The sequence below is a fragment of the uncultured Acetobacteroides sp. genome (assembly GCF_963667355.2).
GTDB lineage: Bacteria > Bacteroidota > Bacteroidia > Bacteroidales > ZOR0009 > Acetobacteroides.
The window spans coordinates 1,555,401-2,016,773 of record NZ_OY763328.2 but is presented as its reverse complement, the minus strand read 5'-3'; the positions used below and the strand labels follow the sequence as shown (position 1 = coordinate 2,016,773).

Sequence of the window (461,373 nt, the reverse complement as noted above, 5' to 3'; positions counted from 1 at the left end):
CGTAGGTATAGCTTACGGTTTGGGTACCTTTGCTCACGCTCTTGGGTAGGTTCAACTCGTTGTAGCCAATGCTAAACCCTTTGTAACCATCCTTGGTGGCGTTACCGTTGGCGTCGTACTGGTAGGCGGCACCTCCGTTGATGCTGAGCAGCTGGTTACCGCTGTAGGCGTAGCCGAAGGTCGTGGCGGTGCTAGCCCCATTGGTACGGGTTAGGCTTGTGATATTGCCGTTGGCATCGTAGCCAAGGCTCTTCTCGGTGTAGACATCACTAGCAGAAAGCGCATCGGTGGTGGCGTAGCTGCTACCCGTAAGCCTATTCTGCGCGTCGTAGGCAAAACCGTAGCCCTTCTTTGGCTTATTACCGTCATTGTCCAGCTGTGTACGCCACACCATTGAGGAAATGTTCCCACCGTACCGTGCTTGACCGCCCGTCACCTCAGGCGCTTCATACGCCAGGCTCATTGCGAAGAAGTCGTCCCCAGCAGTGTTGGGCTCGTTGATCTTGGTGAGCCAGCCGCGGATGTTGTACTCGTAGTGCTGCTTCTGATCGGTGCCTCCGTACTTCTTCTGCAGCACGTGGCCAAGCGCATCGTAGGTGTAGGTGGCCAGCGTCTCCTCCGTTGCAGCATTATTCATCTTGGCATATACGCCGCGCAGCTGGCCACTGTCGTAGTAGTCGTAGCGTCGCTCTATGCTTGTGGTAATGGCGCCTGCTGTAGCGGAAGGCTTAAAGGATTGCTCTTCCTTAATCCTCTTAGGCTGGCCAACGAAGTTCAGCTCGGTTGATACTGTCATTGTTCCCTTGGCATCAGGGTAAAGCCCCTTCTTTACGGTTTGAATTACCCGTCCCCTCTCGTCGTAGTAGGTGGCGGTGGTGCTCCAGGTGTTGGTGGTGAGCTCCTTCACCTTGCTAACCGTGGGTAGCCCCGTAACGTTGGTGGTTACCGTTTGATCGTACACCTTGCTACCGCCAAGGTTGGCAGCTCCACCGTTGGCGTAGCTGTCGTAGAAGGTGTAGGTAAGCGAGTCTATCACACCATCCACATACACCTTGTTCACCACTCTGGGAAAGCTATTACGCGTGTAGGTGCTATATTCAACTCCGTTGAGTTTCCCGGTGTATGGGGTATCGTACTGCGCTGCAGCAAAGGCCGCATTAACCGTACTCTCCATATCGGCCCTTGTTCCGCTCTTTGCTATATAGCCCGTTTCTACGGGTCGGTTTAGCGCGTCGTAGCGGGTGTAGAGCCAGCGGTTCGACTTCCGTTGCTCTCCGTCCTGTACCGCCACCAGCCTATCGCGGCTGTCGTACACCATGTACACAGGCTCTACCCCGGGCAGCTTCTTTTTAATCATACGCCCGTAGCCGTCGTACTCGTAGTAGTAGGCCAGCGCGTCGAGCGATTCCAGGGCTGCTCCTGGGGAGACCGTGAAGCCTGTTCCCCCCACAAAGGTTGGAAGTAGCGTTAGGGAGGCACCAGGTGCCAGCACGTACTTCGCCTGGCTAGTTGTATTTTTAAGCTCCTGCGCCCCCTGCACCAAGCTAGTATTAGCGGGCAGCCCCTTGGGAAGTCCCTTGGTGTCGAGCGAGGCCATGTACTTGGGCGGTAGCACCCAGCGCAGGCGGCCAAAGTCGTCGTACACGTAGTCGGTGGTGGCGTTTTGGTGTACAGGGTTGGTTTCAGCTCCGTAGTCGGCCACCTTGCGCACCACGCGCCCCTCCATATCCTTGTACTCCACCGTGGTGGTTTTATCCTCGTCCTGCACTGCCGTGCGGTAGAGCGTGCCTGGCAGGTAGCACAGCCCGCCCGTAAGCGTGCCGTTGTCGGCCACCGTCCAAAGGATCACCTCGCCAGCCGTATTGGTGCCGTAGGCAGTACTCACAGGATGGCTCTGCCACTTGCTACCGGGTCCGGTTTGCGAAACCACCCGGCTAAGCGGCGAGCCGTCGTAAATGGTCTCGCCAAAGGGGCGTGTATCTGGGGCAATACCGTTCGGTACAGCCGGGTTGTAGAACTTGTAGTGGTCGCAGCTAGTGGTATAGCTTGCATCTACAGCGTTGGTCTGGTAGGCACCAGCACCTACCCCTTGCGCCTTGGGTAGCGGCAGGTACTGGCGGTACTCGCGCCCCATGCCGTCGTACACGTGCGGGGTGATCTGGTCGTTGAAGGCGGAGCCGTCAGCGTTGGGCGTGGCCGCCACCCCTATGGTTTGTAGGGGTCGACCGAGGCCGTCGTAGTATTCGATGGTGGCCCCCTGCTTTGCGGCAGGGAGCTTTAGCAGGTCAATCACAGCGGTAGTACCCTCGCGGGGCATGCGCTTGACAATGTAGTTCTGGCCCGTGGTGGGGTTAACCTGTTGACCCATGGCGGTAAGGTTTTCTGCCACCAGAAGAGCAATATGAAGAGATATGCAGATAGTATGTTTTCTCATATTCGTAGGGTGATCGGTTTTCTGCTATTGGTAAACCTCTATTGTTTTGGATATGGACACATTGGTAGAATATAGCGTAAGCGTTGCACGACGCTTCTGCGAGCTGTCGTAAGCCACCGTTGGAGACATGGTAATGGTGGCATTACCGCTTCCCCAAGTTTTGCTAACGCTCAACCATTCGGGAACACCTTGGATATTCCAGTCGGTATTCGAGGTGATTGTCAGCGTGCTGTTTAATCCAGGATTAGGAGCAATGCCAACAGAGCTGGTGTTGGTATTCAGGTAGTAGCATGTGCCATTATCGTTGGCATAGGCCTGCCCTTTATCTCTAGCCTCCGCTTGAGCCTTAGCATCGGCATCGGCCTGGCTGATGGTAGAGGTATACTTACCCTCGGGTACCGTGTAAACAACCCCTCCGCCAACGTAACCAGCCGGGCAGGTGTTTTTGCTAAAAGTCCAGCTGTAGCTTTTACTGCTAAAGCTACCGTTGCCTGCTGCTTGGTTGTAGTACTTGTAGTCGTAGTTGGATACAAGCTTGCCTAGCTCTGTCACATTCATCAGTCGTCCAAATGAGTCGTAGGCATACTTTACTGTTTTACCACTGGGGTCAGTTTCAGAGGTAATACCAATCATTGGATCATATGTGAAGGTGCTTACTATTGCGTTAAGAGGGTAAACTCGAATTTCATCGAGATAGCAAGAGGATCCGAATACTGAAAAAGAAAAGCTCCCTTTTTTACTTAGGCTACTTTTTATTTTATAGAATTTATATTCATTAGTTAGAGGATATAGCACATTGTTAATACAAATACTACTATTGTTAAGACCTTTTGCAAAAAACTCAATCCAATAATCGTCTTCAGATAATAGTGGAGTTGTGAGTGTTTTACCTTGAGGCAACAATGCTTGATAAAAACCAGAAGTCCCCTCTGAAGGTAAAATTGTAATCGGTGTCAAATCCCAACCGTCAGATGAATGTGGTTCAAAGCTAGTATAAGCAATCTGTTTGTTTTGTGAGTTTTTAATCTCTGCTATAGGGAAAGATTTGCTATACCCCCATAAATAAGAGGTGGTAAAGTTACCCCCTCTAGAAACACTTAAAGGATTCCCCATGCTATCGTATCCCCAATAGCGTAGCAATACTTTTGGATACTTTCCTTTATCACTTGTTTCTTCAATAGTTTGCGGAGCAATTACAGTATTTCCCCAATCAATGTAGTTCGTCTTTAATGATCGAATAAATTTGTTGTCTACAGAATCAACTTGCTCTACAATTGGGGTTATGATGTTTTTATTAAGCATTTTATCGTACGGATTCTGATTACAAAAGTCATAACTGTACGAGTAGTTTGATTTCGTTATCTTTCCAGAGCTAGTTTTTAAGTACCGTTTTCTTAGTTGTCCCCTACTATCATATTCATATAATGTATACAATTCACATCTTAAACCATCTTTCGAATACTCTGTTTTTTTATTTTCTGCTAAGAGCCAAATATCTCTATTTGCTTTTGTTTCATACCACCAATTTGGAATACAAGTATAATTACTATGTGGTGTCCCATCGATATCAAAGTACATGTTGTTGATTATTACTGCAAGTCCAGTATTAAATGTCCCCCTCTCAATTCTTCTATAATTATTCTCTTCTAATTCTACTAGTTTATACTCTCCATTTGAAAATTCGTACGTACTTTTATAATTCATTAGGGGTGAATAACTGCCACAATCATAATCTGATATTGATACCTCAGGTGAGTCTATACCCGAAAAATATGAATACTGATCTTCTTCTTGTGGAGAAAAAAAGCTATAGCTTGTTTTCCCATAAATTCTATTTTCATCTTTCACTATTTCATCAACCAACCTATAATATACAATGCTTCCATTCCCATTTGTTATAGGTCTTATAGGATTCGATAATATCTTATAATAGGGATGTTCACAACGGATGTAATAATTATTTACTGGTGATACCTGACCAAGGAGGCAATTTTTCAAATAGTTGTCCGAACTAATTACAGCAACCGAAGGGGCATAGTATCTATATTCTTTTATTGCTGCTAAGTTAGATCTCAAATAGTTCAATATTCTTTTTACCCTTAACCCGCCAATTATACTGTCCTTAGAAAATGTATAGGCATTTTGGGCATAATTAGACTCAAATTCAAAAACAGTCTTGCCGCCTGTCGGATATTCGATAGATTCTATAATACATGCTTTTGCATATAATTCATTGGGCAGACGATCTGATGCTTGACTAAGCAAATTACTATATTTTTCTCTAAATAAATTCTTTGATGATTCAATAACGGCAGCAGGCGTTTGTGAAATATTAGATGATGTTCCATTGTAGTACCCCCAATAATCCTCTATAAATGATGCTCCACCTGCACATCCATTACAGAAATATGGGGGTAGATTCATACTATTATACTTCACCTTATAGGTTTCCTTTTCGACAATTTTGTCTGGGTTTACAAACGAAAGTGAATCAAGCCGGAGGCGAGCATCTTTATTGCAGATCGACATATCATTTCCGAAAAAAGAGTGGTATAGTACGGCTATTTTTTTTCTATTAATACATGAAATCTCAATTGTATCCAACTGGGTAACTTTTGAAAATTTTTTGTCTAACGAGTATTTAAATGAGATAGTCTTATTTTTGTGGCATATGCTTTTTAGCAATTTTATTCTAAATGTGTTTGTATTAACAGAACTCTCATATGTATTTAGACTATTTACAGGGCACATGCTGCGATTTAGGCAAGGGGCGCTTGCGCTAGTGTATTGAAGATATCTTGATAAATTATCTGCCCTAAATGCGTTTGCAATATCTTCGCTATAGTTAAAGATAACAGAGTCTGTTTTATTGTAGTTTACAACCTTTGTTATATACCATGTAGATGGGTACCACATAACAGGATATCCATCACAATTGTCTTGACTGCAAGTTTTTTCCGATTCTTCAAAAAACCATGTATTACCTTGACTATCTGTTATTCTAACATACTCTTGACTATTATCAAAATCAATAATATTATTATCAGATGGAACTGTGGTGGCTTTTCTGTTTAAGAAGTTTATCCTAAAGGTTCCTGAGCATGTGGGTGTGTTAAATATATATTTATCAGAATACATGTCTGTTCCGCAACACAACCACTTGTTGTAGTATTCTCTATAAGAATGTCCTTCATCAATATACTTTCCCATATCTACTTGATTTTTGGGAGCATCTGGTTGGAAATTGTAAGAATAATCACATCTACCTAGCACCACTCGGGAAACAAGCCCTCCCGCATTTAAAAACCATCCTAACCCGACATTTGTAGCGGCATCACTAGTCTTTATCCCAGATGCATGATAGGTTATTGAAATTGGTATTTTCACAAATCCTGCATCCAAGTTGTAAATTGGGATCTCAATTTTTGGAACCCCCGAACTTATGTCTACAGGAATTTCTCCATATCTCAAAAAGGCTGTGGCATTAGGCGAATTTGGAATTGTTTTAGGAAGGGTTACCTGTCCATAAGCAATATAAATCGAAGAAAAGATAATCCAAAGGACTAATGATACCTTTAGTATTAAAGTTTTATTTTGTAAAAACATACGCTAACAGTTTGTTTGTTGAATAATCTTTTAAAATAGGGTGGCATAATAGCAATTTTTTCCTGTGCATTCAACAGAAGTTGAACTTGCAGAGTACGCATGGTCTATGGCCAGGAAAAAGGAGGAACTGCTGCGCTGCACCCGCTCCTCCCCATTGTAGAAAGGGTAAACCCTAGCTCTACATCTTCCTCTTCTTGAGCCGCAGCTCTATCCGCTGCGGGGTGCTGTCGGCAAGGACAAGCTGCTGGCTTTCTATATCGCAGGCAATTTTTTCGGCGGTTATGTTGTAGATGTCGAACTCGCGCTTGCTGTTGCGCACCTCGCCGGTTTTGCCGGTTTTGCGGTCGAGCAGCACGAAGGGCTTGCCGTCTACCGTTCTGGTGGTGGATAGCACTCGCACGCGGACGTTCTCCTCGGGTTTTCCGGTTTCGCTGTTGAGCACGGTGATGGTCGTCAGCCGCTCGGCGTACTCCTTCTTGCTGCGCACCTCGGTGTAGCCCTTGAACGCTTCGGGGTGGGTGAGGCTGATGATGTCGGCCACCATGTCCATCTCGTCGAGCATCCCCCTGCCCTCGTTTACCAGCTGCTCGAGCTCCGTGCGCTTTACCTTCTTGTCCGCGTTGTAGGCTTCCTGCTTGGCGTTGGCGGCGGTAAGCACCTGCATGTTGGCCTCTACGGTGGTGAGCAGCTCCTCGGTGACGTTGTAGGGAGCCAGACCGGCTACCAGGGGCAGGTTGTTCTGCTTGGTGAAGTAGAGCTCTTCGGCCTTTACGACGGCGAACAGCGGGGCAATCACCTTGTCGGTGGCGGTGCTTACGGCTACGCTAATGAGCTTATCCTCCGACTCGAGGTACACCATCAGCTTTTCGCCCTTGCCGATTAGCGCTTCGGCCTCGGTGACGAACTGCTTGGCCGCCGGAATGGCGCTGAGCGCATCGCAGCCTTTTACGTACTTGCTTACTCCCGTAATCATTCGGAAGAATACCTTGTTAACCTCTTTCATTCTACTAGTTTTTTTGGTTGGATTTAGGACGTTTTTGTAATTGGTCTTCTATTTTGCGTTCTACTTAGGTTTTTGCTTTTCGGCTCGGGTGGCGCCCTCCGTTGCTGGCAGCATGCTGCAGGAGGATGCCAGTAGGATTTGCTTAACTTACTGCCTAAAGGTATAGCTTTGGTTTTTCTATTCTTACCCGTATTTATACCTGTTTTGGTAAAACAGGTATAAATACGGGTATCGCCGAAAGAGAAGGGGGAACGTGCTTTTGTGAAGTGTACGCGGGGCTGCTTTTTTGGAGGAGAGGATTTATTGCTACTTTTACGACAATAAAGTATTACAGAATCTTAATATTAATTTCATGAGAAGGCTGGCTCTTTTTTTAATTGTTTCCTCCCTATTTTTTGCTTCCTGCGAAAAGGATGAAGGGGATAAGGGGTGTGTAAAGGATATCGCGTTTGCAACATCTAGCTCCATTATTTCTGCTAACGGTAGCTTTACGGAGGCAACCAAGTACAAGTACATGGTTATTGGCGAAAAACCTAATGTTTCGGAGGCCACAGGCGTTGTTTACTGCGATTCTGTGGGGGTATCTGCAAATTTCGCCTTTAGGGCATCTCGTTTATACTCCAATACCACGTATTACCTAAAGGTGTTCTATCGCGATGCCAGCGGTAAAAGCGTTTATAGCAAAGAGTATACTGTAAGCACAAGAGATAACACAAATCCTACAACCTTTGGTAAGGTAACCACGTGCGATACCCTTATAGATGGTAAGGAGCTCCACCAAATCAGCTACTCTTTTACGGCTGTTAGCGACTACCGCGATGCCGAGTTTGGGGTGTGCTACTGTAAGGCTACGTCCCCTGTTCCAACCCTTAGCGATAAGGTAATAAAGGGTACGCTTGGTAAAGATGGAGTCGTTTCTTGCGACATGTCGGAGGTGAACTTTAATGAGATGGAAATCGCTCGCCCCTACTTCAAGAACGCGAAGGAGACGGTTTATGGGCCTATTGTTGCCTATTCCAAGTCATCTTGGCAAACCTGCGGCATCTTTCCTGGGCTGCCTTGTAAAGACCCAAGTATCATAACCGTAAACGGGAAGGGCTACGTATTCGTTGGTTATAACCCCGATCAATCTAAACATACGTCCTCAGGGGATATTTGGGTAGTTGATGATATGTGGTGCTTTGATAGCCAAACATTCGCGTGGAGTAAGGAAGCATCCCTTAATAATATAGTGAGTAGTGGATATCGCATTTCGATGAAAACGGCGGAGACTTCTAAGGGCTTCCTATTCTTCAAAGGGGGAGACTATTCTGGAAGATCCTTCAATCAATTCTTCTCTTACGATATTGCCAATAAGCAGTATACCGAGATACTACCCAATGGTATTCCTGAAAACGTATGGAAGTACTCGTGGGGTAGCGACGGTTTTTCGTATAATGGCAAATCCTATGTCGTTCTATATATGGGAGGGTATACAAATTATGAAAATGATCCTAAGGGCACATTCATCTACAGCTACGATGAGGCCAATAGAGCATTTACGCTTGAGTCGAACAATCCGGATAGAACCGGAGTTGGCGATGTTGCCTTCTTTAGGCGTGGTGAAAATATTTACGTAGGGTCTGGCTATTACACCGTATTTGGAGCAATATATGCGCAAGATTTTTGGTCGTACAATATTGCTACAAAAGCCTGGACAAAGCTAAAGGATGCTCCTGTTAAGAATTTTAAGCGTTCATTTACCTACAAGAACAGGTGTTTCGCAATTGATAACGATAGAAATTTATACGAGTATAAGCCCGATAGCGACACTTGGGTCCTACTTGAATGTATTAAAGGCTCAGCTGAAGGGATTATGGTATTTGATAGCGGCATCTACATGCTCTCTATGAAGGCTGAAAAGAAAGGCAATGATTTCGAGTATGTGACCCTTATAAAAAAATGTTTATCAATTTAGGATGAGCCCTATTTTTAATAGCACGAAATAACTGATGCCCGGTAGAGCCGACTCTATCGGGCTTTTTTTACAAAAAAGCAGCCCATAAAGCGCAGCCTTGGTGATAACCATTACGGTTGGAGGATTTGGTTGCTTGGGCGTAGCGAGGGAGGCGAAGCGCTGCGGGGGTAACCGCTTCGCAAATCCGATTCACCCCCAATCCCCCTCTCTCCGAATGGCGCTGGCAAGCCTGCCCATACCGTAAGCGCCTATACTTGCCATTCGCAAAGAGGGGGCCGCGGCACGGATATAAGCTGCAGCATATTCGGAGCGCTGGAAGTCCTCTCTTTTAGCCGAGCAGGCGTCGCCTGAGTAAAGGAGGTAGAAGCCGCAACGCTCTTTTGCTGGTTAACCAACCACTCGGCTAAGAGAGGGGATTTAGGGGTGAGTTGAAAATGGGCTTTCCAAGGGGTGCTGGCGATGTCGGCCTCCTAAAGACTCCAGCAGCTGCCGCTACTCCTGGTAGGGCAGCCCCTCAAGTTCAAGCCTTGGTGATAGTCTTTACGGACGGAGGTATTGGTTGCTAGATGGTAGCGGAGGAGACGAAGTTCTGCGGGGGGAATGATGTGGAGTACGAGCTGGTCGTTTAACGGCGATTAAAGACCGCTACTTAAGCTTGATGGAGAAGGAATGTTGAATCGGAGAAATAGGAATGCACCTCTTTGATATCCTTAAAATGATGTACTAAGTAGCTGGTGGAATAGCTTACATGCGAAAAAGAGAAATGATGGCTGAATGATTTTTTATTTGGTTCTAATACTTTTGAACTTTCATATCAAAAAGAATTCTATCGGCATTGATCGCTTTAATTTTGATAATGCCAACTTTTCCTTCAGCAGTTTTGAATGTAACTGTTAGTGGAAATTCTAGAGAACCGATAGCACTTTCGTCATTAACCACATTCAAATTTTTGATAGAGGAGTCATCAACTAGAGCATCAAAAGCCTTAACGTCAAATCTGTTTTTGTAGTTTTGAACAAGGGTTTTTTTAGGGTTGCTAAGTGTGATTTTATCAGCCTGATCTGGGCTTTCAAAATAGATAAAAGCCGATTGGCTACCGTAGTATATAAGGTCGATGTCTTTAGATGCATCTTTTGCTTCTGCATCTTTGTAGACTTTGCCCGTTTTTACAGATAAGCAACGTCCCATCTTAGTGTCACCTGCAACTTGCGAAAGTTCAACATCCTTAAATAGGGCAATGCCATTTAGGCCTTCAACTTTTACGGTTTTCGTTAGCTCTTTAGTTTCAGAACCATTGGTTGCTTTTAGCGTAATGGTGAAATCTCCAGCTTTATCAACAATAACTTTTGCAGGAGTTTGATCTTTACATGTAGCAACGCTTGATCCTTCACCAAATACCCATTCGAAAGATGTTGCAGATGTTGATTTATTTACAATTGTAATTTCTGCATTAGGAGATTTCCCTGTAACAACAACATCAAAATTGGGGGTTAAAGTTTCTCCATCTTTGGAGCAAGAAGAAAAAATAGCAGCTAAACCGATTAAAAATAGTAATTTACTTTTCATAAGATAAAATTTGAATTTTTCAGCCAACATTTCTGCAACAAAGGTAGCTATATATGATGAACCAACTGGCCCTAATGCTTACAAAATGGTTTGAATATTAAGAATTGAGCGTATCGTCCTCGCTCATAGCCATCAGACTAAGAAATTTGTACTTTAGCGCGTGAGCCCCCTCACTACGCCTAGTTTGGCGAGGCCTCTGGTCGTATTCGGAGGCGGAAGGTATTGATTAGCGGTAAGCTTTTCAAGGGGTCCAGCGATGTCGACCTCCTGCTTGCCGTAGTCTGCCAAAACGCTCAAGGCTAGACGAAGCTTAGCTACGCTGAGCTTGCACTTCGTGCTCGGTTGCAGCTTCGAATTTGCTAAGTAGCGGGTTACAGACCTCAATCAAAAGTAGCAAAAAAGTAAAGCGCAACCGTTGGTATGACTGCGCTTTTATGTGGTGGTGCAGGCTTGCCGTTTAATGGCGGTCAAAGGGCGCTACTTATGTTCGATGGAATTGCAAATTCCGCCGAGCCTCGTGCGTTGAATTAGACTACGGTGAACTAGGGAATAAAAATCTCGAAACCAACAATGCAACGGCAATTTTTTATACCATGTGTTATGGGTTGTTGCTTGTTCAGCCTTACTTCGAAGCTGATTCTAATTTTTCAATCTTATTATTTTGCACTTTTATAATTTGTTTCAGTTCTTCAATCGCTTTATTCTGCTCAATCATATAAAGTGTCATTTCCTCCATTTTCTGTAAAAGTTTTGAATTCAAGTCTCCCAATTTCGTTCCATTTTTCTCCATCTCTTTCGCCGGAGCTATCTCAGGCAAATGTTTTTGTTCTTTCACAAACTTTTCTAGTTCGTTTAACGGAATTAGTTTATAACCCTTTTCAAAAACAAAATCAGCGCCATTAAGGTCAACCTTTATTTCTCTCGCTCTTATTGTACCAATGACATCAAGTGGATATTGTGGATTTGACGTTCCAATACCAACATTACTCGATAAATAAATAGGAAACCTTGTACTATTTGTACCAATAACATTACCTGAAATCAAAATCTTTCCATTTATATTGTCTATTGGAGCAAATTGGGGGTTATCCAGAACTACTATATTATGTCCATCTGTCGTAATATTAAGATTAGTGGGTACATCTATACCTACAAAATGCACATCTAAGACATAGATTCCATTGGTTGTTGTTCCTCCTCTTATTTCAGCAACATGATTGTTATTGTAAAACAGATTATTTACTATATTAATTGATCCGCCTTGAGAATACCCCATCAACGAAATGAACATTGTTAAATCAGTAACCTTATTACTTCCGCTAATTCCAGATAAATTGACCATTGCACTGGTTTGCCATGTTCCTTCAATTATCCTATACCATCCATCTCCATTAGATAATGTAACTTGTTTTGTCGTTTGAGAATTTGCAATTTGCGCCAAACTTAATAAAATCAGGCTAATTAAAAGTTGTCTTTTCATTGTCTTTTGTTTTATGATTTGCTTAATCTTTCGAAGTACTGTCTCTTTCTGCAATAACCCATAACTCGTTTATATATGCAACAAAGTTACCTAATATATCCCTATATGGGTGTATATGTGCAGCTCTAGCGTCTTTTTACCTACTATCCAGCAAACCCACCACCCCGAACAGGGCATAAACGAAGTGCTACCATGCTTACCTTAGGCTTACGGCTATAAGTAGGCGGACAATTTAGCGATTATACGCTGCAGTTGTGCGGCAGGGGCAGGTTTATTTTAGCTTAGCCAATAAAAGGCCAAGCCTTGCCGCCGCTACGTGAAGGTATTTATAGCCGCCAGGCTATAGCGGCAACCGCAGGTGCCCCTAGGCAAAGAGCCCGTCCGCCCCATAGCCCTGTAAGGGCGCTATCAACGAGCATTGATGCCTGCGCATCTATGCACCATTGCGGGTTTGGCGGTTGGGGGCAGTACTACGATCGAGGCCAGAATGCGCTGTATTAGCTTAAACCACTATCTAGTGAGCTAAACAGTAGTGTTAAACATGCTGATTTTGCTGCAAAACTAGATAGATCGCTGATATACATACACTAGTGCCTAAATACAATCGAAATAAACACGCGATACATACCAAAAAACAGCGAAATATTTACACAAGTAAAGAAACTTGTAATATATTGGCGGTTACTTTTCCACTTTTGGGTAACACCTCTACGGTTTTGGCAATCACTTAGCCCCATTTCACAAACACTATTGCAATTTTCATCAACACTATGCCCCAATTGGGGCGCACTGCCTGCCAAAACTCGGTAAACAGCTACAAAAACGGCGAAGCATTACCCAAAAACGGGAGAGCCGCCTGTCCTTTGCCCCTCACCGGCTTTACTTTTGCCATTACTGGGGCAGCTTTGGGCATCAGCCTTCAAGCTTTGGGCATTACTCCACGAGTTTTGAGGATCACCTCCTCGATTTTGAGCAACAGCTTCCCGAAATTGGGCGTTAGCTCGCGCCAAATGCTGCACACTCGGTGGCGATAACAGCGTTACACCTGTTCTTTGCCTCGTACAATGCTTGGCAGCAGCCTCACACTTTGTCCTTTTACCATTACATCAGCATAAAACACAAGCACCACCTCAAAAAAGAGTATCACATTCGTCTTGATGCAGGACAACACCCCATTTTTCTGTTGCAGAATGCTGCGATTTATATCGAATAACACCACCTTCGTCCTTTATCTTTCTACTTCTAGCGCCATGCCCTTTAGCGCTTGGCCGATTTTCGCTAAGTTCGATGGCGTAAATTGCGGATGATGGCATACCCTGCCATGCCGCGTAGCCTATCAGCAGAAAACAAAAAAGCATTCGATAATGAAGAAATCGGCATTAGTAGGGGCAACCGTCGCCCTGCTATCGGGCGCAGGCCTTCAGGCGCTGGCGGAGGGCGGCAGCACCCCGCATAAGGAGGTGATCTACCAGGTATTTCCCCGCCTTTTTGGAAATACGAATACCACCAACAAGCCCTGGGGAACAATCGGGGAGAACGGCGTGGGTAAGTTCAACGACTTTACCGATACGGCGCTCCGCGAGCTCCACGACCTCGGCGTAACCTACATGTGGTACACGGGCGTTCCGCATCCCGCGCTAATTGGCGACTACACCAGGTACGGCATCGGCAACGACGACCCCGATGTGGTAAAGGGACGCGCCGGATCGCCCTACGCCATTAAGGACTACTACAACGTTAACCCCGACTTGGCTGTCGACCCTGCCAAGCGCCTCGACGAGTTCAAGGCGCTTATTGCCCGCACCCACAAGAATGGGATGAAGGTGATTATCGACATCGTTCCCAACCACGTGGCGCGTGGCTACCACAGCACCGTTTTTCCAGATAGGGACTTCGGTTGCACCGACGATATCTCGGTGGAGTACAAGCGCAATAACAATTTCTACTACATCCCCGGAAAACCCTTCGAGGTGCCCGAGTTTAAGAACGGCTACCTGCCTCTTGGCGGCGAGCATCATCCCCTTTCTGATGGCAAGTTCAACGAAAACCCTGCCAAATGGACCGGCAATGGAACCCGCCTGGCTCGCCCCGACTTCTACGACTGGTACGAGACGGTGAAGATCAACTACGGCATTCGTCCCGATGGAACAAAGGATTTCCCCGAGCTCCCTGCCGGGTTCGATAAGAAGTCGTACAAGGAGCACTTCGCTTTTTGGAAGAACAAGGATGTTCCCGACTCGTGGAAGAAGTTCCGCGACATTGCCCTCTACTGGCTTGGCATGGGTGTCGACGGTTTTCGCTACGACATGGCAGAGATGGTGCCCGTCGAGTTCTGGAGCTACATGAACTCCTCCATCAAGATGAAGAACCCCAACGCCTTTTTGGTTGCCGAGGTCTACAACCCCAAGGAGTATCGCAATTACATCAGCAAGGGTAAGATGGACTACCTCTACGACAAGGTGCAGCTCTACGACACGCTAAAGCACATCATCCAAGGCCGTGGCCTTACCTATAACATCGTTGGAATTCAGAACGACCTTGCCGACATCGAGCACCACATGCTGCACTTTCTGGAGAACCACGACGAGCAGCGCATTGCCAGCCCCGAATTTGCAGGAAGCGCCGCCAAGGGTAAGCCTATGATGGTGGTTTCGGCAGCAATCAGCACCTCGCCAACGATGCTCTACTACGGGCAGGAGGTAGGGGAGGCTGGTAGCCTAAGTTCTGGCTTCGGAACCCACTCGCGCACCACCATTTTCGACTACGCGGGCGTTCCAAACCATCAGCGTTGGATGAATGGCGGTAAGTTCGATGGCGGCGCCCTTACCACCGACGAAAAGGAGCTGCGCGACTTCTACAAGCGCCTGCTCAACTTCTCCATTCGAAGCTCGGCCCTTACGGGTAAGTATGCCGAAATCCAAACCGTAAACCGTAAGCAGAGCGGGTACGACCGTAACATCTTCTCGTTTGTGCGCTGGAGCAGCAAGCAAAAGCTGGTTGTGGTCTCCAACTTCGACGCAAAAACCACGAGCCGCTTCAACCTTACCATCCCAGCCAGCATCATTAAGGCTTGGCGATTGAAGAACGGCAGCTACACCCTAAAGGATGCGCTTTACGGAACCACCGCCACCCTAAAGGTGGCCAATGGAGTGGGTACCGTTGATGTTTCCATCAAGCCTTTGGAGTCGTTTATCTATCTCTTGTAAGTAGAGCAGCGATGAACTATACCGAAAATCCCAAAAGTGAAATATCTTTTGGGATTTTTTGTTACCGCTTAAGGAACAAATGTCATACTTTTGCGGCGTTACAAATTTAAAACGTAGTAAGATGAAGATGTCGGTCAGCTGCTAACGCTCGAATAGGGACATTTCAAAGAACACGTAATCCTTTCCTCAAAGGGGATTCAAAAACACCCTTCTCGAACGTTACCAATTCAGTAACAACCTTTCTGGCAAGCAGAATAATCACCTCTCTGAACATTGTTTTGCCCGAAAGCGTCAGGCTATTTAGTTAGTCTTCGTTTGTTTTCCTGTTACATACGCACATGGTGTGTATGCGCATATTCTTTTTTACATTCTGCTTAGGCTATACGTTGTGGCGCTATCAGAACTTTTGCTGCTTAACCTGCTGGCATGCGCATTCTATGCGCTGCGCAAGTGTGCATGCAGGTAGGGGTTAACTGTACTATACAACTATTGTAAACTATGAACTTTCAACAAAAAATTAGACAACAGTACGCAAAACCGGGAGGCATACAGGAGTTACTTTACCTAGCACTCCCAATGATTATATCAACTTCGTGTGATGGAATTATGACCTTCACCGATAGGCTTTTCCTTGCTAGGGTCGATTCGGCGCAGATGAACGCCTCGCTGGGAGGTGGAGTAACGCTGCAGGTGCTCATGTTCTTCTTCGTTGGGCTGATTGGCTATTCGACAGCGCTTGTTGCCCAGTACTTCGGGGCAAACGAGCGGCGTAACTCTGCAAAGTCATCGTTTCAGGCAATGCTTGTGGCGTTGGCGGCGTGGCCGGTAATACTTGCCTTTACCCCCTTTGCCGGAGGCTTCTACAAAATGATGGGAATTCCTGCCGTTCAGGTAGGATACCAGGTGGAGTACTTAAACATTCTTGCTTGGGGTTCAATTTTTGGACTGCTCCGCTATGCGCTCGGATGCTACTTTACCGGGATTGGGAAAACAAAGATTGTCATGCAGGCTACCCTGTTGGCAATGGTGGTAAATGTGGTCTTGGATTACATCCTGATATTCGGAAAACTCGGTTTCCCGGCAATGGAGATACGCGGTGCTGCTATTGCAACCATAACCGGATCGTTCTGTGCGGTGTGCGTACTTTTTGTCGCTTACTTTAGGAAGGAAAACCGTCAGGAGTTTCACATCTCCCAGTCGTTCCGTTTCGACTGGAAGATTATGAAGAAGCTGCTCTACTACGGCTACCCCGCTGGGGTGGAGATGTTCCTAAACTTTATGGCATTCTCGGCAATGATATCGCTCTTCCATGCTAAGGGCGAGGTAGTGGCAACAGCTTCGACAATCATGTTCAACTGGGATTTGGTTTCGTTTATTCCGCTACTAGGAATAGAGATTGCCGTAACCAGCTTGGTGGGAAGGTATATGGGCGCTTGCCGACCTCAGGTGGCTCATAGGGCTGCTCTGTCGGCGGTAAAGATTGGCCTCATCTACTCGTCGATAGTTCTGTTCCTTTTCGTTTTTATACCCGAGACGCTTACGCGGGTGTTTGCCCCAAGCGTTCCTTCGCAGGTATTCGAGCAGGCAGTGCCAATTGCTACTCTGATGGTACGAATCGCAGCCCTCTACGTTTTGGTGGAGGCAATGGTAACAGCACTCGTTGGCGCATTAAGGGGTGCCGGCGATACGCATTTTACCATGATTGCTTCCGTAACATCTCACTGGCTATTTGTTCCGATCCTCTACCTATCGCTCAATGTGTTTAACTTCTCGATAGGGCTTAGCTGGTTTCTGCTGGTTCTCTTCTTCTTCATGTTTAGCTTCGTTCTCTACCTCCGATTCCGTAGCGGAAGGTGGAAGAAGATAAGGGTTATCAACGATGATATTAAGGAGATGGCGATATCGGAATCTAATTAACGACACGGATACCCAATCCCCAGTTACCTTTTTGTAGGCTGCTGGGGATTTTTCACCTTTGGGGCTGTAACATTTCCCCACCTTTGGCATCAAAGGATTTGTAAACGATTTGAGAAACCATAAATCAACCTTATGGAAAACGACAAACAGCTCTTCGAGCAGATCTTCCAGAAGAACCGCGACCGGGTCTTCCGCCTCTGCTGCCTCTACACGGGCGATGCCGACCAGCGCAAGGATCTGATGCAGGACATCTTCATCCGCGTGTGGGAGAGCCTCGATTCCTATCGGGGGGATGCTGCCATGAGCACCTGGATATACCGAATTGCGCTGAATACCTGCCTCACCCATGTTCGCAGCCTGAAACGAGGATTGCAAACCCGATCGATTCCCGATGGCTTCGACATCTTGGATACCGAACCTCCAACAGGCATGGAGCCCAGCGTCGAGCACCTGATCCGGTGCATCAACCTCCTGGAGCCTTCGGATAGAACCATCATCGGCCTGTACCTCGAGGATTTGCCCCAGCGCGAGATTGCCGATATTCTGGGTATCTCCGAAGCCAACATTAGGGTGAAGATTCACCGCATTAAGCAGCGCCTAAGCGATATTGCTACAGAACAATTTCCCCAGATGCGGCAAGCTGCGGTATAACCATCAATTCTAAAGACATGAACATCGACGATTTAAAAAATAGCTTTCAGTCGCTCTCGTACAACAGCGACGAAAATATGAATGTAGACTTTACCCGCAAGGTGGAGGGCATTGTCGAGAAGGTGCGCAAGGAGGACCACCGCGATAGGCTAATAATTGTTGGCGCGGGCATTATGATGATTGTCTTTGCCGTTATCTACAGTGCTATTGGCCTGATCGAGTATCTGGAAAACCCCCATGGCTCGTCGTGGTGGGGGTACGGGCTTTACGTGCTATCCATCCTGTCGATCCTACCCGTGTTTAGGTATAAGTATCGGAAGATTGGACGTTCGGACTATAATGCTCCCGTAATTCAGTTTATTGCCGATGTCGAAAAGAAGTTCGCCTTCTTCCCCAAGGAGTATGCAATTAGCATGATCCCGTTCCTCATCCTGGCCGATGCTTCCATCGTTTACATCTATGCCGGCAACCAAGCGCCAACCCTTCAAAACGTTCTGAGTGCGCAGATCCCTATCTTCGGTGGTTTGGGCTTGGGGCTACTAATAGGCGCCATCCTTTGGTACGCCAAGAAGCTGCCGATTTTGGAGGAGCTGCGCGCCATTAAGTCGAATCTTTCCTAAATATCTTACTATGATATACAACCTAAATCAAGCACAAGAAGAGGAGTGCATGGCCGTTAGGCGCATCCGGGAGCAGGATCAGAAGCAAGTGCACTCCTTTAAGGTCCTGGTGGTTTACTTCTCGATCATCCTTTTGGTGAAGCTCATTCAGCTGGTTAGCCATTGGGTAAATAGCTCGCCGATCGACTCGCTGTGGAGCCACGTGGCGCTTTCGCTGCTGTCGGCGGTGGCCATCCCCGTTCTGATCGTTCGAATACGGAGGCTTAGCGCCACCGACTACAATAGCACCCCCGTAGCCGAGCTGGTGGAGGCTGCCAAAAGGCGCTACCAGCCGCTGGTGAGCACCCTGCTGCTGGTTGCCGGATTTATGCTGCTACTGCTCTTCTTCGCACCATCGCTATCCGACGGTAACCGAGCCTTCATCTGGGGCGGCTTCTCGGGTATCATGCTGGGGGCGGTTATCTGCTACGTGGAGCGCAGGCGATTTATCCGATCGATATCTAACCAATAAGCTGCAACCTCATGGCTCGAACGCTTAGAAACCTTGTTGCAGCTGCGGCGCTGGTTATGCTCGTAATTGCGGCTGCCCACGTGGACTACGGTAACCTGTCGTGGCGGGTAAATGCCTCGGACTACAAGTCGATGGTTGCCATGGCCTGCACCTTTACGTCGATGATCTGCTGCAACGCCTACGAAAGCAGCCGGCTGAGGAAGCGGTCCAAGTGATCCGTATTCAACCCATAAAGCTTAAACCCCATGGCACGAAGAATTAGGAGCATCTTTGCGGTGGTGGCTCTTGCGCTGGCCGCTCTCTCGGCGGCCTACATCGACTACCACGACCTTTCGTGGCAGGCCAACCACTTCTGCTACCTCGGGCTGGCGTCGATGATCGGCTCGGCCATCAACATGCTGCTCATGAACCGCTACGAGAAGAGGCGGAACGGCTAATCGATTGAATCAGCATTTTTGCATTCCTTTACGCTCTTAACCGATCCCGACCTCCAGGGATTTCGCCTTTACCCAAAATTCTTCCATACAACGAGACGCATGCAATGCACTAGTGTCCGGGAAATATTATTAAAACACCTACTAACACATTGATGTTTAATTGCTAATTCAGTTGCGATAAAGTCGGAACATATCAGATGCTTACTTTTGCGACAAGCTACAAACTGTAAGCAATGAATAGTGGAACCTATATTTTTAAGCAATTATGCCAGTTCTTGCCTGAGGACTACTTCGAATATTTGGTCAATAAGTACGATGGCAACAAGTACATAAAATCGTTTACCTGCTGGAACCATTTCTTGGTTATGCTGTGGGCTCAGCTGACAGCCCGGGAAAGTTTACGCGACATCATCGGATCGCTTAATGCGCATCGGTCAAAGTTTTATCGTTTAGGCTTTGGCAAAAGCGTTTGCCGCACAACGCTGTCTGAAGCAAATGAGAAGCGAAATGTGGAAATATTTCGGCTATTTGCTGAACGAGTTGTTAAGATAGCTCAAGATAAAAGGGGTAACATCGAAGGGCTGTTCATGGAGGGAATCCCTCATCGTGTGCTTGCGTTGGATTCAACAACAGTTACTTTAAAATGGGAAGCGTATTCGTGGTCCAAGGTGCAAAATGGGAAAGGAGGAATTAAGGTTCACACCATGTTTGACATCCTTACAAGCATTCCGGTTTACAATGTAATCACCGACCATGACGTCAGGGATCAAAGCGTTATGGACTACTTTCAATACGAACCGGATGCATTTTACATTTTCGACAAAGCCTATGTCAAACTGTTATCTCTTAACAAAATCGATGAAGCAGGTGCATTTTTTGTAGTGCGAAGGAAAGAGAAAATGAACTTCGAAATTATAGAGGAATGTAGCTGCGATGTCCATGAAAAAGGCATTTTACGCGACTTAAAAATAAGATTGTCGAATCGTTGGGCGAAAGCTCGGTATCAAAAACCTCTGAGAATAATCTACTACTACAACGAAGAGAAGAAAGCAACTCTAGAATTCTTTACGAATAACCTCGATTTAGAGGCGCATAAAATCGCATACCTATACAAGTGTAGATGGCAAATTGAGATGTACTTCAAATGGATAAAGCAGCATTTAAGGATAAAGCAATTTTACGGAACTTCCGAAAACTCTGTAAAAATCCAAATATATGTAGGCATTATCGCCTACTGCTTGGTAGCTCTAGTCGGTGTCGAATTGAAGTCAAAGTCATCGCCATTTGAATTACTTCGAATCTTGAGCGTTTCGCTTTTTGAAAAGGAGAACCTAAAAGAGTTCCTAGCCAAGGCTGAATTATCGGAGAACTTTCAACCTGTAAGCAATTCAAACCTTAAATTATTTTAGCGGACAGCAGTGCATGCAATGCGTCTCTACCCTACGACGCTGATTCGGGCTGGTAGAGACGCGATGCTCGCGTCTCGAAACAGCTTTGAGCATGGCTTACACCCCAATGCTTGCCAATAAACCAACAATCAACTCACGAGAAATCCTAAAAGTGAAATCCTCGATGGCATCGCGCCGTCGAGGATTTCTAATTATCTGGGTTATTATGAATGTATGCTTTTGGTGGGCTAGCTGGCGCTGAGCAGGCAGTAGCTGGTGGTGGAGATGCAGTCGCGCAGGTAGGGGATGCTGAGCAGCTTGCACAGCCGGCAGGCCTTGAGGTTGAACTTCACCTCGTAGCTGGGGTTCAGCAGGAAGAAGTCGATTTGGGCAATCCGGTACTCGTGCCGCTGGGCAAACCGCAGGAAGCGCTGGTAGTACATGCGCGTGTCGCGGATCTCCAGCAGCCCCCGAACCTTGGGCGTGCCCTCGCCGAAGAGGCGCAGCACCCCGGCGTACAGCTTGGCGGGCAGCAGGTGGAAGTAGGGCAGCCGCCGCAGGACGGGGCTGCTGCAAATCTGCTGGTGCCCGGCAAAGGGCGACAGCCACGAGGGGAAGCTCACGAAGATCATGCCGCCGGGCTTCAGGAAGCGGCGCAGGTGCCGCAGCAGCTCGCCCTGGTTGGGGATGTGCTCCAGCGTATCGCGCAGGATGATGAGGTCGAACTGCCCCAGCTGCTCGGGCCGCACGTGGTAGATGTTCCGGGTGAGCAGCGTCAGGTTTCCCTTTAGCGGGTGATCGGCAAAGAGCTGCCAGGCGTTGTCGATTTTGTTGGGGGCTAGGTCGATGCCCACCGTTTGGCAGCCCCGGTCCAGGAAGGGCTTCAGGTTGCCGCCCTCGCCGCAGCCCACCTCGGCCACCGCCATCCCCTGACCGACGGGCATTACGCGCTCGATGTAGGGCAGGATGAACTTCTCCGTAACCTCACACTGCTCGTTGAAGTAGGCCGTTCTGTTTACGTATCTCTCTTGCATAGTCCGCTTGCGTATCGTTTGGTTTGGGGCGGAGCTGTTACCCTCCGCTGCCCCACCATACGGAGGGATCAGCCGAAACGCTGCAAGGGCGAGTAAAAAGTTTTTGGGGATGGAGGGGAGAGGGGGCTTTTTGGGGGGCGTACCAAATCATGTGGCAGCGCCCGTTCGAGGCGAGTAACCCTCGGTAGGGCTAGGCTTCAGTAGCCTTCAGCATTGCCTTTGCCCTATCGTTTAGCGGCACCTCCACCAGCTTAAAGATATCCTCGTCGTCCTCCTTCATTTGGTAGTAGGCGACTTCCTCTTTAAGTATTTCTCTGATCGTTTTGATGTCTCTTGGGGAGCACCTAAGTCCAAAATAAACGGCTTCTATTGAGGCATGTTCTCCAAGAGGCAAACTCTTGAAATCAGCATTACAGTTAGGGTCATAATGAATAAGACGAACCTCATTTTCATATTCCCAGCATTGATTCTTAGTTGCGAAAGCTTGTTCGAAAGTACTGATTACATCAGAAGGATTTAGGCTCGGCTTATTATATTCTACATCATACATTATTGATGCGATTTTCTGCTTTTCATCTTTCTCCAGAAACTGGGCGTCAATCTTATACTTAATACAAATTCCTGTATGATCTTTCGCATAGTGCGACCACATTAAGAATATACGGTTTTCTTTTTCGGGAGCAGTGGTGTCAGATTTATTGGAGTTAGGCATGTTTGTTTTATTAATCTTCTTATTGCTAACAAAACTCCTTATTTTAATATATCTGTATACTTTCCTCATTTCATTTGCGATATCTCGTATTGTATCGTTGGTTTCAAAGCTTTTTAAGTTAGAATATATAGGACAATCAAAGGGGTCATTAACAAGTTTTGGGCTTACAACCGTAATCTCTTTATTTATGATGTCCTGTAACATAAATAGGTTAACCTCTCTATAGCTATATACTGATGTATGTCCTGTTACAATCCTTTTTGTAGACCAGAATACGTTTTCTTTATAGTTTTCTGATGCTTGGTTCTTATCTTCAAGGGCAAGATAAGCATGACCTAATCCTAGCTTTATTTGTGCTTTGATTTCATTAGAACACGTAAAGTATCGACTGCCATCAGTCAAAGCTTCTGCATACTTCCAAGCCCTTTGATAATATTCTATTGCAGTCTTAGGATCATCAATGCCATAGAAGTAATGTCCATTATTAAGATATAAGTCTAACTGATTTTCAAGACTGAGTAAATTGGGATCTTTCTTTAACTGCTCTTCAATTATTCTCGTTTCTTTATAAAAACTTGTTATGTCTTTTTCTTCTTTATGCTTTGCAAAGATTGTCTCGAACTCCTCATCCAAACTCATATCCATAAGGTTTAGGTAATACTTTCGTGCAAGCTACTAAAAATCCCCCACTCCCCATCCAAAAAACCTTGCATCTGCAGATGCAACCCCTCCCAACCGATTTTTGGTGCTTGCATCTGCAGATGCAAGCACCAAAAATCGATTTTTCCCCCATACATCTGCAGATGCAAGCATGAAAAAGATGTTTTTTGCCCTTGCAGGGGCAGATGCAAGGACAAAAAAAACGTTTTCGGCCCATGCATCTGCAGATGCATGCCTCTACGACCTAGCGGTAGGATGGTATGGGGGGCATCCCCATAAAAATTTCACCAGAAAAGTTAAATAAATTCACACTTGATGGTACTATTATTTAAAAATAGTTTTAGCTTTATGGCATCTAACTAAAACAAATAATCTTATGATTAAACCCTATTTCTATCAGGACATGCGCATTAACGAGAAAGGCGTGTTTGGCAAGGATGTGTTAGCTGCAGCTAAACCATACGGCGAAAAGGATCCAGAGCTAAAACCCCTCGTCGACGATGTATCCACTAAAAGCCAAATCCTCAGTAAAGCGCTGGATAGGCTAAGCGTGGCCGATATCACCAAGCTGATGAACGAGGACGACGACCAGCGCGATAGCGGCATCGCCAACCTGGAGACCTACGCGCTGAGCTGCTCCAAGCGGAAAGATCCTGTTTGGGCCAACGCCGGGCAGGTTATTGTAAATGCCCTTAAAACCGTAGGTTGGGATATGAACTACCGCAGCAATAAGGAGGAGACAAACCTTATCGATACCTTCCTGTTGATGGTCGACTCGCAGGAAAACCTAAAGAAGGCCCTGACCACCATTAACGCCCAGGAGTGGATCGACGAGATCCGCCAGGGGCATGCCCGCTACGTGCAGCACGATGCCCAGCGCAAGGATGCCGAAAAGCCCGGCAGCAGCATCACCTCCAAGGATGCCGCCCGCGAGCAGGGCGCTGCCATCGACAAGCTCTTCCGCTACGTTAACTTCCAGATCGAGTTCAAGGCGAGCGCCACCTACGCCACCCTTGCCGACGATATCAACAAGATTATTGCCGAGTATCGGGCCGCCCTCAAGCTGCGCGCCACCCTCGCCGAAAACGAGAAGAAGAAGGACGATAAGCCAACCGATAAGCCGGGCGATAAAAAGGCGTAACGGCGTTTGATTAGCTAATGTTTATTGTTAATAGAGTGGTTTTAATGTTAATCTACAAAGCCCCAGCTCGAGCGATTCGACCTGGGGCTTAACTTTTTTATGGACATCGCCTTTTTAACGGTCACGTGCAGCTCGCATCGCAGTTTTTCATCAACTTTGGTGAATTCCTGCATTCATGCTCGCTTCGCTCTATAATTATTCTTCGGTGCTGCTGGAACGCTAAGCCGTATTTATCCCACCCCCCTGAAGGGAGCTACGGCTCAGCCCGTAGCTTGACAATATGCCGAATGTGGGGTACTCCAATTGTGTTGAGTTGCCGCGAAGTCCCCTTTAGGGGATTTAGGGGTGAATGCAGCGCTTAGAATATCCTAAAAGCAAATCCCTGTGCGCACGTCCTCCCACGGCTGACGAGAGCCTTTTTTATGTATCTTGCCCGGCAAATAAACTTTTTTTAATTATGAGAAAGATATTGATGGCTTCCCTGGTTCTACTAGGGCTGGTACTGGGATTTAACGCTTCAGGACAGGGTTTTCTTAGCAAGATGCAAAAGATGAAGGACAAGATGAACAGCCTAGACAACGGCTGGCGGGAAACGTGGCTTCCTTTTCCCGACGAGGCCTACCACATTAAGTCCATTACGTGCGCATACGGCACGACCGATATCTACAAGATGGTTTATAAGTACAACGATAACGACCTGCTATCGTCTATCGACCTCTACACCATAAGCCCTAAATCCGGTAGGGAGAAGTTCTTCCGAAACCTAAAGACGCTAACGTACAACACGAAAGATTCCATCGTAATGGTTCAGTCCTGCACCGGAGAGCGGGGCGGTAAGCTGGAGTACGCCTACCAAGCGTATAAGATGCGTAAAGGGCTCATAGTGGCCAGCGCTTCGTCATCCGAGCAATTGGCTACGCCTGTCAACTTTACCGAGTTCTACTACTACAACGATGCTCGCAAGCTGGCCGCTCATCGGTACGAGACCTTCAGCTACAACAGCAAAGGGCAGCTCGTCGAGCAAACCTGCGACTTTAACGGAAAGTATGCCGTTTCAGCCTACACCTACGACGATAACAACCCGTTGCTGCTAACCTGCAAGAACCTTCAGGCACGTACAAAGGCCGATACGCTTAAGCCCGACTGCGGCAGCTATAGGATTGTCTCGAAAGGCAAGAAGACCGACGCGTTAGTTCGCGACGCATACAATAGCTCTAAGGAAAAAGAGGAAATCGTGGTTACTCGCGACTTCCAGGGACGTGTAGTGCATGTAACCGACAATACCTGCGAGAGGCTTCTTAATGCAACCATTGAGTACGAAGAGCGTGGAAGCAACGATAAGCTCTTTGCCTTTAGCTCCGGTGATTTGGCCTTTTACCAGTTTGGTAATGTTGCAAGCCAGTTCCGTGTTCCATTCTTCCTCTTCTACGTTGGCGAGGATTAGCATTGCATCGAACATATAAATTAAAACCCCGGAGGCTACCCTCCGGGTTTTTTTGTTTTTATGTCTTGGGCGCTAGTCCAGCGGGTCGAAGCTGTACAGCCGGTCGTCGTCCGAGATGGGGCGGCGCCCGTAGGGCTCCACCACCAGCTTTACGATCTTTACGCCCAGCCCGGCGGCCAGCCTCCGCTCGGCCTGGCTGATGCAGGCATCCACCATCTCCGTAAGGGCCGACTTCAGCGGGAAGTTCCCCTTCTTGAACAGCGGGTTGCTGACGAAGGTGTTCTTCACCTCGTGCTCAATCACGTCGCCCCGCTCGGTAAGCAGCGCAAAGGTAAACGCCCTGATGGCGTAGAAGCGGTAGTTGATGGTTATCTGCTCGCGGATCTCGGAGTCGGAGGTAATAAAGTTGTAAACCATATCCAGCGGTTTGGGGTTGATGAGCAAAAGTAGCAAATAGGGGGAAGATCGGAAAACAAAAAAGGCCCAAGCGTAAACTTGAGCCTTTTGTTGACCTACTAGGATTCGAACCTGGACTGACTGAACCAAAATCAGTAGTGCTGCCATTACACCATAGGTCAATTCTTCAATTCGACTTGCGTATCTGCTGTTTCCGTCGCAATTGCGGTGCAAAGATAAGCACATTTTCCAAACCTGCAATAGTGCTCAGCCAGATTTTTGGCCGCCGCCTAAAACTTGTCGGTGGCCTTTACCTCTACGGTATCTACATCTTCCACCTCATTTTCGTCGAACGAGCTGCTGCCCGATGCGTCGTAAACGTAGGCGCCATTCACCTTTTTCGCGTCGTACTTCTTTACGGAGGGGAGCATCTCCTTGCTCACCTTGTAGGCCTTGCCCTTGGGGACAAGAACGGTTAGCTCGATTCCCTTCAGGATTCGTTCACTCAGCTTCAGCGGAATGGCTGGCGCGATGATCAGCGAATCGCCCTTGAATGCCGCGCTAAACTTGATCTCCTCGGCGGTTTGGGTGGCCAGGTTGTAGTTGCGGCCGGTTGCCCACTTCTTTACCACCACCTGGGGCTTGTCGATGTTCTCGCTAAACTCCACGTTTACCGCAGGGCGGACGTATATGGTGCTGTTCCTACCGATCTTGGCGTTGCTGGTGTTGTCGGCCGAAACGATGGAGAAGCCATCGTGGTGCTTCCAGCCGTGGTGGTGCTTGCCAATCTTCACGATGTCGTCGCCGTCGATGTTGATGTTCACGTTGTCGAAGTCGTCGTCGTTGTGGTTCCTTAGGGTGATCAGCGCATCGTTCGAGCTCAGCTTAACGGCATCGCTGTAGGCAATGGTCAGCGTGTCGATGGGGGCTGGGGCGTACACGGTTTCGTTAACCGAGCTGTTGCCGCCAAACGATCCCTTCAGCGACGATATGCCCGTAAGCATGGCGGCAAAAAGGGCGACTACCCAGAGCACGGTGAGCGGAATCACCACAAAGCGGGTGCGGAAGCGCGACTTAAACAGCAGCTTAATCACCAGGACAATCATCAGGATGGTGGGGATGATGGCCAGCGCAAAGAGCGATACCTTAAACCAGAATAGGTGGGGGAAGAAGCTGTACATTACGTTGAACAGGGCGAAATCGGCATCGTTGTCGAACGAGAAGAAGCTGCCCATCATCGATGGGTCTACCCCAAACAGCGCTACCAGCAGCGCGGTGCTCACCGCCAATCCGGCAATCACAAATATCGATACAAAGAAGATGGCAAACACCTTTACGAGTACGCCTACCACGCTCAGAAACGATTCGCCGGCTGTTCGTACGTGGGGCGCCATGTTGCGGGCCTCCTCGCGGATGCGCTGCTCCATGTCGGAAACGTTAACCTTCTTGCCCTCCATTTCGAGCTTTTGGCCAACGGTTACGGCTAGGGGAGTGGCAATCCAGAGAACGATGTAGGCCAACGGGAAGAACCCGCCAATGGCTATGGGCGAGCCCAGAAGGGTTAACCCAACGAAGGCGATCCTAAACAGCACGGGGTCGAGGTTGAAGTAGGCTCCCAGCCCACCGCAAACGCCGCCGATAACCTTACTGTCGGCCGAGCGGTAAAGCCTGTGCGTTGTGGTGGTGCTTGCCCCGTAGCTGCGCTGTTCGCTCCCTGTTTTTTCGGCACCTTCATCCAGCTCCGAAGGGTCGCCCATGCGCAGGAGCACATCTTTTACATCGGCAAGGGTAACCACCTGATCGGGGGTTAGGATCTTTCCGTTGAGCAGCTCGGCAATGCGCGACTCGATGTCGGCAACAATCTCCTGCCCGTCGGCGCGGTGGCTAAACTGGGCGTGAAGCTTATCGGTGTAGGTTTTTAGCTCGTTGAAGGCGCTCTCGTCTACTACGAAAGCCATACCGCCAATGCTAACTTTATGTGTTGTATTCATGGTATTAGGTTTTACTTATTTCGGATAGCTTTGATCTGCTCAACGAGCTCGTCCCACGACTGGTGCAGCTCTTTCAGGTAGTCGCGTCCCTGCTCGGTTAGCGAGTAGTATTTGCGGGGTGGCCCTTGGGGCGACTCCTCCCAGCGATAGGTGAGCAGCCCCTGGTTCTTCTGTCGGGTAAGCAGTGGGTATAGCGTTCCCTCTACTACAATCATCTCGGCGTTCTTCAAGTCGCTGATGATGGTCGATGCGTAGGCGTCTCCTTTTTCGAGAATCATCAGGATGCAGTACTCGAGGATGCCCTTACGCATTTGCGCTTTGTTGTTGTCGATATTCATGGCTATCTCCTGTTATTCATTTGTTGATACTCGCGTTCCAAGTTTTCGGGGGTGATGGGCTCGCCCTTCATCTCCAAGCGCTGGGATGGCGTAACGGCCATCGGGGTGATGATCCAGATCAAGGGGTAGAGGATCACGGTTACGCCGCCAAGCAGCAGCGCGATAAAGATGATGCGGAACAGCACGGGATCGAGGTTGAAGTAGTGGCTCAACCCGGTGCAAACCCCGCCGATAACCATGCCGTTGGGGTCGCGGTAAAATTTCTTGTAGGCCATAGGGTTTCGTTTTTGATCGTTTGTGTAAGCCGATTGGAAAGTGGTGCCTGCATCCAGATCCTCCTCGTCGCCGAGGGTGGCAATGGCCTGCTTTACCATTCGGAGGTTAACTACCTGCTGTGCCGACTTAATCTCTTGGGCGAATAGCTCGGCTATCCGGGCCTCGATATCGGAGATGATCTCCTCGCCACCGGCCTGCGAGGCGTACTTGCGCTTGATGGCTTCGAGGTAGGTGTTCAGGCGGGCGTAGGCGTCGTCGTCTACCACAAAGCTCATTCCTCCGATATTAACTGATAGTGTTGTCTTCATACCAAATACTGTTTAATGCACTTTATTCTGTTTTGCAAGTATAACGCTTAAGCCCTGTACTTGGTTACACATAGTAGTATAACTTTTTCCAATTTTTTTGAAGACGTTGGCCAAAATTGCTGATGTATTGGCTCTTATATCTTCAAAAAAAGTTGATGTAACCTGTGCGAATCGCCAATTTGACCTCCTTTTTTGTAGCTTTACCCAAAACAAAACGCAATGCCAATAGCCGAACTCCGAAAAATGGCGGCCTCTGCCACCTCCGATGGGATGGTGAGCTACCGCCTATCAACCCTCGATGGTGAGGTGTGCATGAATGAGCTTATAGGAACCCCCATCAGCCTAAGATTTACCGGCACCATTCGGTGCATCGGCTGCGGGAGCATCACCAAGAAGACGTTTGGGCAGGGGTACTGCTACCGCTGCTTCATTTCGTTGCCCGAAACCGAGCCCTGCCTGCTGAAGCCGCACCTGTGCCAGGCGCATCTGGGGGTTGCCCGCGACATGGCCTACGCCCAGGAGCACTGCCTTATCAACCACTACGTGTACCTGGCCCGTTCGGGTGGCCTTAAGGTGGGCGTTACCCGCCACACGCAAATCCCCACGCGGTGGATCGACCAGGGAGCTTGCCAGGGCCTCGTTATTGCCCAAACGCCCAACCGCTACCTGGCGGGGGTAATCGAGGTGGAGCTCATGAAGCACTTCAGCGATAAAACCAACTGGCGGGCCATGCTCACCAACAGCGAACCCGATGTTAACCTGCTCGACGAGCGCGAGAGGGCTATCGGTGCGCTAAGCGGCGAGCTGGCGCAGTATGCCGTTACGGATGGGGTGATGCTGGATCTCTGCTACCCCGTTGAGGCGTACCCCGCAAAGGTTACCTCATTGAACTTCGATAAAACATCGGAGGTTGAGGGTGTCCTGAAGGGCATCAGGGGGCAGTACCTGATCTTTGACGGGGGAAGGGTACTCAACCTGCGAACGTTTAGCGGCTACGAGGTGGAGCTTGGCTGGTAGGCAGGCCGTGCAGGCGGACATGCGCGCTGATTTTTTTTGCGCTTCCTTCAAAAGCCTATTTCAAGCGTGAAACGGCTTTCTGCGCTTTGCGGAAGTGCATTTCAAGAGTGAAATGGCTTTCCGCGCTTTGCGGAAGTGCATTTCAAGGGTGAAATGGCTTTCCGCGCTTTGCGGAAGTGCATTTCAAGGATGAAATGGCTTTCCGCGGTTTGCGGAAGTGTATTTCAAGCGTGAAACGGCTTTCCGCAGTTTGCGGAAGAGCATTTCAAGGGTGAAACGGCTTTCCGCAGCCAGCGGAAGCGCATTTGCCCGACCAAACGGCGCTTTCTCCGATAAGCTGGAGGGGTTGGGATCATCCGAATAGAAAAAGCACCGTAGCTTTTGCTGCTACGGTGCTTTTCTATGGCTATCGGCTAAGGTTTTACCTAAAGCTTTAGCGCGTTGATGTCGGTAATCTCGATTGGCGCCTGGCCGTACTTGAACACCCGGATGGGCTTGGGGCCTATGAGCTGGTATTCGCTGCCCTCTAGGCGGATCATGCAGCCCTCGCGGAGGCCAAGCACGGTCATATCCTGGTTCAGCGCGATGAACTCCTCAATACGCTGCTCGCGGGTTTCGCCGGCGTGGCCGTCGGGATGGGCGTCGAGGTAGTGGGGGTTAATCTGGAAGGGGATTAGGTTGAGCGCGTTGAACGACTCTGGCTCCACAACGGGCATGTCGTTGGTGGTGCGAATGGTGGGGCAGGCCATGTTCGATCCGGCGCTCCACCCGATGTAAGGCGTTCCGCATTGCACCTTGCTGCGGATGGCATCAACTAGTCCGTTATTCTGTACGCACTGCAGCAGGCGGAAGGTGTTGCCCCCACCTACAACGATAGCCTCAGCCTTTTCTACGGCTTCAACAGCGTTGTCGAAATGGTGAATCGACTTAACCGCTACGCCAACTTCGGCCAGGCGGTTGGCCACCTTGGCCTCGTACTCGTCGTACGAGAAGGTTACCGCCGCGTAGGGGATGAAGAGCACGCTTTTAACATCGCCCAAGAAGCTGCGGATTTCGTTTTTGGGGTATTCGAGATACTGTTCTCCAGCGTTGGTGGAGTTGCTTATTAGGAGTAATCTCATGGTCGGCTTTTATTTAGATTAAAGTTGTTCCGTTTCAAAGGTATTTACGTCGCACTTTCGGAGGAAGGAGCATGCTTTCCCAAGAAGCGCGTTTATGGCTACCGCTGCCGCTGCGCCTCCCGATATGGAGCTTACGTAGCTGGGGTAGTAGTAGTCCGACTTGTAGATTGCATCGATGTCGGCAATAGCCTTGCCAATCAGCGGCAGCACATCCTTGCCGGTAGCGCAGAGCAGGTACGAGTGGAAGTTGCAGCCGGTAGTCCAAACCAGAATCTTGTCTTTCCGTTGGCAGTAGTCCCCAACCAGCTGCAGGATTTCCTTGCTGTAGCTGGCGTAGATCACGATCTCGATATCGTCGAGGATATCGTCGATGTTGGAGGCGCGAATCTCCACATTCTTGATGTTGACGCGCTCCACCAGCCGCATGTTGATGAGCTTTTCCTTGATGGCGATGGTCTTCAGCTTGCCGATATCGCCCTTGGCAAACAGGCTTCCCTGCGGAAGGGTGAACTCATCGATGGTGCGGTAATCTACCACCTTGATGCTGCTCACGCCGGTGGTGATCAGCGCCAGGAGCGTGCTTACCCCAACGCCGGTTAGCCCAACGACGGCTATCCTAGAGCTTTTCAGCTTGGTTATCTCGTCGGGGCCCAGCCCTTCGAGCTCCATTATACGGGCAAAACGCCGCTTCTCCCAGTCAACAAGTTTATCCATGGTGTGTCTGCAAATGCGGTCGAAATTTACGGCTTAATTTTGGGTTCCCAAAGATAGGTAAAGCGCGCCTGCGATAAAAGAAAAAAGCCTCCAGCATGGGAGGCTCCTTCGGATTTGTTTATGTTGGGGGTGGTTCTAGAAGTTTAGCGTAACGCCTGCCGCAAAGGGGTAGAGCTCGGGGCCCTTGCCGTCTTGGAACATCTTGGTTAGCGAGTAGGTCGCGTAAACGCCCCAGTCGTGGTAGCCCAGCTTGGCCATTAAGCTAGCGCGGAAGGGGTTTAGGTAAAACGAATTCCAAACCTTGTCCTTTTTCTTGCCGTGGTCGTCCACAACAATCTTGGTGTGCGAGTTCAGTAGCAGCGATCCAACAATGCCGAACGAGGCGTACATCGATCTATCGCCACCTCCGTTAACCTCGATGGCTACCGGAACGTTCAGCCACCAATCGGTTAGCTTGGTTTTTCTGATATTCTTTCCGCTATACTCCTGCATGTTTTTTAGCTCCATAACGTTCATCTTTCCGTTATCTTTTACAAGCGTAATGTCGTTTTCGAAGCGGTAGTTGTGCCACTCGGTACCAACACCTGCCGTTAGACCCACATACTTGCAGATGGGCTGGCTTACGCTGGTCAGGTTCAGCACCACGTTGATGGACTTGGAGTGGTTAAGGTCCATCAAGTCGTACCTTTCGCCATTAGCGCCAACTGGTACGCTGGTGCCCCCGTTGCTGTTGAAGTAGGTGTTGATACCCAGCCCAAAGCCGTCGAGGTGCGAGTGAAACTTCTTATCCTTATTGTGGCGGCCAGTCCAAACCGAGATATCTCCCGATTTGTCCTCGAATACGTAGATTCCTTTCTTTCCGAGCTTAACCACTACGGTGTCGATACCCTCTTTAATGTTATCTCGTGAGCTGCCATCTCCCGAATTCTTTACGATAACGGTATCTACCGATATCTTCTGGTCAACCTTAACGGTATCCTTCTTTTCCTGTGCATTCGATACTCCCGCAAGAAGTAGAGAGGCGGATAGTAGTGCTAATAATTGCTTATTCATGGTTTTACGTTTTTTGGGTTTTGTTTTGCAGTATGACGATGAGCTATCTGGGAAAGTTACTTGAGCCCATCATTTTTTTTCGAGTATTTTAGGTAACCCGCCTCAATGTTCATTGCTACAAGATTTCCGTCTGCATCATACTTGCTCGAGTACTCGATATTGGTTCCAAAAATGGAGTTAAGGCTGCTGATGGCACGTGCAATAAAGACGCCCTTACGCCTTCCCTTTGCATCGCTTATTTTCTGAGAAATCGTTTCGGATTCCGTTTTGGCCTTTTCCAGAAAAGCAGCCAAATTCGTCGCAATCTCTTTATTCGAAGAGCTGCCGTCTGCTGTTTTTGCTGATGCCGCTTGATCTGGCTTAATGCTGAGACTTGCAAGGTGGTCGCCATGCTCCTGTACAACCCTTGCTTCGCCTACAGAGGCGATGTAGGCAATTTCGGAATGCTCTCGCACAACAACAGCCGAGTCCTGATTGGCGCTACTCGAATTGGTGCCACCATTAATCTTTTGGATGGAGCTCGTTGTGCTCCTTCGGTCGTTGGATTGTTGCGCTAGCTGCTCACCGTTTATGGGTTTGGATGTGGATGTTGCTTGTCTAATGGCATCGTTCGTGTTCTGCGGAGCAACCACCATTTTAGGCGCAGCATTGTTGCTGAGCTCTTTTACCTGCTCTTCGTGTATCGTAAAGTAGAAAACAAGAAGCACAGCAGCGGCAATGCCCGAGTATGCCACAAGGTTTCGCTTAAGCCCCGATTTGAAGACATTCTTCTTGAGCTCGTCTTTGAATGGGCATATTACCTTTTCCTCCTCTAGCTTCGTCTGCTGAAATAGGTCAAAGTCAACCTTAAGCTTCGCATTAGCGGCAATTGACTCATCTAAGATGACCTTTTCGGGAGGGGTAATGTCATGCTCCAGCTCGGCAACGCAGAGGTAGTCGAACGAGGAAAGTTCGTATCCGATCTTAGGATCGCGCTTCACCAGAATGCTCGAAAAATCCTCGCTGGTAATATTGCAATCGGCGGTTTGCTCCATAAGCAGGTAAAACTCCTCCTCTAAATCGGGATTGGCTGCAAGAAAGCGTAAAAGCCCTTCAACCAACTCGTCGGAGAGGTTTCCGTCAAAGTAGTCGAGGAAATATTCCTCGTAGTTCTTTCTAGTAATCATGGCTATATTACGTTCTCAATTTTACCAATGTAGTTCTTTAAGAAAAGGCGAGCGCGGTAGATGTACACCTTAACCTGCGACTCGCTTAGACCAGTGATGTTCCCTATTTCATCGTAGCTGTATCCCTCATAATCGCGCAAAAGTATTACCGATTTCTGATCTTCGGGAAGCAGCGAAAGCCCTTTTTGCAAAATTTCCTTTAAATCGGGGCTTACGGTCGAAACCGAATCGGTGACGCGCTCAAGTCCCATATCTTCACCAATACGCTGCCTTTTACGGATATGGTCGATGGTAGCATGATACACCGTGGTAAACAAGTAGGATTTTGCTTTCTCAAATGCTATTTCTCCGACTCTTATCCAAAGTTTCTCAAAGGTATCTTGTACAATATCGTGGCATAAATCGCCATCCTTTAGCATTTTTACAGCAAATCTGTAAATGCTATCAGCATAAAGGTCAACGCATTTATTATACTCGTGTGGAGTCATCTGTTTTCTTAGGTTTTTGCTATGACGATTTATTCCCCCTAAAGTTACAGGAGACTAAAGGTAAAATGAATATTTTTGCCCCTCACCCTAAGGGTAATTTTTCTTAGGGATAGCTTGAAAACAATGCAATGTTCATGTTGGGGCAAAACGGTTAAACGTTGCTATCGTGGATATTCATCATATAAAGTAAATATCAGGTCACTAAATGAAACGAATTTTTGGAGTAGTAGCAATTGCTGGAGTATTGTTGCTTGTAAGCGGCAAGCCAGCAGAGAAGAGTCAAGGTGCTGTTGCATCGGATTACCTTATCCAGGCTGTTTTGTGGTATCAGTCGTCTCCCGAGATGCAGGCGCTTTACCTGCAGGGGTTCAATATGGCAAAGATGAATCTTGCCTCTTTTGTCAAGGATCGAAAAGATAAGCCACAGGCTGTTGTTGTCGACATCGATGAAACAATGCTCGATAACAGTCCATTACAGGGGCGTTTGATTCATACAGGAAAATCCTTTAAGCCTGAGATCTGGAAGGAGTGGTCAGATCTGGCTAAGGCAAAAGCGGTACCAGGTGCTGTTGATTTTACCAAGTTTGCCAAATCACTTGGAGTAACGGTAATCTTTATCAGCAATCGAGACACTTCCGAGATGTCAAATACGCTCAAAAATCTTAATGATGCGGGATTCGAATTTGCATCGAAGGAGAACATGTTCTTTAAAACAAACGAGTCATCTAAGGATGCTCGTCGTAAGCAAGTTTCCGAAAAGTATGATATCGTAATGCTTATTGGCGACAATCTCTCCGATTTCAATACGGTGTTCGATACGCGTGATGGCTCTACCGAGTATGCCCGCCTAAACGAGCTGAAGAACCAGTTTGGCTATCGCTATATTGTTCTACCAAACCCGACCTACGGCGATTGGGAAAAGCCAATTACCAAGGGATGTAAATCCGAATTGGAAAAGTATAATGCTAGAGTTGCGAAGGTTGTTGGCTTCTAACGGTTAATAATGCCTGCTTCTGTTACTACCATATCCAGTGGTACGTCGTGAGGATCGACAGGAACATTATCTACAATTTGGAAGCTGAAGGCTACGCCAATTTTCACTGCGACCGATTCCGAAAGGAGTCGGTCGTAGTAGCCTTTGCCTCGTCCCATTCGGTTGCAGCAGTTATCAAAGGCTACTCCTGGCACTATTACCAAATCAATATTGCAGATATCAACCTTATCGTCTGATGTTGGCTCTAGAATCCCGAATACGGGCTCTGGCTTCATTTTCTCTGTCCCTTCAAATCTCACGAGTTCTAGATCATCGCCATTGATTAAGGGTAGGTATACTTTCTTACATTTCGACCAGTGTTCAACTGTCTTGTGCGTCATAACCTCATCGCTCATCGACCAGTAAGCCAAAATGGACGATGCTTTCTTGAATGATTCAGTCTCTTCTATTTGTGCAAATATGGCATCCGAGGTTCTCTCCCAGTCTTTCTTATTCTGTTCGTTTTTCAGCACCTTGATACGATTCCTCAATTCTTTCTTGGTGGTCATAATTGCTAGTTGAAGTTTATGGAGAATACTGAATTCCATGTGGTAGTGCCGTCATTATTGTAGGAAACACGCGCCCCTGCTGTAATGGGGAATGTACTTCTAAGTAGGTTTAGGTCGAAAAGTATATCCATTCCAGTTGAGGAGTAGTATGTTTCTGGGTAGATTTTCCCAATGATTTTGTTGCTTTTGTCCTTTACGTAGTACATCGAGGTATTTTCAGCAAAATCGGCAAAAAGGTTGAGCCTAATCCTTTTTAGGTAAACCAGCCAGGATAGGTTAAAGTCAGGATAGGCTATTGGAAGGCTGTAGTCGTTGAAAGCAGCCTTGTAATAGTTGGAACGGTATGAGTAGTTGTAGCCGCGAGGCAGAATAAATGCGTTAGAGTAGTAGTAGCGATCAACTTCCTGATTCTGGTAGCAAAGGCGTGTCATAAAACCATGGTTTTTGAAGAGTCCAGGAGTAATAATTCCTAGCCTGTAGGCGTATAAACGACCAAGATTTCCGTCCTCAAAAGGTGCCGCTGTAGTCTTAAAGTAAAAATTTACACCCCATCTGGGAAAAATATTTTGATGTGCCAGTTTCATCTGCAGTGCACCATAAAACGATGTAGTGACTTCATCTAGTCCTTCTTCATACTTAGCCGTCGAACTATTGAATAGTACATCGTTATAGTGACTGTACTCAATAAATGGTTGAATTAATGCACTCCATGCTCCATACGAGAATTGTAAGGGTAAATACGATGATAATGCCAGCTTATAGCGATGAAGGGAGCTGTCTGGGGTGTAAGGATGATTGTTTACCTTGTAGGATATGGGGCTTGTGTTATAACGATCGAATTGGAGGTTGAGTACAGGAACCCATCCTCTAAATGTTTGGCTTACGTTAATAATATGCCCCTCTGGAGTATACCCATATCCTAATGTCGTAAACGAGGTACTTAGTAGATTCTGGGAAACAAGCGTAAGACCTGGATGAATATTTAAGTTTAGTTCTTGAACCTCGGAGGGATCGAAGTAAAATGGAGCCCAGCTATGGAAATTGAATAGATGGGTAAACTTGTTATACTTGTGCACTTTAAAATCTGGAACAGAAAGAACACTATCTTGAAGATTGACACCAACATTTTTCGAGAGCAAATCGGCAACAGGATAGTTCGTTCTACTGATTTCGTCTATTTGTAATGGAGTTGGGTCTATAGTGCGTTCGGTTAGCCCATAACCATTAAGGTTGTATTCCGAGGCTATAATTTTTGATGGACTTAAAATGGAATAACTACTTATTCCATAAGTTGGTTCGTATAGTTTACTAAATGCTTTTGTTGAGATATTAAATGAGTATAGGCACGATTTGCCAGAGTAATCGGCGATGAATGTAATTGAATCGCGAGAAACCTTTACGCAGCTCATATTCTTTCGACCAAAGTTTAGCAGCGTGTCAATTTTATTGGATGAAAGGTCTTGTTGTACGACCATCATATTGTCATGGCTGTCGAGCGTTACGTAGGCAAGATTACTAGAAGATATCCACTGAAGATCTTTTGCTTGCCCGTAAGGTATGGGATATTCGTTTATGCGCTTAAAATTTTTGGAATATAGTCCGATCGATAGTTTGTTGGATGGCAAATTCTGTAAGGTTGCAAGCGAATCACCTTTTATGGTTGGGTAGGAGTAGTACTTCCAGTCGGACAATGTAGAATACGAATTGTTGATGATGGAGTATTTTCGTATTACCGAATACCTTACCTGTGCCCAACGTCCTGCATACATGTATTCGGTCCAGTATATGTTCTCTCCGTCAGAAAAAGGGCTTGAGTCTATGGAGCCTATTGTTTTTAGCGCCTCTTCCTTCCCTGATGAGCTGATGCGTACCAGTTGTGGGTTCTTTGAGAGGGTATTCTTGAATGCATAAATGTCACTTCCAATTTTTAAGGGGTGAAGGTAATCGATGTAATTTCTAATATTTTTATTAATAGTGTTTTTACTACGATTATTTGATAGTTTACTCCAAGATGAATCGTAGAATGAAAAACTCTTTTTGAATAGCTGCTCTCGTGTATTGTTGGTGTACTTTTTTATTCCAAATGAGAAAGGTGCAAGAAGGAATGAATAATTGGTGGTATATCGGACAACTTTATTCCAGATGTCGTTGCCATAAGCTGCTCTAGCATATGACACCATATGGTAACCAAGGTGGTAATGATCAGGAATTGGAATTTTGTACGATCCGTTCAGATACTGATCAAACTTAAGGCTTAGTCCTTCCGCTGTTCTTGTTCGATATTCAAGGTTGAAATCGGCGTTGCGTCCGCGTCCTGATTGGGTGTAGGCGGTTTCTGAAGCTACAGCATCGCCTTCGTAGAACCATAAGGGCACTAGCGAGGTCATTAATCCGATGCCTTGTTCTCCTAATGCGTAGTACGATAAGCCTGTAAGTCCCTTGTAAAGCGTAGATATTTGTGATACGTGACGAAATTCGTGAATTGCAAGCTCGCGTGACCACGACATAGCCTCGAAGTTGTGAGGTGGAATTGCCAGCAACTCCATGCGTTTAGGTGCCCAAGAAACAAATCCGTTTGAAATTGAATTTTTACTATGTATAAGTACTTGTATCTTTTTAGTAAATATTTTTTTATCGAATTGTGTATAATTATACGATTGCTCCAGCATTGCTGCTATTCGGAGGGCGTAATCGTGTAGTGGCTGGGGAAAGACAACTTTAAAATGTGGTGTTTCAACATAGTTGAACTTAACGCTGCTAGGGTCTTCGCCAACAGCATAGTATTGGCTAAAGCAGTACTGTGAAAACAGCAGTGATAGACAAAAAAGGAGAACTTTTTTCATTTGGTTTTAACCTCCTGCTTTTTTTGCCTTGTATCCTGCTTTTAGAAGTAGGTCTAGGATCTTTTCTCTAAAATCGCCTTGGATAAGAATCTCGCCATCCTTTACAGAACCGCCAACTCCGCACTTCGATTTGAGCATCTTGCCGAGTTCCTTAATATCCTCTTCGGAACCAATAAAGCCTGTAACCAATGTAACGACTTTACCTCCGCGCTGCTTTTTGTCGAGCATTACGCGCAGGTTTTGATGCTTTGGCTCTAATGTTTGCTGGTTGCTGCCGTCTTCTGTTTGCTCGTACTGAAAGTCGGGATTTGTTGAGTATACGACGTTTAGTCTATCCTTCCAGCTGCTATTTTCTTTCTTGGCCATTTATGGTCGATTTTTGCGGGCTAATATAGCTAATAGCTTGTTAAAAGACTATGTTTAACTTTCGGCCCTATTGATAAAAAGATTATTTTCGCTTGTTTTTAGAATATAAATGTAAATCAGATATTATACGAAAATGAAGAGTTTCAAATTCTACAACTTGCTCGTTGGTTGGATTACTTTTGCCATTGCGGCAGTTGTATATCTGCTCTCTATTGAGCCATCGGGTAGCTACTGGGATTGCAGCGAGTTTATCGCAACAGCCTTTAAGATTCAAGTGGGGCATCCACCGGGAGCACCTCTTTTTATGATTATTGCTAGGTTCTTTACGCTATTTGCAGGAGGTAACTTGGAGCATGTTGCGGTAACGGTTAACGTGATGTCGGCTTTGGCAAGTGCGTTTACCATTCTGTTCCTATTCTGGACCATTACCCACCTCGCTCGTCGTATTTATGCCCGCACTGAGGAGCTTAATCCTAGCCAAATTTTTGGAATTATTGGTGCTGGAGTTGTAGGTGCTTTAGCCTATACATTTTCGGATACATTTTGGTTTTCGGCAGTTGAAGGTGAAGTTTATGCCATGTCGTCGCTGTTTACGGCAGTGGTATTCTGGGCTATCCTAAAGTGGGAAAATGATTTTGGAAAGCCTTTTGCCAACCGCTGGCTTGTACTCATTGCCTACCTAATGGGATTGTCTATTGGGGTTCACCTTTTGAACCTTCTTGCAATTCCTGCCATCGTATTTGTGTACTACTTCAAAACCTATAAGGTTACTAAAATTGGAGTCCTTAAATCATTTGGTATTTCGGCGCTAATTCTTGGTGGTATTCTTTACGGTATTATTCCAGGCTTTGTCAAGGTAGGTTCGTGGTTCGAGTTGCTATTTGTTAACAGCATGGGGCTACCATTCAACTCGGGCTTTTTCTCCTACCTATTTTTGCTCGTTGGTGGCCTTATCTGGGGCGTTTACTATACCTACAAGCACGGTAAGGTTATCGGTAATACAATAATTCTTTGCGTTTCGGTTATTATGATTGGGTACTCGAGCTACTCTATGATTGTTGTTCGTGCTTTTGCCGATACGCCTATCAACGAGAATGACCCTGAGAATGTATTCGCCCTTATCAACTACCTTAACCGCGAGCAGTACGGCGATCGCCCTCTTGTAAAGGGGCAATACTTCTCGGCGCCTGTTACCAGTCAAACTCCTCGCTACTCGTACACCAAAAACGCGAAGACCGGGAAGTACGATAAGTTTGTCATTTCGCTAGACTATACGTTCAACCCTCAATTTGAAACCATATTCCCCCGTATGTATAGCGCGCAGAAGGATCATGTCGATCAGTACATGAGTTGGGGTAATATTAAGGGTAAGCAGGTGATGATTACCAACGAGAAAGGAGAAGAGGAGGCTGCCATTGTACCAACCTTTGGCGAGAACTTGAACTTCTTCTTCACCTATCAGGTGGGCTACATGTACATGCGCTACTTTATGTGGAACTTTGTGGGTCGCCAAAACGACATACAGGGCCAAGGTGGTGGCGGGGTTTACGGCAACTGGATTTCGGGCATTCCTTTTATCGACAAGGCAATTACCGGCAGCGATCAGACTGTCGATTACATGAAGGGCAATAAGGGTACCAACAAGTACTACTTCTTGCCGCTCATCCTTGGGCTGATTGGCATTTTCTACCAGGTTAAGCGCGATCCGAAGAATGCCTTTGTGGTTGGTCTGCTCTTCTTCTTGACGGGCTTGGCCATTGTACTCTACCTAAACCAAACGCCGCTACAGCCTCGCGAGCGTGACTACGCCTACGCTGGATCGTTCTACGCCTTTACCATTTGGATTGGCTTGGCTGTGCTGTCTATCCAGGAGTTCTTGGATAAAAGGGTGAAGGGGCTGGCTGCGCCTGCTTTGGCTACAGGCCTTTGCCTGTTTGCTGCGCCAATGCTTATGGGCTCTCAAACCTGGGACGACCACGACAGATCGAACCGCTATATGGCCGAAGATTTCGCCTACAACTACCTGCAGTCGACGCTGCCCAACAGCATTATTATCACCAACGGCGATAACGATACCTTCCCGCTGTGGTTCCAGCAGGAGGTGAAGGATGTTAGAACCGATGTTCGCATCATGAACACGAGCCTTTTGGGAACCGACTGGTACATCGACCAGATGAAGAAGAAGGCGTACAAGTCGATGCCGCTCCCCATTACCATCCCCCACGACAAGTATGTTCAGGGTGTCAACGACCAGATAATTGTGGATAACAGGGTGAAGGGCTACCACGATGCCAAGGAGGTGATGGATTTCATCCTCGATAGCGACCCTAGCACCAAGATTCCTTACGATAACGAGCTGCTGAGCTACTCGCCAACGAGCTACATCAAGATCCCCGTTAACAAGAAGAACGCTATTGCCAGCGGTATTGTAGCGGCTAAGGATGCCAGTAAGATGGTGGATACGCTCTACATCAATATCGAAAAAAGATATTTGAGCAAGAGCGATTTTGTGGTGCTCGATATTCTTGCCCACTACCAGTGGGATAGGCCCATTTATGTTGTATCGCCTGGTGGCGAAGGCGATCTGGGCTTCTCGGATTACCTGCAGTTTGATGGGTTCGCCTACCGCCTGGTTCCGATCAAAACGCCTTACAATAAAAGCTCGCTCGATGCCGGACGCGTGGACACCGACGTGCTCTACAACAACCTGATGAAGAAGTACCGCTGGGGCACCATTAACAACCCCAACATCTACATCGATCAGAACATGACCCGCACGGTGGTTCAGGTGCTGCGCATTCGCGACATGTTTAGCAAGCTGGCCGCCGAGCTCATCAAGGAGGGCAAGATGGCTAAGGCGCTCGAGGTACAGGATAGGGGTATGGCGCTGGTGCCATTCAGCATGTACGCGCCCGAGTTTATGCCCTACAGTATTGCTCCTATCGTCGAGAATTACTACAAGCTGGGCAGGGCTGATAAGGCCAATAGGATTGCCGAGGAGATGCTTGTCCGAAACGTGAAAACCTTGAGCTTCTTCCTGAAGCTCGATCCGAAGTTTAGCAACAATCTGAACATGGAGAAGGTGACGGGCTTCCAGGGTATGCTGTTCGTGTCGGAGGTGGTGAAGAAGTACAACCAGCCCGCGCTGTACAAGAAGTACGAAGCGGCGTTGCAATCCTTCTACCCCTACGTTGCGCCCTACTTCCAGCAGCAGGCTGCCCAGCCTACCGATTCGGTGGTGCAGGAGCAGGAGTAAGCGGATAACCTATGATAAACGAAGAGGCTGCCCTAGTTGGGGCGGCCTCTTCGGCGTTTATGGGGTGGTGGCGGCGAAGGGGAGGTGCGCGTTAGCGGCCGATGCTCGATGGCATCGAAGCGTTTTAGGCTCGGCTACCCTGCCTTAAGCGGCGGATGGGGGCGCTGGTGCCCCCAAAAAAGGTAGGCCCCAAGTCGATTCGCTCGAGTTGGGGCCCTGTTTTCATCTTTGCAAAATGTTCAAAACTCTAACACTAATCTCACTTATCTTTCTTCGGGTCCTTGCTATTCTTGGCGCGGGTGGCGCGCTGCTTTTGCAGGGTCACGTAGCGGCCAATGATGGTGTTTATCTTTAGCACCAAATCCTTTAGCTCGGGCTTGTTGTAGAATTCGATTTCGCTCTCCACGAAGCGGAAGAGCTTGGCAACGGCCTCGCCCAGCAGGTCGGCCGCCTGGGCGGTGTTGCTCTTGGCCTCCTGCTCGGCCTCCTTGGTCACCCGGGCAGCCGAGTGCGCCTTGATGTTGGCTTGGCCCTCCTCGATTTCGGCAACCCACTCCTGGGCCTTCATGGTTTCGATGGCCTGCTTCAGCTCGGGCTCGGTCTTGAGCATGCTCAGGAGGGTGTCTACGCGGATGGTTTCGTCGGCGTAGGGCATTCGGTCCATATCCCAGCCCACCTTTCGGTAGGTGTTCACGATAAGCTGGCCGGCGTGCGCCCACTCAGCGTTCTTGCGCGATGCGCATACCTGCGCGTAGTCGCGGAGGTTTGTCAGACCGTTGTCGCGCTGGTCGTCATCGGTCTCTATCAGGCTGCTCATGTCTACCGTGCTCAGCTTTTCGAGGGTTTTGCGGTAGGTGGCCAGCCTTGCCTCTACTTCCTGAAGGTGGGCGGCCAGGTTGGGCGAGCTCACCTTGAAGGGGGTGGTTGCCTCAGCGACTTCGGAGGCGAATGCCCCCTTTTCGTTGATGTGCATTTTCTTGAAATAGTATCCGTCTATCATATTTAAGCTATTTGGGTGTTTTCAGACCTTAAATATAGCTGAAAATTTAATCTGATGCTCTTTTATGTGTTAAAATCATTAGATAATGCAAAATAATTTGGAGATGATTGCTGGCGATGTTTGGGGGTCTCTTGGCCGGCGATGGGCGATATGCATGGGGATTTTGTTGTCGCAGGTTTGCGGCAGCCCAATCCCTATGGGGATTTCGTTGCCGCAGAGCTGCAGCGGCCAAATCCTCATGGTGATTTTGTTGTCGCAGAGTTGCAGCGACCCAATCCCTATGGGGAATTCGTTGCCGCAGAGCTGCAGCAGTCAAATCCTCATGGGGAACGGCTTGCCGCAGGTTTTGCCAATAAATTATGCATGCGTAACGGGGCGGCGAGGCGTGGGGAGGGGGGGTGGCTGATGCTGCGCACCGTGCCGCAGTACGGCAGCGGCGCTACAAGGCATGTGGGGCTTACAGTGTGGATGAGCGTCTAGGCCATCTGCAGCAGCACGGCGGCCGCCTGGGCGGGGTTGTCGTAGCCGAGGGCGATGTCGATGAGGGTTTCGGGGGCGCGCTTCTGGTTCTGGATGAGGTAGGCCTTGTCGTAGTAGGCGAGGGTGAGGTCGGCGATGCGGGCGTAGTCGTGCTCGGCGAGGGCCTCCACGCACACCTTGTAGGTGTCGAGGCCCAGGCGGCGCTCGATCTTGTCGAGGGCCTGGCGGATGACCTCGCTGCCGAACCCGGCATAGTCGGCCACCAGGCGCTTTACGCGGAGCTCCTTGGGGATGCTGATCCGATACACCCGGGCCGTGCGCATCTTGTCGAACAGCTCGTCGCAGATGGCCACGCGGCCGATGTTCTTGCTCTCGTCCTCGATCCAGATGGGCCTGCCGAAGTCGAAGGCCCTCCACTCGTCGAAGAGCCGGTTCTCGAACATCTCGGCGAAGGGCTGGGGCTCCTGCCCGATGGCGCCGAAGGCCGATCCCTTGTGGTTGGCGTACCCCTCGAGGTCGAGCACCTGCGCGCCCTGGCGCTTCATCTCCAGCAGGATGTCGGTCTTCCCGCTGCCGGTCATCCCTCCTAGAATACGGATTTCGGCCTGCTGGCTGCCCAGCTGCTCGCGCAGGTAGGTGCGGTAGGCCTTATATCCCCCCCGAAGGAGGTACACCTTGAAGCCGGCCGTTTCGAGCAGCCAGGCCACGCTGGCGCTGCGCATGCCGCCCCGCCAGCAGTGGACGGCAATCTCGCCCTGGGCGTTTACCTTCCGGCGGGCAAGCCGCACCATGTCGGCCAGCTTGGGGCCCACAAATTCGAGGCCGGCCAGCACCGCTAGGTCCTTGCCCTGCTTGGTGTACTTGGTGCCCACCACGGCGCGCTCCTCGTCGGTGAAGAGCGGCATGCTGAGCGCGCCGGGGATGTGCCCCTTGGCGTACTCCTGGGGCGAGCGAACATCGAGGATGGCGGTGCTGGGGCGCAGCTCCAAGAACTTATCCGGGCTTAGGGTGGTTGGCATGGCGGCTATGCTGATTTTGGGAGGTAAAGGTATAAAAAAAGGAGGCGTTGGCCTCCCTGATTGCTACTCCTCGTAGAGCTTGCCGAGCAGCTTGCCCTCCGTCATGTGCAGCTGCTGGAGGCAGGTGGTGATGGTCTGCACCATCTTCTTGAGCGGGAGCGACTGCATCCACACCTTGCCGGTGCCGCTTAGCGTGGCCAGGGTAGAGCCCGTGTTGCCGAGCACCATCGTCTTTAGGCGGCCGCTGGCTTCAACCGAGTAGCTGATGCCCGACTGGAACCCAACGATGCTGCTGATCTCCGCGTGGATGGCCTCGTTGTTCAGCTCGCGCTCAATCAGCAATCCGCAAACGGCAATGTACACTTCGCCCTCACCCGAAATCTTTTCCAGCGGCACGGTTTCGTTCTTGGGGGTAATGCCCATCCTGGTGGGGGTGTAGGGCTGCAGCTTAAGCCCCTTGGGCCCGCAGATAAACGCGTTGCGCTGCACCACAATTTCGTGGTTAAACGCCGACAAGTCGATTAGGTGGATGCTGCCAACGTAGGGCGTGGAGAACGTAATCTTGCGGCTTCCCCGGCCGTAGTTGGTGAAGTAGGTGAGGAAAAGCGTCTCGCAGGGTAGCGGCTTCAGCTCGGTAGGAAACATCTTGCCCATTATGCCCATATTGGGCTCCGAGCCATCGCCAAGGCACGTTTCGTACGTTATCCCATCGTCCATAAAAACCATGGTGCCCGCCTCGGCAACAATGGTCTCCCCGGGGTTAAGCGTTACCTCTAGCGTTTGATAGGTCTCCCCTGTAATCTGGTAGCGGATTGGTAGCGGAATCATCGTGTGCTGTTGTTAGAAATTGGTTATACAACTTAAAAATTTAAGTTACTTAACACAGCACTTTGGCGATTGTTTATTTATCCATCAAAAAAGTTACGGATCGGCTAAAACTTTGTGCGGTACTTCTCGTCCTCGTCCTCAAGGATTTTCAGGTAGCTCTCGTAGCGCGAGAAGGCGATCAGCTCGTTGGTAACGGCCTCCTTCACGGCGCAGCCCGGCTCGTGGGTGTGGGTGCAGTTGTAGAACTTGCAGCCCTCGGAGTACCTAAAGATATCCTTAAAGAAGTGGAAGAGCTCGTCCTTCTTTACGTCGATAATGCCGAAGCCCTTTATGCCTGGGGTGTCGATGACGTAGCCGTCGCTCCCGTAGGGGAACATCTCCGAGAAGGTGGTGGTGTGGGTACCCTTGTGGTGGTAGTCCGATATCTTTCCGGTCCTAAGGTCGAGGTTGATGTCCAGGGCGTTGAGCAGGGTCGACTTGCCGACCCCCGAGTTGCCCGACAGCACGCTCACCTTGCCCTCGAGGCGGCTGCGGAGGGCATCGAGGTTGGTGCCTTCGGTGGCCGATACCTCCATCACCTCGTACCCCGCAAGGGCGTAGTCCATCTTAAAGAGCTCCAGCTCCACCTTGGCATCGATATCGTAGAGGTCTATTTTGTTGATGACGATGGTGGCAGGGATCTTGTACGCCTCGGCGGCCACCAAAAAGCGGTCGACGAACTCGCGGCTGGTCTTGGGCAAATCGATGGTAACCACCAGGAACACCTGGTCGATGTTGGAGGCAATGATGTGCGCCTCCTTCGAGAGGTTCGTCGAGCGGCGGATGATGTAGTTCCTGCGCTCCATGATTTTGGAGATGACGCCAACCTCATCCTCCTCCGAGGTGTCGACCTTTACGTAGTCGCCAACCACAATAGGGTTGGTGGTTTTCACGTCCTTCAGTCGGATCTTTCCCCGCATCTTGCACTCCAGCTTCTCGCCCGTTTCGCGGTTTACCACCGTGTACCAGCTGCCGGTTGCCTTAACCACGAGCCCCGTAAATTCTTTCGATTGTGCCATGACCAATATTTTGCTCAAATTTAGGAATAAAGATTGGGAATGAGGGAATGCGACGAGAAGCGCCTACTCGTCGTCCCAGGTAACCTTAAACTTGGGCTTCTCCTCCTCCTTCTTGGGCTCCTTCTTCTCCGGCTTCACCTGCGCCGGATTTTGCTGCGTTGCTGCTTTATGCTGGGATGGCACATCCTCGCCGTCCCATTGCAGCTTAAAGCCTTTCGATGGCGCTGCTGCCGCAGGCTTTGGCTCATTTGCTTTCTTAGGAGCCCCGTTGGTTGGGTTCATCTCGGGCAGCGACCAGCTTTTGCCGTTCCAGTCGTAGCTTACCTTCGAGGTTTTACTGTTGCCCTCTATTTTGAAGTAAAGCAGCATATTATTCTCGAACTCCTGCTGCGAAACCTGCCTCTTTAGTCCCGATCTAGCCTTCTTAAATAGGACGTCCTTCAGCGACAGCTTCACGCGGTAGCTGTAGTTCCCGTCGAAGCTGTGCGAACCCGTCAGCCCAAGGTTAATGGCCGAAGAGGCGATGTACATAGCCGGGATGTTAACCACCCCGTTTTTAATGGTGATCTGGTTCTTGAGGTTTGCGAATCGAATATTCTCCAGCTCCTTAAGGTCGATAAACTTCGATAGCTTGTAGGCTGGCTCAAATTTAATTAGTTGCCCGTTGCTGATGTTGATGTTGGCTACGCAGTCAATCGATTTGGGGTCGAGCCTACCTCCTTGGAAGTGTTGCCCCCTAAATGCAAAGTCGCCGCTTGCCATACCCCTAATGTTCTGGTTGGTTAGCATCTTTTGCCCAAAGTTGTTGAACGACGAGAATAGCGACTCGATGCTGACGCTATCAACCTGTGCGTACATGTCTACGGCAATAGTTTTTCTGGGTGTAGGTTCTATTTTCCCCACCATGCCAACTTTACCTCCAAAGGCGTTTGCCTTTAGCTGCGAGAAGGTGATGGTTGGACCTTCTTTCTGGATCATCGCCTCAAGGTTTTCCATCCTCACCCCTCGAAGGATTGCCGATTTCGACTTAACGTTAAGCGTAAGATTTACTAGGTTAAGCTCCTTTTGATTAATGTTATCCCTCTTCTTGAAGTTAAGGGCAAGAAGGTTGTCGAAGTTTATTTCTTTGGTGTTTGCATTAATCTCCGCAGAGATGGGTTTGCCGGATAGCAGCCCGTCGTAAAGATCGGTAATACTTGCTATGATATGCCCATTTGCAGAACTAGATGTAAAGTTTATGTTAGCCTTAGTAAGCGTTGGTATAAAAGATATTTCGCCTTTAGATATGCTGTACTTACTTCCGTTTATGGGGAAGTTTATCTCGCTAAGCTTAAAGTTGCCGTTGCTTACAAGGCGAATGAGCTTAAGAGGCGAGAGCGAATCAAAGTTTACAATGCCGTTGGCGGTTATGTTTCCGATAACGGTACCATCAATTTGCTTGGTTGAGTCGATATAATATGCATCGTTTAACTGGCTGATGAATAGGTTGAAATTGCTTGATAAGCTTATCAAAGGTTTATTGAAGTCTGTGAGTGTAAGCTTCCCCTCAAAATCGCCGAAGTTGGTGTAGATTTTGAACGAGTCCAGATTTACGAATGCCTTATCGGCATCCCCTTTGCCATTGGAGAAAGTTCCCTTCATGTTTACGGATGCTATGCTCTTGTCTGTAAGCAGCTCGCTTTTACCTCCGCGAACGTCAAATTCACCATAAATGAAAGGATTGTGTCTGCTATCCCAAAATCCTTTAGCCTTTGCGCTTATGTTTACCTTGCCTTCTACGTTTACCTTCTCGAGGTTATCGCTGATTTTGGGGATCAACTCGTTCATCTCTTTTAGCACCAAATCCGTTCCCACAACAGAGGCATCAACAAAGAATCGGGTTTCTGTCGAAAATCCACCCTCGACGTTAAGCTTGTTGCTCTTGTATGTAATGGTGAAGTCAGAGAAGCTAAACAGTTTATAGGATGATGATTTAATCTTTCCATCAAACTCGAATCGCCTATTGCTTACGTAGCTAATCTTGCCAAACGCGAGCTGGTTTACCATGACATCGACCTTTGATTTTACGTCGAAATCTTCTAAACCAAAACGACCTCTACTTTTGAGGCTGTTTATGGTGTTTACAAGGGCAACCTGCCTGTTGAGGTTGATGAGGCGGAGCTTTGTCCTTAGTATTTTTACCTCTCTTACCTTCAGCAATATCTGCTTATTTTCTCCCTCCTTGCTCTTTTTGAGGATATGGAAGTTATCCCTCCCCTTTTTATCGATGAGCAGGTTGAGCTCGCCATCCTTAATGGCTATCTGTTTCAGCGTTATCTTGTCGTTGAGGAGATCTATTACGTTAAGCTTAATGTTGAGCGTGCGCGCCTTTAACAGCGTATCGGGCTTAATTATCCGGCGAAAATCTCTGCGCGCAATATCCTTGGTAGATAGGATGGATACGTCGTAAAGGCGGATGGAGGCATAGGGGAAATCCTTGATAAGGGAGAAGGAGGCGTCGCCAATGGTAATGCGGCTGCGGATATTCTTGCGGATATTCTCCATTGCGGCGCTGATGATCCTATCCTGAAAGATGAGGCCCATTAGCGTTAGCAGAAATACTACGGCAATTGCTGAAAAAAATACAATACGAAAAACGCTCCTTTTCATTTTTAAACTCTAAATTTCCATCCAGTTAACCAAATACAAAATACCTTCCCTATGGAAAAGAGGCGGTTAAAGATAGCCCTTTTTGCATCGACCTACATGCTTTTGCTGGTTTGGCTGGCGTTTTTTGTGGAGTACCTTTTGGGCGATAGCATGCCCAACCTCGGGATTATGCCGCGCGAGTGGGGGAGCATTGCCAACTTTCTGGCTGCGCCTTTCATCCATAAGAGCATCGATCATCTGCTCAACAACAGCATTGTGTTCTTTATTCTTTCGCTTACCTGCTTCTACTTTTATGGGGGAATTACGCTTTGGGTGGTGCTTGGAGGCGTTGTCTCGGGCTTCTTTGTTTGGGTGTTTGGGCGAGAGGCCTACCACATGGGCTTGAGCGGCGTGTGCTACTGCCTTACCTCCTTCCTTTTCTTCAGCGGCATCGTCCGAAAGAATATATCGCTGATGACGATCTCGCTGCTGGTGGCCTTCCTGCAGAGCGAGATGATATGGGGGCTATTCCCGTCGCTAAACGAGCCGCTAAACATCTCGTGGGAAGGGCATTTATCGGGTGGCGCAGCTGGCTTCTTCCTGGCGTTTTACTACCGTAAGCAGGGGCCTCCAAACGATCCTGAACCCGAGGATGATTTTGAGGATGAAGGGGGTGAAAATCAGCATGAAGGAGATGATAATCCTCCGTCGGATAATGCAAAAGAGTGAACTACAAATAAGGTTAAAGATGCGAAGATGGGCGGATATGAAGAATGCGCATCGCTTTAAATTATATATTTGTCCAAATCTCAATAAAATGAAATTACTAGGGAATATGGCGAAAAATGTAGAGGTAGAGCCAATGTCTAACAACCTGAATATTTTGGGTTTTGGTTCGGAAATAAAAGGGGAAGTAGCTACGAATGGGGATATTCGAATTGACGGAACGCTCAATGGGAACATTACCGCCAAGGGAAAGATTGTTGTGGGAGAAACTGGCCGCATTGTGGGAAACGTTTACAGCAAGCAGTGCGATGTTTTTGGGTATGTAGAGGGTAACATCAATACGCAAGATATTCTATCGCTAAAGGTATCGGCCAATGTTAATGGCGATATGGTTTGCGCTAAACTGTCGATTGAGCCAGGGGCTAAGTTTAGCGGCAAGTGCGACATGAACCAGGTGCCCGGCGAAGCACTATAGCGCACCGTACAATTATTGATAGAGGATTTTGCTGGTTCTGCAGCATTGTCCTCTTTTTACAACTTATGCTACTTATGAAAAGAGTAAATTATTTGTCCGTCGCAGGCGGGCGAACAACCCTTATAGTTAGAAATATATTCCGCTTATAGTATGTATTCATTTAGCGACCTACAAGCCATTGTCGAAAAATCGTTCGGGCAGCTGCACCTACCCAACGAACCTCAAAATCTCTACGAACCTATTTCGTACACCATCTCGTTAGGAGGTAAGCGCGTGCGGCCGGTGCTGTGCCTGATGTCGGCCAACCTCTTCTCCGATATTATCGATAAGGCCGTGAAGCCAGCGCTGGGGCTGGAGATCTTCCACAACTTCACCCTTATCCACGACGACATCATGGATAAGGCCGAGGTGCGCAGGGGCAAGCCAACCGTTTACCGGAAGTGGAACCCCAACGTGGCCATCCTCTCGGGCGATGCGGCCTGCATCCTTGCCTACAAGTGCATTGCGCAGGCCGATGCGGCGGTGCTGCCGGAGGTGCTGCGGGTGTTCTCCGCCACGGCGCTGGAGGTTTGCGATGGGCAGCAGCTCGACATGGAGTACGAGCGACTCCCTTTTGTCACCGAGGAGGACTACCTCCGGATGATCGAGCTTAAAACCTCGGTTCTGCTGGCCGGTGCGGCAAAGATTGGGGCGCTTATTGGCGGTGCATCCATGGTGGAGGCCGATCGCATGTACAACTTCGGGCGCTACCTGGGCCTAGCCTTCCAGCTGCAGGACGACCTGCTGGATACCTATGGCGACCCCAAAACGTTCGGAAAGGCCATCGGCGGCGATATCCTGGCCAACAAGAAAACCTTCCTGATGATAAACGCCCTTAAGCTTGTCGGGAAGGAGAGCCTAGCCAAGCTGCACCAGCTGATGAAGAGCGCCGACGTGGCCCCCGAGGATAAGGTGGACCAGGTGAAGCAGGTGTTCGATGAGGTTGGCGTACGGAAGATTGCCGAGGACAAGATTTCCCACTACTTCGACCTAGCGCTTGCCGAGCTGGGCAAGGTTGGCGTGCGCGACGAGCGCAAGGAGGTGCTCCAGCACTTTGCCCAAAAGCTGATGGGCCGAAACCGGTAGCCGGCAAGGGAGAATTTATAGGGAACAAACGCCCAATAGAGTTGGCTATCCTCCCGCCCAAGCGGGAGGATAGCCAACTTCAACCAAGTTCATGTGCTTGAGATTATCCATTACTCCTAAGTTCGGGAACTTTTCAATCCTCGAATACCTACCTCGCCGCATCTCGGGGGTAGATACCGGGCCGCTCGGCAATGCCCCGAAGGTACCCCGCTGCCGCTTCAGCAGGCTCTAACCCCCATCCTACCCATCTCCAGCTGCCTTTAATGTATCTCTGATATACCTCTTATGTATCTCCGATATACATCACATGTATCTTTGATATACATACGAAGTATCTTCGATATACATCGAATGTATCTTTGATATACATCGAATGTATCTTTGATATACATCGAATGTATCTTTGATATACATCGAATGTATCTTTGATATACATCGAATGTATCTTTGATATACATACGAAGTATCTCCTATATACCTCTAAAGTATATCGGAGATACATTTTGCCTATTTCGGGCATTGCTTCGGTGCGGCAGAGCGGGAGGTACAGCCTATTTTTAGCGGCTACTAGCCTATTGGGGCCTCCTTCGAATGGCTCGGCAGGGGCGCGCGCATCCCTTTTATTTCCTCGCCTGCTTACATTTTGCCCGCAAATAGGCCTCGGTTGCGGCATATTTTGCTTTCTTTGTGAGCATAAATTGTTCGTTGAATGTCCGCATCATCAAAAATTATAAAGGCGCCGGTTTTAGAGGAGATGGCATCGTTCGAAGGGTACTTCAAGAATGCGATGGCCTCGAAGATCCCATTCCTGCAGACGATCGTAAACTACCTCCTGCGCCGAAAGGGCAAGCAGCTGCGCCCAACCATCGTTTTCCTTACCGCCAAGCTTAACGGCGCCGTTAACGAGAAGACCTACGTGGCCGCCTCGATGATCGAGATGCTGCACACCGCCACGCTCATCCACGATGATGTGGTGGACGAGGCCTACGAGCGGCGGGGGGCGCTATCCATCAACGCTATGTGGCGCTCCAAGATTGCGGTGCTCCTGGGCGACTACCTCCTGGCGCGCGGCCTGCAGTTGGCGGTGAATTCCAGCTCGTTCGACCTGCTCCGCATCATGTCGGAGGCCGTTAAGGAGATGAGTGAGGGCGAGCTGCTGCAAATCGAGAAGGCCCGCAAGCTCGACATCACCGAGGAGGTGTACTTCGACATCATCCGCAAGAAGACCGCTACGCTTATCGCATCCTGCGCGGCAAATGGGGCGCAGTCGGTTGGCGCCGATCCCGCAGTGGTGCAGCAGATGAAGCAGTACGGCGAGTACATCGGCATCGCCTTCCAGCTCAAGGACGACCTGTTCGACTACCAGCATACCAACCTCGTGGGCAAGCCTACGGGCAACGACATCAAGGAGAAAAAGATGACGCTCCCGCTGATCCATGCCCTCCAGCATGCCCCAAAGGACGAGCGTAAGCGCGTGCTAAAGCTCGTTCGGGGAGCACGCTCCAAGCCCAAGAATGTGGGCGAGGTGGTCGACTTTGTTGCGGCGAGCGGCGGCATCGCCTACACCGAGCAGCAGATGCTCGAGTATCGCGACAGGGCCATTGAGCTGCTGGCCGGCTATCCCGAGAGCGACGTAAAAGCAGCCCTAGTGGAGCTGGCGCACTACACCACCCAGCGCAGCAAGTAATATTCACATTCAGCATCCCCCTAAAAGACGTCGTTGCGCTAGCTTTTTAGGGGAATAACCTCTACCTTCGTACGCGTTATGGGCGATTTTAAGTTTATAGATCTATTCTGTGGAATTGGGGGCTTTCACTCGGCGATGAGCCAGCTGGGCGGCGAGTGCGTTTTTGCCGCCGACATCGATGACAACTGCCGTAAAGTGTACGAAAGCAACTACGGATTGGCACCCCACTGCGACGTTAGCGCGGTAGATGCCGCCGATATACCCCAGCACGACGTGCTTTGCGCCGGATTCCCCTGCCAGGCCTTCTCCAAGGCCGGTAAGCAGGCCGGCATGAACGATCCGCGCGGTACCCTCTTCTTCGATATCGTACGCATAGCCAAGCACCATAAGCCAAGCTACATGCTGCTCGAAAACGTCCGCAACCTTGTTGGGCACGACAACGGCAACACCTGGCGCGTAATAAAGGCCAACCTCGACGAGTTGGGCTACGAGTTCTCGCACGAGCCCATCATCTTCAGCCCGCACAACATAGGAATTCCGCAGTTCCGCGAGCGCGTTTTCATCCTTTGCAAGCGTAAGGATGTTGCGCGTGGCGAGGTGGAGTTCAGCGAGCCCCGTAGGCGTCCGCACTGCGACATCCGAAAGGTGGTAGATCATTCGCTGGATGACAAGCGCTACACCATTACCGACAGCGAACGCGAGATCCTCGAAATCTGGAACGACTTTGCCAAGAACGTCAGCAAGCCGCTCCCCACATTCCCCGTTTGGACGGCCGAGTTTGAGCCTGAAAACCTGACGGCGGATATTTCTGGCTATCCGAAGTGGAAGAAGCGAATTATTGAGCAAAATAGGGTGCTCTGGGAGCAGAATAAGCCATTCCTGAAGGATTGGTATGCCAAGGCGCAAATGAATAAACATTTCACAGGAGCCAAGGCTAAATTCGAATGGCAGGTGGGCGATGCAAAGCCCGAAGTGTGGAGCCACCTTATACAGTTCCGCCCATCGGGGGTGCGCATAAAAAAAGCCACCTACTTTCCGGCATTGGTGGCAATCACGCAAACATCTATAGTGGGCGAACTATCCCGCCGAATTACCCCCAAAGAGGCAGCAGCCCTACAGTCATTCCCTGCCGACTTTAAGCTGCATCCTGTCGACCGGATTGCCTACAAGCAGCTAGGAAATGCGGTAAACGTTGAGGTGGTTAAGTTCTTTGCCAAGCGGCTACTTGGCAAGTAGAAGAGGAGGAGATAGGCCAAGCCTATTCGTTCTCCTCCTTTGCCGTCGAAGACGACTTCTTGCTTGCCTTTGTGTTCTTCTTATCCTTCACGTAAACCTGGCGCTCGAAGGCTTGGTCTAGCGAAATAAGGGTTTCGGTACGTGCTACCCCAGGAATCTTCTGAACGGTATTAACCAGCACTTCCAAGAGGTGATCGTTGTCGCGGCAGTAAATTTTTAGCATTACGGCGTAATCTCCGGTCACAAAGTGGCATTCCACAACCTCTGGTATTCGCTTAATAACCTCTACTGCCTCGGTGTAGTAACTGGTTTGAATCAGCGAAACTCCAACAAAGGCGCATACATCGTAGCCAAGAGCCTTGGGCTTTACAATTAGGCGCGAGCCATCGATAATGCCGGCATCTTCCATCTTCTTTACGCGTTGATGGATTGCCGCACCCGAAATGCCGCACTCTCTAGCAATCTCCAAAAAGGGCATGCGGGCATTCTTAATTAGGTAGGAAAGAATCTTCTGATCGATGCTGTCCAAGTGAATTTTACCACCCATAACATTACATTTTATTACGTATTTTGCGAATATAACTATTAATTCGAAAGATGCAAGAGTTAAAAAAGTTAAAGAGCGGCGCAAGGCGCATGCATATAGATTTTAATGGCTTATACATTGTAATCGTTTAGCTATTGCTAAAGTTTTAAAGTGTTTTTTTACGCATTCTCTGCTACGATTTGTAACGTAATGGCCTATTCGGATAATAATCTAAAGGATATTTTAAGGTTCTTTCAGAGCATAAAAACAGCAGCCTACAATTTGTAACCTGGCATAATTCTAAAGTATAATCCTATGAAAAGATAAAATGGTAGGAGGTCTTCTATTCAAGAATAGATCAACTATTAGCCATGTTTTTGAAGCGGGTTGGAGGGGTTTGTATCGTTTATGGATATGTGAGGGAATAGGAGCATTTTAAGCCGCATTTTGGCGATGATTCGGTATGTCGTAAAAAGCAAGAGGCGTCGCTAATTCAGCGACGCCTCTTTTGTAGCTCCAACAGGACTCGAACCTGTATTTAAAGTTTAGGAAACTTCCGTTCTATCCCTTGAACTATGGAGCCATTCGGAACGCGAAAGTAGTAAAAAAATCGCGTTCGAGCAATGCTTTTTTACTTGCCGACCTTTTCGCCGTCATAAGCCCACTTGAGGTAAAGTGTTCCCCAAGTAAAGCCACCGCCAAAAGCGGCAAATATGAGGTTATCACCCTTCTTCAGCTGCTTCTCAAAGTCCCAAAGGCATAGAGGAAGCGTTGCCGAGGTGGTGTTACCGTATTTTTCGATGTTAATCATAACCTTTTCGCGCTCAACGTTTGCACGGTTCGCGGTAGCATCAATGATGCGGAGGTTGGCCTGATGGGGAACTAACCAAGCGATATCTTCACCCTTAAGGTTGTTTTTTTCCATCAGCTCTAGGGTTGTGTCTGCCATGTTCGAAACTGCCCATTTGAAAACGGCTTGCCCTTCCTGGTAGACGAAGTGTTCACGGTTTTCAACGGTTTCGTGGCTAGCTGGGTAGCACGACCCTCCTGCTTTTAGGTAGAGGTGCTTGCGACCAGTGCCATCCGAGCGTAGAATGGAGTCTACAATACCTAGCCCTTCGTAGTTGGGTTCAATGAGCACTGCTGCTGCACCATCACCAAATATTGGGCATGTCGTGCGGTCTGTGTAGTCAATGATGGAAGACATCTTGTCGGAGCCAACTACGATTACCTTTTTGTGGCTGCCCGATTCGATGAATTTTTGAGCTACGGTTAAGGAGTAGAGGAAACTCGAGCAAGCTGCGTTAAGGTCAAACCCAAAGGCATTTTTAATGCCGCATTTGTCTGCTATGATGTTGGCCGTAGCAGGGAATGCCATGTCGTGGGTGACAGTACCACAGATAATTAAATCAACCTCTTCGGGTTTCGTATTTGTTTTCTCAAGGAGTTGGTTAACTGCAGCTGCACCCATATCTGAGGCTCCTTTGCCTTCGCCTTTTAGGATATGGCGGGTTTTAATTCCAATGCGAGTCATTATCCACTCATCGGTGGTATCCACCATGGTACTTAACTCGTCGTTGGTGAGAATATATTCGGGGATATATCCTCCAACACCTGTAATTGCAGCCGAAATTTTCTCCATCTGACTTGATTTATTTCCTCTCCTTTTTATGGGGAGTATAAGTTAAAGAAACCTCACCCATAGAGTATGGATGAGGTTTTAAATTATTGTAAGTTCTCGCGAATGTGTTCTACAATTCCTCCATTAACGCAATCAATCGTTTGTTTTATCATATTTTTGATTGCCTTAGCGTTGGATATTCCGTGGCCAATGATCACCACGCCGTTAACACCGAGGACAGGAGTTCCTCCGATATTTTCGAAGTTGAATCCCTCGAAAAAGTCGTTTCTGATGCCTTGCTTGCGTAGCAGACCGTAGAAACTTTCGGCTGTTTTAAGCAGCACGTTTCCAGTAAAGCCATCGGTTACGATGACATCTGCCTTGCCGCGAAATACATCATGGCCTTCTACATTTCCAATAAAGTTTATTCCACTAGCATCCTTTAGTTGCCCATAAGTTGCTTGGGTAAGGATGCTTCCTTTTTCTTCCTCTTCGCCTATGTTTAGCAAGCCAACGCGAGGGTTGTCGATTCCAAGTACGTATTGTGCGTAAACGGATCCAAGCATGGCGTACTGTACGAGTACTTCAGGCTTACAGTCAGGGTTTAGCCCAACATCCAAAAGGATAGCTTTTCTATCTAGGCTAACAGGGATAGGACTTGCAATTGCAGGACGCAACAAGCCAGGAATCTGCTTGATGGTATACATAGCGCCTACCATCATACCTCCTGTACTACCAGCACTGGCAAATCCTTGAATTTTATCCTCCATAAGGAGTTTAAATCCGATTGCAATGCTTGATTGTGGCTTTGAACTAAAAGCTTTTACAGGATGTTCACCCATTTCAATCACCTGGTCGGTATGTACAATGTCAAAGCTAGCGATGTTAGCACCCTCGCGAACGAGGATTTCTTCGATCTTAACTTTGTCGCCTATCAGCACCAAGCGAACATCTGAAAACTGCTTTTGGGCTTCGATTGCTCCTAAAACTACCGCTTCAGGAGCAAAATCGCCACCCATTGCATCAACTCCAATTTTCATACAACTTTATTTAATAAACTTGTTTGAAAGCGGATTATGCGTTTACTTGTTTTTCTACTACAAGACGTCCTCTGTAAAAGCCGCACTCTGGACATACTCTGTGGTATTGTACAGTAGCACCGCAATTTGAACAAGTAGAAACCGTAGGAGCTACAGCTTTGTAGTGAGTTCTACGCTTATCTCTTCTCGTCTTCGAGATTTTGTGTTTGGGATGTGCCATTTTACAACTTGTTTATCGTGTTAACTATTTTACTGTTTGTATTCTCTGCTTTTCTTTACAGCATTTCCTCTTCTTCCTCTTCTTCCTCTTCTTCCAGAGGCTCTTCGTAGAAGTTGGTTTCGATGGCTTCTAGCCGTTCTAGCATTTCTGGATTGCAGGTACTTTTGCCTTCCTCATCCAGCGGATGAATCTTTTGGTAGGGTAGGCTAAGGTATATGCTTTCGTAGATATACTGCGAGAGGTTTAATTCGCCTTCGTTGGGGTCGACATAAATGACATCTCCTTCGTCTTCCTGAATCAACGAGGAAAACTTTACAAACATGCTTCCTTTGAAGCTGATGTTTTGCGGATAATCATCCAAGCAGCGATCGCATGTAACCATAATCTCTCCCTTAATCTCGAAATCGAGTTCAATAAAGGAACTAGCTCTTTTTGCATGCACTAGAACGTTGACATCTCCTTTTTGGATCTCTGAATGCTCGAAGCATTTAAAGAATTTGTCGTTAACCTCGTAGCTTACTTCATGCTCTCCTAAGGCCAAGCCCTTAACGGGAATCGTATAGCTGTTTAGATAACTCACTTGTCAAAAAATATCGCGCAAAGGTAGAAATTAATCTCGTATTTAAAAATATTAAACAGTTTTAGGCCAGCCGATGTTGTCAGGGGTGGCTTAAATTCAGCTGCTTACTACCTCGAATTACGCTTCCTTTGGTTCTCGTCTAGGTATATCTTACGTAGGCGCATAGAGTTTGGCGTAATTTCCACGTACTCATCCTCTTGGATGTACTCCAATGCCTCTTCAAGGCTGAAAACGATAGGTGGTGCAATTACGTTCTTCTCGTCAGTACCGCTAGCACGCATGTTGGTTAGCTTCTTAGGCTTGGTAACGTTAATAACCAAGTCACCGCTACGGCTATGCTCGCCAATTACCATACCAGCATAAACATCTTCGCCTGGAGCGATAAAGAACTTACCTCTATCCTGAAGTTTGTTTATGGAGTAGGCAAAGGTATTACCAGTTTCCATGGCAATAAGCGAACCGTTGATACGCATCTCGATATCGCCCTTGTATGGTTCGAAGCCCTTAACGCGGTGCGCAACGATAGCCTCGCCTTGGGTTGCGGTTAGCAGGTTGCTTCGTAATCCAATGATACCACGAGATGGAATTTCGAACTCGAGGTGCGAGCGGTCTCCGCGCTGCTCCATATTAATCATCAGACCCTTACGCTTGGTGACAAGTTCGATTGCCTTGCCAGCAACAGTTTCGGGTAGGTCGATGGTTAGGAACTCAATAGGCTCGCATTTCTTGCCATTAATCTCTTTGAAGATAACCTTTGGCTGTCCAACTTGTAGCTCGTATCCTTCGCGACGCATGGTTTCGATAAGCACGCTGATGTGTAGTACGCCACGTCCGAATACGATGAACGAGTCTGCTGTTTCTCCATTCTTCACGCGAAGAGCTAGGTTTTTTTCTAGTTCTTTTTCAAGACGTTCTTTAAGGTGGCGTGAGGTGACAAACTTACCGTCCTTACCAAAGAAAGGTGAATCGTTGATGGTGAAAAGCATGCTCATTGTAGGCTCGTCGATAGCGATAGGCTCAAGAGGTTCTGGGTTTTCGAAATCGCAGATGGTGTCCCCAATTTCGAAGCCATCTATTCCAACAAGGGCACATATTTCGCCTGCTTGTACTTCTTCTACCTTTGCTTTGCCTAGACCTTCAAAAACCATGAGGTCTTTAATTCGGGTTTTTATCTGGCTGCCATCGCGTTTTGCGAGAACAACAGGCATGTTTGCTTTAAGTGTTCCGCGGTGAAGACGGCCAATTGCCATGCGCCCTACATACGATGAGTACTCTAGTGATGTGATGAGCATCTGTGGTGTTCCTTCGTGTGCTTCGGGTGCAGGAATGTTTTCAATGATAGAGTCGAGTAGTGCGATGATATCGGTGGTTGGTTTTTGCCAATCGGTTGACATCCATCCTTGCTTTGCGCTTCCGTATATGGTAGGAAAGTCTAACTGCTCCTCAGTAGCATCAAGATGGAACATTAGGTCGAATACCTGTTCATGTACTTCATCTGGTCGACAGTTTGGTTTGTCTACTTTGTTAACAACCACGATAGGTTTTTTGCCTAATGCAAGTGCTTTTTGTAGCACGAAACGGGTTTGAGGCATGGTGCCTTCGAAAGCGTCAACCAGCAGAAGAACGCCATCGGCCATGTTGAGCACGCGCTCAACCTCGCCACCGAAGTCGGCGTGGCCTGGGGTATCGATGATGTTGATTTTGTAGCCTTTGTACTGAACGGATACGTTTTTGGCAAGAATGGTGATTCCGCGTTCGCGTTCTAGGTCGTTGTTGTCGAGAATAAGCTCCCCAGCTTTATCTGCATCTCTGAAGAGTTTACCTTGAAGGATCATTTTATCCACTAGAGTTGTTTTGCCGTGGTCTACGTGGGCAATGATCGCAATGTTCCTAATATTTTGCATCGCATGAAATTTGGACTGCAAATGTAAACATTAATTGCAGTATCGATAAGTTGTTAAAAATCATATTACTAAAAATTAGCTTAGGGAAAAGGAGGGTTCTTTCGGCAAAAGATATATCTTTGGGGAAATCGATGGTTTTGTGTGAGACCGATGCGTCTCAGCAAATTAAAAGGGAATCAGGTGTGAGTCCTGAACAGTTCCCGCTGCTGTAATCTCGAGAAAGAATCTAGGCAATCTGAGCCACTGTGAAAACGGGAAGGCGCCTACGATGTGAGAAAGTCAGAAGACCTGCCAGCCGATGTTCGATAAAAGCTTTCGGGTAAAAAGCGAGGATCCTTCCACACTCCTCATTCATTCCCCCGAACAAAAAAAGGCGAAGTAGTGCTTCCTGCCATAACGATGTTGCACTACTTCGCTATTTTTTCGTGTCAAGACTCGAGATGATAGGCGCTAGACGTTAGGGCAAGACAATATTTGATAATGTGATGTGAACTCATAAAGAAAAAGGCAACCGATAGGTTGCCTTTTTGCTATACTGTCATAATTTCTTTTTCCTTAAGGGCGAGTAGTTCGTCAATTTTTTTGCTGTAGTTGTCGATTATCTTTTGAACTTCTACTTCTCCATCTTTTGCTACGTCTTCGGGAAGGTTTTCGGCTTTAATCAGCTTTTTGATGCTTTCGTTCGAGTCGCGGCGGATATTGCGGAGGGCTACACGGGCTTGTTCTCCCTCGTTGCGTACTTGTTTAACCAGTTCCTTACGGCGTTCTTCAGTAAGAGGAGGTATAACTAGGCGGATATGCTCACCGTTGTTGCTGGGAGTTAGTCCAATTCCTGAGGTAAGAATTGCCTTCTCGATTATGGGAAGCATCTTCTTCTCCCATGGAGCAACTATGATGGTTTTAGCATCGGGAGTGTTGATGCTGGCAACTTGGTTGATAGGCATCATGCTACCGTAGTAGTCTACCATTACAGGGTTTAGGATGGCAGGGTTTGCCTTGCCAGCGCGGATGGTTATTAATGATTCTTCTAGGTGAAGAACGGCTTTTTCCATCTTCTCCTTGCCTTGTGCTATAATTGTTTTAACTTCTGTCATATGCGGTTATCTTGATTGTCAATCAAAATTAGTAATTCTTTACTATTGTTCCAATCTTTTCTCCTAAAAGGAGCTTTTTTAGGTTGCCGACGGTATTCATGTCGAATACAATGATGGGTAGGTTGTTCTCCTTGCACATGGCAAACGAGGTAAGGTCCATCACCTTTAGGTTTTTGTTGTAGGCTTCGTCGAACGAAAGTTCGTCGTACTTTATGGCGGATGGGTCTTTCTCGGGATCGGCGGTGTAAACACCATCGACACGGGTTCCTTTGAGAAGAATTTCTGCTTCGATCTCCACTCCACGAAGCGAAGAAGCTGTGTCAGTGGTAAAGAAGGGGTTGCCCGTTCCTCCGCCGATAATCACTACGTAGCCTTGGGAGAAGAGTTCAAGCGCCTTGTCCTTCGAGTAGATTTCGCCAACAGGAGCCATGTTGATGGAGGTTAGCACCTTTGCCTTTTGCCCGATGCTGTTCAGGGCCGATTGAACGGCGATGGAGTTGATTACCGTTGCAAGCATTCCCATTTGGTCGCCCTTAACGCGGTCGAATCCCTTGTTAACGCCCGATAGGCCACGGAAAATGTTTCCCCCTCCAATTACGATTCCTACTTCAACGCCCAGCTGGGCAACTTCCTTGATTTGTTCTGCGTACTCGTTGAGCACTTTGGTGTTAATGCCGTACTTATCGGCTCCCATCAGGGCTTCGCCGCTAAGCTTAAGCAGAACTCTTTTATACTTGAGCATGAACGTATGATTTTAGAGGCAAAGGTATTCAATTCGCATGAAATGGCAATAATTAGTGAGTAGTGAATAGAGGATGGGGAAGCTACCGCTAGTCGAACAACTCGTGCACTACGTTGAGCGACTTTAGCTCTATTACACCTCCGAAATGGATGGAGAAAAACTCGAGCATCTTGTCAATAAACTCGCGGCGGTCGGAGCGGGTTAGGTGAACCGTTGACAGATCGGTGAGGGTGATGGAGTAAAGCTGCTCGAAGCAGCGCGACAGGTGGCGGTTCATGTACGAGGGGTGCTTGGGCTCTATCGGGGTAAAGTGCCCCGACTTCAGGTCAAAGAAGGCGGGTGTTCCCTCCTCGAGCAGCGTTGGGTGAAGCCCAAGGTACTTGGTGAGCTGTACCATCAGGTAGAGGTGGAAGTTATACACCCCTTCGTCGAGCACATCGAGGGCAAGAAGGGCGTTGGATAGGAAATCGAATAGCTGCTGGTTGGGGTGCTCCTCCCTAAGCAGCTTGTAGAGTAGTTCGCTGATGAAGAAGGCCAACGAGCTCTTAACCGGATCGAAAGGGATGCTCTGGTAGGGGTAGCTGAGGCGAAACTCTTTTACTCGTTGGATATCGGCCTTATCGTTTTGGAATACGTCGAGGTCGAGCAGGAAGAGGGGCTGCAGTATGGCTGCCTTCCCCTTGCTCTTTGCCTTGTACACGCTGTTGAAGATGTAGGTCTTTCGGCCAAACGTGCTGGTGTAGATGTGGCAGATGAGGCTGGTCTCCTTGTAGCGGATGCCGTGCAGGATAATACCTTTTACCTTGTACTCCATCTGCCCATCGGTTTACAGTTTGTTTAAGAATGCTACCAACTTGGCAACGGCACGTCCGCGGTGGCTGATGGCGTTCTTGGCGTCGAGCGACATCTCGGCGAAGCTCTCCGAGTAGTCCTCGGGTCTGAAGATGGGATCGTAGCCGAAGCCGTCGGTGCCGTGGCGCTCGGTGAGGATGTCGCCATCAACGCGCCCCTCGAAGATGGTCTCCTTTCCGTCGAGGATAAGGGCGATGACGGTGCGGAAGCAGGCCTTGCGGTTGCTAGTATCGCCCAGCTTGGCGAGCACCTTGTCGATGTTATCCTCCGAGGACTTCTGCTCGCCAGCATAGCGGGCAGAATAAACGCCTGGCTCGTTGTCGAGCGCTTCAATCTCCAACCCGGTATCGTCGGCAAAGCAGCTGTAGCCGTACTTCTCGAAGATGTAGCGGGCTTTTTGCAGGGCATTGCCTTCGAGGGTGGGGTAATCCTCGGGGATATCTTCGTTGATGTTGACCTGCGAGAGTGTGAGCAGCTCGATATCCTGGGGGAGCATCTCCTGAACTTCCTTTACCTTATGGAGATTGTTGGTGGCGAAAACGATTTTCATCTAGTTTTTATTTCTGGCAAAAGTAGGAATAACTTACCTTATTGAATAGGGTTAGGGAACATTTAGCGTGCTTCTATGTTAGAGGTGTTTCTTTAGGAAAGAGACGGCATCTTTTATCTTTTTTCTAAAAAATTGAATAAAAGCACGGTGAAATAGTTTGTTAAAAACTAGTAATTTCTATATTTACGCAGTTTTTAGACTCTTAGGTGAGAACATATGGATGCAAAGAAAACTTATATCGTTGTTTTATGGGATGGTTCCGAGCAGGCCGAGAATGCCTTTAGGCATGCACTGCGCATGGATAAGCGGACGGCTTTTGCAGTTCTTATTATGTGGATGGTGAGGAAGCGGAAGTTCTTGGAATCGAAGGCGGAGTTTGATGCCGGGGTGGCCAGCGAGCAGGAGGCGCTTAGACAGGTTGCCGAAAGGTTGAATGGCCAGTACGGCCTGCTGCCCGAGTATGTCGTAAAGTCTGGCGACGTTCGGAGCTGCATTGCAGAGGTGCTGGAGGAGTACAGCTGCTCCATTATCGTATCGCCCGAGGAGTACAGTTTCCCCAAGGGGGTGGTTGTGAATGTCGTCAAGGAGTTTTCGAGCTCCAGCGATATCGAAGTTCCCTTGCTGGTGGCCAACAACGCCCCTAGGCACGACAATGCCTCCATAGAGGTGGTGGTTCCGCTGGAGTACGATCCTGAGTTTAAGGATGCCGTGGAGGGTATTGTATCGCTCTCGCGTACCTACGGGTGCAACTTCAACTTTATGAAGCCCATTCTGTCGGATGGCCAGCTTAAGAAGGAGCTGGTTAGCAACATCTACTTCGCCAAGCAGGTGCTCGACGATAACCATATCGTGTACGGGATAAAATCGGCCAGCAAAGAAACCGACTTTATAGAGGAGGTTTACGATTTTGCCAGCAGCATCGAGGCTAACTACATCCTTTCCATGTCGCTCAACTATGGCCTTTACCGGAAGAATCCGAAATATGCCAACGCCCCCTTCATTTGGGTTAACCCCCACAAGCGACGCTACCGCAGCTTTAACTAACAACCCGATAAGAAGAGGGAGAGGCCTAAGCCTCTCCCTCTTTTGGTTTATACTGTAGGCGTATTACCTGCGCTCTACCTGAATCCTCTTTGCTTACTCCTTCTTCTTTAGTGTCCTGCCTAAAAAATCGACCATGTACTCAACCGTTGGGGTAAACCAGGGGTGGAAGAGCCAGAAGGGGTGCACCTTTACGTCGAAGGTATGCACCTGGTGGTAGATGCCGTGCTGGTTGAGGATGCCCACCATCTCGTTCTGCCCCGCGTGGAAGCGCGGAAGGCCGCTGTTGATGAAGAGGTAGGGTACGGTGCCCTTTCCTACCCAGAAGATGGGCGAGGCATCCTTCCACACCTCGGGCTTCTGGACGAAGGTGCCGCCAAACCACGAGATGTCGGCGGCATCGGGCTTACGGGCGAGGTTGAGCGATGCGGGCGCTAGGAAATCGACCACCCCGTCGATGTCGATAACGGCCTGCACTGCGCTCGAGTGCTGGTTGTTGCCCATGCTACCCTCGAACTTGGCAATGCCGTTGGTGGCGCCAACCAGCGCGGCGAGCTGCCCGCCTGCCGAGCATCCCGAGATGGCGATGCGGCTGGTGTCGATGCCGTACCTGCCCGCGTTGGCGCGCAGCCAGCGTATGGCCGCCTTAATGTTATGCACCGCTGCGGGGTAGGCGGCCTCGAGCGATAGCTGGTACTCCACCGTTGCCGTAATGTAGCCGTTGGCGGCCAGCTGCATGGCTAGGGGGTGCTGCATCGATCGGTCACCCGAGCGCCACCCGCCGCCGTGCACCATCACCACGGCTGGATATAGGCCAGGTTTGCGGGGATGGAACAGGTCGAGGTGCAAGGTGCGTGGTCCCCAGGCGGTGCTGTCGAGCACCGCGTAGGCGATGTTGCGCTCGGCGGCAATGCCTTCGGGCAGTACGGGTAGAGCTGGTACCGCATCGGGGTAAACCTTGCGCACCTTGAGCAGCGACTGGTAGACGGTGTAGGTGGTATCCCTTGGAATTGTGGTTTGCTGCGCGAATGGGGCCGAGCAGATCAGGCAGAAGAGGATGGAAACGAGGGCTATCCTTTGCATGGCGGTACGTGTTAGGTTGGCGCTAAGGTATAAAAATTGGCGAATCGGTAGAGCCGACATGGCGCGTTACCTTGGCATGCCCTAAGCAAGCATCAGCTCGATGGTATGGGAATAAAGAGTAGGGCTAATCGCCCCTTCCTGAAAGAAGGTGGATTAGCCCTATTCATTTTTATGCGATCCTGTAATGGTTTTGCTATAGCATTCTCCCTAGATGCAAAATGGCTAGGCGTGCTACTTCTTTTGTTGCATGGTGTATTCGGGTTTTTCGTAGAAGCAGTCGGAGCGTCCGCTTTCGTTGGTCTCGTTGGAGTGGAGGATTACGGTGATGCGGTCGGTGCCAGGCTTGCCGGAAGTATCCTTCTCCTTCTGCACCTGTATGATGTAGCCATAATTGTAGCTACCTCGGCCATACTCTGTGAGCTTTTGTATCTGTAGTATCTTCACCTCCTTGTCGTTTATCTTAACGGTTAGCTCGTCTGGGATGATGGTCTTTGGAGCCATGTCGGTGGTGTCATGCTTGGCATTGGAGGTCTTCTCGTATTGCTCTTTGTTGCTTTGGTTGAAATACCTTAACGACTTGGTAAGACTCATGGGGCGGAAGTAGATCATGTAGGTGTTGAATGGACCTACCTTGGGTTCGAACACGTTTACCCCGTATACCTCCATCCTGTCGTACTGTGGGTTGATTTCCAAATCGGAGTAGGCAGGTATGTTCCAGGCCCAGTACTCGAGTTTGGTCTTACCGTAGTGGTTGAAATTGATGGCCCAAAGACTGTAGTAGCGGCCCTTGGGCACCTTTAGCGAGTAGCGCCCATCTGCGCCCGTTTGGGTGGTGTAGAGCTGCTCGAAGTTTTTATCCGTTATGCTAACGGTAGCGCTGTCGATGGGGTTCGACTTGAAGTCGGTTACCTGCCCGTGGATGGTAACCATCTCTTGAGCCTTAAGTCCGGTGCTCATACCAATGGCGAGTAGCAGAATTGGTAGAAATCGTGCGATCATAATTTATGGTTTAGGTTAAAAATGATTTTTATAGCTGCTATAACGAATGCAATGGCTAATGGCAACAGGCATTCTTCCTTTTTTTGATAGCTTAGGCTGCTGCGCTACTGGCAGTATCTGCAAAAGTACAGCGGAGACTAGCGGCCACCAGCGGCACCTTCGCCCCAATAAGCTGGTGCAATGTTACCTCTTTTTACTCGCCAATCCAACCGGTTGGGTTGGCTGTTTCATCTCCTAAAATTCTACCTGGAATCTAGCCTTTACGCAGAAGCGGGGAGCCTGCTGTAGCCGATGGGGGCTCAGGCGGTACACTCCCTCGATGCGGAAGAAGCGGAGGATATTCTCGAAGCCGCCGCCTACCTCTACCAGGGGCTCGCTCACTCCGCTGAGCACGGCGGGGAAGTCCATCACCCGCCGATGTTTGTCCGAGAGGCCGCCTATCATCACCTTGGCCGAGAGAACCTCGCGGAGGTTGAGCGCCCGAATCAGCGGGATGCGGTTGACGAAACGGCCGTTGAGGTGGTACTCGGCGAAGAGGCTGGCAAAGCGGTCGCTGGCCAGCTGCAGGTTGTTGATGGTGTTGAAGCGGTAGCGGGTGAGGCCGTAGGTTTCGTTGCCGCGGAGCACCTCCAGCAGCGGGAAGGGGACGCTGCCCAGCAGGGCGCCCCCTTCGAGCACGTACTCCAGTTTGCCCAGGCCAACGGCCAGGTGATGCTTCAGGGTGAGGTGCGCCTTGAGGTAGCCCCTGCGGCTGCCCAGCACGCTGTACTGGCCAGCGGTGAGGGCGGTGTTGACGATGGGGTAGCGCGAGCCGAGGTAGTAGCGGCGGATGAACTTGTCGACGGTCTTCTCGTCGAACGAGAAGCGCCCCTCCACGCTCACGGCTGTACCAACGATCTCGGAGACGGGCGCCCCCTGCTGGAAGAAGGGGATGTAGCGGCCCGACTCCACCCGCTGGTGCTCCACCCGTAGCCGCGCCACGATGCCCCGGCGCAGCTCGTGCTCGGCGAAGGCGGCGTAGCTGTGGCGCATCGAGAGGCGGTCGTTGGGGCGCCGGGCGGTGAGGGCGGTAATCAGGTTGTCGTCTTCGGGGGCGTTGGTGTTCTCGCGGATGAAGCGCAGGTTGCCGTTGCTCCCGATGGTGGTCATATCCCTATCGGCCTCCACGCCCAGCAGCGTGCGGTGCTCCAGCGGTGGCTTGTAGGTGAAGCCTCCGCCGTACTTCCATCCTTCATCCTTAAAGCCGTAGCCCACCTTACCCGCCACCGAGTAGCGGGGGTGGAACGCCTCGCCGGTTCGGGCGGCGAACGTTAGCCGCAGCCCCTCCACCTTGTTGTGGCGCACGTACTCGGGGTAGGGGCCCAGGTCGAACTTCCCCACGGGGATGTAGCCGGTGAGGGCGGCAGTGGAGATCTTGTCGGCAGCGCGCATCCACCACAGCTGGTTGAGCGAATCGATGGCGCTGCTCATCCGCTGCTCCTCGCGCGAGAGGGTGGCCGGCCGCAGCTGGGCCAAGCTGGCCGCAGGACGTCGGGGGGCGGTGTCGGCCGCTGCGCCGAGGCGGATGTTGCTGTAGACGGTGGTCTTGCTCACCGACAGGGTGGTGGCGCGGCTGCCCGCCTCGGCCTTCCGGTAGTAGAGCTTGGCGCGGAGGCTGTTCTGCCGGAAGAAGGTGAGCGAGTCGGCCACCCGCTGGTAGTCGTACTTCACCTCGAAGGCGTTTAGGAAGTTGATGTTGGCCTCGCGGGGCAGCTCGGTCTCGATGCGGGACAGGCTCCACCCTAGGCCCTCCACCTGCATGGTGCCGCGGAAGGCCAGATCCTTCTTGTGCTTGGGGGTAAACTCGATGGTGTACACCATGCGGTCGCCCACCTCGGTGCTATCGGTTAGGCGGTACTTGTAGTAGGCGAAGGCGTTGTCGCCAATGGGGTTGGGGAAGAGCTTGCCGAAGAGGTCGATCTTGTTCTGGTAGAAGCTCACCTCGGTGCTCATGGCGGTGGCGTAGCCGTCCACCTGTAGGTCGTCGAGGATGCCCAGGCCGCTCTGCTGCTTGGCCACCACCTCGGCCCGCTGGAGGCCGGCGGCGCGGTCGACGGTGTTGTTGGCCACCTTTTCGGAGAAGAAGATGGGTAGCTGCGGCTTGGCGGGGACCTTGGCCCTTGCGCTGTCGGCCTTGGGCGGGGTGTCGAAGAATACGGCCAGCTTGGTGTAGGTGGTGCAGCCGTAGCGCTCGATGCGCTCGGGGTTGTTGCGCTGGCGCAGGCGGATGGCGTTGCGGACGATGGGGTGGGCCGGGTTCTCGGAGGGGCGGATCACCACCTCGCCCAGCGTGTAGCGCTCCTCGGCTAGTGTTACCTCCAGCGGCGCCTGGCCGGCGGCGGCCAGCAGCAGCTCGTAGGGCTTAAACCCTACCGCGGTGACGGTGATCGTATCCCGATTCTGCCGGTTGGCCAGCACGAACCGCCCCTGCATGTCGGTGCGCGTCCCCAGGGTCGTACCCTTCACGGCGACGTTGGCGAAGGGGATAGGCTCACCCGTTTGCCCATTCCTCACAAACCCCACGACCTTAAGATTTCCAGCCAAAGCATTCCCATAGCTCAGCAGCACAGCCAGCAGAGCCCATAATGTTAACCTCATCAATGCGTATTGTATCCCTTAATTTACAGCGGGCAAGTATAGCGAAATATTCTCTACACTTTTTGACGATTAAAGTAAGCTAACAGTAAGGCTGGTGGGCGTTGGGGGCGCGGGTGGCGGCCTGTGCACCCCAACAGCGGCGATGTATGACTTAACATTGATGATGTTCGACTCAACATCGAGGATGTTTGCTCCAACAACGGCGATGTACGCTCCAACATTGCCGATGTTCGACCCAACATCATCGATGTTCGCTTCAACATCAACGATGTTTGCTTCAACATCAACGATGTTTGCTTCAACATTGGCGATGTTCGTTCCAACATCAACGATGTTCGCTTCAACATCGGAGATGTTCGTCTTAATATTGCTGTTGTTTTGTAAAAAACTTTAGGTGATAAGCTAAAAAAAACGAGCGTAAGCTATATAGGTTATATGCATAATCGCTATCTTCGAATTGTTAACGCAATAATAATTGGATAACGCATGAAGTATCAAATTCCGAGAGAACCCCAAAAGATCGGGGAGCTTGGCGATACAGTTGTCGCCAAGAACACGGCCGATGGAGCTACCTCCGTCATTGCGCCGCTGGTAAAGGACGAGGTTAAGGTGTCGATCGCCAACCTTAAGGCGTACTCCAAGCGCGCCGAGGAGCTTCGCCGTCAGAGCGAGGAGGCCTACGAGCTGCGCGACAACGAGGCCAAGAAGGTGACCCAGTTCCTGCGCTCGGTTCGCGACGTGGTGAACGCCAACTTCCCCGACTAGCCCAAGAAGCTTACCGAGTACGGCTTCGAGATTAACGAGGTTGCCCCTAAGGCCAAGAAGAACGACGACAAGAAGTAGCGTCGGCCGATGAAACAGAAAAAGCGTAGCTCCGGCTACGCTTTTTTTATGGGGTGAGGGTAAGCCCTAGCTGGTTTTCGAAATCGGTTAGGCCGTGGTTAGGGCAACCGCTATGCCGTATGTTGGGTGCGAATCTCCAAATCGTAGTGCCCCACGGGCAGCCCCAAAAACAATTTGCTTTTAGGGAGGCGTGCTGATCGCACGTACTGCCGCATAGCTGGGGTGGGTATCACCTCTACGGGAGGGGGAGGGGGCTAAGACCGCATGAAAGCCCTTCCGATTACCTCCCCCGTCTGCTCCGCCGAGTACGTTTCCCGTAAGCTTATAAAATCTTTAAGCTCCCGATCCGCTTCTTTACAATACCCTTATTGCTTATGCTGCAATTTTGTGCCGATTCCGTACGGGGTGATCCGAGCGCAGAATAACCAGCGGTTACCACAACACATCTGGGATAGGCAAGCCAACACGTACCCCCCCAATGGAATTTTTACTGTAAACCGTAAGCGCTATGACAGAGATGGTAATTGTTCTGCTGCTACTGGGTGGGGTAGCTCTGCTGTTTTCTATGGGAGCCCTGATAGGGCATCTGCTCGGGTTGGGCAAGAAAATGGAGGAGATGCAGCATGAGAGGCGTAGAAGCAGCGCTAGGAACCAGCAAGGGAATATAAGCAAGAGGTAGCAGCTACCTCAAACGTTGTTCAACTATAAAGTAATATGAAAAAGAAAAACATTTTGTTTGCAGCAGGTATGGGCGTTGGATTGATGCTAACCTCAGCTTCGGTATTGGCTCAAAAAGACTCTTCCTCGGTTAGAATTTCGTTCGGAGCCGATGTGGTAAGCAGTTACATTTGGAGAGGATCCCCAAGCATGACTCCCAATGGGACCACGTCGAGCCTTCTTTCGCCAAACCTTCAGCCCAATCTGACGGCCAGCTATAAGAATTTCTCCGCTGGCGCATGGGCCTCCTACGACTTCTTAGGCAGCTACTACGAAACCGACCTATTTGCATCCTACACCCTGCAGAAGCTGACCTTTACCGTAAACGACTACTTCTGGAGCTACAACGCCCGCTACTTCGACTACAAAAACGCCAGCACGGCACATATTATCGAGGCAATGGTAACCTTTAATGGCGGAGACGAGTGCCCATTCTACCTGACAGTGGCTACATTTCTGTACGGAGCCGACAAGAAGGCGACCTACGATCCTACAGAAGCAGATTTAAGGAAGCAAAACTACAGTTCGTACGTTGAGGCTGGGTATCGCTTTAAAGTAGGAGCATCCTCGGTAACATCTTTTATTGGCGCAACACCAACCGACGGTTACTATGGCGATGGGGCTGGTGTAACCGGAAGAGCAAATGTAAAAGGGTTTCAGATAGTAAATGTGGGTGTAGCTACTACGAAGGATTTGCTGATATCCGATAGATTTTCGGTTCCGTTTAAAGCATCGTTAGTTGCCAACCCTGTACTCGAAAAAGTCTTTCTAGTTATTGGCTTCACGTTGTAGGTTCATTATCATTCCACGAAAAGAAAAAGCGTAGCTCCGGCTACGCTTTTTTTATGGGTTGGTAAGCCCCGACAGGTTTTCAAAACCTGTCAGGGCTGGCAGTATTTCTACAAGTTCTTCTCGGGGTACAGCTCGTTCCACCAGCCGTCGTTGCCCTGCAGGTACTTGGCAAACCAGGCGAAGATGGTGTTGTTCCAGGCGATGCGCGCCTTGTAGCCCACGATGGTGTGGTTCTGCCCCTCCACGGTTACGAACTCGGCCGTCTTGCCGAGCACTTTGAGGGCGGTGTACATCTGGATGCTCTCGCCGATGGGCACGTTGGTATCCTCCTGCCCGTGCAGGAATAGGATGGGGGTGTTCACCTTGTTGGCGCTGAACAACGGGCTCTGGCCGATGTAGAGCGATGGGTTGTTCCAGGGGTAGCTGTTGGCGGTAGCGCCGGCGCTGTAGGTGTAGCCCCAGTAGCCCTCGCCCCAGTAGCTGGTAATGTCGCTGATGCCGGCGTGCGAGATGGCGGCGGCAAAGAGGTTGGTGCGGGTCTGCAGGTACTGCGTCATAAATCCGCCGTACGATGCCCCGATGCAGCCCACCTTGGTGGCATCCACGTAGGGGTGCTCGGCCATAAACTTCGTGGTTCCCTCAATGATGTCGTCGGCGGTCTTCTTGCCCCAGGTGTTCACGTGGCGGGCCGAGAACTCCTGCCCGTACCCGATGGCGCCGCTAGGCTGAACCACGTACACCACGTAGCCCATCGAGGCGTAGAGGTGCAGCGGGTAGCGGCTCTCGAAGTTGCGCTCGGTGGGGGTAGTTCCGCCGTAGTAGTTTACGATAAGCGGATACTTCTTGGCGGGGTCGAATCCGGGTGGAAGATAGAAGCGCCCCTCGATGGTGGTGCCATCCTTGGCCTTAAAGTTCCAGTCGTGCATTTCGCCCAGCTGGATCTTGCCCATCTTCTCCTTGGCCGGATCGGCAAGCGTGGCGGTGCTGCTGGTCGAAGGGCTGTAGTAGTACGCCACGCTGGGGTAGGAGCCGCTCTGTCCGGCGTACACAATACCGTCAGCCTCCCTGGCAAAGTCGAACGACGATACCACGTCGCAGCTCGTTGGTATTTTAATGTATTTCGATGATGCAATATCGTAGCGGTAAAGGTTGTTGCGGTCCTTCTCGCTTACCTGCATGATGATCGACTTGCCGTCGGCGCTCCACTCAGCGGCATCAACCGACGGGTCGAAGCTCTTGCTGATGGGCTCCACCTTTCCGCTCTCGATGGTGTAGAGGAAGGCCTGGTTGTCGTAGCTATTGGCAATGGGCGACTTCTTCACGTTCTGTCCGATCTTGTTGAAGGCCTCGGGGCCACCCAGCACGATCAGCTGCTTGGTATCAGGCGACAGCTTTACGGCTCCTAGAAACTTCTGATCCTTAAGGATGGTATCTGCCCTAAAGCTCTCGGCATCGATTCGGTAGATGCTGCTCACCGAGAAAGGACGCTCGGTGTACACCTCCTTAGCTACAGTTACGATGATGGACTTGGAGTCGGCCGAGATATCGCTCAAGTAGGTCGATTTATAGCCAAAGGTCATGCGCTGCTTGATGCCCGACTTCAGATCGATCTTGTAGAGGAACGAGCGATCCCTCCAGCCCGGCTGGCGATCTTCGGGGGTTACGATCTGGTGCATGGGGCCCTTCTCCTCGATCTTCACGTCATCCTCCACTTGGCAAACTACGTACTGCTCGTTGGGCGCCCATCTAATGGCCGCCTTCTCGGGGATGTTTTTGGCAACCACCGCTAGCTCGCCAGTCTCGACGTTGTAGGTGGTAAGGGCGTTGTCGTTTGTGGCGTCAACCCACCAAAGGCGGCTGCCCGATGGCATCCACTCGCACGCTGCGCTGCCTTGTGGGGTAAACACCTCCTGCTGATTCCTCAGGTTGTAGTATCGGGTAAAGCGGCTAGTCTTTCCGGTTTGCGTATCCACCTTCGAGAAGGTGACGCTGGCGTACTTCCCCGATGGCGATATGGAGGTGGATGCAACCTTAACCCCTTCTAGGATGTCGTTGATGGTAATCGGGCGCTTGGCGCTGTTGATGGTTAGCTGCTCGCGCTGCTTTTCGGGGATGTCGAGTTTGATGGTTAGCTTGGCGGTATCCGTGTAATCCTTTGGGAAAAGCAGCTTCACCAAAAACTGGTGCTGTCTAGGAGGTAGCTTCAGCTGCAGCTTGGAGCTCTTGGCCTCTTCGCCCGCCTTCTCTGTTGAGGTCTTCTCGGTGATCCTCGATCCATCTACGTAAACCTCGAACTGCAGCGGCGACTTCACCGATAGCGTTCCCTTGGTAAAGCTGCCGGCATCGGCAAAGAAGAGCGCGTAGCCAACAGCAGTCTTGCCGTTGCCGATAAAGATAAACTCGCCCTTGTTGCTTTCCGTAGGTTTCCATGCGTTATCGGGCTTCCCAGCATCGTTGCAAACGCTTCCATTTACCAGCGAAAGGTTGGCACAGGGCAGCCCCACCTTAAAAAGGTCGCTCGACGAGAACTGATCTCCCTTTACGTTGGCAATATTTCCAAAAGCGGGTTCGTTAAGGGGGTAAGGTCCTGCCAAAAAGAGCGTATTTACGGGTTTCGGCTGGGCTGTTGCCACCAATGTTGCTCCAAATAGGAGCAAAAAAGACCAAAATGTATGCTTCATTGCAGTTTTATTAACAAAAATGACTGTTTGTATTGTTTGAATTAGTTAATTTGCAACTGATAAACCTAACGTAACTTAAATTTTGTATGTCATGCAGCCACTCCAGAAAATGTTTCGGGCACTTAGCCTGAAGGCGAAGATTCGATTCTATGTCTTGTCCATTACCGGTCTTATTCTTCTTGCCGTTTCTGTTTACCTAACCTTTTCGATTAAGGCGATATCGAAAAAATCGGCAATTGCCGTCACCGACGAAATGGTGCTGAACCACGCCAAAGATATTACGAAGAACCTGAGCAAAGATATATCCTTTGTGAGCTCTATTGCTTCGGCTTCAAAATTTTATTTTAATGGAGGAATCGCCAGCAAAGATTCGCTGATGAAGCAGCTACTGCTTAATCTAGCCAAGGACAACCCGCAGTATAAGGCGGTTTGGCTTACCCTCGAGTACGCCTCCTTCAATCCAGCTGTCAGCAAAACGGGGCGCAAGCTTTTTGCTGCCGAATTCGCCGATGGGCGGTTGGACTTTACGCTCGAGGATAGGAATATGAAGGGCGAGGATAGCAACGGGCTCTACGATCAGGTAAAAGCTAAGCCTGCGCTTACCGTTCTCGATCCCTACTTTGACACCAACTCGAAGGGGAACAATTCGCTTGTCACTAGCGTCATTGCTCCCATAAACAATGGCAGCTCCTTTGCCGGAATTGCAGGAGTAGACTTCAGCCTTTCGTCTTACACGAAGCTAACCGAAGATATTAAGCCTTACCCTGGCACTTTGGCGTTCATCTTTACCTCGAATGGCTACATTGTTTCGCATTCCGATGCCTCCCTAATCGGTAAGCAGTACTCCGAGATTGGTAAAGAGTCCCAAAAGCAGCAGGATGTGATGGCGAGCATAAAGGAGGGAAAAAGCATAAAGTACGACGAAGACATTGATGGCGTATCGTACTACACGAGCATCGTTCCGATAGGTATAGGGAGCGATGGCAAGAACTGGGCTTTGGGTATTTCGATTCCTAAGAACGAAATTTACCACGAGGCCAACAGAATAACGCTAATTGCTGCCCTGCTCTGCCTGATTGGCCTAATTTCCATTGTAATTTCCACCAGTATCTTCTCGAGACGGCTAACGGTGCCCATCGGAAAGCTAACCCATGCAATTAAAAAGTTGGCAAAGGGCGAGATTTCGGAGGCAAATAAGCTGGATTTAAACACAAAGGATGAAATTGGCGATATGGCCGAGTCGTTAAACAGCCTGATCGATGGGCTTAAGGATACCGCAGCCTTTGCCGATAACATTGGGCGTGGGATGTTGAATGCCGATTACTCTCCTTTAAGTGAAAAGGATCTCCTAGGGAAGTCGCTACTCGACATGCGCAGCAGCCTAATGCGCAGTAAAGAGGAGGAGGAGAAACGAAAAATAGAGGATGAAAAGCATGCTTGGGCAACCGATGGTATAGCAAAGTTCGCAGAGCTGCTCCGCGAGAACAACCACGACATCAAGGAACTCTCGTTTAGCATCGTAAAGAACCTAGTTAAGTACTTGGATGTTGTTCAAGGAGGTCTGTTCATCCTTAATGATGCTAATCCCGAAGATGTTCATCTCGAAATGACCGCATGCTTTGCCTACGACCGAAGAAAGCTGCATGAATCGAGAATAAATATTGGGGAAGGATTGGTTGGTCGCTGCTTCTACGAGAAGGAGTTCATTTACCTGAGGGAGATTCCTCAGGATTACATCAACATCACCTCCGGTTTGGGCGATGCACGCCCAGGCAGCCTTCTGTTGGTCCCCTTAAAGCTGAATGATACTGTCAATGGTGTCGTAGAGCTGGCCTCGCTTAAACCAATCGAGGATTATAAGATAAGTTTTGTAGAGAAAGTTGCCGAAAGCATCGCTTCTACGCTATCGAGCGTGCGGATTAACATCCAAACTTCGGAGCTACTAGTGCGAACCCAGCAGCAGGCAGAAGAAATGGCCGCTCAGGAAGAGGAAATGCGCCAAAACCTCGAGGAACTTACCTCTACCCAGGAGGAAATGGCCCGCGTGCACGACGAACAGGTGAAGGCAAAGGATTTGCTGGCGCACGAGCAGCTGCTATTCAACAACCTGCTGGAGTCGGTGCCCGATTTGGTTTACTACAAAGACCTGGACTTCAGAATTACGCACTGTAGCAAGTCGCTTCTCGATAAAAATGGGTGCACTGTTAGCGAGGTGGTTGGCAAAACCGATGTTGAGCGGTTCGGAGAAATGGGCTACCGCACGCTGAGCGACGAGCAGGATATCATAAAGTCTGGCATCCCGCTGATGAATGTTGAAGAGGTATTCACCTATCCCGATGGAAAGGTAGAATGGCTTAACACCAGCAAGATTCCTTTACGCAATAACGACGGAAAGATCATCGGGATTTTCGGAATCACGCGCGATATCACCGATGTAAAGAAGCTTACCGAAGAGCTCTGCCAGGAAAAGGCAAAGAACGAAGCAAATGCGCGGCGTATCGAAGAGCTTAAGACCCATACTAAAGTAGTAGGCAAGCCGGTGCAGTAGAATATGTGTCTCGCTTAGCCAATTATCTAAGAAAGGGAGGATGCTGTCCAAGCATCCTCCCTTTTCATTTGGGTATACGAAAGCAACCTTTCAATGATTCGCATTGTGCAGTCTCTCCTCAACTTCGGATGGTTGTGCAAGGTTGTGCATCGCCACTGTTATAATTTTAATATTTCAGCTTAAATTGTTTTAGTTTGATTGTTTTTTTTATACGTTTGGCAGTTATGTCCGGGAGTCTTAAAAATGTAAATAAAATGAGTTGGTTGCGTAAATTTAACAAGTTGTCTATTCGATCGAAGATGCATCTTTACATAGGTGCTTCGGTGGCATTAATAATGCTGATCTCATTCCTCTACTTTATTATCTCGTTACGGATCAATACTCGGGAGAACGCGACCCTTATGGTCGACGAACAGGTAAAAGGGTATTCGGCACAGATCCAACGGGTCACCAATCAGGGTTTCAGCTTCTGCGAATCGCTGGCATCTTCTGTGGTTTACATGTTCGATCATAGCGTTTCCAATCGCGAAACGCTACTTCAGCAGTCCCTGCTCAACATTTCGAAGAACAACCAGCAGTTTAAGTGCATTTTTGTATCGTTAGAGCATTCGGCCATTACGCCCGGCTACAATAAGGCCTCAGGGCGCCGTACATTCCTTACCGTTCCTTCGTCGAACATGCCGGTTATGACAGTCGACAAGGATATGGACTCGTTTGACGCTAATGGGCACTACTATCAGGTAAAGAGCATCGGTAAATCCGATGTAAAAGAGCCCTACTACTACAACTACTACAACAATAGCAGCCAGGAGCTGCTCATTACAACGCTTGATTGCCCCGTTAAGTATAATGGAACATCAGTAGGTGTTGCCGGAGTTGATATTGGCATCGACGAATACCAGAAAATTGTCGATCAGGTTAAGATTTTCCCAGGAACATCCGCCTTTTTGGTGTCGTCTAAAGGGTTTATTGCCGCGCATACCGATAAAAAGCTAGTTGGTAAAACCTTCGATAACGTTTTTGGCGAAAAGAACAGCGAGCTTCAGCTCGATAAGATGCTTTCCTCGTCCGATATCACCAAAACCTACATCGAAATCGATGGTACGAGCTACTATTCGGTGGTTGTTCCCATTACCATGGGCGAAAGAGGCACCCGTTGGGCGTTGGGGGTAACCATTCCTACCAGCGAGATCTTTGCGCAGTCGCGTAAGTCGGTATTGTTTGCCATTCTGGTGTGCCTACTTGGCCTAATCGTTACCACCTTTGTCATTAACTACCTGGCAAAGGCCATAACCAAGCCGCTGGAGGATGTAACGCAGTCCATAAAGAAGCTATCCACCGGTGAGGTTAGCGAGCAGGAGAAGCTCAACATCAAAACCGGCGACGAGATGGAAGAAATTGCCGGATCGCTAAACATGCTGGTTGATGGGCTGGGCCGAACCGCCAAGTTTGCCCAAGAAATTGGGAATGGAAACCTAAATGCCAACCATCAGCTACTCGGCGAGAAGGATGTACTCGGCATTTCGCTCGAAGAAATGCGCAGCAGCCTGATTCGCGCCAACGAAGTAGAGGATGAGCGCAAAAAGGAGGAAGATAAAACGCGTTGGGCCAACCAAGGCTATGCAAACTTTGCCGAGCTGCTGCGCCTTAACAACAGTAACCTTAAGGAGCTCTCGTTTTCCATCGTAAGCAACCTCGTAAAGTACCTGGATATCAACCAAGGAGGCATGTTTATCCTAAATGGCGAAGATGAGTCGGATCGTTTCCTCGAAATGACCGCCTGCTTTGCCTATAACCGCCGCAAGATGATGGAAAAACGCTTCGAAGTGGGCGAAGGCCTAGTGGGGCGCTGCTTTGTCGAGGGCGAAACCATATTTTTGCTCGAAATCCCCGACAGCTACATCTCCATCACCTCCGGTTTGGGCGATACCACTCCCAAATGCCTGCTGCTGGTTCCGCTAAAGATCAACAACGAGGTCAACGGCGTGATCGAGCTCGCCTCGCTGACGCCAATTGACGACTATAAGGTGAAATTTGTCGAAAAGATCGCCGAAAGCATCGCCTCGACCCTCGCCTCCGTCCGCATAAACATCCACACCGCCGAGCTGCTCGATCAAACCCGCTCCCAAGCCGAGGAGATGGCCGCTCAGGAAGAGGAGATGCGCCAGAATTTGGAGGAGCTTCAGTCCACGCAGGAGGAGATGGCCCGCGTTCAGGAGGAGCAAAAGATCGCGCAAGAAGAGCTCTTCAAGGAAAAATCGATGTTTGCCAACTTTTTGGACACGGTTGTCGAGTATGTTTACTTCAAAGATCTGCAAAGCCGCTTCATTCGCGTAAGCAAATCGCTTTTAGGGCTACATAAAGTTAAGGACGACTCGGAGCTTTTGGGTAAATCAGACTTCGACCTCTTCGGCGGCGAGCATTCGCAAAAGGCGTACAACGATGAGCAAACCATCATCCGTACCGGCCAAGCCATTTACGGCATGGTCGAGCGCGAAGATCACAACGATGGCTCCGTAACCTGGGTAGAAACCAGCAAAATGCCGCTGAAAGATCTCAATGGGCAAATCATTGGTACCTTTGGCATATCGAAGGATATCTCAAACATCAAGAATCTGGAGGCCAAGCTCTCCTTCGAGCGCAACCTGCTCAATAACTTCCTCGATACGTCCTCCGATTACATCCACTTTAAGGATGAAAATGGCCGATTCCTAAGAGCGAACAGGCTTAAGTACGAGCGTCACGGGCTAAAATCAGAGGAAGAAATCATCGGGAAGAGCGATAAGGACTTCTTTGGCGAAAAGTATACCGTCGAAACCGATGCCGAGGAGCAGGAAATCATCCGTACCGGCAAGCCCATCCTAAATAGGGTGGAATGCCGTACCGATTCTGCCGGCAACAAGCGCTGGTTCTCCATCAACAAGATGCCGCTTCGCAACGAAGATGGAGCAACCATTGGCACCTGGGGTTATACCCGCGATGTAACTGAGCTCAAGGAGCTCGAGCTGAAGCAAAACGGCCAGAATTCCGAAAGCGATAAGGCCGATTTAAACTAGGATATTCCGGTAACGCATAAAAGCATAGGCAACTCTATCTGTCGGGTTTCGACATCTAAGCCGGTGGGCTCTGATGAAAAACGGGAACGGCAGGAGGAGTTGCCTTTTTTTGCGCCAGCACATCAGCTACGGATAAAAGCGAAGGAGAACGCAACAGCCTGCTACACGTCTGCAACCCCCACGCGGCAAAACAGGACAAAAGAGGAGTTGCCCGTAGACCATTCCGACTTGTAGCATGCCACCGCAACGGCAGATTTTACCTCGTAGAGGTTAAACATGCGCGTCATAACCAGTTTTTCCCGTTTTCAATCAAAAAAATGGTTCGATAACGTTTTAGGAGGGGATTGTAGATTTGAAACCACTCTTCCAACGAAGCCCGAAGGGCTTTAACTTTAATAACCCCGAGTGAAACTCGGGGAATTTGATCGTGAGATGGAAACAACCCAGAATGGGTTGAATGTCTTCGCTAAAAACGGGTAAGAGGCAGCAGAATACTGGTATAAATCCAATCGTACCCACGCTTTTCCTTCCTCAGCATATCAGCTACAAATAAAAACGAAGAAGAACGCAACAGCCTGCTACACGCTTGCAACCGCCACGCAGCAAAACAGGTCAGAAAGAGAGTTGCCCGTAGGGCATTCCGACCTGTAGCATGCCACCACAACGGCAGATTTTACCTCGTAGAGGTTAAACATGCGCGTCATAACCAGTTTTTCCCGTTTTCAATCAAAAAAATGGTTCGATAACGTTTTAGGAGGGGATTGTAGATTTGAAACCACTCTTCCAACGAAGCCCGAAGGGCTTTAACTTTAATAACCCCGAGTGAAACTCGGGGAATTTGATCGAGAGATGGAAACAACCCCAACGGGGTTGAATGTCTTCGCTGAAAAGCGGGAAGAAAGTCGAGAATACTAGTAAAACCACTTTAGTTTCTCAGAGATTTCACGTTTAAAATATGAATAAAAACGATTATTGGAAGAACGACCAACCAACGGCGGACAAACTTATCAGAGTAGGATAACGTTCTTCCGTAAACACTATGGCGAAGCCATACCAGACTGGCAGGAATTCTGTTCGAGCGAGCGGAGCTGCTACAACGCCAATTAGCGTAACAGCGATGAAAGGATTAGAAACAATTATTTTAGATGGCGACATTCCACCGCGACCGAGCGAGTTAATTCGTGCCAAGGGTTTTTTGGTTCTTTTTGCCCTTCAAAAAGAACAGATAAGAAGAGGGAATTCTCTTTACAAAGCCCTAACCTCTGCTAAATGCTGAAGCTATATTTTAAAAGGCGAAATCCCTCGGGTAAAACCCATTCCTAAAACTGTTTCAATACGAGAGCATCGCATCTCTACCAGCCCGAATCAGCGTCGCAGGGGTAGAGACTCATTGCATGTATCTCGTTGTATTGTAGAATCTGGATTAAAAGCGAAATACCAGACAAAACCCTACCTAAGAGTTGAAAAACCAACCTAATTCTTTATAAAAACAGCCCCAATGCACCACGAAATCCCGCTTACGATTTGCAAAACCTCGATAAATATTTACAAAAATCATTCAAAAATCTACGTGAAATGCCCTTTAGATCGGCAAAAACCTGCCTAAAATCGGCAAAATCAAGGCAAATACTTATAAAAACAGCCTCAATATCGATGTGAACGCCTCAATGCACCACGAAATCCCCCTTAGGATTTGAAAAACTAAGGTCGAACTTTACAAAAACCAACCAAAAATCTACGTGAAATGCCCTTTAGATCGCCAAAATCCTGCCTAAGAATCGAAAAACTAAGGTTATTATTTGCAATATCTGCCCTAAGATTAGTGTGAACTCCCCCTACGATCGCTAAAATCTCGCTTACGATTGGTAAAAACGCGATAATTATTTACAAAAACCTTCCAAATAGCTGTGTGAATCGTCTTTTAGAACGACGAAATCCTGCATAAAATTTGAAAAAGCTAAGGAAAAAATTGGCAAAACCGCCCCTAAGATTGGTGTAAATCAGGCTAAGAACTGATAGAAACAAGCCTAAGATTGGCGGAAACTAGGTTTTGTAGCGCCAATACCACCTACAATCTTTTAGAAGAAAAGTAGAAATAGCTAAACCTCGATAAGGATATTTCTATACTTTAGTGCCGCTTAACAAAGTCGATGAATAGTCAGGAAGAAGAGAATAGGAACCAGCGTTTTGCCGTTGTCGATGTCGAAACCTCGGGTGGCGATCCCCGAAGGGAACGCATTACCGACATAGCTATCTACCTGCTCGAAGGAGGAGTTATCGTTGAAGAGTTCTGTACGCTTCTAAATCCAGAAAAACCCATCCCCGGCTACATCACCAAGCTTACCGGCATCACCAATAGCATGGTAAAGAACGCCCCAAAGTTCTACGAAGTCGCCAAAAAGATCGTGGAGATTACCCGCGATGCCATTTTTGTAGGCCATAACGTCGGTTTCGACTACAGCTTCGTGCAGAACGAGTTCAAAAGGCTAGGCTACAGCTACCGAAGGGTCACCTTCGACACCGTTCGCGTAAGCCGGAAGCTGCTACCCGGGCATGCCAGCTACAGCTTGGGGAATCTCAGCGACGATTTGGGCATTATTCTCCAGAATAGGCACCGTGCCGCTGGCGATGCGCGCGCCACCGTCGACCTTTTTAAAATACTACTTGATAAAGCTGTTGATGAGGATATCGCAATCACCATCAGCATCGCAAAAATCTTTGGAAAAGACATCGCTCGGCTACTTTTCGAGAGCCTACCCGAGGAAACCGGCGTCTACTACCTCCACGACAGCGACGGAAACATCCTATACATCGGCAAAAGCACCAATATTGCCAAGCGAGCGCTCGGTCACTTTGCCAGCTACGACGATCCGAAAGCGCTAGAGATGTGCACCAAGGTCGCCGATATCAGCTACGAGCTCACAACCTCCGAGCTTATTGCGCTTTTAAAGGAAGATATCGAGGTAAATCGGCATCATCCGCCCTATAACCGCTGGCATAGGCGCAAAAGCAGCGGATATGGGCTCTACGCCACCTATAACGAGGAAGGATACCTCGCCTTAACCATCGCAAAGTCGTCGAAAAATGGGGTGTTGGTGTTCACCTATTCGTCAACTCAGAAGGCCAAGCAGGCGCTCGCCCCCATTATCGAGAAGTTTAGCCTCTGCCAGAAGATATGCGGACTAAGTAAGTCGGAAGGTGCCTGCTTTCACTACCAGATTGGGATCTGTAAGGGCGCATGCTGCGGCGAAGAAGGTCCCGATCTCTACAACCAGCGCGTAGAGCAGGCAATCGCCTATCTAAGCAACACCACCAAGAACTTCTTTGTCGTAGAAACCGATAAGGGCTCCGATAAAGTCGCGTTCGTTAAGGTCGAAAAGGGGAAGTTTGTCGGCTACGGCCAGGCATCCGGCGATTTTCTTAGCGGTAACCCGCACGAGCTGCACGATCTGGTAGCCTCATCGCCCGAAACCCCCAATTCCATGAAGATCATCAACGCCTACATCGGTAAATCCAAGACCGCCAAGGTCGTTTACTTCCAGTAGGCGAGCTCATCCGCAGCATTTTTCTGCTCCAATCCAGCGTTTCCCCTCGAATACTGATGCATTCGATGGTTTATTATGCGATTTTTTTTGGTGAAAATATACATATAATTACAATACATAAGAATAAAATGTATATTTGTGCCATGTATTCAAGAGAACTACTTAAAGGAACGCTGCAAACCATCATTCTCAAGCTGCTTGAGGATAATGGCAGGATGTATGGCTACGAAATTACCCAGAAGGTTAAGCTGCTTACCGAGGGTAAAATATCAATTACCGAGGGTGCGCTTTACCCAATACTTCACAAGCTGGAAGCTGACGGAACGGTTACAACCGAAGAGGAGTTCATCGGCAAGCGTATTCGTAAGTACTACACGCTTACCGTAAGCGGAAAGACCGTAACCGAAGGCAAAGTCAACGAGCTTAACGATTTCATATCGACAATAGGCGTTCTACTTTCACCCAAATCTTTGGCGTAATGGAGTTATTGGATAGCGATGTTGAGAGAATCAAGAGCGATTTGGCCTGCCAAGGAGTGACGGCGGATAAGTTATCGGACAGTTTGCTAGATCATATCTGCTGCGCCATAGAAGAGATGGATGCTAACGACTTTGAGACCGCCTACAAGCTGGTTCTCGAACGTTTTGGAGAGGATGGAATTCGTCGTGTACAGGAAGAAACTACTAATTTAATCTATAAAAAGGAGTTTACTATGAAAAAGACCATGTACGTTTTGGGCTATTTTGCCTCAATGTTTGCGGTAACTGGTGTGCTTTGTAAGATGATGCATTGGCCAGGAGCAGGTCCATCGCTTCTGCTAAGCGGCCTGCTGCTCAACTTTGGTTTTTTACCGCTTTACTTTCGCGATAAGTACAAGCAGTCAGTTAGTCGTTAAGCTCGGAACACCATTTTTATAACCTATAAATGGTTTTACCATGAAAAAAGCGATGTACATTTTGGTTACCTTGCCTCAATGCTTGCGGTAGCTGGATTACTTTGTAAGATGATGCACTGGTCGGGTGGAGGACCAGCCCTTTTACTCAGCGGAGCGCTGCTTAACTTTGGCTTCCTCCCGCTTTACTTCCACGATAGGTACAAGCAGTCGATCGGCAGGTGAAAAAAGTAAAGGAGAGGCGGCAATCCTCTCCTTCACTCCACAAAAATTCCAAAAATAAGTCGACAATTATTCTCGCATTCCGTTAGCATTTACGCCGCATGGACTACTTTTTTGCCGGAGCAGTAGCCTTTTCCTTAGCAGGTTTTACTCCCTTGCTGGCTTTGGGCGCCTTTGCCTTCTTGCAGCATTCCTTTTTCTCTACCGGAGCCTTCACCTTTTCGGTTTTCACGGCAGGAGTTTGAGCAAAAACCGATCCTGCAAGGGCTACCATCGCTACAAGCGTCAAAATCTTCTTCATTGCAATTAGTTTTAGTGTTCTACAAGCTTTGTTTGGTCATCAATCCATGGCTGGATTGCACTTGTAAATATCCGAAGCAAGCATTAGAATACGATTAAGATCGCCTTAGAAAGCGCTTAAACTTTATAGATTGGGGTGATGGGCAATTCTCTAGCACGCAGGTAGGCTAATCGTGAACTCCGAGCCAACATTTACCTCCGACTTTACCGTTATTGTCCCCTGATGCAGCGCAATAATCTGCGAGGTGAGCGCTAAGCCCAAGCCATGCCCGTCAACTTTTAGGTTCGAAGGCACCCGATGGAAGGGTTGGAAGATATTCTTGAGTTCCTCCTCGGGAATACCAATGCCATTATCCCTAAAAGTGATGCACACCATCTTGCTATCCTTGTAGCTCAGCGAAACCGCCACCGCATTATCGGGCGAAAACTTGCAGGCGTTCGACATAAGGTTGAAGAAGGCGGTTTTAAGCAGCTGCTCCTCGCCGGCAACGTAGAGCTCGTCCTCGTTTCCGGGGAGGTTTGCGAACTCGAGGTGTACCTTACTGCCCGGATATGCCCTAGAGTATTCGGCAATCGAGGTCATCACCAGCTCATCCATGCGAATTCGGTTGCTGGCAAGGTTCTTCGAGTCGATATTCGTCTTGGCAAGGTCCAGCAGCTTCGTCGAAAGGTTGTTTAGGTTGAGGATCTCCTCCTTGAGCGAGGTGAGCATCTGCTGCAGTTCGGCGTTTTCGGGGTGATTCATCATCATCATCTCAATTTCGCTGAGCATGATGGTCAGCGGAGTCCTAAACTCGTGAGAGGCATGCGATACGAAGCTCTTTTGAAGGGTAAACGCCAGCTCCAGCCGCTCGAGCATGCGGTTAAACGTGGATGACAGCTCCGAAATCTCATCGCGCCCATTCCCCTCGTTCAGCCGTTGGTTCAGGTTTTTCTCCGTGATGAGGTTTACCCGCGCCACCACCTTCGACATGGGCTGGAGCGCACGCCGTGCAAAGTACCATCCTCCCAGAAACGACAGCAGAATACCCAGTAGCGTAGAGATTATCAGCGAAATTCTCAGGGTGGCGAGCCTCTTTTTACCATGCTTATCGATGGCGGATACGAACACCGCATAGGAATTTGCCCTATTCCCGTACTCTATACCGATGGCTTCGTAGCTATTCCTGAGTTGCAGAGATAGGTGCTTAACCTTGAATATCCGTAGCGCAAGCGCCGGGGTGATGTCCCGATCTTCCGCCTGGTCGTTGTACACCAGCTTTCCTTTTCTATCGAAGATCATTACCTGCTCGTGGAAGAGTATGGAGGCGGTGGTGTCCAGCCGTCTTATCAGCTCCTTATTGGTATCCACCACATCGGTGGCGATGGAAGCCATAATTAGCGCGCGATCTTGCAGGCGGTTGTAGAAATCGCTTCGGCGCGATTGCTCCGACGAGATGTAAATGGTTGCCGAGAAGACAATAAGAATGGCGCTCACGATGGCGGCAAACTGGATGGCGAGCTTACTGCGGATGTTCATGCTATGCTTCCTTTAGCACATAGCCCAAACCAATTTGGGTATGGATAAGCTTGCTGTCGAAACCCTTGTCCACCTTGTTGCGGAGGTAGTTCATGTACACCTCTATGACGTTGGTGCCGGTGTCGAAGGTGATATTCCAGATCTTTTCGGCGATATCTACCTTTGAAACTACCTTATTCTTGTTCTCCAGCAGGTACTGTAGCAGTAGAAATTCCTTTGCGGTGAGCTCTATGGCCTTGCCAGCTCGGGTAACGATCTTCGAATCGGGGTCGAGCTCCAGATCGGCAGCGCGAAGCACCCTAGATGGCGCGGCGGTAACGGCGCTATTGCGCTTCAGAAAGACGCGAATGCGCGCCAGCAGCTCCTTCATCTCGAACGGTTTGGCAATATAGTCATCGGCACCAGAGTCGAACCCTTCGAGCTTATCGTCGATGGAGTCTAATGCGGTTAGAAAGAGGATGGGCACGTTGGTGTTTCGCTCGCGGATGGCTCGGCACACCTGGTAGCCATTCTCGTGGGGCAGGTTGATGTCGAGGATAATCAAGTCGTACTTGTGCTGGATGCCCAGCCTACGCCCCATCATGCCATCGTAGGCAACCTCTACCGAGTACCCGCTGGTCTCTAGTCCCTTTCGAATGAGGTCGGCAACTTTCACTTCGTCTTCAACCACCAGTATCTTTACGGCTGTTTCCATCGCTTCTCCAAATAAATGCCTGCTAAGGTAGCATATTCTCCTTCGATATCAGAGCGGAAACCGTACGTTTTTTGGTGATGCTCATCGCTGAAAGGCTTGTAGATCATCAGATGCCTTCGCATTTCGGCTTTGAAGCGCTTGCCGAACTCCATGTTTTGGATTTCCGCATCTTCTTTGGGGAGCAGTTGCGGGGCAAATGGGCGTCGGCCGAGAATGCTTGGCGTTTTAGGCGGGTGAGGCGCTTGCCCGTGGGCGGGGATGCGTACGTCGGAAAAAGCAGCAGAGGGCATCCCGCCTCCGGAATGCCCTCTGCAAAGTCTATCCTTAAAAAGAAATTACTGCGCCTTGATGATGAAATAGTTCTTCTTGCCCTTCTGTACCAGCAGGAACTTGCCGTTGAGCAGCAGATCCGACCCGATGGTGGCATCAACCGCATCAACCTTATTCTTGTTGATGCTTACGCCGCCGCCCTGGATCATCTTGCGAGCTTCGCCCTTGGATGGGAACACGGCGGTGGTGGTGGCCAGCAGCTCGATAACGTTGGCACCGGCGTCGAGTATCGACTTCTCGATCTCGAACTGGGGTACGCCCTCGAATACCGACAGGAAGGTGTCCTCGTCGAGCTTAACCAGCGCATCGGCGGTGGCGTTGCCGAAGAGGATTTGCGAGGCCTCCACTGCGGCGTTGTAGTCCTCCTCGGAGTGAACCATGGTGGTTACGTCCTTGGCTAGGCGCTTTTGGAGAATGCGCAGGTGTGGCGCTTCGTGGTGCTCGGCTACGAGTTGCGCGTACTCTTCCTTGGTGATGAAGGTGAATATCTTGAGGTACTTCTCGGCATCCTCGTCGGATACGTTGAGCCAGAACTGGTAGAACTTGTAGGGCGAGGTGTAGGCCTTCGATAGCCAGATGTTGCCGCTCTCGGTTTTGCCGAATTTGCCGCCATCGGCCTTGGTGATTAGCGGACAGGTGAGCGCGTAGGCTTCGCCTCCAGTCTTGCGGCGGATCAGCTCGGTGCCGGTGGTGATGTTGCCCCACTGGTCCGATCCCCCCATCTGCAGTTTACAGCCCTTGTGCTGGTTGAGGTAGAGGAAGTCGTACCCCTGAACCAGCTGGTAGGTGAACTCGGTGAACGACATACCGTCGCGAGTCTCGCCCGTAAGGCGCTTCTTTACCGAATCCTTGCTCATCATATAGTTTACGGTGATGTGCTTGCCCACGTCGCGGATGAAATCGAGGAACGAAAATTCCTTCATCCAGTCGTAGTTGTTTACCAGCTCGGCGCGGTTGGCTGCATCGCTCTCGAAGTCGAGGAACTTGGCCAGCTGTGCCTTGATGCACTCCTGGTTGTGGCGAAGGGCTGCCTCGTCGAGCAGGTTGCGCTCTACCGACTTACCCGATGGGTCGCCAATCATGCCGGTTGCACCGCCCACAAGAGCGATGGGCCTATGGCCTGCACGCTGCAGGTGGCGCAGCATCATCACGCCCACAAGGTGGCCGATGTGCAGCGAGTCGGCAGTTGGGTCGATGCCCACGTAGGCTGATACCATCTCTTTGGCAAGTAGCTCTTCTGTTCCGGGCATCATATCGTGGATCATGCCCCTCCACGAAAGTTCTTCTATAAAGTTCATCTGAGTAATATTTTCTTAGGTGGATGCGCGAGGTGCCCTCCTGCGAGCGGCATCCGGCATTGTGCTCCCTATTAATGAGTAAAACTGGAGCAAAGATAGTAAAATGGATCGACTTCGAGAGGTGGCGCTGGGGCCATCTGCGATGCGTAGAACGCCAGCATGGGGACGCAGAAGGCATCCAACCCCCTTTGATTGTCTCCCCGGAGTTCCGTTGGGATCATCCAACCCCCTTTGATTGGTCCGCCGGAGTTCCGTTGGAGCCATCTAACCCCCTTTGGTTGCCTCCCCATAGTTCCGTTGAAGACATCCAACCCCTTTTGATGGGCTCACCAGTTCTCTGCTGGTACATCTATACGAAAAAGACCTAACAGGTTTTAAAAACTTGTTAGGTCTAGGCATATATTAGGGTAAAGATTTCCGGCTAGAACAGCCCCTTCACGTAGGGGAAGAACCAGGGTACCACCTTCCACATGTTGAAGAGGAGCGATCCGCTAGTCGTATGCTCGGGCAGGATGCGCACCACGCCGTTCAGCACAGAGAGCAGCCATAGACCGGCGCACACCAGTACGAAACTCTTCAGCAGGCCGAAGGCCAGCCCCAGCACCTTATTGGCCGTGCCCACCGAGGTGTCTTTGAACGCCTGCCCGATGATGCGGCTGCTGAGGTGCAGCAGGATGAATACGCCAACGAAGATGATGAACGAGGCCACGAAGACGCTCGCCCTAACGCCCACCTCAAAGTGCTCGCTTACGAATACGCCAATCCAGTTCGAGAGGTGGAAGGCCAGGTAAATGCCCAAGAAAACGGCCCCAAAGCTTACCAGCTGGTTGAGGAATCCCTTAATGTAGCCCGAAATGGCGCCCCAGCCGAGCAGGGCAAGAATTACGATATCTAAGAAGTTCATTGCAGCAAAATATTTGAAGGCAAAAGTAGCTGAAATCGGTAAAGGTGCGCTCTCCTATTTTGTCGAATTGAACCTTGCCCAACAAGTTTTGTTACTTTTCCCTTTCTTTGCCAACGCAAAAAGTAACAGCCAATGAATCGCCTTATACGCATTGCCCCCAGAATAAAGCCGGGAATTCCCAAGCGCTACCTGCTGCTGGTTGCCGCTCTTGTGTGGAGTTTTGCAGGCGGTATGCTTCTTGCCAAAGGGCTTACCTACCTTTTGGCCCATCCCGACATGCTGCTGGTTCGGCTCGTTGCAGGCGCACTTGCTGGGGTAGCCTTCTTCTGGCTGCTTTTTATGAGGATATCGCTGAAGCACATCAACCGCATCAAGTCCATCGACGTGGTGCGCCCCTGCATCTTCTCGTTCTTCGACGTCAAGGGCTACCTGATGATGGGGGGCATGATCTCTATGGGCATCGCGCTGCGCCACCTCAACTTCATCAACAAAGCCTACCTCTTTAACTTCTACGTGGCGATGGGCATACCGCTGCTCCTCTCCGCTGTTCGTTTCGTTTGGGCGTGGGTGCGCTACCATAGGGTGGTGTAGACAATAGACGCTAGATATTAGGCATTAGACTATTCCGAGATACATTAACGCACCATCCCCTGTACCTCCCCATGCCGAGGGCAGCTCACCAGATGGTCGTTCACCAGCCCTGCAGCCTGCATGTGGGCGTAAACCGTAGTTGGTCCAACAAACTTAAATCCGCGCCTCTTCAGATCTTTGCTCAGCCGTACCGATTCGGGCGTTTGGGCGGGTAGCTGGCTTAGCTCCGTAAAGTGGTTTACGATGGGCTTTCCACCAACAAAGCTCCAGATGTACTCCGTAAACGAGCCAAACTCCTGCTGAACCTCTAGGAATCGGCGGGCGTTATTCACCGCCGCCTCCACCTTTTGGCGGTTGCGGATGATGCCGCTATCCTGCAGCAGCTCCTCCACCTTTGCCGCATCGTACAGCGCCACCACCTGCGGGTCGAAGCTGGCGAAAGCCCTTCGGTACCCCTCGCGGCGACGAAGAATGGTAAGCCAGCTAAGCCCCGCTTGTGCGCTCTCCAGCGTTAAGAATTCGAAATGCATCCGATCGTCGTAGACCGGAACTCCCCATTCGTAGTCGTGGTACTGCACGTAAAGCGGGTCGTTGCTCGACCAAGGGCATCTCTCCATGGCATGATGTATTTAAGGGTGCGTAAAATAGTTTTTATAAAGAACCGCAAATTATAAACATTTCTTAGCTGGTCGATGTTTATCCCTAAGCTAGCAGAAAACCGCAAGTCTTGGGATGGTAAAATCGTTGGCAAATTAGGGGTTTTACGGATTTTACAGCACAAGTACGTATGGATTTTGAATCTGGTTAAGAAGAGAGTTTAAACCATTTAAAAACCTTTAGCAACATGAAAATTCTGGTGGTGGAAGATGATGAGGTAACCCTTAAAGCGTTGGAGTATCGGTTAAAGCTGGAAGACTTTGATATCACGGCTGCTTCTGATGGTAAGGCTGCCGCCAAGCTGCTTTTGGTGGAAACGTTTGACCTGATTGTGTCAGACATTTTGATGCCGCATGTCAACGGCTTGGAATTGCTGAATATGGTACGCTGCGATATGAAGCTGTCGACCCCGTTTGTTGTCATGTCATTTCTTGGGCAGTCAAACAACACCCATAAGGCGATAGAGATTGGCGCTTCCGATTTTATAGAAAAGCCAATAGATATCGATGAACTGATTGGGAAAATCAAAAAATATAAAAAAGTAGCAGTATGAGGAAGATGCTCAAGGTAGCGTTAGCCTTCCTTGTGTTGGCTTTTGGGGCTGCAACGTGGCTACCTGCTCAGGATACCTCCGAGCTTTTTGCCCTTGCCAAGAAGTTGGCTAATGAAAAGGTATACTTCCAGTCGCAGCAGGTATTACGCGAAATTTTGGGCAAGGAGGATAATGGGGATGTAAGGTTCTACCTCGGTCTCGTATACTCCTGGAATGGACAGTACGATGAGGCACGAGAGGAATTTCGGTCTTTAGTAAAGGACAGACCAGCCAGCTTGGAGCTGGTTAACGCGCGGTATAATGTGGAGCTGTGGTCGGGTAGTTATGCCGCAGCCATCGATGTTCTCGATTGGGGAATAGCGCAGCATCCTAACGAGCTGGATCTTCAGCTTAAGAAAGCGAAGATGCTCGGTTATCTGAATCGGGATAAGGAGGCGGAAAAGGTGCTCGAGGAGGTGCTAAGCAAGCAACCCAACATGGTTGAGGCTCAAGACCAGCTGGTGTTCATTCATAATTCCAATCTAAAGAATACGGTATCGGCGAATGGAACCGTCGACATCTTTAGTGATAACCTTAGCACATGGTATTCGTCGTATCTGCAGTATAGCCGTAGGCTCGATATTGGTACGGTAATCGGTAGGCTGAACTATGCCAATCGGTTTAGCACAAATGGGTATCAGCTCGAAGCCGATGGCTACCTTTCGCTGTGGAAGGGTGGCTATTCGTACGCTAATATGGGGGTCTCTCCTTCATCAATATTCCCCGACTTCCGGTGTGGCTACGAGTACTACCATTCGCTACCTAAAGCATTCGAGGCTTCGCTAGGTTTCCGTTACCTTAGATTCTCGCCAACAGACATTGTTATCTATACCGGTAGTTTTGGAAAGTACTATGGCAGCTACTGGTTTTCGCTTCGACCTCATTTAAGGTTCAATCAGGGTGATGTTTCTTACTCGTTTAGGCTATCAGCACGTAGGTATTTTAGCGAAGCCGACTCCTATGTAGGAGCTGATGCAAGTTTCGGAACAGCGCCCGATTTCGACCATCAAAATATTGGCTACTCGTACCTCAAACGCCTGAAGTCGTATGGGGTAAGGGCTACCTATAGCCAAAAGCTTGCTAAGGTATGGGTTGTTATGGCAAGGCTAAGCTTAAGCCGCGATGAGATCATCAAGGGGATGTACAGAACCCAAACCAGCGTTGATGTTACCGTTTCAAAAGCATTCTAAAGTATAGGCAGATGGAAAAGACAAGGGTTGAGAATCTTGATAAGCTGATTATAGCCTCGTACCGCTACCTGAATAACGTGCTGGCTTTGCTGGTTATATTTTGGCTAATGCGGCTATTCGATGTATTTGTGATTGCAAAGGAATTCTCCTTTCCTGCGGGGATGAGGGGAAGCCATCTTCTAGGGATTCTATACGATACCTACTTTGTTTTTAAGGTGGCAGGTGTCTTTTTGCTTCCCTATCTTTTGCTTACGCTCCTGCGCATAAGGATTGCTCAGGGGCTGTTCGTATTTTCCGGAATAGTGGTGGTGGTGGTAAACCTTATACTGGTTGTTTATTTTGCTTCAACCAAAATCATGCTTGGCTCCGATATTTTTGGGTATTCCATAGCAGAGATGCGTGAAACGTTGCAGACGTCTAACTCGTTTTCGGTTATAAACATTATTCCACTTGTTGCTTTCCCCATTCTTTACTTGGCGCTGCACCACTATATTGTTCGGATAAAGATCCCGAATGCTGCTTACTACATATTTTATCCTGCAATTGCGGTGGTTCTTCTGAGTTCAGGCTATTCTGTTGCTAACGCCAACTCGTTTAAGGATAGCTTTGGGGCATCTTTGGCAACCAATAAGTTTGGATACTTTGCCCTTAAAGCCTCCAGCTATATTGCCGAGATGGAGCAAATAGAGAATGCAAAAAAGGGAACTTTTGTCAATGATACTGGTAGAGGTCTACTGGTTAGCAGCAAAGACTACGTTAGCAAGGAGTTTCCCATGCTCCGCAACGACAATACCCCCGATGTGCTAAGCCCATTTTTCGATACAACAAAGGTTAAGCCCAACATCGTATTCATCTTGGTTGAAAGTCTAGGTCGTGCCTACAGCGGCGAAGGCGCCGATTTGGGGAGCTACACGCCATTCCTCGACTCGCTTTCGCGTAATGGGCTTTACTTCGAAAACTTCCTGAGTACCGGTGGTCGTTCGTTTGCAGTGTTCCCATCCATCCTAGGGTCTTTGCCACTTGTTAACAGGGGATTTATGGAGCTGGGGGATGACATGCCTAACCATAATACGCTTTTAACCATGCTTCATGCCAATGGTTACAGGTCCGATTTTGTTTATGGTGGCGATTCGAAGTTCGATAATATGAGGCAGTTTTTCGAAAGGCAAAATACTAGTCGAATTGTAGATGGTAAGAATTTTGGTTCTTCCTTCGAGAAGATGCCTCCAGGCAAGAGCGGCTTTAGCTGGGGCTATGGCGATATGGATATCCTCTCGAAGCTGGTTGATCTACAACAAAGCAGCACCACTACGCCTACAGTTAGCATTGCTATGACTCTTTCCATGCATAGCCCTTTTGTTGTTAAGAATCAACGCGCATACTACAAGCAATTTGAGGGGATTCTTAATCGCTCATCGATCTCAAGCGATAGAAAAGATCTTGTAGCCAAGTATGGAAAGGAGCTATCTACCGTACTATACTTCGATGAGTCGTTGAGGCTATTCTTTAAGAAGTTCGAGAAGCAGCCATCCTACAGGAATACGATTTTTATTATTACAGGCGACCATAGAATGCCCGAAATCCCAATTGGCACTCAAATCGATAGGTTTAGGGTTCCATTCCTGATATACTCGCCAATGCTAACCCGTTCTGCCCGATTCCGCTCGGTTTCTACCCAATTTGATGTAGCACCGAGCCTTATCGCGTTTCTCCGTAATAGGGCTAATCTGCAATTTCCAAAGCTGGCATGCTGGGTAGGTACGGGGTTGGATACGTCGCGTAGCTTCAGAAACGTTCATTCGGTGGCATTTATGGAGAATAAGAACGAGCAAACCTGCTACTTGGACGGTATTAACTTCATTGCGATGGGCAAGCTTTATTCAATCACTCCTCAACTTGGATTAGTTAAGGCTAACAATCCAATGCTGCTGGGAGAGATGACAAAGAAGCTGAATTCGGTAAAGAATGTAAGCGCATTTGTATGCTCAAAGAATAAGCTTGTTCCAGATTCTCTACTGGTTAAATCTAGAGCTGCACGAAAAATGGCGTTGAATATAAAATAGGTTACCATGGGTCAAAGTAAAGTAGGCAGAGCGCTAGTTCTGAATCGAGATATTTTTATCTCATTGGCAGTTGCAATGCTGTTTGTTGCACTAATAGCGGGGCTTTACAGCATATTCGGGATGAATCTGACTTTTGCGTTCCCCCTGCTATCCTTTTTTTATAAGCTTTTTAGTGTTCTAGCCATCATATACGCTATAGTTATAGTTGCAGCAAATCGAAATGGCAAGAAGCTTATTATCTACAACTACTCCTTGCTCGTTATTTACTCTTTCGCGGTAGTTCTCTTTTTCGCCTTTATAGTGGTGACATACTTCCATTTCGAAAGTAGCATAAACGGTATAGTTAGCTACGCAAAGGAGAATTTTAGATTTCCATCCTACACTAGGTACTTCCTTTCCATGATATACTTTAGCCAGCTTCTGGTTATGGTGTTCTTTTTGGTAAGCCTCATTTCTCGAACTCACCGAATCGGCTTCAGCATTATTCAAAAGAACTACTACGTTAGCTTTTACAGCAGTATACTCGACTATATTTATGGAGATGAACAGGCTAGATATAACGTAGTAACTGCTATTAGCAAGATGTTTCATAGCCGTTTCTCCAAGGAAGAATTTATTAGAACGTTGAATATGTTCAACGTTAACTTCAAGGGAGAACTCAAGAACAGAATCTACGACCTATACCTGGATTTGAGGATGAACGAATTCTTGCATGCTGCATTGGACTCTAGGAGAAATAACAGAATAATATGGGCGATAAAGATGCTGTCGTCGTTTAATGATGTCAGCTCTATTCCGGCTTTGAAGCGAATGCTTGAGGTTCATAATGATGATATTCGCTATGAGGTTATCATTGGATTGATAAAGCTGAATCAGATAGATTTTGTACTCGATTACCTATACCATTCGTCGGAACCAATCAACGAGTACATTTCCAATAAGGTTGTATCGGCAATAAAGCTGCTGAATCCTGCAACCAAAGATTATGGCTTCTTGCTCGAATCTAAGAATGATGGTGTGCTGATAATGGGGCTAAATCTTGTAAACGAATTCGTTCAGGGAAAGCATTTCGATCGAGCAAAGCAGCTGCTGGTCCACCCTAATGTTAAGGTGTCGTATGCTGCAATTCGTACGGTAATGACATTGGATTGCATCAACTTCGAGAAACATATAGTGGAATCATTAAAGACTGCTCCAGAGAAAAACAAGATGGAGATGGTTAATGCCATTAGACCTTACTTTACCGAAGATTCTCTTCCTTGGGCAAAAGATCTTCTTATTTCAGAACCAAGCAGGGAGGTTCGCATGGCTATACTTCGTATGATGTCTGGTCTTTTCTCTCAGCCAGAAACCATTCTGGATCTTTACGACGAAGCACAGAGAAACGAAGTGCAAGCGTTGTTCTACTCCATCACCAAAACGGATAAAAAATGAGCGTAACTTTTGTAGAGATCAACCATATCATAGAGGTAGTATTTCTTGTAATACTGTTTGTTATTGTATTTTCGTATGCGGTGCTGGCTATTGTTTCGATAGCTGCTATGCGGAAGCATCATCGTAAAGATCGAGCACACTCGGTGGAGGACTTGATTTCGTCTAAGTATCTTCCCTCCATTTCGATCATTGCGCCTGCCTACAACGAGGGGCTTACTATAGTAGAGAATGTTCGATCTATACTGTCGCTGAACTATTCCGATTTTGAGATAGTTATTGTGAATGATGGCAGTAAGGACGATTCGTTGCAGAAGCTCATCGAGGCGTTTAGCCTTGCGAAGGTTCGTTCGATGCCGATTGCCGATATTCCTACACAAACCGTTCGAGGTGTATATAAGTCGCGTAACCTTGCATATAGCCACCTAATAGTTGTCGATAAGGAGAACGGGGGTAAGGCTGATGCGCTAAACGCTGGCATTAATCAGGCTACAAAGAAGCTGGTGCTCTGCATCGATGTTGACTGTATTATTGAACCTGATGGGCTCCTTAAAATGGTGAGACCATTTCTTGAGGAGAGCAAGAAGAAGGTGGTTGCCGTTGGGGGTGTCATTCGGGTGGTTAACTCGTGCGAGGTAAAAAGCGGTAAGGTAACACAGGTAAACTTGCCCAACGGCTGGCTGGAGCGCTTTCAGGTGCTCGAATACTTTAGGGTGTTTACCCTAAACCGGATGGGCTGGGCTCATATGCGTGGCATGCTTTTGATATCCGGTGCTCTGGGGTTGTTCGACAAGGAAATTGTGGTAAGGGCTGGTGGTTATACCCCAAACATTGTTGGAGAGGATATGGAGCTGGTGCTTAAGCTGCATCAGTACATGAGGGAGGTGGCCAAGGAAAAGTATACCATTGGGTTCATTCCCGATCCGTTGTGCTGGACAGAAGTACCGAATACGACAAGGGTGCTCAGCCGGCAGCGAAACCGTTGGAGCCGAGGCTTTATTGAGTCGATACTTAAGCATAAGCGCATATTTCTTAACCCCAAGTATGGGTTTGTAGGGTTGATAAGCTTCCCTTACGCGGTGTTCTTTGAGTGGCTGGTGGCTCCAATTGAGGTGTTTGGCTATGCATACCTGCTCTATTCGATCTACGGTGGCAACTTTAACCTCCCCTTCTTCTTGCTTCTGTTTATTTTGGTTTACTCCTACTTTATGATGGTAACGCTACTCGCAATTCTCGCCGAGGAGCTGGTTTACCATCGATATAACAAGAAGATGGACCTTGTTAAGCTGATGCTTATTGCCATGATAGAGCCTTTCTTCTACCACCCGCTAAACCTGTACTGGACGATAAAGGGTAACTTCGACTACTTCATCCGGGGAAAGCGCGAGTGGGGAAAGATGGACCGCCGCGGTTTCGATGAGAACATCATCTAGGTGCTACTCCACGTTTAGCCTCTGCTCCACCAGCGTTTTGTAGCTGCGTCCGATGGGAATTTGGTGCTTGCCAATCATTATGGTTGTGCCCGAGAATGCGGTGATCTTATCGGTGGCCACAATAAAGCTGCGGTGCACCCGTAGGAACTTCGCCTCGGGGAGCTTTTCCTCGATGAGCGAGATGGAGGAGTACGAGGTTACCACCCGCTCGGCGCAAACAATCTTTACGTAGTTGCCCTGGCTCTCGATGTAGAGCATCTCCGAAAGGAATATCTTTTGGGTGATCTTGTCCTCGCGTACGTAGATGTACGGTTCGCTTGCCGATACCTGCTGGCTTGGTGTGGCTGGTGCGGCTTGTACAAGCAGCTGCTTGGAGGCCTTGTCGATGGCGTGCAGGAAGCGCTCGAACGAGATGGGCTTAAGCAGGTAGTCTACCACGTCGAGCTCGTACCCCTCTAGCGCGTACTCGCTGTAGGCAGTGGTGAGGATAACCTTTGGCGGGTTGCGCAACGACCTAAGAAAGTCGATGCCCGTAAGCTTCGGCATTTGGATATCCAGAAACATCAGATCGACCTTCTTCTGCGAAAGGATGCTAAAGGCCTGGAGCGCGGTGCTGCACTTGGCCACCACCTCGTACCCCTCGATGCGCGATAGGTACTCCTCTATGATGTCGCTGGCTAGCGGCTCGTCGTCGACAATTAGGCAGCTGATCTTCATTGGTATTCTCGGTTTATTCAGCTTATTGCTGGTATGTTTGGTTCCATATTGTTTAAAGTCTGAATGCAGAATTATGGCAGGTTATCCTCCCGCTTAGGCGGGAGGGCATGGTGGGTTTGCTCTTTTTTAATCAATATTTTCATTCTGCTTAGCGTTCTTAACCCACCCCTACCCCTCCTGAGGAGGGGATTACGTGCCCCTATTAGGCGTTTATACTTTTGCATTCACACTTAACTTGACGGCTATGGGCTCCTTATCTTCGCCAAGCTCTAGCAAAGTAGAATCTTCAGCTTGCATAGGTACGAAAATCCGTCGGAAATGCACTTGAGCTCGTACCTCTCGGGGTAGAGCAGCTCTAGGCGGCGCTCGACGTTTTGCAGGCCTACGCCTTGCCTGTCGTCGTCCTCGCGGTTGGGTTGCTCGTCCATGCTGTTTTCGGTGATCAGGAGCAGCTGGCTATCGTCCACGCTTATGCTGATGTGGATCCAGCACTTGCCGTCGGAGGTGGTGCTGACGTGCTTAAAGCAGTTCTCGATGATGGGGATAAGCAGCATGGGCTCGATGGCCATCGCTGCGGTATTTCCTGTAACATCAAACTTAATCTCGGCATTTAGCGGAAGCCGCAGCTTTTCGAGGTTGATGTAGTTGCCGATGTGCTTGAGCTCCTTCTCCAGCGATACCTTGGGGGCGTTGGAGTCGTAGAGCACGTAGCGCATGAGCTCGGAGAGCGTGAGCACCACATCGGGCGCCTTGTCGGACTTGCGCAGCACCAGCGCGTAGAGGTTGTTGAGCGTGTTGAAGAAGAAGTGGGGGTGTATCTGCGTCTTCAGGTACTTGAGCTCGGTTTCGAGCTTCTCCTTCTCGAGCCGCTCGCTGCGCTGCAGGTTGCGGTACCCGTGCTCCACGATCTTTATCACCAGCGGAATAATCAGCACGGTGTTGATGTCCACCATCGCCGATAGCGCCTTGAAGCGGTTGAGGTAAACCGGCGACTCGACGTACAGGTTCAGCACGTACTTCGTAACCAGGTACTGGTCGAGAAGGAGGATGATGCCGCACACCACCATCACGGCTAGGGTGAGGAGGGTGAACAGCAGCAGCTTTTTCTTGAATAGGAACTGGGGCACCAGCACCAGCAGCAGGGTGTACACCGCCAGCAGCTTGGGGGGGAGCATCAGCAGCTCGTTGAGAAACACCACTCCGTAGCTGTTCTTCTCCGACCCCCAGAAGAGCGTAAAGAAGCCGATGGTGACGCACCAGTACAGCAGGTGGCGTACCCACCGAATGTTGAGGAGGGCGTTGGTGCGCTGGCTGCCGGTGATGCTGTAGATGCTCATTTTGTGTCGTACTCTGGTGCGCTAAAGATAGCACTTGTTGTGCTATTCCTGTAGCGGGCAACGGGTGCGGTGGCTTGCGGCTATTTCAACTGCAGGGTTGGAGGGGTAAAGGGCGGGTTGGCTGCTGCATAAGGAGATGTCTGCGGGTATGGAGGTAAATGAAAAGGCGCCCTTGCGGACGCCTTGCTATGTGCTACCCAAGGCTGCTGCCTACAGGGGGGAATTCTCTACGGTTTCGTTGCCGGGCAGGTCGTAGGCCGTAATGGTGATTCGGTCGCCAGCAAAGCGCCGTTGCCTTGTAGCACCAGTCTGCACCGCCTGGTTGCTGAACGGCATTACCCTTCTCTAGCAGCGTGCCATCGGGGTTGCGGATGGCAACCGTTACCTCGGCCACCTTAAAGTCGTCGGTTACGCGGATGGTGATGACATCGCCTACGTTACCCTTGTACCCCTTTAGGTTTACCTCCTGGATGTCGGGAGCGTTTAGGAAGTCGGCCACGGCCACCTGATAGGCCGAGTTGTACTTGTCGCCCTTACCGGCCTCGTACTCGGCCTTCTTTGCAGGATCGGCGGTTGCCGCCTTGCCGTAAATCACTGCCGACTGAAACCTCTTCTGATGCTCAACCTGCTTTTCGGACTTTTTCTCGGATTGCTTAGGCTTAGCGGCAATGATGGTGCGACCATGTACCTGACGAAAGACGATCATATCGCCTAGCTTACCGCTTACCCCTTGGGTTACGATGTTGTTTTTTACTTCTGCCATTGTATGGCTCCTTTCTTTAATTAAGTTGTTAAATAATTTTACTATCCGCGACAAAAACAGGGTACGGTAGAGCTACCTGTAGCCTTTTTTTCGAAATCGCGCCACAAATCGCGCTAATTTTATACATCACACAAGTGCGGGTTGCTTTTTTTTTACCCCTCACTTTGCCATTTTGTCAGCAGGTGTAGGTTCGGTCTTCCTTCGGTCTTCTTCGCTCGAGGTTCGGTGTAGGAGGGGAGGTGGAGGTGACAGGATGGCATACTTTCATGCCTTTTACCTAAAGCGCCGAGATGTGGAGCAAAAACACGTTACTGAGGACTAGGTGAAGGTGCTTTTTTTAAAATCTCTTAATCGTTGGCGTGTTTTACCTACTTCCCGACGCCTACACTTACCAATTATACCTATGTTCGTGCCGTAATTTTAAGTTAAACTATTTTGTAATCCCATGACGTTACGACAACCGTTTGGGTACGTTTCTCCTGCAGGAGGAACACGTACGCTATCGATGATCTTTCTGACGGCCTGTGTCCGTAGTGTAATTTGTTTCTCTACTTGCCTTAAATGGAAGAAGCGAATTAAAGGAGCATCTATTCCTATCCTACTGCTAACGCTTTTTACCCAGCTGGCCTATGGCCAAAGCACGATAAAGGCACCAGATGTAGTTCCACCATCGCCTAAGAGCGAGAACATTCTTCGGTTTGGGAGCTATCCGGTAAATCCGAGTACAGGGGCCCCGGACATTTCGATACCCTTATACACCGTGAAAAGCGGAAAATTGGAAGTGCCCATTACCCTTCGATATCATATAGGTAACGTTAAGCCAGGCTACGATCCTAGCGATGTGGGCTTTGGCTGGGTGCTGGATGTGGGTGGACAAATTTCGCGTACTATTTACGGAAAACCTGATGATGTTTGCCCAAGGCCTGATGTTGAGAAGACAAGTGAGCAATTAGATGAGGACAAGATAGATGATTTTTTATATCTTAAAAAATGTTTTGAGAACACATATGATACAGAATATGATGTATTCAGTTACTCTTTTTTATCGAAGTATGGAACATTTATCATGAGTAAGAATAGTTGTGGTAACTATAAAGCAGATCTTGCACCATATAAACCAATAGACTTTGAATTCATAACTGAACCCGATCAATATACCACTACAAAGCAACGGTTGGCGACTATAAAAGTGAAAGATGAGAATGGAGACCAATACGTCTTTGGCAATGGAGCTGTCGAAACTGCTAGTAGTATAACATCTATGTCTGGTTATACTAGTTGGATGTTGAAGCAAATAACGAGTGTGAACAAGATTGATCAAATAAGATTCAGCTATATTAAAGTACCTACTGTTACAATAGGATCCGATCAAATTTTAGACAGCTATGCAGTAGCAATGCATTCACCTGAAGATTATTATGTTGTTGATGGATATCAAGATGGATTAGGGAATGTCAAAACTAAGGAATCGTATGAAATGGCATTTTATGGCAATATACAGCGTTATGAGGAATTGATTCCTAAGGAAATATCATTTAACGAAGGGAAGGTAGTTTTTAATATTAACAATACTGGTGATGGAACTGATGGGTTCATTGTGTACGATAATCAAGGTAATATAGTAAAAGAAATAGCATTTGTAAAAAGCAATTTTGGGGGGGCACGAAACCATGTTAGACTTGATGCAGTACGGTTATATGATAAAAATCAAACGCAATACCAACTCTACCAACTATTTTACAATACAACAGCGATTGAAGGGGTTGGACGTGATTACTGGGGCTATAATAATGGAGAGGGCTCAGTAGTTACAGAAAGAACGTATAATTACACAAGTTTTGATGGTATTGGACCTAGAACAGAAGGTGTTAATGTAGTACGGGGTTCTGCCACTAAAGCTCCAAATGAGATTGCCTGTCAGGCTGAAATTCTAAATAAAATAGTATATCCCACGAATGGTGAGACCGAGTTTATATACGAAGGTAATAAGTATGACCATCTCGAAGGGTTTAAAACTGGCTCTACAGGATATGAGAATCCAGCAGGAGGGCTTAGAATTAAGGAGATAATAAGTAGGGACTCACAAGGGAGTGTATTCAAAAAGTCGTATCAGTACGAAGAGGGAGCTATTCAGCATTCACCTACAGATGAAACAAACTATAAATCGGTAACTTTTAGGGTTTTTGATTATGGGCATAACTATTCAACTGGAATATCAGTAGGAATTCGATATGAGAACTCTTTGGTTTTTGAAAATACTACATACTCCAGTTATATTTTTGGAGATCTTGGAACTAATATGGTGAAGTATGGGAAGGTGACCGAAACCTTTGGAGATATCAGTAAAAATGATGGTAAAATAATCTATTACTATGAGTATGATAATTCCAATGAATATGGGCTTTACAATCTCGGAGTGGGATCTGGGGTAGGATGTGCAAGGAAACATATATCTGTTAAACGTGATTGGAATAATGGAATGCTCTACAATAAAGAAACATATAAAAAAAATACAAATGGTTCTTATGTGAAGATAGGTAGTGAAACAAACTATTACGATCACACTTATGGTAATATCTATAATAATTTGGTTGTATATCACCTCACTACATTTCCAACAAAAAGTGAATTGGAACCATATGAAGAGTCAACTCCTAGCGACTTATATAAGCAATGGTTATGGAAAGTTAGAACTTGTAAGGAAAAATTAGAAAAGACAGGGAATCCCACTCCCCGTAAATATACCATATTTGGCAATTACGATTACACGATAGAAACAGGCCGCACGCACCTTAACCAAAAGCGGGCTGTCAGCTACTTTGATAGGCAGGGCGTAACCGACTCTCTGGTTACCGTAGAGAACTACTACTACGACAATCCTGCGCACGATCAGGCAACAAGAACCGAAACAACTACTAGTAGGGGCAATAAGCTTACCACCTTTACCGCCTATCCTCTAGATTACAGTTCGGACTCGCCCCTATTTGTTAAAGAGATGCAGGACAATGGGCTTGTTACCTACCCCATTGAGAGCGTTAGCTGCATATCAAAAGGGCGGAACCAGTATGTTACCTCTGGAATAGTTAACCAGTATAAGGCCGGAGCAAAAGGCCTGCTCGATTCGCAATGGATGCTTACTACCAGCGATCCTATTGCTTTGGATCGCTTTAAGTTTTCGAACCGGCTATCGGGAGTACAGCCACCTACCGGAAGTAGTACAGCTTTTGCCCCCGATAGCCGCTATGTAAGAAAAGTAAGCTACGATAGCTACGATAGCAATGCCAACCTAACCGCCTACCACATGGAGGGCGATAGCCCAGCTGAAATTGTATGGGGGTATAAGAAGCAGCACCCTGTTGCTATCGCCAAAGGGGCAAACGGGAAGCTAGATGATGCCATTAAGCAAACCTTAAAATATGTAGGGTGCAATAGCCTAGACACCCTTACGGGTAGCGTTCCCTATGTGGTTAACATCCTCAACAATCCAAGCATGTGGGATAACTTTAACAGGAAGCTGAGGGAAATGCTACCCCAGGCGGAGGTAAAAACATTTACCTACCAGCCTTTAGTCGGCACAACCTCCGAAACCGATAGCCGCGGTAAAACGGTGAGGTATGCCTACGACTCGTTTGGTCGGCTGATGAATGTGACAGAGCTAGGTAAGCTTGTATCCAACTACGACTACAAGTACTACAATCAAGCGGCAAGCAATGGCAGCTTTAGTAGTAGAAGCTACAGCTGGGCTTGTAGCAAAAATACCTGCCCAACTGGTTACGTTGGCGGAGGGGTTGTTTACACGGTACCCGAGGGTAAGTACACCTCTACCATCAGCCAGGCCGATGCCGATGCTAAGGCTCAAGCGGAGGCTAGAGATAAAGGGCAGGCCTATGCCAACGATAATGGCACATGCTACTACCTGAATACAAATACGAGCTCAGTTGCCATTGCTCCTAATCCTGGACTTAACAGCACGCTGACAATCACCTCGAATACCGACTGGAATATCCAAGGTATTCCCGAATGGTTGAGCGTTAGCAAAACTTCGGGAAGCGGTAATGCCACCATTACCATGTCTCCAACGGTGGCTTACGACAGCTCGCAGCAGCGTCGTGCAACACTTACGCTACAGTCTACCAATGTGTCCATATCCAAAACAATAGAGGTTTACCAATAGCAGAAAACCGATCACTACGAATATGAGAAAACATACTATCTGCATATCTCTTCATATTGCTCTTCTGGTGGCAGGAAACCTTACCGCCATGGGCCAACAGGTTAGCCCCACCACGGGCCAGAACTACATCGTCAAGCGTACGCCCCGTGAGGGTACCATCGCTGTGGTTGACCTGCTAAAGCTCCCTGCCGCAAAGCAGGGGGCTACCATCGAGTACTACGACGGCCTCGGCCGCCCCCTACAAACCATAGGGGTGGCGGCCACGCCCAACGCTGACGGCTCCGCCTTCAACGACCAAATCACCCCGCACGTGTACGACGGCATGGGGCGCGAGTACCGCCAGTACCTGCCGCTGCCCAAGGCGCAGGGCACAGGTGCGGGAGCCTACTCGGGTACCGCCCTAAACGAGCAGACCACCTTCTACAACGCCCAGTTTAACAACCAGCCTGGCTACGGCGAGACGGTGTTCGATGGATCGCCGCTGAGCCGCGTGGTGGAGCAGGGCGCGCCGGGCAACAGCGGGATGCTGGGACGCGGACATACCGTAACCACCGACTACGGTACCAATACGGGCACCGAAGTTATCCTTTGGAGCGTGGATTATGGCACAGGTGCGCTGGTTAACAGCGGCTACTTTGGCGCTGGTACGCTCTACCGCACCACGGTAAAGGACGAGGACAAAATCTACACCCTAGAGTACAAGGATATGGAGGGGCGCGTGGTGCGCAAGGTGGCCGACGCTGCTGGGCTAAAGGCCACCACCGACTACGTGTACGACGACCTTGGCCGCCTACGCTGGGTGCTGCCGCCCAAATACATGGCCTCTATTAGCAGCAATACTCAGCTAATAGGGGGTAGTGGCACTACCGCAGTGCTCAGCTCGACGGAGCTGAGCAGCGCCAGCGGCGATAGGTACGTGCTCGCCTCTGGCGCCAGCCTTACCCTTAAGCCTGGCTTCGTGGGGCAGGCTGGCTTTTCGGCCACCCAAGGGGGAGCCGCAGAGCCGCTCGACGCGCTGGCCTACTACTACGAGTACGACGGCTACGGGCGTATGATTAAAAAGAAGCTGCCAGGGGTAGAGCCTGTATACATGGTGTACGACGGCCGCGACAGGCTAGTGGCCGTACAGGACGGCGAGCTCAGGAATAAGGGTAGGTGGCTGTACACCCGCTACGATGCGCTGAACCGACCCGTGGAGACGGGCTACCTAACCAACGGGGTAGCTACCCAGACGACGATGCAGCAGCTCGTGGATGCCGCCTTTAGCGCTTCGCCCCAGTACGATACCCCCAGCGGTGTTGAATACTCGAAGAATAGCTTCCCTAGGGCTGCTGATGGAGCAATAGACGCGCTCACCTACACCTTCTACGACAGCTACGTCAACGGTGGAGCTACTGGCGTTGACGCCACCAAAACCTACGGACAAACGGTGACTACCAACGTTACAGGCTTACCCACAGTTGCCCGCGTAAAGGAGCTCACCACCAACACCTGGAGCACCACCGCCACCTACTACGACGAGAGGGGACGGGTAATTCAAACCGTAAAGAAGGGGCTTTACCCAGATGCCAACGGAACAATGACAGTATCAACCGAGCTGGACTTCGTTGGCCAGCCTAAGAGGATTAAGGAAGAGCAATCCTTTAAGCCTTCCGCTACAGCAGGCGCCATTACCACAAGCTTAGAGCGACGCTACGACTACTACGACAGTGGCCAGCTGCGCGGAGTATATGCCAAGATGAATAATGCAGCAACGGAGGAGACGCTGGCCACCTACACCTACGATGAGCTTGGCCATGTGCTGCAAAAGAATTACGGAGGTACCGATCAGAAGCAGCACTACGAGTACAACATCCGCGGCTGGCTGACCGACATTAACGACCCTACTAATGCCACTACCGACTACTTTGCCATGAAGCTGGGGTACGACACCCCTGAGGTGGCAGGGGCAGGTGTGGTTGGGCAGTACGGAGGTAACATCGCTTCTATGGTGTGGCGTACCAAGATGGTTGACGGTACTCAAAACAAGAAAGGCTACGGCTTTGCCTATGACGGACTGGATAGGCTGAATGTTGGTGCCTATGCCAAAGACAACGGCTCGGGCACCCTGGTAGCAGATGAAGCCTATGCTGAAAACATACCGCTTTACGATGAGAACGGAAACATCCGTACTCTTGTTCGTAAGAATGGCAGCAAGGAGGCTACCACTTACGGCTACACCTATAATGGAAATCAGCTTAGCAAGATAACCTTAAATGGGGTAGACAAAAATCCTTACATCTACGACGCCAACGGCAACGCCACCACCGATGGTCGCAACGGGTTTGCAATACAATACAACGAGTTGAACCTTCCTAAGAGCGTGAGCAAAGGTACCCAAACTGTAAGCTATACCTACGACGCTACCGGGTCGAAGCTGGCAATGGTGGATACAGATAATAGTGGCCGCTACTACCACGGCAGCATGGTGTACGAAAGAAGTAAAGAAGGGGCCTTTTCGTTCGGATACGCTCTACACGACGAGGGAATGATAAAATCAACAGACAATGGGTTTGTGTACCAGTACAACCTGAAGGATCACCTCGGGAATACCCGCGCTGTCTTTAAGAAAACAGGAGTGGGGCTAAATACCATGCTGCTACAGGCCACCGACTACTATCCCTTTGGGAAATCGTTCGATAACGTAAATGTTCCGCAAAACCGCTACCTTTACAACGGCAAGGAGCTGCAGGATCAAACCATTGGCGGTACTCCGTTTGGCTGGTACGACTACGGCGCACGGTTCTACGACCCGGAAATCGGGAGGTGGCATAGCGTGGATCCCAAGGCAGAAGTTTCCAGACGTTGGTCTACCTACGCCTACTGCTACAACAATCCACTGCGGTTTATTGATCCTGATGGGATGCAAGCAGGAGATCCAAGATGGGGCTATTTCTTTCAGGGACTTCTTAATTTAGTGAAGGCCCCCTTAAATTTTGTTTCAGAAACTATTGTAAGCATAAAACATTCATTTGAAGGGAATAAAGGTCAACAGGTAAATAACGAACAAGGGGTGAAAGTTTCAGTTGACATTGGACAATACTTAGAATATAATGGGCAGAATGAATGGCATGCACCAGTTAAGGCCCCTATTACTGTTGAAAAAGTTGATAATACGACAATATCTAGTGAGGTAACTAAGAATGTTAATGTAGAGGGGGTTCCAGTAGTAACGTCTGTAAAAACAGAAAAGGACGTGAGTACAAATGAAACAACAAATTCAGTAAGTGTAGGTGTTGGTGTGAAATCAAAAGTTGGTGATGCTGTTATCGAAGTTGGTGTGCAGACTAGTAAAAGTGGTGCTAAACCATATTTTTCAACAACTTTGTCTATTCCTGATGATATGACAAAAAAATCAAAGAAATCAATCAATTTTTCCACTTCATTAAAAGTGAAATAGAGCATATGAAGATGAGATCTAAAATATTTTTCATGTTAGTATTTTGTGTTATCATAGTTTCGTGTAACAAAAAAAACAGTAATATAAAGTACTACTACTTGACAGATGTTTCAAATCCTAAAATAAAAATCAGCGTGTTTGATAGTCTAGAAAATGGCTTTTTTAGAGTTAATTCAGACGAAGAAAGTGTTGTTATTGGAGAATTTGAAAAAGGAGAAAAAGTAGGTGTTTGGTTTTACAATAAAGGTAATCAACACGATAAGATAAGGTGGGATAATTACCAATGTGAAGATGGTATTGTATCTTTGCAATATCCAGACAATTGGTTGTCGATTCCATCTAATGGACTTACTTTTCAAGCAACGTTTGACACAACCCCACATATTAATAATAATTATTATTTCAGAATTATAAGAAATAAAATAATTGGAGGAGTAAACATCGTTGATTACTCCAGACTTTTGATTGATGATATAAGTTCAAACAGTAAAATTATCAGAATACAGCAAAGTTTGCTAAAAAATGGAAACAAGGAATTTGTTTATTCTAATTTAAAAACAATCAAAGGAAGTGATACTTTGCTAATAATGAGTTATGTTACTATCATTGGTCAAAAATATTTTGATGTTTTATATTCGACAAAAAATAATAATACGGATATTAAGGAGCAAATGTTTTATGATATTATATCAAGTATAAAATTTGGTAACCAAAGGATCATAAACAATCTGTCACCAATTAAAGTTAGCAAGTTAACACAGAATTAAATAAATAGCGTTGAATTATTGAATCCCCTTGCTGAGCAAAGTTTAATCAGCGAACGAGGCTAGGCGGCATTTGCAATGCAGTCTAGCATAAGCAGCGGTCCTAGACCGCCATAAAACGAGAATAAAAAAGCCCGGAGCAATCCGGGCTTTTGTGTGCTATAGGGTGTAGATGTTTTACTGGAAGAAGTTCTTAAAGCGCTTCTTGGTGTTGATGATCCCTGTTTGGCGAGGGCTACTGACCTAGTCGGTTCTATTATTGCAGGCTGTAACTTTAGGCAATGGATTTGTTAGGCTTTGTCCTGCCAACCAAAAGCAGGAAGGATACCAGCCCCAGCACAAAGAAGATGGCGATGGAGAGCACCGAGTAGCGCATGCTGCCCGTAATGGCCTCGATGATGCCGAACATGAAGGTGCCCAAAACGGTTGCCATCTTCTCCAGCACGTCGTAGAAGCTGAAGTAGGAGGTGTGGTCGGTGGTTTCGGGCAGCATCTTCGAGTAGGTCGATCGCGCCAGCGACTGCGTACCGCCCATCACCAGCCCGATTATGATGGCGGCAACGATAAAGCCGCCGGTACCCCTAATGGCAAAGGCGTAGATGCAAACGGCAATCCAGATAACCAGCGATGCCAGCAGCGCCTGCATGTTGCCAATCTTCTCCGATAGGCGGGCAAACGACCATGCCCCGGCAATGCCCACCAGCTGAATAACCAGAATGGTGCCTATCAGCACATCCTCCTTTACCCCCAGCTGCTTTTCGCCGTAGCTGGCCGCCATAAACATGGTGGTTAGCAACCCCATCATGGTGAAGAAGAACCCGATCAGGAATACGGTAAGCCGGTACGACTTTATCACCTTCTTGAAAGTCTGCCGGAGCTCGCGGTAGCCGTTTAGTAGAACTTTTTCCTTTCGCTTGCGCTTCCTTAGCGTGTACTTTGGGAGAGCCTCGAAGGTAATCTGCGAGAATCCCAGCCACCATAGGAATACGGTAACAAACGATATCTGGGCTGGAAGCGGGGAGCCATGCGCTATTCCGAATAGTCCCGGCTGCATGATCATAAAAAGGTTGAACAGCAGCAGCACTACCCCGCCCAGGTAGCCCAGCGAGTACCCTCGCGCGCTGATGCGATCCTGCATATCCTCGCTGGCTATCACCGGAAGAAACGAGTTGTAGAAGACGATGCTGCCGCCGTAGCCGATGGTTCCGAGGGTGAACGCAATAGTCCCCAGCTCGATGGTGTTTTTGTTGAAGAAGAAAAGCGCCCCGCACGATACTGATCCGATGAGCGTAAAGGTCTTCATAAAGGCCCGCCGGCGCCCCGTGTAATCGGCAAACGAGGAGAGCAGCGGCGACAGGATTGCCACGAAGAGGTAGGCAAAGGCGATAGACCACGAGTAGAGTACGGTATTTACGATCTCGTGCCCAAAGAACGAAACCGTGTAGCTGCCATTGGTGCGCGTTACCGAGTTGAAGTATATGGGGAAGATGGTGGAGGCAATGGTTAGCTGGTAAACCGAGTTCGCCCAATCGTACATCACCCAGCCGCGGACAACCTTCGGGTCGTTTCTAACTATTGGTAGTGCTGCGTTTCGGTTCATCATCGTTCAGGTTTTGCTTCTGGGTTTTTACAGGATAAAGATAGCTATACCGTAAGCAAATGCACGCGGTTTATTGAGGTCGTAGAATTCTATCTGACCATTAGAAACAATTACTCTCACATGAAAACTCTGATTATCGGGGTGCTTATATGGAGCGCTGCTGAACAAAAGAACCAATGGTGCGGTTTGAATATAGAGCGGCTCCAGAAAGCTTGAAAAGGTTTATTCCACCGCATCTGCCAGTGATTGTTCGTCATGTTAATCAAAAACGATAGAAGATGAAATTTAACGCTTTAGACTACATCATCCTCATCGGCTACATCCTCATTATACTTGGGATTGGCCTAGGAGTAGCTAGGGAAAAGAAGGGAAAGAAGAAGAACACCTCCGACTACTTTCTTGCAAGCAAAGGGCTACCCTGGTGGATAATCGGATCGTCGCTTATTGCGAGCAACATCTCGGCCGAGCAGTTCATTGGCATGTCGGGATCGGGCTTTGCCATCGGAATGGGCATTGCATCGTACGAGTTTATGGCCGCCATTACGCTGATTATTGTTGCCGTGTTCTTCCTTCCCATCTTCCTTAAGATGGGCATCTTTACCATGCCCGAGTTCCTGGAGCAGCGCTACGACAATAGGGTAAAAACAACCATGGCCATCTTCTGGCTGGCTGTCTTTATTTTTGTAAACCTAGCCTCCATCCTCTACCTAGGCGCACTTACCATCAAGAACGTCATCTTCGAGGGCAAGGACCTGCTCATCATGGGGTACAATGTCGATCCTCTTTGGTTCGGTATCATTGCGCTGGGTGCATTCTCTGCCACGTACTCGATATACGGAGGCCTAAAGTCGGTAGCCATGACCGATGTGGTTCAGGTAGTCTTTCTGATTGGTGGCGGATTGTTTACCACCTACGTGGCGCTTCAGTACCTTGGCGATAACGGCAACGCCTTCGATGGCTTTATTAAACTTACCGAGAAGGCACCCGAGAAGTTCGACATGATTCTGAGCAAGGACAATCCTCAGTACTCGAACCTGCCAGGCATAAGCGTGCTTATTGGAGGAATGTGGATTGCCAACCTCTACTACTGGGGATGCAACCAGTACATTATCCAGCGTGCGCTGGCCGCAAAGAGCGTCAAGGAGGCACAGTCGGGGCTTGCGTTTGCTGGAATCCTTAAGCTCCTCCTTCCCCTAATAGTTGTTATCCCCGGAATCGTGGCATTTGTCATCAATAGCGATCCCACCAATGTGCACCACAACGAGATTGCCAAACCCGATGCCGCCTACCCCTGGCTGCTGCACAACTTTGTGCCCAACGGGGTTAAAGGCTTAGCCTTTGCGGCGCTGGTGGCCGCTATCGTCAGCTCGCTGGCCTCCATGATGAACAGCATCTCCACCATCTTTACCATGGATATCTACAACTGCTACATCAAGAAGGATGCCTCGCAAACCCACCTTGTTAAGGTGGGTCGAATTACGGCTGGGGTAGCGCTCCTTATTGCCATTCCAGTAGCCATTCTGCTCCAGAACCTCGACCAAGCCTTCCAGTATATCCAGGAGTTTACCGGCTTTATAAGCCCTGGTGCACTCGCCATCTTCCTTCTAGGCTTCTTCTGGAAAAAAGCAACCGCAAATGGCGCGCTTTTCGCCGCCTTGGGCACCTTCATATTCTCGGCGTTGCTGAAGTTTGCCACGCCAGATCTTCCTTTTATGGATAGAATGATGGTTGTCTTCTTCATCTGCGTTCTGATAATGGTTATTGCCGCATACATCGAAAAGAAGCCGGTGACTAGCGCCAAGTCCATCATCTACGACAGGAGTATGCTCGTTACCGGAAGGGGGTTCAAGATTGCCTCGTTCTTTATAATTGCATTTCTAATATTTATCTACATTATTTGGTGGTAGTAGCATCGCCAATAACAAGTAAAAACGCCCGAAGAAATTCGGGCGTTTTTACTTGGCAATTACTCAATCTGAATAGCTTTTACGATGATCCTATTGGGGGGATTAGAGGTCATATTTCAGAATAACTTATGCTAACTGCTCGTTGAGGCTGACAAACGATGGCAAAGCCACTACTAGTAGCATTCGAATAGGGGTTGATTGTGTTTGCCGAGGTATTTCCATCGTATGAATAAGCCGTAAAATTAGCAGGAAATGCTGCTCTACATTTGGTTCGGATAAATCAATATCACCTAACGAAACCCGACCAGATGAAAGTACAAATCGTAATACGGACAACTATACTCCTAGCTATAGCGCTAGTGCCGTTTTATGCAGGTGCGCAGCAGATTCGTAGAAAAGCACAAATTACTTTTACAGCTACAAAACCTAAGATAGATGGAGCGCTAACCGACTCGGTTTGGGCTAAGGCTGCGCCGCTTACCGGCTACACCCAGCATAAGCCCAATAGGCTGGAGCCCGCTAAGCTTAAAACCGAGGTGCGGCTGATGTACGACAAGTCCTCCATCTATGTGTATGCGCAATTGGAGGATACCGCCGCGCTTAAAATTGCTAAGCAGCTGGGGCCTCGCGATTCGTTTGACGATCCCAACTGCGACCTGTTCGGCATTGGCTTTAGCCCCTACAACGATGGGATAACCACTTACTACTTCCATGTTTCGGCAGCGGGGGTACAGTCCGACCAAAAGGTAACCGGAACCACCTACGATAGATCGTGGAATGCGGTATGGTATAGCGCGGTTAAGCGATACGATTGGGGTTGGTCGGTTGAGATGGAGATTCCCCTTACCCAGCTGCGATTTTCATCGGCGAATGGGGTATGGGGTTTCAACATTTGGCGCAACATTAAGCGTAGCCAGGAGTGGGACACCTACAATCCGGTAGATGTTAACATCGAAGGGAAAAACAACCAGGAGGCCAACCTCGTTGGGTTCGACAAACTGAGGATGCCCTTCCGCCTATCGCTAACGCCTTACCTATCGTACTCTACCGAGCGCAGCAACCGCGGTACGGACAATACGCTTAAGGGTGGGCTTGACCTTCGCTACGGCATCTCGGATGGCTTCACCCTCGATATGATGGTTATCCCCGATTTCAGTCAGGTGCGATCGGACGATGTGCAGCTTAACCTTAGTACTGTAGAGCAGCACTTCGACGAGAATCGCCAGTTCTTCAACGAGGGTTCAGAACTCTTCTCGCGTGGTGGTATCTTCTACTCACGCCGTATTGGGAGCAGCCCGTTGTACTCCTCCAAAGCATACCAAAATCTTCAGCCCAATGAGGTGGTTAAGGAGATGCCCTCAGCTACCTCCATCATTAATGCTACAAAGATTTCGGGCAGAACCAAGGGCGGTTTAGGAATCGGCTTCCTGAATGCGCTTACCGGCGATACCTACGCTGAGGTTAGAAACGCATCAACCGGTAGAACCCGCGAGGTAAACGTGCAGCCGCTTACCAACTACAACGTCAGCGTTGTTGATATTCCGTTTAGGAACAGCTCCTACCTGTCGGTGATAAACGGCAACATGCTGCTACCCAACAACCGCTTTACGGCAAACACTTCGGCAGTCGATTTCTACCTAGCCAGCAAGTCGCAGTCGTACGCGCTAAAGGGGGCGGTGCAGTACGCCCTGCAGGCCGATTCGGGCAGCGTAAGCAACGATGGCTACGCCTACCAGTTAAGCGCGCTTAAGACTGCGGGCAAGCTGCGCATCGAGCTCTCGAATACGCTCTACCAGAATACCTACAACCACTCGTACTTGGGCTACCTCGATCAGAACAACCGCATCATCAACTTTGGAAAGGTGCAGTATGTATCGTACGATAGAAGCGGGAACCTTAAGTACCGCACCCTTCTCTTCAACTTTACCAACGAGCTGCTGTACCGCCCAACGCGCTACTCGCGCAACGAGTTTACCCTATCGGGAGGGTTAACCTTTACCAACGAGCTGCACTTCGAGCTGGAGACATCGGTAACGCCAGGGGTTAAGTACGACTACTTCGAGCCCCGTCAGCCGGGCTACAAGTACGCCGAGCCGCGCGCCATCTGGACCGGGTTTACCTTTAACACCGATACTCGAAAAAAGCTGTCGATAAGTAAAATGCTTATTGGCTACTGGGTTGCCGAAAGGTACGATAAGAGCACCTTCTACCTTCAGGTAAATCCGAGCCTGCGCTTTAACGATAGGCTGGCCTCCACCATTGGCTTTTTCGGTACGTTCAACGAAAACGCCATCGGCTTTGCCGAAACCGATGCTGTGTCGGGAGTTCCGGTATTTGGCCGACGCGATATCAAGAACTACGAGCAGTCGGCCCAGTTGAGCTACATCATATCGAGGAATGCCTACACCAACATACGCGCCCGCTACAACTGGACCAGCGTTCGCTACAAGCAGTTTTACCATCTGAAAGAGGATGGATGGGTAGATGGAATTGACTTTTTGCAAAACAGAGATATCAACTACACCGCTGCGAGTATTGAGGCGAGCTTTGCCTGGACCTTTGCCCCCGGCAGCCAGCTGTCGGTAATGTACCGCAAGAGCTTCGACGACTACCAGCTGATGAAGCCGATCGCCTACATGGATAACATCCGGCGAATGGGCGATATGCCGCAGCGCGACCTGATCTCGTTCAGGGTTATCTACTACTGGGGTTCCTAGAAAAGATAGCTCCGCAAAGTCAACTATGTTGCCGATTGGTTGTTTATTTGAATGAGCTGATACGTTATTATCGTTTGTAATTGTATTATGCTTTATTCAGCTGCAAAGGGAGGATTCTGTGAAGGAGCCTCCCTTTAACGTGTTCGCAAGCAATTAGACTTTAGAAGTTAGATCTTAGCTGGTGCCCTAGCTTCAGGGCGAATAGGTTGTCAACCTCCGCTTCCATCTCCGTTCGGCTATTGGCTCTAGCCTCAGACTGGGGATATACAAGCCAATTATAATTCTGTTAAACTGCGTGTAACCAGCGCCATGCGCTACGCCGTGGCACGCTTTTGGCGCGTTAGTCCGTATGGTTCGACATGTTGAGAACCACTCCGATCGGCTAAGTGAAGAATCCGAATGATTTTAGAATTTGGCAGTGCATCCAGAAGCTCATGTATCCACGGCATGGGCTTCTTCGTTTTTAAATCGGCAAGCGCATCCGTATGCCGATTCCCCGCTAGCTTTTCCCGGCTGAGGCTCCGTACCCCAACCGCTCTACTAGGTGGGAATGTATTTCTACATCTGTTAAACCCAGCTATTTAGCTAATATCGCAGGAGCGCCTTGTAGCAGATATTTTAGCTCCGCTCTTGACATTTGGCATGCATTTGGCGTATCTAGCACGGGCAACAGTGCACGTATCAAATTTTAAACTGAAGCTATGAGAATAAAGGCAATTCTAGTGTTGGCTGCCATCGTTGCAGCCATGCTGCTGGCATCGTGCAGCAAGAGCGACGATGTCGCAAACACCGATGTGGTTTCGCCAACAGCCGTTAAGGCCGCCTTCGAATCGCAGTTCCCCACCGCCGGCAGCGTAAGCTGGAGCAGCGTGGACAACTTCCAGGTAGCCAGCTTTACCCTAAACTCGGCCACCAAGAGCACCACCAGCAGCGCTCATAGGTGCACCGCTTGGTACAAGGGCAACGGCAAGTGGGAGATGACCGAGATCGAGTACACCTCCGACCAGCTGCCCGACACGGTGAAGAAAGCCTACACGGCATCGGCGTACGGCGATGGCTCGTGGGCCATCGTAAAGATCGTGAAGCTGGCGAAGGCTGACGGAACAACCTTCTTCAAGTTCGAACTCTCGAAGAGCGGGCAGAACAACATGCTCCTCTACTTCGGCGCCGGCGGAAAGCTCGTTAAGGTGAAGGAGAAGAACAAGAACTACCCCGACTGCGGCAACTACCCCAACGTGGTTTCGGACTCGCTGAAGGCAGCCGTAGCCAAGCTCTACCCCACCGGCACCATCGGCGAGGTGATGCAGGGCCACTGGGGCTACTGGGTGGAGGTAAAGGATGGCGCCAACCTCTACAACCTCTTCTTCAGCCGCAAGTACGAGTTGCTCATGTCCATCAGCGAGCTAACCCTAGCCGGGCTACCACAGGCCGTGCAGGATGCCTTTAAGTCCAGCAGCTACGCCAGCTGGACCGTCGATAAAATTAAGGGCATCACCATGCCCGGCATCACCCAGCAGCTGTACCTGCTCTTCGTATCGAAGGATAACCGCTACATGCTGCTCATCTACGGCGCCGACGGCAAGCCCTTTGGCGGGCCCAACAGCTTCGGCTACTAACAAACGTACAAACTTTGACCATTCATATCAGTAAGAGGGGGTAGCGCCGTTGGTGCTGCCCCCTTTTTTGCGGATGGTCGGGCAGCCGAGGGGGATGATCGCCCCCCGCCAGCGCATCATTTGAGACTGTTCATGCAACTGTGTCTGCAAAATGATAACGATAACTTTGCAGACAATGAAAGAGGAAGAAAAAGTAGCGAGCTTCAGCTACGAGGAATTTGAGAAGGAGGCCATCAAAGGCCTTTACGAGCGCAAGAGCCTAAGCGGCGAGAATGGGGTGTTCGCCCCGCTGCTCAAGCACTTTTTGGAGAAGGCCCTAGCGCTGGAGCTGGAGCAGCACCTGAAGGATTCGGAGGGCAACAAGCGCAACGGCGCTACCACCAAAACGGTTAAGAGCTCGAACGGCGAGTTTGAGCTCAGCCCCCCCAGAGACCGTAACGGATCCTTTACCCCAGAGATCGTGGCCAAGCGGCAGGTGCTGCTGGACGACGAGCTCTGCGAGAAGGTGCTCTCGCTCTACGCCAAGGGGATGAGCTACGCCGACATTCGGAAGCTGCTGATGGAGGTTTACGGGCTTTCGCTCTCGCCCGCCCAGATGAGCGAGCTCACCGATCGGCTCATCCCCGAGCTGCAGGAGTGGCAGCAGCGCCCGCTGAGCCCGCTCTACGCGATAGTCTGGTTCGACGCCATCCACTTCAAGTGCCGCGAGGGCGGTGCAGTGCAGGGCAAGGCGCTCTACAACGTCTACGCGGTCAGCCAGGAGGGCTTTCGGGAGCTGCTGGGCATCTACATTGCCGGGAGCGAGTCGGCCCGCTTCTGGCTGGAGGTGCTGCAGGATCTGCGCCTTCGGGGCGTGGAGGACATCCTGATCGCCTGCACGGATAACCTCAAGGGCTTCAGCGAGGCCATCAGCAGCACCTTTCCCGAGACGGTCATCCAGAGCTGCATCGTCCACCAGGTGCGCAGCACGCTCAAGTACGTGGTTAAAAAAGACTACAAGGCCATCACCGCCGACATGCGGGCCATCTACGGCAGCCCCACGCTGGAGGCGGGCGAGGCGGAGCTCGAGCGCTTCGCCGAGCGCTGGGGGACGAAGTACCCCACCGCCGTCAAGAGCTGGCGGGAAAACTGGTACAAGCTGAGCTCCTTCTTCGACTTCGGCAGGGAGATCCGCCGGCTCATGTACACCACCAACCCCATCGAGGGCATCCACCGGCGCATGCGGAAGGTGACCAAGACCAAGGGGTGCTTCTCCTCCGACATGGCCATCAAGAAGCTGATATACCTCGTTATTCGGGATATCAACTCGAGCCCAAAGCGGGAAGTTGCGGGGTGGAAGCTCATCTACGGGCAGCTTTGCATTAAATTTGCCGAGCGGATGGCCAAGTTTGGAGCATGAAGAACACCCGCGAAGGAAGGCCAGGCCTCCTAGCGGGGCAAGGGTATACAAGTGGCTCCGTTCCTCCGCCACCCTTGCCCCGCTAGCAGCCCTAACCTAAAAGGCAGGCGTAATTCCTGCTTCCGAAAAAATAGGGTAGACACAGTTCCGTGAATAATCCCCATCATTTGACGAAAAAGCGCAGCGCGATGACTAAATTGCTCAAGGCAATGACTAAATTCCACCACACGATGACTAATTTCCACGAAGCTTCGACTAAATTGCTCGAAGCAATGACTAAATTCCACCAAGCGATGATTAAATTAGTCAAGCCGATGACTAATTTGCACAAGACGGTGACTAAATAAGTCAAGCCGATGACTAATTTCCACCAGGGGATGATGAAATTGCTCCAATTATTTGCCGATTTACGCCGATCGTTTGGGCATTTTGCGTAACTTGGGGGCAGATCATCAACCTATTATACCTATGATAAGCCTAAACCTTGAAAAATTGGTGAAGCTACGCGGCTACAGCAACGTGCTGGAGTTTACGCGCGCCATTGGCATGCATCCAAGCCGCTACCGCGTGCTGATGAACAACCCCAAAACCATTAGCTACAAGCTGCTCGACCGCCTGTGCTGGGAGCTTCGCTGTACGCCCAACGAGCTGCTGGAGTGGGAGCCCGATGCGCACCAAGCAAAGGACGAGAACCATCCGCTCCGCCAGCTAATCGCCACCCGCGAGCTCCGAAAGCTGCAGCAGGCGGTCTAGAATATCGACCCCAGCAAGGTGGCCAAGGCGCTGGAACTGCTGCAGGAGCTGGAGAAGGGGGAGTAGGCGGGGGCTGTTGTAACGCCGTTTCGATACAACGGCTTTACAGCCAACAACCTCGTTTGAATAGCGTAGTTGCTGCTGCGCTTTTTCTTTTTTAGTATATCTCCCACGGATAAAAACGGAGGAGACGGTATGGCGTGCTACAAATCGGCAACCGCTACGCGGTAAAGCACGGCACGTAGAGGTTGCCCGACGGGCATTACGGCTTGTAGCCATCAACCAGCATGCTCGAATTTACCGCATAGCGGTTAAACCCTGTTGGGCGAGGGGTACTGCCCATAGCCGTCATGCTAAGACCGAATTCAAAAGGATAAACGCCCAATAGCAGCACGTAATCCCCTCCACGGGAGGGGTAGGGGTGGGTTAAGAACCTAAATGGATTTAAAAATATTGATTTAAAAGAGCCCCCCTCCAACGGAGACTTTCTCATCTACCTCTTAGCGTTACGTAGTTTCTCTGATTCCTTCCACTTTTTGGTAATCCTTTTATCTACCAGCCGGTAGTATAAAAACGAGAAGGTAAGCGCAGCAACCCATAGCATGACAAGCTTTGCGTACCACCTTAACTTGCGCATCATACGATCCTTAAAGTCCACCTTCTCTCCTTTGTTTGTTAGGATAACATGCTCGTTCTTGGTGTTGAAAAGAACGTAGCATTCAAATTTTTCGCTGATCTCACCTTTATCTGTTATATCAAAAGCATATTCTACACCATCAATCTTAGCATAAGCTATATCAGAAGATCCTCTACCGTGTGCAAAGTCTATATCTTTCACAAACTTTTCAACAAAGTAGTCCCTGTTTTTATAATCGCTTAGTCTCTTCAATACAAAATCCATTTCGCATAACACAACAAATGTTGATCCTAGGCTTATAAATATGAGAACAAAAATAAAAATCTTACTTGCTGCCACCCAATTACCACTCATAACGATCGGTTATATTAAATTCATACTTAAATCAGCGATATCCCGCCCGTTGGCTGCGGGCATTTTTACGGTACTGCTGCACCAAAAGTAGTAAAAAACGGGGCGTAGCCTACTTCTGCAGTTTTTAGCTTCTTAAGAGGCCAATGGCTGTCCAACAACATACTTTTGGGGGTGTTCGCGTGTTAGCGCGGCAGCTATCTTTGCCGGCGATGAACAGAATCCGCCAAGCATATCGTCCTACCCTTTGGTTTAAGCGCTGGTCGCGCCGTGCCGATGCCGCCTTTATGAGCCTCGGCAAGGTGGTGCACATCGGCAGCCTAAAGGTGGACATCTGCCGTATGGCTATGCTCAAGAGCGGGGTTATTGGCGTGGAGCGCATGCTGCTTCAGCTTATCAGCGGCAGCAACGACGAGGAGTTCGATCCGGACATCGCCGAGTGGGGGTGCGAGCAGGCGCTGGTCCCCGCTATCATCAGCTTACAGGTGCAACCAAAAGCGATACCTGCTGCGGCATCGGCTGCTGTAGGTGTTCTTATACCATATTCTGATCCCACATTGAAAGGAGCAAGCGCCCTTTGGATGTGGGATTTTTCTTTTTGCAATCAACTAAAACGTACGATACGATGATGACTTCGCAGGATGCCCTTGCGCTGAAGGAGCGCATTTTGAACGGCTACCAGATTACCGAGAATGAGGCTTTGGAGCTTGTAAGGATAGAGGATAAGGAGGTGCTCTACCAGCTGGCGGATGATATCCGTCGCCACTTTCTACGGAACGACTTTGAGATGTGCTCCATCATCAACGCGCGCTCGGGCAAGTGCTCGGAGGACTGCAAGTGGTGCTCGCAGTCGGCCCACCACAACACCAACGTTGAGGTCTACCCGCTCATCTCGTCGCCGGTAGCGGTGGCCATGGCGCACAATAACGCTAGGCAGGGCGTGGCCAAGTTCTCGCTGGTAACCAGCGGGCGCACCCTTTCGCAGGCTGATGTGGATAAGTCGTGCGGTATCTACAACGATATCCGCAAGGAGGTGGATATCCACCTTTGCGCTTCCATGGGATTGCTCACCAAGGCGCAGCTGCAGCAGCTGGCCGAGGCAGGGGTGGAGCACTACCACTGCAACCTCGAGACGGCGCCATCGTTCTTCCCAACGCTCTGCACCACGCACACCGTCGAGGAGAAGATGCAGACCATCCGCTGGGCCAAGGAGGCTGGGCTGGGCATCTGCTCGGGCGGCATCATCGGCATGGGCGAAACCCAGGAGCAGCGCGTGGAGTTTGCCCTTACGCTTCGCGAAATTGGGGCGCAGTCTATCCCTATCAACATCCTAAACCCTATCGAGGGTACCAAGTTGGCCGGCAAAACCCAAAAGCTTACCGAGGAGGAGATTCTTACCACCTTCGCCATCTTCCGCGTAGTGAACCCAACGGCTAAGATCCGCTTTGCTGCCGGACGTCAGGAGATTGCCCACATCATGGACAAGGCCCTCCGCTGCGGCATGAGCGCCGCACTTGTTGGCGACCTGCTCACCACCCTCGGCTCCAGCGTTGCAGAGGATGTGAAGATGCTGGAGGGGAATGGGTATAATATTGTGAGGAGTTAGAGGAAGTTATTTCAGAAGTTAGAAGGAGTTAGAGGAAGATAATTTGAATGATAAAGAAGTTGAAATTGGCAGTGCTTTTCTTCATGGCGATTCCCCTCTTTGTTAAGGAGGGGTGCCCGAAGGGCGGGGAGGTTGCTTAATCAAACCACCCCCGGCTGCGCCGACCCCTCCTTGGAAAGGAGGGGAATCGCTTCGATCTCGCCTTACATATAACTTTTATCTCTTTTCTAACGTCTAACTACTAACATCTAAAGTCTAGAAAAGAATGACCACAGAACAGCTACTAGCATACGACAGGGAGCACATCTGGCATCCCTACACATCGATGATCGACCCGCTGCCGGTGTACCTGGTGAAGAGGGCCGAAGGAGTAATCCTCGAGCTGGAGGATGGGCGTCAGCTTGTCGACGGCATGTCGAGCTGGTGGGCGGCTATTCATGGCTACAACCATCCGCACATCAACGCTGCCATAGAGCGGCAGCTAAAGGATATGTCGCACGTGATGTTTGGCGGCATAACGCATCGTCCAGCGGTGGAACTGGCAGCAAAGCTGGTGGGCATGACTCCCGAAGGGTTGGAACGCGTATTCTTCTCCGATTCGGGCTCAGTAGCCGTTGAGGTGGCTATCAAGATGGCGCTGCAGTACCAGAACGCAAGGGGCAAGTCGCAGAAGAACCAGCTGCTCACCATTCGTTCGGGCTACCACGGCGATACCTGGCACACCATGAGCGTATGCGACCCCGATGGTGGAATGCACACCATATGGAACGGGCGCTTGCCCATCCATCACTTTGTGGATGCGCCCAAGGTGCTCTTTGGCGAGGAGTGGAACCCTTCAGACCTAGATCAAATGCGCCAAACCCTAGAGCAGCATCACCAGCGAATTGGTGCGGTAATACTAGAGCCAATAGTGCAGGGTGCTGGCGGAATGCGCTTCTACGCTCCCGAATACCTAAAAGGGGTGAAGAGCCTCTGCGAGGAGTTCGATGTGCTGCTGATTGCCGACGAGATTGCCACCGGTTTTGGTCGTAGCGGGAAACTTTTTGCCTGCGAGTGGGCTGGCATCACCCCCGATATCATGTGCTTGGGAAAGGCAATCACCGGAGGCTACATGAGCTTCGCGGCAACGCTGGCTACTGCCGAGGTGGCCGAGACCATCTCGAAGGGCACCCCCAGCGTGTTTATGCACGGTCCAACCTTTATGGGCAATCCGTTAGCCTGCGCCGCTGCAAACGCATCGCTGGAGCTGATTCTGGATCATTCGCCGCTTCCAAAGGTTGCTGCAATAGAGGCGCAGCTAAAAAGGGAGCTGACACCCGCTCTGCAATTCGATAGCGTTGCCGATGTGCGCGTGCTTGGCGCAATCGGCGTTATCGAAATGAAAGAGCCGGTTGTAATGGCCGACATCCAGCGACGCTTTGTTGAGGAGGGTATTTGGGTTCGTCCATTTGGCAAGCTGGTGTACGTTATGCCGCCATTTGTTATCACGGAGGATGAGCTGAGCAGGTTGACTTCGGGGCTGGTGAAGGTGGTTGGGGAATGTAAATAGGGAGTAGTGAATAGGGAGAAGTGAGTGAACAGACAAATGCTTAATCAAGGCTCTTTATCCTCCCGCCTTGGCGGGAGGTAGGGGTGGGTTAAGGGCGTTTCAACTTTAGATGTCTTCATTTATTTGAAAAGTAAACCCACCCCCTGCCCCCTCCCGAGGAGGGGATTACGTAGAAGAAATAATCGAGGTACTGATAAGAAAGAAGAATGACGAATTATCAAACCATACTATCCCAGCTCGAGCAATCGGGGAATCTGCGCCAGCTGCGCAACACCCGTAGCGAGGGAAAGTACATCGTCCACGAGGGACGGCGCTACCTGAACCTCTCGTCGAACGACTACCTTGGCGTAGCGTGCGATTTTGAGCTGCAGCGAGAGTTCTTGGCAAGCGTTGACAATACCGCAGAGTTTCTCTTGGGCTCCACCTCGTCGCGGCTGCTTACGGGCAATGCGCCATCGTACACCGAGCTGGAGCAGAAGCTGGCAAGCCTCTTTGGGCGCGAGGCGGCGCTGGTGTTCAACAGCGGATACCATGCCAACATCGGAGTGCTGCCTGCGCTAACCTCGAAGGGCGATTTGATACTTGCCGATAAGCTGGTTCACGCCAGCATCATCGACGGGCTAAGGCTCTGCGAGGCCAAGTGGGAGCGCTACCGCCACAACGACTTGGAGCATCTCGAAAGGCTCATCATCAAGAATAGAAACGACTACAACCGCATATTCATCGTAACCGAATCGGTGTTCAGCATGGATGGCGATGTGGCCGACCTACCAGCCCTATGCGACCTGAAGGAGCGGTACGGCGCAACGCTGTACGTCGACGAGGCGCACGCCTTTGGGGCGGTGGGTGCGCACGGGCTTGGGCTTTGCGAGGCAACCGGCACCACCCAGCGCATCGACCTTATCGTGGGAACCTTCGGCAAGGCCATCGCATCGCAGGGAGCTTACCTTGTTGCCGATCGCGAGGTGGTAAGCTACCTGGTAAACACCATGCGCCCGCTGATATTCACCACGGCGCTGCCGCCCGTAAGCCTGCATTGGAGCCGCTTTGTGGTAGATGCGCTCGAAGGAATGGCGACGGATAGAGCTAAACTGATTGCTTTGGGTAACCTGCTGCGCTCGGAGCTGGAAAGGGTGGGCGCGGAGACGCGCGGCTGCTCGCACATCGTGCCCATTGTGGCTGGCGAGAATCACGAAGCCATTCGTTTGGCTGAGCTGATGCAGCAGAACGGCTTCTGGGCGCTGCCCATCCGCTACCCCACCGTGCCCAAGGGCGAGGCGCGAATCCGCATATCGCTCCATCCGCAGATAACCGAAGACGAAGTAGCCGAAATCGTAAAGGTAGCCGAGCAATGGAAGCAAAATGGGTAGTAAGGAATAGCCGCAAGTCGCTTATCCTCTTTTTCTGCGGATGGGGTTTCGACGAGCGCTGCATAAGGCACATCGGCAGCCAGTGGCACGATGTGGTGGCCGTGTACGACTACCGCTCGCTCGATTTCGATCAATCAGTTACCAACGAATACGACGAGGTTGAGGTGGTGGCCTGGTCGTTTGGCGTTTGGGCTGCAGGTTGGCTGATGGAGCAGGGTCTGCTGCGGGCCAATAGCGCCCGTGCCATCAACGGAACGCTGAACCCGGTAAGCGACACGGAGGGAATCCCTACGGCCATATTCGGGGGAACGGTGGGTAACCTTACCGAGACCACCATGAAAAAGTTTACGATGCGCATCTGCGGCGGTGCCCGTGGCTACGCCGAGCTGTCGGAGCTGATGCCCCAGCGCTGCTTCGAGGAGCAGCGGGAGGAGCTAATCCTGCTGGGCGAGCACTTCCAACGATGGTCGCTGCCGAATAAGGATATCTGGTCGTCCGCCCTTATCTCCACCGATGATTTGATCTTCCCATACCAAAACCTGAAAAACCATTGGGGAGATAGGGCTACGACCATTGGCGGCGCTCACCTCTGCTTCGGGAAGGTGGAGTCGTGGAAGGAGATGATTGGGGAATAGTGAGTAGTGAGTAGGACAAACACCTAATCAAGTCTCCGTTATCCTCCCGCTTAGGCGGGAGGTAGGGGTGGGTTAATGGCGCTAAAAGAGTAGCTGTCTGTTTGAGAGAAGAGAACCCACCCCCTGCCCCCTCCCAAGGAGGGGATAACGCCGAAGTGCCTAGAGATAGTTGTGAGGCTTGCATCTGCAGATGCAACCCCTCCAAATGCATTTTTGATGCTTGCATCTGCAGATGCAAGGGCAAACCGGATGTTTTTGGTGCTTGCATCTGCAGATGCAAAGGCAAAAAATTCATTTTCGGTGGTGGAATGTGCACATGCAAGGGGTAAAAAAAGATTTTTGGAGGTGGAATGTGCACATGCATGCCTCCAGGCGGAATCGCTAACATGTAAAAATGGAAGAACCAATGAATAAGAAAGCGGTACGAGATGGATTCACCGGGTGCTACGGCACCTACGCTACCGAGGCGGTGGTGCAGCAGGCGATTGCCCAACGCTTAGCCGCGCTACTCGATAAGCACGTAGGAGGTGTCATCAACCGCGCGGTTGAGGTGGGCTGCGGGTCGGGGTTTCTTACCCAGATGGTGCTGGAGCGCTTCCCCAAGGCGGCCTGGCTGCTTAACGATATCGCCCCATCGTCGAAGGGCTACGTTGACGAGGCTGCCCAGCGCTGCAATGCCGTAGATGCTACCTTCGAGCTGGGCGATGCCGAGGCTATGGAGCTTCCCAGCGGCATCGACCTCTTTGTCTCCTCGTCGGCGGTGCAGTGGTTTTCCGATTTGGAGGGCTTCCTGAAGCGTCTTTCCGAGGCGATGAGCGAAGGCGGAACCGTTGCCATCAGCACCTTTGGTCCGCAAAACCTCCGCGAGGTTCGCGAGCTTACCGGAAGCGGATTATCCTACCTATCGCATGACGCGTTTCGTGCGGCTGTGAGTCGGTACTTCGATGTTGAGGAGTGCTTGGAGGATCGTACCTCCATCTACTTTGACGAGCCGGTTGAGGTGCTGCGCCACATCAAGCAAACGGGCGTAAACGGCGCCTTCCGCCAGTGCTGGACCAAGGGGAAGCTCGCCCGCTTTACCGAGGGCTACGAGGAGTTCCGTAGCGCTAACGGCTACCCGCTCACCTACCATCCGATGTACGTGGTGGCGAGAAAGGGGGGAGGGAGTAGTGAATAGTGAATAGAGAGTAGGAACTAAAATCCCTATCCTCTCTGTACCCCCGTACTAAATTCTAATATCTAAAGTCTAGCGTCTAATGTCTAACATCTAAAGTCTATATAAATGAGTAAAGTCTTTTTCATAACAGGAATTGATACCGATGCCGGCAAGAGCATGGCAACGGGAATGCTGGCAAAGTACCTGCTGGCAAAGGGAGTGAACGTAATTACCCAAAAGCTGATTCAAACGGGCTGCGTGGGCGTATCGGAGGATATCATCACCCACCGCCAGCTGATGGGCATGGAGCTGCAGCCGGTGGATACCGACTACACCACCTGTCCGATAGTGTACACCTACCCCTGCTCGCCGCACCTTGCCGCCGAAATCGACAAGCGCGAGATCGACCTCGACCTCCCCCGCCAATCCACCCAAAGGCTGAAGGAGGCTTACGATGTGGTGCTGCTCGAGGGCGCCGGCGGGCTAATGGTGCCCATCACCCGCAGCTACTACACCATCGACTACGTGAAGGACGAGCAGCTGCCCGTAATCCTGGTCACCTCGTCGAAGCTGGGGAGCATCAACCACACGCTGCTGAGCCTGGAGGCGCTCTTCAGCTGCGGCATCGAGGTGGCAGGCATCATCTACAACAAGTACCCCGTGGGTAGCCCCGAGATTACGGCCGACTCCACCCGGGTAATCGCCGACTTTGCCCATCAGCATGGGAGAAGCATCCCCATTGCCGAGATGGACGAGGTGAAGGGCGATGTGGTGGTCGATTTCTCGGGGTTGGGGTTGCTCTGATTTCAATGTAGAGATATGGGAGCAAAGAGGTCACTGAAAAAAGTCTTGTGTCTTGATACTTGTATCTCCTAAATCATTATCACCAGAACCCCCACCGCCACAATGGCAATGGAGCAGATGATGAGGTACAGGAAGAGCAGCAGAAAGGCCTTCATCAGCGATTTGATGATCTTCTCGCGGTAGAAGCGGGCAAGGCTCAGCACGAAGTAAACGAAGGTTGCCCAGAACAGCCAGATGCCAATGGGATGGTTGGCCGATATCAGCTTCTCCCATATTAGCGATAGCGAGATGGCGAAGAAGAGCACAACATGCTGGTGAACCGAGAGGATGAGGTGCCCGAGGTAGTAGCGCTCCCGGCCTCGGTAGATGATCATCAGCAGGAGGGCAAAAACGGGCATCAGAAAGATTACGGAAAGCGAGAGGTAGTGCACGAACTTCTGCAATATCTCCTTGCGCGATACCCCCGTGAGGTTCTTTTTTGCCTGCCTCTCCAATCGGCTCATCGAGCTGTCATTTCCCTTATCGATGAATGCGGCATTGGGCGGTTCTACCTTTTGATGAGCGCTGGCAGTATCGGAGGATAGCGCTTCCCTACGATCGGCTACCCTGGTGGTATCTACAAAGGGCTTGCTGTCGGAGGTTTTCCCTTCCCTGCTGCTCTGGGTGAGCGGAATCATCACCCCAAAAAGAAGTATGCTGGCAAACAGGTAGAGCTTAAACGGGTGGACGTGGCGCTCGATGCGCCCCTCCATGTACTCGCGGGCAAGGAAGCCGGGTTTCAGGAAGAGGTGGCGAAGCGAGGTTCCCAGCTTGCGATCGAGCCCGTAGTGGTGCTCGAGGTAGAACCTTACCGATTCTACGAATGGGCGGTTGGCCTCCGAGGCGTACTGCCCGCACTTCGAGCAGTACATGCCGTGCAGCTCCTCGCCGCAGTTCTTGCAGTGGGTGTAGGGCGGCTTCGCGTTCGCCTTTTGGCGATGGCGGCGCTTTGCCTTTAAAATCTTATATCTGATGGCTCGGATAAACATGCTAGAATGGATTCGTGTAGGTTTTACGATGGCTGCTATAGGCACGGCTACACCACAATGTATATGGCTGCACCAACCACGGCAAGTAGGCAGATGATGGAGTAGATGGAGAGCATCATCAGCGCCTTAACGGTGCTTTTCCGAATGCCCTGTCCGTACAGCCGCGATAGGCTTAGCACCAGGTACACCAGAAAGAGCAGCAGCATCCATCCCGTAATCTTGTGGGCGTTTACCTGCGAGTCCCATATCGCCCCAACAGATAGGAGGATGAAGAGCACCGAGTGCAGGTGGATGGAGTGGATGAGGTGGCTCATGTAGTACTGCTTCCGGCGGATGTAGAAGAGCTTTAGCAGCAGCGCAAAGATGGGCATCAGCAGCAGCACCGATATCGACAGGTTGTGGAAGAACATTTCGGCCACCTCGCCCTGGGTTTTGCCCTTGAGGCTACCCTCGGCAAGACCCTCTATCATGCTGTCGAAGGCGGACTCATCGTCGTCGTCATCGTTGGCGCTCACGCTTTCGTCCTCTTCTCCCTTTTTTTGTGCGGGAGCTACCTTGTCCATGTCTTTTGTTTTAGCGCTATCCACATGGGGTGTTTCCTTTACGGCCAGCTCGTCGGCATTTTTCATGTTCTCCTTGCTGAGGGGGGTAAAGTGGAGCGCCACCCCAAATAGCAGGATGCTGGAGAAGAAGTAGAGCTTAAAGGGGTGCACGTGGCGGACAATGCGGCCGGCCATGTACTCCTTGGTGAGGAACCCTGGCCTAAAGAAGAGGTTGTAGAGCGTGGAGCCCAGCTTGTGGTCGAGCCCGTAGTGGTGCTCGAGGTAGAAGGCCAGCGATTCGCCGAAGGGGCGGTTGTCGAGGTGGGCAAACTGCCCGCACACCGAGCAGTACTGGCTGTGGAGCACGTTCCCGCAGTTCTTGCAGTGCGTGTACGGTGGCTTTACGGGGAGGTAGCGGTGCTTCCGGCGGCGCTTGAGGTACCGGTACCTAATAAATCGAATAGGCATAGGTTAGGTTAATTGTTATAGAAGGGTAAAAGTAGCGAATTTCTTTAATCGTACGCCGCTGCGGGGCTTCCTCGCTTCAGGAAATGATTTCCCAACGTTCGGAAGAGGTTTCCTTGCTTCAGAAAACGATTTCCCAACGTTCGGAAGAGGCTTCCTTGCTTCAGGAAATGATTTCCCAACGTTAGGAAATGGCTTCCCCGCTTCAGGAAATGATTTTCTAACGTTCGGAAGAGGCTTCCCCGTTTCAGGAAATGATTTCCTAACGTTTGGAAGAGGCTTCCCCGCTTCAGGAAACGATTTCCTGACGTTCGGAAGAGGCTTCCTTGCTTCAGGAAATGATTTCTTGACGTTCGGAAAGGGTTTCCCTACTTCAGGAAGCGATTTCCCCGTTCGGCGAAGGCTCTCTTTCCTCTGTCGAACAAGGCTGCACCTGCGCTATGGCGGATCGTGCAGGTTGATGGTTCGAATCCGGGATAGGCTTCGTATAAAAAAAGCACCGCCTTCTCAAACTGAAAATGGCGGTGCTTTATATTGAATTAATGGTATGAACTAAAAGTACTCAACGGGCTCCTCCTTGATGTCGGAGAGCAGGTTGTTGGCCAGGCGGCTTGCGCCCAGGCGGAAGTAGGTGTTGTTGAGCCAATCCTCGCCGAGCACCGTCTTCATGATGCCGTAGTAGGTAAGGGCATCGTTGGTGGTAACCACGCCGCCGGCAGGCTTGATGCCTACCATGCGCTCGGTGCGGTCGTAGTAGTCCTTCACGGCCTGCGCCATGACGTAAACGGCCTGTGGGGTTGCGCCCACGTTGATCTTTCCGGTAGAGGTCTTCACGAAGTCGGCACCAGCCTCCATGGCAATCAGCGATGCCAGGCGGATGGACGAGTAGGTGGGGAGCGCTCCGGTTTCGAGGATCACCTTTAGGTGGGCGTCGCCAATGGCGTCCTTCACCTGGGCAATCTCGTTGTAAACGGTTTCGTAGTCCTCCTCGAGGAATCGGCCCACCGACATTACGATATCCACCTCGTCGGCGCCCTCTTCGACGGCCATCTGGCTTTCCGAAAGCTTAATGTCGAGGAAGGTTTGCGAGTGGGGGAATCCGGCGGTAACGGTAGCAATCTTCACATCCTTTGCCTTAAGGTTCTTGCGCACCTCGTTGATGAGCGATGGGTAGATGCAGATGGCGCCCACGTTGGGCATATACGAAAAATCCTTTTGGAAGCGGCTCACCTTTTCGGCAAGGGTCTTTCCCGTTTCTAGGGTATCTGTTGTGTTTAGGCTGGTAAGGTCGATGCAGGAGAAGCAGGTCTTTAGCGCGTCGATGCTGCGCAGATCATCTAGCTTACTTTTGATGAGGTCTACCTCATATTCAACCTCGGCGTCGTTGACATCAAAGTCGTACAAGTCAAAAAAATCGTCGTCCATATAAGTTTAAAAATGCGATTGGGTCGCAAGATAGCAAAAATGTATGATGTGCGAAAAGGGATTTTTTATTCGGAACGGAGATCACGGATGGTCTTATTTCCAACTCCCTGTCTTCACCATCCGATCCAGCTGGAAGCTTATCCCGGCTCCGTAGAAGTAGTCGAGGCCCGAGTACGAGGGGTCGAGGTAGCACCCGGTGTCGAACCGAAACTGCATGCCGGGGTACACCTCCTTGTGGTAGGCGAACGTTCCGGTGAACACGTTTCGGGCCTTGGCAACGGGGGCAAGGCCGACATTTACGCTGCTGTATATGGGGTCGCCTAGGATGGTGTACACCATGTTCCCGAATAGGCAGCCCAGCTTCAGGTCTACCGCGTTGCTGCTCAGGAAGAGGGTGGACGAGAGCGCGCTCCTGCCCTTGGTTACTAGGCTGGAGCTTGCGTTGAAGCTCCCTCCGAACTTTATCGGCTGAATGAGCAGCCCCACCTTCGCCCCTCTGCTGTTGTACCTGTAGGCAAGCTGAATGCCGAGGCTGAGGTTCGAGTAGGTGTGCACCCGCTTGGTGGTGTCGCTCTTGTCGTTTATCTGGCCGCCGATGTGCTTAAACACGACCTGGAGGGGAATCATCACCTCCCAGCGCGAGCTGCTGGGGGTGAGCTGCGCCAGGATGGACCCTCCGGCGGTGAGCCGCTCCTGGTCGTTGTCGCCCTGGCGGATGTAGTTCTCCCAGCTAACCCATGCGTCGGCAAAGAGGCGCGAGCCGTAGTAGCGCAGCTGCAGGCCGTTCTCCTGGCGGTAGTCTATCTTGTAAAGCGGGTTGTAGAGCAGGTCGCTGAGCAGGTGCCCGTCGCGGTTCTCGATGGTGCCCACCTGCACGTAGAAGTTCTTCAGCGGCTGGTAGCGGGCAAAGAGTATCGGCGTGTTTTCGGTGAAGGGCTTGGTGCCCCAGTACTTGTTGAGGTGAACCCCTCCGCCGACGAGCAGCTGGCTTCCGAAGCTGGCCTGCACCGTTGGCATCAGCGAGAACCCGGGCTGGGTGTAGCCTTCGGCAAAGGGCTTAAAGTACTCGTAGTTGTAGAAGAACGACGATCCGTCGAGGTGGATGCCCACGCTGGCGGAGTCGGGCAGCCCCTTGGGCGATCGGGGGATGGAGAGCGGCTGCGCGCTGCCTGCGTGCGCGAGGCAGGCTAGTATGGCGAGGGTGATGGTACGCTTTAGCATGGATGGGTAGATTTGGCGGTAAAAGTAGGAAGAAATAGCTTGCATGAGGTCATGCAAGGGCTCCAAATGAATTTTTCGGCCTGACATGACCTCATGCAAGGGCTTCAAATCAGTTTTTGGTGCTTGCATGACCTCATGTAAGGGCTCCAAATGGTTTTTTGGTGCTTGCATGACCTCATGCAAGCATAAAAAATGGATTTTTCCCCCTTGCATGACCTCATGCAAGCAATTTGGCCCAGCTCCCCCGCTGGGCCGATCCCCCATCTTCCAATAACAGCTATTTACTGCTATTCGACCTGCAAAAAGCGGCCATTTGTCGGAACGGGTAGGTGTGGGTTGCGGCGTAAGGCTTATCTTTGCACGGCATCGTAAAACTATCATCCTGCATATGCTTAGAAAGCTGGAGCTAGATCGGATTCTTTCGGTCCTAGCCTTTACCCTTTCGCTGGCCGTTTACCTGCTAACCCTCGAGCGAACCGTTAGCCTTTGGGACTGCGGCGAGTTTATTGCTGCCGCCAACGGGCTACAGGTGGGCCACCCGCCTGGGGCGCCGCTGTTTGCCATGGTGGGGCGGCTGTTTGCCGCTATGGCCCCCAACGCGCAGAGCGTTGCGCTGTTCGTTAACGCCTTTTCGGCGCTGGTTAGCGCGCTTACCATACTCTTTCTCTACAAGTCGGTGGCGCTTCTCTTCGATATCACCCTAAAGGATGAGCTGCGGAAGAGGTGGATCGCCCAGCTGGCCGCCTTTGCTGCCGCCATGACCTTTGCCTTTACCGACACCTTCTGGTTTTCGGCCGTCGAGGCCGAGGTGTACGCCTTCTCGGCGCTGTTTACGGCGGTATGCTTTTGGGCTGCGCTCAAGTGGTACACCACCGAGGAGGGCAACATCAGCTCGCGCTGGCTGATCCTTATCGCCTACCTGTGCGGGCTATCCTACGGGGTACACCTGCTCAACCTGCTCATACTTCCAGCCATCAGCTACCTGGTAATCTCCCGATGCTACCACCTCACTTTTTGGAAGAAGGTGCTGGCCGTGGTGGCTAGCTCGCTGGCCGTTGGGCTGGTGCTCTACTTCTTTGTACCGTTTTTGCTGATGCTGATTTCGGGCGTCGAACTGCTGTTCGTTAATCGCATTGGGCTGCCCTACAACACGGGGACGCTCACGGGCGTTACGCTGATCTTCGCCGCCTTTGGCACCGGCATCTGGTACTCCTACCGGAAGGGGCACGCCAGGGCGATGACCTTCACGCTCAGCTTCGCCCTCTTCACCCTCGGCTTTGGCAGCTACGCGATGGTGCTCATCCGCGGCACGCAGAATCCGCCGATGAACCAGAACCAGGTGGACAACATCTTCAGCCTAAAGTCGTACCTCGACCGCGACCAGTACGGCGAGTCGCCGCTGCTCTACGGTCCCTACTACTCGGCTCCGGTAAAGGAGGTGGTCGACGATAAGCCCATCTACGTAAAGATCGATGGCCACTACGAGGTAAAGGGCTACACCCAGAAGAAGAAGTACTACGCCTCGCACTGCACCTTCTTTCCCCGCATCTACAGCGATAATCCCGACCATATTGCCGACTACCGCAGCTGGGCGATGATCGCCAAGGAGGATTCCGTTGCCTACGCCAAGCAGGGCGGCAAGGTGCTAAAGGCCATCAAGCCCACCTTTGGCGATAACCTCACCTTCTTTGGCGGCTACCAGATGTGGTGGATGTACTTCCGCTACCTGCTGTGGAACTTTGCCGGACGGCAAAACGATATACCCGGACAGGGCAACATCCTAAACGGAAACTGGATTAGCGGCATCCCCGTTCTCGACAACCTGCTGCTGGGGCCACAGGATGCGCTACCCGATTCGTACAAGAGCAACAAGGCGCACAACCGCTACTTCCTCATCCCGCTTATTCTCGGATTTTTGGGGATGTTCTACCAGTCGAAGCGGCACGAGGATGCCTTTCTGAGCACGCTGCTGCTCTTCTTCTTTACGGGGATTGCCATTGTGCTGTTCCTGAACCAAACGCCCGGTCAGGTGCGCGAGCGCGACTACGCCTACGTGGGCTCGTTCTACGTCTTCGCCATCTGGATTGGCTACGGGCTGGTGTATCTGGCAAAGAAGCTGGAGAAGGTAAAGCTCGCCAAGCTGCAGGCTGCCGTTGCGGTGGCATTCCTAGGCGTTCCAACCTTGGTGCTTGCCCAAAACTACGACGACCACGACCGTTCGGGTCGCAGCATCGCCCTGAACTATGCCAAGAACTTCCTGAACAGCGTTCCCACAAACTCGCTGCTGATGGTTTACGGCGATAACGATACCTTCCCGCTCTGGTACGCCCAAATGGTGGAGGGCATTCGTCAGGATGTAAAGGTGTTTAACAGCAACTACATGTACACCACCTGGAATCCTGTTCAGCTCGCCCAGAAGACCTACACCAACGATGCCTTTAAGCTGCGGGGTAAGGATATCTACGCCCTGCCCAACGAGCTGCGCTATGCGGTTTGCAAGGATTCGGCCATGCCGCCGGTGCCGCTGCACGTTGCCGTGCCTCAGCTGCTATCGGAGTATCCCGACAACCGCGTTGACTCGCCCTTCAGCGATGGCCGAAAGGTGCACTACCTTCCCCAAAAGGTTATCATACTACCGGGACTAACCGCCATTGATTCGTCGAACATCTACCTTGCCAACAACCAGCTCATCACCCGCGACCAGCTGGTGTACCTCGATATCATCAGCAACAACTACCTCTCGCGATCCATTAGTTTTGCGCAGACGGTACCTCCAGGTGGCTATAAACTGATAAAGAATCATCTCTTTAGGATAGGACTTAACAACCAGCTGGTAATTTGCCCTGCCGATAGCGCCGAAAAGGTGAGCCGCAGGGCCACCATAGCGTCGTATAGCTACCTGATGAAGGGCTTTACCGCGGATAAATTCGACAAGTCGAGCTACTACGACGATTTCAGTAAGCGCCTCGTGTCGGGCTACCGTGTTGCCTTCATCAAAACGGCCAAGAGCCTCCTGGCGATGGGCGATACGGCACGGGCCTCAGCGCTCACCGATCGATGCCTCAAGGTTATTCCTGTTGATATCATTCCTCTAGGATTTCGGCAGGGCGAAATGGTCGATCTGTTGCTGACGCTCAACAAAGATGTAACGGCCCGTAAGCTGATTAACTACCTGATGAAGGATAACCTGCAGTTGCTTACCTTTATCGGCAAGCTGAATTCGTACCAAAAGAGCTATGTCTTAAACGAAAAAGCGTTAGCTTTGCAGAATCTGAATAGTATGGCCAAAGCAGCCAGGGAGCACGGTGACACCGATGTAGCCCTGAAGCTCGAGTTGGCAATTGCCCAATACGACAAGTAGCCTATGTACTTTAGACCGCCAAAATTTTTAACGAAGCTCTTCCCCAGCTTCATCTGGAGTTTCCCGGATGAGACAGATTCCGTATTCCTCACCTTCGACGATGGTCCCAACCCCGAGGTAACCCCGTGGGTGCTGGAGCAGCTGCGCAAGTACAACGCCAAGGCAACGTTCTTTTGCTTGGGGAAAAACGTGGAGATGTACCCCGAAACCTTTAAGATGATTCTCGACGAGGGGCATGCCGTAGGCAACCATAGCTATAGCCACCAAAAGGGGTGGAGCATGAGCGTAGGCAGTTACATTCAGGATATCGATTTGGCCGATGCCTTAATACACTCTACGCTGCTTAGGCCACCATACGGCCGCGTGAAGCCTTCGCAGGCAAAGGTGCTTGCCGAGCGCTACAAGATTATCATGTGGGACACGCTTAGCCGCGACTACAGCCGCACGCTATCGCGCCGAGGCTGCGCAAACAACGTGATCAAGGTGGTACGCCCCGGCGCCATCATCGTATTCCACGATTCGTTTAAGGCCGAGAAGAATCTCCGCTATGCCCTTCCCCGTGTTCTCGACTACATCCAGAACGTGAAGGGGTATAGAATGAGGAGCATTGAGTATTGATACCGTAGAGACGCGATTTATCGCGTCTTAGAGAAGCTAGAGATTTAGACAAAGGCAGCCCCAAGCGCCTGATCCCCTCCTTGGAGGGGTAGGGGTGGGTTGGGGCGCAAATAGAAAAGGGAATTTGTTTAAGGAGAATGTTGGGTTTGTTTAACCCACCCCCTGCCCCCTCCCAAGGAGGGGATAAAGTGCACCTAAGCAGATTTTGTCTACCATCTAACGTCTAATATCTAGCATCTAAAATTAGCATACAACGATAAAACCTTTACGATGAGAGTTCTTTTATTGGGTTCAGGTGGAAGAGAGCATGCCTTTGCCTGGAAGATTGCACAAAGTCCGAAGCTAACCAAGCTCTTTATTGCACCTGGTAATCCAGCCACTGCAGCGCTTGGCGAAAATGTGGCCATCAGCGCCACCGATTTTGACGCCCTAAAGGAATTCAGCCTAAAGGAGCATGTCGATATGATTGTGGTTGGCCCCGAAGATCCACTGGTAAAGGGTATATACGACTACTTTACGGGCAACGAAGCCACCAAGCACATCGCCGTTATTGGCCCATCGAAGCTTGGGGCCGAGCTCGAGGGCAGCAAGTCTTTCTGCAAGGCCTTTATGGTACGTCACGGCGTTCCAACAGCTGCCTACCAATCCTTCACAAAGGAGACATTGGCCGAAGCCTACCAATTTCTCGAAGGGCTTAAGGCTCCTTACGTGCTTAAGGCCGATGGCCTAGCAGCGGGCAAGGGTGTGCTAATCATCGACGACCTGCATGAGGCAAAGGACGAGCTCGCCAAGATGTTCGACGGTAAGTTTGGTGCAGCCAGCAGCCGAGTGGTTATAGAGGAGCACCTTAAGGGAATCGAGTGCTCGGTGTTCGTGCTTACCGATGGCAAGTCGTACAAGATACTTCCCGAAGCTAAGGACTACAAGCGCATTGGCGAGGGCGATACCGGGCTAAATACCGGCGGTATGGGTGCCGTTTCGCCAGTTCCATTTGCCGATGAAGCTTTCATGGAAAAGGTACGGACCCGTATTGTGGAGCCTACCATACGGGGGCTGCAAAAGGATAACATCACCTACAAGGGCTTTGTCTTCATAGGGCTGATGAACGATGGCGGCGAGCCAAGCGTCATAGAGTACAACGTGCGCATGGGCGACCCCGAAACCGAGGTGGTGCTTCCCCGCTTGGATGCCGACATCCTCGACCTGTTCGAAGGTGTTGCCAACGGAACGCTCGACAGCAAGTCGTTTGGCATAAAGCCAGAATCGGCTATTACCGTGGTATGCGTGTCGGGTGGCTACCCCGAAGATTATGGGAAAGGCTACCCCATCTGCCTTCCAGCACAGTCGGACAGCATCATCTTTCATGCTGGAACCACCACCAAGGATGGGCAGCTGGTAACCTCGGGGGGGCGCGTGCTTGCCGTAACCTCGTTGGGCAGCAGCAAGGAGGAGGCGTTGGCTAAATCGTACGCCACCATCGCCAACATCTCCTTCGAGAAGAAGTACTTTAGGCGCGATATTGGTCAAGACTTATAATTAGCGGAGTCATGCTGGTTAAATTTTTTCGTAAGGATACCATTCAAGTTTATGCAACGTTTGTCGTAATATCCGTAGCGCTTTGGGTTAAGTCGCTTATGGGGATTGGCGAGTGGGAGCCGCTCCGAACCCTTGAGTACGGAACCCCGGTGGAGCTGCTGATTAACCGATTTGGCATTGCCTTCCCCATGCTATCTTCCACTCTGGCTTTTGTGGTAGGCATTGTTGTTATCTTAATGATGCATCGGCTCAACAACCGATACATCTTTATGCCTCAGCGTAGCGTTATCCCGATACTGCTCTTTGTCGTCATCAGCTTTTCGTTTATCTCGCTGCAGCACCTTACAGCGGCACTTGTTGCCATGCCGCTGCTGATTCTGTCGCTCAACAGCATCTTTGCCTCGTACCGAAAGGACTATGCCGAGGGAGAATTCTTTCTTGCCTCCTTCTTTATTGGGCTAGCATCTATCGTATACCTGCCATCGATGGTCTTCATCCTGATGGTGATCTTTTCGATACTCGTTATGCGTCCGTTTAGCTGGCGCGAGTGGGTTACCATGCTGGGTGGGCTTATCGTTCCGCTGCTGTTTCTGGTAACCTTCTACATCTTTTTTGATGACGACGCGCTGGAGCACCTGCGCATGTTTGACCCCTCGAAGGTGATTGCGGCAATTCCCAAGAAGATGAACAGCTTCTTTGGCTACGGATTCCTGGCGGTGCTCACCGTTGCTGCCATATACGCAACCTTCTTTATCATTAGCTGGGTTGGCACGCAGAAGGTTCGCACCAACAAGATATTCCTCATATTCTACTCGATGATTGCGATTGGCGCTGCTGCCTACTTTGTAGTTCCAACGGTTTCGAAGGAGATTATGCTGATCGTATCCCTGCCGCTGAGCTACATCCTAGGGGTGTTCCTCACCTTTACCCGGCGCACCTTTATTGCTGATGCCATCCTGATGGTCATTCTTACGCTTACGGTGCTGCTGCAGCTCTTCGTGGAGTAATCGACCCGCATTACAATATTTACCGTAGGGAGGAACAGGCCGATGCTTGTTCCTCCTTTTTTTATCGCAATATCAACCTAGAAGGCGAAACGGACCTATCGCAGATGGTTTGATGCTCCATCGTACATCACGCTGAACTATTTTAGCAGAATTGGCAAATGCTGTTGGAAATCATCAGGGTGCTACAGGATAATCCACTGCTAATTTCTCTTAACACCCCTTTTATTTGGCGGTGGGATGCTTAATTTGCGGTTATCAACAATATCCACATGAGCAATTATCCTACCATTCTCCCCATTCTAGTGGTGCTCGTCATTAAACCAGTGGCGGTGTGAGAACGGTGTGTGGTTAACGATATCACGAGCCTTTCTCACACGCTGAGGGAGGCTCTTTTAGTAAAGAATAAACACTTTTCCGATGAAGATTAGCTTACGAAGCGAGACGTCGACGCAGGGGCGCCGCATGGCCGGAGCCCGAAGCCTATGGCGTGCAGCCGGCATGAAGGAGGAGCAGATAGGCAAGCCTATCATAGCCATTGTTAACTCGTTTACCCAGTTTGTGCCCGGGCATACTCACCTGCACGAGGTGGGCCAGATGATGAAGCGGCTCATCGAGGAGCAGGGGTGCTACGCTGCCGAGTTCAACACCATTGCCATAGACGATGGCATTGCCATGGGTCACGATGGCATGCTCTACTCGCTGCCCTCGCGCGATATCATTGCCGATAGCGTGGAGTACATGGTAAACGCCCACAAGGCCGACGCCATGGTGTGCATCAGCAACTGCGACAAGATTACCCCCGGCATGCTGATGGCCGCCATGAGGCTGAACATCCCCACCATCTTCGTATCGGGTGGGCCGATGGAGGCGGGCAAGTACAAGGATAGAAAGTACGACCTGGTTGATGCCATGGTGATGGCCGCCGACGATAAGGTGGCCGCCGAGGATATCGATGCCATAGAGCGATCGGCCTGCCCTACCTGCGGATCGTGCTCGGGCATGTTCACCGCCAACTCCATGAACTGCCTGAACGAGGCCATTGGCCTAGCGCTTCCCGGAAACGGAACTGTGGTGGCTACCCATATCAACCGAAAGAGGCTATTCGAGAAGGCCGCCAAGCTCATCGTCGAGAATACCTGGAGGTACTACCGCGATGGCGACGAGCGGGTGCTACCTCGCAGCATTGCCACGCGCGAGGCGTTCCAGAACGCCATGTCGCTCGACATTGCCATGGGCGGATCGACCAACACCGTGCTGCACATCCTAGCCGTTGCCCACGAGGCCGAGGTCGACTTCACTATGGCCGACATCGACGCGCTATCGCGCCGCGTGCCCGTGCTCTGCAAGGTGGCCCCCAACACGCCCAAGTACCACATCGAGGATGTGAATCGCGCCGGGGGTATCCTCGGAATCCTTGGCGAGCTGGAGCGTGGTGGGCTTTTACACACCGACGTTCCGCGTGCCGATGGGCTAACGCTGGGCGAGGCCATCAACCAATTTGATATTATGCGCCCAACGGCCTCTGCCGAGGCCTTCGAGCTGGCCAAGAGCGCCCCTGCTGGGGTAAAGAACCTGGTGATGGGGTCGCAGGACTGCACCTGGGAGCCCGATAGCGATCGCGCTGAGGGGTGCATCCGCAGCATAGAGAACTGCTACTTCCGCGATGGAGGCTTGGGCATCCTCTTCGGCAATATCGCCAGCAAGGGGTGCGTGGTGAAGACGGCTGGGGTCGACCCCTCCATCTTCCAGTTCGCGGGGCCAGCTGTGGTGTGCGAGTCGCAGGAGGAGGCGTGCGAACTGATCCTTGGCGGGCGAGTAAAGGCGGGCAACGTGGTGGTGATCCGCTACGAGGGTCCCAAGGGTGGCCCCGGCATGCAGGAGATGCTCTACCCAACATCATACTTGAAATCGATGGGCCTTGGCAAGGCTTGCGCGCTGATTACCGACGGCCGCTTTTCGGGTGGTACCTCGGGGCTATCCATCGGTCACGTATCGCCCGAGGCGGCCAGCGGCGGCGAGATTGCCCTTATCCGCGATGGCGATATCATCGAGATCGACATCGCCCAGCGCTCCATCAGCGTAAAGATTAGCGAGGGCGAGCTGATGATCCGTCGCATCGAGGAGGAGGCCCGCGGAAGGAACGCCTACACGCCCCACAGCCGCAACCGTACGGTGTCGAAGGCGCTGCGCCAGTACGCCCACTTCGTTTCCTCGGCCGACCAAGGTGCCGTACGATTGATCGACTAGAACCGCATCCGCATATACCGTAAGCCCCTCCGAAGCGTACGCTTGGAGGGGCTTTTTCTTGCGATGGGCGTTCCCCATCACTAGCCGATTGCGCCCCTTCGGGGCTAGTAGGATGCTTGTAATACCTAGCCCTGTAAGGGCGTTATCTAGTAGCGCGGGGTAACGCCCCGCGCGTATTTATTACGATTTCTGCCAATCGTAGGCGCTGCATCGTTAACCGATGGCCTCTTTCTGCTGTAGCCTATGCCAGCTTGGCTCAGACACCTTGATGTCGTGCGCTTGGTTGCTGGCCGATGCGCTTAGGAACAGCTGGCTCCTGCGCTTGTTGTACGCCTCTATCTCCGAGAGCAGGGAGTCGCGGGTGGTGCACTTCCATATCGCGAAGATCGCCTGGGCACGAAGCACCCGGACTTCATTCTCGTACTCCACGATGGGCGTATCCTTCTCGGAGCTCCAAAAGCGGCTGTCCTTATCCACCGTGTAGCCAATCATCTCTTCGTAAAGCGTGCTGTTGTGGCTATCCTTGAAGAAGTACACAACGAGGTGCTCAATTTCCGCATTGGCTCGTTCACGGTCCTTGTCCGATAGGTTTTTTGATGTGATCTTGAAGTCGGTGAGGGCGAGCATCCGATTTAGGGTGGCGAGCGACGAAAGGTCTTGGATCTGCTGTTTCTTCTGGCTGTCCTCCTCCGTGCTGCTTGGCAGCCCAGCAGCCTCCTGCCGAATGCCTACGAGGGCAGTTCCTACCAGTAGAAGTGCGAAAATGTGTTTTAGTGTCATGTATGCTGAATGATTTATTCGGCGAATATGGTGCATTCTTCTCAGAAATAGAAATGGCGATGTGGCTGCCCTTTTTTGATGGAGATATTCCTCGCCATATCGCGATGGGCGTTACCCATCGCTAGCCGATTGCGCCCCTTCGGGCTGTGTAATGGATAGCCCCGAAGGGGCGTAATCCGGTAGCGTGGGGTGTAGCCCCGCGCGATGAGTACGCAGCCCCTCCATCCGTTGGCCGCACCCCACCGCGTTGGTGCGGCCAAGTAGGCAGCATCCAGCTGCAGCTTACCCTGTAGGTGTGCAAGGTGAAGATCCACCGGGGTACTCGTGCTTTGCCAGCCTGCAAAATAAAGAACCCTCGGGGTCTTTATTTCTTATCGACGTGCAAAATGAAGATACCCCAGGATATCGAAACTTTGCAGGCTTGCAGAATGCAAATACCTTGGGGTACTTTCATTTTGTCGATATGCAAAGTAAGAATACCCCGAGGAACTACCATTTTGTAGATCTGCAAAATATAGAAACCCTGGGTTTCTTCTATTTTGTAAGGCTGCAAAGCACGAATACCCTGAGGTATCATCATTTTGCAGTAGTGCAAGGTGGAGGTACCCCGACGAATTTCGGCTTGGCAACGATTGGCAATTGAAAAAAGTTTACAATCTTTACGTTCAGCGCCGTTAGCAAGCCCACGACAGCCGCTTGGGGTGTTACCGCCACCTGAAGGAATCGGCCCAAGCGCGGAGAGATATTAACCTAACAATCGTTTTCGTATGGTACGCATTACATCGTTCAACCTAAAGAAGCTGCACCGGAGGGAGCTCCGATCGCTGGCCATGTTTGTCACCGATAGGGTGGAGGTGCTGCTGCCGGGCAGCCACATTCCCAGGGCCATGGTGGAGCAGCTTCAGGCGGCCGGGGTGGTATTCGACGCCTCGACGGGGCCCGATACCAACCCGCTGGAGACAAAGGAGCAGCATGCGCTCTATGCCCTATGCGTGGCCTCGTCGCGCGAGCTACGGGGGCTGGTGGAGTCGGCCCTGCTGCGGAGGCAGGAGGATTTGCAGAGGGCGGGAAGGATGGTGCTTAGGGCCATTAAGCGGCGGGCTAAGAACCCGCGACGGCTGGCGATACCCGTGGGGGTGGAGGCCATGCGCCAGCTCGCTAACGACGTTAGGGAGTCGCCCGAGCTGGCCGCTGCCGTTGCCGCCATCGGCGCCACCGAGGTGGTGGAGCGGATGGAGCAGGAGGCCTCTGCGTGCGGCGCCTACTGGACGAAGATCCGCGACGGCAGGGCTGGCGGCATCTCCAGCATGGAGGCCACGCGGCGGCTACGCTCCGCGCTGAGTAGGGTGTTCCGCTACCTTAACTCCATGGCCGACTACGATGCCGAGGTGTGCAAGACCATTGCGGAGATCAACGCGGTGGCCGAGCCCTTTGTGGTTACCCTCAAGAGCCGCGCTACCATCAGGGCGAAGAAGAAGAAGGAGGCCGAGGAGGCGCCGAAGCTGGCGGACGTGCTTCAGCAGCAGCCATTGGAAGATGCCGTGCCTACTCAGGTAGGGTAGGCCATCGGCCCACAATTAGAACTGATACCGCTGCTACAGCGTAAACCGCCAGTGGATATCCCGCCACTCCTTGGCGGCGTAGCCAATGCCAATTCGGGGCGTGGTCTTATAGTACCCCACCGTGGGGGCATCCTCTATCCATAGCCGCTCGGAGGTGGCGAGATCCTCGCCGTAGAACGATTTATCCAATGCCAGCGCCTTGGCAAGCTTTCCCGGCCCATTGTACGCTCCGGCTCCTCGTATGAGGATGGCCTCGGGGAAGTCGTGGCTGCCGGTAACCACGTTCAGCATCCAGTACATTCCGTATATTAAGTACATGTACACCACGCCGCCCTGCTGGTACATCACCGAGTTGCGGGCGGTGCGGCCAAAGCGGGCGTGGCAGGCCAAGTCCTCCTCGCCGCGGTAGGCCTCCACCTCGTTAATGGTTAGGCGCAGCAGGGTGCCATCGTCGAGCCGCCTGACCAGCGGCTTCCCCAGCAGCAGGGGGGCAATGGTGAGCACCTCCTGCTGGTAGAATTCTCTGGCGAGCCTGTCGGGGTTCTGTTGGATATCCGAGCAAATCATCAGCTAAAATTTGAACTATTAAAAGTAAGTAAAGTTGTACTTATATCAAGTACCACTTATAAAACCAGCTCTAATGCTTTACGATTTATCCGACCTACATCGCTACTCGAAGGGCGATAGCGGCTTTGAAGGCGACCTGCTTCAGGCTTTTCTCGATCAGGCATCAGCGTTTATCAGCCAGGTTAACGGGCTAACGGCTTGCAGTAGGCTGGCCGAGGTGGGCAGGGCTGCGCATAAGTTTCGCTCGTCGATCTCCTTTTTTGGGATGGAGGCGATACGCGCCGAGCTGGAGCTGCTGGAGGGCTGCTGCAACGAAGATGGCCGTCAGGAGCACGCCCTGAAGCTCTACTTCTCGGTAAAGGCGCAGTTGCAGCAGGTGATCCCCAAGATAGAAAAGGAGCGAAGGCGCTGCAGGCAAGCGCAGAGCCGAGGCTTGCTCCCATTGTCCAACAGTAAGAATGGTTAAATAATGGGTGAGAAAAAGGGAAAGTAGCCCATCAGCTTGTTTATGAATGAAGATTCTGAACCATAAAGAGTGAGGTGGCAAGTGCCGTGAGGCGTAGGGATGCTTCTGCAAGAAGCTTGGTAGGTAGAGGGCACTTGCCCATTTCACTTTCTAGAAGGAGTAAAAGCCACTTATGAGTAGCAACAAATCGAGTAGTAGAGAGCCCCAAGAAAGGCTGCGGATAGCCATCGAAGCGCGGCGCATATTCAACCCCTACAAGCGGGGGATGGATGTGGTTGCCCTGGAGATGATCCGCCAGCTGCAGCGGATGGATACCTATAACGAGTACTTCATCCTTACCCGAAAGGATGCGGATGTGTGCCTCTCCGAAACCGCCAACTTCCATATCGTCTACCTAACGGGATTTTGCTACCCCGTGTGGGAGCAGCTGTCGCTGCCCAAGTGGGTGCGGCGAAATAAACCCGATATTCTGCACTGTATGTCGAATACTGCGCCGCTACATGTTCGGTGTCCGCTGTTCCTTACGCTGCACGACCTCGCTTTTCTAGAGCGTAACGTCGGCACGTTGCCCCAGCGCTTGGGTAACATCTACCGCAGCATGGTAGCGCCGAGGGCTGCCCGTAGGGCTAAGGTGGTATTTACCGTATCAAAATACCAAAAGGAGAGCATCAAGCAGCGGCTCAGGCTACCCGACGAAAAGGTAAAGGTGGTTTACAACGGCGTACCCTCCCGTTTCTTCGAGCAGGCACAGCCCGATTTGAGGTGGGAGGTACAGCAAACCTACGGCCTGCCCAGCCGCTTCATCCTTTTTCTAGGAAATACGGAAACCCGAAAGAACCTGAAGGGGGTGCTATCGGCATACGCCATGCTGCCTGAGATGATGGATGAAGACATCCCCGACTTGGTAGTAAGCGGCGTTACACCACGACATCTTGCTAAGGTGCTTCGGCATTTAGGGCTGGCATCAGCGGCACCTCGGATAAAGGAGGTGGGCTACATCAGCGCAAGCCACCTTCCGGTGGTGTACCAGATGGCGGAGATGCTGCTATTCCCATCCTACTCGGAGGGGTTTGGGCTGCCAATTATCGAGGCAATGGCTTCGGGCATACCCGTAGTTACCTCGAATGTTACCGCCATGCCCGAGGTGGCTGGCGATGCTGCGCTGCTGGTGAGCCCATCGCTATCTCCGAATATTGCCAAGGCAATGGAGCTGCTGCTTACCACCGTTACGCTACGCGCCATCCTTGTACAAAAAGGATTGGAACGGGTTAAGCACTTCGGCGGACCAGAGCAGGCGCAAAAGGTGCTAAGCAGCTACCTGTGCTTGGGGAATAGCGCTGTGGCGAGTGGTTCCCCTGAGGATGCAAACCATTATGCGAGGTGAAACCATACGGATAAATATCAATACAGATGAAGCAGGGGAGTGGTGAGGCAAGATATTGTAGCGCGATTAGAGCGGGAAGGGTAGAGCTTGCCTCGTTTACAGAGGTTGAAAGGCATACGGTTTCCATACTCGTTGCCGAGGATAATGTCATCTACCAAAAGCTGATGCAAAAGCTCTTATCCTCCTATGGCTATTCCGTCCGCATAGTAGATAATGGGGCCGATGCATTGCAGGCTCTCGAAAGTAGCCGGTACGATTTCGTATTCATGGATCTGCAGATGCCCGTGATGAACGGGCTGGAGGCCACCCGTCGGATCGTCTCGCGCTTCAAGGATCGGCGCCCCGTGATTATTGCCATGACGGCGAGCTCGCTTGGCGATGATAGGAATGCCTGCTTCGAGGCCGGTGCCGACGATTACGTGTGCAAGCCTATCCTGAGCGAGACTCTCGTGCAGCTGATTGCCAAGTGGCATAGGGTGGGGGCGTAATGCCATGGCTTGCTATCCTGATGAACCCCTCTGGCGATAGCCTAACCTACCTCTGGCGATAGCCTAACCTACCTCTGGCGATAGCCTAACCTACCTCTGGCGATAGCCTAACCTACCTCTGGCGATAGCCTAACCTACCTCCATCGATAGCCTAACCTATCTCCATCGGTAGCCTAACCTACCTCCGTCGATAGCTTCACCTACCTCCGACGATAGCCTAACCTATCTCCGACGGTAGCCTAACCTATCTCCGTCGATAGCCTATCCTACCTCCGACGGTAGCTTCACCTACCTCCGTCGATAGGCAAACCTACCGACGACGATAGCCTCAGCTATCAAAAATGACATCCTCTACATCCCTATTGGCAAAAAAAAGGTCCGCCTTCCGGCAGACCTTTTTCGGTATAATGCTTTGGGTGGGTTACTCCACGATGTTCATCTCGTCAACCAGGTGCTTGGCGCCGGCAAACTTGTCCATGATGAAGAGCACGTAGCGGATATCCACGTTGATGGTGCGCTGCAGCTGAGGCTCGAAGGCGATGTCGCCGCTCATGGCTTCCCAGTTGCCGTCGAAGGCAAGACCGATAAGCTCGCCCTTAGCGTTCATGATGGGGCTACCCGAGTTACCTCCGGTGATGTCGTTGGTCGATAGGAAGGCAACCGGCATCTTGCCGTTCTTCATGGCGTAGCGGCCGAAGTCCTTGGCGTTGTAAAGCTCCTTCAGCTTAGCAGGAACAACAAACTCCCAGTTGGAGGGGTCTTCCTTCTCCATTACCCCATCGAGGGTGGTGAAGTAGTCGTAGTGAACGGCATCGGCAGGGATGTAGTCGAGCACGTTGCCGTAGGTGAGGCGCATGGTGAAGTTGGCATCGGGGTAGTGGGGCTTATCCTTATCCATCTCGAGCAAGCCGGCGATGTAGAGGCGCTGGCCCTTTCCAAACTTCTCGTTGAATGGGGTGATGTTTTCGGACAGCTCGCGGGCAACGGTGCTGATGCTTTGGGCAGCCTTGTAGATGGGGTCGTTCTTAACGGCATCAGCGGTTGGGTTAGCGAGAAATGCACCGAAGGCCTTTTTGTTGGCGAAGATTGAGCTAGCGTAAAGGTCGTTTACGTAGGCCTCGATGTTGTTGTTGTACTTCGACTCGATGTCGGCGTAAAGGGTAGGCAGGAACTTGGCAGGAACATCCTTCTTGTATAGGGTGAACATGGCCACGGCCACCTTCTTGTCGAGCGCCTCGTTGTAGTCCTTGTAGAAGTCGTTGGTAGACTCCTTAATTTTGGATAGATCCTCCTTGGCTTCTATCGCTTTCAGCAAGCCGGCGGCGTAGCGCGATGCGGCTCCGATAGCTTCGATCCCCCTAATGCTCTCGCCAATGTACTGGATGGCGCTGTTGTACTCGTTGCGACCTTCTACCGCCTCCTTGATGAGGGCTAGCGCGTTGCCGTAGGTAGCCACTCTTTCGGGCGACTGGTTAACCCAGCTGGTGAAGGCTGCCTCTTGTGCCTCCTTCTTGTCGTGAACCTTTAGGCGCTTAAGGCCGCGGCTCATGCCGATTGAGTTCTTCCAGTAGTTTGATGAGCTGGCATACTTCGATGCGTACTGGATGCGGATGGTGTCGTTGGCCTGCATATCCTTTATCCAAATATCCTGACGGATGCCGCGGATCTTGATGCGGTTGGGGTTGGTGATGCTGAGCACCTCGTTAATCTCCCAAGAGGTCATGTAGCGGTTGGTGCGTCCTGGGTGACCCATGATCATGGTGTAGTCGCCCTTGTTAACGCCCTTAAGCGATACGTTGAGGTGCTTCTTGGGCTTCAGCGGAACGTTGTTGGCCGAGTAGTCGGCGGGGTTGCCATCCTTGTCGGCGTATACGCGGAACACCGAGAAGTCGCCGGTGTGGCGGGGCCACATCCAGTTGTCGGTGTCGGCGCCAAACTTGCCGATTGATTCGGGAGGCGTGCCTACCAGGCGAACGTCGGTGTAGGTCTTGTACACGAATAGGTAGAACTGGTTGCCACCGTACATTGGCGTTACCTGTCCACGGATGAACTTGCCCTTGGTAACCTCCTCCGAAAGCTTCTTGCTGAGGTCGGCGATGGCTTTAACGCGGTCTGATTCGCTCATGCTTGGGGTAAGTACGTCGTTGAACTTGGCGGTTACATCCTCGATGCGCTCGAGGAAGGTAACGGTAAGTCCAGGTGATGGAATTTCTAGCTCCTTGGTCTTTGCCCAGAAGCCATCCTTTAGGTAGTCGTGCTCTACGGTGCTATGCTGCTGAATGGTGCCGTAGCCGCAGTGGTGGTTGGTGAGCACAAGGCCTTGGTCGGAGACGATCTCGCCCGTGCAGCCACGCCCAAAGATGACGATGGCATCCTTCAGGCTGCTCTTGTTGATGCTGTAGATATCTTCGGCCGAGAGTTTAAGCCCTGCCTTCTTCATATCCTTCATGTTGAGCTTTTCGATGAGCGGAAGTAGCCACATTCCCTCGTCGGCTCTAAGGGTGGTTGTGCCTAAAAGCAGCAACGCCACTAGCAAGAAGCTAATTTTCCTCATAAGTTGAGATTTTATTTATGGTTCTTAATTGTTCCTCTGGGTGATTAACAACTTTCAATTTGACACATCTTAGGGTGAAACCTTGTTGAAGGTCTCATGCTACCGACGTGTTTTTATTTTAATTGTTACATGTTCTTTTGAACCTCGAATGATTTAAAGACAATGTCGATTTGAACTTGTTCGATTACTTAAAAACTTAGCGACAGCTGCTCGTTGGTAAGGCGGAAGCTGCGGCGGTGGTAGCAGGTTATGCCGTTTTGGGCGATGGCCTCGCGGTGCTTCTTGGTGGGGTATCCCCGGTTGACGTCCCAGCCGTAGACGGGGTACTCGGTGTGCAGCTGCTCCATCAGCTCGTCGCGGAAGGTTTTGGCCAGCACCGATGCGGCGGCAATGCTGGCGTACTTACCGTCGCCACCCACCACGCACTGGTGGGGGATGTCGCGGTGCTTCTTAAAGCGGTTGCCGTCAATCAGCAGGAATTCGGGCTTAAGCTTTAGGTCATCGGTAGCCTTTTGCATGCCGAGTATGGATGCGTTGAGGATGTTGATCTGGTCGATGGTTTCGTTGTCGATAACGGCAACGGCCCAAGCAAGCGCCTGCTCGCGAATCTGAACCTTTAGGATTTCGCGTACCTTATGGCTAAGCTTCTTGGAGTCGTTTAGCAGCGGCATATCGAAGCTAGGTGGAAGGATGACGGCAGCGGCAACAACAGGACCTGCCAGGCAGCCACGTCCGGCCTCGTCGCATCCGGCTTCCAAAACTCCTTCGTTGAGGAAGGGGAGCAGGCCTTCGCCCTTTACTCTATTGCTTTTTGAATGGTGCTCCAAAGCGTACTTGCGGTATTATCCCAGTTAAACAGCTTGCCTCGTTCGAACGACTTTGCGGCCATCTCGTTTCGGAAGCTGTAGTCGTTGGACATCTTAATCATTGCATTCTTGATGGCGGTTATCGAGAAGGGGTCAACCAGTACGGCGGCGTCGCTGGCCACTTCGGGCAGCGAGGTTACCGACGAGGTGATGATGGGCACGTTGGCTTTCATGGCCTCGACGAGTGGAATCCCGAATCCTTCGAAGATGGGAACAAAGATGAGCGCCTCGGCGGCACCAACTGCCTTCGAGAGGTGCTCGTTGGAGAGCCATCCGGTAAAGATAACCTCCGACTTGTGGTGCATCTCGCGGTATATCTTCTCGGCCTTGGACGATTTGAACCTTGGGTTGCCCACCATCAGCAGCTTGTAGTTCGATGGCACCTCGTCCTTGAAGCGGTCGAAGGCGCGGAGCATGCGGCCCACGTTCTTGCGCGGATGGATGGAGCCAACATACACGAAGTAGGGGCAGCCATCGGTAAGATCGAAGCGGAGGTCGTCGATTTGCTTTTGGGTGAGGGGGGCAAATATAGGATCGGCGGCGTTGTAGGCCACGTCGATCTTGTGGGGCGATATCTTGTAGGTTCCGCAGAGGTCCGACTTCGAGAAGTTCGAAACGGTGAGGATGCGGTTGGCCCTTTCGGCAAAGCGGGGAAAGAAGCGCTGAAAGTATTTCCTTCTTGCCCAGCTTTCCAGCTCGGGGTAGTGCTCGAAGCTCAGGTCGTGGATTACGGCAACCTGCGCGGTGGGCACCGATAGCGATAGGAATCCGTCGGGGGCAACAAACACATCGGGCTTAATCTTCTTAAGCTGGTCGGCGAGCAAGATCTCGTGCCAGTACCACCACATGAGCGGATGCCTTGCTGGTGGGCTAATTACTATGGGCTCGACATTCTTGCCGTAGATATGGTAAGGCTCGTAGCTTTTGTCGAAGATGAAGTAGAACTGGTGCTCGGGGTGAGCCTTTACAATCCTGCTAAACGTTTCGTACATAAATCTACCTACTCCATCGCTGTTGCCCTTTAAGAGGGCTTTAGCGTTAACCGCTATTTTCATTGACCTTGGGTAAACAAAATTTGCTCAAATATAAGCTTTTCTAGGCTGATTGTGAATGGATAATTTTTTATGCTAGGGGTATCTTGTGGCTTGGTAGAAAGTCAGGAATTTCTCTTAAAAAATACAGAGTTAGCATCTAGTAGAGGCGATGACTTTATAAAGAGAAACTCATCTTCTTTTCTGTTCTTTTTGTAGGGCAAAAAGAACGAAAAACCCTTGGCACGAATTAACTCGCTCGGTCGCGGTGGAATGTCGCCATCTCAAATGATTGCTTCTAGTCCTTTCATCGCTGATGCGTCTATTGGCGCTGTAGCAGCTCCGCTCGCTCGAACAGAATTCGTGCCAGTCTGGTATGGCTGCGCCATGGTGTTTACGGGGAAACGTTATCCTACTTTGATTGGCTTGTCCGCCGTTGGTTTGTTGTTCTTCCAATAATCGTTTTATCCAAATTCTGAAAGCGAAATGGCTTGGTAGAAAGCGCATCGGCCTTCTGCCCCAAAACGTCTGGTACCCACCCCTACCCCTCCCGAGGAGGGGATAATGCAGCTAGGCTAAGCGTATCTGCTTAGCCTAGCTTCGCGTGCATCTGCGGAGCTATCTTCTTCCCTCCATCTACTTCTCGGCTTTCTGCTTCTGGGCATCCTCCGGTAGATCGACGGGCGCAAGTAGCGGAGCCTTACCCCTAAAGGCGCGAATCCAGATGGGTAGGGCATCAGCAATAATTACAACTACGCTGATGAGGATTACCCCGGTAAGCAGCAGGTTGATGAGGCCGCTGGTGAAGGTGGCGGGGTCGAGTACCTGCGGGATGTAGAGGTTGATGGTGTTGAGCGCTCCGGCGTAGATGGTGGTGACGCCCACAAAGGCCATCGGAACGAGGGTGATCCAGGCGTACCGCTTCTGGCCCTGGTTGATGAGGTAGGTGGTGCCCACGGCTAGGGCGATGGTGGCGAGCAGCTGGTTGGCGGTGCCGAACATCGGCCAGATGGTGGAGACGCTTCCGGTGTAGATGAAGTATCCCCAGAAGAAAACCACCAGCGCGCTGGCGATGAGGTTGCCCGGAAGCGACGACGACTTACCGAAGGGCTTGTACACCTTGCCCATGATGTCCTGGAGCAGGAAGCGGGCGATGCGGGTGCCGGCGTCGATGGTGGTGAGGATGAAGAGCGCCTCGAACATGATGGCGAAGTGGTACCAGTACGACATCAGGCGGTCCATCCCCGGAATCCTCGAGAAGATCTCGGCCATGCCCACGGCCAGCGTCACGGCGCCCCCGGTGCGTCCGGCGATGTTCTCGCCTACGCCCTGGGAGAGGCGTTGGAAGTCGGACCCGCTAAAGCCCATGGCGTGCAGCTGGGGGAGCAGCTCCTGGTACTTCTCGGGCGATAGGTTGATCTGAAAGTAGTCGAGCGGAAAGAGGCTGGCAGCGGCAATCAGCGCCAGGATGCTAACCACCCCCTCGGCGAGCATGGCTCCGGCGGCAATGGGGCGGATGTGTGACTCCTTCATCACCATCTTGGGCGTGGTGCCCGAACTGATAAGCGCGTGGAAGCCCGATATGGCTCCGCAGGCTATGGTGATGAAGAGGTAGGGGAACAGCGGTCCCTTAATGATGGGCCCTCCGCCGTGGATGAACGCCGTAAAGGCGGGCATCCTGAGGTCGGGCGCCACAACGATGATGCCCACGGCCAGCATGCCGATAACGAAGAGCTTCATGATGGAGCTGAGGTAGTCGCGGGGCGAAAGCAGCAGCCATACGGGCAGCACCGAGGCCACAAAGCCGTAAAGGGCTAGGACGATGGTGAGCTGCTTGCGGTCGAAGGTGAACCAGCTTTCAAAGGGGGAGCCGGGGATGAATCTTCCGAAGATAACGGCGCCGCTAAGCAGGATAACGCCGATGACGGTGGCCTCCACGGTCTTCCCCTTGCGGAAAACGTACATCCACACGCCCATAAGGATGGCGATGGGGATGGTGCTGGCGATGGTAAAGGTGCCCCACGAGCTCTCGGCGAGGGCGTTCACCACCACCAACCCGAGCCCGGCCATGGCGATGATGATGATGACGAAGGTGGCGATGGTGGCCGTAACCACGCTGCCCGTCTTGCGGATCTGCGAGCGGACGATCTCCACGAGCGATTTCCCGTCGTTGCGCACCGAGGCGGTGAGGATGACGATGTCGTGCACGGCCCCGGCCATCACGGCGCCCACGAGCATCCACAGGAAGCCTGGGAAGAAGCCGAACTGGCAGGCGAGCACCGGTCCTACCAGCGGTCCGGCCCCCGCGATGGCGGCGAAGTGGTGCCCGAAGAGCACCCACTTGGTGATGGGGAAGTAGTTTTGCCCGTCGTAGAGGCGGCCCGATGGGGTGGCGATGCTGTCGTTGAGCGTTAGCACCTTGGCGGCCATGAATCCGAAGTAGAAGCGGTAGGCGAGGGCGAAGATGGCCAAGGCGGCAATAACCAGCGGCATTGCGTTCATAGTCCTAGGTTTAGATTTGTTCGTACTGTTGTAGCAGGCGCAAATATAGCTGGTAGGTGGGGCTTTTTGTTCGCTAGGGTGCGGGATTGAGGTGAAGGAATTCGAAAAATTGGTAGTTACTCAGCATCCATACAGGGGAGGTGCGGGCAAAATGTGTTCGGGGGCGTTAGATTTTTAACGCAGAGAGGCGGAGACAAAGGGCCGCATTTTAGTGCTTAATGCTTATCGAATAAATGGGGGCAAATCACAGAAGGCAATCAAGGGTGGCTTGGTATTAGGCTTCCTTTTGCTGGTAAGAGGTGGCGAAACACCTTCGATTATCGCTATGTACCTGTTTCTCTTTGTAGACTGTACCGAGTCGCTGCGACGATTAAGAGTGTTGATTTAGCTGTAGGTAGTAATTATGAAGCTAAAAGTGACAGACACGGAGCTAAAAGTGACAGACACGGAGCAAGAAGTGACAGATACAAAGCTAAAAGCTACAGACACGAGACCAAAAGTGACAGACACATAGCTAAAAGCTACAGGCACGAAGCCAGAAGTGACAGACACGACGTTAAAAGCTATAGGTACGAAGCTAAAAGTGACAGACATGGAGCCAAAAGCTACAGGCACGATGCTAAAAGCTACAGGCACGAGGCCAGAAGCTACAGAGGCGAAGGCAAAAGCTTGGGGACGGCTATCAGAAAAAGGAAGGCGGAAGCGACCTTTGGGGGGACTTCCGCCTTCTATGCCATGGGCGATGCGGCAATGCTCGGAAGCCGAGAGTATGGAGCCACTGGGCTATTCGTTTCTAAAGTCGATCTTGGCCACCTGCTTGTACTCGGGGCTGGTAGCGCCAAATAGCGACTTGATGTAGGTTTTGGCATCGAGTGCTACATCTACCAGGCAGGTTTCTGAGGTGCTGGTTATAATAATCTAGGTTTAAATGTTGCACTTAAGCATCGAAACGATCTAAAGCTATAAACTTTGGTTAACATCGCCATGACTTTGTATGACTGTTTTTAGCTAGATGAAGAGGTTGTTCCTGCTATGTGGCTCTGGTGGCGTATAGAGGCTTTTTAGGGGTGAACTTTTTAACTTAAACGATGGGAAGGGTGGGGGATTTTTGGTAGGTTTGGGGCGCTAAAAAAAATCTACGTTTAGCAGTAGAACGATAAAAACACAGATTCTAGAAATAAGTATTGGTGAAAAATAAAGTTATAGAGCAAAAGTTGATGGGGTTAATGTTTATAGCTTCGATTGTAGGTTGTTTTGGGTGGATTTGTTTGATCAAACGAAGTAGGATTTTAGAGCCTTAAAAAATTATCACTAAGCTTAGTTGTGGGTATATTCTTATTTTAAATAAAATCTCTTTGATGAAAAATGTACTATTCTTAGTGGCATTGATGCTTTTGCCATTACCGTTTTATGGGCAGAAGTTGGTTGCAAAAAAAGACTTTTCGAATTGGACTCTTTTTTCTGATTCTTACGACCGCCCTCAGTATAAGCCTACAGGCGATGGTAGATTTATTGCTTACTACCGAACCTCGCTTAACGATTCGGGCATTATGCTTTTGGATAGCAGCCTAAACGTGCAGAAGAACATTAGCCTTAAACTGACAAAAAACAGGGTCGTGCAGTTTAGTTCTAAAGACTACCAAGACCTTCTTAGCTACCCATTAATGCTTTATAGGCAGGATAATAACTCCGTAGTCTTAGTTGGGTACGTTAAGAATTCGCGGAAGGGTTATTCTGTGATAGGGCTTACTTATAGCTTAGATCGCGAAGAACTTATTCAAGTAGATACCCTTCGGAATACAAAGGGGGATAATATCATTACGATGAGTTCAAAAAACGACAAGTACTTCCTTGTTGGTGAAAAGATACAAGACTATAGAGACTCAAAAGACGCATCAAGGATGACGTTTGACGTATTTACTCCCGACTGTAAAAGACTCTATTCTGCAAAAGTTGCCTATTCGGAGAAGGGGGAGAGCAACCTATTTCTAACGCAGAATGGCGAACTGGTGCATTGCTATAAGGACGAGGTGGATCGCAAGGAGTGCTACATGTTTTCGAAGTATAGCAGGGCAGGCTTACTAGAGGGGAGCGCTCACCTGCTTCCGCTGAAAGAGGATGAGGGAGAACTTGGGTTTTGTCATTTCATTGAATCCCCCAAAAATGAGCTGTACTGCGTATGCTCGAAGGGTGAAAATAAGCTGAAAGGTGTCACTGTCATAGGCTTCGACTTTTCTAAAGGTACCTGTAACCGGATCGTGGATAAGACCTACGACAAAGAAGCGCTTGTAAAGATGTATGAAGCCGCAGACATCAGCCATTCTATGGTTAAAGCTAGCAAAATGAAGCCCGTGAAGAAACTCAAGTATTTTAGGGTAAACGCGTCGCTTGTTGACAATGATGGCTTCTACGTTGTGCTCGAAAATTTCGAAGTAGAAAGCAGTACACGTTCCTCTTTTACCACTTACTACCTTTCTAGTTCAGATCTTATCGTAAACGGATTTGATAGGAGTGGAGCAGAAAAATGGATTACCCCTATTAAGCGGAAGGCGAAAGGGGTAATGGGTTTCGGAAGTTACTATGCTGGAGGTGGAACTGGCGTTTATGCTAAGGCAGAACTTCAGGGTAGTTCTATTAGCTTAGTTGTTCCAAGTCTAGATAATGTCTACGTAACATGGCTTAATACCAAAACTGGAAAGGACGTTGTTCCAGTTAAGCTCTTTGCTGAAGATAAGACTTACACGAATACGAATAGCTTACTTTGGCTAGATCCAGCACGTCTGATAGCAACTCCAATGAAAGGAATATTCTTTGTAATGAGTAAAAAGCAGGTGGAACTACATTCGCTGAAGCTTCCTTGTTTGTAATTGTAGTCGCTATTGGAGTAGGCCTTACTGAAGTTTGCATTTTTTCAAACGTAAAATCATAAAAGCGCAGCCGCACCACGGCTGCGCTTGCTGCTTTTGGTGGGGTGGGCTACTCGCCAAAGGCATTTTACGTTTATGTCGACTGGTGCCGAAGCTCCCGCTCTGCATTGGGTGCTTTGGAGGGAAAAGAATTTCACCAGCTAATGTTTGCTATATAGTAGATAAAAAACGCTAATTTTAAACGCTGTTTTTTAGCCTGCGCTTGTAAGTCGTTGCATCGATGCGGCGAACGTGGAAGCGGCAGGGGTAAGCGGCGGTTATCGTATCCTATTGTCGGTATAGCTTAATTATTTTGGTATGGTTACATTGATTTCTGATGCCCGAGCAGGTAGAGTGGATGGTAAGCTGTCGCTAAACGAGCTGTTCTCGAGCTACAAAATGGGCGAGATTATTGGGCTAGTTCAAGAAGCTGCTCTCGATGAAGCGTCGTTGTTTGGCCCCGCTTTCAGCTTGCTTCAAGCCGATAAGCGATGTGTTAGAGTTGGCGACAGCCCGCTTGTGCGAATTTTTAACACGAGGGTGCGCATTGCCTGCTTGCCCCAAGAGCCGTTTTTTCCAAAGAATGTAAAGGTGAGCCGGATGCTGAAGCTGGTATGCGGCGACAAGCGGGCTGCCCATGTTGCCGAAAGCAGCTTCGTTGGGCCGCTTTGGGATAGCAAGGGCTACCAGCTTACGGATGGGGAGAAGCGCTTGCTGGAAATCATCATGCTGGTGCACCTAAACGTTCACCTTGTTCTGCTGGAAGACCTCCTTGCTGGGGTCGACCCCTCGTATACGGATGAGCTGAAGCGAATCATAGTGGAGCAGTCGGAAGACAAGAGCTTCCTTATTGCCGGCGATTATAGGTGCATGACCGATATCTTGACCAGAGAAGTAGCGGTATTCGAAGTGCCCGTTCCGGTACCAAAGAAGACGAAAGTCATACATCTTTGGGGAGGTCCTGTCAATCTTGGATGAGGTCAACGGAGAATGGTGGCACACGAGTCACCGAGTAAGCGCAGCTGCACCACGGCTGCGCTTGTTGTTTTTTGTGGGGTAGAGCTGCATGCCATGCGCCCCTACGCGCTGGGCAGCTCGATGTAGAAGGTCGAACCCTTATCGACCTCCGACTCGAACCAGATGCTGCCGCTGTAGGCCTCGATCAGGTTTTTGCAGATGGCCAACCCAAGCCCCGTGCCCGACGACTTGGTGGTGAAGTTGGGGGTGAAGAGCTTTGGCTTCACTTCGTCGGCGATGCCCTTGCCGTTGTCCTTAACCGAAAGAGTTGCCTTGCCCGACTCCTCTCTTACGGTTATGCTGATGATGGCGGTTCTATCGTCTTCTACCGATTGTATGGCGTTCTTCACCAGGTTAACGACCACCCTTTTGAGGTGCTCGTGGCCTACTCGTACGTTTATGGGAATGCTGGGCATGTCTACCTCGAAGTTGAGGTTGGGGAAGCCGTCGAAGATGGGGAGTATTTCTTTTACGGCAGCACGAAGGTCTAGGACGGTGATCTGCTCGTCGAAGTTGATCTTAGCAAAATCGGAGAACTCGTTGGCGATCTTGGCCAGCGAGTCGATTTGCTCCACCTGCGATGCGGCAAAGCGGTCGAACTGCTCCAGCCAGCGGCTGTCGTTCTTGCCCTTGAGCATCATCAGGTACTGCAGGCTCAGCTTCATGGGGGTAAGCGGGTTCTTTATCTCGTGGGCAATCTGGCGGGCCATTTCGCGCCAGGCGAGGTCGCGCTCGTTGTCGGCCAGCAGCTTTGCGCTCGATTCAGCCTGTAGGATCATCTTGTTGAACTCCACGATCAGGTCGCCAATCTCGTCGTTTTGCTTGTAGGGGATGGGCTCGGGGTTCGTCTTGAGGTCGAAGATGCGCATGCGGTTGCGGATTTGTTCAAGCGGACGGGTAATGGAGTTGGATGTGAGCACCGCAATCAGAACTACCGGCAGCAGTAGCAGAATGAAGATGTTGGCGATGGTGATGGCGATGGTGTAAAGCTCCTTGCGGAGGTTGTCGTACTGCAGGAAGTAGGGCAGGTTGACGTAGCCGATGAGCCTACCGTTGCTGTCGAAGATGGGGGCGTACGACGAGGTGTAGGTCATGTTGCCGATCTGTTCGTTATCCACGTAGAATCCATCGTAGCTTAGGGCAAGGCTCTTAAATGCCCTTGGCGACATCTTGAAGCCTTGAAGTCCGTCGTAGAATATCTCGGGGCGCGAGGTGGCAAACAGCTCGCCCTTCTTGTCGTATAGGTTCACATCAACGTAAAGGTAGTTCGATATTTTCACCAGCTCGTCGGTGAGCGATTGGGTGTTTGGCGTGTAAAGTGCATTGTACACTGCGGGGATGGCGCTTTTCATCTTATCCTGTATGGTTTGCTCCTTGTAGGCCTCAAAGCGCTTGATGCCGTACGTTAGCGAGGCAACGGCCGTAAGGATTAGGGCTGCGATGAGCACCACCACAAACGAAAGGGTTATCCGTCCCTTAAAGGTTTGTAGCGATAGGGTATCGTCGAGGGGGAATCGGCTAAACTTTAGCACCAGCAATCCGGCAAACACCAAAAAGATGAAGATGTAGGAAAAGCAGGAGGCAATATCGAAGAGGTTGAGTATTGGCCGCGATATCACCATCGTGTTGTACTGGTCGAAGCGGTAGTAGAGGTTGGAGTAGCCCTTTTGCTGGCGTACATCAATGCTGTCTTCCCGGCTTGGTGGCGTAATGATGGAGGGGTAGGAGTAGCTGCCATTCTTGGCAACCAAGCTGCTATCGAAGTAGTGGGCGTACTCGTAGTACTTGGAGCCCTTGATGCGCGGTTCGTTCTTTTTGAGCAGCAGCTCGGGGTACCCAGGGTTGTTGCTGATAGTTTTTAGGTTGAGCTCGAGGTAAAGCGATGTGAGGCCTTTGGTGCAGAGGTAGTCTATACGCCCGATGTACCATATCTCACCAGGGAAGTTGCGGATCAGGTAGAAAGTCGAATTATCAACCTTAGTTCCCTTCTTTTTGAACAGATCATCGAAGTACTTCTGGCAGCTGGTGGTCTTCTTCTCGTTAGGTAGGAAGAGGTTCGCCTTTATCGGGCAGATGGTTATGCGAAGGTTGTACTTGCTGAAGTAGCCCTTAAGCACATTCTTTCGGATGTACTGGTAGATGATGCTGTCGTTGGCCGAAGGGTTGTGGATAAGCTGGTGTATGGTTTTGTCCCTAACAACCAGCTCCGAGATGTCGGGCAGAGCAGCTTCGAGGATGGGGTCCTTCTCGTTGTAAAGCGATTCGGCGAATTCAATCCGGTTGTGCTCGTCCTTAGCTACCACAAAGAGGCAGATGATGGTAGATGTTGCAACTGCCCAGATTATCAGAATTAGCGAGATGTCGCGAATGCCAATCCGCATGTATGCCTTAAGCCTGAAAAGGAAGATGGCGTAGGTGAGGATCGATGCAGCAGCGAATACGCCAATCGAAATATCAGTGCGGGCATAAATGCCTAAAATAACGAGAAGCGGTAGCGCAAGGATTACCGCTTTTGTTCTTGTCGAGATGTTCCTGAAAAGCCTGAAGAATAAATTAGATAGAAGGACTATGCTAACTATTAGCAGCGAAATGGTAAGGTAGATAATCAGCGAGTAGCGGCTAATCTCAGATATCTTTATTACGCCAAACGAAACGGCGGCATTGTTTACCAGGCTGTACACCAGCATGTGAGTTGCCAGCGCAATAAGCGATATAAATACCGACAAGCAAGCAGCAAGTGGTTTTAGAAGATACTTCTTCTGAATCTTGTAGTCGACATAGTGCGCGTAGATGGTCGAGCTGAACGAGATGAAAATAAGAACATAGGCTGCAAGTACCGCGAGCGAGGGTGTAACGCTAGAGGCGTAGAGATCGGGCGAGAAGAAAATCAGCGATGATGGCGCCTTGGCTAGCATGTTAACAAGTAGAACACAAGTGGCGCTCCATCCTATCAATGAGAAGAAGAATAGTCGGATTCTTTTCTTAAACGAGATGGATTGAATGATGAGCCATCCCCCAACAATGAGGAGAATGAGGGATGCGTAGACGAGAAGATCCTTAGTCGGATTCTCCGTTACGATGTTCTTTTCTTTTTCAAGTATAAAGAGGCTGTCCTTTCCTAATCGAACGGTCAGCGTACTTTTTGTGTGTGAGGTGGATTTAGAGTCTTTGCTAAGCTTAATGTATGGAGGTATCCCTAGGATTGGGTTGAACCGATTCTCCAGAAATCTATTGGTAAACCGATAGCGCTTTTGGACCTCGATGGTAATAATAGCCGATTTTCCCTTGTGCTTAAAGCGGGAGGCAAGAAACCATCCATCGTTGAACGCATACAGGCGCATGGTGGTGTCGATGCGGGCAAGCATCGAGTCGGCAATGTTGGGAATGGTGCTCCATGCAACCAGCCTAGTGCTGTCGTAAAGAAATATCCCTATGTTTTCCTTGTTGAGTTTCGATATTGTTCTGTCGTCGAGAATGGCGAATGCCGCTTTTTGAGAGGTGTCCTTCGTGCTTAACCAAGTCTTCGCTATTTCGCGAAGCTGCTCCTTCTTGCTAAGGATGGTACTCTCAATCTTTTTTATGTTGCTGCCGTTGTAGGTTGAGAGACGAGGAGCAAATTGCGCCGCGAGGTATAGCACAGCAGCCGCTACGGTAATAGCGATGCCAACGAAAAACGTCTTCTTTCTCCGAATGTTTTTCCTTTGCTTACTTATGGTGGTAGGGTTCTCCATTAATAATCGTAAATGCTCTGTAAAGCTGTTCTATAAAAAGAAGTCGAACCATTTGATGGGAAAAGGTCATGGCAGAGAGCGAAAGCTTAGCGTTGGCTTTCGCGTAAACATCCCTCGAAAAACCGTATGGGCCGCCAATGACAAAGCTTAGCTTACGGGTTCCTGCAATCTGCCTTTTTTCGATAAGCTGCGCAAAATCGACTGACGAAAGCGACTCTCCCCGCTCGTCGAGTAGTATCACAAAATCGGAATCCTTAATCTGGGTGATGATTAGTTCTCCTTCTTTTTCCTTCTGCTGCTCTTCGCTAAGGCTTTTTGTGCTTTTCAAATCGGGAATAATTTTCATTTCAAACTGGCAGTAGAATTTTAGCCGTTTAAGGTAGATGTCGATTCCTTCTTGAAGATATTTTTGGTCGCTTTTCCCAATAAGCACTAAGTCAATTTTCATTGGTGAATAGATGTTTTTTTGAGGCTAAAATTAATATGCAGGAAATGAATAAATGCTGAAATAAATGCCGATTTACCATTCGTAAACTTGCCTCTAATGTAGCAAAAAGTTGCGATTGAACCAGTGGTAGGGCATATCGTTAAATATACCGCCTAATAGCTTGCAAACTTAGAATATTGCCGAAATGTAAGCAAGAATGTACCCCGTTTGAGATAATAAAAGGGGAGGGCTTGATAAATTGTTTGTTAAAATGTAATGATCAGAAAAACAAAAGAGTTGGCAAGCTTTGGTGCTTTTAAATATAAGTTGTACTTTTGCAAACCCCGTAAAGTGGGGATGGATCACAGTTAAAACAGGTATTAACCAAAAAATTACAGTAAAAGTGGACGCACTAAGTTACAAGACTGTATCTGTCAACAAAGTATCTGCTCCGAAGGAGTGGGTTTTGATAGATGCAACCGATCTAGTAGTGGGCCGCCTTGCTTCTCAAGTTGCGAAAATTCTGAGAGGTAAGCACAAGCCTTCATTTACTCCAAACTCTGATTGTGGTGATAACGTTGTTATTATCAATGCAGAGAAAGTGCGCTTTACCGGTAAAAAACTTACCGATAAGGTGTACGTTCGCCACACCGGCTACCCTGGTGGACAACGCTTTGCAACTCCAGTAGATATGCTAAAGCGTAAGCCTCTTTTTGTTGTAGAAAAGGCCGTTAAGGGTATGCTACCAAAAAATCGCCTTGGCGCTGAGTTGTTCCGTAACATGCATGTATATGCTGGTGCAGAGCACCCACACGAGGCTCAACAACCAAAAGTTATCAACGTAAAAGATCTTAAGTAATGAGCATGGAAGTTGTTAACACATTAGGAAGAAGAAAAGCCGCTGTTGCTCGTATTTACATGACTCCTGGGAAGGGTGAGATCGTAATCAACAACAAGCCTCTAGAAGTTTACTTTACAACTGGTGTACTTCAGTACACTGCTACCCAAGCCCTTTTGCTTACCAACCAACTTGGTAAGTATGACATCAAGGTTAACCTCGATGGCGGTGGTGTTAAGGGACAAGCTGAGGCACTTCGCCTTGCAATCTCTCGCGCACTTTGCGAAATTGACAACGAAAGCTACCGTCCGGTGCTTAAGGCTAACGGTCTTCTAACTCGCGACCCTCGTGTTGTTGAGCGTAAGAAGCCAGGTCAACCAAAGGCTCGTAAGAGATTCCAGTTCAGTAAACGTTAATTTTTTTCTTCCTATTTGTTGCAGTCTGGGTTTCAAACCTGCGAGACTACCTTCGGGTACTACTTGAGCGTTGCCCTACTGCGAAAAACTGACGAGACCATTATGCTACTCGGCAGTTGACGAAGAGGTTTTAAACAAGTAAAACACAAAAAAATGCCAAGAACAAATTTCAACCAGCTACTCGATGCTGGTGTTCACTTCGGTCACTTAAAGAGAAAGTGGAATCCTAAGATGGCTCCTTACATCTTCATGGAGCGTAACGGTATTCACGTTATCGACCTACACAAGACCGTAGTAAAGATCGATGAGGCTGCAAATGCCCTTAAGCAAATCGCAAAATCAGGCCGTAAGATTCTTTTCGTTGCTACCAAAAAGCAAGCGAAGGAAATCGTATCGGAAAGAATAAGCCAAGTTAATATGCCATACGTTACCGAGCGCTGGCCCGGTGGTATGCTTACTAACTTCCCAACCATCCGTAAGGCTGTAAAGAAGATGTCTTCTCTTGAGAAGATGTCTACCGATGGTACTTTCGAGACATTATCAAAGCGCGAAAGACTACAAATCACCCGTCAACGCGCTAAGCTTGAAAAGAACCTTGGTTCTATTGCTGACCTTACTCGTCTTCCAGCTGCACTTTTTGTAGTTGATGTTCAAAAAGAAGCTAATGCCGTTCGTGAAGCTAAGAGGCTTAACATTCCAGTATTTGCTATGGTAGATACCTGCTGTGATCCAACACCAATTGACTATGTTATCCCAGCTAACGACGACGCTTCTAAATCTATCAGCCTAGTTATCGACGTGGTTGCTTCTGCTATTCAAGAGGGACTCGAAGAGCGCAAGGTTGAGAAGGAAAAGGAAAAAGACAGCCAATCAGCCAAGGCAGACAAGCCAGTTAAGGCAAAAGCTAAGAAGGCTCCTGTAGCCGGCGAAGCTGAGGTTGAAGCTCCTGCTCAAGAAGAGGAGAGCGCTGAATAATCTGTTTTCAATAACCGATAAAAATATTTTAACAATGGCTATTACCGCAACCGATGTAGCAAAGCTACGTAAAATGACCGGTGCCGGGATGATGGACTGCAAGAAGGCTCTTGAAGAAGCTAATGGTGACTTCGAGCGCGCTCAGGATCTTATCCGCGAAAGAGGTAAGCTTATCGCCAGCAAGCGTGCTGACCGCGAAGCTACCGAAGGTGCTGTTATCGCTAAAACTACTGCTGATGGCAAACTTGGTGCTGTTATCTGCCTAAATTGCGAAACTGACTTCGTTGCCAAGAATGCTGACTTCGTTGCTCTTGCTGAAAGCATTCTTGATCTTGCTATTGAGAAAAAGCCAGCAACCCTAGCAGAACTTCTTGCTCTCAACCTAAATGGTCTTTCTATTGCTGATCTAGTAACTGAAAGATCTGGTGTTACTGGAGAAAAGTTAGGTATCTCGTTCTATGGAAAGTTAGAGGATAACTTCGTTATTCCTTACATCCACATGAATAATAAGTTGGCTACCTTAATTTCCTTCTCTAAGGCTGTTAACACTGAAGTTGCTAAGGATATTGCTATGCAAGTAGCAGCAATGAATCCAGTTGCGCTTGATAAGAGTTCAACTCCTGCTGAAGTTGTTGAAAAGGAGCTTCAAATTGCAAAGGAACAACTTCGTCTTGAGGGAAAATCTGAGGATATGATTGAGAAAATTGCCCCTGGAAAACTTAACAAATTCTTTAAGGATAATACCCTAATGGCTCAAGACTTCATCAAAGATTCTAAGATTAGCGTAGAAGCTTACCTTAAGAGTGCTGATGCTGAGGTTAAGGTTACAGGTTTCCTTCGCTGGTCGCTAAACGACTAAACGATCGTTTTACAGCATAATTTAGGGCTGCAGTAATGCAGCCCTTTTTGTTTAGTTAGGATTAATAAAAAGGGTACATAGAAATACTCTATGTACCCTTTTTATTCGTTTAATCTCAAGGTTTCTATCCTTGAAGTTTTGCAAGTTGTGCCTTAAGCCTGCTGATTTCAGATTCTTTTTTGCTGTTTCTGATGGCTACAATTTCATCGGCCAACCTGTCTAAATCTTCGAATGATTCGAGCTTATTGATAAGTGAAATGATAAGTTCAACTGGAGTTTGACGAGGTTTTCTTCCTCTTTTACCCTTCACTTTTTCAACTGGTTTTTTTGCTTGTGTATCCATTTTATCGAAGTATTAATTGTCGTTTTGTAAATATAACAATTGAAAATTAATTAATGTTTTATTTGTCGTATAAAATTACTTAATGCATATAAATATACTTATTTGACATGTTGAATATCTTTATTATTCTTGGATATAATGCTTATTTGCTGATTTTTTATTGACCTTTCTACTGGATGGATGGTTTTTTACCAAACGCTTTTTTGATATTATTAATGACGGGAGTACGAGTAAAAGCTTCACTAAACAATCATTAATTGGCAAGAAACTTTCTGAGAAAAGGCTATCTGTGCGACCGAGGAATATAACCTTCGGGCTTGGTTTTAAGGTAATGGCTAATCTTATGGAATGGAAAACTAAATACATTGCCTGATGTTGCGGAAGTTATAGCTTGTAGTTGTTGTTATTACTTTGCTCGCATAAATGCAAAATTACCTCGTTTCCTAAACTTGGTCTGTGGAGTATCCAATCCTTTCGGATTCATGTTTAGCAACCATTATAGATCATCTACGCCTATAAGGTTGTCCTTAGTTTTTTCTCAGAGTAAAGGAGAATCAACAACCACGTGCTGTTCCGTTCTTCCGTCACCTTTGCCCCGCTAGCAGCTCTAACCTAAAAGGAAGGCGTAATTCCTGCTTGCGAAAAAAAAGGATAGACACAGTTCCGTGAATAATCCCTGAGTAAATCCCAATGATTCCTATGGTTGGTTCCTTCTACGGTGTAGATGGCTCCTCTTATGGCACGGATGGCTCCTCCGATGGGATGGTTGGCTCCTCCGACGGCGCGGTTGGCTCTTTCGATGGCACGGATGGTTCTTCCGATGGCGCAATTGGCTCCTTCTACGGCACTGATGGCTCCTCCTGTGGCACGGTAGGCTCTTACCATGGCACAGATGGCTCCTCTCATGGAACCGTTGACTCTTTCTAGGGAGAGGAAACCTCATTCCGTTGCATCAGCAGAAGTTTATTGAGCTTTGGAAAGTGCAATTGTAGGGGGGCTACCAGCGGCTTGCCAGATAAGAACAGGTCTTTCTACATTTTGGGTGTGAGGGCCATCTTCGGGCTCTCCATTCAGCCGTTTAGTGGTTGTATCCTTATAGGGCACCATTAACCTATATTGCATGCGGGGAAAATCGCATGCAACTCTTCTAACATGATATGCCGAAGAACGAATTCTTGTATTCCGATCGGTAAAATGATTGTCGAAAATAGAAAAGGGATTCCATTTGGAATCCCTTTTCTGTTTCTGGTTTGTATCTAAATCAGAGTATTTTCACTAAATAAACGCCTAAGACGGCATTCCCCGCCATACCGTCCTTAAACTCGCAGAATAGGTGGTAGGGGCCTGTTTTGGTGCAGTTGAAGTCAATTACTTCCATTACCGTATCGGTGGCCTCCATGTAGCTGTTCAGAACAACTTTCCCGTTATCGTAAAGCTTGAATACACCTTGACCAGGGAAGTCTCTTGAACTTACTATTACAAAGCGATACTGAACATTTTTGGTGAGAACAATGGTAAACTTGCTTTGTGGGGCGGGTGTACCTTCAAGGAGCTTTATCTTGTAGTCCATTTGGTAGGTAACCTTGCTTGCCTTATTTGCCTTTTTACCGTTTATATCAAGCAACTGCTCCTCCGATTGGGCTGAGGCCTGATTTGCACCTAATAGGCAAACAAAACCTAGGATTATCGCTAGAAGTATTCTGTTCATAATGCTATTCCCCCAATAGTTTGTTTCGTACCTTTTGGGTACGCGCTGTGATTTCATTAATCTGCTTACTGGTGATGTTTATAACCGTTTTATCGTGTTGTATAACGGTGTATACGCCATTTATCTCTTTGTACTCTGGTTCTCCTTCCTGAACGCTGATGGTTACACCCCTGTAGGCCTCGTTGATGTACTCGAGATCCTTTTTCATCTCAGCCATTTCTGGATGGTAGGTATACCCATTGAGGACTTTAATTAGAAGTGAGATCAGGTTTTTTTGGTCGCCAATTGCTTCCTTAAGGCGGCTCTTTTGGTTAAGCCTGTAGAATTGCGTTATGTAGTGCATTCCTTCGATCCAAACGCCTGTAACAATGGCGGCACTAATGCTGCTTCGCTGGGTTTTGCGGAGGTATTGGTCGATTCGATTCATACTCTTGCGCGAGATGAATATTAGCGAGTCGACATTATCGTTGTTGGAGGCAAGTCTCTTGAGCGTGCTGTAATCGAAGAATTGTCCCACCTTGAGCTCATCAGCAAGACCCTTTACGGTAGATATGTAGCTAAGGACATGCGAAGTCTTACCGTAGAAGTTCAGGTAGCCCAAGTCGGCACCGTAAATTCCGAGTGCGGCTGCTTGCGAGTAGCTGCTGTTGAAGCGATCGACATCGTCGTTGGATGCCAGAAGAGTGCTGTTGAACGGAATACCAAGGCTTTTCAGCATGGCAATGGTTTCGATAGGAGAACCTAGGTTTTCCACCATATGGTCTACCATATCCTTAGTCTGGTCTAGCGCCTGTTCGCCATGGGTAGTATCAGACGATACTAGCGAATCGGGCATGTCAAATTCATTCTTTGCCTTCTTTGCCGTGTCCGACATGCAGGAGTAGAGCAGGACGGAAAGGATAAGAAGAGAGCCAACTCTTTTAATTATTCCCATTAATTCTCAGCTTTACTTTGGTTTTTTAACAATGCTAGCTTATGTGGAAACGAAAATAACAATTTTTTCGGTAGTTCAAAGTAAAGGGTAATAAAAAAGATTAGTGACATAAACCAGATTACGCAAATGTTGAACCAATATGTGTCTATGAATCTGCCTGCAAAATACTTCTGGGGTGCCAAGAAATGCGAACGGAAATCGAAGAATCCTTTGGGCGATGGATCTTTGAAGATGGGTTCGTATTGTTGAATGAGCTCATCGTCGAATTGAAGTATTTTGTTCTTCTCGAATGGGCGTTTTACCAAATCGGTAATGCTTTCGTTGTGGTATTGTGCACGAAGGTCGTTGTACACCTTTTCATTCTTACTAACCATGAAGGAGCGCAATGCCTCTTTTTTCCCGTTGTATCTGGCAAATACCTTTCCGTAGTAGGTTATGAGCCTATCCGTATGGCTGTATGCAGCCTTGTTTACGCCAGCGTTGTAGGTTGATGGTGTAAGCATGCTCATATTGGCAAACCTTATTTCTGGAACTGCTTTCGCTTCAAGTGCAAAGGCACGGCGAAGTACGGCGATGTTATCTGCGAGTAATTCTTTGCTTGCTGTTGAGTTCGGATTTTTTAAAGCTTCACCATTTTGGTCGAGGCGCTTTTGCAGCTCAGGAAGGTAGGAAACCAGTTTGTAGTTCGCCTTACTTTCTTCCTTATCAATGTCGTAGAAGTACTTTTCGAATTGGTTGTCCTTAAACTGCGATACCACAAGGGCTTCGTAACCCCACTTGGTTGCCATAAGGTCGGCGATGATTGGGACACGGTTGGTGCTGCTTATGCTGCGGTTCAGCTTCTCGAACGTGAACATGGCGCCGCTAAGCATCATCATCGGAATCATTATCAGCGGAATAACGATGTAGATGGTAACAACAGAGTTGAATGTCGCCGAAATGTTTAGTCCGAGCAAATTCGCAAACACGGCTGTAGAGAAAAGCACCAGCCAATAGGTAAAGTACATGTCTCTAATTCCAAGAATGGTGTTGGCAATTAGGACGAATAGCAATGTTTGAATTGCTGATAATGATAGTAGTATGAGAGTCTTAGAAAAGAGGTAACTTAACCTACTTAGGTTTAAGAACGATTCTCTCTTAAGGATTTTCTGATCTCGGAAAATCTCCTCAGCACTCAAGGTTAGCCCTACGAATAGGGCAACGATGATGGACATGAAGATGAAAATCGGAATGTTTTCGTTATCCTTAAAGATGTAAACACTCGATTTTGGATTGGCAATATAGCGTGTTACGTAAGCAAGAATAAAACCAAGAATAGGCATCTCGAGTAAATTCATCACTACGTATTGAACGTTGCTGATCTTGCTACGGTAGTCACGCATCATATAGATGAAGAACTGCTTTACCTTCGAAGGTATCTTTAGTGCAGATGGAGGTGCATTTTTAATGGTCTCCACCTTAGGCATCTTGATATTCTCCTTGTAGTGCTCTTCCCATTTTAGCGGCGATACTTTTCTAAGGGCTGTATAGCGACCAAACTCATCTACCACCTTTGCTTCTACAATGTTGAATATCAACTCTGGATTGACATTACCACAAGTTGGACATTCTCCAATGTCGCTATTGATTTGAGCATCGAGGCGCTTAAAGTACATTACAGCCTCTACGGGATTACCCTGGTAGATAAGATATCCTCCCGTGTCGAGGATAAGCATGTTATCGAACATCTTGTAGATATCCGAAGATGGCTGGTGGATAACCACAAATACCAGTTTTCCCTTTAGGGCAAGCTCTCGCAAGAGGTCCATCACGTTTTCCGAGTCGCGCGAAGAGAGTCCTGAAGTTGGTTCGTCAACAAATAGGATAGAGGGTTCACGAATTAACTCTAACGCAATGTTTAGACGCTTACGTTGTCCCCCGCTAATCATCTTATTTAGCGGACTTCCTACCTTTAAATCCTTTTGGTCGATGAGGCCAAGAAGTAGAAGTGTTTTATCAACTATGCTACGAACTTCTGCATCACTTTTATCTTTAAAGCAGAGTTTTGCATTGTAGTATAGGTTCTCGAAAACGGTAAGCTCCTCAATGAGCAGGTCGTCTTGAGGGATAAAGCCTATAATTCCTTTTAGCTCTTCGCTTTGAGAATGGAGGTTTAACCCATTGATCAGAACTTCACCTTCGGTTGGCTTTTCTATACCTGAAAGCACATTTAGGAGCGTGGTTTTACCAGCACCACTTGCCCCCATAATACCGATTAACTTTCCTTGCTCTTCGGCGAAAGAGATGCTGCGTAGACCAAGGTTGCCAGTTTTAAACTGGTAGCTGATGTTGCTTACTTCATATGAGAGCGGGGTGTAGTTCTCATCGGCCTTAAAACGGGCAAGAACATCTGAATAGTAGATAGGCTTTGCCTTAGGTAAACGGATAGTTGAACCGTTGGCAAAGAGGTATATGCGCTTGTTGTTAATCGGAAGACCATTAAGAAAGAGATCGTCATGGCCTGTATACTTCAGAAAGTAGAGTTCTACCGATTTTATCTGGAGTATGGCAATTATGCCTGAAAGGCCTTCGGAAAAGATTTGCTTGCCTTCTGTCTCTATCGTTCTGCTATGGACAGTGAGTACATCAGGCAAGTCTAACTTTTCGGGGGTATTGTTTAGAACAAATTCTTCTATCCCTTTAAACTCTTCCTTGGAAAGGTTGAAAACATCGGCGACGGTATTGATAATTGCCATACGCTGCTCCGAAAAGCGACCTTCGGAGTTTACCAGCTCGAAAAGGCGAACTAGAACGACTATTTTTTGTCGTTGCGTAAGCGTTTTGTTAATCTTTTTGCAGATGCCAAGAATACGTACGGAGTCCTTTACGGAAGTAAGTCGGCTTTTTTTAACTTCCTTTTCCTCTTCACCATCGGTTTCCAGTAGTCCTGCATGCTGGTCGAAGAGAGTGAGATACTCTTTAACCGCATCTTCGTTGAGCTGCTGAACTAAAAAGTTTTGTACATACTCTCGTTCCATGCGTTCTACCCCTTCGTCTTGCTTTACGATAAGGGCAAAAAGCTGCATCAGCGCTCTTAAGATTTCCTCGCTCATATTATCAAATTATCGCCAGCCAATTCTCAAATTTATTATAGGGAATATGCCTCCATTTCGAATGGTACATCTACGATATCGGCATACTCTTCGCCTGCTTCTTCCATGTCCTCATCGTCGTCAGGATAGCACCAGCGGATGGTAACATCAGCGCCATCTTCCTTCATGTGTTCGAATCGCATCAGGATATCGAGAAGTAGTTTGGAAGAAGCCGTATTAAAGTAAACCAACTTGAAGGTGAAAACGGTTCTTGGATTAGGATTTTGGGCATACTCGTCGAGCCAGTTAAGAATTGGCTCGTAGAAAGCGCTCACGTCCTCTGGAAGCGAGCGTCCAGAGATTTCGAAAATCTCATTGTTAGCATCCAGAATTACATTCGGAGTGTCGTCTGTTCCAAGTATTTTTATTGTTTCCATGTCGCAAAAATATGGTAAATCTTTGTTATTCTCTTGTTATGGTTGATGTTAGCACAAAAAAGTGGGTTAAGTTGTCAACAGGGAGGAGATGATACTCAAGTTTATTCCCTGTTTTGCGGGCTATATCAATAAAGCCAAGCCCTGCCCCTCCCTTTTCTGAGAGGTTACCCTTTTGCATTTGCTCTTTATGAAGCGCCTTAAGTCCATCCTTATCTAACGAGTTGATGTGATCGAGCATAGAGGTTAACTCCTTTATTTTATCGTTCTCTACGATATTACCCGTTGTAACGTTGTAGGAATTATCCCCTTTGCTAACCATGAAAAGACCTCTCGAAGCAAAAACATCATTCTCTAGGCTAGGTGCATCGGCATGTTTACTGATGTTTTGGAGGCATTCAACCATTACGTGGAATACCTTTTTTTGTACAGAGTTCGATTCCTCGTCCTTTAGCATGTTAGTTTCAGCCATTGTCGTAAAGGCTTTGGTAATCTGATGGGTTATTTCCCCTTCATATACAAGAGATATCTCATGAGCTTTCATCGACTTGTAAAAATCGTAGATGAACTCTATGTACCCCTTAATGTTTTTGTTGTCCATAGCTTGTTGTTATTACATGTGTCTAATTAAAACTCCATTCCAATTAGTAGTATATCATCAATTTGCTTGTTAGCACCTTTGTAGTCGATAAAGTCTTTGCTAAATAGCGTCTCATATTCTGTCATTGTAAGGTTTGGATTTGATGCAATATGATTCCTGATTCGTGCGGCAGAATACTTTTTATTCTCAGATCCTCCAACTTGGTCGGGTAATCCATCGGAGAAGATAAAAATCTTATCGGACGACTGGATGTTAATGGTGTGGTTCGTAAATGGCATTTCAGCCTTTTTCATTGAAGGAATTCCACCAATAGCCCTTCGTTCTCCCTTGAATTCCTGGAGTTGGTTGTCGCGAAGCAGGTACAACGGACGGTGTGCTCCTGCATATTCAAGAATATTATCTTTTAGGTTGATTTTGCATAGTGCGATATCCATACCGTCCCGAGCATCTGCATCAACCCTATCCTGTTTGAGTGTGGTGCGAACTTCGTTGTGTAGTGCATCAAGTACTTCTCCTGCGTTCATTGTTCTGTCTTTATCAACAGTATTATTAAGGATGAAGTAGCCAATAAATGAAAGAAGAGCGCCAGGTACGCCGTGTCCAGTACAGTCTACCGCAGCAACGTAGATGGTGTTATGATCTTTAACAAACATCCAAGGAAAGTCTCCACTTACCACATCGCGTGGAAGGTAAAACATGAACGAATTAGGAAGATATTTTCGGAGCAACCTGTTGTCGGGAAGTATCGAACTCTGAATGCGTTGAGCGTAGTTGATACTCTCTGTAATGTTGCGGTTCTTTTCCTGAATCTCCATTTCAATACGCTTCGATTCGGTGATATCATGCGATACGAAAAGAATGGTTTCAAGTTCGTTTTCATTGAATTCTGGAATCGCAACAATGTGCATTATTGTTTCTCCATAATTTGATATGAAAGATATTTCTTCCTCTATTTTTTGCTTGGTTTCGCTGATGGTTGCGATTGCTTTCATGAAAAACTCAACCAGTGAGTTGGGTAAGTTTGCCGAACTAACGGTCTGGTTTTGTATTTTCTTGGCATCAATATCGAAGAACGACTTTACCGTTGGGTTAACGTAGTAAATTTGCCCCATAGTGCTAAGGCGCATGATAAGGTCGATGGAGTTTTCTGAAAGAGCCTGCATCTTACTCTTCATACGCTCTTCTTTTTCGGCGCGCTTACGCTCGGTAATATCCTGCATATTGAGGATGATGCCGTTGATTGCAGGGTCAGAGATAAGGTTACGACCGGTTACCTCTAGGTATATTTTGTCACCACTCTTCTTCATAAAGGTGTACTGAATGGTGTAACTTTGCTGAGGATTATATAGCAAGTTTTGGAAGAGTTCATCAAGATGTTCTTCACCCTTTTTGGTGAGGCGCTGCTTATCCATTCCGTCAATCATCTCCTCGGGAGTAAAGCCCAAAATTGATGTTACGGATGGGCTGATATAGGAAAGCGCCAAATCCTTATTGTATATAGAGATAACCTCAGAGGCATTTTCGAGTAGCGAGTGAAGTTTCTTTTGTACATTTTCAACCTCATTGATTTGCATCTCGAGGCGGGTGTTAGTATTTTCAAGTTCCTCTTGGGTTGCCATCATCTCTTCAGCATTTTGGCGAAGTTCTTCCTCGTTTTCTCGAAGTTCTTCGGTCATTTGCTGCGATTCGAGAAGCAACCTTTCCGTGCGTTCGTTAACGCTAATGTTGAATATGGTACGGGCAATTATCTCTGCCAAATCCTTGAAAAATCGAATCGTTAGCGGTGGAATCTCCGAAATTGAAGCGAATTCCAGTATACCATAAAGTTTTTCATCAGTAATAAGAGGAATGATGATTAACTCTTGAGGTTTTTGATCGCCAAGAATCCCAGATGTTATGGTAAAATAATCATCTGGTATCTCGGTTCTATAGATAATATCCTTTTCGTAGGCGCATTGTCCGATCAGACCTTCTCCTATTCTAAATTCTTGATTAACATACTTTCTGCGGTTATATGCATAGGATGCTAAATTTACTACAACCTTGCGCTCTTCGTCATAAAAGTAGAATGAGCCTTGTACAACCTTGGAGTATTTAACAAGGCATACAAGAACCTCGTAGGCTAGTACATCGAGTTTGTTGTGGATGCGTAGGATGTTCGAAATGGCTTCTTTCCCTTCAGCAATCCATGCCTCTTCTGCTTCCTTATTAGTGTTTTTAAGAAGGTTGTCACGCATTAATATGAGCGACTTTGCAAGTACATCATTATTGTTGCTGTCGATGTCGATGGTGAAGTTTCCTTCTCCAATCTGCTTAGCAAAAATGGCATTTCGATTAATTGTATCCTTTTTCTCCGTTAATTCATTCTCTAGTTCTGAGATTTTTTCTTTGTGCTCTTTCAAAAATAGAATGATGACGGCTGCAAAAATGAAAGGTATAAGGTCCAGTAACCATAAAATTGGTATGTCGCTGTGTACATCCTCGATAGATGCAAATGTTGCGGGATAGCCCTTACTGGTAATTGCGAGCATCCATGCAACTAAAGGGAAAAACATTAACGCTGTTGTGTAGGTTACAAAGCGCTTTTTGTTTTTGGTCAGGGTTAGTATCTTTGAATTTTCCTCCATTGCTATACAAGTTGTTTAAGGGAAACCTTTTCTCCAATAACATCACAAAAGATTCCGATAATCTCGATTTTTTTGTTTGATGGCTTTGCTAAAAAGGCAAGTTCGAGCAATGCAACCGTCTTACTGTTGTGGACTATTGGATAGATAGAGAGGGCGCGGGGACTTGATTTGCCTAGACCTGACACGACTGTCACATAATTTTCTGGAATCGATTCAAGTAGTAATGGTTGTTGATCTTTTGCTGCTTGGCCGTTTATCCCTTCGCCGATTTTGAAACCTTCGGGTTCTCGTTCGGAATAGTAGGCGTATTTGGATGTTGGTTTAAAGTACCCCTTGTTTTGATTATCGGCTATATAAAGAAGCCCATGGGCAAATGATACTTCTTTGGCAAGTTTTATGAGGATCTCTTCCGCTGCCGCTTCTATCCCATCTTCTAAGTTTAGGGTTTGGGCTATTTTTTGAGCAACCTCTTTTGTTGAAGCAATATTTGATTCTTCTTTATTGACTGTTTCGGACTGCTTTGTATTAATGTTAAGAGAATTACTAAGGGTGTCAACTCTTTCTATGAGTTTTCTGATCTGATCTTTTTGAAACTGTAATAGTGCAAAAAGAATGGTGCCGGATAGAAGCGACAATGCCAAACATATGTAGCCATACCAAGGGGTTGTGCCCTCGAGCATGGAGTTTTGGATGAAGGCAAAAGCCGCGAATCCAAACAGCAACAATCCAGCCACAAGTATATTTGCCGCAATTTTCATATTATGTCTATTTATACTTCAGCAAAAGCTGAATTATTTGGTTTGTATTAAGCACCATATCCGCTTTAGTAAGTTTAAGTGACGCTTCCGTCATTGTACTTACCTGGCATTCTTTGGGGTCTTGAACTACACAGGTTCCTCCAAAATCTTTTATACGCTTAAGCCCATAAGCTCCATCTTTGTTTGCTCCCGACAGAATTATGCCTAAAAGCCTATTTCTATAGGTTTGAGCTGCGCTGATAAAAGACAGGTCTATTGAAGGACGCGAATGATTAACCGGTTCTTCGGTCGATAACGCAAACCTATTCCCAAGGTCGATGTACATATGATAGTTGGCAGGTGCTAGGTATGCTCTACCTGGCTTTATTGACTCTTTATCTTCGGGTTCGATGATGGGAATCCCCGATTTTATGGAGAGTGCCTCTACAAATCCCGATCGTACATGCTTTAGCCTATGCAGGCAAAGAATAATGGGTAGGGGATAGTTGGCAGGTAATGCATGAAGAATCTTCGTGATCACCTGAAAACTTCCGGCAGAGCCACCAATTATTATTGCTTTATACATAGACTATCCTATTTTTCGTTTGTAAACCTTCTCAGAACTGTTCACATTTATGAAACTGGTTCCACATGCGAGATGCTCAAGATTCTCTTTTATCCCAATAGCTAAAAAACCACCAGTATTTAGACTGTCGCGCAAGTTGCCTATAACCCTCTCTTCTTGACTAATATTCATGTATATAAGTTGGTTTCGAAAGAGTATGAGGTTACACCCTGGAACCGAGCTATCAAAATTAGCATTTTGTTCAACAAATACCACATTTCGAATCAACTCTGGTTTAATTTGAAGAGATCCGTCTGATGACGGTGTAAAGTAGTTGGAAAAGATAATTTTACCTTGGAAGCGCTGGTAGTTTGCTTCGTTAGTTTCCATCTTTTTTTGGTCAACTTTACCTGCTTTTACATTTCTGGTGATGAGTTCTGAGTATGTAGAGGCGAATATCTTTGCTCGTCCCAGAAGGTCGGCTTCTTTTAGGGTTATAATGAGCGAGAAGAGATCTTCTCCGCTATCCCACGTTGGTATCCATATTTTTATTGGCGAAATGCTTTTGGATAGTTCTGGTAGAATGGTTTCCTTTAAGTATCTCCATAGTGACGGGTCGCGGAACATCTCTGTCGTTGATGGAACAAAATCTGCGAGAAACTGATTAAAGTAGGATTTGTCCTGCTCTAACTTACGCATTAGTGAGTCGGTATCTCGAATTCCTTGAAGCGTGAGTACGTGCTCTAGCCTTCGCTTCAAGTAGGTTATCGAGTATTCGCGAAAGTCGTACCCCTGCTTGTCAAGGATTAACTTGAAAACGTTGCGTGTTTCTACTATGCCTATTTCTGCTGCCATATGTTTACTTATTTCTTTGTATAGAAAGATGCATTCTTTTCGAACCGAGGAGCCCAAGGTCCAAGAATCGCTTCATGTGCACCGAGAATTAGGCATCCCTTAGGGTAGAGGTTCTGGTGGAACAGATTGAAAACGTTGTTTTGTAACTTATTATTGAAGTAAATAATTACATTCCTACAAAAAATGATGTCGAACTTGGCGTATACAAATGTTCCATCTTTTACCAAGTCGTGCTTTCGAAAAAAAGGAATTTCGGTGTACTCTTTTTTTATAGAAAGGAGATCTTTAACCTTGTCTACTTCGAAATACTTTTCGTAGGGAACTTCGTAAACTTCGTCGTAGTTAAAGGGGTTATGCTTCATAACCTGATCGTAGTTGTCGAGGTAGCCTATGTTGAACCGGTACTTATACTGCCCCTTGCGAGCAACATCGAGCACATCATTGTTGATATCGGTAGCAACAATTTTAGCCTTCTCGAGCAGCCCCATTTCGTTTAGCAGTATTATCATTGAGTAAACTTCTTGCCCTGTAGAGCATCCGGCATGCCAGATGTTTATTGTTTTGTTTGCTTTAAAACGGGGAAGTATACGGTGTCTCAACATCTGCCACATTTGTGGGTCGCGAAAAAGTTCAGTGGTATTTACGGTGATATCCTTTAGAATTTTTTCGGCGAAAGCCTTGTCTTGCTTAATGTTATTAGTAAAGATACTAAAAGAGAGCCTGGAGTCGTCCAAAACCTTTTGCAATCTTCTCTTCAACGATTTGTCGGAGTAATCGCTAAGGTCGTATCCCCCATTATCCCTTAATGTCCTTATAAAACACGCTAAGTCTTCGTCTGATACATTCATAACATCGTCCTATTCCAAACAGCCATTAGGGCAATTATCCCCATTTTTTATCCGAGTTAAAAGTAGCTATTAGTTTTTTAAATCAAACTAGGTAGCTGTAATTTAAGAGTATTGTTAGCTTAAGGTAAGCTTTTCTTTACATGTCTCTTTAAGGTCGGTAATGGATGCTTTTGATTCAAAAAAAGTGGTTACTTGAGTACAAATGTTGCCCTCACCGGTTGATGGTCGGAATTGGCGAAACCCTTGTGTAGTACTCGTACGTTAAGGGTTTCGATATTGGGCGAAAGTAAGAAGAAATCTATTGTCGTTGTCATGGTTTTTCCTTCGTGGTAGGGCTCGTTCAGGAACCTGTTCGAGTCGGTGCTCTTGTCCCATGCCAAATGCCATCCTTTGGGAAGGTAATTGCTGGGAACTTGACTAGGCTTGAAATGTTTTAAAGCTTCTGGGTCTATGCTTTTTTGCTGATATCCCGATGGGTTTTGATTCCAATCGCCTCCAACAATTACCCAGTTTCCTTTTTTGTATTCATTAAGAACAAAGCTACGAAGTACGTCAAGTTCTAGCTTGCGGAGATTGCCGTTGTCGTAGGCTGAGTTGTGGGTGTTTACAAGAACAAGCTCTCGCCCTGATTTTGTTACGAACCTACTCTCCATAAAGCACCTCTTAGGCATAAATAGGCCTTCGGGCCAAGGATGCTTATCGGGGTAGCTGTGCCTTGCTACTTGCTTAGGGCTTGATTGCGTTAACGTAAGTAAGCCCGCATTGACTTTCCCAAGAGGGTTTGATATTGGCATAGGAATAAGATCTATGCCATAGTTTGCAGCAAAGTAGTGCTGAAATGCAGGTAGTTTTGTCCCTAGTGCTTCTATTTGGTTGATTCCGTAGCTGCGTTTTGAGTCGGTATCTACTTCCTGAAGCAGCATGAAGTCTGCACTGCTATTTTCGGTAAGCGTGTTGGCAATCCCTTTTATGTTGTCGAGAGTGATTTCTTTGCTGGTGCGCATCCTTGTACCCCCATCGTAGAAGAAGTCCATGTCTTTTCCTAACCCGCAGTAGCCAACATTCCAAGTAAGGATGGTGATTGTATCCTTGTTGAAGCTGCTGTTTGCGCTGTTGTGAAAAATGGTTTCTTTAGGTTGAAAGTTGGGCAGAGTTTTCTCCGTATAGTATAGAAAAGATCCGGCTAGTAGCAATATCACTACTAAAAAAAATAGTATGTACTTGAAAACCTTCATAAAACCAGCTGTACTTGTAGTATAATTCCCTTTGTGCTAAATAAAGACATTTTTGGCAGTAAAATCAAAGATTGAAAAGCTAAAAAACTGGAGACTGTGAAAATAAACTAATATATTTGAGGAAATGCTGCTTAAACTGCTTAAACCAACTGAATGAGAATAGGTGTTATTGACATTCTAGGAATGGATGCAAGTCTTGTTAATGTATTGACGGATCATTTCCATAATACCGCTGAACTTATTAATGCCGATGCTACGATTAATCGGGAATATGACCTGATTGTTGTTCCGCCAAGTACTCTTTACTGCGATAACGAAGAGCTGAGACGACGGGTTGCTCAAAGCAAGCTATACGATAATCTCTTGGAATATTCCGCAAGTAAAGGTTTTATTGTTGGCATCCAAAGTGGATTTCAGATTCTTTGTGCGGCAGGGCTTCTCGATGGTGGCTTTGTTCGCACCTCCCGAACTACGCTGGTGAATGGTATGGTAAATATGACCTCAGAACTTAAGCGATCTCCATTAACCTACCTGATCGACTTTGACAAGCCGCTTCGCCTATATCTCTCGCATGCGCTCGGGCACTACCGTCTTAGCGAGGATACGGTTCACAGGCTTCAGATGAAGGGACAAATACTCATGCGCTACTGCGATGAGCGAGGCTACATGTCAAAGGAGAGCAACCCCGATGGGGCAATTGGTAACATAGCGGCTATTTGTAATGCCCAACGAAATGTTTTTGGGATTACTCCAAATCCGGCAGTTAAGAACTTCTTTCAGCATCGCCTTGATGGGTTTGAGCTGATGGATGCCTTCTTTAAAATGATTACCCGCTAGATGTGGTGGCTATGATGGTGAGGTATTTTCCTGAAGTGGAACTTGTGCTTTAGCCATCGTGGCAGGATTAGCGCTCCGATTACGAGGTAGGGGTAGTAGCTGATCAACCTCCAAATAAAGGCAAATGCAATTGAAAGCCCTTTTTGTAAATCGGAAGCAACAGGTATTAGATCGCCTAAGAATACGGTAAATAGGTATTCGGCAAAACCGCTACCGCCCGGCGTTGGGCTTATCAGCATCATCACCCACATAATCATTTGGCGCGAAAAGATGAGCAGCTGGTCGTGCATGGCAAAGAATGCAAGCAGTAGGGCGTTTACCACTAGGTAGCGCGATGTCCACGAAAAGCAGGTGGCGCCAAAGGTTTTAATCCAAAACGATGCAGGACGAGAGCGTAGGTTCTTGCTCGACATCATAATTTCCCCTGCAATAAGGGTCATGTTGTATCTCCACTTGCGCAGGTATCGGATGCTGAATATGTTTACGATGAGCCATTTTAGCCCTTTAGGGTTGTAGAAGAGTCCGTAGGAGAGTAGGATGGTGTAGGCAAGTTTTACAAGGTACCCAACTAGGGCTATGGTGTAGAGCCCAGTTTCCAGATGCTCGTAGCCTTGCATATTAAAGAGGTTTGCCTTGCCGAAAAAGAGGAAGGCGAGGGGGATGGCTACAATAAAGTAGATCTCGTCGAGGAAGGAGGTGGCCATTACAATGGCGCTGCTTTTGCCTATGGAGATGCCCTCCTTGTGGACAAAGAGGAGGGCAACGCTGGTGCCACCAACTGCCGATGGCGTTACCGCCGACGTGAATTCCCAAAGCATTATAATCCGAAACGCTTGCCTCCAGCTTAGATGGTTGTCGGCTAGCAGGCGTATGCGAATCATGTATCCAAGATCTCTTCCGGCCATCAGGAGTGCTGCTACAATCAGCCAAAAGACGGTGCTTGTGGTAAAGTTTATGGCGCTGAAGGCTTTTGGATTAAACTCGGTGTAGACCATATAGCCGATTACGCCAAATCCAATTATGATGGGGTAAATTATATTCGAAGTCTTAACTTTGCCAACTGCATTTTTTTTAATCTCTTGGCTCATCTCTCGAATGGATTTTCTCAAAAGTAGGTAAAAGGGGAGGATGGTGGGCTTTCTAACCTATGAAATGATGTTAATAAGCGGAAGGTCGGTAAAGTTTTGGGCGGTTGCTGCTATTGTTGGGGCTAATTTTATCTGGGGTATCAACTATGTGGTGTCGAAAATGGTGGTGAAGGTGTACATTGATCCGGTGCCGCTGACCATGTATCGCATTCTTGTTGCGGCTGTGCTCATGTGGCTGGTGTCGATCTTCTACCCTTCGGAGAAGGTGGAAAGGCGCGATCTGCTTCGGCTTTTCCTGGCAGCGCTCTTTGGCGTAACCCTTAACCAGTCGCTGTTCATCAACGGTATTGCCAAGACAACGCCCATTGATGCGGCCATCATCGTAACCCTTGGCCCGATACTGGTGCTTTTGCTCTCGTCGCTTCTGCTGCACGATAAGATTACCGCATCGAAGGTGGTGGGGATTGCCATTGGCGGCTTCGGGGCCATCTCGCTGGTTACGTATAGCGGAGCGGTGAGCTTCGGGACGGGGCATCTGCTGGGAAATATCATGATCCTCTGCAGCGCCATCTCCTACGCGCTCTACCTGGTTACCGTAAAGCCGCTGATGTCGAAGTACACCTCGCTTACGGTTATCAAGTGGGTGTTTCTCTTTGGCATGCTGCAGATGCTGCCCATCGGCCTTAAGCCGATGCTCGAGTATGATCTGCTGGGCCAGCCAGCGCACGCCATCATCAATATAGCCTTTATTGTTGTGGGGGCAACCTTTGTGGCCTACCTGTTCATCTCCTATGCCCTTACGCATGTTAAGGCCACCACGGTGAGCATCTTTTCCTATACCCAGCCCGTTGTTGCGGCCATCTTCGCCCTGCTTCTAGGGGTCGATTCGCTGAGCTGGGTGAAGGTGATGTCGATGCTTCTCGTCTGTCTTGGGGTGTACATCGCCAGCCGTCCTACCGTGCCCATTCCTATTGCGTTCTTTGCCAAGAAGTCATAACTTGACCGGAAAAAACGCACGCTATGGATTTTATTGATGTTGCTCAGAAGCGGACGAGCGTTCGCTCTTTTTCGGAGGAAGGGGTCAGCAAGGAGGCCCTTCGTGAGATATGCCGCATAGGCGGGCTTGCCCCAAGTGTCAATAACTTTCAGCCTTGGAGGTTTGTGGCCATGGCCAACAAGGATAAGATGTCGGAGTTGGCCGCAGTTGTGGCCCAAAAGATAGAGGAGCTACCCGAGAAGAGCTGCGAGCTGGGCGAGCAGATCAAGAAGCAGGTGGAGTACTTCTCCATCTTCTTCGAGAAGGCGCCCGCCGTTATCTTCGTCTTTGTGTCGCCCTACGAGTCGGTGCTCGAGCGCGGCGTTACCCTTACGCACGACGAGGTAAACCGCATGCGCGCCTACCCCGACATGCAAAGCGTGGGCGCCTGCATGCAGAATATGCTTCTTGCCGCCGTAAACATGGGGCTGGGGGCCTGCTGGATGACCTCGCCGCTAATTGCCAAGCACGAAATCGCAAAAATGCTGAACGTCGACTCGGAATACGAACTGGCTGCAATGATGGTGGTTGGCCACGCCAGCCACGATTTTCCGCCAAAGCCTAAAAAGGAAATTGACACTATTTTTGAATTCGTTTCCTGATGGAGTTTGCAGATACCGATTTTATAGCTACTTTTGCATCGTCTTAGAAAAACAACGGCACTCTAAGATAATACGCGGAAATAGCTCAGTTGGTAGAGCACAACCTTGCCAAGGTTGGGGTCGCGAGTTCGAGTCTCGTTTTCCGCTCTAAGGATCACCAAACGGTGGTCCTTTTTTTGTTGCTACCATTTTCCTTTCGCTTGCCCTGCCAGAGCCGCTGCTTGTTCTGCCTTTCTGGGCTTCGCTGCTGATTTTGCTTCTGCCGCTACTTCTGCCTTATTTGCCTCTACGGATATAGCTTTTGCATCTGCAGATTTCGTTTCCGCCATCACAGATCTGGCTTCTACCATTACCGAAACAACTTCCGCCATTACAGATTTAGCATCTGCCGTTGCTGAAATAGCTTCTGCCATTACAGATTTTGCTTCCGCCATCACCGAAATGGTTTCTGCCATTACAGACTTGACTTCTACTATTGCCGAAATGGCTTCGGCCATTGCTGATTTCGTTTCTGCCACAGCTGAAATGGTTTCGGCCATGGCAGATTATGCTTCGTCCACAGCAGATTTTGTTTCGGCCATTGCAGAAGTGGTTTCCGCCACTGTGGAGGCGGTGTCGACCGCTGATGTGGGGGGGTGGGGGGCGCTACTGCCGTTAGCCACCTGGTTGGGGGTGTCGGCGGGGGCTTTCTTCTTCTTGGAGGGGCGCACGTACCCGTAAGATCGTAGCGTTTTGGTGAAGCAGAAGCGCTCGACGAGCCTCTTGTCGTCCGTGAAGCAGGCCGCTACCAGCTTGCACACCGTGCTCACCTCGTCGTAGATGGCGTTGAACTCGGCGATGTTTTCGGCGGTTAGGCTTTTGCGGTTTACCTTCAGCGACTCCTGGCGGCCGTTGGCCTCGATGAGCCGGTGGGCCTGCAGCAGCAGCGTGTCGATGGTGGCGGGGTTAGCGCCTACCGCAACCAGCTCGGCCTTTACCGCTGGGGTAAGGTTGGCCCGTAGCGTGGCCAGCAGCTGGACGTACTGGCTCTGGCTGATGTACTTTTTGGGCAGCTTGTCGTAGCCGAGCTCGGTGAGGAGGACGCTCCTGCGGGTGGGGTTGCTGCGGAAGTTCACCTCGATCTCGGCCTTCAGCTCCATGATGCCGCGGTGCGCGATGGTGATGATGCCATTAACCACCTCGGTGGCCTCCATGATGCTTGGAAGGTTGTCTAAACCGATTCTGGTGCGGGAGGTTTGGGTGATTCTTTCCTTTAGGTTTTGGAAGAAGGGAGCCTTCCACTGCGGGCGGCGGGCGCTTAGCTGCTGCTCGTACGTAATTCCAAACTCGGCAATCTGGCCGGAGGCTAGCAGCATCTGCATGTCGGTGCCCCTGTACTTGCGCTTTGTCATAGGTAAGCAGTTGGGTTAGTTCATTTTTATGCTTCTGAAAGTATAAAAAAGATGGGTTGGTTGGTGCGCCGCTGGTGGGAAATATTTTTTTCGCTAGCCGGCTGCGGATGGCCTTGCTTGTTTCCCGAATGGGCGCAGGCCTGCGCTTCGCTTTTTTGCTACTTTTGATTGTGGGTTGTAGGCCGCTGCTTGGTAAGGGCGAAGCGGAAGTTGGCTACAGTGAGCAAGGGCGGATGGTTTGATGTAATATTTAAGCAGGAGTTATGAGAACAGTAAAGCGTATTTCGGGAGAAGTATTAGGATGGTTGGATACCTCTTTTATTGTAAGGGATGTGGTGCAGAAGCATAACGACGGCTATCTGGAGTTGTACTCCCAAGATTTAGATTTACTGCACAGAAGAGATGAGCTAAGAAGGTACTTTACTACCGAAATTAACAAAGACCTATTCTTTTACCAGGATGGAGACTTTGGTAACATATACATCTTTAATGGAAACGACCTACAGGACTATGGGGTTATTGAAGGGCCATATCAAGTTTCAAGAAATATGAGGTACGAGCAAAACCTTATCATCTTTAATGAAAATGATGAGGAACGGTACTACTATTTGGACCAAAATACAATGAACGTTGTCCCCACTGGCTTTAGTTGGATTAATGAGTTTAACTACACCCACAACGGTTATGGGATACGGTACTACAACAGCTGCATTTACTGCTACAGCTTGGAAACAAAGGAGCTGGTGTGGAAGATAAGCACCCCCGAAATGCAGTACGATCGTGGAGGTAGGCACATGGCTTCTGCAACACCAGATAATGATGTTCCGTATGGCTGCTACTTTTATGAAGATTTGCTTATTGCTGTTTTCAAATCCCACTCCGCAGGTATAGATTTAAAAAGCGGACGGATAGTCTGGGAGAACAATTTGGGTTCGTTCATTTCCTCCGATTTTTTGGATAATGGCATTCTGTACGTGAACCGTTTTGGACTTTTCTACCAGCTCGATGCCAGCACTGGCCTGCTGCTGAACGAAAGTGACCTCTATGCGGATGGCAATATTTTACACTACGATATTACAACAGATATGGTGTATAATGAAGAGCATATCTACTTCTGCATGACCCGTAAAAAGACCTTGGTTACGCTCCGTAAGGATACCTTCGATCTGGTGTCGGAGGAGAAAATACCCGACACAGGCGATGGGCTGCTTTACGCCAACGCCACAACATACCTCCGCGGTAATAAGCTGTTCCTTACGCTAGGCAAGGAGCCTCTTACCTCAATTTATGAAACGTTGGTGTACGAGGTGTAGGTTTTTTATCGTGATCGTATGCTCCGCCTACGCTTTAGCGCTTGCGGCCTTCTGCCGCACAGAATACGGCCAGCGGCCGTGACAACTCAAGCGTTGCTGAGCCGCAACGCTTAGCGGCGGTCGCTTATTTTTCTGCGAAGAAAAATCGTATTCCACTAGCCACCGATTCAAAAATATTCCTACATTTGCGCAACACCATGCGAAAGTAGCTCAGTCGGTAGAGCATCAGCTTCCCAAGCTGAGGGTCGCGGGTTCGAGCCCCGTTTTTCGCTCTTAAGAAGTTAGCCACTTGTACGTTCACAAGACGTATGAGTGGCTTTTGTTTTTTACTATGGTTAAACGTCATGGGAGATGTAAAGATGAACACGCTGAATGTTGACTTTGGAAGTGATCTGAAGATGACTTTCCATCTTACCGATTGGGAGATGAACCGGCTTAGCGAGCTTCAAAACCAGGGGGTGCCGCTGCAGCAAGCCCTAGGGCAGGTTAAGAACGAGCTGCGATCGCTTGGGCTTGAGCGCCATGTTAAGCACCCGCACCGCCGGTAAACTTCGGCATACTATAACGGCAAACCCCACTTGAGGATTCTCAGGTGGGGTTTGCCGTTTTTAGCCTCGACTTGGCTCGGCTGTCAGGGCATTATCGTTAGGACTAATAATTAGAGGCGGCAAACTTCAATTTTCATTTCTTTTCAGGGATGAAAAGAAACGAAACAAAGAAAAATCCTGCACGAAATAACTCGTTCGGTCGCTGCTTAGCACCATCTCTATATTGTTTGTTCCTGATTGTTGGTGGTTTTTCGGCTAATTAATGTTGTAGATGCTCCGCTCACTCGGACAGATTTCGTGCTAGTCTGGTATGGCTTCGCCATGGCGTTTACGGAATAACCTTGCGACACTTTTCACCAATCCATGCCGACTATTCGTTGAACATCGATCTTACGCTCTAATTTTATTCTTCATATAGAGACCTGACGGTTATGGCTGCTGAGCTTTGATTAAGCGTTGTGGAACCGTTACTCCTCTTACTTTTGGTTCTGCGAGAGCTGCTGGGTGAGCCGTTTTGCCCAGCCCTTCATGCCTACCGATGGCGGTTCGGCTAGGATATCCTCCAGGATTGCCAAGAATTCGGGGGTGAGCTCGGGGTATCTATCGTAGTACTTGGCCACCATGCTCATGGCGTACATCCTTACTCCTACAGGGATGCTGTTGGAGGTTACCGTACCGAAGCAGTCGTCGAGCAGCGTGCCCGAGGGCTCGTCGGGGAGGGGGTGAAGGATCAGAATCTTTAGCAGCTCGCGCTTGATGCTAAGGTTTTTGGTGGTGGTAACGATGTCGGCGATCTCTGCGAGGTAGGGGGTAAGCAGCTGGCGGTTCCTCTCGTTGATGTGCGCCAGCGCCCAGGCGGCCCGCCATGCGTTGGGGATGGTGGAGTTGGCGAGTACCCACAGCTCGTCGATCCTCTCGGGGTGCTGGCACACCACCTCGGTGATGGCCTGCAGCTCCACCTTGTTGCAGGTGCGGCATAGCACCTCCTCGAATGATAGGTTGTTAGGCATACGCTACGGTTGGGTGGTAAGGTAGATTCTCGCTCAAATCCATTGTCTGCTATCTAATTTCTATAATCTAAAGTCTACTATCTTATCTCCATTTAGTACTCCCTTCCGGCAACCTCGTTGCGGAATACCTCCACACAGCCCCTATCCTGTAGGGTGATGTAGCAGATTTTTCCATCCTTGCCGCCAAAGGCGATGTTGGAGGGCAACTTGCCCTTCATGGTAACCTCGCGGAGCAGCTCGCCTTTGGGCGAAAGGATTACAACGGTTCCCTTACCGTGGCGCGTTACGTAGAGGTTGCCCTTCTTGTCGCAGCGCATGCCGTCCATGCCAAAGTCGGCGAAGGTGTAGAAGAGCGTTTTGTTGCTGATGTTGCCCTGCTTGTCGAGGTCGTAGCGCCAGATGCGGCGTTGGATGGACTCGTTGACGTAGAGGTGGCGGTTGTTGGGGCTTACCTCTACGCCGTTGGTGGTGCCCATGTTGGCCTCAAGAAGCGTAACCTCGCCTTTGGGCGAAATGCGCCAGAGGTTGCCCGTGTTATCCTTCCAGTTGGGGTCGCTGGCAAAGAGGATGCCGCTGGTGGTGATGGCCACATCGTTGGGCTGGTTCATCTTTGGCTCGTGGGCAAATACCTTCACCTCCTTGCTCCCCTTTTGTATAACGAGGATGTTGTGCCCGGTGTAGTCGGCAATAAGCATATCGCCCTTGCGGTTGAAGCGGATGCCGTTGCCGGTGCTCCCCTCGGGGAGATTAACGAAGAGCGATGGGGTGCCCTGCTTGTCGATTTGGCCGATGGTGCCCTTTCGCTCGAAGTTTACGAGGTAGAGAATGCCGTCGGGCCCTTGGGCTGGGCCTTCGATGCTTTTCGAGAAAACCATCTCGGCGGTTAAATCTTTTGGATGGTAAAGGCTGTCGCCTTTTTGTGCCATTACCGTTGATGCGGTTAGCAGCGCTGCTAGCAGAAGTATCTTTTGCATGGTAGAGGTTGTTTTAGCGGCATCAAATATAGCACGATGCCGCTGGCTTTGCTGCTTTTACCCGATGTTTTGCCCAAATTGACCTTTGTGCGCATCCTTTGCCATCAATTTTATACTTTTAGGGGCATTATAAAAATGAATGATAGATGAGAGCAGTAGTTCAGCGGGTGGCAAAGGCTTCGGTTTCTATCGATGGCGAGGTAAAGTCTTCGATAGGCGGGGGACTGCTTGTCCTTGTAGGGATAGAGGATGCCGATACCTCGGAGGATGTTGAGTGGCTTAGCGGAAAGATCGTTCGGATGCGCATCTTTGAGGATGAGCAAGGGGTGATGAACCGTTCGGTTGTAGAGGCTGAGGGCGACATCATCGTTGTTAGCCAGTTTACGCTACACGCCTCCACCAAGAAGGGGAATCGGCCATCGTACATCAAGGCATCTAAGCCCGATTTCGCCATACCGATGTACAACCAGCTTGTAGCCCAGGTGGAGCGCGATCTGGGTAAGCCTGTGGGTACGGGAATCTTTGGCGCCGATATGCAGGTGGAGCTGCTCAACGATGGTCCTGTTACCATCATCATCGATACTAAAAACCGGGAGTAATGACTATAGAGGAGGCTCAAGCCCGCGTGGATGCGTGGATTAAGGAGTACGGCGTGCGCTACTTTAACGAGATGACCAACCTTGCCGTTCTGATGGAGGAGGTGGGCGAGGTGGCGCGCATCATGGCTCGGCGCTACGGCGAGCAGTCGGAGAAGGAGAGCGACAAGGGCAAGCGGCTAGACGACGAGCTGGCCGATGTGCTGTTTGTGCTGATGTGCATTGCCAACCAAACCGGCATCGACCTTACCCAGGCCCTCGAAAAGAATCTGGAGAAGAAAACGCTGCGCGATGCCAACCGGCATAAGCAGAACCCTAAGCTGTAGCCGCTACTGCAGCTGCCAGCTGATGGGCTCCTTGCCCTGCGCCTTCAGCAGCTCGTTGGTCTTCGAGAAGTGCTTGCATCCCAGGAAACCCCGCGAGGCCGATAGCGGCGAGGGGTGCACCGACTTTAGGATATGGTGCTTCGACGTGTCGATGATCGAGCCCTTGGCCTGCGCGTAGTTGCCCCAGAGCAGGAATACTACCCCCGAAAGGTTGTCGGAAACGGCTTTTATGGCCGCGTCGGTAAAGGTTTCCCAGCCCTTCTTCTGGTGCGAGCCGGCGGTATGCGCCCTCACAGTCAGGGTTGCATTGAGCAGGAGCACGCCCTGCTTGGCCCACGAGGTAAGGTTGCCGTGTTGCGGGCGTGGGATTCCCAAATCGGCATTTTGCTCCTTAAAGATGTTTACCAGCGATGGGGGCGGCTGTACGCCCTCGGGCACCGAGAAGCATAGCCCGTGCGCCTGGCCGGGGCCGTGGTAGGGGTCCTGCCCTAGGATTACCACCTTCACCTGGTCGAGCGGGGTGGCGTTAAAGGCGTTGAAGATAAGCGGCCCTGGAGGGTAAACCACGTGGTGCTTCTTCTCCTCCACCAAAAATGCTTTCAGCGACTTAAAGTACTCCTTCTCGAACTCCTCGTTGAGCACCTTGTACCAGCTTTCGTGTATGTCGGGCTTCTTGCTTGCTTCCATCTTGCTTGGCAGTTTGCGCAAAGTAAGCCTAAAATGGGCTTACCGCCAAATGGCGGGGTTTCCTTTTCAGGGGATTCGCTTTGGATTTAACCAACGCCTCCTTCTTCCTTCTTCTACCTCCATCTGGTTGCCATGCTAGCACCCGTTCCGCCCCGATTTTGTCGACCCAAGCCGAGGGGCTTTGCTACTGCAATGCCGCTAATCCTATGCCCAACGGTGGACCATCGCTTAGCAGTATGATTTCAAATTAGCCCATGGGTGGACCATCACTTTTCCGAATTGTAAAGGCATTGTCCGACCATGGCCCATCATAGCGCAAAGCTGCCAAAGCAAGGGCCACGCATGGGCAATGATAAAACAAAGCTGAACAGCCCAAGTCCAACGGTGGATCATCGCTTAGCAGAAAGGATATGGATAGGTCCAATGGTGGACCATCACTTTTCCGAATTGCACAAGCATTGTCCGACCATGGGCCATCATTGCGCATAGCTGCCAAAGAAAGAGCCACGCATGGGCAATGATGTAACAAAGTTGAACTGCCAAAGCCCAACGATGGACTATCACTTAGCAGAATTGGAACAGAAAGGTCCATGGGTGGACCATCATGCAGACAACTCGCGCTGCATTGGTCCCGGTGTGGCCTACCCGCTAGGGGATGGGTGGAGGGGCGGTTCGCCTACGCCGTGGCGTGGTGCGCTCGTGCTGGGGGAAGGGGATTGGGCTGCGAGGCGCCGCCTTGCCTAAATGGCAGCCCGGGAGCGCGGCATGTTTTTTGATTGTATAACGCTCTCGAATAACGAATGGCGCCGGCAGCTGGCTATTGTTTGCGAATGATGCTATCTTTGGCGCGTAAATTACTACCGAAATGGAAGGATTTTTGACCTTTATATTTTTCCTGATAATTGGATTCTACCTTCTGGGATTTCTCGTAAGGCTTGCCCTAAAGCTGTACATCCGGCGCATGCAGAAGCGCTTTGGCGGTGCCGGGAATGGCGGCGGAGCCTTCTTCCAGAACTTTACCTACGGCTTTGGCGGTAGCCGGCAGGCTTCGCAGGACGCGAGCCACCGCGAGGGCGATGTTACCATTACCAGCACCGCCAGCGCGGAGAAGAAGATCAGAAGAGATACGGGTGACTACGTAGATTTCGAAGAGATCAAGTAGCTGCGCTACTTCGACTTCAGCTTCAGGTGGTACTTCTTCACCATTTGCGCCATCTCCGAGGCAAAAACGAACTTGTTCAGCTCGGGGTTGTCGCTATCCAGGATGTCATCCTTGGATCCCTCCCACCACTTTTTCCCCTGGTAGATGAAAATGACCTTGTCGCCAATCTGCATCACCGAGTTCATGTCGTGGGTGTTGATGATGGTGGTGATGCCGTACTCCTGGGTGAGCTCCTTGATCAGGTCGTCGATGACGCCCGCCGTGATGGGGTCGAGGCCCGAGTTGGGCTCGTCGCAGAAGAGGTACTTGGGGTTTAGCGCAATGGCGCGGGCAATGGCCACGCGCTTCTGCATGCCGCCGCTAATCTGCGCGGGGTAGAGGTGGTTGACGTTTATCAGGTTCACCCGGCGCAGGCAGAAGTTGGCCCGGTCGAGTTTCTCCTCCAGGCTCATCTCCGTGAACATGTTCAGCGGGAAGAGCACGTTCTCCTCCACGGTGGCGAAGTCGAATAAGGCTCCGCCCTGGAAAATCATGCCGATCTTCTTGCGCTCCTCGCTCCGCTGCTTGTTGGAGAGCCCCGAGAAGTTGATGTCGTCGCCGTAGATGATGTCGCCCGAGGTAACCTCGTGGAGCCCCACCATGCACTTCAGCAGCACCGTCTTGCCCGATCCGCTCTGGCCGATAATCAGGTTGGTCTTGCCCTTCTCGAAGGTGGTGTCGATGTTACTGAGCACCTCGCGGTCGTCGAACGACTTGCAAACGTTTATGCAGCGTATCATTATTTAAGCAAAAGTTGGGTAATAATTAGGTTGAAGAGCAGTACAAGGATGCTGCTCACCACCACCGCCTTGGTGCTGGCCTTGCCCACCTCCAGCGATCCCCCCTTGACGTTGTACCCGTGGTAGGATGCTACAGAGGTGATGATGAAGGCGAAGACGACGCTTTTTATCAGACTATACGTAACGTAGAACGGCGTAAAGCCCCACTGGATGCCCTTGATGTACTCCATGGTGGTAATTACGCCCGTAAACTCGCCCACGAGCCACCCCCCCGAAATGCCGACGAAGATGCTGAAGATGGTCAGGATCGGGAAGAAGAGCATGGTGGCAACAATCTTGGGCAGGGCCAGGAAGCCGGCCGAGTTCACGCCCATTATCTCCAGCGCGTCAATCTGCTCGGTGATGCGCATGGTGCCGATCTCCGAGGAGATGTTGGAGCCCACCTTCCCGGCCAGGATCAGGGCCACAATGGTGGAGCTAAACTCCAGGATGATGGAGTCGCGCGCGGCAACCCCAATGATGTACGTAGGAAGCAGGGGGCTCGAGGTGTTGTAGGCCGTTTGCAGGGTGATTACCGCCCCCATGAACACCGAGATGATGGCCACAATGCCGATGGAGTTTATGCCGAGCTTCTCGATCTCAAAAACCGTTCGGCTGACGTAGATGCTCCACTTCTCGGGCTTCGAAAAAACCCGGGTGATAAAGAGCGCATACCGGCCAATTGACGAAAAAAAGTTCATTCAGTTGCTTTATATGTGCAAAAGTAAAGAAGATTGGCGGCTTAACCAATTTAATATTTGGAAGATATTATTAGTACCTTTGCTTCTGCAACCCTAAAAATGGTATAATGGCCTCGAATCGTTACTGTATCATCATGGCAGGAGGTATTGGCAGCCGCTTTTGGCCGTTGAGCAATACCGAAACCCCCAAGCAATTCCTCGACCTGCTCGGCGTCGGGAAAACGTTTCTGCAGGGAACGTTCGACCGCTTTAGGCGCATCATCCCGGTCGAGAACATATTTGTGGTAACCAACGACAGCTACCGCGATCTGGTCATGGAGCAGCTGCCTGAGCTTACCGAAGATCAGATCCTGCTGGAGCCTCTCCGTCGGAAAACGGCGCCGTGCATCGCCTATGCCAGCTACAAGCTGCTGAACATCGACCCTGAGGCGAATATCGTGGTTACCCCCGCCGATCACCTGATTCTGAACGAAGGCAAGTTCCTTAAGTCGGTCGAATCCGCCCTTAAGTTCACCGAAAAGCAGGACGTGCTCATGACGCTGGGCATTACGCCCAACCGTCCCGAAACCGGATACGGCTATATCCAGATCAACCATAACGAGTCCGTCAAGGGGCACCCCGCAACCTTTAAGGTGAAAACATTTACCGAAAAGCCCAACCAGGATATCGCCAAGGTATTTGTGGATAGCGGCGAGTTTGTTTGGAACTCGGGCGTTTTCATCTGGAGCCTAAAGTCAATCCTGAAGGCGCTCTCCACCCATCTCCCCGAGATCGATTCGCTCTTTAGGGATGGGGTGGGGATCTATAACTCCCCCCAGGAAAAGGACTTTATCTCGAAGGTGTACAGCCTGTGCCGCTCGGTTTCTATCGACTACGGTATTATGGAGAGCGCCAGCAATGTTTACGTTCACTGTGCCGATTTTGGGTGGTCGGATGTTGGCACCTGGAGCTCGCTATTCAACAACTCGCCCAAGGATGATGCAAACAACGTAAAGGTCGGTGGAAAGATTCTTACCTACCGGTCTACTGGATGCATTATCGAGAACAAGACCGAAAGGCCTGTAATTGTTGAGGGGCTCACCGACTACTTGGTTATCCAAACAAACGATGCAACCATGATAATCAGCAAGCACAACGAGCGGGAGATTAAAAACTATGCCGCCGATGTAGATCTGAATTTTGTAAAGGCGAAATAGCTGCTCATTGGAGGTAGCGCTGAAAATAAAAAAGGGAGCATTTTGCTCCCTTTTTCTTTATCCTATATCGGATTCTAGTATTCCCAGAGATCCTGTTCGTTGTCCATTATGCTGTTGGTAATACGTTCCGACTCCTGCATGTTGGGGATACCTCCAACCGTGTAGTCGCTGATGCTCCTATCGTCGTAGGTGTTCGCCGACTTTACGATGTACGACGCGAACATGCGCTTTAGGAAAATATCGTCATACGTATACTCTGGTCCTAGGTTCTGAGGGTTAAACGCCATGGTTCTACCAAGCACCTTACGGGCTTCGGGATAGTATATCCAGAAGAGAGGAACCTTGCTTAATTCGCTATCATCCTCAGCGTCGGTGGTAACTTCTTCGCCGTTGCCATCGCCTTCACCTGTTTTGAGTACTTTGTTGAAAACTCGTATGGGGCAAATACCAACAATGCGCACATCGAGTATCGAACGACGCCTGTCAATAAACCATTCTTCCATTACCAGCAGCTGTTTTACCTCATTCCAGCGCCATTCAGCAGGTACGTTTACTGTTGTATCAGTACCCGAAAGCGACTGCCTCTTTTCTTGGGTTTCAACGGCACCAAAGTTCTTGGCAACATCCTTAAAGGAAAGGGTGTCGGTAAACTCGCTGTTAACAGGGCTATAAGCACGAATTGCGCCATGCTTGATGCTATCAATGAGCACCTGAACAAAGCTATGCCTGTTGCGCATACGTTGCGTTGGATAGTAAAGGGGATGGTTGAGCTTCTCTCTTAAATCGACCATTCTCCAAATTCTCCACGATTTGTATATGTCAGCCTCTTGAACCGCATGATAGTCAAGTGGAGTTCTCTCGTGCGATATGCTTTTAGTGTATGGGCTTAGTGGCACAAGGCTAGGCTTTTTGATCTCTTCGTCTTGCGCAACTGCTATGTTGACACATAATAAGCCAAATGCAAACAATAATGCTGAAGTAAAATGCTTCATTCTCATGGCTATCTAATTTTATATACTAAATCATTTAACTCAACAATTTTTCCATCTGGGCCAACTGCTTTTATTTCTGAAATTACAACTTGCTGACCCGTTGTAATATTGTTAAACATGTTTTTCTGGCTGTTCGTAAAGGATGCACTGCTTGAACTTTCGTTCATATCGTACCCATCTCTATTTCGGCCAGTAACAACAAACGAGCGTACATTGTACCTTAAATCGAAGTCAAAATCTTTCGGCATCTCAGCCCTTATGCCTAATGAAGATCGGAGAACCGATTTACTTATGTATTTTGAGGTTGCTCCGTCGAGCCTTGGTGTCGGTAGCGGTAGCTGCTTCACGCGGAAGCTAGATGTCCCCATTAGTTTTTTTGCTGCACCTATTTTGGCAAAAACTCGCACCTCGCAGGTATGACCAGCACCAGGATTAATTAAGAATCCACCTCCCGATTTGCGAATAGAGCCGTTGGTAACGTCAACCATCACGTTTTCGTTAGGAACACCTGATACGCTAAGTTCTACCGGATTGTCAATACCTCGGTATAGCACGTTCATCTTGGTAGGAGAAACGGTAAACATAGGCTGTATAACCTGATACTTGTACTCCTTCTCGTACTTTTGAGCTATTCCATCAGGACCCTTTACGATCACCTGACACTTGAGGCTTTTTTCTCCAAGCGTGTTTCCAATTGCTTGGTAGATGCCCTTACCTTCTTCTATTTTACAGGCTGCCCCGTTAACCGAGATGCTTGGTAGCTGTGTCTTATCGTAGGCAGCAAGCATAACGTTTGCCTTAAACGTTTCTCCCTTAAGAATAGTTGAAGATTCTGGGATAACAACAACGTCAAATGCATTTACACGCACATCCTGAGCATCAATTTGCTTGAAGAAGTGGTCGAGTAATAGCGCTTCGCAGTTCAGAACGTCAACCTGCATGTTCGATAGCAAAGGAAGCGTTGATATAAGCGGTACTCCTTCGAATCGGACGGACGCCCAAGTCCTTCTTTCTCCTTCTTTAGTCAAAGGAGGGTCTTGTGTGTCGAGTATTCTATTTATGGTTTGTACGAGAACAGGGAAGCGATTTTTTTCATCGATTAATCCAAGAATTTCGCCCTTGTACTTTTCTATGCGCTTCTTTATTTCATACGCTTTACCATTTTCGCTAGGTCCTAAAAGGATGTTTGCAGGAACGCTTGTGTCACTTTTATTCTCTACCTTATGACCATCTACGCCAGTACTTGAAACGGCTTCGGCTTTCTCGCCGTCAGCAGTTTTTACAATACTAATCTTTACCTCTTCAATGTACTTGCATAGCTCTAGGGATTTTTCCTTTAAGATTAAGGATTTGTCCATCCACTTTTTTGCCTTTGCTTCGTTATTCCTATCAGCTGCAGCAATCAAGTTATAGTAGTCTTCGTTTTTCGATCGAAAACTCTTCAATGTTTGGTTCAACCCGTTATCTACAAGAACAAACGCTTCCAACACTTCAGCAGATACATTCAGCGCTAACATTGCTGTTAGCACCAAATACATCATCCCAATCATTTTCTGCCTTGGTGTTTCTTTTCCGTGACCCATAACGTCAAATAGTTAATCAATTAGTTGTTATGAACAGCCTGAATCGCTGTTAGCATATTCCCATAAACGTCGTTTAGCGAGGTGATATTCGAGTTCAGGGCATGCATGCTTTGACGGAACTTCTGTGTTTCCTCAACTGATAAGCGAATGTCTTTAATCATACCTTCAACACCTTGGTAAAGACTATTTGAGTTCTTAAGGTGCTTGTCGGTTTCTTGAATTTGCAACTCATATATTGAGTTTAGAGTTGCCAAGTTTTTATTCAGGGTCTCAATGTTTTTTTGTTGATTTCCATTGCCAATCTTTACGGCTTCTAAATCGGCAAGAACTTGATGGCTTACCTTTTCGAATGATGACGATAGTACATTAGCAGATTGAGAAATCTTTTCTGAAAGATCTTTGGTGCTTGCAGATATGGTATTTTCTACGGTTGTACCGGCTTTCTCAAAATGAGAGGTCATTGATGAAGCACTCTCTTTTAGGCTTTGTGAAAGCGTATCGGTCGCTTGCTTAACGCCTTCTACCAAAGCATTGCCCGCTTGGTCTACTGAGCTAACTCCATTAAGGAAAGAATTGCTAAGAACATCAACAGACTCTCCTAATTTTTTGCTCGATGTGCCAATTTGACCATTTAGCTCTTCAACACCTGCTGAAGCCTTTTGTAGTTTGCCAGAAAAATCATCTACAACTAGGGTGACTCCAGAAATATCAGCAATTTTTGATGCTGCATTTGCGAGATCTCCTAGTCCCTTATTTACTTTATCAATAGAACCTTGATCTATGGAGATGTCTAAGTTTGGAATATTAACCATGCCAGAAACGTTTCCTGTTTGATTAGGAGTCCTAACCTCTTTCTCTTTCTTTCGGTCCTCTCTGATTTTTTCTAGGTTTTCTTCGTCTTTAAGAACTAATTCTGGAAATACGAGTTTCCAATCATACTCTTCGGGGATAGGCTCAAATGCTGAGAAGAAGAAAATCACAGCTTCTGTTCCCATTCCTATAACAAGCATAGGTCCAGCACCCTTCCAGTGCATAATTTTGAATAACGCTCCAACAATTACGGCACTAGCTCCCCATCCGTAAAGCTTTGCCATAAATTTTTTCCAGCCTTCAGACTGTACCAAGGTGTCTAAACTCCCTTTCATAATTCCCAGATTTAAAAATTACCCCCTATTAACGAACGCACACAACGGAATCCAATGTATGAGCGTGCGGTATCTTGATATTCGTAAGCACGTGCGGAAGATTGAATGAAGTGCTGTACGTCTTTCCATGAACCACCTCGAATTACCTTGCGTTTTCTTGCAGGTTTATCGTTAGGCTTAGCATTGTACTGGTAGCTAGGATTAAGGTCATGGGTTAATGAGTACGCACTTTCGTCAAACGCATCACTTGTCCACTCTGCAACGTTACCCGCCATGTCGTAAAGACCATAGTCGTTGGGTTCGTAGGAAGCCACAGCTACTGTTTTTACACCACCATCATCGGAGTAATTCCCTCGTAGAGGTTTAAAGTTTGCGATGAAGCAGCCTTTCTGGTTTCTGGTATAGTAGTTACCCCATGGGTACATATTTAAATCAATTCCGCCTCGTGAAGCATATTCCCATTCTGCTTCGGTAGGAAGACGGTATTCGTGAACCGGAGATTCACCGCGTTCGCTAAGGAAGTCACGCAAGAAGTTCGTTCTCCAAATGCAGAAGGCGAATGCCTGTTTCCAAGTAACCCCAACAACAGGATAGTCGTCGTAGTTGGGTTGCCAGAAGTAGGTTGAAGTTGTAGGGTCATTGTACGAGTATGAGAAATCAGCACTCCAACAAAGTGTATCGGGGTATACATTTACAACGTTACGCATGATAAACGATCCTCGATTACGAATAGGTTCAACCTTACCATCCGCTTTAACTATTGATCCCTCGTACTTTTGCTTATCGAAGTTGTACCGGTTCTTCTTGTTTGCAGCTTGAGGAATGTCGTACCAATAATACTCGTAGTTAAGCTTTCGTGTGTCAATCTCTTTGCGGCGATAGAACATCTCGTCACCTTGGTAGTAAAGATCCTTTAAAATTTCTTTTTGATCTTCGCTACGGGGGTCGATTTGAGCACGCTTATTGATTACTGGAGGATCAATTGGGTTTCCGAACTCGTCTTCCGAAATGCCGAACTCGTCCAAGCCGCCATTAATCAACATTACCTTCGATATAGAGTCTATAACGTAGTTAACGAATTGGCGATACTTGTTATTGGTAATCTCGGTTTGATCCATCCAAAAACCCTCGACAGTAATCGTTTTTGTAGTTGCGGTCATAGCGTATGACGCATCTTCATCTCCTACTCCTTGGGTATATGAACCATCAGGCACATACACCATCTCAAAAGGAGGTGTTTCTGGCGTGGCACTTCTTCCCTCAACACCTACCAGCTCTCCACCCACATTAGGACCACAACTGCTCAAAAGAGCAAAGAGGGCGCATAATTGGAAACATCTTCTCATATTGGTACAACTTTATAAGGCAATAATTTTTTTACACACACGTTTTACAAAAATCTGATGCTCTTGTATCCTGAAGGGGTTTTATCCCTCTTCAGCGAGAAAGAGTATGTCAGAAAAAACTCATGGGACCCACTAGAATACTTCCCTAATGGGGAGAGTAAGTAGTCATAGGAATATCCCACTTGTAAGTTTTTAAACAGTTTGAATCCAACAAGCGCCGTAGCCGCATCATCTATTCGATACGATCCTCCAAACCAAAGTTTCTGGTTGTAATCGAATACCCCAGATAAGGCTACTTGTGTAGCTACAAATTCGGTTTGTACTAAAAAGGATGGATAAAAAGAGAATTTCGAATCGGCAATTGGCATCATATATCCCGAAGTAACGTAAAACGTCTGCTTTAAGGTATACGTCAAATTGTCTAGCGGAATTTTTGGACTATTTAGGTGGTTGGCGGAGATTCCGCAGTAGAAGCGAGAACTCGTAAAAAATACACCAACACCTAAGTCTATTGAGGTTGAAGTAAATTTACCTGTGTTTATCCAAGGTAAAACAGTGTTAGATTTTTTGGCTAACGAATTATCGACCACTCCATTTAACACTCCAAACCCAACGCCAATTCCCAAATTATTAACTCCCTTATCATCCAACTTAAACTGGAGGGCATAATTCCCTCGTATTGTCAAATTCTTATTGTACGCAAATTTATCATCTGTTACCAATATTCCAAACCCATTTCTCAATTTAGAAATGTTAAACGGAAAAATAAATCCGGCAGATGTTCTTCTTCCTTCAGCATCAAGCCCTACCTGATGCAAGCGAGCGCCACCATAAATATGTGCTAGGCCATCGCTACCAACTGCGGCCGCATTCAGCGTATATGGGGTAAACATATATTGAGAATACTGCGAATCCTGCTGGGCAAAAGAAACTATCCAGTTAAGTGAAAGTGCAATAACAAGGCTAATTTTACTTATTTCGCTCTTCATTGATATTCTTAGTTAGCGTGTAAATATAAATAAAAATAACAGTTTCAAACAAATTAACACATGGCCAAATTCTTATTTTATGTAAAGAAAGGGGATGTCGTTAATAATGAGCGCTAACCAATTAGGTTGTATAGGCAAATCCATCGGTAGGGAAGTTCATGGTGTTTCGCTCGTTCGTAGTCTTCTGCATCGCATGCTATCCAGCGTCCGGCGCCATTGGCAGTAGGTACGTAGAGCCACCATCTTCCCGTATTTTGGCTTTGCATAAAGTTAAGGGTTAAGGGCTCTTGTTCGCCTAAGTCAAGATAGAACTCTTTTGATAAAAAGGATGTTAATCCTGGTAATTCATTTTTTCGTGATGCTAAGCCGTCTAGTGCATGCCAAAGAAGTTGAGCAACGAGAGTGATATCAATCTCGTTTTCAGTTAACTTGAGCGTGTCAAAACCAGAAATGAACATGCACTTTAAGTTGTCGGAGTAACCGGCGTACCGCATCAACTGGCAGATCTCTTCTGCATATAGCCCATTGGGAGTTGGTGACGATGTTGACGAAAAGTCCGAATTTCGAACTGAGTTCAAATCAACAAAAAGAAGGTTTGAGTCGCGAAGCAATGGCTCGGCAGACGGCATTGCGGTACGAATGGCTCCTAGGCGGGCTTGCTGGTAGTATGTGCCTTTCATGTTCGATTCCCAACTGCTATCAGAATAGTAAACCTGATTTGCAATAACTGAGATGCTGTTGTCTTTGCTCAACCCAAAATCATCAACCATTCCAACTAGGTTAGGAAGACCGTTGGGTAAGTGGCTGCTTAGTGCAGGAGAAATAAATCCTAACTGTAATGGAGATATTCTACTGTAAACCTCACAAATGATTTTGGCATAATTTGATTCGCTGGAGATTACGATAGGGTATAAACCCGACTTAAGCGCTTTTTCAATTACTTCTGTAAACGAGGAGCAGTTGTAGTTGTTGTTGTCAGATGTTATGAGATTACCAAGCACAACCACCTTTATCGCTTCCCAAGAGGGGAACATTTGTCCTAACAAAGCAAGCATCTCGCTTGCATACCTATTGTTTGCGACAGGATCGGCAAATATAAGCGCAATTGATCCTGCCGGAATGTCTTCCATCTGCTCATCTCCTGTGCAGAAGTAGGCCTTATCGGCAACAGAGCCTTTTGCGAATTGGTTTCGTAGGCTGTCTGTTAGTGGTATTAAGTGGTCGGCAACTATCATTTGGGTTTCTTCGTAGTTGTCTTCTTTGTTGTTGTTCCTTTTGTTGATGCCTTTTTCGTTGTCGCGGCTTTTGCCTTTGTTGTTGTACCCTTTTTGGTTGCTGCTTTTGCTTTGGGCTTTGCCTTAACGGTAGACGCTTGCGATTCAACAATAGTGCGGCACTCTTCAAGAGTTAGAGCCTTAGGGTCTGTCGTTTTGGGGATTTTGTAGTTTGCCCCATTAAAAGCTATGTAAGGACCGAATCGGCCATTCAGCACCTGAAGTTCTGGCTCTTCAACAAATGTTTTGATAACCTTTTCGATGTCAGCCTTGCGCTTGGCCTCTATAAGCTCGATGGCACGTTCGAGGTTAATCTCACTTGGCGAATCGGTTTTAGGTATTGATACGTACTTGCTGGCATGCTTTACGTATGGTCCAAATCTTCCGATGCCAACTTGAACAGCCTTTTCTTCGTACTCTCCCAGATTCCTAGGGAATTCGAATAGCTTTAAGGCCTCTTCGAGGGTGATGGTCTCGATAAGTTGACCTTTAAGTAAACCTGCGTATGCTGGTTCTTCTTCCGAAGTGCCAAGCTGTGCAATTGGTCCAAATCTTCCTATACGAACCGATACTGCTTTACCTGTTTTGGGATCAACCCCAAGCACTTTTTCACCCTTAGTTGGGGTCGAGTTTTCCATTGTCATCTCTACATCCTTATGGAAAGGAGAGTAGAATCGGCCTATCATCTCTTCCCACTTTATTTTACCTTCGGCAATGATGTCGAAGTCCTTCTCCACCTTGGCGGTGAAGTCGTAGTTCATGATGTTGCTGAAGTGCTCCGACAGGAAGTCAGTTACTAGCATGCCGATGTCGCTTGGGAAGAGTTTTGCCTTTTCGGCACCATAGTTTTCCTTGGCAACCTTTTCGGTTATCTTATCCTTTTTGAGGGAGATTGTTTCGATGTTGCGTTCGAATCCGGCTCTATCTTCCTTGAGAACGTATCCGCGGTTGATGATGGTGGATATGGTTGGTGCGTAGGTGGATGGACGCCCAATCCCAAGCTCCTCCATCTTTTTTACCAAACTAGACTCTGCGTAGCGTGGAGGACGTTGGGCAAAGCGTTGAACTGCGGTGATCTCCTTGGCATTCTGCTGCTCGCCAACCTTGATAGGAGGAAGCAATACTTCGGCTTCATCTTCGCCGTTTTCATCATCGGCAGATTCCTTGTAGACCTTTAGGAAGCCGTCGAACTTTACGATTTCGCCGGTAGCCACGAACTTTTCCTCGAGGGTTGGCGCGCCAATGGTAATGGTGGTCTTTTCGGTAATTGCATCGCTCATTTGCGAGGCGATGGTGCGCTTCCATATGAGCTCGTAGAGCTTCTTTTCCTGCGGAGTACCGTTAACGGTAGCGTTCTCCATGTAGGTTGGACGAATAGCTTCGTGCGCTTCCTGTGCTCCTTTTGCTTTTGTTCTGTACTGGCGCTTGTTGTGGTATTCGGCTCCGTACATCGACTTAATTGTCTTTTCGGCAGCAAAGATGGCGGTGTCGGAGAGGTTTACCGAGTCGGTACGCATGTAGGTGATAAGACCTGCTTCGTATAGCTTTTGGGCGATGGTCATGGTTTGGCTTACCGAGTAGCCAAGCTTACGACCAGCCTCCTGCTGTAGCGTTGATGTGGTAAAGGGTGCCGCTGGCGATCGCTTGCCCGGCTTTTTATCGACGTTGGATATGGAGAAACTTGCACCTATGCAGCGTTCGAGGAACTTGTACGCCTGCTCCTTTTCTTCGAAGCGGCGGTCGAGCTCTGCCTTAAGCTGGTACTCCTTGCTGTTGGGCTCGAACTGGCCGGTAACCTTGAAGTTGGATGTTTGGGTGAAGGCCATTATTTCGCGCTCGCGCTCTACGATTAGCCTAACGGCAACCGACTGCACGCGTCCTGCTGATAGCGATGGCTTAACCTTTTTCCACAAAAGGGGAGAAAGTTCAAAGCCCACTAGGCGGTCGAGGATTCGGCGGGCCTGTTGGGCATTCACAAGGTTAAGGTCTACGGTACGGGGGGTTTTAATGGCGTTCTGTATGGCTTCTTTGGTGATCTCGTGGAATACGATGCGCTTGGTTTGAGCAGGATCGAGTCCCAGAACTTCCGCAAGGTGCCAGGCAATGGCTTCTCCCTCGCGGTCTTCATCGGAGGCTAGCCAGACGGTTTTTGCCTTTTTGACCAAGCTTCGAAGCTCCTGTACAACCTTAACTTTATCGTCGGAAATGATGTATTCCGGCAAGAAATTGTGCTCGATGTCGATGCCTAAGTTCTTTTTAGACAGGTCGCGGATGTGCCCGTAACTCGACTTGACGAGAAAATTCTCTCCCAAAAATTTTTCTATTGTCTTAGCCTTTGCAGGTGACTCAACAATAACGAGGTTTTCTTGCATAATAAACTTTTGTACAGAATACCATTGATTAATTGGGTGCAAAATAAAGAATTTCAAACGCCAAGACAAAATTTTATATTAATTGTATAGATTTATACCTTTGTCGTCACGCAAAATCGATACTATGAGCAATAATAATAAAGAGCTTAGGCGCAAGTTTTTACTTTGGTTTTGGGGAGTTGCATCGGCCCCATTTATCCTACTCTTGCTGGTTTTCAGCCTTATTGGATTGGGGGTGTTTGGCCCGCTTCCCACTTTTGAGCAGCTCGAAAACCCTTCGAGCAACCTTGCCACGGAGATTATCTCGGATGATGGCCAGCTTTTGGGTACCTTCTACGTGCAAAACCGTTCGTTTGTTAGCTACGACGAGATATCGCCTAACCTGGTAAGCGCGCTTATTTCTACCGAGGATGTTCGGTTCTACAACCACTCGGGGATCGACTTTAGGGGGTTGACCCGCGTTTTCGTGAAGACCATTATGATGGGGAATGAGACTCAGGGAGGTGGGAGTACCATCAGCCAGCAGCTGGCTAAGCAGCTTTTCCCCCGCGATACCTCCAGCCATTCGGGGCTTGTCCGCAAGGCAAATCTGGTGATCACCAAGTTTAAGGAGTGGATTGTTGCCGTGAAGCTGGAGCGTAACTACACCAAGGAGGAGATTCTGTCCATGTACCTTAATATGGTTCCCTTTGGGAATAACGCCTGGGGGGTTAAAACGGCCTCGAAGATATACTTCGACAAGGCACCTGCCGATCTTACCGCCGAGGAGTCGGCCCTACTGGTAGGTATGCTCAACGCTCCCTCGCGCTACAATCCCATTCGGCACGAGGAGCGAGCGACGGCTAAGCGAAACTTCGTCCTCGAAAAAATGTACAGCAACGATTTGCTCTCCCAAGAGCAGCTCGACTCGCTCTCGGCCCTTCCCATCAAGCTTAAGTTTAGCCCGATGGACAACACGGGGGGGGTTGCCCCCTACTTCAGGGAGATGCTTCGTATTACCCTAACCGCCAAGAAGCCTAGCTCTGGCGACTACCTCGACCAGGAGCAGTACAAGGAGGACTTGGAGAAGTGGAACACCGATCCGCTGTACGGATGGTGCAACAAGAACCTGAAGCCCGATGGCACACCATACAATATATATAGGGATGGGCTGAAGATCTACACCACCGTCAACTCGAAGCTGCAGCGGTATGCCGAGGAGGCGCTGAAGGATCATATGGCCAACACGGTGCAGAAGGATTTCGATGCCCAGCAGAAGCGCTCGAACTACCGTATCTACTCCAGCGACATCAGCAGCGAGAAGGCAAAGCAGCTGCTGGCGAATGCGGTGATGCAGACTGAGCGCTACCGTAACCTGCTCAACGCGGGGGCCTCGCAGGAGGAGATCGACAAGAACTTCGGCACGCCTGTTGACATGAGCGTGTTCAGCTATAAGGGCGACATCGATACGACCATGACGCCGATGGACTCCATCAAGTACTACAAGCGATTCCTGCGCGCCAGCTTTGTGGCCATCGAGCCCCAGTCGGGCAACGTGAAGGCGTGGGTGGGCGGCCCCAGCTTCGAGCACTTCAAGTACGACCAGGTTTACCAGGGGAAGCGCCAGGTGGGATCGACCTTTAAGCCGTTCCTGTACACCCTGGCCATGCAGGAGGGGATGACGCCCTGCGACCAAGCGCCCAACATCCCGGTGACCTTCGATCTGGGCGATGGCAATACGTGGACACCTAAGAATGCTTCGGCTAAGTACCTCGAGCCGTTTAACGGCAAGATGGTAACGCTCAAGTTTGGCCTAGCGCACTCCATCAACAACATATCGGCCTACCTGATGAAGCAGTTCTCGCCTCAGGCGGTGGTCGACCTAGCTCACAAGATGGGCATCCACAGCCCGCTCGATCCGGTGGTCTCCATCTGCCTTGGCCCATCCGACATTACGCTTCTGGAGATGGTGAGCTCCTACGGCACCTTCGTCAACAAGGGGGTACACGTGGAGCCCATCACCGTGCTCCGCATCGAGGATAAGCACGGCAACACGCTGGCCAACTTTGCTCCTGCAAAGAACGAGGCTATCAGCGACCAAACGGCCTACGTGATGATTGAGATGCTAAAGGGCGTGGTTAGAGGAGGTACTGCTAATAAGCTTACTTCACCCAATTCCTACGGTGTACCGGGCGATGTTGCCGGCAAGACGGGTACCACCAACAACAACTCCGATGGCTGGTTTATCGGCATCACCCCACGCCTGGTGGCCGGAACCTGGGTGGGCGGCGAGGAGCGCTCCATCCACCTTACCAATAGGGGCGAGGGAGCTGCGGTGGCCATGCCCGTATTCGCCAAGTTCATCACCAAGGTGTACAACGATGCCACCATTCCGCTGAAGCCCAACCTGAGCTTCGAGCGCCCGGCGGTGATGCCCGATGTGACCTTCGACTGCGCCAGCCAGCCGGCCGAGGAGCCCAAGAAGGAGGACGAGTTCTTCCAGTAGCAATCGGTAAAAATGAGATACCGGGAAGGTGCTTCGGCTGCGGCTGGGGCACCTTCGCCGTTTTTGGCTGGCCTGGGGCGGTTTGGCGCAGGCATAGTCCACCTCCGACGCAGGCTTAAGCCACCGAGGACGCTGACATAAGCCACCGCTAAGCGCTATCGTTGTGGTATCGCCATGTGGAGCCAAGCTATAAACGGCCCAACTTGCTGGGGAATCGGCTGGCGGTAGGCACGCCACCAGCGCAGCTCCAAAATGGGGGAGTCGCTTTGCTCTACTCTTGCAGGGTACGATGTTATAAATAGCTGGATATGTTTTATAACCCAAAAAAAGGGGTACATCGAGCTGCAAAATGTCTTACTTTCGTAGGCCGAAAAACGGAGAGTACTCAAAATTTTTTAGATAATATGCGCTATAAGTTAATTTCAGCAGAAGAGGCCGCATCGTTGGTTAATAATGGCGACCTTGTAGGATTCAGTGGATTTACCCCAGCAGGTGCTCCTAAGGTGGTGCCTGGTGCTATTGCCGCAAAGGCTCGCGAAGAGCATGCCAAGGGGCGTGAATTCAAAATTGGGGTCATCACCGGAGCCTCTACCGGCGACTCGCTCGACGGAGAGCTGGCCCGCGCTAACGCTGTTCTGTTCCGTACCCCCTACCAATCGAATGGCGACCTTAGGGCTTCGCTGAACAAGGGAGATGCCAAGTACTTCGACATGCACCTTTCGCAGCTTCCTCAGGAGCTTCGCTACGGATTCCTTGGAAAGGTTCGCATTGCCGTTATTGAGGCTGCCGATATTACCGACAATGGCGAGATCCTGCTAACCTCTGGCGTTGGTATCGCACCAACCATTGCTAAGTTGGCCGATAAGATCATCATCGAGCTCAACAGCCGTCACCCCAAGAGCCTTTTGGGTATGCACGACATCTACGAGCCCCTTGATCCACCTTACCGTCGCGAAATTCCAGTATACACCGTTAAGGACCGTGCCGGATCGCCTCTTCTGAAGGTTGACCCCAGCAAGATCGTAGGTATCGTTGAAACCAACGCACCCGACCAAGTTGGTGGCTTTGCTCCAGTTGATCCAACTACCGCAAAGATTGGCGAGAACGTAGCCGAATTCCTTGCTGCTCAAATTAAGAACGGAACCATTCCTAGAGAGTTCCTTCCAATCCAATCGGGTGTAGGTAACATTGCCAACGCCGTATTGGCCTCGCTAGGCGCCAACCCCGATATTCCACCTTTCACCATGTACACCGAGGTTATCCAGGATGCCGTTATCGGTTTGATGAAGGAAGGAAACGTAACCTTTGCCAGCGGTTGCTCGCTAACCGTAACCAGCGAGGTGCTCGACGATATCTACGCCAACATGGACTTCTTCAAGGATAAGCTTGTTCTTCGTCCACAGGAGATCTCGAACAACCCAGAGGTTGCTCGTCGTTTAGGCTTGATCACCATCAACACCGCGCTAGAGGCCGATATCTTCGGAAATATCAACAGTACCCACGTACTTGGCTCTAAGATGATGAACGGTATTGGAGGTTCTGGCGACTTTACCCGTAACGCCTACTTCTCCATCTATACCTGCCCATCAACTGCTAAGGGTGGTAAGATTTCGACCATCGTTCCTTTGGTTAGCCACCACGACCATAGCGAGCACTCCGTTAAGGTTGTCATCACCGAGCAAGGTGTTGCCGACCTCCGCGGAAAGTCTCCAGCCGAGCGTGCGCAAGCCATCATCGAAAACTGCGTACACCCCGATTACAAGCAAATGCTTTGGGATTACATCAAGAAGGGTGGCGCTGCACACACCCCACACTCGTTGGCTTCGGCATTCAACATGCACGTTGAGTTTGCCAACTCGGGTGATATGCGTAACACCAAGTGGTAATCGAAATATAGGCCGAAAGGCTAGCAGACATAGCAAAGGGCAAGCGTTGACGCTTGCCCTTTTGCGTTGTTCAAGTTAGGGATATATCAGGGGGTAGCTGCTTGTTGCAGAATACTGGCTAGTCGAACTTAATCTTTACCACAATCTTCTTGATGTGGTCGTTGCCGGCCACCGCAATGTTGGGGCGGTGGGCATCCGAAGGGAAGAAGAGCTGGAAGCTCTGGCTCTCCATCTCGTAGTAGCTGCCGCCGGCGACATCGCCAAAGCCTACATCCTTGGTGTCGTCGTAGGGGGTGGTTACGGTTAGCGAGCCAATGGGGGCTGAGCCCATCATCTCTCGGCCCTTGTAGATGTACTGGAGGTCGATGAACTTCTTGTGGAACTCCCAGCGGGTATCGCCCATGGGGCGGGTGGTTCCTTCGGATACCGAAACTACCACATCGTCGCCCAGCAGCTTGTACTTGCCTACCGGTAGCGAGTCGAGGTTGGTCTCGCGGAGGAACTTAAAGGTGGCATCCCAACGTTCGGGGTGCTTCTGGTAGTGCTGGTAGAAGGTAACCCTATCCACCGAATCGTGCGGATAAATGGTTAGCCCTTTAAGGTAGCTGTGGCCCGTAAACCATCGGTTGACCGTTTCTTGCTTATTCTCCATCTTTTTATCCTTTCCCATTGTATAGCCTGTCGTTGCTGCTACAGCGGCAAGCGCCAGTATCCATTTTAGGTACATACTTCGTTGTTTATTTTGGTGCGGCTAATATATGGGCAATTGGCGGCTGCGAGCGGTGGCTGAATTCCCAAAAAGGGGGTGAAAAGATGCCAATACGAGATGCTATTGGTCTTTTTGCGCCATTGTCGTGCCTATTGCCTTCCTACTTCTCGTACGTGTCTATCAGGGAGCCATCTCTCCGGAGGAGTTCGGCCTTAAGCTTCTTGCCATCGATGGATACCTTAATCACCGTGGTGCATTTCTTGGGGCCTGTCTCGTAGGCGGGGCCTCCGCCAACCACCACGGCGTACTTACGGGTAGGGGTGGGCTTCTCGATTAGCCCCCGGTGAATGTGCCCGGCGATAACCAGGTCGACGTTGGCCTCGTTAAGGATGGGGATTAGCTTCCGGCTTAGGTCTAGGGGGCCATGCCACTTCTCGCCGTCGTCGAGGGTTAGGGGCATGTGCGAGCACACGATACGGTGCTCGGCCTTTCGCCACTCCTTGGAGGCTACCACCTTCTTAATCCAGAGCGCCTCTTCGGAGCGGTAGCCGTCGAAGCTGCTCAGCCCCCCGTAGGCGGGGTGGCCATCATCCTTGTCCTCGCCGCAATCGACCACCAGAAAGCAGGTGTTGCCCCAGACGAAGGTGTAGAAGTACTCGCCGTTGGGCGTATCGACGTAGCGCTCGAGGATGCGCGACTCGGGGCCGCGGGTTTCGTGGTTGCCACGGACGTAGACAAGGGGTTTGAGGCCTGCGTAGCGGCCAAGGGCGCTTCCGCAGAGGTTGTCGAGGAGCTGCTTCTCGGTGAAGATGTCGCTAACGGCATCGCCATCGTAGATGGCAAAGTCGAACTCGGGGTATCGGGCGCAGACAGTATCGATGTAGGCGGGTTGGCCGTGGATGTCGTTAAACGAGAGGAAGGAGAACTTGCGCTTGCTGGACGAGGGGAGGGTAAACGACAGCAGCTTGCTCACCACCGAGTCTCCGTACTCCACCTTCGAGCGCTGGTAGCTGACGATCTTCTTGGAGACGGCCCGGTAGTAGTAGGTCTTGCCGGGGGTAAGGTTGGCGATGCGGATCTTCTGTACGGGTACGTTGGCGTCTACCTGCCCGTGGTGTATGGTCTGCACCTTGATGGTGGGGTTGTCGGTTTCGCCGACGAGGAGGTACGAGGTGCACATCTGGTTGGTGAGCCACATAACGGTGACGCCCGCTTCGGTCATGTTTTGGAGGTAGGGCTGCGACTTAAAGCCGAACTTCGTGGTGTCTTGAGCACCGGCAATGCTGCTGGCTAGGAGAGCTAGCAGTAGCGGTAGTGTTTTCTTCATGGTAATGGTGTTTAGCGCTACGAAGATAGGCTAAATGGGCTGCCGCTGTTCTCGGAATGGCTTTCCTGCTTTGAGGCCTTGCATCTGCAGATTCAAGTACCAAAAATGTCTGGTTTGCCCTTGCATCTGCAGATGTAAGCATCAATTGCCCCTAGGGCACCGTTATCCCCGCCTTGGGAGGGGTAGGGGTGGGTTTTGCTTGTTTAAATCAAGCATTTTTCACGCCACATAGCGCTCATAATTCACTCCAATCTCCGCCCAAGCGGGAGGATAGCATGCCGCTACTGGGCGTTTATCCTTTCGAATTCAGCCTTAGCCTGATGGTTTTGGCTGACTGGCTTCGCCATGAAGTGCTTGGTAAGCCACTTGCGCACGGGTATATCGTACAGTTTGAGGCTGGCGTAGGCTATGGCGACGGAGGCTACCAGCACCAGCAGCGCGGCAGGCCAAGCGTCTACCATCGGAACGTTATTGTCGACCACCCATGCCGTGAAGATGTAGATCAGCGGGTAGTGGATGATGTAGATGGGGTACGAGATGTCGCCAAAAAACTTGCAGACCTTGGAGGCCAGCTTCCCCTTTACCTGTCCGCTAGCGCCCATGTACACCACCAGCGGGAAGATGAAGATGATGGCCAGCGAGTCGTAGAGGCCGTTTACCCACAGGTGCTCGCTGCCGCCCACCCTAGGGAAGGCGAGCACCGCCACCACGATGAGGCTGCACCACAGGAAGGCGTGCTGCAGCTGTCCCGGCTTGCAGAGGCGCGACAGCAGTAGTCCTGCAAAGAAGGGGTACATCAGCCGGGTGAAGCCGATGCGCAGCTGCGGCGCGTTGAGCGACCAGCCGCCAATAACATCGCCGTTGGGACCTGTGGTGGTCATGTGTATTAGCGCACATCCGGCAAGGAATACCAGCACGGCTAGCACCTTGTTGGAGAATTTACGGATGAAGAGCGCGTAGAGCAGGTTGCCCACGTACTCGAAGAAGAGCGACCAGGCAGGGCCGTCGAGCGGGTGCATCTCGCCCCATCCTCGGATTTCCATGGAAGGGGGCACTGGTAGCAGCGTATAGCCCACCAGCATCGTCAGCAGCAGCTGCCAAACCGGCACCGTGCCGATGCCCGGAAACACCACGGGCGAGGCGCTAAAGTAGAAGCCGATGGCTCCGATTGTCATCCCCATAATAATCATGGGGTGCAGCCGGATGAGCCGGCGCTTGAAGAATCCGCCTAGGGTCATCTTCCCCCAGCGGTCGTCGTAGGCGTACCCGATGACGAAGCCCGAGAGGACAAAGAAGAAGTCGACCGCTAGGTAGCCGTGGTTAATGATTTGCTTGAGGTGGTTGCCACCCGCAAAGGTTTCGAAGAGGTGGAATACGACCACCATCACCGCGGCCACGCCGCGTAGGCCGTCGAGAATGTCGTAGTGGCCCTTCGAGTCGGAAAAGATGGAAGGGTGTGCGCTTGATGTACTCATTATTAGATTTAGTATTAGTTGCCATTGCCCTACCGCCGCCTGCCCTGCCCAAAATTATCGATCGTTCGCGCAGCGGCTCTTCGGCCGTAGGGGTTGCCAAAGAAAGCAAAAAGATGCAAGATGGCGGCAGCTTTTGGGGGATGACTTGAAGGGCAAAATCGGAATGAGCGAGATTCGCCGATGTGGAACCCTATTTGAGGGTGGTGCTGGGCAACGGCGTGGTAGCCGCAGAAAATGTAGGGTATTGTTTTGAAATGTTGCAGGCTTTCGGTAGGTTTTTTTGGTCAACCACAGCGCGCTCACCTCCGCCCATCACAATTTGGGGCTAACCGCAGCGCGGTTAGCCTCCCCAGCAGGTGGTTGGGGGTAACCGCAGCGCGCTTTCTGCCGCCCACGTCAATTTTGGGCTAACCACAGCGCGGTTAGGTCGCCCGGCAGGTGGTTGGTGCTAGCCGCAGCGCGCTTTTTGCCGCCCACGTCAATTTGGAACTAACCACAGCGCGGTGAGCCTCCCCATCAGGTGGTTGGTGCTAGCCGCAGCGTGCTTTCTGCTGCCCACGTCAATTTGGGGCTAACCACAGCGCGGTTAGGTCGCCCAGCAGGTGGATGGTGTTAGCCGCAGCGTGGTTTCTGCCGCCCACGTCAATTTTGGGCTCACCACAGCGCGGTTAGCCTCCCCAGCAGGAGGTTGGTGCTACCCGCAGCGTGCTTTTCTCCGGTTACCAGACCTTTTTTATGCCGCTCTACGTAGCAATCGCACAGGCAAAATCGCTACATTTACCTTCGGATGTGGCACTCCCCCTGCGCGATGCCCGGTAGCGAAGGTCTTGCGGGGGCAGGTGGGCGAAAGGGCCCCACTTGCAGGAGAGCAGCGCCATCCCTAATGCTTAAAATTTTACGATATGAGAGCAAGAGCTTGGGTATTTCTTTGTTTTACGATGCTCCTTCCCGCCGCGAAATCCTTTTCGCAGAAGCCGATGAGCACGCCTCCGGCGCCCTTGTACGTCGATCCGATATACAACGGCACCCGCGACCCCGAAATTGTGTACAACCCCTCCGCCAAGGAGTACTGGATCTACTACACCTCCAGCCGGCCGGTTCTCGACAAGGGTAACTTTGTTGGGGCACCCATCGGAATTGCCGGATCGAAGGATCTGGTGAACTGGCGACTGGTAGGGTACTGCTACTTCAACGGCATCGGCGGCAAGCCCGACGCCGGGCACACCTACTGGGCTCCGGGCATCTTCATCGAGGGGGATACCGCGCACATGTTCGTCACCTACAAGGAGGACACCATCGGCCCCTGGGGCGGCCCCAGCCGGCTCGACCACTACAAGGCCCCGGTTACCGACATGCAGCGGGGGTGGACCTACGTTAACACCGTTACCAACGAGCCGCAGGCCATCGACGCAACCGTCTACAAAATTGGGAACGTGTACAACATGTGGTACCGCAACTGCATCAAGGATCCCTGCGGCATTTACCACGCCACCAGCACCGACCTGCTCAGCTGGCAGTTTCACGGAAAGGCGCTGGGCGATATCAACAACTTCGACCTGACCAAGATTTGGTACCAGGAGGGGCCCTACGTATTCCGCTGGAAGGGCTACTACTGGATGATTACCGACCCCGATGACGGTATTGTGGTTTACCGCTCGTCGGATGCCGTTACCTGGAAGCTGATGAACCGAATCCTAACCCCCAACGGAGGGAAGCGCCCCATGGACTCGGCAAATGGCAAGCACGCCAGCGTGATGGTTATCAACGACCGCGCCTTTATCATCTACCACTCCGAGCCCTTCATGAAGAAGGATCCGCAGCCTCCGTTCCCCGGCCATAAGTTTACCTGCTACCTCCAGATGGCAGAGCTAACCTTCGACGGCGAGCGCATAACCTGCAATCGCGATAAGGCAATCGTACTGCCTCGCTTAAAGTAGCGGCTGTGTAAATCCTCTACCTGCTGGTACGGATATTTGCTACTAAGACGTAAAAAGGCCAAGCGCTAACGCTTGGCCTTTTTACGTTTCAACTGTTCACTACCCAATCCTCACCGAGGTCATCGTCAGCGAGCCCATCACCGGGCTATCGTTAAAGAAGCTCAGCGGCTCGTCCTGCTCCTTTAGGGCGAGGGCGTAGAGCAGTGGCAGAAAGTGGTCGGGCGTCGGTACGGCCAGCTGCACCTCGGGCCCCAGCGTTGCGTAGCTGGCTAGCTCGGCATGGCGGCCCTCCACGATTAGCTGCTTGAGGGTGTCGTTGGCCTGCATGGCCCAGTCGAATCCGAGATCGGGCTTGCCCCAGTCCATCAGCCGGAGGTTGTGCACCAGGTTGCCGCTGCCTATAACCAGCACGCCGCGGTGGCGGAGTGCGGCCAGCTCGCGCGCCAGCTCGTAGTGCTGTTGCGGCGTGAGGCGGTAGCTCAGGCTCATCTCCACCACCGGGATGTTGGCCTGGGGGTACATGTGGCGGATGATGCTCCACGCGCCGTGGTCGAGGCCCCAGCGGGTGTCGAGCGCCACCTCGGCCTGCTCTACGGAGCGCTTCACCTCGTAGGCCAGCTCGGGGCTTCCGGGGGCTGGGTACTGCACCTCGAAGAGCGCCTTGGGGAACCCGCCGAAGTCGTGGATGGTAGGGGGCGCCGCCGATACGGTTACCCGCGTGTCGGGCGTCTCCCAGTGGGCCGATACGCAGAGGATGGCCCTTGGCGTGGGCAGCTCGCGGCCCAGCTGCTGCCATGTTAGCGAAAAGGGGTTCTCCTCTATGGCGTTCATGGGGCTGCCGTGGCCTACAAACAGCACGGGCATCCTGTCGGTTGGCGGCATGGCCGCTAGATGACCTATGGTTGCGTTCATCGTTGTAGCGTTTTTGGGTTGATGGGGTACGTCTGTAGAGACGGGTTTGAAACCCGGCTCTCTTTCTCGTTGGTTTGGAAAGACGGGTTTCAAACCCGTCTCTACTCCTCCTCGTCGGCCTGGAGCACCAGCTCCACATCGCTGCTTACGCGGATTTCATCGCCAACCAGCACGCCACCGGTATCTAGGGCGGTGTTCCAGTTTAAGCCCCAATCCTTACGGGTTAGCTTGCCGGTGATAGCGAACCCTGCCTTGACGTTGCCCCAAGGATCCTTGGCCAGCCCGCCATACTCGGCCTTAAGGGCGATGGGCTTGGTGATGCCGCGGAGGGTGAGGTTGCCGGTTAGCTCGTACTCCTCATCGTCTACCTTACGAAGACCCCTAGCCTCGAAGGTGATGGTTGGGTGGTTCTGCACGTCGAAGAAGTCGGCGCTAAGCAGGTGGGCATCTCGGTCGGCCATCTCGGTATCAACCGATGCGGCATCAATGGTTACGCGGATGTTTGCTGTTGCAAAGTCGTTGTTGGTGGTGGTAACCCTTCCCTCAAACTTGTTGAACTTGCCGCTTACGTTCGAAATCATTAGGTGCTTAACCTTAAAGCGGATGTCGCTGTGTACGGTGTCGATGTTCCAGAAGTTCAATTTTTGTGCTTCCATGATATGCTGCTTTTTACTGTTAATAATCTTTGTTGATGTCGCGGTTGCTATTCCGTTCCCGACAATGCAAAGATGGGGCAAGAAACAGGGCTCAGGGTAACACAAATCGGAAGAGGGGTGGTACTTTTAGGAAATAGCGCTGCGCATCTGCTCGCGGAAAGCCGATGGGGTGAGCCCCGTTCTGCTGTGAAATACCCTCGAGAAGTACGACTTCTCGCTATACCCCAACTCGAAGCCAATCTCCGATATCGACTTCGAAGAGTGCAGTAGCTGCTGCTTGGCCTCGGTGATGCGGCGGGTTTCTACTATTTCTGATACGCTTTTCTGCTGGATGCTTCGGCAGATGAGGTTCAGGTTTCGCTCCGACATGTTCAGCTTGTTGGCATAGTACGATACGCTCACGTTCCGGCGGAAGTTGCTTTCGAGGATTTGCAGGAAGCTGCCAAATGTCTCTAGCTGGATATCCTTAACCTCCGAATCCTGCAGTATGGCATGTCTTCGTTCGGCATCCACCATAGCCAACAGGGCGTTGGTTAGGTGGCGTAGGGTGGGCATGTCGGGGATCTCTGCCCTGCTCTCGGTTTGCAGCAGGTGGCATACGGTTTCGAGCCTGGAGAAGCAGGTGTGCGCCCTAAAAGGAATGTGCGCTGAGGTGGTAAAGTTGGCATGGAAGTTTAGCGCCGACTGTGGTACAAACTCTGGCTTAAAGCTAACCACCCATCCGCGCAGTTCGGGGCTGGGTATTAGCTTGTGCAGCTTCCCGGTTGATACGTAGCAGGCCGCTGGTGCCGTAACCGTTTCCTCCTTAAAGTCGATGAGGTGGGTAAGGCTTCCTTGAGTGATTAGTATCAGCTCCTCGAAGTCGTGCAGGTGCGGGCCGTAAGTGCGCGATAGGATATCGGCTGTCAGCGCTTCGGTAATCTCGAGTATGCGGAATTGCTTCTTCATGGTAGATGTTCTTTTTCTGATACTACAACCTTGCCCTAAGGATGTCGGCCAGCTCGGCATTATCGAGCTTAACGGGGTGGTTCTTGTGGCCGGTATCCTTGATAATCGTATCAAAATCCGTTTCGGTGATGCCGTAGCTCGATAGGTGGGCTATACCGAGGGTGTCTATCAGCTGGTCGAGCTTATCCAGTAGCGCATTGATGTAGTAGCCGTCTGCTTGGTTGGCTGCGCTGGTGCATAGCTTGCCAGCTGCCGCGTACTTCTTTAGCGCAATGGATGAGGGATTGGTCTGCTGCAGCTTTCTAACGGTTGCCCGGTTTATTTCGGCCATAAGCGTGCCGCAAACCATGCCGTGGGCGATGCTGAAGTGGCTGCCCAGCGGTTGTGCAAACCCGTGGCCAAGTCCAAGTCCTGCATTGGCAAGGGTGATGCCCGATAGCATTGCCGCATACGATAGCGCTGTTCTTGCCTTTAGGTCGTCGCCGTGGCTAACGGCTGTTTCTATAGCTCCGATGAGGTGCGTCATCCCCTCGTAGGCCAGCATGTCGGTTAGAGGCGATGCTGCAGTGGAGAGGTACGACTCGAGCAGCTGCGCAAAGGCATCCATGCCCGAGGCTGCCGTGGTTTGGGGCGGGCAGCCAAGCGTGAGCGTCGGGTCGACAATGGCAATGTCGGGGGTAAAGTTCTCGTGGCGTAGCGACTTCTTGTATCCGTCGTGCCCAGGTTTGGTGAGTACTGCATTCTTGGTTACCTCGCTGCCTGTTCCAGCGGTGGTAGGCATGGCGATAAAGGGTACCTTTTGCCCGCTGTGCGCTTTTGTTCCAACATCCTCTAGATAGTGTTCAACTTTATCGGCCGAGGGCAGCATGGCCGATACTGCCTTGCCTGCATCGATAACGCTACCGCCACCAATGGCGATTACCACCTCGGGAGTATGGGAGGCAAATAGCCCTACCGCTTGGTTCACCATCTCGGGCGATGGCTCGCCAGTAACGCTATACTCTAGAATAATTACCCCTCTGCCGTGGAGCATGTCGAGCGTGGCTTGGTAGCTGGGCGTTTGCTTAAACGACTTGCTGCCGGTAATCAAAACGATATGGCTGCAACCATCGAGTAGCGGTGTGCTCTTTAGCTGGTACAGGCTGTTGGCGCCAAAGATAATCTTTGGAAGAGCGCTGAGGGGAAACGAAGGAATCATATATGCCTGAATGAAACGGATGGCAAGGTAACAAAAAAGGCCGTCTAGTGCTACCTAGACGGCCTCTTCCACAAACTCAGAACAACTTACTTAACTAACGCTATCTCCACCTCTGCCGACTGAAGCAGGGGCGAAGAAACCTTAATCTTTACTTTACCTTCGGATAGTGCTTGGATATATCCTAGTAGCTTACCGTTTAAGCATCGTTGCTTATTGTCGCGGTAGTTATCGTTAACATCGTTGGATCCGCTTTCGAGGCCTAGCAGTCGGGCAGGACCTTCAACTTGGCAGGTAACCTCGTTGTCGGCAAGTACCACTGGAAGCCCTTGCTTATCTACAACCTGAATGAATAGGTGTGCTAGGGCATACTCTCCCTTAAGGGTTGTCTTGTCGATGCTAACCTTTATGGCGTAAGGGGTGCCACTCGATTGAATCTTGGTTGTAGCCGAAGCCTTAGCATTGTTGTAGCCTACGGCCTCTAACGTACCTGGTTGGTATGGTATATCCCAATAAACGATTCCTGTTTTATCGTCGAATGCTTTGCGGGCGCCAACAGTTTTGCCGTTGAGCTTAAGCTCTACCTCCTTGCAGTTGGTATAGGCCACCACGCGGATGGTTTCGCCCTTCTCGTAGTTCCAAACGGCAGGGGCATCAGTCGAAAGGTAGTTCGACTTGCCATCGGTCTTGTAGGTGCCAATGTAAACGGTTGGCGAGGTATACCAAAGCGACTTACGGAAGTATCCGCGAGGCTTGATGTTGCCCGACATGTCGATCATCCCTGAGTTGAAGCCGCGAGATGGCCAAGCGTTAGATTCGCCAAGGTAGTCGAAGCCGGTCCAGATGAACTGGCCAAAGATGAATTCGTTGTCGCGAACCGACTTCCAAGCCTCGAAGTCGTGGCGGGTTTCGCTACCAAAAATCACCCTGTCGGGATAGGTGGCATGATCCTGCTTGTAGCGGTATTCGGTGTAGTTGTAGCCTACAATGTCGAGGGTACCGGGGTAGGTGGTTTCGTTAGACATAACGGCACCTGCCATTGCTCCAGTTGTAGGGCGCGATGTATCGTACTTCTTAACCTCGGTTACCAGCTCCTTGGCGATATCGCCTATGCGCTCGGCACGGGGTAGGTCGGTTCTGTAGCCATGCTCTTGTGGCTGACCGATGCTCTCCTTGTTAAGGATGGGGTGCGAGTATGGGTCGTTGGGGTAGTCAACCTCGTTGCCAATGCTCCACATGATGATGGATGGGTGGTTGCGGTCGCGTTGAATCATATCGGCCAAATCGCGCTTACCCCATTCGTAGAAGAACTTGTATGAACCCTGATAGCCTGGGGTTCCCTCGTTCCATCCGGTTAGCCATTTCTTTTTTGGATATTCCCACTCGTCGAATGCCTCGTCCATTACAAGTAAACCTAGCTCATCGCAAAGATCGTACACGCAAGTAGCCTGTGGATTATGGCTTAGGCGGATGGCGTTACAGCCAATCTCCTTAAGCTGCTTTAGGCGGCGCTCCCATACCTCGCGGGGTACTGCTGCTCCAAGGCAACCGCCATCGTGGTGGAGGCAAACACCCTTAACCTTCATCCACTCGCCATTTAGGGCAAAGCCCTTGTTGGGGTCGTAGGTTAGCGAGCGAATACCAACACGGGTTTGGGTGGCATCAATTATCTTATCATCCTTGTAAATGGTCGTCTTCAATGTATAGAGGTTGGGTGACTTTAGGCTCCAAAGGGCAGGATTGGCAACTACAAGCTGCTGTTCCACGTCCTTATTTCCGTTTGCGCTAACATCCGATGTGGTGTTTGCTATCTCTAGCTTCTTTCCATCGGGAGCAAAGAGTTCCTGAACAACCTTAACCGAGCAGTTTTGGGCTTCGGTATTGTTGATGTTGGTATTTACCGTTACGGTTGCCTTGCCGTTTTGTACGTCGGCCTTGTAGTGTACGCCCCATTGGTTGATGTGTACGGGATTGGCGTATACAAGGTAAACGTCGCGGTAGATGCCCGATCCGGTGTACCAACGCGAGTCGGCATCCTCGGTGTGGTTAACCTTTACGGCAACCACGTTGCGTCCGCCAAAGTTAACGTAGGGGGTTAGGTCGTACATAAACGAGATGTAGCCGTTGGGGCGTTTCCCAAGCCACTTACCGTTGATGTAAACCTCGCTGTTGTTGTAAACACCCTCGAAGTAGATGTATACCTTGCTCCCTTTTTTATCGGCAGCAATATTTAAATCCTTACGGTACCATCCAATACCACCTGGTAGGTAGCCCGTGCAGCTGGCATACTTGGGGCTTGCCGTCTGCTCTACGCTCCAGTCGTGGGGTAGGTCTACCGATCTCCACTTCGAATGGTCGAGGTACTCCACCTCCCCAAATCGAATATCTCCAAGGTTGAATTTCCAGCTGGCATTAATCAGCTCCTTACTGCCAAAACCTTGACCAAATGTGCTGGCTGCCATCAAAAAAAGAATGATGTACAGCGCAAATGACTTCTTCTTCATATAATAACTCCACTTATAATTCTCGATGCTTTTGTCCTTATTATGGAAGTTCAAAAGTACATTTAGAGTTCACTTTGATGGGTGGAAAATCATTCAAAAGAGTAGCAGAAAAAATGCTGGTAGCTAAAAAATGGAAGGGAAAAAGCAAAGGTCCGGTAGAAACTATAATACTACCAGACCTTTGCTTCAAACAAAATAAACTTGATCAGCTACATCTTGCTTACTGTACTGACCATTCAATAATACCACCAGAAAATTCCTTCTGCATGGTAGCGCTCAGGCGTAGTGCTGTGGTGGTTACTTTGGCAAAATCAACCTTGTTGTAGGTATCCTTCTGGGTGCCGTAGCTTGTTGGTGCTGCTACATCCTTCCAGGTGTTGTCGCTGTCGAGGTACTGCAGCTTCCATGAGGCGGGAATACGGCAGCCGCCCCAAGGGCTATCGTCGAACCAGTATACCTTGCTTGACGATACCTCGTAGGGTTTGTCGAAAGTGTACTGCACCCACTGTGTGGTGTCTTTCATAGGCCACCAGTGGTAGTAGAGCACGTCGTGGTCGTTGGAGTTCTTAGGCTCGGCCTGATCGTTGAGGGCAACCAGCGTTTTGGTGATGTGCGATGCGCTGATGGTGCTTCTGTTGGCAATGGTTGGTGCTGCTAGCGGGCGCGATGCGCTGGCGCTGGTTGCCTGCCATACGGCCATTTCGCCAGCACCGCGGTTGGCCCAAGCGTAGTAGGGGATGGCCGTAAAGCTGGTACTCTTTTCCTCGAACGAGTTCTCGGTTGTACGCTTTAAGCTCTTGGCTTTACCTGTAACCTCCATAATGCCGCTCAGCTTTTGGGTGTCGAACTTTGTGCTTAGCGGAGCGGTAGTGTCGAGCACAAGATTTAGTACGTGACCATCCTGGGAATCGGGCCATTCGGCGCAGTACACAATAGGGCCACGCTGCAGGGCAACCTTGCCTTTGTCGGCGGCCACGCTATCGTTGGCGGCAATCTGGCGGACGGACATGGGGAGGTCGAGGCTAACCTGATCGCCCTTTTTCCAGCTGCGCGCGATAACTGCATAACCGTTCTGCATGGTATACTTGGCTGCCTTGCCATTTACTTTAAGCACAAATGGGGTAGCATCTGTAGTGGTGTAGCGGTAGAGGCTACCAGGTGTTGGACGGTTTTGCGCCCATCCCGGTATACGGATGGCCATCTCGAAGGCTCCCGTACTGGACGGATTTACCGTAATGGCAACGCTGCCCTCCCAAGGGTAGTTGGTCTTTTGCAGCACGGTTACCTTCTTGCTGTTGATGGAGAGGTTGGCCGTGCTGTTGATGAAGAGGTTTACGTAAAGTCGGCTGCCATTCTTGGCATACATATATCCAGGGATAGATGGAATAAAGCGGCAAATGTTGCTGGGGCAGCAGGCGCATCCAAACCACTCGCTACGCTGATGCTGGCCCAGTGACTCGAGGGGGTTGGGGTAGAAGAAGTGGTCGCCGCTGAGCGATATCCCCGATATCACGCCGTTGTAGAGCGTGCGTTCGAGCACGTCGTAGTACTTCGCCTCGCCGTGGAGAAGGAATAGGCGGTAGTTCCAGTACACGTTGCCAATGGCGGCGCAGGTTTCGTTGTAGGCCGACATGTTAGGCAGATCGTAGGCGGGGCCAAAGCCTTCGTTGCTGGATTTTGATCCAATGCCTCCGGTGATGTAGTACTTATGGCTGATAACGTCGTTCCATATTGCGTCGATGGCATGGAGGTAGGCCTTGTCGCCTGTAATGGCAGCAATATCGGCCATGCCCGAGTACATGTAGGTGGCGCGTACGGCATGTCCCACCGCCTCGGTTTGGTCAACCACCTTCTTGTTATCCTGGCTGTAGTCGCTTCCTTTGCCGCGACAGTCGAGGAAGAACTTAGCCAGATCGAGGTATTGCTTCTTGCCGGTAACACGGTACATCTTTACTAGTCCCATCTCCACAATCTGGTGGCCGGGAGCATCACTGCGCCTACCCGGACCAAAAACGCTGCAGAGCAGATCGGCATTCTTGGTGGCGATGTCGAGCAGCGAACGCTTGCCGGTGGCAAGGTAGTGGGCCGAGGCAGCCTCGTAGAGGTGCCCACAGTTGTACAGCTCGTGGCTTAGTTCCGACTCTTTCTCCCAGCGCTTCTTCCCCGACCATTCGTGTGGATGCTCTGGGTCGATGGTGCGCGTGGTGTAGAGGTAGCCGTCGGGTTCCTGCGCCTTGCCGATGTAGTAGATGAGCGTATCGACCTTTGCCTCTAGCGCCTTGTCGGGGGAGGTTTGCAGCGAGTAGCTGGCTCCCTCTATAATCTTGTAGATGTCGGTATCGTCGAACGGGAACTGGGTACAGAACTTGCCCTGCTTTAGCTTGCCGGCAAAGAGGAAGTTGTCCACACGCCCGGTCTTGTAGCACTGCTCTAGGGCAATGGGGATGGTAACATCGTGGTTCTGCTTGATGCGTGGCGCCCAGAAGCCATCGTTTACCCGAACGTCGGTAAACGGAATGGGCTGTATGGGGTAGTCGCCCTTGCCTTGCGCCATAAGGTCGGGTGCTGTTAGCATAAGGCCTAGTAGCGTACTCGAGAATATAAGCTTAGCTGACATTGGTTATTCTTTTAAATTATTGCATCTGACTTTTTTCCTCTACTTCAAAATTCGTAGCCCGTAAATACCGTTCATCCATCCGGTGCTGTTGGCCTTAAAGAGCACGGTAACCTTATCGGCAACGCCGGTGTACTCGTGGGGAATGGGGATGATGACATCGAAAAACTCGTTAGGCTTCTTCTCGTAGTCGATATTTTCTAGCTTCCTTCCGTTGATGTAGATGTCGAAGTTGCGCTTGCCATCGTTGCCCCACAGGGTAAGGAAGAGGTTAACGGCTCTGGTAGGATCAACCTTTACCTCGAAGTTCATCGAGCCACCATCGTGGGTGTTGCGGTACTTGCGGCCGTTAAAGACATCGGTTTCGGAGAGGTATCCCTCGAAGTTATGGTCGTGCTCCGACTGGGGTTCGCCCAAGCCAACATAGTCGATGGTGCGGCTTTCGAGCTCCGCCTGACGCTGCTTGGCGGCGGCATACTCCTGCTTCTTAGTTTGCCAGTCGGCATCCGAGAAGATATCCCAGTAAACCGTTCCCTGCTGGTCGTACACCTTGTAGAAGGGGATCAGCTGAACATCGTTTGGCTGACCTACACCAGCGGTTTTAAAGGTGAGCGGGCTGCCGTTAACAGGCTTTACCCATTGGTTGATGTCTTTCCCTTCGGCAATCAGCACAGGAACACCGAAGGCTGGATCAATAGGTTTCTTCCCCAGCTCGCCGCAGAGCACCACTGGTCCGTAGAGTATGGCCACCTTCTTGGAGTTGTCGGGCATTGGCTCGGTGTGTAGGCTCATGTTGAACCCAACCTCCAGCTTATCGCCGTTGCTCCACTTGCGGTTAATAGTAGCGTAGGTGCCTGGGGCTGCCTTAACGGAAAGGGGCTTCCCGTTAAGCTTTATTGAGATGCCGCCCTTCGACCACTCTGGGCAACGGATGTACAGCGGCATGCTTACCGCCTTTTGTGCTGCGAAGGTTAGCGTGGTTGAGGGTTGCTCGGGGTAGTTGGTGGTTTGGGTTATCCTCAACCCCCTTTCAGCCCAGCTCAGCTCCGATGCTATAAACAGGTTAACGTACAGTCCCCCATCCGCAGCTTTGTAGTAGATGGCCTCTCCGTACTTGGCGTGGTTCTCGAAGCCCGTGCCCACGCAGCACCAGAAGGAGTTGAACTTTTCGCTAAATGCCTTCTTGCCTCCAGGACGAAGGGTTACGTAGTAGCACACGTTGCCATCTTCGGGGTTTTGCGAGGCGAGGATATGGTTGTAGAGGCCGCGCTCGTAGTAGTCGGCCAACCTAACGCTTGGCTCTAGGCAGAAGAGGTGGCGGGTGAGCTTAAGCATGTTGTAGGTGTTGCAGGTCTCGGTGGAGTAGTCGCTGAGCCTGCTCGATAGCTTGCCGGCTGGGCCAAACGCTTCGCCGTCGCTGTTGCCCCCGATGGCGTAGGTGTGGTTCTTGAGCACCGTCTGCCAGAAGAACTCGGGAATCTGCTTTTCGCGATCGCTCCCGGTTAGCTCGTAGCCGCGTATCTCACCAATAACCTTTGGTATTTGCGTGTTGGCGTGTAGCCCCTCGAGCTTATCCTGCTGCGCGGCCAGCGGGTCGAGCACCGAATGGTGGTAGAACTTTTCGGCCAGCTGCTTGTAGCGCTCGTCGCTGGTTATGGCGTAGAGGTTGTACATCGCCTCGTTCATGCCGCCAAACTCGGTGCGGAGCATCTCCTGCATCTTGGCATCGCTCAGCGGCTGTAGCTTGTTGTAGGCCCAAGAGCCCATCTTCTTTACCACCTCCAGCGCCTGCTGGTTATTGCCGTAGAGGTACATGTCGATGAGCCCGGCGTACATCTTGTGCAGCGTGTACCAGGGGGCCCATACGGGGTTGCGGTCTATTACGCGATCGATAAACTTCTCGGGGAAGGCGCTAAGGTAGCCATCGCGGTTGAGCGCCTGCTGGCATTCGGCGAGCCCGGCCACCAGCTGGTTGCCCTTGTTGAGGTAGGCGGTATCGCCCGTCGAGGCGTACATCATCGAAAGGGCTGAGAGGACGTGCCCCAGCGAGTGGCCGCGGAGCTCGCAGTCCAGCTCCTCCCATCCGCCGTAGGCCTTGGCCGAGGTCTTTATACCAGCATTAACCCGGTAGTTGTGCAGGAGCCGGCTATTGTCGAGGCTCTTGAGCCACTCCTGGTCGAGCAGCATCGCCTTGCGGAAGGGGCCATCGAGCAGCCGGACTTCCGATAGCGGGAAGGCGGAGGCCTTTACGGGCACCACGACTTTAACCTTCATCCTATCGTCGAACTGGCCGGGGTACTGCCCAAGTGCTGAGGCGGCCAGGCACAGCAGTAGGATTGTTAGGTTGAGTGCTTTTTTCATCAGAATAAGTTTTAGGAGCGCCAGCGGGTGCGGGCCCTGCTGGCTACAAAATATCTTTACTTGCCGTAAGCGGAGGGCACTGCTGCTGGCCCGCCATCGGCTAATGCTTACGCTTTCAAATGTAGCTATGGTTTATATACGGTGGGGGTGAAAAATGTTCAAAAGAGGGGGATAAAAAGGTAGGGGACGAGCCGCAACATCGTGCGGTTCGTCCCCTGCTTATGAAATTCTTTCGGAGCTAGTGCTAAGCGTAGCGTCTTCGCTCATAGCCGTCAGGCTAAGGTTTAATCCATAATGTTCGACTCCTTCGGAGTCGTGGTTTCAGGATGATTCCCCTATCTACAAACCTTTAATGCCTATGGCATTATACTTCCGTTCGAAAAATCCCAGAGGGATTTAAGGTTTGTAGGTCGAAGCTTGGCAGCCATACCGACCCGATACGGGTCGGACTAGAACATACAATACGGCTAGCAGAATCCTTTTTCTTGGCCTAACGGCTATGGGCGTCTTCGCTACGCTTAGCGCGGGTAGCTAGTTCAGCAGAAACCTTTCCACTACCTCGGCCACGCCGTCGTTCATGTTCGAGGCCACGATGTAGTCGGCCCTGTCGCGCAGCTCGGGGGCCACGTTGTCCACCCACACGCCCAGGCCGGCGTACTCGATCATGCTAAGGTCGTTGCCGGCGTTGCCCACGGCGATAATCTGGCGCTGGTCGATTTCCAGCCGCTGGGCGAGCACCCCGATGCTGGCCGCCTTGTCGATGCCCTGCGGCATCACCTCCAGGAAGAAGGGCTTCGAGGTGGCCACGCTCAGGTCCTGGCGCTCCTGCTTCAGGACCTGCTCAACCGTTTTCAGCCGGTCGGGCTCGTCGAGCAGGATGCACTTCACGGCAGCGCCCGTCACCTCGGCCTTAAACGAGGGCACCTGGAGCAGCGGTAGCCCGGTGAGCTTGCTCTCGAATTCGATGTACTCCGACCGGTTTTCGGTGATGATCCCCTTGGGGGAGTAGGTGATGATGTGCACGCGGTGCTTCAGGCTGAAGTCGTGGAGGCTGTGCACCTCCTCGCGGGTGAGCGCCCGCTCGAAGATGGGCTGGCGGGTTGCCATGTCGGTGATCACCGCCCCGTTGAACGAGATGATGTACGACCCAAAGCGTTCCAGCTCCAGCTCCTGGGCAAAGGGGAGCATGGCCGGGGTGGGGCGGCCCGAGGCCAGCACCACCTTTACCCCGCGCTCCTGCGCCTGCATCAGCAGCGCGCGGTTGCGCTCCGAGATCTGGTGGTCGTCGGTAAGCAGCGTATCGTCCAGGTCGAGGACGAGCATTTTGTATTCCATGGTTGATGTTGCTCTAATGTGATTCTAAACTTAAAGTACACTATTAGTACTCTTTCGGCAGAAATATCTTCAGCCTTAATGAGTGTACTCACAGAAATTTGGTAAACGTTTATCCTCAAAAAAAATCCCCGATGGAAACCATCGAGGATCTTGCTTGGTACCCAGAGCCGGGATCGAACCGGCACGGATTGCTCCACTGGTGTTTGAGACCAGCGCGTCTACCGATTCCGCCATCTGGGCGTGCGCCTTGTACTCAAGCGGTGCAAAGATAGAAATATTTTATGTGCTAGCAAGTCCCGTCCAATCAAAAATTGGCGATTCTGCTACTTTCGGACGGCTTCTGCTGCTGTGGGTAGCTCCATTGTAGCCCTTAGGGCTGTCTGGAAGAGCGATTCGGGATCGATGCCGCAGTCCTTGTGAAGCTGCTGCACGGTGCCGTGCTCGATGAACCTATCGGGAGCGCCCAAGCGGGTTATGCGGTTGGTGTAGCCGTTGTCGGCCATAAACTCGAGCACCGCGCTGCCGAATCCTCCCTGTAGAACCCCATCCTCTACGGTGATGATATACCTATACTGCTTAAGGATGGAGTGGAGCAGCTCCTCGTCGAGGGGCTTGGCAAAGCGCATGTCGTATAGGCCAACTGCAATGCCCTGCTTGGCTAGGCGGGTAACCGCCGTTTGGGCGAAGTTGCCAGGATGGCCTAGCGTTACGAAGGCTACGTCGTTGCCCTCGCATACGGTCCGTCCCTTGCCTATCTCTATTTCGGTGAAGGGCTGCCTCCAGCTATGCGTTACGCCCCTACCACGAGGGTAGCGGATGGAGAATGGCCCCTTGCCACCCAACTGTGCGGTGTACATCATGTTGCGCAGCTCCACCTCGTTCATGGGGGCGGCAACAACCATATTGGGAATGATGCGGAAGAAGCCGATGTCAAACATGCCGTGGTGCGTTGGGCCATCTTCGCCCACAATGCCGCCACGGTCGAGGCAGAATACCACGTCGAGGTTCTGCAGGGCTACGTCGTGGATCACGTTGTCGTAGGCGCGCTGCATAAACGAGGAGTAGATGTTGCAGAAGGGGATATACCCTGCTGCGGCCAGTCCCGCCGAGAAGGTTACGGCGTGCTGCTCGGCAATGCCTACATCGAAGGCGCGCGATGGCATCTTCTCCATCATGATGTTCAGCGAGCAGCCGCTTGGCATAGCGGGGGTAATGCCTAGTATCTTTGGGTTCTGCTTGGCCAGCTCCACAATGGTCTCGCCAAACACATCCTGGTATCGTGGTGGAATGGCCTGGTCAACCGGCATGGTTTCGCGAAGGCCCGTTTCCTTGTCGAATACGCCGGGAGCGTGCCATATGGTTTGGTCTTCCTCGGCGGGCTTGTACCCCTTGCCCTTTTTGGTGAGCACATGGAGCAGCTTAGGCCCTGGAATATCCTTTAGGTCGTTAAGAATCTGGGTGAGGCGTACCACATCGTGCCCGTCAACCGGACCAAAGTAGCGGAAGTTGAGCGACTGGAAGAGGTTGCTCTGCTGTAGCACTGCCGTCTTTACGCCCGACTCAATCTTCTTTACGTAGCGGCGGGCAACAGGTCCCAGCTTTTCGAGATGGGCAAGGATGTTCCAAACATCCTTACGCATTTTGTTGTACGATTTGGAGGTGGTGATGTCGAGCAGGTACTCCTTAAGCGCCCCAACGTTGGCGTCGATGGCCATGTTGTTATCGTTGAGGATTACCAGGATATCCGACTTCTCGATGCCCGCATTGTTGAGCCCTTCGAAGGCTAATCCACCCGTCATCGATCCATCGCCAATGATGGCCACAACATGCCGATTCTCCTTGTTCATCCTAGCGGCAACGGCTAGGCCAAGTGCCGCCGATATGGAGGTGGAGGAGTGCCCAACGCCGAAGGCATCGTACTCGCTCTCGTCCATCTTAGGGAAGCCGCTAAGGCCTTTGTACTTTCGGTTGGTGTGGAAGTTCTTTCTTCTACCGGTGAGTATCTTGTGGGGGTAGGCTTGGTGGCCTACGTCCCAAACTAGCTTATCGTAGGGGGTGTTGAATACGTAGTGTAGCGCAACGGTGAGCTCCACCACGCCCAATCCGGCGCCAAAGTGCCCGGGGTTGGTGGATACCTGATCGATGATAAAGTCGCGCAGCTCGTCGCAAACCTGCTCGAGCTGGGTCTCATCCAATTGCTTTAAATCGGAAGGGAACTCTATACGATCTAGTAGCTTTTTTGTCTCTTCAGTCATCTGACGTTGTAGATAGAACGGGGCAAAGTTAATATTACGAAACATAAAAAGGCGAGATTTTCAACTATTAGGTTTGAAGTTTGAATGTTTTGCCTATTTTTAACGATCTTAACTAAGTGCTTGTAATTAAGCTTTTATACAAAAACAATTAAACTATGAGTAGTGCTCTTAAAACACTATCGCTGGCTGCATTGATGGGATTCTCGCTGTTCTCGTGCGTCCCTGCTAAGCAGTATAACCTTCTTAAGGACAATAATACCAAATGCGAGGAGGAGCGTGCCCGCCTGAACAAGACGAACGACTCGCTGAAGATCTGCGTGCGCGAGCTAGCCTCGGCAGGCTCGGTGCTCGAGCGCGAGAAGGCGGCGCTAATCTCCGACAGCACCAAGCGGCAGCTTGCCTTTGTTGCCCTCTCCGAAGATTACTCGAAGCTGCAGGATAGGTACAACGACCTAAACCTCGCCCACGAGGCATTGCTGAAGGGCGCACAGTCGGAATCGAAGAAGCTCCTTGCCGAGATACAGAAGGCGCAGTCGCTGCTGATGCAGCGCGAGGACTCGCTGCGCGCCCTCGAGGGGCAGCTCAACACCCGTAGCAGCAAGCTAACCTCGGCTCAAACCCAGATGGACTCGCTGCTGCGCAACCTGAACGAAAAGAATACGGCTCTTGTTGAGCTGCAAACCATGCTCGCCAAGAAGGACTCGATCAGCAACGCCCTTCGCCAGAAGGTGAAGAATGCGCTCACCGGGTTCGAGGGAAAGGGGCTTTCCATCACCCAAAAGAACGGCATGGTGTACGTGTCGATGGAGGATAAGCTGCTGTTTAAGTCGGGTAGCTTCGAGATTGATACCCGAGGTGCCGATGCCATTCGGGAGCTGGCCAACGTGCTGGGCCAAAACAAGGACATCAACATCATGGTGGAGGGCCACACCGACGACGTGCCCTACCAGGGCCGCGGCGAGCTGAAGGATAACTGGGACCTGAGCGTGAAGCGCGCCACCACGGTGGTTCGCCTGCTTACCGAGAATAAGGAGATCGCCCCAACGCGCATCACCGGCGCCGGCCGCAGCCAGTATCTGCCTATTGATGCTGCTGGTACCCCACAGGCCCGCCAGAAGAACAGGCGCACCGAGATCATCCTAACGCCCAACCTCGACGAGTTGATGCAGATCATCGAAAAGAACTAGAAAATTTCGTAGGCTATAGCAAGGCGCGGCAAACATGTCGCGCCTTTTTTTGTTAGCCGTGGAAACATCAATTGCCTATTTTTGGAGGCTATCTTTACTACCAAATTGAATACAGGAATATGAGTTGGATTAACCCTAAGAACCACCACCCGCAGTTTAGCGCGCTCGAAATACTGAAGTATGTAGGCCCCGGCCTGCTGGTAACGGTCGGCTTTATCGACCCCGGCAACTGGGCATCGAACCTGGCCGCTGGCGCCACCTACGGCTACGCGCTGCTGTGGATGATTACCCTATCTACCATCCTGCTTATCGTGCTGCAGCATAACGTGGCGCACCTGGGCATTGCCACCGGGCTGTGCCTGTCGGAGGCGACCAACAAGTACTTTAGGCCCGTTACGGCGAAGCTCTTCCTGAGCTCGGCCATGCTGGCCTCCATCTCCACCTCGCTGGCCGAGATTTTGGGCGGCGCCATCGCCCTGAACATGCTCTTTGCGGTGCCCATTGGGGTTGGCGCGGTGCTGGTGATGGCCTTTGTGCTGGTGATGCTGCTCACCAACAGCTATAGGGTGATCGAGCGTTGGATTATCGCCTTTGTCTCCATCATTGGGCTGTCGTTCATCTACGAGCTCTCGCTGGTTAACGTCGACTGGGGCACTGCCGCTAGGGCGTGGGTTACCCCATCGTTCCCGCAGGGGTCGATGGTGGTAATCATGAGCGTGCTCGGGGCCGTGGTGATGCCGCACAACCTCTTCCTTCACTCCGAGATCATCCAGAGCCGCCAGTGGAACCTCTCGGACGAGAAGGTGATCGAGCGGCAGCTCAAGTACGAGTTCTTCGATACGCTCCTCTCCATGGTGGTGGGCTGGGCCATCAACAGCGCCATGATCCTGCTTGCCGCCGCCACCTTCTTCGCGGTAGGGTCGCAGGTAACCGAGCTGCAGCAGGCCAAGAACCTGCTCATCCCGCTCCTGGGCGATAACGCCAGCAACGTGTTTGCCCTAGCGCTGCTCTTTGCCGGGGTGGCCTCCACCATCACCTCGGGGATGGCGGCCGGCTCCATCTTCGCCGGCATGTTCAACGAGCCCTACGACATCAAGGACTCGCACTCGCGCACCGGGGTGATTGTCTCGCTGGTGGCGGCAACCATCCTCATCTTCATCATCGGCGATCCGTTTCGGGGGCTCATCCTCTCGCAGATGTTTCTGAGCATGCAGCTGCCCTTCACCATCTTCTTCCAGGCGCGGCTCACCTCGTCGGAAAAGGTGATGGGCAAGCACCGCAACACCCCCTCCACCCGCATCATCATCTACCTGCTGGGGGCCATTGTTACGGCGCTTAACGTGGCGCTGCTGGTTAGCTTCTTCGTATAGCCATCGTCGGCTGGCGGATGACCTTTCATGCCAGGCTAGGTTCTTCCTATGCCTGTCGGGGTCTATTTTCCCCGAAGGAATGCTCTTTCCTGCTGTTTTTGGGCCTCCTCCTTGCGCGTATTTGCCCTTTAAAATCATTTCTGATGGATTTCACGGCCTGAAAGTGGCCCTGAAAAAGATTTTCATCGGCTTTCAAGGTGTAAAGTTTATGGAAAATGAAAATTCACCGACTTTACACATGTAAAGTGATCCGAAAGACAAAAATTACAGACATGACACGTGTAAAGTCAGCGAAAAATGAATTTCGAATGACATGACACATGTAAAGTCGTCCAAAAGACGAAAATTATAGACTTTACACCTGTAAAGTCTGTGAAAGCTGAGGTGTCATTGACTTTACACCTTGTAAATTCAGTAAAAAGATCTGGCTCCGCAATTTTCACGGCGAGATATCCCTTTTCTTACGGGCCTTGGGGGGATTCTCTGCTGCACCTAGGAGCCATCGCTTCCGGCAAGAGCCGCTCCACCAAAGAAGCGGCGCCCACGAACTTTTTGAAGCCGTAGAAGTTTAGAAGATATAGCCCCAGCAGATCAGCGAAGGCGCTGAAGCTGGAGGGACGAGCGACAACCAACCAATCGAAGTCGTAATGAAGAGCCGTAACACTACCTTTTCGCTTCGCAAAAGGGCGCATAGTTTTAGGTACGCCTTTCGGGGGATTGTGGGGTTCATCAGCCTGGAGCATAACGCCTGGATTCATGTGGCGATGGCCGCCTTGGCGCTTGCGCTGGGGGCTGCGCTCCACATCAGCCAGCAGGAGTGGGCTACGGTGGTTATCCTCATTGCGCTGGTGCTGGCCGCCGAGGCCTTCAACTCGGCCATCGAGGCGCTGGCCGATCACGCCACCGACACCATTCACCCGCTGATCGGCAAGGCGAAGGACTATGCGGCAGGAGGGGTGCTGCTGCTGGCCGTGGGGGCGCTTATCGTCGGGTGCATCATCTTTATCCCTAAAATATCGGAGCTATTCTCCTAACACAGGAAATCATGGAAGAAGAATCGGACCAGAACTTAGAGCAGAATTTAGACCAGAACCCGGAGCAAGAGCAGGGGCAGAACTCGGAGCCAACCAAGATCGTACGGTTTGCCCGCTTCCTTTTTGTTTGGATATGCATTGGAATTCCCCTGGGGCTGTACACCCTCACCGTTGGCCCCATGGAGTGGCTAAACCGCTACGCGCACAAAACCGCCATGCCTGCCGAAGATGTGGCCTACTACGGGCGGCTTATTGTGCTGGGGTTTGTGGTTGTCTCGTTCCTGGTTGCCTTCCTCATCTGCCGCGTAATCCTGAAGTGCGGGCGCCGAAGGAATCGGAGAAATAGCTGCTAGGCCTCCTGCTTTGCAGGACGCTGCATTTATCCCTAAATTCCCTAATGGGGATATAGCGGCAGTGGGAGGGGGTCGGTATGCGCGCGATATTCCTTTGCCGAACGCTGGCACTGCGCATAAAAAAACGCCCCTGCTGAGGGGCGTTTCCTTTATATGCTTTTACGACGGCTAGATGTCTAGATCTTCGCTTTTGGCCTTGCCAGCGTAGCCCTTGATGATGCCTCGCTTGGAGTCCTTCACGAAGCTCACGATGTAGTCGCGGAACTCGCTCTGTGGCACCTCCGCCTCGATGGCCTCCACCGCTTTCGACACGATGTAGCCGCTCTGGTACAGCAGGCGGAAGATATCCTGAATCTGGTGGATCTCCTCGGGGTTAAACTGGCGGCGGCGCAGCCCAACGGAGTTGATGCCCACGTACGATAGCGGATCGTGGCCAGCCTTTACAAACGGCGGAACATCCTTGCGCACGAGCGATCCGCCGGAGATCATCACGTGGCCCCCGATGCGGACAAACTGGTGTACCAGCGAGTGGGCGCTAAGGATGGCAAAATCGTCGATCTCCACCTCGCCAGCCAGCTGAACTCCGTTGCCTAGGATGATGCTATTGCCCATAATGACGTCGTGCGCCACGTGCGCGTAGGCCATGATAAGGCAGCTGCTTCCCACCACCGTCTTTCCCTTTGCTGCGGTGCCCCGGTTAACGGTAACGCACTCGCGGATGGTGGTGTTGTCGCCAATTTCAGCCGTTGTTATTTCGCCTCTGAACTTGAGATCTTGGGGAATCGCCGATATTACGGCGCCAGGAAAAATCCTGCAGTTTTTCCCAATGCGAGCGCCATCCATTACGGTAACGTTCGGGCCAATCCACGTTCCATCTCCAATCACCACGTCCTTGCCTATCCAGGCAAACGCGTCGATGGTTACGTCGGCTCCGATCTTCGCATCGGGATGAATGTAAGCCATTGGTTGACTCATCTTCTGTTCGTTTTGTTATTTTGATTTTACAACTTGAGCGGATAGTTCGCCCTCGGCAACAATGGTGTCTCCAACAAACGCCTGCGCCCACATTACGGCAATGCCCCTACGGATGGGCTCCATTAGCTCCATCTTTATGATGATGGTATCGCCCGGAACCACCTTCTTCTTGAACTTCACCTTGTCCACCTTTAGGAAGTAGGTCGAGTAGTTCTCGGGGTCGGGCACTAGGCCTAGCACCAAAATACCGCCCACCTGCGCCATAGCCTCTATGATGAGTACACCTGGCATAACAGGCTCGTCGGGGAAGTGCCCCACGAAGAAGGGCTCGTTCATGGTTACATTCTTGATGCCCACCACAACCTCCTTGTCTAGGTGGATGATCTTATCCACCAAAAGGAAGGGCGGACGGTGCGGAAGCTTCTTCCGAATGCCATTGATGTCCATGACTGGCTCCGCGCAGGGGTTGTAGTGCGGTACCGGAACCTTCATGAACTGGCGCTTCATGATCTTGCGGAGCACCTTGGCAAATTCGGTGTTGGCGTGGTGCCCTGGGCGCTTGGCAATAAACTTACCCTTTATGCGGTGTCCAACCAGCGCAAGGTCGCCAATCATGTCGAGCAGCTTGTGGCGGGCGCACTCGTTGGGGAAGCGCAGGTCGAGGTTGTTCAGGATTCCGTCGGGACGGCGATGGACGCTTGGCTTGCTGAATAGCGTTGCAATTCGGTCCAACTCCTCCTGAGGAACCTCTTTATCGAGGATTACGATGGCATTCTCTAAGTCGCCACCCTTAATCAGGTTATTTTTGAAGAGGAACTCCAGCTCGTGGAAGAAAACGAAGGTACGGCAGGGGGCAATCTCCTCCTTGAATATCTCCATGGTCTCCATGTTGGCGTACTGGTTGCCCAGCACCTTCGAGTTGTAGTCGATCATCACGTTCAGGCTGAAGTGGTCGTCGGGGTAAGCTACAATTTCGATGTTGTGCTTCTCGTCTCTCCAAACCGTCTTTTCTTTTATTTCGAAGTAGTGGCGCTCTACGTTTTGTACTTGAGTCCCTACCGATTCAATTGCCTGAAGGAAGTACTTGGCGCTACCATCCATGATGGGCGTTTCGGGAGCGTTGAGCTGCACAAGCGCATTGTCGATGTCGCAACCCACAATGGCAGCCATAACGTGCTCGATAGTGGAAACCCGTACGCCATTCTTCTCGATCGTGGTGCCGCGGGAGGTGTCGGTAACGTAGTCGGCAATGGCCTCAATAACTGGCTTGCCGTCTAGGTCTACCCGTTGAAACTTAATCCCATGGTTGGCATCGGCAGGAAGGATGGTTAGGGTTACCTGAAGACCCGAGTGCAGGCCTTGCCCGATAAGCGTAACGGCTTCCTTTATCGTTCTTTGCATTTCAGACATTCTCTTGCTCCTAAAAAATGTGAGTTATCCTCGTTTACGCGCGCATCCCCACAAAGTTTACCTTTGAGGGGATGCGTTGATCTTATTTATTGGCTTTTAAAGCCGCAATTTCTTTTTTCAGTTCGCTTACCTGCTTCGCTAAGTCGGGTAGATTTTTAAATACTATCGAGCTTTTGTGGTAGCTGCGAATGTCAATGGCTGGCGATCCCATTAGTACTTGATCCTCCCCTTTTAGCGAGTTGTTTATCCCGGTTTGGGCGGCAAGCTTAACGCCATTGGCAATGGTGATGTGGCCCGAAATGCCGACTTGTCCGCCAAACATGCAGTTGGCTCCAACCTTTGTCGATCCTGCAATCCCCGATTGTGCTGCCATAACCGTATTCTCGCCCACCTCTACGTTATGCGCAACTTGGATGAGGTTGTCGAGCTTAACTCCCTTGCGGATGATGGTTGAGCCCATGGTAGCGCGGTCGATGCAGGCATTGGCGCCAATCTCCACGTAGTCCTCAAGAATTACGTTTCCAATCTGAGGAATCTTCTTGTACTCGTTTGCCGCCGAAGGTGCAAATCCAAATCCATCAGCACCAATTACCGAGCTGGCATGGATGGTAACGTTGTTGCCTAGCACGCACTCGTGGTAGATCTTTACGCCAGAGTAGATGGTGGCGTTATCGCCTATCGTGGCATTGTCGCCGATGTATACGTGAGGGTAAATTTTCGCGTTCTTTCCGATGGTTACGTTTTCGCCAATGTAGGCAAATGGGCCAACATATGCATCTTCGCAAATCTTAGCGCTAGGCTCTATGCAGGCTTGGGTGCTGACGCCTACCTTCTGCATCTTGGCATTCTGGTATAGCTCCAACAGCGAGGCAAATGCGGCGTAGGCATCTGGCACGCGGATTAGGGTACACGAAACAGGCTGCTCTAGTTGAAGATCTTTGTTGACAAGAACTATAGTTGCGTTGGTTGTATACAGGTAATGGTTGTATTTGGGGTTAGCCAAAAAGGCTAAAGTACCTGGCGTTGCTTCCTCAATCTTTGCGACGGTAGTTACCGTCGCATCTGCGTCGCCCTCAATCTCGCCATTCAAAAATGCTGCAATTATTTGAGCTTTAAACTCCATGAGACGCTATTTAGAAATTTGCACAAAACTAAGAATTAAAATTTAAACTCATAATTTGTTTTCGGGTAGCACAGGAAATATTTAATTGTCTCACCTCCAAATGCTGCGCTGTTTAAGACATCAGAGGCAACCTCTATACCTTCGAGGTTGCCGTTTTTATCGAGTATTTTTATCGACTGGCTTTTTGGGCTATAGGCCTTGTTGCTTATCTCGTGGGTAAGAACAAAGTATTCGGATACCATCTTGCTGTCAGCGTTACCTAGCAGCTCCATTAGTACCTCTCTTTTTTGGGCGACTATATCGTCGGAAAAGGGAACCTTGTTGAGCTCGATCTTAAGCAGGTTGCGGCTGTTAAGCATGGCACAAAGATTCTTAAGGATAAAGTCGTCCGAGTGCTCCCATTCCTTAAGGCAAACCGATATGTCGGAGTCGTCGAGTTGTACGAAGTAGGCGATAAGCTCCTCCGCATTGCCGAGGTTTACCCTACTGGTATTCTTCGGATCGAGAAAGAAGCGGAGCGTGGGCGTGATGTACAGCGGCTTGTTTTCCGCTATGCACTCCTTGGCGCGCTTAAATATCTGGATGAGCAGCTGCTCGGCGGCAATCACCGTTTTGTGGAGGTACACCTGCCAGTACATCAGGCGGCGGGCAATAAGGAACTTCTCGATGGAGTAGATGCCTTTTCCTTCCACCACCAGCTCGTCGTTTACCACCTCTAGCATCTTGATGATGCGGTCGAGTCCAATTGCCCCCTCTACTACGCCGGTAAAGAAGCTGTCGCGGCGCAGGTAGTCGAGCCTATCCACATCCAGCTGGCTCGATATTAGCTGGTGCAGGAAGTGCTTTGGGTATTCGTCCTTAAATATCTGGATTGATAGCAATAGCCTACCGTCGAATTCATGGTTTAGCTGGTTCATCATCAGGAGCGATAAATCCTCGTGGCTTACGCCCTCGGCGATGCTGAACTCCAGCGCGTGCGAGAACGGTCCGTGCCCAATATCGTGTAGCAGGATGGCGCACATGGTAGCCTCCTCCTCTTCGGTGGTTATCTCGTGCCCCTTGCTGCGGAGCGAGTCGATGGCCTCCTTCATCAGGTGCATGGCGCCCAGCGCATGCTGGAAGCGGGTGTGCATGGCACCAGGGTAAACCAGGTAGGTTAGCCCCAGCTGCTTTACCCCACGTAGCCGCTGGAAGTAGCGATGCTCAACGAGCTCGGCTGCTAGGTTGTTGGGGATATCAATAAACCCGTGAACGGGATCGTTTATGATTTTCTTTACGCTCTTGCTCATAGCCTGTAATGCTGTGATGGATAGTCGGCAAAGAACGGAAAGATATAGCAGAAAAGGGAGCATTCGCTTCAAAATCTTCACGAAAGGGCTCTGTGGAGGGTTGTATTCCGACGAGTGTGAGTTAAAAAATGTTACTGCAATAACATTGTAAAGCATTTAAAAACAGTATATAGTATCGAATGGTGAGGGTTGTTTGTTTAAATAGCGTTCAATTTTTGTTACTTTTACATTTCGATATTCAAGACAGTTCTTAGTGTCAATCATACTAATATCATTTCATAATGCAAACATTAGACAGCTACAATTTCGGAGGCAAAAAGGCCATCATCCGTGTTGACTTTAATGTGCCTTTGGATATGGATACCTTTGCGGTAACCGACGATACCCGTATTCGTGGTGCCCTTCCTACCATCAACAAAATTCTTGCCGATGGCGGATCTGTTATTCTAATGTCTCACCTTGGTCGTCCAAAGGGGGTTGATGAGAAAGCTTCGCTAAAGCACATTATTCCTGTTCTGGAAAAGAACCTTGGCAAGAGCGTTAAGTTTGCCGACGACTGCGTTGGCGCTTCAGCCGTTGAAATGGCTGCTAGCCTAAAGCCAGGCGAAGTGCTACTTCTCGAAAACCTTCGCTTCTACGCCGAGGAAGAGGGTAAGCCACGTTTGCCTAAGGAAGCAACCGAAGAGGAAAAGGCTGCTGCTAAGAAGGTGGTAAAGGAAAGCCAAAAGGAGTTCGTTAAGAAGCTGGCTTCTCTTGCTGATGTTTACGTTAACGATGCTTTCGGTACCGCACACCGTGCTCACGGTTCTACCGCACTTATCGCCGATCTATTCTCGACCGAGAACAAGATGTTCGGGTACCTCATCAACAGCGAGCTTAAGGCTATGGATACCATTCTTAAGTCGTCAGCAAAGCCATTCACCGCTATCATGGGTGGTGCAAAGGTTTCTGACAAGCTGCTTATCATCGAGAACCTTTTGGAGCGCGTTCAAAACCTTATCATTGGTGGTGGTATGGCCTACACCTTTATTAAGGCTCAAGGCGGACAAATCGGAACCTCTATTTGCGAGGAAGATAAGCTAGAACTTGCTCTCGATCTTCTTGCTAAGGCTAAGGCAAAAGGCGTTACCGTTTACCTTCCTGTTGATGGTGTTGCTGCCGATAGGTTCGCTCCAGATGCTGATACCGTTAACTGCAAGATCGATGAAGTTCCTGCCGACAGAATGTCGCTTGACATCGGGCCAGAAACCGCTAAGATCTTCACCGAAGTAATCGCCAACTCTAAGACCGTACTTTGGAATGGTCCTATGGGCGTATTCGAGTTCGATAAGTTTGCTGTAGGAACTACCGCTGTTGCTAAGGCTGTTGCTGCTGCAACTGCTAACGGTGCCTTCACCCTAATTGGCGGTGGCGACTCTGTTGCTGCCATCAACAAGAACAAGCTGGCCGATAAGGTAAGCTACGTTTCCACCGGTGGTGGTGCTATGCTAGAGTATATGGAGGGTAAGGCACTTCCAGGTATCGCAGCTATCCGTGGCGAGTAAGACATCGTATAAACCGATATAAAAAGAAAAAAGGTCGACATCACGTCGGCCTTTTTTCACAAACCACTCAAAAAACCATTAACGTTTTAACATTAATACTTACTAAAATAACTATTAATTGGCCTGTGCTGCAACTTGCACATACGTAATACGCTTACCCCCCCTCAAAAGTTCTCTTTCTTAGTTCGATTTAAGCAATAACATTAGTCGTTAAAGCTGCTAAGCTTACCCTCAGAAGGTTACAGCATATCTTAAGCTAACAACGCCGTTGTATGCCTCAATGTTTTTTTGACTTGGACATGCCCCTTCGAGTCGGGTTGCCTGCTCGCATCGTTGTTGGATTTCTTTTTCTCAAAATTGAAGGGATGAATCTTGTACCCTACGCGACGAGCAGCTTGAAGATTTTGTGCTTGGCCAGCTGATGGACGAGAAGAAAACGGGCGAAAAGGTGAGCCGGGAGGAGGTCTTGGAAAAGCTTAAGCGGCCATGAACGTCGAATTCGACAAATCCGTCTTCAAAAGCCTCGATAAGATAAAGGACGCTTCAGTAGCCCATCGCCTTATCGCCGTAATTGAACAGGTATAAAAGGGGAACTCCATAGAAAGCGTAAAAAGCGTAAAAAAGATGGTGGGCTATCGGAAGTACTACCAAATTCGAATTGGTGACTACCGAGTAGGGGTAGAGCTTATAGACGATCACACCGTTTTATTCATTCTCATCTGCCATCGAAAAGATATCTACAAGCGTTTTCCATAGATACTTCAATTGGAGAGCAGTGGAAGTAGCCGTACCCTGGCTACTTTGGTGGGGGAAGCTTACCGGCGTTGCTACAATATCTTTGTACAGCAACGCACGATGCTATTCTTCCACGCTGTTCACATACCCGTAATCCACCTTTAGGTTCTTCTTGTTGGCGGCGGCGGCAACGGCCAGCTGGTCGCAGCGCTCGTTGCCGGGGATGCTGGCGTGCCCCTTCACCCAGATGAACTTGACGGCATGCTTGCGGTACTCGCGCAGGAACTCCATCCACAGGTCGGGGTTCTTCTTGTTCTTGAAGCGCGCCTTCTCCCAGCCGAACACCCAGCCCTTCTCCACGGCATCCACTACATATTTGGAGTCGGAGTAGATGGTGACGTTGCACTTGTCGAACTTGAGGGCCTGGAGGCCGCGGATAACGGCCATCAGCTCCATGCGGTTGTTGGTGGTGCGCTCGAAGCCTTCGGATAGCTCCTTGACGTGCGGCCCCCAGATGAGCAGGGTGCCGTAGCCGCCGGGGCCCGGGTTGCCGCTGGCAGCGCCATCGGTGTAAAGGGTGATGTTGTAGGGGGTGCTGTTTTCCATAGCGCAAATCTACAAAAAGTTGGAGAGAACGAAACGAGAGGGCTCCTCGCCGCTCTAAATGTGAAATACGGGTGCCGTCCCGCGGGTAGCCCAACCTCAGCCGCAGCCAACCATGCCTGCTGACATTTTGTCGCACGCCCACCGACCGAAAAAATCGAAAATCCGAACGGAGTCCGAACGCAGTCCGAACACACCCCGAACGCACATCGCTGACAAATTGGCATCATCCCCCTTTTTCTATGAGGGAAAGGCGGCCCATGGCCCAAGCGTACCGCCTCGTCCCAGCGCCTGCCACGGGAGCGGAGGTTGTGCCCGAGCAAGCCGAGCGGCGCCGTGCGCCGCCATCAGCCACCGCACCGGTAGAGTGAGCCATCTGGCGATGCGCGGCATGCGCCCATAATTAACCTTCGTTGGCAGATTGTGGCGCTATTCGCTGGCGTCGCGCCGAGCTCAATTCATACCTTTGCTGCTCCACCGGAAAGCCTTTAGGGGATTTCCGCTAATGCTTGGATCTACTAATCCTAATCATAAAATCGAATGAAGAGAGGCATCATTTTAGCATTATTCGCCTTGTGCTTGTCGGGTTACGGGCAGGCGCAGGTTGCCGTTCGCATTGCCGATACGGCCAGCAAGCAGGTTATCAGCAAGAATCTATACGGGCAGTTTGCCGAGCACCTAGGCAGCTGCATCTACGGTGGCCTTTGGGTGGGGAAGGATTCGCCAATCCCCAACACCAACGGGTATCGCACCGATGTGCTGGAGGCGCTGAAGAAGCTTAAGGTGCCCGTTATGCGCTGGCCCGGCGGCTGCTTTGCCGACGAGTACCACTGGATGGATGGCATTGGCGACCCCAACAAAAGGCCAAAGATGGTAAACAACTGGTGGGGTGGAGCCGTAGAGAACAACAGCTTTGGCACCCACGAGTTCCTAAACCTTTGCGAGATGCTGGGCTGCGAGCCCTACATCAGCGGTAACGTGGGGAGCGGCACGGTAGAGGAGCTCAACAAGTGGGTTGAGTACATGACCTCGGCGGGTGATAGCCCAATGGCCAACCTTCGCCGCCAGAATGGCCGCGAAAAACCCTGGAAGGTTAAGTTCCTAGGGGTAGGAAACGAGAGCTGGGGATGCGGCGGCAACATGCGCCCCGAGTACTACGCCGACCTGTACCGCAGGTACGCCACCTACTGCCGCGACTACGACGGCAACCGTCTTTATAAGATTGCCAGCGGTGCCAGCGACTACGACTACAACTGGACCGAGGTGCTGATGAAGCAAATCGGCGATCGGATGAATGGCATCTCGCTCCACTACTACACGGTAACGGGATGGAGCGGCAGCAAGGGCTCGGCTACCACCTTTACGCCGAACGACTACTACTGGACAGTTAACAAGTGCTCGGAGATTGAGGGGGTAATCCAGAAGCATCTGGCCATAATGGACAAGTACGATGCCCAAAAGAAGGTAGGCCTTTTGGTTGACGAGTGGGGCACCTGGTGGGATACCGAGCCTAACGGCACCCCACTGTACCAGCAGAACACCATGCGCGATGCCATGGTTGCTGCGCTAACGCTCAACATCTTTAATAGGTATAGCGATAGGGTTAAGATGGCCAACATCGCCCAGGTGGTAAACGTGCTTCAGTCCATGATCCTCACCAAGGATAGCAAGATGGTGCTAACCCCAACCTACCACGTGTTCGAGATGTACAACGTGCACCAGGATGCGCGCTACATTCCGCTAACGGTTGAGGTGGGCAAGGTGAAGACGGCCTCGGGTGCCGAGATCCCTGCCGTAAGCGCATCGGCCTCGAAGGATGCTGCGGGTAACATCAACATCACCATGGCGAATATCGACCTGGACAAGAGCCAGGAGGTTACCATTGCGCTTCCATTCGCTGCCAAATCGGCTAGCGGCCGCATCCTCACCTCGAAGAATATTACCGACTACAACTCGTACGACAATGCCGAGGTGGTAAAGCCAACCCCTTTCCAGAAAATTAAGCTGGGCAAGGGGACGGTTACCTTTACGCTTCCTGCCAAGAGCATCGTTGCCGTTACGCTTCGATAAGCAGAGGAACTTTGGGCTGTTTGGCAGCCCTTCCCGTTAAGTCTAGGGATTCCTAAAACAGTGTTTCTGAGAAGAAAGCATTAATAGTAAGCACTCAAGCATAATTGAAACTCATTATCCCCTCTTGGGAGGGGGCAGGGGGTGGGTTGTGCATTTGACAAGATATTTAGTTTGGGGCTGTTTGGCAGCTCCTTGTAGGCAAGGCCTCCCCAATTTTGGAGAGGCCTTGCTGTTTTGGGGGAACGCGGGGACGTTAAATTTGCTGACGGAATGCCGCAAACCCGTTGGGCATTTCGGGTAATTCGCTGGATAAGTATTAATTTTACGTCGCTGCGGCGAATGGCTACCTTTACGCGCCGCGCACAACGGCGAATACTAACAACAAGAATAAACGATATGGTGGATACTTCAGTATTTATCGACAAGCTCATCGAGCTGGCAATCATGGAAGATATTGGCGATGGCGATCACTCCTCGCTCTCGTGCATCCCCGCTACGGAGCAGGGAAAGGTGAAGCTGCTGGTGAAGCAGGAGGGGATCATTGCCGGCATCGAGATCGCCAAGATCATCTTTAAACGGCTGGATGGGAACATGCAGATCGAGCAGCTCATCGAGGATGGTACGCGCGTTAAGCCAGGCGACATCGCCTTCTACGTGGAGGGTAGCGTGATATCGCTGCTGCAGGCCGAGCGCTTGGTGCTTAACGTGATGCAGCGCATGAGCGGCATCGCCACCCAAACCAGCGTGTACGCCGAAAAGCTGAAGGGGCTGAAGACAAAGGTGCTCGACACCCGTAAGACGACCCCCGGCATGCGCGTGCTGGAGAAGATGGCCGTGAAGATTGGCGGCGGCGAGAACCATCGCATGGGCCTTTACGACATGGTGATGCTTAAGGATAACCACATCGACTTCGCTGGAGGCATCACCCAGGCTATCCGCAAAACCCAGACCTACTTGAAGGAGACGGGGCGCGACCTACAGATTGAGGTGGAAACCCGTTCGCTCGACGAGATCCGCGAGGCGATGGCCGTTGGCGGCATCCACCGCATCATGCTCGACAACTTCGACCTTGCGAAGACTCGCGAGGCCGTTCTGCTGATCGACGGAAAGTACGAAACTGAGTCGTCGGGGGGCATCACCCTCGAAACCCTGCGCGACTATGCCGAGTGTGGAGTGGACTTCATCTCGGTGGGCGCGCTTACCCACCAGATAAAGAGCTTGGACATGAGCCTAAAGGCGGTGTAGCTGATTTGCTACAAAAAAAATAGTTAAGGCAGCCTCTTCAGCTGCCTTGATTATTTATAGCGTTTGAGAAATATTCATTATTCTCCATTTATGATAGATAAGATTCTATTGGTGTTAGCTCTAGTTATTGCTATGCTATTATTTTCTTTGATAATTTTACCAATAGAATCCATTTTGCTTAAAATGGTTAATTTGTTTTTAAGGGAAGGCTTTACTATGATATTGTTTGATTCTAGCACTTGTATTATAGGAGTTGACTTCTTGTTCAGATTTGCGTCAGAAACAATAGTAATAACACCATTTGATTGTGAAACGGAATTCGAATGTCCTAGCACCACAACGTCTTCGAAACCGAATTTAGTTTTCTTCAAGTTTTTCATCTTGTGCTGACTTTATGAACTTTAATGCTATTGCACTGCAAATTACATCAAAAACAAGAGAATCTACAAATGCTTTCATCCTTTTTTTTGCATTTTCACCTTTAACATCTAAACAGATACTATAAAAAGGCTTGTTATCTACGGTTTTTAACAAACAGAAAGATACGTAATCTTCGTATTTCCCTTTATGTATGCTATTATTTGATGTCTTATAATGATTCTTCATGTTTTCTGAATATATCACAGGTTTGTTTAAGTTTAACGATAAGGATATTAAGTTCTTTTTTCTTAAATCAATGTCCCCAGGATGAATGTCTTCTCGAGTTGAAAAAATAGCAACCATTTTATTTTGTGAAGAATCCAATCTCCTTAGTGTAAATCTTGCATCACATTCACTCAGGAATTTTTGAACAAATCCAAATAGAACATAGCCGATATACCCATCGATATCTGCATCATCAATAGTTTCATATATTTCATTTATGAATTCAATAATATCTTCTCTTAAATTTTGATGTATTTTTATTAGAGATTCTTCGTTCTTATCAGTGTTAACATTTGCTTCTTTGAAAGTAGCTTCAAGGTCAGATTGGAAGGAATAATATCCCTTGTATAGAAAATCAAAAAATGTAAAAAGGCGATCACTTTTATTTCTTTCTATTTTTCTCATTAATGGATTATATACAAATAAGAAAATGACTATAAAAGATGAAAGTAAAGTTACTAATAAAGTTGGATAAAAAAAATTGAACCATAAAATTTGAATAGAATTATTGCCAGAGTCATTTCCTATTGTTGCTGTGTAAATTGCAGGTATAGATGTAGTTATTAATACAACTAATTGCCTAATGAAAGTGCCTTTTCGTTTGGCACTGAAAAATAAATCAAATGAAAAAAATACGCCAAAAACAACACCTAAACATATAATAGTAAACATTTCAAAACTATTTTGGTGATTTTATTATACATACAACTGCTACAGTAGAAAAGCGATGTATTTGAAAAAAGCAAGTATTTTTTATTAGAGTGTAATGTTAATAATATTTTAAGAAAAATACAATAAATATAAAAAATACTTTCGTCTTTTGGTTCGCTTGCTAAACAAACCGTTCCATCTAATGTTATCCGTGAATTCCCAAAGCATGTAGAAATGAAAACCAATATCGCCAGCCTCCGAAAGGAGTATTCGCTAAGTACCCTAGATCAGTCGAATGTTTTACCCAGTCCTATACAGCAGTTCGAGATTTGGCTGCAGGAGGCTATCAAGGCCGAACTCCCCGAGCCCAACGCCATGACGCTGGCCACCTCCACCTTCGAGGGGAAGCCCTCGGCGCGGATGGTGCTGCTGAAGGCCGTTGGCGAGCAGGGATTCTCCTTCTTTACCAGCTACGAGAGCCGAAAGGCACGGCAAATCCTGCAAAATCCCTACGGGGCGCTGGTATTCTACTGGGCCAAGCTGGAGCGGCAGGTGCGCATCGAGGGGCGGATTGTGCGGGCAGCCGATGCGGAGTCCGACGCGTACTTCCAATCCCGCCCCGTGGGCAGTAAGCTGGGCGCTTGGGCCTCGCCCCAGAGCCAGGTGGTGCCCAGCCGCAAGTACCTGGAGGAGCTGGTGGCCGACTTCAGGGAGGAGTTTGCCGAAAAGGCTATCGTGCGGCCCCCCAACTGGGGCGGCTACAGGCTGGAGCCCGTGCTGGTGGAGTTTTGGCAGGGGCGAAGGAGTCGGCTGCACGACCGGATTCAGTACCGCCTCGAAAATGGGGCTTGGGTTATCGAGCGGCTCGCCCCATGATGGCGGCGGAGCGGTCTGTCGGAGTATCGCTGGGGTTTCGGAACCCGAGGTTTAGGTCAAACAGCGCTCCGTTTAGGTTCGCCGACGAAGTCTTTCGCCATTTTACCGCATCGTTTAGGTTCCGAGGCCCGCCGTTTAGGTCCCGAAATGGTTTGTTTAGGTTTGGGACTGTTCCGTTTGGGTTCCGAACCTAAAAGCATCGTCGATTGACCTAAACGGACCGTCGATGAACCTAAACGGATCGTCGTTTGACCTAAACGGACCGTCGATGAACCTAAACGGATCGTCGTTTGACCTAAACGAACCGTCGATGAACCTAAACGCCGGGGTTCCGAACGTATTCGTTTAGGTCCTGAACGTATTCGTTTAGGTTCCGGACCTAATAGGAGGGCTGTACAGGGGGGGAGGCGGGGCAAAGGATCCCTCGCGGTCTCCCCATAAAGCAAAAAAAAAGCGGCCCTCCCGGGGCGCTTTTCTATTTTACACCTTATATCTTAACTTTTGAGTCTTTTTATTCAAGAATTCAAAGTGTCATTTTCATAGGTTAAGTTTTACTCGGTGTAATGAAGAGAGCAACTAATTACATCACATGCAAATACTTATCGACTAAAGCAGCAATTTGTTCATCTTTCCCGTATAGCAGCTCGCTAAGTTTTTGGTCGTTGTACGACTTTAATATTTTGATTTTGTTGTCTATCAATCCGGTGGTAAAGATCCCGTACTTCTCGAACACCTCGCGTTTGGCCCGCAGCCTATCGGCCGATTCCCAGCACGAGATGGGCAGCTGTTCGAGGCCTTCGAGGATATGCTTGTTCTCATCCTTAAAGATGTTGCAGTCTACGTACAGCGCGGCGGCTCTTTCGAGCGCGTTGGGCATTTGGAGGCCGTGAAGCGCACCTACAACCAGCCCAGTCATTAGCAGGTAGATGTCGGCCGATCCATCGGGTACCCTGAACTCTACGGTTTGCTTGCTGTCGCGCTCTAGGTTGAGGGTGCATCCCTTGGGGTTGGCATCCTGAATCATCTGCGCTGCGCCAATTCCGCCAAGCGGAACGCGAACCAGCACCGAGCGGTTTCTATCGCCCCAGCATACGTTGGTGGGGGCCTCCTGGTGAGGAACCAAGCGTAGGTATGAGGTTGGAATGGTGTTGCCAAAGGCGGTAAGCGCATCGGCGATATCTAGGATACCGGCAATCATCTTTTTAGCGGTGTCGCTAAGGCTGCCCTCGCTAACCATCTGGTTTTTGGCATCCTTGTCGAGCATCATGTGGACGTGCAGCCCGCTTCCAGCCTTGCCCACGGTAATCTTTGGGGCGAAGCTGATGGTGACGCCGTACTTGTAGCCCAGCATGCGGATGATCCACTTGGCCACGATCAGCTGCTCGGCGGCATCCTCGACGGCTGTGGGGAGGAACTCAATCTCCTGCTGCTCGTAGTAGATGCCATCTTTAACGAAGCATCCTACCTCGGAGTGCCCGTACTTAACCTGTCCGCCAGCTTGGGCGATCAGCTTCAGCGCTTCAACGCGGAGCATCTCCCACTTGGCGTATGGGGTAGATGAGTGGTATCCCTTTTGGTCGATGCCCTGGAAGAACTGCTCATCCTCCGATATCACGTAGTACTCCAGCTCGCCCATGGCCTTAAAGCTGTAGCCCGTCTCCTGCTTGAAGACGTTTACCGCCTTGTGGAGCATGTACTCGGGCGAGCTCTCCAGCGGCTTGCCGTTGCTGTTGTAGAACGAGCAGATGATGTTGAGCGATGGAACCTCAGCAAACGGGTCAACAAACGCGGTGCGGTACTTGGGCATGACGTATAGGTCGCTCGATCCGGCCTCGATGAACGAGAAGAGGCTCGAACCATCTACACGCTCACCTTGGGTGAGGATAGTTTCCAAGTACTCCTTGTTGTTGATGATGAAGTTCAGCGTCTTCAGCTTGCCATCCTCGGCAACGTAGCGGAAGTTCACCATCTCAATACCGCGCTCCTCAATAAAGCTGATGATGTCGTCGCAGGTAAACTCCGACGCAGGCTTTTGAAGATGTTTTACGAGCTCGTTTTGCGAGAGCTCTATATGTTTAGGGTTCATAGTCCGTCAAGCTAAAAATGTTGTCCTTTTTGATGGCGTCAAAAGTAATGAATTATTACAAAAAACAAATTGAGGACGAAAAATTATCATCAAAAAAATAAAATACGAAGAAAATGATTAGTCAAATGAGGGAGTTGGGTGAAATATGGTTTTGTTAAATTCGAAAGGGCAGAAGCTAATACGTACGTTATCGGCGCCTTAGCGGTTGGCCGATTTATGAAACCTTTGAGGTGCGCCCAGCACGTGAGCTTTACTAAACCAATTGTTTATTGTACTTTTGTTCCCTAAAATCGTGCAACAATGGCTCATAAATCAGGCTTTGTAAATATATTAGGCAACCCAAATGTGGGGAAAAGTACGCTGATGAACGGCTTGGTAGGCGAGCGCCTATCCATCATCACCGCCAAGGCGCAGACTACCCGCCATAGGATTATGGGGCTGGTGAATACCGACGACTACCAGATCGTGTACTCCGACACCCCCGGTATCCTAAAGCCGAGCTACAAGCTGCAGGAGTCGATGATGAGCTTTGTGAATACCGCCATCACCGATGCCGACGTGTTCCTCTACGTTACCGACGTGGTGGAGACGCCCGATAAGAACATCGAGTACATCGATAGGCTGAAGAAGTCCTCGACGCCCATCATCCTTATCATTAACAAGGTTGACCTTACCACCCAGGAGAAGCTGGAGGTGCTGGTGGAGCAGTGGAAGGAGCGCCTGCCCGATGCGCTGATTATCCCCGCTTCGGCCAAACTGAACTTCAACATCGAGGCCATCATGAGCAACATCGTGCGCCTGCTGCCCGAGGCGCCACCCTACTTCCCCAAGGATCAGCTTACCGATAAGCCCATGCGCTTTTTCGCCGCCGAGATCATCCGCGAGAAGATATTCCTGAACTACGAGAAGGAGGTGCCCTACTGCACCGAGGTGGTGATTGAGGCCTACACCGAGGAGCCTACCATTGTTAGGGTGTCGGCGGTGATCTACGTGGCGCGCCAAACCCAGAAGGGGATCATTATCGGCAAGCAGGGGAGCATGCTCAAGAAGGTGGGCACCCAGGCCCGCAAGGAGCTGGAGGCGTTTCTGGGTACGAAGGTCTTCCTGGAGATGTTCGTGAAGGTGAGCGACAAGTGGCGCGACAACGAGCGCGACCTCAAGAATTTTGGATACATACAGGACTAAAATAGCTGCCCGGGCAGCATATCAACAAGTAAAATGGCAAACATTGTAGCAATAGTAGGGCGCCCGAATGTGGGGAAATCGACCCTCTTTAATCGTTTGGTAGGAATGCGTAAGGCCATTGTCGACGAGACTGCAGGCGTTACCCGCGATAGACACTACGGGAAGTGCGACTGGAACGGCCGCGATTTCTCGGTGATCGATACCGGCGGTTACACCATCAACTCGGAGGATACCTTCGAGCTGGAAATCGTTAAGCAGGTGGATCTGGCCATCGACGAGGCCGACATCATCCTGTTTGTGGTAGACGTAATGGGGGGCATCACCGACTACGATGAGGCTATTGCCCAGATGCTCCGCAAGTCGAAGAAGAAGATTTTTTTGGTTACCAACAAGGTGGACAACAACGATAGGATCTACTACTCGGCCGAGTTCTACGGCCTAGGGCTGGGCGATCCGTACAACATCTCGGCGGCAAGCGGCTTTGGCACGGGCGATCTGCTCGATGCCGTGGTGAACAGCCTGCCCAAGGAAGATAACCTGGAGGAGGAGCTCGACATCCCCAAGGTGGCCATCGTGGGAAGGCCTAACGTGGGCAAGTCGTCGCTGACCAACGCGCTGCTGGGCGAGGAGCGCAACATCGTTACCCCAATTTCGGGTACCACCCGCGACTCCATCTACGCGCGGTACAACAAGTTTGGGCAGGACTTCTTCCTGATCGATACCGCCGGCGTCCGCAAGAAGGGCAAGGTGCACGAGGATATCGAGTTCTACTCGGTGATGCGCTCGATCCGTACCATCGAGGAGGCGGACGTGTGCGTGCTGATGCTCGACGCCTCGCAGGGCATCGAGGCGCAGGACCTGAACCTCTACAACCTGATTGTGCGCAACAAGAAGGGCGTTGTGGTGGTGGTGAACAAGTGGGACTTGGTGACCAAGGAGAACAACACCATGAAGGACTACACCGACAACCTGAAGGAGCGCATTGCGCCCTTTACCGATGTGCCCATCATCTTTACCTCGGTGATCAACAAGCAGCGCGTGTTCGACGTCATTCAGTCGGTGTCGGTGGTGTACGAGAACCGCAAGCGCCGTATCCCAACGGCTCGCCTGAACGAGTTCTTCCTGCCCGTCATCGAGAATACGCCGCCGCCTGCCAACAAGGGCAAGTACATCAAGATAAAGTTCGTAACCCAGCTGCCCACGCAAACGCCTTCGTTCGCGTTCTTCGCCAACCTTCCGCAGTACGTGAAGGAGCCCTACAAGCGCTTCCTCGAAAACAAGCTGCGCGAGAACTACGACTTTACGGGGGTACCCGTACAGATCTACATCCGCGAAAAGTAGGCGTACTACATATCGAAAACTTCCGGGCAGCGCTCGGAAGTTTTTGCTTCTACCCCTGCCGATGCTGAGGCAAACATCATCAATCTTGTAACGAACATCACCGATGTTGAAGTGAACATCATCGATGTTGAGGCGAACAACGGCAATGTTGGAACGAACATCATCGATGTTGAGGCGAACGCCATCAATGTTGAAACGAACAATCAACCCTATAAAACAGAAGGGGCGAAGCAGATGCTTCGCCCCTTCGTTGTAGGTAGGCGTATGGCGGGTGGGCTAGTACACAACAACCTCGTCGGCAAACATGAACCCGGCTACCTTGGGCGCAAACAGGCGGATGTAGCGGGCGTTTAGCTTCCCGCAATCGAAGGTAAAGGATTTGAACCTTAGCGCGGGGTCGGAGGTGGGCGTGGTGTTCACCTCCTTCGTTACCGAGGTGAAGGTCTTGCCATCGTCGGAGACGAGCAGCTCGACGTACGAGGGGAAGAAGACGCCCGGGCCGGGCTGCTGCATGAAGCGGATGGCCACGCTGGAGATGGGCTGTACGCCCTCCATGTCGACGGTGACGTCGAGGTCCTTCAGGTAGCCCAGCCACTGCTTGTCGCGGTAGGTGATGGTGCCCGCGATGCCGTTGGTGAGCGTCTGCTCCTTTTGGGCGGGGTAGGCGCTGCTCCAGGGGGTGTTGAAGGTTACCTTTTTGCCGATGGCCAGGTGGTAGTTGGCGGTGTCGCAGGCGGCCTGGCCCTGCAGCTGCCCGTTCTTGAAGATGACGGCCTTTACAACCGTTCGCCCGGAGGTGTAGAACGGCCTCTCGTAGAGCTGCGAGGTGGCGGTTGGCGCGCTTCCATCGGTGGTGTAGCGGATCTCGGGCTGGTACTGCTCGCTGGTAAAGGTTATCTGATCCTGCCTCCTTTCGTAGTCGGGGAGGGCGGTAATGGTTACGGCGTTCGAGGGGCGGTAGTAGTTAACGTTGCAGCGCTGCAGCAGGCGGTAGTGGAGCTGCAGGCGGCGCTGGAAGTCGTCGAAGCTTTTCTTCTCCTTGGCGCTCCAGGCAACCTCGGACAGCGCAATGGCACGGGGGAAGGCCATGTACTCCACCTGGTAGGTGGTGGGCATGAACTCGGTCCACAGGTTGCCCTGGATGCCCAGCACGTGCTTGCCCTGCTGGGCCGATAGCGCCGCAGGGATGGGCTCGATGGCGTACACGCGCTGTAGGGGCAGGTATCCGCCGATGGCCTCGGGCTGGGTGGCGGGGTTGCTCTGGTAGTAGTCGAAGTAGGTGTCGCTGGGGGCCATCACCACGTCGTGGTTCTGCTCGATGGCCTTGATGCCGTAGCTCTCGCCTCGCCAGTTCATCACCGTAGCATCGGCAGGAAGTCCTCCGTCAACAATCTCGTCCCAGCCGATGAGCTTGCGCCCATGCTCCTTTAGGAACTGCTCCATGTGCTTGATGAGGTAGGCCTGCAGCTCGTGCTCGTTGGCCAGGCCCTTCTCCTTCATCAGCGCCTGGCACTTGGGGCACCCCTTCCAGGCCTTGGCCTCGGCCTCGTCGCCCCCCACGTGGATGTAGGTGGAGGGGAAGATGCCGATGACCTCCTTCATTACATCCTCCATCAGGGAGAAGGTTTGCGGGTTGCCGATGCAGAGCTCGCCGTTCTGGTAGGGGAGGCCGGAGCAGGCGAGCTGGGGGTAAACGGCCAGCACCTCGTCGGAGTGGCCGGGCATCTCAATCTCGGGGATTACCGTGATGCCCCGCTGGGCGGCGTAGGCAACCACCTCGCGGGCCTCCTCCTGGGTGTAGTAGCCGCCGTAGGCGTTGGGGTCGCCCTCGCTGGCAAACTTTCGGCCCGAGCTCCACCACTCCTTACGGGTGAGGTGGGTGCGGAAGGCCGCCTTGGCCGTTAGCTCGGGGTGCGCCTTTATCTGGAGCCTCCATCCGGCGTTGTCGGTAAGGTGCCAGTGGAAGGTGTTGAACTTGTAGATGGCCATCAGGTCGATGTACTTCTTGATGAAGTCGACCGGGAAGAAGTTGCGCGACACGTCGAGGTGCATGCCGCGGTAGCCGAGGCGGGGCAGATCCCTGATCTCGGCGCAGGCGATGGCCTTGGCGTCGGGCTGCAGGAGCTGCAGCTGCAGTAGGGTGAAGGTGGCGTTGGTTGCCCCCTGGGCGGTGGCAGCGGTGATGCTGATCTTGCTTGGGGTGATCGAAAGGCGGTACCCCTCGTTGCCGAGGCTGTCCTTCTTGTCGGCTTCTAAGAAAACGATAGCGGCTTTTCTGCTGCTTCGGGTGATGGCGTTGTTCAGCCTCAGCTTTTCGGCCAGCAGGTTGGCCGCCTCCTTAAATGGCGATGGCGCATGCAGCTTTACGCTGGGGGTGATGGCGAAGGTGCCCGGCTTATCGGTGCACGATAGTGGCTTCGGGATTAGGTCTGATGCCAGTGCTGCGGCTGTGGCCTGCGCGCTGGCGGCTGTGGCAAGGAGCATTAGCCCCCACAGCAGTAGGTGGTGTTTCATCATCGGGTTGCGGTTTGTGTTTAGAGGCTGCAAGGTGCAGCAGGGCAAATGTAGCTTTTTTGAGGGGCTTGGTTGATGCCGTGGCGCTAATTCTTTACGAGGTTATCTCGCAATCCCACCAACTCTATGCAAGTGGTTTCCCAACCCTTCCCCCAATCCCATTGCAGCCAATCTGCGACAAGACATCGATTACCACCCAGAAATGTTTGCTACCGCCGATGCTCTTTCTATATTTGTACTCCTTAACATTAACAGCTAACCTATGGTTTCGAAAAGAAAATTCACCATACCGAATAACTTCGTTATCGTCTTTTGGATTATTGCCATCTGCGCCCTGCTCACCTGGTTCCTGCCAGGGGGCGAGTACGTAAAGGCGGCCAATGGAACGGTTACCTTTAACCAAATCGACAACGTGCCGCAAACCTACCAGCTCTTTACCTCCTTCTTTAAGGGGTTCGAGAAGGGTGCGGGTATCATCATATTTATTCTTGTTGTGGGCGGCGCCTTCTGGGTGGTTAACTCCAACGGCTCCATCGACGTGGGCATCTACTCCTTCCTCAACCGATCGAAAGGGTGGGAGCGCTTCTGGCTGGTACGCAAGCTGGGGGTGAACAACGTCATCATGGTAAGCATCATGATCGTCTTTAGCCTCTTTGGGGCGGTGTTCGGCATGAGCGAGGAGACCATCGCCTTTGCCGTGGTGATTATCCCGCTGGCCATATCGATGGGGTACGACTCGCTGGTGGGCCTAGGGCTGGTGTACGTGGCTGCCCACACCGGCTTTGCCGGGGCGATGCTCAACCCCTTTACCATCGGCATTGCACAGGAACTCTCGGGTATTCCGCTCTTCTCGGGCATTGAGTATAGGTTCATCTGCTGGATAATCCTTAACGTTGCCCTTATCATCTTCGTGCTCCGCTACGCCCATCGGGTGAAGAAGAATCCGAAGATATCGCCCGTATACCAAGAGGATAAGTTTTGGCGTGACCGTTTCAGCGAGGAGAAGTCGCACGTGGAGCATACCACGCCCAAATCGGCCTGGTTGGCCTATGGGCTTAGCCTTGCCGCGTTGGTTGCCTTCTCGGTGGCGTACCCTACCACCTCTCTGGTAATCGGCAAGTCCACGCTGGCGCCGATGCCCATCATGCCGGTAACAATGGCACTCTACGCGCTGCTCTGCTGGAGAAGCCTGCGCAAGTCGGTTCACTACTTCATTCTGCAGCTGCTGGGCTTCACCATCCTCTACCTTATTGTTGGGGTGATGGGCTACGGCTGGGGTATCGATAAGATTGCCGGGCTCTTCTTCGCGCTTGGGCTGTTGAGCGGCTTGGCCATCGGCTACAAGGCCAACGAAATTGTGAAGCACTTTATGGATGGCGCCAAGGACTTCATGTCGGCGGCCATCATCGTAGGGTTTGCCGGGGGGATTATCGTAATTCTTCAGGACGGCAAGGTGGTAGATACCATCCTGCACGGTCTCTCGTCGACGCTTGGTGCCTACGGAAAGATTGCCGCTACTGAAACCATCTACGGCATCATTACCCTTATCAACATGATTATCCCATCGGGTAGTGCCAAGGCTGCCCTCACCATTCCTATATTTGCTCCCTTCTCCGACATTATCGGTATCTCGCGCCAAACAACGGTGATGGCGTTTCAGCTGGGTGGCGGTTTTACCGAGATGATTACCCCAATTTCTGGTGTCCTTATTGGCGTGCTAGGCGTTGCCAAGGTTCCTTACGCCAAGTGGATTAAATGGGTTATTCCCTATATCATCATCCTGATCATTATCGGTGCCCTGCTGCTCGTTCCTACCGTTACGATGAACCTTAGCGGATTCGAAATGGTTCCTGCGGCACGGTAGATATACAATTATTAATCGCGTATCTACGACGGCATTTACAGTAATTATGCGCAGCTGACATTTTGTTGGTTGCGCTTTTTTTCTGATGGTTAAAAAATGTATATCTTTCCTCGCCTTTTTTACTTATTACAAACAGATTAAATCTAACTTGAAATGGAAATTGGAGAAATTAGAAAGGCTATTGGGGAATGGTCCAAAGCCAGAACATCGTCAGATGATGTTTTAACCTACCTAAAGCAGGGAACCTGTTTTAAGATCGAGAAGTCGAACTACAATCTTTGGAAGACGAAGTCTCCAAAAGAGCTGCATGTCTACCTCGGTGTTTTTAACGGTCAGTTGCAGTTTGTTCTTATCGACAGCGAATCGGATAAAGATCCAGCGGTCAACATCGGCTCTATTGTGGTGCAAGATTATTACCCAGGCCTAAACGTGCAGGATGCTGGCCTTATCGACCATGCAACCGATGGTAGTATAAAGGTGGTAGATGCGCTAAAGCGGGTGATGAAGTGGACCATGTTTATGGAGTCGTGGGTTAAGGATTGCGTTAAGTCAGATGCTGGTGTCTTTCAGGCTTTCGTTATTCCGTTTAGCGACCTATCTTCGCAATTCGAGGCCGCTGGCAGCCACGAAACCCTTGTGGTATTTGGCCTAAATGGCAAAAATGCCGACCTAATGCTTTGGGGAATGCCCTCCAATGCTGGCGGTAGCGGGGTACGGGCAATGGCATCTGCCATTGACGATGGCGATGTTGGCTATCCTGTCGAGGATTTATCGACGCCTTGCCCTCCGTTTCATAACAGCGGTCTAGGCCTTTTGTAATGACATAACCATAAAGTAAAACAGCATGGATCAGAATCAGTTTTTGACACTTATATCGTTGCTTGCACCTATAACCCTTGTGTTCGGAATAATAGTGGGCTTCTATAATTTCAAGCGTTTGGATGTGAGTATTCGGTTTTTGTTCTTCTACTTGGTGCTGTGTCTTGCTGTCGATTTGCTTTACCGATATTTTGGGTATTACTCCCACCTCAAGTACAACCTGTTTATTATACCCATCTTTGCCTTTTTTGAGTTTGCTATATTCTCTGGGTTATACTACAAGCATATACTTAAAAGTAGGAGTAACACCTTTATTTTATTTGTTGCAGCAGCTCTTCTTTGCATATTTATAGAGTTGCTATTTGTTAATAGGCTGCTACACCAAAAGTCTTTTCAGTCGTACGGTAAGGTTATTGGCGATGCCGCTATTGTTTTCTACTGCCTCTTGTACTACTGGAAACTATTCAATGGCAGTATTCCAATCGTAACGGAGCATCGCTACTTAAATGTTGCTGTACTTATCTACTTTTCTATAAACCTAATTCTATTTCTTCCCATAAATTTCCTAGTTAATGCGTCTATAAGCATTGTTTTTCTGTTTTGGGTGTTAAATTTGGTGTCTGTAATTCTCTTTTACCTTGTTTTAATCTACTTGATATGGCGGAATGGCAAGACCCGCGAATGTTTGCTGTAGGACTTTTTGTTGTGTTACTTTTTGTTGCTGTTTTAATCACCAGCATGGTTTTGCTTACCAGAAAGTACATTAAGCGAATTATTCATGAGCAGGATAAGTTTACACAAGCAAAGCTGGAACACCAGAAATCGTTGCTCTGGAATAGCGTATTGGTTCAGGAAAAGGAGCGCGACCGTATTGCATCCGATCTTCACGACGAGCTGATCTCGAAACTAACCGTATTAACCTACGCCCTGCAAACCAACAACGAGAAGGTTAAGCCCGTAGAGCTGCTGGGCGATTCCATTAAAATCGCTCGAAGAATTACGCACGACCTTCGTCCACCTATGCTCGAAGAAACCACGATGGAGGAACTTGTGGAAGATTTTATCCTCCCTTTGAAGAATGCCTATGCCATCAACTGTTTTTTTAGCCATCAACAGCATCAGGCACTTAAAACGGATGTCAAGTTGCAGCTTTTCCGTGTTATTCAGGAAGTGGTTAACAACATACTGAAGCACGCTCATGCCTCTCAAATAGACATTTTCTTGAGGGTGACAAATACGTTTGTTGCTCTTGTTATTCGCGATAATGGCGTCGGTTTCGACGTTGCGGAAAAGGCAAAGGGACTTGGGCTAAAGAACATCGAGTTTCGCGCGCAGCTGCTAAATGCGCGAAGCCGCTTTAAGTCGGAGCCTAACAATGGTACTACTTTTCAGCTGCTTTTGAACAATAGAGTTTGGTAGAATGGAAGAACAGGATTCATCAATAAGAATTGGAATAGTTGACGACGAAGCATTAATTGTTATGCTTTTGTCCGACTTCTTCGCGAAGCATGAGCGAATTTCCGTAGAGGTAACCGCTACAGGTGGGCAGCAAATCATTGATGCGTTTGGGGCTGCCCAAAGCATCCCCGAGATACTGCTGCTAGATCTCCAGATGGGCGAGATGAACGGAATTGATACAGCAACCGTTCTTAAGCAGAGCTATCCCGATTTAAAAATTATCGTTGTCTCTTCGCACTACAAGAAGTCGTTTATGGGCTACATGCTTAAGCTTGGGGTAAACGCTTTCCTTCCTAAAGGCATAGCGCCACTGCTGCTTGCCGAAGCAATAGAGGAGGTGCACGCCAAGGGCTTCTACTTTATGGGCGAGCAGATCGAGGTAATGAGGAATCAAATAGCTGCTAACGTTCCTGCTCCAGCCCTCAAAACCGAGGAGGAACTTTCGGAGAGGGAGGTGGAGGTACTAAGGCTCCTCTGCATGCAGTATACCGCCCCACAGATAGCCGAAAAACTCTTCATTGCCAAGCGAACCGTAGATTTTCATAAAACGAACCTACTGGAAAAAACCTCGTCAAAGAATATTGCAGGGTTGGTTATCTATGCCATTCAGAAAAGGCTTATAGATATCGACGATTGCTTCTTTACGCTTACGGAATAGCATCCTCTGTACCTGTATTCTCTTCATCGAAGCATCCTTCGTTTTTATCCTACCCCGTATTTGTACCAGTTTTGTCAAAACTAGTATTTCCTACAGTAGATTTAATCCCTATTCTGATCATATTTGCATCGAAGTTCTACCGCCAATAGCGCTTCAACGGTAAAGGAGATTGTTATTAGAAGTAGACCAATATGAGTGCAGTTGATGTTTTAATCGTGATTGACACTGATGGTGCAGCCTCTAGTGGAAATCTTAAGGATAATGTTTCGCTGGTTGAAACAGCAGAGGGGACAGCCTCGTGGAATAGGCGCTGCTGCGATCTGATAACCTGCTGCAAGGCTGGGCAGACGATTAAGTGGAAGGCAGTACCTAAATCGCCGGAGAGCGCTGTCGAGATCTTAGAGTTCAAGGGGCAGATGGTGCAGGGTGCTTGTAGGCCTATCCAGAAGAATGCTCTCTCGGGAATTTGGGAGGGGCAGGTGAGTTCATCCTCAAAGGGAAGGTACCAGTATACGGTGGAGCTTGTTTTTGATGGGATTCGGATGACCTTTGATCCGTTCCTTTTGGTAAATAGAGATTAGTCAGGATCGAGAATATCTTTATAACGAATAGTATCGAAAAATATATATAATTAGGGCAGTGTTTATAGAGAGGGGGTGTCTTCGGACATTCCCTTTTTTGTGGCCCATGCCCAAGAATATCTCCCATTGTGCTACTTTTATGCCAAATTGTTGCCGATATGAAGAAGCTGCTATCTGCCCTTATGCTTGTTTTGCCGATCTGTGGTTTTGCTGAACTTGACACCACGCTCACCCGCAAGGCCGAGATCGTGAAGAAGGGCTGGAACCTTGGCCCTATCCCCGTTATCGCCTTCGACTCCGACCTGGGGTTCGAGTACGGCGCGGTGCTCAACTTCTTCAACTTTGGCGACGGCAGCAGCTACCCCGACTACCGCCACTCGATCTACACCGAGGCTTCGCGTTACACCAAGGGGTCGGGGCAGTACCGCATCATCTACGACAGCAAGTACGTGCTGCCAGGTATTCGGCTGATGGCCGACCTGCAGTACCTGCCCACGCTGGCGGCCGAGTTCTACGGCTTTAACGGCGCCGAGAGCCGCTACCATAAGTCGTGGACCGATCCCGATAGCAGGGACTACCGCTCGGAGCTCTTCTACAAGATGAACAAGGACGTGCTGCGGGCAGGCGTCGACCTGCAGGGGCGCTTCGGCAGCCCGAAGCTGGGATGGTTGCTGGGCACCTCGTACCAGCGCTACGCGGTGGGGCCGCTCCGGAGCAGCAAGCTGAGCGCCGAGCCCAGCACCTACGGCGAGTGGGATGTGCTTTACGATAGGATGGTGCGCTGGGGCGTCATCAGCGAGGGCGAGAGCCGGGGGGGCGACCACCTCACCCTTAAGGGCGCCCTAATTTACGACACGCGCGACAACGAGCCCAACCCCATGCGCGGTATCTGGGCCGATGCGCTCGTCTACTACGTGTCGCCCAGCCTAGCGGGAGGCACCAGCGGCCACGCCAAGCTGGCGCTCACCCTGCGCAAGTACGTTACGCTTATCCCCAACGACCTCTCGTTTGCCTTTAGGGCGATGACCCAGAACGTGGTGGCCGGCCGATGCCCCTTCTACCTGCTGCCGCAGATTGTGACGGTATCGCCCCGCCGCTCGGCGTTCGAGGGGCTGGGGGGGGCCTACTCGTTGAGGGGAATCCTCCGAAACCGTATCATGGCCGATGGCTTTGCGCTGGCCAACGCCGAGCTGCGCTACAAGTTTTGGCGGATGCACTTGCTCCGCCAGAACCTCTACTGGGCCATCACCGCCTTTACCGATGCGGGGATGGTTACCCAGAAGACTTCGCTCGACCTCTCGGGCGTACCCCAGTCGGAGTACGACAGCTACTTCCGCAGCACCGCGCAGCGCCCGCACTTCACCTTCGGGATGGGCGGCAAGCTGGTGATGAACCAGAACTTCGTCATCTCGGGCGACCTGGGCAAGGCCGCCAGCAGCGACGATGGCTCGTGGGGCATGTACATCGGGGTGAATTTTTTGTTTTAGATTCAAGACACAAGACGCAAGGCGCAAGAAATCGGGTAAATGCTGCCTACTGAGCAGATAGGCCTGCGCAAAAATGTTTAAAGCTACCGGCTGAACCGATAGGCTTCCGCAAAAATGTTTAGGGTTGCCGGCTGCGCCGATAGGCTTCCGCAAAAATGTTTAAGGCTGCCGGCTGCGCCGATAGGCTTGCGCAAAAATGTTTAGGGCTACCGGCTGCGCCGATAGGCTTGCGCAAAAATGTTTAAGGCTGCCTACTGAGTAAATAGGCTTCCACAGAAATGATTGGGGCTGCCTACTGGGTAGATGAACCTTCGCGGAAATGCTACTCTTTCCCTTGCCTTTCCATCAAATTTTCGCTATTCCTTTTCTTGAGCGGCTTGCCCGACTGGGGCAGGTACTCGGGGAAGATGTTCTCCATGGAGCGGAAGAGGTTCCTGATGGCCGCCCGGTTCATCGACTTGATCTGGGAGAGCACGTTGCGGATTTCCTGGCGCTTGGTGTTGCTGTCGTGCGGGCAGGTGGCCAGCGACGCGGGGTAGTCGCGCAGCGCGGTGTAGGCCGTTACGTCCTCCTCGACCAGGCAGAGCATGGGGCGAATGAGGCGGATGCGCTCGTCGAGCATCGCCAGCGAGCAGGGCATGGCGCTGATGGTGCCGTGCCAGATCTGATTCATCAGCAGGGTTTGTACGGCGTCGTCCATGTGGTGCCCAAAGGCCAGCTTGTTGGCGGCAATCTCGCGGGTGAGGTTGAAGATCAGCTTGCGGCGCGTCCAGGCGCACACGAAGCACATGCCCTTCTTCTTCTCGTTATCCAGATCGACTTCATCCTTTAAAAGATAAAAGGGGATGCTGAGTCTGGCGCAGAGCTCGGCCATGTAGCCGGTGTCTATGCGGTAGCCCACGTTATCGAGCGCCACGTGGGCTGCGCTTACCTTGATGGAGAAGGGTAGGCGGCGGACGCACTCGGCCATGAGCTCCAGCAGCAGGTACGAGTCCTTGCCGCCCGAGAGGCCCACCAGGATGTGGTCGCCATCGGCCAGCAGTTCCGTCTGGTAGATGTACTGGATAACCTTTGCGCTCACCTTCTTAAGCGCCTTCTCCGTAAGGCGCTGCTCCGCTGCTTTCATGGGGCGCAAAGATAGATGCACGAGCATCATCCCAAAAGAAAAACAGGAAGGGAATCTTTATAATGAGCTAATGGGGAGACACAAGACTTATAGACGCAAGATAATTCCGCACAACTTAGTCTTGATACTTGTGTCTTGATACTTGCGTCTAAATTATAGCATCGCCGTAAACACGGTGCAATTCTTCACCACTACCTCCACGTTGTCTTTAAAGATGCCGAATATGGTAGACCCGCTGCCAGACATGGCAGCATAGGTGGCACCGTTGTCATAGAGTTGCTGCTTGATGGCTGCCAGCTGCGGATGGTTACAGAACAGGTGCGGCTCAAAGTCGTTAAAAAGGACATCCTTCCAGCGCTCTACAGGTTGCTTGATGGCCTCGCTTAGCGCAATCTGGGGCTGCTTGGGGGTGATGCCCGAGAATGCCTCGGGGGTGCTGATGCCAAACGGCGGCTTTACCAGCACGATGGTATATCCTGATAAATCTACCTCGATGGGCGAGAGCACCTCGCCGCGGCCGCTGGCCATCATCGGGCGGTTGTATACGAAAAAGGCGCAGTCGCTGCCCAGCGTAGCGGCGTACTCGGCCAGCTTACCCTCTGGTATGCCAAGGCCGAAGAGCTGGTTGAGCATCGTCAGCATAAAGGCGGCATCGGCAGAGCCTCCGCCGAGTCCTGCACCGAACGGAATAGCCTTGTGCAGGTAGATATTCAGCTTCGGAAGGTGGTATTCCTCGGCCAGCAGGCGGTAGGCGCGCATCACCAGATTCTTCTCGGAGGGAGCATCAACGGCTAGTCCGGTTGTAGTGAGCGTGGTTTCGCTGCCCGTGGCAGGAACGGCCTCGAGGGCATCCCTCCAGGGAACCGGATAAAAGATGGTCTCGAGATTGTGAAAGCCATCGGTGCGCTTCTCTACTACGTAAAGGCCAAGGTTGATCTTGGCATTGGGGAATACAACCATTGTTCTAGAATTGCAGGTGAAACCTCTTCCTGTTCGTTTCGCAAAGATAGCATGTATGGGTGGCGTTTATGGTGGTTGACGCAAAAAGAATGGACTGGAGATTGAAGTTGGGGAGCATTTCGTGTTATACAAAGTAGGTCGTAGGTTAATTCGTAAACATCACCGCTATGGAGATCGCAATTGTAGGATTAGGAAATGTAGGAGGGGCACTAGCACGCGCCTTTGCCCGAGTTGGCTACAAGGTTTATGCAGGCGTTAGGGATGAGAAGGAGGCCGATCGGGCTGCAATGGAAAATTACCATAAGAACGTTTCGATACACCAGATGGAGGAGGTGGGGGCTATGGCCAGCACTATCTTCTTCTGCGTCGTTCCGCCAGCCATTTCCGAAGTTTGTAGGAGAGTCGGTAATCTTGAGGATAAGCTTATAGTAGACACGATGAACTGCCTCCACTCGCATCCCGAGGGGTATAGCGATACCTTCGAAGCGCTGTCCGCCTTCTACCCTCAATGCAGCGTGGTAAAGGCCTTCAACACCACGGGGTACGAGAATATCCTCCACCCAAGCTTTGGCAGCATGGCCATCGACACCTTTATGGCGGGAGATGATATCCATGCCAAGCACCTAGTGCATCGGATGGCTACCGACCTAGGGTTTGCCGAATGCTACGACTTTGGTGGTGCCAACACGGTTCACCTGCTCGAGGAGCTAGCAAGGATATGGGTAAACCTGGCGTTGTTTCAGGGGCACGGCCGGAATATTGCCTTTAAGATATTGAAGCGAGAGCCCTACTAGCCGAGGCCCAATTTGATTGAACGGGGTGACGTCTTTTTTGTTAAAACTGCTCTCAATTGCAGTGCTTTGTAGCCTTACGTAGCTGTTTTGTGGTGAAGGTTTATATATTTGCAGGTGCACGAATTACATTCATTCCCTTACGTAAAGCGTGTCTTTGTATTGTCCGTATATGCAAACCTAACAGCCAAATTTGTTATGATCAATTTTGTTGGCTTAGCAGCATTGTGTGCAATGCTACTGGGCCCCGATGTACAAAAAAATTCCCCTCCATCCTATGTGGTAAAAGCAGGTGAGAGCTTCAAGGTGGAGCTCGTTGCCAATTCATCAACTGGGTATGCTTGGCGTATTGCCAAAAAAGAAGGAACGTGCGATGTCGATTCCATTGGGCATAGCTACAAGGACGACTTTGTTGGCATACCTTCGTCTGGAGGTCGCGAGGTGTACGAGTTTAAGACCCACACAAAGGGTACTGCCAAAGTAATTCTATACTACGCGCGTCCTTGGGAGAGCGAAAATCCTGCACAGGTAAAGGAGATTGTTGTAGAAGTTGAATAGTATTTAATGCTATAGCTCCTACGAAGAAAGGGTGTCCAATTGTATTGGATACCCTTTGTTGTTTGTGCCGATGCTCAGATTGAAGTGCTTTTATCTGTTTTTTTATTGCAATAAAAAAAAGTTGCTCGAAAGTTTGCTTTTATAATTCAAAGCTTCTACAATTGTAGAATAAAAACTACAAAGATAGAATCATGAAGTTAACTAAAAGCGAAGAACAGCTGATGAACATTATCTGGGAGAAGGAGACTGCATTTATGAAGGATATTCTAGAGGCTGCTCCAGAACCTAAACCTGCTGCAACAACAGTTGCTACGCTGCTAAAGCGAATGGTCGATAAAGGTTTTGTCGGTTTTAATACCTACGGCAATTCGCGCGAGTACTACCCGCTGGTTAAGAAATCGGATTACTTCTCGAAGCACATAAAAGGACTTATCAAAAGCTACTTTAATAACTCGGCTTCGCAGTTTGCCTCCTTCTTTACCGCCGAAGCGAACCTTAGCAAGGACGAGCTCGAGGATCTAAAGAGAATTGTAGACGAACAGCTAAAGGATAAGAAGTAATGATACCATTCCTCCTAAAATCGACCTTGCTGATGGTGCTGCTGCTGGTCGTGTACCAGCTTTTCTTAGGGCGCGAAAAAATGCACCGCTTCAGCCGCTACTACCTTTTGGCAGCGCTGCTATTCTCGCTGGTAGCTCCCTTTATCACCTTTGAAACGGAGCATATGGTGATTCCAACGCTACCTACAATCGCTGTCGATCGGGTGGTGGAGGCAACGGCAGATGCTGCGCCTACTGTACCTGTGGTAGTCGAACAGCCTAACGGTCTGAACTGGCAGATGCTGCTTTGGGGGGCTTACCTTACCGTATCGGCAGTATTCCTTGTTCGCTTTGTGCTGAATCTTACCAGCATTATTCGTCGGGTAAGGGTGGGCGATCGGAAGCCGCTTGCCGAGGCAACGCTGGTGCTGATGGATGAGCCTAGCTCACCCTTTAGCTTTCTGCGCTTCATCTTCGTATCTATAAAGGACTACCAGCAGGGTGCCATTGGTCCGGAGCTGCTCACGCACGAACTTACCCACGTTAGGCAGCGCCACACGCTGGATGTACTGCTGATGGAGCTGCTGCAGGTGGTGCTTTGGTTTAATCCGCTGGTGTACCTCTACAAGCATGCTATCCGAACCAACCACGAGTATCTAGCCGATGAGCACGTAGTAGAGCATCATCAAAATGTAAAACACTACCAGCACCTGTTGCTGGACACGATATTCCGGAACAATACCCCAAACTTGGTAAGCAATATTGGCTTTTCACTTACTAAAAAACGATTGATTATGATGACTAAAAGAACATCTAAAGGAAAGATTTTGGCAGTTAAGCTGACTGTCCTACCTATTGTAGCATTGGCCGTCTTTGCTTTCTGCGTTCGCTATGCCGAACCGGTAAGGGCTCAGATGCAGAATAAGAGTGTAAAAATGGAGAAGATTATAGTCGGTAAGAAGACTGTAGAAATTTCTAGTGATACGCTGGAGATGATAAAGCGATTGGTATATGAGCGTAGCAATGTCAAGTTCCGAGTTAAAGGTGGAGAGTGGCATAAGCCCGCATATGAGGAATTACCCGATTTTCAGAAGAGGATGTGCCTTGTTGGTTTAACAACCTTGAAGGTGAACGCTCCAACTGGAGCTCAACTGGCCGAGTGGAGTAATACCTCCAAATTTGGACTTTGGATAGATGGAAAGCACCAAAAGGATAATAGCATTCTGAAAAAGTATAAACCAGCTGACTTTAGCCATTACTGGGTATCTAGCCTATGCAAGAATGCGCAACATGGACTTAATAAAGGCAAGCAGTTTCAGCTCGGTTTAACTACGAATGCGGGCTACGAAAAGGATTGCCGCCAAAAGGAGCAAAAGTTTCAGGAGTTGCTGCAGCAAGTTAGAGCACAAAAAAGAAACTAGTCAACTTTCTATAAACAAGAAATGATGATCCCTTTTCTCCTAAAATCGACCTTGCTGATGGTACTGCTGCTGGGCGTGTACCTGCTTTTCTTAGGGCGCGAAAAGATGCACCGCTTCAGCCGCTACTACCTTTTGGCAGCGCTGCTATTCTCGCTGGTGGCTCCCTTTATCACCTTCGAAACGGAGCAGACGGTAATTCCAATGCTACCTACAATCGCTGTCGATCGGGTGGTGGAGGCAACGGTTGATCCTGCGCTTAATGTACCTGCTACGGTGCCTGTGGTGGTCGACCAGCCCACTGGTTTAGACTGGCAGATGCTGCTTTGGGGGGCTTATCTTACCGTATCGGCAGTATTCCTTGTTCGCTTTGTGCTGAATCTTACCAGCATTATTCGTAGGGCAAGGGTGGGCGATCGGAAGCCTTTTGCCGAGGCAACGCTGGTGCTGATGGATGAGCCTAGCTCTCCCTTTAGCTTTCTGCGCTACATCTTCGTATCCGCAAAGGACTACCAGCAGGGAGCCATTGGTCCCGAGCTGCTCACGCACGAGCTAACCCACGTTAGGCAGCGCCACACGCTTGATGTGCTGCTGGTGGAGCTGCTGCAGGTGGTGCTATGGTTTAACCCGCTGGTGTACCTCTACAAGCGGGCTATCCGAACCAACCACGAGTTTCTAGCCGACGAGCACGTAATCGAACATCATCAAAATGTAAAACACTACCAGCACTTGCTGCTGGACACGATATTCCGGAAGAATACCCCAAGCTTGGTAAGTAACATTGGTTTTTCACTTACAAAAAAACGACTTATTATGATGACTAAGAAAACATCAAAAAGGAAGCTGCTAGCGCTTAAGCTGGCAGTTGTGCCCCTGGTGGCATTGGCAGTATTTGTATTCTGTGTTCGCAACTCCGAACCTGTATTGGCTCAGAATAAAAAGGTAACGGAGGTTAACTTGCCTAAGGATGCTACTCATGCGAACCAAAAGGATGGTTCAGCGATGAGGTTAAAAGTGAGTGATCTGAGGTACAAAAATGGGCGAATTATCGCAGTTAATGAATTGGATGGTAAAGAACACATTCTTGTATACAAAGATTTACCTCCATCATCTCAGCAGGGGTTTAGGAAACTGTTAACGCCTATGAAAAAGGTCGTGCCAACCGCGACCCAACTTACCAGGTGGTGCAACACTGCAAAGTACAATCTGTGGATAGATGGGAAGCAGCAAGCCGAAAACAGTATCCTGAAGAGGTATAAGCCCTCTGACTTCTGCATTGAGTGGAAGATGTGCTATTATCGTAACGCCGATATTGGGAAGTATAGGTACAAGCAGTTCGAGGTACATCTGATGACCAATGCCTTCTACGAAAAAGACTGTAGAGAGAAGGAGCATAACCTAAAAGAACTCCTAAAGTAAGCTAGTAACAATTCCAGGCGCATCATTCGATGCGCCTTTTTCATCAGGTAACCTTAGCTAGGATTCTTTAGGTTGCTATAACAGCCATTTCGGTATCTCTTTCGTAGTATTGGTAGGTGAAAAGATGGATGCTATCTTTTCATGCCTATACGACTCTTGCCAGACTGTGGGGGAGTCGTTTGTCTGATAGTAGGGTGCTGTTGGCGTATGAGCGGGAAGGTATTTGATACTAATTACTAATCATAGAAAGGTTCAACAGCATGCGCGTACTAATGTTTGGTTGGGAGTACCCACCCCATATTTCTGGAGGTTTGGGTACTGCCTGTCTCGGAATTACCCAGGGGCTGGCAGAGCGGAATGTCGATATCATCTTTGTAGTGCCCAAGGCCTACGGCGACGAGCCGTTGTCGCGGGGAATGCTCGTTGGGGCAGAGGGTACTCCCCACAGGCTGCAGCAGGTGCCCGCTACGCTAGAGCGCCTGCTCAACATCCGTATCCCATCTTCCATCCATGCCTATCCACAATCAACCTACCAGGGGCTAGATAAGCGCATGCAAAGCGTTCAGGAGGTTTCCGTGGCGAGAGCTTCGGGTGGGGGCTTTCGCTTCTCGGGCGGGTATGGGCCCAACCTTATGGCCGAGGTGGCCCACTACGCCAGCATTGGCGGGCGCATTGCCCGTAAGCACGATTTCGATGTGATCCACGCGCACGACTGGCCCACCATTCCTGCCGGCATCGTGGCCAAAAAGGCAACGGGCAAGCCGCTGGTGGTGCACTTCCATGCCACCGAGTACGACCGTAGCGGCTTCAACATCAACCGGCAGGTGTACGATATCGAGAAGATGGGCGTCGACGAGGCCGATCGGGTGATCTGCGTGAGCAACCTCACCAAGCAAACGCTTATCCGCCGCTACCAGGCCGACGAGCGCAAGATTGAGGTGGTGCATAACGGGGTGGAGCACTTCGAGAATGCCCTGAGCGGGGAGGCGAAGGCCCGGAGCACCTCCGAAAAGGTGGTATCCTTCCTGGGGCGCATCACCTACCAGAAGGGGCCCGCCTTCTTTGTGGAGGCCGCCAAGAAGGTGCTCGATTACCTTCCCAACGTCCGGTTTGTAATGGCTGGCGATGGCGACCTGCTTCCCGCCATGGTCGATCGGGTGGCCAAGCTTCGCATGGGCGATCGGTTTCACTTCACCGGATTCCTAAGGGGGAAGGAGGTGACCAAGCTCTTTGCCCAAACCGACGTTTTTGTGATGCCCTCGGTCTCCGAGCCCTTTGGCATTGTGCCGCTGGAGGCCATGCAGCAGCAGGTGCCGGTGCTCATATCGCGGCAGTCGGGCGTGTCGGAGGTGCTCCGCTACGCCCTTAAGGCCGACTACTGGGATACCGACTCCCTTGCCGATGCCATCTACGGGCTGGTAACCTACCCGGCCCTGCATTCGTTCCTGAGCGCCAACGGCCATGCCGAGTCGATGAGCCTGAGCTGGGCCGATGCCGCCAAGAAGATTGAGCGCTGCTACCAGAAGGTGGTGGGGGAGGTGGCGTAGAAGATATTGTTATATCAAAGAACTAGGCCTAGCAACTTTTTGAGATCTGTTAGGCCTTTCTTTTATTATCCGGATGATTTCGTTTGCGGTACTTGCAATGTTGTAGAAACACTAAAGAGATTCTGCTATTGTTGCTGCAATATTTGGATAGGACTATCAACCAAAAAAGGCGGAGCCCGTAAGCCCCGCCTTTTCAATATCTAACGTCTATCGACTAGTGTCTCATATGCTCGAAGAAGTCGTTGCCCTTGTCATCTACAATGATGAAGGCAGGGAAGTTCTCCACGCGAATCTTACGAACGGCCTCCATGCCCAGCTCTGGGAAATCTACCACCTCTACGCTCTTGATGCTGTTCTTGGCAAGGATGGCAGCAGGACCGCCAATCGAGCCAAGGTAGAATCCGCCGTGCTTTTGGCAGGCATCGGTAACCTCCTTCGAGCGGTTACCCTTAGCCACCATGATCATCGATCCACCAAGGCTTTGGAATAGGTCAACGTAGCTGTCCATACGTCCGGCAGTGGTTGGACCAAAGCTACCCGAAGCCATTCCGGCAGGAGTCTTAGCAGGACCAGCGTAGTACACAGGGTGATTCTTGAAGTACTCTGGCATTGGCTTTCCGGCATCAACCATCGCCTTAATTTGGGCGTGGGCAATATCGCGCGCAACGATAAGGGTTCCCTTAAGGTTGAGGCGGGTCTTGATGGGGTACTTCGATAGTTCGGCAAGCACCTCGTTCATTGGCCTATCTAGGTCGATTTCTACCGCTGGGGCAAGGTATGGAGCCTCGGTTGGTAGGAAGCGGCTTGGGTTGGTTTCGAGCTGCTCTAGGAAGATGCCATCCTCGGTAATCTTACCCTTAACGTTACGGTCGGCGCTGCAGCTAACCCCCATGCCCACTGGGCACGATGCGGCGTGGCGTGGAAGACGGATAACGCGAACGTCGTGTACGAAGTACTTTCCGCCGAACTGGGCACCGATTTCGGAATCCTGGCAAATCTTCTTCACCTTAGCTTCCCACTCTAGGTCGCGGAAGGCTTGTCCGCCCTCGTTGCCCGATGTTGGAAGATGATCCAAGTAACCAGCCGAAGCCTTCTTAACGGTGGCAAGGTTCATCTCTGCCGATGTACCGCCAATAACGATGGCAAGGTGGTATGGTGGGCAGGCCGATGTGCCTAGGTCAAAAATCTTCTCCTTGATAAACTTGGTTAGCGATGCCTCGTTGAGCAGCGCCTTGGTTTGCTGGTAAAGGAAGGTCTTGTTACCCGATCCACCGCCCTTGGTGATGAACAGGAACTCGTACTTGTTGCCCTTTTCGGCGTATAGGTCTATTTGAGCAGGAAGGTTGGTTCCTGTATTCTTCTCCTCGGTCATGGTGAATGGAACCACCTGCGAGTAGCGGAGGTTGCGGTCGCGGTAGGTTTCGAAGATACCCTTCGATAGGTACTCGGCATCCTCGGCGTTAGTCCAAACACCCTCGCCCTTCTTACCGATAACGATGGCGGTACCGGTGTCCTGGCAGGTTGGCAGCTCACCCTCGGCAGCAACCACCTGGTTTAGCAGCATGGTGTAGGCCACAAAGCGGTCGTTGTCGGTCGCTTCTGGATCATCAAGAATAGCGCGAAGGCTAGCCAAGTGCGATGCGCGAAGGTAGAACGATACGTTGGCCATCGCCTCGCGGGCAAGCAGCTGAAGCCCTTCGGGGGCAACCTTAAGAATCTTACGGCCATCTACCTCGATGGTCGAAACGTAATCCTTGGTAAGTAAGCGGTACTCAGTGGTATCTTCCTTTATTGGAAAAGGTTTCTGATAGATAAATTCTGCCATTGCTTCCTCATTTACACGTCCCGAGTAGGGGGCGTAGGTTTTTAATGTTTGTCGAATCACAAAGATAGTGGGAAAAGGATAAGATGTGCCGCTGTAAAATGTGCCTTATAACATTTTATAGGGAAGCAAGCGCTAGAGCCGCACGGCCGTGCGGCTCCAGAAGTGCCCTCAGGATTTATCCCAACGAATTGGGATAGCATGGAGATCTGGCACATCAGCTGTCCCGTTGTAACATTCCGCAAAATCCAGCGTCTGATATCATGATGCTTTGCGCCCATTTCCCGCAAGTTCGCGAGAGGATGTACGTCTAAGATGCATATCTTTAACATCACAAAACAAAAAACTGTACGCTACAATGCAAATCAAATCATTCACAAAACCGCTAATCATTCTTGCCGCGATAGGCCTGATTGCCGTATCGTGCTCCAAGAAGAAGGGGGAGTCGAAAGACCTGCTGCTTTCGACGATGGACACCACCGTTAATCCTGGCGACGACTTCTTTAAGTACGCCAATGGACTTTGGATTAAGAACAACCCCATACCTGCAGCCTACAGCCGCTGGGGTATTGGCAACGTCATCAACGATGAGATCTACGATCGCCTTCGCACCATCAACGAGAGTTCTCTGAAGGAGGGTGGAACAAAGGGCAGCAACACCCAAAAGATCGGCGACTTCTGGTACAGCGGTATGGATACCGTTTCCATCGAAAAGGAGAAGCTAAATCCGCTTAAGGCCGATTTGAACCGAATCGCACGTATGAAGAGCACTGCTGATGTTCTTGCTGAGGTGGCCTACCTGCATACGCTGGGCATGCAGCCGCTGTTTGCCATGTATGCCGGTCAGGACCAAAAGAACTCGGATGTTATTGCCCTTTACCTAGAACAAGGTGGTATCGGTCTTCCCGATCGCGACTACTTCTTCAATACCGACAAGCATACTGCCGATGTTCGTAAGGATTACCAGAACGCCTACTTAGTAAACATGTGCAAACTTTCGGGCATTAACCCACAGCAAGCAACAGGGGTATACAAACTCGAAGAAGGTTTGGCTAAGGCATCGCGCAAGCTCGAGGCGCTTCGCGATCCTTACAAGAACTACAACAAGATGTCGATTGCTCAACTGAATAAGCTAACACCAGGTGTCGATTGGGCTAAGATGCTTCCAGCAATGAAGGTGAAGAAGGTTGATTCGGTGATTGTAGGTCAGCCAGAATTCCTAAAGCAGGTTGCTGCAAACCTCAAGTCAGCTTCAATCGATACTTGGAAGGCATACCTGACGCTTAACCTGCTCAACGAATATGCTGCATACATGCATAAGGATATCAACAAGGAGAACTTTAGGTTCTACGGCACCGTACTTTCGGGAGCAAAGGAGCAGCGCCCACGTTGGAAGCGCGTACTTAGCGCCGAAGAGGGGGCAATGGGCGAGATCCTTGGCCAACTATTCGTTAAGGAGTACTTCCCTGCACGTACTAAGAAACGCTACGAGGATATGGTGGAGAACGTGAAGACCGCCTTTGGCGAGCGTATCAAAAAACTCGACTGGATGAGCCAGTCCACCAAGGAGAAGGCGCTTGCTAAGCTTGCCAAGGTTTCCAAAAAGGTTGGCTACCCCGATAAGTGGAAAGATTTTTCGAGCCTAAGGGTTGATCGTGGCCCATTTGTGCTGAACATGAAGCGTGCTGGCGAATTCTGGTATGCCTACAACATCAACAAACTGGGCAAGCCTGTCGATCGTACCGAATGGGATATGACCCCACAAACCTACAACGCCTACTACAACCCATCGAACAACGAAATTGTGCTTCCTGCCGCCATTTTCTCCATCCCCGGCTGGAACGATGACGATATCGACGATGCCATTGTGTACGGCTACGCTGCCGCATCTACCATTGGTCACGAGATGACCCACGGCTTCGACGATCAAGGCTGCCAGTACAACGAAAAGGGTAACCTTGTAAAGTGGTGGACTCCCGTTGATGAGAAGAACTTTGCCGATCGTACCAAGAAGATCGTGACTCAGTTCAACAACTTTGTTGTGCTCGATAGCGTTCACGTAAACGGCGAAGCTTCGCAGGGTGAAAACATTGCCGACCTAGGTGGAATCGTTATCGCTTGGGATGCATTTACCAAAACCAAGCAGTACAAGGAGGGTAAGAAGATCAATGGCCTTACTCCTGCTCAACGCTACTTTCTTGGCTATGCCTTAGGATGGCTTGGTCATCAGCGCGACGAAGCGTTGGCCAACCAGATTATGACTGACGTTCATGCGCCTGCCAACCTCCGTGTAAACGGACCATTCTCCAATGTCGATGCATTTTACGATGCATTCAACGTGAAGCCTGGTAATAAGATGTATGTTCCCGCAAAGGATAGAATTAAGATTTGGTAGCAGCTGCTATACTTTTTACAAAAACCTGCCTGCAGACCTCTGTAGACAGGTTTTTTGTTGCTCACCAGCAGAGCGCAATTAAAAATTGTTAAGCATTAGCCTTTTGAGGGATGGTGCTCGAAAAGTTATATCTTTGCTCATTAATCTAAATTTAGATTCGTTGAAGCCTAAACGACGAGTATTTAGTGACTTTTATTTCAGATAACTAAAAAATTGGTATGGATACCTGCCAAGAGATAGCTGTTAGTGCCGAAAAACAGCTTCAGTTCGACCGGAGTTACCTTGAAATGGCCAGAATATGGGCAAATAATTCCTACTGCGTACGCCGTAAGGTTGGTGCTCTTCTGGTTAAGAATAGGATGATTATATCGGATGGATATAACGGTACTCCGGTAGGATTCGATAATGTATGTGAGGATATTGAAGGAAAAACGCTGCCGTATGTGCTTCATGCTGAGGCCAACGCTATCTCGAAAGTTGCCAAGAGCAATAACTCCAGCGATGGAGCCACTCTTTACATTACCGCTTCGCCTTGCGTGGAGTGCTCAAAGCTCATCATCCAAGCTGGAATTGTTCGAGTAGTTTACATAGATTTATACCACAATACCGACGGCATCGACCTCCTAAAACGTGCCGGGATAAAGGTAGAACAGATCGCTATTTAATTTTTTATTGAAATGTCATACGACAACAAGAAGCGCGACATCCTGCTGCCCATCTTAATTGCTTCAGCTTTGATAGTAGGCGTCCTAATTGGCCTTCAGCTTCGCGAAAACGATATCAAACGCAGCCGCCTTTTCAGCTCAAAATCGGATAAACTCAATGCCATAATGAACTACATTGAGGAGGAGTATGTCGATACCATATCGAGGGATTCGCTGGTGGAGAAGACTATTCCGCTTATGATGGCTAACCTCGATCCCCACTCGGTTTACATCCCTGCAAAGGAAATTGAGGCGGTGAACGAATCGCTTGATGGCGAGTTTAGCGGTATTGGGGTTGAGTTTAACATGCCCAGCGATACGGTTGTCGTTCTTAATACGGTGCCAGGTGGCCCATCCGAAAAGGTGGGAATTAAGTCTGGCGATAGAATTGTGAGGATAAACGATACCACCATTGCAGGAGTTAAGTTTCCGCAGGGAAAAATTATGAAGCGCCTTCGCGGCAAAACCGGAACCAAGGTGAATGTAAGCGTTAAGCGTCGTGGTGTCGCTCAGCTCATCAAGTTTACCATTGTTCGAGATGTTATTCCGGTAAAGAGTGTTGATGTTGCCTACATGATTGAACCTAAGGTTGGCTACATCAAGGTGTCGAAGTTTGCCCGCGATACCTATAAGGAGTTTGATGAGGCCATCAATAAGCTCCACAACCAGGGAATGAAGAAGGTTATTGTTGACCTTCGTGGAAATACTGGAGGATACCTCGACCAGGCAGTTGAAATCGTTAACGAGTTTCTTCCCGAAAATAAGCTTATCGTATATACCCAAGGAAAGGCTCGCCCACGTCAGAATCTTTACTCCGACGCACGCGGAGGTGCCAAAAGCGATGAACTTGTTATTCTTATCGATGAGGAGAGCGCATCTGCTAGCGAAATTATGGCTGGTGCCATTCAGGATAACGACCGAGGAACCATTGTCGGACGACGCTCGTTTGGTAAGGGATTGGTGCAGGAGCAGGCTAGCTTAACCGATGGTTCGGCTATCCGTCTTACCGTTGCCCGCTACTATACGCCAACAGGTCGTTCCATTCAAAAACCCTACAAACTAGGCGATGGAGCCGACTACTACATGGATCTCAGCAACCGATATATTCATGGAGAGATGGCAAACTCCGATAGCATTAAGTTAAATACAAAGCTTCGCTATAAAACGCCTAAGGGTAAGATTGTGTATGGTGGCGGCGGTATTATGCCCGACATCTTTGTTCCATTAGATACCGTTGGGCTTGGAAAGTTCTATAAGAAAGTTTACGAGCAGAGCTTGATCTTTAAGTTTACTGCTGCCTTCTCCGATATTCATAGGCAAGAACTCAATAAGATTACTAAGATCGGGCAACTTAAGCAGTACCTTACCGGACAAAACCTGATGGGGCAGTTTATCGCCTACTGTGCAAAGTCTGGGGTTTATCCCGAAGGTCGAGATCTTAAGCATTCGTATAAGCTTATTGATGCGCAGCTGAAGGCCTTTGTTGGAAGAAATACTCCTCTAAACGATGAGGGCTTCTATCCATTTATTGAATCAATTGACAACGTGTTGAATCGCGCCGTTAATGAATTCCATAAAAGAAGGAGATAGTCAATCCAACATAAAAGAATAGAAAAGGGAGATTCGGGTTCGAATCTCCCTTTTTATTTGCCGTTTGTATCGGTAAAGGATATTTCGGGCGTTTATGGATGGTTGTGTAAATAGGCTGCTTGAAAAAGGGGTAGCAATGCCATACTTTGGCGCAAAAATTTGATTCATGAGACATATAAAAGCGATTGTACTGACTACAATACTTGCGCTAATGTTCCTAGGCGTTTCGGCACAGGTAGAGCGCATCGATCCTCCTTACTGGTGGGTGGGGATGAAGAACGGCAACCTGCAGCTGCTGGTTAGCGGTAAATCGCTTGCAAGCCTTGAACCACGGATTAATCAGGCAGGCATTACCCTCGAAAAGGTAAGCCGATTCGAGAATGCCAACTACCTAGCTCTCGATATTGCCATTGCGCCCGATATGAAGGCAACTACCTTCAACATCGAATTTCTAAAGAATGGGAAGAAAACTTTTGTTAAGCCTTACACGCTTAAGGCGCGGGCTAACGATACTAAAACCCATCAGGGATTTAACTCGCAGGATGTTGTTTATCTGATTATGCCCGACCGCTTCTCGAATGGCGATCCATCCAACGACAACATTAAAGGAATGGAGCAGCTGGATCGTAAGGCGCTTTTTGGACGCCATGGTGGCGACATTCAGGGGCTGATTAACCATATCGACTACTTCAAGAACTTGGGGGTAACATCTGTTTGGCTAAATCCTGTTCAGGAGAACGACCAGCCAGTGCAGTCGTATCACGGCTATGCCATCACCGACCTTTACCGTATTGATCGTCGCTTTGGTAGCAATGATCTCTACTTCGATTTTGTAAGGAAATCTCACGACAAGGGGCTTAAGGTTATCATGGATATGGTGTTCAATCATATTGGCACTAACACCTACTTTGTGAAGGATCTCCCTTCTAAGGACTGGCTCAACTACCCCGATACCAAGGAGCGCTCCAACTTTCGTGGTGAGGTAATTAGCGATCCTCATGCATCTGTAGCCGACCGCGAGAAGATGTGCAACGGCTGGTTTGATGGCAGCATGGCCGACCTTAACCAGTGCAACCCTTTTGTTTACCGCTACCTTGTTCAAAGCTCCATTTGGTGGATTGAGGCTGCTGGATTGGATGGTATCCGCATGGACACCTACCCCTATCCTGATAAGAATGCCATGGCTAGCTGGATTCCTGAGGTGATGAGCGAGTATCCCAACATTAATATCGTGGGCGAATGCTGGCTGCAAACCGTACCTGCTACTGCCTACTGGCAGAACGGAGGCTTCAATAGGGATGGCTACCAGTCTACCTTGCGCTCAATTACCGATTTCCCTCTTTACAACAACCTTGCAGCTGCATTTAGGGAGAAGACTGGCTGGGGCGAAGGGCTTGCCCGCCTTTACACCGTTCTTACGCAGGATAACATGTACGCCAATCCGAACGATCTACTCGTATTCCCCGATAACCACGACTTAACCCGCCTATACACCAGCCTTGGCGGTAACCTTGATTGGTGGAAGCAGGCCATAGCCTTTGTTCTTACCACTCGTGGAATACCTCAAATCTACTACGGCACCGAGTATCTCGACCATAACAACGAGGGTGGCGAGCACGGCTATATTCGCAAGGATTTTCCTGGAGGTTGGGCTGGCGATACCGTTAACGTAGCCACGGGAAAGGGGCTTAGCGCTAAGCAAGCCGAGGCGATGAAGTACATGACCACCCTGCTAAACTGGCGCAAAACCAGCGAGGCTGTAGGGAAGGGGAAGCTAACCCAGTTTATCCCCGATGGCGATACCTACACCTACTTTAAAACCTACAACGGTAAGGCGGTGATGGTTGTCCTTAACAACGGCGATGCCCGTAAGCTGGAGCTGAAGCGCTTCAACGAAATCCTTAAGGACTTCAAGGGAGGTAGGGATGTTGCCACTGGAGATGCCTACTCGTTTGAAGGTGGAGCTATCGATCTGAAGGGGCATAACGCGCTTATCCTCGATCTGAAATAGGCAAAACAAGCTGCTATTCTTATATTATATGTAGAGGGGGCATTCCTAAGCGGATGCTCCCTCTTTGTTTAAGCATTGTTGTTGGTGCCCTATTGGATGGGCTTTTACTCTAGTATCAGCTTTTGCATGCCAACGCTGCTGGCGATGTTGGCGTACATGCCGTAGCTGGCAATTTGCTTGTACCCGAACTTGGCGTAGAGTTGCATGGCTTCGGGTTGCTTGGTGCTGGTTTGGAGTATCAGCTTGATAAAGTCGTGCTGCCCCGCCCATAGTTCAAGCTCCATAAGGATTATCGATGCAACCCCTTTACGGCGGTAGTCCTTGCGGACGTACATTCGTTTTATTTCGGCAGTGCTATCGTCGAAGGGCTTAAAGCAGCCAAAGCCGACGGGCGTATCGCCATCGTAGGCAACGATTACCGTGTCGATGTAGCTTTGCGGAGTGTCGTAGCGGTCGCAGCGTTGCTGGATGCTATCGTCGCGTTGGCTAAGCTCGGCTTCGAGTTCGGCTTCGAGCATCCGAAAGGTGGGGTCGTTGCTGTTGGTTCTAGTGTTTCTTAGGTTCATGTGCTGAAGTTGTTTTTCAAGCGTAATATACGTAAAAATGATATCGTGTGGTGTTATGTGAAAATAAAAGAGGAGGGGATTCCCCTCCTCTTTTTCTTGTTTTCGAAGACCTGCTTTTATGCAGATTCCGATATGGTTATTTTTACTCAGGACTTCAACTTATATTCTAAAACAATCCTTAATGGCCTCTCCGTAGTTTCGGCCCGACACTATGCGGGAGTGTTTGGTGTCGTTTAGGATGAAGACGAATCGGGCACCGAGGTAGCGCTGCAGCTCGTGTACCATCTGGGTGTTGATGATGGTCGACTTGTGAATCCTTAGGAAATGCTCGGGAAGAGACTCCTCTAGCTCCTTTAGCGATTGGTCGATTACGTGCTCCCTACCATCGCGGGTGAAGATGGAGACGTACTTATCACCCGACATGAAGTAGGAGACCTCGTTTACCGATACCAGCGTGATGCGCTCGCCGTGCCTTACGGGAATGGTGGCAATTCGTCGACGTTCCTGTTGTGGCTGCATCTGCCTAATTAAGGCCGATATGTCGGTAAGGGTAACCTTTTGCTCCATCCTCTCGAGTTTCTGGACCGTGAGGGCAATGCGCTCGGGGCTGACTGGCTTAAGCAGGTAGTCGATGCTCAGCGTGTTGAAGGCTTCCAGCGCATACCTGTCGTAGGCAGTGCAGAATACTACCATAGGCAGATGCTTTACCTGCTGCATAACTTCCAATCCGTTGAGGAGAGGCATCTGGATATCGAGAAAGATGAGGTCGGGGCGCTCGCGCTCGATTAGGTCTACGGCAGTAGCACCGTCGGCGGCTTCGCCAACGATGCTAATATGGTTGTGGTAGGGGCTCAGAAGCAGCCTTAGCCTTTCGCGAGCGAGTGGCTCGTCGTCGATAAGGAGTGTTTGTAGTGGCATTGGCGTTTATTTTTCCGTTGGAATGGTTATGGTTACTTTTTTGGTTGGCAGGTTGGTCCACGATAGCTCGGCATCGCTATCGTAGAGCAGCTGCAGCCGCTCGATGATGTTCTGTAAGCCGAAACCTGCTATTGGTGCATCGGGGAAGACTGGGCCGTTATCCTCTACGGTGATGGTAAGCCTACCTTCGTCTACCTTAGCAACGATGTGGATGAAACCTTCGCCTGATATCTTCGATATGCCATGCTTAATGGCGTTCTCTACCAGTGGCTGAACGATAAGGCGGGGAATAGAGCAGGTGCTTGCCTGTTCATCCATCTCGATGGTGCTGCTGAGCCTATCGCCAAAGCGAACCCTTTCCACCTCGAGGTACTTCTCTACCATGTTCAGTTCCTCGTGCAGCTCCACAAAGTCGCGCCTGTCGCGGCTCAGCGTGTAGCGGAAGAGGTCGGAGAGCAGCAGCGTCATCTTCTCGGCTCTATCGGCATCAACCCGTACAAGGTGCGAAAGCGAGTTTAGCGAGTTGTACAGGAAGTGCGGGTTAAGTTTGCTCTGAAGAGCCTGCAGCTCGGTTTGCGCCTTTACCATCTGGAGCCGGCTCAACTCCTCGTCCTTTTGACGGATTACCTCGCGCTGTTTAAACACCATCCGGCTTAGCAGGTAGTAGGCAACGGTAAAGATAGCTGAAGCAAGTATCGTGAATGCAACTCTAGGTTCCGACATGTGAAAATCGAAGGAGAAATAGGCAAAGGATATCACCATAATGAAGACTATGGCTGACGAAACACTATCCTTTAACCATTGCGTTATTTGACTTTTTCGTAGTAATCGGTTGATACAGTAAAATAGAGCGATGTGAGCCAATGCTATTAACCACATAATAATAAAGGATGCAGAGAAAGCATTTTGGATAAAAGGTTCACTCGAACCATTAAGGTCTTGAGAAATGCTGTAGAGGAAGAATAGGGCAGAACCTATAAGCAGGTACGACAGCATGCCTCTGTAGCGATTCCGTTTGCAGACAATTCCTAGAAAAATAATGGACAGCAGCAGCTTTAGGAGTAGCGGGTATATTTTGTTGAATGCCTGAAACGCCTTGTGGTACTTTAGGCTGTAGTAGTTGTGACTTCCTGTGTACTTTATGATCCCGTTCTTTATTCGGCTATCGGCATCCTTGGCGTAGATGGTTTCGATGATAAACTTGTCGGGAGCCGTAAGGCCTGAGTTACTCTGCATATAGGTAGTTCGTAGAAGCTGCCCCTTCTTCCAAATACCTTTTCGTATCATGTCTAATATCCATTCGATTTGTTTATTGTTGTTCTCTTTTAGAAAATCATTTAATAACTGGGCTTCTGATGTGTAGTAGATATTTTTGCTACTCAGATTGGAGTTCGTGAAACAAACATCTACTGTACCCGGAAATTGTTTTGGAGAATGGATGAGAATCATCTTTATGATTTTGTTCAGGAATGCATCGTACCTATGCGCTTGCATGCGGGGGGAGAAAAGCTGGAGATCTTCTATCTTATAGCCTATTTCATCGCCAACGATGTGGGTTCTGAAGGTGTAGCTGTGGTATCTGGTAAGGATGATAACGAGATTTCCTCCTGTATCGACCCTGCTAATCGACACCGTTTGAATAAGTGGTTTAAGCTGCCGCACTATTGAGTCAACAATCATTCGGTCTTCCTTGGAAATCTCGCCCTGCAGCTCAATCTTGATGTCCTTCTGGTACCTAACGGGCTTCAGGTCGTGCGTTAGCTTGACGTTACGCAGCAGGTTCATCCAGTACTTGCGCTCCAGCGAATCGGGAATGCTGGCAGAGCGTGCAAACGAGCAGAGCATTAGCACGGCGAGAAACGGTAGTAGAATTTTTTTCATGGCGTTCGTTTTTAATTTATTCGTATGCTAATTAATACCCTTTGCTGCCGTTGCGCTAAACAATTCCGACAACCTGCAAAAGTAGAAGAATAACCTGCACCACAAGGATGTTGTGCTGCTAATCACAAATCAAATTAAAAGCAGAGTAACGGTTGGCTATTTAGTAAAGTCTACTTGCTGAAAAAATATATAGTAAACATTACATATAGTTATCAATAGCTGACAATATATCAAAATATGTTTACATTTGCTGGAACTAATAACACGTACGATTATGATGACAAGCTACCTTTTCCCCCACAGCTACAAGCGTATTGGGTGGATACTGTTTGTACCAACCGCCGTATTCTTTATCCTTTGGCTGACCGGCGTGGTTGGGGATGTTGAATTTCCGCTGCCAAAGGTTTTCCGCTTCTACGGTTTTGCGGGGTCTACAACTGCGTTGCAGACCACCATTTTGCCGGTAGTGCTAATTGCGGCGCTGCTCTTCATTGGCTTCTCCAGGGAGGAGGACGAGGACGAGTATGTGGCCCGGATCAGGATGGAGTCGCTGATTTGGTCGCTCTACGTGAACTACTTCCTGCTGGCGTTGGCTTTCCTGCTGGTTTACGGAACGTCGTTTCTGGGGGTAACCTGGGTGGGCCTTTTTACGCTTCCCCTCTTTTTCGTCTTCCGCCTGCAGTGGAAGCTGTACCTAACCCGTAAGCTGGCCAGGGATGAAAAATAGCATTAAGGTCGAACGGGCCATCAAGAACATCACCCAGGAGCAGCTCGCGCAGCTGGTTCAGGTGAGCCGGCAGACCATCAACGCCATCGAGCTGGGGAAGTACAACCCCTCCACCACGCTGGCGCTAAAGATGTCGCAGGTGTTTGGCAAGGGGGTAAACGAGATCTTCCAGCTCGAGGAGACCGACTGGAAGGCGGAGAAGTAAAAAAGGCGGAGCACTTGCTCCGCCTTTCTTTTTTTCTTCGATGGCTGCTACTCGGCCGTCGCCATGGTGGTGTCGGGCGTTTCGGCGGGCTCGGCGGGCTCTACTGGAACCTCCGAGGTAAGCGCGGTAAGCTCGGCGATGAAGCGCGAACTGCTGAAGTCGGGGTTCTCCACGATCTCCTTTAGCGCGGCCATGCGGGCCTCGTTGCCCATCTTCTTGTTGGCCTTGGCCACGTAGATGGCTACGGCCACGTCCACATCCTCGAAGGTGAGGGCGTCGTACTTCACCCATCCGCCTTTCACCTTCTTGCCGTCCTTGGTCTTGCCGTACACCTCCACGAAGTCGCCCTTCCGCTGCTTCACGGCCACGATGTCGAGCGGGCTGAACGCCTTGCTGGTGATGGTCACCAGGTCGGGGCGGCCGTACACGGGCGCGCTGGCCACGATGGCGGCTGGCTTAGCGGCGGTGATGATGCTCGACTCCTTCACCCAGCCCGACTTGCCGCCCTCGAGCTCCACCTGGTAGTATTTCTTGCTCCCATTCTGGGTTTCGATCTCCTTCTCGTCGGTGCACTTGAGCTTTTCGCCCAGCTGCAGCGAGGCCACGTAGCTGCCCTCCTTGCCGGGGGCATCCTTCAGCGCGGCGCCATCGACGATGCAAACGGCATCCTTGGGGCCGATGCCCAAGCCGCCCGACTTGTCCTGCAGGCTGGTCACCGCAAAGTAGGTGGCTACTCCGGCTATGGCCAGCACGAGGACTACTATGATCCACTTCTTATTTTCCATGATGATTCGTATGGTTTTGCCACAAAAGTAGGAAAAGATTGCGGGATGGCGTTTCGCGGATCCGAATAAAGCGGGCTACCGCTAGCCGAATTTTAGGCGATTACGCGTTCACGGCCTGTGAAAGGAGGGTTAAGCAGGTACTTTCGGGACGTGGAGCGCTGTTGTTCTAGCGATACTCCTACTCCCCGCCTAGGCGAGAGGAAGGTGGAGGCGAAGAAGTCGCTCCGCCCTTGAATAGCAACAGCAGCAACCCAACTGAGGTGCTGCTGTTGGTTTATATTGGGCCTTTTTGAGCGATGCTATATCGATTCTACCCGGATGTCGAGTGCACCTCTAAGGGTGTCCACCCCTTTGGGCGTGCAGCATCCCTTAATGAGGTAGTAGAGCATTTTGTTGAGCTTCTGCTCGTTTATCGGAGGCGGCTGGAGGTGGCGCTGGTCATGGAAGGCTGCTTCCAGCATGGTGATGTACATCTGGCTGGTGGTATCCGTGTCGAGGCTATTCTCGAAAAGGTCGTTGGCTATACCCTTCTTGAAGGTGTGCCTTATCAGATCAATAAACTTGTTGCGATGCTTAAGAAGGATCTGCTGCATTGGTTGGACCAGTGCAAGTTTGGATCGAGAGGTTATGAGCTGGTTACAGTCGAGGATGGTGGTGGCATAGAGGCACCCTATTTGTACAAGCCCCGCAATGGGATTGGTGCTTTCGCGTAGAATCTGCCAGATCTCGAGTTCCTTGCTCTTGAGGTATTCGTCAATAATACACTCTATCAGCTGCTGCTTGCTCTCGAAGTAGTTGTAGAGCGTTTTCTTGGTGACGCCAACAGAAGCCGCAATCTCATCAACCTTTAAGCGGCTGGCTCCCGATCTCAGGAATAGAGGGGTGACCTGGCTGATATAGTAAAGCTTTCTTGATTTCATCTCATCTTTGCTTAAGTTGTGGTAATTACGGTCTGCTTCATTAGCACTTTACATTGCTACAGAAGCCGCATCTTCAATGGCCCGTTCCTCCTTCGGCTTCCTTCCGCGACTTAGGTAGCCTTCAACGCTGTGTCCTTTTAGGCGCTTGCGCATGATGACGATTCGGCGATATCGGGTGGAGCCGAAGCGATGAAGGGCGATGTAAATCAGGATGACGAATCCGGCAATAATGGTGTATCCCATCAGCTGCTTTACGGCAAGCATGATGGCTTGGAGCTGTGCCGACTTGTAGAGCATGAGGCCACCACCACGCAGCTGTCCCATAAAATCGACAGCATCCATGTGCGAGGCCAGGTTGGTAAGGTTCTGAAGCTGCAGCTTGTAGAAAGCCCATGTGAGGATGGAGCCGAATAGCGCTTGCCCCAGAAAGGAGCGAATCATCACCAGAGTGGCCATTGCCGTGAGCATTTGGTTGATGGTTAGCTGCTGCGAGCAGTAGGTAGCCAGCGAGATGTAGAGCACGCAGAGGCCTATCCCCTTAAGGATGGTAGGTAGAATAAAGAAGGCTACCTGCACTTCGGGGGCAATGGTAAAGTATAGGATGATGTGCGCTACCATGTACGATCCGAAGCCAATCATAACGAGCTCCTTTAGGTCTAGGTTGTGCTTTAGCCAAAAGAAGCAGATTATACCTCCAATGATGGCCCCAGGAAACATTGCCAGGTTTAACTGATTAGTCAGAAGGGAGCTGTAGCCCAGCACGCCCATCATGTAGGTGTTCTGCATGCTTCCGCTGCTTACAAATAGCCCCAGCAGCGCGATCATTACTAGCGAATGGATCACGTTTCTTTTGGAGAACCCGTCCATCTCCATAAAAGGCCGCTTGATGGAGCGCTGAATGGCAATAAAAAGCACCAGCATGACAAAGAAGGCAACTGTACCCCACCAGATAAGCTCAGACTGGAACCATCCGTGAAACTTGGCAAAGGTGAGCACGTAATTAAGCACCATCATCATGGTAAAGAAAAGCAGGAGGCTGGTCCAGTGGAACTGGTAAAAAGGTTTCTTCTTCATGCCTCGGCTGTTGTGCATAAACACCAGCGCAAGCAGGGCGCATGCTAGGCAGTAGATAATGGCTACAAGGTAGGTATGCTCCCAAAACATGCGGTAGGCCAACGAACTCATGTAGAATCCTGCGTACTGGCCAACGATTATGGCTATGGGGTAGAAGGTGGGGTAGAAGCGTCTCCTGTCCATAGTTGGCGTTATGATGAAGAAGATGGGTAGGATAAACTCAATGGTGCCGAACATCCTAAAAAAGCCCATCAGCAGCGAGGCAAAGGCTATTACATATACGTTGTCGGTGGTGGAGCTAACGTAGCAGAGCAGGCTCATAATAAGCAGCCCCCCAACCACAATCTCTTTAGATCGGAAGTAGGGCTTGGTGCGAAAAAGCATAGGTATTGCACCTGTCATGCCGATGTACATAGCGTTGCTGGCAAACGAAAAGGCTTCGGAGATTTCCCCCATTCCCGAGCTCATGTCGATGATGTTGGTTGGGAACACGCACGACACGGCCAAGAAGGGGAGGGTGGTAACGATGATGAGGAGCAGCTGCAGGGGCTTGGGCACCCAATCGTGGTAAAGACCTCGCTTGTACATTTGGCTATTTATTAATTCGTATCTCGACGTTCATGCCGGCACGTAGCAGCTCGGTTTCCTCCTTCTTGTTGGCGTTGGTGAGCTCGATACGTACAGGGAAGCGTTGCTGTACCTTTACAAAGTTGCCGGTTGAGTTATCGACCGGAATGGCCGAGAACTTAGAGCCAGTAGCCCCCGAAATGGCGGTAATAACCCCTTCGTACTCCTTGCCGTCGAGGGCATCTACCTTGATGGATACCTTTTTGCCTACGGCGACCGCCTTCATTTGCTTTTCGCGGAAGTTGGCAACTACCCACTTCTCGTTGCTCTTTACGATGGTGAGCAGCTGCTGCCCGGGCTGGATGAGCTGCCCCTCTTGGATCAGTCGGCGGCCGGCGATGCAGCTGTAGGGGGCTACGATCTTGGCGTACGAAACGTTAAGCTTGGCCATGTCCAGCGCGGCTTTTGTTCGCATCACCTCGGCATCGTTTTGCCCGATTCTTTTGCTTACCTCTACTACCGATAGCTGAGCCGATCTTCGTTGGCTTTGTAGCGCCTGATACTGCGCCTTCGAGGCGTCGTACTCGGCCTTTACCTGATCGAACTGCGCCTTGGTTACCGCGTCGTCCTTAAGCAGGTTGGCGTAGCGGGTGTAGGTTTGCTCGGTGTTGGTAAGGCGGGCCTTCGCGGCGGCAATGTTGGCATCGTTTACGTTGAGGTTGTTGCTGGCTGTGTTAACCGACGATTCGGTGAGCTCCCTTGCCGCAAGGGCATTCTTGTAGGCTGCTTCGGCTTGTGCCTGGGCTATCCGAAGCTCCCTGTCGTCGAGTACAGCTATCGTGTCGCCCTTGTTGATCTGCTGGTGCTCCACAAAGCGTATCTCCTTAATGTACCCCTGAACCTTGCTGTTTATGGGGTTGATGTACTCCTCCACCTGGGCGTCGTTGGTGTAGCAGGCTTCGCCGATGTGGAAGTAGGCGCGTATGGCCCAGGTTAGGGCTATGGCGACAACCGCAAGGGCTATCGTATTAATCGTGTAAACTCGGTACTTGCTGAGGCCTGCTTTGGGGGCTTTATTTTTCTTATGCGACATATCTCGTTTTTATTTGATGGGTGTTTGCTATTGGTCCTTCTTTGCTGTTTTGGGCTACAGCTTTCCGGACGCGTTGAGGAGCTTGTAGTAGGTGAATACAATTCCTATTTGGGCGTTGGTTTGCTGCAGCTCGGCATCGAGCTTGGTGTTGGTGGCGTCGAGCATGTCGAGGAGCAGCGCCAGCTGGTTGAGGTACTTTTTCTCCATCGTTTTGTAGTTCTCCTGCGCCAGCTGCATGTTTACGGCGGCCGTTTCCTGCTGCCGTAGCGCGTCCAGGTGCTTGAGGTAGGCGGAGTGTACGGCCAGCTCGGTATTCTGCTGCTGAAGAACCACGTTTTGCTGCGCCTGTATCAGCTGCAGGTTGCTAAGCTTGATGCTGCGCGGCGCATTGTAGAGCGCGGCGATGTTGAACGAAAGCGTAGCGCCCACCTGCCAGCCGTTGGCGTACATGTCAACCGCAGGGGTTCTCGACGTTATGGGGCGCTGCAGGCTGTTGGCGGCGTAAAGGCTAAGGGTGGGCATCCTGTCGGCCTTGGCAATGGCCACGCTTTTTTCCGCTAGCTGAACGCTCTTCTCCGATAGCTTAATGTCGAATCCTCCTGCTGCGGCTTCGCCTTGGTACTTTTCCATATTTTCCAGCTTGGGCCTATTGCTCAGGATGGTGGTGTCGGGAAGGATGACCGCATCGGCCGGAAGCCCCGTGGCCATGGTTAGCTGGCGGTTGAGGATGTCGATGTTGTTCTGCAGCTGCGAGGCGGCTTGGGTTAAGTTCGAGATGAGCAGCTTGGTGCGGATTACATCGTTTTGTGTTACCAACCCCTGCTGGTGCATCTTGTTGATGTTCTTCAGGCGAACCTCCGAGAGCTCGATGTTCTTTTGGTAGATCAGGTGCTGGTTGCGGAGGAGGAACAGCTCCAGGTAGTAGCTTGCCACCAGCAGCTTTATGTCCTGCTTGTTCTTCTCGAGGCTCAGGTCGGCCAGCTGCTGCTGCAGGTCGGCAGCGCCTATGGCATTTCTAACCGCATTGCCCTTAAAGATAAGCTGGCTGGCCTGTAGGGTTAGGCTGTTGCCAAAGTGGGGCATCGCCACGGTTGACTTCTTGGAGAGATCGGTATCGTAGATGGTGGCATCGCCTAGGTAGAAGGCGCTGGCCGATGCCGTGAGGCTGGGGAGCTGCTGCGTCTTGGCCACCTGCACCCGCTGCTGGCTTACCTCTACCGAGGCAGCCGAAACCTTTAATGCCTGGTTGTTGCTAATGGCCAATCCCACCAGCTCGTCGATGGAGTAGGTACGCTGCTGGGGCGTTTGGCCCCATGTTCCTACTGCTGCTGTGCTTATGAGCGCAGCAAGGCACATTGTTCGTATGTTCATTTGCGTTTTCTTGTCTATCACCTTCAGTTTTGTGATGTTTGAGGCGGCAAAGGTTGAACAAAGGCAGGGGGCGAAGAATGGGCAAGCTTCGGGGAATGATGTTCGAAACTCGGATTAACCTTTTTTTAAAGCGCTAGGAATGAAATGGGGAGTGGTACCGCTGGAGCGCTACATCTTCTCGCGGAAGGCCGATGGCGAGAGGCTGGTTCGCCGCTTGAAGAACTTGCTGAAGGCGTACTGGTCGCTGAAGTTGAGCTCGCGGGCAATCTGGTTGATGGTTCGCTCGGGTGTCGACAGCAGCACCTTGGCCTCGTTGGTTATGGCCTGGTTCATGATTTCTCCCGCCGTGACCCCTGTTGCTTGCTTGATGGTCTCGGAGAGGTGCTTGGGCGAGATGCCCAGCTTCTGCGCGTAAAAGCCGAGGCTGCGCTCCTTTCGGAAGTTGGCGGTAACCAGCTGGATGTACTCTTTCGTAATCTTATCGGCCCGGTTGAGCTCGGTGAAGGTGATCTGGTTGTACTGGATGGTGATATCTGCCAAAATGTAAATGGCCGACAAAAAAAGATGGTGGACAATTTCCTTTCTTGTTCTATCCTTATTGGGTAGGAAGAGCCTTCCCCGGAGCAGCTCCAGCACCTCCCATAGCTCCTGAAACTCTGCTTCGGTAAGCTGGTAGTGGTTCTGGGGGGAGGTGGTGAAGAAAGTTCGGACATCGTACCTACGAATCTTGATGGCCGCGATAGATTCGAATCCCGAGTTGATGGCTAAAATGCGCAGCTCGATGTTGGGGTCGGCCTCGATGAACTCGAAGATGCTATTCGATTGTATGATAAGAACCGTGTTCGGCAGCAGCGTGCAGGCTTTCAGGTTGTAGCGCACCTTTATCCAACCTTTTCGTACGAATAGTATGGCGTTTTGTACTGGTCGGTGGGGCCTGCCCACCACGATATGCTGGACTATTACCTCCTCGGTGTAGATCTCCAGGTTATTCTTGAGCTGCCAAGTCATGGGTGTCGTTGGTTACATTGTATGTTCGATGGTTCCGCTGAGCGGCCATCCTCGCTCCAAGCGCGAATTGCAAGCAAGATTGCAAAAAGATGCGCAACAAGCAACAGCCGAATCCAGAATGTGCAGGGCAATAAGCCCCCATTTCGCCACGCGCAGTACGGATTCCTGCCTCCGAGTCGCCTTTTTTGCCTCTGCAATTCTGCACGGAGCCTCCGAGTCGCCTTTTTTGCCTTTACAATTCTGCACGGAGCTTCCGAGGCACCTTTTTTGCCTTTACAAAGTTGCACGGAGCTTCCGAGGCAGCTTTTTTGCCTTTACAAAGCTGCATGGGGCTTCCACGGTAGCTTTTTTGCCTTTACAATTCTGCATGGAGCTTCCGAGTCGCCTTTTTCGCCTTTACAAAGTTGCATGGTACTTCCACGGTAGCTTTTTTGCCTTTACAATTCTGCACGGAGCTTCCGAGTCACCTTTTTTGCCTTTTACAATTCTGCATGGGGCTTCCAAGCCTTTCCCTGCCTTGCTTCGCTGCGGGATGCATCGGTGGTAAATGATTTTTAAGAGTTGTGGACGTTTATTTGCTATAAATAATTTAGCTGTAAGATGGCTGTACGTAGCTGTAGTGGCTATCGGACGGTTGACGCTGGTTGAGGAGCTTTCGCTTTCTACTGCTGATCTTTACTGGCCTGTTCAAAAAAAATGGGGGATGCTGAATCACCGAACGATTATTCTGCTATTTTTACGACGAAAGTATTTATTAACAGTATTGAGTATGAAAACAGTTAATCTTTTTGCCTCGCCGAGCCACGCGCTCACCAATGTTCAGTTCTCGCAGTTTGTGGCCGACCATCTGCAGCATCTTGGCCTTATAAAGAAGGAGGAGATGACCGATGAAGAGATCGTAAAGCTGGTTGCCACCCTTACCGCCCTCCTGGGCAGCTACGACAAGGTGCTGGTGAAGATCACCAAGAGCGCCATCAGCGAAGGTGTTCGGAAGCTCGATACCAACCGTGATATCAGCCATAAGGCGCTGAAGTCTGCCCTAAAAACCGAGTCGCTCTCTACCGATTTGGAGGTGGTTGGTGCCGTTCATACCATCGAAACGTTTCTCAACCCTTACGGTAATGTGCCAAGGCTATCGCTCGAGGCCGAAACCCGGGCCATCGACGCCATTGTGGCCGAGCTCGAAGGAACCAAGTACCGTCCAATGGTCGAAAAGGTGGGCATCACCGCCAAGGTTACCCGCCTGAAGGCCGATAACGAGCTCTTTAAGGCCAAGTACAACACCCGTACCTCGGAGTACATGGCGCAGGAGACCGCCGACAACATCGAGCTCCGCAAGCAGGTAACCGAGGTGTACACCACCCTGTGCGACTACGCCGCGATGATGGCCCGCCTCGAGCGCGGCCCCCTTTACGACAAGGTGGTAACCATCGCCAACACCATCCGCACCAAGTACGCCGCCCAGGATAACCGCTCGGCCGAGCGCAAGAAGAAGGACCCCAAGAAGGACGATAAGACCACGAAGGACGATAAGTCATCGGATAAGAAGGACGAAACGAAGAAGTAGCGCACCGCTTCGGGTAAGCTATAGGGCAGCACCTCGGTTGGGGTGCTGCTTTCTTAAAGGCATAGAAAATGCAGCGAAAATAAACACAACCAACGCTTTTTTGTTGTAGATTTGGCAGCCAATTTTATCCCTTCAACCTTTAGTTCATGTCAAAAATAGATACAAAGAAAGACTGTTTTGAGTATTCAATAGATAGGTTTATTGATTGGTATATAGAAGTTAATCCATCAAATACCGAAGGGTGGAAGTCTGATTTTACTAAATTGAAGCTTGTTAAACTGAATTTTTTCTTGTCAGCAGTTAATGCTAACGAGGGGAGTGAGGGGCTATTGGATATTTTTGACAATTACTGTGCTATGCCTTATGGCCATGTTGAAAGTGATGTGTATAGTAATATTCCATTTCTAAATAAGTATAGAGTGGAGAATACAGGAACTGATATTATTCAGACTACTTATGATTTTACGTGTTCAAAAAGAGACCAAGAAAGGATTGATAGTGCAATTGAATCTTTAAAAGAAGAGAATAAGAATTTGATAAACTACGGTGCATTTAAGTTGGTGGAACTTAGCCATCAATGGTATTCTTGGATTAATATGTACAATCTTGCGAAGATGAGAAATAAAAATAGTATAGCTATACCCAAAAGTTTAATCCAGAACGAGTCAAAATTATTTCAACTAGAATATGCCTCTCTTTAGTGATATTGAAAATTGTATAAGTGAGTTTGTCGATTTAGATTGGTTTTTGGCTGAAGGAAATGACGATAAACAATTACAACGCGTATTATTCCTAGATGTAAATTCTAAGAAATTATTTAATGGAATTGTAAAGATTGTAATATCAGGTGATTATTTTTGTATCGATAATATTAATACGCGACTTGACAATGTAATTAATAGACTTGGTAATAATTTTAAAATAGAAGCAAAAGTTGATGAAAATGATTATATTGATATCTATAATATTGCACAAACATATAGTAATTGGCTGCTAAACTTTAGAGCTTTTTATGCAAAAATAAACAATCAACTTACAGATCCTACCTGTGATTGGTCTATTGATTTATATATACAAGTTGATAATGAAAATAGTATAATACCAACAATTAGTAGATATACATTATTTTTGAATTATATTATTAAACTGTTTAATCTTGATTTTTTTCTTTCTGACAATGTAGATCAAATTGGTGAATTATTAGAGATTAGAGATAGATTAAAAGACCCTAGTTTCAACGTGAGGTTGAGTACAGTTGAGTTACGGCCGATCTTAATTGAAAAGTGTAATCTATTGTTATTAAAGATTGAAAGATCAAAATTGAAGAAGTATAAGTATTTGCTAAATGGTATTGAAGATAGTCAGCATAAGGAAGGTAAATATTTTAGTAAATATAGGATTGACTTACGGGATAGAGAGAATGTCGAATCATTAAATTCTAGAACGTCATTAACAGATGATGATGCTTGGCAGTTAATGGATTATTATGTTAGTATGAAATTTGTTAAGGATGAGTCATCATCAGTACAAGATGGGGATTTACTCCTTCAACGATATGCGGATTCATTTAAACCAGATAATATTTTTGACAGATGGGCATATAATGTGTCATATGTTTATTTGTATAATAATATATTGTCTTTGAAACTTAAAGATAGAGTTGTAACATTTGAAGAGTTACTTGAAATTTACCGGAATACTCTAGCATTGCAATCAAAAAAATCGATTAAAAATTACTTCCCATTTCTAAAGATATCTGAATGCATAAATCGTATTGTTAGAAATAAGATAAGTTCATTGAATGAGGTAGAGTTAAGACGTTACTTGTCGTTATTAAATAAATCAAATGAACGACTTGTAGAAAATTTTGAATGGAGTAAAAATCATCTTAAACGATCGTTTCAACCTTTCTTCTCTGAGTGTCGTGTTAATTTTGGGGATATAAGTATTTTTACGGCATCTGCTTATATTGTACCTATAGACTATACTTTTGTTGAGGAACAGTTTCGCAAGGTGAAAGAAGATAGTGCGTTGTCTCGTGGGTTTGTTGATACATTAAGGCTAAATAGTCGGTTAATTGAAAACACGGCAGACAAAAAGATTGAGAAGTTGCAAGTGGAAAATAGAGAATTACTAAAGAAAAATGTCGAAGTGCTTTCTATTTTTGCTGCAATTGTCCTTTTTGTTGTAGGTAATATTCAACTTTTTATTCAATTAACTACATTGAAATCTGCATTAATGTTTATGCTTGTATTTGCATATGCAATTTCAATGTTTGTTCTGCTTATACGGTTAACTACCCGGAATTATCATGATATAAGAAAAGGCATTGGGTGGAAAAAAGTTTTAAATTTTAATTTGTTTGAAACAATTCATCTGGTATTAATGACTATTGCTACAGTATCAATTCTTCTTATCCTTTTCTTTTCAAAAGATATCGTTTTAGCGAATAAAGATAATTCAAAAGAAAAGGATGGTAAAGTAATGGTTGATATTAGAAATCATGCAGAACCGATGATTCAAAACCATGCAAATTCAGTTCAAAAGCGTTAGACGTACATGCGCATCTTATTTAAATCAACGAAAAAAGAATTTTTGCTAACTGGATCCATTTAAAAAACGCCATGGCTTCTTAATGTCTCCGAGCCCATGCGTCTACCTCCCCCTACATCGGGTCTACATCCACGCTCACCATCATTCCCCTGTACTTGGGCTGGCCCTGCACCTCGTAGATGCTGTCCCACAGCAGCTCCTTCACCTTGGTAACGGGCTTGGTGCGCTCCATCTTCAGGACGAAGCCCATCAGGTAGCGGTTCTGGATGCGGTTGATGGCGGGCTCCTCGGGGCCCAGAATCCTATCGCCGAAGATGGCGCGGAGGCGGTAGCCCAGCACCTCGGCAATCTCCTGCAGCAGCTTGCGGTCTACGTGCTTTAGGGTGATCTTGGTTAGCCGGTAGAAGGGCGGATAGAGGAACTGGTGGCGCTCCACCAGCTGCCACTCGTACAGGCTGTGGTAGTCGTTCTGCTGCACCATGCGCAGCACGTCGCTGTCGGGCTGCGAGGTTTGCACGATCACCGAGCCCTTCTTATCCTTACGTCCTGCCCGGCCGCTTACCTGCGAGATGAGCTGGTAGCTGCGCTCGTAGGCCCTGAAGTCGGGGAAGCGGAGCATGGTATCGGCATCCAAAACCCCCACCAGCGACACGTTGTCGAAGTCGAGCCCCTTGGTTACCATCTGCGTTCCTACCAGGATATCGATGCGCCGCTCCTCGAAGTCGCCGATGATGCGCTCGTACGAGCTGCGGCTGCGTGCGGTGTCGAGGTCAAGGCGCTCGATGGAGGCCTCGGGGAAGAAGATCTGCAGCTCCTCCTCAATCTTTTCGGTGCCGAAGCCCTTGGTGGTCATCGATGGCGATCCGCAGGCCAGGCAGGTGGTGGGCATGCTCATGGAGTAGCCGCAGTAGTGGCACACCAGCTGGTTGCTGCGCTTGTGGTAGGTCAGGCTCACGTTGCAGTGCTCGCACTGGGGCACCCAGCCGCACTCCTCGCACTCCAGGAACGGCGCAAAGCCGCGGCGATTCTGGAAGAGGATTACCTGCTCGCTCCGCTTCAGCGCGGCGCCAACGGCATCGAGCAGGTTCGAGGTGAAGTGCGAGTGCAGCTGCTTCTGCTTGCGGGCGCGGCGCACATCCACGATGGAGATTTCGGGCATGGCCGCATCGTTGTAGCGGCTGGCCAGCTCCACCAGCCCGTACTTGCCCGTTTTGGCGTTAAAGTAGGTTTCGATGGCGGGCGTGGCCGTTCCCATCAGCACCTTGGCGCCGTGGTGGGCCGCCATCACCACCGCTACGTCGCGGGCGTTGTAGCGGGGCGCAGGGTCGTACTGCTTGTAGGTGTTCTCGTGCTCCTCGTCGACAATTATCAACCCCAAATTTTTAAAGGGTAAGAAGATGGACGAGCGCACGCCAAGGATTATCTGGTACTGGTTTTCGTTGGTGTCGTCGAGCAGGTTGAGGTAGGTCTCCACGCGGTGCTCGTTGCTGAACTTGGAGTGGAAGATGCCGATCTTCGACCCGAAGACGCGCTTCAGGCGGTTGATGATCTGCGCCGTGAGGGCGATCTCGGGCAGGAGGTAGAGCACCTGCTTGCCCTCGGCAATCATTTTATTGATAAGATGGATGTACACCTCCGTTTTGCCCGATCCAGTAACGCCGTGCAGCAGCACCACATCCTTCGTCTCAAACTCGCTGATGATGGTGTCCATTGCCGCCTGTTGCCCTTCGGATAGCGGGTTGATGGCCTTCGAGGGATCGTCGTCGAAGCCGAGACGCGTAACCTCGCGCTCGTACACATCCAGAATACACTTCTCCTTAAGCCCCTTGATGGCCTGTGCGCTCACCTCCGCCTTGTCGATGATGAGCTTGCGCTCCACCTCCTTGGGCTTGGCAAAGTCGATGGGCGAGGCCATCGAGATGTAGGCGAGGAAGGCCTTCTGCTGAACCGCCGCCCGGTCGAGCTTCATGAAGGCGGTGTTCACATCATCCTCCGAAATGATGGAGGGGTGCAGCCGCACGTAGTACTCGCGCTTGGGCTTGAATCCTCCGCTTAGCACCTCGTCGAGCACCACCAGCTTATCGTCTAAAAGCGTGCGGATGGTGGGCAGGATGCGCGAGGCAGGGAGTATCTCCGACAGGTCGGCCAGCGTGGTGCTCTTGCGGGCGGAGACGAATCCGAGTACCGACTTTTCCATCTCGCCGAGCGTCTCCACCTCCAACTCCTCGTTGGAGGTTAGGGTGATCTTGGTCTCGCTCTCCAGCTTTAACCCGGCAGGGAGAGCCGCCTTCATCACCTCGCCAAGCGTACACATGTAGTAGGTGGATATCCATGTCCACAGCTCCATCTGCTGTGGCAGGATGATGGGGAACTTGTCGAGCACCATCAGGATATCCTTGGTGTCGTAGCCCTCGGGCTTATTCGAATGGAGTCGTTGGATGATGGCCGAGTAGATCTTCTTCTTGCCTAGCTGCACGCCTATGCGGGCGCCAACGGCTACCTCGTCGGCCAGCTCAACTGGAACGGAGTAGGTGAGCAGCCTAGGCAGCGCTAGCGGTAGTACGACATCGGCAAAAAGTTGACCTTCCATGGCGGTACGTTGGTTTGTGTAGCAAAGTTAACCTTTTCGTGAGAAGTTGGGAGGGCGCTGCGGCCTTCGCAACGGGTGGAGGCTGAAAATGGGTGGGTGATATTGCTTGCCAGTGGCGAGAAATGTATGTTAGGTTCGGGTATAAAAAAAGCCAGGATCATCCCGGCTCTTATTTTTTGGTAGCTGCAAGCGCTAGATCGAAAGAATTTCGGATAGCTTAAGCAGGTCGAGGTTAACGTTCTTCTTGTTCTTGATCGCCTGGTTGAATGGTACGTGCGAAATCTTGCTGTTTTGGATACCAACCATAATCGACTTTTGATCGTCGAGTAGCGCAACAACGGCTGCTTCGCCAAGCTGGCTGGCGAGTACGCGGTCGAATGCCGATGGAGCACCGCCACGCTGCATGTGACCAAGTACAGAAACGCGGATATCAAGTTCAGGGTAGTCCTCGTTAACGCGCTCGGCTAGCTTAAATACGCCGCCTTCCTTCATTCCCTCGGCACCTTCGGCAACGATAACGATGGAGCTGCTCTTGTGCCCTTTGGTTTTATCGTTGAGGAATTGCTTTAGCTTGTCGTATGGGGTGTGAACCTCTGGAATTAGGATTGCTTCTGCTCCCGAACCAATTCCGCTGCGAAGTGCAAGGAATCCTGCATCGCGACCCATTACTTCAACAAAGAAAACGCGCTTGTGTGAGGTTGCGGTATCGCGGATTTTGTCAATTGCGCTAACAACGGTGTTGAGCGCAGTGTCGTATCCAATAGTAGAATCGGTTCCGAATAGGTCGTTGTCGATGGTTCCGGGGATACCTACGGTTGGAATGTCAAATTCTTCGGAGAAAAGCTTTGCTCCCGAGAAGCTACCGTCGCCACCGATAACGACAAGTGCGTCGATGCCTAGTGCTTTTGCATTTTCGTAAGCTTTTGCTCTACCTTCCTTGGTGCGAAACTCCTCACAACGGGCAGTTTTAAGGATGGTACCACCCTTAGCGATGATATCACTAACATCCCGAGACTGCATAGGACGGAAGTTGTTGTCGATCATGCCGGCGTAGCCTTCCATTACTCCAACAACCTCAATACCGTGATAAATGGCAGTACGAACTACCGCACGGATAGCCACGTTCATCCCTGGGGCATCGCCTCCAGAGGTAAGAACTGCAAGTTTTTTGATCTTTGCCATATCGATAAATTATGCTCTTATGTTCTCTCTTATGTGTTGGGCAACCCTTTCCATCAGCCAGCGGGGGGTAGATGTTGCTCCGCATACGCCCACGCTATTGGCGTTCTCGAACCAGGTTGCGTCGATTTCGCTCTCATCTTCCACCATGAAGGTACGCTTATTTTGCGACATACAGGTTTCGAATAGCACCTTTCCGTTAGAACTCTTCTTTCCACTAACAAAGATGATTACATCGTTGCTCTTCGAGAATTCCATCAGCTGTGGCTGACGGTTGGCTACCTGTCGGCAAATGGTGTCGTAGGCTTTGAATGGTTCGACGCCTTCAACCTTTGCGGTGCAGCGCTTTTCGATCTCGGCTTTCAGCGCCTTAAAGCCTTCGATGCTTTTGGTGGTTTGCGAGTATAGGCGAATTGGGCGCGTGAAGTCGATTGCATCGAGGTCGTTCAGCCCTTCCACCACGATTGCGGTGCTGTTGGTTTGACCAACCAGCCCGTTAACCTCGGCGTGCCCCTTCTTTCCAAAGATCACAATCTGACCATTGGCAGGTAGCAGCTCGTTGTAGCTGCGCTTGATTCGCTCCTGAAGCTTAAGCACCACCGGACACGAGGCGTCTATCACCTGCAGCCCGTTTGCCTTGGCTATTTCGTAGGTTGATGGTGGCTCGCCGTGGGCGCGAAACAGCACCTTACGGTTGCTCAAGACCTTTAGCTCGTCGTGGTTGATGGTGGTTAGCCCCTTTGTGGTAAGGCGATTTACCTCCACGTCGTTGTGGACTATTTCGCCAAGGCACAAGAGTTGGTCTTCGGTGTCGAGAATCTCTTCGGCTTTACCAATTGCGTTGGTTACCCCGAAGCAAAACCCCGACTTTTCATCTACCGTTACCACCATGGAGTGCTATTTTTTAGTTGCTCACTATTCTGTTTAAGTGCTCCTCGACCCATACCATCTGCTCCTCTACGGTCATGTGGCTGTTGTCGAGTATATGGGCGTCGTTGGCTCTTCTAAGGGGGCTTACCTCGCGGTTTTCGTCGATGTAGTCGCGCTTGCGGATGTTCTCCTCCACCTCGTTAATGTCAACCTCTTCGCCTTTTGCCTTCAGCTCGTCGTAACGGCGTTGGGCGCGTATGGCAGGATCAGCTGTCATGAAGATTTTGAACTCGGCATCGGGGAAAACTACGGTTCCAATGTCGCGTCCATCCATAACAATACCCTTTTCCTTGCCCATCTGCTGCTGCAGAAGAACCATCTGCTCGCGAACCTCGCCGATTTCGGCTACGTGGCTCACCTTATCGGCTACGGCAATGGTGCGAATCTCGTCTTCAACGCATACTCCGTTGAGAAACGTCTCGTTTCGCTGCTTTTCGCCGTTAAAGCGGAAGGTAATGTTGATGAGCGGTAGGGCTGCTATGAGCTTCTGCGCGTTTAGAACGCCGTTGGCATCGAACATGCCGTTCTGTAGTCCATATAATGTAGTTGCCCTATACATTGCACCGCTATCGATGTAGGCGTAGCCTAGCCTTTTGGCAATTGCCTTTGCAAACGTGCTCTTTCCGCACGATGAGTAACCGTCGACAGCGATTACAACCTTTCTATTGCTCATTTACCCTAAGATTTCAATCAGCAAAATTAGAAATAAAAAGGGGAATCCCGACTTTGTAGGCTTAACGTGTGTCAAAGATAGATGTGAGACACAGGTATCAAGAGGTAAGATTTTGGGTGTAGAGCGTCGTAAGGTTCTGCCTGGGGGGTAAACAGGGAATTTCAGAAGGAAACGGAGCGCTTAAGAGCGTCGTTGGTGCTGAATGGCGATGCCTCTTTCATTTAAACTTCGTCCAATGCTTGCTTCTGCTCTGCGCTGCGGCCGCTGTGCAGAGCAGAAGTGGCAGATGTAGGGGTGGAGAGGTCATTTTTTACTACAAAAGACGCACGGCACAAGTATCTTGCAGAATATTGTCTCGATACTTGTGCCGTGCGTCTTGGTACTATCTTAAAATTCGTAGCCGGTTTTGTTGCTTGGATAGTCGAGTGAGTAGTGCAGCCCGACGCTCTCGCGCATTGCCTTGGCGTGCTTAATGATGAGGTAGCCGACGGCAACCAGGTTGCGCAGCTCGCAGAGGTTCTGCGTGAGGATCGACTTCTTGTAAAGCTCTTCCGTCTCCTGGTAAATGGTGCCGAGGCGCTTTAGCGCACGCTCTAAGCGCAGGTTCGAGCGTACGATGCCCACGTAGTTGCTCATGATCTGCTGCATTTCCTTGTAGCTTTGGGTGATGAGCACCATCTCCTCGTTGTGCGTTGTTCCGCCATGATCCCAGTTGGGGATGTCGGCATTCAGCTGTATGTCGTTAATCTTGCTTAGCGCATCGCGGAAAGCCTTCTCGGCGTACACAATCGCCTCAATTAGCGAGTTGGATGCAAGTCGGTTGGCGCCGTGAAGCCCCGTGCACGAGCATTCGCCCACCGCGTACAGGTTGTTGATGGTGGTTTCGCCGTTCATATCCACCTTAATGCCGCCGCAGAGGTAGTGCGCAGCCGGTACAACTGGGATATAATCCTTCGTGATGTCGATATCGATGGATAAGCACTTCTTGTAGATGTTCGGGAAGTGGTACTTGGTGAGCTCGGGATCCTTGTGGGTTACGTCGAGGTAGACAAAATCGTCGCCGCGCTGCTTCATCTCGTTGTCGATGGCGCGCGCCACGATGTCGCGGGGCGCCAAGCTGCCGCGCTTGTCGTACTTCTGCATGAACTCCTTGCCATCGATGGTGCGGAGGATGGCTCCGTAGCCGCGCATCGCCTCGGTGATGAGGTACGAAGGGCGTTCGCCAGGGTTGTAGAGCGAGGTGGGATGGAACTGGATGAACTCCATATTCTCGATGATCCCCTTCGCACGGTGCACCATTGCAATTCCATCGCCGGTGGCTATCGGTGGATTGGTGGTGGTATGGTAGGCGTTGCCCGTTCCGCCGGTTGCCAGCACGGTAACCTTCGCCAAAAAGGTGTGAACGAGCTGCGTCTTTAGGTCGAGCACGTAGGCGCCGTAGCACTTGGTGCCGTTCATGGTGCGCTTTACCAGGTGTCCGAGGTGGTGCTGGGTGAGAATTTCCACCGCAAAGTGGTTTTCGAGCACCGTAATGTTCTTGTGGGCGCGAACGGCAGCCGATAGCCTATGCTGCACCTCTGCTCCGGTGTTGTCCTTATGGTGAAGAATGCGGTGCTCGGAGTGCCCACCCTCGCGGTTGAGGTCGTATTTCCCGGTGTCGTCCTTGTCAAATTTAACGCCCCAGTTGATCAGCTGCCTGATCTGCTGTGGCGCCTCGGTGACCACCATCTTTACAACGTCGTTGTCGCAGATTCCAGCGCCTGCAACTAGGGTATCCTGAATATGCTTCTCGAAATTATCGGGTTCGTACATCACCGAGGCAATGCCGCCCTGGGCATAGCTGGTGTTGGTTTCGTCAATGGCTGTCTTGGAGATGATAATTACCTTTCCGTATTCGGCTGCTTTTAGGGCAAAGCTGAGCCCACCAATGCCGGTGCCTACTACAAGAAAGTCCGCTTCTCTATTCATGATTGCGCGAATTTAAGGTTAGGCAAATATAGGGATTACGCCTAATAGCAATATGTGCTCAATAACAGGGTATTTGCGCGGCATCTAGTAAAGAATGCTAAATGTTGGATGGGTGAAACGCCGAAAAACATGGGCGGAGACCCGCAAAGCACGGTTGTTTTGCGGTTTGGTGTCCCTAGGGAGCGCTGCATCGCAGCTCCCTAGGCTATGTGCTGGTTGAAGCTCAGAATTTTCCCGTGATTGTTGAGCTGCCGTAAAGTCCCCTTTAGGGGATTTAGGGGTGAATACCGCATTGGGTAAGTCGAAGGGCGGAGTTTTCAGTGATAGTACGCGGGATGTATGGTCTATCCACCGAAAAGCATGGGAGACGCCCGGTAAAGCACGGGTCAACTCCCGAATTCCTTCGTCGGTTCCCCTGTTTGGGTGATCGAAGGCTGCGCGAAGCGGCGCGGTGCTGCGGTTTGCCTTGTTGGCGGGCTGGCGGAGGTGGAAAAAATTCCCCCAACGCTTTCGCAGCGCTAGGGGAACCTAACCTAAAACTAATAAAAATTTAACTATGAAAGAGCAAACGCCTGTGCGTTCCGTATGCTAGTTATTGGTTGACTCCAGCTTGTCCAGCGCAATGTCTATCCGCGTCACCTCTTTGGGGTTTACGAATAGGGTAACATCGGCCACCGTGAGCCCGTTCTTGGTGATGCGCCCCCTGTACTTCCCCGCCTTCAGCTTATCCGTTGCAAATTCGCCATTGACGTTGCTCAGTTTCTCGGCAACCACCTTCTCAACCGTTGTGGTGTCGCTTGCAGCAGCCGTCCTCCTCACCGATTTTTTCTTAACCTCTTCGGTAGAGAATATCTTAATGCTCGCATTGGGGAGCGGCTTCCCCTCGCAGGTGACGTATCCGGTGATGGTCATGTGCGCAGTCTTCGTCTTGGACTGCTTAACCGCAAAGTAATCCTTGTAGAGCGTTGGCATCAGCGCCTGGTTTACCGTTACTATCGAGTTAAGCGTGTTAAACTTGCTGTTGATGGTTGGCTCTAGCGCCTTGCACTTGTTGCGCAGCAGGCTAAGCTCCACCCCTAGGGCGGTTTCCTTGTCGATTGACAGCTGCATCTTCTGCGCATTGGTGGTCACCTCGTCGATTTGCGCCTGCTTGTAGCCGCGTGCCAGCAGCTCGCTGCTCTTTTCCTTCAGCTGGTTGCCGATTATTTTGGTCTGCTCCAGGAATGCCGGACGCTTCATCGCCATAAAGTTGCTTTTTGTAGCTAGCTTTTTGGGGTTGGCCTCCGCTGTTGGCTTCAGCGATTCGAGCATGAGCAGCGCGTTTACTGCACCGTTAACAGCGAGTGCAGCCCATTTCTTCGTCTCCTTCTTGGTCGATAGCAGCTCGTCGTTCTTTAGCCGTATCGAAAAGTGGAGCTCTTTTGTGCTGTTTACGGTTTTTACGATGTCGGCGGCAATGGCTTGAACTTCTGCATTGTCTTTTGCCTCCTCCGACCCAGCGATAATGGTACACCGGGTACCGATTACCTTCATCTTTTCTTTGGATGTTTCCATGTTACCTTTAAAATATTGGTTTGATTATACAATATTAATTAACTAAAATTACTTTTGCAACGCTTGTTTGAAAAATAATTACAGAAAATATAAATATTTTTTAATCCAACCACAGAAATCTCCGAGCCAAGGTTTGGGCAGCCGCTGCGCTACATACTTTGCTCATATCCGCAATGCCGATTTCCCCTGGCAAGAGACGCTACGCACCACTCCCTCCAACCTTTACAGACATTAGCCCAAGCGCTAACCCCCTGCTGAAGCTAAAAAATTGGGTACCCCGCCCTTTTTCACAGCTAACGGCGACCCGCCGTAGGCATCTGTAAGCCCTGTATTGGGGTGTTAGTAGCCATTTACAGCCGCGCTACCGCTATTCCCTAAGCCGCTAAAGGGGAATTATGGGCTGTACATCCATTCTTTTGTGGAATCCTACAGCTATAGGGCAGCCGCTTCGAATTATGCTGCGCCATAGCCCCTACTATAGGGTTGTGGATTGATGAAAATTGGGTTAAGCATACGGCAAAATGTGGAATGTACTGTATGTGTGCGCGATATATGCCGTTCGCCTTGGGTGAAGCATGCCTAAACATGGGTAAAACATGCATTTTTACGGGTAATTTAAGCTTAAATTCAGGTGATGTGTCCGTTTTTACGGGTAAAACACACCTTTTTATGGGGAATTTATACCTTTCAACGGGTATTTTATAGCTCACTTACGGGTAAAACATGCTTTTTTATGGGTAAAAGTGTGCCTTATCATTGGTAATCGCTGCCAATTTATGGGTAAATGCCAGCCGCATTTTGGGCAAGTATCGATATTGGTGGGTAAGGCATTCCCCAACTCATGCGAATTACCCTTCTACTTGCTGCCTCTTTCTAAATCGCTTGATGAATCCCCTGCTTATTTTGTTAAAGCTATTTGGCTACGGCGGGATAGCGTAAAGGTTTTGTTTCTATCTTAGCCGCATAAGCATTTTGTAGCCATTTATTATCGTATTGTACTATAATGTTCTCGATACCCATTCGTTCGGATGGGAATGGATTTCAAAGATGCTTGTTTTACCGATGTTTGGTTGTAACTACACCTCAGACGATTATATTTTGCAGACTATAGCCTGCAATGATATAGTTCACGAAGGTTGTAACATTCGTCTAAAGAGGGGATGTTGGATAAAGAGAGATTAGAATAATAGATAGGTCGGATATTTAAATAATATTACTATGCGAAGTTTGTTTTCTTTTAAAGGTAGAATAAGACGTTCTGACTATTGGGTGTATTTTATCTTTTGTAATGGAATTAATTGGTTGCTTGTTGAAGTTACAAATAATAGTCTCAACGGACTTCTAATTTATTATGCATTATTTATTCCGTTAGTTTGGATATTTTTTGCTCAAGGCACAAGGCGTTCTCACGATATAGGGGATACTGGTTTACTTCAAATATTACCATGGCATTATTTATCATTACTTTTTAAAGAGGGGAATAAGGGGTCTAATGAATATGGAAAAAATCCAAAATCAGAAGATAACAAAAAGTGATACGTGTATTTGTTTGAATATTATTATTTCTCATTGAACGTAGCATCTTCGCTACACTCTCGTAACCAAGATGTCTAGCCTAATTTGTTATGGCTAGAGTTCGACAGTCCGAAAGTTTAGGAAAGCCTACTCTTAGCGAGGGGCTATGGGGCAAGAGCCTTCACAGGCATGGCAAACGCTAGCAGAAAATTTAGTTGGATTTATTTGAATTATATTGTTGGATACTATGAAGAACACAGTTTTAGTGATTTTGCTTTTCTTTAAGAGGGGAAGCTTTTTTGGCAGGTTGATTGTTGGGGCAGTAGCGGTTAGTCTACTCTTCTTTATTTTTATACCCGACATTTGGTTTGGTGTTTCGGTTAAGAATCCTAAGAGGTTGTCCATTGAGGAGATTTGTACTACACCGGCGGATAAGCTGCCTCTCTACTTTATTGTTGATAAGGCGCAACCGCTTAAGGTTATGCAGAACCTATCTCAGCATGAAGCCGATTCCTTGCTGGGTAAAGTAGGAGATCTGCCCGCAGAACTATTGGTTGGCTATAAGAGCTACAGCTATCTGGTGGAGACCCGAATTAAGAATAGCGATACCACATTTTCGGGCATATACTATCCGGTTTATTCCGAGAAGCAGGTTCACAGCAAGCCCAATGCATTAGCGTCCGATTTGGTGTCGCATGTTATCATCCACGATACCAATGTTGGCGAGCGCGACCTCGATAACGACAAGTACTTTAAGGATTCGCTATTCCAGATCAGCGGCAAGTTCGACGGCGTAACCATCGGCGACGAGCCCTACAAGTTGCTAACCAGTAGTGGATTCAATATTAGCCGGAAGGCTATCGTGCTCGATAAGGGATCGCAACCGTTGTCTATTACCAGCGCTGCACTGCTGATATTGTTCGATGTTATACTTGTGCTGTTGCTTGCGCTGTCGTTGCTGCCGCTTGTCCTGCTATTTAGGATATTTAAGGTTGAACCCGCCGATGATGCCGATCAGAATCCGATGAGCACCGCTAATGCTGCGAATACGGTACGTACCCCAGCAAATACGGTAGCTGATCTTACCCCAGCAAGTACCGGGAAGCGAGTTGGTGCCTTTGCTATTGATATCGCACTAATCAACATCGTACTATTTACCGTATTTGCATCGTTCAATCATCTATTGGTATTCGAAGTGCTGGCGCTCGTATACTTTGTGGCATGCGATATCTTGTTGAAGGGGTCTTCGCTAGGCAAGTATATACTGTCCGTACAGGTGTCAGCTTACGAAGATGGAGAAGCCCTCACCATGCCTAAGGTTATTATTAGAAATGTAGTAAAGGCATTATGCGGGCTTATGCCGTTGATATATCTGATCGCATTCTTAAACGAGGATAGGCAAGCCCTGCACGACAAAGCAGCCGGCTCGATTGTTGTCGATCGGGTAGATCCGCTTCGTTAGCCGTAGTACCATTCGCACGAGGCTCGGTGGAATATGCAGTTGACTATGTCGAACATTGTTCCATTGAGTTATAGTAGCGATTCTAGTCCCCATCAAACGGCAAAACTATACGTAAGCGCAGCCACCACCACGGCTGCGCTTATATTTTTGCTACGTTTGGTTGCGGTCAGTAAGTCGTAGCTTGGGAAAGACGAGGCTTGAACCGAAGCGTATTGACGCACAGAGTAGCCCAACTTTGCCTAGCCTCAACCGCTGGGTTAATCTATGGCGATTAAAGCAGGCAAAAGAATAGGAAGTTGAACTAACAAAATACGAGTATGATAATTTATGGAACCAAATCGATTGGGAATGTTGTTAAATCAGGTAAATTTCATTGTCCAAACTGTAAGCGAGAGCAGAACTATAGGCTAAAACGCTACAAAAGGTACTTTCATCTATTCTTTATACCATTATTTTCGACAGCCGATTTAGGAGATGAACTGGAGTGTTGCTATTGCCATACATCTTACGTACCAGGTTCAATGCTCAATGAGGATGAATATACGCCTCAAAATCCACATGGCACAGTAAAGGCAGCTAATCCAATAGGACTTACCGCTGCAAATTCAGGGAAACGAGTTGGTGCTTTTGCTATTGATGTAGTACTTATTTACATCTTATATTCAGTATTCTCATCGTTCAACTATTGGTTCTTCTTCGAAATATTGGCATTTATATACTTTGTGGCATGCGACATCTTGTTGAAAGGCTCTTCGCTAGGTAAGCTGCTATTGTCAATGAAGGTCTCAGATTACGAGGATGATAATATGCTTACTATGCCTAAGGTTATTATTAGAAATGTGATAAAGACATTAAGCGGATTTCTTCCATTGTTGTATCTGATTGCATTTTTAAACGAGGATAGGCAAGCCCTGCACGACAAAGCAATTAGCTCGATTGTAGTTGATAGAATAAATTAGCGTCGTTAGCCGTAGTACTATATGCGCAAGGCTCGGCAGAATTTGCAATTGACTACGTCGAACTTCGTTTCCGTCGAACCTAACTGGCGGTTTAAGACCTCCATCATACGGCAAAACCCGTAAAACCATACGTAAGCGCAGCCACCACCACGGCTGCGCTTATTTTTTGCTACATTTGGTTGCAGTCTGTAGGTTGCCACTGGCATTCAACGTGTGCTGCCATTAAAAGTATTGGGCACTATCTACGATTAGCGATAGTATGATAAGCTTCTACACATTCATAAGAACCAAAAGTTATGAGCACATTTAGAAAGCTACTTTGGAGTATTGCAATCCTTGCTTGGATTGCCAACATGGTAATATTAATCATTGCGTTAACGGATGTCGTTCCTAGTAATCCATTTAAGCAGTACAGTTTTGTTATTGGATTGGGGCTGGTTACTATTACTGGACTAATGCGAATTGAGTATCGAAGGCAGAATAAGTAGAAATAGCTACTGTTTGGTTGAAACTATTGCCTTTTCTGAGCAAAGGGGGGAATTGTATAAAAGGGTAATAATATGCATGAATGAGGGGACGTTATATCATACTTATTTTCTTGTCTGCTTTATTTGTGAGTAATTTGAGTATTGCTCAGAAACAAAGGGCGCGAAATATTAAAAGAGGTACAATAATTTATTATAGCGATATAAATGATTCAACATGTTTTGGCCCATACTACGAGCAGGGGGTGGATTCTTTATTACGCTTTATACATATAAATGGAAGTTCTTGCCCAATTCGTTCTGGAGAAAGAGAAGCAAAAGCCGTTGTTTATGTGAAATTTGACATTGATAGTAATGGTAATACATCGAATACTAAAATCTTAAGGGTAGATAGAGTCTATTACGATGAATATGATAAAAGCATAGAGGAATATATCACACGTGATGTTTGGTCTAAAGAGATTGATTATGACTATTGTAGAAATGAAGCATTTAGGCTGATTCGTTTGCTGAAATTCAAACCCGCAAGAAGAGGTAATGCAAATGTTTACTTTAGCGGTTACGTACTACCTTTACATGTTATATACCCAGCAAGTTCACATGATTAGTTAACTCCGATTCGCCAGCAGCTTATATCCGTGCCGCACCCTCCTCTTTGCAATCGGCAAGCAAGTGCTTACACTATCGGTAGACTTTCCAAGGCTATTCGGAGAGAGGGGGATTGGGGGTGAGTCGGATTTGCGGAGCGGTTTGCACCTTTTCCTTGCTTATGTATGCTTAGCCTAACAGCTATAACCTACAGCGGCAGTGCTGCCGTCTGGTTTCGCCCTATCTCTTTAGTATTATCCATGCTAAATAAACCCTTACCTTTGCTTACTACTAACGATAAGTTGCGATATGGAAGACATTTTACGATCGGATAGCGATAGCCTTACTGGTAAAACCGCCGAATACGTGCGCGGCTTGCTCGTTGGCGAAGGCTCGGGGCACGATTGGTGGCACATCTATAGGGTTTGGAAGATGTCGGTTCGTATTGCCCAAGAGGAAAACGCCAACCTGCTGGTGGTGGAGCTTGCCGCCCTGCTGCACGACATCGCCGACTGGAAGTTCCATGATGGCGACGAGGAGGTGGGCCCTGCAAAAGCGCGGGCATGGCTCCAGAGCCTGATGGCGGACGAGGACGTTATCGCGCATGTTTGCCAGATAGTACGCGATATCTCGTACAAGGGTGCGGGTGTTGCCACTCCTATGCCTACCATTGAGGGGCAGGTGGTGCAGGATGCCGATAGGCTCGATGCCGTTGGTGCCATTGGCATTGCGCGGACGTTCGCCTACGGCGGTAGCAAGGCGCGCGCAATGTACGATCCCGAGCAGAATCCGGTGCTACACCAGTCGTTCGAGCAGTATAAGAAGGGCAATGGCAGCACCATCAACCACTTTTACGAGAAGCTGCTGCTGCTTAAGGAGCGAATGAATACCGCAACCGCAAAAAGGTTGGCGCAGCACCGTCATCGGGTGATGGAGGAGTTTCTAGATGAGTTCTACCTGGAGTGGGAGGGCGAGAAGTAAAGGGCATTTCTGCAAAATATGCGGCTACTGATACAGAAGCCGATGTTGTTGAACGCCGTTTTTCTATAGACCATAACGCCACGATTGTCTTTAGTTTGATTGGAGGCGTAATCGTGGCAGCATATCCTCCCGCTTAGGCGGGAGGTAGGGGTGGTAAGAACGCTAAGTGTGGATAAAGTATTGATTTTAATGAGCAAACTTACCCACTGCTCATGAATTTCGCCTTTAGCCAATGGTACAACTTAATTTCGAAGGTTGTCCCCCGCTGGCGGGGGGTAGGGGGTGGATTTTCGATCGTGTATTGTCAATAAAAGCATCGCATTTTTGCCATTGACGTATATTCTCCACCTCCTGCCCCCGCCAGCTGGGGATACGCCTTGACATGAAATTCCTGCTATGCGAAGATGGCTTACGCTTTCTTTATAGTAGCAACACCTCTAACGCAAGCAAGCAGCCCTAAAAGGCTGCTTGCTGCACTACTATATTGGGTGGATGGTGGTGCTATACTACCACAGCATCAAATCCTGCACGGCAATAAACGGGTCGGGCTGCTTGCCAACGGCTCTTACGCGGATGCTCTTCACCTTTTTGCCGATGGTAGCGCTGGCAATACCGTAGGTAAAGCCCGAAACCTTGGTAAAGTCGGCTCCATTTTCCGATATTTCTAGGATTCCATCGGTGAGGATGTAGCGCGATATTGGTGGAATCCCGGTGCGCACCTCCAGCTTGCTTATAAACGTTGGCTCCTTGAGCACGAAGGTCAGGTAGTCGCCATCTTTTGCTGCTTCGGCAGCGGTAAAGCTGGTGCTTCTGTTCCAATCGGTAAGGTTGGCCAGCGAGCTTTTGCCCTCGTCTACCTTAAGGCTGGTGCTCGCGCTGATCTCAGGTTCGGTATACTCGCTTTTTCGGAGGATGAAGCTGCCCTGGCTATCGGCGCTATCCTTTGCATGTACCTCTATTCTTAGCTTGTAGCTGCCTTGACTGCTGAATTTGTCGATGGCAAAGTGGTAGTAAGGTCGTCCATTTCGGCCTCCAGCAGTGGATAGATGGGTATCCGAGGCTATCGTCTCGTTGTTTTGGATGATGGCGGCATTGCGTACCTCTATCGCTTTGGCCCCCTTTGTTGGTCGAAGTTCCAGCTGCCAGTAGTCGTTGCCGTAGAGCACATCGGTAATGGAGTACTCTAAGGTCTTCCATTCGGTGCCTATGGTCGATGCATCCCACGATGCAAAAGGTTGAGGTTCGGCTCCAGCAGCGGTGTTGCTCTGTAGGGTATCGTTGAAGTAAACCTTTGTGCGAAGCAATTCGGGGGTCGAGCAGCCGAAAGGTCGGCTGTACAGCGGCGATGCGCTAGTTGGATCGCTTCCATCGGTGGTGTAGAGAATCGTTGCACCTGCATAGGGTTCGGCAACCGCTACCACTCCTTTGGCGAATGTCGCTGATGCCGGTGGAACGCGGAACTTGATGCCCATATTTGCCAGACGTTCGAAGTGGTAGCTGGTAATTCTTTGGTTGAAGTCTGTCCATTGGCGCTGCGCCTGTGGTGTCCAGCCCACCTCGGCAATGGCGCAGATGCGTGGATACGACTGGTACTCCACGTAGCGTACGGGCTGATCGAGGTATTCCGACCAAAGCGCCGCTTGAACGCCAAAGATGCGGCTGTTCTCTTCGGCCGATAGCTGCTGGTTATTGAGCGGATCGAAGGAGTAAACCCTTTCGAGGTTGACAATCCCAGCCCACCAGTGTCCGCGTTCGCCGCGCGCCTGCGCCATGTCGAAGTAGCAGTACGATCCGGGGAGCATCACCACCGGATGGCCCTTCTGTGCCGCTTCGATGCCAGCTTTTACGCCCGTCCAGGCCAACACGCCCGTTTCGCTATCCAGTTTTCCGCCCTCCAAAATCTCGTTCCAGCCCAGCATCTTCTTGCCCTTTTGGGTGATGATGGCCTGAATACGCCTGATGAAGTAGTTTTGGATCTGATCAACAGAGGTCATGCCCTTCTCCCTCATCAGCTGCTGATCTCTTGGGCAGCTGCTCCAGTAGTTTTTGTTAACCTCGTCGCCGCCAATGTGGATGTAGGCGAATGGGAATAGCCTTGCCACCTCGCCGAAGATGTCGTCGAGCATCCTAAAGTTCTCCTCGCGTCCGGCGCACCACACGTTTTGCTTTTCGCCCTGCACGCTCAGGCTGGTATCGCTCGTTTGGCAGAGCGCCTCGGGGTACGACGCGGTTACTGCGCGGCTATGCCCGGGGATATCTATCTCTGGAAGGATGTTAACGTGGCGTTCGGCTGCGTACCGAACGATCTCCTTGATCTCCTTTTGGGTGTAGTAGCCGCCATATCGGTTGTTGCCCGAGCCAAAAGCGGGTTGCAGCACCTCGTTTGGTCCGCGCCATGCGCCCTTCTGGGTTAGCAGCGGGTACTTCTTTATTTCGATTCTCCAACCCTGATCGTCGGTAAGGTGCCAGTGGAAGATGTTGATCTTATGTACCGCCAGCCAGTCGATGTACTGCTTCACAACCTTGGCGCTAAAGAACTGGCGCGAGCAGTCGAGCATCATACCACGCCATCCGAATCGGGGATAGTCCTTGATATCGGCTTGACCAACGGTCCATGCAATGCTATTTTGCTTGGTGTCTTGGTAAATCTGTGCGGGCAGCAGCTGGCGAAGCGTCTGCATGCCCCAGTATAGCCCCGCAGCGTCGGCTCCGGTGATGGAGATCCCCCTGCTATCGGCGTGGAGAAGGTACCCTTCGGCAGGAAGCTCAGCTCTCTTGTCGATGCTAAGGCGAATGCTGTTGCTTTCTCCCTTCCTGGCTAGCTTCAGCGGGTAGCCCGTTGCCGGATTAAGCATTTGTTGCAGCTTTCTTGCCTCCCTCTTTGTCTCTTTTGTGCAGAAGATGGTCGTTTTTTCGTTGATGGTAAACGATTCGGTTCCGTACGTTGCCGATACGGGCAGCGGAACAAGCGCTTTGTGCGGCTGAGCCTTTAGTGAACCTCCCGCAACGAGCATTGCGGTACAGATACCTGCAAATGCGCTCCATCGTTTAAGTGAAGTACAGAAGCTCTCTTGGTTTTTTCTCATGGTGGTTGCAAAATGGTGTTAGATTGGATGGCAATTTAGCAAATGAACTACAACAAAACTACGCGTTGGCTGGTAGTGGCAGGGCTTTGTTGTGTTCGCCATAAAGTTTTGAAGGGTGGTGCGTAGTTTTCTTCTGCTCCTATGATGAAATTCTGGAGCTGCGCATACTATGCCAGCGTTTTTTTGGAGAAATAGGCCATCGATGTGGTGTCGTGCAGCGGTTTCTCTATGGATTTGGCCGCTGTTGTGTGGTTTAATTCCTTCTATACCAGTGATAAATCTCGCTTAATTCGAGATGTGTAGGGAGATGCTTTCATCAACATCGTTGAGGTGTGTAACGTATGCGATGGTTGAATATTAGAGCAAAGTGAAATTATTCTACACCTTTTACTGTCGGAAAATGTAGATCTTTGTAGTGTAAAAATTTAAGTGTTGGTTTTAGGAAGAATACAGAGGGAATGTATTTTTTAAGGGAATCCTTTAAATTGGAATTTTTGAAGGAGCTTTCTGCACATTTGGGCTGAAGCAAAGTGCAGGTGTTAATTTGAGAAGAGAGAGGTGTTATCTACTTATTGATAGCACCTCTCTCTCTATTTTGTGTGTTTCAAAAGAAAAATCTAGTCAAGCTCATTGAGCATCCTCATCAGAAATATCTTGAACTCTAGGTTAACCATTACCTTATAGGTGCGGTAGGCATTTATTAGGAACGCGAAAGCAAAAACAATTAGTACGCTCAGCTTATTTAGATCGATAAAGATATCAACGTCCAGCACCTTTAGCAGCACAAGCCCGCAAAGCAGCAGTAGGAATATCTTCGCAAGGATAGACGAGAGCTTGTAAACAATTTTTACGGTCGAAAGGGTCTCCTCCAACGTGATGATGTCGCTACTCTTTGCTCCTTTAAAGTAGTGTCGTCCCCATCGGCTACTAAACTCGCGGTCGATAGTTGCAATTTTCTTCTCAATCTCTGTTTTGTTGCTTTTATCCATGGTCTGATAGCGGTAATCCCGCCTGTCAATAAATATACAATGGATTATTCGGAGAGTCAACTAAGGATGATGTGTTACCTGAATAGGGAATAGTAGTTGAACGTGTATCCTATCCCAAGGAAAACACAGTTTGCTTTGTTCTTTGGGGTGATCTGAATACCGAAAGAGGCATTTATCCCTCGGTATACGTACGACTTTAAGCCGAGATTTAGTCGAGAGAAGCTGTTGCTGCTTAGCTGTGGCGTGAGTATATAGCCGTAATCTATCACCCCGTTAACGTACCCCATCGGAAGTTCAACCTTTCCAAATACTCCTGCTGCGAATCTTTCGCGCGAGCTAGAGGGCTCGTAGCTGTTGACGATCGTTGCCGTTTCCTCATTTATTGTGCGGGTGGCGGTGACGTTGCTACTTTCATCGTAGATGAGGTGCACTCCAACCCCCATTCTAAGGTAGCGGCTGCGTACGTACATGGCGTAGGTGCTTAGATCTACCGCCTTAAACGAGTGGTTGAGTATCACGGTGGAGTTGGAGTTCTCTACATCTCCAAGAATTTGGCGCGATGAGCAGCTGATCCCTAGGTCGTACTCTACATGCGGCTTAACTTTTCTTGCTGCTTTGGAGTGTTTATCGAGTTGGAGGCGATCTTTAAAGGTTACCATCAAATCTGCAAACCCACCAAGGGTATTCAATCCTGCGTTGGGTAACCGGTATGCACCGTCGGAAAAGTGGGAGTATGTGGCACCCGCTCGTATTTGCAGGTAGTTGTTGATCCTATACTTAAGGAAGATGTCCAAGCCGGCGTGGTAGTTATTCTTTGCGCCAATAATTCTGTTCTCGTGGTTTGTGTTCGAATCGTATGGATTCCATCCAAAAGAGGTCCCCAGTTTAGCCTCCGCGCTTAGCGTTAGTTCATCGCTAAGTTGATATATGTTTAACCCGTATATTATATAGATGGAAGCGGGGTCTCCAAGCAATTCTGATTTATGAAAGAAGGGCTTGTACACGCCAATCCCGAAGTATGGTTTGCCAAAGAGCGTATCTATTAAAGTATTGCGGTTCGAGGTGAAGAGTAAGCTTGCCGAAATGGACTGAAAAGCGGGGAAAGTAATGTTGTATTTCCTTGCAGTCCGTGGTCTAAACACATATCCGTCTCCTGCTCCAATGGTTGTTGCAAAAGGAGTCCAGTAAATCCATCTTGTGCTATCGGGTTTCTCTGCTTTTGCCGATAAATCAATGGAAAGCAAAGGAATTAGCATAACCAATATCAACAAGTTTCTTCTCATCAATACAAATTTGGTTGAAGAAAACGGGGAATAGATTGATCTCGTACAATTTATATAACAGATCTTTTTGTTCGTTTAGTCTTTTAATGTAGGATTATTTTCATCTCATTTCGAAATCTCAACCTACTTTTTGGTGGTGTCTCTGTTAATAAGCCTGATGGTTAGCTGTCTGTCGATGGTGGAAACTATTTATTTATACCTTTGCCCACTCTTTTATAGCTAAGAATGAACCAACAGCAGATATTTCCTTGGGGCGATAGTCGGCGCTTCAACTCCTACTCGCGATACTTTAAGAGCACCTTTGGCGAGCGCATCCAAAAGCTTACCATTGATGCGGGCTTTACCTGTCCTAATCGCGACGGCAAGGTTGCTCGCGGTGGGTGTACCTTTTGTTTGAACGATGCCTTTAATCCGTCGTACTGTACACCGGAGAAGAGCATAAGGCAGCAATTGGAGGAGGGAATTGAATTTCACGTTAAGCGCTACCAAAAGGCTAGTCGTTACCTAGCCTACTTTCAGGCTTACTCCAATACCTATGCGTCGCTTGAAAAGCTTAAGGAGGTATACAGCCAAGCTTTCGAACTGCCCGAGGTTGTTGGTGTCGTTGTAGGAACGCGCCCCGATTGTGTGGACGAGGAAAAGCTGGACTTCTTTGCAGAACTCTCGAAGGAGAAGTACGTTGCCATCGAGTACGGTATCGAAAGCTGCTACAACAATACGTTGGCGAGTGTCAACCGTGGTCATACCTACGAGGATGCTATATGGGCTATTGAGCAAACTGCCAAGCGGCACATTAAGGTGGGTGCGCACATGATGTTCGGATTCCCTGGTGAGACGCGCGAGCAGATGCTGGCGCAGGCTGAGATGCTCTCGAAGCTGCCGCTTAATACCATTAAATTTCATCAGCTACAGATATTTAAGGGTACATACATGGCTAAGGAGTACGAGCAGAACCCTGAACAGTTTCGCTTCTTTGGTCTACAGGAGTATATCGACTTTTTTGTGGAGTTTCTCGAGCGCCTGAACCCTCGCTTTGTGGTTGAGCGCTTTGCCGGCGAGGTTCCTCCACGCTTTCAGGCTGGCCCTGGGTGGGGCTTGGTGCGCAACGAGCAGCTGGTTTCGATGCTCGACAAGCGATTGGCTGAACTGAATACCTGGCAGGGGAGACTGTTTGTGGAAACTGAACGGAAGCAGGAGGCTTAGCTGCCTGTTTCATTCTTCTATTTCTATACAATAGGAAAGGAATCGGTTCTGGAAGACTAGGTAAGCAATTAGACTTTGCGAAAAAGGAGCAAGAGCAGCATCTGTTGTAGGATGTTGCTCTTGCTTTTATATCTTTTGTTGGCTGTAGGCTTAAAAACCTCGTCCAAACATACCCCAGAAGGTGTGTTCGAGTTCGGTCCAGCGCTGCATGGCGCCGCGGGCAAAGTCGTTGGAGTAGCGGGTAACCACCTCGCGGGCCTCCTTGTTCTTCCCCTTCTTTACCAGCTCCTTCACCTGCTCCTCTAGGGCGGGCTGCTCGGCTAGCGCTTTGGCTTCTAATGCTGCAACTTCGGTTTCGATGGTCTTACGGCTCTTCTGCCACTTTACGGTGGCTAGCTTATTTGCCTTGCGGAAGCTCCATATTGCGGCATCCTCGCGGTAGCGCTGCTGGCCGCAGATGCTGTAGCTATCGGGTAGCGACAGGTTGCCCGAGTAGATGGGCAAGCGGGGGCTTTGGCCTGGGTTGTCGAACGAGAACCACGCTACGCCGCCAATTTCGTCGGGAAGCCAGTCGCGCAGCTGGATGATTTCGGAGTAGGAGCACCAGCACACCGATACGGTACGCTGAAAATCTACCGATCCGGGCTTAAGCGCGTTGTACATGGCCGCCTCATCCTTTCCCATCCAAGGGTTGGCGCCCTCGTAGAGCACGGTGTCAACCTTTTCCACCGTGCCGTCTGCCTTGTAGGTGGTTTTGGCCACCTTTAGGTTCTTGGTCATGTCGTAGAAGGTGCCCTCGTAGGTGGTGCGGTAAAAGGCAAACACGTCTTGGACCGATACTTTCTTGTCGGGCTTTACCGAGAAGGGAAGCTCGTCGGCGTCGTACTTTAGGTTGGCCGAAGGTGCGACGCTGCTCAGTACGAAGAAGTCGCGTATGGTGAAGTTCTTCTTCGACTGGCTGTAGGCTTTCCAGAACTTAAAGGGGGTGGTGCCATCCCACAGCTTAAGGCGAAGCGCTACCTCCTTTACGTTGTCGGATGCCATAAAGTAGTCGGGCTTGCTCAGGTCTATCTCGCCAATGCGGGCAACGTTTGCCGATATGCCCACATGATCGTCGAGGATGCGCTGGGCTGCCCAAACGCCGCCAATGCGGTCGGCGCCCTCGCCGAAGATCTCGAGCTGCCATACCTCGTTCTTGTCGGCAATGGTGATGCACTCGCCCATGTCGCCGTAGCCGTACTGCTTAATGAGGTCTCCGATTAGCTTAATGGCCTGGCGGGCGGTGGTGCATCGCTGCAGGGCTATCCGCTGCAGTTCCTCGATGTTGAACATCCCCTTTGGGTTTGCCAGTTCCTTGCGGCCGACAATGGTGGTTTCGCCAATGCTCAGCTGCTTTTCGTTGAGGCAAGGGTAGGTGGTGTTGAGGTAGGCGAAGGTTTGTCTTGCCTGTGGGATTGTTCCGGCCAGCGTAAGGCCGTTCTTGTCGTTGATGCTTTCGGTTTTGAGGTTTCCCTTGAAGATTTTGGCCTTGGCCGTGTCTGCGTAGGTGGCTGCTGGCTCGATGCTGAGCCACGATCGGTAGGCGCCGTCGCAGCTGTGGCTGGTTATTACCGATTTGTCGGCTGATGCCTTCTTGCCAACAAGGATGCTGGTGCAGGTTTCCCCAAAGTAGGGGTTGTCATCCTGGCTGTAGGCGTTAATGGCGAAGAGTATCCCCCACGACAGGAGCATTACCCCTCCAATTCTTCTTCTCATCTTGGTTGCAGATTAAGTGGTATAACTAAATAGTGTTGTCGCGGTTGCAATGCTAGCCATAATCTGCCAGATACGGAACATGTAATAGATGTTTTTGGGCAGAATGCTTTGTTGGGGGAAATAAAAAAAGCATCCTTCGCAGGGTGCTTTTTTGCTGTTTGGATTTGGTTGTATGTGCGGTTAGTTAACCGCGGAGTAATCTTTTGTATTGTAGTTAATGGAATCTTCAATCTTAACGATCCCCGGCCAGTCGTACGTTAGCTGCAGGGTTTTGGTTGAGCCGTCGTAGCTGGTTGTCGTGAGTTCTATCTTTCTGTTCTGCGCACCGGCCGTTTGCAGCGAGCTTATGCTGAACGATACGATGCCTCGCATTCGGTACCTCTGATTATCGCCATAGCCGTTTTGACGAAACTGTAGCTTGGCGACTTCTGGCGTGCTTGGAAATTGATCGCTCTCTACGAGGTTTACCATGTGGAGCTTGCTATCGCCTAAGAATTCGAATTCGATGTTAAGGTGGTCGGAGGATATCCACGCATCGGTTATTACCAGCGGATCGTTGCCGATGCTGTCGGCGTTGGCCGTGGTTAGCTTGACGATGGGCTTGGTGAGCACCTGGTAAATATCGTTTAACCTCACATCGTGGTTGTAGCCATCGTGTCTGTTCGAAAGAATGGTGTAGCTGGCAATTATTCGCTGCCCATCTTTGGGGTTGTAGTAGGGTAAGTTGGTTATTGCAGGCCACACCTTATCCCCGTTGTCGAGCAGAATGTAGAATTCATGGGAGGTGGGAGATACTTTTTGCACGGTGCCCATGTCCACCCAATAACTATCCGACGACCAGTCGTCGTCGTTGCAGCTGGTAAGCGCAATCGACATTACCGCTGCCAGTAGTAGTAAAATTCTTTTCTTCATGGTATCGATAATTTGAAATGGGTTTGGTTGAGATAACTTCAATGGCGGCATTATATTGGCAATGCCCTTGTCCATTCACCAAAAATCGTGCCTGAGCTGTTGCGTAGCGTGCGTTTTTGTTGAGAAATATGTCCTGCAATACGGGGAGGTGGCTGTGCATCGGGAAAGAAAAAGGGGTGGACTTTTACATCCACCCCCAATATGGTTCTAGCATTCCGTTACTGCTTACTGTGCGTAAAGCGATGCAAGATTAACAATAACGTCCTTTGCTTTTACTATAGATTCCAGCGGAACATATTCGAATTTCCCGTGGAAGTTGTGCCCGCCTGCAAAAATGTTGGGGCAGGGTAGGCCCATAAACGATAGGCGTGCGCCATCGGTGCCGCCGCGGATTGGCATTACGTGAGGTTTCACGTCGGCCATCTCCATTGCCTTTATGGCATTCTCTACGATGTGGTAGTGTGGCTCCACCTTCTCGCGCATGTTGTAGTACTGGTCTTTAATCTCCAGGGTTATGGTTCTGGCGCCGTAGCGTTGGTTTAGGAACTCGGCGATGCGCTGCATCTCTATCTTCTTTGCCTCGAACTTGGTGCGGTCGTGGTCGCGGATGATGTACTGGAACGAAGCATTCTCAACCGTTCCCTCGAACTTGGTGATGTGGAAGAAGCCTTCGTATCCGGTGGTGTGCTCGGGTCGCTGGCTTACGGGGAGCATTGCGTTAAACTCCTGTCCGATGAGGATAGCGTTTAGCATCTTGTCCTTGGCATACCCGGGGTGGATGTTGCAGCCCTGGATCTTTACGGTAGCGCCTGCGGCGTTGAAGTTTTCGTACTCCAGCTCGCCGATTGCGCCGCCATCGATGGTGTAGCCGAAGTCGGCGTTAAACTTCTCCACGTTGAAGAAGTCTACTCCGCAGCCCACCTCCTCGTCGTGCGAGAAGGCCACGCGGATATCGCCATGCTTCACCTCGGGATGCTCTACCAGGTACTCCATTGCCGACATGATGGCTGCGATGCCGGCCTTATCGTCGGCACCGAGTAGGGTTGTTCCGTCGGTGGTGATGATGGTTTGTCCTACGTAGTCCTTCAGCTCGGGGAAGTCGGCAACCTTTAGGGTTAGCCCGCGTTCCTTGTTGAGCAGGATGTCGTTGCCGTCGTAGTTGGCTACAATCTGTGGCTTGATGTCCTTCCCTGGCATATCAGGGCTGGTATCCATGTGCGCCATAAAGAAGATGGTGGGCACCTTTTTGTCGGCGTTCGAGGGGAGCGTTGCCGTAACGTATCCGTGTTCGTCTACGTCAACGTTGGCAAGGCCAATTGCCTTTAGCTCCTTTTCGAGCATGCGGCCCAGCACGCGCTGCTTTTCGGTGCTTGGGTATGTTTTCGATTCGGGGTCCGACTCGGTATCAACCGCTACGTACCTCAAAAACTTGTCTAAGATATTTTCTGACATTTCTCTATAGTGTTTGTCTGTGTTAAGTGCTTTTTCTTTCATCACCAATCACGTATCGTATATTACGACTTGCATTCGGGCTGCAGCCCTGCACCTTGCGTTGTGCCTTCTGCACCATCTGCTGTGCGTCGTGCTATGTTATTTGTCTTGCTTCTCGCGTCTTGAGTCTTGATACTTGCGTCTTGTATCTTGTCCCAACTTACTCCTCTTCGGGCTTAGCGCGTAGCGAATCCCAGATGAAGTAGCCGATGATGGCAGCATACATTACAACGGCAAGTATCTGAGCTCCGTTGCTCTCAGCCCACTCTGTAAGCGTTAGGTTTGCACCTAGGAAACGAATAATGGCGCTTACCACTCCCATTAGCGCACCACCGGCAATAAAGCCCGATGCAATAAGGGTTCCACGTTCCTTACGTGCCTTGTTAACCTCGGCAAACTTCGAGCGGGTGGCTACTATATGGGCTACAATACCGCCTACCAGTAGCGGAGTGTTCAGCTCGAGTGGAATAAACATTCCTAGGGCGAATGCTAGGGCAGGTACGCCTATCATGGTAAGGATTAGCGCTAGCATAGCACCTGCTCCGTAGAGCATCCATGGCGCTGCCTGGCCCGACATCATTGGCTCGATAACCGCAGCCATGGCATTGGCCTGTGGGGCAACGAGTGCACCTTCGCCAGAGAATCCGTAGGTCTTGTTAAGAACCATAATCACGCCGCCAACGGTAGCTGCGGACACTAGCGTTCCGAGAAACTTAAAGGTTTCCTGCTTACGGGGCGTTGTTCCAATCCAGTATCCGATCTTAAGGTCGGTAATAAATCCTCCAGCCATCGATAGCGCTGTACACACTACGCCTCCGATCACCAACGCAGCGGCCATCCCCTCTGTTCCCTTCAGTCCAACCGAAACAAGAATGCCCGACGAGATGATAAGCGTCATTAGCGTCATCCCCGAAACGGGATTGGTGCCTACAATGGCAATAGCGTTGGCTGCAACCGTGGTAAACAGGAACGCAATAATCATTACAATGGCCAACCCAACCAGCGCGTAGGTAATGTTGTGCACTACGCCGAACTGGAAGAAGATAAAGATGAGGGCAGCTCCTATAATAGTTCCTATAGCGATGAACTTCATCGAAAGATCGCGCTGGGTGCGGGCTAGAGCCTTATCTACGGCATGCTTTCCTCCAAGCTCCTTGGCGGCAAGCCCAACTGCATTCTTAATAATGCCCGACGAGCGAATAATACCAATCACTCCGGCCATGGCAATACCGCCAATGCCGATGTTACGGACGTAGGCGCGGAAGATCTCCTCGGGCTGCATCTGCCCAATTAGCTTTACCACGTTGGCACCAACGGCAACGGTTTGCCCATCGGCAAAGTATGAGATGATAGGTATCAGCACGAACCACGACACGAACGATCCGGCGCAGATAATGGCGGCATACTTAAGCCCAATGATGTAGCCCAGCCCCAACAGCGCCGATCCTACGTTCACCTTAAACACCATCTTTGCCTTATCGGCCAGCTCGGCTCCTGCAGGAATGATACGGGTGGTTATCACCTCGCTCCATGCGCCAAAGGTGGCCACAATGAAGTCGTAAAGACCGCCAACCAAGCCTGCAAGCACCAGCACCTTTGCCTGATTTCCGCCCTTGGCCCCTGATACGAGCACCTCGGTGGTAGCTGTAGCCTCTGGAAAGGGGTACTTGCCGTGCTGATCGGATACAAAGTACTTACGGAAGGGGATTAGGAACAGAATGCCGAGCACACCTCCGAACAGCGACGACAGGAATACCTGAAAGAAGTGAACGGATAGCTCGGGGTACTTTGCCTGAAGGATGTATAGCGCTGGAAGCGTAAAGATGGCTCCCGCAACAATCACCCCCGAGCATGCACCAATCGACTGGATGATGACATTCTCGCTCAGCGAGTTCTTACGGCCCGTTACCGTCGACAGCCCTACGGCTATGATGGCAATAGGGATGGCTGCCTCAAATACCTGTCCGACTTTCAGCCCGAGGTAGGCGGCTGCTGCCGAAAATATAACGGCCATCAACAGCCCCATAAGCAGCGAGTAGGTGGTTACTTCGGGGTATGTTTTTTTAGGAGATAGGATCGGCTCGTACACCTCTCCTTCCTTAAGATCGCGGTACGCGTTCTCAGGTAAACCAATGGGTTTTTCTTCTGGATTGTTATGCATTACGTTAAGTTTTTCGAATGATGCGGCAAGATAGGGATTTCCCGCGTAGGTTATTCGAAATATCGTTCCTTTTTTTTGCTGATTTTAGCTGTACAGGGTGGCCTGTGGAGCAGCACCTCTTGGTATCCTCCGAGGTTGTCTCAGCGTTGCTTTTTCCCTTCTTGGAAGGAGGTGTGATGGGTTGGAATGCATCCCCGCACTGCTCACTTACCCCAATAGCACAGCCGCTTACTTCTATTAACGTTAAGTTAAGAAATTTTCTCAAAGCCAAAATGTATAATCAATGACAGGTTATTCTTTCGTTTAGGTGGAAGTACTGGGTGAATGCTTTTTTTAATAGATGGTTTTTATGCTATTTGACATTTCGAACCCACCCCGACCCCTCCAATGGAGGGGATAACGTGCTGCTATTAGGCGTTTGTACTTCTGAATTGATACTTAGCTCGACGGCACAGCCGTATTCTCCTTTGCGCTTTTCCTAAGTTACTTATTATAGTAGCTCATCTCTCTAAGCTTTCATGACATCCTCCGAGGCCTCCTCATCGCTGCTTTTCCCCTCCTTGGGAGGGGTAGGGGTGGGTTGGATGCGCTTTTTGCACCTCTAACTTACCCCATCTCTCCTTCAGCATAAATAAAAAAAGGAGGCTCTCACCTCCTTGTATCTTCCTCTGCGGATGCCACACCTACGGGTGCGTGGCCCGCTGCTGCTAGTCTTGGGTAAAGTTGCCGATGCCCCAGCACAGCGCCACGCGCAGGTAGCCGGAGTTTCCCTTAAACTCGGGGAGCAGGGAGGTGGCAGCAAAGTTATACCCTGCGTCGACCCTCAGGCTGATGTTGTTCTCGTGCGCCTTCTCCGCGCTGCCGCTGCCGAGGCCGAAGTCGAACAGCTTCACCTCCGAGTGGATACCGGGCCCTGCCGCAAATGTTCGGTACACCCTTAGCTCCTTGCTGTCGTCCTTGGCGGCCTTGTAGATGTCGCTCTCTATGGTGCTCCCAGCCAGCGCTAGGTAGGGTGCCAGCATCACCCGGCTGTTGTGCACCACCGAGTAGCCGGCTAGGATGCCTCCCTCGAAGTAGGCAAAGTCGCTGCCGCTGGCAAAATCGTACGTCTTCGAATCGGAAACCACCGATAGGGCGTTGCGCAACTTCAGCTTGCCCGCCGATATGTACAGCGAAAGGTAGGCCCTGCTGATGTTGAAGTCTAGCGCCGCGAAGGGGACGCCTCGTGGTGCGAAGCGGCTGTGCAGCTCTCCCGTTGGGATGAATAGGTTGGCGCCTAAGGTCAGCGATATCGAGCCCTTAACGGGTTGCTTGGGCATGTAGGTGTTCACAAAGTCGTGGTAGGGCGTGCTGGTGTGCTGCATTCTGGCCTCCTGCACCATCTGCCCGTAGGTGTCGTTGCGCTCGCCCGTCTTCAGCAGCTGTAGGTAGAGCTGCAGCAGCCCCTTCTCCTCGGCGCTAAGCGCCGATGCGGCAACTGCCGCCCTTAGTGTGTCGCACTTCAGCGACGCCTTGCTGTAGAGCGAGTCGTAGATGGGGTAAGCCTTGGGGTAGCCGATGGCCTGCACCTCCTCGCGGTAGTTGGCCGCCTTGTCGAGCCAATCCTGCCAGCTCTGAAGCAGCAGGGTGATGCAAATTTCCTCGGAGTATACGAAGGGGCTGTAGCGCGGATCCTTTGCGTCGCGGTTCAGGCTGCCGTAGAGCTCGCGAGCCCTAGCGGTGTTGTTGGTTAGCAGCGCCTGTAGCAGCTGCTCCCGTCCGCTGTTTACCCGCAGCAGCGCGCTGTCGGCCTGCTGTGTTGTTTCATTAGCCTGCTGCGCCCCTGCGCTAAGGACCACCAGCACCACGCCAAGCGCAGCAAGTAGAAGCTTCTTCCTCATATCCCAACGATTAAAAATTTGCAAGTTGTTGCCGTTCGTTTATTCCCCTTCTGCTGCCTGTAGTAGGCTGCTGCTATGCTGCAGCGCCTCATCCCCTACATGCTGGCTAGCATTAGGCGAATGTAGCACAGATTATTGTTTTTGGCAATACGCGGTGAGACGCTTACCTCTTTTTCTGCTCGTAAGGTTCTTGGCTTTTAGTAGGCTACCTAGGCATACCGATGTAACGTATTGCTTGGAAAAGATCCTAACCGTTGGCTGGCTGGTCTCGCCCAACAGGAGCTTTGTCTTTCGTCACCCATGGATGTCTATCCCCCCGTACTCCCTTCACCGCTGCGGCTTCTCCTATAGACAAGCCTTTGCTACGCTACTTTGGAGAGCCTCGGGTTCATCGAGGTGTTTTGCCTGTTGGTCGATTAAAATTTGACGGGCGAGCCTTTCTTCCGATATTTGCTCTACAAGGATGGGATGGGGCAGCTACAATGCTTCGAAGCGGTGCCCAATTTCCCAAATAATCCCTTAACTTTAGGTCTTTAACTCGCGGCAATGGATAAATCTGATAGGTACAAAAGCAGACGGGTCAGCGTGCTCTTCCATCTCTCCGTTCTGACGTTGGTCGTCGTCCTGAACCCCCCAATTTGGTCACCATCGACGGCCTCGTCCTGTACGTTGTAACGAGGGTGTTTCCTCTTGTCGTGTTCTACGCCTGCTACTTCTGGCTGGTGCCTGCCTACCTGGCAAAGCGGCGGATACTTACCTTCCTTGCGCTGCTGCTGGTGCTGCTCAACGCCATAACCGTAGCGGGCTACCTCTCCATTGAGGTGGCCAACGATCTTTACGCCGGAAACCCTATCCATCTCTTCTATCGGTTGGATTTTCACCTCTCCGGCTTGCTCGCCATGACGGTGGCCGCCATCTTCGGCATCGCGTTCCGCTCCGTCTTCGGCTGGTACGAGGCGATGCAGACCCGGAGCCGGCTCGAAAAGGAGAAGCTGCAGAGCGAGCTGCTGCTGCTAAAGGCGCAGGTTAACCCGCACTTCCTGTTCAACACCCTTAATACGATCGACTACCTGATCTACGCCGATCAGCCAAAGGCGTCGGAGTCGCTCATCAAGCTCTCCTCGCTGCTGCGCTACGTGATCTACGAAACCGTGGGCGATCAGGTGCCCCTTCAAACCGAGATTGAGCAGATGAGGGCCTACGTCGACCTGCAGCGGCTGCGCTACGGCGACCTCTCCTCCGGCATCTGCACGGTTGCGGACGATCCTTCCGGCAAGATGGTCGCCCCGATGCTCTTTATGCCCTTCATCGAGAATGCCTTCAAGCACACCGACGAGGCCGGCATACGGAAGGGGATGGCCATCGGCTTCTTTGTTGGCGCGCAGAGCCTGGAGTTTACCTGCAAGAACCATATCTCGCTCAAGGACGATCGGCATGGCGGCGGGTTTGGCCTGGAGAACGTTCGGCGTCGCCTTCAGATGCAGTATCCCCATCGCCACGAGCTGGCCATCGATCAGTCCGCAGAAGTTTTCTCCGTCACCCTAAAGCTTACCCTGCAATGACCCTACGCTGCATCACCGTTGACGACGAGCCCTTCTCGCTGGCAAAGATTAACGGCTTCATCGCCCGCGTGCCCTACCTAACGCTGGTGGCGTCCTTCTCGTCCGCCATCGAGGTGCTTCCCTACGTTAAGCAGCACCCCGTGGAGCTGCTCTTTCTGGACATCCAGATGGAGAATCTCACGGGCATCGAGCTGCTGGAGATCCTCGACCCCAAGCCGGAGGTCATCCTCACCACCGCTCACGACCAGTACGCGCTCAAGGGCTACGAGCTTAACGTGAGCGACTACCTGCTGAAGCCCTACTCCTTCGAGCGCTTCCTCAAGGCAACCGAGAAGGTGCTCGGCAGGTTGGCGCCGGCGCCGGCAGAGCGGTGCATGGACGAGTTCATCTTCCTGAAAACCGAGTATAAGCTCGAGAAGGTGCGCTTCGACGAGATCCTGTACGTCGAAAGCCGGGGGGATTACATCTACGTGGTTACGCCTAGGGTGAAGGTCCTTACGCTGATGTCGCTGAAGGGCATGGCGGAGAAGCTGCCGCTCGACAGTTTTGTTCGGGTCCATAAGTCGTACATCGTTGCGGTTGATAAGATCGACGCCATCGAGCACGGTCGCGTTCACATCCGGGGCAGCGCCATCCCCATCGGCGACATGTACCGCGAGAAGCTCTGGCAGCGGCTCTCGCTTTGAAAAAGAAATCCCCCTGTCTGGGATCAAGCCCTGACAGGGGGAGCGCATTACGCCGATGTTTTTCTGCTTATGAATTTGGACGTTTAGAAGTATAGCGAGATCCCAATATTACTTCCAAAGGTTGATTGCTTGTGCTTAAACTCTTTGTCATCTGTATCTTTTAAGGACGACTTGGTGTACGACAAGCATAAATCTATGGAAACGTAATTTGACACAAAGTAGGCAACCCCACCTCCAATGTTTACGCCACAACCGTTTAAAGTCTGCTTGTATTCGGAGTTATACATTCCCGAAGGTGTTTTTGCCTTGTTGGTAACAGATTGAAGGCCTATGCTGAGCTGTGCGAATGGTCTAATCTTGCCATCAACCGGAAAGTAGTACATGGCAGTTGGTGCAATCAGCGTAGAGGTTGACTTATTATAGTTCTCATCATCAATCTCCGTTTTGGAGCTTGTTATGTTGAAGGATAAACCAATCGCCAAATTATCCATAATGAAATAGCCCGCTGAAGGGTTGAATGAAAATGTCTTAGTGTCATATTCGTTTAGTGTTTCTCCATCGTAAACGTTCTTTGTGTTGCTACTCAAGAACTGTAAGCCTGTACTTCCGGTAATGATGTAGTTTCCCTTCGAAGTTTGCCCGTAAGAGTTTATGGATGCTATTAATGCTCCAATCAAAAATCCTAATTTTACAGTACGTTTCATTGTATTTGTTATGCTTTCCCTACTCGTATGGCTTTTCGGTGTCGCCCCGTTTTTTTAGTGGTCTCTGGCTCCTCTTAATATTTTTCAGTATGATGTGTTGATAATTCTTATTGCGTTGTTTTTCCCTATACAGGCTTTAAACCTCGATCTGTGTGGCCGTATAGCCGTAGCGTTACTTCATTCCTAGGTGCTGCTTTAGCGTGTTGTTGTTCTTTGCCGTTACTAAACTTGTGATTTCGCTAGTCTGCCCTTTGCTTTTGTCGCTATTCTCGCAGTAGCTAGCCAGCAGTAGGGACACACCGTACTTTACCGCCGAATCATCTTTTGCTTTATTTTTATTTTCGAGCGCAAACTTAGTCATACAGGCCATATAAATACTAAGTATCGGTTGATTTTCTTCGCTCAGCTTGGCTATCGATTCGTCGATGCTAAACGAGTAGTCGCTAGTCTCCTTCATCCATCTGACAACCAGCTGTAGCGCCTTCAAGAGGTTCGCATCGTCGGTAACAAGCTTTATGGGGCTGCCCAAAAGGTAGCTCGCGCACTCGAGCACCAAGCCCTCGTTTCGGGCATAGTCCGCCTTTTAATTCAGCAGGATGCTATCCTGCTTCGAGTAATCCTGAGCGCTTGCTACACCCAGGCAGCCTACAAGCAGCAGGCTTAGGAACGCCGCTTTCATTTTCATAAGGTGATATTTATGGTTGTGTTAGCTCTACTCTAGCGCCTGCTTTCGGATGCTCAGCCCTGCTTCGCGCTTGTGTAGGGCTAGGAACTATTCTACTACTTTGGTGTGGCTCCCTGCGACAAGGGCTTTTCTCCTCCGCTCGTTAAGCTGATACCTTTGATCTGCGGCTACGGCTGATGGTAGCACGTAATCCCCTCCGTTGGAGGGGTGTAGGGGTGGGTTCTCTGCTGGTTGGCGATGCTGACATTCGTTCTTTCAGTATCGTCACCTGCGCAAGGGGGAGTTATTCCTTCCTTGGATATTCTGCACGACCTAGAATACACCACCGCTTGTCGGGCTATCCCGCTCACCTCTGCGGCTGCTTCCACTCCTGCCTCAGCAGGCTGTACACCTCGATGTCCGTAAACACGCCACCTACCAGCAGCTCGCCATCACGCTCAATACCCTCGAAGGTAAAGCCCAACCGCTGGGCGATGCTTCTGCTTCGGGCGTTGCCCACGGCGCACTTAATCTGTATACGGTTCATACCCATCTCGGCAAACGCGTAGCTCGCCAGCGCACCTACCGATTCCGTTACGATACCCTTTCCCTGGCACTCCTCAGCCAGCCAGTAGCCAACCTCCGTTTTCCTATTCAGCCTGTCGGTGCCCTTAAAGCCCACCAACCCGGCAAATTGTCCCCAGTAGCGGATGGTAAGCACCAGGTCTCGGCTCGCCTCCGGCGCCTCAATAACCGATCGGATGTACTGCTCCGAGTCTTCCACCTTCTGGGTGAAGTCTACGAACGGCAGCCACCTGCGTAGGTACTCCCTCTGGCTGTCTATCGTTGTAAAGATATCGGCTGCGTCCGATAGCACTAGAGGCTTTAGGTGTACCTCCTCGTTTACCTTTAGCGTTTCCATGTTTAGCGTCTATTTTCTTTTACTACAAATCGTGAAACCACACCGCAACGAAGGTGCGACAGCGAACCTTTTTGCCGTTGCGTGTTGCCGGCCTCCAGTACCCCTCCATTAGCCTAACCAGCCGGAGCGCCTCGGCATTAAAGCATCCGCATCCGGGAATCTCCCTTACGAAGCCGATGCTGCTCAGCCTTCCATCTGGCTCTACAACAAAGTTCAGGTACACCTTCCCCGTACAATCCTCTTCTTGGGGGTATCTTAGGTTGTCTCTGTAGAACTCGTTCAGCCTTTCCCTTTGCGTACCTCCCTTTTTGTAGGTGAACTCCGGCGCTGCTACCCGCGAGTCGAATATGGTATAGGCTGTGGTGTCGGGCAATGCCCCATGCCGAGCGGCTAGCAGGTTGGCTGAGCTAAGCAGCAGCGCAATTGCTGCCACCATGGGGCAGGCAGCCCTTGTGATATACTCGAAGTGCATGGCTTAGCGTTGTTTGCTGATTCTTACTTATGCTGATGATGGGTGATACCATGGGGACGGATGCTATGCACGTAGCGTGTACGCCACCGCTTGGCAGCTACGCCTCCCTACCCTCCACCAATCGCTGTGGCACCCGATGGCGCTACTGCGCCACCTCCGCCTTTTCGCCAAACTGCTCCTTGATCATCTCCTTCAGCTTCAGCTGCTGCTCGTAGCTCAGCTGCATCACCATGTCGTCAATCTGCAGGTCCTCCTCCTGTTTTAACCGTAGCTGCTGCAGCGGCACATCCTTGCTGGCGAAATCGCGGCTTGGCCTCCACTCCAGCAGGTCGTTGGGCGTGCAGCCCAGCTTCAGGCACATCGCCTCCAGGCTGCTCAGCCGCAGCTGCGACACCTGCAGGTTAACAATTCGGTGTACGGTGTTCTCCTTGTACCCCTTCTCCTTCAAAAACTTCCGGGGGTCGCGTACGCCCGCCGCTCTGAAAATTCTACTTAGGTTGAATACTAGCATATCGGTTAAGTATTTTAGGTTGCTTTTGCCGCCTCTCCGTACCGCCTTTGCGCGTCGCCTACCTGCTATGCGGATGCTGTAGGGCTGCATCTTTCTAGCAACCAATTTACAAAAAAAAGCAATTAGCTGTGGTTAGTATAAAATTATTTTTTGATGGATGCGCATCACCCCCTGCCCGATGCGCCGCACCTGCCGGGGCGATGGCATACCCCGCTGCCAGCCGGACGCATCCCTCCGCTGCCGATGGCAAACCTTGGGCTGGCGCCCTCCACGCTTCTGCTGGATGGGCATACCCGTCAGCTTCCGCGAGCATCCACGACGCTGCTGGCTACACCCTCTCGCTATCGAAGGTACACCATCCTCTTGCGTCCTTTATGCTTCTGGTTGATTTTGGTGGCTGCCCAGCCGCGCCTAGTAGGTTTGTGGTTGCGCCTGCGCATCTCGGGTTGGATGCCCCTGCATTTGCGGATGCTGATTGGCAGTTCGAGGTAGAGCTTATGCTACTCGTGGCTGCGCTCGGGTTGTGCGTAATGGATGTCTTTATCTTCGTGGCTGCGCTTTATAGTATCGCGGTGGATGTTTTTATCTTCGTGGCTGCGCTCGGGTTGTTTGGGGTGGATATTTATATGTTCGTGGCTGCGCTTTATAGTATCGTGGTGGATATCTTTATGTACATGGCTGCGCTCTGGGTGTTCGAGGTAGATGTCTTTATGTTCGTGGCTGCGCTCTGGGTGATCGAGGTGGATGTCTTTATGTTCGTGACTGCATTCTATTTGTTCGCGGTAGATGTTTTGAGCTGCTCGTTGGTACTTCTGCAATTCGATGATGTCGTCTTGCAGCACGTGGACGAGTTTTGGTTGTCCGAGGTAGGGTTTTTGCACCTCGTGGCTGCATTTGCGTTGTTCGTGACTGCGCTCTACAATAGCCAGCTGTAGCTCTTGTTGTTCGCGGCAGTAATCGAATAGCTCGACGAGTTGCTCTGTTTGTTCGAATAGGGGCTTGGTGATGTTCGGGTTGCGCTCGCTATGCTCGAAGGTGAGGTTGCTTAGCGCTGCGTTGTATCCAACAGCTTTCGCTTAGACTGTGCGCACCAGCCGCTTGGTACGCCTAACGCTGCTCCTGCTGCCGATGACCTTCTGCTGTTGTCCGCCACCTTTCGGCTAGCCCCCAACAGCAAGACGCAGGTGCCGATGCTCCGAGCCGTTGCCTCCAACTCCCCCTGCATCGATACCTGCGTCCTTACTCTTTATGGCTAGACCCAGCGCCTAGCTACTAGTATCTAACGTCTAGCATCTAAAATCTAATGTCTTGCGTCTATTATCTTGTGTCTTGTGTCTCTACCTCTTCACCACCTTCACCTCAAACAGTTTGGGCCAGTTCTTACCCGTCACGTAGATCTTGCCGGTGGCCTTGTGGTAGGCAATACCGTTGAGCACGTCGGTGCCCTCCTTGTAGTCCTCCTTGGGCAGCAGATTGCTGAAGTCGATATACCCCAGCACGCGTCCCGTCGCTGGGTCTATGCGGGCAATCTTATCCGTTTGGTAGATGTTGGCCCACAGCTCGCCGTCGATGTACTCCAGTTCGTTCAGCTCCTCCACCGGTCCCACGTTGTCGAACACCTCTATGCGGTTCTTCTCCGTCAGGTTGGCGGGGTCTATGATGCGGATGGCCCTGGTACCATCGCTCTGGAAGAGCATCTTTCCGTCGGTGGTCAGGCCCCATCCCTCACCGGCGTAGGTGAACTCGCTTATCTTTTTGAAGCTCTTCTTATCGTAAACGAAACCTCGCTGCTCCTGCCACGACAGCTGGTAGATCTTATCGCCCAGTATGGCGATACCCTCGCCAAACACCTGGTCGGGGAGAGGGAGGCTCTTTACCACCTGTCCGCTTTTCAGTTCAACGATGCGCAGGTCCGATATGCCCCGCTGACCCGTTCCTTCGTAGAGCGTATTCCCGTCGAAGGCGAGTCCCTGCGTGTAAGCGCGGGTGTCGTGTGGGTAGGTGGCAACAACGGTGTAGCGGTAGCTGGCCGGCTTGCTCGCCGACTTGATGCTCAGCGACAGATATCTCTCCGCAGCCACCGTTCCGCCCTTGTAGGCCTCAATAACGATGCGCTGGCGTCCCAACTTCATCCCCGCAGTGGCAATTGTTGCCGATGTCTCAAGCCCTTTCTGTATGCGCTTGTCGTTTAGCGATACCGTAATCGAATCTGGATTGGCAGCCTCTTTGGGTAGGGTAAACGACAGGGCAATTGCGTCGCCTTCCTTTATCATATCGCCTTCTTTATAGCGCGATACCTCAATTTGAGGCGCTGCCTTTATTGTTTCGCCGGCAGAGGTTGCCTCCTTCTTGGAGTCTCCGCTGCACGATATGAGCGATAGCGATAGCAGCGCTGCGTAAACCATGGGTTGGTATTTAGTCATTGTATTGTTATAGGAAAAATAGTTTTCTTCTCTTTTTAATGGGGATCATCTCGTCCGGGAAAATCATCTGAAACGTTTCTCCCCATCCCTGAAACGGAGGAACTGCCCTATCGTCGATGTAGAATCGGGCATCAATCTTTCGTGATGTCTCAACGTAGCCAGCTTCGTTGGGGTGATTTTGGTTCACCGCGTAGAATTCTACCCCGTTCTTTCGGCAGAACTCAACGGCTTCGTCGAGCAGCTCCCCCTCGCGGCAAGTCCACAGAATTAGTGCGCATCCTTTCTCCTGAAAAGCTTTAAGGGTTTCGAAGGCAAAGGGTAGCGGCTTGCCTATTTTGGGGTATCTGTTTTCTACAATTGTCCCGTCAAAATCTACTGCGATCCTGTACATTGTATGAGTGATATAGGGTCCGTTTTGGTGGTAAAGGTAGCATGTTTAGCATATTTCGCCAAAAGTTCTTTGGCATGCTTAGGGGAAACTTGCGCCTCGCCAGCTCTGCATGCAAATTCATAACGAAGCGTTGAGATATATATTGTATTCCTTGTATTTGAGGAATTACTAGTCGCGTCTAGCCATAGTTAAATAATCTAATATTTAAGAATCCTCAAATGTCGGTAATAGTGATTCTGAAAGGACCTAAGGAATTTAATTTACTTTTGCCCCAATAAGCAACACAAACACGTATAATGAACCAATCGGGTTTTATTAAGAATATCCCCAATAGCCTTACTTCGCTTAATCTTGTTTCGGGATGTATCGCAATTGCCTTCGCCTTTCATGGCATGCTATCCTACGCCGGCTACCTTATCCTAGTCGCTGCAGTGTTTGACTTCTTTGATGGCATGGTTGCCCGATCGCTAAAGGTTCATTCGCCCATAGGTAAGGAGCTCGACTCGCTTGCTGATGTGGTAAGCTTTGGCGTTGCTCCAACAATCATTCTGCTGGAGCTTATGGCAAAAGCGCTAATGCCACAGCAGGATGTTTTCTTGGGCTTCTTCGAGTCTTTCTCGAGTAGCGAATTGCCTCCGCTTACCAAGATCTTCATGTACCGCAATGTTATTGAGTTCGGTTTCTGGACTTACTTTTTCTTAGCAACCCCGCTGCTCATTGCAGTCTTCTCTGCACTACGTCTTGCTAAGTTCAATATCGATACCCGTCAGACAACCTCGTTTATTGGGTTGCCAACCCCTGCCAACGCAATATTTATCCTATCCCTCGGATTTATCTCCGAAAACGTAAAGAATCCTACCGTTCAGGGCATCATCATTCACCCAATGACGCTGTTCTTTGTTTCGGCGATTTTTTCGTACCTGCTTGTTTGCGAGATGCCAATGTTTGCGCTAAAGTTTAAGAGTTTTGGCATTAAGGATAATGCGCTCAAGTATGGCTTCATTGCGGTATCGCTTATCCTTATTGCGATCTTCAAACTGTATGCGCTGCCAATTGTAATCCTTCTTTACATCCTGGTGTCGTTTGTGGTATGGGTTGCCAGCCAGCTAAAGGCGAATAGCGATTTGAAGTACTAGGAGTCGTTAGCCTATTCTTTGCTGTAAACGCTCGACCATCAGCGCTACTGCTGGACATACAAATACGTTTTTATAGGTCAGGTTTAGAATTTGGTGCATGTTTACCCTGTCGGTATGCGGATATTCGCGGCATGCGCGTGGGCGCGACTCGTAGATGTTGCAGTACTTATCCTTCATCAGAAACGGACATGGCGTTTGATGGTAAACGTAGTCGTTGTCGCTGTCGATGTAAAGATGTTGTGCTACAACCTGAGATGGCTTTATGCGTAGATGCTTCGCCATTCGCGAAATGTCGTTATCGGTAACTATTGGGCTGATGGAGGAGCAGCAACCTGCGCAATCTAGGCAGTCTACTTCCTCAAATACCTCGTCGTGGAGTTCATGGAAAAGCTTATCGAGGTTCTTAAGTTTTTTCGCCTTTATCTTGCTGAAAAAATCCTTTATTCTATTCTGGTTATCCTTTGCTCTTGTGATAATTGCTGAAAGTTCTGGTGTCATAAGTTGGCACGAATTTTGGCGCAAAGAAATAAAATCTCAGAATATCTTCTATTTCACAACCTCTAAATAGGGCAACTATAATCTATTGGTCGAGGGTGGCATCGCTTTTTATCGTAGGTAACTTCTTTTATTTCCAGTGTATGTTAAAGTGAATTAAATGTATCTTTTTAATTTTTTATGAAATGTTTCTTTACTAATATTGAACCAAAATAATGTTTTACAGCAGATTTTTAAGGGAAAAAGTTGCCGTTGAACAGAACTTATGGCAATATAATCTGCATCAAACAACTAACGGACTTTAAAGTTAGGTTTACAAATATGAGGCATCACGAAATTGACCCCAAAGCGTATATCGAGAATGTCTACAGCGTATTTACCCACCTGTCTGACGAAGATAAGGAGGCAATTATGGCTAATACAACTTGGCATCGCTTTAAAAAAAGCGAGATTGTTTTTAAGGAAGGTGATAAGCCTACGGGTCTCATTGTTTTGGTTGCTGGTAAGGTAAAGATGTTTAAGGAGGGTGTTGGTGGTCGTGAGCAAATTATTCGTATGGCTAAGCCTAGCACCATGATTGGTTACAGAGCCCTTTTTGCCGATGAAAACTACATCTCGTCTATTCAGGCAATTGAGGAGAGCATAATTTGCATTATCGATAAGGCTACGCTCTACAAGATTATGCGCTCGAATATCGATATGACCCTCGCGCTGCTAAAGGTTGTTGCTTCGGAACTTGGTTTTTCCACTAACAGAACCGTTACGCTTACCCAAAAGCATATTCGTGGGCGTCTTGCCGAATCGTTGGTATTCCTTAAGGAAACATACGGTTTCGAGGATGATGGTGGAACGCTTAAGGTTTACCTGTCGCGTGAGGATTTGGCGAGCCTGTCGAATATGACAACGTCTAATGCAATCAGAACCCTTTCGAGCTTCGCTGCCGAGGATCTTATTCACCTCGATGGACGCCGAATCAAGATTCTTGATTTGAAAAAGTTAGAACGAATTAGCGATTTAGGATAAAATGAAAGAGACCACCATAGGGTGGTCTTTTTTTGCTTATTCCTGAATGTAGATGCGCTTTACGCGCCTTGATATTCCTGTCAGTATCTCGTACGGGATGGTTCCAATCCATGATGCGATATCCATTATGGTTGGGTTCTCGCCAAAGATGGTTACCTCATCGCCCTCGTGAGCATCAATATCTGTTATGTCGATCATGCAGGTGTCCATGCAGATGTTGCCGATGATTGGAGCCAACTCGCCTTTCACCATAATCTTTCCAACGCCATTGCTTAGCCTTCTGTTAAGCCCATCGGCGTAGCCAATAGGGATGGTGGCAATACGCTTAGGCGTCTCCACCTTGCCCTTTCGTCCATAGCCTACCGATTCGTGAGGTGGAATGTCCTTGGTTTGAACTATTGTGGAGCGTAGGGTGCTTACCATTTCGAGCTTAGCCTGGTTGGCTGCGCTTACCCCGTAAAGACCAATGCCCAACCGTACCATGTCGAATTCTGCACTTGGGAAGCGTTCTATCCCTGCGGAGTTAAGGATGTGGCGGTTGATATGGTACCCCAGCTTATCGATTATCCGCGATGAAAGCCGGCTGAAGAGGGCTATCTGCTGGTTGGTGAAATCGTCGTGGATAGCCTCGTCGCTTGCGGCAAGGTGCGAGAATATGCTCGATATCCTTAGCTGCTCGTCGTCCTTTAGGAAGGAAATTAGCTCGTCGATGTCCTCTTCGATGAAGCCAAGGCGGTGCATGCCGGTGTCGAGCTTAACGTGGATTGGGTAGCTGGTGACGCCAGCCCTGACAGCGGCATCCCTAAAGCGGGTGAGGGCGGTTCTGCTGTATATTTCGGGCTCTAGGTTGTAGCTAATCATGAGGTCGAACGAGCCGGGTTCGGCGTTGAGCACGATGATGGGCATGGTGATGCCAGCCTCGCGTAGTTCCACCCCTTCGTCGGCAAAGGCTACGGCAAGGTAGTCGATCCGCTGGTACTGCAGCATGCTGGCGATCTCGTAGAAGCCGCTGCCGTACGAGAATGCTTTGACCATTGCCACAAACTTGGTGGTGGGCTTAACCAGCGAGCGGAAGTAGTTGAGGTTGTTGACCAGCGCGTTGAGGTTGATCTCTAGTACCGTCTGGTGTATTTGGCGCTCGAGCTGGCGCGATATGCGCTCGAACTGGAAGCTGCGGCTCCCTTTTAGAAGGATCGCCTCGTTGGCAAAATCCTCCTTGTGGTAGGAGTGCAGAAAGTCGTCGGTGCTGGTGAAGAAGCGCTTCTCGATGCCCGTAAATAGCGACTCATTGGCGCTAATGGCGGTGCCGATGCCGATGATCTTATCCACATGCTTTTCCTTAACCAGCCTGGCAACCTCGCTGTAGAGCTCCTGGTTGCTTTTGCCGCTCTGGAAGATATCTGAAAGGATAAGCGTTCGCTTGCTAAACTTTTGGTTGTTGAGCAGGTTCAGCGCGATGGTTAGCGAGCTGATGTCGGAGTTGTAGCTATCGTTGATGATGGTACAGCTGTTTATGCCCTCCTTCTGCTCGAGGCGCATGGCTACGGGGATGAGCTTCTTTACGCGCTCCTCGATAAACTCTGGCGTAAAGCCAAGGACGAGCAGCAGCGAGATGCTGTGCATGGCATTCTCCACCGAGGCATCATCAGTAAAGGGGATTTCAGCCGTGAAGGTCTCCTGCGCGTAGCAGAGCGTTAGCTTCGTGTGCTTGTCCACCTCCTTGCCCAGGATGGTAAGCGACGCATCCTTTGAGGTTCCCCATGTGAATAGTTGCTTGCCCTTGAGCGGGATGTTGTGCACCTCCTCGTTGATAAGGCTATTGTCGAGCTGGTAGATGATTACCTTGGAATGCTCGAAGAGCTCCAGCTTCTCCTGTAGCTTCTCCCGTAAGGTGCTAAAGTTCTCCTGATGCGCGGCGCCGATGTTGGTGATGATGCCGATATCGGGAGTCAGGATGTGCTCGAGGCGGTGCATCTCGGAGGGTTTGGATATGCCAGCTTCGAAGATGGCTACGTCGTTTTCGGGGCTCATGAGCCACACCGAGAGCGGAACGCCAACCTGCGAGTTGTAGCTGCGCGGGCTGCGCACCACCTTCTTCTCGCCGTGCATCAGCTGGGTGGCCCACTCCTTAACCACCGTTTTGCCGTTGCTGCCGGTGACGCCTACCACGGGGTAGCTGAAGCGCCTGCGGTGGAAGGCGGCCAGCGACTGCAGCGCGTCGAGCGTATTATCGACAAAGATGAAGCTGGCGTCGGCGAACTTGCTGATGTCGGGGAGCGCTTTTTGAACTACCACAAAGCTGCGGATGCCCTTTTGGTAGAGTTCGGAGATAAACTTGTGCCCATCGTGGTGAATGCCCTGTATGGCAAAGAAGATGGAGTCGTTGGGAGATGCGGCGCTTCGGCTATCTATTATAAGGTGGCTTACCGTGGCATCCGGATTACCCACCAGCTTGCCGCTAACGGCAAGGGTGATATCCTTTAACGTGTAATTTGGCATGCTGTAAATAGTATCAAGTGTCAGGATACCAGATTTTGGATCAAGTATCACGGCACTGTTAATCTCCTAGGAGAAGTTAAACGGGAATAGGCGGAAGGAATAGAACGCTGATTTTACTGGTATAGCCGATGTTCACAGATCTTCGTTCAGTGCTGCTTGGTTTAGTGCTCCATTCAACCAGCGCTGTCATTGGCTCCGCCGAGCGGGTACTGCTCGGGGCTGTGACAAGCACGGGGATGGCGCATTGGGTGTCATCATTCTCCTAACAAATCGACATTGGATTGTTCTCTGTGACCTCGGCGTATCCGTGCCTCGGTGTTGAATATCTACCGCCTTACCGCTTCGAATCGTTGTTCGCCTTGTTGAAGCAGGAGCGGCAAAGAGGCTCGTAGGAGTCTTTTTCGCCCAAAACCACCAGCTTATCGTTCACAACGGTTCTATGCGAATACTGAGCTAAGTTACCGCATTTCATGCAAACGGCATGAACTTTTGTGACATATTCTGCCGTTGCCATCAGCGAGGGGATTGGCCCGAAGGGCTTTCCCTTGTAGTCCATGTCCAGTCCGGCAACGATTACGCGGATACCCTGGTTGGCGAGGTTGTTGCAGACGTCGATAAGGCCCATGTCGAAGAATTGCGCCTCGTCGATGCCCACCACGTCCACGTCGCCGCAGAGGAGTAGGATGTTGCCCGAGCCGGACACGGGGGTGGAGCGGATGGCGTTCGAATCGTGCGAAACTACCTCGCTGGTGGAGTAGCGGACATCAACTTCGGGCTTGAAGATCTCGACCCGCTGGTTGGCAAATTTGGCTCGCTTCAGGCGGCGGATAAGCTCCTCGGTTTTACCCGAAAACATCGATCCGCACACCACCTCTATCCATCCTTTTGAGGCCCTACCGTTTAACGATTTTTCCAGAAACATATACTGCTCGTACCTTTTATATAACTACTTTTACAAAAGTATTATTTTTTGATTCCTTTTTACTGATAAATAGAAGATACCCCAATGAACTTGCCAACAATTTCATCCGAGCTGAAGCTGCTTTTAACGCTGGTGGACCAATGGAAGTCGAGCAATAAAATCCCCGATATCGAGCGCGAGATTGCTTTAGATAAGCTGAAAATGGTATACGCCCAGCTGAAGGAGTTCACCCAGCCCGCCGATAGCTTTACGGCGAGCTACGAGCGGCCGCAGGCTGGCGCGGCAGCAGGCAGCAGCAGCCTTTGCGGGGTCTTCTACGAGATTCAGGAAGAGGTGGCGGAGAGGCTCGAGCCAATGCCTGCCGTTAAGGCGCAGCCCGCTTCCGGCATCGAGGAGCTGGTTATCCCCGACTTCCCGTTGCTGACCGGAAGGCCTAAGGAGGCCGACGAGCAGCCTGCCCGGCTCACCGTTGAGGAGGCATCGCCCATCCTCAAGTCGATATCGAGCATTGCCGATGCCATCAACAGCAGCGCAAGGCCCGCCGAGGTGAGGACCGAGCCCCAAGCAGCGCCTGCGGCTAAACGGCCTAGCCCGGTAGCCGAGCCGGTACGGGTGGAGGAGCCGGTTGCCCCAACCCCCAAAGCGGAGAGCCCCCGATTGGGCGAGGCCGCCGAAGTCCGGAAGCCATTCGTGAAGGAGCCGGTAGCGCCCAGCCGACAGCCCGATGTGGCGCCGAAGCCCCAGGGTAAGCCCGTGGAGGATATCCGAAAGGCCATCAGCTTTAACGATAAGTTCTTCCTGATTAAGGAGCTGTTTAAGGGCGACGCCCACGCCTATGAGGCAACCATCACCCAGCTGAACTCCTTCGAAACGCTCGACGAGGCGCTGATCTACATCCAGGAAAACTACCGCTGGGATGCCTCATCGACGGCCGCCCTGCTGATTGTTGACCTGCTGCAGCGGAAGTTCATCTAGGGAGAAGTAAAGAGGAATTTATTCGGAAGATGCTACTTCAGAAGCTAGACGAGGCTATAGGAATAATTGCTGCAACGATCATTCAACGTAGATTATCCCCTCCCTTGGAGGGGCAGGGGTGGGTTTAAAAGCTGCCCAACGTGGAAATGCATCGAAGCTGTAGTGAACGACCCCTGTCAGGGGTGCACACCTTAAGTTGTCAGAAGAATCTAGCGTCTATTATCTAAAATCATAATCAGCGAATGTCAAAGCTCTACATAGTTCCAACGCCCATTGGGAACCTCGAGGATATGACCCTGCGGGCCATTAACGTGCTGAAAAGCGCCGACGTGGTGCTGGCCGAGGATACCCGCAAGTCGGCCATCTTGCTGAAGCATTACAGCATTCAGGCCAAGCTGCAGAGCCACCACAAGTTTAACGAGCACAAAACCGTGGATATGGTGGCCGACCTGATCGGCGCCGGCCAGTCGGTTGCCCTAGTCTCCGATGCTGGCACGCCCGGCATCTCCGACCCCGGCTTTCTGCTGGTGCGCACCTGCCTGGAGCGCGGCATAGAGGTGGAGTGCCTGCCCGGCGCAACGGCCTTTGTGCCCGCGCTGGTAAACAGCGGCCTGCCCTGCGACAAGTTCGTGTTCGAGGGATTTCTGCCCCAGAAGAAGGGGCGTCAAACCAGGCTCGAGAAGATGGCTACCGAAGATCGTACCATCGTCTTTTACGAGTCGCCCCACCGCCTGGTGAAGACGCTCACCCAGCTGGCCGAGCACATGGGCCCCGACCGTAGGGCCTCCGTTTCGCGCGAGCTCACCAAGCTCTACGAGGAGAACGCCCGCGGCACCCTTGCCGAGCTCATCGCCCACTTTAGCGCCAAGGAGGTGAAGGGCGAGATCGTCATCATCGTGGAGGGCGTCACCCAAAAGGAGACCAAGAAGCGGAACAAGTACCGCAACGACGAGGACGAGGACTACAACTCGGAGGAGTGGGTGGAGAAGAATGAAGAATGAAAATCTGAAAGCATGAAAATATGAAAAATGCCGATCTGTGTAGGGTCGGCATTTTTTGGTTACTGGTAGGCTAAACTTGTTTCGCTTTAACAGTTTGAACAAAGCTTTCAAGAGTTAGAATCTTGCTCCTGTAGTCTTTTGGGAAAAAGTTTAGAAATTGATTGGGGACGACTAGGCAAACGTCATATTTATACATTTCATCGAGCTGGTTCTTCGAAATGCCCTGTTGTAGTGTAAACAGGTGTTTTGTTTTAATCTTATCGGCTTCATTCAGTATTTGCCTCCACCGATCTTTGCAGGTTGTTTTAGCGGCTAGCAGAATTAATTTGTTGCCGTCAAACCTTGAGTTGTGGTATGCTTCAACGCTTGGGAATAGAAAGTCTGGTTTCTTGTTACCTTCAGTGACCGCTTGGGTGCTGAAGGATAGCTCGAATCTGTTGAAGATCTCTGATAGGTGATGCTCTAGGGATTTGCCTGCTCTGCTTTTTCTCCTGTTTAGAATGGTGTTGGCTACATCAATTAGCTCCTCTACAGAGGAGAAGGGAGACGTAATTCTACCTGAATAGCGATTGTTCTCAAACGCTTTGAACAGCCTATATTCAGCATCAATCCAGCTTAGCAGCGATTCATCCGGTTTGCTTTTTATTTGAGTAGGTGTTGTTTGGTAAGCATTAATAAAGCAGGTTCGGGCTTGTGTCGCTAAGTCAAAGGTCGATGGGAATTCGGATTGGACGGATTGTATGTACTGCCGAAAGCAATTGGAGAGGATGTCATCGGGCGATAGTATGGGGCTTTTGTTGATGAGCTCGCCTATGGAGGTTGGCGTTAAGCCGAAGAATGCGAGGAATTCGTCGATGTCGATGTCGGCGCTTAGAACAAAGGCCTGGAGGTAATCCTCTTGAACTTTGGTGATGATTAGCAGGTCTCCTACATTATCTTCTGTTAGAAACGGGAAACCCTTCCCAAACCTTGTTAGGCGATACTCATTTCTAGTTCCGACACCATAGTAAATGGCGCGGCTTTGGGTCTCAAAGTCATCCTGCCATTTTATGGTGATGAATTTATCGAGGTTTGATCCTTTTACCCCAGGCTTTTCGAAAAAAAGCGGCCTCGCCTTTTTTGAAATATGGAAACCTGCTTGATGGGCACCGGTTGCACCGGTATCATTGGCGGTAATATACTTGGCAAACGATAGGTCATTCCTCTGGACCGCCTGAATCGCTTTTTCTACTATCCCTTCCATTTTTTTCTACTATTTCGTGTATAATTTTTTCTCCTACGGTTTGCATTAGGGGTACAACCACCGAGTTGCCGAACTGGCGGTAGGCTTGGTTGTCCGAAACGGGTATTTTAAAATTTTTCGGGTAGCCCTGTAGTCGGGCGCATTCGCGGGGGGTAAGCCTTCTTGGGTTCATTCCATCTTGGGGGATGAGGATTTCTGCACCATCCTTGTAGTACCTGGCAGACATGGTTCGGGCGATGCCTTCCATGTCGACAAGGCCAAACCCAAAGCCGTTCCCTTTAGCCTTGTGCTTTAAGGCATAGCTCTGAAGGTAATCCCACAGCTTATTCGATAAGGTGTACTTGCTTTCGACGATGTCCTCTAGGATATTCTTTATCTGCTTCGGATCGTTGGGCATCTCGGGGAACTGGAACGATTCATTTCCATGGAAGACGTTGTTGTCGAAGCCAACGATAAGGATTCTCTCCCGATTTTGGGGAACAAAATGCTTCCCGTTCAACACTTGGTAGTGAACGGTGTAGTTTAGCTCCTTTAGGGCGCCTTTAATCACCTCAAAGGTCTTTCCCCTGTCGTGGGATACCAGGTTCTTTACATTTTCGAGCAGGAATGCTTTGGGGCGTTTGTGCTCGATAATTCTGACGATGTCGAAGAATAGCGTTCCCTGGGTTTTGTCCTTAAAGCCGTGCTCTCTTCCGAGCGCATTCTTCTTGCTTACGCCTGCAATGGAGAAGGGCTGGCATGGGAATCCCCCGATGAGGATGTCATGGTCGGGTATCGTTGACTCGTCGATTTTGGTGATGTCGCCAAAGGGGACTTCCCCGAAGTTGGCCTCGTAGGTTTTCTGCGAGTACTTGTTCCACTCGCTCGAAAACACGCACCTGCCTCCGAGATTCTGAAAGGCAATCCTAAAGCCTCCAATCCCGGCAAAGAGGTCAATGAACTTGAACTTAGGATTGGCAGGTGGGGGGAATGGGACGTCAAATACAAGGGGTATTCTTGCTTGCTCAACGTCGGTGCATACGGATAGGATGTCGTTCTCCAGGTACTCCTTGGCTTTTACCTTAAAAGAAGAGGCCTCTTCCGTGTTGTAATTCTGCCAGTAGTGCGTTACGCTGGCATAGCCATCGTTAAGGTGCTTGTCGACGTTAATCTTAAGCTCTTCTTTTACTTTGCTGTAGGTTGGCATGTTGTTGTAAAAAAATACCTCGCAAGGTAGTCTATTTTCTAAATACTTCTGCTGCTTGTAGGCTAGCCGATGGGCATTTGGTGCAACATCGGCCTCCTATAGGCCTCGCACCCCCTTGCCGAGGCCTCGTGAGGCCTCCCCGAGGCCTGCGTTGCCCTCGTCGAGGGGGCGTGAGGCCTAACGGAGGGGTCGCATGCCCTCCTTGAGGGGTCACAAGGCCTATTTGAGGGGTCGTGAGGCCTCATCGAGGGGTTGCAAGGCCTACTTGAGGGGTCGTGAGGCCTCATCGAGGGGTTGCAAGGCCTACTTGAGGGATCGTGAGGCCTCCTTGAGGGGTTGCGTGGCCTCTTCGAGGGGGCGCGACCCTTGCTTTAGGGGGTCGTGACCCCTTTGGGGTATGGCGCGGAGCAAAAAAAGGAGGGTGTACCCTCCTTTTTGGTGCTGTACCGCTACTTGGTAGGCGGTTTTGTCGTAGCCTTCGCCTTCTGTCCGGGGAAGCGCGTGCGTAAATCCTCGTAGATGGTTTGCGCCCCGGGAGCGTTGCGCTTGGCGGCTTCCTTTACCGAGTTGTAGTAGGCCAGCGCCACCTCCATAGCCTCGAAGCCAGCCTGCATGGCCGTATCGTTCAACGAATCGGTGAGGATGTTGCTCACCCTAAGCATCTGATTGATGTTTGACCACAAGCTAAAGTCGCGGTTGGCTTCAACTTTGTTGATGTACGATGGTAGATACTCTGGGTTGGTTCCGATGTAGTCGTACGTTTTCGTGGCAAACGAAATCGATTTTTCGCCAAGGTGCGTGCCCGAAAGGCGCTCTTCGGGAGTTAGGCTGATGAGCCAAGGGTACTTGGCCTTGATGGCCTCGATGTCCTTCTTGAAGTCCGCCATCATCAGGTCGGTGATTTCTGCTGAAACCTTGTTGTTCATAGTAAAATAGATTTGTTTGTTGTGTCAGGTTTTAAAAATAGCGTATCGGCATCAAAATTAGCAGATGTTGGCTTACGAAGGCATTTGTTAGCAGCAATTAAGCTATAAAATGTAAATTCTAGGCTGTTTTTTCGGATTCTACCGCTCCTCGGCCAGCTCGTTGCAGGCTAGGGTGGCCGCCACCTCCGAGAGGATGGAGGCGAAGCCGGCCAGCGCCAAGCCGACGAACGGAATGGTGGTAAGCAGCATGTACCCGGCGCCCAGCCCAACGGCGGCGCCCCTGTGGCGCCTCACCAGGGCGATGCTCTGGCGCACTGTGTAGCGGCGGCGCTCCAGCGTGTAGTCCATAAACGCGAAGCCGTAGTAGTAGGCGGCCACCCCGAACAGGACAAAGGGTACCAGAAAGCCTACCGCCGGGATGAGCCCCACCAGGAATAGCGCCGCGGTAAGGCCAACCTCTACGGCAAGGTTGCGCAGGGCGATGCGGATGCCGCGAACGATGTCGCTCAGGAGCTCGCCCAGGCGGAAGGGGTAGCTGCGGCCGGTGAGGTGCGCCTCCACCCGCTCGGAGATGTAGGCCAGCAGCGGCGATAGGAGTATCAGCAGCACCGTGCCCCCGACGTACACCATCACGAAGAACAGCGATAGCCATACGATGAAGGCCGATAGCGTGCGGATCAGGCCGGCTAGCCAGCCGTTGCCCATCGAGAAGGGAATGATATCTCGAAACCAGTCCGTCGCATGGGCTGTGAGGTGGTAGGCCAGATTGCCGCCCACCCAAAGGTTGAGCAGCAGGATCAGCAGCGGAACGGCAAATACCCAGCCCAGCTTGCAGGCGGATATGGTACGAAACGATTGGGCGTAGCCGCGGAACGCGAGGCCAAGCCCGGCAAAAAAGTGTCTCATCAGGTTGGTTAGGTTTTGGAGGGGTTACTTCTTGTGCGTGCCGTCGCAGAGCGGCATGTGCTGCGAGCGGCCGCACCCGCAGATCTTTACCAGGTTATCCGTTACCGGCAGCTTTGCCCCCGAGGAGTCAACGAGCTCGAAGCAGCCCTCGATGCGGATGGGCCCCCGCCCGTTGATGGTGACGGTGGCCGCAGGCTCGGCCGCTTTCTTTTGGTCTTCCATGAGATGGTGGATGTAAGATATTAGACGTTAGATGTTAGATTTTTGATGCTAGATGTTGGGCGCAGGCTCTTGCTGCACCCGACTCGCGGCTTACCCTTCGAACCCAACCTTAAAGTGGGAGCCATCGCAGAAGGGCATGCCTCCGCTCTGGCCGCAGCGGCAGAACGAGGCCATCTGCAGGCGCTTCATCTCCTTGCCGTCGGGCCCAACGATGCGGAACGAGCCCGACACCAGCAGCGGCCCGTTGCGCATGATACGGGCGCAAACCGGGTCGGGCTTCGGCAGGCGGGCGAACTCCACCTCCAGGCTCTCCATGTCGCGCTCCACCTTGGGCGATGTCTCGGCATCGTTCTTCGCCCCATCGTTCCAGCTGAAGGTGAGGGCGCGGGTGGGGCAGCGGTTGACGATATCGATGATGGCCTCGGTGGAGGCACCGCTCATATCTACCCATGGTCGCTTGCGGGGGTTAAACACCGCGAATAGCTCGGTGAAGCAGATGGAGGCGTGTACGCATTCCGCTGGGCGCCAGTACACGGTGATCTCGCCGTTGGTATACTTTCGATTATCCTTATCCATTTTGATCGTATTTAATATTAGATAGGAATAGCTTGTGGCTGAGCCAACCAAATTACTCAACAATTACTACTTTTACAACGTTTAAAGTGCAGATCCGAGTAGCGGAACATTTTAGCGAAGAGAGACGTAAACGAGCGAGTTATGGGAAAGCGTGTTTTAAGGATATCGATGCTGCTGGTGATGCTGCTGGGCGCCAAGGTGGGCCTAGCGCAGGACGACTCGTTTACCATCCCCAACAAGGTGGTGGTCGATGGCGATACGCTGGCCAACCTCACCATCGGCAAGATCTACATCTTCCCCTGGCATAAGTTCAAGAAGCACCGCGACGAGGAGAAGTACCGCCGCCTGATCCTCAACCTGAAGAAGGTGTACCCCTACGCCATCATGGCCCGCGACATGCTGATGAGCATGGAGGCCGACGTAGCCAAAATAAAGGGCAAAAAGGAGCGCGAGAAGTACATTAAGGATGCCGAGGATAGGCTCCGAGCCCAGTTCGAGGCGCCGCTCAAGCACCTCTCCATCTCGCAGGGCAAGCTGCTCCTCAAGCTCATCGACCGCGAAACGGGCCGCACCTCCTACAGCATCGTCAAGGAGCTGCGCGGCACCTTCTCGGCCTTCTGCTGGCAGTCGCTGGCGCGGCTGTTCGGGTCGAACATGAAGTCGACCTTCGACGAGAATGGCGAGGACAAGTACCTGAACCGCCTAATCCTGATGTACGAAAACGGGCAGCTCTACGACGTATAGCATACCGAAAAAGGTGAGCCGAAACGCTCGCCTCTTTTATTTCTACTCGAAGCGGTAGCCCTTAAGCCGTAGCGCCTCCTCGAAGATGGTTGGCGCAATGGGGCGGCCATTCTTGGTTAAAACGGCAAACACCTTTGCCTTAATGGCCGGCTTCCCGTCGGCTTTTTTTATGATATCCTGGTTGAAGACAAATCGGACGTTCCCCTCCTTGTGCATGGTGAGCTTAACCGTAAAGCGGTCGTCGGGGCGCAGCGACTGCTTGTAGTCCATCTCCACCCGTATCACCACCGCATCGATACCCTCGTTGTGCAGCTGGGCGAAGTTGAGGCCAACCTCCTGCAAAAACTGGTGGCGGCAGTGCTCGAGGTAGTTCTGGTAAACGGCGTTGTTTACAATCCCCTGAATGTCGCACTCGTAGTCGCGCACCTGCATCTCTAGCTCGTAAACCTGATCCATATCGTCATTAAGTTATTTGGGCAAAAGTAGCATTTATTGGGCGAGTAGGGGAGAATTTCGCTTTTAGGGTTTTAGTATGATGGTTGACTTTCTATACCAAATGGGATGGGGCAAAAAGTGTATTTTTCAGAAGCAAATGTGTTGATAGGAACTACTTCTGCACTATTGGAACTGGTTATCCTCCCGCTTGGCGGGAGGTAGGGGTGGGTTAGGAACGCAAAGACTAGCAATGGTTATTTAAACGAGAAAACTCACCTTGCATATTCTTCGATATGCGAGCAGCCTCAATAGGGATAACAAAAAAAGCCCTGACGGTATCGAGTACCGTCAGGGCTGCCTAGTAAGTATGAATGGAGCAGTATGCTCTACTTCTTTTCCACACCCTTCATGATTACATCAACCTCGTTCTTTTGGGCAAATAGCTTTGCCGCAAACTCCTTGATGTCGTTGGTGGTGATGGCCTTGATCTTGGCATCGTAACCGTTTTGGTTGTCGATTCCCAAGGTGTAGTAGGTGTCAATCGCATCTAGCCAGTGGCCGTTGTCGCGTTGAGCCTCGGTGTAGTTCTTAAGCATGTACTCCTTCACCTTGTTCAGGTTCTCGGCCGAAGGGCCGTCCTTTATTAGCTCGTCGAGACCAGCCTTTGCCTTTGCCGAAAGACGATCAACCTGCTTAGGATCGGTGTCGAATCTAATCCTAAAGGTGTACGAGCCGTAGGGGTAGCGGCTAACGTTTCCGCCTACCTGTACGCCGTAGGTTCCGCCCTCGTCTTCTCTGATCGTTTTGGTGTAAACGATGTTCATGATCTGGCTAAGGATGCTCATCTTAATTCTGTTGTCCACGCTGTAGTCAACCTTTCCGGTGTAGGTGGCCGATACGGTAGCCTTAGGCGTTTTCATCTCCTTTTCGAAGATGTTCTTGTACTCGCCCTTGCGAGGGTACATCTTCACATCGCGGAAGGTTTCCTTCTTGCCATTGCCAGGAAGCGAGGCGATGTACTGCTCAACCATTGGCTTCAGCGTTTTCTCGTCGATGTTGCCCACGAAGGTAAAGGTGAAGTCGCCGATATTGGCAAAGCGTTGCTTGTAGATCTCTAGGCAGCGGGCGTAGTCGATCTTATCCATCATGGCGGCGGTCATACGCTGCGCACGGGGATGCTTTCCGTAAAGAGCGGCGGTAACCGAGTCGCTGAATGCGACCATGGGCTGAGCCTCCATGTTGGCCAACATGGCCTTCGTGCGCGATACGAACGATTGGAATGCTTCGTTGTCGGTACGTGGTGCGGTTACGGTAAGGTAGGTGAGCTGCATCATGGTCTCAAGGTCTTTGGGCGAGCAGCTGCCGTTAAGCCCTTCCATTTCGGTACCCACCGAGGCCGAAACTTCAGCTTTCTTGCCGGCAAGCATCTTAGGAAGGTCAATAGCGCTGAAGCTGCCAATACCGCCAAGCGCTATAACATCGTTTAGGGCCTTAAGGTTGGTGGCCTCCTTGTCGTCAACCAACGAGTTACCCCCCATCGACGTGGCGGTAAACATGATTTCGTCTTCCTTAAAGTCGGTTTTCTTTACCAGCACCTTGGCGCCGTTCGAAAGGGTCCAGATGGTTTCGCCAAACTTAGCTCCCTTTTCTTCCTTAACCACTTTGCCGGCTTTTGGAAGAACTTTAATAAGGGGCTCGTTGGAAACCTTATCCACGTAGGCGGTTACGTTTTCGGTACGTGCCTTGTTAAAGATGGCAACGGCCTCCTCCTTGGTTGGGTAGGTGATGCCGTCCTTTTGTGGGCCATTGATGGCGATAACCACATTCTTTTCTCCAATAATCTCGGCGGCATACTTGTTAACCTGCTCTAGAGGGAGCATCTTGCTAACCTGTTGGAAAATGGTGTACTCTGTTTCGATGCCAGGGATTGGGGAGTCGCTAATGAAGTTTTCGAGGTACTGGTTTACGTAGTATCTATTCTTCTGCTTCTCGCGATCCTTAAACTCGTTCTCCACCTTGCGGAGGAAGTTGCTCTTGGCTCTCTCGTACTCGCCTGCGGTGAATCCGAACTTGCGAACGCGCTCGGCTTCGTTAGCTAGGGTAGCAAGTGCAGCGGCCGTTTTGCCGGTCTTGGCTAGGGCAACGGTGCTAAAGGCATCTTTGGTATTCGATATCATGAATTTGCCGTCGTTGCAGCCAGCATAGGCGAATGGAGCATCTGCCTTTTGGCCGAGTTCTTCGAGACGGGAGTTGAGCATATTCTGTGTTAGCTCGCTTAGGTAGTAGTTCATTAGGCCAGCAACGGTTGGGCGTAGCTCCTTAGGCATCAAGTCGCGCTTGTACATTACGCGGATAATTTCTTGTGGAGCCTCGGGGTCGGTTGCGATGCTTACGATTGGGGCATCGTTATCCTTAACCTCGAATTCTGTACGCTCGGCGGGATTAACGGGCTTTGCAATGTCGGCAAACATGCTCTTGAGCTTGGCCTCCACCTTATCCACGTCAATATCTCCGACAATAACGAGCCCTTGAAGGTCTGGACGATACCACTTGTGGTAGTAGTCCTTAATCTCCTGGTACTTGAAATTGTCAATCACCGACATTAACCCGATAGGGGAACGTTTGGCGTACTGCCCATCGCCGTAAACATCGGCAAACATCTTTTCCGACATGCGGGATTGTGCATTGTTACGGGTTCTCCACTCCTCGTGGATCACACCGCGTTCTGCGTCAATTTCCTTATCCTCTAACGAGATAAAACTCGACCAGTCGTGAAGGATAAGCAGGCAGCTGTCTAGCGAACCTTCGCGGGTTACAGGTGCGTTGTTAATGTTGTAAATAGTTTGGTCCCATCCTGTAGCGGCATTTAGGTTGGCTCCAAACTTAACGCCGATTGTCTCTAGGTAGTTAGGCATCTTTTTACCTGGGAAGTTCTTGGTTCCGTTAAAGGCCATATGCTCTAGGAAGTGGGCTAGCCCACGTTGGCTCTCTTCCTCAAGGATAGAACCTACCTTTTGGGCGATGTAGAAGTCGGCCTGCCCCTTTGGCTCCGCGTTGTGGCGGATGTAGTAGGTGAGGCCATTGTCTAGCTTACCTACACGAACCTTAGGGTCGGTGGGCAGCGTTGGCATCTGCTGTGCTAGCGCAGGTAGGCATAAAAGGGCTACCATTAAAAGCACTAAGCTGGTTTTTCTCATAAAAAATACTTGTTTGTTAATGTTGAATGTGCGATCACTTTACTCAGGTTGATACTCTAGGATGTCGCCAGGCTGGCAGTCGAGCTCCTTGCAGAGTGCTTCCAACGTGCTAAAGCGAATGGCTTTGGCTTTACCTGTTTTTAGGATGGAGAGATTTGCTTGGGTAATCCCCACCCTGTCGGCCAGGTCGCCTAGCGATATCTTTCGCTTTGCCATAACGACATCGAGGTTAACTACAATTGGCATTATTAGATGGTTAATTCTTGCTCTTCGCGGATACGGTTGGCTACTACCAGCACTTCGGCAAATACCAGCAGCATTAGGCCTACAATGGTTTTAGTGTACGATATGTTGGCTACCATCTCGTAGCCATTTATGGTAACAATGGATTTTAAGTAGTAGAGGTATACATATTGTGATGCGATGGCTATTACGCCTTTGGCTATTAGGAGTAGGCCAATCGTTCGGATGCGGATAATGTTGTTGCGGGTAAGCACTTCGCCCCGGCTGAGCGAATTGGTGATCTTCCAGATGAGTATGATCAGCCACACCAGAATTGCAAGAGCGGTAACGCTCATTACAATGTCGAGGATTATCCTTACGGTTGAGGTTGGGCTATTGTAGAGGGTTATGCTTGCGTTCGAAATGGTAACGAATACTTTGGAGCTGTTGTTGGTGCTTGCCGGAAATTCCTGAAAATCGGCCGTTGGGCGTAGTGACACAAAGTAGTAGTCGCCAGATACATTCTGCTTCTCGTAAGCCTTATCCGAATAGCTGGTGTCGTTAAATAGGCGGATGAAGTTGTCCGAGAATGAGAAGATGAGCAGCAGCGCAATGGCGACATTTAGTACTCGAACCCGTATCAGCAGATTTTTATCCATAAACAATATAAATTTATCGAAATACAGGGCGTAAATATATTGTTTTTTTTGGCTATCCCTTGGCTTTGCTCTTTTTTTCGATAGCCGGAAAATGTATTGCGGGCTATATAGCAAAAGCCCCGGCGAAATCACTTCCGTCGGGGCTTGCCCTAATAATATATGCTTAATATGGATGTTTACTATTTCTTTTCAACGCCATTCATGACAACGTCAATTTCATTCTTCTGTGCAAGTAGTTTTGCGGTGAATTCCTTGATGTCGTTTGTGGTGATGGCCTTAACCTTTGCGTCGAAGCCGTTCTGCTTATCGATACCCCAGGTGTTGTATTCGTCGATGGCGCCTAACCAGTGGCTGTTGGTGCGTTGTGCTTCGCCGTAGTTCTTAAGCATGTACTCCTTCGTCTTGTTGAGGTCGGCTTCCGAAGGACCATTCTTAAGGATATCGTCTAGCCCTTGCTTTACCTTGCCAATCATCTTGTCGGTTAGCTGAGGGTTGGTGTCGAAGTAAACGTAGAGGCTGAAGTTGCCGTAGGGGTAGTTGCCGATGTTTCCGCCAACTTCAACGCCGTAGGTAGCACCTTCCTCCTCGCGGATGGTCTTGGTGTAGATGATGTCCATGATCTGGTCGAGCATGCTCATCTTAATTTTGTTCTCTACGGTGTAGTCGATCTTGCCGTTGTAGTTGACGAAGATGGAGGCCTTAGCTGTTTTCAGTTCCTTGTCGAACTTGTTCTTGAATTCTCCTTGGCGAGGATACATCTTTACATCGCGGAAGCTCTCCTTCTTATTCTTTGGGTTGCCGGGTAGCGATGCAATGTACTGCTCTACCATTGGCTTAAGCGCCTTTTCGTCGATGTTACCCACAAAGGTGAAGGTGAAATCGTCCATGTTAGCAAAGCGCTGCTTGTAGATCTCCATGATGCGTGGGTAGCTAATCTTGTCTATGTCGGCAACCGTTAGGCGCTGCGCGCGAGGGTTCTTTCCGTAGCGTGCAATGGTAATGGTGTCGCTGAAGGCAACCATTGGCTCGGCTTCCATGCTGGTAAGGGCAGCCTTGGTACGTGAAACGAACGATTGGAATGCTTCGTTGTCCATGCGGGGAGCTGTAACGGTGAGGTAGGTAAGCTGCATCATAGACTCTAGGTCTTTGGGCGAGCATTGGCCATTCAAGCCTTCGCTCTTGTTGTCGATGTCGGCGGCAACTTTGGCCTTTTTGCCGGCAAGCATCTTAGGAAGGTCGGTTGCGCTGAAGTTGCCCACGCCACCAACGCCAATAACGTCGTTTATGGCCTTAATGTTGATGACATCCTTGTCGTCAAGCAGCGAGGTACCTCCTTTTGAGGTGGCGGTGAATAGAATTTCGTCCTCCTTAAAGTCTGTTTTCTTTACGAAAACCTTAGCGCCATTCGAAAGCGTCCAAATGGTTTCGCCGAACTTGGTTCCCTTTTCCTCTTTTACCACCTTGCCAGGCTTAGGAAGGCTCTTGATGAGGGGCTCGTTCGATACCTTATCCTCGTAAGCAGTAATGTTCTCGGAGCGAGCCTTGTTGAAGGCTGCCACTACCTCTTCGTTGGTTGGGTAGGTTATGCCGTCCTTCTTGGGTCCGCTGATGGTGATAACTACATTCTTCTCGCTGATAATCTCGGCAGCAAACTTGTTCACCTGCTCTACTGGTAGCATCTTGCAAACCTGTTGGAAAAGGTTGTACTCGGTTTCGATTCCGGGGATAGGGGTTTCGTTGAGGAAGTTCTCGAGACATTCATTAACGTAGTAGTCGTTTTTCTGCTTCTCGCGATCCTTAAACTGATTCTCTAGGTTGCGAAGGAAGTCGCTCTTTGCTCTTTCGTACTCGCTGGCGGTAAAACCAAACTTGCGAACTCTTTCCGACTCTTTGGTAATTGCAGTGAGGGCATCGATAGCCTTGCCTTCCGAGCTTCCGGCATAAACCATAAAGGCATCCTTTGTATTGGCTACGTAGAATTTACCATCTTGGCTTCCAGCATAGGTAAATGGAGGGTTAGCCTTTTGCAAGATCTCCTCGAAGCGCGAATTCAGCATTTTTTGTGTTACCTGGCTTAGATAGCTGGTGATAAGATTAGCGGCAGTTGGGCGGAGCTCCTTAGGCAGTAGGTCGCGCTTAAACATCAGCAGAATTTGGGTCTCGCTGGCTTCTGGATCGGTTGCTATGCTCACAATAGGAGCCTCGTTGTCCTTTATCTCGAACTGGGTACGCTCGGCAGGGTTAACGGGCTTTGCAATATCGGCAAACATGCTCTTGAGCTTAGCTTCTACCTTATCGACATCAATATCTCCTACAATAACGAGCCCTTGTAGGTCTGGACGGTACCACTTGTGGTAGTAGTCTTTTAGCTCCTGGTACTTGAAGTTGTCAACTACCGACATTAAACCAACTGGGAGACGCTTAGCGTACTGGCTTTCGCCATAAATATCGGCGAAGGTCTTGTCTATGATACGAATCTGTGCATTGTTACGGGTTCTCCACTCCTCGTGAATAACGCCGCGCTCTGCATCAATCTCCTTTTCCTCTAACGAGATAAAATTCGACCAGTCGTGAAGGATCAGCAGGCAGCTATCAACAATGCCTTCGCGAGTTACAGGGGCGTTGGCAATGTTGTAGACCGTTTGGTCGTACCCTGTAGCGGCGTTTAGGTTGGCTCCAAACTTAACGCCGATCTTTTCCAGGTAGTTGATCATGTTTTTGCCTGGGAAGTTCTTGGTTCCGTTGAAGGACATGTGCTCTAGGAAGTGAGCGAGCCCACGTTGATTCTCCTCTTCAAGAATAGAACCCACCTTTTGGGCAATGTAAAAGTCTGCCTGTCCCTTTGGCTCCGCGTTGTGGCGGATGTAGTAGGTGAGGCCGTTGTCTAGCTTGCCCACGCGAACCTTTGGATCGGTTGGCATCGGTGGCATTTGCTGCGCAAGCGCAGGCAGGCTCAAGAGCGCCACCATTAAAAGCAACAAGATGTTTTTCTTCATAAGAATTGCTTGTTTGTTAGTATTAGTTGAACTATTAGATCACTCAGTTTGAAATTCTAGTATGTCGGCAGGTTGGCATCCCAGCTCTTTGCATAGCGCCTCCAAGGTGCTAAAGCGTATGGCCTTAGCCTTGCCCGTTTTAAGGATAGAGAGGTTAGCCTGCGTAATTCCCACCTTCTCGGCCAACTCGCCCAGAGAGACCTTACGCTTTGCCATCACCACATCGAGGTTAACTATAATTGGCATATCAGATGGTTAATTCTTGTTCTTCCTTAATCCGGTTGGCTACGGCCAGTATTTCGGCAAATACCAGCAGCATTAGCCCAATCACAATTTGGGTGCACGAGAGGTCGACAACCATCTCGTAGCCCTTTACCTGTGCCACCGACCTTAAGTAGTGCAAGTCGACATACTGCGAGGCGATAGATACGGCCTCCTTGGCGATGAGCAGGATGCCGATTGCCCTTAGGTGCTTTATGTTGCGGCGCGTAAGCAAGTTGCCCCAGTTGAGCGAAACTGTTATCTTCCAGATGAGGATGATAAGCCAGACAACTATGCCTAGGGTAAGCACTACCATAGCTGCATCGGATATCTCCTTTCCCAGAGACTTCTGATTTTTATGGAGAACAACCGTGGCTTCTGTAATGGTGGCTAGCGCCTCGGAGCCGTTGTTGGTCTCTGCCTTAAGCTCGCTTTTTGGGGTTAAGGGGCGTAGCGACACGAAGTAGAGCTCTGTTGAAACGTTTTTTTGCTTACCGCCTTCTGCTGCGCGAACCCCCTCCTTAAAACCGCGAACGAAGTCGGTCGATAGTGGGGCAATTAGCAGTAGCGCAATTACCACATTTAGCAAACGTACCCGTATCAGCAGCTTCTTATCCATAAACGATACTTATTTATCGAATTTCGATATGCAAACATATTACAATATTTTTGTTTTTCAAGAAATAATTACTGTTTTTCGATAAATAATTTTGGTTGTATTGCTGATAATATCTTACATGTTGCTGTTCGATAATGTCTTAAACTGATGTGGGTATTCCTCTACGGGTAGCATCTCCTTTTTTTGATGGCTAGTTTTCAATACATATTCTTTATACCGCCTACCGTTTTCTTTATAAAATCCTTATGAACTCAGCCATACTTTTGATGTTGAAACTAAGTGTGATTTAAATTGAATGAAAAATGAAAGTGGCTGACGTATTTGAGATAATCCTGTTTGTAGGGCTTCTCGTTGGGTTTGCTCCCCTTTTAGGGAGATATATGGCTAAGGTTTTTACTGGAGAAAGGCACCTTCTATCACCTGTTTTTGGTTGGTTGGAGCGTGGTACCTACAGAGCTATAGGTGTAAACTCATCTGAGGAGACGAATTGGAAATCGTACCTTGCAGGACTGCTTCTTTTTAATGTTGCGGGTTTTATCTTCCTTTTCCTTCTGCTGATGTGCCAAGGTATGCTGCCCCTAAATCCGCAGCATCTGCCGAACCTAGGAGCCGCGCTGGCATTTAACACCGCCGTAAGCTTTGTTACCAACACCAACTGGCAGTCGTATGGAGGCGAGAATACCCTCAGCTACCTATCGCAGATGCTAGGTTTGGGTGTTCAGAATTTTGTAAGCGCTGCTACCGGCTTCACAGTTATCCTAGCACTTACCAGGGGTCTTGCCCGTAAGTCCACCGATAAGCTGGGAAACTTCTGGGTCGATTTAACCCGTAGCACCATTTACGTGCTTCTTCCATTGTCCATTTTATTTTCTATAGTACTGGTTTCGGAAGGGGTGGTGCAAAATTTTCACAGCTACACAACGGTTCAAACGCTTGAGGGGGCACACCAGCTTATTCCTCAAGGTCCTGCTGCCTCGCAGATTGCCATTAAGCAGCTTGGCTCTAATGGTGGTGGTTTCTTTAATGCCAATAGCGCTCATCCATTCGAGAATCCAACCCCTTTCACCAATCTTTTGGAAATGCTTTCCATTCTTTTGCTTGCTGCTGCACTCCCCTTTACCTATGGGAAAATGGTTGGCAACGTCAGGCAGGGGCGCATTATCTTTTACGTAATGCTCTTTCTGATGCTAGTGGGGTTGGGTGCATCTCTTTACTCGGAGTACTCCACCCATGCAGCGCTTGGCTCCCTGATGGAGGGCAAGGAGACCCGCTTGGGAATAACCAACAGCATTCTGTGGTCGGTTACCACCACTAACGCATCAAGCGGTAGCGTTAACGCCATGATGGATAGCCTTTCGCCGCTGTCGGGAATGGTTTCGATGGTAAACATGATGCTTGGTGAGGTAATCTTTGGCGGTGTGGGAGCCGGGATGTACGGTATGCTGGTATTTGTTCTTCTTACGGTATTCATTGCAGGGCTTATGGTGGGGCGTACTCCCGAATATTTGGGTAAGAAGATAGATGCCTACGACATAAAAATGGCTATGATAGCGGTGTTGGCTCCCAACTTTGTGGTGCTAGTTTTCTCGGCCATTGCCGTAAGCCTTCCCGAAGGGCTATCGAGCCTTAACAACAGCGGACCGCACGGCTTCTCGGAGATTCTTTACGCCTTTACCTCGGCAGCAGGAAATAATGGAAGCGCTTTTGGAGGTTTAAACGCCAACACACCTTTCTACAATATTATGATTGGTGTTGGGATGCTTATTGGTCGCTTTGGGATCATCATTCCGGTGATGGCCATAGCCGGCAATCTAGCACAGAAGAAGATTACCCCACCATCGGCAGGCACGTTTAAAACCGATAACATCCTTTTTGCAGGCTTGCTGATTTGCGTAATCCTTATTGTAGGCGGGCTTACCTTTTTCCCAGCCCTTGCCTTAGGTCCAATTGTAGAGCATTTGCTTATGAATGCTGGGGTAACCTTCTAAATCCTTAGATCATTATGAAAAAGAAAAAAAATAAGCTGTTCAGCAAGAAGCTGGTAAAGGAAGCGCTAATCGATTCCTTTGTCAAGCTGAACCCCAAGCATCAGATCAAGAACCCTGTAATTTTTATTGTAGAGCTGGGGGCATTAGTTACCACAGGAATCGTTCTTTACGAAATTTTTGGCGGATCATACTCCAACTTTAACCTTCAGATATCCATCTGGCTGTGGTTTACCGTCCTCTTCGCCAACTTCTCGGAGGCAATTGCCGAGGGCAGGGGTAAGGCGCAAGCCGAGAGCTTGCGTAAGAACCGTACCGAAACCAAGGCCAACCTCTACGATGGACGCGGAAAGACTACCGTAATTAATGCCACCGAGCTCAGAAGGGGCGATTTGGTAGTTTGCCAGGCTGGCGATATTATCCCAAGCGATGGTGAGGTCATCGAAGGTATTGCCAGCGTCGACGAATCGGCCATAACGGGTGAGTCGGCTCCTGTTATCCGCGAAAGCGGTGGCGACCGTAGCGCAGTGACGGGTGGCACCAAGGTAATTAGCGATAGAGTCGTTATTAAAATCACCGCCGAGCAGGGCGACACCTTTATCGACCGTATGATCTCGCTGGTTGAGGGTGCCAGCCGACAGAAAACGCCTAACGAAATTGCGCTGTCCATTCTCCTAATTGGGCTGACCATCATTTTCGTGCTTGCGGTGGTTACTTTACCTGCCTTCTTTAGCTACGGATTAAAGCAATCTGGCTTAGCTGCTAGCAGCAACCTTTCCATTCCGGTGCTGATTGCCCTTTTGGTATGCCTGATCCCAACCACCATTGGTGGACTGCTTAGCGCAATTGGTATTAGCGGCATGGACAGACTTCTGCGCCGCAATGTAATAGCCACCAGCGGTAGAGCAATAGAGGCTGCGGGTGACGTGGATGTTTTGCTGCTCGACAAAACGGGAACCATCACCTTAGGAAACCGTATGGCAACCGAGTTTATCGCTGCAGAGGGTATAACCAGCGAGGAGTTGGCTATTGCAGCGCAGCTATCCTCCCTTTCCGACGAAACACCCGAAGGACGATCCATCGTGGTGCTTGCCAAGGAAGCGTATGGGCTTAGAACCCAGAATATCCATGCCAACGACATCTCCTTTATCCCTTTTACGGCTCAATCGCGCATGAGCGGCGTCGATATCCGAAATGCAGATGGCACCATTAGCTCCATCCGTAAAGGGTCGGCGCAGGCAATAAAAAAGTACGTGCATAACAACGATGGATTTATCCCCAAAGCCGTTGAAGACGTGGTGGAGGAGCTTGCCCGCAAGGGAGCAACCCCTTTAGTGGTTGCCGAGAATAACCGAATCCTTGGAGTGGTACACCTAAAGGATATTGTAAAGGGTGGAATTAAGCAGCGCTTTGCCCAGCTGCGCTCAATGGGCATTCGAACCGTAATGGTAACGGGCGACAACGCTCTTACCGCTGCTGCCATAGCTGCCGAAGCGGGTGTCGATGACTTTATGGCCGAGGCAAAGCCCGAGGATAAGCTCGCGCGTATTCGTGAGGAGCAGGCAAACGGTCGGTTGGTGGGCATGATTGGTGATGGAACCAACGACGCTCCTGCGTTGGCCCAATCCGATGTTGGTATAGCCATGAATAGCGGTACGCAAGCTGCCCGCGAGGCTGGAAACATGGTAGACTTGGATAGCAACCCCACCAAACTTATCGAGGTGGTGGAGGTTGGCAAGCAGCTGCTCATGACGCGCGGTGCGCTAACCACCTTTAGCATTGCCAACGACGTGTCGAAGTACTTTGCCATTATTCCCGCCATTACAACCATACTCTACGCCCGTTATGGTGCGGCGGGGCCGCTCTCGGCGCTTAACATCATGCATTTGGCAACGCCCGAAAGCGCCATACTAAGTGCGGTGATCTTTAATGCCATCATTATTATCCTTCTGATACCGCTTGCGCTACGTGGGGTAACCTACCGTCCGATGTCGGCGAACGCCATCCTTGCCCGTAACATCCTTATCTACGGTTTGGGAGGCTTGGTTGTCCCTTTTATCGGCATTAAGGTGATTGATATGTTGATTGGGATGTTTTAGAGAAGAAGTTATTTCAGTAGTTAAGCGAAGGTAAACGGATAGGGACGCTAAAGAGTATGCACAACTTGTATCATCGCTCGTTATCCCCTCCTTAGGAGGGGTTAGGTGGTGGGTTGAAAAGTTTGGAAGGTTAGACTAACCATTGTAAAAAACAAATTGGGGCGTGATACATATAAAACATGGAGGTAGGAGTGTTTATTCTGCGGCTAAACCCACCCCAACCCCTCCCGAGGAGGGGATAAAGGTGCAAGAAACATCGTAGTAGCGATGATAACAAACGGGTCTGACCTATAGCCCCGCAGGGGCGTAATCCAAAAGCCTAGGGTGTAGCCCTAGGCAAACAAGACAAGGCATTTCCTTGTCTTTACCAAAAAACAGAACGAGGTTATATTGAAATAGAAGAACATCATGAAGCACCAAACCATAATCGCCATTAGGGCAATACTATTTTTCACCGTCTTAACGGGGATTGCCTACCCCTTACTGGTAACGGGAGTTGCCCAGCTGGTTTTTAAGGACAGGGCAAATGGCAGCATCGTTTACCAAAATGGGAAACCTGTAGGTTCAATCCTAATCGGGCAGTCCTTTACCAGCGACAAATACTTTTGGTCTCGCCCTTCGGCGGTCGACTACAATTCGGCGCTTTCTGGAGCCTCGAATTTTGGACCTACAAGCGCAAAGCTGCGCAAGCAGATCGAGGAGCGCCGCCAAAGCTTCATCCGACGAAATGGATTGCCCGAAAATGCCGTTGTGCCTGCCGAAATGGTTACCTCGTCGGGCAGCGGGCTCGATCCACACATCTCGCCAGAGGCTGCAATGCTACAGCTCGATCGTGTGGCAAAAGCGCGAGGCTTCAACAGCCAGCAGCGGCAAAAGGTAGCCGAGCTTATCCATCTTATATCGGTTGGGCATAATCAGGTAATACTTGGTGATGCTCGGATAAATGTTTTTGAGCTAAATTTGAAGATTAACCAGCTGCAATGAACGAGCAAAACAACCATAGACCGAATCCCGATGAGCTTCTATCCCTATTAAGAATGGAGGAAGAGAAGAGCAAGCGGGGAAAGCTGAAAATTTTCTTTGGGATGTGTGCCGGAGTGGGTAAAACATACTCCATGCTTAAGGCTGCAGCCGTCGATAAGGCTAAAGGGGTAGATCTTGTTGCTGGCTACGTTGAAACGCACAACCGAAAAGAGACTAAGGAGCTGGTAGACGGTTTCGAGGTTATTCCCAGAAAGGAAACGGAGTATAAGGGAACCTACGTGCAGGAGATGGACATCGATGCCATCCTTGCCCGGAAACCCGAAATCGTTTTAGTCGACGAGCTTGCCCATACCAACGCTCCCGGTAGCCGTCACATCAAGCGCTACCAGGATGTACAGGAGATTCTGGATAACGGAATAAACGTTTACACCACCCTAAACGTGCAGCATCTCGAAAGTAGAGCCGATACTGTAGCTCAAATTACGGGCATTGTAATTCGCGAGACCCTTCCCGACGAGATTTTTGAAAAAGCTGACGAGGTAGAGCTGGTTGATATTACCACCAACGAGCTCCTACAGCGCTTGGCAGAGGGTAAGGTGTATGCCGAGGAGCGTTCGCGCGAGGCTTTACTCAACTTTTTTAGGGAAGGAAATATTACAGCTCTTCGCGAAATGTCGCTGCGCATTGTTGCCGACCGGGTAGATAAGCAGCTGCGCGACTACATGCAGCTCAAGCGCATTCGAGGGCCTTGGAAATCGGGGCTGCACCTTATGGTGGTAATCGGTCCTGGCCTCAACTCGGCTAAGCTGCTTCGTTGGGCTAAGAATCTCTCCTATACCATGCAGGCGAGCCTGTTGGCGCTCTATATAGAGACGCCTAAGCCGCTTTCTGAGGAGCAAAACGAGCAGCTTGCCAAAAATATAGCTCTTGCCAGGCAGCTGGGCGCCGAGGTTATGACTGCCTCCGACCGCGACATCGTTAAAGCCATCCTTTCGGTAGCCGTAAAGGAGAACATCACCCATATTATTGTTGGGAAACCTCGGCTGCGCAACCTTTTCTCGCTGCTGCAGCTCGGCAACTTCGTTCAGCGGCTCATTAAGAATAGCGGGAACATCGACGTTTACGTTTTGGGCTCCGATCTGTCAAGCGATAACTCCTACAGCCGCTACATTACGTTTCCGTCGTACAGCTCAAAGCCGTTTCAGTACCTGATATCGGTTATTGCCATTATTCTGCCATCCATCCTGATGTTTCATTTAAGCCCCACCATTGGCTATCAGGTGGTGTCGCTGGTTCTGATGCTGGTGGTGGCTCTCTTAGCAACCGTTATGGGGATTGGTCCAATACTGCTGGCGGCTATACTCAGCACGCTTATCTGGGACTACTTCTTTATCCCCCCTCACTTCACGCTTCACATCGATAAGCCCGAAGATGGGCTGATGTGCATCATGTTCTTTTTCATTGCGCTGATAAACGGGGTGCTCACGGCACGCGTGCGCAGGCAGGAACGCCTTACCAAGGAGCGCGAGGAGCGTACCAACGCCCTCTTCATGCTTACCAAGGAGCTGTCGCTGGCTACCAACCTCGACGAGGTGCTCAACGCTTCGCGCCGAAGCATTAAGAAGTACTTCGACCTCGACGTCATCTTTATTTTACAGGATGGACAGAATAAGCTGCAGGAGTACAACGCCCTAACCGATAACGAGTATAGTGTTGCCAGCTGGAGCTACCGCTACTGCAAGAAGGCGGGCAAGTTTACCGATACTTTGCCATCGTCCAAGCATACCTACTACCCTCTATTTGGTGCCACGCTGAAGACGGGGGTGGTTGCCATTACCTTATCCTCGCGGCTAAAGGGCGATAAGGATGTTTTTTGGGATACCTACCTTACCCAAATCTCCAACGCCATCGAGCGGGAGTTCCTTAACAAGATGGCGCGCCGTGCCCAGCTGCTCAACGAGTCGGACATGCTCTACAAAACGCTTTTCAACTCCATCTCGCACGAGTTCCGCATTCCCGTAGCCACCATTTTGGGCTCCTCCGATGCCCTCATCAACCAGGAGTACCCCAACGAAATCCGCAGGGAGTTTTACGGCGAGATATACACCGCTGCCGAACGGCTCAACCGCCTTATCGAGAACCTGCTCAACATGTCCAGGCTCGAGTCGGGGCATATCACCCCCCACATGGACTGGTGCGACGTAAACGACATCGTTAACGAGGCGCTAAAAAATCTCAAAAAGGAGGTCAGCCCCTTTGTAATGGATGTTATCATTCCATCCGACACCCCAATGGTGAAGCTCGACTTTGGGCTAACCGAGCAGATACTCCACAACCTGGTGTACAACGCCACCCAGCATGCCTTGCCGGGCTCCAACATCCGCATAAAAATCTTTTACGATAACCAAACCATCACCATGCAGGTTATGGATCGCGGATCAGGTTTTGCGGATGCCGACATTGCCCATATCTTTGATAAGTTCTACCGCGTAGAGGGATCGAAGCCCGGAGGAATGGGGCTTGGGCTTTCTATTGTAAAGGGATTTGTTGAGGCGCAGGGCGGAACCATTCTCGTGGAAAACCGAACCAACGGTGGCGCACGCTTTACCATTAAAATACCAACTCAGGCACCCGAGATAGAGCTTGAGTAATCATTCAACGCTATGGATATTAAGGACACCATTCTTATTATTGATGACGAGGTGCAAATTAGGCGCCTTTTGGAGATCACGCTATCGGCCAACGGCTATTGCATTGCCGAAGCAGTCAATGCGAAGGATGGCATGGTTGCTGCCGCCTCGCACACGCCTGCCCTCATCATTCTCGATCTGGGGTTGCCCGATATGGATGGGCAGCTGGTCCTAGCCAAGCTGCGCGAGTGGTACCAAAAGCCCATTATTATCCTTTCGGCACGCAGCTCGGAGGGTGATATTGTTGCTGCCCTCGATGCCGGAGCCAACGACTACCTTACCAAACCATTTCGCAACAACGAGCTGCTTGCCCGCATCCGTTCGTGCATCCGTTTTAGCGTTGCAAAGGAGGTCTCGCCTATCCTCAAGTTTGGCACGCTTGCCTTAGACCTCAGCAGCCACATCGTAAAAAAAGGTGACGAGCTGCTAAAGCTAACCTCTACCGAGTACAACCTGCTTTCGCTGCTGGCCAAGAATGCCGGAAAGGTGCTAACCCACCAGCAGATCCTACGTGAGGTGTGGGGACAGGGTTACATCAACCAGAACCAGTACCTGCGGGTCTTCGTCGGACAGCTGAGGAAGAAGGTGGAGGATGATCCGGCGCATCCAACCCTTATAAAAACCGAATCGGGCATTGGGTATCGCTTTGCGGAGGAGGTGTAAGTAGCGACACCCTTCTTGATACGACTTTCACCTGTATCGACTATGGTAAGTATTACAGAAATAGCGCGAAGGTTACGGCGAGAGGCAATTACTACCGAAAAGGAGATGTGGACGCTGGTTCGCAACAGACGATTTTATGGCTACAAGATACTTCGGCAGCACCCAATAATTTATGAGTACGAAGTAAAGCGAGCCAGATTCTTTGTTGCCGACTTCTACTGCGCTGCCTCGAATCTGGTGATTGAGATAGATGGTAAAATTCATGACTACAGCGAGGAGCATGACTACAACCGTGATTTAATCTGCAACGAATTGGGGTTGACCGTGCTCAGAATTAAGAATGAAGAATTCGCAGATGTTGAGCGCGTTAAGATGAAGCTACTCGCTGCTCTTCAAAACAAGTAATATTCTTTTACAACTCACCCCTCATTCCCCTCTCTAAGACAGGCAGGTGCGATGCTGCTTTGTGGAAGTTTACTTCTACGAATTGGTCTATTGTACAAAGGGAAGTTTGTCTCAAAGATGGGAAGATTTTCTTTTACGACTCACCCCTCATTCCCCTCTCTAAGACAGGCAGGTGCGAGGTTACTTTGTGGAAACTTAGTTCTACTTGTTGATCTATTGGATAGCGTGGAGCCTGTCTCAAAGAGGGGAAGGTGCTTCGTGGAATGGTTGTAGGTATTCTGGTAGTTTGTTTTCTGAAATGTTATACTGACAACCGCTTCTTTTACGACTCATCCCTCATTCCCCTCTCTAAGACAGGCTGGTGCAATATTGTTTTGTGGAAACTTAATTCTACTTGTTGATCTATTGGATAGCGTTGAGCCTGTCTCAAAGAGGGGAAGGTGCTTCGAAGAATGGCTGTAGGGGTTATAGTAACTAAATTATTATAGTGAGAACATCACATAAGCGCACTTCCCCCTCTTTTTATCAGCCATAGCAGATTGCTGAAGGTTTAGGAAAAGTCCAAATGCTGATAAAGAGAGGGGGAGAAAGGGGGTGAGTTGAAAAAGGCTGGTGCAATATTGTTTTGCGAAAGTTTACTTCTACGAATTGGTCTATTGTACAAAGGGAAGTTTGTCTCAAGGAGGGGAAGGTTTTCCTTTATGACTCACCCCTCATTCCCCTCTCTAAGACAGGCTTGAACAATATTGCTTTGTGGAAGATTAGTTCTACTTGTTCATCTGTAGGACAGAGTTGGGCCTGTATTAAAGAGGGGAAGGTGCTTCGAAGAGAGGTTGTAGAAAGGATAAAAAGTTATAGAATAAACGAAAAACCTACATAAGCGTACTTCCCCCTCTTTTTATCAGCCATATCTGAAGACTTCAGGTTTAGTGAAAGCCTGCTGGCTGATAAAGAGAGGGGGAGAAAGGGGGTGAGTTGAAAAAGGCAGAAGCAACATTGCTTTGCATAAGCTTACTTCTACTTGCCAATCTATTAAATACCTCAATGCCTACATCAAAGAGAAAAAGTTTTCCTTTATATCAGCCCATGCCCCTTCTGTAATACGTTGCCGGTATTTAGAAACCCAAATCCTTTCTGGAAACGTGCAGCTAAGCTAACGAAACTATATTCTAAGCGGCTTCCATCATTAGCTAAATGCACCCAACGTTAAGCTAGCATGGTGCAGCCATTTGCGAAAGACTGCTGGACTGCCACTAGCTTTAAGCAAAGCTATTCGAATGCCTACCAACCATTGTCGAAAGGCAGGGAAGCCTATTTTAAAGAGGTGCGAGCCTCTTCTAAAGATCGGAAACGGGATTTTAAGCTCAATTTGACTCTTTTTGCCCTTAAAACATGCTCAATAACATAAAAATGCCACTTGCGCGGTGAAAATTGGATTTTGTAAATTTACGTTAGCTGAAGAAGGGTTAACAGATCAAACAGCCAAATACCGTAAATCAGCCGCCAATCAGGATTGGCAGATATCCTGAACAAACCGCTCATAAGCAAATTAATGTTCTTCTCATGAAAGAAACGAAAAGGACTTATGCCATGCCGGATAACGACATGCTAACGAGCTGCAAAACGCTGGTGACTCATGCCCGCGAAGACTTTGCGGAGCTCAAGAAGGTTGATCCAACTTTAACCATCGCAATGGTTGACAAGTGGGATGCTGACGTGAATAGTGGGTTAGAAGACTTCTCGAGCTTGCAAACAAGGAGTAGCATTTCGATTGCAACGCAACAGGTGGCTACCCTAATGGAGGAATGCAAGGATACGATTCAGCTGCTCTACTTTCATGTCGAGCAGGAGTTTGTTGAAAACCCTTCCATCATCCTCGATTTTGGGAAGCGCGGCGCCGAAAAGGCAAAGAAGAATGCTGAAAAGATGATAAGCCTGCTCAGCTTGGTTATCTGTACCTACGAGAAGCCTGAAATTAACGCAAGACTAAAGCTGCGTTTCGCGGCTGACTTTAAGGAGACCTTAACCTCTTTGAAGAAGAGGCTAACCGATGCGCACGTACAGCAATCGCTGGCCAAGAGCAGCCAACCTGCCGAGACCGAGAGCCGGATACTTCGGTATAATGCCATTTGGGCGTTTACGCGCAAGCTAAGCGAAACCGCAAAGATTGCCTTCCGTAACAGCTACGCCAAGCAGCAGCAGTACAATCTTTACGATGTCCCTGCGGCAAAAAAGGAGGCCGAAGATCCTAAGAAGGAAAAGCCTTTGGATAGTGTAGAGGAGTAGGCTCTTTTTTTTGACTTTTTTTCTCAATTAGGATAGAAATTAGCCATGAATTAACCCCCAATACCGAGAGCGCTTGGTGTTGGGGGTGCTTTTTGTGAAGCTATCGATTAAAGGAGACCTTCATTTTAAGCATCATACATCCCTGCCCGATATCTTCGGCAAAAAAATCGGGTTTCCAACCATGCTGCCTGAAGCATTCTACGGAGCTGGCGCAGCTTTTATCAAAGGCATAGCATATTCCAGGCTCTACGCGTTGGCCTATTGGGCTTATGATGTTCGATTCAATCCATTCTAGCCCAATATATGCCCCATTCTTCGGGAATGGAATGCTATACTTGCTCACATTAACAGAGACCCATCCATTTTTCGGCGTTAGGATCACGTTATCGAGCAGGAGATCATTTCCAGGAAGGTTTTTGTCGCGCATATTGACATTGTAAACGCGCAAGCGAAGATTCGCCAGCTGCTTTTTATTTTCCATTTCAAATTTGAAGCTTATTTCTTCAATTAAGCCTGCCCTATTTTGCGTATTAACCATTCTTACGGCCAGCTGGCAGCCTGGCTGGCCATGTAAAACGCCTTTCTCCCTTTTCTTAGAGTAGGACGCAAGCTTAATGAGGTCGCGCTTGCCCGATTTTCTTCCATTAATTACCACCTCATCCGTTTGAGCCAATTCCTCATCGAGGCAAACCACCCTCAAGCCATTGGCATTAGGTGATATGGTTGAAATTGCAGTATTCTTGGATTTGTATCCAATAGAAGTAATCCGCACCGTATCGGTTAGGCTTGCAAAAAAGAATCCTGCGCTGTCGGCGCTGCATCCTCTGCGCCCATCTTTTGATGCAATGGATGCGTATGGTACTCCTTTTACTGTTTTACAGTCGCAAGCCCTGCATTTTACTGGTTGGGCGTTTACTGCGCTGCTGCATGCAGCAAGGATTGCTGTAATAAGAACGGTTACATATGCTTTACTCATGCTTACGCTGTCTTGATTGTTGATATGCTGCTGAAAATATAAAAAGAGGAATGGTATATGGTATACCGATTCCCTTTTTAGCGACTAAAGATGTAGCTTATTCCGTAAAATGACGAGAAGCTTGTGCCCAAGTTATCTGATAGCTCCAGGTATCCCTTCGTTTTAAACGTGTAGCCTAGCACTAAAGCTAGGCTACCAAGCTTGTACTTTGCCATTTGCGATACAGAGAAGCCTTCGGTATAGCTGTCGGGGTAGTAGCTGAGGTTTGTCGGCTGCTTCCAGTAGTTTACCTCGGTGGATAGCTTGGCATTGGTGAAAAAATCGGATTCAATAATTTTGAAGCCTACCCCATAGCTTATCGACGTGTTCGACTTATACTCGGTGAAGGTTATGCGGTACTCCGATTGCTTTGTCTTAAACCATAGATTTTGCGAGAAGCAATCTCCCAGCATCGAAGGTCGGTATCCAAGGCTAAAGGAATACTGAATGCTGCTGCCAAGCTTAAAGGGTGGAATTGAAATTGCCAATGGCGATATCAAATTCTGCAAGCTGAGCAATCGCATTGTTCTTAGATGATCTTTTTCCCTTGAGGTCAAATCTTCAATAGAGATATTGCGATTTATTGGTTCGTTTGGGTTGAGCAACGTGTGTACGTAGCTTGCCATTCTATTTGCAAATATGGGCTGGTCTAATTCTCCCATCTTTGAAGGGATAGAGGTGGAGAAGCCAGAGGTGAACATTGGCGTTATGAGCAAAAGACGCCGTATAAATAGGTCGGGGTAGTAGTATTTTACAAAGTCGTTACGTTGTCCATTATTCTCTATGTTATGGGTGAACAGCTCTTCCTCTATATCTCTAGCAGTGGCGTAGCTACATTCTTCTCTGATGGTGTGCAGTCTTGTATAATCGGGTAAGCTGGCAGCCTTAAGCTCGCTTAAATCCTTCGCGGAAACCTTATAGCAATACGATGATAGGTATCTGTTAAATGGGGTCGGGTTGTAAAGGGCTTTTACTCCATTCTTGCGAAGCAGTCTTCGTTCGGCCTCGGCTCCTTGAAACGGAATAGAGAGATACATGTCGAATAGGATTTGAGATCCAGTATTTAACGCCTCGTTGTTCGACATATTACCGAATTCGTACATGGCAAGGCGGTTAAGAGAGCTGTAGGTGCAATTAAAAGCAAGCAAGTTTTGGAACGGCTTGCTCGAAAACAGCAGCGTTAGGCTTGGCTCATAGAGCTTCTCCTTTTCGGGCTTACCTTTTCTTTCCATTTTGGCATATGCTGCTGTATCAACAACCCGCTGTAGCCGTTGTAGCTCGTTCTGTAGGGTGCTATCTATTGCAAGTGCCTTGCTATGATTGCTGCTTTTGCGTCCTACGCTATTCCACCTCGCATCTTCGTCATCGGTTCCCTTTCTTTCATCTCGCTCTTTGGGTGTAGGCGTAGAAGTTGGCTCGTCCATTACGGCAAGCACCTCACCACGGTACTGCTGTTTCCCCTTAGTCGAGATTCGGCTCTCGCTTTTCTTTACAAGGCACGATTTTAACCAGTATTTTCCGTTGCTTTCGGTGTAGTATGCCTCTAGCAAAGCGTTTCCCTCGCGCGATAATCCTTCAGCTTCTACCTTTATATAGGTTATTGCAAGCGATTTTGTTTCAATACAGATCTCACCATGGTAGCGAATGCCTTTTTTCTTAGTCGGCATAAATTTTACGGAATAGAATCGCTTCCCATTCTTCTCTTCTATTTCCTTAATCGAAAAATTATGCAACCGTAAGCTTGCGTCGCTTAGTATCTTATCTCGAACCTTTACCTCGTCCATGTCAAACACAATCGAGGAGCTGTTGACGATGGAGTAGGCATTATTCTCCAAAGATTGGAAGGCTTGTACCCTTTTCGATGTGATTTTGTTGCTGTTTTGGGGAGAATAGCTGCCGGTTAGCTCCATCTCGGCATCGGAGAAATACTGGAGCGTGTCGTTTAGGTATAGCTTTTCTCGGACTATGCCACCTTGCGTATAGGTATCTGCTAGATAGTTGGATGAAATCTTTTTTACTGCCGATCGAATAATATAGTATGCTTTCGTTGACGAGATGGTTAGCGGTTCAAGCAGGATAGGGGTCTTTTGAAGTACTATATTCATTGTGCTTGAACCTCCAACTATTCTCTTAATTGGCTGAAATCTAAAATGTGATACGACAACTGTGTCGCCAGCCGATGCTGCTGGCAGCATCCAAAATCCATCGTTGTTGCTATAGGTTTTAGCCTGCTTTCCGCAGAGACTTATCTGGGCAAATACAATCGGATTCCCATTGAGATCCTTAACCATTCCTCGAAGAGCATCGGCGTTGCATACCCTGTAATTCAACAATAGCGTTATAATCAATAGGAGATATTTACCCATCCTTTCATTGAAATAGAGAAAGAGGACTTGTGTTGCCGAACCTCTTTCGTTTTGTTCCCTAATATAGAATTAGAAGTTGGAATTAAAATGTAGCATTGCCAACACTAAGCTGCCGCATTCGTTTTTCTGGTGCGGTGCTGCCGGTATACCTTTTTTAGGGTATAGTAAAGTACAAATGCAATTGCAGCAATTAGCATTCGTAAAAGGTGGTTCTTAGCGGGTGTGGTGCTGCTCTGGCGTTCTACAAGCTTGTTTATCTCATCCATAAACCCTTCTTTCAACGTTAGGGCTGCCTCCAAATGGTTTCCCTGGTAGAAGATTACGGTTCTGTTACCATCTTGGAGCTCTAAGAGCTGCCTTTTGTCGAAAAGGATGTCGTTGGTGCCCGCAAAAAGCAGCATGGGAATAGCTAGATTCTTTAGATCTTCGCTGTAGGTGCTACTTCCTGGAGGCAGCTTGATATTTCGTTTTGTGCTTTTGCGAATTCGCTCGACAGTATAGTTGAGATCTAGTACGAAGGAGTCTCCAGCAATAAAGCTTATGCCGTTGCGGGCATCAGAGGCTAACGCTGTGGCTATAATGGTCCCCATCGAAAAGGAAAGAATTCCAATGCTCCTGCAACAATGCATGTCCTTGAACGAGATTAGAGCCGCTTTTGCATCAACAGCAAATTGATTGTAGAAAAGCATATCTGCATCAAAACTGAAGCGGTCGCTCCCTCCAAAACCTCGGTAGTCGAACATCATAACCGGGTAACCATTGTCGGCAAGCATTAGCCCATAGCCCAGCCAGTCCTGAATGTTCCCAGCATCTCCGTAGCAGATTAAGAATCCCACCTCCTTCGGTTTAGCAGTAGGAGCGATAGCTGCGGTAAGTATGCTTACGCTATCAGGAGTTTGTATCTGCCTAAATGTTACGTTGGGGTGTGCTTTTACAATGCCCTGGATGTCAATATTACGGTTTGGCTTTAGCGAGAAGCCGCATATTGGTAGCAAGCTTACGGCTAAAGCGAGTATGGCTATTCTTGTTGCTCTCATACATCAATGTTTTATCTAAAATAGCACTTCGTTGTTATGGAAATAGAAAACGACTACCCGTATATAAGGTTGCGCATATTCTTAGTTGGTCGTCGCTCTATTAAGTTTCATTAACCCGGTATATTTGTAGTATCGCCGAGGTTATGAAGGAATCTCTGACTGCACTAAAAGCAGAAGAAACAGCAGGAGCAGGCTTAGGTGCATCCTTTACTACGGCTTTGCTGTCTTTTGCTACTTTCAGCTGCGGTCAGGATTTCGATTTTTTGCAAAGACGGAGTCGAAGACTTTGCTGAGCATCATGCACTGGATTTTGTCTACGGCATGCTGGTTTGTTTTATCGCTTTTGCCTTCCCCATCCTCTCGGGTATTAACCCATAAATTGAATCATCGTAAGGTATTTGTACCTGATCGTTCCAATCGTCAGCGTTGTAGGGTAGCTGAACCTTTTCTAGTATATCCGATGAGATGAAGCGGTGCTCCTTGGGTATTGACTTTATCCTCTTTGTTTTTACGTCGGTAACAATAAGTGTGGCTACGCTATACGGCATGATGTATTTTTCTGTTGTGTCGTGACGTTCGCGCCCTATTTCGGGGCGGATGGAGACGATAACCTTGGGGAAGTACTTATCACCCACTTTTTGGTAGCGGATATAATCCGAATAGTAGTATTGATCACAAGAATTGTTTTCGTCTTCGTATCCTACAATGGCAAAATCTGCCTTATTCACGTATATCACCTCCTTTAGCGTTTTCGATTCTAACCCTTTTCTTTTTGGATTATTCCTACTCCTATTATAACGGTTATATAGCGTGTCGACTGCAGCCTTAGGGGCATCTTTCGAGAATTGGCGCTTAAAATCATCGTAGCTGGTTTGTGGAAGCGTCTCCATCTTCTTCTGGGTGAGAATCTTCTCTTTTTGGATGTCGAATGTTATCTTATAGCACATCATGCTATCAAGCTCCACAACTCCATCAAGGTTATAGCATCCATTAAGGTAGGCATTATTGCTAAAAGGGCTGATCGAGAGTACTCCATTTCCATTTATAAACCGAACGACATCCTTCGTATAGGTTCTATAGAGGCTATTGAAGTGAGTTTGTCCTGTAAAAACTTTCATAAAGAAAGTAGTAACCATGCTATCTACTTCAAATTGTCTGTTTAGGTAGTTTGCACCTCTTCGCAGCTTTATAATTTGCATGTCAACCGACGAATCGGGAGGCGTAAGCATCCCCTTGTCCTGTATTCGTACCTCGTAATCGTTTAGGTTAAGGTATGGATCTTCCCTCCAAGGATGAAAGGCGTGCTCCCTAAAAAAAGCGGTAAGCTCGAACCTGCTGGTCGAGTAATTCCTATAGAATCGTCGCACTGCCTTCTTCAATATTTTTTCGGCGGTAAGCCTAGAGCTTCGCACCACCACTTCGCCAATTTCCATCGTATTTTCAGATAGGAGAATCTTAATTTTTGGCTGCTTACCTATTTCTGATACTGGTACGATATATGTCTTATAGCCCACGCAGCTAAACGAAAGCTTGCCATCGGCATAGCCGGGAGGGATGCTTAGGTAGAAACCTCCGCCTTCGTTGCTAATGGTTCCGAGGTTGGAACTCATTAGCCCAATGCTCGCGTATGGTATTGGCTTTCTTGTATTCTCGTCGAGAATTTTGCCGGTAATAACAATGCTACCCTGCTGCGCGTTTACGCTAAAAGCCCCTAATACAAAACTTATGATGATTAGGATTCGTAGATTGTAGGTCGCTTTCATCTCTCTTTATTTTATGTGACACCTAACATTTGTTGGGTAGATTATTAGTCAATTATTTATAAATCGAATAAGCATATACGAATTTAGTGTGACGTGTAGGGCTAATCCATAAATGAATCCAGCACGAATCCTTACATAGTAAAAGATATATGCTCCTGTCAGGATACTTCCAATGGAGAAGATGTAGCTTCCTAGGCGGGTAATGTCGAAATCGCCGTAATTTGCGATATGCAGTAGGGCAAAAAATAGTGCCATTACATGGAGCAGGAGTATGCCATACCGCTGCTTAACCCCATCCAGCTGTTCCTGCCTAATGCTTTTGCAGGCAAGGAGTATGAGGCTTGCTATTAGGGCTCCACCACCAATATAAAGATACCCTTTGCCAAAGAAGAGCGAAATCATTAATGCTAGAATAGGTAGTCCAGTTAAAACATGCCTACGCTTAAAGGAAAAAGAAAGCCGAAAGGCTGCTTCTTCTAGAAGTGGTCCTATCAGGCAGCCAAGTACTAGCAATCCAGCAGTCCCATACTTCGCAATCATAAAGTTAAGATTACCCTTAATGTATAGATCTGTCATCGAATTGCTGTAATCGTTGGTAAAGTGAATATAGAGCATTCGCAGAGCAGCAATAGCCAGCAGCAGCACAATAAGTACACCTAACGAGATGAATGTAAATCGTACTTTATTACGCCAACCGTCTACCATAGGCTTGTCGTATGGCGATAGAAGAAAGCAGAAGAATTCTTTCATTGAAGAATATATTTTTGCTGTTGATAAGAGATTATTATTTCAAGAAAATATTTTGCCTCTAAGCTTAATGCCTAGGTTTAGAATTAGGAATGGCGATTCTAAACCCTGATAATCTATTTTAAAGCCACTCCTCTTTTTTCGCAAACGCCAGCTGCGCCCTCTTTAAGATAAATGGCAGGGCAATAAGCGATATGGCGAGCAGCGAAAGGGCGAGCGTATTATTGTTGAACTTCCACTCTTCTCCTAAGTATACTGCACCCAAAATTACCACAGCATTATTAGTAAAGTGAAGGATTATTCCAGGAATTATGCTTCCAGTTTTGTAGTAGAGCCAGCCAAAGAGTAACCCTAGTACAAATGCTACCGGTATTTGTGCTGGGTTAAAGTGTATAATCCCAAAAATAAGCGCTGAGATAAGTATCGCCTTTATTGGGCGGTATTCCTCGAGCAGCAGCTTGGTTATCATTCCCCTAAAGATGATTTCCTCAGCAATTGGAGCCACTATCACCATAGCAATTATTGTTGAAGGAGATCTAAAGTCGATGTTCATCCAATTAAAGAGATCGGGAAGGGAAACATACTCATCAAAAATGCCAATTAGGATAAAAAGGAGCAGGAACAAGATGAAGGTATAGCTTGCCTGAATTCCAGATAGGTTGTACGAGAAATCGCTACGCCGCATATACCCCTTGCGGTAGCCGTAGTAAATGGTTATTGCAGAGGCAATGGCAATTCCCAAGGTTGTTGTTATGTCGCTAATCTGATTTTTGGGGAATCCGGTAAACTCAAAGATAAAGCCAAACATTCCCAAAGCCATGCTTATCCCAAGTGAGATAAGAATGTAAAATGCGAGTAGTACAATAGTTCTGTTCATAGTAAGTTCTTGATTAATGGTAAAATAAAAGAGCTTTGTATGTTAAAGTCGAAGAATATGCTGAGAAAGATCATCAGGTTACGAATGAGGTATACCATTACAATGGCGCAAAATGCCATTTTTGAGCCATGCTTTTGGTAGCCCAAGTAGCATAGCGCAAACGTTATTCCCATTAGCAGCGAGTTGATAATATGCCAAGGCGTTGTATACGTTGCTAAAGCAAATACTAAAGCCGAAAAGGTGATCGTTCGGATGTTCTTATGCCTAGTATAGCTTTTAAAAAGAATGAAGGGAAGTCGTTGAAACATTAGCGCAAATAGAAGAGGGGCTACTATGCAAATAAGCAGGAATACTAGCAGAGGTGCGTGGCTGGTATATTCCGTCCAATTACCCTGAAGGTAATCTTGGGGAGCATGAGGCAGACCTGCACCTATTGAAAACAGCAGGAAGAACCCCACATACAGGATAAATGGCAGTTGTTGGATGCGAATTACGCATCTGCCGATAGTGCGGTTCATACGCAAAGGTTTAAAGCAATCTATTGATATGATAATTATTCCTATAAAGATTTCAACCCCATTGCAAGGGGAGGATCTTGGCCCTAAAAGTAGTTTTTTTTACGCGTCATTGTCCTCCAAAATAGAAAAAGCCCCGCAAATGCGAGGCTTTTCTATTTTGATGTTATACGAATGCTTACTCAGCAAGCTTAGCGCAAAGGAATTCGCGGTTTAGGCGAGCGATGTGCGAAATAGAGATGCCCTTTGGACATTCAGCTTCGCAAGCACCAGTGTTGGTACAGCCACCAAAACCTAGCTCATCCATTTTAGCAACCATTGCCTTTGCACGACGAGCGCCTTCAACCTTTCCTTGAGGAAGAAGTGCTAGCGACGATACGCGAGCCGATACGAATAGCATTGCAGAGCCATTCTTGCAGGTTGCAACGCAAGCACCGCAACCAATACAGCTAGCTGCATCCATACTCTCGTCTGCTTTCTCCTTGCTAATTGGAATTGCGTTACCATCAGGAATACCTCCTGTGTTTACGGTAACGAAACCACCAGCTTGAAGAATCTGATCGAAAGCTTGACGGTTTACAACAAGGTCCTTAATTACAGGGAAGGCAGCCGAACGCCAAGGCTCGATGGTAATGGTATCGCCATCCTTGAACTTACGCATGTGAAGCTGGCAGGTGGTGATATCATCGTCTGGTCCGTGAGCGCGGCCATCGATATAAAGCGAGCACATGCCGCAAATACCTTCGCGACAGTCGTGATCGAATGCGAAAGGCTCTTTACCTTCGTGAATAAGGTTGTTGTTAACGATATCCAACATCTCTAAAAACGAGCTTTCGGTTGAAATGTCGTTTACCTTATATGTTTCAAATCCTCCATTGCTTTTAGCATCGGCTTGGCGCCATACCTTAAGCGTAAGATTTAGCTTGTTTTCCATAATTGTTCTCCTCCGATTACTCTTTATAGTTACGTTGAGCCACCTTGATAAACTCGAAGTTTAGTGGTTCTTTATTTAGCTCAGGCTTTTGACCTTCGCCCTTGTACTCCCAGCATGCAACGTAGGTGTACTCTTCATCGTTACGTTTTGCTTCGCCCTCTTCGGTTTGGAACTCTTCGCGGAAGTGTCCACCACACGATTCGTTGCGGTTGTAACCATCGTAAGCCATTACCTCGCCCATTTCTAGGAAGTCGGCAACGCGTAGAGCCTTTTCGATTTCTGGGTTAAACGAGTTGTTGGTTCCTGGAACGTAAACGTTCTTCCAGAACTCTTCGCGAAGTGCCTTGATACGCTCGATGGCTTGCTCAAGACCCTTTTCGTTACGAGCCATACCAACTAGTTCCCACATGATGTGGCCTAGCTCCTTGTGTAGTTCATCAACAGTCTTCTTACCCTTAATGCTGAAGAGTTTTTCGATCTTAGCCTTAACCGCTTTCTCTGCTTCTTCGAATTCAGGGGTGTTGGTGTTGATCTTAGGAGTGGTGATTTCGTGCGATAGGTAATCACCAATGGTGTATGGAAGAACGAAATATCCATCTGCCAAGCCTTGCATAAGTGCAGAAGCACCAAGACGGTTTGCTCCGTGGTCAGAGAAGTTTGCCTCACCAATAGCGTACAATCCTGGGATGTTTGTCATCAGGTTGTAGTCGCACCAAAGACCACCCATGGTATAGTGAACTGCTGGGTAGATCATCATTGGCTCTTCGTAAGGGTTTACGTCGGTAATCTTCTCGTACATTTGGAATAGGTTACCGTAGCGAGCTTCGATGGTCTTTTGTCCTAGACGGTTGATGGCGGTAGAGAAATCGAGGAATACAGCCAACCCTGTTTCGTTAACACCGAAACCAGCATCGCAACGCTCCTTAGCAGCACGCGAAGCAACGTCACGTGGTACAAGGTTACCGAAGGCAGGGTAGCGACGCTCCAAGTAGTAGTCGCGCTCCTCTTCAGGAATTTGCGAAGCCTTAAGTTGCTTCTTGCGGATCTTCTCTACATCTTCCTTCTTCTTTGGAACCCAAATACGACCATCGTTACGAAGCGACTCCGACATGAGGGTTAGCTTCGATTGCTGATCGCCGTGTACTGGAATACAGGTTGGGTGAATTTGGGTAAAGCAAGGGTTAGCAAACATTGCACCCTTCTTGTAAGCTTGCCAAGCTGCCGAACCGTTAGAGTTCATAGCGTTGGTAGAAAGGAAGAATACGTTTCCGTAGCCACCAGTTGCAAGAACAACTGCATGTGCTCCGTGACGCTCAATCTCTCCGGTTACGAGGTTGCGGGTAATCACCCCACGAGCCTTACCATCAACAATAACTATTTCGAGGATTTCGTGACGAACGTACGATTTGATGTTTCCGCGAGCAATACCTTTGTTAAGAGCTGCGTAAGCACCAAGAAGAAGTTGTTGTCCAGTTTGTCCTTTAGCGTAGAAGGTACGCGAAACCTGAGCACCACCGAAAGAACGGTTGTCAAGTAGTCCGCCGTAATCGCGAGCGAATGGCACACCTTGAGCAACGCATTGGTCGATGATTGCGCCGCTCACTTCAGCCAAACGGTAAACGTTGGCCTCACGAGCACGGTAGTCACCACCCTTAATGGTATCGTAGAACAAACGATAAACAGAGTCATTATCGTTTTGGTAGTTCTTAGCAGCGTTGATACCCCCTTGAGCAGCGATTGAGTGTGCGCGGCGTGGGCTATCAGAGATGCAGAAAGTTTTTACATTGTAGCCAAGGTCGGCTAGTGAGGCTGCTGCAGAAGCACCACCTAAACCAGTACCAACAACAATGATGTCGAGCTTTCTTTTGTTTGCGGGGCTAACCACCTTAATGGCTGCTTTATGATTTTTCCATTTCTCCGCTAATGGGCCAGCAGGAATTTTAGAATCAAACTGTTTCATATCGTAATCTTTTTTCTTTTCTATTTAGAACGATTGCTCGATAGCGATTAAGCATCAAGACCTAAAAGGAAGAACAGTGGAATAATGGCGAAACCCGCAGCAACGATGGTTGCATAAACATAGGCTACTGCCTTCCAACGCTTAATCCAGATTTGGTTGTTAAGACCAACGGTTTGGAATGCGCTCCAAAAACCGTGAGTTAGGTGGAACCAAAGAGCAATCACCCAAATAACGTAGATAACAGAGTAAATTGGGTTGCGGAATAGTTCTACAACAAGGCCGTAGGCATTCTCCATCATTACGCCATCAACGTCAACCTCAGCCAAAAGTGGCGATCCGGTAAACTTGATCTTTACAAAGAAGTTGGCAAGGTGAATAGCCAAAAAGCCAAGTACGATAACGCCAAGAATGAACATATTGCGCGAAGCAAAGGTTGCGTTACCTGATTGGTTGTTTACGGCATACTTTACTGGACGAGCCTGCATGTTGCGTAGGGTGATGGTAAAGGCCCATACAATGTGTAGCAGGAATCCAAGAGCCAAAACAGGTTCGAAAACCTTGATTATTGGATTTACAGCCATAAAGTGAGCGCCTAAGTTAAACAGCCTTCCTGTGTTGTCAAACATTAGAAGAGAGTTTACTCCGAGGTGCACCAACAGAAATACAATTAGGAACAAACCGGAAAGACTCATTACCAGTTTTTTCCCAATAGAAGAACTAAAAATGTTACTCATGTCGGAATTATTTGTTTTAAAAAATCTTGCAGCTTCTCACATTCTTAGCGAGTTACGTTGTCGACAACTCTCCAAATAAAGCTACGCAAAATTACCCTGTTGTTTATCAATTAACAAAGGAAATCGGTGCAAAAAACGACATCGCCTAGTAAAACACCCTAATTTAAATCGATTCTAGAATAGCACAAGATGTTATTCTGTATGCCTATCCCTGTTAATGGCGTATATTTGCCCAAATTTTTAGCGTATGGAAAAGTTTGTGATGTTTGGTGATACGCCTCTATTTTATGTCGATGAAGGAAGAGGAACTGCTATAGTGCTGCTGCATGGTTACCTTGAATCGTCGCTTGTTTGGGATGATTTTGCGGCAAACCTTAAGCGAACGAACCGGGTTGTTCGCCTCGATCTTCCAGGGCATGGGCTTTCGGGTGAGCATGGTGATATTCACACCATGGAATTTTTGTCTGATGCTGTTCGGCATGTTCTTTCGCTGACAAATGTGAGCAAGTGTACGCTCGTTGGCCACTCGATGGGGGGCTATGTTGCGCTCGCTTTCGCTAAAAAGTATCCAGAATTGCTTAATGGCTTTGTACTTTTTCACTCAACCCCCAACCCCGATTCGGAGGAGAAGAAGGCTCTACGCAGCAAGGAAATTGAGTTGATACAAGAGGATAAACTGGAACTTATTGCCCGCACTACGGCGCCTAATGGTTTTGCACAAGATAGCCGTAAGCGCTTTGCCGACTTTATTGAAGAATGTGTGGAAATGTATAGTATGAACGAGAAGAACGGTATTATCGCGAACCTTGAAGGTATGAAGGTGCGCGAGGATATGAACGAGTTTGTTGCTTCTACATCAATTCCTCACCTGTTTGTTTTTGGGATGAAGGACTACTACATCAGCCGTGAGGTTGCTGAAGGCTTAGTGGCGAAATTCCCTAAAGCCGAAACTCTACTTCTGGAAAATTCTGGGCACATGGGATTTGTTGAAGAACCTAAAAAGTCGCTAGAAGCCATTGTGGCATTTGCCGAAAAACATGCATAAAGTTGCATCGCTGAAGATTTGAGTGTGAAAATTCGGAAATTTTATAGTAATATATTTTAATTCTGAGAAATGTTTGTTAATTTCGCAGCACGGAATTAGTAAAACTAGTTCTTGAATTGTAATCATTTGAGGGTTTCGTTAATTGAGCATCGCTTTTTTGTTTAGCTGGGATTAACGGAATAAGGGAATTAGAAGATTTTGGCTGTAGAAAACAAAAGTTTTAGGAAGATGAGGAAAGTATTACTACTACTGGTAATCGCATCGTTTTTGGGAGCGTGTGGAGAGTACGAAGAAGAAAATTCGAACAATAATACGCTTAATGTTACTACCAATAAGGAATTCATAATTTCGGATGGCATTTTTCTAAAGGTTCGCGAAGTGGTTGATATGCGTAAGCCAATCAAGTCCAATCGTAAGTGGGAGGGAGAGGCTAAACTCAGGATACAACTTTACACCGGTAAGCGATCTGTAGATACGGCTATTAGTACAAATTTCCCCAACGAGATTGTTTTGGACGGTGTGCGTTTGAAACTTAATTCGGTCTACCCTTATCCTGAATATGACAAAGTTCGTAGTCAGTCCGACTACGTTATTCAGCTCTCTTTCGATAAAGAAAAGTAACATACTAAATAGAACAGAAAAGGAAGCCATTGGCTTCCTTTTCTTGTGTGTATGTGTCAAAACACTTAATAATGTAGGCTGCTTTAAATCTTTCCATTAAGGGGTGAGTAGTATGGTTCCTTAAGGATGTCGGTATTGTCGCCCCACTTGTCGATAATAGAATCAAGCACAGCTAAAAGTTCGTCTACGTTGTTAAGGGTAACCAGCTTCATGCGAGTTTCCTTAAAGTTGGGCAATCCCTTAAAGTAGCTGCTTAAGTGGCGGCGCATTTCCAGAATGCCAGTCCGATCGCCTTTTATTTCTACAGATTTCAATAAGTGGCGCTTGGCAATATCCACCCGTTCGGGTACTGCGGGAGGTGGCATTAACTCTCCGGTTTGCAGGTAGTGCTTTATCTCCTTAAATATCCAAGGACGACCGTAGGTGGCGCGTCCAATCATGATGGCATCTACGCCATAGCGGTCGAACATCTCCTTGGCTTTCTCGGGAGAGTTAACGTCGCCATTTCCGATGATAGGGATGTGGATTCGAGGGTTGTTCTTAATCTCGCCGATGAGCGTCCAGTCCGCTTCTCCAGTATACATTTGGGCGCGTGTTCGTCCATGGATGGTGAGCGCTTGAATGCCCACATCCTGAAGGCGCTCGGCTAACTCGACAATGTTTTTCATCGAATCGTCGTAGCCAAGACGGGTTTTAACCGTAACGGGTAGTTTTACAGAGTTCACAATCTGGCGGGTCATATCTACCATAAGGTCGGGAGTACGCATCATTCCAGAACCTGCTCCTCGTCCAGCTATTTTGCGAACAGGGCAGCCGAAGTTGATGTCGATGAGCTCGGGGCCTGCAGCCTCCGCTATCTTTGCCGCCTCCACCATGCTCTCGGTGATGTGTCCGTATATCTGAATTCCAATAGGACGCTCGTAGTCGTAAATGTTGAGCTTCTCCACCGAACCTCTGCCATCGCGTATTAGCCCATCCGAAGAGATAAACTCGGTGTACATCATGTCGGCACCGAACTCCTTGCAGATAAAGCGAAATGATGGATCGGTTACATCCTCCATAGGGGCTAAGAAAAGGGGCCTGTCGCCCAGCTCAATTGATCCAATTTTCATGTTTAGCAATTTGGGCTACAAAAATAGAAAGAATTATCAGAGTTTGAGTTGGGTGCATTTTTGTAGATTTGCACCTGTAAGCATTATTATATAACCCTGTATTTAATATCTGGATGAAGCCTCCTAAAAGTATTATAGTAAAGTTTTTCCTGAGCATCTCGGTTGTTGCTCTTGCCATACTTGCAACGCTGATGGTTAGCGAAGCGATTTTCCCGAATTCGGAAGCCTCGATTCGTGAGCTGCTAAAGCAAGGGGCAAGGTTAGCTCCTCAGTCGGAGCAAATTCTGCTTAGGATGAAGTTGGCGCAGGGGGTGCAAACTATTGGGGTTTTCCTTATTCCGGCAATTGCAATGCTGGGAATACTCTACCGCCGCAAGGGCATTACCTTAATGATAACCTCGAAGGTGTACTGGCGCGATTTCTTCGATGCTGCATTCCTGATCCTATTCTCGACCACAATAATGGTGCTTGCCTCAAGGTACAGCCAGCTATTGCCCTGGCCGCAAAGGTACATTGAGGAGAATGCTCAAAGCGAAAATCTCACCAACCTGCTGCTTTCGGGGAAATCCTACGTCGATCTTTCGCTGAACCTGCTAATCGTGTGTGTTATTCCTGCGTTTTGCGAGGAGTTCTTCTTCCGAGGATTCCTGCAGCGCATCTTTATGAAGTGGTTTCGTGATCCTCACCTCTGCATATTCCTTGCCGCGGTTATCTTTTCGGCATTCCACTTCGATGCTGTTATGTTTCTGCCTCGCTTCCTGCTTGGCGCTATGCTTGGCTACCTTTTCTACTGGACGGGCACTATCTGGATTTCGGCATTTGCCCACTTTATCAATAACGCCCAGTACGTGGTGACGGCCTTTATCCTTAACCGTATGGGGAAGTTCCCTATGGCGGAAGGTGGTGGAGGCGATTTCGATATTAGCACCTTCAACGTGATTCTTTCGGTTGTGCTGGTGGTTCTTCTGCTCTTTACAATTTATGTGAGGCATATGAATGTGAAGCCGCTGCCTAGATTGGATCAGTAGGAATCCCATAGGAGGTATGGAGTAGCCCATTTTGCCTAGTGGCATGGGTTTCGTCCTTGCTCCATCTGGTTTTTATTGTCGCTTTTGAGGTGAGGATGGCTTGTAGGTGTGGCTGTTGTTGCATTCGGGCAATGCGAATATTTGTCTGTTATGAATTATGCGACAAAGCCTTTCTTTGGCGGAGATTTGTAATAAATTTTGCTGCTAATAATAACATCTTGTAAGTATATAATTTCTATTTTTGGTGGAGCTAATAGCACAAACATCCTAAATATTAATAGCTATGTACGGTAAAATTCAACAACACCTTCAACAGGAGCTTGCTGCCATCGAAGAGGCAGGGTTGTACAAGAAGGAACGCATTATAACAAGCCATCAAAAGGCTGATATCACTGTAAATGGCGGAAAGGAAGTTCTAAACTTCTGCGCCAACAACTACCTAGGTCTTTCGGACAACCTGCGCGTTATTAAGGCCGCCAAGAAGGCCATGGAAAAGCGCGGATACGGGATGTCGTCGGTTCGCTTTATCTGCGGAACTCAGGATATCCACAAGGAGCTTGAGCATGCGATTGCCGACTACTTCGGGACTGAGGATACCATTCTTTATGCAGCCTGCTTCGATGCTAACGGGGGTGTTTTTGAGCCGCTGTTGGGCGAAGAGGATGCCATCATTTCGGACTCGCTAAACCACGCATCGATTATTGATGGCGTACGCCTATGTAAGGCGGTAAGGTATCGCTACGCCAATGCCGATATGGAAGACTTGGAGAATCAGCTTAAGCTGGCTCAGGCGCAGCGCTTCCGTATTATCGTTACCGACGGCGTGTTCTCGATGGATGGTAATGTTGCCCCAATGGATAAGATTTGCGCGCTCGCCGAAAAGTACGATGCTTTGGTTATGGTTGACGAGTGCCACTCTGCCGGCGTTGTTGGTAAAACCGGGCGTGGGGTTACCGAACAGTTTAACGTTCGCGGCAAGGTGGATATCCTTACCGGTACGCTAGGTAAGGCATTTGGTGGTGCTATTGGTGGATTTACCACCGGAAGAAAGGAGATCATCGACTTACTCCGCCAGCGTTCTCGCCCATACCTCTTCTCGAACTCTATCCCACCAGCAGTGGTTGGCGCTAGCCTCGAGGTATTCCAAATGCTAGGGGAGTCGGATGAGCTGCACGATAAGCTGGTTCGTAATGTGGAGCACTTCCGCACCAAGATGATTGCTGCCGGATTCGACATTAAGCCAACGCAGTCGGCCATCTGCGCCGTGATGCTTTACGATGCTAAGCTGTCGCAGGATTTTGCGGCTAAGCTTCTCGAAGAGGGCATCTACGTTACCGGATTCTACTATCCTGTAGTGCCAAAGGGGCAGGCTCGCATCCGCGTTCAGGTTTCGGCAGGCCACGAAATCGAGCATCTCGACAAGTGTATCGCTGCGTTTACCAAGGTCGGCAAGGAGATGGGCGTTTTGAAGTAAGCTCATCGAATACGATACGAGGAGGGTCGCCCATGCGGGTGGCCCGTTCTGCTTTTAGGGGGAGCGCTTTTACGAGGACGGCTGCAATTCCCAAGGCAACGCGCTTCGTAATCGATGTTGGTTTAGCTCTAGTAAGTAATTATGAAGCTAAAAGTGACAGACGGGAAGCTAAAAGCTACAGGCAGGAGGCAAGAAGTGACAGACGGGAAGCTAAAAGCTACAGACGGGAGGCGAGAAGTGACAGACCGGAAGCCAAAAGCTACAGGCAGGATACAAGAAGTGACAGATGGGGTGCTAAAAGCTACAGACACGAAGTCAAAAGTATCAGGCACGAAGGCAAAAGCTACAGACACGAGACCAAAAGCATCGGACACGAAGCGAAAAGCTACAGGGACGAAGGCAAAAGCTGGGGGACGGCTATCGGCATAAAGAAGGCAGGAGCAACCTTACGGGACGATCCTGCCTTTTATGCTATGAGGGGTGCGGCAATGCTCGGAGGCCGAGAGGGAAGACTGCCGCATCGTTCTTGAGGTCGCCCAATATCAACAATTCTATTGCTATCTTTGCGAGGACTTATTGTGGAATTGTGCGATTGGATCAACCGATCGTGCTAAAACGGAATCAACTATGCAGCTACGCGGGCAACTCATTGGGTTATTGCTAATCATTGCGGCAATTTCGGCAAATGCACAAACGATATCGGGAAGGGTTTTGGACAAGGGTGGCAACCCCATTCCGTTTGCGAACATCTACGTTCGCGAGGCGAGCAAGGGGCTTGCGGCAAACGATAAGGGGAAGTTTCAGATATTCCTCGATCCGGGAACCTACACCGTGAAGTTTCAGGCCATCGGGTACAAGCCCGTTACGCAAACCATAACGGTTAACGACGGGAATACGGCGGTAAACATCCAGCTCGATGAGGCGGTGTACAACCTCTCGGAGTTTACCGTGTCGAGCAAGGATAACCCCAGCGTGTGGATCATGCGTAAGGCCATTGCCCTGGGGCAGCAGTACAAGCGGTCGGTTGGCTCGTACACCTCCGACGTGTACCTCAAACTGAGCTTCAACGCGCGTAAGTTCTCGCGGATTCTTCGGTACATGACCCCCAAGAGCATTGCGGTGCCAAAGGAGGGGAAAACCTACTTTGGCGAGATGCTGAGCCGAATTACCTTTAGCGCTCCCGAGACGTACAGCCAAAAGGTGATCTCGTTCCGCACCACGCTGCCTGGTGCCGACTCGAAGGACAACTTCCCGGGGCTGGAATTCCTAAGCACCAGCATCTACGATAACTCGTTTAGCGATATCCCCTCGCCGCTAGGGCTGAACGCCTTTACCTACTACCAGTTTAGGCTTATCGGGTCGAGTCTGGAGAATAATGTGCCCGTTTACAAGATTCAGGTGATGCCCAAGCGGCCTTCGGGCAAGTTCTTCTCGGGCTACCTGTACATTGCCGATAATACCTACGCCGTAAAGAATGCCGACCTGAACTTCGAGATGAGCTTCGGTAAGGCCAACTTTAAGGTGGCCTTCGACCTGATTGACGATAGCGCCGTGCTTCCTTCGAGCTACCAGCTGTTTGCCGATGGGGGACTGTTGGGCAGCTCGGGATGGGTTAAGAGTAGCGGCTCGCTAAAGTATTCGAGGGTGATGCTTATTGGGCGTGGCCGCAAGGTGGCCCCTTCGCAGGCGCAGGCGGCCAAAACACCCGTGGTAAAGCAGCCAAGCCTAGCCGCGATTAAGAAAAAGGCTGAAAAGGAGGCTAAGCGTGCAGAGAAAATCGCTAAGCTGATGGATAAAACGGCGCTTTCGAACTCCGAGATGAGCAAGCTGGCAAGGCTGGTGAAGAAGGAGGAGGAGTCGAAGCGCTCCGACTCCCTAAAGATGAAGAGCCTTGAGCTGCAGGGTATGGATAAGGTGGAGTTCACAGAGGACTACAACCAGAAGGATAGCTCGTACTGGAGCGGCCAGCGCCCCATTCCTTTGGACGAGGAGGAGAAGGTGGCCTTTGCCAAGACGGATAGCGTAAAAACCATAAAGGATAGAATATCGGCCTTCCAGAGCCTCTCGCGCGGAAGCGAAACCGTGTCGTGGGGTAACCTCGTTGGCGGCGGATACCTCTACAACAAGAACGGGTTGGAGTTCAAGACCAAAGGTTTCCTTAACCCCAACTTTACCTACTTCAACCCCATTGATGGCTTTACCGTAGGAACTCGGCTGGTTATGTTTAAGACCTTTGAGGATAAGCGCGAGCTTAACGTTTACCTCTATCCAAAATACTCGATAAATAGGGGAAGGCTAATGGGGACAGGCTCGGTATACTACGACTACTGGCCAAGCCACATGGGGTCGATTAGGATTAGCGGGGTTTACGGAACGCAAGACCTAAACACCGAGCAGCCTGTACAGCCGCTGGTAAACAGCGCAACCTCGCTCTTCTTTAAGGATAGCTATACCCGCGAGATGGACGTTGCCGGAGGGGCAGCAACAACATCGCTGGAGATTGCCAATGGCCTTACGGCTTCGGTTGGCTTCTCGTACTACCACCGCAAAACGCTAGACAACATCACCAACTTCTCGTTCCTGGAGAAGAGCAAGGAGTACGATCCGAATATCCCGGTAAACGAGTATCTGAATACCCATCCTTTTGCAACGCATACGCAGGCGGCATTTCAGGCCTCGCTTACCTATACGCCCGAGCAGTACTACCGGATGGATGGGAGCAAGAAGAAGTACGTAAAGTCGGACTATCCAACCTTCGAGGTGCTCTACCGCCGAGGGGTGCTCAACGAGAGCGCCAGCCAGTACCAGCTGCTATCGATGAAGACGTGGAAGCGCTACGACTTGGGCTTCCTCTCGGAGTTCTACTACAGCATAGAAGGGGGAACATTCTTTGATGCGAAATCGCTGCAGCTGCCCGACTTCCACATGCCAAATGTAGACTATACGCCTGTTACGTTTCAGCCAACGAAGCAGTCGTTTCACCTGATTCCGTTTTACCGATTTGCAACACCGGGTGGCTATGTAGAGGCGCACTCGCTGTACGAGGCCGATAATATTCTGCTTAAGCAGCTGCCCTTCCTAAAGGGAACGGTATTTACCGAGAACCTTTACCTAAGCTACTACAACAGCAAGGCGCTGCGCAACTACGTGGAGGTTGGCTACGGTATCGATAAGATTTGGGTGCTGATGGAGGTTAAGGCAATTGTTGGATTCGAGGATGGCAAGTACCGCTCGTGGGGAATAAGCATCTCGATTAATAGGGACTAACGCTGGCTTTGCCAGGAAAAGAATATCGAATAGGAATAAACGACAAAAGAGGTTGTCCGAAAGGGCAGCCTCTTTTTGTTTCCATTTGCTGGGGAATACTACTTACTCCCCTTCATGCTTTCAGAAGGTTGTTTTGCTGAATCTTGCTGATAAGCTGGAACGTGCTTAGCGTGTTTGCCCGATTTATCTTTCTTGGGCTTCTTGTTTCCTGCTGCTCCCATGTTTAGGACCTCCAATTTAATTAAGTGAATAATTACCTTGAGTCGCGTTCGGTTATAAGATATAGCTGGACTGCTCGATTCTTTTATTAGCAAATAGCGAACCATGGCATGACGGTGGGCGAAAAGTCAGCAAATGGTGCCATAATGGCTTCATTTAATCGAACAACTACAAATTTCTGCATGGTAGAGCTAACGCTGGCTAAGCTCGATGGTGGATTTGGCCGTCATCCTACTTGAGAGAAGGCGTTGTAAAGGACCAGTGGGTTTGCACAATCTTCCACTGGTTATCCTTTTCGAGGCGGTACACTTCGGTGCAGTTCCAGCGCTGAGGTGTTTCTCCGCCGAAGCTTACAAGGTTGAATGTTAGCACAGCCATGCTGCTTGTGGCTTGTACCTTGGGATTAACCATTTCGTAGCGCGAAACGTGTATTTGTCCAGTTAGTGGTTTGTACAGCTCCTTTAGGGCTTCGATGCCATCGAGCCTTTGCGGAATAAATGGGTCGAAGTACACCACGTCGGGGGCGGATAGGTTGATGTATCCTGATGGATCGCCCTGATTCCATTTTTCGAGGGCGGCTTTTTCTAAGGCTACAATTGTAGCGGAGATCTCGGCATTGGCCGATTGCGAGAATGATGCTGTTGCTGTCATAACAAGTAGGGTTAGTAGTGTGATCTTTTTCATCGAAGTAGATTTTTACTTTAACTAGGCTGGTGCAGTCGCCTAGTTGCAAGCGTTGTTGCACCAGCTCTATCTGCACTACAAAGGTGGGGGTTCGAGGGCGGAATCGCGGAATAATAACCGGGGAATAAATGACACTTTTTGCGGGAAATTATTGCTTCTTAAAGTGCAGCGGAGTGATGCCGGTATGCTCCTTAAAGGCTCGAACAAAGTAGGAGGTAGTTTCGTAGCCGAGGTTGGCGGCAATTTCGTCGATGGTTAGATCTGAATAGAGCAGCAGCCGTTTCGCCTCCAAGATGCTTCTGCTAAGGATGTACCTCTTTGCGTTTACCCCGCAGCATTCCTTCACCAGGCTGTTAAGATGGCCGCTTGTTATGTGGAGCAGCTGCGCATAGTGGTCTACCGATCGGTTCTGTTGGTGCTGGGCGTTTACCAGCTGCATAAATGGACCAACGTACCTGTTGGATTGACTTTTTGATGATAGCGGATTAACCTTGGAGTAGTGGCGGTTTAGGAGCACCAGTATTTGGTAGAGTAGGGCACGTAGCAGATGCTTGTCGGTGTGCTTAAAGGTTGTGAGTTCGTTCTTTATTTGGTGTAGCAGGGCGGCAATGTGTTCGAACTCGCTCTGGCTAAGGTCTAGCACAGGTGGGTTGCTGTAGGTGTAGAAAAAGGACAAGCTTTGGACGAATTGGGCATCGCTAAAGAAGGTGCAGAGGAACTCCTCCTCGAATATCAGCGCATAGCCATCGGGGATATCCGTAACATTCCATTTGCGCACCTGCCCTGGCGAAGAGAAGAAGATACGGTTAGGGGCGATGTCTTCTTCGCAGCTGTCGATGGCAAAGGTTCCACAGCCAGATGCAATAAAGGTGATGTCGAAGTAGGTTAGGCGCTGTATGGGGGTATTTCGTATGTAGCGCTCTATGTCCTTAAGCGCTATTAGGTCTATAAGCAGCTCTTCGCCGTACTTGTTCTTAAAGAAATCGTATTGTGCAATCATTGGCTTTGCCTATCCGACGAAGTTAAAAAACTTTGTAGAATAGAGCAGCCTTGTTTTTTGAACTACAACTGGCGAAGGGTATCCTGCTAACGAATCTTGTTGTAAGATGCGAATTTTAGATGTTTTAGTAGAGGTGACTGATTGTCCGACTTACATTGTTACTCCCCTAAAGAAGACAACAATACCTACAACTACGGCTATCCCATACAGTTGGAATGAATCTAATGACGAGCCAACAATGCCTGCGACAAGAATAATAGCGCCAACTATCATATCCGTTTTCGCCTTCTTTGCTGTTCGTTGCTTCCACTCCTCCGCAACCTCCTCCACCATTCGAGTGGCGGTTTCTTGGCTAATTCCCTGCTCCATTAATAACGATACGATATCTTGCTTGGACTTTTTGTCCTTAATCAACCGATGGGCAATCCAATCGTAGAGTTGGTTGACCGCTTCTTGGTATTGACCTTTATCCTTTACCATATTGGGTTTATGCTTAAATGCCAAATGTATTAGATTTTAACTTGCATAGTAGCCATCGAAAGAATTTTCTCTGGAATTGTGAAAGGGGCATACGATGTTGCTCGTAAATCTAGAGTGTCAGCCTAGGATAGGTTACCATTTTTATTAACTTCCCCGCCGCTTAAGCACGGCATTGCTTTGCCAACGACACCTTGAATTGGATGTGCTGGAATAATAAGCAAGCCGTTGTTGATCTGCATTAGTCACTAAAATTTTTTTATGAGAAAGCGCGATATGGCTACCCTGTTTTTTATGGTAGCGCTTAGCCTAAATGTAATGGCACAACCTAAAGCCATTGATATATGGCAGGGCAAGGTGCCAGGAGCCATTGCCGATCCTTCGTACAAGTTTGCCGTTGATACAACCAGCGCGTACAGCTTTATATGTAGGGTTAGCAACCCAATTCTCGACATGTATCCTGCTCCTACCGATAAGGCAAATGGTACAGCAGTGGTAATTTGTCCTGGTGGAGGATATGCAGGACTAGCTTTTAAGCATGAAGGTGCTCAGGTGGCATCGTGGCTTAATAGCCTTGGGGTAACCGCCTTTGTTCTTAAATACCGTTTGCCTAGTGACGCTATTATGAAGGATAAATCGGTAGGACCATTGCAAGATGCCGAAGAGGCCATTCGCATTGTACGACGACATGCCAAAGAGTGGAATATCAGCCCTGCGAAGATTGGTATAATGGGCTTTTCGGCAGGAGGGCATCTTGCAGCTACGCTATCTACCCATTTCGACGAGCAAGTTTACAAACCTGCTGATGAAACAAGCGCTCGTCCCGACTTTTCGATTCTAATTTATCCTGTAATATCAATGGATTCGCAGCTAACTCATTCGGGGTCGAGGAGGAACTTGTTGGGCGATACCCCATCTGAAGAACTTGTTAAACATTATTCTAACGAGCTACAGGTTACTGCCAATACCCCTCCTGCATTCTTGGTGCATTCCTCCGACGATAAAGTTGTTCCGGTAAAGAATAGCATCGACTACGCATTGGCGCTTGGTAAGTACAATATCTCTTACGAGCTGCATATCTTTAAATCTGGTGGGCATGGTTATGGACTTGGCAAATCAGATGGAACAGAAAAGGCTTGGCCAGAGATCTGCAAAAGTTGGCTTAAGGCTAGAGGATTGCTGTAGCTATAGGGACTGTTGCTGCGTAATCTCTTCGAAATGTACCAGTGCCCAATCTACCATCATCTGAACGGCAGGCATAAGGTCGTTTCCTATTGGTGTTAAGGTATACTCTACGCGAGGAGGAACTTCGGGGTAAACCTTTCTGCTGATAAGACAATCTTCCTCCAGCCGCTTCAGCGTGTTGGAAAGCATCTTGTGCGATATGTCGGGGATGGTGCCCATTAACTCCTTATAGCGCATTGTCCCATTCATTTGTAGTGATCGTAAAATCAGCAGCGACCATTTGTCGCTCATTCGGCCTAGAATATTTCGGATTGGACAGGTTGGGTATTGAAGATCTAATTCGCGCATCTTTCTACTTTTAATGTTCAAAGCTACAAAAATCTCTTTTGGAAAGTAACGTTCGGCATCTGAAGTAGCCGATCGAAATCAATTTCATAATTATTCGAAAAAAATGAAGTTGTAACTCGCTGTTGATAACCATTACTAACCTTACTGGTGAGTTGGTAACCTCGTTGCACGGCGATGTTTGCAGCTCTACCTTTGTTCTATATCAACCAAAAAGGAGATAAAGAAATGAAAGAGCTTATTGTAAAAGGCTACAGCACCGCTGAAGGTCAAAAGAGAACTGATGGTGGAAACTCATTTACCATAAAGCCAATTATTCCACATGGCACTGCCAATAAGTGTAATGCTAGCTTCATAGAAGTGGAACCTGGCAATTATGCATTTGGCTACCACTACCACGAGGTTAACGAGGAGGTATTCTACATTATTAGCGGAACTGGTATTGTTCGTACCGTTAAGGGTGATGTTACCGTAAAAGCAGGTGAGGCCATTGCATTCCCTACAGGAGAGGAAGGGGCGCATGTTATCAGAAATGGATCGGATACCGAAAAGTTGGTGTACGTCGATTTTGGTAGCGCAAGCCTACCCGAGATCGTTCACTTCCCCGATACGGATAAGGTGCTTGTCGTTGGTCCATATTCGAATGGATTTTACGACAAAAAGTAGCATATGATTGAGCATAAAGAAGGCAGCTGCTGGTATTTGCCAGTTGCTGCCTTCTTTTTTATGACTGCATAAAGGCGTTGCGATGCTCTACAGAAGGTAGTCTATCGCACAACCTTTATATTAAACTTGCTGTTGTTGGTGGAACTGAAGATGCTTAGCCAAAGTGCGATGTACATTTCGGTTCCTCGTGCCTTTGCAATGTGGCCAAGGTCTATCATGTTCGTTTCCTTCCATCCGAACGAAGTTAAAAGTCCCATCACCTGCTTTTTCGCGTCATCATCATCTCCGCAAATAAAAATGTCGTGGTCGCCTCCGTTGAGCATTCCTGGATCAACCATAAGCTCGCACCAAAGCGTATTTAATGCCTTTACAACCTTAACCTTGGGGAAGGTTCTTTGAATTTCTTCGCCAAGCGAGGTGGTATTGTCGATGGTTAGCGTAGGAGGTAACCCGTGCGAGTAGTCGAGTGGATTGGCCACATCTACCAGAATCTTTCCGTTAAGGTTCTCTTCGCTGGCACGCTTAAGCGCCTCGAGCGAATGGCTGCCTGCCGTGCAGTTGAATACGATTTCGCCAAAGGCTGCCGCTTCGGCAAAGGTGCCTATCTTGGCGTTGGAGGCATGCTTCGACAGAAAGAATAATGCCTTTTCGTTGTTGCTGGTTCTGGAGCCCATCATAACCTGATGACCGAGCTGTATAAGTTTCGAAGCTAAGGCATTGCCAACCTGCCCGGTTCCTAGCACTGCTATTTTCATTTCTGTAACGTATTAGTTCAGCGTTATTGCTGTGTTTCCTATACTAAAAACAGGAATCTCTTTGCTTTTGTTGCTTTTTATCTATTTGTTGTTGCAAGAGCAATGAAGTGGAATATTGGCGAAGAGTGGTCTTTTATGCTTTATATCGGCAGGTATAGGCTGGGGAATAGCCTAAATCGTAGGTGTTAAGGATGAAATGCTATCTTTGCCGCCAATTGAACTTAGAAACAAAACAAAAAGTAGAAAGGACTATTATGAGCGACGAGCACAAGTGCCCCAAATGCAACTCCGAGAATACGTATCAAGACATGAACCTATGGGTTTGCCCTGATTGTTTCCATGAGTGGGATCCCTCCGAGCAGGCAGAGGCGGCAGCAGCAGAGGCACAGGCAAGCCGTGTTGTAGATTCGAATGGAAATGTTCTTAGCGATGGCGATTCCGTTACCGTAATCAAAGACCTAAAGGTGAAGGGCTCTACATCGGGTATTAAAGCTGGTACAAAAGTGAAGAACATTCACCTGGTTGATAGCAGCGATGGGCACAACATCTCGTGTAAGATTGATGGCATTGGTGCCATGTATCTGAAATCGGAGGTTGTGAAGAAAGCATAGCACTTTCGTGCGAGGGCAATTGGCCTGATAAAAATGCGCGTAGACTATTTGCCTACGCGCATTTTTTCCCCCATTACACTTTAGTAAGATAAACTCCAAGCAGTTCATTCCTATTCGTTTGGGGTTGATGGTGCTGAAAATATAGAATTGATAATCAACCTCCGTTACTTTTCATATAGCAAGAATTGTAAAGTGAAAAGCAAGAATCGGTAAATCAATTTTTTTATTGGGGAGTAGATTTGCAGCGTACTAATTATCGAATAAAATGGATTCTCAGATTTCTGTCAGGAGCATTCCTGCTACGATGGCTGGATTGATGCTTTGCCTGTTCTTGTCGGCACTTGACAACTCGATTGTTGGGACTGCAATGCCCAAAATTATTGCCGATCTACAGGGTTTGCGCCACTACTCCTTACCCTTTACCTCGTACTTGCTCTTTTCTACCGTGGTAATTCCTATTGCGGGGAAGCTCTCGGATGTATTTGGCCGAAAAATTGTTGCTCTTTGGGGTATTGGATTTTTTATGTTAACATCGGCTCTTTGTGGATTGTCGGTTAACATGCCTATGCTAGTGCTGTTTCGCGGATTACAGGGCGCGTGTGCTGGTGTTTTGGCATCGAGCGCATTTATTATTTGTGCCGAGCTGTTTCCTCCTCAGGTACGAGGCAAGTATATAGGTATGTTGGTGTCAATGCATGGTTTGGCTAGCTTGTTAGGGCCTGTGGCTGGTGGATTAATAACCGACTACTTCTCGTGGCACTGGATTTTTTACCTTAACATACCCGTTGGGCTTCTTTCCTTTCTTTTGTTGAAAAAACAGCTGCCACTAATCAAGCATCCGGGAAGCAGCAACGAGATAGATTTTAATGGCATTGCGCTGTTCTTGCTTGCCTTGTTTCCTCTCTTATTCTGCTTTACCGAAGGAGGTAAACTGTTGCCCTGGTCGTCGCCTATCACCATATCGCTAATTATTTTTTCGGGGCTTATGCTGGTTGGATTTATAAAGGTAGAGCGCTACTCGAAATCGCCGTTGCTGCCCGTTGAGATGTTGAAGAACAAAGTTTTTCGAAGAGCCTCGTTTTCGGCTGCTATGGGGTATGTTGCCTTATTTGGGCTAATTCTATATGTTCCCTTCCTGCTGCAGATCGTACAGCATAAGGGTGCTGCGTATTCGGGAATGGTAATGCTGCCAATGTCGTTGGCCATTGTGGTTGGTGGAATGAGCGGTGGCTTTATTGCCTCGAAGTGGATGCGGTTTAAGCTACAGGCAATGGTAAATTTCAGCATATCTATAGTTGGGCTTATCCCTTTACTGGTATATGGCGAAGGTATTTCGATGGGAATGCTGATTTTCGGGATTCTTCTTGTAGGACTTGGTATTGGACTTAACTTCCCTACAATGAATATGGCGCCTCAGGCATTTTTTCCTGCCGCTCAGATGGGAATACTAATCTCTAGCCTCGAATTCTTCCAGATTATGGGAGGTGTGGTGTCAACATCGGTATTGGGCGGCCTGCTTCATGTATCAACACAATGGCTTATTGCCTTATGTATTGTAGCAATGGCGTTAGGATTTATTGCTATGGCTGGTCTTAACGAAAAGGAGATACGCGATAAGTTTGCAGCCCGCTACAAGAAACCTGCCGTGGATGGAGAATGCGCCGCCGTACATAATCACCAAAAGGAGCGAAGCTTTTCTTAATATTAGGATCACGTATTACAATGTGAGCATCATCTAGATTAGAGTACGCGAAGCATATGCTCTGGGACTGATTCTAAAAATAATCTTGATTCCTAGTACGATTGTAGTGGTACCTTTTTGGATGTGCTCTTTTATTCGTACTTGTCAAACCTTTCAGGTTTCTAAAACCTGAAAGGTTTACTCTATTTGATAATAGTCAATCTAATATCTACCTATTGGAACAACTGGAATGGCAATGTCGTACGTAAGGTTGTTTTGAGCGCAATCGGACATTAGCGAAAGAGGGTAGAGCTCGATTAGCGGTTTTTCGTCGGGGAAATATCCGCTCTGGATAAGCCATTCGCCATAAAAGAAGGCGTAAGCCTCCCAAATATCCTCGCGCTTACCCTTAAAGTGGTAAACGGCATAGACCGCTTCCTGTAGATCAACCGTTTTAACATCGCCACGAGGTAGCACAACCTCCGTTGGAACCGTAATGCAGGCTCTGTAGCGGCATTTTTCGCGCGGTGTAATACCCGGATTGTTATAAGGAATTCCCAGCAGGGCAACATCGTTAGTTATTAAACCTCTTGGATGCAGGAACTGAAACAACCTGTTCCATGCCTTAGGGATACCCGTTGCATAGCTCTCGATAGTTTGCGTGTAGGCAACATGAAAGGGTGGTAGTTTTTTTATTTCTACCAGCGAAAAGTCGCGTAGCCTGCTCTGTGATTTTGTTATGTGCGGTTGTCCGTTAGGCGTATGGTGTTCCTCCCTGTGCTTTTGCAGGTATAGCGTTGGTGCAACGCCATGGTACTTCTTAAAGGTCCTTGTAAACGATGATGCCGAGGAAAAACCACATGTCGAGGCGATATCAGCAATGGTAATGTTCTGGTTGAGGCAAATGAGCTTGGCTGCTTTCTCCATTCGCGAACGTTCTATGTAATCGCGCGGCGTTTCGCCCAAAACTGCGGAGAAGATACGATGAAAATGAAAGGGTGAAAAGCAGGCAACCGTAGCCAACTTTTCGAGAGGAATATCCTCTGACAGATGCTCCGAAATATAGTCGATGGCCTGATGTATACGTTCCTTATAGATATCGATAAAACCTGTGCTGCTCATGTAAACTACTGATGTTGTGCAAATATAGTAAAATGTAGGCGTTTATCGTAGAGATGTCATTGTTCTGTTGAGGTAGGCGTAGGCTCTCCTTTCTTTTGCTCTATTTCTTTCTTTGTATGTATTGGTAGCTTATTGAAAGCCCTGCTAAGGCTAAGCGTTGCGAGAGCAGTGCTCGAACCTCAATTTGCTTGGCTTTTTACTGCTGATAATTTGCCAATATTTGCTTTAAGATTCTTCTCCAGCTCTACTGTTGACAGGGTTACTGAACTTGAACTAAATCCAGCGGGGAAATGTATCCTAACGTTTTGAATATGCCTTGTGGCAATACTAAAAGCCTCCATCTTTTTACTTTCCTCTGGTTCTCTTAAACCATTTTGGTAGTAGTAGTTTGCCAAAAGTTGCGATATCCATGCCGTTCTTTTTTCGCAGTAGCCATGTGGCGTCTCGTAGCACAGTCGGGCATTCGTTACCTTTTGAAGTTGAGGTTTGGCCGTGCTTTCTAGGTTGAGGTAACGCTGAAAGTACTCAACGAATCGATCATTGTTGTTTAGTAAGCGGTAAACCTCACCCTTAAAGTAAATTGCATGACCATTTACCGAATCTACCGCTAGCATGAAATCGATTATAGGGTATACGTTTTTAAAATCGTCGGGTACAAAATCTTTGTGCTTGCCATCCGTAACCGAATGAATTTCCGTTCGAAGAATCTTTGAGGCCTCAATAAGAATCATCTCCTTTTCTTCCAAGGGGGCTCTCTTTGTAGCGCTACGAAAGCTCGTATCCTTGATGAGCGAGAGCGTTAGCCGTTCGGGTTTTTGACTTTCATTTTTGTTGTTGATGCCTGTAAAGGCAAACAAGGAGGCTACACCTGCAATACCGACCAACAGTATGGCTTGTGCTAGATGCTTTTGTGCTTTGCCTGACCTGTTTTTCAAGGCTAAGAGCTTCATCTTGTTGCTGGACTTTTTTTTTGTTGTACCTATTAGGTTCTCTTTATGCAATGCTGCCATATATTGGTTTAGCCTATCCGTTATGCTACTGCTCTGCTTACGCTTTTGCTTGTTGCGGGCACTTTCTACACTAGTAATAGACAGGAAGCCGACCTAAACTAAGAGTGCTAGTACGCTTCGCCCATTAGGTAAAACCGTGTTGGCGATGGGGAAGCCTTACTCGATACCCTCCAGCTCGCTCTTTAGGTTGGATAAAAAGGTGTTCACCTTTTGCTGCTGTACCGTGTTGCCACAAAAACCGATGCTAAAGGTAATCTCCCTATTAAATGTTGAATATGCCATGGAGAAGTAGCCCCCATAGCTCACAACGCCGGTGATAAACGAGGACTCGACGGGAATCCCATTAAAGTTGATGTCGTTGGGGTTGATTACTCCGACATTTGTGAGTAGCGGAATTGGTGGCATCTTAAGCTGCATGACCTTTTCCTTCATTTTTGCATAGGGCATTAGCCTCGATAGTACTAGGAATGGGGCAAGCATGTTCATCTCCGCATGAGTACTTTTCTTTAGGGAGGTCTCCTTTACCGTTTTGCTTAGGGTTTCGGCAAATGATTCGCCGATTGTGGTTTCGAGATTAATTATCATGGAACCGGTTAGGCTGCAGATTGCTCTTTTGTGGCTTGGATCGGCATACTTTCGGAGATCTACGGGGACAATCAGCGGCTTGGAGGCCGTTTCGTTGTTCTGTCTTGCCTTTACGAAGGCTCTGGTAAATGCTGCAATCACCACATCGTTGATGGTGGCGTTGTGACGCTTACCGAATGCCTTTACTCTGTCGAATGTGTCGCTGGATAGCTTCATAAATGCCAACTGATTTCTCCCGTCTTCGTTGGATTGTCCCCAATCGAAGGACCATGACACCCTGCGGGGCGGTCTCTTAAATCCAGCCCTTGCAAACTTCATCTTTTGGAGAAGGGAAAAGCGTTTGGTTACCTGCTTGATGCTTCTATCTCCACTTATGTTGGGTTGGCATGTATGGTTGGGGTTAACAGCTAGCTTGCTGTAGCTATCGGCGAGGATCTTTACAAATTCTTTTAGTCCAGCCCCATCTGTTGGGGTGTGGTTCATGTTTATGCAGAGGATATCCTTATGCTCATGCCTAACTATCCTCACCCTTACCAGCGGAAAATCGAACGGAGAGACCGCTGTTGTAAGAAATTCTTCAACTTCGTTGCTTGGTGTAGCTGTTTTTACCAAGTCAACCAGCATAGATGGCTTTATGTTGTCCTGCTTCTTCCAATAGGCAGCATTCTTTGCCTCTTTGTAGGTGTAGGAGAATATTGGTTCCTGGTAAATGCTCAGGCAAACGGCTTTTTCTAGGATGTCAAAGTCGAGCTGCTGGCTTAGGTAAATCACGAATCGTATTTGTTGGTCGGCATTGGAACGCAGAAAAAACTGAATGGCATCGCTCATCTCCACCTTCATTGTTTCGGGCAAGTTTCCTTGCAGCTTGTCTATTTCCATGTGCTAATGTTTTTGCTTATTATGATTAAAAATGTCCTATAGCATCACCAGCTTGTTCTGATAGCTGATGCTTAACAATTCCAAAGGTTATAAAAGTTAAAGACTAATTCAAGTGCCACTGGTAGAACATTTCTGCTTAGCTGTATGGCGCGTGTTTTTTCTGTTGGGCTATGGGCCGATGCTTTAGTAGAACGCTGAAAGTTTGTTGTTCGTTCTTTTGTCAGCGGCATCTGCTATGATAATCGAGGATGTGTTCGAGTATATGGTTGTATTAATGTTCATATTGTAATTTGATGCAAAGATTTTCCTTCCAATTTTATTTAGCGGTGAACTTTTCGTGGTTCTGTAACGAATAGGATGCGTAGGATAGATGAGCCTGCCCGCTTTCCTGCGAGTACATTCAACCCCTTCGGGGTTGTTGCCATCTTCCGATCAAATCCCCCGAGTTTCACTCGGGGTTATTAGAGTTAAAGCCCTTACGGGCTTCAAGTAGTGGCGATAATAGGTTGACTCTATACTAATGTAGAGTATTATCGATAATGGTTGCTAATCTACAATCCGAAAGGATTGAATTCTAATAGCCCCGCATGCAATGCGGGGAAACAAAGTCCAGTATAATCACAACCGCAGCGCGGTTGAATAGCGAACTGAAAAGAGGACATTGCCCACCCCAAACGTTATAGAGACCCTTTAACATCTATAACGGTAGCTAGGGAGCTATCACAAGAAATTACTCTTTGTGAAAAATTAAAACGCTACCTCCGCAAATGTCGCTAGCTTTGCCCGCCTAATTTTTAATCAGATTAAAATAGTATGAGAGCAAAGTATTTACTAAGCGGTATCGCTGTTGTATTGTGCCTAACGGCCAATGCCCAATTTAAGCTGAACAAAAATGTGCTGAACGCCGGTAGCGATTTGGTTTCGGCAGCTACGTTAACCGATGCCGATGTTGTACAGTACGCCAACGAATACATGAAGTGGATGGATACGCACAATCCGTTGGCAAAGGCAACCGACGAATACGGTTCGCGCCTTAAGAGAATCACCAGTAAGTTCGAAAGCTACGATGGACTAAAGCTTGACTTTAAGGTGTACCTTGTAAAGGACGTCAACGCATTTGCATGCGCCAATGGATGCGTAAGGGTTTGCGCCGGACTGATGAAGATTATGACCGACAACGAAATTCTTGCCGTTGTTGCCCACGAAATAGGGCACGTGAAGAATAAGGACTCGAAAGATGCCTTCCGTACTGCGCTGCTAACCTCTGCGCTAAAGAATACCGTTGCCTCGCAAAGCAATACGGCAAAAACATTGACCGATTCGCAGCTTGGAGATTTGGCGCAGGCCGTTGCAAATAGCTCCTACTCGCGTAAGCAGGAGAGCGCAGCCGATAGCTACAGCTACGAGTTCCTAAAAAATAATGGTAAGAACGTTTGGGCGCTGCCTTCAGCCTTCCGCAAGCTGCTTACCATCGAAGATGGAGGGGGTAAGTCGAGCAGCAGCATGGCAAAGCTCGTATCATCGCATCCCGAAACGCAAAAAAGAGCCGAGCAGGCTGAAGAGCGAGCAAAGAAGGATGGCTTCCCCAAGGTGGAGGAGAAGTAATATCGCGTTTTAGCAAGCTCTATCTGCAAAATAAGACGGGCAGCTTCTACAGGTAGAAGCTGCCCGTCTTATTTTGCAGATATTCGAGTAAAGGTTTTGTGCTATATTCGAACCCGTTCCTGCATAACATGCGTATCGTATAGCAGCAACAGGATGTAAGCCATTTATCCCAACAAGAAAATATGCCACTAATAGCCCAGCTCCTTTTCGTGACCCTTTTAGCGCTATGCAAGAGCGGTGCTGCCGCTGTCAAAACGCTCCCCGTTGATAAGCATGCGCGGGCAACAAGTACCGGCATTCGGATGACCTACTACAAACCTGGCAAGGGCTCGGTGCCAACCAAAGAAGCCAAGTTGCTCAACGCGCAGTATCCCAACAAGGGGGAAATTACTTTGCTGATAAATGTCGCCACGCCGCACCAGGGGTGCTACGTCTTTCTCTTTAAGGAAAAGATTATTAGCGAAACGCACCATGGCGGCGACAGCTCGGATGTGTACGGCACGTTACCCAATGGGACCTTTGGCGTGGTGAGGCGCGACTATAACGAGCCATATACCACTACCATTAAGAATCTATACGGCTACATCTTAGCTGAAGATCACGGCGGATATGTCGAGAAGCGCAAGTTCCAAGATTTTGGTAACGAGGTTTACTTCCCCGAGTTCCTGTACGACTACTGCTTGGTGGATGATGCCGATGGCAACGGTGATCCCGAATTTTACCTTACCTACTTCGGCCTTAGCGATGGCTTAGATGCCAAGCCGCTAAAGGTTATCGTGTACAGCAGCAGCTGCCCCAAGGCGAAAGCAACGGCTTACTATCCTGGCGGAAACGAGGACGATGTCTACTACGTAACGTACGACGATAGCTGGAGTATGCTCCCCAAGAAGATTCAGCAACGCGCAAATGCCATAATAAAGGAGGTGAAGGATAAAGGGCTTATAGATATTTAGCCGCTTGTTAAGTACAACTTCTGTTTCCCGCTTTTGGTTGTTGCGGCTCCGTTCTTGGCAGCCCAAGCGGGGTGAGGAGGTTTCGTTCCGCGATTAGGTGCATCCTGAACGAATTAAAAATGAATAGCACCCCATTCAATGGGAGGGGTGCTATCCCTCATGGAGCATCGGTTAGCCTGAAAATCGGACGTAGGACTTATTCATCTATAGTGTTGTGGTTATCACCTCTGGTTTATACCCAGGGATTTCGCCATTAAGACTTACACGACTCTACTTCGAAGTATATCCCCCGCTGGCGGGGGTAGGGGGTGGATTTTTAGAAGTATATAGCAACCATTGGCATCAAGTTTTTACCACTAACGTCTACTTTCCTCCCCCTTCCCCCTCCAAAGGGGGATATACTTTGTGCTACGACTTGCTGATTCTTTTACGTCTACCTCCATTATCATTGCTGCTCTTTTTTAAAGCGATATCCTCTGGTTTCTACCGCCTCATGTTTATTTTCCAAACCACCGGATTAGCCTTCTGCGCTAGCTTCGAGTCGCTCCTTATTTCCTTGTCGCCTACCAACCCTTCAAAGTCAGCCATATCCGCTTTGGGTGGATATCCGAGGTAAACAAAAATCTTCCGGGTGGCTAGCTTTCCGTCTTCCCAGTTGGTAGCCCCCGAGTAATCCCAATCGAAACCAAAGAACGTGAATGATTTCCCATTCAGCCGCTCCAACTCCTTAAGCGTTGTCCCTAGGGTTATGCCTTCCGTGGTTTTCCAGGCGGTGCGCTGCCCGTATATCTCGATATACGCCAGCTTCGAACAGCGAGTGGTATCCTCCCAAACAAACTCTACCCGCTTACTTGTTCCCGAATAGAGCAGCGTATTCGGATATTCGCCCATCCCCTCGGGGTAAGCGCCCCTCGAATGCATTACTGCTTTGCCAAATACCTCTTTCAGCTCGGCTTCCGAATCGAACTTAAGCAGATCGTCCAGTATGAAGCGGCTAAGGATGCGTTCGGCATTGCTTGTTGCAGGTGATGCCCTTCGGGCCGACATGCTGGCGCTGTCCGCCTTATCCTGGTCATCAATTTTCGTTGTCTCGGGCTTGCTGGTGCAGCCCCATAGTGCTATAAGCACCAAAAATATTGTGTTTCTCATCGTTTACAGGTTTTGCAGCAAAGCGTTTCGGCTCTATAACGTTTTAGTTGGGTAATGTTCTCCTTTCAGCTCGCTATTCAACCGCACCGCGGTTGTGATTTGCTCTACCTTGCTTCCCCGCATTGCATGCGGGGCTATTAAAATTCAATCCTTTCGGATTGTAGATTCGCCACCGTTATGCGATACTACACCGCATTAGTATAGAATCTACCCATCATCACCAATACCCACCCTATTCGTTATAGAAGCAGCGTTTCCTCCTTTCGGCAAAGACGGGAGTATATTCCGAACAGAGAGCCCCATCCGTAGCTACTCGGCGCTATTTACTAGCGTGGTATTAAGGGCTGATGCCATGCTGCTTGCTTTGCGTAGGATGTCATCTTTTTGTCCGGCTATTAGCTCGATGCTTCTATTGGGCAACCTCAGGAATAGCTTGTAGGTGTTGTAAGATTCTGTTCGGCTGATTGTGAGCACGCTCATCCTCCGACTTTGCCTTACCTTAGTAATCCGAAGATCGGTTAGCTGATCGATGTTCTCCCAAGCTCCCCTTTTTATGAAGAAGATGCCGTAGTACATCTTTAGCCTCCTTGGGTCGGTTTCTACGATGATCCCCGATCTAAAAAAGAGAAGGAAAACCGATAGCAGTAGGAGCAGCATCCCTACCCAATCAGAAACGGCTATTCTCCAAGCGCTGATGGCGAGCAGCATATAGCCTAGGGCGATGAAGTTATACGGAAGTTTGCCCGTTTTGTATTCTAATCTCATTTTTCTGCTAGCGTTTTAGGTTTTATGGTGAGTGGAGCGGATTGTATAAATGTGCCTGCCCGCTTCGCCGCGAATACATTCAACCCCATGAATATCGCTTTTAAAAATATAAGCACAAAATTCCGCTAAGGCTTGAATGCTGCTTATAATTTTAGCCGCGAGCTTTTATTCTTTTCTGTCCTTTTTGTAGGGCAAAAAGGACCAAAAACCCTTGGCACGAATTAACTCGCTCAGTCGCGGAGGAATGGCGTTACCTCAAATGTGGTGCATCCTACGGCCTAATTCCCAAAGTCTCACTCGGGGTTATTAGAATAAAAACCCTTATGGGCTTTACGTCGTAGTAATGCTTGGCGGATTTTATGCGTATCCTAAGCGTTATTGCCATGCGCCTAATGGTCATTCTTCCTTCTTCGGGCAAATACCTCCTGCGTTAGCTGCCATTCCGTTTCTTCGTCCTCTCCAAGGTATGCTTCCCACTTGAACGACTCGGAGGTTATATCCTTAATCACCCATCTGGCTAGCTTCGATTGTTGTCCAATGGCTATCTCCTGTTGGATGATCTGATTGTCTATGAATGTAACCCTGAAAAGGTTTACCTGAGGATTGGCGGCGCCAATCCAAACCACCTTTACGCAATCTTCCTCCTTATCGTAGAACCTAATGGTTGTTCCATACTGCCCTGTTGGGTATTTTCCGGTGCTTCGTAGTGCAATGCTTGGGCATATCCAATTATCCTGAATGGCTCTGCCCTCGAGAATCCAAGAAAAAAACCATTCTCCCGGAACTGTCCATTTTGTGCCATCGCCGTTATGGCCTACCCAGTCGAAATCCCAGCTGCCAATTAGCGGCTCGTACATTCGAAGCTTCTCGTGTACATCGGGATGCGGGTTTGCAGCAGCTAGTGATTCTAGAAATTGCGTATTCATAGGTTTGTTTATTTGGTGTAGGATGTTTTACCTTTTATTTCGTTGCGGCTAATAGGTCCCTTAGCCATATATACCATTCTTGGAATCATTCGTCCTTCTTCTATCGTCGACTCTACCGTTGAGACCTGAGTGGCGCCCATTCTGGCGTAGAAATCTTTTGCCTCTGGGCTTGTTACCAGCTCCAGCTGCTGTATGCCTAGCTCTTTGCATTGCTCCATCAGATGCTCCCACAGCATTCTTCCATATCCTTTGCCGATGCAGCTGGCTTTAACGTAGAGGTACTCTAGCTCGCTGGCGTCATTACCCTTTACAATAGCATAGAAACCTGCTATTTCGCCGCCTTCTTCCAGTACGAAGGTCGGGTTATGCTCTATAAACGAGGCGGTAACCTTGTACAGCTCTTCGAACCGTACTAGAAAGCTGGTGCTACCACCCCAGTAGGCCTCCGATTCGACAGCAATTGCGGTAAGCTGCTCCGCCTCATTGGGGGCTGCGGGTCGAATATTCATCCGTGTATCTTTTAGTTGACTTCAATAGCCTCTTTGGAGCGATTTACCCTGCCGGTAGCTCGTTATTCCTTTTTAGACGCTACTGCATCTACCGTGATAATGCGGTAGGTGTTCGTGTTTACGGTTATTCTAATATTTCTCGCACAATTTGTTACGTAGATGTTCTTTCCGATCTTCTCGAATTGCGATTCGTTCGTCTCTTCGAGGGTCTCAAAGATCATCTTTTCAATCTCCTCTTTCGAGAGTTGCTTATTCAGCTTCTTATTAATCCTACCGTAAACGAGCTCGGTATAGCAAACCCTTTTTAGAACTTCGGCCTTGTAGCTATCCATGTGTTCCTTGTATTTACTAGCGGTTTGTACTCTGCGATAAATATATCAATTGTTGATCGGGTAAACCAGCCTGCAAAAGAAACGATCTCCAGCGTTTGCCTTTGGCTTCACGCTATACGCTGGTAGGCTTAGGCTGATTAATCGTCGCCGTATATCAGCTTGCTCTTAATGGTGGATTTCCTATTAACCACCTTGCTAATCTTTTCCGATAGCAGCTCGCTGTTTAGCAGATTATCCTCCGATGATTTACGGCCGCTGTAAACATTTACGGTTACATCAGCATCCTTGTTTAGCAGCTCGTTGTAGATGTACCTCGACATCTTTATGCTGTCGAATCGTGCAACCTGTCCGTAGCGAATCTCCTTTCGTACTGATGCCACATAGAATTGCCCATCCTCCGCGATGAGCTTTGCGGGTGTTGTGGGTTTATGCTCCCCGGTGATCGATACATCAACAAATATTGTCTCCTTGTTGCCGACGATCTTTGCCCGTGCCTTGGGGCTAAGGCTAACCGTTATCTCGAACGGACGTATGGCCACAGAGTCGTTGCCAACAATATAGCAGCAACTTGGTGTCGTGCTGGCGGTGATCTTCTGGGGTTGGGCAGGCTTACCTGCTGCTTGGTTGCTGTTTTTGCTGCTGCACGATAGCAGCGTAGCTAGTACCAGTAAAAGAGCGAGAACTTTAGCTGTCATGTTATTGCCTATTGGCGTTATACTTTGCTTGTTTATTTATTCATCCTCATTCTGCCCGTTTGCGGCAGGTTTCTGCTGCTCCCAAAATAGGTTTCGGCTTTAGCCTTTATTTGTTTGCAATACCCCTATAGGGGTATTGTCTATGTGGAAAGAACCTTCTTGGGATGGGAACTTCTATTCAATAGAGCCGCCCATACCCTAACCGCTAATGGCTGCTCCTTAATGTTCGACTCCTACGAAGTCGGGTCGCCTCGGCATATTCCATTTCTACAAATCTTTAATGCCGATGGCATTATGCTGTTTTTCGAGAAATCTCATTGGGATTTAAGTATCGAAGAAAAAGGTTTGGCTGCCATACCGACCCTTTACGGGTGGTGCTAGAGCAAACAGTCCTGTAGTCGGTATGCTCTTTTGCCTAGCTGTTGGGCTAGGAACTATGGAGGCTGTGCTTACCTGAGCGAACCGCAACCTATATTCGATATAGCACAGGCTATGCCGAGCCTTGGCGCATTATCAGCTCTCGATCTTACCCGTTAATCTTTTCGATACTCGTATACAACTTCTTCTATGCCATCCTTCGTGAATGCTTTTACCTTTCTCATCCCTATTTTCGAGGATACCCTTTGTGATGGCTTGTTTCCAATGGCGGAGTAGGAGTATATCGATTTAAATCCAAGCACCTCCAGCGCATATTTTTTGCAGGCTTCCGCCGCCTCGGTTGCATAGCCCATGTTGCAAAATGTTTTGATGGTGTGGAACCCTATCTCCGGAAGAATTTCTCCGTCGATATCCTGTAGCGTAATCCCACAGTCCCCCAGAAATTGGCCATCTGCTTTTCGAATTACTGCCCATAACCCAAATCCATCATTCTTGTACCGCTCGATATTTCGTTCTATCCATTTACGAACCTCTTCGGGTGAGAATGCATGGGGATAATGCTTCATCGATTCCTGATCGGAAAGGACTTGCGCGAGGCTGGAGGCGTCCTCAAGCGTTAGCTGCCGAAGGAATAGCCTACTGGTTTCGATTACTGGTTTCATGCTTCAAAGTTATCGTTTTTCGGGCTATTCCCTAACCGTACCAACCCACCCGCTGCTGACTCCAAGGTGGGAATAATCGTCCCTGATTATGCTTTTGGGCTTCGTAAAAATGGCCTCGCTTATCGGCTATGCGCTGGAGCCTCTTAGTCGTCAAGTTTTAAACGAGTAAACCCACCCCTACCCCTCCAATGGAGGGGATAACGTGCTGCTATTAAGCGCTTGTCATTTTGAATTCAGCCTTCGCTTGTAGCAAATGGTAAAGAGCCTCTACCGAATAGGCAAAGCTTGCTTAAATAGTTCAATGGCGGAGAAGCCGACCGCCGAACGGAAGCGAAAGGATGGAGATTAAGCGCATTCGCATGATTGAAACTCCTTTTCCCCTCCTTGGGAGGGGGTAGGGGGTGGGTTAAATCGTTTAGCAATACCTACTACCTTTCTCACTGCCGTTAGAGCTTATGTTTGGAGGTTGTAAATCCTATTTTTCATTTCTTTTCAGGGATGAAAAGAAACGAAACAAAGAAAAATCCTGCACGAAATAACTCGTTCGGTCGCTGCTTAAGGTTATTCCTGTTCTGAACGTTACTGTTAGCAGGAGGTCTCTCTCTAATTATTGTTGTAGATGCTCCGCTCACTCAAACAGATTTCGTGCTAGTCTGGTATGGCTACGCCATGGTGTTTACGGAATAACCTTACACCTCTTTTCTTCAATCCAAGCCGACTATTTGTTGTACTTTAATTTTACTCACCCCGTTTGACGAAGGCAGATGCCCTTAGTCGGCAAATCTTAGCCATACCAACCCACTCTTTACTCCCTTCAAGGATGGGATAACGAGCCCTGATTATGCTTTTAGGCTTCGTAAAAATGTCTTCACTTGTCGCAAATGGTTAAGAACCTCTACCGAACAGCAACATCTACCGCTGCGAATAGGCAGCCGCTTATATCCGTGCCACAACCCCCTCTTTGCGAATGGCGAGCATGCGCTTACCGTATCGGCAGGCTCTCTAATGCCATTCGGAGAGAGGGGGATAGGGGGTGAGTTGAATTAGAGAATCAGCTAGCCCTCGTTCGTCGAAGGCCAGTACCTCTACCGAATAGTACTTTTACTATTCTACTATACCCTGTGCCTTTAGCTGGTCGATGGTTAGGCAGAAGAGCTTGAATAGCTCCGCTAGCTCGGCCTTTGTGCTGATGGTTCTGCTCACAAGGCTCGTTAGCAGGATGGTGTTATCGCTCTCGCTGTAGCTGCTGCTGTACGAGAATACGTTGTTCGATAGCAGAATTGCCTTTATCTCGCTTTTCGACAGCAAATCGGTAACCACGCTGGTGTCCTTGCCCTGTATTAGGTATCGCTTGTCGAATTCCTTGTCGCCAATCTGGATATCCTGCTGCCCAAATAGCTTTAGGAGCTTCTCGATGGTGTCCTCGTAGCTGATGGAGAACTCGAACTTCCGATTTGCCCCCATCTTGCAGCTGATTCTCAGCGGGTGGGTATCCGACTCCGTAAACTCGACGTGGAACTGCCTGTAGGGGATTTGCAGAGTCAGCCTTTCGAGATCCTTCGAGATGGTTTGCTTGGTGCTTACCGTTCCCCCAAGCTCGGTTGCCAGCTCCTGCCAGAAGGTTCGCTTCGTGGCGATGTCAATAAATCCCTGTGTGCGGGTAATAAAAAGCTGCTTAAACAGGCTTTCCTTGCTTTTGGTGTTTTCCATGATTCTTTTTACTCTTTTAGTTTTAATCTATTCTATCATTGCAGGCACTAGCCTGCCAAAAATCAATTTCCAATTATTTTTCGAGCAGCTTCCTTGCAAAATTTCTTGCACCGGTTATTGCATCTTCCGTTTGAAATGATGTCATACCGCCATCATCGTCCATATCCCGAACAGAATACAAACCTACATAGTCTAATTTAGAATGCTCGCATAATCTTTTAATGCCAGTCTCAAAAGGACCTGCACCATATTCTGCATCATATCCGTGTGTTGCTACTATTGCCACTTTTTTACCTTCCCATAAAGAGCCCTTAGCGGTACGGTAAAACTTATTGAGCCCGTAATGTCGATCGAGTAAAGCCTTCATTGGTGCTGTGCAGTACCACGAATATATTGGCGTTGCTAAAACGATACAGTCACATTTAATTATTTCCTCCATAATTTCTGCTACGTCATCTTGCTGTATGCAGCCATATTCACCGCTCACATCCTGACAAGCGTAGCATCCTTTGCAGGGCATAATGTTCTTCTCTGCCAGCTGTATGTATGTCACATCAGCTTTACTATTTTCAAGCTCCTCTAAAAAGGGTTTTAGTAGCTCTGCTGTATTCCCTTTTAATCGGGGACTTCCCATCAAAACACAAAAAATCATCTTCATTATCTCCTCTATAGCTCAGCTAAATGTGTGCATTACTATAGTAAGCATACGCAATGCTTACAAAATGAAAGTAAGATTTATGGCTAATGCCATCAAAGTAGCATTATAGTATAGGTACATTATTATATGCCGCTTTACCATTTAATGGCGGTTTAAAACCGCTACTTATGTTCGACGAAGCTACAAACGTCGCCGAGCCTTGCCCTTTGATTTAGACTACGCTTAACTAGGGGAAGGCTTTACTTGAGTTCAGCTATAACAAATAATAAATATATCAGTGATATCACTATGTACGAAATCAAATTTGCAATAAGTAAACCTTTTAATGTTTTTGACCGATACTCTTTTTTTATACCAAAGTAGAAAAAAGGAAATTCAATGATCAAAGATGCAAGAAAAGAAAAGGCCATAGTTATAAAATAAACTACTAAATAATAGTCTCCTGTCAAATGATAATGGTATTCTCTACTTTCTCCAAAAAAGAAATCTGGCAACCCCCAACGTCTGATATAATATGGCGAAATAATAAGCATACCAAACACCATCGATATGTAATTACCTGCAATTATCCAAAGCATGCTATTTTTAATACGCATTGCTCTTAAAATCAAACTTTCCCCTATTCCAATAAAAGCATTTAGCACGAGCAGGTGAAATATACCAAAAAATACAAGCACAGAACCAGCATCGGCAAACAATAACTCGGCATTTATCACAAAGATAAAAACCAAGCTCCATTTTTTTTAAATAATGTCTTTCATTATTATATTGTTTTTTTTGAAACACCACCGAACGGTGAGTAACGCTACTCGTAGTCGAGGTTAACTTCGCATAATAAGCAGAAATATTTTTAGCAGTAACCAAATACTACCAACAATAACTAGTAGTAGCCACAGCTTACCGTAACTTTTGGTATTCGGTAAATGCCCTTTCTTTAGCCAAATACCTAATACTATCATTGCTATAGGAAGTAGAAGATTAATAAGTTGATCGGTCATATTTCAAAAAATTATCATGTTGTTGATTTAAGCCTTTATTTTCAAAATCAGCTGCGAAGATAACATTGTTACAGTTTGTTGTAGGCTTTATTGTGTTTTAAACCTTTGTTCGGCGTATGCTTCTGCCTTCGTTAATTCTGTTTTAATAGCTTCTAGCCTGTTAAAAATAAATTACCAGCTTAACCTTTTCCATCTTGCTATATACTTGTAGGCTTATAGCCTATTTGGATAGCTTCGACTGAGGCAAGAGCCTCCGCCGAACGGGGGAAAAGAACTATTCCTTTTTGAAATTATTGATAAGCTCAATGAGCTCTTTATTTTTTATCAATTCTACATTGTAATTGTTGCATAATTTGGCAAACAATAGGAATGTTTTGGCATTGACTACTTTTCTCTTCTTTTCAACATTACCTTTTTCTGCTGTTGTTTCTACTGTAATGTATTCTGGAATAGAATCGTTAATTCCATAATCCCAATTTTTGTCTATAAAAAGTTGATCTTTGTCTATTTTTTCAAGATGATAGCTGAATAAGTCTTTTGCGATCGGATTTTTTAGTAGTTTTATTAGTTCTACTTGATTTGATGCAAGATTTTTTTTGTAAATAATTATACTGTCTAACACAATAGGAAAATCAGTATTAATCATAGCGCTTGTAATTTCATCGTTTGAATCATATTTTATTGGGAAAATCACAAAATCGCATTTTTCAAGATTTAAAATTCCCCCACCTTCTCCAATTTTAATTGTACTTTTATTACCATTTATTGAAATGGTGTGCTTTCCTGACTTTATAACAAACTTAATGTAGTCAGTTTTTCTTTGATTTTGTTTTAGAGTTAAGGTGTCGTCAATTTTTACGATGTTTTTATTTAAAAATTCCGCACTAACATACACATTTGTGTCTATTCTATCCCCTGAACACCCTAATAGTAGCATTGGTAATAATGCTAAATAAACAATTGTCTTCATTGCTTTGATTTTACTGTGATTTAATTATGTCTCTGTTTCATGGCAATGTTTACTTCTTTTTTACATTCGATTGTAAACTTATCGCTAAGGTCATTTGGCTAACTAAGAGTTAATCGTTGCCTTCGTTTATTCTATTTCAACGGGTTTTAGCCTATTATAAGTTAAGTTTCAACCTTAGTCTTTATCTTCTTGCTATATACTTGTAGGCTTATAGCCTATTTGGATAGCTTCGACTGAGGCAAGAGCCTCAGCCGAACGGGGGGCGCTATGCTTTGCCAAGCTTTACCTGTTTTGAGGTCTTGCTTAGTATGATTATCGAAAATGCAAAGGATATAGCTACGAGCAGCACAAATAGGAACTCGTAACCAACGGTTATTCTGTAGAGCGAATTATTCATTATTTCTACCCCTTTTTCTCTTGCCGAATGCATATCGCCTAAGATAAAGGCCACCATGCCTAGCCATACCAATGGGCAGTACTTTATAATACCCCAGATGCCTAGTGCGTAGCTCCAGCTGGTACGCTTTTCGTTTAGCGAGATGTAGGCAGGTATAAGCGTTGATAAGCCTACGGCTATGCCTATCATACCCGAAAATAGGCATCGTATGGTTACTATTTCAAGTAGCCCCATACCTATTAGGAACCATCTAAGCTTGGTGAGGCTACTCTTGTTGCTGTCGTTGTTGCTCATAGCATCGATTTATGTTTTAGCTGTATTGTTTTTATTTTCAGCTGTTCGCTCAGGTGTATGTAATGAACTGCTGGGAACTTCATTTGAATAGAATAATGGGCTGGAAGCCTTGCTAAATCAAGCGTAGCAAGGACGCGAGGCTTAGCAGAACCCTATGTTTCTAATCTACGCTTAGTAATGGTAAATATCTTTGATTGAATATAATTCATTCAATAAATTTAGTTCTTACTGAATGGGACTATTGTCTTAAAATCGAAGTTCGAGGTTATGTTCAAGATGTGTTCAAAGTTTGAAATAGCCTCAATCGGGTCGATATTTATTATTTTTAAATCTTTGAATACATTTCTCTCAAATCTGATTGAATAAATATATTCATCTTCTAATCTTCCACTCTTTTTGCTTATTCTTTGAGTGTAACCTGATATTTGAATTGTATTAATCTTTGAGGTTATATTATAGAAGAGTCCTGAAAAATAGTATGCGATACCGCAGACGCAAATTGCATATTCTTGTTTTCTTTCTTTTTGAGTTTTTTCTTTTATTGAGATCTTGCCTGTAGATAATGTTTTAACTTTTTGATTTGGTAAGTCTTCTATTTCAGGTAAGTCGAGATCTATGTATAATGTTGATTTAAATTCGTCAAATTCAAAGTCTACAGAGAAGTCAACAGTTAGAGTTATCTCACTTAGGATTGACTCTATTTTACTAGAAACATAATCTCCATTTCCATTTATATAGCCCTCAAGTTCATTTTTTTTATTTTGATACTCTTGATATAATAAATTATTTTGCTCTATCTCAGTTGAATTTTCTGCATCTTCAAATTCTCTTTGAATTATTTCCCATTTTTCGAGTTCTTCTTTATATCGTTGTTCTTTATTGTCAGATATATATTGGTTGCGTTTCTTTTTGTTTTGCCAAAATAAGATACTTGATATATTCTTTTTAGCTTCAGATTCTAAATCTTTAATTATGCCTTCAATAGATGGTTTTGTTATGTTGAATTTTTTACGGTGATATTTTTGAGGACTTAAGTACTTGAGCTTTTTTTCTGCATATTCTATAGGAGCAACAGTGGGAGTTGATTTATATATATCGATAAAACTATTTGTATTATCTTCAATCTCTTGCTTCTTTTTATTTATTAGATTCTCAACGTTCTCTTTATATTGTTCTTCTCTCTTTATCCTCTTGATAATGCCTTCATCAGTCACAATTAAACCATTAGAATCTTTTATTGTTAAAACTGGACTGCCTTTTTCATCTAGGTTCAGCGAAATATGGTAATAGGTACTACTCTGTGTCGAAGAAGTGTTTTGTGATGCTAATTGACTTTTTGAAGAAGTTCCACTAATTTTTTGCCTATTATAAATACCAGTTCCCGGAATTCCTGTGTTAAGATATGTCCCTTTTTTTCCAATAGTAACAGAAGCACCTCTACCTCCAATTGATAAACTTGCACCTGAACCTGAAAGATTTATAGATAAACCTTTCATTATTTTGACTTTTTTTCTAAATCTCATTTTGGTTTTGTCTTGTAGTTATTTCATTTGTTAAGTTCCTAACTCTTATTAATCTTTTTTGGAATAGGGAAGGTGTCATTGCTATACAAATTTCATGTCTGCCTAACGAAGGGTATCATAGTTACATTTGCCCTTTCCCCTATACTTAAACCGTAAACTTAAGCAACCCCGAGAAGGGCGTACACGAAGCGTCGTCTTACAACTATACTTACTCTAGGTTTACGATTTTAAAATAGATGGGCGTAAAGTAGCTAAAATACCCTATGGTTATTCGGTAAAGGTTAAAAAGTTTTTTGCTTTTGCTGCTTGGCGTAGCTACACAAATGCAACCCCCAGCACCAAGGGCTCTCGGTACTGGGGGTTATTTGATTGAAAAATGTATTTGAAAGTACTAATCCTCTTTTTTAGGGCTACTCCTCGTCTTGCGAGGTGGTGTCGATATCCTGCTTGGTAGGTCCGCTTTCCTTTTTTGGAGCAGGGGTGTCGTACAAGGTGTACTGCTGCTGCTTAGCGTAGCTGTTGCGGAAGGCAAGCTTACCAGCCTCGCCTACATTGCGGGCAAAGGCCCATACCGCATTGTACTTGGTAATACGAGCTTCGGTATCGGCAGGCCGACTAGCCTTAGCCAACGCTTGAGCCGCAATGGCATCGGTTAGCCTCGTCTTCATGTTCACCAGCTTAGCCTTATACTCCTTGCCGAGGCGAGCCTCGAGCTTCGCCTCGTACTCGGGCTTACCGTAGTTGTGTATAACCAGGTTGAAGAGGCTCACCATCTTCTCGGGGTTGTTTCTTGCATTCTCAACACCCCTGCGACCAAACTCAATAGATATGGTAGCTCTGCCGGGTAGCACCCTTTCGCAGTGGAAGAAGAAGAATTGCATCTCCTCGCGGCATTCCTGCATGATGTCCTGTAGCAGCTGCGTGGCAACGGTAATACTACTTCTGCTTTCGAGGCTCGAGAAGTCGTTAAGGCAAGAGGTAACCTCTAAGATGTTCTTATCCACCTCTTCGATGGTTAGGCTGGGTTCTACTGCTTGGAGCTCCTTGATGTCTTGCTTGCCAATTTCGAGCAAGGCCTTGGTTCCAGTTAGCATGTCGGTGTCGGGCATCGAATAAGTCCTAAAAAGTTCTTTACTCATAAATCATTTGTTTTTTGAGCGTTTAATACTACCCAAAGTATTGGGCTTTACTTAAGTTCTAGGGTCAACAAACCGTTTCGCTTCAAACTTGCAAGGAAGTTACAACGGGTTTCCACTAAAAATCAATAGCAGACGTTAGAAATTATTAGTACACATTATGCTAAAAAACACCAAAATGGCCTACAGTACACTGTAGACCATTTTTTGATGATGAAAAATCTTAGCTTTTGGAGGGTTTTGGAGGGCGTGGGGGAGGGGAGGAGCATGTAGATGGAAGGCGAAGGTTAATTTTCAACGGGCAAACGCTTAATAAACGCACTTAATCCTCCCGCTTAGGCGGGAGGTAGGGGGGGTGGCATATAACCCACCCCCTGCCCCCTCCTTGGAGGGGATAATGAGTTCCAATCGTAGGCTGGTGCTTAATAATGGACTTTCTTTTTCAAGATTAGATTTTATTGGGGGAGTGTGAAATGTGTTGGAGGTAAGCGAATGTTGATTAAAAACGGGAAAAACGCTTAATAGCCGCACGTAATCCCCTCCTTAGGAGGGGTAGGGGTGGGTTAGCGTCACTAAGCAGAATGAAAATCAATATTTATTCGAATAAACCCACCCCCTTCCCCCTCCCATGGAGGGGATAACGTGCTACTATTGGGCTTTTATCCTTTTGAATATGCCTTAGCTTCACCTGAACAGAGAGGTGGGCTTGAGGATAATATTGAACTTCCTCCTCCCTCTTATTTATGCGGGTGAATAGGCATCGTTAATCATGCAGAAGGTGGATAATAGCAGGCTCCTTAGGCGCTAATGCTGCTACTATCATTCATAATCGACTGCCATGTAATAATTTCCCCTATTCTACAATGCCTTACGCCACCTCTACAATGCTTTACGGAGCTTCGAGAGAGGCTTACGCCCTTTCGAGGGTAGCCTACGAGGTCTCGACAATAGCTTACGAAGCTTCGAGAGAAGCTTACGCCATCTCGAGAGTAGTTTACGCCATTTCAAAATTGGTTTACGAGCTCGTAAACTATCGTAGAGAGCTCGTAAACTATCGTAGAGATGGCGTAAACCATCGTCGAAATGGCGTCAGCTATCGTCGAAATGGCGTAAGCCAGTTTTCGAATGGCGTAAGGCTATCTCGTAGCCCCGTAGACTTTTATATAGATGGTGCGGAGCATCGTAGAGGACCTGTAGGCTACTGTAGAAGCTGTTTTTTTGAGCTTAGAGGGGGTGTGGGGGAGGCGCAGGGCTGCGCGTGTGTGCTACGGAAAGGGTGCTGTGCCAATTATACCTCCGAACACCCTATGCCTTAGGGGTAGGCCTTGCTTCGAGGGTACGAGCGGGAGGCTTGGGCGATTAGTGGCGGTGTTTGTGGTGTCTGTCAGGTCTGCTTTAGGCTACATCTCCAGGTGCCTTTCTCTGGATACCTTAATATCGTCCATGTTTTCCTTTGCCCAGCTAACCAGGTTTTGAATAATGGGCAGCAAGCTGCGGCCTCTTTCCGTTAGCTCGTACTCCACCTTGGGCGGTACCTGCGGGTAGATGGTGCGCTTCACTAGCCCATCGGCCTCGAGGGTTTTTAGGGTTACGGTAAGCATCTTCTGCGAAATAGTCCCGATGCTCCGATGAAGCTCGTTGAACCGTAGCACGTTCAAATCCCCCAGCAGCATGATAACGAGTATCGACCACTTGTCTCCTATGCGGTTAAGCACATTTCGTACGGGGCACGATTCTGCGCTTGCGTATTTTTGATACTCTTGTTCTAATGTTAACTCCATAGCCGTAAACTTTTCTTCATTTTTTTAGTTTCATATAGCGCTGATTGCTACCAATACTTACCTGTAGGTAAGTATTTGAGTTTCATGTGCGTTATTTTATTTGCCATGAAGGCCACTTATCTTTGAGTTGCCAAAAGTAAGTATATAACCAATGTATAGCAACCTGGTTTGTCAACATTAACAGCTTACGGGTTGGTATTACAGGCAAGGATATCATTAATTAAAGGAAGGAGTACCGTATGAAAATTGGAGTTACAGGCGCTACCGGGCAGCTAGGTCGGCTGGTAGTTGAGGAGCTAAAGAAAAGAGTATCGGCAGATGCCATTGTTGCACTGGTTCGTACACCTAGTAAAGCCGCAGACATGGGTGTAGAGAGCTACGAGTTCGACTACAACAACCCTGATGATTTAGTATGTGCCCTTGCTGGCATCGATAGGCTGCTGCTCATCTCGAGTAGCGAAATTGGGCAACGTGCGAGGCAGCATGCCAACGTTGTGGAGGCAGCAAAGAAGGCCGGGGTTAAGTGGATTGTGTATACGAGCTTGCTGCATGCCGACACCTCGTCGTTGAGCCTTGCCGAGGAGCATAGGGCAACCGAAAAGGTGCTAAAGGAGTCGGGAATACCGTACACGCTGCTTCGCAATGGCTGGTACACCGAAAACTATACCGGATCGATACCTGGCGCAATAGCTGCAGGCGCGCTTATTGGTAGCGCGGGCAACGGCAAGATTGCCTCGGCCGCTCGTGCCGACTTCGCAGAGGCCGCCGCAGTGGTGCTGACCGATCAAGAGCATCAGCATAAGGTTTACGAGCTTGCCGGCGACAATGCCTACACGCTTGCCGACTTGGCCGCCGAGGTTTCGCGCCAAACCGGGAATGCACTTCCCTACCAAGATCTTTCGGAGGCCGACTATGCAGGCATTCTGAAGAATGTGGGACTACCCGAGGGGCTGGCCTACGCCATTGCAGGATGGGATGTGGCGGCTTCGAAGAACGATCTGTTCGACAACGGCCATCAGCTGTCCAAACTAATCGGGCATGCAACAACTCCGATGTCCGATACTGTTGCCGCAACGCTCGCCTAGCGGCACCCACTAGGCAGCGTAGCAGGTGCGCTCATCGCCGTTAGGCCAAGGAATAATCGATGAGCCTTTTTGCTATTAAGCCACATATATTGCTGTTGGCTTTAGGAAACGGATAGCTAATAGGAGAAACAAGGAACTTTTATCCCATTGCCGTACACTATATGATGGGCTAAAGCACCTTGTTGGCAAATAACTTGCAATTGCCGTCAGCTAATGTTGACGGCAATTATGCTTTTTAAAGCAGCATCCTTGCGCTTAGCCTGACAGCTAAGGGGTGAAATCTCCTCCCACATGTAGCTCTATTCCGCAGGAGATGCCTCTGTAAGCCCGGCATGATAGCTCTGATTGTGCGATATGCTTAAGTTGGCGACGTTGGCCGGTGCGGGAGTCTTTTATTCTAGGGAATGCCTATTCTATAGCTCCAAAATTCTGCCGTTTAGCTTCTGTATAGCTTCAGAAAAGCTTCCAGTTAAAACCTGTATGCTAAATCATCTTTATTCTTACCAGCTACCTTAAGTGTTGGCAAACAATGAATACTATATTTTGTTGATAATGGTACAAATACATTATATCAAGCGGGTATGAAGGCATTAACAAAAGAGGAGGTGACTTGCTACCTCGAACTTCACCTAAGAGATTGGACTTTTGATGGGAATGCTATCAAAAGAGACTTCGTTTTTAAAACCTTTGTTGAGGCATTCTCGTTTATGACCGTGATAGCTTTGTTGGCGGAGAAGCTAGATCACCATCCTAGCTGGAGTAATGAGTATAATAGGGTGAGCATCTCGTTAAGTACCCATTCGTCTAAAGGAATTACGCAGCTTGATTTTGATCTAGCCGGCATTGCCGATATGGCATACAAGAGGTGCGAGGTTGAGGACTAGTGCCAACTTCTATGTAGCAAATTAGGCAACGCTGGAACGGATGACCTCTTACTTTACAGAATGTCCAACTATTAAAAAGCGTACAAGAATGAGTAGGAATATTGTTAAGGTTGAGTCTATCGGTAAGGTAACTCATGATGTGGTGCGCATTGTAACCACAAAGCCTGATGGATTTATCTTCGAACCCGGACAGGCAACAGAAATTGCTATTAACAAAGCAGGCTGGGTGGATGAAACACGGCCATTTACGTTTACCTGCCTTCCCGATGACCCCTACCTTGAGTTTACCATTAAAATATATCCATCCCGAGCAGGGGTTACCAATCAGCTGCGAATGCTAAAGAAGGGTGATGAGCTGATCTTAAACGATGTGTTTGGCACCATCGCATACAAGAATGCGGGTGTGTTTATCGCAGGAGGTGCAGGTGTTACCCCATTTATCTCCATCTTCCGATATCTTAAAAGTAGAGGCAAAATAGGGCGCAACATGCTGGTTTTTGCCAACAAAACTAGAGCCGATATTATTCTTGAAAAGGAGTTTAAGGATATGCTGGGTGATAGATTCGTAAATATCCTATCGGAAGAAGAGGTGGAAGGTTTTCATCACGGGTTTATCAACGAGGAGTTCTTGAAGAAAGTAATACCAGACCTTAAGATGCACTTTTACCTATGTGGTCCCCCTCCAATGATGGACGCTCTTCTTCTGCAGCTAACCAATCTTGGTGTTGATGAAGGCTTTATTGTAACGGAGGAAATGTAAAAGCAGGTTGATAACCTGTTCCCATAGTATTTAGTAAAGCCTAAGAACAGGAAGCGCTAATTCGTGCGTCCCTTTGAATCCTTTGTGTTTTAGGAAGATGTTAAATGAAAGATTTAGTACTGTCGTTAGATATACACGGCAGTGCATATCTACGGAAGAATGACCTCCACACCCTCTGTACCTCAGCGTCTCTGTGTTTAGAAGGGGATAAGACAGAAGATTAAGCGCGAGCCTTCGCGGCTATACAAATAAAAAACCGTCGTGCCCTTTGTGGAAAAGAACCAGTGAAGATCAGCCTTGTCTGTGTAAGCTGCGTTCTAATCAAAGACCACCCGAAACTCCGTTTGCCCCGGCTTAACCGTCTGTAGCGATAGTTGGAACTGGTGGTTGAGCAGTATCTCGCGGGTAAACATCAGCCCGATGCCCTGTCCGTTGGTTTTGGTGGAGTAGAAGGGGGTAAAGAGCATGCTCTGATCCTTGGGGCTGATACCCTTACCGTTGTCCTGCACCACAAGGGTGGTAGGATTGGTGCTCACCTTAATGGCAATTGCTCCCTTACGGTCGATGGCCTCGATGCTATTCTTTACGATGTTGATGATAACCTGCTCCATCTGTACCATATCGGCAAATACAACGGGAGAGGGGTCGGGGATTTCAATTGAAAGGGAGATCTCGCGCTTGCAGCATTCGGCTTCGAGTAGCAGATGTATGGAGCCGATCAGCGATTTCAGCGATACGGGCTGACGTACCGGCTCGGGGATCTTTACCACCTCCGAGAAGTTGGACATGAGCTGGCAGAGGTTCTTCCCCCGTTCGGTGGCGATATCAATAACGTTGCGGAAGTCGTTGGCATACGACAGCTGGCTCTGCTGAAGGTTCGAAGATAGCAGGTTAAGCATGGAGTTGGTGGCCCCAATGGTGTTGTTTACCTCGTGCGACATCAGGCGGATGACCTTCTCGTAGGCCTTCTTCTCGGTTTTGATAAGCTCCTGCGTGAGCTCCTCCACCAGGATAAACGGGTGCTGAAAGCCCCTATCGATGAAGTAGGAGCGGGTACACTTGTAGGCGTGGATGCCGTTGAGGCGGATGATGCGCTGCTCGTTGGGCTGCAGCTGCTCCATCTCCAGGGCTAGGGGATGGTTTATCTGGTCGAGAGCCATGCCTGTGGCCTCTTCTACCTTTAGCAGGCGGCTGGCGGCAGGGTTTAGCGAGCTGATGCGGTTGTCGAAGTCGAGGATGATAACCCCCAAGGGCGAGGCGCTTACCATCAGATCGAGGAAGTAGTGCTGCTCGCGTACGCGAAGGCGTTCCTCCTTGAGCTGGGCCATCATTCGGTTGAACAGATCGATGAGCCGATCCATATCGGGTTGCCCTGTACGGGGTAGCCGCGAGCTGAAATCCTGCTCCTTGAGCAGCTCAGCGCCGCTAGCAATCTCGTTTACGGGTTTAATGATGATTTGGTAGAAGTAGATAATGGCTAAAAGGAGCAGCAGCGCAAAGGCCTCGGCAACTAGTAGCATTAGATGGCTGTTACGGTAGCCGTAAAATAGCATGGCAGCCAGTACAAGGTATAGAATTACGGAGGAAGTCCAGAATCGGAACTTTAGCTTCATTGGTATAGATATGTTTGGGCGCTAATGTAGGAAAATTTACGGGTAGGTTCTTCCGCAAAGCTGCAAGGCGATCCAGAGAACTCGGAGCCTTTCCCATAATTGTTAGGCTACGTTTTTTTTCAAAGTCCAGAGCATAATCAGAGCTCTTTATCCCCTCCGAGGAGGGGCAGGGGGTGGGTGACGACTTCCCAACCCACCCCAACCCCTCCCAAGGAGGGGATAATCCATTTCAATTATGCGTTGATGCTTACTGTTGATCTTCAACCCTTCAAAAGCAGGATATTGGATACTACTCTTTCCCCTAAACACAGCGGCAAGGCGATACAGAGAATACGGAGCCTTTCCCATAATTGTTAGGCTACGTTTTTTCTCAAAGTCCAGAACTTAATCAAGGCTCTTTATCCTCCCGCTTAGGCGGGAGGCAGGGGTGTATAGCATATTACCCACCCCAACCCCTCCCAAGGAGGGGAAAATCAGTTTCAATTATACGTTGATGCTTACTATCGATCTTCAATCCTTCAGCACAGGGTGTTGGGAATCATTCTTCGTGCTATCCTTTGTGCCCTTTGTGGTAAAATAAGCAGCGAGTATCATTTCTATCCCCTTCATCGGTGTTCGAGCACTGTTCGAAATCGAACACCATCTGTTCGTTAATGCACACTTTTTTGAGATCTAATTTCTGTAACATTCAGACTTCGAGTAAAGTCTGTTTTGTGGCATGCCAATTGCCAACAGGTATGTCAAAATAAAAAATAGTACAGTAATGGACAGAAGCATCCCTCAAGAGGTAATACGTAGGCGAAAAAGGAAAACCGTCATAATCGCTGCAGCCGTTGCTGTTGCATTACTTATAGGGATAACCACCCTTTTTAGCTTCCTGCGCTCGGGAATATCGGCAAAGGATATCGATGTTGCCGTGGTCGATAAGGGCGAGGTCGACATTTCGGTGTCCGCATCGGGTAAGGTTGTTCCGCTATCGGAGCAAATCATCACCTCGCCAATAGCATCGAGGGTTGTGGAGGTGTACAAGAAGTCCGGCGATAAGGTAGCGGTTGGCGATCTAATTCTGAAGCTCGATCTGGATGCCGCAACCTCCGACTATGGAAAGATGAACGACGAGTTATCGATGAAGCAGTGCAAGCTCGAGCAGCAGGGCGTTACCGTAAAGAGCCAGCTCTCCGATCTTAGAATGCAGCTGGCCATTGCCGATATGAAGCTGAAGCGAATGGCGGCCGAGCTGAAGAACGAGCACTACTTGGACAGCATCGGGGCAAGTACCAGCGATAAGGTACGGCAGGCGGAGCTCAACTACAAGGTGGAGTCGCTCCTCTACGAGCAGCTTAAGCAGCGCTATAGCAACGAGCAGCTCACCTCGTCGGCCAACATAAAGATGTCGAAGCTGGAGTACAACATTGCAAAGAAAAGCGTGGTGCTTATGGGCAAAACCATGAGCGAGGCGCAGGTTCGCGCGCCCCGTTCGGCCGTCCTAACCTGGGTAAACAACCAGATAGGATCAACCGTGGCGCAGGGGGCGCAGCTCGCCATTGTCTCGGACCTTAACGACTTTAAGGTGGAGGGCGAGATTGCCGACTCGTATGCCGACAGGGTGAGCCCAGGCGCTAAGGTAGCTGTGCGCGTTGGAAACCAAACGCTGGAGGGGAGCGTGGGCAATGTTACCCCATCGGTAAAGAATGGCATCATCGAGTTTACCGTCATGCTAAAGGAGAGCAGCAGCACAAAGCTGCGCTCGGGGCTAAAGGTGGACGTTTACGTGATAAATGCCATCAGCGAAAATGTGCCTCGGCTGGCCAACGGCTCGTACTACGTGGGCAAGGGCGAGTACGACCTGTGGGTGATTAATGGCGGAGTAGCCCAAAAGCGTAGGGTGGAGCTTGGCGAAAGCAGCTTCGATAAGGTAGAGGTAAAGCGAGGCCTACATGTGGGCGATCGGGTGATTGTTTCGGATATGTCGAAGTACAAGAACGCAAGTAGCCTTAAGATTAGGAAATAATTGGTTGTCTAAATATTGGCTGTTGACAGTCGCTAAGGATGATGGATGTGCGGTGTGTGAGCGCCTGCATGTTCATTATCCAAACCAAACAAGCTACAAGGACAACCAAGCATGAATGTTGAATAAAACCAGAAAATAGTAAATGATATGATTACACTAGAAAACATTAGCAAGGTTTATCAAACCAAGGAGATTGAAACCGTAGCGCTCGAGAATGTGAACTTAACCGTAAACAAGGGCGAGTTTGTATCCATCATGGGTCCTTCGGGCTGCGGCAAGAGTACGCTACTAAATATTATGGGATTACTCGATGCGCCATCCCTGGGGCAGGTGTCTCTAGGAGGTGTGCTGGTTGATAGCATGAAGGACAAGGAGCTGGCGGTACTTCGCAACCAGAAGCTGGGCTTCGTTTTTCAGAGTTTCCACCTTATTCCAGCGCTGAATATCATTGATAATGTGGAGCTGCCGCTACTCTACCGCAAGGTATCGTCGGGCGAACGTCGTCGGAGGGCGCTGGAGGTTATCGAGAAGGTTGGCCTTTCGCATCGTGCAAAGCACTTCCCCATGCAGCTCTCGGGCGGACAGTGCCAGCGCGTAGCTATTGCCCGTGCCATCATCGGAAATCCAGAAATTCTGCTTGCCGATGAGCCTACCGGTAACCTCGATAGCAAGATGGGCTCCGAAATTATGGAGATCCTGTTCCGCCTGAATAAGGAGGAGGGAACCACCATCGTAATGGTAACGCACGACGATCATATTGCCAAGCAAACAGGGCGCATCATGCGCTTTTTCGATGGCCGACAAATCCAATAGAAACAGCAGGAGTATGATACTTTACTATATGAAGCATGCCTGGCGTATGCTATGGCAGGAGAAGTTCTTTACCATTATCTCGTTGCTGGGAATAGGGTTGGCCGTATCCTTTATTATGGTAATAATTACCGTAAACGATATTGACGATGGCTCCTACGCCCCCGAGGTGAATCGCTATCGGACGTTGTACGTAAAGAATGTTAGCGAGAAGCAAGGGCAAAGCACCAATAACAGCAGCCTATCGCCAATGATTGTAAAAAATGTGATCTATAACCTGGATGGGGTTGATGCTGTTACCGCTGTAAACAGAGGAGAGTCGTTTGTAGAAGCGCAGAAGCTATCAGGCGAAGGACAAAACGTGAAGTCGACAAGCACAGATGGTGCGTATTGGAAATTCTTCAACTTCGAATTTGTAGCAGGGAAGCCATTTACGAGTAGCGACTTTACTTCTGGTGTTCGCGTTGCCGTTATCGACGAATCGCTCTCACGGTCGCTCTACAAGGGAGAGAATGCGCTCGGGAAAACCATTTTTATTGCCCAGCAACCCTATAAGGTGGTCGGTGTGGTTAAGGATGTTAGCCCCTCCTCTTCTTTTGCGTATGCCAAGGTGTGGTTTCCGTACACCACAAGCTCGCAGGTGATGAGCGGCAAGAACGAGCTGTCTTGCGGAGCCCTAGAAGCGATGATACTAGCTAAAAAAACAAGCGACTTTGATGACATAAGGCGTAAGCTGGAGGCTCGACGATTCAACTATAACGAAACTGCAGGAAAAGGGGTTAAAATTTTACTTCGAGGACCCGATACCCATAGCGAGCAGCGCTTCCGAGGCGATGCCACCGCGGAGCAGAGCGAGTATAAGGAGGTGCTTCGGCTTTGGATAATGGTAATCATCATTCTTATTGTTGTCCCTGCATTTAATATGATGAGCTTCACCATCTCGCGAATGAAGAAACGCCAGGAGGAGCTGGGGTTGAGGCGTTCGTTTGGCGCACTGCGTAGCAATATTATTGGGCAGGTTATCGCCGAGAATATGCTGCTAACCCTAATAGGAGGATTTTTCGGTTTTCTTCTATCGGGTATTCTGATTTTTGCTTTCCAGTCAACACTTTTTCCCGATGGTGTAAGCCTTAGCCTAAGCATGATTTTCCGTCCATCAATTTTGGCTTATCTATTGGGCGTTTGTGTTCTTGTAAACCTGGTATCCGCAATTATTCCGGCTGTTCGGTCGGCCAATCAACCTATTCTACAAGCATTAAAAGAGAAAAAGGCATGATAAAACATATACTAAAAATAGTTTGGACCCAAAGGAGGTCTAACCTGCTAATTTGGATGGAGCTGATGCTCGTGTTTGTACTTCTATGGATGGTTACGGATCAGATTTTTGGGACAATTAAAAGGTATAGAGTTCCCAAAGGATTCGACATCGAGAATACGTACTACGTAGATGTTAAGATGATCCCTGGAAGAGAGCGCGTAGGAAATCCAAGCGACGATAGCCTTAGCAAAGCATACGAAGTACCGTTTTATGCCCTTCTCGAAAAGATAAAGAGGAATGAAAATGTAGAATATGCTTCGGCAGGCATTATGTCGAAACCCTATAATGGTGGAAATAGTTGGAGCCCGATTACAGTTGGGAAAAGGAAATGCGACTCCTACCTTCGTCTTGTTGATAATGACTTCTTTAAGGTATTCAGAATACCCATAAACTATGGTAAGGATCTAAGCGATGGAAGGTATAACAATATTGTTCTTAGTAAAATGCTTGCCGATAGCCTGTTTAGAAGTGATGCCGCTGCTGTTGGCAAACATTGTGAGCTTAATGGAACAAACTACACGGTTGTTGGGGTAACCGATAGCTATAAGTATTACGACTTTACTAGAGAAACCCCGACCTCGTACGAACCATTTGCTCCAACATTCACCAAATATAAGCTGGGAAGTGTTGATACCCCCGAGATTTGTATCCGGCTAAAGGCATCTGCCCCTAAAGATGCCATTGAAAAGATGCGTAAGGAGCTTTCTAATTTGGGCGATTCTCCATACTACATTCAGAATATAAGCTCGTTCGAATCTCTTCGACAGATATATTTCTCATGGACTGGCGAAAAGAAGAATATGAAGATGGGGGGCGCTATTATTATTTTCTTTCTGGTGAATGTGCTATTGGGTATTGTGGGAACCTTCTGGTTTAGAACAGAGCAGCGCCGCGACGAAGTTGGCCTTCGAATGGCTATTGGATCATCTTCGGCGTCTTTACTAAACCTTTTTATGGCAGAAGCAATCGTCTTATTGTTCTTGGCCGCCATCCCAGGAGTGTTGATAACGCTACAGCTACGATATCTTGAGCTGCATGTCTTTAGCGGCTGGAACGCGAGTTGGGTGGTATTTATTCTTGCAGGGCTTACAGCGTTTATTGTTTTAGCTGGAATGATACTATTGGGCACTTGGTTCCCCGCACGTCAGGCTTCAAGGGTTCAACCATCTGAGGCATTACACTACGAGTAACCTTAAAGATGCAATACTAATTCTAAATGAAAGTGCTAATAAATATGCTACGTAAGGTGTTTGGTGCTCGGGGGCATCTTGCTACTGCAACCATCTGCATCTCGTTGGGCATTGCTTCGGTTATGATTATGGTAAATTCAATAACCGAGTACATCAGGCCCGTTAGCCCCGAGAGCAACGTGGAGCGGATTATGTGCTCGCACCGCTGGGTTAGCAAGGATAAGAAGAAGGACTTCCGAAATATGGGGGGCATTCCGCTATCTTTTGCGCAGGCCTACTTGGCTGATCTAAAAACTCCAGAGGCGACATCTATTTTTACGGATAATACCTTTCCCCGAATCAGTGGTACAAGAACCGAAACGTTTAAGGCCATAAGCTGCGATGCCAGCTACTGGCATATCTTCGATTTCCAGTTTGTAGAGGGAAGGCCTTTCACCTTCGACGAGTTTATGGGCCACGCCGCCGTTGCGGTTGTCTCGCGCTCTTTCTTTAGCCAGCTCTCGGATATGGAAAAGAGGCTACGACGCTTTGCCTATATGGATAAGGAGTATACCATTGTGGGGGTTGTTGAGGATGTTCGCTCGCAGCGAATCTTTACCTCTGCACATGTTTGGATACCCTATTCGGCGCTGTATGGCAGCTTAGACGAGAATGTATCGGCGTTTAAGGTGGTATATCTACTAAAAACGAAGGCTGATAGGGCTAAGCTGCTGTCGGAGGTTAAGGCGGTGGAGGATAAGTACAACTCCACCACCTCCAATCCCGATCTTGTTAGCGGGCTTACGCCCCATACTAAGCTAGATGTTCTTATTAGGGGGTATTCAACCGAAGTCGACGATAATTTGGAACGTGCATTTTATTCCCGTTGGCTTGCTATTGCAGTAGTAATCCTGCTGGTGCCTATCCTTAACCTGATTATACTAAACTATACCCATATAAGGAATAGGTATGCCGAGATGGGGATTCGCAAATCGTTTGGCGCCACGCAGCATAGCATCTCACTCCTTTTCCTAAAGGAGAATACGGTAGTGGTTTTAGCTGGAGGTGTTGTTGGCTATACGCTATCCTTTCTCTTTGGGCTTGTACACCATATCAACCTATTCGATACTGAACGATATACTGATATGCCTATCGACAATGTGGTTCATCCTAGCTGGCTATCGTTTGTTGTTGTGCTGGTAATCTGCTTGCTTGCTAGCTTGCTGTCGGGCATCTTCCCCTCGTGGAAGCTGGCACGAATGAGTGTTAACTCGGCGCTGAAAGGAGGTGATCAGTGATACGAATGATACTAAAATACCTTTGGGCACAACGGCGCAGCAATGCCTTGCTGCTGCTGGAACTCACGCTGGTAGGAATAATGTTGTTCTATGTTGTCAATGCATTTCTTGATGCTTATGGGGTGTATCGGATTCCATTGGGCTTTACTACCGAGCGGAGCTACGTTATCAACCTACAGAAAACCAAGAAAGCAAATATCACCGGGCATCAACTCAAGGATAGCCTCGATCGCTTCTTGCGTACGAGGAAGGAGATAGATCAGTTTGCCTACACCTTCGATTCCGAACCGTTTTCTGGAGATCGAAACTGTTGGCCAATTGTGGTAGGTGGCGTGGAGCAGCAGCTAAACATTAGGGTGTCGGACGTAAATTTCCCTTCTCTTTTAGGTGTACATATTAACGAGGGACGATGGTTTACCGAAGCCGAACTCCTGCAGAATAGCAAGGTTTGCCTGATTACCGAAGGTTTAAAGGAGTTTCTTAAGCGACCATATCCTGTTGGCACCATGCTTAGCTTCGGAAATCCAACCGAGGAGAGCTTGCGCATTATTGGGGTTATTCCCGACTTAAAGTATGGAACCTACGAACCTCCGGTGTTATCCATATTCCGACCAATGGATTTGGAGGATAATTTCTTTGAATGGAAGATGATCGTAAAGGTAAAGGAGGGGCAGAAGGAGGACTTTGCCCAAACGCTAAAGCTCTTCACCAGCGATGTCTCTAAATCGTTAGGCTTAGTAGTGCTAAGCGTAAACGATTTCGATACCAAGAAGCAGTTCGCAGATACGAATAGCACCAATGCCATTTGGAGCTTGTTCTGGTGCGCCTTCTTTTTCCTGGTTAATGTGATACTGGGAATCTACGTTGTCTTTTCGGGAAGGGTGAAAAAGCGTGTTTCGGAGCTGGCCATAAGGATGGCGGTGGGCTCTTCGCGACGAGGAATCATTGCCCTTGTTCTTGGCGAGTCTATCCTACTTCTGCTACTATCCAGTATTGTAGTTCTGGTTGTTGCCCTTAACATGGCACATTTTGGAATACTGGATGGCAAGATCCCCTTTACCGCTTGGCGTTTTATTGCAGACTTTCTGTTTGTGGAGCTTATTCTGCTGATCTCGGTTTCGAGCAGCGTGCTTGTTCCGGCAGTAAAGGCCTCGCGTATTGAGCCTGCAATGGCGCTTCACTACGAATAACTTCTTATAAGGCGCCTTCTTTGTCTAATCACTAGAGAAGGCGCCTCTTCTAAAACAAGAACTATGATCTCTACTATAAAGTACATGGCCTGCTTGGGCTTTATGGCACTTTCTGGTGCCACGTTGGGGCAAGTGCAGGAGCAATCGCTCACCCTTAACGAAGCCCTACGCCTTGCCCGAGACCAAAGCCTCGATGCGCTTGTTGCCCGAAACGAGCTAAAGGCATCCTACTGGCAGCTGCGTAGCTACAAGGCCGATCTTTTGCCCAGCCTAGCCTTCGAGGGAACGCTCCCTAGCATCAACAAGTCGGTGCAGAGCTACCAAAACGACGATGGGACGTACACCTACGTTCATAGCAACGCATCAACGGTCGACCTAAACCTAATTGTCGACCAGAATATCCCGCTTACAGGTGGGCACCTATCGGTATCGTCGCAGCTGCAGCGCATCGATCAGCTGGGGGCGAACTCCTCTACGCAGCACATGTCGTGTCCGGTAGGTTTTACCTACGAGCAGCCCCTTTTCTCGTTCAACAAGCTAAAGTGGCAGGGGCGCATCGAGCCCATTAAGTACGAAGAGGCTAAGCGCCGCTACTGCGCCAACATGGAGCAGGTGCAGGTAAAGACCATTACCCTCTACTTCGATCTGCTGCTGGCAAAGGTAAATAGCGACATCGCCGAGCAGAACCTCAAGAACGCCACCAAGCTCTACGAGATAGCATCGGCGAAGAAGGGTATCGGCGTTATTTCCGATAACGAGCTGCTTCATCTTCGGCTGTCTAAAATAAACTTCGACCTGAAGATGGCTGAGGTACGGCAGGAGTTTGATAGGCGCATGTTTGCCCTTCGCAGCTTCCTAGGCTTTAACGATAAGGTGTCGTTGGTCCCCGAGGTTCCATCTCAAACGCCCTCAGCAAAGACATCGTTTGCCGAAGTAATGGAGCTGGCACGTGCCAACAATCCCTTTATCCAGGAGGTGCAGCGGCGCATCCTCACCACCCAGATGCAGGTAGCCGAGGCAAAAGCCTCGCGAGGGTTTAGGACAAATCTCTTCTTCTCGTTTGGGCTTACGGGTAGCGATAAAACCATCGGCAAAGCCTACCGCGATCTAAACGACCTACAGGTGGCAAAGGTTGGCCTCCGCATTCCCATCCTCGATTGGGGAAAGGGGCGTAGCCGCGTCGAGCAGGCCAAGTCGCAGCTCGAGGTGGAGAAGGGTAAGGTAGAGCAGGAAACGCAGCGCTTCGAGGAGAACATCTTCATCAGCGTAAAGCAGCTCATGGATCAGCCCCGGCAGCTAAGCCTTGCGCAGGAGGCCGACTCCGTTGCCCAGCAGCGCTACAAAACCTCCTTCGAGACATTTCTGATGGGCAAGGTAAACATCCTCGACATTAACGATGCCCAGGTATCGCGCGACGAGGCCAAACGAAACTACATCTCGCAGCTATACGGGTCGTGGCTCTTCTACTACAACATAAGGCAGATCACCCTTTTCGACTTTGAGAAAAAGGGTAATTTGACCATCGATGAAAAGTTGCTCCTGCTATAGCCGCTGCATTTGCCAGTTTTCTTACATTTGCTCGAGTATCTAATGCCTCTATAATTATTCTACCTATTTCAAAATGGTTCTTGTTGTTGATGATGATATAGCTGTTCGCTCCATGCTATCGCTTTTGCTGCGGCAGAATGGGTTCGAGGTAACGGTGGTTGCCTCACCTCCCGAAGCAATGGAGCATGTCAGAAGATATACCCCCGAACTCATCCTTATGGATATGAACTATACGGCCGATACATCTGGTGAGGAGGGTATTACGCTGCTCAAGCAGGTGAAAATATTCTGTCCCGATGTTCCCGTAATACTTATTACCGCGTGGGGGTCAATCCATCTAGCAGTAAGGGGAATGAAGGCAGGGGCATTCGACTTCATCACCAAGCCTTGGAGCAACGAGACGTTGGTTGCTACTGTTCGTCGGGCGGTGGAGCTATCGTCGAACAGCCAAAAGAGCGTAGCGAACAGCAGCCGGGTGGAGCTTAACTCCAAGTTTCATTTCGAAAAGATAGTAGGGCAATCGGCCAAGCTTATGGAGGTGCTCAATACCGTTGCCCGCGTTGCACAAACCGATGCTCCCATTCTCATTACCGGAGAAAGCGGCACCGGAAAGGAGCTCATCGCCGAGGCTATTCACGCCAACAGCCGTCGTGGTTCCGAATCAATTGTTAAGGTAAACCTAGGCGGTGTCTCTCAGTCGCTCTTCGAGAGCGAGATGTTTGGCCACAAGAAGGGCGCCTTTACCGATGCCTACCACGACCGTATTGGTCGCTTCTCGCTCGCTAATGGGGGCACCATATTCCTCGACGAGCTGGGCGAGCTCGACCTCTCGTGCCAGGTAAAGCTGCTAAGGGTGCTGCAGGAGCAAACCTTCGAAGTGCTAGGCGAGAGTCGTCCCACCAAGGTCGACGTCAGGATTGTGTGCGCCACCAATAAGGATCTTTCGCAGCTGGTGGCAAACGGCCTTTTTCGCGAAGATCTCTTCTACCGCGTTAACCTCATCACCATACACCTACCCGCGCTCCGCGAGCGTCCCGAAGATATTCCTTTTTTGGCAAAGCACTTTGCGCAGAACATGCAAGGCGTCGATGGTCGAAGCATCGAGCTGGGGAGCAGCGCCATCGATCTGCTGCAGCGCTTACCCTTCCCCGGTAACATCCGCGAGCTGAAAAACCTAGTTGAGCGCACCGTGCTGGTTTCGGGGAAATCGGTCATCGAGGACGAAGATATTACCCGAAACATGCCCTCGGCCTCTGGTGCTGTTGTTGAAGTTGATAGTGGTGCTTTACTTCCTCTCGACGAGATGGAGCGAAAGATGATCGTTCGTGCCATGGAGCTCTACAGCGGAAATATCTCGAAGGTTGCCGATGCCCTTGGCCTAAGCCGTGCCGCACTCTACCGTAGGCTCGAAAAGTACGGCATTCGGTTCGACTAGCACTCCTTGCTATACACCTTCGTCGCCCAAAATTGCATCCTACCAATAGAATGAAACGGTATTGATAGGAAAAGAGAAGAAGTTGTAACCTTCACGATACAAACCTTCAACCTCCAATAGCAGCACATTATCCCCTCCATTGGAGGGGGCAGGGGGTGGGTTTGCCGCTGCTAATCCTAGTCTCTGCCTATGCGTTTATTCCTTACGGCCGGAGGCCGTGCTGTGGCAGGCTTGGCTGCTTGAACTAAGCAATAACACTACGCTCGCCCAGCCCATAGCCGTCAAACTAAGATACGACCGACTGTTAGGGTTGCGTTAAAGCGCTACAACGTAGCGCTACTTTAGTAACCGTGGGTGTAAGCCCACGGCACTTTCATCGAAGAACGTTAGCCCCGAAGGGGCGATCCCAATGCTGTTCGTTTGCCCAAAGGGTCAGCCCATTCGGGCTTCTAAAGAGGGGGGGGCGTTCTGCGTCCACGGATTTCATCCGCGGTTACATAGTGTTTGCTACTTCGTAGCATTTTGCCGCTTAGTTTGACGACTATGGGGCGATAGCCTCAGCCGATCAAGGACAAAAGCTAATTGATTTATATGTTATATGGCATCCATAAAATCCAGCTCTTAGTTCGCATTGATTATATGCGACTAATCTAATTGGTACTACCATTAATATAGTCGCCTGCATAATAGTAAAAATCATAGGTCCATTCGTCCATTTGTTGATATGCGGAACAGTCGACATGACGAATAGAATTGCCTGAGAAATTAGCTATTTCGGGGAAAAACTCCACAATTAATTCTTTTGCTTTATCGTAGCAAAGAAAAACGAATTCGCGCACCTCAGCTTCTATTGTAACCCGTTCAGTATTTAATTCAATAAAATAAGCGTGTTGCTTGGGTGGCATTGATTTTAAGGTCTTTTCGAGATATTGTTTTTCATCTTCTGAAACATCACGTTTGGGAACGTGGTTTTGGTTGAAGAATTCAAACTTGTCGCTAGAATAACCGCCAACCAGCATATCGAGGACTTCGTTGAGAAGAACGGCTCTTTCGTGCGCTTGTATGGTTATGGCTTCGACAAAAATGGGCTTGTGTTGTTCGGTTTCGGGGAAATGGTTGATTGAAATATGTATCAATGCATTTTCGAGGGTTTCGATAAACTTGCTCTGTCGTGCTTGTTCTGCGGCAAGCTCAGCATCCATGCGGTTGCAATTGGCCTCAAATTGTTCGTAGGATTGCATATAGCGTTAAATCTAACCAATGGTTAATAAATCTATTTATTCCATTTGCTCAATGGTAGAGGCAAGCACTTTTGCTCTGTTCTCCCGCTTGCCGTAGTCTCCATCAGCGCTCAAGGCTAGCCGAAGCTTAGTTCCGCCAAGTTCGCACTTCGTTTCGGTTGCCGCTTCGTCTTTCTATTTAGCAGCCTACAGGCGCAATCAAAAGTAGCAAAAAAGCAAAGCGCAGCTGCTTGCGGCTGCGCTCTAGTATGGTTTTTCTGTTTTACCGTTTAATGGCGGTCAAAGACGGCTACTTATATTCGATGGCATTACAACCGTAGCGAAGCGTTGCTCGGCGTAGCCAAAATGCCGCTGAGCCTCGTGCGTTTAATTTAGACTACGCTTAGCTAGGGAAGTAGGATTATCCCTAAATTTTTCATGATGGCTACCTATGCTATCTTATTTTGCCTTACGCAAGTGTATATACTTTTTCTTGTTGCTGCCTCTGCTCGCATTGGTCGCAGGCTGCATGTCCTGCAAACCAAGCGTAGCGAGGCTGTATTATGATTTACGCTCCTTGCTAATCGCGAGGTATAAACCATTAATTGCCATTAGGATTATTACGGCCATAAAAGTCATATTATGGTGTAAAGTAGCACCCGCTATCTCTCCTTTTTCAAAGTAGCTTAGATTCGAATTGGACGTTTGAGACAGTGTGCTTATTGTAGCTTTAGTAAAAAAAGCAAATGCAGCTACAGCTAGTACTGCTAGGCTAATCCTTAACTATTTTCTCATTTTATCTGTTTTAGTTTACAATGTATAGTTATATTACCTGTGGCGGTTGCCCTTAAAAACCGAAGCTTAACTCCGCGGCTGCTTGTGGCTGCGCTTTAGTATGGTCTCTTTGTTTTGCCGTTTAATGGCGGTTAAAGACCACTACTTAAGTCCGAAGAAGACACAGTCTTCGCAGAGCCTTAACCTTCGATCATGCTTCGTCTAGCAGGTGGGGCATTAAAGCGCTACAACGTAGCGCCACTTTAGTAACCGTGGGTGTAAGCCCACGGCGCTTTGATCGAAGAACTTTAGCCCCGAAGGGGCACCCCCCCAATGCTGTTCGTTTACCCCAAGGGTCAGCCCATTCGGTCTTCTAAAAAGGGGACATTCTGTGTCCACGGATTTCATCCGCGGTTACTCAGGTTTAGCTACTTCGTAGCATTTCACCGCTTAACTTGACGGCTATGGGCGATAGCCTCAGCCGAACGAGGCGTTGTTTTTATTTTGCCTTTAATAATTCTATTTCCTTCTTTAAAAGTTTATTCTGTTCTTGAATAGAATCAATTCTTTTATTTTGTTCAATCATATAAAGTGTCATTTCTTCCATTTTCTGCAAAAGTTTAGAGTTCAATTCGCCCAATTCCGTACCATTTTTCTCCATTTCCTTGGCTGGTGCTATTTCAGGCAAATGTTTTTGCTCTGTTACAAACTTTTCTAATTCATTTAAAGTCATCAATTTAAAGTCTTTTTCAAAAACAAAATCGGCACCATTTAAATCAACCTTTATCTCCCTTGCTCTAATGGTTCCTATGACATCAAGTTCATATCTTGGAGAAGCCGTTAAAATGCCAACTCTTCCTTTAATGTATAATCTATCGGATGATGCATAATTTGGTGGATTATATCCAATACCAACTCCATAAGCATTCATTTGAAAAATACTACCTTCTTCTGAACTTGCAATATCAATAAATCTAAAATTAGTTGCAAACTCTGGAGTGCCCCAAGATCCTTGATACAGCATTTTTAGACTCCTTGTGTTATTAATATTGTTTGTAATACTTATCGTTGAACAATTTAAATTGAATGGATCAAAATTGCCAGAATGCCATATCTTGTAATAATTTCCCCACCCATATACATAGCTGCGTAAATAGTAATTGTTAGTGTTATGAGCATTTACTAATTGCCATTTATAATTTATATCATAGTAATTCTGAATCCCCATTATTACAGTATTCTATGGGCCATTTACTGCTGGATAGCCAGTAACAATATTAAATCCAGAGCCCCCAATAGAGTTTAAATCTTGGGCTCTTATACTACAAGTCACAATAATTAAGATCAGGCTAATTAAAATTTGTCTTTTCATTGTCATTTTTTTATATTGATTTTTAAAATTTCAAAGCGATATTCATTCTACAATACCCTCATTAGATGAAGATTTTAGCCTTCGTCAGCTCTATCATTACAGGTTATAGCCTGCAGAATAGATTCGGCTGTGGCGATAGCCTCAGCCGAGTTGTTGCTTGTTCTTTCCTTACCTTGAAGTTGATTCAAGTTTATCAAGTTTATCATTTTGAAGTTTAACCAATTGTTTGAGTTCCTCTATAGATTGGTTCTGCTTTTTCAATTCATCAACTTGCTTTTGTTGTTCTATTGTGTAAAGCGTTAACTCCTCAATTTTTTGAAGAAGTTTATTCTGCATATCACCCATGTTTAAGCCATTTTCCTTAATCTCAACAGCGGAAGGAATCTCAGGCAAATGGCCATTAACTTTTATATATTGTTCTACTTCTATTAAGGTCATTAACTTGTAATCAGGTTTAAACACATAGTCAGCAGGAAAATTTAAATCTACTTTTATTTCTCGTGCATGAATTGTTCCATTAACATCAACACTGCCATTACTCTTTATTCCAATGATTTGTCCATTATAATTGTGATTGTTTGCATAATCAACATTTCCAATACCGAAAACATTTCCGCCATTACCCCATACGTTATTTCCTATTACCCATATATTGGTATTTCCTGCACTTGACTGAGGTGACGTGCCAAATGATGTTCCTGAACCAATAAATGCTATGGATGATTCTGCTCCTGTTGGATTCATTATTTGAAGTTGACCATGATCATTAGAACTTGACCTTATTAGTACTTTACCTTCAATCCCTGTATTGCTTCCAGCATCAATATACAATTTACCGAGAGGACTAGCTCCAATGCCCACTGTCCCATTACTTTTTACATAGAAAATTTGTCCATTTCCTGACTGTAAATAGCGATCATGATTCCCTATGCCAAAAACGTCTCCACCATTGCCCCATATATTATTTCCAAGAACCCAGATATGACTATTGCCACCTTTTGATTGTGGTGATGGCCCTAATGTGCTACCTAGTCCAATAAAACAAATTGAAGCTTCGGCAGTACTCGGATTTAGAACTTGAAGTTGGCCATAATTTGAAGAATTTGATTGAATAAGAACCTTCCCTCCGCTAGAATATAATACGTCAGTACCAGAAGATAGCCATTGCGCATTTACTGTCAGGACAGAACTTAATAAAAGCAGGCAAATTAAAATTTGTCTTTTCATTGTCATTTGTTTTATATTGATTTTTAAAATTTCGAAGCGATATCCATTCCACAAAACCTTCGTTAGTTCTATCATTGCAGGTTATGGCCTGCAGAATAAATTCGACTATGGGCATGAGCTTCAGTCGAACAAAGGGGGGATATTGCATATCTCATTGAAGTCTAAAGATAATTGGGTAAATAACTTCAACATTAATAGGCTCACCGTTTAAAAGACCCGGCAACCAATTGTCTGGAATAAGCTTTAGCACTCTGATTGCTTCTTCTTCCATACCATAACCAAGCGGTGCTTCTACGTGATAATTATTTGTCTTACCATATTTGTCTACTGTAAATAAGACGTATACAGTACCCGATTTCCCGTTTTCCACCGCGGTCAATGGATAATGAATGTTTTTTCTCACTTCTGATATTATGAAATCATTACCATTCAAGTAAATTGGAGGACGACTCAATATTGTATCTGAAATGCTAATATTGTTTACTATTCTGTATTTTATATCCTTTGCCTTTTCATTGGGCTTATATAAAACAACTTCTTTTTGGAATAGTCATATTTTAAAGTAAGCTGCCTCTCAAAGTCATAACACTCCCAAATGCTATCCTTAACACCTTGCTTATAATATCCTTTTACCAAGAGTTTATCTTTGTGATGAAACTTCTTATACTCCCCATGTCTTATTTTTTTATCTGATTTTAGAACATAAAATGTTTCATTGCTTTCTTTATCTGTAACTTTCTTGGTTTGCTGTCCAAGCAAAATTGTTGGCATAAAAGTCAGTAGAAATACAATTGTTTTGTTCATTGTCCCTTTCTTAATGATAACTTATAGCTGTCGAGTGTAAATGCCGCAAGGGTAGTGGCTTCAGCCGAGCAAGGGGTTTAGCTCGCGTCTAGCTCGCACTTTGTGCTCGGTTGGCGCTTCGTCTTTCTATTTAGCGGCCTACAGGCCGCAATCAATAGTAGCAAAAAAGCAAAGTGCAGCTGCTTGTGGCTGCGCTTTATTCTGGTTTTTTTGTTTCGTCATTTCATGGCAGTTAAAGACCGCTACTTAAGTCCGGCGAAGACGTACTCTTCGCCGAGCCTCGCCTTACGATAATACTTCGTTTAGCAGAGGGAATAGCATCATAAATGTGCATTTCATAATACAATCCTTTTCAATTGGTAGAAATATCATAGTTAGGTTTTTTTCTTTCAGTTTACTCAAGTTGTATCTTAAAACTTACTGCATAACGTTGATTGTATATAGAGTGCAGGATTCGTGATCACTTTTCTATCCACTATTACAGTTCTTGCCAGCGAGTTCTGGACTTACAATTTACCCTAAAACCAGCATGATGAATTCACTGTATTATGGGTTGTTGCTTATTCGGCCTTTAGTTGAAGCTGCTTCCAGTTTTTCAATTTTCCCTTGAAGAGTTTCAATTTTTTTATTTTGCTCAATCATGTAAAGTGTCATTTCTTCCATTTTCTGCAAAAGTTTAGAGTTCAATTCGCCCAATTCAGTACCGTTTTTCTCCATTTCCTTAGCTGGTGCTATTTCTGGTAAATGTTTTTGCTCTTTTACAAACATTTCCAATTCATTTAATGGCATCAATTTAAAATCCTTTTCAAAAACAAAATCAGCGCCATTTAAATCCACTTTAATTTCTCTTGCTCTAATTGTTCCGATGACATCAAGTTTATAAGTAGGAGAATTTGTCCCTATTCCAATCATGCCGCTCTGTTTTATGGTAAAAACAGAAGTATTACCCATTGGTCGAAATTCTATATAGTCATTATTGCCAAATTGTGCTACATCCCAGAAAGATGTAGAACCTAATCTAAAAAAAGCCCAATCGTCAATATTTGTATTTTCAATTCTAAATGATGCTCTACTAGATTTGATATGAAGATTTGCAAGAGGAGAATCTGTGCCAATCCCTATCTGCTTATCTTGTCTTATTGTAAATACAGATGTATTGCCACCTGGTCGAAATTCTATATAATTATTGTTGCCAAATTGAGCTATATCCCAAAAAGTTGTTGAACCTAATCTGATAAATGCCCAATCATTAAGGTTGGTGTTTTCAACTCTTAAAGACGCTCTACTATATTTAATATGAATATTCTCAAGTGGAGAATTTGTCCCAATTCCGATGTTTGAATTGGTGTAAATTGGATTTGTCCCATTCCATTGCGCTTTCACAGTCAAAACCGAACCTAATAAAATTAGGCCAATTAAAATTTGTATTTTCATTTGCTTTGTGATTGTTTTTAAAAGCGTTGTCTTTTTATAGTACCCCATACATGTTTTTATCCCCCAAAAAAACTAAATATCCCCACCCTTACTCGCCGAAGTCTCCATCAGCGCTCAAGGCTAGGCGAAGTTTGTAACTTCGTCTTTTCTCAGTATGGTCTACATGTTGGAATTTATTGTTTATTCTGCAGCAATTATCTTCCAATATTGAGGAGCAACAGCCTCTTTCTACCTTTTATATCAAAACCGCAAACCATTACACCCCCGAAACAGGGCGCACACGAAGTGTCGCTTTACAACTATACTTACATTAGGTTTACGATTTAAAAATAAAGCTGCAATGTATTAATATTTCCCTACCGATGGTCATCAACCACTAATTATCTACATGTCTAACCTGCTTTATAGGGTATAACCGCAGCATCACAGCAGTTTTCATTCCTCCCTCCACCTCATAGCCCTGTAAGGGCGTGATCTCCGAGCATAGGGTGCAGCCCTATGCGTTATTCATATTCGATCCACCGATATGTGCATCGCATACCATTCCGTGCCCACATTCGCGCATGTTCTTTCCGATGGGCTGCACCCATCCTTAATGGATTACGCCCTTTCAGGGCTATTCCAAATCCTTCGCCACCATCCTGCTTTCGCCCCCCATCATAGCCCTGAAAGGGCGTAATCTCCGAGCATAGGGCGTAACCCTATGCTCTTTTCCCGATGGGTTACATCCAACGTTGGTATATTGCGCCCTATTTTTCTTTACGATGGGCTACACCCATCCTTATGGACAACGCCCCTTCAGGGCTACTATTCCTTGTCCTACGGGTTACGGCCATCGTTGGTATATTGCGCTCTATGTTTCTTTTCCGATGGGCTGCACCCATTCTTACTGGATTACGCCCCTTCATGGCTGCTATTCCTTGTCTATGTGTTATATCTAACGTTGGTATATTACGTCCCATGCTCTCATATTCGATGAACCGATACGTGCATCGCACACCATACCATCTCATGCCCACATTCGCGTATTGCCTATCGCCGATGAACATATTTACGCGCATGTTCTTTCCGATGGGCTTTCACCCATCTTTAATGGACAACGCCCTTTCAGGGCTGCTATTCCTTCCCTATGGGTTGCGTCCATCGTTGGTATATTGCGCTCTATGTTTCTTTTCTGATGGGCTGCACCCATCCTTATGGATAACGCCCTTTCAGGGCTACTATTCCTTCTCTATGTGTTACATCCAACGTTGGTATATTACGTCCCATGCTCTCCTATTCGATGAACCTATCCGTGCATCGCACACCATACCATCTCATGCCACATTCGCGCATTACCTATCGCCGATGACATATATACGCGCATGTTCTTTCCGATGGGCTACCCCCTCCCCATAGCCCTGAAAGGGCGCTATCAATGAGCATAGGGCATCGCCCTATGCGTTATTCCGAGCATAGGGTAACGCCCTATGCTCTTTTCCCTATGGGTTACGTCCATCGTTGGTATATTGCGCCCTATTTTTCTTTACGACGGGCGCCCCCATCGTTAATGGATAACGCCCTATGCTCTTTTCCGGTCATAGGACGTAACCCTATACACGCCCTACCACTTAAACCCTAGCCATTGTTACCTGCCGTTTTTTTCTCCTCTGGTTTGTCTCAAAACAACATTAAAAAGTAAATTCATCAGTAATATGTTTCATTTTTAATAGTGAAATGCTTCTCTTTCATTTTTTACCAGTTATTACCTTTGTAGTATAAAAATGAAAAGAAATGAAAAGAGCAATTTTAGTATTCTCATTGTTACCAATGGCATTCGTGTCGTGCAATAGTAGCAACACTGACAAACAAGTTACAAGCATTCAAACTAAAAACAATCAAAATATGCAAGTTACAGAAGCACAAAAAGCAGGCATCTTACAAGCAATAGATTTATACATTGAAGCTGGAAATAAAGGCAATAGCAAAACAGCAAGAGAGGCATTCGATTCTAAAGCAACGATGTCGTGGGTTGAAAACGGCAAGTTAAAGAATGTCCCAATTCAGGCTTTGTACGATTATTTCGACCAAGGTGTTGTAGCATCAAGCTATGAATTAACATCTATTGAAGTTGCAGAAAACGTTGCCACGGTGAGAATCGAATCGCAATTCGGAACGGCTAAATTTTCAGATATGTTTGCGATGGTAAAAGATGGTAACCAATGGAAAATTGTAAGCAAAGTGTATCATTTGAAGTAACAAAGAAACCTTTTAGCACATTTAAAAATAGGCTGTCCCAATTTTGGAACAGCCTATTTTTTTTCTTTTAAACTTTTTGCTTTGTAAGTTACAAACCAAAAACTTTTGCCAAATGTTTAGGATAATTTTCAAGGTCTTCTGCCATTGTTTTGCTTCTAAATATGTCAAAAGAATTGTAGTCTGGTACAATGTCGCAACCGCAAAAGCTATAGCTACTGGTAATAGGTGAAAATAAATCTTCTGTTTTTTTACCTCGAAATAATTTTTGTTCTATGTTGCCAAAAGCCTCTTTCGGTGCATTCCAAGTACCACAAACCATAAATTTTTTTCCTAGTAGATTTCCGCCCGAACCATATTGACCTGGGTTTTCTTTTGGTCTTCCATCATTCATTAGAAATCTTTTATCAGACAAACCACAATTAAAAACTTCATCTACATATTTCTTGTAAATCCACGGTGCACCAAACCAATTAATCGGTGTTTGCAAAATTATGATGTCTGCCTGTAAGTGTTTTACAACTTCTTCTTCTGGTTTGTAGCCATCTTCAATTTTTGTATATAAAACTTCAAATTTTTTTGATACAAAAAAGTCTTTCGCCTTTTGAATAAATGAATTGTTCAATGTTCCTTCCGACCAATTTTTGTAGGTTAAATGTGTATTGATTAACAATACTTTTTTTGGTTCTGTCATTTTAAAATTGTTTTTTAATTAAAGCACAAAATTAAAACGCTGTGTTAAGATGACAGGAAACATAGTACTAAAAAAACTGAAACAAATTACTGATTAGTCATTTTCAACTGGTATTCTTTCGGGGTAAGGTTTACTTTTTTCTTGAAAAATTTGGTAAAGTAAGTAGGATATTCAAAACCTAATTCGTAAGCTACTTCGGCACTGCTTATTTTTGGTTTTTGTTCTAATAATTCCTTGGCTTTTTTTATTACAAATTCGTGGATGTTTTCAATGGCAGATTTTTGGGTAAAATGTTTGATGATGTCGCCAAAGTAGTTAGAGCTTAACCCCAATTTATCTGCGAAATATTGAACATTAGGGGTGTGATTTACGGGTTGATTGTAATAGTCTTTTAAACTTTGTTGAAAGTTGATTACAATTTGGTTGTATTGTTTTGTGTCGGTAGAAAATTGTCTTTTATAAAAAGCTTCAACCAAGGAAAGCAACACATTTGCATATGAAAGCAGGACAGGAAAATTTTGTTTATCTTGATGATAATATTTAATCATTAGGTTAAATAAAGTGATAATTTCCGTTAGTTCACTATCTATTAAAAATAAGGATTCGTGTTGTCCGTAGTCCAAATAGTTTCTAAATAGATACCGATTCTCGTCAATAATTTTTTTGGAAATATGCAGGTACATTCCGCTAAGATCGGGTTCTACATTCCACTCAAAAGCCATTTCTGGACTGTTTAAAAACACAGCCGTTTTAGGCTGTGCGTCAGTTGTTGATTTATCCGTAAAATTTACTTTAAAAGAAACGATGTAAAAGTCAATCATCACTGGTTCAGATTTCAATCGCATATTGAGTGGGTCGTAATATCCCATATCAATATCATTGTCCAATGGTTTTGCAACACCAATGTATTCACTAAATGTTTTAAAGTCTGTGAATGTTGTCATTTTATCGTCTGTTTCTTGTTTGCACGCGGTAGGTCTTAAAATGGCAGGTAACTCGTTTATACATGCAACAAAACTACCTAATATATCCCTATAATAGGTGTAGGTGTATATGTGTAGCTCTAGCTGCTTTTTACCTACAAACCGTAAACCCACCACCCGAACAGGGCGTAAACAAAGTGCTACACTGCTACCATGCTTACCTTAGGCTTACTGATTATAAGTAGGCGGGCAATTTAGCGATTATACGCTGCAGTTGTGCGGCAGGGGCAAGAGTATTTTAGCTTAGCCAATAAAAGGCCAAGCCTTGCCGCCGCTACGCGAAGGCATTTATAGCCGCCAGGCTATAGCGGCAATAGGCAAAGCCCCCCCGCCCCATAGCCCTGAAAGGGCGCTATCAACGAGCATAGGGTGTAATCCTATGCTCCTATTCGATATACCCTCTTTCGCGCATGGAGCATCGCCCTATGCACCTATTCGATGCACCTACGTGCATCGCACACCATATCATCTCATGCCCACATTCGCGCATTACCTATCGCCGATGAACATATTTATACGCATGTTCTTTCCGATGGGCTACCCTCTCCCCATAGCCCTGAAAGGGCGTTATCTCTGAGCATAGGGTGCAGCCCTATGCTCTTTTCCCGATGGGTTACATTCATCGTTGGTATATTGCGCCCTATTTTTCTTTCCGATGGGCTATACCCATCGTTGGTTTATCACGTCCCTTCAGGGCTATTCCAAATCTTTCTCCCCACCCTCATAGCCCTGAAAGGGCGTGATCTACGAGCATAGGGTAACGCCCTATGCTCTTTTCCGGGCATAGGACGTAACCCTCTGCTCTCTTTTGCGCATGGCATCGCACTATGCTCTCGTATTCGAGAACATATATATGCGCACGTCCTACCATCCCATACTCCTAATCCCACACATAACGTTCGTCGTATTCCACCTCGTACTTACTCAGGATAGTCCGATACTCCTCCTCGTACGATTTGTCTCCATGGTGCTTTTGCTGGTTGGCGATATAGTTTACAATCATGTCCACATCTCTTGGGTTAACCGAGAATGCCCCATAGCCATCCTGCCAGTAGAAGTTTCGGTAAGCACCACCCTTTGTTTTAATCCACTTCGACGAGTGCGACTTTAGATCCTCCATAAGCGTTACTAGCGCAACCTTTTTCGAGAGAAGGCATAGAATATGTATATGGTTGGTGTATCCGCCAACTCGTATCGGCTGGTACTCTAGGTTTTTGCAGATGCCACCGAGGTAGCTATGCAGCTCTTCCTCTATGGCGGAGTCTATCATCGGCACCCTATGCTTGGTGCTGAACACGATGTGGATGTAGTTGGTCACGAGCGACTGTCCCATATCTCTGATTATTTTTGATGGGCTAGGCCCGTCGTTAGTATATTACGCACTATCTTTCTTTACGATGGGCTACCCCCTTCCCATAGCCCCGAAATGACGTCATCCTTTCCGATGGGCTACCCCCCCCCATAGCCCTGAAAGGGCGTTGTCTCCGAGCATAGGGTGCAGCCCTATGCTCTTTTCCCGATGGGTTACGTCCAACGTTGGTATATTGCGCTCTATGTTTCTTTCCGATGGGCTATACCCATCACGCCCCTTCAGGGCTATTCCTAATCTCTCTCCCCACCCTCATAGCCCTGAAAGGGTGTTATCTCCGAGCATAGGGCGTAGCCCTATGCGTCATTTTCGCGCATATGGCATCGCCTATGCTCTCGCATTCGCGTATATGGCGTAACCCTATGCTCTCATTCATAATTATATTCACAAAAAAATCCCCATTCAGCAAAGAAATCAATCATTGTCAAATGGGGATCTATATCATTATCACTAGCCAAGCCCTCTCCGCTAGTTCTTATCCATCTTAATGGTAAGCATCACCATCTCATCGCCTGGCACGTTTACCGAAGTTGTTACTGCGGGATGCCCAACTTTCTCTGCCGTCACCGTATACTCGGTGGCATGCATGTTCTTAAGGTAGCAGATACCCTTATCGGCAGTCTTCTTTACAATAGGCTTAACCGTCGTTTCTACGCCCATTGCCAGCTTCTGCATCTTTGGGGTAAACGTCAGCGTAACCCCCTTTATCCCTTCGCCGGTGCTCGAGCACACCCTTGTCTTAAGCGTAATCTTGCTAGTAGCCCTGCTTGGCAGCTTACGGGTGGTGGTATAGCTCCTGTAGAACTCCGGATGCGTATGCTTCACCATCACCAGCAAAAGGTCGATCTTCTTCAGTACATCGTCGTTGGCTGCAAATAGTTCTTGGAGCTTAGCCGTTCCCATCTTCGAGTTCACCTTGGTGGCGTGCGTCACGGGTAGCATCAGCTTAAACTTCTCAATCATGCTGTTTAGCGCCACCAGCATCGCGGGTGTAACCCCGTACTTTTCCAGCTCTACAGCATGTTCCATCGCATTGGCGTACACCACCATGGCGCTGTCGCATAGCGTCGAGGCCGATGCTTTCTTCAGCTTGCTCTCCGTGAAGTGTACCTTCGCGCTCAGCACCACATTTCCGTTCAGCCGCCCATACGACTCCACCATCTCGCCTACGTTCAGCGTCATCTTCACCAGATCGCCCCGTACCAAATCCTTATTCAGGGCTATACCCGTCGAGTTGCGCGTCAGCAGCTCCTTGGTGCTCACAATCGCCCCAACATTCGCATCCAGCACTCCCCAGTACTGCAGGTAGCCCGGTAGCGGATCCAGTATTGTCTTGTTAGCTTTTAGAAGATCAATCACGGCCAGGTTCATCGTTAGCTTTTGTTCGTACAAGTACCTCATGGTAAATAGTTTTTTGTGGGTTTTTATTTAGTACAAAAACAAATATAATGTACTACATTAACATTTTCAAGAATTATAGTGAAAAAATATCAAATACACTTTATTTCACGCATGCCATCTTTTATATATGATATCTCCACATCTAATAGCTGCCATTTATCACCTGCTCGCCCTACGGTAAAATGCACCTACCCGCTACCACAAAGCGCATTACCTGTCATGTAAAAAAACATAGACACCAGCACTCGTCAAACCGTACCAGTAGCAAATATTCCCATTTTATTGCTCAATCCTTACACCCCGCTGCTATCACCTCGCCACCATCCCGCTCTTCCCCCCTCATAGCCCTGAAAGGGCGTGATCAATGAGCATAGGGTGCAGCTCTATGCGTAATTATGCGTCATCCATATTCGATATACCCTCGTTCGCGTATGGGGCATCGCTCATTAAACCATACCAGTAGCACATAATCCCATTTTATTGCTCAATCCTTACACCCCGCTGCTATCACCTCGCCACCATCCCGCTTCACCCCTCATAGCCCTGAAAGGGCGTGATCAATGAGCATAGGATGCAGCCCTATGCGTAATTATGCATCATCCGTATTCGATATACCCTCGTTCGCGCATGGGAATCGCCCTATACTTACACGCATCCGCCACACACCTTATTCGCATCCGCCATGCACCGCACACGCCACCTCCACGGCGCTACTACGCCACCGCACACCCATACAACGTCTCCGCGCTGTGCTACGATGCAATATCTCTGTGCTACGATGTAATATCTCCGTGCTACGATGCAATATCTCTGTGTTACGATGCACATTCTTTGCGATACTACGTTTCCGCACTCCAATACTACGTCATCGCACTTGAATACTACGTCTCCGCACTTCAATACTACGTCCTCGCACACCAATACTACGTCTTCGCACCTCAATCCTAGGCACTCGCACTTCAATACTACGTCTTCGCACCTCAATACTAGGAGCTCGCACTTCAATACTAGGTCTCCGCGCATCAATACTAGGCACTCGCATTCTAATACTACGCTCCCGCACACCGATTCAACGACACCGCACAGCCATACAACGACACCGCAACGGCACTACTCACAACCGCCTCACCAATTCTTGCTTTCGCAACACCGCTCACCCGCTTTGCACACCGCATCTACCCACATCTGCATCCCCAACAATCCATATCATCTCGTTACGGGCTATTGCAGCATCAGCCATCACGGCAGCAACCACCAGCAGCTGCTATTCCATCAGCCGCAGGTATCAATGCATGGGCATTCTATCCAATGGCACCTCTCGCATCGATACTGCTATGCCGTCCGCTCGCTGTTGTAGCTCAAGTTCCGCGTTGCTTCATTTTAAATTACCCAGTCTTTGGGCGTGCGCTCAGCGATATCGTCAGCGGTAACATTGCCGATACCCATTTTATTAGAAGTAGATGTCAAATTTCATCTGGTGCATGCTAATCCGGCTTGGCCTCTCTCGCTGCATCCTAAAGGCTATCATTCTGACACCGTCATGCTGCTACTATGTTCCAAGGATTATCCATCCTTTATTCCTCTTGCATGATGAATAGAAAAACGGTAAGCGAATATTTCCCTTAAATCGCTATCATCTAGTAAAAGTCATATTAAAGCACAACGCCATATTTTAAGGGTGAAATCCCTGAATATGTCCTTATGGATTAAACATTAAAAAATAGAATAAAACGATCATTAGGGGGATAACTAATCAGCGGCAGACAGCCGTACTATTGCAGGATAACATTTCTCCGTAAACACTATGGCGCAGCCATACCAGACTGGCACGAATTCTGTTCGAGCTGGTACATCCCGTTTGCGGGAGAGCGAAGCAACTACAACGCCAATCTGCGCAATAGCGATGAAAGGACTAGAAGCAATTATTTGAGATGAGAGCATTTCACCGCGACCGAGCGAGTTAATTTGTGCCAAGGTTTTTTGGTCCTTTTTGACCTACAAAAAGGACAGATAGAAAGATGAGATTCGTTTTATAAGGTCTTACATTCTGCTAAATGCTTAGATTGTTTCCCAAAAGGAGAAATCCCTGAATTTCTCCTTCGTTTACCAACATTATCGAGAATAGTTGCTAGTTTTGGGATCTTATGGTACGTATGCGCTCATGCGCGCTCATACAGCACCATCAGTAAACATCAAAAAATATATGCAAGAGGAAATTAAGAAGCACGGCAAGAAAATCTTTACGATTGCAGCCGAATCTAACGCCGGTATCACCAGAAAGATGAAGGAGATACTGCTCGAAATCTTCATCATCTTCATAGCCGTAAGCATCTCCGTCTGGTTCCACAACTACAACGAGAAAAGGCATCAAGATGCAGAGGTCAAGGAGTTCCTCATCGACCTAAAAGACGACCTGTTGAAGGATAAGACAACCTACCAGCGGCATGTCGGTTTTTTTAACGAAGACTCCCAACTCTACCAAAAGATTCTCAGCATCAATAAGAGCAATATTGACACCATGAATATTAAAATCATGTTCAATGTTAGAACGCTGAGCCTCTCCTGCGGCAACTACGAGGGGTTTAAGACGAGCGGCAAGATAGGCTACATCAAAAACAAGAAGCTAAAGAAGCTGCTGCTTGGCTACTACGAGAATGAGGTCAAAAGCCTAACGTTTGCCCAAGACTACTACATGCAGCAATCCAGCGCCTTATTCTCCTCCATTTTCGACAAAACCACTAACACCGACGAGTACCTCTGCTCAAAGAAGGTAAAGTGGATGGCACGCGCGAACCTGGGTATTGCATCATCGGTTAAGGAGGAGCTGAACTACGACATAAAGCTAATCGATCAGCTGTTGAAGGAAATTGCTAAGGACACTGCCGAATAGCGGACGCATCAATCCGGCAAACCGCAAAGGCTATCCATTCGCGTTGCGCTGCACTGCAATACCGATAGCCTTTGGCCGATGCTCTTTTACAGCCAAAGCAGGTTTGCTGCAATTAGCACGAATACCGTGCTCTTAATCTTGCCAATATGGCGGCTTGCCGCCGATTGCTCCACGGCTCTATTGAGCAACCCTGCGAAGTAAGCCACTACCGAAAAGATAGCAAGAGCCTGAATAAAGAATACCGCTCCTAGAATGAAAACCTGAAGGATGGTACTTGTGCCTGGCACTACAAACTGGGGCAAAAAGGCAAGGTAGAAGAGCAGCACCTTTGGGTTAAGCACGTTCATCACAAAGCCTACCTTCATCAGCTTGGCGTACCCCTGTTTCCCCTCCGATTTCGAAATCCGTAATCCCTTTTCGCCCCACGACATGTAGGCTAGGTAGAGCAGGTACAGCGCTCCAAGCACCTTTACGCCAGTCAGTGCAACAGGATGCGTCGCCAGAAGCGCTGCAAGACCCAGCGCAACCGCCGTTGTATGCACAATAAGCCCCGAGCAAAGCCCTAAAGCCACAGCAACGCCGCTGCGCCATCCGCTGGTGATGCTTTGTGCTACCACAAATAGGATATCGGGCCCCGGCAGCAGCGTTAGCAGCACCGATGCCGCAAGGAACGAGATGATTTGGTAGATGTCCATAGCTGATCCCCATTAGCGAGTGCCCAAATGTAGAAATTTATAGATTCCGAGCAAGCATCCCTGCCAGCCTATCGCAGCTTTGCCTGTCGCATATTCCAGTACCATCCGAATAGCTGCACAAAAACAGAGCATCACTCCGCCAAAATTTGTATATTGCTCATATACTTTTCCGTAAACATGAAAAACCACCACTTATGAAACGAATACTAGCTATTATTGGCGCTGCCGCGATGCTGCTCTCCTGCGAAAATGGTGCGGTAACAGAATATTCGGGCACCTACAAGTCTAAGGTACTCGAGGTATCATCCATTCGCGTATTTACCGCCAAGGGCGAGGTTACGGATGCTTCCGTGGTGAAAGGCTTCGTTAAGCGTCGGCAGAGCAGCACCTCCTTTTTTTATGCCGATGGCAATCAGAACGCCGATGGTAAGATGGAGATTTCCTTTCTTACCGATCGAAAGGCGCAGGTCACCACCTCCAAGGGGTACGATGCACGAACCGTTATCGGCAAGGGTTCCGATATCTACCTAGAGGCATACACCACCACGGTACGGATGAATAAGGAAGCCGAACCGCTGATCGATAAGCTGGTGACATTCTTACCTCCAAATACATCAACCACCCCTCTTGCTGCTACTACCGGATATTATAGTAAAACAGAGTATAGGCATTGCTACTTTGTCAAGCAAAGCGGCGATGCTGTTCGCTTTCCGCAGCTCACGTACCTCTACGTTAAGGTTGGAACCGACAAGAAGGTGGTGAAGAAGGAGGAGTCGCAGCTGGTAAACAACGTGCTAAACGGCAGTATCGCTTCCAAGCTAAGCGATGGCGATACGATAGCAGTTCAGCAGTCGTATATTGTTTTGCAGAAGTTGTAAACGAGGTGTCGCAATATATAAATGAAAAAAGCATCGTAGATCTAGCTACGATGCTTTTCCTTTATAGGGATATAGAGAGTTTAAAAGTCGGTATCCTCGTCTTTCTTGTTGAGTTCCTTAGTCGAAAGAAGCCCGCAGGCTGCGTAGATATCTTGTCCGCGCGATGCCCGTACCGTTGTTACCACACCTTTTGCGTTTAGCGCCTCCTTAAAGCCCTGAACGGTTTGCTCGTCCGATCCCAGCAGCGGAGTACCAGGGATAGGGTGGAAACGGATAAGGTTGATGCGGCACTTTAGCCCGTTGAGCAATCGGACCAGCTCCTTTACGTGCGCTGTTGTGTCGTTCACCCCCTTAAACATGATGTACTCGAAGCTTACGCGGCGCTGCTTGGTAAAGTCGTAGCGCTTTAGCTCCTCTATAACGTCATGAATCTTGTATACATTTTGAATGGGCATCAGCTTACGGCGCTCGTCATCGAACGGATCGTGGAGGCTGATGGCTAAATGGCACTTGCTCTTCTCCAGAAACTCCTTCATGGCAGGAATAACCCCGATGGTTGATACCGTTATTCGGGTTGGGCTCCAGCCGTAGCCGTAGTCGGAGGTGAGAATCTCCAGGCTCGCCAGCACATTCTGCAGGTTATCCATTGGCTCGCCCATCCCCATGTACACGAGGTTGGTCAGCTTCTCGAATTCGGGTATTGCCCTAACTTGGTTGAGGATTTCCCCTGCCGAAAGCTGCGATTGGAATCCCTGCTTGGCGGTCATGCAGAAGAGGCACCCCATTTTGCATCCGCTTTGCGACGATACGCATAGCGTAGCCCTATCCTTATCTGGGATATAAGCGCTCTCAATAAACTTTCCTCCGATGGTGGGGAAGAGGTATTTCTTGGTGCCATCAATCGAGGTTTGCACATCGGTGGTGGCAATGTATCCAACCTGATACTCGTTCTTAAGCGCCTCGCGAGCCTTAAGCGAGAGGTTGGTGAACTGTTCAATGTCGGTAGCGTTCTTTTTATAGAGCCAATCGGCAATTTGCTTAGCGGTGAAGCCGGGCATACCAAGCGAGGTGACTACCTCCTTGAGCTCAGCAAGCGTTTTACCGAAAAGCCAGGGCTTGTTTGTATCCGTAATCATTAGAAAAAAATCTCCGAAAGAATGTTGTCGAAGGGAATGCCTCTTTCGATGAGCAAATCCCTAACCTCGTTAACCATAAGCGGGTTGCCGCAAAGGTAGTATTTTTCATTTAATGGAAGGGATGGCGTTTCGCGCAGGTAGGAGGTGAGCCTTCCGCTGTAGATGTTGTCGTTGCTATCCTTTGATGAGCAGCGAACGTATTCCAAGCCTTCCATCCCCCGAAATAGGTCAGAGAAGTAGAATCCATCGATGGTTCTTGCTCCTTGAATTAGCAGCTTATTGTTGGCTAGTCCCGATCTAGCCATCGAGATGAAAGGGGCAATGCCCGTACCCGTGGCAATCCAAACCGCAGGTTCGCTGTTGCCTATAAAACTTCCGTATGGTGGCGATACGAATACTGTGTCGCCTGCTGATAGCTGGGCAAGTAGCGTCGTAAGCGTACCTTCCGGCTTTACGTCGAATAGTATTCCAATAAAATGCTCGTCTGTTCCTGATGCGATGCTGTACAGTCGGGGAGGAATGTCAGCATTTAGGGTAAGCGATAGCACCTGTCCCGCTTCAAATTCGTAGGGGCGCTCGAAGGTGAGGTAGTGTACGTAGGAGCTGATCTTTTCGTTGGCAATAATCTTGCATGGAGAGGTTCCTGGAATGGTAGGTTGATTCATGTTACTTCTATTTTGGCAGGAGTAACGCTTGGCGAATCAAATTGTTTTTGCGGAATGTTTTAGAAAATGTTAGAACCACCAACGCATATAGATATTCTATTGCATTGGTGGCTCTGACATGAAAAAAATCTAACGCTTATCTCCGCAATCCTTCAGGTAAATGGTATGTTTGATCGTAATCAGCTTTCTGCCGATTACTTCTTGGGGTATTCGTAGCTTACCATCCAGTTAATGCCATACTTATCGATTAGCATGCCGTAGTAGGCATCCCAGAATGTTTTCTGGAGAGGCATGCTTATGCGCCCTTCCTTAGAGAGTGCTTCGAATAGTTTGGTAGTCTCCTCCTCGCTTTTGGTGCTAATGGATAGCGAAATGTTATTGCCGAAATGTACCTCGCTATCAAACTCGCTATCGGCATCGCAGCAGTTGTCGCTCCCCATAAGGATGGTGTGCGAGTTAATTGGGAGGGAGATGTGAAGAATCTTTTCTCCTTCACATTTTGGAACTTGCTCCACGTTTGGGGTGTTCTTATAGCGCTCCATATGGGTGAAATCACCACCAAAAATAGATTTGTAGAAGTTGAATGCCTCTTCGCAGTTGCCGTTAAAGGTAATGTAAGGATTAATCGTTGCCATTGTATTCCGCTGTTTTGTGGTGAATGTTAGTTTCAAGTTGCTCGACCAGCAAGCCCTTGAGTGTCTACGATACTAACGAATGGCACAGACCTTTGTTCAATATATCTGCCGGGTAAATATTCGGCAGAATTACGGTTGCTACCTTACCTGAATCTCTTTTTGGGATAGGTTGATGGAAACCCTTATTCCCCAGCCGGTGTACTTTCCATTTTCGAAGCTGGCAACGGCAGAAACTCCCCCTAAAAAGAATAGCTTATCGAGCCCGTAGCCGATTTCGGTGTAGTTCTTATACCTGCCTGTAGTGTAGTATCCAACCGTAATATTCTCGGTAAATTGGCTTTTTGCCAGGAAGGGCAGCTGCTTAAGAATAAGGCTCTGCGATTCGTAGCAGGCATGTGCCTCGACATATTCGGTAGGGGTTGCAAAGCGGTAGTAGGGCAGGAGGGTGAATAATCTTTTTGTTGATTCGAACGAGAGTGGCGCGTAGGCTGTGGTTGGGAAGTAGAAATCGGATAGCTGCATCCCTTTTGTGTTGTAGAATTTGCCTGCGGTTACGCTGTAGCTAAGCTCGTTGAATAGGTTTACCTCTACAGTATGCTTGGCACCGATCTCTAGGTTGGTATAGGTGCTGGAGCTGTTCCATGTGCTAAGTCCCTTTTCTACCTTAAAGTTGAAAATAGGCGCATGCTGAGAGGTGTAGTGCTTGTAGCCATCCCTATCGAACTTGTAGCGTGGCATTGGCGTGTAGCTGATGTTGAACTGCAGTAATGTTTGGTTGTAGTCGGCTAGCGGATAATCGTTGAGGTAAATGTTTTCGGGTGTATTACTATCGTACACAGAGTGGGGCTTAAATAGCGAGTGGTTGGTATTGTTGCTAAGCAGCCTGCGGTTGTTGAAGCGCGCCCCGATAGAGGCTGTAAGCCCATTGGCAACCTCTATCTGTACCTTTGCGCTCACCCCTTTTGTGTCCATCACCTTTTTGTAGCTCTGCTTAAAGTAAAGGCAGGCAATTGTGTTGAGCGTTTGATTCGCGGAATGTTCCATGTTGAAATCGGCGGTTGCGGCTTTTCCCGAGAGCTCCACGAATCCCATATGTCGGGGGGCAAAGTCGAATCGTGTATGAAATTCGCCCATTAGTTGATGCCGAAGGATGGAGTAGATCGGTCTAGCGGAAAGCGTAAGCTGCCTGCTGCTGTCAATCTTTGCCTTAAGCGTAAACTCGTTTGCAAGGGCGTAGCCATCAACAGGCGTAAAGTAGCTGGCATTTTTGCCAATAAAGCCCGATGAGGTGACGCTGAACGCTCTTTTCCTGTAGATGGCACCTCCAAGAACTGGTGCCCCTAGATTCCATTTTCCTTTGTGGAGGGTGGTGTCTTTAGGTGCTGCAATTCCTTTTGGAATTTGGGCTGTTATGGAGTCGGTCTCGTGGCGGTATTTTAGTTCCTCATCCGATAGGGGAATGGTTCGAACCCTACTCCAGAAGGTCGAATCTTGGGTGTTGAAGAGCGAATCCTTTTCCACCTTAAGGTCTACCACCTCCATCGATTTGGCGGTATCCTCCAGTTCCTGCTTCTTCTCCACCAGCGATACCATCTTTTTCATCTCGCCTATCGTAAGGTTATCCTTGGCCGATAGCTCGTCTATCTTTTGGCTAATGGCGGTTTGCTTGCGAAGCCTTGACTTATCCTTCTTTGATAACGGTGCCTGAACAACCTTCTTTGCTTCGGCAGCAGGTATCGGAACACCCCTTGTGTCGACGTTGCTGTAGGTAACCGACGATAGCATATTTGCCGATAGGGTATTTCCCATAATGCTCCCGCCCAACTTAATGTTGATGGAGGTGGGGAGCGGAATAGCCTGCTTCACCATGTCGTAGCAGATGCTGAGGTGAAACTTGATGTTGTTGCTGATGGTCTCTAGCTCGGCGTTGGTTACCTCGTAGGTGTCATCCTTTATATAAAGAAAACCTTTGAAGAAGATTCCGGAAGAGCGCCTAGGTGCTACTCCTATCTTGTAGATGGTTGCTCCGTTTTGTGCAGAGCTGCCAAGGAGGTGGAACTTGTAGCACGAGAACGCTTCCCGGCCCAAAGGCGAAGGGGTGCCGTAGTACTGGTTCTCGTAAATGTTGCCTCTATAGATATCTAGCCCCGGTACATCCATGTTGTTGCCGGGGAAGTTGGTTCGGTACGAGAGCGTCCGTTGGGTGTAGCGCTCGGGAGCCTTGTAGGTAAGCAGGTTTACCATCTCCATGGTGTAGGTCTTGCCCTCGACGGGGAGCTTGTCTTCCTTAGAGGCTATCCACTTAATGAAACCGGCAAGCTTGTCGATCTTTAGGTTCGACTTAAAGTAAACGTTGGAGCGGTATCCTCCAAGCCTGCCGATGTACAGCTGCCCGTTGGAGATGGCCTTGCGCATTATGCGGTTGGCCGGGTTGTCCTTGTTCGAGACCACAAACTCCTTCAGCTCGTAAATCGCCGCATCAAGCGATATGGCAACCTTAACCTCCTTATCGCCTACGCTGATGGCCTTTGTTTGGGGCTTGAAGCCTACCGCCCGAAAGGTTACCGTGTAGGTGCCGGGCGAGAGGTGAAGCACGAAGCGTCCAGCACCGTCGGAGGCAGTTCCGTGCATCTGCTCCTCTACGTAGATGTTGGCGTAGGGAATGGGCTCCCCCTGCTTGTTGGTAATGCTGCCCGACAGCTGGGCGAAAACTCCAAGGTTACATATGGCAAGTAGCGCGGTAAGCAGCAGCGTTTTTGGCTTCATCTTTTATGCCGATAGGTTACGTTCTATTATTGCTAAGCGGATTGTGTACCTCTAAGGTTTAGCGTATTCTCGTGGAGCGTGCAATTTATCTATTTAAACGGAACTTGCCGCGCTTTATTGCGCAAACAGAATTATCCCTTTACTTTCCAGCATAATAAGAAGAAACCACGCTACATATCTAGTAGCGTGGTTTCTTCTTATTTTAGGAGTAGACTTTATCTCGCCTTTGGGGTATTGTAGGTTTTAGTGCGAAGTACTTGCGCTTAAAAGATAGCGCTACGTTTACAAGTAGAATAAGAGCGGGTACTTCAATAAGAGGTCCGATTACGGTAGCAAAAGCAGCCTGAGAGTTAATGCCGAAAACGGCAATAGCAACGGCTATTGCCAACTCAAAGTCGTTACTTCCAGCTGTGAATGCCAGTGTGGCCGATTTTTCGTATCCTTCGCCAAGCCATTTGGCAATAAAAAAGGTGGTGAAGAACATCAGCGCAAAGTAGATGGTGTATGGTATGGCAACCCTAACCACATCCATTGGTAGCCCTATAATCTTTTCTCCTTTAAGCGAGAACATGACAAATATGGTAAACAGTAGCGCTATGGGAGTAAGCCACGATACCTTTGGGATAAACGCTGAGAAATACCAGCTACTACCCTTTAGCTTTCGGAGTATGAGATTCGAAAGCATACCTAGGCCAAATGGTATCCCAAGGTAAATAAGAACTGTCGTTGCGATCTCGGAAATTGAAACTTCAACAACAGCTCCGTTTAATCCAAACAGTGGAGGCAGTACGGTTATGAATATGTAGGCGTAAACCGAGTAGAGGAAGACCTGAAAAATGGCGTTGAATGCCACCAGTCCAGCAGCCAGTTCTGTATCGCCTTTGGCTAGATCGTTCCAAACTAAAACCATGGCAATGCAGCGGGCTAGTCCTACTAGGATAACGCCAACCATAAGCCCTGGATGGTTATGAAGGAAGAGTATTGCCAAAAGAAACATTACCAGTGGGCCTACAATCCAGTTTTGCGTGAGCGAGAGGCTGAGCAGTTTAAAATTCTTGAACACTAGTAGCATTTTCTCGTATTTTACCTTAGCCAATGGCGGATACATCATAAGTATTAATCCGATGGCTATTGGTATATTGGTTGTTCCGGTGCTTAAAGAATTCCAGAAGTCTGCGATGCTAGGCGTGTAGTATCCGACAACAATTCCGGTAAACATAGTTAGGAATATCCATAGCGTAAGAAAACGGTCGAAGAAGGATAACTTTTTGATGGTATTTCCCATGATAAAAAGGATTTGATAGTGGTTACTTGCTGCTCTTAATTTTTTCGCTGTATAATTTCCAGAAGGCGTCTTTTATCTCGTCGCGTACCCTACGGAATTCGCTCCATACGAACTCTTCGGTGCCAACGGCGTGCGAGGGATCGTCGAAGCCCATGTGCAGGCGGTGCTTAACCTTGCCCTCGAAGGATGGGCACGACTCGTTGGCGCCCCCGCATACGGTTATCACGTAGTCCCACTCCTCGGCGAGGTACTTCTCTACCGGGTCGGAGGTGTGGTGGCTGATGTCGACGCCCGCCTCCTTCATGGCGGCAACCGCCTTCTCGTTAAGCCTGCCTGAGGCCTCGGTTCCGGCCGAGCATACGGTGAGGTTGGGATCGAACGACTGCAGGAAGCCGTGCGCCATCTGGCTGCGGCAGCTGTTGCCGGTGCATAGTATGAGAATCTTCATATTTCAAGTTTTAGTATCACGTACTTAGTCAAACCGAAGTAGTTTGCGAAGATACGCTAAAACGTTTTGAGCATTACCACCGCAGAGTTGGGGCAGATGTCCTTAAACTCGCGAGTTTGCTTGATTTCTGCAGAGACCGAATCCCTGCTAATTTGTTGAAATCCGAGCTTCTCGAAGTACTTTGGGGCAGTTGTAGTCAGCAGGTACAGCTCTGTTATCTGCTTGGACAAGCAGTAGCAAAGCACATGGGCTACCAGCTGTTGCCCAATCCCCTTGCTTTTATGGCTATCCTCTACCGCTAGCGATCGTAGAAGCCCTGTGTGGCCGTAATGCTCTACTCCTACGGTGCCTATGAGCTCGTTGTTTTGCCTAACCTCAAATAGCCTCACTGTATCATCGGCAATATCGGCTGTTGGAAGGTGGTTGGCAGCGAGTAGACTCCTTATCGCTGCCATGCTTTCTGGTTTTGCTGGTTCAATGCTTACATCCATGGTATGGCTATATTTTTTCGGCGTAAACGGTAATGCTGTATATGCCCGTTCCGTTTTTCTTGAAATCCGAGATCTCGTTGGTGGAGAGGTATCCTGCAAGGATGTCGTCGGGAATAACGATTGGTTTCTGCTTCTGAATGGTGATGTTTGTAAAGCCGACCCTCTCGATTATTCTAAGGTAGTCGCCCTTTTGAATGGCGCCCGAAACGCATCCGGCGTACATTTCGGCAGCATGCTCAATCGATTTTGGGAGATCGCCAACGAGCACCACGTCCGAGATGCTGAAATGCCCACCAGGCCTCAGCACGCGGTAGATCTCGCTAATTGCCTTTTCCTTGTTGGGCACTAGGTTGAGAACGCAGTTGCTCACCACAACGTCGGCGATGCTATCTTCTACCGGCATATTCTCGATGTCGCCAAGGCGGAACTCTACGTTGCCGAAGTCCATCTTTGCGGCATTTGCGCGCGCCTTTTCAACCATGGCAGGCGTAAAGTCGATGCCGATAACCTGGCCGTCGTTGCCTGTCTCGTAACGGGCAATAAAGCAGTCGTTGCCGGCACCCGAGCCAAGGTCTATAACCGTATCGCCCGTCTTGATCCTGGCAAACTGGGTAGGCAATCCGCATCCTAGGCTAAGGTCGGCATCGGGGTTGTAACCGTCGAGGACCGAGTAGTCATCGTTCATGATGTTGTACGTCTCGCTGCTGCAGCAGCCCGAGCCGCAGCACGAGGAGGCATTCTCCTCTTTGCCCTGCAAAACAATCTGGCTGTACTTGCTCTTCACTATTTCCTTTACCTCTTCGGGCGACATTGCCCTCTGTCCAAGTAATCTTTCTTCCATTGCTTAAAATATTTGGGTTTGGTTGATTCGTGCTTTCTGTTTCATCGTAAAACTACGATGAATTGGGATAAATTTTTTTACGGACAGCTGCTGCTGGCGGTATACTCCTCAAGCAGGTTGCCGAAGCACCTGCGGGCGTTGTTCCACTCCTCCTCGTTGATGCAGTAGCACACCTTTGCGCCATCGATATCGCCCTTCACGAGTCCGGCATCTTTTAGCTCCTTAAGGTGCTGCGATACGGTGCTCTGCGAAAGGGGAATTTCTTCGACAATATCGCCGCAGATGCAAGCCTGCTTCCTGTAGAGCAGCTTCAGGATGGCAATGCGTGCCGGATGCGCGAGCGCCTTGGCGTACCGGGCTGCCTGCTGATCCTCGTCGGTGTATAAGCTGTACTTCGATGCTCCCATGTCAACTAATTTATCGCAATATTACGATGAATATTCGATTTTCTACTGCTTTCCTCATTATTTTTTTGATTGCGGGCTGATTTTGTAGTAGCGGTACGGTGGCTTATAAGGTTCTATTGGGTTTTCTTCACCTTTTTTTAACCTGTTTTGGGCTCATAAAAAGGAGAATGATTGTTGTTATAGGTAGTATTCCCTTACAGAAACACGCTATGAAGAAGATTTTTTTACTGCTGATACTGATGTCGATGGCCGCCGTTGGCCTACGCGCGCAGGAGGACTTTAACGGGCGGATGGTGCTTACCATTAGCGGTACCGAAATTAAGGAGCCCATGGATATAACCTACTACTTCCTAAACGGCGAGGTGCTGATGAAGCCCCAGATCCGCGATAAGGAGAGCGGCAAGGAGGCCGAGGTGGGCATCCTATTCAAGCCCCAGCAGCAGGTTTTCTTTATCCTGATGGGCGGCAAGGACGGCAAGATGGCCATGCGCAAAACCTACGACAACATCAACGAAATGCTCGACACCACCAAGGTAGAGCGGCCCAAGATCACCCAAACCAGCGAGACCAAAAGGATCAACGGCTACCTCTGCCGCAAGGTGATCGCCGAGACCTCCACCGCCATCATGGACATGTGGGTTACCAACGACCTGAAGTTCAGCCTCGGCAAGCTGATGGCCTACTCGAAGATGAACATGGGGAAGGGCCGCAGGCAGGCCTCTGCCGATAACGGCTGGGGCAACGTTAAGGGCGCCTCGCTCGAGACGGTGGTAAAGGACAAGCAGCGAGGAAGCACCTCCACCATCCTGGTTAAGGAGATCAGCACCGAGCACCCCAGCGCCTCGCTTTTCGACATGACCGACTACCAGGTGATGGAGATGCCTTCGCTAAAGGACATGCTGCCCTTCGGAAAGAAGCGGTAGCGCCACCGGTTGCCGCTACAGTAACCTGAGTTTCTCTATAATCCCAGCCCCCGGATGCTGTTGCCGCTTGTCGGCAGTATCCGGGGGCTTTTTGCGTGGGGTGCCGCAGCGTCTGGTGAGGGTGTTGCCCGAACTTTTTAGCTATCCGCTGTCGGAAAATGGGCTTCAGGAATTGTTGGAATGAAAAAATCGTTAAATTTGGGCTGCTGGTCTTTGAAAAAGTGCCCCCTTCCGGTGCTCGGAAATGGTTTCAAGAGGTGAAAGTGGTTTCCGAGCATGCTCGGAAATGCCTTTTGTGCTTTGGAGGTGTTTCCGAGTATGCTCGGAATTTGTTTTTCGGGTTGAAATTCATTTCTGAGTATGCTCGGAAAAGGTTGTCGAGGCTTGGTGCTATTTCCGAGTATGCTCGGAAGTGCTTTTAGTGCGAAGGAGTGAATTCCGAGCATGCTCGGAAACAGCTTTCGGGGTGTACACCTATTTCCGAGGTGCAAGGTTTGGGAGCTTGGGCGCTTCCTACCCCAATCTCCGAGGGGAGAGGGGGCCTCGGCAAGGCTCCAGGTGCAAATGCACCGGAGCAGCAGGGGCGCCGCCATGGGTCAGCATCAACCTACAAAAGGAATTGGCATGAAGCTTACAGTTGCACTTGCCCGCACGAAGCTCAACGACGAGGTTGGGTACGGTTACGCGCTAATTTCGGCCGCCGAGAGCATGGCGCCGCCAGCGCTGATGGCCTCGAAGCCGTACCTCCGGATGGTGGCGGCCTACGAGAGGCTGTCGGACGGGCAGTACAAGCATCGGAAGAACGCCTACACCGGGGAGCTGCGCGAGCTCGATCGGCGGCGCGACCGCTCGTTCCGCTCGCTATCGCTGGCCGTTCAGAGCGCCGCCTGCTCGGGCTACGAGGACGAGGAGGCGGCCGCAAAACCGCTCGTGGAGCTGATGGAGCGCTACGGCAGCAGCTTCACCCACGGTTCGAACATGGGCGAGTCGGGCATGCTCTCCAAGCTGCTTGTCGACCTGAGGGCGGGCAGCTGCGCCGAGGGCGTTGGCAAGCTGGGGCTGGAGCGGAAGGTGGCGCAGCTCGAGGAGCTGGAGTCGGAGTTTGCCAGCTGCCAGCGCTTGAGCATCGGCGATAGAGCGGAGTAGAATCGCACCCTCTCGGCGTCAACCGTTCGGCACGACTTCGAGGAGGCGGTGCGGGTGTTTATGGTCTACCTCCAGGCCAAGCTGGCGGAGGAGGACGATGAGCGGTGGTGCAGCTTCTGCGGCTCGGTGGCTACGCTGAACAAGGAGCTGGCCACGCGCGAGGCGCTCCGGGTCGCCGCACGAAAACGAAAGAAGAAGAATGAAGATATCCAGCCGTGAGGTTGTGCCTTAATTTAATTTTTATGTTAGAGGCCCCCAGCAATGGGGGCTTTTTTGTGCGGTGTAGGCAGCAAAAAAGCGCCGTCCCAAGGGGCGGCGCTTCTCAGTATTATGGTAGTGCTCTTCGGCTAGATCTTTCCAATTGCCTTAAGCTCCTTCTCGAGCTGGTCTACCAGCTGCTGCATGCGGCTGGTAACGGTAAGGAACGACTCCTCCTTGGTCATATCGATGCCCGCCTTCTTCAGCAGGTTGATGGGGTAGTCGTTGCCGCCGCTCTTCAGCAGGGACATGTAGCGTTCCTTGGCGGCATCGGCCTCCTTCTTGTTCTTAGCCTTTGCGATGCTGCTGTAAAGGGCGTTGGATGCGGTAAACGACACGGCGTAGTTGTACACGTAGAAGTTGTAGTTGAAGAAGTGCATCACGCGGGGCCACGAGTACTTCAGGTTTTCGGGCTTCTCAACGCCCGGACCGTTGTACTTGGCGTCGATATCGCCGTAAACCTTTGCCATGATGTCGGCGTTAAGCGGCTGGTTCTGCTCCACCATGGTGTGCATGGTGTACTCGAAGTCGGCAAACTGCACCTGGCGGTAGAAGGTGCCGGCAACGTTGTCGATGGCTTGGATCAGCAGCGAAATCTTCTCGTTAGGATCTTTGGCCTGCGCTAGCAGGTAGTCGAGCAGCACGCATTCGTTGAAGGTTGAGGCTACCTCGGCCACCATCGAGTTGCTGCCCGAGTAGGCGTAAGGCTGGTTCTTCTGCGAAAGGATTCCGTGTACCGAGTGACCGAGCTCGTGGGCAAGGGTAAATACGTTATCGCGGGTTTCGTTCCAGTTCATCAGCACGTAGGGGTGAACGCCGTAGAGGGCTAGGTTGTAGGCGCCGGTTTGCTTGCCGGGCTTCTCGTACACGTCGATGCGGCCAGGGGCGAGCATCTGCTTAAAGGTGTCGTAGTACTCCTTGCCCATAAACTGCAGGGCGCTGCTAACGATGCTCACGCCCTCGTCCCACTTGTAGGTACGGCTGAAGTTTACCAGCTCGGCAGCAGCATCCGATCCGTAGTACTTGGTAAGGCCAAGCGCGCGCTTGCGGAGATCCCAGTACTTTTGAAGAGGGGCCACGTTGCTTTGGGCAACCTTAAGAAGTGTTAGGTAAACATCCTTCGGGATGTCGTTGCCCGAAAGGGTTGCCTCCAAGCAGCTGGGGTAGTTGCTCAGCTTCGAACCGGCCACGCTATTCTGCATCTTGGTAAGGTAGATGTCGGCAAACGTGTTGCGGTTCTTGTAGTAGTACTCGCGGTTGGCGTTGGCCACCTTGAGTCGGTCCTCTTGGCTGTGCGATGTGGCGTAGATACGCGATGTCACGGCTGGCGATGCGGTAACCACCTCGCCGGTTGATAGCGTTACCTTCGGGAACTCGATATCGGCGATGGCCAGCGAGTTGTAGATGCGTAATGGGGCACCAAGAGAGCGGCTGTACTCGTTAAGGATATTCTGCGTCTTCTCGTCGAGGATGTGGGCCCGCTCGCGGTAGAAATCGTCGAAGTCGTGCTTGTAGATGGCCAACTCAGGCACCTCGCTCATCCACCTATTGCAGGTTTCTTGGGGGAGAGTTGCCAGCTCGGAGGCGTACCAGGTGCGGTTCTTGCTCATCTGGATGCTTACCGTTTGAAACTCCTGCTGCTTGGCGCGGTAGATGGGGTTTTTACCATCGACATCATTTTGCAGACGAACGTACCACAGTAGCCTTGAGCCCATCTGTCCGGCCTGCTCCTCTAGCTTGATGTAGCCAAGAAGCGCTTGAGGATCTTTAGATATCTTCCCCTTATACTCGAGGAATTTTGGGGTAAACTCGCTGTACTTCTTCAGCTCCTGCTGCCACGCATCCCAGCTGGGGTAGATGTGGGTGAAATCCCAGCTGTAGGCTGGATCCTTTACGTCAACCTTAGCGGTTGCCTGTCCGAAGCTAACGTTGCAAGCCATTGCAAGTGCTAAGGCCGAGAAAAGCATTTTCTTCATAGAATTGTAGATGTAAGTTTTTATGTGTGGTTTTGTACAGAACGTAAAATTCAGCGTTACGTTACACATTGCCCCTGATAAATGTTGCTAGCAAATAGCTCCTGTTTGACAACATCGCTGCCAATAACCTTCGCGAACAGCCGGAGTTTGTGGAAAAAATCTGTAGCCCATTTGCTATTGGAGGTATTGGCCGAAAATTTTAACGCCGCTAATGGTGATGTACGCCCAAAGCGCGTAGCGGGTGAACTTGCCAAGCGTCATAAACAGCAGCACCTTGTGGTAGGACGCCCTCATAAGTCCAAGAACAATAGGAATGAAATCGCCAATAAATGGGAGCCATGCAAAGAAGGCTATGGTGGAACCGTATCGCTTTACGATCCGGCTACATTTATCGAGATTCTTTTCCTTAACCCTAAAGTATTTTTCGAGCCACTCCCACTTACCAAGGTAGCCCAGCAGGTATCCGGTCATACCGCCCAGCGTGTTGCCCACGGTGGCAATAATGGTGGCATAAATTGGGTTGGCCCCAGCAATCAGGAGTCCAATAAACACCACCTCCGAGCTCATAGGAATAACGGTTGCCGCCAAAAAGCAGGCAAGAAAAAGTCCGATGTAGCCGTATTCAATGAGGTTTTCCATCCACTAAAATTTCCTTAAAGGTAAAAATTCCATTAAAACGAGACTATCTATCTGCCATTTTATGCGTCGAGTTGTTTTTACTACATACGATCACAAAATACTACTGGCGATGAAAATTGAGATTTGGGCCGATGTTGTATGCCCATTTTGCTACATCGGCAAGCGTAAACTAGATGCAGCCCTTAAGGATTTTCCTCATGCCGATAGGGTTAAGGTGGAGTGGAAAAGCTACCAGCTGGCACCTGACATGAGGCCAGAACATGATAAAAGCGTTGTATCCTACTTTGCGGAGCGGAAGCATATATCGGAAGAGGAGGCTTATAGCATCTATAGCCATGTTGCGCAGCTGGCTAAAGACAATGGCATTGATTTTAATATTAACGATGCGATAATCTGCAACACCTTCAATGCGCATAGGCTCTCGCATCTAGCCAAAAGCTATGGGCTACAATCGGAGGTCGAAGAACGGCTTTTTGCCGCATACTTTACTGCGGGTAAGGACTTGAACGATATTAATGAACTAGCCAAGATAGGAGCAGAGGTGGGCCTCGAAGTCAATGCCGTTTGGCAGATGCTTATCGGCAATCAGTTTGCCGATGAGGTAAAATGGGAAATTGCCGAAGCAGGTCGGCTCGGCGTGCAGGGCGTTCCTTTCTTTGTCTTCGATAGGAAGTACGCCATTTCGGGGGCGCAGGAGAAGCAGTTCTTTACGCAAACCCTCGAGAAGGCTTGGGCGGAGAGCCTGCCCATATTCCGGGAAGAAAATATTATAAAGGGAGAAGGCGGGACTATAGATCAGCTACTATAGCAATTGTTGATATGAAAAAGGAGGTCTAGAAGACCTCCTTTACTATTTTTTCGATGTTGTCGGGCTTGCCCATGGTGTAGTAGTGTAGCACCGGAACTCCGGCAGCCTTTAGTTCCTTGCTCTGCGCAACTCCCCACTCAACGCCCACCTGACGAACCTCCTCGTTGTTCTTACACCTGTTAACGGCATCCACCAAATCTTGGGGAAGGTCGATGTGGAAGGTTTGCGGAAGCATGGTAAGGTGCTTCTTCATGGAGATAGGTTTCAGACCAGGAATGATAGGAACGGTAATGCCAATGGCACGGCACTGCTCCACAAATTCGAAGTACTTAGCGTTGTTGAAGAACATCTGCGTAACGATATAGTCGGCACCAGCATCAACCTTAGCCTTGAGATTCAAGAGGTCGGTTTCTAGGTTCGGAGCCTCCGAGTGTTTCTCGGGATAGCCGGCAACACCAATGCAGAAATCTGTCTTGTGGATATTTACCGTTTCAGGGTCGATGTACTTCCCGTGGTTAAGATTGTGCACCTGCTTAACAAGATCAATGGCTAGCTTATTGCCTCCTTGCTCAGGCATGAACCCCTTTGAGCCCTTCTCGGTATCGCCACGAAGGGCAAGCACGTTGTCGATTCCTAAAAAGTTGAGGTCGATAAGGGCATCTTCGGTCTCCTCGCGAGTAAAACCACCACAGATAAGGTGGGGCACCACGTCAATTCCATACTTGTACCTAATACCTGCCGATACGCCAACGGTTCCAGGGCGCTTCTTTATGATTCTCCGCTCAAGCAGTCCGTTAGCCTGTTCGCGAAGCACCACCTCTGGACGGTGGTAGGTAACGTTGATGTACGATGGCGAGTAGGGAAGTAGTGGCTCTATGGTTTCCTCTATTTCGCTAAACGACGCTCCCTTGAGTGGCGGCAGCAGCTCGAAGGTAAATAGCGTCGATTGGGATCTGTTTATGATGTCGATAACTTTCATCTAGTTGTTATGGCAATTATTCTTTAATAAACAAAATTGAATAGTGTCTTCAAGTTTTGTTAGTCGCTCGTCCCCCTTTGAAGGGGGCAGGGGGATGATTGCTCTCTTTCAGTAATCCACTCTTCAATTGTTCTACTAACATTATTGAGGTCGTTCATCACCTGAGAATCCTCAAAACGTAAAATGGTAATACCATTATCTGTTAGAAATTTCTCTTTAGCGATATCTTTTTGGTATGTCTCCTCCCAAGTATGAGTAATTCCATCTGTTTCTATAGCAAGTTTTAAATCCTTACAGTAGAAATCAACAATGTAATTGCATATAGGGTATTGTCGCAAAAAAGAGTAGCCCATCATTTTCTTTGCACGAAATAGTTCACACCAAAGCCTTACTTCTGCTTTAGTGCTTTGACTTCTATGTTCTCTGGCAAATGCTTTTAAACGGTTGTACTTTTCACTTTGCATAGTAAATGAATATTACTTTCATCCCCCGGCGCTACGCGCCACCCCCTTTGTAAGGGGGACGCGTACTGATATCACTTTTCTCTTAATCTGAAACTGCTCGTATTTCTAATACCCCAAATTTGGTCTCAGCAACTTCTCCGCTTCCTCTATACTTACACCCTTGCGCTGCGCATACTGCTCCACCTGCTCCTTGGTTATGCGTCCAAGGTTAAAGTACATCGATTCGGGGTGGGCAAAGTACCATCCGCTTACCGATGCTCCGGGGTACATGGAGTAGTTTTCGGTTAGCTTAGCGCCAATGTTCTTTTCGGCTTCGAGCAGGTCGAAGATGGTGCGCTTTTCGCTATGCTCGGGGCATGCGGGGTAGCCTGCAGCGGGACGAATACCCTGATAGTCCTCGTGGAGCAGCTCCTCAATGGGTAGCTCCTCGGCGGGCGAGTAACCCCAGAACTCCTTACGGACGCGCTCGTGCAAGCGCTCGGCAAAGGCTTCGGCCAACCTGTCGGCAAGCAACTTTACCATGATGGCGCTGTAGTCGTCGTTCTTGGCCTTAAACGTTTCGGTTAGCTTATCGGCACCGTGAACGGTAACGGCAAATGTTCCTAGGTAATCCTTACGTCCGCTTTCGAGTGGCGCAATGTAGTCAGCCAACGAGTAGTTTGGCTTAGCCTCTTCGGTGCGCTTCTCTTGGTTGCGGAGGAAGTGGAAGCGAGAAACCTCATCACCCTTGGTGTTGAACAGGACCACATCTTCGTCGATGCTGTTAGCGGGAAGTATGGAGTAAACGCCGTTTGCAGTAAACAGTTTTTCTTCGATAATTCGCTTAAGCATCACCTGTGCATCGTCGTAAAGTTTCTTAGCCTCCTCGCCTTTAACGGGGTCGTGGAATATCTTCGGATATCTTCCGGTGATGTCCCATGCAAAGAAGAAGTAGGTCCAGTCGATGTACTTTGCCAGCTCCTCTAACGAGTAATTGTCGAGTACAAACGTGCCCAGCTGCTTGGGCTCAGCGATGGGGAGCGTTGCCCAATCAGTTTTTACGCAGTTGGCACGTGCCTCTGCAAGCGAAACGTACTCGCTTGCGCTGCGGCGGCGAGTATGCTCCTCGCGCATGGCGGTGTACTCCTCGTTGATATTGCCAAGATACTCCTTCTTGTTCTCTGATATAAGGCTGCGCACCACGCCAACAGCGCGCGAGGCATCCTTAACGTAAACGGTTCCGTGGCTGTACTCGGTGGCAATTTTAACGGCGGTGTGAATCTTGCTGGTGGTTGCGCCGCCCAGTATAACGGGGATATTGAAGTCTTGTCGCCTAAGCTCGCGGACGGTGTGAATAATTTCATCCAACGATGGGGTGATAAGGGCGCTTAGGCCAATCACATCTACGTTGTGCTCCTTGGCGGCCTCCAGAATCTTTTCGGCAGGCACCATTACTCCAAGGTCGATAATCTCGTAGCCGTTGCAGGCCAGTACTACGCTAACAATATTCTTACCGATATCGTGTACGTCGCCCTTAACGGTGGCCATTAGCACCTTGCCGGCCGACGATAGATCGCCGCTCTTAGCCTTTTCCTCCTCGATGAAAGGGGTAAGGTAGGCAACAGCCTTTTTCATCACGCGGGCGCTCTTTACCACTTGGGGCAGGAACATCTTTCCGGCACCAAACAGGTCGCCAACCACGTTCATGCCGTCCATCAGCGGATCCTCTATCACCTGAAGCGTAGCAGGGTAGTTGTGGCGGGCTTCTTCTACGTCCTCATCGATATAGTCGGTGATGCCCTTTATCAGCGCATGCTTTAGCCTTTCGGCAACGGGCAGCTCTCGCCAAGCATCTTTCTTGTGTTCCTCTTCGCCGCCTTTGGCTTGCGCCTTAACCTTATCGGCATACACTAAAAGGCGTTCGGTGGCATCCTTGCGGCGGTTGAGAACGGCATCCTCTACCAGCTGTAGCAAGT

At 49.2% G+C, this 461,373-nt stretch carries 387 protein-coding genes, 5 tRNA genes and 1 riboswitch (2 of these 393 running past the window's edge); of the genes, 167 read left to right on the top strand and 225 right to left on the bottom strand.

What is annotated here, in order from left to right; translation table 11 throughout:
- From ACHZA1_RS08350 to ACHZA1_RS08340, 3 genes are all read right to left on the bottom strand, one after another.
- Positions 1-2,434, bottom strand: the 5' portion of a protein-coding gene (locus ACHZA1_RS08350; RefSeq protein WP_320054782.1) for a DUF6443 domain-containing protein. The gene continues 1,139 nt to the left of window position 1, outside the view; only the first 2,434 of its 3,573 coding nucleotides appear in the window; it begins with the start codon at positions 2,432-2,434; its stop codon lies beyond the left edge, outside the window.
- Positions 2,435-2,458: 24 nt separating this feature from the next.
- Positions 2,459-6,040, bottom strand: a complete 3,582-nt coding sequence (locus ACHZA1_RS08345) for a DUF5977 domain-containing protein (protein ID WP_320054781.1) — start codon at positions 6,038-6,040, stop codon at positions 2,459-2,461.
- 178 nt (positions 6,041-6,218) lie between these two features.
- The gene (locus tag ACHZA1_RS08340) at positions 6,219-7,043 is read right to left on the bottom strand and encodes a hypothetical protein (RefSeq protein ID WP_320054780.1); all 825 of its coding nucleotides are present in this window, start codon (positions 7,041-7,043) and stop codon (positions 6,219-6,221) included.
- 352 nt (positions 7,044-7,395) lie between these two features.
- Here ACHZA1_RS08340 and ACHZA1_RS08335 point away from each other — a divergent pair, with 352 nt between their 5' ends.
- Complete coding sequence (locus ACHZA1_RS08335) at positions 7,396-9,000, top strand: hypothetical protein (protein ID WP_320054779.1); 1,605 nt, start codon at positions 7,396-7,398, stop codon at positions 8,998-9,000.
- 792 nt (positions 9,001-9,792) lie between these two features.
- On the opposite strand, the gene ACHZA1_RS08330 is transcribed toward ACHZA1_RS08335, so the two are convergent.
- Together ACHZA1_RS08330 and ACHZA1_RS08325 are read right to left on the bottom strand one after the other, a co-directional pair.
- Complete coding sequence (locus tag ACHZA1_RS08330; RefSeq protein ID WP_320054778.1) at positions 9,793-10,566, bottom strand: PKD domain-containing protein; 774 nt, start codon at positions 10,564-10,566, stop codon at positions 9,793-9,795.
- A gap of 622 nt (positions 10,567-11,188) precedes the next feature.
- The gene (locus tag ACHZA1_RS08325; protein ID WP_320054777.1) at positions 11,189-12,046 is read right to left on the bottom strand and encodes a hypothetical protein; all 858 of its coding nucleotides are present in this window, start codon (positions 12,044-12,046) and stop codon (positions 11,189-11,191) included.
- A gap of 1,364 nt (positions 12,047-13,410) precedes the next feature.
- On the opposite strand from ACHZA1_RS08325, the gene ACHZA1_RS08320 reads away from it, so the two are divergent.
- The 8 genes from ACHZA1_RS08320 to ACHZA1_RS08285 all read left to right on the top strand — a co-directional run bounded on the left by ACHZA1_RS08320 (position 13,411) and on the right by ACHZA1_RS08285 (position 20,797).
- Entirely contained in the window at positions 13,411-15,252 is a 1,842-nt protein-coding gene (locus ACHZA1_RS08320) for an alpha-amylase family protein (protein ID WP_320054776.1), read from the top strand.
- Between the two features lie 498 nt (positions 15,253-15,750).
- The gene (locus ACHZA1_RS08315; RefSeq protein WP_320054775.1) at positions 15,751-17,169 is read left to right on the top strand and encodes an MATE family efflux transporter; all 1,419 of its coding nucleotides are present in this window, start codon (positions 15,751-15,753) and stop codon (positions 17,167-17,169) included.
- Between the two features lie 132 nt (positions 17,170-17,301).
- Complete coding sequence (locus ACHZA1_RS08310; RefSeq protein ID WP_320054774.1) at positions 17,302-17,820, top strand: RNA polymerase sigma factor; 519 nt, start codon at positions 17,302-17,304, stop codon at positions 17,818-17,820.
- A gap of 17 nt (positions 17,821-17,837) precedes the next feature.
- On the top strand, positions 17,838-18,440 hold the full coding sequence (locus ACHZA1_RS08305) for a hypothetical protein (protein ID WP_320054773.1): 603 nt from the start codon (positions 17,838-17,840) through the stop codon (positions 18,438-18,440).
- 10 nt (positions 18,441-18,450) lie between these two features.
- On the top strand, positions 18,451-18,951 hold the full coding sequence (locus ACHZA1_RS08300; RefSeq protein WP_320054772.1) for a hypothetical protein: 501 nt from the start codon (positions 18,451-18,453) through the stop codon (positions 18,949-18,951).
- A gap of 11 nt (positions 18,952-18,962) precedes the next feature.
- Positions 18,963-19,166 carry a hypothetical protein gene (locus tag ACHZA1_RS08295; RefSeq protein ID WP_320054771.1) on the top strand — a complete coding sequence of 68 codons (204 nt, stop codon included), beginning with the start codon at positions 18,963-18,965 and terminating at the stop codon, positions 19,164-19,166.
- Positions 19,167-19,196: 30 nt separating this feature from the next.
- Positions 19,197-19,388, top strand: coding sequence for a hypothetical protein (locus ACHZA1_RS08290; RefSeq protein WP_320054770.1), 192 nt, complete (start codon positions 19,197-19,199; stop codon positions 19,386-19,388).
- Between the two features lie 233 nt (positions 19,389-19,621).
- Complete coding sequence (locus ACHZA1_RS08285) at positions 19,622-20,797, top strand: IS4 family transposase (protein WP_320051689.1); 1,176 nt, start codon at positions 19,622-19,624, stop codon at positions 20,795-20,797.
- A 227-nt stretch (positions 20,798-21,024) separates the two neighbouring features.
- On the opposite strand, the gene ACHZA1_RS08280 is transcribed toward ACHZA1_RS08285, so the two are convergent.
- Positions 21,025-21,810: a class I SAM-dependent methyltransferase gene (locus ACHZA1_RS08280; RefSeq protein WP_320054769.1), complete on the bottom strand. Its 786-nt coding sequence runs from the start codon at positions 21,808-21,810 to the stop codon at positions 21,025-21,027.
- Positions 21,811-22,000: 190 nt separating this feature from the next.
- Positions 22,001-23,161, bottom strand: a complete 1,161-nt coding sequence (locus ACHZA1_RS08275) for a DUF2971 domain-containing protein (protein ID WP_320054768.1) — start codon at positions 23,159-23,161, stop codon at positions 22,001-22,003.
- A gap of 106 nt (positions 23,162-23,267) precedes the next feature.
- On the opposite strand from ACHZA1_RS08275, the gene ACHZA1_RS08270 reads away from it, so the two are divergent.
- The 3 genes from ACHZA1_RS08270 (at position 23,268) to ACHZA1_RS08260 (ending at position 25,767) form a co-directional block, all read left to right on the top strand.
- Complete coding sequence (locus ACHZA1_RS08270) at positions 23,268-23,486, top strand: hypothetical protein (protein ID WP_394701071.1); 219 nt, start codon at positions 23,268-23,270, stop codon at positions 23,484-23,486.
- Between the two features lie 72 nt (positions 23,487-23,558).
- A complete protein-coding gene (locus ACHZA1_RS08265) occupies positions 23,559-24,323 on the top strand; it encodes a DUF6261 family protein (protein ID WP_320054765.1) in 765 nt (254 codons plus the stop codon).
- Positions 24,324-24,780: 457 nt separating this feature from the next.
- Complete coding sequence (locus ACHZA1_RS08260) at positions 24,781-25,767, top strand: hypothetical protein (RefSeq protein ID WP_320054764.1); 987 nt, start codon at positions 24,781-24,783, stop codon at positions 25,765-25,767.
- A gap of 72 nt (positions 25,768-25,839) precedes the next feature.
- Here the strand turns inward: ACHZA1_RS08260 and ACHZA1_RS08255 are convergent, their stop codons facing one another.
- From ACHZA1_RS08255 to ACHZA1_RS08235, 5 genes are all read right to left on the bottom strand, one after another.
- Positions 25,840-26,184: a hypothetical protein gene (locus ACHZA1_RS08255; RefSeq protein WP_320054763.1), complete on the bottom strand. Its 345-nt coding sequence runs from the start codon at positions 26,182-26,184 to the stop codon at positions 25,840-25,842.
- A 90-nt stretch (positions 26,185-26,274) separates the two neighbouring features.
- Positions 26,275-26,345: transfer RNA gene (locus ACHZA1_RS08250), tRNA-Gln, on the bottom strand.
- A gap of 108 nt (positions 26,346-26,453) precedes the next feature.
- Positions 26,454-28,154, bottom strand: coding sequence for a PspC domain-containing protein (locus ACHZA1_RS08245; protein WP_320054762.1), 1,701 nt, complete (start codon positions 28,152-28,154; stop codon positions 26,454-26,456).
- 11 nt (positions 28,155-28,165) lie between these two features.
- Entirely contained in the window at positions 28,166-28,492 is a 327-nt protein-coding gene (locus tag ACHZA1_RS08240; protein WP_320054761.1) for a PadR family transcriptional regulator, read from the bottom strand.
- A 2-nt stretch (positions 28,493-28,494) separates the two neighbouring features.
- Positions 28,495-29,076, bottom strand: a complete 582-nt coding sequence (locus tag ACHZA1_RS08235; RefSeq protein ID WP_320054760.1) for a PspC domain-containing protein — start codon at positions 29,074-29,076, stop codon at positions 28,495-28,497.
- Positions 29,077-29,295: 219 nt separating this feature from the next.
- Here ACHZA1_RS08235 and ACHZA1_RS08230 point away from each other — a divergent pair, with 219 nt between their 5' ends.
- Positions 29,296-30,093 carry a DUF2797 domain-containing protein gene (locus ACHZA1_RS08230; protein WP_320054759.1) on the top strand — a complete coding sequence of 266 codons (798 nt, stop codon included), beginning with the start codon at positions 29,296-29,298 and terminating at the stop codon, positions 30,091-30,093.
- Positions 30,094-30,518: 425 nt separating this feature from the next.
- On the opposite strand, the gene pepE is transcribed toward ACHZA1_RS08230, so the two are convergent.
- From pepE to ACHZA1_RS08205, 5 genes are all read right to left on the bottom strand, one after another.
- Positions 30,519-31,214, bottom strand: coding sequence for a dipeptidase PepE (gene pepE / locus ACHZA1_RS08225; RefSeq protein WP_320054758.1), 696 nt, complete (start codon positions 31,212-31,214; stop codon positions 30,519-30,521).
- Positions 31,215-31,232: 18 nt separating this feature from the next.
- Positions 31,233-31,928: a ThiF family adenylyltransferase gene (locus ACHZA1_RS08220; protein ID WP_320054757.1), complete on the bottom strand. Its 696-nt coding sequence runs from the start codon at positions 31,926-31,928 to the stop codon at positions 31,233-31,235.
- A 135-nt stretch (positions 31,929-32,063) separates the two neighbouring features.
- Complete coding sequence (locus ACHZA1_RS08215) at positions 32,064-32,981, bottom strand: hypothetical protein (protein ID WP_320054756.1); 918 nt, start codon at positions 32,979-32,981, stop codon at positions 32,064-32,066.
- A gap of 56 nt (positions 32,982-33,037) precedes the next feature.
- On the bottom strand, positions 33,038-34,147 hold the full coding sequence (locus ACHZA1_RS08210) for a hypothetical protein (RefSeq protein WP_320054755.1): 1,110 nt from the start codon (positions 34,145-34,147) through the stop codon (positions 33,038-33,040).
- A 2-nt stretch (positions 34,148-34,149) separates the two neighbouring features.
- Positions 34,150-34,635: an RNA polymerase sigma factor gene (locus tag ACHZA1_RS08205; RefSeq protein ID WP_320054754.1), complete on the bottom strand. Its 486-nt coding sequence runs from the start codon at positions 34,633-34,635 to the stop codon at positions 34,150-34,152.
- Positions 34,636-34,840: 205 nt separating this feature from the next.
- Between ACHZA1_RS08205 and ACHZA1_RS08200 the strand changes: the two genes are divergently transcribed.
- A complete protein-coding gene (locus ACHZA1_RS08200; RefSeq protein WP_320054753.1) occupies positions 34,841-35,629 on the top strand; it encodes a 5'-nucleotidase, lipoprotein e(P4) family in 789 nt (262 codons plus the stop codon).
- Here the strand turns inward: ACHZA1_RS08200 and ACHZA1_RS08195 are convergent.
- The 3 genes from ACHZA1_RS08195 to ACHZA1_RS08185 form a co-directional block, all read right to left on the bottom strand.
- Positions 35,626-36,177, bottom strand: coding sequence for a 5-formyltetrahydrofolate cyclo-ligase (locus ACHZA1_RS08195; RefSeq protein WP_320054752.1), 552 nt, complete (start codon positions 36,175-36,177; stop codon positions 35,626-35,628). The two genes, ACHZA1_RS08200 and ACHZA1_RS08195, sit on opposite strands and share 4 nt — an antisense overlap.
- Before the next feature lie 5 nt (positions 36,178-36,182).
- Positions 36,183-38,723 carry a hypothetical protein gene (locus tag ACHZA1_RS08190; protein ID WP_320054751.1) on the bottom strand — a complete coding sequence of 847 codons (2,541 nt, stop codon included), beginning with the start codon at positions 38,721-38,723 and terminating at the stop codon, positions 36,183-36,185.
- Between the two features lie 303 nt (positions 38,724-39,026).
- On the bottom strand, positions 39,027-39,386 hold the full coding sequence (locus tag ACHZA1_RS08185) for a translation initiation factor (protein WP_320054750.1): 360 nt from the start codon (positions 39,384-39,386) through the stop codon (positions 39,027-39,029).
- A gap of 133 nt (positions 39,387-39,519) precedes the next feature.
- On the opposite strand from ACHZA1_RS08185, the gene ACHZA1_RS08180 reads away from it, so the two are divergent.
- On the top strand, positions 39,520-42,642 hold the full coding sequence (locus tag ACHZA1_RS08180; protein WP_320054749.1) for a DUF2723 domain-containing protein: 3,123 nt from the start codon (positions 39,520-39,522) through the stop codon (positions 42,640-42,642).
- A 259-nt stretch (positions 42,643-42,901) separates the two neighbouring features.
- Here ACHZA1_RS08180 and ACHZA1_RS08175 read toward each other — a convergent pair whose 3' ends face one another.
- From ACHZA1_RS08175 to ACHZA1_RS08155, 5 genes are all read right to left on the bottom strand, one after another.
- Positions 42,902-43,642, bottom strand: coding sequence for a DUF6261 family protein (locus ACHZA1_RS08175; protein ID WP_320054748.1), 741 nt, complete (start codon positions 43,640-43,642; stop codon positions 42,902-42,904).
- A 476-nt stretch (positions 43,643-44,118) separates the two neighbouring features.
- Entirely contained in the window at positions 44,119-45,141 is a 1,023-nt protein-coding gene (gene mnmH / locus ACHZA1_RS08170; protein ID WP_320054747.1) for a tRNA 2-selenouridine(34) synthase MnmH, read from the bottom strand.
- A gap of 63 nt (positions 45,142-45,204) precedes the next feature.
- Positions 45,205-45,969 (bottom strand): TIGR00266 family protein, encoded by a 765-nt coding sequence (locus tag ACHZA1_RS08165; RefSeq protein ID WP_320054746.1) that lies wholly within the window; start codon positions 45,967-45,969, stop codon positions 45,205-45,207.
- 104 nt (positions 45,970-46,073) lie between these two features.
- Positions 46,074-47,027 carry a ribosome small subunit-dependent GTPase A gene (gene rsgA / locus ACHZA1_RS08160; RefSeq protein ID WP_320054745.1) on the bottom strand — a complete coding sequence of 318 codons (954 nt, stop codon included), beginning with the start codon at positions 47,025-47,027 and terminating at the stop codon, positions 46,074-46,076.
- A 63-nt stretch (positions 47,028-47,090) separates the two neighbouring features.
- The gene (locus ACHZA1_RS08155) at positions 47,091-49,676 is read right to left on the bottom strand and encodes an AsmA-like C-terminal region-containing protein (protein ID WP_320054744.1); all 2,586 of its coding nucleotides are present in this window, start codon (positions 49,674-49,676) and stop codon (positions 47,091-47,093) included.
- Between the two features lie 51 nt (positions 49,677-49,727).
- Here ACHZA1_RS08155 and ACHZA1_RS08150 point away from each other — a divergent pair, with 51 nt between their 5' ends.
- From ACHZA1_RS08150 to ACHZA1_RS08130, 5 genes are all read left to right on the top strand, one after another.
- On the top strand, positions 49,728-50,384 hold the full coding sequence (locus ACHZA1_RS08150; RefSeq protein WP_320054743.1) for a rhomboid family intramembrane serine protease: 657 nt from the start codon (positions 49,728-49,730) through the stop codon (positions 50,382-50,384).
- 88 nt (positions 50,385-50,472) lie between these two features.
- Positions 50,473-50,856 (top strand): polymer-forming cytoskeletal protein, encoded by a 384-nt coding sequence (locus tag ACHZA1_RS08145; RefSeq protein WP_320054742.1) that lies wholly within the window; start codon positions 50,473-50,475, stop codon positions 50,854-50,856.
- A 150-nt stretch (positions 50,857-51,006) separates the two neighbouring features.
- Positions 51,007-51,981 (top strand): polyprenyl synthetase family protein, encoded by a 975-nt coding sequence (locus ACHZA1_RS08140; protein WP_320054741.1) that lies wholly within the window; start codon positions 51,007-51,009, stop codon positions 51,979-51,981.
- Between the two features lie 709 nt (positions 51,982-52,690).
- On the top strand, positions 52,691-53,668 hold the full coding sequence (locus ACHZA1_RS08135; RefSeq protein ID WP_320054740.1) for a polyprenyl synthetase family protein: 978 nt from the start codon (positions 52,691-52,693) through the stop codon (positions 53,666-53,668).
- A 78-nt stretch (positions 53,669-53,746) separates the two neighbouring features.
- Positions 53,747-54,904, top strand: coding sequence for a DNA cytosine methyltransferase (locus ACHZA1_RS08130; protein WP_320054739.1), 1,158 nt, complete (start codon positions 53,747-53,749; stop codon positions 54,902-54,904).
- A gap of 22 nt (positions 54,905-54,926) precedes the next feature.
- On the opposite strand, the gene ACHZA1_RS08125 is transcribed toward ACHZA1_RS08130, so the two are convergent.
- From ACHZA1_RS08125 to ACHZA1_RS08075, 11 genes are all read right to left on the bottom strand, one after another.
- Positions 54,927-55,451: an Lrp/AsnC ligand binding domain-containing protein gene (locus ACHZA1_RS08125; protein WP_320054738.1), complete on the bottom strand. Its 525-nt coding sequence runs from the start codon at positions 55,449-55,451 to the stop codon at positions 54,927-54,929.
- A 490-nt stretch (positions 55,452-55,941) separates the two neighbouring features.
- Positions 55,942-56,013, bottom strand: a tRNA-Arg gene (locus ACHZA1_RS08120).
- Positions 56,014-56,061: 48 nt separating this feature from the next.
- The gene (locus ACHZA1_RS08115; RefSeq protein ID WP_320054737.1) at positions 56,062-57,072 is read right to left on the bottom strand and encodes a beta-ketoacyl-ACP synthase III; all 1,011 of its coding nucleotides are present in this window, start codon (positions 57,070-57,072) and stop codon (positions 56,062-56,064) included.
- A gap of 83 nt (positions 57,073-57,155) precedes the next feature.
- Positions 57,156-58,091: a phosphate acyltransferase PlsX gene (gene plsX / locus ACHZA1_RS08110; protein ID WP_320054736.1), complete on the bottom strand. Its 936-nt coding sequence runs from the start codon at positions 58,089-58,091 to the stop codon at positions 57,156-57,158.
- 34 nt (positions 58,092-58,125) lie between these two features.
- The gene (rpmF, locus tag ACHZA1_RS08105) at positions 58,126-58,311 is read right to left on the bottom strand and encodes a 50S ribosomal protein L32 (RefSeq protein ID WP_320054735.1); all 186 of its coding nucleotides are present in this window, start codon (positions 58,309-58,311) and stop codon (positions 58,126-58,128) included.
- Between the two features lie 55 nt (positions 58,312-58,366).
- Positions 58,367-58,891: a DUF177 domain-containing protein gene (locus tag ACHZA1_RS08100; RefSeq protein ID WP_320054734.1), complete on the bottom strand. Its 525-nt coding sequence runs from the start codon at positions 58,889-58,891 to the stop codon at positions 58,367-58,369.
- A 107-nt stretch (positions 58,892-58,998) separates the two neighbouring features.
- A complete protein-coding gene (typA, locus tag ACHZA1_RS08095) occupies positions 58,999-60,795 on the bottom strand; it encodes a translational GTPase TypA (protein WP_320054733.1) in 1,797 nt (598 codons plus the stop codon).
- A gap of 115 nt (positions 60,796-60,910) precedes the next feature.
- Positions 60,911-61,106: riboswitch (cobalamin riboswitch) on the top strand.
- Between the two features lie 219 nt (positions 61,107-61,325).
- Positions 61,326-61,889, bottom strand: a complete 564-nt coding sequence (gene frr / locus ACHZA1_RS08090; RefSeq protein ID WP_320054732.1) for a ribosome recycling factor — start codon at positions 61,887-61,889, stop codon at positions 61,326-61,328.
- Between the two features lie 28 nt (positions 61,890-61,917).
- Entirely contained in the window at positions 61,918-62,631 is a 714-nt protein-coding gene (pyrH, locus tag ACHZA1_RS08085; RefSeq protein ID WP_320054731.1) for a UMP kinase, read from the bottom strand.
- Between the two features lie 88 nt (positions 62,632-62,719).
- Positions 62,720-63,445: a DNA repair protein RecO gene (gene recO / locus ACHZA1_RS08080; protein ID WP_320054730.1), complete on the bottom strand. Its 726-nt coding sequence runs from the start codon at positions 63,443-63,445 to the stop codon at positions 62,720-62,722.
- A 12-nt stretch (positions 63,446-63,457) separates the two neighbouring features.
- On the bottom strand, positions 63,458-64,033 hold the full coding sequence (locus ACHZA1_RS08075) for a non-canonical purine NTP diphosphatase (RefSeq protein WP_320054729.1): 576 nt from the start codon (positions 64,031-64,033) through the stop codon (positions 63,458-63,460).
- A 216-nt stretch (positions 64,034-64,249) separates the two neighbouring features.
- Here ACHZA1_RS08075 and ACHZA1_RS08070 point away from each other — a divergent pair, with 216 nt between their 5' ends.
- On the top strand, positions 64,250-65,077 hold the full coding sequence (locus tag ACHZA1_RS08070) for a universal stress protein (protein WP_320054728.1): 828 nt from the start codon (positions 64,250-64,252) through the stop codon (positions 65,075-65,077).
- 93 nt (positions 65,078-65,170) lie between these two features.
- On the opposite strand, the gene ACHZA1_RS08065 is transcribed toward ACHZA1_RS08070, so the two are convergent.
- The 3 genes from ACHZA1_RS08065 to ACHZA1_RS08055 form a co-directional block, all read right to left on the bottom strand.
- A complete protein-coding gene (locus ACHZA1_RS08065) occupies positions 65,171-66,157 on the bottom strand; it encodes an alpha/beta hydrolase (protein WP_320054727.1) in 987 nt (328 codons plus the stop codon).
- A 231-nt stretch (positions 66,158-66,388) separates the two neighbouring features.
- Positions 66,389-67,156 (bottom strand): carboxypeptidase-like regulatory domain-containing protein, encoded by a 768-nt coding sequence (locus tag ACHZA1_RS08060; RefSeq protein WP_320054726.1) that lies wholly within the window; start codon positions 67,154-67,156, stop codon positions 66,389-66,391.
- A gap of 234 nt (positions 67,157-67,390) precedes the next feature.
- Complete coding sequence (locus ACHZA1_RS08055; protein ID WP_320054725.1) at positions 67,391-69,793, bottom strand: DUF5686 family protein; 2,403 nt, start codon at positions 69,791-69,793, stop codon at positions 67,391-67,393.
- Positions 69,794-69,887: 94 nt separating this feature from the next.
- Here ACHZA1_RS08055 and ACHZA1_RS08050 point away from each other — a divergent pair, with 94 nt between their 5' ends.
- From ACHZA1_RS08050 to ACHZA1_RS08035, 4 genes are all read left to right on the top strand, one after another.
- A complete protein-coding gene (locus tag ACHZA1_RS08050) occupies positions 69,888-70,187 on the top strand; it encodes a hypothetical protein (RefSeq protein ID WP_320054724.1) in 300 nt (99 codons plus the stop codon).
- 92 nt (positions 70,188-70,279) lie between these two features.
- Positions 70,280-70,558 carry a hypothetical protein gene (locus ACHZA1_RS08045; RefSeq protein ID WP_320054723.1) on the top strand — a complete coding sequence of 93 codons (279 nt, stop codon included), beginning with the start codon at positions 70,280-70,282 and terminating at the stop codon, positions 70,556-70,558.
- A gap of 586 nt (positions 70,559-71,144) precedes the next feature.
- Positions 71,145-71,315 carry a hypothetical protein gene (locus tag ACHZA1_RS08040; RefSeq protein ID WP_320054722.1) on the top strand — a complete coding sequence of 57 codons (171 nt, stop codon included), beginning with the start codon at positions 71,145-71,147 and terminating at the stop codon, positions 71,313-71,315.
- Between the two features lie 35 nt (positions 71,316-71,350).
- On the top strand, positions 71,351-72,145 hold the full coding sequence (locus ACHZA1_RS08035) for a hypothetical protein (protein ID WP_320054721.1): 795 nt from the start codon (positions 71,351-71,353) through the stop codon (positions 72,143-72,145).
- Positions 72,146-72,252: 107 nt separating this feature from the next.
- Here ACHZA1_RS08035 and ACHZA1_RS08030 read toward each other — a convergent pair whose 3' ends face one another.
- Positions 72,253-74,826 carry a prolyl oligopeptidase family serine peptidase gene (locus tag ACHZA1_RS08030; RefSeq protein WP_320054720.1) on the bottom strand — a complete coding sequence of 858 codons (2,574 nt, stop codon included), beginning with the start codon at positions 74,824-74,826 and terminating at the stop codon, positions 72,253-72,255.
- Positions 74,827-74,917: 91 nt separating this feature from the next.
- Here ACHZA1_RS08030 and ACHZA1_RS08025 point away from each other — a divergent pair, with 91 nt between their 5' ends.
- Positions 74,918-77,374, top strand: a complete 2,457-nt coding sequence (locus ACHZA1_RS08025; RefSeq protein WP_320054719.1) for a PAS domain-containing protein — start codon at positions 74,918-74,920, stop codon at positions 77,372-77,374.
- 254 nt (positions 77,375-77,628) lie between these two features.
- Positions 77,629-80,430, top strand: a complete 2,802-nt coding sequence (locus ACHZA1_RS08020) for a PAS domain-containing protein (protein WP_320054718.1) — start codon at positions 77,629-77,631, stop codon at positions 80,428-80,430.
- A gap of 161 nt (positions 80,431-80,591) precedes the next feature.
- Here ACHZA1_RS08020 and ACHZA1_RS08015 read toward each other — a convergent pair whose 3' ends face one another.
- On the bottom strand, positions 80,592-80,717 hold the full coding sequence (locus tag ACHZA1_RS08015) for a hypothetical protein (protein WP_320054717.1): 126 nt from the start codon (positions 80,715-80,717) through the stop codon (positions 80,592-80,594).
- 1,863 nt (positions 80,718-82,580) lie between these two features.
- Between ACHZA1_RS08015 and ACHZA1_RS08010 the strand changes: the two genes are divergently transcribed.
- From ACHZA1_RS08010 to ACHZA1_RS08000, 3 genes are all read left to right on the top strand, one after another.
- Entirely contained in the window at positions 82,581-83,975 is a 1,395-nt protein-coding gene (locus ACHZA1_RS08010) for an exonuclease domain-containing protein (RefSeq protein WP_320054716.1), read from the top strand.
- A 143-nt stretch (positions 83,976-84,118) separates the two neighbouring features.
- On the top strand, positions 84,119-84,454 hold the full coding sequence (locus ACHZA1_RS08005) for a PadR family transcriptional regulator (RefSeq protein ID WP_320054715.1): 336 nt from the start codon (positions 84,119-84,121) through the stop codon (positions 84,452-84,454).
- Complete coding sequence (locus tag ACHZA1_RS08000; protein WP_320054714.1) at positions 84,454-84,870, top strand: hypothetical protein; 417 nt, start codon at positions 84,454-84,456, stop codon at positions 84,868-84,870. The genes ACHZA1_RS08005 and ACHZA1_RS08000 overlap by 1 nt, the downstream gene beginning before the upstream one ends.
- 325 nt (positions 84,871-85,195) lie before the next feature.
- Here the strand turns inward: ACHZA1_RS08000 and ACHZA1_RS07995 are convergent, their stop codons facing one another.
- The 6 genes from ACHZA1_RS07995 to ACHZA1_RS07970 form a co-directional block, all read right to left on the bottom strand.
- Complete coding sequence (locus ACHZA1_RS07995) at positions 85,196-85,390, bottom strand: hypothetical protein (RefSeq protein WP_320054713.1); 195 nt, start codon at positions 85,388-85,390, stop codon at positions 85,196-85,198.
- A 150-nt stretch (positions 85,391-85,540) separates the two neighbouring features.
- Positions 85,541-86,908, bottom strand: coding sequence for a HAMP domain-containing sensor histidine kinase (locus ACHZA1_RS07990; RefSeq protein ID WP_320054711.1), 1,368 nt, complete (start codon positions 86,906-86,908; stop codon positions 85,541-85,543).
- 1 nt (position 86,909) lies between these two features.
- Positions 86,910-87,602 (bottom strand): response regulator transcription factor, encoded by a 693-nt coding sequence (locus tag ACHZA1_RS07985; RefSeq protein ID WP_320054710.1) that lies wholly within the window; start codon positions 87,600-87,602, stop codon positions 86,910-86,912.
- A complete protein-coding gene (locus tag ACHZA1_RS07980; protein WP_320054709.1) occupies positions 87,587-87,892 on the bottom strand; it encodes a hypothetical protein in 306 nt (101 codons plus the stop codon). Before ACHZA1_RS07980 ends, ACHZA1_RS07985 begins: the two co-directional genes overlap by 16 nt.
- A 45-nt stretch (positions 87,893-87,937) precedes the next feature.
- Positions 87,938-89,230: a tyrosine--tRNA ligase gene (tyrS, locus tag ACHZA1_RS07975; protein WP_320054708.1), complete on the bottom strand. Its 1,293-nt coding sequence runs from the start codon at positions 89,228-89,230 to the stop codon at positions 87,938-87,940.
- Positions 89,231-89,651: 421 nt separating this feature from the next.
- Positions 89,652-90,134, bottom strand: a complete 483-nt coding sequence (locus tag ACHZA1_RS07970; RefSeq protein WP_320054707.1) for a CvpA family protein — start codon at positions 90,132-90,134, stop codon at positions 89,652-89,654.
- A 132-nt stretch (positions 90,135-90,266) separates the two neighbouring features.
- Here ACHZA1_RS07970 and ACHZA1_RS07965 point away from each other — a divergent pair, with 132 nt between their 5' ends.
- Positions 90,267-90,725: a hypothetical protein gene (locus ACHZA1_RS07965; RefSeq protein ID WP_320054706.1), complete on the top strand. Its 459-nt coding sequence runs from the start codon at positions 90,267-90,269 to the stop codon at positions 90,723-90,725.
- A gap of 44 nt (positions 90,726-90,769) precedes the next feature.
- Here ACHZA1_RS07965 and ACHZA1_RS07960 read toward each other — a convergent pair whose 3' ends face one another.
- A complete protein-coding gene (locus ACHZA1_RS07960; RefSeq protein ID WP_320054705.1) occupies positions 90,770-91,342 on the bottom strand; it encodes a DNA-3-methyladenine glycosylase I in 573 nt (190 codons plus the stop codon).
- Positions 91,343-91,569: 227 nt separating this feature from the next.
- Between ACHZA1_RS07960 and ACHZA1_RS07955 the strand changes: the two genes are divergently transcribed.
- The 5 genes from ACHZA1_RS07955 to ACHZA1_RS07935 are packed head-to-tail and all read left to right on the top strand — an operon-like array spanning position 91,570 to position 98,091.
- Positions 91,570-91,935 (top strand): response regulator, encoded by a 366-nt coding sequence (locus tag ACHZA1_RS07955; protein WP_320054704.1) that lies wholly within the window; start codon positions 91,570-91,572, stop codon positions 91,933-91,935.
- Positions 91,932-93,164: a YaiO family outer membrane beta-barrel protein gene (locus ACHZA1_RS07950; RefSeq protein WP_320054703.1), complete on the top strand. Its 1,233-nt coding sequence runs from the start codon at positions 91,932-91,934 to the stop codon at positions 93,162-93,164. The genes ACHZA1_RS07955 and ACHZA1_RS07950 overlap by 4 nt, the downstream gene beginning before the upstream one ends.
- Positions 93,165-93,175: 11 nt before the next feature.
- Positions 93,176-95,227: an LTA synthase family protein gene (locus ACHZA1_RS07945; RefSeq protein WP_320054702.1), complete on the top strand. Its 2,052-nt coding sequence runs from the start codon at positions 93,176-93,178 to the stop codon at positions 95,225-95,227.
- A gap of 6 nt (positions 95,228-95,233) precedes the next feature.
- Entirely contained in the window at positions 95,234-96,661 is a 1,428-nt protein-coding gene (locus tag ACHZA1_RS07940; RefSeq protein ID WP_320054701.1) for a HEAT repeat domain-containing protein, read from the top strand.
- Complete coding sequence (locus ACHZA1_RS07935; RefSeq protein ID WP_320054700.1) at positions 96,658-98,091, top strand: glycosyltransferase; 1,434 nt, start codon at positions 96,658-96,660, stop codon at positions 98,089-98,091. The genes ACHZA1_RS07940 and ACHZA1_RS07935 overlap by 4 nt, the downstream gene beginning before the upstream one ends.
- 3 nt (positions 98,092-98,094) lie before the next feature.
- Here the strand turns inward: ACHZA1_RS07935 and ACHZA1_RS07930 are convergent, their stop codons facing one another.
- The 3 genes from ACHZA1_RS07930 to ACHZA1_RS07920 form a co-directional block, all read right to left on the bottom strand.
- Positions 98,095-98,808, bottom strand: a complete 714-nt coding sequence (locus tag ACHZA1_RS07930) for a LytTR family DNA-binding domain-containing protein (protein ID WP_320054699.1) — start codon at positions 98,806-98,808, stop codon at positions 98,095-98,097.
- Between the two features lie 269 nt (positions 98,809-99,077).
- Entirely contained in the window at positions 99,078-100,145 is a 1,068-nt protein-coding gene (locus tag ACHZA1_RS07925) for a histidine kinase (protein ID WP_320054698.1), read from the bottom strand.
- Between the two features lie 193 nt (positions 100,146-100,338).
- Positions 100,339-100,908: a hypothetical protein gene (locus ACHZA1_RS07920; RefSeq protein WP_320054697.1), complete on the bottom strand. Its 570-nt coding sequence runs from the start codon at positions 100,906-100,908 to the stop codon at positions 100,339-100,341.
- A 760-nt stretch (positions 100,909-101,668) separates the two neighbouring features.
- Here ACHZA1_RS07920 and ACHZA1_RS07915 point away from each other — a divergent pair.
- The 3 genes from ACHZA1_RS07915 to ACHZA1_RS07905 all read left to right on the top strand — a co-directional run bounded on the left by ACHZA1_RS07915 (position 101,669) and on the right by ACHZA1_RS07905 (position 109,288).
- Positions 101,669-105,082: a DUF5977 domain-containing protein gene (locus ACHZA1_RS07915; RefSeq protein ID WP_320054696.1), complete on the top strand. Its 3,414-nt coding sequence runs from the start codon at positions 101,669-101,671 to the stop codon at positions 105,080-105,082.
- Between the two features lie 22 nt (positions 105,083-105,104).
- Positions 105,105-108,521: a DUF6443 domain-containing protein gene (locus ACHZA1_RS07910; protein WP_320054695.1), complete on the top strand. Its 3,417-nt coding sequence runs from the start codon at positions 105,105-105,107 to the stop codon at positions 108,519-108,521.
- 98 nt (positions 108,522-108,619) lie between these two features.
- A complete protein-coding gene (locus ACHZA1_RS07905) occupies positions 108,620-109,288 on the top strand; it encodes a hypothetical protein (RefSeq protein ID WP_320054694.1) in 669 nt (222 codons plus the stop codon).
- 271 nt (positions 109,289-109,559) lie between these two features.
- On the opposite strand, the gene ACHZA1_RS07900 is transcribed toward ACHZA1_RS07905, so the two are convergent.
- On the bottom strand, positions 109,560-110,888 hold the full coding sequence (locus ACHZA1_RS07900; protein ID WP_320054693.1) for an MFS transporter: 1,329 nt from the start codon (positions 110,886-110,888) through the stop codon (positions 109,560-109,562).
- A gap of 275 nt (positions 110,889-111,163) precedes the next feature.
- Between ACHZA1_RS07900 and ACHZA1_RS07895 the strand changes: the two genes are divergently transcribed.
- From ACHZA1_RS07895 to ACHZA1_RS07875, 5 genes are all read left to right on the top strand, one after another.
- The gene (locus tag ACHZA1_RS07895) at positions 111,164-112,792 is read left to right on the top strand and encodes a sodium/sugar symporter (protein WP_320054692.1); all 1,629 of its coding nucleotides are present in this window, start codon (positions 111,164-111,166) and stop codon (positions 112,790-112,792) included.
- Between the two features lie 308 nt (positions 112,793-113,100).
- Positions 113,101-115,509: a DUF5916 domain-containing protein gene (locus ACHZA1_RS07890; RefSeq protein WP_320054691.1), complete on the top strand. Its 2,409-nt coding sequence runs from the start codon at positions 113,101-113,103 to the stop codon at positions 115,507-115,509.
- A gap of 701 nt (positions 115,510-116,210) precedes the next feature.
- Positions 116,211-117,125, top strand: coding sequence for a PepSY-like domain-containing protein (locus ACHZA1_RS07885; RefSeq protein WP_320054690.1), 915 nt, complete (start codon positions 116,211-116,213; stop codon positions 117,123-117,125).
- A gap of 175 nt (positions 117,126-117,300) precedes the next feature.
- On the top strand, positions 117,301-118,524 hold the full coding sequence (locus tag ACHZA1_RS07880) for an IS256 family transposase (protein ID WP_320052030.1): 1,224 nt from the start codon (positions 117,301-117,303) through the stop codon (positions 118,522-118,524).
- A gap of 468 nt (positions 118,525-118,992) precedes the next feature.
- Positions 118,993-119,277: a helix-turn-helix domain-containing protein gene (locus ACHZA1_RS07875; RefSeq protein WP_320054689.1), complete on the top strand. Its 285-nt coding sequence runs from the start codon at positions 118,993-118,995 to the stop codon at positions 119,275-119,277.
- Positions 119,278-119,539: 262 nt separating this feature from the next.
- On the opposite strand, the gene ACHZA1_RS07870 is transcribed toward ACHZA1_RS07875, so the two are convergent.
- Both ACHZA1_RS07870 and ACHZA1_RS07865 read right to left on the bottom strand, forming a co-directional pair.
- Positions 119,540-119,770 (bottom strand): hypothetical protein, encoded by a 231-nt coding sequence (locus ACHZA1_RS07870; protein WP_321426987.1) that lies wholly within the window; start codon positions 119,768-119,770, stop codon positions 119,540-119,542.
- Positions 119,771-120,166, bottom strand: a complete 396-nt coding sequence (locus tag ACHZA1_RS07865) for a hypothetical protein (RefSeq protein WP_320054688.1) — start codon at positions 120,164-120,166, stop codon at positions 119,771-119,773.
- Between the two features lie 311 nt (positions 120,167-120,477).
- Here ACHZA1_RS07865 and ACHZA1_RS07860 point away from each other — a divergent pair, with 311 nt between their 5' ends.
- The 8 genes from ACHZA1_RS07860 to bioD all read left to right on the top strand — a co-directional run bounded on the left by ACHZA1_RS07860 (position 120,478) and on the right by bioD (position 127,385).
- Complete coding sequence (locus tag ACHZA1_RS07860; protein ID WP_320054687.1) at positions 120,478-120,894, top strand: hypothetical protein; 417 nt, start codon at positions 120,478-120,480, stop codon at positions 120,892-120,894.
- Entirely contained in the window at positions 120,891-121,871 is a 981-nt protein-coding gene (gene bioB, locus ACHZA1_RS07855) for a biotin synthase BioB (protein WP_320054686.1), read from the top strand. The genes ACHZA1_RS07860 and bioB overlap by 4 nt, the downstream gene beginning before the upstream one ends.
- A 265-nt stretch (positions 121,872-122,136) precedes the next feature.
- Complete coding sequence (bioA, locus tag ACHZA1_RS07850) at positions 122,137-123,420, top strand: adenosylmethionine--8-amino-7-oxononanoate transaminase (protein WP_320054685.1); 1,284 nt, start codon at positions 122,137-122,139, stop codon at positions 123,418-123,420.
- Positions 123,421-123,626: 206 nt separating this feature from the next.
- Positions 123,627-124,790, top strand: a complete 1,164-nt coding sequence (locus ACHZA1_RS07845) for an 8-amino-7-oxononanoate synthase (RefSeq protein WP_320054684.1) — start codon at positions 123,627-123,629, stop codon at positions 124,788-124,790.
- Positions 124,772-125,425 carry a pimeloyl-ACP methyl esterase BioG family protein gene (locus ACHZA1_RS07840; protein ID WP_320054683.1) on the top strand — a complete coding sequence of 218 codons (654 nt, stop codon included), beginning with the start codon at positions 124,772-124,774 and terminating at the stop codon, positions 125,423-125,425. The genes ACHZA1_RS07845 and ACHZA1_RS07840 overlap by 19 nt, the downstream gene beginning before the upstream one ends.
- A gap of 216 nt (positions 125,426-125,641) precedes the next feature.
- Positions 125,642-125,839, top strand: a complete 198-nt coding sequence (locus ACHZA1_RS07835; protein ID WP_394701070.1) for a hypothetical protein — start codon at positions 125,642-125,644, stop codon at positions 125,837-125,839.
- Positions 125,832-126,602: a malonyl-ACP O-methyltransferase BioC gene (gene bioC, locus ACHZA1_RS07830; RefSeq protein ID WP_320054681.1), complete on the top strand. Its 771-nt coding sequence runs from the start codon at positions 125,832-125,834 to the stop codon at positions 126,600-126,602. Before ACHZA1_RS07835 ends, bioC begins: the two co-directional genes overlap by 8 nt.
- A gap of 105 nt (positions 126,603-126,707) precedes the next feature.
- Positions 126,708-127,385: a dethiobiotin synthase gene (gene bioD / locus ACHZA1_RS07825; protein ID WP_320054680.1), complete on the top strand. Its 678-nt coding sequence runs from the start codon at positions 126,708-126,710 to the stop codon at positions 127,383-127,385.
- A 68-nt stretch (positions 127,386-127,453) separates the two neighbouring features.
- Here the strand turns inward: bioD and ACHZA1_RS07820 are convergent, their stop codons facing one another.
- The 4 genes from ACHZA1_RS07820 to ACHZA1_RS07805 all read right to left on the bottom strand — a co-directional run bounded on the left by ACHZA1_RS07820 (position 127,454) and on the right by ACHZA1_RS07805 (position 132,066).
- Positions 127,454-128,413: a DUF3667 domain-containing protein gene (locus ACHZA1_RS07820; RefSeq protein ID WP_320054679.1), complete on the bottom strand. Its 960-nt coding sequence runs from the start codon at positions 128,411-128,413 to the stop codon at positions 127,454-127,456.
- Positions 128,414-128,460: 47 nt separating this feature from the next.
- Positions 128,461-129,423, bottom strand: coding sequence for a DUF3667 domain-containing protein (locus ACHZA1_RS07815; protein WP_320054678.1), 963 nt, complete (start codon positions 129,421-129,423; stop codon positions 128,461-128,463).
- Between the two features lie 549 nt (positions 129,424-129,972).
- Positions 129,973-130,845 (bottom strand): deoxyribose-phosphate aldolase, encoded by an 873-nt coding sequence (gene deoC / locus ACHZA1_RS07810; RefSeq protein ID WP_320054677.1) that lies wholly within the window; start codon positions 130,843-130,845, stop codon positions 129,973-129,975.
- A 93-nt stretch (positions 130,846-130,938) separates the two neighbouring features.
- Positions 130,939-132,066 (bottom strand): hypothetical protein, encoded by a 1,128-nt coding sequence (locus ACHZA1_RS07805; RefSeq protein ID WP_320054676.1) that lies wholly within the window; start codon positions 132,064-132,066, stop codon positions 130,939-130,941.
- A gap of 388 nt (positions 132,067-132,454) precedes the next feature.
- Here ACHZA1_RS07805 and ACHZA1_RS07800 point away from each other — a divergent pair, with 388 nt between their 5' ends.
- The 5 genes from ACHZA1_RS07800 (at position 132,455) to ilvD (ending at position 140,835) form a co-directional block, all read left to right on the top strand.
- Positions 132,455-135,427, top strand: a complete 2,973-nt coding sequence (locus ACHZA1_RS07800; protein WP_320054675.1) for a DUF2723 domain-containing protein — start codon at positions 132,455-132,457, stop codon at positions 135,425-135,427.
- 3 nt (positions 135,428-135,430) lie between these two features.
- Positions 135,431-136,045 carry a polysaccharide deacetylase family protein gene (locus ACHZA1_RS07795; RefSeq protein WP_320054674.1) on the top strand — a complete coding sequence of 205 codons (615 nt, stop codon included), beginning with the start codon at positions 135,431-135,433 and terminating at the stop codon, positions 136,043-136,045.
- Positions 136,046-136,315: 270 nt separating this feature from the next.
- A complete protein-coding gene (gene purD, locus ACHZA1_RS07790; protein ID WP_320054673.1) occupies positions 136,316-137,581 on the top strand; it encodes a phosphoribosylamine--glycine ligase in 1,266 nt (421 codons plus the stop codon).
- Between the two features lie 11 nt (positions 137,582-137,592).
- A complete protein-coding gene (locus ACHZA1_RS07785; protein ID WP_320054672.1) occupies positions 137,593-138,588 on the top strand; it encodes a DUF6427 family protein in 996 nt (331 codons plus the stop codon).
- Between the two features lie 417 nt (positions 138,589-139,005).
- Entirely contained in the window at positions 139,006-140,835 is a 1,830-nt protein-coding gene (gene ilvD / locus ACHZA1_RS07780) for a dihydroxy-acid dehydratase (protein ID WP_320054671.1), read from the top strand.
- A 213-nt stretch (positions 140,836-141,048) separates the two neighbouring features.
- On the opposite strand, the gene ACHZA1_RS07775 is transcribed toward ilvD, so the two are convergent.
- Positions 141,049-141,615, bottom strand: coding sequence for a hypothetical protein (locus tag ACHZA1_RS07775; RefSeq protein ID WP_320054670.1), 567 nt, complete (start codon positions 141,613-141,615; stop codon positions 141,049-141,051).
- A gap of 2 nt (positions 141,616-141,617) precedes the next feature.
- On the opposite strand from ACHZA1_RS07775, the gene ACHZA1_RS07770 reads away from it, so the two are divergent.
- Both ACHZA1_RS07770 and ACHZA1_RS07765 read left to right on the top strand, forming a co-directional pair.
- The gene (locus tag ACHZA1_RS07770) at positions 141,618-141,740 is read left to right on the top strand and encodes a hypothetical protein (protein WP_320054669.1); all 123 of its coding nucleotides are present in this window, start codon (positions 141,618-141,620) and stop codon (positions 141,738-141,740) included.
- A gap of 642 nt (positions 141,741-142,382) precedes the next feature.
- Positions 142,383-143,177 (top strand): DUF6261 family protein, encoded by a 795-nt coding sequence (locus ACHZA1_RS07765; RefSeq protein WP_320054668.1) that lies wholly within the window; start codon positions 142,383-142,385, stop codon positions 143,175-143,177.
- A gap of 33 nt (positions 143,178-143,210) precedes the next feature.
- On the opposite strand, the gene ACHZA1_RS07760 is transcribed toward ACHZA1_RS07765, so the two are convergent.
- Positions 143,211-143,744 (bottom strand): DNA-3-methyladenine glycosylase, encoded by a 534-nt coding sequence (locus ACHZA1_RS07760; RefSeq protein ID WP_320054667.1) that lies wholly within the window; start codon positions 143,742-143,744, stop codon positions 143,211-143,213.
- Between the two features lie 73 nt (positions 143,745-143,817).
- Between ACHZA1_RS07760 and ACHZA1_RS07755 the strand changes: the two genes are divergently transcribed.
- From ACHZA1_RS07755 to ACHZA1_RS07745, 3 genes are all read left to right on the top strand, one after another.
- On the top strand, positions 143,818-144,210 hold the full coding sequence (locus ACHZA1_RS07755) for an Hpt domain-containing protein (protein ID WP_320054666.1): 393 nt from the start codon (positions 143,818-143,820) through the stop codon (positions 144,208-144,210).
- Positions 144,211-144,382: 172 nt separating this feature from the next.
- A complete protein-coding gene (locus ACHZA1_RS07750; protein ID WP_320054665.1) occupies positions 144,383-145,594 on the top strand; it encodes a glycosyltransferase family 1 protein in 1,212 nt (403 codons plus the stop codon).
- Between the two features lie 26 nt (positions 145,595-145,620).
- Entirely contained in the window at positions 145,621-146,082 is a 462-nt protein-coding gene (locus tag ACHZA1_RS07745) for a response regulator (protein WP_320054664.1), read from the top strand.
- Between the two features lie 421 nt (positions 146,083-146,503).
- Here the strand turns inward: ACHZA1_RS07745 and ACHZA1_RS07740 are convergent, their stop codons facing one another.
- The 4 genes from ACHZA1_RS07740 to ACHZA1_RS07725 form a co-directional block, all read right to left on the bottom strand.
- A complete protein-coding gene (locus tag ACHZA1_RS07740; RefSeq protein WP_320054663.1) occupies positions 146,504-148,636 on the bottom strand; it encodes a S46 family peptidase in 2,133 nt (710 codons plus the stop codon).
- Between the two features lie 188 nt (positions 148,637-148,824).
- Positions 148,825-149,463, bottom strand: coding sequence for a ribonuclease HII (locus ACHZA1_RS07735; RefSeq protein WP_320054662.1), 639 nt, complete (start codon positions 149,461-149,463; stop codon positions 148,825-148,827).
- A complete protein-coding gene (locus tag ACHZA1_RS07730) occupies positions 149,433-150,557 on the bottom strand; it encodes a glycosyltransferase family 1 protein (RefSeq protein WP_320054661.1) in 1,125 nt (374 codons plus the stop codon). Before ACHZA1_RS07730 ends, ACHZA1_RS07735 begins: the two co-directional genes overlap by 31 nt.
- 612 nt (positions 150,558-151,169) lie before the next feature.
- Positions 151,170-153,035, bottom strand: a complete 1,866-nt coding sequence (locus ACHZA1_RS07725; RefSeq protein ID WP_320054660.1) for a carbon starvation protein A — start codon at positions 153,033-153,035, stop codon at positions 151,170-151,172.
- Between the two features lie 1,358 nt (positions 153,036-154,393).
- Between ACHZA1_RS07725 and ACHZA1_RS07720 the strand changes: the two genes are divergently transcribed.
- Positions 154,394-155,902 (top strand): hypothetical protein, encoded by a 1,509-nt coding sequence (locus ACHZA1_RS07720; RefSeq protein WP_320054659.1) that lies wholly within the window; start codon positions 154,394-154,396, stop codon positions 155,900-155,902.
- 357 nt (positions 155,903-156,259) lie between these two features.
- Complete coding sequence (locus ACHZA1_RS07715; protein WP_320054658.1) at positions 156,260-156,919, top strand: hypothetical protein; 660 nt, start codon at positions 156,260-156,262, stop codon at positions 156,917-156,919.
- A gap of 101 nt (positions 156,920-157,020) precedes the next feature.
- Here ACHZA1_RS07715 and ACHZA1_RS07710 read toward each other — a convergent pair whose 3' ends face one another.
- Together ACHZA1_RS07710 and rlmH are read right to left on the bottom strand one after the other, a co-directional pair.
- Positions 157,021-160,689 (bottom strand): ATP-binding protein, encoded by a 3,669-nt coding sequence (locus ACHZA1_RS07710; RefSeq protein WP_320054657.1) that lies wholly within the window; start codon positions 160,687-160,689, stop codon positions 157,021-157,023.
- On the bottom strand, positions 160,664-161,137 hold the full coding sequence (rlmH, locus tag ACHZA1_RS07705) for a 23S rRNA (pseudouridine(1915)-N(3))-methyltransferase RlmH (RefSeq protein WP_320054656.1): 474 nt from the start codon (positions 161,135-161,137) through the stop codon (positions 160,664-160,666). The genes ACHZA1_RS07710 and rlmH overlap by 26 nt, the downstream gene beginning before the upstream one ends.
- Positions 161,138-161,519: 382 nt before the next feature.
- Here rlmH and rplM point away from each other — a divergent pair, with 382 nt between their 5' ends.
- From rplM to tsf, 4 genes are all read left to right on the top strand, one after another.
- Positions 161,520-161,975 (top strand): 50S ribosomal protein L13, encoded by a 456-nt coding sequence (rplM, locus tag ACHZA1_RS07700; protein WP_320054655.1) that lies wholly within the window; start codon positions 161,520-161,522, stop codon positions 161,973-161,975.
- 5 nt (positions 161,976-161,980) lie between these two features.
- On the top strand, positions 161,981-162,370 hold the full coding sequence (rpsI, locus tag ACHZA1_RS07695; protein WP_320054899.1) for a 30S ribosomal protein S9: 390 nt from the start codon (positions 161,981-161,983) through the stop codon (positions 162,368-162,370).
- A gap of 153 nt (positions 162,371-162,523) precedes the next feature.
- Complete coding sequence (gene rpsB / locus ACHZA1_RS07690; RefSeq protein ID WP_320054654.1) at positions 162,524-163,345, top strand: 30S ribosomal protein S2; 822 nt, start codon at positions 162,524-162,526, stop codon at positions 163,343-163,345.
- Between the two features lie 34 nt (positions 163,346-163,379).
- Positions 163,380-164,204: a translation elongation factor Ts gene (tsf, locus tag ACHZA1_RS07685; RefSeq protein ID WP_320054653.1), complete on the top strand. Its 825-nt coding sequence runs from the start codon at positions 163,380-163,382 to the stop codon at positions 164,202-164,204.
- Between the two features lie 124 nt (positions 164,205-164,328).
- Here tsf and ACHZA1_RS07680 read toward each other — a convergent pair whose 3' ends face one another.
- The gene (locus tag ACHZA1_RS07680) at positions 164,329-164,547 is read right to left on the bottom strand and encodes a hypothetical protein (RefSeq protein ID WP_320054652.1); all 219 of its coding nucleotides are present in this window, start codon (positions 164,545-164,547) and stop codon (positions 164,329-164,331) included.
- 690 nt (positions 164,548-165,237) lie between these two features.
- Here ACHZA1_RS07680 and ACHZA1_RS07675 point away from each other — a divergent pair.
- Positions 165,238-165,474 (top strand): hypothetical protein, encoded by a 237-nt coding sequence (locus tag ACHZA1_RS07675; RefSeq protein ID WP_320054651.1) that lies wholly within the window; start codon positions 165,238-165,240, stop codon positions 165,472-165,474.
- Positions 165,475-165,808: 334 nt separating this feature from the next.
- Here ACHZA1_RS07675 and ACHZA1_RS07670 read toward each other — a convergent pair whose 3' ends face one another.
- The 11 genes from ACHZA1_RS07670 to ACHZA1_RS07620 all read right to left on the bottom strand — a co-directional run bounded on the left by ACHZA1_RS07670 (position 165,809) and on the right by ACHZA1_RS07620 (position 178,126).
- On the bottom strand, positions 165,809-166,255 hold the full coding sequence (locus ACHZA1_RS07670; protein ID WP_320054650.1) for a hypothetical protein: 447 nt from the start codon (positions 166,253-166,255) through the stop codon (positions 165,809-165,811).
- 4 nt (positions 166,256-166,259) lie between these two features.
- Entirely contained in the window at positions 166,260-167,189 is a 930-nt protein-coding gene (locus ACHZA1_RS07665) for a hypothetical protein (RefSeq protein ID WP_320054649.1), read from the bottom strand.
- The gene (locus ACHZA1_RS07660) at positions 167,189-170,281 is read right to left on the bottom strand and encodes an ATP-binding cassette domain-containing protein (protein ID WP_320054648.1); all 3,093 of its coding nucleotides are present in this window, start codon (positions 170,279-170,281) and stop codon (positions 167,189-167,191) included. The genes ACHZA1_RS07665 and ACHZA1_RS07660 overlap by 1 nt, the downstream gene beginning before the upstream one ends.
- A 35-nt stretch (positions 170,282-170,316) precedes the next feature.
- Complete coding sequence (locus ACHZA1_RS07655) at positions 170,317-170,697, bottom strand: DUF1987 domain-containing protein (RefSeq protein ID WP_320054647.1); 381 nt, start codon at positions 170,695-170,697, stop codon at positions 170,317-170,319.
- A gap of 25 nt (positions 170,698-170,722) precedes the next feature.
- A complete protein-coding gene (locus ACHZA1_RS07650) occupies positions 170,723-171,295 on the bottom strand; it encodes a SiaB family protein kinase (protein WP_320054646.1) in 573 nt (190 codons plus the stop codon).
- A 26-nt stretch (positions 171,296-171,321) separates the two neighbouring features.
- Complete coding sequence (locus ACHZA1_RS07645; RefSeq protein ID WP_320054645.1) at positions 171,322-173,697, bottom strand: PAS domain S-box protein; 2,376 nt, start codon at positions 173,695-173,697, stop codon at positions 171,322-171,324.
- 227 nt (positions 173,698-173,924) lie between these two features.
- The gene (locus ACHZA1_RS07640; protein WP_320054644.1) at positions 173,925-174,680 is read right to left on the bottom strand and encodes a GAF domain-containing protein; all 756 of its coding nucleotides are present in this window, start codon (positions 174,678-174,680) and stop codon (positions 173,925-173,927) included.
- 7 nt (positions 174,681-174,687) lie between these two features.
- Positions 174,688-175,245, bottom strand: a complete 558-nt coding sequence (locus tag ACHZA1_RS07635) for a chemotaxis protein CheB (RefSeq protein ID WP_320054643.1) — start codon at positions 175,243-175,245, stop codon at positions 174,688-174,690.
- Between the two features lie 3 nt (positions 175,246-175,248).
- Positions 175,249-176,079 carry a CheR family methyltransferase gene (locus ACHZA1_RS07630; protein WP_320054642.1) on the bottom strand — a complete coding sequence of 277 codons (831 nt, stop codon included), beginning with the start codon at positions 176,077-176,079 and terminating at the stop codon, positions 175,249-175,251.
- An 8-nt stretch (positions 176,080-176,087) separates the two neighbouring features.
- Complete coding sequence (locus tag ACHZA1_RS07625) at positions 176,088-176,681, bottom strand: CheR family methyltransferase (protein WP_320054898.1); 594 nt, start codon at positions 176,679-176,681, stop codon at positions 176,088-176,090.
- Between the two features lie 434 nt (positions 176,682-177,115).
- Positions 177,116-178,126, bottom strand: a complete 1,011-nt coding sequence (locus ACHZA1_RS07620; protein ID WP_320054641.1) for an endonuclease/exonuclease/phosphatase family protein — start codon at positions 178,124-178,126, stop codon at positions 177,116-177,118.
- A 189-nt stretch (positions 178,127-178,315) separates the two neighbouring features.
- Here ACHZA1_RS07620 and ACHZA1_RS07615 point away from each other — a divergent pair, with 189 nt between their 5' ends.
- Complete coding sequence (locus tag ACHZA1_RS07615) at positions 178,316-178,999, top strand: phosphoribosylformylglycinamidine synthase subunit PurQ (protein ID WP_320054640.1); 684 nt, start codon at positions 178,316-178,318, stop codon at positions 178,997-178,999.
- On the opposite strand, the gene ACHZA1_RS07610 is transcribed toward ACHZA1_RS07615, so the two are convergent.
- Positions 178,996-180,087: a lysylphosphatidylglycerol synthase transmembrane domain-containing protein gene (locus tag ACHZA1_RS07610; protein WP_320054639.1), complete on the bottom strand. Its 1,092-nt coding sequence runs from the start codon at positions 180,085-180,087 to the stop codon at positions 178,996-178,998. The two genes, ACHZA1_RS07615 and ACHZA1_RS07610, sit on opposite strands and share 4 nt — an antisense overlap.
- A 64-nt stretch (positions 180,088-180,151) precedes the next feature.
- Here ACHZA1_RS07610 and ACHZA1_RS07605 point away from each other — a divergent pair, with 64 nt between their 5' ends.
- The 3 genes from ACHZA1_RS07605 (at position 180,152) to ACHZA1_RS07595 (ending at position 181,872) form a co-directional block, all read left to right on the top strand.
- Positions 180,152-181,084, top strand: coding sequence for a DMT family transporter (locus ACHZA1_RS07605; protein WP_320054638.1), 933 nt, complete (start codon positions 180,152-180,154; stop codon positions 181,082-181,084).
- Positions 181,085-181,107: 23 nt separating this feature from the next.
- The gene (locus tag ACHZA1_RS07600) at positions 181,108-181,725 is read left to right on the top strand and encodes a nitroreductase family protein (protein ID WP_320054637.1); all 618 of its coding nucleotides are present in this window, start codon (positions 181,108-181,110) and stop codon (positions 181,723-181,725) included.
- 74 nt (positions 181,726-181,799) lie between these two features.
- A tRNA-Gly gene (locus tag ACHZA1_RS07595) sits at positions 181,800-181,872 on the top strand.
- A gap of 35 nt (positions 181,873-181,907) precedes the next feature.
- Here the strand turns inward: ACHZA1_RS07595 and ACHZA1_RS07590 are convergent.
- Together ACHZA1_RS07590 and ACHZA1_RS07585 are read right to left on the bottom strand one after the other, a co-directional pair.
- Positions 181,908-182,264 carry a hypothetical protein gene (locus ACHZA1_RS07590; RefSeq protein WP_320054636.1) on the bottom strand — a complete coding sequence of 119 codons (357 nt, stop codon included), beginning with the start codon at positions 182,262-182,264 and terminating at the stop codon, positions 181,908-181,910.
- A gap of 6 nt (positions 182,265-182,270) precedes the next feature.
- Positions 182,271-183,116 carry a hypothetical protein gene (locus tag ACHZA1_RS07585; protein ID WP_320054635.1) on the bottom strand — a complete coding sequence of 282 codons (846 nt, stop codon included), beginning with the start codon at positions 183,114-183,116 and terminating at the stop codon, positions 182,271-182,273.
- 263 nt (positions 183,117-183,379) lie between these two features.
- Between ACHZA1_RS07585 and ACHZA1_RS07580 the strand changes: the two genes are divergently transcribed.
- The 3 genes from ACHZA1_RS07580 (at position 183,380) to ACHZA1_RS07570 (ending at position 184,977) form a co-directional block, all read left to right on the top strand.
- Positions 183,380-184,429, top strand: a complete 1,050-nt coding sequence (locus ACHZA1_RS07580) for a hypothetical protein (protein ID WP_320054634.1) — start codon at positions 183,380-183,382, stop codon at positions 184,427-184,429.
- A gap of 199 nt (positions 184,430-184,628) precedes the next feature.
- Positions 184,629-184,701, top strand: a tRNA-Gly gene (locus ACHZA1_RS07575).
- A gap of 72 nt (positions 184,702-184,773) precedes the next feature.
- Complete coding sequence (locus ACHZA1_RS07570) at positions 184,774-184,977, top strand: hypothetical protein (protein WP_320054633.1); 204 nt, start codon at positions 184,774-184,776, stop codon at positions 184,975-184,977.
- A 476-nt stretch (positions 184,978-185,453) separates the two neighbouring features.
- Here the strand turns inward: ACHZA1_RS07570 and ACHZA1_RS07565 are convergent, their stop codons facing one another.
- Both ACHZA1_RS07565 and ACHZA1_RS07560 read right to left on the bottom strand, forming a co-directional pair.
- A complete protein-coding gene (locus tag ACHZA1_RS07565) occupies positions 185,454-185,987 on the bottom strand; it encodes a hypothetical protein (RefSeq protein ID WP_320054632.1) in 534 nt (177 codons plus the stop codon).
- A 92-nt stretch (positions 185,988-186,079) separates the two neighbouring features.
- Positions 186,080-186,961: an SMP-30/gluconolactonase/LRE family protein gene (locus ACHZA1_RS07560; protein ID WP_320054631.1), complete on the bottom strand. Its 882-nt coding sequence runs from the start codon at positions 186,959-186,961 to the stop codon at positions 186,080-186,082.
- A gap of 146 nt (positions 186,962-187,107) precedes the next feature.
- Between ACHZA1_RS07560 and dtd the strand changes: the two genes are divergently transcribed.
- Both dtd and ACHZA1_RS07550 read left to right on the top strand, forming a co-directional pair.
- Entirely contained in the window at positions 187,108-187,560 is a 453-nt protein-coding gene (dtd, locus tag ACHZA1_RS07555) for a D-aminoacyl-tRNA deacylase (RefSeq protein ID WP_320054630.1), read from the top strand.
- Positions 187,560-187,883, top strand: coding sequence for a nucleotide pyrophosphohydrolase (locus ACHZA1_RS07550; protein WP_320054629.1), 324 nt, complete (start codon positions 187,560-187,562; stop codon positions 187,881-187,883). The genes dtd and ACHZA1_RS07550 overlap by 1 nt, the downstream gene beginning before the upstream one ends.
- A gap of 3 nt (positions 187,884-187,886) precedes the next feature.
- Here the strand turns inward: ACHZA1_RS07550 and ung are convergent, their stop codons facing one another.
- The gene (gene ung, locus ACHZA1_RS07545; RefSeq protein ID WP_320054628.1) at positions 187,887-188,570 is read right to left on the bottom strand and encodes a uracil-DNA glycosylase; all 684 of its coding nucleotides are present in this window, start codon (positions 188,568-188,570) and stop codon (positions 187,887-187,889) included.
- 865 nt (positions 188,571-189,435) lie between these two features.
- Between ung and ACHZA1_RS07540 the strand changes: the two genes are divergently transcribed.
- Entirely contained in the window at positions 189,436-189,732 is a 297-nt protein-coding gene (locus tag ACHZA1_RS07540; protein WP_320054627.1) for a DUF4834 family protein, read from the top strand.
- 5 nt (positions 189,733-189,737) lie between these two features.
- On the opposite strand, the gene ACHZA1_RS07535 is transcribed toward ACHZA1_RS07540, so the two are convergent.
- Positions 189,738-190,511, bottom strand: coding sequence for an ATP-binding cassette domain-containing protein (locus ACHZA1_RS07535; RefSeq protein ID WP_320054626.1), 774 nt, complete (start codon positions 190,509-190,511; stop codon positions 189,738-189,740).
- Positions 190,511-191,251: an ABC transporter permease gene (locus ACHZA1_RS07530; RefSeq protein ID WP_320054625.1), complete on the bottom strand. Its 741-nt coding sequence runs from the start codon at positions 191,249-191,251 to the stop codon at positions 190,511-190,513. The genes ACHZA1_RS07535 and ACHZA1_RS07530 overlap by 1 nt, the downstream gene beginning before the upstream one ends.
- 107 nt (positions 191,252-191,358) lie before the next feature.
- Between ACHZA1_RS07530 and ACHZA1_RS07525 the strand changes: the two genes are divergently transcribed.
- Positions 191,359-192,447 carry a mannose-1-phosphate guanylyltransferase gene (locus ACHZA1_RS07525; protein WP_320054624.1) on the top strand — a complete coding sequence of 363 codons (1,089 nt, stop codon included), beginning with the start codon at positions 191,359-191,361 and terminating at the stop codon, positions 192,445-192,447.
- Between the two features lie 74 nt (positions 192,448-192,521).
- Here the strand turns inward: ACHZA1_RS07525 and gldN are convergent, their stop codons facing one another.
- From gldN to topA, 7 genes are all read right to left on the bottom strand, one after another.
- Positions 192,522-193,343 (bottom strand): gliding motility protein GldN, encoded by an 822-nt coding sequence (gene gldN, locus ACHZA1_RS07520; protein ID WP_320054623.1) that lies wholly within the window; start codon positions 193,341-193,343, stop codon positions 192,522-192,524.
- A 104-nt stretch (positions 193,344-193,447) separates the two neighbouring features.
- Positions 193,448-195,022 carry a gliding motility protein GldM gene (gene gldM, locus ACHZA1_RS07515; protein ID WP_320054622.1) on the bottom strand — a complete coding sequence of 525 codons (1,575 nt, stop codon included), beginning with the start codon at positions 195,020-195,022 and terminating at the stop codon, positions 193,448-193,450.
- Positions 195,023-195,042: 20 nt separating this feature from the next.
- Positions 195,043-196,167, bottom strand: coding sequence for a gliding motility protein GldL (gene gldL, locus ACHZA1_RS07510; protein ID WP_320054621.1), 1,125 nt, complete (start codon positions 196,165-196,167; stop codon positions 195,043-195,045).
- Positions 196,168-196,178: 11 nt separating this feature from the next.
- Entirely contained in the window at positions 196,179-197,513 is a 1,335-nt protein-coding gene (locus ACHZA1_RS07505; RefSeq protein ID WP_320054620.1) for an SUMF1/EgtB/PvdO family nonheme iron enzyme, read from the bottom strand.
- Positions 197,514-197,557: 44 nt separating this feature from the next.
- Positions 197,558-198,502: a PorP/SprF family type IX secretion system membrane protein gene (locus ACHZA1_RS07500; protein WP_320054619.1), complete on the bottom strand. Its 945-nt coding sequence runs from the start codon at positions 198,500-198,502 to the stop codon at positions 197,558-197,560.
- A 113-nt stretch (positions 198,503-198,615) separates the two neighbouring features.
- Positions 198,616-199,737: a hypothetical protein gene (locus ACHZA1_RS07495; protein ID WP_320054618.1), complete on the bottom strand. Its 1,122-nt coding sequence runs from the start codon at positions 199,735-199,737 to the stop codon at positions 198,616-198,618.
- A complete protein-coding gene (gene topA, locus ACHZA1_RS07490; RefSeq protein WP_320054617.1) occupies positions 199,734-202,148 on the bottom strand; it encodes a type I DNA topoisomerase in 2,415 nt (804 codons plus the stop codon). The genes ACHZA1_RS07495 and topA overlap by 4 nt, the downstream gene beginning before the upstream one ends.
- A gap of 124 nt (positions 202,149-202,272) precedes the next feature.
- On the opposite strand from topA, the gene ACHZA1_RS07485 reads away from it, so the two are divergent.
- Positions 202,273-204,633: a transglycosylase domain-containing protein gene (locus ACHZA1_RS07485; protein ID WP_320054616.1), complete on the top strand. Its 2,361-nt coding sequence runs from the start codon at positions 202,273-202,275 to the stop codon at positions 204,631-204,633.
- A gap of 404 nt (positions 204,634-205,037) precedes the next feature.
- Positions 205,038-206,519: an acetyl-CoA hydrolase/transferase family protein gene (locus ACHZA1_RS07480; RefSeq protein ID WP_320054615.1), complete on the top strand. Its 1,482-nt coding sequence runs from the start codon at positions 205,038-205,040 to the stop codon at positions 206,517-206,519.
- Positions 206,520-206,637: 118 nt separating this feature from the next.
- Here ACHZA1_RS07480 and ACHZA1_RS07475 read toward each other — a convergent pair whose 3' ends face one another.
- From ACHZA1_RS07475 to ACHZA1_RS07465, 3 genes are all read right to left on the bottom strand, one after another.
- Complete coding sequence (locus tag ACHZA1_RS07475) at positions 206,638-207,246, bottom strand: YhcH/YjgK/YiaL family protein (RefSeq protein ID WP_320054614.1); 609 nt, start codon at positions 207,244-207,246, stop codon at positions 206,638-206,640.
- Positions 207,247-207,388: 142 nt separating this feature from the next.
- The gene (locus tag ACHZA1_RS07470) at positions 207,389-208,555 is read right to left on the bottom strand and encodes an FN3 domain-containing metallophosphoesterase family protein (protein WP_320054613.1); all 1,167 of its coding nucleotides are present in this window, start codon (positions 208,553-208,555) and stop codon (positions 207,389-207,391) included.
- A gap of 281 nt (positions 208,556-208,836) precedes the next feature.
- Positions 208,837-210,030: an acyltransferase gene (locus tag ACHZA1_RS07465; RefSeq protein WP_320054612.1), complete on the bottom strand. Its 1,194-nt coding sequence runs from the start codon at positions 210,028-210,030 to the stop codon at positions 208,837-208,839.
- Positions 210,031-210,932: 902 nt separating this feature from the next.
- Between ACHZA1_RS07465 and ACHZA1_RS07460 the strand changes: the two genes are divergently transcribed.
- Positions 210,933-211,967 (top strand): family 43 glycosylhydrolase, encoded by a 1,035-nt coding sequence (locus ACHZA1_RS07460; RefSeq protein ID WP_320054611.1) that lies wholly within the window; start codon positions 210,933-210,935, stop codon positions 211,965-211,967.
- Between the two features lie 99 nt (positions 211,968-212,066).
- Here the strand turns inward: ACHZA1_RS07460 and ygiD are convergent, their stop codons facing one another.
- From ygiD to dxs, 10 genes are all read right to left on the bottom strand, one after another.
- The gene (gene ygiD / locus ACHZA1_RS07455; RefSeq protein ID WP_320054610.1) at positions 212,067-212,972 is read right to left on the bottom strand and encodes a 4,5-DOPA dioxygenase extradiol; all 906 of its coding nucleotides are present in this window, start codon (positions 212,970-212,972) and stop codon (positions 212,067-212,069) included.
- 8 nt (positions 212,973-212,980) lie between these two features.
- Positions 212,981-213,535, bottom strand: coding sequence for a YceI family protein (locus ACHZA1_RS07450; RefSeq protein ID WP_320054609.1), 555 nt, complete (start codon positions 213,533-213,535; stop codon positions 212,981-212,983).
- A gap of 126 nt (positions 213,536-213,661) precedes the next feature.
- Positions 213,662-214,483, bottom strand: coding sequence for an AraC family transcriptional regulator (locus ACHZA1_RS07445; RefSeq protein WP_320054608.1), 822 nt, complete (start codon positions 214,481-214,483; stop codon positions 213,662-213,664).
- Between the two features lie 22 nt (positions 214,484-214,505).
- Entirely contained in the window at positions 214,506-215,681 is a 1,176-nt protein-coding gene (locus tag ACHZA1_RS07440) for an iron-containing alcohol dehydrogenase (RefSeq protein ID WP_320054607.1), read from the bottom strand.
- Positions 215,682-215,767: 86 nt separating this feature from the next.
- The gene (locus tag ACHZA1_RS07435; RefSeq protein ID WP_320054606.1) at positions 215,768-218,182 is read right to left on the bottom strand and encodes a sugar-binding domain-containing protein; all 2,415 of its coding nucleotides are present in this window, start codon (positions 218,180-218,182) and stop codon (positions 215,768-215,770) included.
- Between the two features lie 220 nt (positions 218,183-218,402).
- Positions 218,403-220,799 carry a glycoside hydrolase family 127 protein gene (locus ACHZA1_RS07430; RefSeq protein ID WP_320054605.1) on the bottom strand — a complete coding sequence of 799 codons (2,397 nt, stop codon included), beginning with the start codon at positions 220,797-220,799 and terminating at the stop codon, positions 218,403-218,405.
- 39 nt (positions 220,800-220,838) lie between these two features.
- Complete coding sequence (locus tag ACHZA1_RS07425; RefSeq protein WP_320054604.1) at positions 220,839-223,157, bottom strand: beta-L-arabinofuranosidase domain-containing protein; 2,319 nt, start codon at positions 223,155-223,157, stop codon at positions 220,839-220,841.
- A gap of 531 nt (positions 223,158-223,688) precedes the next feature.
- Positions 223,689-224,492 (bottom strand): Cof-type HAD-IIB family hydrolase, encoded by an 804-nt coding sequence (locus tag ACHZA1_RS07420; protein ID WP_320054603.1) that lies wholly within the window; start codon positions 224,490-224,492, stop codon positions 223,689-223,691.
- 155 nt (positions 224,493-224,647) lie between these two features.
- Positions 224,648-224,732: transfer RNA gene (locus ACHZA1_RS07415), tRNA-Leu, on the bottom strand.
- An 83-nt stretch (positions 224,733-224,815) separates the two neighbouring features.
- Positions 224,816-226,747 (bottom strand): 1-deoxy-D-xylulose-5-phosphate synthase, encoded by a 1,932-nt coding sequence (gene dxs, locus ACHZA1_RS07410; protein ID WP_320054897.1) that lies wholly within the window; start codon positions 226,745-226,747, stop codon positions 224,816-224,818.
- Between the two features lie 155 nt (positions 226,748-226,902).
- On the opposite strand from dxs, the gene ACHZA1_RS07405 reads away from it, so the two are divergent.
- The 4 genes from ACHZA1_RS07405 (at position 226,903) to ACHZA1_RS07390 (ending at position 230,691) form a co-directional block, all read left to right on the top strand.
- Positions 226,903-227,934, top strand: a complete 1,032-nt coding sequence (locus tag ACHZA1_RS07405; protein ID WP_320054602.1) for an OmpA family protein — start codon at positions 226,903-226,905, stop codon at positions 227,932-227,934.
- Between the two features lie 119 nt (positions 227,935-228,053).
- Entirely contained in the window at positions 228,054-229,304 is a 1,251-nt protein-coding gene (locus ACHZA1_RS07400) for an Nramp family divalent metal transporter (protein WP_320054601.1), read from the top strand.
- Between the two features lie 647 nt (positions 229,305-229,951).
- The gene (locus ACHZA1_RS07395; RefSeq protein ID WP_320054600.1) at positions 229,952-230,338 is read left to right on the top strand and encodes a diacylglycerol kinase family protein; all 387 of its coding nucleotides are present in this window, start codon (positions 229,952-229,954) and stop codon (positions 230,336-230,338) included.
- A gap of 11 nt (positions 230,339-230,349) precedes the next feature.
- Complete coding sequence (locus ACHZA1_RS07390; RefSeq protein WP_320054599.1) at positions 230,350-230,691, top strand: hypothetical protein; 342 nt, start codon at positions 230,350-230,352, stop codon at positions 230,689-230,691.
- A gap of 168 nt (positions 230,692-230,859) precedes the next feature.
- Here the strand turns inward: ACHZA1_RS07390 and lpxA are convergent, their stop codons facing one another.
- The 4 genes from lpxA to ACHZA1_RS07370 all read right to left on the bottom strand — a co-directional run bounded on the left by lpxA (position 230,860) and on the right by ACHZA1_RS07370 (position 235,488).
- The gene (gene lpxA / locus ACHZA1_RS07385) at positions 230,860-231,666 is read right to left on the bottom strand and encodes an acyl-ACP--UDP-N-acetylglucosamine O-acyltransferase (protein WP_320054598.1); all 807 of its coding nucleotides are present in this window, start codon (positions 231,664-231,666) and stop codon (positions 230,860-230,862) included.
- Positions 231,667-231,681: 15 nt separating this feature from the next.
- A complete protein-coding gene (locus ACHZA1_RS07380) occupies positions 231,682-233,076 on the bottom strand; it encodes a bifunctional UDP-3-O-[3-hydroxymyristoyl] N-acetylglucosamine deacetylase/3-hydroxyacyl-ACP dehydratase (RefSeq protein ID WP_320054597.1) in 1,395 nt (464 codons plus the stop codon).
- An 82-nt stretch (positions 233,077-233,158) separates the two neighbouring features.
- Entirely contained in the window at positions 233,159-234,199 is a 1,041-nt protein-coding gene (gene lpxD, locus ACHZA1_RS07375; protein WP_320054596.1) for a UDP-3-O-(3-hydroxymyristoyl)glucosamine N-acyltransferase, read from the bottom strand.
- A gap of 35 nt (positions 234,200-234,234) precedes the next feature.
- Complete coding sequence (locus tag ACHZA1_RS07370; protein WP_320054595.1) at positions 234,235-235,488, bottom strand: HD domain-containing protein; 1,254 nt, start codon at positions 235,486-235,488, stop codon at positions 234,235-234,237.
- Positions 235,489-235,769: 281 nt separating this feature from the next.
- Between ACHZA1_RS07370 and ACHZA1_RS07365 the strand changes: the two genes are divergently transcribed.
- Positions 235,770-237,032, top strand: a complete 1,263-nt coding sequence (locus ACHZA1_RS07365; protein WP_320054594.1) for a phosphoglycerate kinase — start codon at positions 235,770-235,772, stop codon at positions 237,030-237,032.
- A gap of 858 nt (positions 237,033-237,890) precedes the next feature.
- Here ACHZA1_RS07365 and rnhA read toward each other — a convergent pair.
- The gene (rnhA, locus tag ACHZA1_RS07360; RefSeq protein WP_320054593.1) at positions 237,891-238,373 is read right to left on the bottom strand and encodes a ribonuclease HI; all 483 of its coding nucleotides are present in this window, start codon (positions 238,371-238,373) and stop codon (positions 237,891-237,893) included.
- A gap of 537 nt (positions 238,374-238,910) precedes the next feature.
- Here rnhA and ACHZA1_RS07355 point away from each other — a divergent pair.
- Both ACHZA1_RS07355 and nadC read left to right on the top strand, forming a co-directional pair.
- On the top strand, positions 238,911-240,440 hold the full coding sequence (locus tag ACHZA1_RS07355; protein ID WP_320054592.1) for an alpha-L-arabinofuranosidase C-terminal domain-containing protein: 1,530 nt from the start codon (positions 238,911-238,913) through the stop codon (positions 240,438-240,440).
- Between the two features lie 396 nt (positions 240,441-240,836).
- Positions 240,837-241,685: a carboxylating nicotinate-nucleotide diphosphorylase gene (nadC, locus tag ACHZA1_RS07350; protein WP_320054591.1), complete on the top strand. Its 849-nt coding sequence runs from the start codon at positions 240,837-240,839 to the stop codon at positions 241,683-241,685.
- A 77-nt stretch (positions 241,686-241,762) separates the two neighbouring features.
- Here the strand turns inward: nadC and ACHZA1_RS07345 are convergent, their stop codons facing one another.
- Positions 241,763-242,065, bottom strand: a complete 303-nt coding sequence (locus ACHZA1_RS07345; protein WP_320054590.1) for a hypothetical protein — start codon at positions 242,063-242,065, stop codon at positions 241,763-241,765.
- Positions 242,043-242,735 carry a hypothetical protein gene (locus ACHZA1_RS07340; RefSeq protein ID WP_394701069.1) on the bottom strand — a complete coding sequence of 231 codons (693 nt, stop codon included), beginning with the start codon at positions 242,733-242,735 and terminating at the stop codon, positions 242,043-242,045. The genes ACHZA1_RS07345 and ACHZA1_RS07340 overlap by 23 nt, the downstream gene beginning before the upstream one ends.
- Before the next feature lie 480 nt (positions 242,736-243,215).
- On the opposite strand from ACHZA1_RS07340, the gene pdxH reads away from it, so the two are divergent.
- Entirely contained in the window at positions 243,216-243,857 is a 642-nt protein-coding gene (gene pdxH, locus ACHZA1_RS07335) for a pyridoxamine 5'-phosphate oxidase (RefSeq protein ID WP_320054588.1), read from the top strand.
- A 226-nt stretch (positions 243,858-244,083) separates the two neighbouring features.
- Positions 244,084-244,206, top strand: coding sequence for a hypothetical protein (locus ACHZA1_RS07330; protein WP_320054587.1), 123 nt, complete (start codon positions 244,084-244,086; stop codon positions 244,204-244,206).
- A 231-nt stretch (positions 244,207-244,437) separates the two neighbouring features.
- On the opposite strand, the gene ACHZA1_RS07325 is transcribed toward ACHZA1_RS07330, so the two are convergent.
- The gene (locus ACHZA1_RS07325; RefSeq protein WP_320054586.1) at positions 244,438-245,943 is read right to left on the bottom strand and encodes a glutamine synthetase family protein; all 1,506 of its coding nucleotides are present in this window, start codon (positions 245,941-245,943) and stop codon (positions 244,438-244,440) included.
- A 300-nt stretch (positions 245,944-246,243) separates the two neighbouring features.
- Between ACHZA1_RS07325 and era the strand changes: the two genes are divergently transcribed.
- Together era and der are read left to right on the top strand one after the other, a co-directional pair.
- The gene (gene era, locus ACHZA1_RS07320; RefSeq protein WP_320054585.1) at positions 246,244-247,128 is read left to right on the top strand and encodes a GTPase Era; all 885 of its coding nucleotides are present in this window, start codon (positions 246,244-246,246) and stop codon (positions 247,126-247,128) included.
- Between the two features lie 33 nt (positions 247,129-247,161).
- Positions 247,162-248,469 carry a ribosome biogenesis GTPase Der gene (gene der / locus ACHZA1_RS07315; RefSeq protein WP_320054584.1) on the top strand — a complete coding sequence of 436 codons (1,308 nt, stop codon included), beginning with the start codon at positions 247,162-247,164 and terminating at the stop codon, positions 248,467-248,469.
- Positions 248,470-248,745: 276 nt separating this feature from the next.
- Here der and ACHZA1_RS07310 read toward each other — a convergent pair whose 3' ends face one another.
- Positions 248,746-250,986 carry a family 20 glycosylhydrolase gene (locus ACHZA1_RS07310; RefSeq protein ID WP_320054583.1) on the bottom strand — a complete coding sequence of 747 codons (2,241 nt, stop codon included), beginning with the start codon at positions 250,984-250,986 and terminating at the stop codon, positions 248,746-248,748.
- Positions 250,987-251,245: 259 nt separating this feature from the next.
- Between ACHZA1_RS07310 and ACHZA1_RS07305 the strand changes: the two genes are divergently transcribed.
- From ACHZA1_RS07305 to ACHZA1_RS07275, 7 genes are all read left to right on the top strand, one after another.
- Positions 251,246-252,847, top strand: coding sequence for an AbgT family transporter (locus ACHZA1_RS07305; RefSeq protein ID WP_320054582.1), 1,602 nt, complete (start codon positions 251,246-251,248; stop codon positions 252,845-252,847).
- A gap of 153 nt (positions 252,848-253,000) precedes the next feature.
- Positions 253,001-253,666, top strand: a complete 666-nt coding sequence (locus tag ACHZA1_RS07300; RefSeq protein ID WP_320054581.1) for a hypothetical protein — start codon at positions 253,001-253,003, stop codon at positions 253,664-253,666.
- Positions 253,667-253,691: 25 nt separating this feature from the next.
- Entirely contained in the window at positions 253,692-254,360 is a 669-nt protein-coding gene (locus ACHZA1_RS07295) for a hypothetical protein (RefSeq protein ID WP_320054580.1), read from the top strand.
- Positions 254,348-255,085 carry an ATP-binding protein gene (locus ACHZA1_RS07290; protein ID WP_321426991.1) on the top strand — a complete coding sequence of 246 codons (738 nt, stop codon included), beginning with the start codon at positions 254,348-254,350 and terminating at the stop codon, positions 255,083-255,085. The genes ACHZA1_RS07295 and ACHZA1_RS07290 overlap by 13 nt, the downstream gene beginning before the upstream one ends.
- A 1-nt stretch (position 255,086) precedes the next feature.
- Positions 255,087-255,782 carry a response regulator transcription factor gene (locus ACHZA1_RS07285; protein ID WP_320054578.1) on the top strand — a complete coding sequence of 232 codons (696 nt, stop codon included), beginning with the start codon at positions 255,087-255,089 and terminating at the stop codon, positions 255,780-255,782.
- A gap of 191 nt (positions 255,783-255,973) precedes the next feature.
- The gene (locus tag ACHZA1_RS07280) at positions 255,974-256,363 is read left to right on the top strand and encodes a hypothetical protein (protein ID WP_320054577.1); all 390 of its coding nucleotides are present in this window, start codon (positions 255,974-255,976) and stop codon (positions 256,361-256,363) included.
- A gap of 158 nt (positions 256,364-256,521) precedes the next feature.
- A complete protein-coding gene (locus ACHZA1_RS07275; RefSeq protein WP_320054576.1) occupies positions 256,522-257,850 on the top strand; it encodes a BamA/TamA family outer membrane protein in 1,329 nt (442 codons plus the stop codon).
- A gap of 322 nt (positions 257,851-258,172) precedes the next feature.
- Here the strand turns inward: ACHZA1_RS07275 and ACHZA1_RS07270 are convergent, their stop codons facing one another.
- Complete coding sequence (locus ACHZA1_RS07270) at positions 258,173-258,976, bottom strand: ATP-binding protein (RefSeq protein WP_320054575.1); 804 nt, start codon at positions 258,974-258,976, stop codon at positions 258,173-258,175.
- A gap of 153 nt (positions 258,977-259,129) precedes the next feature.
- On the bottom strand, positions 259,130-259,936 hold the full coding sequence (ispE, locus tag ACHZA1_RS07265; protein ID WP_320054574.1) for a 4-(cytidine 5'-diphospho)-2-C-methyl-D-erythritol kinase: 807 nt from the start codon (positions 259,934-259,936) through the stop codon (positions 259,130-259,132).
- 167 nt (positions 259,937-260,103) lie between these two features.
- Here ispE and ACHZA1_RS07260 point away from each other — a divergent pair, with 167 nt between their 5' ends.
- From ACHZA1_RS07260 to ACHZA1_RS07235, 6 genes are all read left to right on the top strand, one after another.
- Positions 260,104-260,730 (top strand): NAD(P)-binding domain-containing protein, encoded by a 627-nt coding sequence (locus ACHZA1_RS07260; protein WP_320054573.1) that lies wholly within the window; start codon positions 260,104-260,106, stop codon positions 260,728-260,730.
- A 276-nt stretch (positions 260,731-261,006) separates the two neighbouring features.
- The gene (locus ACHZA1_RS07255; protein WP_320054572.1) at positions 261,007-261,285 is read left to right on the top strand and encodes a protease inhibitor I42 family protein; all 279 of its coding nucleotides are present in this window, start codon (positions 261,007-261,009) and stop codon (positions 261,283-261,285) included.
- A 191-nt stretch (positions 261,286-261,476) separates the two neighbouring features.
- Positions 261,477-261,845, top strand: a complete 369-nt coding sequence (locus tag ACHZA1_RS07250; RefSeq protein ID WP_320054571.1) for a BlaI/MecI/CopY family transcriptional regulator — start codon at positions 261,477-261,479, stop codon at positions 261,843-261,845.
- Positions 261,845-263,245, top strand: a complete 1,401-nt coding sequence (locus ACHZA1_RS07245; protein WP_320054570.1) for a M56 family metallopeptidase — start codon at positions 261,845-261,847, stop codon at positions 263,243-263,245. Before ACHZA1_RS07250 ends, ACHZA1_RS07245 begins: the two co-directional genes overlap by 1 nt.
- 21 nt (positions 263,246-263,266) lie before the next feature.
- Entirely contained in the window at positions 263,267-264,661 is a 1,395-nt protein-coding gene (locus ACHZA1_RS07240; RefSeq protein WP_320054569.1) for a M56 family metallopeptidase, read from the top strand.
- A 260-nt stretch (positions 264,662-264,921) separates the two neighbouring features.
- Positions 264,922-266,208, top strand: coding sequence for a glycosyltransferase family 4 protein (locus ACHZA1_RS07235; RefSeq protein ID WP_320054568.1), 1,287 nt, complete (start codon positions 264,922-264,924; stop codon positions 266,206-266,208).
- Between the two features lie 214 nt (positions 266,209-266,422).
- On the opposite strand, the gene ACHZA1_RS07230 is transcribed toward ACHZA1_RS07235, so the two are convergent.
- Positions 266,423-268,033 (bottom strand): fumarate hydratase, encoded by a 1,611-nt coding sequence (locus ACHZA1_RS07230; protein WP_320054567.1) that lies wholly within the window; start codon positions 268,031-268,033, stop codon positions 266,423-266,425.
- 355 nt (positions 268,034-268,388) lie between these two features.
- Here ACHZA1_RS07230 and ACHZA1_RS07225 point away from each other — a divergent pair, with 355 nt between their 5' ends.
- The 4 genes from ACHZA1_RS07225 (at position 268,389) to ACHZA1_RS07210 (ending at position 274,730) form a co-directional block, all read left to right on the top strand.
- On the top strand, positions 268,389-270,425 hold the full coding sequence (locus ACHZA1_RS07225; RefSeq protein WP_320054566.1) for a M13 family metallopeptidase: 2,037 nt from the start codon (positions 268,389-268,391) through the stop codon (positions 270,423-270,425).
- A 218-nt stretch (positions 270,426-270,643) separates the two neighbouring features.
- Entirely contained in the window at positions 270,644-271,090 is a 447-nt protein-coding gene (locus ACHZA1_RS07220; protein ID WP_320054565.1) for a dCMP deaminase family protein, read from the top strand.
- A 12-nt stretch (positions 271,091-271,102) separates the two neighbouring features.
- Complete coding sequence (locus ACHZA1_RS07215; protein WP_320054564.1) at positions 271,103-272,719, top strand: S41 family peptidase; 1,617 nt, start codon at positions 271,103-271,105, stop codon at positions 272,717-272,719.
- A 166-nt stretch (positions 272,720-272,885) separates the two neighbouring features.
- Positions 272,886-274,730, top strand: coding sequence for a glycoside hydrolase family 13 protein (locus ACHZA1_RS07210; protein ID WP_320054563.1), 1,845 nt, complete (start codon positions 272,886-272,888; stop codon positions 274,728-274,730).
- 104 nt (positions 274,731-274,834) lie between these two features.
- On the opposite strand, the gene ACHZA1_RS07205 is transcribed toward ACHZA1_RS07210, so the two are convergent.
- The 3 genes from ACHZA1_RS07205 to ACHZA1_RS07195 all read right to left on the bottom strand — a co-directional run bounded on the left by ACHZA1_RS07205 (position 274,835) and on the right by ACHZA1_RS07195 (position 278,095).
- Entirely contained in the window at positions 274,835-275,296 is a 462-nt protein-coding gene (locus ACHZA1_RS07205) for a GNAT family N-acetyltransferase (protein WP_320054562.1), read from the bottom strand.
- Positions 275,297-275,455: 159 nt separating this feature from the next.
- Positions 275,456-276,214, bottom strand: a complete 759-nt coding sequence (locus ACHZA1_RS07200; protein ID WP_320054561.1) for a LytTR family DNA-binding domain-containing protein — start codon at positions 276,212-276,214, stop codon at positions 275,456-275,458.
- 6 nt (positions 276,215-276,220) lie between these two features.
- The gene (locus ACHZA1_RS07195) at positions 276,221-278,095 is read right to left on the bottom strand and encodes a histidine kinase (RefSeq protein ID WP_320054560.1); all 1,875 of its coding nucleotides are present in this window, start codon (positions 278,093-278,095) and stop codon (positions 276,221-276,223) included.
- A 274-nt stretch (positions 278,096-278,369) separates the two neighbouring features.
- Between ACHZA1_RS07195 and ACHZA1_RS07190 the strand changes: the two genes are divergently transcribed.
- Both ACHZA1_RS07190 and ACHZA1_RS07185 read left to right on the top strand, forming a co-directional pair.
- Complete coding sequence (locus ACHZA1_RS07190) at positions 278,370-278,822, top strand: hypothetical protein (RefSeq protein ID WP_320054559.1); 453 nt, start codon at positions 278,370-278,372, stop codon at positions 278,820-278,822.
- A complete protein-coding gene (locus ACHZA1_RS07185) occupies positions 278,812-279,027 on the top strand; it encodes a helix-turn-helix transcriptional regulator (protein WP_320054557.1) in 216 nt (71 codons plus the stop codon). Before ACHZA1_RS07190 ends, ACHZA1_RS07185 begins: the two co-directional genes overlap by 11 nt.
- 47 nt (positions 279,028-279,074) lie before the next feature.
- Here the strand turns inward: ACHZA1_RS07185 and ACHZA1_RS07180 are convergent, their stop codons facing one another.
- The 6 genes from ACHZA1_RS07180 to ACHZA1_RS07155 all read right to left on the bottom strand — a co-directional run bounded on the left by ACHZA1_RS07180 (position 279,075) and on the right by ACHZA1_RS07155 (position 285,845).
- On the bottom strand, positions 279,075-279,812 hold the full coding sequence (locus tag ACHZA1_RS07180; protein WP_320054556.1) for a hypothetical protein: 738 nt from the start codon (positions 279,810-279,812) through the stop codon (positions 279,075-279,077).
- Positions 279,813-280,111: 299 nt separating this feature from the next.
- Positions 280,112-280,732 carry a TetR/AcrR family transcriptional regulator gene (locus ACHZA1_RS07175; RefSeq protein WP_320054555.1) on the bottom strand — a complete coding sequence of 207 codons (621 nt, stop codon included), beginning with the start codon at positions 280,730-280,732 and terminating at the stop codon, positions 280,112-280,114.
- Between the two features lie 48 nt (positions 280,733-280,780).
- Positions 280,781-282,394 (bottom strand): hypothetical protein, encoded by a 1,614-nt coding sequence (locus ACHZA1_RS07170; protein ID WP_320054554.1) that lies wholly within the window; start codon positions 282,392-282,394, stop codon positions 280,781-280,783.
- 4 nt (positions 282,395-282,398) lie between these two features.
- Positions 282,399-283,466, bottom strand: coding sequence for an HlyD family secretion protein (locus ACHZA1_RS07165; protein ID WP_320054553.1), 1,068 nt, complete (start codon positions 283,464-283,466; stop codon positions 282,399-282,401).
- Positions 283,467-283,520: 54 nt separating this feature from the next.
- Positions 283,521-284,837: a TolC family protein gene (locus ACHZA1_RS07160; RefSeq protein WP_320054552.1), complete on the bottom strand. Its 1,317-nt coding sequence runs from the start codon at positions 284,835-284,837 to the stop codon at positions 283,521-283,523.
- A gap of 168 nt (positions 284,838-285,005) precedes the next feature.
- Entirely contained in the window at positions 285,006-285,845 is an 840-nt protein-coding gene (locus ACHZA1_RS07155; RefSeq protein ID WP_320054551.1) for an AraC family transcriptional regulator, read from the bottom strand.
- A 769-nt stretch (positions 285,846-286,614) separates the two neighbouring features.
- On the opposite strand from ACHZA1_RS07155, the gene ACHZA1_RS07150 reads away from it, so the two are divergent.
- From ACHZA1_RS07150 to ACHZA1_RS07140, 3 genes are all read left to right on the top strand, one after another.
- Positions 286,615-287,412, top strand: coding sequence for a DUF6261 family protein (locus ACHZA1_RS07150; RefSeq protein WP_320054550.1), 798 nt, complete (start codon positions 286,615-286,617; stop codon positions 287,410-287,412).
- A 146-nt stretch (positions 287,413-287,558) separates the two neighbouring features.
- Positions 287,559-288,113, top strand: coding sequence for a type II toxin-antitoxin system antitoxin SocA domain-containing protein (locus ACHZA1_RS07145; RefSeq protein WP_320054549.1), 555 nt, complete (start codon positions 287,559-287,561; stop codon positions 288,111-288,113).
- Complete coding sequence (locus ACHZA1_RS07140) at positions 288,100-289,965, top strand: hypothetical protein (protein WP_320054548.1); 1,866 nt, start codon at positions 288,100-288,102, stop codon at positions 289,963-289,965. Before ACHZA1_RS07145 ends, ACHZA1_RS07140 begins: the two co-directional genes overlap by 14 nt.
- A 112-nt stretch (positions 289,966-290,077) precedes the next feature.
- On the opposite strand, the gene priA is transcribed toward ACHZA1_RS07140, so the two are convergent.
- The 6 genes from priA to ACHZA1_RS07110 all read right to left on the bottom strand — a co-directional run bounded on the left by priA (position 290,078) and on the right by ACHZA1_RS07110 (position 298,859).
- Complete coding sequence (priA, locus tag ACHZA1_RS07135; protein WP_320054547.1) at positions 290,078-292,555, bottom strand: primosomal protein N'; 2,478 nt, start codon at positions 292,553-292,555, stop codon at positions 290,078-290,080.
- Positions 292,556-292,747: 192 nt separating this feature from the next.
- Positions 292,748-293,737, bottom strand: coding sequence for a 6-phosphofructokinase (pfkA, locus tag ACHZA1_RS07130; protein WP_320054546.1), 990 nt, complete (start codon positions 293,735-293,737; stop codon positions 292,748-292,750).
- A gap of 9 nt (positions 293,738-293,746) precedes the next feature.
- A complete protein-coding gene (locus ACHZA1_RS07125; protein WP_320054545.1) occupies positions 293,747-294,625 on the bottom strand; it encodes a 4-hydroxy-3-methylbut-2-enyl diphosphate reductase in 879 nt (292 codons plus the stop codon).
- Positions 294,626-294,638: 13 nt separating this feature from the next.
- Complete coding sequence (gene cmk / locus ACHZA1_RS07120; protein ID WP_320054544.1) at positions 294,639-295,337, bottom strand: (d)CMP kinase; 699 nt, start codon at positions 295,335-295,337, stop codon at positions 294,639-294,641.
- A gap of 387 nt (positions 295,338-295,724) precedes the next feature.
- Positions 295,725-297,305: an L-aspartate oxidase gene (nadB, locus tag ACHZA1_RS07115; RefSeq protein WP_320054543.1), complete on the bottom strand. Its 1,581-nt coding sequence runs from the start codon at positions 297,303-297,305 to the stop codon at positions 295,725-295,727.
- A gap of 588 nt (positions 297,306-297,893) precedes the next feature.
- Complete coding sequence (locus ACHZA1_RS07110; RefSeq protein WP_320054542.1) at positions 297,894-298,859, bottom strand: carboxypeptidase-like regulatory domain-containing protein; 966 nt, start codon at positions 298,857-298,859, stop codon at positions 297,894-297,896.
- A 1,218-nt stretch (positions 298,860-300,077) separates the two neighbouring features.
- Here ACHZA1_RS07110 and ACHZA1_RS07105 point away from each other — a divergent pair.
- The 6 genes from ACHZA1_RS07105 to ACHZA1_RS07080 all read left to right on the top strand — a co-directional run bounded on the left by ACHZA1_RS07105 (position 300,078) and on the right by ACHZA1_RS07080 (position 304,849).
- Positions 300,078-300,395 (top strand): DUF805 domain-containing protein, encoded by a 318-nt coding sequence (locus tag ACHZA1_RS07105; protein ID WP_320054541.1) that lies wholly within the window; start codon positions 300,078-300,080, stop codon positions 300,393-300,395.
- Positions 300,396-300,621: 226 nt separating this feature from the next.
- Entirely contained in the window at positions 300,622-301,836 is a 1,215-nt protein-coding gene (locus ACHZA1_RS07100) for an RDD family protein (protein ID WP_320054540.1), read from the top strand.
- Positions 301,837-302,153: 317 nt separating this feature from the next.
- Positions 302,154-302,795, top strand: a complete 642-nt coding sequence (locus tag ACHZA1_RS07095) for an RDD family protein (RefSeq protein WP_320054539.1) — start codon at positions 302,154-302,156, stop codon at positions 302,793-302,795.
- A 296-nt stretch (positions 302,796-303,091) separates the two neighbouring features.
- Positions 303,092-303,283: a hypothetical protein gene (locus tag ACHZA1_RS07090; RefSeq protein WP_320054538.1), complete on the top strand. Its 192-nt coding sequence runs from the start codon at positions 303,092-303,094 to the stop codon at positions 303,281-303,283.
- A gap of 80 nt (positions 303,284-303,363) precedes the next feature.
- Positions 303,364-303,888, top strand: coding sequence for a hypothetical protein (locus tag ACHZA1_RS07085; protein WP_320054537.1), 525 nt, complete (start codon positions 303,364-303,366; stop codon positions 303,886-303,888).
- 289 nt (positions 303,889-304,177) lie between these two features.
- Positions 304,178-304,849 (top strand): HD domain-containing protein, encoded by a 672-nt coding sequence (locus tag ACHZA1_RS07080; RefSeq protein ID WP_320054536.1) that lies wholly within the window; start codon positions 304,178-304,180, stop codon positions 304,847-304,849.
- Positions 304,850-305,355: 506 nt separating this feature from the next.
- Here the strand turns inward: ACHZA1_RS07080 and ACHZA1_RS07075 are convergent.
- The 3 genes from ACHZA1_RS07075 to ACHZA1_RS07065 all read right to left on the bottom strand — a co-directional run bounded on the left by ACHZA1_RS07075 (position 305,356) and on the right by ACHZA1_RS07065 (position 310,207).
- On the bottom strand, positions 305,356-307,935 hold the full coding sequence (locus ACHZA1_RS07075; protein WP_320054535.1) for a family 20 glycosylhydrolase: 2,580 nt from the start codon (positions 307,933-307,935) through the stop codon (positions 305,356-305,358).
- Between the two features lie 617 nt (positions 307,936-308,552).
- Positions 308,553-308,924 (bottom strand): hypothetical protein, encoded by a 372-nt coding sequence (locus ACHZA1_RS07070; RefSeq protein WP_320054534.1) that lies wholly within the window; start codon positions 308,922-308,924, stop codon positions 308,553-308,555.
- Positions 308,925-308,998: 74 nt separating this feature from the next.
- Positions 308,999-310,207, bottom strand: coding sequence for an acyloxyacyl hydrolase (locus ACHZA1_RS07065; protein ID WP_320054533.1), 1,209 nt, complete (start codon positions 310,205-310,207; stop codon positions 308,999-309,001).
- A 225-nt stretch (positions 310,208-310,432) separates the two neighbouring features.
- Between ACHZA1_RS07065 and ACHZA1_RS07060 the strand changes: the two genes are divergently transcribed.
- Complete coding sequence (locus ACHZA1_RS07060) at positions 310,433-311,410, top strand: TIGR01212 family radical SAM protein (RefSeq protein WP_320054532.1); 978 nt, start codon at positions 310,433-310,435, stop codon at positions 311,408-311,410.
- Positions 311,411-311,560: 150 nt separating this feature from the next.
- Here the strand turns inward: ACHZA1_RS07060 and ACHZA1_RS07055 are convergent, their stop codons facing one another.
- From ACHZA1_RS07055 to ACHZA1_RS07035, 5 genes are all read right to left on the bottom strand, one after another.
- Positions 311,561-313,165, bottom strand: coding sequence for a C69 family dipeptidase (locus tag ACHZA1_RS07055; RefSeq protein ID WP_320054531.1), 1,605 nt, complete (start codon positions 313,163-313,165; stop codon positions 311,561-311,563).
- Between the two features lie 180 nt (positions 313,166-313,345).
- Positions 313,346-314,077 carry a NigD-like protein gene (locus ACHZA1_RS07050; protein WP_320054530.1) on the bottom strand — a complete coding sequence of 244 codons (732 nt, stop codon included), beginning with the start codon at positions 314,075-314,077 and terminating at the stop codon, positions 313,346-313,348.
- Positions 314,078-314,302: 225 nt separating this feature from the next.
- Entirely contained in the window at positions 314,303-315,529 is a 1,227-nt protein-coding gene (pepT, locus tag ACHZA1_RS07045) for a peptidase T (protein WP_320054529.1), read from the bottom strand.
- Positions 315,530-315,728: 199 nt separating this feature from the next.
- Positions 315,729-317,729, bottom strand: a complete 2,001-nt coding sequence (locus ACHZA1_RS07040) for an OPT family oligopeptide transporter (RefSeq protein ID WP_320054528.1) — start codon at positions 317,727-317,729, stop codon at positions 315,729-315,731.
- Between the two features lie 707 nt (positions 317,730-318,436).
- On the bottom strand, positions 318,437-319,609 hold the full coding sequence (locus tag ACHZA1_RS07035; protein ID WP_320054527.1) for a hypothetical protein: 1,173 nt from the start codon (positions 319,607-319,609) through the stop codon (positions 318,437-318,439).
- Between the two features lie 680 nt (positions 319,610-320,289).
- Here ACHZA1_RS07035 and ACHZA1_RS07030 point away from each other — a divergent pair.
- Both ACHZA1_RS07030 and ACHZA1_RS07025 read left to right on the top strand, forming a co-directional pair.
- Positions 320,290-321,171 carry a histidine kinase gene (locus ACHZA1_RS07030; protein ID WP_320054526.1) on the top strand — a complete coding sequence of 294 codons (882 nt, stop codon included), beginning with the start codon at positions 320,290-320,292 and terminating at the stop codon, positions 321,169-321,171.
- Positions 321,168-321,857 (top strand): LytTR family DNA-binding domain-containing protein, encoded by a 690-nt coding sequence (locus tag ACHZA1_RS07025; RefSeq protein WP_320054525.1) that lies wholly within the window; start codon positions 321,168-321,170, stop codon positions 321,855-321,857. Before ACHZA1_RS07030 ends, ACHZA1_RS07025 begins: the two co-directional genes overlap by 4 nt.
- Before the next feature lie 83 nt (positions 321,858-321,940).
- On the opposite strand, the gene ACHZA1_RS07020 is transcribed toward ACHZA1_RS07025, so the two are convergent.
- From ACHZA1_RS07020 to ACHZA1_RS07000, 5 genes are all read right to left on the bottom strand, one after another.
- Positions 321,941-322,561, bottom strand: a complete 621-nt coding sequence (locus ACHZA1_RS07020) for an outer membrane beta-barrel protein (RefSeq protein WP_320054524.1) — start codon at positions 322,559-322,561, stop codon at positions 321,941-321,943.
- 172 nt (positions 322,562-322,733) lie between these two features.
- The gene (locus ACHZA1_RS07015; RefSeq protein WP_320054523.1) at positions 322,734-323,114 is read right to left on the bottom strand and encodes a hypothetical protein; all 381 of its coding nucleotides are present in this window, start codon (positions 323,112-323,114) and stop codon (positions 322,734-322,736) included.
- Between the two features lie 478 nt (positions 323,115-323,592).
- Positions 323,593-324,147 carry a GNAT family protein gene (locus ACHZA1_RS07010; protein WP_320054522.1) on the bottom strand — a complete coding sequence of 185 codons (555 nt, stop codon included), beginning with the start codon at positions 324,145-324,147 and terminating at the stop codon, positions 323,593-323,595.
- 22 nt (positions 324,148-324,169) lie between these two features.
- Positions 324,170-324,619 (bottom strand): energy transducer TonB, encoded by a 450-nt coding sequence (locus ACHZA1_RS07005; RefSeq protein ID WP_320054521.1) that lies wholly within the window; start codon positions 324,617-324,619, stop codon positions 324,170-324,172.
- 142 nt (positions 324,620-324,761) lie between these two features.
- The gene (locus tag ACHZA1_RS07000; RefSeq protein ID WP_320054520.1) at positions 324,762-325,130 is read right to left on the bottom strand and encodes a helix-turn-helix domain-containing protein; all 369 of its coding nucleotides are present in this window, start codon (positions 325,128-325,130) and stop codon (positions 324,762-324,764) included.
- 128 nt (positions 325,131-325,258) lie between these two features.
- Here ACHZA1_RS07000 and ACHZA1_RS06995 point away from each other — a divergent pair, with 128 nt between their 5' ends.
- On the top strand, positions 325,259-326,065 hold the full coding sequence (locus tag ACHZA1_RS06995; protein WP_320054519.1) for a hypothetical protein: 807 nt from the start codon (positions 325,259-325,261) through the stop codon (positions 326,063-326,065).
- A gap of 402 nt (positions 326,066-326,467) precedes the next feature.
- Here the strand turns inward: ACHZA1_RS06995 and ACHZA1_RS06990 are convergent, their stop codons facing one another.
- Together ACHZA1_RS06990 and ACHZA1_RS06985 are read right to left on the bottom strand one after the other, a co-directional pair.
- Positions 326,468-327,553 carry a glutaminyl-peptide cyclotransferase gene (locus ACHZA1_RS06990; protein WP_320054518.1) on the bottom strand — a complete coding sequence of 362 codons (1,086 nt, stop codon included), beginning with the start codon at positions 327,551-327,553 and terminating at the stop codon, positions 326,468-326,470.
- A 7-nt stretch (positions 327,554-327,560) separates the two neighbouring features.
- A complete protein-coding gene (locus ACHZA1_RS06985) occupies positions 327,561-327,944 on the bottom strand; it encodes a hypothetical protein (RefSeq protein ID WP_320054517.1) in 384 nt (127 codons plus the stop codon).
- Between the two features lie 296 nt (positions 327,945-328,240).
- Here ACHZA1_RS06985 and ACHZA1_RS06980 point away from each other — a divergent pair, with 296 nt between their 5' ends.
- Positions 328,241-329,080: a CDP-alcohol phosphatidyltransferase family protein gene (locus tag ACHZA1_RS06980; RefSeq protein WP_320054516.1), complete on the top strand. Its 840-nt coding sequence runs from the start codon at positions 328,241-328,243 to the stop codon at positions 329,078-329,080.
- A 6-nt stretch (positions 329,081-329,086) separates the two neighbouring features.
- On the opposite strand, the gene ACHZA1_RS06975 is transcribed toward ACHZA1_RS06980, so the two are convergent.
- On the bottom strand, positions 329,087-329,578 hold the full coding sequence (locus tag ACHZA1_RS06975; RefSeq protein ID WP_320054515.1) for a YkgJ family cysteine cluster protein: 492 nt from the start codon (positions 329,576-329,578) through the stop codon (positions 329,087-329,089).
- A 318-nt stretch (positions 329,579-329,896) separates the two neighbouring features.
- Between ACHZA1_RS06975 and ACHZA1_RS06970 the strand changes: the two genes are divergently transcribed.
- On the top strand, positions 329,897-330,598 hold the full coding sequence (locus ACHZA1_RS06970) for a Crp/Fnr family transcriptional regulator (protein WP_320054514.1): 702 nt from the start codon (positions 329,897-329,899) through the stop codon (positions 330,596-330,598).
- Positions 330,599-330,634: 36 nt separating this feature from the next.
- Here ACHZA1_RS06970 and ACHZA1_RS06965 read toward each other — a convergent pair whose 3' ends face one another.
- Together ACHZA1_RS06965 and ACHZA1_RS06960 are read right to left on the bottom strand one after the other, a co-directional pair.
- Positions 330,635-333,097: a bifunctional UDP-N-acetylmuramoyl-tripeptide:D-alanyl-D-alanine ligase/alanine racemase gene (locus tag ACHZA1_RS06965; protein WP_320054513.1), complete on the bottom strand. Its 2,463-nt coding sequence runs from the start codon at positions 333,095-333,097 to the stop codon at positions 330,635-330,637.
- Positions 333,098-333,431: 334 nt separating this feature from the next.
- Positions 333,432-334,019, bottom strand: coding sequence for a thymidine kinase (locus tag ACHZA1_RS06960; RefSeq protein ID WP_320054512.1), 588 nt, complete (start codon positions 334,017-334,019; stop codon positions 333,432-333,434).
- A gap of 84 nt (positions 334,020-334,103) precedes the next feature.
- On the opposite strand from ACHZA1_RS06960, the gene ACHZA1_RS06955 reads away from it, so the two are divergent.
- Together ACHZA1_RS06955 and rsmI are read left to right on the top strand one after the other, a co-directional pair.
- The gene (locus tag ACHZA1_RS06955) at positions 334,104-334,994 is read left to right on the top strand and encodes a hypothetical protein (RefSeq protein ID WP_320054511.1); all 891 of its coding nucleotides are present in this window, start codon (positions 334,104-334,106) and stop codon (positions 334,992-334,994) included.
- A 242-nt stretch (positions 334,995-335,236) separates the two neighbouring features.
- Positions 335,237-335,995 (top strand): 16S rRNA (cytidine(1402)-2'-O)-methyltransferase, encoded by a 759-nt coding sequence (gene rsmI, locus ACHZA1_RS06950; protein ID WP_320054510.1) that lies wholly within the window; start codon positions 335,237-335,239, stop codon positions 335,993-335,995.
- Positions 335,996-336,065: 70 nt separating this feature from the next.
- On the opposite strand, the gene ACHZA1_RS06945 is transcribed toward rsmI, so the two are convergent.
- From ACHZA1_RS06945 to ACHZA1_RS06920, 6 genes are all read right to left on the bottom strand, one after another.
- The gene (locus ACHZA1_RS06945; protein ID WP_320054509.1) at positions 336,066-337,238 is read right to left on the bottom strand and encodes a type II restriction endonuclease; all 1,173 of its coding nucleotides are present in this window, start codon (positions 337,236-337,238) and stop codon (positions 336,066-336,068) included.
- Positions 337,192-338,424 carry a DNA (cytosine-5-)-methyltransferase gene (dcm, locus tag ACHZA1_RS06940; RefSeq protein ID WP_320054508.1) on the bottom strand — a complete coding sequence of 411 codons (1,233 nt, stop codon included), beginning with the start codon at positions 338,422-338,424 and terminating at the stop codon, positions 337,192-337,194. The genes ACHZA1_RS06945 and dcm overlap by 47 nt, the downstream gene beginning before the upstream one ends.
- A gap of 449 nt (positions 338,425-338,873) precedes the next feature.
- Positions 338,874-339,350 (bottom strand): hypothetical protein, encoded by a 477-nt coding sequence (locus tag ACHZA1_RS06935; RefSeq protein ID WP_320054507.1) that lies wholly within the window; start codon positions 339,348-339,350, stop codon positions 338,874-338,876.
- A 138-nt stretch (positions 339,351-339,488) separates the two neighbouring features.
- Positions 339,489-340,256 (bottom strand): EI24 domain-containing protein, encoded by a 768-nt coding sequence (locus ACHZA1_RS06930; protein WP_320054506.1) that lies wholly within the window; start codon positions 340,254-340,256, stop codon positions 339,489-339,491.
- 24 nt (positions 340,257-340,280) lie between these two features.
- Positions 340,281-340,478, bottom strand: coding sequence for a CDGSH iron-sulfur domain-containing protein (locus ACHZA1_RS06925; RefSeq protein WP_320054505.1), 198 nt, complete (start codon positions 340,476-340,478; stop codon positions 340,281-340,283).
- 90 nt (positions 340,479-340,568) lie between these two features.
- A complete protein-coding gene (locus tag ACHZA1_RS06920; RefSeq protein ID WP_320054504.1) occupies positions 340,569-341,054 on the bottom strand; it encodes a (4Fe-4S)-binding protein in 486 nt (161 codons plus the stop codon).
- A 141-nt stretch (positions 341,055-341,195) separates the two neighbouring features.
- On the opposite strand from ACHZA1_RS06920, the gene ACHZA1_RS06915 reads away from it, so the two are divergent.
- A complete protein-coding gene (locus ACHZA1_RS06915) occupies positions 341,196-341,798 on the top strand; it encodes a DUF4294 domain-containing protein (protein WP_320054503.1) in 603 nt (200 codons plus the stop codon).
- A gap of 42 nt (positions 341,799-341,840) precedes the next feature.
- Here the strand turns inward: ACHZA1_RS06915 and ACHZA1_RS06910 are convergent, their stop codons facing one another.
- From ACHZA1_RS06910 to ACHZA1_RS06880, 7 genes are all read right to left on the bottom strand, one after another.
- A complete protein-coding gene (locus ACHZA1_RS06910; protein WP_320054502.1) occupies positions 341,841-342,254 on the bottom strand; it encodes an acyl-CoA thioesterase in 414 nt (137 codons plus the stop codon).
- A 365-nt stretch (positions 342,255-342,619) separates the two neighbouring features.
- Positions 342,620-345,430: an insulinase family protein gene (locus ACHZA1_RS06905; RefSeq protein WP_320054501.1), complete on the bottom strand. Its 2,811-nt coding sequence runs from the start codon at positions 345,428-345,430 to the stop codon at positions 342,620-342,622.
- 39 nt (positions 345,431-345,469) lie between these two features.
- Entirely contained in the window at positions 345,470-345,676 is a 207-nt protein-coding gene (locus tag ACHZA1_RS06900; protein WP_320054500.1) for a helix-turn-helix transcriptional regulator, read from the bottom strand.
- A gap of 2 nt (positions 345,677-345,678) precedes the next feature.
- Complete coding sequence (locus tag ACHZA1_RS06895) at positions 345,679-346,311, bottom strand: DUF2975 domain-containing protein (protein ID WP_320054499.1); 633 nt, start codon at positions 346,309-346,311, stop codon at positions 345,679-345,681.
- Between the two features lie 179 nt (positions 346,312-346,490).
- Positions 346,491-349,307: an insulinase family protein gene (locus ACHZA1_RS06890; RefSeq protein WP_320054498.1), complete on the bottom strand. Its 2,817-nt coding sequence runs from the start codon at positions 349,305-349,307 to the stop codon at positions 346,491-346,493.
- Between the two features lie 39 nt (positions 349,308-349,346).
- The gene (locus ACHZA1_RS06885; protein WP_320054497.1) at positions 349,347-349,553 is read right to left on the bottom strand and encodes a helix-turn-helix transcriptional regulator; all 207 of its coding nucleotides are present in this window, start codon (positions 349,551-349,553) and stop codon (positions 349,347-349,349) included.
- Between the two features lies 1 nt (position 349,554).
- Positions 349,555-350,187: a DUF2975 domain-containing protein gene (locus ACHZA1_RS06880; RefSeq protein WP_320054496.1), complete on the bottom strand. Its 633-nt coding sequence runs from the start codon at positions 350,185-350,187 to the stop codon at positions 349,555-349,557.
- Positions 350,188-350,489: 302 nt separating this feature from the next.
- Here ACHZA1_RS06880 and kdpA point away from each other — a divergent pair, with 302 nt between their 5' ends.
- The 7 genes from kdpA (at position 350,490) to ACHZA1_RS06845 (ending at position 361,299) form a co-directional block, all read left to right on the top strand.
- Positions 350,490-352,175 carry a potassium-transporting ATPase subunit KdpA gene (kdpA, locus tag ACHZA1_RS06875; RefSeq protein WP_320054495.1) on the top strand — a complete coding sequence of 562 codons (1,686 nt, stop codon included), beginning with the start codon at positions 350,490-350,492 and terminating at the stop codon, positions 352,173-352,175.
- 14 nt (positions 352,176-352,189) lie between these two features.
- Positions 352,190-354,271, top strand: a complete 2,082-nt coding sequence (kdpB, locus tag ACHZA1_RS06870) for a potassium-transporting ATPase subunit KdpB (RefSeq protein ID WP_320054494.1) — start codon at positions 352,190-352,192, stop codon at positions 354,269-354,271.
- A gap of 408 nt (positions 354,272-354,679) precedes the next feature.
- Positions 354,680-355,255, top strand: coding sequence for a potassium-transporting ATPase subunit KdpC (gene kdpC / locus ACHZA1_RS06865; RefSeq protein ID WP_320054493.1), 576 nt, complete (start codon positions 354,680-354,682; stop codon positions 355,253-355,255).
- Entirely contained in the window at positions 355,252-357,906 is a 2,655-nt protein-coding gene (locus ACHZA1_RS06860) for a sensor histidine kinase KdpD (protein ID WP_320054492.1), read from the top strand. The genes kdpC and ACHZA1_RS06860 overlap by 4 nt, the downstream gene beginning before the upstream one ends.
- A gap of 12 nt (positions 357,907-357,918) precedes the next feature.
- The gene (locus ACHZA1_RS06855) at positions 357,919-358,608 is read left to right on the top strand and encodes a response regulator (RefSeq protein WP_320054491.1); all 690 of its coding nucleotides are present in this window, start codon (positions 357,919-357,921) and stop codon (positions 358,606-358,608) included.
- Positions 358,609-358,650: 42 nt separating this feature from the next.
- The gene (locus ACHZA1_RS06850; RefSeq protein WP_320054490.1) at positions 358,651-359,013 is read left to right on the top strand and encodes a DUF559 domain-containing protein; all 363 of its coding nucleotides are present in this window, start codon (positions 358,651-358,653) and stop codon (positions 359,011-359,013) included.
- Between the two features lie 1,563 nt (positions 359,014-360,576).
- Positions 360,577-361,299 (top strand): hypothetical protein, encoded by a 723-nt coding sequence (locus ACHZA1_RS06845; RefSeq protein ID WP_320054489.1) that lies wholly within the window; start codon positions 360,577-360,579, stop codon positions 361,297-361,299.
- 100 nt (positions 361,300-361,399) lie between these two features.
- Here ACHZA1_RS06845 and ACHZA1_RS06840 read toward each other — a convergent pair whose 3' ends face one another.
- The 10 genes from ACHZA1_RS06840 to ACHZA1_RS06795 form a co-directional block, all read right to left on the bottom strand.
- On the bottom strand, positions 361,400-362,275 hold the full coding sequence (locus ACHZA1_RS06840) for a hypothetical protein (protein ID WP_320054488.1): 876 nt from the start codon (positions 362,273-362,275) through the stop codon (positions 361,400-361,402).
- Between the two features lie 77 nt (positions 362,276-362,352).
- Positions 362,353-364,644: a carboxypeptidase-like regulatory domain-containing protein gene (locus ACHZA1_RS06835; protein WP_320054487.1), complete on the bottom strand. Its 2,292-nt coding sequence runs from the start codon at positions 364,642-364,644 to the stop codon at positions 362,353-362,355.
- 140 nt (positions 364,645-364,784) lie between these two features.
- Positions 364,785-365,717, bottom strand: a complete 933-nt coding sequence (locus ACHZA1_RS06830) for an alpha/beta fold hydrolase (protein WP_320054486.1) — start codon at positions 365,715-365,717, stop codon at positions 364,785-364,787.
- Between the two features lie 314 nt (positions 365,718-366,031).
- Positions 366,032-367,480, bottom strand: a complete 1,449-nt coding sequence (locus ACHZA1_RS06825; RefSeq protein WP_320054485.1) for a carboxypeptidase-like regulatory domain-containing protein — start codon at positions 367,478-367,480, stop codon at positions 366,032-366,034.
- A 48-nt stretch (positions 367,481-367,528) separates the two neighbouring features.
- Positions 367,529-368,230: a hypothetical protein gene (locus ACHZA1_RS06820; RefSeq protein ID WP_320054484.1), complete on the bottom strand. Its 702-nt coding sequence runs from the start codon at positions 368,228-368,230 to the stop codon at positions 367,529-367,531.
- A gap of 118 nt (positions 368,231-368,348) precedes the next feature.
- Positions 368,349-369,104: a CPBP family intramembrane glutamic endopeptidase gene (locus ACHZA1_RS06815; protein WP_320054483.1), complete on the bottom strand. Its 756-nt coding sequence runs from the start codon at positions 369,102-369,104 to the stop codon at positions 368,349-368,351.
- Complete coding sequence (locus ACHZA1_RS06810; protein ID WP_320054482.1) at positions 369,101-369,622, bottom strand: hypothetical protein; 522 nt, start codon at positions 369,620-369,622, stop codon at positions 369,101-369,103. Before ACHZA1_RS06810 ends, ACHZA1_RS06815 begins: the two co-directional genes overlap by 4 nt.
- A gap of 175 nt (positions 369,623-369,797) precedes the next feature.
- Positions 369,798-370,553 (bottom strand): succinate dehydrogenase/fumarate reductase iron-sulfur subunit, encoded by a 756-nt coding sequence (locus ACHZA1_RS06805; RefSeq protein WP_320054481.1) that lies wholly within the window; start codon positions 370,551-370,553, stop codon positions 369,798-369,800.
- A 16-nt stretch (positions 370,554-370,569) separates the two neighbouring features.
- A complete protein-coding gene (locus ACHZA1_RS06800) occupies positions 370,570-372,513 on the bottom strand; it encodes a fumarate reductase/succinate dehydrogenase flavoprotein subunit (protein WP_320054480.1) in 1,944 nt (647 codons plus the stop codon).
- 47 nt (positions 372,514-372,560) lie between these two features.
- On the bottom strand, positions 372,561-373,247 hold the full coding sequence (locus ACHZA1_RS06795; RefSeq protein ID WP_320054479.1) for a succinate dehydrogenase cytochrome b subunit: 687 nt from the start codon (positions 373,245-373,247) through the stop codon (positions 372,561-372,563).
- Between the two features lie 247 nt (positions 373,248-373,494).
- Between ACHZA1_RS06795 and ACHZA1_RS06790 the strand changes: the two genes are divergently transcribed.
- Complete coding sequence (locus ACHZA1_RS06790; RefSeq protein WP_320054478.1) at positions 373,495-374,292, top strand: alpha/beta hydrolase; 798 nt, start codon at positions 373,495-373,497, stop codon at positions 374,290-374,292.
- 228 nt (positions 374,293-374,520) lie between these two features.
- Positions 374,521-374,913, top strand: a complete 393-nt coding sequence (locus tag ACHZA1_RS06785) for a hypothetical protein (RefSeq protein ID WP_320054477.1) — start codon at positions 374,521-374,523, stop codon at positions 374,911-374,913.
- An 83-nt stretch (positions 374,914-374,996) separates the two neighbouring features.
- Here ACHZA1_RS06785 and dusB read toward each other — a convergent pair whose 3' ends face one another.
- Entirely contained in the window at positions 374,997-376,025 is a 1,029-nt protein-coding gene (gene dusB, locus ACHZA1_RS06780; protein ID WP_320054476.1) for a tRNA dihydrouridine synthase DusB, read from the bottom strand.
- Positions 376,026-376,138: 113 nt separating this feature from the next.
- Here dusB and ACHZA1_RS06775 point away from each other — a divergent pair, with 113 nt between their 5' ends.
- From ACHZA1_RS06775 to ACHZA1_RS06760, 4 genes are all read left to right on the top strand, one after another.
- Entirely contained in the window at positions 376,139-377,053 is a 915-nt protein-coding gene (locus tag ACHZA1_RS06775) for a CPBP family intramembrane glutamic endopeptidase (protein WP_320054475.1), read from the top strand.
- 283 nt (positions 377,054-377,336) lie between these two features.
- Positions 377,337-378,527 carry a glycine C-acetyltransferase gene (gene kbl, locus ACHZA1_RS06770; RefSeq protein WP_320054474.1) on the top strand — a complete coding sequence of 397 codons (1,191 nt, stop codon included), beginning with the start codon at positions 377,337-377,339 and terminating at the stop codon, positions 378,525-378,527.
- A gap of 141 nt (positions 378,528-378,668) precedes the next feature.
- The gene (locus ACHZA1_RS06765; protein WP_320054473.1) at positions 378,669-378,956 is read left to right on the top strand and encodes a hypothetical protein; all 288 of its coding nucleotides are present in this window, start codon (positions 378,669-378,671) and stop codon (positions 378,954-378,956) included.
- A gap of 198 nt (positions 378,957-379,154) precedes the next feature.
- A complete protein-coding gene (locus ACHZA1_RS06760) occupies positions 379,155-381,794 on the top strand; it encodes a DUF5686 and carboxypeptidase regulatory-like domain-containing protein (protein WP_320054472.1) in 2,640 nt (879 codons plus the stop codon).
- A 450-nt stretch (positions 381,795-382,244) separates the two neighbouring features.
- Here the strand turns inward: ACHZA1_RS06760 and ACHZA1_RS06755 are convergent, their stop codons facing one another.
- From ACHZA1_RS06755 to ACHZA1_RS06745, 3 genes are all read right to left on the bottom strand, one after another.
- Positions 382,245-382,697, bottom strand: coding sequence for a nuclear transport factor 2 family protein (locus ACHZA1_RS06755; RefSeq protein ID WP_320054471.1), 453 nt, complete (start codon positions 382,695-382,697; stop codon positions 382,245-382,247).
- A 148-nt stretch (positions 382,698-382,845) separates the two neighbouring features.
- Positions 382,846-383,697: a helix-turn-helix transcriptional regulator gene (locus ACHZA1_RS06750; protein ID WP_320054470.1), complete on the bottom strand. Its 852-nt coding sequence runs from the start codon at positions 383,695-383,697 to the stop codon at positions 382,846-382,848.
- A gap of 150 nt (positions 383,698-383,847) precedes the next feature.
- Positions 383,848-384,201: a hypothetical protein gene (locus ACHZA1_RS06745; RefSeq protein WP_320054469.1), complete on the bottom strand. Its 354-nt coding sequence runs from the start codon at positions 384,199-384,201 to the stop codon at positions 383,848-383,850.
- Positions 384,202-384,435: 234 nt separating this feature from the next.
- On the opposite strand from ACHZA1_RS06745, the gene ACHZA1_RS06740 reads away from it, so the two are divergent.
- The gene (locus tag ACHZA1_RS06740; RefSeq protein WP_320054468.1) at positions 384,436-385,359 is read left to right on the top strand and encodes an alpha/beta hydrolase; all 924 of its coding nucleotides are present in this window, start codon (positions 384,436-384,438) and stop codon (positions 385,357-385,359) included.
- Here the strand turns inward: ACHZA1_RS06740 and ACHZA1_RS06735 are convergent, their stop codons facing one another.
- Complete coding sequence (locus tag ACHZA1_RS06735; protein WP_320054467.1) at positions 385,360-385,707, bottom strand: helix-turn-helix domain-containing protein; 348 nt, start codon at positions 385,705-385,707, stop codon at positions 385,360-385,362.
- A gap of 225 nt (positions 385,708-385,932) precedes the next feature.
- Between ACHZA1_RS06735 and ACHZA1_RS06730 the strand changes: the two genes are divergently transcribed.
- On the top strand, positions 385,933-386,370 hold the full coding sequence (locus ACHZA1_RS06730) for a cupin domain-containing protein (RefSeq protein WP_320054466.1): 438 nt from the start codon (positions 385,933-385,935) through the stop codon (positions 386,368-386,370).
- 101 nt (positions 386,371-386,471) lie between these two features.
- Here the strand turns inward: ACHZA1_RS06730 and ACHZA1_RS06725 are convergent, their stop codons facing one another.
- The gene (locus ACHZA1_RS06725; RefSeq protein WP_320054465.1) at positions 386,472-387,125 is read right to left on the bottom strand and encodes an NAD(P)-binding domain-containing protein; all 654 of its coding nucleotides are present in this window, start codon (positions 387,123-387,125) and stop codon (positions 386,472-386,474) included.
- 254 nt (positions 387,126-387,379) lie between these two features.
- On the opposite strand from ACHZA1_RS06725, the gene ACHZA1_RS06720 reads away from it, so the two are divergent.
- A complete protein-coding gene (locus tag ACHZA1_RS06720; protein WP_320054464.1) occupies positions 387,380-387,736 on the top strand; it encodes a zinc ribbon domain-containing protein YjdM in 357 nt (118 codons plus the stop codon).
- A 265-nt stretch (positions 387,737-388,001) separates the two neighbouring features.
- Positions 388,002-389,438 (top strand): MDR family MFS transporter, encoded by a 1,437-nt coding sequence (locus tag ACHZA1_RS06715; RefSeq protein ID WP_320054463.1) that lies wholly within the window; start codon positions 388,002-388,004, stop codon positions 389,436-389,438.
- A 201-nt stretch (positions 389,439-389,639) separates the two neighbouring features.
- On the opposite strand, the gene ACHZA1_RS06710 is transcribed toward ACHZA1_RS06715, so the two are convergent.
- The 3 genes from ACHZA1_RS06710 to ACHZA1_RS06700 all read right to left on the bottom strand — a co-directional run bounded on the left by ACHZA1_RS06710 (position 389,640) and on the right by ACHZA1_RS06700 (position 393,013).
- Positions 389,640-390,539 carry an AraC family transcriptional regulator gene (locus ACHZA1_RS06710; protein ID WP_320054462.1) on the bottom strand — a complete coding sequence of 300 codons (900 nt, stop codon included), beginning with the start codon at positions 390,537-390,539 and terminating at the stop codon, positions 389,640-389,642.
- A gap of 179 nt (positions 390,540-390,718) precedes the next feature.
- Complete coding sequence (locus tag ACHZA1_RS06705; protein WP_394701068.1) at positions 390,719-391,489, bottom strand: hypothetical protein; 771 nt, start codon at positions 391,487-391,489, stop codon at positions 390,719-390,721.
- A 216-nt stretch (positions 391,490-391,705) separates the two neighbouring features.
- Entirely contained in the window at positions 391,706-393,013 is a 1,308-nt protein-coding gene (locus ACHZA1_RS06700) for an acyltransferase (protein ID WP_320054460.1), read from the bottom strand.
- 813 nt (positions 393,014-393,826) lie between these two features.
- Here ACHZA1_RS06700 and ACHZA1_RS06695 point away from each other — a divergent pair.
- Both ACHZA1_RS06695 and ACHZA1_RS06690 read left to right on the top strand, forming a co-directional pair.
- Positions 393,827-394,618 carry a M48 family metallopeptidase gene (locus ACHZA1_RS06695; RefSeq protein ID WP_320054459.1) on the top strand — a complete coding sequence of 264 codons (792 nt, stop codon included), beginning with the start codon at positions 393,827-393,829 and terminating at the stop codon, positions 394,616-394,618.
- A gap of 182 nt (positions 394,619-394,800) precedes the next feature.
- The gene (locus ACHZA1_RS06690; RefSeq protein ID WP_320054458.1) at positions 394,801-395,571 is read left to right on the top strand and encodes a hypothetical protein; all 771 of its coding nucleotides are present in this window, start codon (positions 394,801-394,803) and stop codon (positions 395,569-395,571) included.
- Between the two features lie 483 nt (positions 395,572-396,054).
- Here ACHZA1_RS06690 and ACHZA1_RS06685 read toward each other — a convergent pair whose 3' ends face one another.
- From ACHZA1_RS06685 to ACHZA1_RS06615, 15 genes are all read right to left on the bottom strand, one after another.
- A complete protein-coding gene (locus ACHZA1_RS06685) occupies positions 396,055-396,720 on the bottom strand; it encodes a hypothetical protein (RefSeq protein ID WP_320054457.1) in 666 nt (221 codons plus the stop codon).
- A gap of 309 nt (positions 396,721-397,029) precedes the next feature.
- Positions 397,030-397,485, bottom strand: coding sequence for a hypothetical protein (locus ACHZA1_RS06680; protein ID WP_320054456.1), 456 nt, complete (start codon positions 397,483-397,485; stop codon positions 397,030-397,032).
- A gap of 389 nt (positions 397,486-397,874) precedes the next feature.
- Positions 397,875-398,411: a hypothetical protein gene (locus tag ACHZA1_RS06675; RefSeq protein WP_320054455.1), complete on the bottom strand. Its 537-nt coding sequence runs from the start codon at positions 398,409-398,411 to the stop codon at positions 397,875-397,877.
- 8 nt (positions 398,412-398,419) lie between these two features.
- Positions 398,420-398,920 carry a GNAT family N-acetyltransferase gene (locus tag ACHZA1_RS06670; RefSeq protein WP_320054454.1) on the bottom strand — a complete coding sequence of 167 codons (501 nt, stop codon included), beginning with the start codon at positions 398,918-398,920 and terminating at the stop codon, positions 398,420-398,422.
- A 62-nt stretch (positions 398,921-398,982) separates the two neighbouring features.
- On the bottom strand, positions 398,983-399,252 hold the full coding sequence (locus tag ACHZA1_RS06665; RefSeq protein WP_320054453.1) for a DUF3781 domain-containing protein: 270 nt from the start codon (positions 399,250-399,252) through the stop codon (positions 398,983-398,985).
- Between the two features lie 137 nt (positions 399,253-399,389).
- Positions 399,390-399,947: a hypothetical protein gene (locus tag ACHZA1_RS06660; RefSeq protein ID WP_320054452.1), complete on the bottom strand. Its 558-nt coding sequence runs from the start codon at positions 399,945-399,947 to the stop codon at positions 399,390-399,392.
- A gap of 533 nt (positions 399,948-400,480) precedes the next feature.
- Entirely contained in the window at positions 400,481-400,987 is a 507-nt protein-coding gene (locus ACHZA1_RS06655; protein ID WP_320054451.1) for a GNAT family N-acetyltransferase, read from the bottom strand.
- Positions 400,988-402,091: 1,104 nt separating this feature from the next.
- On the bottom strand, positions 402,092-402,697 hold the full coding sequence (locus tag ACHZA1_RS06650) for a hypothetical protein (RefSeq protein WP_320054450.1): 606 nt from the start codon (positions 402,695-402,697) through the stop codon (positions 402,092-402,094).
- A gap of 73 nt (positions 402,698-402,770) precedes the next feature.
- Positions 402,771-403,355, bottom strand: a complete 585-nt coding sequence (locus ACHZA1_RS06645) for a flavodoxin family protein (RefSeq protein ID WP_320054449.1) — start codon at positions 403,353-403,355, stop codon at positions 402,771-402,773.
- A gap of 239 nt (positions 403,356-403,594) precedes the next feature.
- Positions 403,595-404,086 carry a hypothetical protein gene (locus ACHZA1_RS06640; protein ID WP_320054448.1) on the bottom strand — a complete coding sequence of 164 codons (492 nt, stop codon included), beginning with the start codon at positions 404,084-404,086 and terminating at the stop codon, positions 403,595-403,597.
- A 541-nt stretch (positions 404,087-404,627) separates the two neighbouring features.
- Positions 404,628-405,323, bottom strand: a complete 696-nt coding sequence (locus tag ACHZA1_RS06635; RefSeq protein WP_320054447.1) for a hypothetical protein — start codon at positions 405,321-405,323, stop codon at positions 404,628-404,630.
- Between the two features lie 265 nt (positions 405,324-405,588).
- Positions 405,589-406,014, bottom strand: a complete 426-nt coding sequence (locus ACHZA1_RS06630) for a hypothetical protein (RefSeq protein ID WP_320054446.1) — start codon at positions 406,012-406,014, stop codon at positions 405,589-405,591.
- Positions 406,015-406,232: 218 nt separating this feature from the next.
- Positions 406,233-407,537 carry a DUF4236 domain-containing protein gene (locus tag ACHZA1_RS06625; RefSeq protein ID WP_320054445.1) on the bottom strand — a complete coding sequence of 435 codons (1,305 nt, stop codon included), beginning with the start codon at positions 407,535-407,537 and terminating at the stop codon, positions 406,233-406,235.
- A gap of 410 nt (positions 407,538-407,947) precedes the next feature.
- Positions 407,948-408,676: a hypothetical protein gene (locus ACHZA1_RS06620; protein ID WP_320054444.1), complete on the bottom strand. Its 729-nt coding sequence runs from the start codon at positions 408,674-408,676 to the stop codon at positions 407,948-407,950.
- A gap of 1,397 nt (positions 408,677-410,073) precedes the next feature.
- A complete protein-coding gene (locus ACHZA1_RS06615; protein WP_320054443.1) occupies positions 410,074-410,454 on the bottom strand; it encodes a helix-turn-helix domain-containing protein in 381 nt (126 codons plus the stop codon).
- Between the two features lie 239 nt (positions 410,455-410,693).
- Between ACHZA1_RS06615 and ACHZA1_RS06610 the strand changes: the two genes are divergently transcribed.
- The 3 genes from ACHZA1_RS06610 (at position 410,694) to ACHZA1_RS06600 (ending at position 413,183) form a co-directional block, all read left to right on the top strand.
- Complete coding sequence (locus ACHZA1_RS06610) at positions 410,694-411,539, top strand: SDR family oxidoreductase (RefSeq protein WP_320054442.1); 846 nt, start codon at positions 410,694-410,696, stop codon at positions 411,537-411,539.
- Positions 411,540-412,120: 581 nt separating this feature from the next.
- Entirely contained in the window at positions 412,121-412,423 is a 303-nt protein-coding gene (locus ACHZA1_RS06605) for a 4a-hydroxytetrahydrobiopterin dehydratase (RefSeq protein ID WP_320054441.1), read from the top strand.
- A gap of 88 nt (positions 412,424-412,511) precedes the next feature.
- A complete protein-coding gene (locus tag ACHZA1_RS06600; RefSeq protein ID WP_320054440.1) occupies positions 412,512-413,183 on the top strand; it encodes a hypothetical protein in 672 nt (223 codons plus the stop codon).
- Between the two features lie 317 nt (positions 413,184-413,500).
- On the opposite strand, the gene ACHZA1_RS06595 is transcribed toward ACHZA1_RS06600, so the two are convergent.
- Entirely contained in the window at positions 413,501-414,796 is a 1,296-nt protein-coding gene (locus ACHZA1_RS06595; RefSeq protein ID WP_320054439.1) for an ATP-binding protein, read from the bottom strand.
- A gap of 763 nt (positions 414,797-415,559) precedes the next feature.
- Between ACHZA1_RS06595 and ACHZA1_RS06590 the strand changes: the two genes are divergently transcribed.
- The 8 genes from ACHZA1_RS06590 to ACHZA1_RS06555 all read left to right on the top strand — a co-directional run bounded on the left by ACHZA1_RS06590 (position 415,560) and on the right by ACHZA1_RS06555 (position 425,575).
- A complete protein-coding gene (locus ACHZA1_RS06590; protein WP_320054438.1) occupies positions 415,560-416,807 on the top strand; it encodes an efflux RND transporter periplasmic adaptor subunit in 1,248 nt (415 codons plus the stop codon).
- Positions 416,808-416,954: 147 nt separating this feature from the next.
- Positions 416,955-417,620, top strand: coding sequence for an ABC transporter ATP-binding protein (locus ACHZA1_RS06585; RefSeq protein ID WP_320054437.1), 666 nt, complete (start codon positions 416,955-416,957; stop codon positions 417,618-417,620).
- 13 nt (positions 417,621-417,633) lie between these two features.
- Positions 417,634-418,893: an ABC transporter permease gene (locus ACHZA1_RS06580; protein WP_320054436.1), complete on the top strand. Its 1,260-nt coding sequence runs from the start codon at positions 417,634-417,636 to the stop codon at positions 418,891-418,893.
- Positions 418,890-420,125 (top strand): ABC transporter permease, encoded by a 1,236-nt coding sequence (locus ACHZA1_RS06575; RefSeq protein ID WP_320054435.1) that lies wholly within the window; start codon positions 418,890-418,892, stop codon positions 420,123-420,125. The genes ACHZA1_RS06580 and ACHZA1_RS06575 overlap by 4 nt, the downstream gene beginning before the upstream one ends.
- Positions 420,126-420,151: 26 nt before the next feature.
- Entirely contained in the window at positions 420,152-421,402 is a 1,251-nt protein-coding gene (locus ACHZA1_RS06570; RefSeq protein ID WP_320054434.1) for an FtsX-like permease family protein, read from the top strand.
- Between the two features lie 5 nt (positions 421,403-421,407).
- The gene (locus tag ACHZA1_RS06565; protein WP_320054433.1) at positions 421,408-422,592 is read left to right on the top strand and encodes an ABC transporter permease; all 1,185 of its coding nucleotides are present in this window, start codon (positions 421,408-421,410) and stop codon (positions 422,590-422,592) included.
- A gap of 63 nt (positions 422,593-422,655) precedes the next feature.
- Positions 422,656-424,140: a TolC family protein gene (locus ACHZA1_RS06560; RefSeq protein ID WP_320054432.1), complete on the top strand. Its 1,485-nt coding sequence runs from the start codon at positions 422,656-422,658 to the stop codon at positions 424,138-424,140.
- A 73-nt stretch (positions 424,141-424,213) separates the two neighbouring features.
- Complete coding sequence (locus ACHZA1_RS06555; RefSeq protein ID WP_320054431.1) at positions 424,214-425,575, top strand: sigma-54 dependent transcriptional regulator; 1,362 nt, start codon at positions 424,214-424,216, stop codon at positions 425,573-425,575.
- Between the two features lie 650 nt (positions 425,576-426,225).
- Here ACHZA1_RS06555 and ACHZA1_RS06550 read toward each other — a convergent pair.
- The 7 genes from ACHZA1_RS06550 to ACHZA1_RS06520 form a co-directional block, all read right to left on the bottom strand.
- Positions 426,226-426,816 carry a hypothetical protein gene (locus ACHZA1_RS06550; protein WP_320054430.1) on the bottom strand — a complete coding sequence of 197 codons (591 nt, stop codon included), beginning with the start codon at positions 426,814-426,816 and terminating at the stop codon, positions 426,226-426,228.
- 1,252 nt (positions 426,817-428,068) lie between these two features.
- Complete coding sequence (locus ACHZA1_RS06545; protein ID WP_320054429.1) at positions 428,069-428,797, bottom strand: hypothetical protein; 729 nt, start codon at positions 428,795-428,797, stop codon at positions 428,069-428,071.
- A gap of 12 nt (positions 428,798-428,809) precedes the next feature.
- On the bottom strand, positions 428,810-428,941 hold the full coding sequence (locus ACHZA1_RS06540; protein ID WP_320054428.1) for a hypothetical protein: 132 nt from the start codon (positions 428,939-428,941) through the stop codon (positions 428,810-428,812).
- A 168-nt stretch (positions 428,942-429,109) separates the two neighbouring features.
- On the bottom strand, positions 429,110-430,168 hold the full coding sequence (locus ACHZA1_RS06535) for a hypothetical protein (protein ID WP_320054427.1): 1,059 nt from the start codon (positions 430,166-430,168) through the stop codon (positions 429,110-429,112).
- A gap of 151 nt (positions 430,169-430,319) precedes the next feature.
- Positions 430,320-430,571 carry an energy transducer TonB gene (locus ACHZA1_RS06530; RefSeq protein WP_320054426.1) on the bottom strand — a complete coding sequence of 84 codons (252 nt, stop codon included), beginning with the start codon at positions 430,569-430,571 and terminating at the stop codon, positions 430,320-430,322.
- Between the two features lie 92 nt (positions 430,572-430,663).
- Positions 430,664-430,972 (bottom strand): hypothetical protein, encoded by a 309-nt coding sequence (locus tag ACHZA1_RS06525; RefSeq protein ID WP_320054425.1) that lies wholly within the window; start codon positions 430,970-430,972, stop codon positions 430,664-430,666.
- Between the two features lie 546 nt (positions 430,973-431,518).
- Positions 431,519-432,454: a hypothetical protein gene (locus ACHZA1_RS06520; RefSeq protein ID WP_320054424.1), complete on the bottom strand. Its 936-nt coding sequence runs from the start codon at positions 432,452-432,454 to the stop codon at positions 431,519-431,521.
- Positions 432,455-434,179: 1,725 nt separating this feature from the next.
- On the opposite strand from ACHZA1_RS06520, the gene ACHZA1_RS06515 reads away from it, so the two are divergent.
- Positions 434,180-434,644: a nuclear transport factor 2 family protein gene (locus tag ACHZA1_RS06515; protein ID WP_320054423.1), complete on the top strand. Its 465-nt coding sequence runs from the start codon at positions 434,180-434,182 to the stop codon at positions 434,642-434,644.
- Between the two features lie 88 nt (positions 434,645-434,732).
- Here the strand turns inward: ACHZA1_RS06515 and ACHZA1_RS06510 are convergent, their stop codons facing one another.
- The 4 genes from ACHZA1_RS06510 to ACHZA1_RS06495 all read right to left on the bottom strand — a co-directional run bounded on the left by ACHZA1_RS06510 (position 434,733) and on the right by ACHZA1_RS06495 (position 439,088).
- Complete coding sequence (locus ACHZA1_RS06510) at positions 434,733-435,335, bottom strand: NAD(P)H-dependent oxidoreductase (RefSeq protein ID WP_320054422.1); 603 nt, start codon at positions 435,333-435,335, stop codon at positions 434,733-434,735.
- A gap of 86 nt (positions 435,336-435,421) precedes the next feature.
- Positions 435,422-436,279, bottom strand: coding sequence for a helix-turn-helix domain-containing protein (locus ACHZA1_RS06505; protein ID WP_320054421.1), 858 nt, complete (start codon positions 436,277-436,279; stop codon positions 435,422-435,424).
- A gap of 919 nt (positions 436,280-437,198) precedes the next feature.
- Positions 437,199-437,651, bottom strand: coding sequence for an IS200/IS605 family transposase (gene tnpA / locus ACHZA1_RS06500; protein WP_320054420.1), 453 nt, complete (start codon positions 437,649-437,651; stop codon positions 437,199-437,201).
- A 504-nt stretch (positions 437,652-438,155) separates the two neighbouring features.
- A complete protein-coding gene (locus ACHZA1_RS06495) occupies positions 438,156-439,088 on the bottom strand; it encodes a carboxypeptidase-like regulatory domain-containing protein (protein WP_320054419.1) in 933 nt (310 codons plus the stop codon).
- Between the two features lie 2,203 nt (positions 439,089-441,291).
- Between ACHZA1_RS06495 and ACHZA1_RS06490 the strand changes: the two genes are divergently transcribed.
- Positions 441,292-441,978 carry a hypothetical protein gene (locus ACHZA1_RS06490; RefSeq protein ID WP_320054418.1) on the top strand — a complete coding sequence of 229 codons (687 nt, stop codon included), beginning with the start codon at positions 441,292-441,294 and terminating at the stop codon, positions 441,976-441,978.
- Positions 441,979-442,064: 86 nt separating this feature from the next.
- Here ACHZA1_RS06490 and ACHZA1_RS06485 read toward each other — a convergent pair whose 3' ends face one another.
- Complete coding sequence (locus ACHZA1_RS06485; protein ID WP_320054417.1) at positions 442,065-442,673, bottom strand: LysE family translocator; 609 nt, start codon at positions 442,671-442,673, stop codon at positions 442,065-442,067.
- A 194-nt stretch (positions 442,674-442,867) separates the two neighbouring features.
- Here ACHZA1_RS06485 and ACHZA1_RS06480 point away from each other — a divergent pair, with 194 nt between their 5' ends.
- Entirely contained in the window at positions 442,868-443,551 is a 684-nt protein-coding gene (locus ACHZA1_RS06480; RefSeq protein WP_320054416.1) for a hypothetical protein, read from the top strand.
- A gap of 80 nt (positions 443,552-443,631) precedes the next feature.
- On the opposite strand, the gene rlmN is transcribed toward ACHZA1_RS06480, so the two are convergent.
- The 9 genes from rlmN to ACHZA1_RS06435 form a co-directional block, all read right to left on the bottom strand.
- Positions 443,632-444,687, bottom strand: coding sequence for a 23S rRNA (adenine(2503)-C(2))-methyltransferase RlmN (gene rlmN / locus ACHZA1_RS06475; protein ID WP_320054415.1), 1,056 nt, complete (start codon positions 444,685-444,687; stop codon positions 443,632-443,634).
- Positions 444,687-445,352 (bottom strand): FAD-binding oxidoreductase, encoded by a 666-nt coding sequence (locus ACHZA1_RS06470; RefSeq protein ID WP_320054414.1) that lies wholly within the window; start codon positions 445,350-445,352, stop codon positions 444,687-444,689. Before ACHZA1_RS06470 ends, rlmN begins: the two co-directional genes overlap by 1 nt.
- 194 nt (positions 445,353-445,546) lie before the next feature.
- Positions 445,547-445,987, bottom strand: a complete 441-nt coding sequence (locus ACHZA1_RS06465) for a VOC family protein (RefSeq protein ID WP_320054413.1) — start codon at positions 445,985-445,987, stop codon at positions 445,547-445,549.
- Between the two features lie 138 nt (positions 445,988-446,125).
- A complete protein-coding gene (locus tag ACHZA1_RS06460; RefSeq protein ID WP_320054412.1) occupies positions 446,126-448,753 on the bottom strand; it encodes a DUF5686 and carboxypeptidase regulatory-like domain-containing protein in 2,628 nt (875 codons plus the stop codon).
- A 202-nt stretch (positions 448,754-448,955) separates the two neighbouring features.
- The gene (arsB, locus tag ACHZA1_RS06455; protein WP_320054411.1) at positions 448,956-450,038 is read right to left on the bottom strand and encodes an ACR3 family arsenite efflux transporter; all 1,083 of its coding nucleotides are present in this window, start codon (positions 450,036-450,038) and stop codon (positions 448,956-448,958) included.
- Between the two features lie 22 nt (positions 450,039-450,060).
- Positions 450,061-450,486 (bottom strand): arsenate reductase ArsC, encoded by a 426-nt coding sequence (locus ACHZA1_RS06450; RefSeq protein WP_320054410.1) that lies wholly within the window; start codon positions 450,484-450,486, stop codon positions 450,061-450,063.
- Positions 450,487-450,542: 56 nt separating this feature from the next.
- A complete protein-coding gene (gene arsN2, locus ACHZA1_RS06445) occupies positions 450,543-450,977 on the bottom strand; it encodes an arsenic resistance N-acetyltransferase ArsN2 (RefSeq protein WP_321426997.1) in 435 nt (144 codons plus the stop codon).
- 7 nt (positions 450,978-450,984) lie between these two features.
- Positions 450,985-451,818 carry an arsenite methyltransferase gene (locus ACHZA1_RS06440; protein ID WP_320054408.1) on the bottom strand — a complete coding sequence of 278 codons (834 nt, stop codon included), beginning with the start codon at positions 451,816-451,818 and terminating at the stop codon, positions 450,985-450,987.
- A gap of 77 nt (positions 451,819-451,895) precedes the next feature.
- On the bottom strand, positions 451,896-452,225 hold the full coding sequence (locus ACHZA1_RS06435) for a metalloregulator ArsR/SmtB family transcription factor (RefSeq protein WP_320054407.1): 330 nt from the start codon (positions 452,223-452,225) through the stop codon (positions 451,896-451,898).
- A 209-nt stretch (positions 452,226-452,434) separates the two neighbouring features.
- Here ACHZA1_RS06435 and ACHZA1_RS06430 point away from each other — a divergent pair, with 209 nt between their 5' ends.
- Positions 452,435-453,148 carry a DUF4412 domain-containing protein gene (locus tag ACHZA1_RS06430; RefSeq protein WP_320054406.1) on the top strand — a complete coding sequence of 238 codons (714 nt, stop codon included), beginning with the start codon at positions 452,435-452,437 and terminating at the stop codon, positions 453,146-453,148.
- Positions 453,149-453,772: 624 nt separating this feature from the next.
- Positions 453,773-454,294, top strand: a complete 522-nt coding sequence (locus tag ACHZA1_RS06425; protein WP_320054405.1) for a DUF6261 family protein — start codon at positions 453,773-453,775, stop codon at positions 454,292-454,294.
- 347 nt (positions 454,295-454,641) lie between these two features.
- Here ACHZA1_RS06425 and pepF read toward each other — a convergent pair whose 3' ends face one another.
- Positions 454,642-456,528, bottom strand: coding sequence for an oligoendopeptidase F (gene pepF / locus ACHZA1_RS06420; protein ID WP_320054404.1), 1,887 nt, complete (start codon positions 456,526-456,528; stop codon positions 454,642-454,644).
- A 174-nt stretch (positions 456,529-456,702) separates the two neighbouring features.
- Positions 456,703-457,167, bottom strand: a complete 465-nt coding sequence (locus ACHZA1_RS06415; RefSeq protein ID WP_320054403.1) for a YqaA family protein — start codon at positions 457,165-457,167, stop codon at positions 456,703-456,705.
- Between the two features lie 109 nt (positions 457,168-457,276).
- Here ACHZA1_RS06415 and ACHZA1_RS06410 point away from each other — a divergent pair, with 109 nt between their 5' ends.
- Positions 457,277-457,975: a DsbA family oxidoreductase gene (locus ACHZA1_RS06410; RefSeq protein WP_320054402.1), complete on the top strand. Its 699-nt coding sequence runs from the start codon at positions 457,277-457,279 to the stop codon at positions 457,973-457,975.
- A gap of 25 nt (positions 457,976-458,000) precedes the next feature.
- Here ACHZA1_RS06410 and metF read toward each other — a convergent pair whose 3' ends face one another.
- The 3 genes from metF to metH all read right to left on the bottom strand — a co-directional run.
- Positions 458,001-458,954 (bottom strand): methylenetetrahydrofolate reductase [NAD(P)H], encoded by a 954-nt coding sequence (gene metF, locus ACHZA1_RS06405; RefSeq protein WP_320054401.1) that lies wholly within the window; start codon positions 458,952-458,954, stop codon positions 458,001-458,003.
- Between the two features lie 59 nt (positions 458,955-459,013).
- Positions 459,014-459,418 (bottom strand): endonuclease domain-containing protein, encoded by a 405-nt coding sequence (locus ACHZA1_RS06400; protein WP_320054400.1) that lies wholly within the window; start codon positions 459,416-459,418, stop codon positions 459,014-459,016.
- A 105-nt stretch (positions 459,419-459,523) separates the two neighbouring features.
- A protein-coding gene (metH, locus tag ACHZA1_RS06395) for a methionine synthase (RefSeq protein WP_320054399.1) crosses the window boundary here: on the bottom strand, positions 459,524-461,373 show its 3' portion. It continues 1,822 nt past the right edge of the window; only the last 1,850 of its 3,672 coding nucleotides appear in the window; the start codon falls outside the window, past its right edge; the stop codon is at positions 459,524-459,526.

Excerpts from the sequence above, each read along its gene's own strand:
- ACHZA1_RS08345 (WP_320054781.1), bottom strand. The coding sequence starts at position 6,040 with ATGTTTTTACAAAATAAAACTTTAATACTAAAGGTATCATTAGTCCTT.
- ACHZA1_RS08340 (WP_320054780.1), bottom strand. The coding sequence starts at position 7,043 with ATGAAAGAGGTTAACAAGGTATTCTTCCGAATGATTACGGGAGTAAGC.
- ACHZA1_RS08335 (WP_320054779.1), top strand. The coding sequence starts at position 7,396 with ATGAGAAGGCTGGCTCTTTTTTTAATTGTTTCCTCCCTATTTTTTGCT.
- ACHZA1_RS08330 (WP_320054778.1), bottom strand. The coding sequence starts at position 10,566 with ATGAAAAGTAAATTACTATTTTTAATCGGTTTAGCTGCTATTTTTTCT.
- ACHZA1_RS08325 (WP_320054777.1), bottom strand. The coding sequence starts at position 12,046 with ATGAAAAGACAACTTTTAATTAGCCTGATTTTATTAAGTTTGGCGCAA.
- ACHZA1_RS08320 (WP_320054776.1), top strand. The coding sequence starts at position 13,411 with ATGAAGAAATCGGCATTAGTAGGGGCAACCGTCGCCCTGCTATCGGGC.
- ACHZA1_RS08315 (WP_320054775.1), top strand. The coding sequence starts at position 15,751 with ATGAACTTTCAACAAAAAATTAGACAACAGTACGCAAAACCGGGAGGC.
- ACHZA1_RS08310 (WP_320054774.1), top strand. The coding sequence starts at position 17,302 with ATGGAAAACGACAAACAGCTCTTCGAGCAGATCTTCCAGAAGAACCGC.
- ACHZA1_RS08305 (WP_320054773.1), top strand. The coding sequence starts at position 17,838 with ATGAACATCGACGATTTAAAAAATAGCTTTCAGTCGCTCTCGTACAAC.
- ACHZA1_RS08300 (WP_320054772.1), top strand. The coding sequence starts at position 18,451 with ATGATATACAACCTAAATCAAGCACAAGAAGAGGAGTGCATGGCCGTT.
- ACHZA1_RS08295 (WP_320054771.1), top strand. The coding sequence starts at position 18,963 with ATGGCTCGAACGCTTAGAAACCTTGTTGCAGCTGCGGCGCTGGTTATG.
- ACHZA1_RS08290 (WP_320054770.1), top strand. The coding sequence starts at position 19,197 with ATGGCACGAAGAATTAGGAGCATCTTTGCGGTGGTGGCTCTTGCGCTG.
- ACHZA1_RS08285 (WP_320051689.1), top strand. The coding sequence starts at position 19,622 with ATGAATAGTGGAACCTATATTTTTAAGCAATTATGCCAGTTCTTGCCT.
- ACHZA1_RS08280 (WP_320054769.1), bottom strand. The coding sequence starts at position 21,810 with ATGCAAGAGAGATACGTAAACAGAACGGCCTACTTCAACGAGCAGTGT.
- ACHZA1_RS08275 (WP_320054768.1), bottom strand. The coding sequence starts at position 23,161 with ATGAGTTTGGATGAGGAGTTCGAGACAATCTTTGCAAAGCATAAAGAA.
- ACHZA1_RS08265 (WP_320054765.1), top strand. The coding sequence starts at position 23,559 with ATGATTAAACCCTATTTCTATCAGGACATGCGCATTAACGAGAAAGGC.
- ACHZA1_RS08260 (WP_320054764.1), top strand. The coding sequence starts at position 24,781 with ATGAGAAAGATATTGATGGCTTCCCTGGTTCTACTAGGGCTGGTACTG.
- ACHZA1_RS08255 (WP_320054763.1), bottom strand. The coding sequence starts at position 26,184 with ATGGTTTACAACTTTATTACCTCCGACTCCGAGATCCGCGAGCAGATA.
- ACHZA1_RS08245 (WP_320054762.1), bottom strand. The coding sequence starts at position 28,154 with ATGAATACAACACATAAAGTTAGCATTGGCGGTATGGCTTTCGTAGTA.
- ACHZA1_RS08240 (WP_320054761.1), bottom strand. The coding sequence starts at position 28,492 with ATGAATATCGACAACAACAAAGCGCAAATGCGTAAGGGCATCCTCGAG.
- ACHZA1_RS08235 (WP_320054760.1), bottom strand. The coding sequence starts at position 29,076 with ATGAAGACAACACTATCAGTTAATATCGGAGGAATGAGCTTTGTGGTA.
- ACHZA1_RS08230 (WP_320054759.1), top strand. The coding sequence starts at position 29,296 with ATGCCAATAGCCGAACTCCGAAAAATGGCGGCCTCTGCCACCTCCGAT.
- pepE (WP_320054758.1), bottom strand. The coding sequence starts at position 31,214 with ATGAGATTACTCCTAATAAGCAACTCCACCAACGCTGGAGAACAGTAT.
- ACHZA1_RS08220 (WP_320054757.1), bottom strand. The coding sequence starts at position 31,928 with ATGGATAAACTTGTTGACTGGGAGAAGCGGCGTTTTGCCCGTATAATG.
- ACHZA1_RS08215 (WP_320054756.1), bottom strand. The coding sequence starts at position 32,981 with ATGAATAAGCAATTATTAGCACTACTATCCGCCTCTCTACTTCTTGCG.
- ACHZA1_RS08210 (WP_320054755.1), bottom strand. The coding sequence starts at position 34,147 with ATGATTACTAGAAAGAACTACGAGGAATATTTCCTCGACTACTTTGAC.
- ACHZA1_RS08205 (WP_320054754.1), bottom strand. The coding sequence starts at position 34,635 with ATGACTCCACACGAGTATAATAAATGCGTTGACCTTTATGCTGATAGC.
- ACHZA1_RS08200 (WP_320054753.1), top strand. The coding sequence starts at position 34,841 with ATGAAACGAATTTTTGGAGTAGTAGCAATTGCTGGAGTATTGTTGCTT.
- ACHZA1_RS08195 (WP_320054752.1), bottom strand. The coding sequence starts at position 36,177 with ATGACCACCAAGAAAGAATTGAGGAATCGTATCAAGGTGCTGAAAAAC.
- ACHZA1_RS08190 (WP_320054751.1), bottom strand. The coding sequence starts at position 38,723 with ATGGAGTTGCTGGCAATTCCACCTCACAACTTCGAGGCTATGTCGTGG.
- ACHZA1_RS08185 (WP_320054750.1), bottom strand. The coding sequence starts at position 39,386 with ATGGCCAAGAAAGAAAATAGCAGCTGGAAGGATAGACTAAACGTCGTA.
- ACHZA1_RS08180 (WP_320054749.1), top strand. The coding sequence starts at position 39,520 with ATGAAGAGTTTCAAATTCTACAACTTGCTCGTTGGTTGGATTACTTTT.
- ACHZA1_RS08175 (WP_320054748.1), bottom strand. The coding sequence starts at position 43,642 with ATGATAGACGGATACTATTTCAAGAAAATGCACATCAACGAAAAGGGG.
- mnmH (WP_320054747.1), bottom strand. The coding sequence starts at position 45,141 with ATGCCAACCACCCTAAGCCCGGATAAGTTCTTGGAGCTGCGCCCCAGC.
- ACHZA1_RS08165 (WP_320054746.1), bottom strand. The coding sequence starts at position 45,969 with ATGATTCCGCTACCAATCCGCTACCAGATTACAGGGGAGACCTATCAA.
- rsgA (WP_320054745.1), bottom strand. The coding sequence starts at position 47,027 with ATGGCACAATCGAAAGAATTTACGGGGCTCGTGGTTAAGGCAACCGGC.
- ACHZA1_RS08155 (WP_320054744.1), bottom strand. The coding sequence starts at position 49,676 with ATGAAAAGGAGCGTTTTTCGTATTGTATTTTTTTCAGCAATTGCCGTA.
- ACHZA1_RS08150 (WP_320054743.1), top strand. The coding sequence starts at position 49,728 with ATGGAAAAGAGGCGGTTAAAGATAGCCCTTTTTGCATCGACCTACATG.
- ACHZA1_RS08145 (WP_320054742.1), top strand. The coding sequence starts at position 50,473 with ATGAAATTACTAGGGAATATGGCGAAAAATGTAGAGGTAGAGCCAATG.
- ACHZA1_RS08140 (WP_320054741.1), top strand. The coding sequence starts at position 51,007 with ATGTATTCATTTAGCGACCTACAAGCCATTGTCGAAAAATCGTTCGGG.
- ACHZA1_RS08135 (WP_320054740.1), top strand. The coding sequence starts at position 52,691 with ATGTCCGCATCATCAAAAATTATAAAGGCGCCGGTTTTAGAGGAGATG.
- ACHZA1_RS08130 (WP_320054739.1), top strand. The coding sequence starts at position 53,747 with ATGGGCGATTTTAAGTTTATAGATCTATTCTGTGGAATTGGGGGCTTT.
- ACHZA1_RS08125 (WP_320054738.1), bottom strand. The coding sequence starts at position 55,451 with ATGGGTGGTAAAATTCACTTGGACAGCATCGATCAGAAGATTCTTTCC.
- ACHZA1_RS08115 (WP_320054737.1), bottom strand. The coding sequence starts at position 57,072 with ATGGAGAAAATTTCGGCTGCAATTACAGGTGTTGGAGGATATATCCCC.
- plsX (WP_320054736.1), bottom strand. The coding sequence starts at position 58,091 with ATGAAAATTGGAGTTGATGCAATGGGTGGCGATTTTGCTCCTGAAGCG.
- rpmF (WP_320054735.1), bottom strand. The coding sequence starts at position 58,311 with ATGGCACATCCCAAACACAAAATCTCGAAGACGAGAAGAGATAAGCGT.
- typA (WP_320054733.1), bottom strand. The coding sequence starts at position 60,795 with ATGCAAAATATTAGGAACATTGCGATCATTGCCCACGTAGACCACGGC.
- frr (WP_320054732.1), bottom strand. The coding sequence starts at position 61,889 with ATGACAGAAGTTAAAACAATTATAGCACAAGGCAAGGAGAAGATGGAA.
- pyrH (WP_320054731.1), bottom strand. The coding sequence starts at position 62,631 with ATGCTCAAGTATAAAAGAGTTCTGCTTAAGCTTAGCGGCGAAGCCCTG.
- recO (WP_320054730.1), bottom strand. The coding sequence starts at position 63,445 with ATGGAGTACAAGGTAAAAGGTATTATCCTGCACGGCATCCGCTACAAG.
- ACHZA1_RS08075 (WP_320054729.1), bottom strand. The coding sequence starts at position 64,033 with ATGAAAATCGTTTTCGCCACCAACAATCTCCATAAGGTAAAGGAAGTT.
- ACHZA1_RS08070 (WP_320054728.1), top strand. The coding sequence starts at position 64,250 with ATGGATGCAAAGAAAACTTATATCGTTGTTTTATGGGATGGTTCCGAG.
- ACHZA1_RS08065 (WP_320054727.1), bottom strand. The coding sequence starts at position 66,157 with ATGCAAAGGATAGCCCTCGTTTCCATCCTCTTCTGCCTGATCTGCTCG.
- ACHZA1_RS08060 (WP_320054726.1), bottom strand. The coding sequence starts at position 67,156 with ATGATCGCACGATTTCTACCAATTCTGCTACTCGCCATTGGTATGAGC.
- ACHZA1_RS08055 (WP_320054725.1), bottom strand. The coding sequence starts at position 69,793 with ATGAGGTTAACATTATGGGCTCTGCTGGCTGTGCTGCTGAGCTATGGG.
- ACHZA1_RS08045 (WP_320054723.1), top strand. The coding sequence starts at position 70,280 with ATGAAGTATCAAATTCCGAGAGAACCCCAAAAGATCGGGGAGCTTGGC.
- ACHZA1_RS08040 (WP_320054722.1), top strand. The coding sequence starts at position 71,145 with ATGACAGAGATGGTAATTGTTCTGCTGCTACTGGGTGGGGTAGCTCTG.
- ACHZA1_RS08035 (WP_320054721.1), top strand. The coding sequence starts at position 71,351 with ATGAAAAAGAAAAACATTTTGTTTGCAGCAGGTATGGGCGTTGGATTG.
- ACHZA1_RS08030 (WP_320054720.1), bottom strand. The coding sequence starts at position 74,826 with ATGAAGCATACATTTTGGTCTTTTTTGCTCCTATTTGGAGCAACATTG.
- ACHZA1_RS08025 (WP_320054719.1), top strand. The coding sequence starts at position 74,918 with ATGCAGCCACTCCAGAAAATGTTTCGGGCACTTAGCCTGAAGGCGAAG.
- ACHZA1_RS08020 (WP_320054718.1), top strand. The coding sequence starts at position 77,629 with ATGAGTTGGTTGCGTAAATTTAACAAGTTGTCTATTCGATCGAAGATG.
- ACHZA1_RS08015 (WP_320054717.1), bottom strand. The coding sequence starts at position 80,717 with ATGACGCGCATGTTTAACCTCTACGAGGTAAAATCTGCCGTTGCGGTG.
- ACHZA1_RS08010 (WP_320054716.1), top strand. The coding sequence starts at position 82,581 with ATGAATAGTCAGGAAGAAGAGAATAGGAACCAGCGTTTTGCCGTTGTC.
- ACHZA1_RS08005 (WP_320054715.1), top strand. The coding sequence starts at position 84,119 with ATGTATTCAAGAGAACTACTTAAAGGAACGCTGCAAACCATCATTCTC.
- ACHZA1_RS08000 (WP_320054714.1), top strand. The coding sequence starts at position 84,454 with ATGGAGTTATTGGATAGCGATGTTGAGAGAATCAAGAGCGATTTGGCC.
- ACHZA1_RS07995 (WP_320054713.1), bottom strand. The coding sequence starts at position 85,390 with ATGAAGAAGATTTTGACGCTTGTAGCGATGGTAGCCCTTGCAGGATCG.
- ACHZA1_RS07990 (WP_320054711.1), bottom strand. The coding sequence starts at position 86,908 with ATGAACATCCGCAGTAAGCTCGCCATCCAGTTTGCCGCCATCGTGAGC.
- ACHZA1_RS07985 (WP_320054710.1), bottom strand. The coding sequence starts at position 87,602 with ATGGAAACAGCCGTAAAGATACTGGTGGTTGAAGACGAAGTGAAAGTT.
- ACHZA1_RS07980 (WP_320054709.1), bottom strand. The coding sequence starts at position 87,892 with ATGCCCTCTGCTGCTTTTTCCGACGTACGCATCCCCGCCCACGGGCAA.
- tyrS (WP_320054708.1), bottom strand. The coding sequence starts at position 89,230 with ATGAACTTTATAGAAGAACTTTCGTGGAGGGGCATGATCCACGATATG.
- ACHZA1_RS07970 (WP_320054707.1), bottom strand. The coding sequence starts at position 90,134 with ATGAACTTCTTAGATATCGTAATTCTTGCCCTGCTCGGCTGGGGCGCC.
- ACHZA1_RS07965 (WP_320054706.1), top strand. The coding sequence starts at position 90,267 with ATGAATCGCCTTATACGCATTGCCCCCAGAATAAAGCCGGGAATTCCC.
- ACHZA1_RS07960 (WP_320054705.1), bottom strand. The coding sequence starts at position 91,342 with ATGGAGAGATGCCCTTGGTCGAGCAACGACCCGCTTTACGTGCAGTAC.
- ACHZA1_RS07955 (WP_320054704.1), top strand. The coding sequence starts at position 91,570 with ATGAAAATTCTGGTGGTGGAAGATGATGAGGTAACCCTTAAAGCGTTG.
- ACHZA1_RS07950 (WP_320054703.1), top strand. The coding sequence starts at position 91,932 with ATGAGGAAGATGCTCAAGGTAGCGTTAGCCTTCCTTGTGTTGGCTTTT.
- ACHZA1_RS07945 (WP_320054702.1), top strand. The coding sequence starts at position 93,176 with ATGGAAAAGACAAGGGTTGAGAATCTTGATAAGCTGATTATAGCCTCG.
- ACHZA1_RS07940 (WP_320054701.1), top strand. The coding sequence starts at position 95,234 with ATGGGTCAAAGTAAAGTAGGCAGAGCGCTAGTTCTGAATCGAGATATT.
- ACHZA1_RS07935 (WP_320054700.1), top strand. The coding sequence starts at position 96,658 with ATGAGCGTAACTTTTGTAGAGATCAACCATATCATAGAGGTAGTATTT.
- ACHZA1_RS07930 (WP_320054699.1), bottom strand. The coding sequence starts at position 98,808 with ATGAAGATCAGCTGCCTAATTGTCGACGACGAGCCGCTAGCCAGCGAC.
- ACHZA1_RS07925 (WP_320054698.1), bottom strand. The coding sequence starts at position 100,145 with ATGAGCATCTACAGCATCACCGGCAGCCAGCGCACCAACGCCCTCCTC.
- ACHZA1_RS07920 (WP_320054697.1), bottom strand. The coding sequence starts at position 100,908 with ATGGCAGAAGTAAAAAACAACATCGTAACCCAAGGGGTAAGCGGTAAG.
- ACHZA1_RS07910 (WP_320054695.1), top strand. The coding sequence starts at position 105,105 with ATGAGAAAACATACTATCTGCATATCTCTTCATATTGCTCTTCTGGTG.
- ACHZA1_RS07900 (WP_320054693.1), bottom strand. The coding sequence starts at position 110,888 with ATGATGAACCGAAACGCAGCACTACCAATAGTTAGAAACGACCCGAAG.
- ACHZA1_RS07895 (WP_320054692.1), top strand. The coding sequence starts at position 111,164 with ATGAAATTTAACGCTTTAGACTACATCATCCTCATCGGCTACATCCTC.
- ACHZA1_RS07890 (WP_320054691.1), top strand. The coding sequence starts at position 113,101 with ATGAAAGTACAAATCGTAATACGGACAACTATACTCCTAGCTATAGCG.
- ACHZA1_RS07885 (WP_320054690.1), top strand. The coding sequence starts at position 116,211 with ATGAGAATAAAGGCAATTCTAGTGTTGGCTGCCATCGTTGCAGCCATG.
- ACHZA1_RS07880 (WP_320052030.1), top strand. The coding sequence starts at position 117,301 with ATGAAAGAGGAAGAAAAAGTAGCGAGCTTCAGCTACGAGGAATTTGAG.
- ACHZA1_RS07875 (WP_320054689.1), top strand. The coding sequence starts at position 118,993 with ATGATAAGCCTAAACCTTGAAAAATTGGTGAAGCTACGCGGCTACAGC.
- ACHZA1_RS07870 (WP_321426987.1), bottom strand. The coding sequence starts at position 119,770 with ATGAGAAAGTCTCCGTTGGAGGGGGGCTCTTTTAAATCAATATTTTTA.
- ACHZA1_RS07860 (WP_320054687.1), top strand. The coding sequence starts at position 120,478 with ATGAACAGAATCCGCCAAGCATATCGTCCTACCCTTTGGTTTAAGCGC.
- bioB (WP_320054686.1), top strand. The coding sequence starts at position 120,891 with ATGATGACTTCGCAGGATGCCCTTGCGCTGAAGGAGCGCATTTTGAAC.
- bioA (WP_320054685.1), top strand. The coding sequence starts at position 122,137 with ATGACCACAGAACAGCTACTAGCATACGACAGGGAGCACATCTGGCAT.
- ACHZA1_RS07845 (WP_320054684.1), top strand. The coding sequence starts at position 123,627 with ATGACGAATTATCAAACCATACTATCCCAGCTCGAGCAATCGGGGAAT.
- ACHZA1_RS07840 (WP_320054683.1), top strand. The coding sequence starts at position 124,772 with ATGGAAGCAAAATGGGTAGTAAGGAATAGCCGCAAGTCGCTTATCCTC.
- ACHZA1_RS07835 (WP_394701070.1), top strand. The coding sequence starts at position 125,642 with ATGCTTGCATCTGCAGATGCAAGGGCAAACCGGATGTTTTTGGTGCTT.
- bioC (WP_320054681.1), top strand. The coding sequence starts at position 125,832 with ATGAATAAGAAAGCGGTACGAGATGGATTCACCGGGTGCTACGGCACC.
- bioD (WP_320054680.1), top strand. The coding sequence starts at position 126,708 with ATGAGTAAAGTCTTTTTCATAACAGGAATTGATACCGATGCCGGCAAG.
- ACHZA1_RS07820 (WP_320054679.1), bottom strand. The coding sequence starts at position 128,413 with ATGTTTATCCGAGCCATCAGATATAAGATTTTAAAGGCAAAGCGCCGC.
- ACHZA1_RS07815 (WP_320054678.1), bottom strand. The coding sequence starts at position 129,423 with ATGCCTATTCGATTTATTAGGTACCGGTACCTCAAGCGCCGCCGGAAG.
- deoC (WP_320054677.1), bottom strand. The coding sequence starts at position 130,845 with ATGGACGACGATTTTTTTGACTTGTACGACTTTGATGTCAACGACGCC.
- ACHZA1_RS07805 (WP_320054676.1), bottom strand. The coding sequence starts at position 132,066 with ATGCTAAAGCGTACCATCACCCTCGCCATACTAGCCTGCCTCGCGCAC.
- ACHZA1_RS07800 (WP_320054675.1), top strand. The coding sequence starts at position 132,455 with ATGCTTAGAAAGCTGGAGCTAGATCGGATTCTTTCGGTCCTAGCCTTT.
- ACHZA1_RS07795 (WP_320054674.1), top strand. The coding sequence starts at position 135,431 with ATGTACTTTAGACCGCCAAAATTTTTAACGAAGCTCTTCCCCAGCTTC.
- purD (WP_320054673.1), top strand. The coding sequence starts at position 136,316 with ATGAGAGTTCTTTTATTGGGTTCAGGTGGAAGAGAGCATGCCTTTGCC.
- ACHZA1_RS07785 (WP_320054672.1), top strand. The coding sequence starts at position 137,593 with ATGCTGGTTAAATTTTTTCGTAAGGATACCATTCAAGTTTATGCAACG.
- ilvD (WP_320054671.1), top strand. The coding sequence starts at position 139,006 with ATGAAGATTAGCTTACGAAGCGAGACGTCGACGCAGGGGCGCCGCATG.
- ACHZA1_RS07775 (WP_320054670.1), bottom strand. The coding sequence starts at position 141,615 with ATGACACTAAAACACATTTTCGCACTTCTACTGGTAGGAACTGCCCTC.
- ACHZA1_RS07770 (WP_320054669.1), top strand. The coding sequence starts at position 141,618 with ATGCTGAATGATTTATTCGGCGAATATGGTGCATTCTTCTCAGAAATA.
- ACHZA1_RS07765 (WP_320054668.1), top strand. The coding sequence starts at position 142,383 with ATGGTACGCATTACATCGTTCAACCTAAAGAAGCTGCACCGGAGGGAG.
- ACHZA1_RS07760 (WP_320054667.1), bottom strand. The coding sequence starts at position 143,744 with ATGATTTGCTCGGATATCCAACAGAACCCCGACAGGCTCGCCAGAGAA.
- ACHZA1_RS07755 (WP_320054666.1), top strand. The coding sequence starts at position 143,818 with ATGCTTTACGATTTATCCGACCTACATCGCTACTCGAAGGGCGATAGC.
- ACHZA1_RS07750 (WP_320054665.1), top strand. The coding sequence starts at position 144,383 with ATGAGTAGCAACAAATCGAGTAGTAGAGAGCCCCAAGAAAGGCTGCGG.
- ACHZA1_RS07745 (WP_320054664.1), top strand. The coding sequence starts at position 145,621 with ATGAAGCAGGGGAGTGGTGAGGCAAGATATTGTAGCGCGATTAGAGCG.
- ACHZA1_RS07740 (WP_320054663.1), bottom strand. The coding sequence starts at position 148,636 with ATGAGGAAAATTAGCTTCTTGCTAGTGGCGTTGCTGCTTTTAGGCACA.
- ACHZA1_RS07730 (WP_320054661.1), bottom strand. The coding sequence starts at position 150,557 with ATGAAAATAGCGGTTAACGCTAAAGCCCTCTTAAAGGGCAACAGCGAT.
- ACHZA1_RS07725 (WP_320054660.1), bottom strand. The coding sequence starts at position 153,035 with ATGAACGCAATGCCGCTGGTTATTGCCGCCTTGGCCATCTTCGCCCTC.
- ACHZA1_RS07720 (WP_320054659.1), top strand. The coding sequence starts at position 154,394 with ATGAAAAATGTACTATTCTTAGTGGCATTGATGCTTTTGCCATTACCG.
- ACHZA1_RS07715 (WP_320054658.1), top strand. The coding sequence starts at position 156,260 with ATGGTTACATTGATTTCTGATGCCCGAGCAGGTAGAGTGGATGGTAAG.
- ACHZA1_RS07710 (WP_320054657.1), bottom strand. The coding sequence starts at position 160,689 with ATGGAGAACCCTACCACCATAAGTAAGCAAAGGAAAAACATTCGGAGA.
- rlmH (WP_320054656.1), bottom strand. The coding sequence starts at position 161,137 with ATGAAAATTGACTTAGTGCTTATTGGGAAAAGCGACCAAAAATATCTT.
- rpsI (WP_320054899.1), top strand. The coding sequence starts at position 161,981 with ATGGAAGTTGTTAACACATTAGGAAGAAGAAAAGCCGCTGTTGCTCGT.
- rpsB (WP_320054654.1), top strand. The coding sequence starts at position 162,524 with ATGCCAAGAACAAATTTCAACCAGCTACTCGATGCTGGTGTTCACTTC.
- tsf (WP_320054653.1), top strand. The coding sequence starts at position 163,380 with ATGGCTATTACCGCAACCGATGTAGCAAAGCTACGTAAAATGACCGGT.
- ACHZA1_RS07680 (WP_320054652.1), bottom strand. The coding sequence starts at position 164,547 with ATGGATACACAAGCAAAAAAACCAGTTGAAAAAGTGAAGGGTAAAAGA.
- ACHZA1_RS07675 (WP_320054651.1), top strand. The coding sequence starts at position 165,238 with ATGATTCCTATGGTTGGTTCCTTCTACGGTGTAGATGGCTCCTCTTAT.
- ACHZA1_RS07670 (WP_320054650.1), bottom strand. The coding sequence starts at position 166,255 with ATGAACAGAATACTTCTAGCGATAATCCTAGGTTTTGTTTGCCTATTA.
- ACHZA1_RS07665 (WP_320054649.1), bottom strand. The coding sequence starts at position 167,189 with ATGGGAATAATTAAAAGAGTTGGCTCTCTTCTTATCCTTTCCGTCCTG.
- ACHZA1_RS07660 (WP_320054648.1), bottom strand. The coding sequence starts at position 170,281 with ATGAGCGAGGAAATCTTAAGAGCGCTGATGCAGCTTTTTGCCCTTATC.
- ACHZA1_RS07655 (WP_320054647.1), bottom strand. The coding sequence starts at position 170,697 with ATGGAAACAATAAAAATACTTGGAACAGACGACACTCCGAATGTAATT.
- ACHZA1_RS07650 (WP_320054646.1), bottom strand. The coding sequence starts at position 171,295 with ATGGACAACAAAAACATTAAGGGGTACATAGAGTTCATCTACGATTTT.
- ACHZA1_RS07640 (WP_320054644.1), bottom strand. The coding sequence starts at position 174,680 with ATGAAAATTGCGGCAAATATACTTGTGGCTGGATTGTTGCTGTTTGGA.
- ACHZA1_RS07635 (WP_320054643.1), bottom strand. The coding sequence starts at position 175,245 with ATGTATAAAGCAATAATAATTGGTGGCTCTGCCGGAAGTTTTCAGGTG.
- ACHZA1_RS07630 (WP_320054642.1), bottom strand. The coding sequence starts at position 176,079 with ATGGCAGCAGAAATAGGCATAGTAGAAACACGCAACGTTTTCAAGTTA.
- ACHZA1_RS07625 (WP_320054898.1), bottom strand. The coding sequence starts at position 176,681 with ATGTTGAGACACCGTATACTTCCCCGTTTTAAAGCAAACAAAACAATA.
- ACHZA1_RS07615 (WP_320054640.1), top strand. The coding sequence starts at position 178,316 with ATGAGAATAGGTGTTATTGACATTCTAGGAATGGATGCAAGTCTTGTT.
- ACHZA1_RS07610 (WP_320054639.1), bottom strand. The coding sequence starts at position 180,087 with ATGAGCCAAGAGATTAAAAAAAATGCAGTTGGCAAAGTTAAGACTTCG.
- ACHZA1_RS07605 (WP_320054638.1), top strand. The coding sequence starts at position 180,152 with ATGATGTTAATAAGCGGAAGGTCGGTAAAGTTTTGGGCGGTTGCTGCT.
- ACHZA1_RS07600 (WP_320054637.1), top strand. The coding sequence starts at position 181,108 with ATGGATTTTATTGATGTTGCTCAGAAGCGGACGAGCGTTCGCTCTTTT.
- ACHZA1_RS07590 (WP_320054636.1), bottom strand. The coding sequence starts at position 182,264 with ATGGCCGAAACCATTTCAGCTGTGGCAGAAACGAAATCAGCAATGGCC.
- ACHZA1_RS07585 (WP_320054635.1), bottom strand. The coding sequence starts at position 183,116 with ATGACAAAGCGCAAGTACAGGGGCACCGACATGCAGATGCTGCTAGCC.
- ACHZA1_RS07580 (WP_320054634.1), top strand. The coding sequence starts at position 183,380 with ATGAGAACAGTAAAGCGTATTTCGGGAGAAGTATTAGGATGGTTGGAT.
- ACHZA1_RS07570 (WP_320054633.1), top strand. The coding sequence starts at position 184,774 with ATGGGAGATGTAAAGATGAACACGCTGAATGTTGACTTTGGAAGTGAT.
- ACHZA1_RS07565 (WP_320054632.1), bottom strand. The coding sequence starts at position 185,987 with ATGCCTAACAACCTATCATTCGAGGAGGTGCTATGCCGCACCTGCAAC.
- ACHZA1_RS07560 (WP_320054631.1), bottom strand. The coding sequence starts at position 186,961 with ATGCAAAAGATACTTCTGCTAGCAGCGCTGCTAACCGCATCAACGGTA.
- dtd (WP_320054630.1), top strand. The coding sequence starts at position 187,108 with ATGAGAGCAGTAGTTCAGCGGGTGGCAAAGGCTTCGGTTTCTATCGAT.
- ACHZA1_RS07550 (WP_320054629.1), top strand. The coding sequence starts at position 187,560 with ATGACTATAGAGGAGGCTCAAGCCCGCGTGGATGCGTGGATTAAGGAG.
- ung (WP_320054628.1), bottom strand. The coding sequence starts at position 188,570 with ATGGAAGCAAGCAAGAAGCCCGACATACACGAAAGCTGGTACAAGGTG.
- ACHZA1_RS07540 (WP_320054627.1), top strand. The coding sequence starts at position 189,436 with ATGGAAGGATTTTTGACCTTTATATTTTTCCTGATAATTGGATTCTAC.
- ACHZA1_RS07535 (WP_320054626.1), bottom strand. The coding sequence starts at position 190,511 with ATGATACGCTGCATAAACGTTTGCAAGTCGTTCGACGACCGCGAGGTG.
- ACHZA1_RS07530 (WP_320054625.1), bottom strand. The coding sequence starts at position 191,251 with ATGAACTTTTTTTCGTCAATTGGCCGGTATGCGCTCTTTATCACCCGG.
- ACHZA1_RS07525 (WP_320054624.1), top strand. The coding sequence starts at position 191,359 with ATGGCCTCGAATCGTTACTGTATCATCATGGCAGGAGGTATTGGCAGC.
- gldM (WP_320054622.1), bottom strand. The coding sequence starts at position 195,022 with ATGGGTCACGGAAAAGAAACACCAAGGCAGAAAATGATTGGGATGATG.
- gldL (WP_320054621.1), bottom strand. The coding sequence starts at position 196,167 with ATGAAAGGGAGTTTAGACACCTTGGTACAGTCTGAAGGCTGGAAAAAA.
- ACHZA1_RS07505 (WP_320054620.1), bottom strand. The coding sequence starts at position 197,513 with ATGAGAAGATGTTTCCAATTATGCGCCCTCTTTGCTCTTTTGAGCAGT.
- ACHZA1_RS07500 (WP_320054619.1), bottom strand. The coding sequence starts at position 198,502 with ATGAAGAGCGAAATAAGTAAAATTAGCCTTGTTATTGCACTTTCACTT.
- ACHZA1_RS07495 (WP_320054618.1), bottom strand. The coding sequence starts at position 199,737 with ATGATAGTTGCCGACCACTTAATACCACTAACAGACAGCCTACGAAAC.
- topA (WP_320054617.1), bottom strand. The coding sequence starts at position 202,148 with ATGCAAGAAAACCTCGTTATTGTTGAGTCACCTGCAAAGGCTAAGACA.
- ACHZA1_RS07485 (WP_320054616.1), top strand. The coding sequence starts at position 202,273 with ATGAGCAATAATAATAAAGAGCTTAGGCGCAAGTTTTTACTTTGGTTT.
- ACHZA1_RS07480 (WP_320054615.1), top strand. The coding sequence starts at position 205,038 with ATGCGCTATAAGTTAATTTCAGCAGAAGAGGCCGCATCGTTGGTTAAT.
- ACHZA1_RS07475 (WP_320054614.1), bottom strand. The coding sequence starts at position 207,246 with ATGTACCTAAAATGGATACTGGCGCTTGCCGCTGTAGCAGCAACGACA.
- ACHZA1_RS07470 (WP_320054613.1), bottom strand. The coding sequence starts at position 208,555 with ATGAAGAAAACACTACCGCTACTGCTAGCTCTCCTAGCCAGCAGCATT.
- ACHZA1_RS07465 (WP_320054612.1), bottom strand. The coding sequence starts at position 210,030 with ATGAGTACATCAAGCGCACACCCTTCCATCTTTTCCGACTCGAAGGGC.
- ACHZA1_RS07460 (WP_320054611.1), top strand. The coding sequence starts at position 210,933 with ATGAGAGCAAGAGCTTGGGTATTTCTTTGTTTTACGATGCTCCTTCCC.
- ACHZA1_RS07450 (WP_320054609.1), bottom strand. The coding sequence starts at position 213,535 with ATGGAAGCACAAAAATTGAACTTCTGGAACATCGACACCGTACACAGC.
- ACHZA1_RS07445 (WP_320054608.1), bottom strand. The coding sequence starts at position 214,483 with ATGAAGAAGCAATTCCGCATACTCGAGATTACCGAAGCGCTGACAGCC.
- ACHZA1_RS07440 (WP_320054607.1), bottom strand. The coding sequence starts at position 215,681 with ATGATTCCTTCGTTTCCCCTCAGCGCTCTTCCAAAGATTATCTTTGGC.
- ACHZA1_RS07435 (WP_320054606.1), bottom strand. The coding sequence starts at position 218,182 with ATGAAGAAGAAGTCATTTGCGCTGTACATCATTCTTTTTTTGATGGCA.
- ACHZA1_RS07430 (WP_320054605.1), bottom strand. The coding sequence starts at position 220,799 with ATGTCAGCTAAGCTTATATTCTCGAGTACGCTACTAGGCCTTATGCTA.
- ACHZA1_RS07425 (WP_320054604.1), bottom strand. The coding sequence starts at position 223,157 with ATGAAAAAAGCACTCAACCTAACAATCCTACTGCTGTGCCTGGCCGCC.
- ACHZA1_RS07420 (WP_320054603.1), bottom strand. The coding sequence starts at position 224,492 with ATGGAATACAAAATGCTCGTCCTCGACCTGGACGATACGCTGCTTACC.
- dxs (WP_320054897.1), bottom strand. The coding sequence starts at position 226,747 with ATGACTGAAGAGACAAAAAAGCTACTAGATCGTATAGAGTTCCCTTCC.
- ACHZA1_RS07405 (WP_320054602.1), top strand. The coding sequence starts at position 226,903 with ATGAGTAGTGCTCTTAAAACACTATCGCTGGCTGCATTGATGGGATTC.
- ACHZA1_RS07400 (WP_320054601.1), top strand. The coding sequence starts at position 228,054 with ATGAGTTGGATTAACCCTAAGAACCACCACCCGCAGTTTAGCGCGCTC.
- ACHZA1_RS07395 (WP_320054600.1), top strand. The coding sequence starts at position 229,952 with ATGAAGAGCCGTAACACTACCTTTTCGCTTCGCAAAAGGGCGCATAGT.
- ACHZA1_RS07390 (WP_320054599.1), top strand. The coding sequence starts at position 230,350 with ATGGAAGAAGAATCGGACCAGAACTTAGAGCAGAATTTAGACCAGAAC.
- lpxA (WP_320054598.1), bottom strand. The coding sequence starts at position 231,666 with ATGAGTCAACCAATGGCTTACATTCATCCCGATGCGAAGATCGGAGCC.
- ACHZA1_RS07380 (WP_320054597.1), bottom strand. The coding sequence starts at position 233,076 with ATGTCTGAAATGCAAAGAACGATAAAGGAAGCCGTTACGCTTATCGGG.
- lpxD (WP_320054596.1), bottom strand. The coding sequence starts at position 234,199 with ATGGAGTTTAAAGCTCAAATAATTGCAGCATTTTTGAATGGCGAGATT.
- ACHZA1_RS07370 (WP_320054595.1), bottom strand. The coding sequence starts at position 235,488 with ATGAGCAAGAGCGTAAAGAAAATCATAAACGATCCCGTTCACGGGTTT.
- ACHZA1_RS07365 (WP_320054594.1), top strand. The coding sequence starts at position 235,770 with ATGCAAACATTAGACAGCTACAATTTCGGAGGCAAAAAGGCCATCATC.
- rnhA (WP_320054593.1), bottom strand. The coding sequence starts at position 238,373 with ATGGAAAACAGCACCCCCTACAACATCACCCTTTACACCGATGGCGCT.
- ACHZA1_RS07355 (WP_320054592.1), top strand. The coding sequence starts at position 238,911 with ATGAAGAGAGGCATCATTTTAGCATTATTCGCCTTGTGCTTGTCGGGT.
- nadC (WP_320054591.1), top strand. The coding sequence starts at position 240,837 with ATGGTGGATACTTCAGTATTTATCGACAAGCTCATCGAGCTGGCAATC.
- ACHZA1_RS07345 (WP_320054590.1), bottom strand. The coding sequence starts at position 242,065 with ATGAAAAACTTGAAGAAAACTAAATTCGGTTTCGAAGACGTTGTGGTG.
- ACHZA1_RS07340 (WP_394701069.1), bottom strand. The coding sequence starts at position 242,735 with ATGAGAAAAATAGAAAGAAATAAAAGTGATCGCCTTTTTACATTTTTT.
- pdxH (WP_320054588.1), top strand. The coding sequence starts at position 243,216 with ATGAAAACCAATATCGCCAGCCTCCGAAAGGAGTATTCGCTAAGTACC.
- ACHZA1_RS07330 (WP_320054587.1), top strand. The coding sequence starts at position 244,084 with ATGAACCTAAACGGATCGTCGTTTGACCTAAACGGACCGTCGATGAAC.
- ACHZA1_RS07325 (WP_320054586.1), bottom strand. The coding sequence starts at position 245,943 with ATGAACCCTAAACATATAGAGCTCTCGCAAAACGAGCTCGTAAAACAT.
- era (WP_320054585.1), top strand. The coding sequence starts at position 246,244 with ATGGCTCATAAATCAGGCTTTGTAAATATATTAGGCAACCCAAATGTG.
- der (WP_320054584.1), top strand. The coding sequence starts at position 247,162 with ATGGCAAACATTGTAGCAATAGTAGGGCGCCCGAATGTGGGGAAATCG.
- ACHZA1_RS07310 (WP_320054583.1), bottom strand. The coding sequence starts at position 250,986 with ATGATGAAACACCACCTACTGCTGTGGGGGCTAATGCTCCTTGCCACA.
- ACHZA1_RS07305 (WP_320054582.1), top strand. The coding sequence starts at position 251,246 with ATGGTTTCGAAAAGAAAATTCACCATACCGAATAACTTCGTTATCGTC.
- ACHZA1_RS07300 (WP_320054581.1), top strand. The coding sequence starts at position 253,001 with ATGGAAATTGGAGAAATTAGAAAGGCTATTGGGGAATGGTCCAAAGCC.
- ACHZA1_RS07295 (WP_320054580.1), top strand. The coding sequence starts at position 253,692 with ATGGATCAGAATCAGTTTTTGACACTTATATCGTTGCTTGCACCTATA.
- ACHZA1_RS07290 (WP_321426991.1), top strand. The coding sequence starts at position 254,348 with ATGTTTGCTGTAGGACTTTTTGTTGTGTTACTTTTTGTTGCTGTTTTA.
- ACHZA1_RS07285 (WP_320054578.1), top strand. The coding sequence starts at position 255,087 with ATGGAAGAACAGGATTCATCAATAAGAATTGGAATAGTTGACGACGAA.
- ACHZA1_RS07280 (WP_320054577.1), top strand. The coding sequence starts at position 255,974 with ATGAGTGCAGTTGATGTTTTAATCGTGATTGACACTGATGGTGCAGCC.
- ACHZA1_RS07275 (WP_320054576.1), top strand. The coding sequence starts at position 256,522 with ATGAAGAAGCTGCTATCTGCCCTTATGCTTGTTTTGCCGATCTGTGGT.
- ACHZA1_RS07270 (WP_320054575.1), bottom strand. The coding sequence starts at position 258,976 with ATGAAAGCAGCGGAGCAGCGCCTTACGGAGAAGGCGCTTAAGAAGGTG.
- ispE (WP_320054574.1), bottom strand. The coding sequence starts at position 259,936 with ATGGTTGTATTCCCCAATGCCAAGATCAACCTTGGCCTTTACGTAGTA.
- ACHZA1_RS07260 (WP_320054573.1), top strand. The coding sequence starts at position 260,104 with ATGGAGATCGCAATTGTAGGATTAGGAAATGTAGGAGGGGCACTAGCA.
- ACHZA1_RS07250 (WP_320054571.1), top strand. The coding sequence starts at position 261,477 with ATGAAGTTAACTAAAAGCGAAGAACAGCTGATGAACATTATCTGGGAG.
- ACHZA1_RS07245 (WP_320054570.1), top strand. The coding sequence starts at position 261,845 with ATGATACCATTCCTCCTAAAATCGACCTTGCTGATGGTGCTGCTGCTG.
- ACHZA1_RS07240 (WP_320054569.1), top strand. The coding sequence starts at position 263,267 with ATGATGATCCCTTTTCTCCTAAAATCGACCTTGCTGATGGTACTGCTG.
- ACHZA1_RS07235 (WP_320054568.1), top strand. The coding sequence starts at position 264,922 with ATGCGCGTACTAATGTTTGGTTGGGAGTACCCACCCCATATTTCTGGA.
- ACHZA1_RS07230 (WP_320054567.1), bottom strand. The coding sequence starts at position 268,033 with ATGGCAGAATTTATCTATCAGAAACCTTTTCCAATAAAGGAAGATACC.
- ACHZA1_RS07225 (WP_320054566.1), top strand. The coding sequence starts at position 268,389 with ATGCAAATCAAATCATTCACAAAACCGCTAATCATTCTTGCCGCGATA.
- ACHZA1_RS07220 (WP_320054565.1), top strand. The coding sequence starts at position 270,644 with ATGGATACCTGCCAAGAGATAGCTGTTAGTGCCGAAAAACAGCTTCAG.
- ACHZA1_RS07215 (WP_320054564.1), top strand. The coding sequence starts at position 271,103 with ATGTCATACGACAACAAGAAGCGCGACATCCTGCTGCCCATCTTAATT.
- ACHZA1_RS07210 (WP_320054563.1), top strand. The coding sequence starts at position 272,886 with ATGAGACATATAAAAGCGATTGTACTGACTACAATACTTGCGCTAATG.
- ACHZA1_RS07205 (WP_320054562.1), bottom strand. The coding sequence starts at position 275,296 with ATGAACCTAAGAAACACTAGAACCAACAGCAACGACCCCACCTTTCGG.
- ACHZA1_RS07200 (WP_320054561.1), bottom strand. The coding sequence starts at position 276,214 with ATGCCACTACAAACACTCCTTATCGACGACGAGCCACTCGCTCGCGAA.
- ACHZA1_RS07195 (WP_320054560.1), bottom strand. The coding sequence starts at position 278,095 with ATGAAAAAAATTCTACTACCGTTTCTCGCCGTGCTAATGCTCTGCTCG.
- ACHZA1_RS07190 (WP_320054559.1), top strand. The coding sequence starts at position 278,370 with ATGATGACAAGCTACCTTTTCCCCCACAGCTACAAGCGTATTGGGTGG.
- ACHZA1_RS07185 (WP_320054557.1), top strand. The coding sequence starts at position 278,812 with ATGAAAAATAGCATTAAGGTCGAACGGGCCATCAAGAACATCACCCAG.
- ACHZA1_RS07180 (WP_320054556.1), bottom strand. The coding sequence starts at position 279,812 with ATGGAAAATAAGAAGTGGATCATAGTAGTCCTCGTGCTGGCCATAGCC.
- ACHZA1_RS07175 (WP_320054555.1), bottom strand. The coding sequence starts at position 280,732 with ATGAAATCAAGAAAGCTTTACTATATCAGCCAGGTCACCCCTCTATTC.
- ACHZA1_RS07170 (WP_320054554.1), bottom strand. The coding sequence starts at position 282,394 with ATGTACAAGCGAGGTCTTTACCACGATTGGGTGCCCAAGCCCCTGCAG.
- ACHZA1_RS07165 (WP_320054553.1), bottom strand. The coding sequence starts at position 283,466 with ATGTCGCATAAGAAAAATAAAGCCCCCAAAGCAGGCCTCAGCAAGTAC.
- ACHZA1_RS07160 (WP_320054552.1), bottom strand. The coding sequence starts at position 284,837 with ATGAACATACGAACAATGTGCCTTGCTGCGCTCATAAGCACAGCAGCA.
- ACHZA1_RS07155 (WP_320054551.1), bottom strand. The coding sequence starts at position 285,845 with ATGACTTGGCAGCTCAAGAATAACCTGGAGATCTACACCGAGGAGGTA.
- ACHZA1_RS07150 (WP_320054550.1), top strand. The coding sequence starts at position 286,615 with ATGAAAACAGTTAATCTTTTTGCCTCGCCGAGCCACGCGCTCACCAAT.
- ACHZA1_RS07145 (WP_320054549.1), top strand. The coding sequence starts at position 287,559 with ATGTCAAAAATAGATACAAAGAAAGACTGTTTTGAGTATTCAATAGAT.
- ACHZA1_RS07140 (WP_320054548.1), top strand. The coding sequence starts at position 288,100 with ATGCCTCTCTTTAGTGATATTGAAAATTGTATAAGTGAGTTTGTCGAT.
- priA (WP_320054547.1), bottom strand. The coding sequence starts at position 292,555 with ATGGAAGGTCAACTTTTTGCCGATGTCGTACTACCGCTAGCGCTGCCT.
- pfkA (WP_320054546.1), bottom strand. The coding sequence starts at position 293,737 with ATGGCAAAGATCAAAAAACTTGCAGTTCTTACCTCTGGAGGCGATGCC.
- ACHZA1_RS07125 (WP_320054545.1), bottom strand. The coding sequence starts at position 294,625 with ATGGTGGTAACGGTAGATGAAAAGTCGGGGTTTTGCTTCGGGGTAACC.
- cmk (WP_320054544.1), bottom strand. The coding sequence starts at position 295,337 with ATGAGCAATAGAAAGGTTGTAATCGCTGTCGACGGTTACTCATCGTGC.
- nadB (WP_320054543.1), bottom strand. The coding sequence starts at position 297,305 with ATGAATAGAGAAGCGGACTTTCTTGTAGTAGGCACCGGCATTGGTGGG.
- ACHZA1_RS07110 (WP_320054542.1), bottom strand. The coding sequence starts at position 298,859 with ATGGAAACATCCAAAGAAAAGATGAAGGTAATCGGTACCCGGTGTACC.
- ACHZA1_RS07105 (WP_320054541.1), top strand. The coding sequence starts at position 300,078 with ATGCGAAGTTTGTTTTCTTTTAAAGGTAGAATAAGACGTTCTGACTAT.
- ACHZA1_RS07100 (WP_320054540.1), top strand. The coding sequence starts at position 300,622 with ATGAAGAACACAGTTTTAGTGATTTTGCTTTTCTTTAAGAGGGGAAGC.
- ACHZA1_RS07095 (WP_320054539.1), top strand. The coding sequence starts at position 302,154 with ATGATAATTTATGGAACCAAATCGATTGGGAATGTTGTTAAATCAGGT.
- ACHZA1_RS07090 (WP_320054538.1), top strand. The coding sequence starts at position 303,092 with ATGAGCACATTTAGAAAGCTACTTTGGAGTATTGCAATCCTTGCTTGG.
- ACHZA1_RS07085 (WP_320054537.1), top strand. The coding sequence starts at position 303,364 with ATGAGGGGACGTTATATCATACTTATTTTCTTGTCTGCTTTATTTGTG.
- ACHZA1_RS07080 (WP_320054536.1), top strand. The coding sequence starts at position 304,178 with ATGGAAGACATTTTACGATCGGATAGCGATAGCCTTACTGGTAAAACC.
- ACHZA1_RS07075 (WP_320054535.1), bottom strand. The coding sequence starts at position 307,935 with ATGAGAAAAAACCAAGAGAGCTTCTGTACTTCACTTAAACGATGGAGC.
- ACHZA1_RS07070 (WP_320054534.1), bottom strand. The coding sequence starts at position 308,924 with ATGGATAAAAGCAACAAAACAGAGATTGAGAAGAAAATTGCAACTATC.
- ACHZA1_RS07065 (WP_320054533.1), bottom strand. The coding sequence starts at position 310,207 with ATGAGAAGAAACTTGTTGATATTGGTTATGCTAATTCCTTTGCTTTCC.
- ACHZA1_RS07060 (WP_320054532.1), top strand. The coding sequence starts at position 310,433 with ATGAACCAACAGCAGATATTTCCTTGGGGCGATAGTCGGCGCTTCAAC.
- ACHZA1_RS07055 (WP_320054531.1), bottom strand. The coding sequence starts at position 313,165 with ATGAGAAGAAGAATTGGAGGGGTAATGCTCCTGTCGTGGGGGATACTC.
- ACHZA1_RS07050 (WP_320054530.1), bottom strand. The coding sequence starts at position 314,077 with ATGAAGAAAAGAATTTTACTACTACTGGCAGCGGTAATGTCGATTGCG.
- pepT (WP_320054529.1), bottom strand. The coding sequence starts at position 315,529 with ATGTCAGAAAATATCTTAGACAAGTTTTTGAGGTACGTAGCGGTTGAT.
- ACHZA1_RS07040 (WP_320054528.1), bottom strand. The coding sequence starts at position 317,729 with ATGCATAACAATCCAGAAGAAAAACCCATTGGTTTACCTGAGAACGCG.
- ACHZA1_RS07035 (WP_320054527.1), bottom strand. The coding sequence starts at position 319,609 with ATGAGGAAGAAGCTTCTACTTGCTGCGCTTGGCGTGGTGCTGGTGGTC.
- ACHZA1_RS07025 (WP_320054525.1), top strand. The coding sequence starts at position 321,168 with ATGACCCTACGCTGCATCACCGTTGACGACGAGCCCTTCTCGCTGGCA.
- ACHZA1_RS07020 (WP_320054524.1), bottom strand. The coding sequence starts at position 322,561 with ATGAAACGTACTGTAAAATTAGGATTTTTGATTGGAGCATTAATAGCA.
- ACHZA1_RS07010 (WP_320054522.1), bottom strand. The coding sequence starts at position 324,147 with ATGGAAACGCTAAAGGTAAACGAGGAGGTACACCTAAAGCCTCTAGTG.
- ACHZA1_RS07005 (WP_320054521.1), bottom strand. The coding sequence starts at position 324,619 with ATGCACTTCGAGTATATCACAAGGGCTGCCTGCCCCATGGTGGCAGCA.
- ACHZA1_RS07000 (WP_320054520.1), bottom strand. The coding sequence starts at position 325,130 with ATGCTAGTATTCAACCTAAGTAGAATTTTCAGAGCGGCGGGCGTACGC.
- ACHZA1_RS06990 (WP_320054518.1), bottom strand. The coding sequence starts at position 327,553 with ATGACTAAATACCAACCCATGGTTTACGCAGCGCTGCTATCGCTATCG.
- ACHZA1_RS06985 (WP_320054517.1), bottom strand. The coding sequence starts at position 327,944 with ATGTACAGGATCGCAGTAGATTTTGACGGGACAATTGTAGAAAACAGA.
- ACHZA1_RS06980 (WP_320054516.1), top strand. The coding sequence starts at position 328,241 with ATGAACCAATCGGGTTTTATTAAGAATATCCCCAATAGCCTTACTTCG.
- ACHZA1_RS06975 (WP_320054515.1), bottom strand. The coding sequence starts at position 329,578 with ATGACACCAGAACTTTCAGCAATTATCACAAGAGCAAAGGATAACCAG.
- ACHZA1_RS06970 (WP_320054514.1), top strand. The coding sequence starts at position 329,897 with ATGAGGCATCACGAAATTGACCCCAAAGCGTATATCGAGAATGTCTAC.
- ACHZA1_RS06965 (WP_320054513.1), bottom strand. The coding sequence starts at position 333,097 with ATGCCAAATTACACGTTAAAGGATATCACCCTTGCCGTTAGCGGCAAG.
- ACHZA1_RS06960 (WP_320054512.1), bottom strand. The coding sequence starts at position 334,019 with ATGTTTCTGGAAAAATCGTTAAACGGTAGGGCCTCAAAAGGATGGATA.
- ACHZA1_RS06955 (WP_320054511.1), top strand. The coding sequence starts at position 334,104 with ATGAACTTGCCAACAATTTCATCCGAGCTGAAGCTGCTTTTAACGCTG.
- rsmI (WP_320054510.1), top strand. The coding sequence starts at position 335,237 with ATGTCAAAGCTCTACATAGTTCCAACGCCCATTGGGAACCTCGAGGAT.
- ACHZA1_RS06945 (WP_320054509.1), bottom strand. The coding sequence starts at position 337,238 with ATGGAAGGGATAGTAGAAAAAGCGATTCAGGCGGTCCAGAGGAATGAC.
- dcm (WP_320054508.1), bottom strand. The coding sequence starts at position 338,424 with ATGCCAACCTACAGCAAAGTAAAAGAAGAGCTTAAGATTAACGTCGAC.
- ACHZA1_RS06935 (WP_320054507.1), bottom strand. The coding sequence starts at position 339,350 with ATGAACAACAAGGTTTCAGCAGAAATCACCGACCTGATGATGGCGGAC.
- ACHZA1_RS06930 (WP_320054506.1), bottom strand. The coding sequence starts at position 340,256 with ATGAGACACTTTTTTGCCGGGCTTGGCCTCGCGTTCCGCGGCTACGCC.
- ACHZA1_RS06925 (WP_320054505.1), bottom strand. The coding sequence starts at position 340,478 with ATGGAAGACCAAAAGAAAGCGGCCGAGCCTGCGGCCACCGTCACCATC.
- ACHZA1_RS06920 (WP_320054504.1), bottom strand. The coding sequence starts at position 341,054 with ATGGATAAGGATAATCGAAAGTATACCAACGGCGAGATCACCGTGTAC.
- ACHZA1_RS06915 (WP_320054503.1), top strand. The coding sequence starts at position 341,196 with ATGGGAAAGCGTGTTTTAAGGATATCGATGCTGCTGGTGATGCTGCTG.
- ACHZA1_RS06910 (WP_320054502.1), bottom strand. The coding sequence starts at position 342,254 with ATGGATCAGGTTTACGAGCTAGAGATGCAGGTGCGCGACTACGAGTGC.
- ACHZA1_RS06905 (WP_320054501.1), bottom strand. The coding sequence starts at position 345,430 with ATGAGAAAAACCAGCTTAGTGCTTTTAATGGTAGCCCTTTTATGCCTA.
- ACHZA1_RS06900 (WP_320054500.1), bottom strand. The coding sequence starts at position 345,676 with ATGCCAATTGTAGTTAACCTCGATGTCGTTATGGCAAAGCGAAAGATA.
- ACHZA1_RS06895 (WP_320054499.1), bottom strand. The coding sequence starts at position 346,311 with ATGGATAAAAATCTGCTGATACGGGTTCGAGTACTAAATGTCGCCATT.
- ACHZA1_RS06890 (WP_320054498.1), bottom strand. The coding sequence starts at position 349,307 with ATGAAGAAAAACATCTTGTTGCTTTTAATGGTGGCGCTCTTGAGCCTG.
- ACHZA1_RS06885 (WP_320054497.1), bottom strand. The coding sequence starts at position 349,553 with ATGCCAATTATAGTTAACCTCGATGTGGTGATGGCAAAGCGTAAGGTC.
- ACHZA1_RS06880 (WP_320054496.1), bottom strand. The coding sequence starts at position 350,187 with ATGGATAAGAAGCTGCTGATACGGGTACGTTTGCTAAATGTGGTAATT.
- kdpA (WP_320054495.1), top strand. The coding sequence starts at position 350,490 with ATGAAAGTGGCTGACGTATTTGAGATAATCCTGTTTGTAGGGCTTCTC.
- kdpB (WP_320054494.1), top strand. The coding sequence starts at position 352,190 with ATGAAAAAGAAAAAAAATAAGCTGTTCAGCAAGAAGCTGGTAAAGGAA.
- kdpC (WP_320054493.1), top strand. The coding sequence starts at position 354,680 with ATGAAGCACCAAACCATAATCGCCATTAGGGCAATACTATTTTTCACC.
- ACHZA1_RS06860 (WP_320054492.1), top strand. The coding sequence starts at position 355,252 with ATGAACGAGCAAAACAACCATAGACCGAATCCCGATGAGCTTCTATCC.
- ACHZA1_RS06855 (WP_320054491.1), top strand. The coding sequence starts at position 357,919 with ATGGATATTAAGGACACCATTCTTATTATTGATGACGAGGTGCAAATT.
- ACHZA1_RS06850 (WP_320054490.1), top strand. The coding sequence starts at position 358,651 with ATGGTAAGTATTACAGAAATAGCGCGAAGGTTACGGCGAGAGGCAATT.
- ACHZA1_RS06845 (WP_320054489.1), top strand. The coding sequence starts at position 360,577 with ATGAAAGAAACGAAAAGGACTTATGCCATGCCGGATAACGACATGCTA.
- ACHZA1_RS06840 (WP_320054488.1), bottom strand. The coding sequence starts at position 362,275 with ATGAGTAAAGCATATGTAACCGTTCTTATTACAGCAATCCTTGCTGCA.
- ACHZA1_RS06830 (WP_320054486.1), bottom strand. The coding sequence starts at position 365,717 with ATGAGAGCAACAAGAATAGCCATACTCGCTTTAGCCGTAAGCTTGCTA.
- ACHZA1_RS06825 (WP_320054485.1), bottom strand. The coding sequence starts at position 367,480 with ATGAAAGCGACCTACAATCTACGAATCCTAATCATCATAAGTTTTGTA.
- ACHZA1_RS06820 (WP_320054484.1), bottom strand. The coding sequence starts at position 368,230 with ATGAAAGAATTCTTCTGCTTTCTTCTATCGCCATACGACAAGCCTATG.
- ACHZA1_RS06815 (WP_320054483.1), bottom strand. The coding sequence starts at position 369,104 with ATGAACAGAACTATTGTACTACTCGCATTTTACATTCTTATCTCACTT.
- ACHZA1_RS06810 (WP_320054482.1), bottom strand. The coding sequence starts at position 369,622 with ATGAACCGCACTATCGGCAGATGCGTAATTCGCATCCAACAACTGCCA.
- ACHZA1_RS06805 (WP_320054481.1), bottom strand. The coding sequence starts at position 370,553 with ATGGAAAACAAGCTAAATCTTACGCTTAAGGTATGGCGCCAAGCCGAT.
- ACHZA1_RS06800 (WP_320054480.1), bottom strand. The coding sequence starts at position 372,513 with ATGAAACAGTTTGATTCTAAAATTCCTGCTGGCCCATTAGCGGAGAAA.
- ACHZA1_RS06795 (WP_320054479.1), bottom strand. The coding sequence starts at position 373,247 with ATGAGTAACATTTTTAGTTCTTCTATTGGGAAAAAACTGGTAATGAGT.
- ACHZA1_RS06790 (WP_320054478.1), top strand. The coding sequence starts at position 373,495 with ATGGAAAAGTTTGTGATGTTTGGTGATACGCCTCTATTTTATGTCGAT.
- ACHZA1_RS06785 (WP_320054477.1), top strand. The coding sequence starts at position 374,521 with ATGAGGAAAGTATTACTACTACTGGTAATCGCATCGTTTTTGGGAGCG.
- dusB (WP_320054476.1), bottom strand. The coding sequence starts at position 376,025 with ATGAAAATTGGATCAATTGAGCTGGGCGACAGGCCCCTTTTCTTAGCC.
- ACHZA1_RS06775 (WP_320054475.1), top strand. The coding sequence starts at position 376,139 with ATGAAGCCTCCTAAAAGTATTATAGTAAAGTTTTTCCTGAGCATCTCG.
- kbl (WP_320054474.1), top strand. The coding sequence starts at position 377,337 with ATGTACGGTAAAATTCAACAACACCTTCAACAGGAGCTTGCTGCCATC.
- ACHZA1_RS06765 (WP_320054473.1), top strand. The coding sequence starts at position 378,669 with ATGAAGCTAAAAGTGACAGACGGGAAGCTAAAAGCTACAGGCAGGAGG.
- ACHZA1_RS06760 (WP_320054472.1), top strand. The coding sequence starts at position 379,155 with ATGCAGCTACGCGGGCAACTCATTGGGTTATTGCTAATCATTGCGGCA.
- ACHZA1_RS06755 (WP_320054471.1), bottom strand. The coding sequence starts at position 382,697 with ATGAAAAAGATCACACTACTAACCCTACTTGTTATGACAGCAACAGCA.
- ACHZA1_RS06750 (WP_320054470.1), bottom strand. The coding sequence starts at position 383,697 with ATGATTGCACAATACGATTTCTTTAAGAACAAGTACGGCGAAGAGCTG.
- ACHZA1_RS06740 (WP_320054468.1), top strand. The coding sequence starts at position 384,436 with ATGAGAAAGCGCGATATGGCTACCCTGTTTTTTATGGTAGCGCTTAGC.
- ACHZA1_RS06735 (WP_320054467.1), bottom strand. The coding sequence starts at position 385,707 with ATGCGCGAATTAGATCTTCAATACCCAACCTGTCCAATCCGAAATATT.
- ACHZA1_RS06730 (WP_320054466.1), top strand. The coding sequence starts at position 385,933 with ATGAAAGAGCTTATTGTAAAAGGCTACAGCACCGCTGAAGGTCAAAAG.
- ACHZA1_RS06725 (WP_320054465.1), bottom strand. The coding sequence starts at position 387,125 with ATGAAAATAGCAGTGCTAGGAACCGGGCAGGTTGGCAATGCCTTAGCT.
- ACHZA1_RS06720 (WP_320054464.1), top strand. The coding sequence starts at position 387,380 with ATGAGCGACGAGCACAAGTGCCCCAAATGCAACTCCGAGAATACGTAT.
- ACHZA1_RS06715 (WP_320054463.1), top strand. The coding sequence starts at position 388,002 with ATGGATTCTCAGATTTCTGTCAGGAGCATTCCTGCTACGATGGCTGGA.
- ACHZA1_RS06710 (WP_320054462.1), bottom strand. The coding sequence starts at position 390,539 with ATGAGCAGCACAGGTTTTATCGATATCTATAAGGAACGTATACATCAG.
- ACHZA1_RS06705 (WP_394701068.1), bottom strand. The coding sequence starts at position 391,489 with ATGAAGCTCTTAGCCTTGAAAAACAGGTCAGGCAAAGCACAAAAGCAT.
- ACHZA1_RS06700 (WP_320054460.1), bottom strand. The coding sequence starts at position 393,013 with ATGGAAATAGACAAGCTGCAAGGAAACTTGCCCGAAACAATGAAGGTG.
- ACHZA1_RS06695 (WP_320054459.1), top strand. The coding sequence starts at position 393,827 with ATGAGAGCAAAGTATTTACTAAGCGGTATCGCTGTTGTATTGTGCCTA.
- ACHZA1_RS06690 (WP_320054458.1), top strand. The coding sequence starts at position 394,801 with ATGCCACTAATAGCCCAGCTCCTTTTCGTGACCCTTTTAGCGCTATGC.
- ACHZA1_RS06685 (WP_320054457.1), bottom strand. The coding sequence starts at position 396,720 with ATGAGAAACACAATATTTTTGGTGCTTATAGCACTATGGGGCTGCACC.
- ACHZA1_RS06680 (WP_320054456.1), bottom strand. The coding sequence starts at position 397,485 with ATGAGATTAGAATACAAAACGGGCAAACTTCCGTATAACTTCATCGCC.
- ACHZA1_RS06675 (WP_320054455.1), bottom strand. The coding sequence starts at position 398,411 with ATGAATACGCAATTTCTAGAATCACTAGCTGCTGCAAACCCGCATCCC.
- ACHZA1_RS06670 (WP_320054454.1), bottom strand. The coding sequence starts at position 398,920 with ATGAATATTCGACCCGCAGCCCCCAATGAGGCGGAGCAGCTTACCGCA.
- ACHZA1_RS06665 (WP_320054453.1), bottom strand. The coding sequence starts at position 399,252 with ATGGATAGCTACAAGGCCGAAGTTCTAAAAAGGGTTTGCTATACCGAG.
- ACHZA1_RS06660 (WP_320054452.1), bottom strand. The coding sequence starts at position 399,947 with ATGACAGCTAAAGTTCTCGCTCTTTTACTGGTACTAGCTACGCTGCTA.
- ACHZA1_RS06655 (WP_320054451.1), bottom strand. The coding sequence starts at position 400,987 with ATGAAACCAGTAATCGAAACCAGTAGGCTATTCCTTCGGCAGCTAACG.
- ACHZA1_RS06650 (WP_320054450.1), bottom strand. The coding sequence starts at position 402,697 with ATGGAAAACACCAAAAGCAAGGAAAGCCTGTTTAAGCAGCTTTTTATT.
- ACHZA1_RS06645 (WP_320054449.1), bottom strand. The coding sequence starts at position 403,355 with ATGAAGATGATTTTTTGTGTTTTGATGGGAAGTCCCCGATTAAAAGGG.
- ACHZA1_RS06635 (WP_320054447.1), bottom strand. The coding sequence starts at position 405,323 with ATGAAGACAATTGTTTATTTAGCATTATTACCAATGCTACTATTAGGG.
- ACHZA1_RS06630 (WP_320054446.1), bottom strand. The coding sequence starts at position 406,014 with ATGAGCAACAACGACAGCAACAAGAGTAGCCTCACCAAGCTTAGATGG.
- ACHZA1_RS06625 (WP_320054445.1), bottom strand. The coding sequence starts at position 407,537 with ATGAGATTTAGAAAAAAAGTCAAAATAATGAAAGGTTTATCTATAAAT.
- ACHZA1_RS06620 (WP_320054444.1), bottom strand. The coding sequence starts at position 408,676 with ATGAGTAAAGAACTTTTTAGGACTTATTCGATGCCCGACACCGACATG.
- ACHZA1_RS06615 (WP_320054443.1), bottom strand. The coding sequence starts at position 410,454 with ATGGAGTTAACATTAGAACAAGAGTATCAAAAATACGCAAGCGCAGAA.
- ACHZA1_RS06610 (WP_320054442.1), top strand. The coding sequence starts at position 410,694 with ATGAAAATTGGAGTTACAGGCGCTACCGGGCAGCTAGGTCGGCTGGTA.
- ACHZA1_RS06605 (WP_320054441.1), top strand. The coding sequence starts at position 412,121 with ATGAAGGCATTAACAAAAGAGGAGGTGACTTGCTACCTCGAACTTCAC.
- ACHZA1_RS06600 (WP_320054440.1), top strand. The coding sequence starts at position 412,512 with ATGAGTAGGAATATTGTTAAGGTTGAGTCTATCGGTAAGGTAACTCAT.
- ACHZA1_RS06595 (WP_320054439.1), bottom strand. The coding sequence starts at position 414,796 with ATGAAGCTAAAGTTCCGATTCTGGACTTCCTCCGTAATTCTATACCTT.
- ACHZA1_RS06590 (WP_320054438.1), top strand. The coding sequence starts at position 415,560 with ATGGACAGAAGCATCCCTCAAGAGGTAATACGTAGGCGAAAAAGGAAA.
- ACHZA1_RS06585 (WP_320054437.1), top strand. The coding sequence starts at position 416,955 with ATGATTACACTAGAAAACATTAGCAAGGTTTATCAAACCAAGGAGATT.
- ACHZA1_RS06580 (WP_320054436.1), top strand. The coding sequence starts at position 417,634 with ATGATACTTTACTATATGAAGCATGCCTGGCGTATGCTATGGCAGGAG.
- ACHZA1_RS06575 (WP_320054435.1), top strand. The coding sequence starts at position 418,890 with ATGATAAAACATATACTAAAAATAGTTTGGACCCAAAGGAGGTCTAAC.
- ACHZA1_RS06570 (WP_320054434.1), top strand. The coding sequence starts at position 420,152 with ATGAAAGTGCTAATAAATATGCTACGTAAGGTGTTTGGTGCTCGGGGG.
- ACHZA1_RS06565 (WP_320054433.1), top strand. The coding sequence starts at position 421,408 with ATGATACTAAAATACCTTTGGGCACAACGGCGCAGCAATGCCTTGCTG.
- ACHZA1_RS06560 (WP_320054432.1), top strand. The coding sequence starts at position 422,656 with ATGATCTCTACTATAAAGTACATGGCCTGCTTGGGCTTTATGGCACTT.
- ACHZA1_RS06555 (WP_320054431.1), top strand. The coding sequence starts at position 424,214 with ATGGTTCTTGTTGTTGATGATGATATAGCTGTTCGCTCCATGCTATCG.
- ACHZA1_RS06550 (WP_320054430.1), bottom strand. The coding sequence starts at position 426,816 with ATGCAATCCTACGAACAATTTGAGGCCAATTGCAACCGCATGGATGCT.
- ACHZA1_RS06545 (WP_320054429.1), bottom strand. The coding sequence starts at position 428,797 with ATGGGGATTCAGAATTACTATGATATAAATTATAAATGGCAATTAGTA.
- ACHZA1_RS06540 (WP_320054428.1), bottom strand. The coding sequence starts at position 428,941 with ATGAAAAGACAAATTTTAATTAGCCTGATCTTAATTATTGTGACTTGT.
- ACHZA1_RS06535 (WP_320054427.1), bottom strand. The coding sequence starts at position 430,168 with ATGAAAAGACAAATTTTAATTTGCCTGCTTTTATTAAGTTCTGTCCTG.
- ACHZA1_RS06525 (WP_320054425.1), bottom strand. The coding sequence starts at position 430,972 with ATGAACAAAACAATTGTATTTCTACTGACTTTTATGCCAACAATTTTG.
- ACHZA1_RS06520 (WP_320054424.1), bottom strand. The coding sequence starts at position 432,454 with ATGGGGTACTATAAAAAGACAACGCTTTTAAAAACAATCACAAAGCAA.
- ACHZA1_RS06515 (WP_320054423.1), top strand. The coding sequence starts at position 434,180 with ATGAAAAGAGCAATTTTAGTATTCTCATTGTTACCAATGGCATTCGTG.
- ACHZA1_RS06510 (WP_320054422.1), bottom strand. The coding sequence starts at position 435,335 with ATGACAGAACCAAAAAAAGTATTGTTAATCAATACACATTTAACCTAC.
- ACHZA1_RS06505 (WP_320054421.1), bottom strand. The coding sequence starts at position 436,279 with ATGACAACATTCACAGACTTTAAAACATTTAGTGAATACATTGGTGTT.
- tnpA (WP_320054420.1), bottom strand. The coding sequence starts at position 437,651 with ATGGGACAGTCGCTCGTGACCAACTACATCCACATCGTGTTCAGCACC.
- ACHZA1_RS06495 (WP_320054419.1), bottom strand. The coding sequence starts at position 439,088 with ATGAGGTACTTGTACGAACAAAAGCTAACGATGAACCTGGCCGTGATT.
- ACHZA1_RS06490 (WP_320054418.1), top strand. The coding sequence starts at position 441,292 with ATGCAAGAGGAAATTAAGAAGCACGGCAAGAAAATCTTTACGATTGCA.
- ACHZA1_RS06485 (WP_320054417.1), bottom strand. The coding sequence starts at position 442,673 with ATGGACATCTACCAAATCATCTCGTTCCTTGCGGCATCGGTGCTGCTA.
- ACHZA1_RS06480 (WP_320054416.1), top strand. The coding sequence starts at position 442,868 with ATGAAACGAATACTAGCTATTATTGGCGCTGCCGCGATGCTGCTCTCC.
- rlmN (WP_320054415.1), bottom strand. The coding sequence starts at position 444,687 with ATGATTACGGATACAAACAAGCCCTGGCTTTTCGGTAAAACGCTTGCT.
- ACHZA1_RS06470 (WP_320054414.1), bottom strand. The coding sequence starts at position 445,352 with ATGAATCAACCTACCATTCCAGGAACCTCTCCATGCAAGATTATTGCC.
- ACHZA1_RS06465 (WP_320054413.1), bottom strand. The coding sequence starts at position 445,987 with ATGGCAACGATTAATCCTTACATTACCTTTAACGGCAACTGCGAAGAG.
- ACHZA1_RS06460 (WP_320054412.1), bottom strand. The coding sequence starts at position 448,753 with ATGAAGCCAAAAACGCTGCTGCTTACCGCGCTACTTGCCATATGTAAC.
- arsB (WP_320054411.1), bottom strand. The coding sequence starts at position 450,038 with ATGGGAAATACCATCAAAAAGTTATCCTTCTTCGACCGTTTTCTTACG.
- ACHZA1_RS06450 (WP_320054410.1), bottom strand. The coding sequence starts at position 450,486 with ATGAAGATTCTCATACTATGCACCGGCAACAGCTGCCGCAGCCAGATG.
- arsN2 (WP_321426997.1), bottom strand. The coding sequence starts at position 450,977 with ATGGATGTAAGCATTGAACCAGCAAAACCAGAAAGCATGGCAGCGATA.
- ACHZA1_RS06440 (WP_320054408.1), bottom strand. The coding sequence starts at position 451,818 with ATGGAAGAAAGATTACTTGGACAGAGGGCAATGTCGCCCGAAGAGGTA.
- ACHZA1_RS06435 (WP_320054407.1), bottom strand. The coding sequence starts at position 452,225 with ATGGGAGCATCGAAGTACAGCTTATACACCGACGAGGATCAGCAGGCA.
- ACHZA1_RS06430 (WP_320054406.1), top strand. The coding sequence starts at position 452,435 with ATGAAGAAGATTTTTTTACTGCTGATACTGATGTCGATGGCCGCCGTT.
- ACHZA1_RS06425 (WP_320054405.1), top strand. The coding sequence starts at position 453,773 with ATGAAGCTTACAGTTGCACTTGCCCGCACGAAGCTCAACGACGAGGTT.
- pepF (WP_320054404.1), bottom strand. The coding sequence starts at position 456,528 with ATGAAGAAAATGCTTTTCTCGGCCTTAGCACTTGCAATGGCTTGCAAC.
- ACHZA1_RS06415 (WP_320054403.1), bottom strand. The coding sequence starts at position 457,167 with ATGGAAAACCTCATTGAATACGGCTACATCGGACTTTTTCTTGCCTGC.
- ACHZA1_RS06410 (WP_320054402.1), top strand. The coding sequence starts at position 457,277 with ATGAAAATTGAGATTTGGGCCGATGTTGTATGCCCATTTTGCTACATC.
- metF (WP_320054401.1), bottom strand. The coding sequence starts at position 458,954 with ATGAAAGTTATCGACATCATAAACAGATCCCAATCGACGCTATTTACC.
- ACHZA1_RS06400 (WP_320054400.1), bottom strand. The coding sequence starts at position 459,418 with ATGCAAAGTGAAAAGTACAACCGTTTAAAAGCATTTGCCAGAGAACAT.